Below are 461373 nucleotides of genomic sequence, written 5' to 3'. Positions count from 1 at the left end.
AGCTCATGCTGATTTTCAGCGTGCGCGGGTCGCCCTGCGCGAGATAGGTGCCGGTGTCATCAACGTTTGACCAGTACTTCTCATTCGTGACGTTTTCGACCGCCACGCGCCACACCAGATCGTTCTGATTCACCTTCATGCGGTAACGCATACCAAGATCCAGCGTGGTATAGCTGTCCAGCTTGAGGGTATTGGCCGAGTTGGCGTACTGAGAGCCGCTGTGGTTGAGCAGCGCCGTGGCCGTCAGACCCTCCACCGGCTTGATGTCATACTCCGCGCCCAGCACGTAGGTGTAGCGCGGCACGCCGATCGCCTGTTTGCCATCGTAAGTGCCGCCGGCGGTTTTCTTCATCACCGGATCGATCCAGGTGGCGCTGGCGTTGAGGCGCAGGCCCAGCACCGGCTCACCAAACACGTTGGCTTCCACGCCGCGATGGCGCTGCTCGCCATCCATGACGTAGACATTGTCACTGTTGATCAGGCCGGACGGTTTCTGGATTTCAAACAGCCCCAGCGAGCCGCCGATGCGGCCGAAATCCGTTTTCACACCGATCTCATTCTGCTTCGAGTGCGCCACGCCGGTCACAGTGCCATAGTTGACGGCGTCTTTAGGGGCTACTTCACCAGGCTGCAGCGCTTCCGTATGGTTCGCGTACAGCGCCACTTCTTTCCACGGCTTGTAGACCACGCCGTAGGTTGGCATCCAGCGGTCGTTGGTGAAGCGCGAATCAACGCTTTCCGCGCCGGTGTTGTAGTTATAGCTGCGCACCACCACTTTCTGATGGCGAGCACCGACGGTCACCAGCAGCGTATCGTCCAGTAATCCGAGCGTATCGCTCAGCAGATAGCCCTGGGTGCGGGTACGTGACGTGGTAAGCGGATCGGAGAACTTGCCGCCGGCGAAGGTGGCCGCCGGTTCCGCCACGTCACCGCTGTGGTAGATATTAAACGGCGTGCCCACCAGCGACATATCGTAGGCATTTTTCGCATTGGTGGTCAGCGCCGAGTAACCCACGTTGACTTTATGACTGACGAAACCAGTGTGGAACTCACCGCGCAGCCCCACCATGCCGCTCATGTTGTCCTGAATACGGTTGGAGTAGAAGCTGCTGATGGTGCCGTCACCGTTGCTGTTGGTAATGGTCGGCGCGCCGTAGTTGCCGGTTTCATGAGCGTGCTGTGCGCCGAGGCCGGCATAGGCCGTCCAGCTGTCGGTAATATCGTATTCTGCTTTGGCGATACCGAATTCAGATTCCATATCGCTATACACCCATTTCTGGCTGTAGTTATGCGAATTTGACGGCACCGCCGGGATCACGCCGGCGCTGGCGAATTTCACCCCCTGTAAGCCGTCATGGAAGGTTTTCTTCTGATAGCCAACGTCCAGCGAGGTGCGCAGCCGATCGCCGCGATAATCAAGACCGACCGAGGCCGCCGTGGTGCGTTTTTTCTCGCCGTCAACGCCGGTTTCGCCCTCGCGATGCACGGCGTTAACCCGCACGCCAAACTGATTGTTATCGCCAAAGCGGCGCCCCACGTCCAGCGTTCCGCCAACCTGAGACGAGGAGGTGTAATCGAGGCCCACGCGATTGATCGGCGTATCGTCGGCATGTTTCGGCTCGAGGTTGATCATACCGCCGACGCCGGAACTGGCTGCGCCGTTAACCAGACTGTTCGCGCCTTTGAAGATCTCCACGCGATCGATCAGCGAAGCGTCCATCACCTGGCGCGGCACCACACCGGGCAGACCGCCGAAAGTCATATCATCGCCGTCGAGAGTGAACCCCCGAATGCGGTAAGTTTCAGCGAAATTGCCGTAACCTTTGACGTTCTGCACCCCCGCATCGTTGCGCACCACATCGGCGATGGTTTGCGCCTGCTGGTCCTGAATCATTTTTGCCGTATAGCCGATGACGTTGAACGGCACGTCCATGGCGTTTTGCTCGCCCAGCATGCCGAGGCGACCGCCGTGGGCAATCTGGCCGTCGAGAAAGGCCGGTACTAAGTCGTTGCCGCCGGGTTTGAATTCACTCTGCGGCGTGGCGGTGACGGTCAGCGTTTGCTGTTCGTTAGCGCCCTGAGGAGCATTACTGGTGTTAGTGGTAGCAGCCATCACTGGCAAACAACCGGCGCTGACCAGCATGGCCAGCAGCGTCGGTTTCATTCCGGGATTGAAAGGCGTTCTGCGCATGGTTATCCCCTGATGCAAACTATACTGAGAATCATTATTATTGCGGTTTGCGATTATGCGCAGCGTACAGCCAAATGCAAGCGAAATCCGGCGGTGTACCACCGCCAGACGCATCATCGGGGGAAGAATATTCCCGCCGGACGACGGGAATGCTGGGTAAACGGAGCGAATCAGGCGTCGCGCCAGCGTTTAAACACCAGCGAGGTGTTGATGCCGCCGAACGCAAAGTTGTTTGACTGGATATAATCGGTCTGCAGCAGACGAGGCTCGCCGGTGATGTAATCCAGCTCGCCGCACTCGGCAGCAGGCTGGGTCAGGTTCAGCGTGGGCGCAAACCAGCCCTCACGCATCATCTCGATACTCATCCAGGCTTCCAGCGCGCCACAGGCACCCAGCGTGTGACCGAAGTAGCTTTTCAGCGACGAGATCGGCGTGCGGTTGCCAAAAATCGCTGCCGTGGCCAGGCTCTCGGCGATATCGCCGCGATCGGTGGCGGTACCGTGCGCGTTGATGTAACCAATCTGCTCTGCCGTAACCCCTGCGCTGTCCAGCGCGCGCTGGATACAAATCTGCATGGTTTCACGCTGCGGCTGGGTGATATGGGCCGCATCACAGTTGGTGTGGAAGCCGACCAGCTCAGCATAGATGGTCGCGCCGCGCGCCTGCGCATGTGCCAGCGACTCCAGAATCAGCGTGCCCGCGCCTTCGCCAATCACCAGGCCGTCGCGCTGCTGATCGAACGGTGCCGGTGAGGTGTGCGGCGCGTCGTTACGCTGACTGGTGGCAAACAGCGTGTCGAACACCGCTGCTTCCGACGGGCACAGCTCCTCAGCGCCGCCGGCGACCATCACCGTCTGGTAGCCATGACGAATCGCTTCCCATGCGTAGCCGATCGCCTGGCTGCCGGAGGTGCAGGCGCTGGATGTCGGAATCACGCGGCCGCGCAGACCAAAAAACAGCCCGGCGTTTACCGCCGTGGTGTGCGGCATCATCTGCACGTAGGTGGTGCCGGTGATGTTGTTGGTGTGCTTTTCCGTCAGCATGGTGGCGAATTCGCTCACCGGACCGGTGCTGCCGGTCGAAGACCCATAGGCGATGCCGGTTTCACCACTGGTCAGCACCGGATGGTCAATCAGGCCGGCCTGCTCCAGCGCCAGCTCGGTGGCACGCGTCGCCAGCAGTGAGACGCGGCCCATGGCGCGGATGCGTTTACGCGTGTAGTGCGGCGGCAGCGTGAAGTCATCGATCGGTGCGCCCAGCAGCGTGTGCAGGCCATCATAGACTTGCCACTCCGGCATTTTACGTACCGCATTCTGGCCCTGTTTAATGCGCTGCGCCACCGCGCTCCAGCTCTCACCGAAAGCGGTGACGCCGCCCATACCGGTAACCACTACCCGCTGCATCACAACATCCCTCCGTTGATGGAAATCACCTGCCGCGTAACGTAGCCAGCGATATCCGACATCAGATAGCTGGCCAGGCCAGCGACTTCGTCTGCCGCGCCCATGCGTTTCATCGGAATAATTTTCAGCGCTTCGTCGATTACCTGCGGCTCAAGATCGGTCATGCCGGTATCGATCAAACCTGGCGCAATACAGTTAACGGTAATTTTGCGTTTCGCCAGTTCAATCGCCAGCGCTTTGGTGGCGCCGATGATACCGGCCTTGGCCGCGCTGTAGTTGACCTGTCCGCGGTTGCCCATCATGCCGGATACGGAAGAGAGGGTAATGATGCGTCCGCCCTGGCGCAGGCCGATCATCGGCATGACGCAGGGATGAATCACGTTGTAAAAGCTGTCGAGGTTAGTGTGGATCACGCTGTCCCATTCGTCTTCGGTGAGCGCCGGAAAAGCACCGTCGCGGGTAATGCCCGCATTGCTGATCACTCCATAATAAGCCCCGTGCGCGGCGATATCCTGCTCCAGCGCGTTACGCGTGGCTTCCCGCTGTGCCACGTCAAACTGCAGCGTGCGGCCGCGGCCGCCTGCGGCAACGATCTGCGCCAGCGTCTGCTGCGCACCGGCGGCGTCGCGGTGGTAATGCACCACAATATCAAATCCGTCGGCGGCCAGACGTAAAGCCATGGCACGGCCAATACCTTTACTGGCCCCGGTTACTAATACGCTGCGGGTCATCACTCGGTTCCTTGTTGCGCTAATCGGGTTAATTCGTCGTCATCGGGCTGGTAGGTGTTCAGTCGTCCGCTGGCCAGCAGGCTGGTGCCGCAGCGGATCTCGCCCTCAAAACTGCCCAGCTTGTCATCGCGCATCAGCAGGTGCATCTCAATCTGCAACGCACTGTGTGCCGCGAAGGTGGACGCACTGGCGCGATAGCCGCGCCCGCCCAGCAGCATGCCGGGGCGGATGTCACTGGCACCGCGCTGGCGGGCATGAAAACCGGACCAGACGCCCACGGTCTGCGCCATAATCTCGACGCCAAACCACGCCGGCAGCTCGCCCTGCGGCGTGAGAAACGGTGCCAGCACGCCGTGCGGGCTCACCGTGACTGCACAGACAACACTGTCTGGCGTGACATCAAGCACGCGCTCAAGCAGCAGCAGCGGCGCGCGGTGCGGCAGGTAATCGCCCACCGGCAAAAAATCATTCATGCGAAGATCCTACAATCAGGCAGGTATTGTTCCCGCCAAAGGCAAATGAGTTGGAGGCAATCACCGGGCGCGCCAGCGGCTGTGTCACCGTCAGCAGTCCACAGGGCGGCAGCGTACTATCCTGCGTCGCGTGCGAAAAATCCTGCGGCGGTAGCGACAACTGTTGCTGGATAATCAGGGCCGCCAGCGCCGCTTCGGTGGCGCCTGCTGCGCCCAGCGTGTGGCCGGTGAGGTGCTTAGTGGAACTGCACGGCACGGCGTCACCGAACAGACGGTGAATCACCGCCGCTTCAACCTGATCGTTCAGCGGCGTGGCGGTACCGTGCAGATTAATATAGCCCACCTCGTGCGGCTGCAAACCGGCCTGCTGCAGCGCCATGCGCATGGCGGCTTCCGCGCCCACGCCCTGCGGATGCGGCGCTGACATGTGCCAGGCATCTGACGATTCACCGCAACCCAGCAGCGCCAGCGGCTGCGGCTCGCGCGTCAGCAGCAGCAGCGCCGCCGCTTCGCCAATCGAAATACCGTCGCGTCCGGCGCTGAACGGTGCGCAGTGATGTTCCGACAGCGAATCGAGGCTGGCAAAGCCGTTAATCGGCATGCGGCTGAGCGAGTCCGCACCGCCCACCAGCGCTACGTCGGCCAGACCGGCAGCAATCAGCCGCGCCCCGCTAATGATGGCGCGCGCGCTGGAGGAGCAGGCAGTAGAAATCGTGTACGCCGGGCCATCCAGCTGCAGATAGTGCGCCAGAAAGCGCGACGGATCGCCCAGTTCCTGCATCCGGTAGTCATAACCGGCATGGCCGCCGTCCGTCTGCCGATCGCCCTCATCCACGCCGGAAGTACTGGTGCCCAGCACGATGGCCACGCGGGCGCGACCATAGCGCGTAATCGCCTCATCCAGCGCTGGCTGGCACTGCTGCAGCGCCGCCAGCAGCAATCGATTGTTGCGCGTATCATGCGCCGCCAGTTCAGCCGGTACCGGCGGCAGCGCGCCCGGCACTTCACCCAGCCAGCAGCGCTTGCCCTGCGCTAACCAGCCGTCACGCGGCTGCATGCCGGGCGCTGTGCCCTGCTGTAGCTGGGCGGCAATCTGCGCCAGGCTGCTGCCCAGCGCATTGACCATGCCAAAAGCCGACAGGTAAATCATGAGGAGGCGTCCAGATGCTGGATGTGAATCTGATAGCCAAAGGCGCGCTGATCGACGCTAATCGGCTCACGCTGTTCCCCGCGCTGCAGATAATGAATCTGGCTGATCAACTGGCCGGAGGCATCGCGCAATTCGCGCCGGTCGCCCACATCGCGTAGCGTCCAGCCGGACGGCAATTGCGGCTGCCACGCGCTGACCGGCCAGTAGCTCAGCATAATATCGGCCAGCACCTGGCTGGCTGGCGGCAGGTCGGGCAGCGCCATCATCTGCTGGGTATGAATCCCCTGTTGATCGTAAGTGACGCGGAATAGCCGGATGCCAAGCGACGACAGCCCGGCCAGCGAGATCTGCTGCGCATCCGCGCTGAGCAGCACCAGCAATGACTGGGTTTTGCCCTTCACGCGCCCGGTCAGCAACTGCTGCTGCTGAAAGCCGGGCGAGATGCCCGGTGCCGGCAGCGTGACGCGCACGCCGGGTTTGAGCCAGGCCGTGGGCCGGCTGGACTCGTCATGGTGAGACGCACACCCGCTCAGCAGCAGGCTGAGCGCCAGCAGTAACGCACCCATTCTCATCGTGATTTCCTTTTTCCGCCCGCCAGCGCCAGCGGCGCCAGTAAAAATGCACAAAAAATTCCGCTGCACAGCACAGTACCAAAGCTGCTGATGGCGCTGGTGCTGCTGAATACCAGCATGCCCAGCGTCAGCAGCGTGGTCATCATCGCCAGCGTCACCGCCAGCATCGACGTCAGCGGCGTGCCGCGCGGATTACTGAAAAACAGCGTGTAATTGATGCCAATGCCCAGCACCAGAATCAGCGCCAGCAGCGCAAACAGATTCAGACTGGCACCCAGCCAGCCGAGCGTGGCCAGCGCGGCCGCCAGCGACAGCCATGACGGCAGCGCGCTGCGCAGCCCGGCTTTGAGGCCAAGGCGCAGGGTGTAGCTGACGGTGATCAGCAGCAGCGCCAGCGCCAGCAGGCCGCTTAGCAGCGTGCGCCAGAAGCCAAACAGCTCATCGTAACGGGCCTTGCGATCAACCCAGCTCACACCTGCCTGCGCTGTCGCCAGCTTTTGCAGCGCGGCACTGTTCTGCACGCCGCTCACCGGGACCAGCACGCTGCTGCGTCCGTCAGGCAGCGAAAGCCACAGCAGCCGCCAGCCTTCACTCAGCGGACTCGCCAGCCACGCCTGCACGCTGACCGGCATCGGCTGCAGACTGGCCTGCGCCGGACGAATACCGGCCTGTTGCAGACGCGCCATGATGGTCGGGGCCGCCTGCTGTAACAGCGCGACATCCTGCTGCTGCTGTTCCAGCGTGCTGAGCGGCAGCAGGCGATAGCTCGCCAGCCAGCCCTGCTGCTGCGCGCGCTGCAGTTCGGGCGCCAGCGCATTAAGCCGCTGCAACACCTGCTGCTCGTTATCACCCCAGACGACAAACCAGGTTTGATCGGCCTGTTGCCCGGTGAGCTGCGCCAGCTGGCGATCCTGCGCCAGCAGCTGCGCCGGCGCGCTCTGCAGATGAGCAATATTATCGTCGACGCGCAGCTGTAAGATGCCGCTCAGCGCGTAAAGGGCTACCAGCAGCGGTAACCCGACGCGCAGCCCGCGCTGGCGGCGCCACGCGGCCAGCCAGCGCGCCAGCCACACCATCGCTGGCACCGGTCGCACCGGCAGGCCGCGCACCAGCCACGGATAGAAACAGATCACCGTCAGGCACGAGGCGCTCAGGCCGCTGGCGGCAAATACCGCCAGCTGGCGCAGCCCGGGAAACGGTGCCAGCAGCATCAGCAGCCAGGCGATCGCCGTGGTGCCCAACGCCAGCAGCAGCGTACCGCGCACTTTATGCAGACTCTGCCACGGTGTGGCGTGCTCGCCGTGCACCATGCGTTCCGTCAGGTAGTACAGCGTATAATCGGCCGAGATGCCGACAATACTGAGACTCATCACCAGCGTGGTGAGATGCAGCTCACCAAAAAACAGCAGCGTGAACACGGTGCCGGCCATCGCCCCGATGGCTACCGACAGCGCGCTCAGCGCCAGCGGCCGCAGTGAGCGAAACACCAGCCACACCAGCAGCAGTAAACCGCCCAGCGTCACACTGCCCAGCGTGGCAACATCATGCTGCGCGCGCTGGCTGGCATCGTCGCTGAACAGCACCGTGCCGCGCGTCAGCAGCTGCGCCTGCGGCCAGCGCTGTCTCAACTGCTGCTCAAGCTGATGCAGCGCGCTGACCAGCTGATGGCTCTGCGCCATGCTGAAGGCGTTATGTACCAGTTCGCCGTGCAGAAAATACCAGCGGCGCTGCTGCGCATCGCTGACCGTCAGCCAGCCGTTGTGCAGCACCATTTTGCTGGCGTTCTGCTGCAGCGCCAGCTGCGCGCCACGCACCAGCAGCAGCGGGTCACCGGCAAGCTCTTTGCTGCTCACCCCGGCAAACGCCGAAAACAGCTGCGCCAGAATCCAGTCGGCCTGCGCGCCGCCGCCGTGCTGCAGTCGCGCACGCGTCAGCGGATCGATCAGCCCGTTGCGATGCTGATAAGCAAAGCTTCCCCAGCGCTGCAGCTGATCATCATCCAGCGCGCCGCTGACCTCACTGAGCATCGGCAGTGCCCGGAGCTGCGCCTGCCACCACGCGGCGGCGGCGTCACCGTCCGCACCGGGCGCACTCACCAGCCACACCAGCTGGCGGTCGAGCCGCTGCATAAACCCCTGCTGAATCTCTGCCGGCGCCTGGCCAAGATTCTGCTGCGGCAGCAGAGCCAGCACGCTGCTGTTAATGTGGCTGCGCGGCAGTAACCAGGCCAGCGCCAGCATCAGCAGCAGACAGACGGCCAGCCAGGCGCGCGCGGCAAAAATCTCACTGCGCTGCGGCAAAACGGGCTCGCTCTTCATCAGTCAGTTGGCCGGGCTGCGTACGGGTATCGCTCAGGGTGATTTCCGTTTTATCGCCCTGGCGGTCGTCCAGCGTGATGCGGTTGAGATACGCCGCACCCTGCAGATCGATGCGGTTGAAAATCTTATTCAGCGGTGCCGCTTTCGGCGTCAGGCTCAGCTGCCAGCCGTCGCCACCGTCATCACGGAAATTGAGCTCAAAATTCTCGCGCAGTACCTGCTCATCCGCCTGGAACAGCGCGCGCAGCAGATGGTTAAACTGGAACATCTGCGGATTGCTGTCTGCGGTGATCACCTGTGGCGGCTGGCCGCTCATGCTTTGCACCATACGGTGATCATCCAGAATCAGCGTCATCGGGAACGGTGTCGCCTGGTGCCACCACAGCCCCTGCTGCTGAGCAATCAACAGCTGGCCGCGCGACACCAGCGGCTGCGCCATGCCGGCGATGCTGCGCACCTGAACAAAGCTGGCACGAATCACCGGCTGGCTGGCAAAGCGCTGCTGTAGCTGTTCCAGCGTCACCGCGCTGGCGCTGGCGCTGAGCAGCGTCAGCAGCAGGCAGAACAGACGAATCATGATGACACCCCCAAACGCTGCAGCAGAATATCCGGCGAGACAAAGCACATCTCCTGCGTGCTGGCGCTGACCGCCACCTGCAGCGTGTGCGCTTTGGTGGTCACCTGCCCGGCAGCGTTACGGATGACATAATCGATGCGCAGCCGGTTTTCATATTCGCTGATGCTGGCTTCAACACGAATGGCCTCTTCACAGCGCAGCGGCAGGCGGTATTTAACCCGGGTATCGACCACCGGCCAAGCGTAGCCGCTGGCGCTCATCTCTGCATAGCTGTAGTTGATACTGCGCAGCAGCGCTTCACGCGCCACTTCAAAGTAGCGGAAATAGTTGCCGTGCCACACCACGCCCATCGGATCGCAGTCATGAAACGAGACCACCCGTTCAATCTCCGCGCGCCAGCTTGCGTCACGCATCGCGTTGCTCCTCTTCGGGCAGAGCCCAGAAATCGTAAAAGTTAAACCAGTCCAGCGGTGCCAGCAGGGCATGATGCTGCAGGCGCGCAGCGTAGCGATCGACCGCCGCCTGCAGCGCCTGCTGTCGCCCGTTGCGCGGCAGCGGTAAAGGATCGGCAAAGGCCTCGCAGTGCACGCGCAGTTTGCCCTGCTGGCGCAGCGCGAACATCAGCAGCACCGGACAGCGCAGCGCCGCCGCCAGCACAAAAGGTCCCTGCGGGAACGGTGCCGGTTGGCCCATAAATTCACTCCACACCACGCGCCGTTCGCCGCCGCGCTGACGCTGCACGGCGGTGCGGTCGCCAACGATGGCCACCCACTCACCGGCATCCAGCTTTTGCTGCAGTAAAATTGCGGTGTCCGGGCCGATATCACTGACCGGCAGCAGATTGACGCCCGCCTGCGGCGCAATGCTCTCCAGCACCGCGCGGAAGCGCTGGGCGTTGTCGGTGAATACCAGCGCGTTGATCACCAGACCGCTGACCTGCTTCGCCATCGCCCGGCAGGCTTCGATATCGCCCAGATGCGAGGCGAGAATCAGCTGGCCTTTGCCTTCAGCGCCGCGAATCACCGCTTCCGCACCGGGCGCGAAGTCGATATCGCGTCCCCATTGCAGGTCACCGCGCCAGCTGGCGACTTTATCCAGCATGCTGTTGCCAAAACGCAGGAAGTGGCAATAGCTGCTGAGCGGCCGCGGCAGCGCAATCTGCTGTTGATGCGCCACGGCCTGTACGCGCGTCAGCCACTGCTGCGACGCCGCCCGCGCCGCGCGACCGCTGAGCCAGTACACCGCCACCACCGGCCACAGCAGCAGAATAAACGGCAGGCGGCCGGCACGCTGGTACAGCCACAGCATAAAGCGCAGCCCCCACTGGCCGCGGCGCTCTGGCGTCGCTGCCCAGTGCGCCTGCTGACGCCGGCGGGATAGCAGCTGCGGGATGCGTGGCAGCATGCCAAAGAACAGACGGGTGTGCATCCACGAGATACGCAGGTTGTCATGCAGCGCGTCAAAGTGTGAGACGCCGCTCGGCGGATAGGTCACGCGCGTGCGGATAAACCGGCTCGGCGTGCCCTGCCAGTAGAGGCGCACCATGATCTCGGTGTCAAAATCCATGCGCTGGCCGATAGCGCGGCGATCGCACAGCTCAAGCGACGCTGCCAGCGGATAGACGCGGAAACCGCACATGCTGTCTTTCAGCGAAAACGACAGCGTTTCCACCCATACCCAGAAATGGGTGATGTAGCGTCCATAGAGCCGGGATTTCGGGATTGAGGCATCGTACTGCGGCTGGCCGGAGATCAGGCAGTGCGGATAGCGTTCGGCCTCTGCCAGCATGCGCGGTGTGTCCTCCACCTGATGCTGTCCGTCGGCGTCCAGCTGCAGCGCATGACTAAAGCCCGCGGCCGCGGCGGCGCGCAGTCCGGCAATCACCGCCGCTCCCTTACCCTGGTTGTGCGGCAGCGTCAGCACCCGGAGCTGCGGCGCATCCAGCGCAGCGATATGCTGTTTGGTCCGGGCATCGCTGCCGTCGTCGACCACGATCACCGGCAGGTTGAACGGGGCCAGCCGCGCCAGCACCGACGCCAGCATGGCACCGTGGTTGTAGCAGGGAATCAGCACGCAGGGCGCAAAAGAGGCACTCAGCACAGGCGAATCTTCCCGCTGCTGGCGACCTCAGCCTGCGCACCGCGCAGCAGCGCGTAGCGAAAACTTAGCAGCGACTTTTCCGGCAGCCACTGCAACTGCAGCTCCAGCTGCGCATCCGGCGGCACCGGCTGCTGGAATTTGATATTTTCAATCGAGGCAAAGCTCTTACCCGGCGCGAGGCGCGTCAGGCCGTAGTGCAGTACCCAGTCAAGCTGCGCCACTCCCGGCAGAATCGGCAGCGTCGGGAAGTGGCCGCGAAACCACAGCAGGTCGGCAGCCGCCAGCAGGCGCAGGGTGAGCGTGTCGTCCTGCTGTTGCGCGTCTAATTCAACCGGTAACATCAAACAGTTCCTCTATCTGCGGCCATGCGCGTTTGCTCTGCGCCGTGACCGGAATTGCCGTCACCACCCGCCAGTAGCGCGGCATGGCGACCGGCTCCAGCCAGGGTTGCAGCGCGCGTTTCCATTGTTGTTTACGCTGGTGCAGCGTGGCGGCGTCTGGCAGCTGCGGCAGCGCCAGCACCACCGCGATGGCATGGCGGCCGTGACGCTGAATCGCCAGCGCGGCGGCATCTTCCACACCAGGCAGCGCCAGCAGGCGACGCTCTACTTCGCTCAGCGACACGCGCTTGTCTTCAATTTTCACCACCCGATCCTGGCGCCCTGCCAGCCGAAACTGGCCCGACGGCTGCTGCACGATACGATCGTCCAGCGCACAGCCCGCGCGGCTCTCCAGCAGATCGGAGAAGACCTGCCAGCGCTGCGGCGCGATCTCGCGCAGCGAAACGTGGGGGAAACACTGCCACAGCGCAGCGTCATCGCTGGCCCGGCGCCACGCGATCACCCCGGTTTCGGTACTGCCATAAATTTCATCCACTGCGCAGTCCAGCGTTTGCTGCGCGCGTTGCGCATCCGCGCCCGGCAGCGCGCCGCCCGCGGAGACAATCAGTGCACAGGGCGGCGCCACCAGCGCCGTGTCCAGCCGGCGCAAAAACGCCGGGCTGCTGATAAAGGCGTAGCGGCGATCGGCACGCTGATCCGCCAGTTGCTCACCATAAAAAATTTGCTGCGCGGCGAACGGCAGGCCGAGCGCCATCGGCAGAATAATGCGAAAACTCAGGCCATACAGATGCTGATGGCTTACCGAGGCAATGACGTGACACGCCTGCAGACGCGTGCCCCACAGATCGGCCAGCCACTGGGCTTCGAGATCCATGGCGCGCAGTGATTTGACCACGCGACGCGGCGTTCCGGTTGAGCCGGAGGTGAACAGCACCAGACTCGCCTGCGCCGCTATCTCTGGCAGCGCGCCCTGCGCCAGCGCGCCGTCCCAGCGTAGCTGTGGCAGGGTGACCGCCAGCGGCATATCGCTGATCACGCCATCAAGACTGTCGTGCATCTCTTCCAGCTGCGCTGCGCGGCAGTGGCCGGGGATGACCGGCGTTTTGCCGGCGTACCAGCTCGCCAGCAGCGCCACGGTAAAGTGGTAACTGTTGTCAAAGCACAGCGCCCAGCGTGCGCCAGGCTGCGCCTGTAGCTGATGGGTTAAGCCCAGCACCTGCTGCCGCATCTGCGCCAGCGTATGCTGCTGTTGCCCCTGCCAGGCTACGAGACGATCGGCGCCGTGCAGCCAGTCGCGAATCGCCACGGCCTTCATGCGTGTTTCCTCATGCGCTGACGCAGCAGCCATTCGCCGCCCATCAGCGCGCCCATCAGCACATAGCTGATGCACCCGTTCCAGAGTGTCCATAGCCGGATATGACTCAGCAGGCAGGTAGTCAGGGCCACGCTGCCGTTGAAAATAAAAAACCCGCACCACACCTGCGTCACGCGTCGGGTATAACGAACGGCACGCGGCGGCAGCTGAGGTTCACGCAGGCGCGCCAGGCGCTCTACCAGCGGCATCGGGCTGAACAGCGACGCGGCGAACAGCAGAAGCAACAGGCCATTCACCACCACCGGATACCACAGCAGCAGATGCTGCGCCCGCAACACGATACTGGCGAGAGACAGCAGGCAGCCGATCAGCGCCAGCAGCAGCAGCGTGCGGTTCAGCGCGCCCTGCGCCTGACGCAGGCTCCAGATACGCGCCGCAAACACCAGCGCCAGCAGCACCAGCACGCCGCGCCACTGCGGGTGAGTCAGCGCCAGCCATACCAGCAATGGCCAGGCGATCAGCGCCAGCGCGCTCAGCAGCTGCAACAGCCTGTGCATGGCGTTTATCAGGCCTGGTCGCGCATCAGCTGGTCGACGGCGTCAACCACGTCCTGTACGGTGCGCACCGCGCGGAAGGCTTCTGGCTTGATCTTACGCCCGGTGCGTTTTTGCAGATGCACCACCATGTCAACCGCATCAATACTGTCGAGTTCGAGATCTTCATACAGGCGAGCGTCCGGGCGGATCTCGTCCGGATCAATTTCGAACAGCGTAGTCAGCAGCGTCGCCACTTCCTGGTAAATATCTTGTTTATTCATGTCGACGGTTCTCAGGCTTGCTGTTGTTCAACAAAAGCGGCCAGCGTGGCCACGGAAAAAAAGTGCGCCCGCAGCGTTTCGCTCTCGGCGGAGAGCTGCACGCCGAAGCGGTTTTTCACCGCCAGTCCCAGCTCCAGCGCATCGATCGAGTCGAGCCCCAGCCCTTCGCCAAACAGCGGTGCATCGCTATCGATATCATCCGGACTGATATCTTCCAGATTCAGCGTGTCGATAATCATGGTTTTAATGTCGTCAATCAGTGCTTGCATAACTTACTTTGTCTCTTCAGGCACCAGCGCCTGTTGCAAATAACGCGTCAAACGGCGCGCGGCCAGCGGCTGCGCATCCTCATCCGCTTCGTGAAAGGCGTGGCTGGCAATACGCGATTGTACGCGTACCGTAAAAACCGGTTTAACCAGCGGAATCTGATACCAGCGGCTTTGCTTGTCGAGCATACGCTGGGTACAGGTGATATGAATCACGCGCAGATCGCATCCGGCGCGCACCGCAATATTTGCCGCACCGCGCTGCAGTTGCAGCGGCTGGCCGTAGCGGGTGCGCGTCCCTTCGGGGAAAATCAGAATGGTATCGCCGCGTGCCAGCCGCTGCTGGCTATCCGGCAGTAGCGTCTCCGCCTCGCTGTTAATCAGGTAATCGGCTGATTTAATAACGCCGCGGAAGAAAATGTTGTGCTGCAGGTCGGCCTTCACCAGGCAATCCATCTCGGGTAACAGCGAGGCGATCATCACGTAATCGATCAGCGACGGATGGTTAGCGACAATCAGGCAGCCGCGATCCTGACGCAGCGCTTCTGCGCCCAGCATCTGATAGTCATACACGCCGACAAAACGGCAGAAGCGCAGAAAGCAGCGAAAGCTCCATGCAATGCTGCGGCGCGCGATCTGCCGCCGGCGCAGACCGTCACGCTGAATCAGCAGCAGCAGGTTGAACCAGATCAGCGACAGCAACAGACCGCCAATGCTGAACAGGCTAAAGCAAAGCGCGGTCATCACCAGCCGCCAGTAATAGTTGCCACTGCGCCGCTGGCGCATCGGCATAGCGTTATCCGCCATGAGCACGCTCCCAGCGCCACTGATGACGCTCGCCGGCCAGGGTGAAATCCGCCGTCTCGCTCAGCATTGCATGCAGAAACTGCAGGCTCTGCGGTAGCGCATCGGGCTGAGAGCGGGCGGCGGTCGCCGTACAGCGCCACGCTTCGCCGGCGCGCAGCAGCAGCGCAACCGCGTAGGGTGCATTAAAAGTAGCGATCTCCGGCAGCCACGGCCGGTAGTAGTCGGGCACCACCCCGTCAAAATCCACCAGCAGCACCTGCTGGTAACCGGCCTGATGCAGCGTGCTGACCTCAAGCAGGCCCTGCTGGAAGCTGTCGATGCCGGCAGAAATTGACGATGACACTAACGGCTGACGTGCGGCGATGGTCAGGCTGCCGACCGCCGAGTTGTGCACGGACATTGCGAAGTCGGTGGGGGATAGCGGCTGGCCGTCCGCGAGCGTACGCAGAATACGCAGATTGCGTTCCAGTTCGCCATGGCGGCTGGTAAACACCACGGCGTCAACCGACTGTCGGGCCAGCAGCGCAAGGCCGCACTCAACGGCGGCACGGCTGCCGGGGCTGAGACGACGGGCAGTCATCATCGGTAAAAACTGAGGTTTGGCGATAGCCAGGCAGGCATCCAGTACCGGCGCGTGTTGCGCCCAGCGCTGCCAGTCGTCGGCGCTGCTGTGGCCCGGCGCGATGGCATGCCAGTCAACAAGGGAGTAAGCGAGTTTCATACCTGCATTCTTTCTTCAGCCTCAGGGATGGTCAGATTTTCGCTGCGCGGCATCCCTTCCCTGCTCTCTATTCCAGTCATCCGCCTCACGCGGATGTCGCCGAGTTCTCAGGCGAACATCGGGTCCGCCTGTTTCTATTTCGGCAGCGTGCCGGCTAACTTTACGATTAACTGTTAGCGGCGCGCGTGATGACTTATTTTACCGCCTGCACCGCCAGACGGGTCTGGATGCCCTGGTTCAGGTTCTGAATCCAGCGGTTATAGTTACGGTGAATCTGGCCACTGCCTGCTTTCAGATTGGTGCTGCTGACGTAATCAATGCGGTAGCTGTTAGCAGTGTAGGTGATACGGATATTCGCCGTGTGGCCGCGTTCTGCCAGCAGACCATTCATCACGCCCGGACCCGCCGGTGAGATCACCCAGTGATTGGCCGCGCCAGCTTCCACGATAGCGCGCTGCATCTGCTGATCGCTGTAGCTCTGTGCGACCGTCTGGCTGACGTTCTGGATCGGTGCCGTGCGCGATGCACAGCCGGTGATTAATACCGCTGCAACCAGCAGTGCCAGCGTGGCTTTTTTATTCATCATTTCCTTTTCTTCCCCTGTCATGGCAAGCCGCGCAACCACGCGGCCGTGCAGGCAACAACCCCTGCATAGTTCCGTTCAGACTGTGTAAAGCGCCGCGGATAATACCACTAATTGTAAAGACAAGTAAAAAAAAGCATGAACCACTTAAGTTCGGGCTGGTGCTGTTGTGAAAGCGGGGTGAACGGGCTTAAGACGTCATTTATAACCGCAGCCAGGCGGCTGCGGCATGATGATCAACCCTGCCAGCCGCCACCAAGTGCGCGGTAGAGATCGATTTGCGCCAGCAGCAGCGTGTTTTTCACCGCCACAATATTCAGCTGGGTGCTGAACAGCGTGCGCTGCGCATCAAGCTCATCGAGATAGGACGCATAGCCATTCTGATAACGGTTGCGCGCAATCCGCCACGCCTCGGCAACGTAGCGCTCCTGCGCCTGCAACTCTGTTAGCTGCTGCTGGCTGCGCGTAATGGCATCCAGCGCGTTATCCACCTCGGCAAAGGCGTTGCGCACCACCCTTTCGTAGCCGTACAGCGCCTGGTTGCGCGACGCCATCGCCACATCCACCTGCGCGGTCAGGGCTTCGCGGTTGAGCAGCGGTGCCAGCACGCTGCCGCCGATGCTCCACAGGCGGAACGGATTATCCAGCAGATCGTGTAGCTGGCTGCTCTGCAGCGTGCCGGACGCCGTCAGGTTGAGCGATGGCAGCAGCTGTGCCTGTGCCGCCGCCAGCGACGCGTCGCTCGCCAGCAGCAGGCGCTGCGCCTGGACAATGTCAGGCCGGCGATTCAGCAGCTGCGACGGCAGCAGCGACGGCAGTGCGTGTGGTCGCAGCTGGTCGAACTGGCTGCTGCGCGCAATCTGGCGCGGATTCATGCCGACCAGAATGCTGAGCGCGTTCTCCTGCTGGGCGATCTGATGCTGCAGCTGGGGAATTTGCGCTTTCGCCGTCTGATACTCCGATGCCGCCTGCATCCATTCCAGCCGCGAGGTATAGCCGGTTTCGAACTGACGCTGCGCCAGATTCAGCGAGTTCTGCCGCGTTTCCAGCGTGGCCTCGGTGACGCGCAGCTGCTCGTCGAGCGCGCACAGGCTGAGGTAACCGGACGCGACCGAACTGGCCACCGTCAGCTCGGCTGCCGAGGCCGCCGCACGCTGCGCCGCCAGCGTGGCTTCCGCCGCGCGGATGCTGTTGCTGCGGCTGCCCCATAAGTCGACCTCATAATTCGCCTGCAGCAGTCCCTGAAATACCGCACTTTCGTACGGCTGACCGGTCGCCGCTGACAGCGCACGCTGATGGGTTGCCGCCACGCCCGCCGACAGCGTCGGGAAGTTGTCGCCCTGCGCAGCGCGCAGCTCGGCGCGATACTGATCGACGCGCGACCGGGCAATGAGAATATCGCTGTTGTGCTGCAGCGCCTGGTTTACCAGCCAGTTGAGGCGATCATCACCAAAGCTGCGCCACCACTGCGCTTCCGGCGCGGCGGCGGGCCCGACCTGCTGGCGCCAGTCGGGCGGAATCGGCAGCGATGACGGCGCCTGCTCCACTTCGCGGGCGCAGCCGGTCAGCAGCAGCGCGATGAGCACCGCGAGTAACGGCCGCTTCATAACGCATCCCGGTGTGGTTCGGCGGCGGTATCAATGTCGACTTCCACCGACATCCCGGGCCGCAGCTGCTGCAGATCGTCACCAAGAATTTTGATGCGCACCGGAATGCGCTGGGCGATTTTCACGAAGTTACCGGTGGCGTTATCTGGCGAGATGGCGCTGAACTCAGATCCGGCGGCGGGCGAGATAAACTCAACGCGGCCGTCAAAGCGCTTGCCGTCCAGCGCATCAACGCGGATCGACACCGGCAGGCCGGGGCGCACGCGCGCCAGCTGGGTTTCCTTCAGGTTGGCAATCACCCATTTATTATCCGGCACCACCGAGGTCAGCCGCGTGCCGGCAGTAACGTAGGTGCCTTTGCGCACCGACAGCTGACCGAGCTGGCCGCTGTCCGGCGCGATAATGCGCGTGTTGTCCAGATCGATATTGGCCAGCTCCAGTGCCGCCTGCGCGCTGGCTACGTCGCCGGCCAGCGCCGCGCGGTTAACGATAGTGGTTTGCAGATTCTGCTGCGAGACCGCCACCTGCGCCGCCGCCTGGCGCAGCTGGGCCTGAGCCTGCGCATTGGCTGCGCGCGCGGCGTCACGCTCGCGTACCGACAGCGAGCCATCCGCCGCCAGATTTTCCACCCGCCTCAAATCCAGACTGCTTTTCAGCGCCTGCGCTTTGGCATTCTCCAGCGCGGCTTTATTGCTGGCGATTGTGGCCTCCGCACTCTTCTGCTGCTGCTGGTTGTTATTCTGCGCGGCAATCTTCATCGCCAGCTGTGCCTGCGCCTGATGCACGCGCTGGCGATAGATACGATCGTCAATGGTCATCAGCAGCTGTCCTTTGCGCACCGGCTGCAGATCCACCACCTCAACGTTCGTCAGGTAGCCGCTGACCTGCGGGCTGATAAAGGTCACCTGGCCGCGCACGTAGGCGTTTTCCGTTGACTGGATGGTGCTGGTGAAGGGCCACAGCTGCCAGGCGTATAAGATCACCAGCACGCCCACGATGGCGATACCGCTCCCGGCGGCGATAGAGAGAATGCGTCGGCGGTTGGTGCGCTCGCGCTCCGCAGCCTGTAGATCGTCCTGTTGACTCATGGGGTCTCCGTTCGGTTTGCTGGCGCAGCCTGCTGCTGTTGCTCAGTCAGATTATGTCGCGCCTGGCGCCAGTTGAGATAACGCAGCCGCGTCAGGCGCCACAGCACCCACATCAGCGTTACCATTGCCAGCGCGGCAGTCAGTAAATAGGTATCGTTATAAGCCAGCACGTTGGCCTGCAGCGTGGCCACGGTTTGCAGCTGACTGTTGCTCTGCGCGCTGAGCAGGCCGCTGTCCGCCAGCTGGCTGCGAAACAGCGCGCTGTACTGGCTAAGGCGATCCACCACATTGGGATCGAGCAGCGACAGCTGATCGCCCAGCAGGCTGGAGTGATATTTTTCGCGCCACGTCTGGAAGGTGCCGAGAATGGCGGAGCCAATCAGCCCGCCAAGATTCTGGCTCATGCCAAACAGCACGACAAAACTCACCAGATTTTTCGGCTGAGTCACCACGCCGCCGATGCCAAGCAGCATCGCTGGCCCAAGGAAAAAGGCACTGCTGAAACCGAGCAGAAACTGGCTGAAGTAGAGATTGCTGGCGCGCGTCAGCGGGCTGGATTGCGCATCCATCAGCGAGGCGACAATCATTACGGCCAGCGAGACCACGATTGGCCAGCTCAGATGGTTGGGTTTGATGGTCAGCGCGCTGGCAATCATGCCGCAGATCACGCCCGCAATGATCGCCAGCGCCAGCCCGCGCATCTGATCGTTGAGCAGGCCCAGCTGCTGCAGAAAGCCCACCGCGCCGGTATTCTGCTCGGCCAGCACGATGCGCATCATGATCATCACGATGCCGAGCCGCACGATCATGCCATTGCTCAGCCAGCGGGTGTTAATCAGCGGGTTAGCGCGGTTATGCTCCAGCACCACCGCCGCGACAATCAGCACCAGCGCCAGCGCCAGACAGACACCAAGCCAGGGTGTGCTGAACCACCACTCAATGCGCCCGAGCGACAGCACGCCGCACAATAACGCCATGCCCAGTGCCAGCAGCATAAATGTGACGAAATCGAGCTTTTCGAACGCTTTGATACGGTCGCCCGGCGGCAGCTTGACCACCAGCACGCAGCCCAGCGCAATCATCGCCAGGCCCAGCTCAAACAGATAGAGGCCGCGCCACTCCTCCAGCTGCAGCAGCTCGCTGGAGAACAGCCGCGCCAGCGGAATCGCCAGCTGTGAGGCGGTGATACCAATCACCAGCGCTTTGAGACGGTGCTTCGCCGGCCAGGCCTGGATCTGATAATAGATGCCCAGCGAGCTGAGCGCCGCGCCCACCATGCCGTGCGCGGTACGCACGATAATCGCCGAGCTGAGATCGTTAGCGAGGATGTGAAAAAACGCCACGATGACGTACAGCACCAGAAAAGCTTCGGTAAACAGCCGCAGACCAAACTGCTGGCGGAACTTCACCAGCAACAGATTAATGGAGATATTGCCCATCACGTAGACCGCCGGCAGCCAGGCAATTTCGTTGCTGTATGCGGCGAAGGTGCCCTGCAGATTGGTGAGGTTGGCGGTCACCAGCGCATTACTCAGCGCGCCGGTAATGGAGATCAGCAGGCCGATCAGGCCAAACGCGATGCGTTTCGATGGCGCATGCAGCGGTGTCGAGGGCGATCCCGGCAGCATCGGCTTTTCGTGCGGCAGCCATTCGCGAGGGGCATACGGGTTACGTTTCGCCACGGCTATACGTTTCCTAAGCGTTCAAGCAGCTGCTGCAACACATTTTCGGTCACTGCCAGCGCGGCGGGATCGATATCGGCCAGCAGCTGGGCGCGCAGCGCATCCGCCTGCGTTTTTACCGTAGCGAACGCCTCGCCGCCCTGCTCGGTTAACACCAGCAGGCGCTTGCGACGATCTTCCTTTGGCTGCACCCGTGCCAGCAGCTGCTGTTTCACCAGCCGATCGACCAGCGGCACCACACTGGCTTCCTCCAGCCCCAATAGCTGTGCCAGCGCCTTTTGCGTCGGCGGTTCACTGGCGGTCGCTACGCTGGCAATTGCCAGCCAGCTACTCATACTCAAACCGCTCTCTTTCAGGCGACGATCAACCGCCAGCCGCCACGCATGGGCAGTAAGATGCAACAGACGGGAAAACGGTTGTGGATGGTCAGTCAAAGCGTAGCGGCCTAATGGTTAGAGTTCTAACTAAATGGGAGGGTTATTATAAGCTAAGCGACGTACGAATGAAAAGTTTGCTTACATCAGCAAATTTAGTCGTGCTGCGCGCAGATTACCAGTTTCACTTAAGTTGCAAAAAGGCCGATCAGGCCGCGTGTACAGCTTGCCTGTATAACTTTTTTCGGCAAAATACTCCATATTATTGAGTAAATTAGCCTGATAAGCACGAAATGCACAAGCCACCGCTTGTACAGATTAGGGGTTACTGTATAACTTTAGCCGCCATGAATCGGTTAACGATTCGGTAACGAATGATGCAGTTGCGTCGCCTCTGAAGGTGTTGTGGATTTCCACCTTCAGAGGTGTCTTTTTGTGTTGGGTGGTGAGTCAGGTTTTTCGCGCCTGTCCGCGCGGAAATATTTCATCCTGGTTGTGCTGGCCGCTGGGCCATCAGCCAATCTTAAGGGCTTACACATGCAAAATGCTGTCAACAGCAGCGATGTCCTCGCTGACAATTTCAAACAGGCCGTTAACAGTGAAACCAATGAGATGGAAGTCCTGGGCCATCTCATTGCTGAAATCCTGCACAGCGGTATGCCGGTGACCAATAAGGCCATTATTGCCGCCCTGATTGGCCGGCTGGAGCAGGAAGCCGATGTCGTCCAGCTGGATGTCTACCGTCACCTGCTGGAGCTGGTGGTTCACCAGACTCCGGATGATTTTTCGCTGTAGCCGCAGCGGATTCCAGGGATGGAATCAACCCTATCGCCCCGTTTTACTGGCGCCTCGCGTCATCCCCCGGTAACATCACCCGCGTTAACTTTTCCACTAAATATTGCTATGCCGTGACGGCATGCGCATCCAATAAAAGAGCCTGCAACAGATGAGTCAAACTGCCGATCGCCCCGCAGCCACAGCGAGCGACATCACGGTCGCACGTGTGCTGCGTTCACCCTCTCTTTTCACCCGCGAGTGCCTGGCCGGGGTGATTACCGCCCTGGCGCTGATACCGGAAGTGATTTCGTTCTCCGTGATTGCCGGCGTCGACCCTAAAGTCAGTCTTGTCGCTTCGGTGGTGCTGTGCCTGACGCTGTCGATTCTGGGAGGACGGCCAGCGATGGTCACCGCGGCGGCCGGTTCCGTCGCGCTGGTGATCGGACCGATGGTGCACGCGCATGGCGTGGAGTACATTCTGCCGGCGGTGATCCTCGGCGGTATGATTCAAATCATTTTCGGCCTTGCCGGGCTGTCGCGCATGATGCGCTATATTCCGCGCTCGGTGATGATCGGCTTCGTTAACGCGCTGGGAATACTGATTTTCTTTGCGCAGGTGCCGCACGTCTGGGGCGAGTCGGGTCTGGTGTGGCTGCTGTTCGCCGCCACGCTGGCCATCGTGCTGCTGCTGCCCAAAGTGCTTAAAAGCGTGCCTTCGCCGCTGGTGGCTATTGTGGTTGTCACCGCTGTCGCGCTGCTGCTGGGCTATCGCGTGCCCAACGTCGGCGATGAAGGGCCAATGCGCGCCGGCCTGCCGGATTTCAATACCCTGCTGGTACCGCTTAATCTGCACACGCTGCAGATTGTCTGGCCCACCGCGCTGTCGGTCGCCTTCGTCGGCCTGATGGAATCCCTGCTGACCGCTAAACTGGTGGATGACATGACCGATACGCCTTCCGGCAAGCGGCGTGAATCCTGGGCGCTGGGCGTCGGCAATATTCTGGCAGGCTTTTACGGCGGTATTGCCGGCTGCGCGATGATCGGCCAGACCATTGTTAACGTTGAGCTGGGCAAGGCGCGTACCCGGGTGTCCACCGTGGCCGCGGCGCTGGTGCTGCTGTTGCTGGTCACCGGTCTGAGCCAGATCATGGCACAGATTCCAATGGTGGTGCTGGCGGGCATTATGATGGTGGTCGCGGTAAAAACCGTGAACTGGCACAGCCTGCAGCCGGCCACGCTAAAACGCATGCCGTGGTCGGAAACGCTGGTGATGGTGCTGACTGTCGCTGTCACGGTGTGGACCGGTAACCTCGCGCTTGGCGTGCTGGTGGGCGTGATGCTCGCCATGATGCTGTTTGCCCGCCGCATCGCTCACGTGATCCATGCCGAACGTCAGCTGAGTGACGATGGCCAGCAGGTGCACTACACGGTGCGCGGACCGCTGTTTTTCGCCAGCAGCAACGATCTGTTTGAGCATTTTGACTACGGCCACGATCCGCAGCGCGTCACCATCGATTTGACCCACGCGCAGATTTGGGATGCCTCCAGCGTGGCGGCGCTCGACGCCATTGAGTACCGCTACCAGCGGCACGGCGCCAGCGTCACCTTCACCGGTCTGGATAACCGCAGCAGCGATTTCCGCGATCGCCTGAGCGGTAATCTCGGCTAAATCTGCAATCGGGACGCCCGGTGCGGGCGTCCTTTTCGGCATTATTTCACCAGGGCAAACAGATCATTGAGCGATTCGCTCATGGTTGGGTGGGTAAAAATCTGGTCACGCAGCACGCTATACGGCAGCCCGGCATCCATTACCGTTTTCACGATGTTAATGACTTCATGCGAGTCCGCTGCCAGCAGCGCCACGCCGAGAATCTGCTGGCTGCCATTATCAACCACGGCTTTCAGCATGCCACGGGTGTCGTCAACAACGCGCGCACGCGGAATCGCGGCGACCGGCAGTGTCACCACCTGAATATCCCGCCCCTGCGCGCGCGCCTGCGCTTCAGTCAAACCAATGCGTGATAACACAGGCGTCATAAACACGGAATACGGGATGTTAATGCGGTCTTCGGTGGTGCGCGTGCCCTTGCCCAGCAACTGATCGTAAACGATGCGGAAATCATCAAGCGAAATATAGGTAAACTGTGGCCCGCCGGTAACATCGCCCAGCGCCCAGATATGATCAACAGAGGTTTTAAGCTGTTTATCGACACGCACCGCGCCGCGCGCATCGGTCACCACTCCCGCGTTTTCCAGTTTCAGTGCCTTCGTCGCCGGGCGACGGCCCGTGGCGACCAGCAGCACATCGACTTCACGATCGCCCTGTGCGGTATGCAGCGTCACGCTGTCGCGACCGCTGGTTACACGCTGTAATGCAGTGTTGAGCTCGAGCTTAACGCCCTGCTCCTGCAGGATCCCGGCTATCGCCGCACCGATATCATCATCTTCCCGCGCCAGAAATTGCGGTGCACTTTCAAACAACGTCACTTCGCTGCCAAAACCGGCAAACATGGAAGCAAACTCAACGCCAATATAACCGCCGCCAAGGATCCCCAGCCGCTGCGGCAGTTGCGTTAATTTCAGGATCCCGCTGCTGTCAACCACGCGCGGTCCGGGAACTAAGCCTTCCAGCACAGGAAACACCGCTTCGGCACCGCTATTGATAAAAATTCGCTCAGCATGAATCTGGCTGACCTGCTGTGAGGAGGTGATTTTCAGCGTGTGGGCATCCACAAATTCCGCCTCACCATCAATGATATCGACCTGCGCAATGGCGGCCAGGTTGAGGTAATTCTTCTCACGCAATAATTCTACTACTGCCGCTTTGCGCTGCATGGCATCGCTGAAACTGGCATGATGTTGCACATCGTGTACCAGTGCTTTCGTTGGGATACAGCCAACATTAATGCAGGTGCCACCATACATTGCGCGGGATTTCTCGATGATCGCGACGCGCCAGCCGGCGCGACCCAGAGCCGCCGCCAGCGTTTTACCTGCTTTACCAAATCCGATGATTGCTGCCTGATAATGGTTCATGATGTTCTCCATGAGCGTCAAAAGTAGTCATCACCCAAAGCTTACGGTTTGCTGCCGTGCCGTATTTCGCCGCAACGCTGGTATTTTTGTCTTTGCGTCTGAATCAAGCGGGCAGTTCAGGGAAAAGGGAAAAAACAAATGGATCCATTGAGTCAACTGCTGCTGCTGCATAACCCGCAGGGCAGCATAGATAAGAACTGCGTGCTGAGCGGTGAGTGGCAACTGCCGCACAGCGCCGGGCACCTGTGCGCAGTGCGCTGGCATACGGTCACAGGCGGCCCGGTCATGCTGGATATGCCCGTCACTGCGGGTGTCGAACTCACCGCTGGCAGCGTCATATTTCTGCCGCAAAACGCCGCGCATCGTATTTATCAGCGCCATACTCAGCCAACCCAACTGGTATGCGGCCTGCTGGAACTGCCCGCGTCGGCGCATGCTTTCCTCACCGCCCTGCCCGAAGTGCTAATGCTGGCCCCCGAACCCACAAGCAGCGATGGGCGCTGGCTGGCTGCGGTGCTGCCGTTCATCACCCAGAGTGCTGATGCACTGCCAGCTGCTGGTGATGCCGCACTTCGCAGCCAGCAGATTGGCAGCCTGTTCACACTGGCGGTGCGTCATGGGCTCTCAACTCACGCAGCGCACCCTGGCTTACTCTCCGTGGCTCTGCATCCACGTCTTGGCCCTTTAATCACCCAACTGTGCGCCGCGCCGGAAAGGCCGTGGACGGTAGAAGCCATGGCTCAGCAAGTGTTTATGTCCCGCGCTTCCTTCGCGCTGCTGTTCCGCCAGCTCAGCGCTACCACGCCGCTGGCCGTGCTTACCGCCCTTCGTCTGCAGCTGGCCGCTCAGCGACTGGCGCGCGAAACAGCCCCGTTAATCAACATCGCTCTGGCCGTCGGCTACGCCAGCGAATCCTCCTTTCACAAAGCGTTTGTCCGTGAGTTTGGCTGCACACCGGGAGAATACCGACGTCGTGTTGAAACGCTGGCGCAGGACCGCTAAGAGTAAAGAAGAAAACTGTACGCGCTTCGCTTGCGTAAAGGCGTATTCGTGGCTTTGCTTATTTCTCAGTGCGTTAACGATTACTCGGTTCGTAACAGGAGGAGAGCAAGATGAGTGGTTTGATGAAGGCAGCCTTAGCGGCACTGACATTGGTTACCCTGGCCGGCTGTATGCAACACAGCGATGCGGTGGGCAGTGACGGACGTCCACATGCGCCCAGCAAACAGTCAGTGCCTGGCGCCAGCGAAGGCGAAGGCCCGGTCGGCCAGCCACAGGATTGAGATTAGCGGGACAGAAGTTATGTCCCGTTTTTATTTGACTGCATGACGTTGGCTCCATGAATTCCGGCATAAGTGAAGTCATGGTTAACGAGCTGGATCGTCTGGTAAGCGATGCAAAAGCCCTTAACTTCCCCAGTAATCTCGCTGCTAATCGGCAAATCCCGATTGCGATTGCCCACTTCAAGAGATGGCGAATAAATCAGAATTTTATTCCGGCCAGCTGATCATCTCCTCCAGCTGCCTGAGAATGTCCGGGAAGTAACTCTCATTGATAGCCAGTTCGCCCTTTATCTGAATGCTATCAGCATGGTGTTCCGGACGAAGAACATATTCAATAATCACGATATCATCACCCGTGATCTTACTCAGAACCATATTGAGCTGGTTGAGTTGGCTGCGAAAACTAAAAGATTCAATTTCATGGCGGGCCATTACCGCCTCGTAGTATCGAGAAAATGTTGCGCGCAGTTCCTTCAGTTCGCCGACGGTAAACTCAGTCTGAAACTGCACCTTTACTCCGCTGACGGAAAACTCCACATAAGACTTAACCCAGTCCCAGAGGTGATTAACCGGATCGGTTTCGTTATCAACAACACGCTCAAAGGGTGAGATGGTGAAGACGAATCCTTCATTTCTGAAATCAAACATGCGTGCTTTCCTGCCGGTTAATCAAAATATTTAAAATGGGTGATCGTCCAGTCTGACTCTCGCACCACAATCTCAAGAGTGTATTTTTTATACTCGGTTATGTTTAGCTTGCGATTGAGTTTATACATCTCAGTTTCGTAACGAAACATCCCTTCCCCTTTACGGGGATCCGCCATACGCCTGCCGTAACGGATAGCTTTTTCCTGGATATGTAATGGAACATAGCGCCCCGGTTCATACATATGCCGGGCTGCTGTTTCTGTCATTTTAAGGTTACCAGCAGATAAACCGGTTTTTAACCGCGCACGAAGAAACATGATAGTCGCCTGACTAAGTTTCACCCTGACAGCCGCGCGCGTAGAGGTTTCAAAAAGTACGCGGCCCGCGCGAAAAATACGGAAAACGCCAAAAGCGATAAGCGCAATATCGGTGGGATCAATCAGGGGGGCTTCAAGAGGAGCCTCTTCCAGGCGCAGAAAATGGCCCTGTGTATCATATATCTGCCACAGTCCCGGGGCCTGTGCGACTGAATAACCAATACACATGCCACTGGTTTCATCCAGTATGGGTTGTGCGTTATGCGGCAGTGTCCGGAGCCGGAGTTCAAAAAATACATCAGCCGGTAATGGCGACTGGAAGGTGTAATATCTACCCGGTTCTTTCGTTGCGGTTTCTGCAATCATCATCGTTCCCTCGTTTTTTACAAACTTGCGGTAGTACCACTGAATTTCAGAGCGACGACTCAAGATTACTCCCCGTTGCGTCATCAGCAAACCCAAATCATGTGCCCCCACCTCATCTTCGCCCCGGAGCATAACTTTGAGCGGGTAAGAGATAGGTGGCAGAAAATTTCTGGACGTCCTTGTCGTAAAGGCGAGCGGGGACAAGTGCCCACCTCCCCACTATCAATTGCGATCTCTATCATCATTTTCAGCATCAAAATGTTGAACACCTGGCTGCGCATGATCGAAAGAACGTGATGGTTCCAATGGTTGTGGTTGGCGGGCAGAGGAAAACCGTTTGATATTATGAAGTGATATTAGGCAAAATTTTCAGGCACAAAAAAACCGCCCTTGGGCGGTCACGACATTGCTACTTATTGCTTTGATTTTATTCGGTATTAAATATGGTGCCCGGGGCGGGACTTGAACCCGCACGACCATAAGCCGAGGGATTTTAAATCCCTTGTGTCTACCGATTTCACCACCCGGGCAGGGTGTAAACTGGAGGCGCGTCCCGGAGTCGAACCGAGGTGGACGGATTTGCAATCCGCTGCATGGCCACTCTGCCAACGCGCCTTTTAATCTGAGGTGCAAGCCGTCTGCGACGTATTGCAATATCTGGAGCGGGAAACGAGACTCGAACTCGCGACCCCGACCTTGGCAAGGTCGTGCTCTACCAACTGAGCTATTCCCGCATGTGCTTATGCTTCACCGAACTTGCTGATTTTACTCAGCTTCTTGCAGCCTTGCTGCCGTTCGATGCGATGCATTCTACTTATCTGACGCAACGAGTCAATAGAATTATCCACACACTGCGTCCGTTTGCTGCTTTTTAAATCGCATCGATCAGCTATCGAGCAAATCGCCGCGTGCCGCGCTTAAATACTGGAACATTGACCAGAAAGTCAGCACCGCTGCGATGTACAACGCCACCACGCCAACGCCTACTACGGTCGCGTCCGGACGCCACAGCAGCGCCACCAGCGACAGCATCTGCGCCGTGGTCTTCACTTTGCCAATCCACGATACCGCCACGCTGCTGCGCTTGCCAATCTCGGCCATCCACTCACGTAAGGCCGAGATAATGATTTCACGCGCGATCATGGTGGCGGCCGGCAGCGTGATCCACCAGGCGTGGAAATACTCGGCGACCAGCACCAGCGCCATCGCCACCATCACTTTGTCAGCGACCGGATCGAGAAAGGCACCAAAACGTGTTGTCTGCTTCCAGCGACGCGCGAGGAAGCCATCAAACCAGTCAGTGACCGCAGCAATGACAAACAGCAGCGCCGTCGCGAAGGGAGCCCAGTGAAATGGCAGATAGAACGCCAGCACGAAGAACGGGATCAGAACAACTCGAAACAGGGTAAGACACGTCGGAATGTTAAATTGCATATGCCAGTAACTGTCTGGTGTGAGTAGGATTTAACGTATGTTCCTACATTGCCCACCCTGTTTCAATGTTAGTGTTTCAGCGAGTAGTAGATTTTTTCCGCCAGGGCGAAGGAGATACCCGGTACTTTAGCGATCTCATCGACGCTGGCATTCATAAGCGGTTGCAGGCCGCCCATGTACTTCAGCAGCTGCTGACGCCGTTTGGGTCCGACGCCTTCAATGCTCTCGAGCGCGCTGGTGTTCTTCACTTTGGCGCGTTTTTTCCGGTGGCCCGAAATTGCATGATTGTGAGCGTCGTCACGAATGTGCTGGATAACATGCAGCGCCGGCGAGTCCGGCGGCAGCGAAACGCCCTCGCCTTCCGCCGCAAAGAACAGCGTTTCCAGGCCGGCTTTACGGTCGCTGCCTTTTGCCACGCCGAGCAGAATCGGCCGGTTTTTATCCCATGGCACATCCAGTTCCGCAAACACCTGCTGCGCCTGCGCCAGTTGCCCTTTACCGCCATCGATCAGGATCACATCCGGGATCTTTTCCGGTTCCAGCGCCTTGCCGTAACGACGGCGCAGCACCTGATTCATCGCCGCGTAGTCATCACCGGGGGTGATTCCTTCAATGTTGTAGCGGCGATAGTCAGCGCGCAGCGGGCCGTCACGATTGAACACCACGCAGGACGCGATGGTCTGTTCGCCCATAGTGTGGCTGATGTCGAAACACTCCATGCGGTTAATCTGGTCCAGTTTGAGGAACGCCGCCAGCGCCGCCAGACGCTGCTGAATGGTCGAGTGCTGCGCCAGCCGCGTTGTCAGCGCCGTGGCGGCATTGGTGCGCGCCAGCTTCAGGTAGCGCGCGCGATCGCCGCGCGGTTTGCTCTGAATGCTGACCTTGCGCCCGGCCAGTTCGCTCAGCGATGCGGCCAGCAGTTCCCGCTCAGGCAGATTGAAGTCCAGCAGGATGTCCGCCGGTAAGGTACGCGCTTCGCTGCCCTGCAGATAGAACTGTCCGACAAACGTCTGCACCACTTCGGTGAGTTCCGTGTCCGCCGGCACCTTCGGGAAATAGCTGCGGCTACCCAGCACTTTGCCCTGCCGGATAAACAGCACGTGCAGACAGGCCATGCCGGCGTCATAGGCCACGCCCATCACGTCGAGATCATCGCCCTGATTGGAGACGAACTGTTTCTCTGTAATCCGCCGCACCGCCTGAATCTGGTCCCGCAGGTGTGCCGCCTCTTCGAAGCGCAGGCCCACGCTGGCCTGCTCCATACGCTGCACCAGCTGATTAATTACCTGATCGTCTTTACCGGCCAGAAATAGCCGCACATAGTCGGTTTGCTGCGCATATTCCTCTTCGCTCACCAGGCCGGCGACGCAGGGGCCGAGGCAACGGCCAATCTGATACTGCAGGCACGGACGCGAGCGGTTGCGGTAGACGCTGTTCTCGCACTGGCGAATCGGAAACACCTTTTGCAGCAGCGCCAGGGTTTCACGCACCGCATAGCCGTTGGGAAACGGACCAAAGTATTCGCCTTTGGCGTGTTTGGCACCGCGGTGCATCGCCAGGCGCGGATGCGGATCGCCGCTAAGGAAAATATAGGGGTACGACTTATCATCGCGCAGCAGCACGTTGTAGCGCGGCTGATACAACTTGATGTAGTTGTGCTCCAGCAGCAGCGCTTCGGTCTCCGTATGGGTGACCGTGACATCAATATTATGGATGTTGCTGACCAGCACTTCGGTCTTACGGCTCCCCACCTGCGTGCGGAAATAGCTGCTCAGGCGTTTTTTAAGGTCTTTGGCTTTACCAACATAGATCACCGTGCCTGTCGCGTCATACATGCGGTAGACGCCGGGCTGACTGGTCACGGTGCTGAGAAAGGCTTTAGGATTGAAAACGTCACTCACTACTGATTAACGGCTCCGCATTGAACAGGCCATGGCGTATGGCCAGATGCGTTAACTCTACGTCACCACTGATGTTCAACTTGCTGAACATGCGATAGCGATAGCTATTAACGGTTTTCGGGCTCAGGTTAAGCTGCTCGGAAATCTCCGTCACCTTTTGCCCTCGGGTAATCATCAGCATAATCTGCAATTCCCTTTCCGACAAACAACTGAACGGTGATTCGGCGCGCTGCGGCTCAATCTGGCTCAGCGCCATCTGCTGAGCGATATCAGAGGCGATGTAACGCTGACCGGCGTGCACCGAGCGAATGGCGCTGACCACTTCCTGCGGCGCCGCCCCTTTGCTGAGATAACCTGCCGCACCGGCCTGCATGACTTTCGCTGGCAGGGGATTTTCGGTGTGGATAGTCAGCATGATGATGCGGATATCCGGATTGAAGCGCACGATTTTGCGCGTCGCCTCCAGTCCGCCAATGCCGGGCATGTTCATGTCCATCAGCACCACATCCACAGGATGTGTGCGGCACCATTTTACCGCATCCTCACCACAGGCCACTTCCCCGGCAATCACCAGTCCCTTCATATCTTCCAGTATGCGACGAATACCGGCGCGTACCAGTTCATGGTCATCAACAAGAAGCAGGCTGATCAACGGGACGTACTCCGCAGGTTAGTGGGGGAAAATATATTTCAGGGGCGTTATCTTACCGGGTTTCGCGTGGAAAGAACATCAGGGGCGCCAGATAAATCTCAAAACCAATGACCCATGTCAAATAGCAGGCAGCGGTGATTGTTTTTTTTAGCTGATGCAATACCATACTGGAATAAAATTGTTAAAATGTGACTAATATCATTAAGTTATAATTTATAACCCGCCTTCGCTTCTTCTCGCCCGCAGCACAAAAAAATAATCTTTCCGTGGAAGTTTTTTGCGCACAAAAAATAACGAACGGCGCAATTAATTAACCGTCTTCGCGCGGGTCGATGATGTGGCCTAAATTCTTCCATCAAGCGTATGATATACTCTGTTTTTTATGCACGGGAAGAATGTGTGCGCACAAGGTCATTCCACAAAGGAGATAATGATGAGTGATGAAGATTTCGTAACATCGCGCGATACCCAGGCGCTGGCGGATGAAGTTGCCTGCCTGAAAATGATGGTGACGCTGATCCTGAAAGGCATGGGCCAGGCTGATGCCGGTAAGGTGATCATCAACATGGAGCGCTACGTTCAGTCCGCGCTGGCCGATAAACCGCAGGCCGAGGTGTTCAGCAACACCATCCGCCAGATTAAAACCGCCTACCGTCAGTAAGCGGCGTGCCCTGCGCATCCTGCGCGGGGCGTTAACTGTGTGACTGCCAGTTGACCGACACGCCCAGCGAGGGCAGCACTTCTTCCGGACTGAAGCGACGCGTGCCGCGATACTTCTCCGCCAGCGCTGGCTGCTGCACCGGAATACGAATGGCAAACAGATTGTCTTCTGACTGAATCAGTCCCGGCGAGAGCGGCTCGTACACCACCTGATGCTGCTCAAACATCTTCTCCAGCATCGGCGTGGCCGAACTGATCAAATACTCCATCCCGCTCAGCTCTGCCAGCTGTACCGAATGCCATAAGATGTTCAGCGGCAGCTCGGCATCCACTTCAAGGCGGGCCGAATAGCGCGACATTTCCCACACTTTTTGCTGATCAAAAGGCAGCACCATGCCTTCCGGCACTTCCGGCTCGTGCCACGGTAGCAGACGTGCGCAGCCACAAATGCCCTGACGCGCAGTCCAGGCAATCAGCCAGGTGACATCGGAACGATCGAAGCGATCGTACTCCTGTCCCTGCGTGCTGAGTCGCGGCGGAATTGACCAGCCCTCGCCACGCGCAAAGACGCTGTAACGATAGGTGCCCAACTCGGCCAGCAAAGAGGACGGCATATCCTTTAGCTGTGTTTGAATTATTTTCATCATGCGCCCCTGACATCCCCATGTTTGCAATGATTTATTAAGCGCCAGCCTGGCGGAGTTTCCGGCGCAGGGTAGACAACTGACTGCGGCTTAGGAACTACTAAAATTAGTAGTTGCCTTTTCGCTATATCAGGCCGATGGCTGCGGCATAACAGGCAATCTGCGTTTTATTGGAAACATTAAAACGCTTTTGCATATTCTTTTGGTGAAAATTTACCGTGTGTTCAGAAATAGCCAGAATGAGGGAAATTTCGGCTGAGGTTTTTCCCTCCGCTGTCCATTTCAATATTTCCAGCTCGCGCTGACTAAAATCATTCGATAACACCACCATTGAGCCGTCATTCAGACGGTCCAGCACACGCAAACTCAGCTCCGCCAGGAAGTGCAGTTGCACCTCCAGCTCAACGCGTCTGTGCTGGGTCTGGCTGGGTTGTTGCGATGCTATAGATAATATACCAATGGCACGATTTAGCGCCATTGCCGAGCATGAAAAGCCACTTACCAGCCCTGCGGCATTGGCTTCTGCCCATAAATTGCCTGCGCCGGTAAATAAATCACGCGTCCACTCCACGCCGCGACCGGGCTGCTGGCAGAGCATTAACACCGGATCCACCGCATAGTAATTTTCACTCTCGTAGCGTTTCACCCAGCTCTGCGGATAGGTGCTAAAGAGAAAAATACGCGGTCGGGTAAAAGGCACCGGATGCTGTACCAAAAAGGCAAAAGCATCAAATCCAAGGGCCTCAACATGTTTTTGCAGCAGCGATTTCAATTGCAGCACTTCGGAAAGCGCCTGAAATTCTTTTTCAGTTTCGCCTCGCCAGACGAAATAATTATCGATGGTCATTATTGCCCTGGCGCTGTTTCACGCCTTATTCATAACAGGATATCTGTGCCGATTAATGTAAAAAATAAATTAACCAGAGAAAAAATATTGATTGGAACCAGAGCGGCATTGCGGGCAAAAAGTGATAACTACCTTGTTGTCAATATGTTACCCAAATGAGAAATTAAACTATGGTGCGTTTGCCAGCGGCACCATCAGGATGATAAGTCGTGCGAATCAGAATAAGATTTTTCTGAAGAATTTTCAATCGTCCTGTTGATTAAAGGCCAGACTTCGCAGATAAAACATTCGCCTCATCATTAATCGCTATTATCTTTGCCATTCCCCTTTTTTATACCGCCCGTCATAATCTTCCTGCTGATTAAGTCCGCAGCGCGGCTTAATTCCAGTTATTTCTGCAGTGTTTCCCTGCCGTGCCCCTGTGGCAGACATTTCCGGCACCGTCTTTTCCAGCTACGCTTTAGCAGAGGCGCAAGGTGGCAGGCACCAGCATAGCTCCGCAGGCTGGCGCGATTTCAGCAAACTGAGTGGGACTGACTATGTTAAACCAGCTGGCATTACCTTTTCTGGTCGTGGGCGTGTGTACCGCCCTGATGATCGCTAAAGATCTGTTGCGTCACCCGCATCCGCTGGCGGTCATGAATATCATCTGGCCGCTCACCGGGCTGTACATGCCGTTTTTCGGCTGGCTGGCATGGTGGTATCTCGGGCGTAAACCGTCACGTCAGCGAAAACTGGCGCTGCTGCTGCCATCCGGATTAACCGGTTATGCCAGCTGGCAAACCATTTTTATTTCCACTTCGCTCTCTGCCGCCGCCTGTATATTCGGCGACATCATCACCCTGCCAATAGTCACTCTGCTCAAGCATTTTGCTATTAGCCCGGCGCTGTGGTTACAGGCGGTTATTTGCGTGATGATTTCGTTACTGGCGGGATTATTTTTTCAGTTTCTGGCCATTCGCCAGCGGGAACAACTTTCTATTGTCCGTACGTTATTATTAGCGCTGAAAACAGAAACCTTTCCGCTGCTGATTTATCAAACGGGAATCTTTATCTTTATGACGCTGGCCCTAAAATATGTGCTTAATCAACAGCTCAATCCCCTGCTCAGCGCCTTCTGGTTTATGTTACAGCTGGCGATGCTCACCGGATTTATTTTCTCCTGGCCGGCAAATCATTTCCTCATCAAACGCGGATTAAACCCGGCGGTGTAGTTTAGCGACAAAAGCCTGCGCCGCGCATGCCAAGGTGGAAATGGCTGGCATGCGCCGCATTGTAATCCGGCCCCAGCGCATTACCGAAGCTGGCACAGCCGTTGCGCCATAACGCGTGCAAACCGGCAGCGGCCTGCGGCGGTTGCTGCCAGTTTTTGCCTACCTGCAGCCAGCGCCCGTCCGCCAGCTGAAACCCCGTGATGTCCCACGCCTCCGCCGTCGCGTGTTCACTGCGGCGTCCTTCCTGGCGGTGATAAATATTGCGGCAGGCGTAACTGCCAACGTGCGCGATGCGGCGCAGCGGCGAGGTAATGCCGGCCTGCTGCAGCGCCGCATTGCTGCGCGTAACATACAGCGTGCTGGCCACCGCCATTGGACAGCTGGCAAGAAAACTGCTGCTCAGCGTGACCTCACCGAAGCGGCTGATGCGCAGCGGTTGATCAATCGGACAATCGCCCTGCAGCGGCGGCACCTCACGGAAACTGACTCTGCCCTGCGCGCTGGCCGCGCGCATCACCGCCAGACACGCGGCCGGATCGCTGCTCAGCCGCTGCAGCTTATAGCGCGTCATCCAGCCTGGCGGATCGGTAACCTGGAGCGGTATAAACGGATTCCACTGTGGCGGCAGATGCGTTTTCAGCCAGGGTAAACTCCACCAGCCGCACAGGGCCAGCAGCACTATCGCGAGCAATGCGCGCACGCTGCCTCACTTTTTCCGGGTTCATCGAAATGACAAGTGTAGAACCCTGCGCAGCGCTGCGTGGTGCAAGCGGCTCATTTGCAGAACATTTACGCAAAATGACGGCACGGCGCGCCATGTAAATATTTACTGACACGGTAAAGCACGCAAAAGGGCACAAAGGTTTAAAAACCATTACCGAGAGTGGCCGCCTTTCCTCTATCTTATGCCCTCTTGCCCTGTGCAACAGCACGTTATTCAACAGCCAGCAGAGCTGACACAACATCAAGACAGGAAAGATATTTTTATGGTTGATCAATCTAAAGCGGCGCCCATTGAGGCCGAACAGCCGGAAAAACTCCGGCGCAACCTGCATAACCGTCACATCCAGCTTATCGCTATCGGCGGTGCCATTGGCACCGGTCTGTTCATGGGCTCCGGTAAAACCATCAGCCTGGCGGGTCCGTCGATCATCTTCGTCTATATGATCATCGGTTTTATGCTGTTCTTTGTGATGCGCGCCATGGGTGAGCTGCTGCTCTCCAACCTTGAGTACAAATCCTTCAGCGACTTTGCCGCCGATCTGCTCGGTCCGTGGGCCGGTTATTTCACCGGCTGGACTTACTGGTTCTGCTGGGTGGTGACCGGCATCGCCGACGTGGTGGCGATCAGCGCCTATTTCCAGCTGTGGTTCCCGGACTTCTCGATCTGGATGAGCGCACTGCTGTGCGTGTTTGTTTTCCTTGCCCTGAACATCGCCACGGTAAAACTGTTTGGCGAGATGGAGTTCTGGTTCGCCATTATCAAAATTGTCGCCATCGTGGCGTTAATCATCACCGGGATTGTGCTGGTCAGCCTGCACTACCCTTCGCCGAACGGGAGCCACGCGGCGCTGAGCAATATCTGGGATCACGGCGGTATGTTCCCGAAAGGGCTGAGCGGTTTCTTTGCCGGCTTCCAGATTGCGGTGTTTGCCTTTGTCGGCATTGAACTGGTGGGCACGGCGGCGGCGGAGACCAAAGATCCGCATAAAGTTCTGCCGCGTGCCATCAACGCGATCCCGCTGCGCATCATCATGTTTTACGTGCTGGCGCTGCTGGTGATCATGGCGGTGACGCCGTGGAACCAGGTCATGCCGGATCGCAGTCCATTCGTTGAAATGTTTGTGCTGATTGGCCTGCCGGCCGCTGCCAGCATCGTTAACTTTGTGGTGTTAACCTCCGCGGCCTCCTCAGCCAACAGCGGCATCTTCTCCACCAGCCGCATGCTGTATGGCCTGGCGGAACAGGGCGTGGCGCATAAGGCGTTTGGCCGTCTCTCGGCGCGCGCGGTGCCGACCACCGGCCTGTTCTTTTCCTGCCTGTGTCTGCTGGCGGGCGTGGCGTTGATCTACCTGATTCCGGATGTGATGACGGTCTTCACCATGGTGACCACGGTCTCGGCGATTCTGTTTATGTTTGTCTGGACCATTATCCTGTGCAGCTACCTTGCCTACCGCAAACAGCATCCGCAGCGTCATGCGGCGTCACGCTTCAAAATGCCACTCGGCAAGCTGATGTGCTGGGTGTGCATGGCTTTCTTTGCCTTTGTGCTGGTGCTGCTGACACTGCAGGAAGATACCCGCCAGGCGCTGATGGTGACGCCACTGTGGTTTGTGGTGCTGACCATGGGCTGGCTGCTACGCCGGCGTAAAGCCTGATCCACCTAAACGAAAAGGCCCGGTTATCCGGGCCTTTTTCGTTATAAGCGTTCTGTGAATTTGTGCCACGCCTGCGCCAGCGACGGCCGCAGCGAATCTTCCCGCTGTGGTGCTGCTGCCGGCGCTGCGGCGGGACCGAGATTAAAGGTAAAGGTGTAATCCGGCTCTTCCCCCATGCGCAAATCCACGATCAGCGTGTCGTTGCCCTGCTGGCGCATGGCATAAAATCCATGGCTGAACCACGCAACGCGTTCGGCGTGCCACTGGCCTTTAAACGGGGCAAAAAGCGCGGGATGACGATCGTACCAGCGAATCTGTAAGGGACGATTGGGCGACAGTAGCGACCACCAGGCTTCCCCGTAGCGCTGCGGCGTGATAATTACCGTGCGCCACACCAGCGTGTTGAACGCGGTGGGCGTCACCAGCAGTTGCTGCGGCTGCACGGCCTGCTGCGTCAGCTGGTGCTCAATATGCCGGGTAGCAACACTCTGCGCCACCATACTCCAGCCCAGGTACAGCGTGCTGATGAGCAATCCGGCCTGATTCCAGCGCAGCCCGCACGCATCCCGCCGCCACAGTGCGACGATCAGGGCGATCAGCAGCGGCAGCGTGTAGAGCGGATCGATGATGAACATGCTGCCGATGGCGAACGGGTAATCGGTCAGCGGCAGCCCGAGCTGCGTGCCGTACACCGTGGTCAGGTCCAGCAGCGGATGCGTGATCAATGCCAGCCAGATGGCGAGGCACCAGGCGCGCCAGTGCTGCCGGCTGCGCGTCACGCCGGCCACCAGCCAGCCAGGTAACGGTGCCACCAGCGTCAACCACAGCAGCGCGTGGCTCTCGGTGCGGTGCAGCGTCATGTTGCGGATGGCATCTCCGTGGTCGATAAACACGTCGAGGTCCGGCAGCGTGCCCGCGACCGCCCCCGCCAGCGCCGCCTGCCACAGCGGCACGCGTTTGCCCATTACGGCCACGGTCACCGCCGCGCCCAGCGTTAGTTGTGATAGCGAATCCATGCACTCTCCTGGTCAGCCACGGGGATCAGCGCACGCGGATCCCTTCAATGATCATGCGCTGAACGTTATCCAGCGTCTGGGCAAAAAATTCCGCATCGTTTAGCGTCTGGCCGGTGATGGCTTCCACCTGGGACGCGAAATCAGCGTAGTGCTGCGTGGTCGCCCACAGCAGAAAGAACAGATGCTGCGGCTGCACGCCGGCAATACGCCCTTCGGCGATCCACTGTTCGATAATCGCCGCTTTGTCATCCACCAGCGCTTTTAAATCCCCCGCCAGCTCGCCCTTCAGCAGCGGCGCGCCCTGCAGCATCTCCAGACAGAACAGGCGCGATGCCTGCGGGTGGTCACGCGACACTTCCAGCTTGAGACGAATATAGTTGCGGATGGCCACCAGCGGATCCTGGTCATGACGCAGCGCACGCAGCGGCGCCAGCCACACATCAAGAATCTCTTTCAGTACCGCCACATACAGCACTTCTTTTGACGGATAGTAGTAAAGCAGGTTAGTTTTTGAGACGTCCGCGCGCTCAGCCACCTTATCCAGACTGGTGCCGTGAATGCCAAACTGCGAGAAGAAGGCCAATGCCGCTTCCAGAATAGCTGCCCGTTTCGCCGCAACGGCCCGCGATCGGCGTCCTGGCTTTTTTTCATCGCTTTTCACACTGTTACCTCTTCCATCCTGCGAAATCGCATCATAACAAACGCCCTGTTTCCTGCCTAATGCTGTGCCCTGCACCTTTTTCGCTCAGGTGACGCATGAAAAATGTGCAATTTATTTTGACCAGATGGTCTGTTTTGGACCAGTCACTCAGGATTCATTACGTCGCCAATTTTAACTGATTGTTATGTATCACTTTTAAAATTGTGGCACAGGCTTTGCAATTTTGTGATCGAGCGCCGCCCGCAGGATGCGTGCAGGAAGCAACGCAGCGCGTGAAGCAATCCATGTTCAATGCAGAGAGGTTTCACATGAAAATTGGCGTTTTCGTTCCGATTGGCAACAATGGCTGGCTCATCTCCACGCATGCCCCGCAATACAAGCCGACCTTTGAGCTCAACAAAGCGATTGTGCTCAAGGCTGAGCACTATCACTTCGACTTTGCCCTGTCGATGATTAAGCTGCGCGGCTTCGGCGGCAAAACCGAATTCTGGGACCACAACCTGGAGTCCTTCACCCTGATGGCCGGGCTGGCCGCGGTGACCTCACGCATTGAAATCTACGCCACCGCCGCCACCCTGACGCTGCCGCCCGCCATCGTGGCGCGCATGGCCGCCACCATCGACTCCATTTCCGGCGGCCGCTTTGGCGTCAATCTGGTGACCGGCTGGCAGAAGCCAGAGTATGAGCAGATGGGGCTGTGGCCGGGCGATGAATATTTTGCCAGCCGCTACAACTACCTGACGGAGTATGTCACGGTGCTGCGCGACCTGTGGGGCACTAGCCAGAGCGACTTCAAAGGTGAGTTCTTTACCATGAACGACTGTCGCGTCAGTCCGCAGCCGCAGAAGCCGATGAAGGTGATTTGCGCCGGGCAAAGTGATGCCGGCATGGCCTTTTCGGCGCAATACGCTGATTACAACTTCTGCTTCGGCAAGGGCGTCAATACCCCGACCGCCTTTGCGCCCACCGCCGCACGCATGAAAAAGGCCGCGGACAAAACCGGGCGCGACGTCGGTTCCTACGTGCTGTTTATGATTATCGCCGCCGAAAGTGACGAAGCCGCGCGCGCCAAATGGGAACACTACAAAGCCGGCGCAGACGAGGAAGCCCTCGCCTGGCTCACCACGCAGAGCCAGCAGGACACCAAATCCGGCAGCGACACCAATGTGCGCCAGATGGCGGATCCGACCTCTGCCGTCAACATCAATATGGGCACGCTGGTCGGTTCCTATGCCAGCGTGGCACGCATGCTGGATGAAGTGGCACTGGTGGAAGGCACCGAAGGCGTGCTGCTGACCTTTGATGATTTCCTGCAGGGCATTGAAGATTTTGGTGAACGTATCCAGCCGCTGATGGCGTGCCGCCGCGCGCTGATTGACGCCCACAAGGAGGTTGCATAATGAATACCGTCGTTTGTGCCCACAGCACCAGCCAGCCTGCAGTGACTTTGCCGGCGCGCCCGGAAGCCATCGCCCTGCCGCCGGCGCAAAGCGCGCTGATTGTGGTAGATATGCAGAACGCCTACGCCAGCCAGGGCGGCTATCTCGATCTGGCCGGGTTTGATGTCTCCGCCACGCAGCCGGTTATCGCCCGGATTCATCAGGCGGTCACCGCCGCCCGCGCGGCAGGGATGCAGATCATCTGGTTCCAGAACGGCTGGGATAATCAGTATGTCGAAGCCGGTGACGCCGGTTCGCCCAATTTTCATAAATCCAACGCGCTGAAAACCATGCGCCAGCGGCCGGAGCTGCACGGAACCCTGCTGGCAAAAGGCGGCTGGGATTATGCGCTGGTGGATGAGCTGGTGCCGCAAGCCGGCGATATTGTGCTGCCCAAACCGCGCTACAGCGGCTTTTTCAACACGCCGCTCGACAGCATGCTGCGCAGCCGCGGTATTCGTCATCTGGTGTTTACCGGCATTGCCACCAACGTCTGCGTGGAATCGACGCTGCGCGACGGCTTTTTCCTCGAGTATTTCGGCGTGGTGCTGGCCGATGCCACCCATCAGGCCGGACCGTCGTTTGCTCAGCAGGCGGCGCTGTTCAACATTGAAACCTTTTTTGGCTGGGTCAGCGATACCGACACCTTCTGCGAGGCGCTGAAGTCGTAACCGCCGTTTCACCTGCACGCTTAATAATAAGGACTCTGAGTCATGCCTAAAACAGTGATTATTCCTCCCGGCACCACGACGCCGATCGCTCCGTTTGTGCCCGGCACTTTAGCCGATGCCGTGGTGTACGTTTCCGGTACGCTGCCGTTCGATGCCGACAACAACGTGGTGCACGTCGGGGATGCGGCGGCGCAAACCCGCCACGTGCTGGAAACCATCAAAAAAGTGATCGAGACCGCCGGTGGCAGCCTGCAGGACGTCACTTTCAACTCGATTTTCATCACCGACTGGAGCAACTACGCGGCGGTAAACCAGGTGTATGCCGACTATTTTCCCGGCGACAAACCGGCGCGCTTCTGTATTCAGTGCGGTCTGGTGAAACCCGATGCGCTGATTGAAATCGCCAGCGTGGCACACATTGGCCGGCAGGAGGCGTAATGCATCTGGACATTCAGGGATTAAGCGCGCCCGACGCGCCGACGCTGGTACTGTCGTCCGGGCTGGGCGGCGTGGCCGCTTTCTGGCAACCGCAGCTGGCGGCACTGACGCCGCACTATCGCGTGGTGACCTACGATCAGCGCGGCACCGGTCGCAGCCCCGATACGCTGCCGGAAGGTTACAGCATGGCGATGATGGCAGCGGAACTGGCCGACGCGCTGGCGGAGCACGGCATCGAACAGTATGACATCGTGGGCCATGCGCTTGGCGGGCTGATTGGCCTGCAGCTGGCGCTTGATTATCCGCAGCGCGTCGGACGCGTAGTGGTGATCAACGGCTGGCTGGCGCTGGATGCCCACACCGAACGCTGCTTCCAGGTGCGGCAGGATCTGCTGCTCAACGTTGGTGTTGAAGCGTTTGTGCGCGCGCAGCCGCTGTTTCTTTATCCGGCCGAATGGCTGGCACGCCATCAGTCACGCATCAGCGCGGAGGATGTGCATCACGTGGCGCATTTCCAGGGCATGGAGAACCTGCTGCGGCGTCTGCACGCGCTGAAATCGGCCGATTTCCGTCCGCACGCCTCGCGAATCACCCAGCCGGTGCTGGCGATATGCAGTCAGGATGACCTGCTGGTGCCGTGGAGCTGCTCGCCGCAGCTGGCGCAGGCGCTGCCCAACGGCAGCCTGATTGAGATGCCGTGGGGCGGCCATGCCATGAGCGTGACCGATGCCGACAACTTTAATGCGCTGCTGCTGCGCTGGCTGGCGGACACCGCCACGCCGGCTCGCCGCGCCAGCTAATCACGGAGCCGATGATGAGCGTACATGAACTGCCTCTGCTGCCCGAAGTGAGCCAGCAGGCTTTCCGCGATGCCATGTCCGGCCTGGGCGCGGCGGTCAATATCATCACCACCGACGGGCCGGCCGGACGCGCCGGTTTTACCGCCACCGCGGTGTGCAGCGTCAGTGATACGCCGCCGACGCTGCTGGTCTGCCTCAATCGTAATGCATCGGTGTGGCCGATCTTCCGCGACAACGGCGTGCTGTGTGTGAACACGCTGGCCGCTGGCCAGGAATCGCTGTCAACGCTGTTTGGCGGTAAAACCCCGATGGCGGAACGTTTTGCCGCCGCCCACTGGCACACGCAGCACAGCGGCGCCCCGCTGCTGCAGGGGGCGCTGATGGCGTTCGACTGCACCATCACGCAGGTCGTCAGCGTGGCGACACACGACATTCTGTTTTGCAACGTGATGGCGCTGGAGCGCCATGATGCCCAGCCCGGTCTGATGTGGTTTGACCGTCGCTACCATGCCCTTTCACGGCAGGACGCCCGCTAACGCCGCACCGTGCGGCCCGGTTCGACCACTACCCTGGAGAAGACGATGGCGAGTTCCTGGTTCCCCCGCTGGCAGAAAAAGTCAGCCATGAGCGATAACGGGCTGATTGCCCCCGACGAAACCCTGCCGCTCGGGCAGACGTTCGTGCTGGGCCTGCAGCATGCGGTAGCAATGTTTGGCGCAACGGTGCTGATGCCGCTGCTAATGGGGCTGGACCCCAATCTGGCGATTCTGGTTTCCGGTATCGGCACCCTGCTGTTCTTTGTCATTACCGGTGGTCGCGTGCCGAGTTATCTCGGATCGAGCGCCGCGTTTGTCGGCGTGGTGATCGCCATTACCGGCTTCAACGGTCAGGGGCTCAATCCCAACCTGGCGCTGGCGCTGGGCGGCGTTATTGCCTGCGGCGCGCTCTACACGCTGATTGGCCTGGTGGTGATGAAAGTCGGTACCGGCTGGATTGAACGGCTGATGCCACCGGTGGTCACCGGTGCGGTAGTGATGGCCATCGGCCTTAATCTGGCACCGATTGCGGTGCACAGCGTCTCCGCCTCGATGTTTGATAGCTGGATGGCGGTGATGACGGTGCTGTGCATCGGGCTGGTGGCGGTGTTCACCCGCGGCATGGTGCAGCGGATGCTGATTCTGGTCGGACTGATTGTCGCCTGGGCGCTGTACGCCCTGCTGACCAATGTGATGGGCTTCGGCAAGCCGGTGGATTTCAGCCGCGTGGCCAGCGCCGCGTGGTTTGGTCTGCCGCACACCACCGCGCCGGTATTTGATATGCAGGCAATCGTGATGATCGCACCGGTGGCGATTATTCTGGTGGCAGAGAACCTCGGCCATATTAAAGCGGTGGCGGGCATGACCGGGCGTAATCTCGATCCGTGGATGGGACGCGCGTTCGTCGGCGACGGCCTGGCAACCATGCTGTCCGGCTCCATCGGCGGCAGCGGCGTCACCACCTATGCCGAAAACATTGGCGTGATGGCGGTGACCAAAGTCTACTCCACGCTGGCGTTTGTCGCTGCGGCGCTGATTGCGCTGGTGCTGGGCTTTTCGCCTAAGTTCGGTGCGCTCATCCACACCATTCCCGGCCCGGTGATTGGCGGCGCTTCAATTGTGGTGTTTGGCTTAATCGCCGTGGCCGGCGCACGTATCTGGGTGCAAAACCATGTCGATTTTAGCCAGAACAGCAATCTGATTATGGTGGCGACCACGCTGGTGCTCGGTGCCGGGGATTTTGCGCTGAAGATTGGCAGCTTTACCCTCGGCGGCATCGGCACGGCCACCTTCGGTGCCATCATCCTCAACGCCATTCTGCAGCGGCGCGGTGCCGCGCTGACCCAGCCGGCGGCGCGCCCGCAGCCTTAAGGCTTCTGCGGTGCCTGCTCCGGCACCGCTTTTTTGCGCCGCAGGCGCAGTTCACTGACAATCACCCCGCAGACAATCAGTGCGCCGCCCAGCAGCGCCGCGGCCGGTAACCGTTCGCCGGCAATACGTCCGACCACACCGGCCCACACCGGCTCGCCGGCATAAATCACTGTGGCGCGCGTCGGCGAGACGCTGCGCTGCGCCCAGTTCATGGTGACCTGAATCAGCGCGCTGGCCGCGCCGAGGCCCAGCGCGCTGAACAACAGCGGCGCCGATAGCGTGGGTAAAGATTCGCCGTTGGGCAGCATCAGCACGAAGGCGCAGGCCGAAGCCACCAGCAGCTGTACCAGCGTTACGCGGCGCACATCGACCTGCCCGGCGTAGCGGCTGATAAGAATGATCTCGGCGGCAATGGCGAGGGTGCTGAGCAGCGTGGCGATCTCACCGGCATTCAGCGTCAGGCTGCCATCCTGCGGACCCGCCACCAGCACCAGACCGGTGAACGCCAGCAAAATGCCCAGCCACGCCATCAGGCCCGGCGGCCGGCGCAGAAACAGCCATTGCAACAGCGGCACCACCGGCACGTAAAGTGCCGTCAGAAACGCCGACTGGCTGCTGGAAATGGTTTGCATACCCCAGGTTTGCAATCCGTAACCGCCGGCAATCGCCACGCCAATCAGCGCACCCGCTTTGATTTCCAGCCAGGTAATGTGACGCAAATAGCGGCGAAAGAAAAAGGCCAGCAGCAGCGAGGCGGTAGCGAAACGCAGCCCGACAAAAAAGAACGGCCCCGAATGCGCCATGGCGCGATGCACCACCAGAAAGGTGCCACCCCAGACCATAGTGATAAAAATAAGTACCAGCTCCTGACGCGTAATACGCAGGCTGAGGCGGGAAGTGGAAGCAGACATAACGCACCAGAATAGAGGACTGGCGCACATTTTTGCTGATTAGCCGGGCAAATTGCAATCATTGTAACCGCCGGGCGTACCCGGCGGCCGGGGATACCGTCACAGACGCACTATTTTTTCGCGCGGCTGCGTCCCCCCTTTTCACCTGCTTCGGCAGCACGCTGCGGATCATTTCTGAAATTCCCGCCGCTGTTTTTACCGCCTTTACGACCCGCTTCCGCGGCCCTTTCGCGATCTTCCGCGAAGTTGCCTGATCCTCCACGATGTTGAGCCATCATTTCCTCCAGGTATTGAGCATAGGTGGTGAAGACATTTCACTGCGCTAACAGTGTCTGGTCAGGTGCGTAATATCTCGCCACACCCGCTTAAAGCATAGCCAATGGATGCGCACGATCAGGCACATATTCATACTTTGCAACAGATAAACCGCTTAGCATCGTTTTTATGGCAAGATATTAAGCTGAAAAACAAGCGGTTAGCGGCAGAAGTCGCAGCGCGATCTCCGTGACTGTTCAATGGCTGACCAGCATAGCGCGCAGCCTCTTCTATACTTCTTTCTGTTCCTTACACCACAGGATGAAAACACGATGGCAAAAATTCTGGTGCTTTATTACTCCATGTATGGACATATCGAGACCATGGCTAACGCGGTGGCGGACGGTGCGAAGAGCGTGAGCGGTGCCGAAGTCACCATTCTGCGCGTGCCGGAAAGTATGGATGCCGAACGGTTTGCTCAGGTCGGCGGGAAGGTTAATCAGCCGGCGGCGGAAGCCAAACCGGACGACCTGCGGCAGTACGATGCCATTATCGTCGGCACCCCGACGCGCTTCGGCAACATGTCCGGTCAGATGCGTAATTTCTGGGACCGCACCGGCGGCCTGTGGGCCTCTGGCGCGCTGTACGGCAAGATTGCCAGCGTGTTTGCGTCTACCGGCACTGGCGGCGGTCAGGAGCAGACTATCACCTCGGTGTGGACCACCCTGGCACATCACGGCATGGTGATTGTGCCCATCGGCTACGGCACCAAAGAGTTGTTTGATATTTCGCAGGTGCGTGGCGGTACGCCGTATGGCGCAACCACGCTGGCGGGCGGTGACGGATCGCGCCAGCCCTCGGCGGAAGAACTGGAAATTGCCCGTTATCAGGGCCAATACGTCGCCGGTCTGGCGGTAAAACTGAAAGGATAAATTCCCAACAGGAGAGAGTTATGGCAACAGAACAGTTTAAAGCTCACCACGTGGGCGAATGGGCGACCTTACGTCACACTTCACCGGAAATCGCTGAAGCAATTTTCGAAGTGGCGAATTATGACGAACGGCTTGCCGAAGAGATCTGGCGCCAGCAAGGCAGCGATGAGGTGTTATTCCGCGCGTTTGAGAAAACCGACCAGGACGTCCTGACGTGGGACGATAAGCCGGTCGAACGTAAAAACATCTGAAGCACAGGCGGGCATGTCCCGCCTTCTCATTTTTAGCCGTCAGGGAGCTTTTATGTCAGCCTATCAAAGCATTAATCCGGCCAATAATCAGCTGCTGAAAACCTGGCCATCACACGATGACAGCTACGCGCAGCAGGCGCTGCATACCGCCGATGCGCTCTACCATTCGCCGTGGAGCAAAGGCGATATTCAGCCGCGTCTGCAGGTGCTGCAGCGTCTGGCAGAGTTGATCGACCAGCGCAGCGAAGAGCTGGCCACTATTGCCAGCAAAGAGATGGGTAAGCTGATTGGCCAGAGCCGCGGCGAAGTAAAAATCTGCGCCAGCATCGCGCGCTATTATGCCGAACACGCGGCAAGGCTGTTGCAGGCACAGCCCTATCCCAGCGATGTCGGTGACGCCTGGCTCGAATACCATCCGATTGGCGTGGTGGTGGCCGTCGAGCCGTGGAATTTCCCGTATTATCAGCTGATGCGCGTGCTGGCACCGAACCTGGCACTGGGCAATCCGGTGCTGGCGAAACATGCCAACATTGTGCCGCACTGCGCCGACTTGTTTGAAAAGCTGGTGCTGGAAGCCGGTGCGCCGCAGGGCGCGTGGACTAATCTGTTCATCTCTAACCAGCAGGTGGCCGATCTGATTGCCGATCCGCGCGTGCAGGGTGTGGCGCTCACCGGTTCGGAGCGCGCTGGCAGCGCGGTGGCTGAGCAGGCCGGTAAGCACCTGAAAAAATCCACGCTCGAACTGGGTGGTAACGATGTGTTTGTGGTGCTGGACGATGCCGACATTGATGAAGCGGTGCGCCAGGGGGCGCAGGCGCGGCTCAGCAACTGCGGTCAGGTATGTACCGCGGCCAAGCGCTTTATTCTGCATGAAAAGATTGCTGAAAGCTTTATGGCTAAGTTTAGCGCGGCGCTGCAATCCGCGACGCCTGGCGATCCATTAGATGAAAAAACCACGCTGGGGCCGCTGTCGTCACAGGATGCACGTGACCGACTGGTGAAACAGGTGGACGAGGCGGTGGCGCATGGCGCACGCGTGGAATGCGGCGGACGCGTAATCGACGGCGTCGGCTGCTACTACCAGCCAACCATCCTGACCGGCCTGACGCCGGATAACCCGGCTTATTATCAGGAGTTTTTCGGCCCGGTGGCGCAGGTATATGTGGTGGCGGACGATCGTGCTGCCGTGGCACTGGCCAACGACTCACACTACGGTTTGGGCGGTTCCGTGTGGACGCGGGACATTGCGCGCGGACGCAACATGGCTTCGCAGATTGAGACCGGCATGGTGTTTATCAATTCGCAGAGCGATACCGCGGCTGAGCTGCCGTTCGGCGGCGTGAAGCGTTCCGGCTATGGCCGTGAACTATCGGATCTCGGGCTGAAGGAGTTTGCTAACCAGAAACTGGTCGTGGTAGCCGGTTAAGCGGCATAAAACCACCGTTGAACTGAACGGTGGTTTTTTCGATTCACTGCGGTGTGCGTCAATGCGCAGCCGGTAACAACACAGCAGGGTCGCCGTGCATGGCGACCCTGCTGGCGTTTTAGTTGCTGGCCGCTGCCGGCTGTTGCGCGGGTTTAGCGTCCGCCTCCGGCTTCGCCGGCGCTGCCTCAGCCTGCGCTTTCTGCGCCGCTGCGGCATCGGCTTTCGCCTTCTCCTCTGCGGCCTTCTGAGCGCTGGCCTTCTCAGCTTTGGCTTTGTCGTCCGCCGCTTTTTGCGCCGCGGCCTTGTCCGCCTTCACTTTTTCCTCAGCGGCTTTGGCGTCAGCGGCTTTCTGCGCTGCAGCTTTATCAGCCGCGGCTTTGTCAGCCGCCGCTTTATCTGCGCTGGCCTGATCCGCTTTGGCCGGTGCGTCATCGCTGGCTGCCGGCGCGGCAGCAGGCTGTGCGGCCGGTGCCGGTGCGGCTGGCTGCAGCGGCGTACCCTGCAGCGCGTTGTTCAGCGCGCTGGTGAACTGATCCCAGCTGCAGTAGCCGTTGGCGTCAGTGTCACACCCCGCCAGCTGCAGCGTAACGCGCTTCGGTGGGTTCTTCAGGCTCAGCACATCGGCATTACGCAGCTGATCCGCCGTCTGATAGACATACTCCACTTTCAGCAGATCTTTGTTGTTCTTTGCATCGTGCCAGCGTTCAAACACCACCTGGCCGCCAATCGGGGTTTTCTCGTCGTTACCCGGCAGCTCGTATGGCTTAACCTGCAGCGCGCTCAGCAATGACGCGATATTCGAATCGTGTCCGACCATCAGCGTGACTTTTGGCGCGGTGGCTTTATCCTGATCGACCAGCTGGCTACGGATGTAATCCACCAGCGGTGCGGCAACGTCACGCGCCACTTCCGGCGCGGTAAACAGCGCATCCTGATAGCCATTCTTGATCGCCGCCAGCTCTTTCCACTGTTCAGGCGTTTTGATTTGTCCCCAGGCAACCTGATCCGCCGGGAAACCTTCGTAATACTGCAGCGTAAAGGCGTCGACCAGCGAGTTACCCACTTTCAGCGGGCCATTGACGCCGGGCTCTTTGCCGTTTTCCGCGCTAAAGGTGTTGTCGCCGCTGCTCAGGTCGCACTGTTTCTTGCCGTTACAGGCCGGGGCTGATTTGTAATCCACGATTTTTTCCAGCCGCTGAAAGGCCGGCTTCAGCGCCAGCTTCTCATTGGCTGCGGTCATCGCCGCCAGCGCTTTCTTGTTAAACGCTTCGCTGCCATCGGTGATTACCGGATTGAAGATTGGGTCCATGGTGCCCATCGCATCCTGATGGGTGACAGCGATATCGCAGCCCGGGAAAGCACCGGTGACGAAATACTGCGCCGTCGCAACGGTGCGCTGCAGGCTGTTGGCATAGACAAAGATGTTGCTGCTGTCCGGACAGGTGCCGTTCTGTACCAGCCCCTGCTGGGCCAGCCACTGACGGGTGTAGTTACCCATGTAGACTTCCAGCACGCCGCCTTTGGTGGTCAGCTCACCGCCGGGCACATCCCACTGCGGCCAGCTTTTTTTCGTCGCCTGCTCCAGCACGCTGCCGTTGTTGGCCAGCGGGGCACGCAGGTTGTGACGACTCAGCATCAGGACCTGCTGCAGTTGCATGTCGCCATCCGCGGCATAAGCGCTCATACCCATCGGCAGCGCCGCGATCACTGACAGCGCGCAAAGACTCAGTTTCTTGATCATTGTGCCTATTCCATAATTCATCAGGGAAACACTCTGGCATTCAAGCGATTAGCTCGCCAAAGAGCGAATTACCGCACAGTGTAACCCAGCTTGCCTGAGAAAATCGCCAGATGTTTGCAAAAACCGTGCATCGACTATAGCAGTAAACGCGCTGGCCGTCGGGTTACGGCAGCAGATTGAAAAGCTTCAGGATGTTTTTCAGAAGGATGGAAAGCAGAAAAGCGAAAAGCCCGCATCACTGCGGGCTTCTCTTATATGGCGGAGGAACAGAGATTCGAACTCTGGGATGGTTTCCCATCGGCGGTTTTCAAGACCGCTGCCTTAAGCCACTCGGCCATCCCTCCTGAAATCTTTTTGTCACCTCACACTGCGAGAGTGTGAAGTGGCGGAGGAGGAGAGATTCGAACTCTCGGATGGTTTCCCATCGGCGGTTTTCAAGACCGCTGCCTTAAGCCGCTCGGCCACCCCTCCGCAATGAGGCGCACTATAAACATCCCCCCGAACGATGTAAAGCATCCAGTGATTCGTTCGCCTGAAAAACAGTCAAATATGATTTTTTTGCCGTCTTAATCGTCATTCTGCTCAGTGAAACAGCAATTTATCGCGTAAAGATGGGTAAAACGCCTTTTCTGTCCTCTGACCGTTGCGTATTCTCAGGCCATATTTGGTGTTCTCTCTCTAACAGGAGCGCATGATGGACAGAATAATTAGCTCGTCACAGCAGCAGTCGCTACTCAGCACTCATAAAGTGCTGCGCAATACTTATTTCTTACTTGGCCTGACGCTGGCGTTTTCCGCCGTCACCGCCACGCTCAGCACCGTCTACGCCCTGCCCTCGCCGGGGCTGATTCTGATGCTGGTGGGCTTTTACGGACTGATGTTCCTGACCTATCGCCTGGCGAACAGCCCGGCGGGTATTCTGGCCGCGTTTGCCTTCACCGGCTTCCTCGGTTACTGCCTCGGTCCGATTCTCAGCTCGTTCCTCACCGCCGGTATGGGTGATGTTATCGCCATGGCGCTGGGCGGCACCGCGCTGGTGTTCTTCTGCTGTTCCGCCTATGTCCTGACCACGCGTCGCGACATGTCTTTCCTTGGCGGCATGATGATGGCCGGCTTTGTGGTGCTGCTGGTGGCCGTGGTTGCCAATATCTTTCTGCAGCTGCCTGCGCTGCACCTGGCAATCAGCGCCCTGTTTATTCTGTTCTCTGCCGGTGCCATTTTGTGGGAAACCAGCAACATCATTCAGGGCGGTGAAACCAACTACATTCGCGCCACCGTAAGCCTGTATGTCTCGCTGTACAACATCTTTGTCAGCCTGCTGAGCCTGCTGGGCTTCGCCAACCGCGACTAAGACGTAACGCACGCACCGTTAAACCCCGCTCCGGCGGGGTTTTTGCTTTTTATCCGCCGCCGCCTTTACAATGGGCGCGCTGACGATATGAGGAAATAATGTGATTTTTGCCGGTAAAGAGATTGCCACTGATGCAGAAGGCTATCTGAAAAATAGCGCCGACTGGAGTGAAGCGCTGGCGCAGGCCATCGCCCAGCAGGAAGCGATTGAGATGAGTGAAGCGCACTGGGAAGTGGTGCACTTTGTGCGTGATTTTTATCAGCAGTTTAATACCTCGCCGGCGGTGCGCATGCTGGTCAAAGCCATGGCGCAAAAATATGGTGAAGAGAAAGGCAACAGCCGCTATCTGTTTCGCCTGTTCCCGGAAGGTCCGGCCAAACAGGCCACTAAAATCGCCGGCCTGCCAAAACCGGCGAAGTGTCTGTGATCATCCGGTAGTAAACCGCGTCGGCCGCTCCGCCAGCTGATGCGGCTCCACCAGCACCTTATCGACCCGGGCACTGGGCGGTCCGCCCGCCTTCAGCCACGTAATCAGTGACTCCACCTGCTGCGCTTCTCCCGCCGCCAGCACCTCCACGCTGCCATCCGCCAGATTATGCGCATAGCCGGTGACGCCCAGCGCGTTCGCCTGCGCCTGGGTGTAATAACGGAAGCCCACGCCCTGCACCCTGCCGTGAACCCAGATTTTGTAACCTGTCGTCGCCATGGCGATCTCCCCTTTGTGCGTTGCATTTTGCCGCCATCCACCGGAAAATGGCGCCTCATTTTTTCAGGTAAGCATAGCAAACATGACCGTTCGATTGATTCTCGCTAAGGGACGTGAAAAATCCCTGCTCCGCCGCCATCCGTGGGTGTTCTCCGGGGCCGTTGCCCGTATGGAAGGTAAAGCCCAGTCGGGTGAAACCATTGATATCTGTGACAGCAACGGCAAATGGCTGGCCCGCGCCGCCTACTCTCCTCAGTCACAAATTCGCGCGCGCGTCTGGAGCTGGCAGCAGGATGAGTCAATCGACATCGCCTTCTTTGTGCGCACGCTGCAGAAAGCGCAGCAGTGGCGCGACTGGCTGGCACAGCGCGACGGGCTGGACAGCTATCGCCTGATTGCCGGCGAGTCCGATGGACTGCCGGGCGTCACGATTGATCGCTTCGGTAATTTCCTCGTGCTGCAACTGCTGTCGGCCGGGGCGGAGTATCAACGTCCGGCTCTCGTCTCGGCGCTGCAGCAGTGCTATCCCGACTGCGCCATCTACGACCGTTCTGACGTGGCGGTGCGCAAGAAAGAGGGACTGGAGCTGGCGCAGGGTCCGGTAAGCGGTGATCTGCCGCCTGCGCTGCTGCCGATAACCGAGCATGGCATGCAGCTGCTGGTGGATATTCAGGGCGGTCACAAGACCGGTTATTACCTCGATCAGCGCGACAGCCGTTTTGCCACCCGTCGTTACGCAGAAAATGCCCGTGTGCTTAACTGCTTCTCCTACACCGGCGGCTTTGCGGTCTCTGCTCTGCTCGGCGGCTGCCGGGAAGTGATCAGTGTGGATACCTCGCAGGACGCCCTTGACGTAGCAAAGCAGAACGTGGCGCTTAACGGGCTGGATCTCTCCCGCGCGCAGTTCCTGCGCGACGATGTGTTCAAACTGCTGCGCCGCTACCGCGACAGCGGCGAGAAGTTCGACATGATCGTGATGGATCCGCCGAAGTTCGTTGAAAACAAAAATCAGCTGATGGGCGCCTGCCGCGGCTATAAAGACATCAACATGCTGGCGATGCAGCTGCTGAATCCGGGCGGCATTCTGCTGACGTTCTCCTGTTCCGGGCTGATGGCCACCGAGCTGTTCCAGAAAATTATCGCTGATGCCGCTGTCGATGCCGGTCGTGATGTACAATTTATAGAGCAGTTCCGTCAGGCAGCCGACCATCCGGTGATCGCCAGCTATCCTGAAGGGCTTTATCTGAAAGGCTTTGCCTGTCGCGTGCTGTGACTTGAAAACGCTGTCCCTGCCCCCATATTGGTGACAGGGCAAAGTTTTGGGAGGTCACAATGATTGCCAGTAAATTTGGAATTGGACAGCAGGTCCGGCACCGTCTCTCCGGGGTGCTCGGCGTGATTGTGGACGTCGACCCGGAGTATTCGCTGGACGATCCGCAGCTGGATGAGGTTGGCGCGACGGAATCGCTGCGTGCCGCTCCCTGGTATCACGTGGTGATGGAAGATGAGGAAGGCGAACAGGTGCACACCTATATCGCAGAGATTCAGCTGGCCGGAGAGACCTCGTTTGAGCATCCGGAACAGCCATCCATGGATGAACTGGCGGCCTCAATCCGTCAGCAGCTGCAGGCACCCAGCCTGCGGCATTAATCGTGCGGCGACCCGGAGTCGCCGTTTTTATTTACCGCGTCACGCCCAGCCGCGGAATCTCCATCTTCGGACAGCGATCCATAATCACCGTCAGCCCGGCATCACGCGCCAGCACCGCCGCCTGCTCGTTAATCACGCCCAGCTGCAGCCATAATGTTTTCGCTCCGATAGCGATCGCTTCCTGCGCCACGCCCCATGCCGCTTCGGAATTGCGGAACACATCCACCATGTCAATCTTGCCTGGAATCTCCGCCAGCGTGCCGTACACGGTTTGCCCCAGCAGCTGCTGCCCTGCCAGCTTCGGACTCACCGGAATCACCTCATAACCCTGATCGAGCAGGTATTTCATCACGCCATAGCTGGCACGCTCAGGGCGATCGCTGGCACCGACCAGCGCGATGCGTTGGGTTTGCGTCAGGACATCGCGAATCGTTTGATCGTTCATGTTTTTCTCCTTGTTCACTCGCCTGAGTGTAGATGCCATTGCGCGCTAAAGTGCAAGCGCAGCGCACGAAAAGTTTGCGCGGCGACACGAATAAATATGTTAAAATGTAAATTAACTGCCATAATGTAATAATTTGCTACACATCGCCCTTTTTCCCCTGTTCCGGGAGTTCAAATGAAGCTGTCTCTGGCTGTTACGGGTTTGCTGTTGCTGCTCGTATCGGCAACCTGCCATGCCATCACCCTGAAGCTCGATCCGCAGATCGACCTGCTGGTGCTGGATGGGCGCAAAATCTCAGGTTCGCTGCTGAAAGGCGCGGACAGCCTTGAGCTGGAGCGCGGTCAGCATCAGTTTCTGTTTCGCGTGGATAAACCCTGCGCCGATGCCACTCACTTCCGCTCAGAACTGATGATCGTCACCTTCACCGCCGACGCCCATTCCGTAGCGATTCGCCTGCCGGCGCTGAATAACCGCCGCGAACGCAGCCTGTTTGATAAATCGTTGAATTTTCAGCTGATTGATGAGCGTGGTAATGAAATAGCCAGCATTCGCGATCGGTTGCCGGGTGAGAGCAGCGGCAATGTTGAACAGGCGATGATCAATTACAACCGTACGGCGCAGGCGGCCAGCGTGCCGCGCTTTGCGCTGCAGGCGGCCAGCGTACCGGACGCCAGTCTCAGTCTGGATATGGTATGGCAGGACGCCAGTAATATGCCCGCGCTGCAACGCTGGCTGCAGCGTGTTGATGCCGCCACGCGGCAGCGTTTTATCAGTTGGGTGAAAACCCTACGCGCAAGTTGATAGCAGCTGAACGCCAGGGGTAAACTCGTGCCTTCACTACGTTTGCACGCGCCGAAACAGGAAGCCCCATGGAGCAGACCGTTCGTACCCTGAAAGTTCAGAAACACATCGCCCTCGTTGCCCACGACCACTGCAAAGCCTCGCTGCTGGACTGGGTAAAAATCAATCAAAATGCGCTGCAACCTCACGTGCTGTATGCCACCGGCACCACCGGCAACCTGATCAATCGTCACACCGGACTGGATGTGAATGCCATGCTCAGCGGGCCGATGGGCGGCGATCAGCAGGTCGGCGCGCTGATTGCTGAAGGTAAAATTGATGTGCTGTTCTTCTTCTGGGATCCGCTCAATGCAGTACCGCACGATCCGGACGTCAAAGCGCTGCTGCGCCTGGCCACCGTATGGAATATCCCGGTGGCGACCAACCGTGCCACCGCGGATTTCATTATCCATTCGCCGATGTTTGCCAGCGAAGTGACCATCCAGATCCCCGATTATCAGCGCTACCTGACGGAACGCCTGAAAGCCTGATGGCTCAGGCCTTCCGGCTCTGCGCAACGCCCAGTTCGCGCAGGTGTTCGACAAACACGGAAGGCCGCTCTTTATCAAACATCAGCCATACCTGCTGACGCGCGCGCGTGATGGCCACGTAGGCCAGGCGCCGCTCTTCAGCATGCGGAAAATCCTCCGGCTGCGGTAGCAGTCCCTCTTCCATGATCGACTCGCGCGCCTGCGCCGGGAAGCCGTCACGCCCTTCGTGCAGCCCCAGCACGATGACAAAATCCGCCTGCTGACCTTTACTGGCGTGGATGGTCATGAAGTCGATACGCAGTTTCGGCCAGCGGGTTTTGGCTTTATCCAGCATGGCCGGACGCAGATGATGGTAACGCGCCAGCAGCAGCACGCGCTCGTCCGGCTTCGCGTAACCGCTAAGCTTGTCGAGCAGCGCTTCCAGTTGCTCCTGCGGCAGCAGCGTAATGGATTTCTTGTTCCCTTTGCTCAGGCTGTTGAGCGGCTTGCGCAGCTGATGCGGATTCTGCTGCACAAAGCGGTTGGCAATGTCACCGATGCGATCGTTGAAGCGGTAGGTGGTATCCAGCACGCAGCGGTCGCCTTCGCCAAAATAGTGATGAAACGCGGTGGTCAGGCTCATCTCCGCGCCGCTAAAGCGATAGATTGCCTGCCAGTCATCGCCGACCGCAAACAAACTGGTGCGCTTATTTTGCTGCCGCAGCGCGCTGAGCAGCGCCGCCCGCTGCGGGGAAATATCCTGGAATTCATCCACCAGAATGTGCTTCCACGGGCTGATAAAGCGGCCCTTCTCCAGCACAGCGATCGCCTGGTGGATCAGCCCGGAGAAATCCACCGCGCCCTCGGCTTTCAGTGCGCTTTTCCATGCTTTGAGCAGCGGTGCCATCAGCCTGACGCGCTTCGTGAAATTGTCGCGCAGCGGTTCCGGCACATCGGCAATCATCGCCGCCTGCGCGCCGCCGTGCATGCGCATCAGGCCGAGCCAGCGCTCCAGCCGCACGGCAAGACGCTGCGCCAGTTTGTCATCCTGCCAGAACGGACCTTCCGGCACGTCCCACGCCAGCTCTTCCTGCAACCACTGTCGCCAGCCGCTGGCCTGCGCCTTTTTGCTGTTGCACTGCTCACGCCAGTTTTCGATCAGCAACTGACGTCGCGCACTGCTGTCACTTTCCAGCCGGCTGATGACCGGCTGCTTATTGCTGCCTTCACGAATGATGTGCAGCGCCAGCGCGTGAAACGTACGCGCCTGAATCGCGCTCTCACCCAGCCGCGTCTGGATCCGATCGTTCATCTCTTCCGCCGCCTGGCGACCAAAAGCCAGCAGCAGGATTTGCTCCGGCTGCGCCAGTTTGCGCTGTAACAGCCAGCCGGCGCGCGCCACCAGCACCGAGGTTTTGCCACTGCCCGCGCCAGCCAGCACCAGCAGCGCGTCTTCACCGTTGACCACCGCCTCACACTGCGATGGATTGAGCGGCGTGGTTTCCACGGTGGAGAAGAAGGCGTGATTATCGCTGATCACCCGCGCGCTCCATTCACGGTTGCGCTGCCGAATCGCGCTCTCGCCGTGCTCGAGCCACTGCTGGCAAAAGCGCCACAGCGTGCGGCAGTTATCAAACTCCTCCAGCCTTGCCAGCGGCAGCGGTAAGGCGGAAAACTGGCGCGTGATGGTCTCTTTCACCGCGGCCAGCTCGCTGCGCTTCAGCCAGCGATCCTGGCCGGTAAACGCGACGATCTCCTGCTGCAGCGCGCTCAGCACCTGCGCGCTGATTTCGCTCATTTCGAGGCTCCACTGCTGCCACGCCTGCTGAAGGTAATGATAAAAACGCTGGGTTTCCTGCCACTCGGTGCCGTGCAACCGCACCACTTTCTCTTCCGGTAATAAGAACTCCAGCTCGCCCCACACCAGGCCGCGTTTGCAGGTGATACCGATCAGCTGATTGAACGGGATCAGGTATTCGTGACGATCGCCGCTGACTTCCACACCGGCAGCCAGCAATCGCACCCGGTTATAGGGATGCTGTGCCAGCCGTTTACCCATGGATGTTGCTTTTAGTTCCATCTCCGCACCGTCATGTGGAATTCAATTATCGCGCAGTTTACCTGTCAGACCCTTAGCGCTCCAGCCTTAAAACACGCTAAACTGGGCGACACATATTGCGGATTGCAAAAGGAAAATCGCGTTATGCGCACCGTGCTTAATATTCTGAATTTTGTTCTTGGCGGCTTTATCACCACCTTCGGCTGGCTGCTGGCCACGCTGATCAGCATCGTGCTGATCTTTACCCTGCCGCTGACCCGCTCCTGCTGGGAGATCACCAAACTGTCCCTGCTGCCGTTTGGCAACGAAGCGGTTCACGTTGACGTGCTGCGCCCGGAGAGCAAAAGCCACGTGCTGAACGCCGGTGGTACCTTCCTCAACCTGTTCTGGCTGATTTTCTTTGGCTGGTGGCTGTGCCTGATGCACATCTCGACCGGCATCCTGCAGTGTCTGAGCATCATCGGTATTCCGACCGGCATTGCCCACTTTAAAATCGCCGCTATCGCGCTGTGGCCGGTAGGTCGCCGCGTGGTGTCAGTGGAAGAAGCGCAGGCGGCGCGTGAAGCCAACGCGCGGCGCCGCTACTGAGGCTGAAGATGATGCCTGACGCTTTGCCCGGCTGGCGCCGTTATCTGTTCAACAGCAGCCTGCGCTACCTGCTGCGCATCTTTTTCGCGCTGGCCGGCTGTGCCGCCGTTCCCTGGTGGCTGCAGCAGATTGAGTGGACCATTCCGCTAACGCTCGGCGTCGTGGCGGCGGCGCTGGCCGATCTTGACGATCGCTGGACCGGCCGCGTGCGCAACCTGCTCATCACGCTGGTGTGCTTCTGCATCGCCTCGGTCTCGGTTGAGCTGCTGTTTCCGCATCCGTGGCTGTTTGCTATCGGCCTTGCGCTCTCCAGCTGGGGATTTATCCTGCTGGGCGCGCTGGGGCAGCGCTACGCCACCATTGCGTTTGGTGCCTTGCTGATCGCGGTGTACACCATGCTGGGCATTGGCCTGTTTCCGCAGTGGTGGATGCAGCCGGCGCTGCTGCTGATTGGCGCGCTGTGGTACAACCTGCTGACCTTTATCGGCCACCTGATGTTTCCGGTGCGCCCGGTGCAGGAGCAGCTGGCCGCCAGCTTTTCCCAGCTGGCGCGCTATCTGGAAGCCAAGGCCAATCTGTTTGATCCCGACGGCGGTGAGCAGGATGACGCGGCGCTGATCGCCACCGCGATGGTCAATAGCCAGCTGGTGGCGCAGCTCAACCTGACAAAAACCACCATTCAGAGCCGTTTACGCGGCGACCGCGGCTCGCGCAGCACGCGGCGCAGCCTACATTACTATTTTGTGGCGCAGGATATTCACGAGCGCGCCAGCTCGTCGCATCTGCAATATCACCTGCTGCGCGATGACTGGCGCTACAACGAGGTGCTGTTTCGCTTTCAGCGACTGCTGAACATGCAGGCGCAGGCCTGTCGCCAGCTGGCAGAGAATATCGTGCTGCGCCAGCCGTGGCACCACGATAGCCATTTTGCGCGCAGCTTTGAACGGCTGGAGACCGCCCTGCAGCGCCTGCAACATAACGATCCGCAGGCGACGCACATTCGTCCGCTGTTCTGGTTGCTGCGCAACTTACGCGCCATTGACGCGCAGCTGGCGTCGATCGAATCAGAGCAGCGGCTGGCAGAACCGCTGACGCAGAGCGATCACCATCTGTCGCGTGAAGGCTTGAGTGGCTGGGCGGATATCCGGCTGCGCCTCAGTCGACATCTGAGTCCGACCTCGGCGTTGTTCCGCCACGCGGTGCGCATGTCGCTGGTGCTGTGCGTGGGGTACGCCTTCATTCAGCTTACCGGCCTGCATCGCGGCTACTGGATCCTGCTGACCAGCCTGTTTGTCTGCCAGCCTAACTACAACGCCACACGGCGGCGGCTGGCGCTGCGCATTGGCGGAACCCTGGCCGGTATTGCGATTGGCCTGCCGGTGCTGTGGCTGGTGCCCTCTATCGAGGGCCAGTTGGTTTTGATTGTGCTGAGCGGCGTGCTGTTTTTCGCCTTCCGCCAGATTCAGTACGCGCAGGCGACGCTGTTCATCACCCTGCTGGTGTTGCTGTGCTTCAATCTGCTGGGTGAAGGCTTTGATGTCGCCCTGCCGCGCGTGGTGGATACCTTGCTCGGCTGTGGCCTGGCCTGGCTGGCGGTGGCGTTTGTCTGGCCTGACTGGCGTTTCCGTCAGCTGACGACGGTTGCCGATCGCACGCTGAATGCCAACTGTCGTTATCTTGATGCCATCCTGGAACAGTATCATCAGGGTAAAGATAACCGTCTCGCCTACCGCGTGGCGCGCCGTGACGCGCACAACGCCGATGCGGAACTGGCGTCCGTGGTGTCCAATATCAGCGGCGAACTGAAGCAACAGCCGCCGCTGCGCGAGAATGCGTTCCGTCTGATGTGCCTCAACCACTCGTTCCTCAGCTACATCTCGGCGCTGGGCGCGCACCGGGAGCAGCTGACGCAGGGCGAACTGCTGACGCTTTTAGATGACGCGGTATGCTTCGTCGAGGATGTGCTGCAGATCGAACGCGTCAGCGAAGCGCAGGCGGAAACGATGCAGCAGGCACTGATGCAGCGCCTGAGCGCGCTGAAAACCAGTGAGGAGGCTCAGGCACCGCTGGTGTTGCAGCAGCTGGGGCTGCTGGTTGCGCTGCTGCCGGAAATTGCCCGTCTGCGCCGCACCCTCGCTGCCGCTTAAGGCAACAGGCTCTCCGCCGCGGCGTGCTGGCGGAGCGTTTCCTGATACCAGGCGCTTAACTCTTCACGTACCGCCGCCGGCAAAGCGGCCTGGTGATGGCCGGAAATGGCGCCTTCCAGCGCCAGCAGCGTTTTCAGGCCGATATCTTTATTCACCGCCCGCAACTTCAGCCAGCTCTGACGCGAGCCCATTTCATACAGTAAGCGAACAGAATTGATCCCGACTTTGTGCAGCATCAGCTCCATCCGCAGGCTGAGATTGGGCAGATCTTTCAGCCTGAGCAAGACAAGTCTGTTCGCCGCCTCGGCGCGCGCCGCAGACAGCGAACTGGCCGATAAGCGCAGCAGCTGATCGGCGTCCTGCCAGAGCTGTTTATCCACTTTGTAGTAGCTGAGCGTCACCGGCATGCCGCGCTTGCGATATATCAACGGTTCCAGCGGGCGCTGTGCGGCATAGTGCTGCAGCGCCTCGCTGGCGCGCAGATAGAGCGCATCCTCATTGATGTAAGCAAACACCACCTTTTCGACCGCCAGCGCGTAACCACCAAACTGGGTGCGCGATTCAATTTTTCCCAATGCCGCTAACTGGGCTTTGGACTGCTCAACCACCGGATTATTTTTCTTCATAACGTCCCCTTTTCCTCATTCCTTGCGCGGGAAATTTCCTATAAAAAGCTCAGAGATTCATCTGGTTAGAAGATAGAAAAAACGATTTAGCTGTTCAATGAATAAAAGCGGCAACGCGCGGTTCTTGTGCGGAATTTGCGAGGCATTTTCAGAAATTGAGGTTGATCTTTATCCAGGAACTCATTACTGTATATTCATACAGTTCATTACTGAGTGATTAAAATATGCGTACTCAATACTCTGGCCCTGCTGATCGTGCTCACCGTTTCGCTGCGACGGGCTTAACGCAACCTTCTCTGGGTGGTATTACTGAACTGCGTTATAGCGAGCAGCCCGGCATCATGCCGCTGCTGTTACTGCCGGTCCTCAAGCAGCTGAGCACGCAGTCACGCTGGCAGCTGTGGCTGACGCCAGCGCACAAACTGAACCGCAGCTGGATGCAGCAGTCAGGATTACCGCTGGAAAAGAGTATGCATATTACGGAATCCGAGCGTTTAAGCACGGTTGAGAGCATGGTGAAAGCGTTGCGCACCGGTAACTACAGCGTGGTACTCGCCTGGATTCCTTATGAATTGAGCAATGAAGAGCGCCTGGAACTTGAGCAGGCAGCCGCCGAAGGCGAAGCGCTGGGATTGATTATGCGTCCTCAGGGGCGGGATCTTGCTCTGTCCAGACAGCCAAACAGCGCAAAAATTCCCTCTGATTTGTTTCATTAAGTAAAACTAAGATTTTTCTCACGCTATTTTTTCACAAAGTTGCGGCTAAGCCACTGATTCTTTTCCCGCCAGCTATGACAATGGCTTAGCCGCATTTTTCTTTTCTGGTAGCGAAAATTTTGCCATGTCATTTGTTAAAATGTGTGTATAAATCCCTGTTTTTTTATCCGCTGACGTCACATCATACTTGTAAGTTTCCAATCTCGTTGTAGACTTTACCTCGCCAGGGTGCTCAATAACCTCCGTTTTTTCGGTAGAGTCATAAGCGAGCGTTTAGACCCGGCGAAGGATTACAACCAAGAGCAACCTTTTTGCTCATTGCCTATTTGGATGATAACGAGGCGCAAAATGAAAAAGACAGCTATCGCAATTGCAGTGGCACTGGCTGGCTTCGCTACCGTAGCGCAGGCCGCTCCTAAAGATGACACCTGGTATACCGGTGCTAAACTGGGCTGGTCTCAGTATCACGATACTGGTTACTACGGTAACGGTTACGAAAACAACGACGGTCCAACTCACGAATCTCAGCTGGGCGCAGGTGCTTTCCTGGGCTACCAGGCTAACCCATACCTGGGCTTCGAGCTGGGCTACGACTGGCTGGGCCGTATGCCGAACAAAGGCAACGTGACCAATGGCGCATTCAAAGCACAGGGCGTTCAGCTGGCAGCTAAACTGAGCTACCCAATTGCTGACGATCTGGACGTGTACACCCGTCTGGGCGGCATGGTATGGCGTGCTGATTCAACTCAGACCAACCCAGACAACGGCCGCATCAGCAACCACGACACCGGCGTTTCTCCGCTGGCTGCTGTTGGTGTTGAATACGCACTGACCAAAAACTGGGCGACTCGCCTGGACTACCAGTGGGTTAACAACATCGGTGACGCAGGTACCGTTGGTGCGCGTCCAGACAACAGCATGCTGAGCGTCGGCGTTTCTTACCGTTTCGGTCAGGACGAAGCTGCTGCACCAGTTGTTGCCCCAGCGCCAGCTCCGGCTCCGGTTGTTGAAACCAAGCGTTTCACTCTGAAGTCTGACGTGCTGTTCACCTTCAACAAATCTACCCTGAAGCCAGAAGGCCAGCAGGCTCTGGATCAGCTGTACAGCCAGCTGAGCTCAATGGATCCGAAAGACGGTTCTGTTGTGGTTCTGGGCTTCACCGACCGCATCGGTTCAGACCAGTACAACCAGAAACTGTCTGAGAAACGTGCTCAGTCTGTTGTCGACTACCTGGTATCTAAAGGTATCCCGGCTAACAAGATCTCTGCACGTGGCATGGGTGAATCTAACCCAGTTACTGGCAACACCTGTGACAGCGTGAAAGGCCGCAATGCCCTGATCGACTGCCTGGCGCCAGACCGTCGCGTAGAAATCGACGTGAAAGGTATCAAAGACGTTGTAACTCAGCCACAGGCTTAAGTTATCGCGCAATAAAAAACCCCGCTTCGGCGGGGTTTTTTTTGGCTTTTTATCACACGCATTTTTTGCTATTCGTTATCCGCGCCGCCTTTACCCAGAATCGCCTGCAGATCCTGCTTCAGCGTCGACATCTGACTGGCATACTTCTCTTTGCGTTCTGCATCTTCGATCAGCTGAACAATGGTCTCTGACAGGGTGCTGTTACGACGCTGCGCCAGACCGGCCAGACGCTGCCACACCAGATACTCCAGATCGATCGATTTTTTCCGCGTGTGCTGATGCTCTGCGTTGAAATGACGTTTACGCCGCGCGCGTATGGTCTGCTTAAGACGGTTTTCCAGCTCCGGATGGATATGCTTTGCGATCCAGTCACCGACCTCAACCGGGTTATTCTCCATCGCCAGCAACGTCTCTACCGCCGCCTGCGCAGCGCTCAGCTCAATATGCCGGGTGATCAGCTCACCTTCCCGATGCTTTTTCACCAGGTATTTCCACTTCCATCCACTTTCAAGATTTTCGAGTTGCTGGTATTTCATCGGAATCTCATCGTGATCACGTAACAAACTAAGAATAACAGCTTTTTTCCCGGATGCAGCAAGGAAAAACATGTTGCGGCCATCACAGTTCAGGCCGGAAGTGCGCCGTGCTTAACCGGGTTGAATCCTGTATAATCGCGCTTTTCCTGAACCAGACTAATGCGAATATTTTGACCAGCACTCAACTTACGTGGCAAGCCCTGCAGCCGGATAGCTCACGCTACCAATCACTTTTCTCAACCGTCTCTCTGGAAGATAGCGATACGCTTGCCGCGGTTCAGCCGCGTCTGCTGAATGCGCTGGCGCATTTACATCATCAAACGCTGGGCTTTCCGCTGCTGCTGTTACGCAGCCAGGAAAACAGTGATTATCTGGCGTGGATTGCCGAGGCGGCGCAGCGCTTTCAGCCTGATGAGGACGCGCTGTACGGCGGTGATTATCATGTAATGGGCGACAACGTCAGCCTGCAACCGCCTGTCGATGCCAGCCGTCCCTTCACCAGCACCGGTGGCGTGCATTACGCCGACTGGATTGAGTCCGAGCAGCTGTTTGGCTGCGTGCGTCAGTATAAAGATCGCGTACAGCTGGAGCCCGGTCTGCTGCATCAGGCTAACGGTGGCACGCTGATCCTGTCGATCAATACCCTGCTGGCGCAGCCGCTGCTGTGGCTACGTCTGCGCAAAGTGATCGAATTGGGCCGCTTTGACTGGTATTCACCGGACGAGCGCCGTCCCCTGCCGGTGACCATTCCTCCGCTGCCGCTGCAGCTTCGTCTGATTTTATGTGGCGATCGCGAGGCGCTGGCCAGCTTCCAGGAACTGGACGTTGAAGTGCACGAAATGGCGCTCTACAGCGAGTTTGAAGAGAATCTGCAACTGGTCGATGATGATGACATGGCCAACTGGTGTCGCTGGACGCTATGCCAGGCGGAACTGGCCGGTCTGACGCCACCCGAAGCTGATTTCTGGCCGCTGCTGATCCAGGAAGCGGTGCGTCTGACCGGCGATCAGGACACGCTGCCGCTGTGCCCGCGCTGGCTGCGCCGTCAGCTGCAGGAAGCCGCGCTGCACGGTGAGACACTGAATGGTGAGGCGCTGAAAGAGGCGCTGGAAGCACGCCAGTGGCGCGAGAGTTTCCTTGCCGACCGGATGCGCGATGAGATCCTGTTAAATCAGATCATGATCGAAACGGAAGGCGAAGTAGTTGGTCAGATCAACGGCCTGTCGGTGATTGAATTCCCTGGTCATCCACGTCCGTGGGGCGAGCCATCACGCATCACCTGTGTTGTGCACCCGGGCGATGGCGAGTTTACCGACGTGGAGCGCAAAGCGGAGCTTGGCGGCAACATCCACGCCAAAGGCATGATGATCATGCAGGCATATCTGATTTCCGAGCTGGAGCTGGAACAGCAGCTGCCCTTCTCGGCATCGCTGGTGTTTGAGCAGTCTTACTCCGAAGTCGACGGTGACAGCGCCTCGCTGGCCGAGCTGTGCGTGCTGATCAGCGCGCTGGCAAACCAGCCGCTGAACCAGCAGATTGCCGTTACCGGTTCGGTGGACCAGTTTGGTAATGTGCAGCCGGTGGGTGGTCTGAATGAGAAAATCGAAGGCTTCTTCCATATCTGCCAGTCGCGTGAACTGACCGGAAAACAGGGCGTCATTCTGCCTGCCAGCAACGTGCGCCATCTCAGCCTCAGCGACGACGTGGTAGAAGCGGTACAGCAGGGCCAGTTCCATATCTGGGCGATTGAGCGCGTTGACGAAGCGCTGCCGCTGTTAACCGGTATTGCCTGGCAGAGCGAAAGCGGCGACTCGCTGCTGAGCACCATTCAGGAGCGCATTACTCAGCTCAATCAGCAGGAAAACCGACCGCGGCCCTGGCCATTACGCTGGCTCAACTGGTTCAACCACAGCTGATTACATTGCCCAGCGTACAACTGTTCGCTAATATTCGGGCTTCACTAAAAGAAGGCATATTGAGAACATGGTAGATAAACGCGAATCCTATAGCAAAGAAGACCTGATTGCCTCTGGTCGCGGCGAACTGTTTGGCGAGAATGGCCCACCGCTTCCGTCTGACAACATGTTGATGATGGACCGCGTGGTCAAAATGACCGAAGACGGCGGCAAATTCGATAAAGGTTATGTGGAAGCCGAACTGGATATCCGCCCTGACCTGTGGTTCTTTGATTGCCACTTTAAAGGCGATCCGGTGATGCCAGGCTGTCTGGGTCTGGATGCTATGTGGCAGCTGGTTGGCTTCTATCTCGGCTGGCTGGGTGCGGAAGGTAAAGGCCGTGCGCTGGGTGTGGGTGAAGTGAAATTCACCGGCCAGGTTCTGCCGACGGCGAAGCTGGTTACTTACAAAATTCACTTCAAACGCGTCATCAACCGCAAGCTGGTGATGGGCGTGGCCGATGGCGAAGTGTTCGTCGACGGTAACCTGATTTACACCGCGACTGACCTGAAAGTGGGCCTGTTTAAAGATACTTCAGCGTTCTGACCCGCCAACAAAAACCTCCGCACGCAGCGGAGGTTTTTTTTCCTGTTTACAGACATCCGACGGTGCCTAAGCCACCGCCGACCTGTCCTCCATGGCTTGTCGCCAACCTCCCAACCAGTGAGACCGGGCATCGATCATTTGATAAGGGCATATCTCTTTTGAGCGGCCGGTAATGCCTGCCTGATAGCCTCGTGAATGTGCTCGTTCCAGGCGGTCTCTCTTCTGTCTCTTCATACCTCGTTTCCCTCATTTCAGGTCTGGTGGAATCTGGTGGAAAGAAAGAGTGGTGAATTAATGTTCAACCACAGTAATGTTCTAACCTGTGGTGGGTGAAAGGTCAATGCGCAAAATTCACGCCAATGTCATCAATTTGCCGTGAAATCGACACAAATCCCTCAGTGCCGCCGCCATATCTGGCTGATTCCGCAATAAAAAAGTCCCTGATTTGCGCGCCGTCACATAACGGCAAATCAGGGACTTAGCATAAGCATCGAACAAATCCTAATTTAGTGTCACCACGCTGTTAGCGATTTGCTGAGCCGTTTGCTGCCAGCCGAGCGCCAGCGTGCGCACCAGCGCATCGTAGCCATCTTCGGTTTGCGGCAGCGTCAGATTAAAGCCATGTTTGATAAGCCGGCCTTGATGTTGCAACAGCCATTCACCGCTTACTACCACCTTGCCGTCATAACGGCCGTGGAAGCCGGTGACGTGCACGCTGAGCGTATCGTGCGTGTCACCCAGCGGCTGACTGGCCACCAGCCGGCCGGGCAACGCCTGCCCGAGGTTACTCACCAGTGTCTGCTGCAGCTGCTGGTCGAGCGGACTGGCCCACAGATTATTGGCGGCAATCACGTACTTCACGTCGCTGGTTTGATAAACCAGCCCGTTGCCGGCGAGATAATCCGGCACGCTCACCTGTTCAACCCAAATCATCGGCTGGCTGGCGGAGGCGTCACTGCTGACGCGCGCCATATTGCTGCCCGCAGGCAGCTGGTAATAAGTGGTGTCGATAGTGCTGCTGCAGCCCGCCAGCAGCAGCACAGCACCGATAATCAGCCCTTTTTTCACTGTTTCGCCCTCTTTGGCTGCGGATCCTGACCCGGTTTGGCTTCAAATACCAGCGCGTTGCTCTTGCTGTTGAGCGTTTTCAGCACCGGCTGCAATTCGCGCAGCACCTGGTCAAGGCGCTGCATGTCGCCCACCAGTTTGTTATAGGCTGGCGATCCCGGCTGCAGCCCCTTCATGCTGCGATTAAGCTCGCGCAGGGTTTGCTGCATATCGGCCGGCAGCGTTTTCATCGCCGGGTTGGCGGTGATCTGATTGAGGTTATCCAGCGTTTTCTGCAGCTGCTGCAGGGTGCGCTGGCTCTCTTTCAGCGTGCCGGTAGCCTGGTTGATCATCGGGTTGAGCGGCAGCGCGTTGATCTTATCCAGCGCCGCCATCAGTTTCTGCTGAATCTGGCTCAGACCGCCGCTTACGGTCGGAATCACTTCCAGTCCCGCCACTTCGTTCGGTCCTTTGTAAGCCGGTGCATTGTCATAGAAGTCGAGATCGACAAACAGCGCACCGGACAGCAGGTTGCCGGTTTTCAGCGTGGCGCGCAGGCCGCGTTTCTTACCATCCTGCAGATGCTGTTCAAGATTGAAGTCGCCACCCAGACGGCTGATAAAGCGGTCCGGCTCGATGCGGATCAGCACCGGCACGCGGTAATCGGTGTTCAGCGCCTGATTCACGCCCGGGATCATGTAAGGCACCTGAGCCACGGTACCAAGACGAATGCCGCGGAACTCTACCGGAGCGCCGACCTGCAGACCACGAATCGAGTCGCTGAAGAACATCAGGAAATCAGTGTGCTTGGTGTACAGCGAATCCTGAATGCTGCGCTGGTCGTCATACAGGTGGTAGTCGTCCTGATTTTTGGCCAGCTCGCCGAGTTCCCAGCCGTCCGGCACGTCAAAGCTCACGCCACCGCTAAACAGGGTCGTCAGCGAGCCCATTTCGACGCGCATGCCGGAAGCGGACATATCCACCGCAATGCCGCTGTCTTTCCAGAAGCGCACATTGGTGGTAATCAGCCGATCGTAAGGCGCGGCGATGAACAGCTGATAGGTCATCATGCGCTTGTCGGTATCAAAGGTGCTGGTTTCCACCGTACCGACGCGATAGCCGCGGAACAGCACCGGATCGCCCGGATTAAGCTGGCCGGCTTTTTTGCTGTCGAGGATGACGCGAATACCTTTGGCATCCGGCGGTGCCAGCGGCGGCGCGTCGAGCAGCTGATAATGCTCTGGCTTATCCCCTTTGGCGCCCGGCTGCAGTTCAATGTAGGCGCCGGAGAGCAGCGTACCGAGGCCCGTCACCCCTTCCCGGCCAATCTGCGGCTTCACCACCCAAAACACGCTGTCTTTATGCAGCAGTTTTTCCATGCCGGCATTCAGGCGCGCGGTGATCTCCACATGGTGCAGATCGTCCGTCAGCACCGCGCTTTCGACGGTGCCCACGTCGACGCTGCGGCTTTTAATGGTGGTTTTACCGGCAACAATGCCTTCGGCGTTTTCGGTGATCAGCGTGACCTGCGGTCCCTGATGGCTGAAGTGATAAAACAGAATCCATCCGCCGATTAACAGCGTGACGATAGGTACGATCCACACCGGCGACCAGCGTTTAATCTGGTCGACGTTAGCAATGCCGTGTTGGTTGTCCGTCAAGACGCGGCTCCTTACGTTCAGTTTCCTGTAGGCGATCCCAAATCAGGCGCGGATCAAACGTCATGGCAGCGAACATAGTCAGGATCACCACCAGCGCAAACAATAGCGCGCCTGGCGCAGGGTAAACACTCATCAGCTGGCCCATGCGCACCAGCGCAGACAGCACAGCGATCACAAACACATCAATCATTGACCAGCGGCCAACAAACTCCACCACCTCATAAATCAGGTGCATCTTCTCGCTGTCGCGCCGGCCGCGGCCGCTGGCGTGCCAGCACAGCCAGCCAATCGCCACCATCTTCAGCGAAGGCACCATAATACTGGCGATAAAAATCACCAGCGCGACCGGCCAGGAGCCATCGCTCCACAGCAAAATCACGCCGGCCATAATGTTGGACGGATACTGCGAGCCGAGCGTTTCGGTCACCATGATCGGCATAATATTCGACGGGATATACAGCATCACCGAGGTGATCAGCAGCGCCAGCGTCCACTGCAGGCTGTGCTGCCTGCGTGGCGCGGCGCTTACGCCGCAGCGTGGACAGGTTTTCTGCGCGGCCGGCAGAATCGCGGTGCAGCACGGACAGCTGCGCAACCCCTGCTTCAGTCCGCTGATGCCCGCCTGCGGCGTTTGCGCCAGCGGCGGCAGCGGATCGATGCGCTGCCAGACCCAGCGGCGATCGACGCACTGAAACGCACGCAGCTGCAGCAGACAAAACAGGCACCACGGCCAGAAGCTGCTGCCAAGGCCAATTTCACCGTACGCCATCAGTTTGACGAAGCTGACCAGCACGCCGGCCATGAAAATTTCCGCCATACCCCAGCTGCGCAATTGAAACAGAATGCGTGCCAGCCCGAGTCGCAGGCTGTGCGGCAGGCGCACCGGATTGACCAGCAGCAGAATGGCGATCATGCAGAAAGCCGGAATGCCCTGCACAAACAGCAGGAACAGCGTGGCGAGGCTGCGATAATCCTCACGATCCATCACTTGCGGGATAGCCATCAGCGAGATCTGGCTGCTGAGCCCGGCCACATGCATGCTGATAAACGGAAACAGATTGGCCAGCAACAGCATAAACAGCGCCGCCAGCGCATAGCCGGTGGGACGTTTACGCGGTTCGTGCCAGTTAGCCACCAGCGTGGTGTGACAGCGCGGACAGCGCGCACGGCTGCCCACCGGTACGGCGGGCAGTTTTACGGTTAAATCACACTGCGGACAGAGCATCCAGTGCTGCGTCTGATGCGTGGCACACATGCTGACTCCCTCTGCGTTATGCGCCGTTTTTCAGCGCTTCCAGCTCTTCCCACCGTTCAAAGGTGGTTTCCAGCTCCTGCTCCGCCTGCGCCAGCGCATCCAGCACCGGCTGCGTTTTGTCGTGCGGCTGGCTGAAGAAGTCCGGATGACTCATCTGCGCCTGCAGCTCACCGATACGCGTCTCCAGCTGCTCCAGCTTTTGCGGCAGCTGTTCCAGTTCACGCGTCAGGTTATAGCTTAGCTTGCCTGCGCTGCGTTTGGGGGCGTCGGCTTTTTCTGCCGGTTTAGTCGCTGCGCTTTTGACCGGTGCAGCTTTGGTCTGCTTGTAAGCGGCGCGCTGCTGCTGCGCATCATGGTAGCCACCGACGAAGGTACCGATCTCGCCGTTGCCTTCAAAGATCCAGCATTCGGTCACGGTGTTATCCACAAACTGACGATCGTGGCTCACCAGCAGTACGGTTCCCTGATAGCCATCCACCAGCTCTTCCAGCAGCTCGAGCGTTTCGACGTCGAGGTCGTTGGTCGGTTCGTCAAGGATCAGCAGGTTGCTGGGCTTGAGGAACAGACGCGCCAGCAGCAGGCGGTTACGCTCGCCGCCGGACAGCGCACGCACCGGCGTCATGGCGCGTTTCGGGTGGAACAGGAAGTCCTGCAGATAGCCGAGCACGTGGCGCGGCTTGCCGTTGACCATCACTTCCTGTTTGCCTTCCGCCAGGTTGTCCATCACGGTTTTATCCGGATCGAGCTCCGCGCGGTGCTGATCGAAGTAGGCGATTTCCAGTTTGGTGCCGCAGTGCACGCGACCGGCATCTGCCTTCAACTGGCCGAGCATCAGGCGCAGCAGCGTGGTTTTACCACAGCCGTTCGGGCCAATCAGGGCGATTTTGTCGCCGCGCTGTACTTGGGTGGAGAAATCCTTCACCAGCGTTTTGCCGTCAACGCCGTAATCCACGTTTTCCAGCTCAAAGACGATTTTGCCGGAACGCGCCGCTTCACCGACCTGCATATTGGCTTTGCCCATCACGTCACGCCGTTCGGAGCGTTCACGACGCAGCGCTTTCAGCGCGCGCACGCGGCCTTCGTTACGGGTGCGACGCGCTTTAATGCCCTGGCGAATCCATACTTCTTCCTGCGCCAGCTTGCGGTCGAATTCGGCGTTTTGCATCTCTTCAACGCGCAGCGCTTCCTCTTTGCCGAGCAGGAACTGATCGTAATCGCCCGGCCATGACACCAGCTTGCCGCGATCGAGGTCGACGATGCGCGTCGCCATATTGCGGATAAACGAGCGGTCGTGCGAAATAAACACGATGCTGCCGTTGAAGGTTTTCAGGAAGCTTTCCAGCCAGTCGATGGTTTCAATATCGAGATGGTTAGTCGGTTCGTCGAGCATCAGCACGCGCGGGTTACTGACCAGCGCTCGGCCCAGCGCGGCTTTACGCAGCCAGCCACCGGAGAGTGACGACAGCTCGGTGTCCGCCTGCAGCCCGATTTGCTGCAACACATCGTTGATGCGGCTGTCGAGCTGCCACAGGTTGTGATGGTCGAGAATCGTCTGCAGTCGCCCCATTTCGTTGAGGTTTTTCTCGCTCGGATCTTCCATCACCAGGTGCGATATGGCGTGATACGCCTTAAGGTGCTCAGCCTGTTCGGCCACGCCTTCGGCAACGAAGTCGTACACCGAACCGGTGATATTGCGTGGCGGGTCCTGTTGCAGCCGCGCGACCACCAAATCCTGCTCATAAATAATGCGGCCGTCATCCAGCGGCTGTTCGCCGTTGATGATTTTCATCAGCGTCGATTTACCGGCGCCGTTGCGCCCAACCAGACAGACGCGCTCGCCCTCTTCGATATGCAGTTCGGTGTTATCCAACAGCGGCGCATCGCTGAACGACAGGTAAGCGCCATGGATACTGATCAGTGACATAAAACTTATTCCTTACCGGCGTGGCTTACCAGCCAGCAGTTGTGAATTTGACGGTTGCGCGCAAAGTCCTGCGACAGCGTTTTTTGCGTAATTTCCTGCGCCTGCAGACCCAGACGCTGCAAGCCGTCCAGATCCATTTTGAAGCCGCGCTTGTTGTTGGAGAACATAATGGTGCCGCCGCGACGCAGCATGCGCTTCAGGTTCTGCAGCAGCATCAGGTGGTCGCGCTGCACATCGAAGTCATCTTCCATGCGTTTGGAGTTGGAGAAGGTCGGCGGATCGATAAAGATCAGATCGAACTGCTCATCGCTTTCGCGCAGCCAGCTCAGGCAGTCCGCCTGCATCAGGCGATGCTGGCGCCCGGTTAATCCGTTCAGGCGCAGGTTACGTTCGGCCCACTCCAGATAGGTGCGCGACATATCGACCGTGGTGGTGGACTTGGCGCCGCCCAGCCCGGCGTGCACGCTGGCGCTACCGGTATAGGAGAACAGGTTAAGGAAATCTTTCCCCTGGCTCATCTGGCCCAGCATCTGGCGCGCGATACGGTGGTCGAGGAACAGACCGGTATCGAGATAATCCGTCAGGTTCACCAGCAGCCGCGCGTTAAACTCCTGCACTTCAAAGAATTCGCCCTTCTCGCTCAGCTTCTGGTACTGATTTTTGCCCTTCTGCCGTTCGCGGGTTTTCAGCACCAGGCGATTGGCCGGTATCTCCAGTACGCTCAGCGTGGCACCGATCACGTCAAACAGGCGCTGGCGTGCTTTGGTCGCATCCACGGTTTTCGGCGGCGCGTACTCCTGAACCACCACCCAGTCGGCGTAGCGATCGACCGCCACGTTATACTCCGGCAGATCGGCGTCATACAGGCGGTAGCAGTCAATATTCGACTGGCGCGCCCACTTGTCCAGTTTTTTGCTGTTCTTACGCAGGCGGTTAGCAAAGTCTTCGGCAATCTGTGCGCCGCCTTCGGCGCTGTTCTCCGCCAGCTGGTAGTTCTTCTGTACGCACTCCAGCGGACCGTTTTTCGCTTTAAACTGGCGATCGGCGCGCAGCTGCAGGCAGCTGAGCAGCTCGGGTGAGGCGCTGAACAGCGACAAATTCCAGCCGCCAAACTGCTGTTTCATGATGCGGCCCAGCTGGCTGTGCAGCGCAATCAGCGCCGGCTCGCTCTCCAGACGCTCACCGTACGGCGGGTTACTCAGCACCGTACCGCGCATCGCTTCGCCCGCCAGCGGATTTTTCAGCTGCAGCACATCCTGCTGCGCAAAGGTGAACAGATCAAACACGCCGGCGCGGCGTGCGTTGGCACGTGCCCACTCCAGCACGCGACCATCATTATCATAGCCAAAGAAGCGTGACGTGGTGGCGGCCGTGCCGGCGCGCGCACGCTGCAGCGCGTCGCTGCGCACCTCCTGCCACAGTGCATTGTTGTGGCGTTTCCAGCGGCTGAAGCCCCAGTGCGAACGCAGCAGGCCCGGCGCGCGATCGCAGGCGATCAGCGCCGCTTCAATCAGGAGCGTACCGGAGCCGCACATCGGATCGACCAGCGGCGTGCCGTTCTGCCAGCCGGAGCGCATCACAATCGCCGCCGCCAGGTTCTCTTTCAGCGGTGCCTGGCCGGTTTGCTGACGATAGCCGCGCTGGTGCAGTGCAGTGCCGCTGAGATCCAGCGCGATGCTAACGCGATCTTTGTTCAGCCACGCGTTGATGCGGATGCCCGGCTGCTCGCGATCGACACTCGGCCGCTCCAGATTCTGCCGGGTAAAGCTATCGACAATCGCATCTTTGATGCGCAGCGCACCAAACTGACTGTTGCGAATCACCTCATTGGTGCCGCTGAAGTGGATGGCGAACGTGGTGTTGCTGTCAAACAGCTCGCTCCACGGGATGCTTTGCGCGCCGACGTAGAGATCGAGATCGCTCCAGACGCCGAATTCTCCCAGCGGCAGCAAAATACGTGAAGCCAGACGGCTCCACAGCAGGCTTTGGTACATTACGCGGTCGTCGGCTCGGAAGTGGACGCCGCCCTGCACCACCTGCAAATCCTGCGCACCCAGCGCGTCCAGCTCAGTTTTCAACAGCTCTTCGAGCCCACGCGCCGTACTGGCAAACAGAGAATTCATATCGTCACTTTTACTCTTGCTAAAATTGTTGCGCATTATAGCGAATCAGCGTCCTATGTCATAAAGTTAGCTTCTTTTTGTCTGTACGGAGTTGTGATGATTACCCTGTCTCGCCTGTATATTCACCCGGTTAAATCGATGCGTGGTTTGCAGCTGTCACACGCGCAGGTGCTGGAAAGCGGTCTGGCCTTCGATCGCATCTTTATGGTGACCGAAGCGGACGGGACCTTTATTACCGCCCGCCAGTTTCCGGAGATGGTGCGTTTCACGCCCGCCCTGCTGCCCGACGGGCTATTCATCACCGCGCCGGACGGCAGCCAGGCGCTGATCCGCTTCAGCGATTTCAGCGCCCAGCCGGCACCGACCGAAGTGTGGGGAAACCAGTTCACTGCGCGCATTGCGCCTGACACCATCAACCAGTGGCTGAGCGGCTTTTTCCCGCGCCCGGTGCAGCTGCGCTGGGTTGGCACTGAGCCGTCTCGCCGGGTAAAACGCTTCGACCAGGTCCCGCTGGGGTTCGCTGACGGCTTCCCTTACCTGCTGGTCAACATGGCGTCGCTGCAGGATCTGCAGCAGCGCTGTCCGGCCAGCGTGCGTCTGGAACAGTTCCGCCCCAATCTGATCGTCAGCGGCGCCAGCGCCTGGGACGAGGACAGCTGGAAACGTATTAAGATCGGCGAGATCACCTTCGAGATGCCGAAGCCGTGCAGCCGCTGCGTGTTTACCACCATCGGCACCGAAAGCGGCCGCAAGCATCCGCAGGGCGAACCGCTCGCCACGCTGCAGCGCTTTCGCAGCGCGCAGGACGGCAGCGGTGATATCGATTTCGGCCTCAATTTGATTGCGCTTAACAGCGGTATCGTGCGCGTCGGCGATACGGTTGAAGTGCTGGAACGGCAAACGCCGCGCGCTTACGGTGCCGGTGAGGTGGTGGAAACGCTGCAGGCCGCCAGCAGCGCGCCGGCCGCCGTGACCATTGGCTATCAGGGTCAGCAGTTTGCCGGCGATAATCAGCAGGTATTACTGGAACAGCTGGAGATGCAGGGCTTTCGCATTCCCTATTCGTGTCGGGCCGGAATCTGCGGCAGCTGCAAAATAACGCTGGTGTCGGGTGACGTGAAGGCGCTGAAGCAGAGCGCGGTGCGCGGCGATGGCACCATTCTCAGCTGCAGCTGTATTCCGGACGGAGATATCGAACTGGCGTAAGCGCTACACCGCGCGGGCGAAGGGCGCGCTGCTCTCCTGCAACTGCGGCTGCAGGCGATCGTTCATGATCTTGATAGCATCGCCGAGCTGCATCCCTTTGCCCGCCACCGTCAGTGCACTCTGCGCCAGCAGACAGAGCGCGGCATTCTCGCCGCTTTCGACCACCAGCAGCTGTGCCTGTTCGCCGCTGTCGGCCAGCGTTACCGCCACCATATCGCCCGCGACGGGCTGCCAGCTGTGCGCATGGCTGGTGAAGTGCCAGCTTTTCGGCATCAGCGGCTTAAGGAAACGGCTGGCCACCAGCGCATTCAGCACCAGCTCGGCGCGCTGATCGCTTTTTAAACCGCTCTGGCGACAGCGCTCTTCAAAAGTAAAATAAAGCGCAGCGTCATCAACGCAAAAACCGCTGTCATTAAAGGCATCGGGCGTCAGCATTTTGCGCGAGAAGCGCGAGCGAAATAACATTCCATCGGCCAGATCCAGCATCATCCGGTCATGCTCTGCGTCAAAATACCAACGCCAGTTGTCATCGGGTTTGATTTTCATGGGGTGCCCTGTGGATTTACGCTGCGCTAAACGGCGCTGAAATTTAAAATATTGCTTTAAGGAAAAAGCTGAAAATTGTACGAACAGGACAAAATATAAACGAGCCGGAGGGAGAAATAAACCCCCCGGCCTGGGAAAGTGAGAAATGTCTTAGAGATGGGTCACGATATCTTTAATTAAACCCGGACCTTTATAAATAAAGCCTGAGTATATCTGCACCAGCGTTGCGCCAGCCGCCATTTTTTCCCGTGCCGCGACCAGCGAATCAATGCCGCCGACGCCAATAATAGGCAGACGTCCCTGCAGCTCCTGCGACAGACGGCGAATCACCTCGGTGCTGCGCGACTGTACCGGACGGCCACTTAATCCCCCCGCTTCGTCGGCATATTTCAGCCCGCTCACCAGCGAACGATCGAGCGTGGTATTGGTGGCGATCACGCCGTCTATTTCGTGGCGCACTAAACTGTCGGCAACCTGGATCAATTCTTCTTCAGAAAGATCCGGCGCGATCTTCACCGCCACCGGCACATATTTCAGATGGCTTTCCTGCAGCGCCCGCTGTTTTAATTTAATCGCCGACAGCAGATCGTCCAGCGCTTCGCCATATTGCAGCGAACGTAATCCGGGGGTATTCGGTGAGGAAATATTGATGGCAATATAACCGGCGTGCGCATACACCTTTTCCATGCAGGTCAGATAATCGTCTTTGCCCTGCTCCACCGGCGTGTCTTTATTTTTACCAATATTGATGCCAAGCACGCCTTTAAAGCGCGCCTTTTTCACATTCTTAACCAGGTGATCAACGCCGAGATTATTAAACCCCATGCGGTTGATGATTCCTTCCGCCGCCACCAGCCGGAACATGCGGGGTTTGTCATTGCCCGGCTGCGCGCGTGGCGTCACCGTGCCCACTTCGACAAAGCCAAAGCCCATGGCGCCTAAGGCATCAATGCACTCCGCGTTCTTATCCAGACCCGCAGCCAGCCCCAGCGCGTTCGGAAAGGTCAGCCCCATACAGGTCACCGGACGTGACGGCAGCGACTGACGAATCAGCCCTTCCAGCGGCGTGCCGCTGATGAAGCGTAACTGTTGAAAGGTGAGTTCGTGCGCGCGCTCTGGATCGAGCTTAAACAGCGCCGGCCGGACGATAGGATATAACATGCACTCTCCTGAATGGCGGAAGCTTCGTGAAAGTCGGGTGCACGGGAATTTGTGCGCCAGAATGGTAAGGTGCTCTGGCGCAAAAGTAAATTACTCTGGATGCAACAATTTGATCGGTATCAGCGTCGGGCGGAATAGCGTCCCAGACGATCGCGGCAGGCCTGTAAGCCGCTGTAAATCGCCGGGCAATACCACAGCAGTTTCAGTCGCGCGTTGTGCTGTAACACTTTACGCACCAGCTGATTCACCTGCGGCTGCCACTCGGCGGGCACCGTCATCTGATTTTTGCGGATTTGCGTCAGGCAGCCGTGCATCACCGTCTGGTAATAGTCATCCAGCAGCGCCTCATCGTGCGGTAGTTGCTGCTGCTGCAGGAACTGCTCACTGCCGGCGCGGGCGATAAAGTAATTTTTCACCCACGAGAAGTCGCGCGTGCTCTGCGACAGAGAACTCAGCATGAAGCGTTTGTAGTAGTAGCTCTGGCTGGTGCAGTACAGCGCGCGCGCCTGCAGATAAAGGGCGAACATAAAGGGCGCGTCTTCATGGTTCTGGATCGGCAGAAACTGCAGATCGAGCTGGTCAATCAGGCGACGCGAGATGATGCTGCTCCAGATCACCCGATGCGCCGACTGATGCTGTATCAGCGTGCGCAGCGTAGCGCTGCCGCCCGGCAGCAGACCGCTGACGTGGCGCTGATGGATGGTCTGATAATGGCGCTGCGGCGCTGGCAGGTCGAAAAACATTTTCGCGCCAAAGCAGAACAGATCAATCTCCGGGTGACGGGCCTGCACGCGGCGGAAATCGGCGAACAGTTCAGTCGAGACGAAGTCGTCGGCATCCATAAAATAGACGAAATCGCCGCTGGCTGCGGCCAGCCCCTTCATGCGCGCGGCACTGACCCCGCCGCGTCCGCCACTCAGCAGCGTCACCTGCGGATGCTGCGCAGCAAACGCCGTCAGCCAGGCCACGCTGTCATCGCTCGAGCCATCATCAATAATGATGATCTCTTCCGGCGGCGATGACTGGCGAAGCAGCGATCCCAGGGTTTCCGGCAGCCAGGGCGCGCAGTTCCAGTTAGGGATAATTACCGAAACCGTCGGCGTGCGGCGTGATGTCATGCTCATCCTCTTTCCTCTGCGTTAACAAGCGGCGCGCGCAGGCGTTTTAGCACCAGGCTATGTAACAGACAGCACACGCCAAGGTTAAAGGCCCCGATCAGCCCCAGCCACAGCAGGTTGATCCAGCGATTCTGGTTCCACTCAATCGGCAGCAGCGTGCTGAGCCAGGCAATCAGCGCCGACACCGCCCAAATCAGCGCTACGTCGCGCGTCAGCCAGCTGAAATGGATGCCCGGCGCAAAGCGGCGATGCACCAGCCACGCCCAGCCAACTAAATAGAAGATGTTCTGTCCCAGCCACAGCCAGCCGGTGCCCAGCGCCCCGTAATGGACGGCACACCAGATGTTGAGCGGCACCAGCACGACGGCAAAACAGGTGAATCCCTGCATGTGCAGTTTCAGATTGCCGTTAACGTATTGCAGGTGATACAGCAGGCCGCAGATCGCCTGGATGCCGCTGCCGAGCGCATAGAGGCTAAGCACAAACGCCATCTCTTCGACAATTTGCGGTTTCTGCGTCCACGCCCACAGTAGCGGTCCGGCATAGCAGGCAATGGTGATGCTGAGCGGGGCCATAAAAATTGCCACCGCCTGGGTGGTATAGCGATAGAGCTTCAGCGATTCGGCATCGCCCTGCTGACGGGTTTTCATGCCGGTCATGCGCGGCACAATCGCCTGCATAATCGGACTGCTCAGCAGCAGGATACCGGTCGCGGCCGTGGCGACCACGGTGAACGAGCCGTATTCACTCAGTGGCAGGGTTTTTGACAGCACCAGCCGGTCAATCTGCGAAATAAAGGTCCACACGGCACTGGAGAAGGCGGCGCTCAGCGCAAAGCGGATAAAGGGTTTGAGCACGCCTTTCAGATCGTCGCGCTTCTCTTTGCGCGCTGCGCGGGGCACCAGCTGACAGGATTTCCAGATACAGCAGGCGGCTTCGGCAATCGAGACCAGCAATTGCCAGATAAAGAAGGTCAGCAGCGGATTCGGGAACAGCTGGATCACCAGTACCGCGCCAAAAGTACGCAGCGTGGTAATGATCAGGTTCACGCCGTTGAGCCAGACCTGATGCTCAAAACCGACAATCACGCTGCGATACGGGCTGGTACGCCAGCGAATCGCGGCGGTGATCACCATGATCGCCACGGCAACTACCACATCACTGGCGGGCAAGTGCTGCGCATCCAGCCAGTGCGTGGCAATCCATGGCGTCGCCAGCCAGCCGAGCACCACCAGCACCAGGGTGGAGAACAGGAAGAAGCGAGTCAGCGTGGCAAACAGCGCCGGAAACCAGACAAATTCTGCCTGATTTGCCCGGTAGCGTGCCGCCTCGCGCATCAGCGTGGTTGAAACGCCCGCGTCCAGCAGCTGCAGCCAGGTCAGCAATATAGAAAAGAAGCCCACGAGGCCGTAAGCTTCCATACCTAAATGCTGAATATACAGGGGAACTACTAAAATACCTGACAGCGTCAGATAGATCTGGCCAACATAGTTGGCAATCGCGTTACGTTTGATAGACATAAAAACTCTGGCGTCTGGGTATTTTTCTCAGTGTTAACAGCGTGACACAAAAATACCTCAGCGCCCACGGGAGTAATTCTTAAAATTAACGCTGGCGCTATCTCAGCGGCTTTTTCTCATTTTCATCAGTGAGAAATAGAGGTCGGGCTGTTTCAGTAACAGTTTTTCCATTGTGCTCTGCGGTGAAAACTGATCGGCAAAGTAGCGCACCGCGTGCCGCACATTATTAGAGAACTGCGTTTCAGCGTTTAATTCCTGCTGTACCAGCTGTAATAACCCGCTGCGTAAATAACTCTGGCGATAACGGTTTCGCTCCGGAATAAAGTGTGACAAACGGGTGACCTTTTCATACTCCGTCATAAATTGCTGATAGCTGGGTGGCGGATTAACCGTGGTGACCTCATGCTCAGCGCGAGCATCCAGCAGCCATACCGTTTGCGTATTTAACAGGCCGGCCAGCATCACATCCTGAATGCGTACCAGCGGAGCGGCATTTTTCACCAGCGCGGCGCGCAGGATGACCGCATAGTTATTCTGCTGCCACAGGCGCTGCGCCTGCAGCTGCTGGAACAGCTGCAGCGACGACTGCAGGCCGCTGCTCAGTGCGCGTGGTGCCAGTGAAACCAGCATGCAGTTGAGCTCCGGGCGCTGATGGCTGAGCGTTGCCACTTCCTGCAACAGTGCAGCAGAGGGCGCAAAGCCGTCGGCGGCAAACAGTAAGAACGCGTCGTCGCTGACGCTCTCCGCCGCTGGCTGTGGCACAGCGGTAAACTGGCTGTGCGCGGCATCCGGCTGCAGCAGATAACACAATAGTGGATTAACGTTATCAGCCGCGACGCGCGCGGGCTGAGCGGCAACCGGCTCAGCCGGGTGCACTAACAGAGCAGACCTTCCCATATTCCTCTCCCTAAAAATAATACTGAATAATGGCCAGACAAAAATCCGCCCAATTAAGGCGCAAATAAGGCAGTGACTTTTTTTTAGCGTAAGAAAACTCAATCAATTATAAACAGCCCGCCGACGGCATGACTATTGGCCCTTGCCAGACTGGCTGATAATTTACCGTTTATTGTTAAGCGCAACTGAAGCAATCCCGGCCAGAGTGCTGAAGTAATACGTAATATCGGTAACAGGAAACGCGTTAAACGGTGCGATTTTAATAAAACGCCACGCTTTGACACACTTACTCGCTAATTTGAGACCAGCTTAAAATGGAACATTCTAAACAGCCACTACGAAAAATCCTGGTGCCCGCTTTAAACTTACGTCAGCGTTTGTTTGCTACTCCTTAAATTACCTCATCTATTTCTTCTTAAGCCTGACGACAATGGCGCGCCCGGCGATATGTGTCGACGGTTACACCTCTGATTTAACCAGGCAACAGCGCTTTTAATCATTCTCACCTTGCCCGTGACGGAAGCCGCTAATGAAAACCCGGCAATCTGCGGGTGCAATTCAGATTAACCTTAGAGGCGCTTTTCCCTTCCTTTATAAGCGCGGGCTATTCCCGCCTGACGGCTATCCATTGCCGGATAAATCATTTACGCCTCGCCGCCTGCTCTGTCAGGATTGAACGAATCAGTTCTCAATAATTGCCAATCAATAACTTTCAGTTATAAGGAGTGACCATGCGGGTTATTACGCTGGCGGGGAGTCCGCGTTTTCCTTCACGTTCTACGGCGCTGCTGAGTGTGTGCCAGCGGGCGCTGGAAGCGCGTGGCGTTGAGGTGATTCCGTGGAACATTCACAACTTTCAGCCGGAAGATTTGCTGTATGCGCGCTTTGACTCACCGGCACTGGCCGCGCTGAAAGCGGATTTAGCGCTCGCGGAGGGGCTGATCGTCGCCACACCGATTTATAAAGCCTCTTTCTCAGGTGCGCTGAAAACCCTGCTCGACCTGCTGCCAGAGCGGGCGCTGGAACATAAAGTGGTGTTGCCGCTGGCGAGTGGCGGCAGCGTGGCGCACATGCTGGCCGTTGACTACGCGCTGAAACCGGTGCTGAACGCGCTGAAAGCGCAGGAAGTTCTGCACGGCGTGTTCGCCAGTGATACGCAAATCACCCAATACGACCGCCAGCCTGAGCTGGATGCGCTGCTGAGCGAGCGCATTGATGAGGCGCTGGAAACCTTCTGGCAGGCGCTGCACCGTCGTCATCAACCCTATGCTCAGGCTGTATAAAGGAACCGCGATGAAAAGGATGTTAACCCGCTGGCTGCTGCCGACCGTTACCGCGCTGTTTGCCCTGACCCTCACGGCTCAGGCTGCCGAAGCACCAGCACAATTCCGTATCGGCTATCAGAAAGGATCGGTCAGCATGGTGCTGGCCAAATCGCATCGGCTGCTGGAGCAGCGCTTCCCGGCCACCAGCATTCAGTGGATCGAGTTCCCGGCCGGTCCGCAAATGCTTGAGGCACTGAACGTGGGCAGCATTGACCTGGGCAGCACCGGTGATATCCCGCCGCTGTTTGCTCAGGCCGCCGGGGCGGATTTGCTGTATGTCGGCTCGGAGCCACCGAAGCCGCAGGCCGAGGTGATTCTGGTGCCGAAGGACAGTCCCATCCACAGCGTGGCGCAACTGAAAGGCCATAAAGTGGCGTTCCAGAAAGGCTCCAGTTCGCACAATCTGCTGCTGCGCGCGCTGGAACAGGCCGGGCTGAGCTTTAACGATATTCAGCCGACTTATCTGACGCCAGCCGATGCGCGCGCCGCGTTTCAGCAGGGTGATGTTGACGCCTGGGCGATCTGGGATCCCTACTATTCTGCTGCGCTGCTGCAGGGCAACGTCCGTGTGCTGGTGGACGGTAGCAAGCTGAATCAGACCGGTTCGTTCTACCTCGCCACGCGCAGCTTTGCTACCGATCACGGTGACTTCGTGCAGCAGGTGCTGCACACCTTTAGCGAAGCCGATGCGCTGACGCGCAGCCAGCGCCAGCAAAGTATCGATCTGCTGGCACAGGCGATGGGCCTGCCGAAGCCGGTGATCGCCAGCTACCTTGACCATCGTCCTCCGACCACCATTACGCCGGTCAGCGCCCACACGGCGCAGGCCCAACAGCAAACTGCCGATCTGTTTTATGCCAACCATTTAATGCCGGTCAAAGTCACCATTGCCGATCGCATCTGGCAGCCACAGCCGGCCCGGCCATAAGGAAATTTATCATGAGCGTATCCGTATTCTGGTTTCTTCCCACCCACGGCGACGGCCACTACCTCGGTACCGCCGAAGGTGCGCGCCCGGTGGACCACGGTTATCTGCAACAGGTGGCGCAGGCCGCCGATCGCCTCGGTTTTGGTGGCGTGCTGATCCCCACCGGCCGGTCGTGTGAAGATGCGTGGCTGGTGGCCGCATCCCTGATTCCGGTGACGCAGCGCCTGCGTTTTCTGGTGGCGCTGCGCCCGGGGGTGATTTCCCCGACGCAGGCCGCACGGCAGGCCGCCACGCTCGATCGTCTCTCCAACGGGCGCGCGCTGTTTAACCTCGTTACCGGCGGCGATCCGGAAGAGCTGGCAGGCGACGGCGTTTTCCTCGATCACCGCGAGCGTTATGCCGAATCTGCGGAGTTTACCCGCGTCTGGCGCCGGGTGAGTGAAGGCGAAACGGTCGATTACGAAGGCAAGTACGTCAAAGTGCGCGGTGCACGATTGATGTTTAAAGCGGTGCAGCAGCCACGTCCACCGCTGTGGTTTGGTGGCTCATCGGATGCCGCGCAGGATTTGGCCGCGGAGCAGGTGGATGTCTATCTGACCTGGGGCGAACCGCCCGCGCTGGTCAAAGAGAAGATTGAACAGGTGCGCACCAAAGCGGCGGCGCAGGGGCGCATGGTGCGCTTCGGCATTCGTCTGCACGTGATTGTGCGTGAAACCAATGAGGAAGCATGGCAGGCGGCAGACCGGCTCATCGCCCATCTTGACGATGCCACCATTGCTAAAGCGCAGGCGGCTTTTGCCCGCACCGATTCAGTCGGTCAGCAGCGCATGGCCGCGCTGCACGGCGGACGGCGCGATCGGCTGGAGATCAGCCCGAACCTGTGGGCCGGCGTCGGTCTGGTACGCGGCGGTGCCGGGACTGCACTGGTGGGCGACGGTCCGACGGTCGCGGCGCGTATGCAGGAGTATCAGGATCTCGGCATCGAAACTTTCATTCTGTCTGGCTATCCGCATCTGGAAGAGGCCTATCGCGTGGGCGAGCTGCTGTTCCCACATCTCGACCTGGCCGTGCCGGAAATCCCGCAACCCCGCGTGGTGCAGGCGCACGGTGAAGCGGTCGCCAATGATTTCACCCCGCAAAAAGTCGCGCAGAGTTAAGGAGTCGCATATGGCAAAAGTCAAGAAACAGCTGAGCAATGCCCTGCTGCCGTGGGCGCTGCCGGTGCTGCTGGTGGTGGTGTGGCAGATTGCCTCACAGGCTGGCTGGCTGTCGACGCGCATCCTGCCCTCGCCGGAGAATATTGTCATCACCTTCTGGCATCTCGCGGCCAGCGGTGAGTTGTGGCAACACCTCGCCATCAGCGGCTGGCGAGCAGCAATCGGCTTTGCCATTGGCGGTTCGATTGGCCTGATTCTCGGGCTGATTACCGGCACGTCGCGCACCGGGGAACGGTTGCTGGATACTTCGGTACAGATGCTGCGTAACGTGCCGCACCTGGCGCTGATCCCGCTGGTGATTCTGTGGTTCGGCATCGACGAGTCAGCCAAAATTTTTCTTGTGGCGCTCGGCACGCTGTTCCCTATCTACCTCAATACCTATCACGGCATACGGAATATTGACCGCGGCCTGGTGGAGATGGCGCGCAGCTATGGTCTCTCCGGCTGGAGCCTGTTTATTCAGGTGATTTTGCCGGGCGCGCTGCCGTCAATCATGGTTGGCGTGCGCTTTGCCCTCGGTCTGATGTGGCTGACGCTGATCGTGGCCGAAACCATCTCGGCCAACTCCGGTATTGGCTATCTGGCAATGAACGCCCGTGAGTTTCTGCAAACCGATGTGGTGGTGGTCGCCATCATTCTCTATGCCCTGCTGGGCAAACTGGCCGACGTGACGGCACAGCTGCTGGAGCGTGTCTGGCTGCGCTGGCATCCGGCTTACCAATTGAAGGAGGAGAACGCATGAGCAACGCAACGCTAAGCCCGGCGCGCCTGAACCGCGGTACCCCGGTGGGCGTCAATGGCGTCACCAAGCAGTATGGCAATCGCACCATCCTGAATCATATCGATTTACATATTCCGGCCGGCCAGTTTGTCGCGGTGGTCGGCCGCAGCGGCTGCGGTAAAAGTACCCTGCTGCGCCTGCTGGCCGGGCTGGAATCCACCACGCACGGTGAACTGCTGGCGGGCAACGCGCCGCTGGCCGAGGCGCGCGAAGATACCCGCCTGATGTTTCAGGATGCGCGTCTGCTGCCGTGGAAGAAAGTGATCGATAACGTTGGCCTCGGTCTGAAAGGCCGCGAGTGGCGCAGCGCCGCGCTGGAAGCGCTGGCGGCGGTCGGTCTGGCCGATCGTGCACATGAGTGGCCGGCAGCGCTCTCCGGTGGACAGAAACAGCGAGTGGCACTGGCGCGGGCGCTGATTCATCGTCCCGGCCTGCTGCTGCTCGATGAACCACTCGGTGCACTTGATGCGCTGACGCGCATTGAAATGCAGGGCCTGATTGAGTCGCTGTGGCAGCAGCATAATTTTACCGTGTTGCTGGTGACGCACGATGTCAGCGAAGCGGTGGCGATGGCCGATCGCGTGCTGCTGATTGAAGAGGGTCAGATCGGGCTGGATTTGGCGGTGGATTTATCGCGTCCGCGCCGCAAAGGATCGGCGCGCCTCGCCGAGCTGGAGGCCGAGGTGCTGGATCGGGTGATGAAGCGGGGAACCTCAGAGCAGCCCCTGCAGTTCGCGCAGCAGCGTTAATTCAGGACGCGCGATAAATCGCGCCGCTACAGAGGATTGCAACACTTTGTAGCGGCGCAATTTATTGCGCATTGTTTTCTTACGCGTTCAGCGCTTTGGTGATCTTCTCGTACAGATCGCCGGACAGATTCTCCAGCCCTTTCAGCGTCTCCAGCGCCTGACGCATCAGCGCCTGACGTTCGGCATCATAACGCTTCAGACGAATCAGCGGCTCAATCATGCGCGCTGCCACCTGCGGGTTGCGGCGGTTGAGATCGGTCAGCATTTCCACCAGGAACTGGTAGCCGCTGCCATCTTTGGCGTGGAAGGCTGCCGGGTTGGCCGAGGCAAACGCGCCAATCAATGAACGGATGCGGTTCGGGTTACCCATGGTGAACGAACGATGCGTCAGCAAGCTACGAACCTTGCTCAGCACGTCTGCCGCCGGGCTGGTGGCCTGCAACATAAACCACTTATCCATCACCAGACCATCCTGATGCCAGCGCTCGTCGTACGCCGCCAGCAGCGCATCACGGCACGGCAACTGCGCCGCCACCGCCGCTGACAGCGCGGCCAGCGCATCGGTCATGTTGCTGGCTTTGTCGTACTGCGCCTGCACCAGTTTGCTGGCCTGCTCCGCGTCCGCAAACGCCAGATAACTCAGGCAGACATTCTTCAGCGCGCGCTTGCCGATCTCGGCATGCTCGACTTTGTAGTCGCTGCTCTGGTTGGCGAGATACACCGCGTAAAACTCATCGCTCAGCTCATTCGCCAGCGTGCGCACCAGCGCCGCGCGCACTGCGGCAATCGCCAGCGGGTCGATCACCTCGAACAGTTCGGCAATCTCGTTCTCTGACGGCAGCGTAAGGATCAGCGCCATCAGCGCCGGATCGCCCTGCTCATCCAGCAGCACCGCGCGGAAAGCATCGGCGACGTGCAGCGGCAGCGACAGCGGCTGGCCCTGCTGATGGCGCGCCACGTTGAGGCGGATATACGTCGCCAGCAGGCTTTGCGCCGCATCCCAGCGCGAGAAGTCATTGCGCGCGTGGCGCATCAGGAAAGTCAGCTGCGCATCGCTCCATTTATAGTCGAGCTTCACCGGTGCGGAGAATTCCCGCAGCAGCGACGGCACCGGCTGGAAATAGACGTTGTCGAAAATGAAGGTCTGGAACTCGTCGGTGACGTTCAGCACGTGATGAACCGGATGACCGTTGTGCTGCAACGGAATGACCTTGCCTTCGCCGTCATACAGTTCGATATCCAGCGGAATGTGCAGCGGCAGCTTCTCTTTTTGATCGGCGGTCGGTGGCGTGTGCTGCGTGACGTGCAGCGTGTACTGCTCCAGCTCCGGGTTGTAGTCATCACGCACCGTCAGCACCGGCGTGCCCGACTGACTGTACCAGCGGCGGAACTGTGACAAATCGACGTTGGAGGCATCTTCCATCGCCTGCACGAAATCATCACAGGTGGCGGCGCTGCCATCGTGACGCTCGAAATAGAGCTGCATCCCCTGCTGGAACTGCTCTTCACCCAGCAGCGTGTGCAGCATGCGAATCACTTCAGAACCCTTCTCATACACCGTCAGGGTGTAGAAGTTGTTCATTTCAATCACCTGATCCGGGCGGATCGGATGGGCCATCGGGCTGGCATCCTCGGCGAACTGCGCGCCGCGCATCACGCGCACATTATCAATACGGTTGACCGCGCGCGAGCCGAGATCGGAGCTGAACTCCTGATCGCGGAAGACCGTCAGCCCTTCTTTCAGGCTGAGCTGGAACCAGTCGCGGCAGGTCACGCGGTTGCCGGTCCAGTTGTGGAAATATTCGTGACCAATCACGGCTTCAATGCCGAGATAGTCTTTGTCCGTAGCGGTTTCCGCTTTAGCCAGCACATATTTGGAGTTGAAGACGTTGAGGCCTTTATTCTCCATCGCGCCCATGTTGAAGAAGTCCACCGCGACGATCATAAAGATATCGAGGTCATATTCGAGGCCGAACCGCTCTTCGTCCCACTTCATGCTGGCTTTGAGCGAGGTCATCGCCCAGTCCGCGCGGTCCAGGTTGCCGCGATCGACAAAAATTTCCAGCGCCACGTTACGGCCGGAACGGGTGGTAAAGCTATCGCGCAGCACATCGAAATCGCCGGCGACCAGCGCAAACAGGTAGCAGGGTTTCGGGAACGGATCCTGCCATTTCACCCAGTGACGACCATCCTCGTGCTGACCGCTCGCCAGCTTGTTGCCGTTGGACAGCAGGTACGGATAGCTAGCCGCGTCGGCGATCAGGGTGGTGGTGAAGCGCGCCAGCACGTCCGGGCGATCGAGATACCAGGTGATATGCCGGAAGCCTTCGGCTTCACACTGGGTGCAGAGCGCTTCGCCGGATTTATACAGCCCTTCCAGCGCGGTGTTTTTATCCGGATGGATTTCATTAATGATGGTCAGGGTAAAGTTGTCCGGCAGCTGGCTGATGATCAGTGCGCCCTGCTCTTCGCGGTAGTGCGGCCACGGATTGCCATCCACCGCCAGCGACAGCAGCGTCAGCGCCTCACCGTCCAGACGCAGTTCAGCCTGCTGCGCGCCAAGGCGTTTTACCTGACTGACGGCGGTGACGCGCGTGGTGGCCGCATCAAGATCAAACGTCAGGTCGATATCGGTGATGGTGTAGTCCGGCGCCCGGTAGTCGTGGCGATATTTAATTTGCGGCTGTTGCGTCATAAATCCTTCTCGCATCGTTAATATAGTCAACCCTCAGAGTCTAAGCGGGTTGCGCCCGGGTTGCCACGCACAATGCGTGCGTTGCGCCAAAAGTCTACAATTCATTAACAATGGCACAAATGACCCTCGACCTGTCACCTGCAATTATGGTGTGATCGCGGTGATTACTGTTTTATACTCCTGCGTCTTTATGACTTTGTTGAATACCGGGCTCTGCTCCGCGGAAGAGGATGCTGAAACGCACCATGACTGGACACGCTTCCCCGATTTTGACCACGCTGCTTGATACCGATGCCTATAAGCTTCACATGCAGCAGGCCGTTTATCATCGTTACTACGATGTCCCGGTAACGGCAGAATTTCGCTGCCGCAGCGATGAGCAGCTCGGCCAGTATGCCGACGCCATCCGCACGCACATTACTGCCATGCAATCTCTGGCGCTGAGCGATGACGAATATCGTTACCTCAGCAGCTTACCGTTTTTCCAGCAGGATTATCTCGACTGGCTGCGCCAGTTCCGCTTCGATGCCTCGCAGGTTGAGGTGCGCGACGATCACGGGCATCTGCGCATTCAGATTCGCGGCCCGTGGCGTGAAGTGATTCTGTGGGAAGTGCCGCTGCTGGCGCTGATCAGCGAAGTGGTACACCGCCACCGGACGCCGGAAAGCGGCGCGGAACAGGCGGTGGCGCATCTGCAGCAGAAGCTGGTGCACTTCCGTGAGCAGGTGGGCGATCTCGATATGTCGCGCTTCCAGCTGATGGACTTTGGCACGCGCCGTCGTTATTCGCGCGCGGTGCAGGAAGCGATTGTCAGCACGCTGAAAAACGAATTCCCGTGGCTGCTGGGCACCAGTAACTACGATCTGGCGCGCCGGTTGCAGCTTAACCCGGTCGGAACCCAGGCACACGAATGGTTCCAGGCACATCAGCAGATCAGCCCGGTACTGGCCAACAGCCAGCGCGCGGCGCTGCAGTCGTGGCTGGATGAGTACGATAACCAGCTCGGCATTGCCCTGACCGACTGCATCACGATGGACGCCTTCCTGCGTGATTTCGGCCCCGGTTTTGCCCATCGCTATCAGGGCCTGCGCCATGATTCGGGCGATCCGGTGGAGTGGGGAGAAAAAGCCATTGCGCATTATCAGCGGCTGAATATCGATCCGCTCAGCAAAACGCTGGTGTTCTCCGACAATCTCAACCTCGATAAAGCACTGGCGCTGTATCGTCATTTCGGTCAGCGCGCGAACGTGGTATTTGGCATCGGCACCCGCCTCACCTGCGATATTCCCGGCGTCACGCCTTTGAATATCGTGATCAAACTGGTGAGCTGCAACGGTAAACCAGTGGCCAAACTCTCCGACAGTCCCGGTAAAACCATCTGCCAGGATAAAGCCTTCGTGCGCGCCCTGCGCAAAGCCTTCGACCTGCCGCTGGTCAAACGCGCCAGCTAATCGGCCTGAGCAGGGTGCCTGCGCCCTGCTCTGCGCCAGAAAATCTCTTTATTCCCCGGCAATTTTGCTTGTTTCCTGGTGGCTCGCAAGTAACATAGCTAAACCCCGGAATGGGGCTTATTTCACTCCATCTTCATTTATATAGAGAGATTTTTATGAGCGTAGTGCCTGTAGCGGATGTACTGCACGGCCGTGTCGCGGTTGACAGTGAAGTCACCGTACGTGGTTGGGTACGTACCCGAAGAGATTCCAAAGCCGGTCTTTCCTTCATCGCCGTTTATGACGGTTCCTGCTTTAATCCCGTTCAGGCCGTCGTCAATAATTCTCTGAATAATTATCAGGATGAAGTGCTGCGTCTGACCACCGGCTGTTCGGTGATCGTCACCGGTAAAGTGGTGGAGTCGCCGGGTGAAGGCCAGGCATTCGAACTGCAGGCGACCCAGGTTGAAGTCACCGGCTGGGTGGACGATCCGGATACCTATCCGATGGCGGCTAAACGTCACAGCATCGAATACCTGCGCGAAGTGGCGCACCTGCGTCCGCGCACCAATATTGTCGGTGCCGTGGCGCGCGTACGTCATACGCTGGCGCAGGCGCTGCATCGCTTCTTCCATGAAAACGGCTATTTCTGGGTCTCCACGCCGCTGATCACCGCCTCTGACACCGAAGGTGCCGGCGAGATGTTCCGCGTCTCAACGCTGGATCTGGAAAACCTGCCGCGCGACCCGCAGGGCAAAGTCGATTTCGATAAAGATTTCTTTGGTAAAGAGGCTTTCCTGACCGTTTCCGGCCAGCTGAACGCCGAGACCTACGCCTGTGCGCTGTCCAAAGTGTATACCTTTGGCCCGACGTTCCGTGCCGAGAACTCGAATACCAGCCGTCACTTAGCGGAATTCTGGATGCTGGAGCCGGAAGTGGCGTTCGCCACGCTGGATGATGCGGCTGCCCTGGCGGAAGCGATGCTGAAGTATGTGTTTAAAGCGGTGCTGGAAGAGCGCGCTGACGATATGGCGTTCTTCGCCGAGCGCGTGGATAAAGAGGCCATCGCCCGTCTGGAGCGCTTCATCACCACGGATTTCGCCCAGGTAGACTATACCGACGCCGTCGACATTCTGCTGAAAAGCGGTCAGAGCTTCGAGAACCCGGTGTCATGGGGCGTCGATCTCTCTTCCGAACACGAGCGTTATCTGGCGGAGAAACACTTCAAAGCGCCGGTGGTGGTGAAGAACTACCCGAAAGATATCAAAGCGTTTTACATGCGTATGAACGACGACGGTAAAACCGTGGCGGCGATGGACGTGCTGGCACCGGGCATCGGTGAAATCATCGGCGGTTCCCAGCGTGAAGAGCGTCTTGATGTGCTGGATGCGCGTCTCGCTGAAATGGGCCTGAATAAAGAAGATTACTGGTGGTATCGTGACCTGCGTCGCTATGGCACCGTACCGCATGCCGGCTTCGGTTTAGGTTTCGAACGTTTGATCGCCTATGTCACCGGTGTACAAAATGTAAGAGACGTTATCCCGTTCCCACGCACGCCACGTAACGCGAATTTCTAAGATTTAAGATTAAATATAAGAAATTCATATATATATTGAGGTCGGCCCTGCCGGCCTTTTTTTATTTTTGTAAATTTTGAGTTCTCTCACAAAGTTCCCGATATTTTACAAATTGTAATACAATTTTGCTTTTTGATACGTAATTACGAGAATTGAATCATTTTCGGGCTAGAATTAGCAACCCCGTGATGGAAAGATGCGTGCAGACACAGGAGACATCAAACTTCTTTCAAGGTTCCCGTAAAGGTTTCTTGACGGCAGTGGCAGATGTCCAAATAACTCCAATGAGGGTAATAAATAATGATGAAGCGCAACATTCTTGCAGTGGTTATCCCTGCTCTGTTAGCTGCCGGTGCAGCAAACGCAGCAGAAATCTATAACAAAGATGGCAACAAACTGGACCTCTACGGTAAAGTTGATGCGCGTCACCAGTTCTCTGATGACTCAAGCTCAGACGGCGACAAATCTTACGTTCGTTTCGGCTTCAAGGGTGAAACTCAGATTACCGACCAGCTGACCGGTTACGGCCAGTGGGAATACAACGTACAGGCTAACGTTGCTGAATCTGAAGGCACTTCTGGTTCTAAAACCCGTCTGGGCTTCGCCGGTCTGAAATTTGGTGATGCAGGCTCATTCGACTACGGTCGTAACTACGGCGTTCTGTACGACGCAATGTCTTACACTGACCAGCTGCCAGTGTTTGGTGATGATACCCTGTATCAGGATAACGACAACTTCATGGCCGGTCGTTCTAACGGCCTGGCGACTTACCGTAACAGCAACTTCTTCGGTCTGGTTGACGGTCTGGCATTCGCTGTTCAGTATCAGGGCAAAAACGAAGGTCGTGGCCCTCGTTACGATAATGGTGATGGCTGGGGTACCTCTCTGTCCTATGACACTGGCATGGGCATCAGCGCAGTGGGTGCATACTTCAACTCTGACCGTACTGACCAGCAGGCAACTGATGGCAACGGTGATAAAGCAAGTGCCTACGGCTTCGGTCTGAAATATGACGCGAACAATGTTTACCTGGCAGCCTTCTACGGTGAGTCACGTAACCTGACTCAATATGGCAATAACAACGACGGCACTGGCGCTACCGGCCCTGACTTCAACTTCGCTGCCAACAAAGCGCAGGCTTTCGAAGTGGTTGCTCAGTACCAGTTCGACTTCGGTCTGCGTCCATCCATCGCTTACCTGCAGTCTAAAGGCAAGGACCTGAACGGCGCGACAGGCCACGGCTCAACCTTCGCTGGCGGCGATGCTGACCTGGTTAAATATATCGAAATCGGTACCTACTACTACTTCAACAAAAACATGTCCACCTACGTTGACTACAAAATCAACCTGCTGGACGACAACGACTTCACCCGCGCTACCGGTACTTCTACCGACGACGTGGTTGGCGTTGGCCTGGTTTACCAGTTCTAATCTGCCGATTCGAACTGCGTAACACCTCAGAAACGGAGCCTTCGGGCTCCGTTTTGCATTTCAGTGATCGGGCTCCCGATTAGCGCCATTACTTTATACGCCACAGTTATTTCTTTTTTATGTCAGCGGTTGGCAAGCGTTGCGTCTGACGTTAACCTGATAGCTCATTTTGCTAAAGTTCACCCTAACGGAACTGACTCATGTTTGAATCAATCTCTGCCGCACCAGCCGATCCTATTCTGGGACTGGCTGACCTGTTTCGCGCCGACGACCGCCCGAATAAAATCAATCTTGGCATTGGTGTTTATAAAGATGAAACCGGCAAAACGCCGGTGCTGACCAGTGTGAAAAAAGCTGAGCAGTATCTGCTGGAGAACGAGACCACCAAAAACTACCTCAGCATTGATGGTCTGGCTGATTTCGCGCGCTGCACGCAGGAACTGCTGTTTGGCAAAGAGAACGCGCTGATTAGCGCTGGCCGCGCCTGCACCGCGCAGACGCCGGGCGGCACCGGTGCGCTGCGCGTCGCCGCGGATTTCCTCGCTACGCAAACCAACGTCAAACGCGTCTGGGTGAGCAATCCCAGCTGGCCGAACCACAAAAACGTGTTCAACGCCGCTGGTCTGGAAGTGTGTGATTACCAGTATTACGATGCGGCGACCCACAGCCTCGACTTCGACGGCATGCTGGCCTCGCTGCAGGAAGCGCAGGCGGGCGACGTGGTGCTGTTCCACGGCTGCTGCCATAACCCGACCGGTATCGATCCTACCGCTGACCAGTGGCAACAGCTGGCGCAGCTGTCGCTGGAGAAAGGCTGGCTGCCGCTGTTCGATTTCGCCTACCAGGGCTTCGCACGCGGTCTGGATGAAGATGCTGAAGGCCTGCGCATTTTCGCCGCATCCCATCAGGAACTGATCGTCGCCAGCTCCTACTCGAAAAACTTTGGTCTGTACAACGAGCGTGTCGGTGCGCTGACGCTGGTAGCGGCAACGGCCGACGTGGCGAAGACAGCATTCAGCCAGGTGAAATACAGCATCCGCGCCAACTACTCTAACCCGCCGTCGCACGGTGCTGCCGTGGTCGCCACCATTCTCGGTAACGACGCGCTGCGTACCATCTGGGTGCAGGAGCTGACCGACATGCGCCAGCGCATTCAGCGCATGCGCCAGCTGTTTGTGAATACCCTGGCGGAGAAAGGCGCACAGCGCGATTTCAGCTTCATCATCAAACAGAACGGCATGTTCTCGTTCAGCGGTCTGACCAAAGATCAGGTGGTGCGTCTGCGTGAAGAGTTTGGCGTGTATGCGGTGAATTCCGGTCGCGTTAACGTGGCAGGCATGACGCCGGATAATATGTCGGCGCTGTGCGAAGCCATCGTCGCGGTGCTGTAACCAACGAAAAATGGGCCTGATGGCCCATTTTTTTTATTGCAGGAAAGGATTACTGACGCGCTCGTGGCCGAGTGTGGAAATCGGGCCATGGCCAGGGACAAACGTCACATCATCACCCAGCGGCAGAAGTTTATCCCGGATGGCCGCGATTAGATCGCTGTGGCTGCCCTGCGGAAAATCGGTGCGCCCGACGCCACCGTTAAAAATCACATCACCTGAGATCAGCAGACGGCCAGCACGGTCAAAGAACACGATATGGCCAGGCGTATGCCCTGGACAGTGCAGCACTTCCAGCGTCACGTTGCCCAGCTGTACCGTTTCGCCCTCTTCCAGCCAGCGATCTGGCGTCAGCGGCGCGCACTCCGGCAAACCAAACATCCGGCTTTGAGTGGGCAGGTTATCGAGCCAGAAGGCATCGGCTGGCTGCGGCCCGACGATCGGCACCTGATAGTGCTGCGCCAGTTCCGCAGCGGCACCGACGTGATCGAGATGGCCGTGGGTCAGCAGGATTTGCGACGGCGTTAAGCCTCGCTCCGCCAGCACGGCAATAATGGTTTCGGCATCGCCGCCGGGATCAACCAGCGCAGCCTGTTGCGTCTCGTCATCCCAGATAACGGAACAGTTCTGTGAAAAGGCGGTGACCGGAATAATCAGGTAATTCATAGCGCTCCATGACCGACACACGCAGCGCTGCCGGTATCAGGACCAGTGCCTTGCAGGCCCGGTATCAATGTGTACGAAGTTGCTGCGCGGGTAATATCCTACACCACCGGCGCGCATAGATAACGCCGCTTTGCGAACATTGCTCAGAGAAATGCCCTCAATGTGGAAATCCATCGCCTGCCCTTTGGTGTGATAGCTGTGTTTAGCCACGCCAGGGCCCGATTCACGCAGCATATTATTGGTCGCCAGCGTACGGTAGCCGGAGATCAGCTGCACCGGTTTGCGCGTGTTGAGCAGCGTCTGCAAACGATACAGCTGGTCAAACAGATGCGGATCGATGTGTTTAACCTGATTGGCGCGGTAATCGCGGAAGAAGTGGTTTAAGCGAGCTAACTCATCCTTGTCATAACTCTTACCGTTAAAAAACTCAGTTTTGAGGGTTTCACCGGTATGCATGTTACTGAGCGTTAATACCCGGGGGCGGGAGGTGGAAACTGACGCCAGCGCTGCACCCGGCAGCAGTGACAATCCAGCCGCTGCGCCACCCAGCAGCAATAAACGACGACGTTGAGAATCAAAATTAGCCATGAAGCGGGGTTACCTAATCTAAAACGATAAAAATATGTGCAAAAAGTACACAAGGCCGAACAGTAACCGCAGCCTGGAGAGCAGTCAACCCGCAATCTGTCACAGAATGCGCAAAACCGATCTGAAATCAATTTTCCAGACCGGTCTTGCCATTTTCTTTGAGGAAAGGATAACAGGGAAATCAACGCTTAGAGCAGCAGCTGCCCCGCTTTGGTCAGCACCTGGCTGCCGGAGCGCGCCGGGTTATCATAATTGTAAATATCTGTACGATACTGCGGCTGGCCATCATCCGCCACCCAGGCCGTAAGGTAGTAGAGATTGACCGGAATGCGATGGCGAATCGGCACGTAACGCGTATCGCCCTGCTTCAGCGTGTCAGAGATACGGCTGTCGTTCCAGCCCGCGTCCTGCAACAGCAGATCGGCCAGTTCAGAAGCTTTGTTGACGCGCACGCAGCCGGAGCTGAGCGCGCGGATATCACGCTGGAACAGGCCATGGTTCGGCGTGTCGTGCAGATAAATTGCGTCTGAACTCGGCATGTTGAATTTATAGCGGCCCAGCGAGTTGCTGGCACCCGGCGCCTGACGAATGCGATACGGGAAACTGGCGGCGGACACCATGTGCCAGTCAATCATCGACGGATCGATCACTTCCGCATCGGCGCTCCAGCCCGACAGCAGCGTGTAGCCGTGCTTATACAGATAGCTCGGATCCTGCTTCACCTTCGGCACGATATCCTGGCGCACCAGTGTGGTAGGCACGTTCCACGGTGGATTGAGCACCACATTGTTGAGCGCGCTGCGCATCAGCGGCGTTTTGCGGTCCGGACGACCGACAATCACCCGCGAGGACAGAATGGTATTGCCGTTGTTGTAGTAGGTCAGGGAATAGTTGGGAATATTCACCATGATGCCGTTGTGCATGTCATCCGGCAGCAGACGCAGACGCTGAATATTCAGCGCCAGCAGCGCCGCACGCATCTGCGGCGAAACATTCAGCCACTCGCGGGTACGCGGGCCGATGGCACCGTCGTCGGCCAGTCCCTGCCAGTGCTGGAAGCGTTTTACCCCCTCCACCAGCGTGTTGTCGTAGACATTATTGCTGGCAGCCGGAGTGACCGTGCTGATGTTGCCGCTGGCCTGCGGTACCTGCGCCGGCAGATCGCTGACGATGGTGGCCGACGGGCTGACGGCCACGGGCTGATCGCTCTGACTCACCGGCTGCGGCGCCGTCGGGACGGCATCGTCGGCTGGCGTGGGCGTCGCGCTGTGCGTGCCGGTCAGCATCCCGGTGCGCTGCAGAATCTCACGCAGCGCCGGCACATCATCGCTGATCTGACCCGGGCGCAGCGTGCCCTTATCGCGCAGCTGCGGCCACGGCCGGTTATCTGTCAGCAACGCTTTTAACGCGCTGTGCATCGGTGCGTACTGCGGATGCTGCGGCTGCAGCGACACCACAAAGGCGCGGCTGCCGCCGCCGTTCACCGCGTTTTGCCACTGATTGATGGCGGAGAGTGACGGCATGGTCAGTTTGTACGGCACATTGCTGTACAGCCAGGTTTCGCCCTGGGTCGGTACGTTAGCGACAAACTGCAGATAGCCAAGCATAGCGTCGCTCAGCACCACGTCCCGCGCGAAGCCTTTAATATCCGGATTGGTGAGCAACTCTACCCAGCGGGTAAACTGCGGCTGTACGCCGGAGAGCGCCACTTCTGCCAGCTGCTGCTGAAAAGCCTGCACGGCATCGCGATCCTGCCACAGCGGCGCCATGTTGCGTGCCGCATAGATGCCGGCGAGGCCGGGCAGATAAAAGGGTCGTTCGCTGGGGCTAAATGCCTGCTGAATTTGCTGCTGGCTGGCGGCCACTGACAGCGTGCTATGCGGCAGCGCGCCGACGTCTGCCGCCTGGCTGATAGCCAGCGGTGCCGCCATCAGTGACAAACTGAGTGCTATTGCAGCACGATTAACTCTGCTCTTCTTGTTCAGCAACATCCCTGCCCCCTTCTTACCAAAGACACAGCATCCTGAAAACGCCGTGTACCGCCTGTACTCTTATGGTTGAGTATAAAATAAAAAACGGCATCCGCCTCGCAGGGCCGATGCCGTTTACAGATTAACCGCAGCCTGAATTTTTAACCAGATTTGCTGCTAGCTATTTTCAGTGGCCACGCCTGCGCCGGGATTTTCCTGTTTCACCGGCGTCGGATCGGCGGAGAAACCGCGCAGTCCGACCACGTGCACATGCTCCGTATTGTTAAAGACTTTACGTACCAGCTTATAAGTGGTGCCTTTTTCCGGACTGATATTCTCCGGCGCGGCGATCACCAGCTGCATTTCCAGACGCTCGCACAGTTCGAACAGCGTGGCGATGGAGCGCGCATCAAGACGCGCGGCTTCATCGAGGAACAGCAGGCGGCACGGTGAAATATCTTTACCGCGCAGACGCCGTGACTCCTCTTCCCAGCTCTGCACCACCATCACCAGAATCGACATACCGGTACCGATCGCTTCACCGGTCGACAGCGCCCCGCTTTCGGCGCGCAGCCAGCCGTCTGAGCCGCGGTTCACTTCCACTTCCATCTCAAGGTAGTTGCGGTAGTCGAGCAGCTCTTCACCGATGGTCTGCGCCGTGCGCTGGCCCATATCAATCTGCGGATTGAGACGCTGATACAGCTTCGCCAGCGCTTCCGAGAACGTGAGACGATTGCTGGTAAACAGATCCTGATGCTGTTCATGCTCTTCCGACAGCGTATCCAGCAGCATGGCGTGCGTTTCGCGTACATTGACGTTCAGCCGCACGCTGCGCACCTGACCAAAGCTCACCGCCTGCAAGCCCTGGTTCAGCTGACGGATGCGGTTCTGCTCGCGCTGAATGGTTTTGCGGATGATATTGGCCGCACTGCGCGAGCTGATCGCCAGCGTCTGCTCACGCGCCGTCAGCTCTTCGGTCAGACGGTTCAGCTCAATCTCCATCTGCTCGATGGCTTCAACCGGATCGTCGGTACGAATAATGTCCTGACGGATACGTTCACGCAGATGCTGATAGACGGCGATAAAGAACTGAATCTTGCGCTCCGGCCGTTTTGGATCTTCCGACATGCGCAGCACATCGCGCAGGTGTTCATTATCCGCAACCGCCAGGCGCAGCGCACCGAGGGCTTTATCCGACATCGAGCGCAGCTCGTCGCCGCTCAGGTAAGCCAGTTCGCGGCGATGCAGACGGCGCTCGACGCCGTTCTCTTTCACCAGACGCAGCACGGTGCACCAGCCCGCTTTGGCGCTGACCACCTGCTCACGCATCAGGTGATAATCACGCTCCAGCTTGCGCAGTTTCTTCTGCAGGCTATCCATCTCGGCTTCGCAGAAGGTGAGCTGTTTCTCCAGCTGATTGCGACGCGCACGGTTGTGGCTGAGCGCCGTGTAGAGTTCGTCACGCCGGCTGCGCGCGCGCTCCTCGGCGCTGGCATCGGCGTGCACGCCAATATCCTGCATCTCCTGCTGCAACTCTTTCAGCATGTCGCGCTTGGCGTCGTAGGAACTCTTCAGCGACGCCAGCACCTGGGAATACTGCGTCAGCTGCGCCTGATGTTCGCGCAGGCGTTCGCGCGCGCGGCTGCGTTCCCCTTCCGCCTGCTCCAGACGCTGGCGCAGTTTTTCGTTGAGATCGCTGTTACCGGTCAGCATGCCGGCCGAATCTTCATAGCTGAAGTGCGCGCGGCGCTGCACCACTTCGGTCAGGGCAAATGCCTGCTGACGCGCTTCGCGCTGCTGCTGCTGCGCCTGCTGATAATCACGCGTCAGCTGTTCGTGCTGCTGCGGATCGCTCTGCAACACCGCCACCAGCGGCTCCAGTTTGCTGAGTTTCGCGCCGTGCTGATGCAGGAAGCGCGCGGCTTCCTGGGCCTCTTCCACCCGCTCACGAATCTCTTCGCAGCGGTCGGCCAGCGAGTCGTCAAGCAACAGGTTAACGCGCGGCAGCAGGCGGTTGAGCTGCGCCACGCCCTCTTTTGCCTGCTCGAACTGGGCACGCTGCTGCTGGTTGTCATTCTCGTGCTGCGCCAGCGCACGCTCCAGCTCGCCCCGACGGCTGTTGAGCTGACGCATCTGCGCTTCCGGATCTTCGTCGAAGGCCACCGCCAGGTGGCTGCCGATAAAGCGGCTAAACGACTGATGCAGACGCTGGGTTTTCTGCACGTCAAACGACAGTGTGGCAAAACGTTCGGCCAGCTGGTCGCGCTCATTGTTCAACAGCTCCAGCTGATTTTCCCGCGCCGCGCGACCAAACAGCGGCACTTTCGGGAAGCGCGAATAACGCCACTGGCGCTCCGCCACTTTGACAACGACCGCATTTTCCAGCTCGTCAACGCTAAAGACGCTGTCATCAAACGACTGCGGATCGCCTTCGATCAGATAGAGATCTTCCGGACACTCTTCCAGGCCGTCGAGCATCTCGCGCACCAGCGACAGGTCCGGTACCACAATGGCGTGACGCGATGGGCCATACAGCGCGGAGAAGTACGGCGCATCATCCAGCGTCACGTCATCGTAAATTTCTGACAGCAGCACGCCGCCAAACCGCTCCGCCAGCTGGGTCAGGCGCGCATCTTCCGCCCCGCCCGGCTGGCTGAGCCGCGCAATCTGCTGCTCGACTTCACGCTTGCGCGCCGCCACTTCATCACGCTCGACGGTGGTTTCACGCTCGCGCTCCAGCAGCTGCTGCATATATTCGGTGATCTGCTGGCTGCTGCTCAGCGTCTGGCCGGTCTGCTCGCTCAGCTGGGTGAGAATCTCCTGCGCCGCCAGCCAGTGCGGTGCCCGCGCGGTCAGCGCAGTGATGCGCTCGCGCAGCTGCTCCAGCTCCTGGCGCATCAGCATGCGGCGTTCACCGGCGTCGGCCACGCTTTCGTTCAGCTGCTCTATCTGCGCTTCCAGTTCACGCTGCAGACCTTCCAGCGCGTCAGCGTCATACTGCTGGCCCTGACGTTTACAGAAGTCGGCCAGCAGACGTTCGGCGTCATGCTGCTCACGCAGGCGGGTTTCCAGTTCGTTGAGACGCAGACGCAGCGAAGAGAGCTGCTCGGCATGATGGCGCTGGTTAGCGGCATCGCGCAGCAATTCGCGCCCGACCTGCCACGCATCCTGCCGGCTTACCTCGCCGGCAATACTGGTGACCAGCGCCAGCGCCTGTTCAAACTGGCTGTGCGCCGCTTCCGCCACGCTCAGCTTCTGCTCCAGGCGCAGCAGCCGTTCGGTGGCCTCTTCTTCGCGCGCCTGGAAGGTTTCCTGCCACTCTGCGGCGTTGTCGATGGTGAGGTCCGGCAGCTGACACTGCGCCCGCGCTTTTTCCAGCGCCTGCAGCGCCTGCTGATACTGAATGGCGCGGGTTTGCTGCACATCAAGCGCCTGCTGAAAATCGGCCAGCTGGCTTTTCAGCTCGTCGACTTCAATTTCCGCCGCTTCAGCACGCGCTTCGTTCTCTTCCTGCACCTCACGCGCTTCGGCCACCACTTCATTCTGCTCTTCGAGACGATAAGTCAGCTCTTCCAGATCGGCGTCGTAACGCGCGATCTTCTCCTGCTGACGCATCGCCGTCTGGACCAGATTAAGGTGATCGCTCGCCGCCTGATAATCGGTTTCCAGATCGCTCTCTGCGCCGTTGTGCTCAGAGAGTTCGCGCGCCATTTCGATGTGACGATACTGTTCCGATGCCAGCTGATTGCGGCTGGTGAACAGCTCGTTACGCAGCTGCAGCGCACCGTCGAGATGGATGCGACGCTCGTTGGCGTGGCGCATGTAGTCGGCAGAAACGTAGCTGGTGGCTTCAGAGATCAGATGCTTAAACAGATCGCGGTCCGACTGCGTGACGCGAATCGCTTCCAGCGTCATGCGGTTTTCGCGCAGCGCCGCTTCCATATCCTGGAACGCTTTACGCACGCCGCCGTTTTCCGGCAGCAGGTAATCGCGCAGCGAGCGGGTAATGGCGCTGGAGATACCGCCATACAGCGAGGCTTCGATCAGACGGTAGAATTTGCTGCGATCGCCGGCGGTGCGCAGACGACGCGGCACCACGCCGAGCTCAAACATCATGGCGTGGTAGTCCGTGACCGAGCTGAACTGGCGGAACTGCACGCCCTCCTGCGCTTCCACCCGCTCCTTCACTTCTGCCAGCGGCAGCACGCGCGCCTGACGGCTGCCGAGAATTTCGGTCAGCATATCGGTTGGCAGCGTATCGGTCGGCAGCCCGTGAATACTGAACGGCTTGATGTCGACTTTCTTATCGCGCCCGGCCACCTGCTGCAGGCGCACGCCAGCCACCACGCGCTGATGGCGCGAGTTGACCACGTCCAGCACCGCATAGCAGACGCCCGCGCGCAGTTTGCCGTGCAGGCCCTTGTCGCGCGAGCCGGATGTGGCACCGGCTTCGGTGGTGTTACGGAAATGCAGCAGGGTTAAGTCCGGAATCAGTGCCGTAACAAACGCCGCCATGGTGGTCGATTTACCAGCACCGTTACCGCCGGACAGCGTGGTGACCAGCTCATCCAGATCAAAGGTGCGGGCAAAGAAACCGTTCCAGTTGATCAGCGTGAGCGATCGAAATTTACCGCGTTCAATCATGCCTGTTCATCCTCCGCGCGCTCGCTCGCGTCGTGTTCGCTGTCATTTTCTGCCTCGTCGCTCTCACTGGCGACCGGTGCGTTCTCCAGCGTCATCGCTTCACCATCACGAATCAGGCGCAGCTGCGCTTCACGTGCATCGTCACCGCTGCGCACATCCGCACCAAAGCGGAAAACGGACTCCATGATGCGGAACTTGCTGCTGTCGTTGCCCATAAACCACACCATGCCGAGACGGCGCAGACGGCTGAGCGACGCACGCATCTTCTCCTGCAGTTTGGCGCGATCCAGGTCCGACCCGGTGGATCGCTGGTTAACCAGCTTCAGCAACCTGCTTTCATCCGCCAGCGACAGCAGCTCGTCGTACAGCTCCTGCTGGGTGAAAATGCCCTCATTGGCCAGCCGCTCCGGGCTCAGGTAGAGATAACAGAGAATTTTACCCACCATCATGTCGAGCTCGGACAGCACCGAGCGCGGGATCAGCGTGGTTGAGCGCGGACGCAGATAGAAAAAACCTTCCGGTGCGCGGATCAACTCAACGTTGTAGCGCGCATAGAACTCTTCCAGAAACGGCTGGTAATCCATCAGAAAAGCGTGATTATCCAGCTCTTCAATACCAATGTGGCGGCCGGCGCGTAACTGGCTATCGAGCGCGGGAAAAATCGGGTTTGCCAGTGCCAGCGCCAGTTTGACCGGCATCACTTGTTCAATATTTGTCGATGACATGTGCCTGCACCTTGGCTCCGTAATCATTGATGGTCTGCCATTCCGCAGGCAGACCGGCTAAATCGGCTTCGGCCACGCCGAGTCGCACCGCCTGATCGATGACGATGCGTGCGAGGTCGAAGTGGCGCGCGCGGGGATACTGCGCCAGATAGTCACGCATCACCGTGGCGAGATGCAGCGGCTTCTGCTGCTGCTTGTAAATCTGCAGCGCTTCTTCAATCATCGCCGCCAGCTGCTCGCGGATTTCGTTAAACTCTTCGTACTCCATCTCCGGCGGCAGCTCGCCCATCACCTCGTCGTTACGCAGCGTCATCTCTTCATCGCGCATGTCATACAGACGGTCGGCATTGGCGTAGGTCAGCGCCCACGGCTGATCGAAATAGTTCTGCACCGACTGGCGTAAACGCTGCGCGAACACGCGGTTTTTATCCATGTCGATGGCGGTACGAATAAATTTGTGCACGTGGCGGTCGTAACCGATCCACAGATCGATAGCCTGCTGGCCCCAGCTGATAATGCGATCAAGCTTGTTTTGCAGGTCAAACACCAGCTTGTCGACAAAGCCCAGATCCGGGCTGCTCAGCGTGGCGTCCTGAATCCGCAGCAGGTTAGCCTGCAGCTTGTCGCCTGCCGCTTCCAGCGTATCCTGCAGTTCGCGCAGCGTGCCGGAGGTCTCCGACAGCAGCAGCTCACAGCTGGAGATGGCCGCGCGCCAGTCTTTATTCAGCAGATCGGCGATATCGCTTTTCACCGCCTGCTGCTGTTCGTCCATCAGGCGCTGCGTCATGTCGATGCTGTCGAAGATTTCCGCGACCGAATATTTCAGCGGCGCAAAGACGTTGCGGTGCCAGTGAAATTCGTCGCCATCTTCCTCGGCGGCGTCGGCGGCGCGCTTCAGCTCCTGCGCGACAATCGATAGCTGCATCGACAGGCGCAGCGTGGAAAATTCGCGCTGGCGGATGTAATAGTCGGTGATGCCGATCGCCAGTGGCGTCAGACGATAGATGGCGTGACCTTCGGTCAGCTCGCTGGTAAAGCGGTTAAGCAGGCGCTGACGCACCATGTCGTTGATGGCGTTGTTGGCACGGACCTGAATGGTTTCGTGGGTTTGTTCAAACGCTTTGCTGACGTGACGAAAGGCGTCAATCAGCTCACCTTCACTCATCTCGCCGTCCATGCGCTCCCCGTTGAGGGTGGCGATCGCCAGCAAAAACGCCAGACGTTCTACCGGCAGCGCAAGGGAAAAGTCATTCTTGCGCGCCCATGCCACCAGTTCGGGGACCGTCTGGGAAAATTCGCTCATAGTTGATCCTTCTACCTGGGTTTGCGCGCAGTCACGTGGATATAGCGCCCTAAACTCAAAAAGGGCTCCTGACGACAGTAGCGCCGTTCCATCTCAATAATTTCCTCAACGCTCTTCCCGGCGCCGGGCTGCGGCTTCATGTAGTCACTGAACACGCGGATACCGGCACGCTGCTCGGTAATAAATCCGCACTGCGTCAGCCAGCGCTGTACATCGTCAGGATCGCGGGGGAAATCCGGTGACAGCGTGCGTTTTTTGCGCTTGTTCATGTTGGCGCGCAGATAGCCGAAATTGCCGAGCGTCAGGGTGCGGAACGTCAGGCCGTGCGCGTTATAAAACATCAGCGACAGCACACCACCGGGTTTCAGCGTATGCCACAGCGCCTGCAGCACCGCCAGCGGATCCGCCACCCACTCAAGCACAGCGTGAAACAATACCAGATCCACCGGCTTATCCAAATGTTCGCCAACCTGCTGTGCGCTAATTTGTTTGAATTGCATGTTGTGGCTCACACCTGCGCTGTGCGCATGGGCGGCGGCCAGTTTAAGCATCTCGCCCGACAGGTCGCACAGCAGTACCTGATGCCCCTGCGCGGCGAGGCCGCTGGAGATCTGACCGACGCCACCACCGGCATCCAGCACCGTCAGCGGGCCGGCGGGCAGCGTCGGCAGAATGGCGTTCAGCTCATCCCAGATGATCGCCTGACGCACCTGGCCTTTACGGGTGCCATAAATATTTTGCGAGAATTTATCCGCCAGATCGTCAAAGTTACGATCCTGCATGGTGATGGCTCCGCTTTGCTGCATTCAACTTGTGCTATTTTGTCACAGGCTCGACAAGAATGAACCTTTCATGCCGCAGTAACTGTCTGGCTGCTGTTTTTTCGGACAAAAGGAGACTTTTTCGATGTTTTTTGCCTTAAAAAAATGGATTGGCGCGATGCTACTGCCTTTGCCATTGCTGTTAACGCTTATGGCGGCAGGACTTTTACTGCTCTGGTTCAGCCGCTGGCAAAAAAGCGGCAAAATCCTTATCTCATTGAGCTGGCTGATGCTGTTACTGCTGAGTCTGCAACCGGTGGCCGATCGGCTGCTGGCCCCGCTGGAAAACCAGTATGCCACGTGGAATGGCAGCGAGCCGGTGGACTATATCGTGGTGCTGGGCGGGGGTTACACCTATAACCGGCAGTGGGCACCGAGCTCCAACCTGCTGAACAACAGCCTGCCGCGCGTGACCGAAGGCGTTCGCCAGTGGCGACGCTATCCTCAGGCCAAAATGATCTTCACCGGTGCCGCTGCGGGCTACAATCCGCGCAGCAACGCCAGCGTTGCTGCTGACGTGGCGCGCAGCCTTGGCGTGCCCGACGATGCCATTATCGTGCTGGATCAGCCACATGACACCGGCGAAGAAGCGCTGGCGGTGAAGCAGACCATCGGGCAGCATCCGTTTTTACTGGTGACGTCTGCCAACCATCTGCCACGCGCCATGCACTTTTTCCAGAGCGCCGGCCTGAATCCGCTACCGGCACCGGCTAACCAGCTGGCGATCACCTCACCGATCAGCGTCTGGGATCGCACGCTGCCCTCGCCGCTGTGGCTCAGCCATAGCCAGCGCGCGGTGTACGAAACGCTGGGGCTGATCTGGCAGCGGCTGCGCGGCAGTGGCGAACCTTCAGCCGAGCCAGGGGAGTAGCTGCGCGCGGGCATGGTCAAAGCGCGGGCGGTCAAACTGGCCGCTGCTGACCAGCGTGTCAACGCAATCCCACAGCTGATAGAGCCAGCGGCGCCAGACGAAACCTTCATCCACCGGCGCACGCTGTAAATAGTGCTGCAGCAGCGATGCTTCAGCACCGTTTTCCGCCAGGCGCATCAGCTCATACTCACGCGGGGCCCACAAAATGGTGCCCGGCTGGGTCATCGCCACCAGCTGATCGCTGTGCGGGTCTTTCAGCATACTGGCGAGACGCAGATTGCCGTGCATTAGCACGCACGGGTCGTCAAAGCCGACAAACAGCTGCGCCAGTTGTTCGCGGCTGCGGAACAGAATCTGACGATCGGCGTGGGTAAATCCGGGGGGCGACAGATAGCCCAGCGTGGACCACAGCACCTCCACCCGCTGGCGATACCATGCCGGCCAGCGATTTTCCTGCACGCTGTCAACGCTGCCGACCAGGCCATGGCTGTCAATGCGGTGCCACGCCAGCAGCCCTTCGACAATCTGTTCACACAGCTGCTCCCAGCGCGCTGCCGTGCGCGCCGGCGCTTCGGCCGATACGCCATTTAAGCGCGCCAGCAGCAGCATTTCATGCGCCGGCGGTTGCTGACTCAAAACCAGGCCGTACACCGTGGGCAGCGTAATCAGCCCTTCATGCGCCAGCATGGTGAGTTTTTTCGCTTCGAGCGCGGCGCGTCCCTGATGACGAAAATATTTGGCCACCAGCGGCATCGGCTTGCCGTGGTCATCATAGAGGGCGTAAAGACGCGATTGTGCCTGTTCGCTGATGGTTTCCAGCCGGCTGACGCCTTCGCCCAGCACCAGCGCCAGTTCTGCACGGAGTTGTTCCATGGAAGAGTCCTCCGGAGTTAACTCATTGCACCATCCTGGAGGTCATGACGGCGCAAAACTTAGCGCCAGATCAAACTTTGCGGCCAGCCGGGGCGCTGGCCGCTGACGATTATGCCTGCATCGCTTCTCGCACGCGCAGCAGATCGTCCGGCGTATCCACACCGACGCTCGGCACGGTGGCCGCTACCGCCACGTGAATCTTTTCGCCGTACCACAGCACGCGCAGCTGCTCCAGCAACTCGATCTGCTCCAGCGCACAGGGTTGCCATGCCACATAGCGACGGATGAAACCGGCGCGATAGGCATAGATACCGATGTGGCGCAGCAGCGTGTCGCCAATCTGCTCACGCGACTGCGCGTAACGTTCGCGATCCCACGGAATGGTCGCACGTGAAAAATAGAGCGCATAGCCGCTGGCATCGGTGACCACTTTTACCGCGTTGGGATTGAACGCCTCTTCTGCCTCGTGAATCGGTACCGCCAGCGTGGCCATGCCGGCATCCGCCTGGGCCAGATTGTCCGCGACCTGACGCACAATCTCCGCCGGAATCATCGGCTCATCGCCCTGCACGTTCACGATGATGGTATCGTCAGCAAACTGATACTTTTCAATCACCTCGGCCAGGCGCTCGGTACCAGATTGGTGGTCGGCGCGCGTCATGCAGACTTCCCCGCCGGCAGCGGTCACCGCCGCCGCCACGTCAGGATGATCGGTGGCCACAATCACCCGCTCGGCGCCGGACTCGCGTGCACGCTCCATCACGTGCACCACCATCGGTTTACCGTGAATATCCAGCAGCGGTTTGCCCGGCAGGCGCGTGGAGGCGTAGCGTGCCGGAATAATCGCCACGAAACTCATGGATGAATCTCTTCAACGGACAGGGTGCGCGCTTCTACTTCCAGCAATACCGGAATACCGTCACGCACCGGGAACGCCAGGCCGTCGGGTTTGCAGATCAACTCCTGCTGCTCTTTATTGTAATACAGTTTTCCGTTGCAGACCGGACAGGCCACAATCTCAAGTAAACGGTGATCCATACTTTTCTCCTTTCAGGACCGATACGTCAGAGGATTAGCATACCATAGCGCAATCAGGGACGGCGCGCCGCCATCGGCTTATATGCTGACGTGCCAGTGCGTGGACCAGGCGGCCCGCAGCGCATCAGGCGCGTTTTCCAGCACCACTTCGCTGGCGCCCTGCCAGGCGGCGAAGCGGTTAATGGCTTTATGCACATCGGCGAGAAACTGCTGGCTCACGCGCACGCCGGGCTCCAGCCAGAAGGCCCGCAGAATCAGGCGCTGCGCCTGGCGATCCATTTTGGCATCGACGCGCCCTTTCAGTGCGCCGCGGTGCAGCAGCGGCAGGACAAAATAGCCGTATTTGCGTTTGTGCTCTGGCGTGTAGCACTCGATGCGGTAGTCAAAATTAAACAACTCAAGCGCGCGGCGGCGATCCCATACCACTGGATCAAACGGTGACAGCAGCGCGCTGTGTGTGGCGCCCTGCGGCTGCGCCAACTGCGGCAGCAGCGTATGGTGCAGCCACATCTCGCCCAGTTGCTCAACCTCAACGCGCTGAATCACTCCCTGCTCAGCGGCCTGCGCCAGCCAGAGTGCAATGGGCGCGCGTTTCAGCCGGTAGTAATCGGCCAGCCAGCTGGCGCGGAAAATGCCGAGGCTGCGCGCGCTGTGCTCCAGCATCTGCATCACCGCCTCGTTCTCGCTCAGCGCATGCTGCTCGTCGCGCCAGTGCGGCATCACCCGGCTACGCAGATCGTAGACGCGCTGGAAGTTACGGCGCTCGACAACCATCAGCTCACCGGCGCTAAACAGGTTCTCCAGATGTCGCTTGTGCGGCTTCCACGCCCACCAGCCGGGTTTGGTGTGCTTATCGCTGGCAAAATCAGCGGCGCGAACCGGACCGGTGGCGGCGATATGTTGCAGCAGATCGGCGATCTCCTGCTGATGCTGATCCACCCATTGCTGATTGTATTTCCAGCCCAGGCGCTGCGGTGCCAGCATGCGGTGACGCAGCAGCGGATAATCTTCAAAAGGGATAAAACAGGCTTCATGCGCCCAGTATTCAAACAGTGCGCCCGCCGCCAGCGTTTGCTCCAGCCACTCAGCAGGAAAAGCGCCCAGGCGGCTGAACAGCACCAGATACGGACTGCGCGCGACCACATTAATGGTATCGATTTGCAGCAGCGACATCTGCCGCACACAGGCGTGAATATCAGCAAAACGCGCCTGACGGCGCGGCGGACGTAGCAGGCCCTGGGCAGAGAGGTGCAGGTTGCGGGCGGTTTGCAGAGAGAGGGAATGCGTGCTGGTCATTACGTCGTCCCTTTGAATGGTTAGCGCGACCGGGCGTCGCGCGCAGCCGTACAGAGTTGCGTCAGATCGGCCAGCAATGCGGCCAGCGGCGCGCCCGCCAGATGCGCATCCACCGGCAGATACCACCAGTTAGCGCGGGCAAAATGGCGGCATTTGACCGCATCTTTTTCCGTCATCAGCAGGCACTGTGCATCCTGAGTCAGGCTGCGTAACTCTTCTTCGCTATAAGCGTGGTGATCGGCAAAGGCAATCTCTGCCACCGGCTGCACGCCCTGCTGCTGTAGCGTAGTGAAGAAACGCGGCGGATGACCGATGCCGGCCATCGCGACAATTGGCGGCAGCTGCGTCAGCGCAGCCTGTTCGCCGGTCAGCAGATTGACCGCCAGACCCGGCTGCAGCGTCATGGCGATCTCGCCAGCCTGCGCGCTGCCCCCGTTGACTACCACGGCATCAACCTGCTCCAGCCGCGATGCGCGTTCACGCATCGGTCCGGCCGGTAACCACCAGCCGTTGCCAAAGCGACGCACGCCATCCACCACCACGATTTCGCGATCGCGCTCTAACGCGTAGTGCTGCAAGCCATCATCCGTCACAATCACATCCAGCGGATGCGCCGCCAGCAGGGCCTCGATTGCCAGCCGGCGCTGCGGTGCCACTGCCACCGGCACCTGGGTGCGCTGGGCGATCAGCACCGGTTCATCACCAGCCTGTTCCGTCGCGCTATCCTGATTGACCAGCAGCGGATAGCGTTCCGCTTTACCGCCGTAACCGCGCGACACCACACCCGGACGCAGCCCCTGCTGTTGCAGCGCCTGCACCAGCCAAATCACCAGCGGTGTTTTACCGTTGCCCCCTGCGGTCAGGTTGCCAACGACAATGACCGGACAGGGCGCGCGCCAGCGGGTACGCCAGCCGCGCTGATAGCTCAGGCGAATCAGCAAGGTAATGGCGCCATACAGCAGACTCAGCGGCCACAACAGCAGCCACAGCGGCGAGCGTCCGCTCCAGATACGTTCAATCATTGACCGAACTGCAGTTTGTGCAGCTGCGCGTAAGCGCCTTTCTGCGCCAGCAGCACCTCATGGGTGCCGCGTTCCACGATTCGTCCATCCTCGACCACCACGATTTCGTCGGCCTTTTCAATGGTGGAGAGACGGTGCGCAATCACCAGCGACGTGCGGTTCTTCTGCAACTCGTCCAGCGCCGACTGGATGGCGCGTTCGGATTCGGTATCCAGCGCCGAAGTGGCTTCGTCGAGAATCAAAATCGGGCAGTCACGCAGCAGCGCACGGGCAATGGCAATACGCTGACGCTGGCCGCCAGACAGCAGCACGCCGTTTTCACCAATGACCGTATCGAGACCGTTATCCATCTTGTTGATGAAGTCCATGGCGTGCGCCATGGTCGCCGCCTGCTCGATTTGCTCGCGGGTGTATTCACCGTTGCGCGCATAAGCGATGTTATTGGCGATAGTGTCATTGAACAGATGGACATTCTGCGAGACCAGCGCCACCTGATTACGCAGCGAGCGCAGGGTGTATTCCCGCAGGTCGTGGCCATCCAGCAGAATCTCGCCCTCGTTGATATCGTAAAAACGCGTCAGCAGGCTGGCCATGGTGGATTTACCCGAGCCGGAACGGCCCACCAGCGCCACGGTTTTACCCGCGGGCAGCGTGAGATTAATATCACGCAGCGCCGGAATGTCGCGGCCCGGATAGGTAAAGGTCACGTTGCGGAATTCAACGTCCCCTTTCGCACGCGTGATTTCGCGCTTGCCGTTGTCGATCTCCTGCTCGCTATCCAGAATAGTGAATAGCGTCTGACAGGCCGCCATGCCGCGCTGGAACTGGGCATTGACGTTGGTCAGCGATTTCAGCGGGCGCATCAGGGCGATCATCGACGAGAACACCACGGTGATGGTACCGGCAGTGAGGGTATCCATCACGCTCGGGAAGCTGGCCGCATACAGCACAAAAGCCAGCGCCAGCGACGCGATCAGCTGGATTACCGGATCGGAAATCGAAGAGGCCGAAACCAGTTTCATCCCCTGCTGGCGCATTTTGTTGCTCACCTGCGAGAAACGCTCAGCTTCTACTTCCTGTCCGCCAAAAATCAGTACTTCTTTGTGCCCTTTCAGCATCTGCTCAGCACTGGTGGTTACCTGCCCCATGGTGTTCTGCATATTTTTACTGATGCTGCGGAAACGCTTGGATACGGTGCGGATGGCAAAAGAGACCAGCGGCGCCAGCAGGATCAGAATCAGTGAAAGCTGCCAGCTGTAGTAGAACATCATGATGAACAGGCCAATGATCGATGCGCCTTCGCGTACCACCGTCACCAGCGCGCTGGAGGAGGAAGAGGCCACCTGTTCAGAATCGTAGGTAATCCGCGACAGCAGCGTACCGGTTGACTGCTGATCGAAGAACGCAACCGGCATGCCCATCATGTGGCCGAACAAGCGACGACGCATATTCATCACCACATTGCCGGAGACCCATGAGATACAGTAACTGGAGATATAACTGGTTACGCCGCGGATCAGCATCAGGCCGATGACCGCCAGCGGCATCCACAGCAGAACGGATTTGTCGGCTTTGCCGAAACCATCATCCAGTAAAGGTTTCAACAGGGAGAGCATTAGGGTGTCGCCTGCCGCATTGAGTATCAGCGCAACGGCGGACACAATCAGGCCAGCCTTGTGCGGTGCAATCATCGGCCAGAGTCGGCGAAATGTCTGCCACGTTGAGAGGTCTTTGTCTTGATGCATTATTTATTCACGCTGTTTGAAATAGCCGCTCATTCTACCTGGAATCGCGTTTGACGCCAAACCACTGATGATACCAGCGGGGGATTATTTGCTCTCTTAACCCCTTAATCTGCCAGCGACCCTGCCGTATCGCGATGTGAATCTGGCCTGATTGCGCAGTGTCATACCAGCGATAGCCCTGCTCGCGGTAACGCTGGACCACGGCGATGGCGGGCATACGCCAGGCGTTATAGCGCGCCAGCGAAGCCAGCGCCGCCTGCCCGGCAACACTCCGTAACAGTAAAGGGCCGGAGGAGCTCCGGCTGCCATGATGGGGCACCTGGATAACCGTAGATTGTAAGCCGCCCTTTTCCAGGGCGACCAGCTTGCGCTCCGCCTCCAGCTCAATGTCCCCGGTCAGTAACAGGCTAAACTGACCATCATCCACGCGCACTACGCAGGAGTCGTTATTTTGCCCGGCAGTCTGCGCGCGCGGCGGCCATAGCGCGTGAAAGTGCAAACGCCCCCACTGCCACTGCTGGCCGCGATAGCACGGCAGATGCCCGGGCTCGCCGAGCGCGCTGCGAACCCGCAGACCAGGCCGCGCCTGTTGCAGCGCGGCTAATCCACCACGGTGATCGAGATGCTTGTGGCTCAGGATCACCCCTTGCAGTTGGCGCCCGGTGTAGTGCAGCCAGGGTAACAGAATGCGCCCGCCTGCATTGTCCTCTGCCCAGCCGGGTCCGCTGTCATACAGCATCACCTCATCTCCCTGGCTGATCGCCACCGCCAGACCATGTCCGACATCGATCATGTCAATCTGCCAGTCGTCCTGCTGGGCATTACTGCGCCAGAACCACAGCGAGAGCAACAGCGCGCAGCAGGGCATCAGCGCCTTCGCGAGCAAGCCGCTGCGCCACAGCGCCAGCCCGGCCCAGAGCAGCAGCACCGCCGGCAGCGTATCGCTCCAGCGCCACCAGCCGGCGGGCAGCCACGCCAGCCCATGCATCACCAGGCTGACCGACAGATCGGCCAGCTGCCATAGCGGAACGGCGATTGCAGGCAGCGGCAACAGCATCGCCAGCAGAATCAACGGCACGGTAATCAGCGACACCACCGGCACCGCCAGCAGGTTGGCCACTAGCGCGCTCAGGCTGAGCCCGTGGAACAGAAAGATCTGCAGCGGCGCCATCAGAATCATCATGCCCAATTGCAGGTGCAGCAGTCGCAGCATGAGCCAGCGACGCGACTGGCGGAAACGTGGCGGCAGAGGAAACCACTGAAACCACAGTATCAGCATCGCCACGGCCAGCGCCGACAGCCAGAAGCTTTCTGACAGCACCGTCAGCGGATCAAGCCATAACAAACTCCCTACGCAGAGCGTCCACACCTGCCAGTTGCTTAGCTGCCAGCCAGCTATACGCGTCGCCAGCCACAGCGTCAACGCCAGCATCGCGCGCTGTGCCGGCGGATGACTGCCGGAGATCCAGCAATAGGCTGCCGCTGTTAACCCGCTGATCAGCAGCGGCATCAGATAGCCGATTTGCCTGGCAGGTAACACTAACTGGATGACGCGCGCCAGTAGCCAGCCTACGCTGGCCGCCAGCGCGATATGCATGCCGGAGATGGCCATCAGGTGCGCGGTACCGGTTTCGCGCAGCAAGGCTCGCTGGGCCGGGGTCATCGCGTCACGCACGCCAAAGGCCAGTGCCTGTATTATTGCGGGCTGCGTTAACCCGGTGAAACGCGCCAGGTGATGATCGATAAAACGCGTCCGCCAGCTGCAGCGCAGAGACTCAGCCTGCTGGCTGACAATACGCCCCTGCAGCGCGCTGTGGTTAGCAATGGCAAAACGCTGCAGATCAAATTCGCCCTCGTTGAGCCGGGCGTGCACCGCGCGTAGCCGCAGCTGCATCTGCCAGCGCTGTCCCGCACACCAGGCGACCTCATCGCTGACATTACGCAGCGTGACAAACAACGGTGGAAAGACGTAGCGGTCACCTGCCCGGATTACCTGCGCCGTGAGCTGGTTCTTCGCGGGATTCACTGCAGTTATCTGAAGCGTGGCCGCCACCGGTGCCATGGTCAGTTGCTCGAGGGTATCGACCGTCTGACGCGCCTCGATCAGTGCCCAGCTCAACAGCAGCAAGCCCAGTCCGGCGTAGCGCAAAAGCATTACTGATGTACACGCCAGCAACAGTGCGCTTATTAACAGCAGCACAATGGTGCTGTAAGCAGGGATGTGCGGCAGCATACCCAGCGGCAGCGCCGCGAGGAGCATCATTCTGGCTACCACTATTATTGTCACGCGCACGCCCTCTTCTGTCATTGCCGCGGATTGTGCGCGCTGGCAGAGGCAAAAGCATGTGGCTAAATGTCGATTTCAGAGAGGGATTACGCGCAGTTTATGGTGGTTGCAGGAAATGAACAGCAACATGGAAGCAGGATCGCAAACCTGAACGCGAGGCAAAAAAAAACGACACCTGCAGGTGTCGTTTTTATCGTTCGGTAACGGCTTAGCCGTAGATATTTGCACGGTCACGCAATTCTTTGCCTGGCTTGAAGTGGGGAACGTATTTACCTTCCAGTTCCACTTTGTCACCCGTTTTCGGGTTACGACCAGTGCGCGGTGCGCGGTAGTGCAAAGAAAAGCTGCCGAATCCCCGGATTTCAATGCGCTCGCCCTGGGCCAGCGTAGTGGCCATGTGCTCGAGCATCTCTTTGACCGCATCCTCAACGACTTTCGCCGGGATATGAGTATGCTGGCCAGCAAGTCTTTCAATCAGTTCTGACTTGGTCATGTAACCTCCGGTTAATCCCTGTTTGGAAAGGTATGACAGCTTTTACCGAAACCGGACGATTTTCACCGTCCGGTGCTTCGGGTCGATTACTCGCCTTTAGCCGCTTTGAACGCTTCAGCCATTGCGTTAGAGAAGTTGCCATCTTCCTGTTTGGTGTTAACAGTGTTGATAGCTTCTTTCTCGTCAGCCTGGTCTTTAGCACGAACAGACAGGCTCACAACGCGGTTCTTACGGTCAACGCCGGTGAATTTCGCTTCAACGTCGTCGCCTACGCTCAGAACCTGAGTGGCGTCTTCGATGCGGTCCAGAGAAGCTTCAGAAGCGCGCAGGTAACCTTCTACGCCGTCAGCTAATTCTACTGTAGCACCTTTAGCGTCAACTGCAGTGACTTTACCCGTCACGATTGCGCCTTTCTTGTTCAGGGTGATGTAGTTGTTGAATGGATCTTCAGCCAGCTGCTTCACGCCCAGAGAAATACGCTCACGCTCTGCGTCAACCTGCAGTACAACGGCAGCGATTTCGTCGCCTTTCTTGTACTCACGAACGGCTTCTTCGCCAGTCGCGTTCCAGGAGATGTCAGACAGGTGAACCAGACCGTCGATGCCACCGTCCAGGCCGATGAAGATACCGAAGTCAGTGATTGACTTGATTTTACCTTCAACGCGATCGCCTTTGTTGTGGGTCTCTGCGAACTGCTGCCATGGGTTAGATTTGCACTGCTTCAGACCCAGGGAGATACGACGACGCTCTTCGTCGATGTCCAGAACCATAACTTCAACCACATCACCTACGTTGACAACTTTAGATGGGTGGATGTTTTTGTTGGTCCAGTCCATTTCAGACACGTGTACCAGGCCTTCAACGCCTTCTTCGATTTCAACGAAGCAGCCGTAGTCAGTCAGGTTGGTCACGCGACCGGTCAGTTTGGTACCTTCCGGATAACGCTTAGCGATAGCAACCCATGGATCTTCGCCCAGCTGTTTCAGGCCCAGAGATACACGAGTACGCTCGCGGTCGAACTTCAGCACTTTAACAGTGATTTCGTCGCCCACGTTGACGATTTCGCTTGGATGCTTAACGCGCTTCCACGCCATATCGGTGATGTGCAGCAGGCCGTCAACGCCACCCAGGTCAACGAATGCGCCGTAGTCAGTGAGGTTCTTAACGATACCTTTGACTTCCATGCCTTCCTGCAGGTTTTCCAGCAGCTGATCACGCTCAGCGCTGTTTTCAGATTCGATAACCGCGCGGCGAGAAACCACGACGTTGTTACGCTTCTGATCAAGCTTGATTACTTTGAATTCAAGCTCTTTGCCTTCCAGGTGCAGGGTGTCGCGGACCGGACGAACGTCAACCAGTGAACCTGGCAGGAACGCACGAATACCGTTCAGCTCAACTGTGAAGCCACCTTTAACTTTGCCGTTGATAACACCGGTAACAGTTTCAGCGTCTTCGTAAGCTTTTTCCAGCGTGATCCAAGCTTCGTGACGTTTAGCTTTCTCACGGGACAGCAGGGTTTCACCGAAGCCGTCTTCTACTGCATCCAGAGCAACGTCAACTTCGTCGCCCACCTGGATTTCCAGTTCGCCGGCTGCGTTCTTGAACTGTTCTGCAGGGATAGCAGATTCAGATTTCAGACCCGCATCAACCAGCACGACGTCTTTGTCGATAGCAACAACGACGCCACGAACGATGGAACCCGGACGGGTTTCGATTTCTTTCAGGGACTCTTCAAAGAGTTGAGCAAAAGATTCAGTCATATTGATAATCTTAGGATTCTTCAATTTAACGTCCACCTGACGTCATTGTCGGATGGGGTTGTTTCACATGCCCTGCACCGCTTCCCTGGCACAGGGTTACTACAATTCGGTCGCCGAAAAGATTAAATGCCCAGCTTCTGGCGGGCATAATCTAGTGCCTTTTCAATCACTTGCTCAATGGTCATGCTGGTTGAATCCAGCACCAGAGCATCAGCGGCTGGCACTAAAGGCGCGATGGCGCGGTTACGATCGCGGTCGTCGCGTTCCTTTATCTCGGATAAAAGGCGATCAAAGTTAACACTAAAGCCCTTTTCCTGCAACTGTAGCATACGGCGATGCGCACGCTCTTCGGAGCTGGCATCGAGGAAAATTTTAACGGGCGCGTCCGGGAAAACTACGGTGCCCATATCACGTCCATCGGCGATTAAACCCGGCTCCTCGCGGAAAGCACGCTGTCGGCGCAGCAAGGCTTCACGCACGCGCGGAAATGCCGCCACGCGCGACGCCGTATTGCTCACTTCCTGGGTGCGGATTTCGCCGGTGACATCCTCACCTTCCAGCACTACCTGCATTTCACCGTCTACCGACAGAAAACGCACGTCAAGGTGCGCCGCCATAGGCACCAGCGCTTCTTCCGACTCGATATCCACCTGATGATGCAGCGCGGCCAGAGCCAGTACGCGATAAATAGCCCCTGAATCCAGCAGGTGCCACTGCAACGACTCCGCCATCGCTTTACATAAAGTCCCTTTACCCGCGCCGCTTGGGCCATCAATGGTAATTACCGGGGCGATTGCCGTCATTGTTCTCTCCTGTTGCTGCGTGCTGATGATCAGCCTTCTTGGCTGTCTGGATTGCGCGGCATTATACGCTGCCCGCGTCCGCTTGGTTACCCTTTAGCGTAGACAGCGCCAGAAATTTCGACAGTTTAAGAACAATTTCCCGCCAGTGAGGCCAGCAGAGGGTTCAGAAGCCCGGCACAGCGGTACCGGGCGGGCGGATTAGGATGCGTGGCTGATTTTTGCCAGCTGCTGGAAGTAATCCGGGAAGGTTTTCGCCGTACAGCCGGGATCGAGAATAGTTACCGGCGTGTCGGACAGCGCAACCAGCGAGAAACACATCGCCATACGGTGATCGTTGTACGTGCCGATATCAGCGTGCTGTAACTGCGCAGGCGGTGTGACGCGAATAAAATCGTGCCCCTCTTCCACTTCCGCCCCGACTTTACGCAACTCGGTCGCCATGGCCGCCAGGCGATCGGTCTCCTTTACGCGCCAGTTATAGATGTTGCGCATCAGCGTGGTGCCTTCAGCAAACAGCGCGGTGGTAGCGATTGTCATTGCCGCATCCGGAATATGGTTCATGTCCATATCAATGGCGTTCAGCGCACCGCGCGTGCAGGCAATATAATCGTCGCCCCACTCGATCACCGCTCCCATCTTCTCCAGCACGTCGGCAAAACGGATGTCGCCCTGCACACTGTTGCGGCCAATCCCGGTAACCCGCACCGTACCGCCGCGAATTGCCGCCGCGGCAAGGAAATAGGACGCTGACGACGCATCGCCTTCCACCAGATAATCACCCGGCGACTGATACTGCTGCTGACCTTTCACCACAAAGCGCTGATAGTGCTGATTATCAACGTCCACGCCAAAGCAACGCATCAGGTGCAGAGTGATATCAATGTAGGGTTTGGAAACCAGCTCGCCTTTGATGGTGATCGTGGTGTCGTTCTGTGCCAGCGGCGCGGTCATCAGCAGCGCCGTCAGGAACTGGCTGGAAACGCTGCCATCGACACTGACTTCGCCGCCGGTAAATCCGCCGTTCAGACGCAGCGGCGGATAGTCGGTTTGTTCGAGGTAATCAATGCGCGCGCCGCCCTGCCGTAACGCATCGACCAGATGGCCGATCGGACGCTCTTTCATGCGCGGTTCGCCAGTCAGCACCACCGACTGCTCGCCGAGGCACAGTGCGGCCGCCAGCGGACGCATCGCGGTTCCGGCATTGCCCAGGAACAATTCCAGCGGCTGATCGGCACGCAGCGGTCCACCATTGCCGACCACTTCACACACGGTGCGATCGGCTGACAGGGTATAGCTGACGCCCAGCGCCTGCAGCGCATTAAGCATGTGTTTAACATCATCGCTGTCGAGCAGGTTGGTCAGACGTGTGGTGCCGTTCGCCAGCGCGGCCAGTAACAGGGCGCGGTTTGATACGCTTTTTGAGCCCGGTAAGTTTACCGTGCCGTCAACGCGGGCAATCGGCTGTAAAGTCAGGGAGTCCTGCATGTGAAACCAAATCTCCAGAAATACGAGACCCTGTCCAGTGACAGGGTCTGATGCCAGCCGGGCAGGCTGGCACTAAAAAAGATAATTAACCGTGACGACGTTCGAAGTCGACCATGAATTCGGTCAGCGCTTTAACGCCTTCCAGCGGCATCGCATTGTAGATCGAGGCACGCATGCCGCCAACCACACGGTGCCCCTTCAGCGCATGCAGGCCCGCCTTCAGTGATTCTTCAAGGAACACCTTATCCAGCGCAGCATCGGCCAGCTGGAAAGGCACGTTCATCCGGGAACGGTTTTCACTGGCGACGTCGTTACGGTAGAAGCTGCTGCTATCAATCACGCCGTACAGCAGATCGGCTTTCGCCTGATTAACCTTATCCATCTCCGCTACACCGCCCTTCTCTTTCAGCCATTTGAACACCAGGCCGGAGAGATACCAGGCAAACGTCGGCGGCGTGTTAAACATCGAATCGTTTTCGGCCAGCACTTTGTAGTCGAGAATGGAGGGCACCCAGCGCTGCGCTTTGCCCAGCAGGTCATCACGCACTACCACCAGCGTCAGGCCAGCGGGACCGATGTTCTTCTGCGCGCCGGCATAAATCACGCCGTAGCGGCTGATGTCGAGCGGGCGGGACAGGATGGTCGAAGAGAGATCGGCCACCACCACTTTATCGCCGAAGTCTGGCTCTTCATCGATGGCAATCCCGTCGATGGTTTCATTCGGGCAGAAATGCACATAAGCAGCATCTTCGCTGAGCTGCCATTCACGCATCGGTAACAGTGCGCGTTTACCCTCACGGGTGGTTTTGATGTCAATGGCGTTCGGCGAGCAGAATTTTTCTGCTTCTTTAATAGCGCTGTGCGCCCAGTAGCCGCCATCGATGTAATCCGCGCGGCTGGCATCGCCCAGCAGATTGCCCGGGATTGCCGCGAACTGCGCACGCGCGCCGCCATGGCAGAATAATACTTTGTAGTTGGCCGGGATTTTCAGCAGATCGCGAAAATCCTGCTCCGCCGCTTCCGCGACTTCAATAAACTCTTTGCTGCGGTGACTGATTTCCATCACCGAGGTGCCTAAGCCATGCCAGTTTGTCAGTTCTTGTTCTGCACGACGAAGCACTTCCACCGGCAGCATTGCCGGTCCGGAGCTAAAATTATAAACCTGCGCCATTTCCCCTCACCATTGTCATATCGAACGGTTATGAATACCCCATCGGTTTTATCATTGCCTCCGGATGGCTGCAATCATTTATCCGGCAGCGATCACATTTCCAGAGCCCGCTCCACCGCAGCTTATGTCACAAATGTAATAAGCCACGGAATTTTGTGAGGCAGTGCGGTGAAGTAAAATCAGACAGCTGCCAGAGCGCGAAAAAGCCGTAACAATGCGTTGAGAAATTTGGCGGAGCAATAGCGAAGCAGGCGCAAAACCCGTATTATTGCGCGCTTTACGCCCAACCATCGACTTGAGAGAGCGCCACCATGACGCAAACGTTTATTCCAGGTAAAGACGCCGCACTGGAAGACTCCATCGCACGCTTCCAGCAGAAACTGCAGGATCTGGGTTTCAACATTGAAGAAGCTTCCTGGCTGAACCCGGTGCCGCACGTCTGGTCAGTGCACATTCGCGACCGCGACTGCCCGCTCTGTTTTACTAACGGTAAAGGCGCCAGTAAAAAAGCGGCGCTGGCCTCAGCGCTGGGCGAATATTTTGAGCGCCTCTCAACCAACTACTTCTTTGCCGATTTCTGGCTGGGCGAAACCATCGCTAACGGCGACTTCGTGCACTACCCGAACGAGAAATGGTTCCCGCTGACCGACGATGACAGCCTGCCGGAAGGCATTCTGGATGCACGCCTGCGTAAGTTTTACGATCCGGAACAGAGCCTGAGCGCGTCCGACCTGGTGGATCTGCAGTCTGGTAATGCCGATCGCGGTATCTGCGGCCTGCCATTTACCCGCCAGTCCGATCAGCAAACCGTTTATATTCCGATGAACATCATCGGCAACCTGTATGTGTCTAACGGCATGTCCGCTGGCAACACCGCCAATGAAGCGCGCGTACAGGGCTTATCCGAAGTGTTTGAGCGCCATATTAAAAACCGCATTATCGCGGAATCCATCAGCCTGCCGGAAATTCCTGAAGCGGTGATGCAGCGCTATCCTGGCGTGGTGGAGGCCATCAATCGTCTTGAAGCGGAAGGTTTCCCGATTTTCTCCTATGACGCTTCGCTGGGCGGCAACTATCCGGTGATCTGTGTGGTGCTGTTCAACCCGGCTAACGGCACCTGCTTTGCCTCTTTTGGTGCCCATCCGGACTTTGGTGTCGCGCTGGAACGTACCGTCACCGAACTGCTGCAGGGCCGCGGCCTGAAAGATCTCGACGTGTTTACCCCGCCCACCTTCGATGATGAAGAAGTGGCCGAACACGCTAACCTTGAAACCCACTTCATTGATTCCAGCGGTCTGATCTCCTGGGATATGTTCAAAGACGATGCCGACTATCCCTTTGTCGACTGGAGCTTTGCCGGCGCCACCCATGAAGAGTTCGATACGCTGATGGCGATCTTCCGTGCGGAAGATAAAGAAGTGTATATCGCCGACTACGAACATCTGGACGTTTACGCCTGCCGCATTATCGTACCGGGCATGTCTGATATTTACCCTGCCGAAGACCTGCTGCTGGCGAATAACAACATGGGAGCATCACTGCGTGAAACGCTGTTGTCCCTGCCGGCAACCCAGTGGCAACCCGAGGAGTATCTGGCTCTGATCGAACAGCTGGATGAAGAAGGTCATGATGACTTCACCCGCGTGCGTGAACTGCTGGGGCTGGCGACCGGCAAAGATAACGGCTGGTTCACGCTGCGTATTGGCGAGCTGAAAGCGATGCTGGCGCTGGCCGGTGGCGATCTGGATCAGGCGTTGATCTGGACGGAATGGACCATGGAATTCAACCAGTCGATCTTCAGCCCTGAGCGTGCCAACTACTATCGCTGCCTGCAGACTCTGCTGCTGCTGGCGATGGAAGAAGATCGCGATCCGCTGCAGTATCATCGCGCGTTTGTGCGCATGTATGGCGAAGCCGCCGTTGACGCCGCTTCGGCTGCCATCAGCGGTGAGGCACCATTCTACGGTCTGCAGGTGGTTGACCGCGATCTGCACGCGTTCCCGGCGCATCAGGCACTGCTGGCCGCGTATGAAAAATTACAGGCGGCAAAACGTCGTTACTGGTCTGCGAAATAAATCGGCGCATTTTGTCTGTGACGAAATAGCCTGAAAATTAACGGGCACTGGCAGTATCCAGTGCCCTTTTTTTATGCCGCTGAAAATTCATCGGGCGCAGAAAATAATAAATAACAATTCACTATCATTGATAAACAGTATTTAACAAAACAGCCCTTAAGCCTGCCGCACCTTCAACTTATTTTGCATAAATTAAAAATTATTTATTGAATAAATTTCAATAGCTTAATTGATTTTCCGGTCGTTTTGCGGCTTTGCTTAACCCTGCCGTTTCGGCAAATATGATCCACATCAACTCCTGACCTATACTCCTTTGTTAGTATCTTTACAGACAATTTCTGGAGAGCGTTAGTGTGAAAGCTGACAACCCTTTTAATTCATTATTACCGGCGGCGATGGCAAAAGTCGCAGAAGATGCCGGTGTCTATAAAGCGACGAAACATCCCTTAACCACCTTCTTTCTGGCTATCACTGCTGGCGTCTTTATTTCCATTGCCTTTGTGTTTTATATCACCGCCACCACCGGAAGCGGCACTATGCCGTACGGCATGGCCAAATTGATCGGTGGCATCTGCTTCTCACTGGGTTTGATGCTGGTTGTGGTCTGCGGCGCTGATTTGTTTACCTCAACGGTGCTGATTGTGGTGGCAAAAGCCAGCGGACGCATTACCTGGCTGCAACTGGGTCGTCACTGGCTCAATGTCTACGTTGGCAACCTGTGCGGCGCGCTGTTTTTTGTGGCGCTGATTTGGCTGGCCGGTGAGCATATGGTCGCAAATGGTGCCTGGGGATTGAATGTCTTACAGACCGCCGACCACAAAATGCATCATACGTTTATCGAAGCGGTAAGCCTCGGTACACTGGCTAACCTGATGGTGTGTCTGGCGGTGTGGATGAGCTACTCCGGCCGCAGCCTGCTCGACAAAATGGTAGCGATGATTTTACCGGTTGCGATGTTCGTAGCCAGCGGCTTTGAGCACAGCATCGCCAATATGTTCCTTATCCCGATGGCCATCATGATTCGCGATTTTGCCAGCCCGGAATTCTGGCAGATGACCGGTGCCAGCGCGGCGCAATTTCCTGCACTGGGCATTGGCGATTTTATTGTTAATAACCTGATTCCCGTAACCATCGGCAACATCATTGGCGGCGGTCTGTTAGTCGGGTTGACCTATTGGGTTATCTATCTGCGCGACGGTGAGTCCGCGCACTGAGTCATTAAGTACGGGCGTGCTGAGCAGCGCGCCATACGTTACAGTCTCCCTAAATAAGGCAGGTATATCATGTCCGAACTGAATGAAAAAATGGCGTCAGCCTGGGAAGGATTTAGCGCCGGTGAATGGCAGAATAGCGTCAACGTCCGTGACTTCATCCAAAAGAACTACACGCCGTATGAAGGTGACGAAGCATTCCTCGCCGGCGCGACGCCAGCCACCACCAAACTGTGGGACAGCGTGCTGGAAGGCATCAAAATTGAAAACCGTACCCATGCACCGGTTGATTTCGACACTGATTTAGCGTCTACCATCACCTCACACGATGCGGGCTATATTAACAAATCGCTGGAAACCATCGTTGGTCTGCAGACTGAAGCCCCGCTGAAACGCGCCATTATCCCGTTTGGCGGCATTAAAATGGTGGAAGGCTCCTGTAAAATTTACGGCCGCGAGCTGGACCCGGCGCTGAAGAAAGTTTTCACCGATTACCGCAAAACCCACAACCAGGGCGTGTTTGACGTTTACACCCCGGATATCCTGCGCTGCCGTAAATCAGGCGTGCTGACCGGTCTGCCAGATGCATACGGCCGCGGTCGTATTATCGGTGACTACCGTCGCGTCGCGCTGTACGGCATCGACTTCCTGATGAAAGACAAAGTGGCTCAGTTCAACTCACTGCAGAGTGACATGGAAAATGGCGTTGATCTCGAAGCCACCATTCGCCTGCGTGAAGAGATTTCTGAGCAGCACCGCGCACTGGGCCAGATCAAAGAGATGGCCGCCAAATATGGCTTTGATATCTCCCTGCCAGCCACCACCGCGCAGGAAGCAGTACAGTGGACCTACTTCGGTTACCTCGCAGCAGTGAAATCACAAAACGGTGCCGCGATGTCGTTTGGTCGCGTGTCCACCTTCCTCGACGTTTACATCGAGCGCGATATCAAAGCCGGTAAACTGAGCGAAGAGCAGGCGCAGGAGCTGATTGACCATCTGGTGATGAAATTGCGTATGGTGCGCTTCCTGCGTACGCCGGAATACGATGAGCTGTTCTCTGGCGACCCAATCTGGGCCACTGAATCACTGGCTGGTATGGGCGTTGACGGTCGTACGCTGGTGACGAAAAGCACCTTCCGCTTCCTGAACACGCTGTACACCATGGGTCCATCACCGGAACCAAACATGACCATCCTGTGGTCTGAGAAACTGCCGGTTAACTTCAAAAAGTATGCGGCAAAAGTCTCCATCGACACCTCATCGCTGCAGTATGAGAACGATGACCTGATGCGTCCGGACTTTGACAATGATGACTACGCCATCGCCTGCTGCGTGAGCCCGATGATTGTCGGTAAACAAATGCAGTTCTTCGGCGCACGTGCCAACCTGGCTAAAACACTGCTGTACGCAATCAACGGCGGTGTGGACGAGAAGCTGAAAATGCAGGTCGGCCCGAAAGAAGCGCCAATCACTGATGATGTGCTGGATTATGACACCGTGATGGCGCGTCTGGACCACTTCATGGACTGGCTGGCAAAACAGTACGTCACGTCACTCAACATCATCCACTACATGCATGATAAGTACAGTTATGAAGCCGCGCTGATGGCACTGCACGACCGTGACGTTTACCGTACCATGGCGTGTGGTATCGCAGGCCTGTCTGTCGCCGCGGACTCACTTTCAGCGATTAAATATGCCAAAGTGAAACCCGTACGTGACGCCGATGGTCTGGCAGTGGACTTCGAGATTGAAGGTGAATATCCGCAGTTCGGTAACAACGACCCGCGCGTGGATGATCTGGCCTGTGACCTGGTTGAACGTTTCATGAAGAAAATTCAGAAACTGCAGACCTACCGTAATGCGGTGCCAACGCAGTCGGTACTGACCATCACCTCCAACGTGGTATACGGTAAGAAAACCGGTAACACCCCGGATGGTCGCCGCTCCGGTGCGCCATTTGGACCAGGTGCCAACCCAATGCATGGCCGTGACCAGAAAGGTGCTGTCGCTTCACTGACTTCCGTGGCCAAACTGCCATTTGCCTACGCCAAAGACGGTATCTCTTATACCTTCTCTATCGTACCGAATGCGCTGGGCAAAGATGATAACGTGCGTAAAACCAACCTTGCTGGCCTGATGGATGGTTACTTCCATCACGAAGCCAGTATCGAGGGCGGCCAGCACCTGAACGTTAACGTCATGAACCGTGAAATGCTGCTGGATGCCATGGAGCACCCTGAGAAATATCCACAGCTGACCATCCGCGTTTCCGGTTATGCCGTACGTTTCAACTCGCTGACGAAAGAGCAGCAGCAGGATGTGATTACCCGTACCTTTACTCAGTCGCTGTAATCCTCCTCACTTTAATCGAAAGGCTCCTGCGGGAGCCTTTTCTCCACAAGCCTGTTTTGCCAGTCTGCTTTTGCAGGCAGTCTGGCAAAACCGACTTACATCCCCAGAGCACAACACAGATTGTGCCGCCTGCGCGCCAGGCTGAACCGGAGAATACATCGCAATGTCAACCATCGGTCGTATCCACTCGTTTGAATCCTGCGGCACCGTTGACGGTCCCGGCATCCGTTTTATCACCTTCTTCCAGGGCTGCCTGATGCGCTGCCTGTACTGCCACAACCGCGATACCTGGGACACTCACGGCGGTAAGGAGATCACCGTCGATGAGCTGATGAGGGATGTGCTGTCGTATCGCCACTTTATGAATGCGTCTGGTGGCGGCGTGACGGCATCCGGCGGTGAAGCCATTCTGCAGGCTGAATTTGTGCGCGACTGGTTTCGCGCCTGCCAGGCCGAGGGCATCCATACCTGCCTCGACACCAACGGCTTTGTGCGTCGTTACGATCCGGTGATCGATGAACTGCTTGATGCGACCGATCTGGTGATGCTCGACCTCAAGCAAATCAATGATGATATCCATGAGATTCTGGTCGGCGTGTCAAACCACCGCACGCTGGATTTCGCCCGCTATCTGCAAAAGCGCGGTAAAAGGACCTGGATTCGCTATGTGGTGGTGCCGGGTTATTCGGACGATGACGATTCGGTGCATCGCCTTGGTGAATTTACTAAAGACATGACTAACATAGAGAAAATCGAGCTGCTGCCTTATCACGAACTCGGCAAGCATAAATGGATTGCGATGGGTGAAGAGTACAAGCTGGAAGGCGTGAAGCCGCCAACGAAAGAGACCATGGAGCGGGTGAAAAATATTCTTGCCGGTTACGGCCACAACGTCATGTATTAAGACGGTTGGCCTGCAGCTGAAGCTTTACCGGTAAGAAACAGAGCGTTACCGCCGGGACATTTGCGACAGGTTGCGAATGTCCCGTTTAAGCACTGCCATCAGGCATGCGCCACCGGTGTTGCATGCTGATCGGCTTTACGCAGCAGCATCACCAGATAGACCAGCGCCACCACCGCAATCATCACAAACAGCAGGCGATCGGAATAGTTCTGCATCAGCATTGCGGTCATCCCCGGCCCGACCAGACTGCCAACGGTATAACTGAACAGCAGCGCCTGATTCATCGCCACCAGTTCATGATGCGCTACCGTTTCACACGCCCAGGACATCGCTACCGGATAAAGCGTAAAGCCAGCCAGCCCCAGCACAAACAGTGCCGGCGCCATTGCCGTTCCGCTCAGCATAGCAATCGCACCCAGAATCACCACGAACACCTGCACGCGCAGCACCATCAGGCGACCAAAGCGGTCGGCCAGACGCCCTACCGGCCACTGACCGACAATCCCGGCACTGACCAGCAGCGCCATCCAGTAACCCACGGTGGCATCGCTCATGCCCTGATGCGAAAGATAAAGCGGCATCAGGCCGTAGAGCGAACCGAGCACGATACCGGAGATAATGCAGCCGTTGATACCTAACCGCGAGCTGCGGCGGCGCAGCATGCTCCAGATACGCCCGGTTGAGGCTTCTTCAGTAGCCGCACCGGCGTTGACCTGCACAAACACCACGGGCAGCACGGCACAGACGATCAGCGCGCTCACCCAGGGAATGACGTGCAGCAGTTCTGTCGAGACACGGCTCACCAGCAGCTGACCGGCAACGGTGCCAAGATAGTAGATGATCATGTAAGCGGCCAGCAGCTGACCGCGATTGCGCACGGTACCGCTGCACAATAGTGCACTCTCAACCACCACCCAAATCAGTGCACAGCCTACGCCCGCGGTGAAGCGCAGCAGCGTCCAGCTGTAAAAGCCGTCCAGCAGCACCATGCCCATGGTTGCCAGCGCAAACAGTACGCTGGCAAGGTAAAAGCAGCGATTAAAGCCATAGCGATTAATCAACCAGCCCGCCAGCAAGGTGCCCAGTAAGTTGCCGGTGTAATAAGCAGAGCTCGCCATGCCCACCTGCCAGGTCGGCAGTTGATCGTGAGTGAGCCACAGCGGCACCAGCGTATTAAGCACAGCAATAGACACCGTCATCAGCATTAAGCCGCAAAGCAGCAGCAGGACGGGGCGCGACCAGGTTGACATAGGGAATAAAACCAAAAGAAATGAACAGATTTGCGCGCAGTTTGCCATTGACGATGGCAAAGTCAATGTGCAAAAAAACAGCGCCGCACATTTTGCTGCTGAACAATTTATTATTTTTATCTTCAGCGGGTTACAGGGCTTGAGAAAGGTCTTATATCTGAATCTATCTACATGAATTTATACATTTTTGATGGTTTGACGCGCAACGATGACGATAACGTTTATTTCTGATTAATTCCGGTTAAAAAATAATGGCTGACGCGCTTAAGAAATAAAAAACCCGGCCTGAGCCGGGTTTGTGCATGAATGCCTGTTAGCCGATATATTCCAGCCCGCCCATATACGGGCGCAGCACGTCCGGCACTGTAATACGACCATCCGCCTGCTGATAGTTTTCCAGCACGGCCACCAGCGTACGCCCCACCGCCAGGCCTGAACCATTCAGCGTGTGCACCAGACGCGGTTTTTTGTCCGTTTTGCTGCGGCAGCGAGCCTGCATGCGGCGCGCCTGGAAATCCCACATATTCGAGCAGGAGGAGATTTCACGGTAGGTGTCCTGCGCCGGCAGCCAGACTTCCAGGTCATAGGTTTTGGCTGAGCCGAAGCCCATGTCGCCGGTGCACAGCAGCACTTTACGGTACGGCAGGTTCAGCAGCTGCAGCACTTTCTCCGCATGGCCGACCAGCTCTTCCAGCGCGTCCATGGAGGTTTCCGGTGCGACGATCTGCACCATCTCCACTTTGTCGAACTGGTGCATACGGATCAAACCGCGCGTATCGCGTCCGTAAGAACCGGCTTCGGAACGGAAGCAAGGCGTGTGGGCAGTGAGTTTGATCGGCAGAGATTCCTCTTCAACGATCTCATCGCGCACCAGGTTAGTCAGCGGCACTTCGGCGGTCGGGATCAGCGCATAGTTGCTGCTGCCTGCTTCTTCGCCCAGCGGTTTGGTATGGAACAGATCCTCACCAAATTTTGGTAACTGACCGGTACCGTACAGCGTCTCGTGGTTCACCAGATATGGCACGTAAGTTTCCAGATAACCGTGCTGCTGGCTGTGCAGATCGATCATGAACTGGCTCAGCGCGCGATGCAGACGAGCAATCTGGCCCTGCATCACGATAAAGCGCGAACCGGTCAGTTTCACCGCCGAGGCGAAATCCAGCCCTTTGACCGCTTCACCCAGCTCCACATGGTCTTTCACCGGGAAATCGAATTGGCGCGGCTGGCCCCAGCGGCTCACTTCCTGGTTTTCGCTGTCATCTTTACCCAGCGGCACTTCGTCGGCCGGCAGGTTAGGCAGCGCAAGCGCAAAGTCACGAATTTCGTTCTGCAGGGTATCCAGCTCTGCTTTCGCCGCATCCAGGCGTTCGCCCAGCGCGTTCACTTCCTGACGCAGCGGCTCGATATCTTCCCCACGTGCTTTGGCCTGACCGATGGATTTGGAGCGGGAGTTACGCTCAGCCTGCAGGTTTTCAGTTTCTACCTGCAAAACCTTACGACGCTCTTCGAGGGAGCGCAGCGTATCCACATCCAGTTTAAATCCCCGGCGTGCCAGTTTTTCTGCGACTGCGTCTGGCTCATTACGCAGCAGATTGGGATCGAGCATGCTTATCCTGTGTAATAAAAGGTTGATTGAACGAATGGAGGGATGCATTCCACCGGAATGCATTGAAATCCTTGCTCACCTTACCGTAACGCGTTTATCAGCGGTAGCGTTTTATCGGGCTATTTTGATCCTGTTCAGCAAGCCAGGCGAGTTTTTCACCGATCTTGCTTTCAAGGCCACGATTGGTGGGTTGATAGTAGCGCGTCTGCGCCATTTCCGGCGGGAAAAACACCTCGCCGGCCGCATAGGCATTGGGTTCGTCATGCGCGTAACGGTACTCTTTGCCGAGGCCCATCTCTTTCATCAGCTTCGTCGGTGCATTACGCAGATGTTCCGGCACATCGTAATCCGGGAACTCACGCGCATCACGCATCGCCGCTTTGAAGGCGGTATAAACAGCATTGCTTTTTGGCGCACAGGCCAGATAAACAATTGCCTGGGCAATTGCACGTTCCCCTTCCGCAGGCCCGACGCGGGTAAAACAGTCCCACGCGGCAATTGCTACCTGCATGGCGCGCGGATCAGCATTACCGACATCTTCCGAAGCAATCGCCAGCAGCCGCCGCGCCACGTACAGCGGATCGCCACCGGCAGTGATGATGCGCGCGTACCAGTAAAGCGCCGCATCCGGGGCTGAACCACGAACCGATTTGTGCAGTGCCGAGATGAGATCGTAAAAGCGGTCGCCTTTGTTATCGAAACGCGCCGCGCGTTCACCCGATACTTCATTCAGCAGCTGTGGCGTTAGCTCCCGCTGTCCCTGCGCATTGAGCTCAGCCATATCGGCCATCATTTCCAGCGTATTCAGTGCGCGTCGTGCATCACCGTTGACCAGTTCAGCGATCATGCGCCGGGTATTGTCCGGTAACAGAATATCGCTGTCGCCGTAACCGCGTGTTTTATCCTGCATCGCCTGATCCAGCACCTGTTCGATATCCGCGCTGGTCAGCGATTTAAGCAGATAAACGCGGGCGCGCGACAGCAGTGCCGAGTTCAGTTCAAAGGAGGGATTTTCCGTGGTTGCGCCAATGAAGGTGATGGTGCCATCTTCAATGTGTGGCAGAAACGCATCCTGCTGGCTCTTGTTGAAGCGATGCACCTCATCAACAAACAGAATAGTGCGACGCCCCACCTGGCGGTTCTGCCGCGCGCGCTCAATGGCCTCGCGGATCTCTTTAACGCCGGAAGTCACCGCTGAAATGCGTTCGACGTCGGCTTTGCCGTAATGCGCAATAATCTCCGCCAGCGTGGTTTTACCGGTACCCGGCGGTCCCCATAAGATCATGGAGTGCAGCTGACCCGCCTCAATAGCGCGCGGCAACGGTTTACCGGCCGCGAGCAGATGCTGCTGACCAATATATTGCTGCAGCGTCGCTGGCCGCATACGCGCAGCCAGCGGTCTGAACTCATTTGACGGTGCAAAATCCAGCGACAGGTTACTCACCCTCACCTCACTGACGTTGATCGTCCACCGTTACCCCTTTTGGCGGCGTAAAGGTGAATTTATCCGGGCTGATAGCGCCGTTTTTCTGGCTCTTCAGCTGATAGCTGCTGCGCTGTCCATCCTGCTCGATCGCGCTGAACTGATTGATGGTGCCTGCGGAAGTGACATTGATGGTGAACTGTTTCAGGTTGCCATCGCTGCTTTTAGGCGTCAGCTCAAAATTATCACCCTGCTGCTTAATGTTGTACTGCTGCCAGTCAGAGGGCTGGTTACGCGCAATCAGCATAAACGGCGTGTTGCTGGTGGCATTCTGCAGCAGGCTTACGCTCGCCTGTTCCACAAAAGGATTATAGAACCACAGATTTTTACCGTCGGAGATAATCACGCTTTCGTCCGGTGCAGTCATGTGCCAGTTAAACAGGCTCGGACGTTTTACCCACAGTTCGCCTTCGCCGTCCTGCACATTTGCGCCGCTACCGTCAGTCACCTTCTGACTGAAGCTGGCATGGAAGCTGTTCACTTTATTAAGGCGCTGCTGCAGATCGCTGGAAGCATCCGCCAGGGCAGAAGAAGCAACAAAACCGGCCAGCAGGCCACAGGCAATAACGCGAAATTTCATCTGATACGATTCCTTATTCATGGTTTCCTGACACTTACTGCATTAACCGTAGTCGCCGCTCCGTCAGTTCGACAGGAGAAAAAGCCGAAAGCTCCCAATGATATGGGGATCGGACCACAGATAAACAACGGGCCAGTTTACACTGGCCCGGCATAACACTGCGGAGAAAAGTCTTACATTTCGTGAGGTGGCGGTGACAGCACTTCACGGTTACCGTTATGGCCCGGCTCCGAGACAATGCCCTGCGCCTCCATCTGTTCGATAATCCGCGCCGCACGGTTGTAGCCGATACGGAACTGGCGCTGCACGCCGGAGATCGACGCGCGGCGTTTCTCCACCACGAACGCCACCGCCTGGTCAAACAGCGGATCCAGCTCTTCATCGCCGTCCAGTCCGCCAGCACCGCTTTCACTCTCTTCACCGGCGGTAATGCTGTCGATGTACTGCGGTCGCCCACGCGCTTTCCAGTCCTGCACGACTGCATGCACTTCCTGGTCACGCACAAAGGCGCCGTGAACACGTACCGGCATGGACGAGTTAGGTGGCATGTAGAGCATGTCACCCATACCCAGCAGGGATTCCGCACCGCCCTGATCGAGAATGGTACGCGAGTCAATTTTACTGGACACGGTAAAGGCGATGCGCGTCGGAATGTTGGCTTTAATCAGGCCGGTAATCACATCCACCGATGGACGCTGGGTAGCCAGCACCAGGTGAATACCTGCCGCACGGGCTTTCTGTGCCAGGCGGGCAATCAGCTCTTCGACCTTTTTGCCCACCGCCATCATCAGGTCAGCGAACTCATCAACCAGCACCACAATGTACGGCAGTTTTTCCAGCACCGGCGGCGTGGTGTCCATGCTGTCGCCCGGTTTCCAGAACGGATCCGGAATTGGCCGGCCCATTGCGGCCGCCTGCTCGATCTTCTCGTTATAGCCGGCCAGATTACGCACGCCCAGCGCAGACATCAGCTTATAGCGGCGCTCCATTTCGACCACACTCCAGCGCAGCGCGTTAGCCGCGTCTTTCATGTCGGTGACCACTTCCGTCAGCAGATGGGGAATGCCCTCATACACTGACAGCTCGAGCATTTTCGGGTCGATCATGATAAAGCGCACTTCTTCCGGCGTGGCTTTATACAGCATGCTGATGATCATGGTGTTGACGCCAACCGACTTACCTGAACCGGTGGTACCGGCCACCAGCAGGTGCGGCATCTTCGCCAGATCGGCCACCACGGGTTGACCAGAAATATCTTTACCCAGCACCACCGACAGCGGCGAAGGGTTATCGCGGAACTTATCGCAGTCCAGCACCTCACGCAGGTAGACGGTCTGACGATGTTTATTGGGGAGCTCCAGGCCGACATAAGGCTTGCCCGGAATCACCTCAACCACACGCACCGCAACGGCAGAGAGCGAACGTGCCAGGTCGCGCGACAGGTTAGAAATACGTGCCGCCTTGACGCCCGGTGCCAGATCCAGTTCAAAGCGGGTGATTACCGGCCCCGGAGAGATGCCCACCACTTCGGCTTTTACGCGGTAATCCGCCAGACGCGCTTCAACCAGACGCGCGGTCTGTTCCAGTGCGAACATATCCACCGGCTCCTCTTCGGCCGGCGGCGACGTCAGCAGATCCAGCGTCGGCAGCGGCGTGGAAGGTTTCTCCAGCGGCTGTTCGTGACGCACCAGGAAGGGGTGGAACAGGCTGTCCTGCGCAGGGGCGACAGGCTTCGGCGTTTCAGCCGGCGCGGCGTAAACCTCGTCGTCTGGCGTTGACCACGGGCTGGTTTCCTCACTCAGCGATGCGGGTACCGCCGGCTCAGGTGCCGCTGGCTGCTGCCACTGGGCCGGAACGTCCGGCTCTGGCGTGGCGGCAATGGTAAACAGCGGTTCGCTCGGCGTGTCATCAACCAGATCTTTCATCGGAGAGAAATCAAACGCGGCTGAGGTATCCAGATTAAATACCGGCGCGCTCTCCTGCTCAGGCTGGCTGTAACGCTGTTGCTGCTGCTGAGCAAACTGCTGCGCCAGCTGGGCCTGCTGCAGCGCCTCTTCATCTTCTTCCTCTGCCGGCTGCTGCTGCCAGCTGTCGCCGTACCGCTGCTGCTGCTGCGAATGGAACGCTTCGCGCAACTGGGCTTCCTGCAGCGCAGCATTATCATCATCGTGCGGCTGTGGCACTTGCCAGCTGGCGCTGATTTCCGGCTGCTGCTGGTCGGCCTCTTCACGTGCCTTCTCTTCTGCCATGCGTTGCGATGGCAGTTTGATACCGTATGAGGCCAGCTCACGCCGGGTTGGCAGCTTAACCTTGTTAGGACGCGGCAGTTCCGGACCAATACCCTGTTTCACCTGCGGATTGTAATCGCGCTCCGGCACCACATCAAAGGCTGGCGTGTAAGCCGCAGAGCGGGCAGCAGCGGCGGCCGTCGCTGAACCGAGTGCGGCAGCGGCTGCCGTATTCAGCGGTGTGGCGGCCTGATCGGCACTCTGCCAGTTACCCATGCGCGGGCCATCGTCTTCTTCAGCGAGCGAGAAGGCGTCGGCGGCCGGTGAAGCAGGCACTTCGAAGCGGTATAACGGAGGAGCCGCTGTCGCGGGCTCTGCTGGCGGAATAGCTGGCGCCGCAGGCGCGCTGGCAACAGATATCGATGCCGGAGCAGCCGCAGCCAGCTGTGACGGCGCAGGTTGTGGAGCTACGTTTACCGCCGGTGCGGATGGCTCAGGTGCAGCGACGGACGGCACCTGACGTGCGGCGTCACTGGTGGCGGCCAGCGCAGCCGCGGTAGCCGCACTGGCTTTCGCCAGCAGGGGATCGTCGCTGGCGACTTCAGCCACAGGTTCCGCTACCTGTCGGGGCTTAGCCAGCAGTACGTCATCTTCGTCGTCCTGAGCCGGCGCAGCGCGCAGTGGCGGAACCGCGTCGTCGGGGTGCGCCTCGTCGTAGTCGTCTTCTTCCTGCCAGGGTTCATCATGGCGCGAGCGGTTGCTGGCAAAGGTCAGCACGCCCATCACCACGCTGCCGATCTTCTCGGCAATCGCCAGCCAGGACCAGCCGGTATAAAGCGTGATACCCGCCGCCCAGACGCACAGCAGCGTCAGCGTGCCACCGGCACCGCTGAACCACGGCGCCATCGCATTGCTCACCAGGCTGCCAATTACGCCGCCAGAGGCAAAATACCAGATATCGTCCACGTTCAGCGCAGCCAGTCCGCAGGTAGTCACTACCAGCGCCAGCACGCCAATCAGCCGCAGGCCCACCGCAAAATAGTCGATGTAATCCTGACGATCGCGCTGACGGAAGGTAATCCAGCACAGACCAATAATCACTGGCGGAATGGCGTAGGCCATCACACCAAAAATAAACAGCAGGGTATCGGCCAGCCATGCGCCCACGCTGCCGCCCAGATTGTGGATCGGCTCGTGCCAGGCGGTTTGTGACCAGCTGGGATCGGAGGGATTAAAGCTAACCAGCGACACCATCAGATAGATGGCAAACAAGGCCACCAGGATGAGCAACGCTTCCAGCAGCCGACGTCCGCTGCTCAGTGGTTGTAATGAAACGTCTTTATCTTCTGTATATTCCTGGCTCAAGAGAACTCTCCAGGTGCCTGTAAATTAAGAAGGCAACAGCGCCAGGCTTGCCTGACGCTGGTCCTGTATGAATTCACAGGAGTGTACCGAAATCCTGCAAGCTTTGCACCTGCCCTGCGTTACCGGGTCTTAATCACCAGACGATTGCTCTGTTTGACCTCTTCCATCACCACATAGGTACGGGTGTCGTTGACGCCCGGCAGGCGCAGCAAGGTCTCACCCAGCAGTTTACGGTAGGCGGACATATCCGGCACGCGGGTTTTCAACAGGTAGTCAAAGTCACCGGAAACGAGGTGACATTCTTGAGTTTCCTCAAGTTTTTGTACGGCGGCGTTAAATTGTTCAAACACATCCGGCGCGCCGCGATTCAGAGTAATCTCAACGAATACCAGCAGTGAAGCATCGAGATAGTGCGGGTTCAGCTGCGCGGTGTAGCCCAGAATGAAACCCTGACGTTCCAGGCGACGTACGCGTTCAAGACAAGGTGTTGGCGAGAGGCCGACACGTTTTGAAAGCTCAACGTTGGAAATACGACCGTCTTTCTGCAGTTCATTCAGAATATTTCTGTCGATCCGATCCAGATCTTTTCCGGGGCGTTTCTTGTTGTCTACCATTATTATTGTCTCTCTTAATTCCTTCCCTTTACCTGCCAAACCCTGAAAACGTTCAATGTTCAGGGCCTTACTGAAGTGAAGTCTTTAAGCCTGTGCAGTAACGCGACCATCCGTATGACGCATGCTGTCTGTCCACATCATGCGTCATTACCAATGTCAGGCTGAGTTTATTTGGCGAAATTGCGCAAAACAGAGCTGAAATTCTGTTTCGAACCGCTAAATTTTCTCTGCTTCTGACAATGTTTTCGCAAAAGCGCAGGCGATTGTCAAAGTAAAACATCCAAATTCAGTACAAGATGCCAGACAGCGTACTGGGTTGCTGTTTTTAAATGAGAATTTTTATACAGCTGCACCACAAATTGCCGAGCAATGCCCCCTTTTGGCGCAGCGCGCGTGCAGAATTGCCATTCATCGTCTACGCCGCTTGCAGTGATTGTTAACAAAATTGCTGAAACCTTTTTTTGCGACAGTAATTTCCCTACAATCGAAAACTATGTTGTCAGACACACACTGAGGAACGCATGAGTACGGCCAAACACAGTAAGCTGCTCATTCTGGGCTCCGGCCCTGCCGGTTACACCGCAGCGGTTTATGCCGCCCGCGCTAACCTGAACCCGGTATTGATTACCGGACTGGAAAAAGGCGGCCAGCTCACCACCACGACTGAAGTCGAAAACTGGCCGGGCGACCCGCACGATCTGACCGGCCCTGCGCTGATGGAACGCATGCAGGAGCATGCTGAGAAGTTCAACACCGAAATCATCTTTGACCATATTCACACGGTTGATTTGCAGAACCGTCCGTTCCGCCTGACCGGCGACAGCGGCGAATACACGGCGGATGCGCTGATCATCGCGACCGGTGCCTCAGCGCGCTACCTTGGCCTGCCGTCAGAAGAGGCATTCAAAGGCAAAGGGGTATCGGCCTGCGCCACCTGTGATGGTTTCTTCTATCGCAACCAAAAAGTCGCGGTTATTGGCGGCGGTAACACGGCCGTTGAAGAGGCGCTCTATCTGGCGAACATCGCTTCTGAAGTGCACCTGATTCACCGTCGTGACAGCTTCCGCGCTGAGAAAATCCTGATTGACCGCCTGATGGAGAAAGTGCGTAACGGCAACATCGTGCTGCACACTGACCGCGCGCTGGACGAGGTGGTAGGCGATCAGATGGGCGTCACCGGGTTGAAACTTTCGTCAACCAAAGGTGAAGCTCCGCTCTCACTGGAAGTGGCGGGCCTGTTTGTCGCCATCGGTCATAGTCCGAACACGGCGATTTTCGATGGCCAGCTGGATCTGGAAAACGGCTATATCAAAGTGCAGTCCGGCCTGCAGGGCAATGCGACGCAGACCAGCGTGCCGGGCGTGTTCGCTGCCGGTGACGTAATGGACCACATCTATCGTCAGGCCATTACCTCTGCCGGTACCGGCTGTATGGCCGCGCTGGATGCGGAACGTTATCTGGATGGTCTGGTTAAAAACGATAAGTAAGTTGTTAATTATCTGATCATAATTGCACTGAGGCGGCCACTTTTGGTCGCCTTTTTTATCGCCTGCGTGCTACAGTTCTGCCACCCGTCTGTCCGGCATTTAGCGTCGGATTTTGCCTCTCGTCACGGTGATCAAACGGCTTCGCATGAACAAATCACGGCAACACGAACTGCTGCGCTGGTTACGCCAGCAACGTCATCATGGCGCACGCAGCCTGCGACTGGCCTCGCTGGCAGGTTTTGCTGCGGCGTTAATTCTCATCGCCCAGGCCTGGCTACTGGCCTCCCTGCTGCAAAAACTGCTGGTGGAACAGCAACCCCGCGCTGAACTGGTGAGTGATTTCCTGTTACTACTGCTGTGCTTCGCACTGCGCGCCGCGCTGCACTATGGTCGTGAGATGGCCGGTTTCAGGGCTGGCGTGGCGATTCGCCGTGCACTGCGGCAACAGGTGCTGGACCGGCTGAACGCGCTCGGTCCGGCCTGGATTCAGGGCAAACCGGCCGGGAGCTGGGCAACGCTGCTGCTGGAACAGATTGAAGAGATGCAGGAGTATTACGCGCGCTATCTGCCGCAGATGTCGCTGGCGGTGTTTGTGCCCTGCGCCATCCTGATCGCCGTTTTCCCTATAAACTGGGCTGCCGGACTGATTCTGCTGGCGACCGCGCCGCTGATTCCGCTGTTTATGGCGCTGGTCGGCATGGGTGCGGCCGATGCCAACCGGCGTAATTTTCTTGCGCTGGCGCGTCTGAGCGGCGATTTCTATGACCGTCTGCGCGGACGCGAAACGCTGCGCCTGTTTCACCGCGCGGACGCTGAGCAGCAGGCGATTGCCGCCACTACGCAGGATTTTCGTCAGCGCACCATGGAAGTGCTGCGCCTCGCCTTTCTCTCCTCTGCGGTGCTGGAGTTTTTCGCCTCGCTGGCGATTGCCGTGGTCGCGGTCTATTTCGGCTTCTCGTACCTGGGTGAACTCAATTTTGGCCACTACGGCACCGGCGTGACGCTGTTTGCCGGTTTCCTCGCGCTGATTCTTGCCCCCGAATTTTTCCAGCCGCTGCGCGATCTTGGCACCTTTTACCATGCCAAAGCGCAGGCGGTGGGCGGCGCAGACGCGCTGGATACCTTCCTGCGCGAAACGCCCCAGCGCGCGCCGCAGGCGGCCACGCAGACGCTGGGTGCTGACGCGCCACTCTCCCTACGGGCGCAGGATCTGGTGATCATGACCGCCACCGGCGAGGCGCTGTCACAGCCGCTGAATTTCAGCCTTACTCCCGGTCAGCGCGTGGCGCTGGTCGGGCAAAGCGGCGCCGGAAAAAGTGCGCTGATGAATGTCCTGCTCGGTTTTCTGCCCTACCAGGGTTCACTGTGCATTAACGGCCAGGAACTGCGCGACATCAGCCGCAGCAGCTGGCAGCAGCAGCTGGCCTGGGTAGGACAAAATCCGCAGCTGCCGGCGGCGACGCTGCGTGACAATCTCCAGCTCACTGACACGCCGGTGGACGAGGCCACGCTGACCGCCGTGCTGCAGCGCGCTGGCGTCAGCGAATTTTTGTCGCGTCTGCCGCAGGGGCTGGATACGCCAGTTGGCGATGGCGGCATCGGCCTGTCCGTTGGGCAGGCACAGCGCATCGCCGTTGCGCGGGCGCTGCTGAAACCGGCCCGCCTGCTGCTGCTGGACGAACCGGGATCCGGGCTCGACAGCCAGAGTGAGCAGCACGTGATGGGCGCGCTACAGCAGGCCGCACAGCAGCAAACTACGTTAATGATTACCCATCAGCTGCACGCCCTCGACCAATGGGATGAGGTGTGGGTGATGCAGGCCGGACAACTGGTGCAGCAGGGCCACTGGCAACAGCTGATCGCTGAAGCCGGCCCGCTGCGCGAGCTGGCGCAGCATCGTCAGAAGGAGATTGCCTGATGCGCACGTTACTGCCTTTCCTGCGCCTGTATCGCCGCCATCCGTGGCGTTTAGGTCTTGGCGTGGTGCTGGCGATTGTCACGCTGCTCGCCAGCATCGGCTTGCTGACGCTGTCCGGCTGGTTTCTTGCTGCCTCTTCGCTGGCTGGCGTCGCCGGCTTGTACAGCTTCAATTACATGCTGCCCGCAGCCGGCGTGCGTGGCGCGGCAATCACCCGCACCGCCGCGCGCTATTTTGAACGGCTGGTGAGCCACGACGCCACTTTCCGCGTGCTGCAACATCTGCGCGTCTTTACCTTCAGCCAGCTGATGGCGCTGGCACCGGCGCAGCTGGCGCGCTTTCGCAACGGTGAACTGCTGAACCGCTTTGTCAGCGATGTCGATACCCTCGACCATCTCTATTTACGCGTTATTTCTCCACTGCTGGGTGCGGCGGTGGTGATTGTGGTGGTGACCTGTGGGCTGGCGCTACTCGATATGCGACTGGCGCTGCTGCTCGGGGCGATTATGTTGCTGACGCTGCTGCTGATGCCGCCGCTATTCTGGCGGCTCGGCGCGCGCACCGGCGCGCATATTGCCCGTTACCAGGCTCGCTGGCGCCTGCAACTGACGCACTGGCTCAGCGGACTGGCCGAGCTGCAGATTTACGGCGCGGCGACGCTGTGGCGACAGCGGCTGGATCAGGAAGAACGTGCGTGGCAACAGGCGCAGCAGCAACAACACCGGCTGCAGGCGCTGGCGCAGAGCCTGCTTACGTTGATCGCCGGCAGTACCGTTACGCTGCTGCTGTGGCTGGCCGCCAGCGGCGTCGGCGCCAATAGCACGCCGGGTGCACTGATTGCCCTGTTTGTGTTTTGCGCGCTGGCCGCGTTTGAAGCGCTGGCACCGGTAGCCGGCGCATTTCTGCCGCTGGCGCAGGTGACGCACGCGGCGCAGCGCGTACAGGAGATCATCGATCAACCGCCAGCCATTCACTTCCCGACACAACCGGTTGCGACGCAGCGCGGCCTCAGCCTGACGCTGGAACAGATCGATTTCAGCTATCCGCAGCGGCCAGAAGCGGTGCTGCACAATTTCTCCCTGACGTTAGCAGCCGGTGAACATCTGGCGCTGCTGGGCCCGACCGGCTGCGGAAAATCCAGCCTGCTGGCGCTGATCACGCGCGGCTGGGAAGCGCAGCGCGGCACGATTCGCCTGAACGGGATTGATCTGGCGGCGTGGGACGAAGCCAGCCTGCGTCAGCGCATCAGCGTTGTCACACAGCGCGTCCATCTGTTCAGCCAGACGCTGCGCGCTAATCTGCTGCTGGCAGCACCACAGGCCAGCGATGCACAGTTGATTGACGTATTGCAGCGGGTTGGGCTGGCGCATCTGACGCAGCACAGCGAAGGGCTGAATGCGTGGATGGGTGAAGGTGGCCGACCGCTGTCTGGCGGTGAACTGCGCCGGCTGGCGATTGCCCGTGCGCTGCTGCACGATGGCGATCTGTGGCTGCTGGATGAGCCGACCGAAGGTCTGGATGCCGCGACCGAGCAGCAGATTCTCACGTTGCTACAGCAGGTTAGCCTGGGAAAAACGCTGATCATGGTGACGCATCGCCTGAGCGGACTGGAAAAAATGGATCGCATCTGTGTGCTTGACGGTGGGCAGATTATCGAATCCGGCAGCCATGACGAATTAATCTCAAAAGCGGGACGCTACTGGCGTTTCCAGCAGCGCTTTGCGCTATAGTCTATGCGTTTAGCCTGAGGGTGACCGACGCCATGAGACTGGTACAACTTTCCCGGGATTCGCTCAATTTCCCGCCGCCGGAGATGGCGCTGCGTGAGCCAAACGGCCTGCTGGCCATGGGTGGCGATCTCTCCCCTGCCCGCCTGATGAATGCCTATCAGCGCGGTATTTTTCCGTGGTTTTCGCCCGGCGATCCGATTTTATGGTGGTCGCCAGATCCACGCGCGGTCCTGCTGCCGGAGTCGTTTCATCTCAGCCGCAGCATGGCGCGCTTCCATCGCCGTTCGCCCTATCGCGTCACCATGAATCACGCCTTTGCTCAGGTGGTGGAAGGTTGCGCCAGCGGGCGTCAGGAAGGCACCTGGATCACCTTTGAAGTGAAACGCGCCTGGCTGCGCCTGTATGAGCTGGGCCATGCGCACTCAATCGAAGTCTGGCAGGATCAACGCCTGGTTGGCGGCATGTATGGCCTGGCGCTCGGACAGATTTTTTGCGGCGAGTCGATGTTCAGCCGGGCGGAAAACGCCTCCAAAACCGCGCTGTGGGTTTTCTCACAGCACTTTATTGCGCATCAGGGACGGCTGATCGATTGTCAGGTGCTGAATCCGCATACCGCCTCGCTGGGCGCAGTTGAAATTCCGCGCGTCGATTATCTGCAATACGTGCAAACGCTGGCCTGGCAACCGGTGCAGACCGGCTGCTGGCAAACACAAACCCTTTTTTGACTGTCCCCGCAGATGTTTTGCACACAATTCCCGACAAAAGTGATACAATAAGCGAGTTTGGTATGTCGTCCGCGCTTCGCTGTGGCGAGCCGGAATTGCCAGGCTGGGAATCTCACCCTGTTCCCGAAGCTGTTTCAGTTGCGCACCCGATGCCGATTGCTGCAGATTCTTAGCCCGCTAATCCCCCGCAGACGTCAAAAACACCCGAATTTATCCGTAATGCACGCGCAGCGGCGCGACGCACGGCGAAGCGTTGGCAAAAACAGCCAACGTTTCTTTACATAAATCATGGAATTCGGCATTATCTTGCCGGTTCAACAGTTTGGTAGTTCACCCAGAGGATTCGATGGCCAAAGAAGACAATATTGAAATGCAAGGTACCGTACTGGATACGTTACCTAACACCATGTTCCGCGTAGAGCTTGAAAACGGGCACGTGGTTACCGCTCATATCTCCGGTAAAATGCGTAAAAACTACATCCGCATCCTGACGGGCGACAAAGTGACTGTCGAGTTGACCCCGTACGACCTGAGCAAAGGCCGCATTGTCTTCCGTAGTCGCTAAGTTGTTGCACTCGCCTCGCGTTTGCTGATGTAAACTAAGCGCGAAAAAAAAGGCCGGATTTTAATCCGGCCTTTTTCTTATCTGCGCACCCGCTTAATGCACGGTGCCCTCGGTTTTGCGTTTTTCCGCGCTCATGAAGTGATAGGTGAGCTGGTTTTTCTCTTTATCCAGTCCAACCGATACCGATCCGCCATCTACCAGTGAGCCAAACAGCAGCTCGTTAGCCAGCGGTTTCTTCAGGTTTTCCTGCACGGTACGCGCCATCGGACGGGCGCCCATCGCTTTGTCGTAACCTTTTTCGGCCAGCCAGTCGCGCGCATCATCGCTGACTTCCAGCGACACACCTTTCGCATCCAGCTGTGCCTGCAGCTCAACAATAAATTTATCCACCACCTGATGGATCACCTGAGTATCGAGGTGACGGAACCAGATAATGTTGTCGAGACGGTTACGGAACTCCGGCGTAAAGATCTTTTTGATCTCTTCCATCGCGTCGGTGCTGTTGTCCTGCTGAATCAGGCCGATGGATTTACGCTCGGTCTCGCGCACCCCGGCGTTGGTGGTCATCACCAGCACCACGTTGCGGAAGTCCGCTTTGCGGCCGTTGTTATCGGTCAGCATCCCGTTGTCCATCACCTGCAGCAGCAGGTTGAAGACATCCGGATGGGCTTTCTCGATCTCATCCAGCAGCACCACCGCGTGCGGATGCTTGATGACGGCATCGGTCAGCAGACCGCCCTGATCAAAGCCGACGTAGCCCGGAGGCGCACCAATCAAACGACTGACGGTGTGACGCTCCATATACTCGGACATATCAAAGCGCAGCAGTTCAATGCCCAGCGCCTTCGCCAGCTGCACGGTGACCTCGGTTTTACCGACCCCGGTCGGACCCGCAAACAGGAACGACCCGACTGGCTTACGCTCCTGCCCCAGACCCGCGCGGCTCATCTTGATGGCTTCAGTCAGCGCTTCAATCGCGTTGTCCTGACCAAACACCAGCATTTTCAGACGGTCGCCGAGATTTTTCAGCGTATCGCGATCGGTGGCCGAAACGCTCTGCTCCGGAATACGCGCGATGCGCGCTACCACGGATTCGATGTCCGACACGTTGACGGTTTTCTTGCGCTTGCTGACCGGCACCAGACGCGCACGCGCGCCGGCTTCATCGATCACGTCAATCGCCTTGTCCGGCAGATGACGATCATTGATGTACTTCACCGCCAGCTCAACCGCCGCACGTACCGCTTTGGCGGTGTAGCGCACATCGTGATGCGCTTCGTACTTCGGCTTCAGCCCGTTAAGAATTTGTACCGTCTCTTCAACCGATGGCTCAGTAATATCAATTTTCTGGAAACGGCGCGCCAGCGCACGATCCTTCTCAAAGATATTGCTGAACTCCTGATAGGTCGTGGAACCCATCACGCGGATTTTACCGCTGGAAAGCAGCGGCTTGATCAGGTTCGCCGCATCCACCTGGCCGCCCGATGCCGCACCGGCACCGATAATGGTGTGGATCTCGTCGATGAACAGAATGCTGTTGTTATCCTGTTCCAGCTGTTTCAGCAGCGCTTTAAAACGTTTTTCAAAATCACCGCGATATTTGGTACCGGCCAGCAGCGAACCGATATCCAGCGAGTAGATGGTGCACTCTTTCATCACTTCCGGCACGTCACCCTGCACAATGCGCCAGGCGAGCCCTTCCGCAATCGCAGTTTTACCGACGCCCGATTCGCCCACCAGCAGCGGGTTATTCTTGCGACGACGGCACAGCACCTGAATGGCCCGTTCCAGCTCTTTATCGCGGCCGATCAGCGGGTCAATTCCGCCGACGCGAGCAAGCTGATTAAGATTGGTGGTGAAGTTTTCCATACGTTCCTCCCCGCCTGCTTGCTCTTCGTTAACCGGATTTTCCGCGCTGTTCTGCGGCTGGCCCGGTTCGTCTTTACGCGTACCATGGGAGATGAAGTTCACCACATCAAGGCGGCTCACTTCGTGTTTGCGCAGCAGGTAAGCCGCTTGCGACTCCTGCTCGCTGAAAATGGCGACCAGCACGTTCGCACCGGAAACTTCACTGCGACCGGATGACTGGACATGGAAGACCGCACGCTGCAGCACACGCTGGAAGCTGAGCGTCGGCTGAGTGTCGCGCTCCTCTTCGCTGGCAGGCAGCACCGGCGTGGTTTGTTCGATGAAGGCTTCGAGTTCCTGACGCAGAGCCGCAATATCCACCGTACAGGCTTCCAGTGCCTCTCTGGCCGACGGGTTGCTGAGCAGCGCCAGCAACAGATGTTCGACGGTCATAAACTCGTGACGGTGCTCGCGCGCTCTGGCGAAAGCCATGTTTAAACTGAGTTCCAGTTCTTGATTGAGCATTTGGCACCTCCCCCAATTATCGCTCTGACGGACTGAATCCTATATGGAGACAGCTTCAGGCTTTTTCCAGCGTACACAGCAACGGATGTTGATTTTCCCGCGCGTAATTGTTCACCTGGGCGACTTTGGTCTCCGCCACTTCTGCAGTGAATACACCACAGATTGCCTTTCCATGGTAGTGAACTTTCAGCATCAGTTGCGTTGCACGTTCAACATCATAAGAAAAGAACTTTTGCAGAACGTCAATAACAAATTCCATAGGTGTATAATCGTCATTATTCAGAATGACTTTATACATTGAAGGCGGCTTTAACCCTTCGCGTACTTTGTCTTCGGCCAGATGTTCAAAGTTAAGCCAGTCGTTTGTGTTTGCCATAATGTTCCGTTGAAATTCTGCGTTACGGTAGCGCACATTTCTGTGCTCTCACCTCAAGTTTAACACGCCTGTCAAGCCGCTTTTCCTGTGGCAAAAATCGGTCCTGAAAGCGCATGCGCGACCTGTATCACAAAATTTGCAATAGCGTTAACTGCCTCAAATTTTGATGAATTTCTCCCCGTGCGCCAGGGCCGTTTGCTTGACGATAAGGTCCGTTTCTCTACATTCTACTTACACAAGCTGATTGAGTTTTAAACAAACTCGACTCACAGCTTCAATGACCTCACCTACTTATCAAAATGTCTTGCGAGGGAAGTAAAAGCATGGAGACGGGTACTGTTAAATGGTTCAACAACGCCAAAGGCTTCGGCTTTATCTGTCCGATTGGCGGCGGCGACGATATCTTCGCACACTACTCCACGATTCAGATGGAGGGATACAGAACGCTGAAAGCGGGCCAGCACGTTCAGTTCGATGTCCATGAAGGCCCGAAAGGCAACCATGCCAGTCTGATTGTGCCCTGTGAAGCATCGTCACTCTCCTGACGGGCGCGCGTCTGCTCTCATTCTGACCACTCCCGAAAAAAAATGCCAGCCGCAGACGCTGGCATTTTTCTTTGGCGTCCCGCGTCAGTTTTACTCTGCCCGACCGCGCGCCAGCCACATCACGCGGCCAAACAGCTGATCGAGCAACGGCGGAATCGCCTGCGGCCCGCGTTCGGCCGCTGCCATCGCCACCGCAATCGCCAGTTCCGGCTTCGAGCTGTGATGAATGGCTTTGGTAATAATACGCCGCGCGTTCATCGGCACGTTTAACGGCAGGTGCGCCATCTGATGATAGACATCACTAAAGCCCTGCTTATAAAGGAAGTGTTCGATGTCGGGCGCCGGGAACTGCGTGAGATGGTCGCTCTCCTGCTCATGCGGCTGCAGCTGACTGCGCGCAGTGGCGGCATATTTTTTCCCGGCCTCGTCGCCGTCAGTCAGCACGTGCCAGGCAATGCCCATGCGGCGTGCATATTTCAGCAGCGGCTTAAGCCCGGACTGCGCAAACTCAATCACCTTCACGCCTTCCGCGGCAAAATGGTAGCCGCGCTGCCGCGCCAGCTCATTGATGATCCACACTTCGGTTTCACCCTCTACCAGCAACCAGCAGCGGGCAAACAGCGCCGACGGACGGTTGACGCGGATGTGAAAGCCGATACGGCGCGCCTCTTCGGCACTTAATCCTTCTGGCCCGATACGCCACGCCGCCACGCGATCGGGCTCGCGCACCAGTCGGCAGATTTGCTCCAGCGCCACCTGTGACAGCAGCTCACCGGAGTTAGTGGTGGCGATTTTTTGCAGCGGCATCAGCGCCAGCAGATTCCATGCCACCGACAGCATGATGGGATGCAGCCGTGTTTCCGGATCCTCCACCAGCAGCAAGGGGCGCGCGCCTGTGGGCAGCGCATCGCTGCCGTGCGCCTGCAGCAGGAGCGAGAACATGCGCAGCAGAATCACCTGACGACTGCGCGATTCGGTACCGGCGATCAGCTGATTGAGCTGATCGAGCGAACGCCAGCCCTGACTGCCGTCACGCAGCTCCGGCGCAACCCGCGCGGCGCCCGTGTCCGGTTGCTGGACCAGAAAATAGTGCGCCATCAGCTGCTGCATGGTATGCAATCCCTGGCGCAACAGCTCGTCGCTCAGGGTTTGTGGCCGCGCCACCAGATCGCGCGTCAGGCTATGCATTTCCTGCGCCAGCGCGCTCAGCGTATCAGCGCGCCGCTGCGTGTCATTGTCACTATGGCGCGACCGCCGGCCAAAGCGCGCATCACGCAGGCGCAGCACCGGATAGTACGCGCGCAATTGCGCCAGCGCGGCGTCGGTGCCCGCCAGCGGCAGCACCTCGCCACGCGCGTCAATAAAACGCCAGCGGGTTTTGACTTCGCTGCCCTGGCGCGTCGCCAGCGTACTGAAGCGCAGGTATCGCCCCGCGTCATCCTGCTGCCAGAACGGCGCAAACAGCGCTTCATGCTCATCGCCCTGCGCGCGAAAGCGAAACACCAGCTGCAACTTATGCCGCCGGGCTTCCACCTCACCGGGCGGAAAATGGAAGTCCTGTTCGGTGAACATGTAGGGCTCAGCGGCCGGTGCCAGCAGCAGCGTTAGCGCATCCAGCAAACTGGATTTACCCCACGCGTTTTCCCCAATCAACAGGTTGGTGTCGGTCAGCGGCAGCGACAACCGGTTAATGCCGCGAAAGCCGTGTATATCGATATGTTCCAGAATCATCGCGCAGTCCCTCCGTGCTTTGCCAGAGCATGGTCCGCCGCGCTGCGTTGGTCAAGTCGGCAGCGGGAGAAAAGGTTTACACTTCAGGCATTTTCCATTAGCGTGGCGTCTCGCAAAAAAGGACGTCATTTTTCATGTATACCGGACTGCTTATCATTCTGGTGCCGCTGATGGTGGGCTATTTGCTGCCGTGGCATCAGCCTGCACTGTTGCAGCGCGTTAACCGCCTGCTGAGTTTGCTGATTTACGCCATTCTGTTTTTTATGGGTACCAGCCTCGCCTTTCTCGACAATCTCGGCACCAACTTGCTGATCGTGTTTAAAACCGCGCTGATTGCCGCGGGCGCCATTCTGAGCTGCTCGCTGCTGGCGCTGTGGCTGCTGGATCGCCGCTGGCCGTGGCGGCAGCAGCATCGCCAGCAGAATCTGCCGTCGCGCTGGCACATGGTGCTGGAGTCACTCAAGCTGTGTGTGGCGGTGCTGGCCGGTTTCCTGCTGGGATTAACCCAATGGGCACCACTGCGCCATGCCTCCACCCTGAGCGAAATTGCGCTGGTGGTGCTGCTGTTCCTGGTTGGCGTACAGCTGCGCGGCAGCGGCATGACGCTGCGCCAGATCACCCTGAACCGGCGCGGCATGACGGTAGCGCTGGTATCCCTGTGCGGCTCGCTGGGCGGCGGCGTGCTGGCGGCGTGGCTGCTCGGCGTTTCGCTGTCAACCGGACTGGCGCTGGCCAGCGGCTTCGGCTGGTATTCACTGTCCGGCATTCTGATGACCGAAGCGTACGGCCCGGTGATGGGCAGCGCCGCCTTCTTTAACGATCTGCTGCGCGAGCTGGCTGCGGTGCTGCTGATTCCGGTGCTGGTCAACCGCTACCGCAGTATGGCACTCGGGCTGAGCGGTGCCACGTCGATGGATTTCACCCTGCCGATTCTGCAGCGTGCCGGCGGAATGGAGATTGTGCCTGCGGCCATCGTGCACGGTTTTATCATGAACCTGCTGGCACCGATCCTCATCGCCCTGTTTTCCGCCTGACGCGCAGCGCATTTTTTCACGCCCGCTGCGCTGCGGCTTCGTCTACGCTTTCTCTCTGACACGTTTTTTGCCATCCGACTGGATGGCCAACACCAGAAAGGAGCGAACGATGAAGCAAACAGTGGCGGCCCTGCTGGCCAAAACGCTGGAGAGCGCCGGCGTAAAACGCATCTGGGGCGTAACCGGTGACTCCCTCAACGGACTGAACGACAGCCTCAACCGCATGGGCACCATTGAATGGATGCCAACGCGCCATGAAGAAGTGGCCGCTTTTGCCGCCGGGGCGGAAGCACAAATCAGCGGTGAGCTGGCGGTGTGCGCCGGCTCCTGCGGCCCTGGCAACCTGCATCTGATCAACGGCCTGTTTGACTGCCATCGCAACCATGTTCCGGTGCTGGCGATTGCCGCGCACATTCCTTCCAGCGAAATCGGCAGCGGCTATTTTCAGGAAACCCATCCGCAGGAGTTATTCCGCGAGTGCAGCCATTACTGCGAGCTGGTCTCCAATCCGGAACAGCTGCCGCAGGTGCTCGGCATTGCGATGCGTAAAGCCATCCTCAATCGCGGCGTGTCGGTGATTGTGCTGCCGGGTGACGTGGCGCTGCAGGCGGCGCCGGAGAATGCGCGCAGCGAATGGTATCCGCCGCAGCTGCCGCAGGTGGTGCCGTCGGTCAGTGAACTGACGCGCCTCGCAGAGACGCTCAATGAAGCGAAAAATATCACCCTGATGTGCGGCAGCGGCTGCGCCGGTGCCCATGCGGAAGTAGTAAAGCTGGCCGAAACGCTGAAAGCACCGGTGGTGCACGCCATGCGCGGCAAAGAGCACCTCGAGTACGATAACCCGTACGACGTCGGCATGACCGGGCTGATCGGCTTCTCATCCGGCTATCACGCCATGATGAATGCCGACACGCTGGTGCTGCTCGGCACCCAGTTCCCTTATCGCCCGTTCTACCCGGCGGACGCGCGCATTATTCAGATTGATATCAATCCGGCCAGCCTCGGCGCGCACAGTCACGTTGACATGGCGCTGGTGGGCGACATCAAAGCCACGCTGCAGGCGCTGCAGCCCCAGCTCACCAGCCACAGCGACCGTCATCACCTCGATCGCGCACTGGAGCACTACGCGGATGCGCGCAAAGGGCTGGACGATCTGGCGACCGCCAACGATAAGCAGGCGATTCACCCGCAGTATCTGGCCCAGCAGATCAGCCACTATGCGGCTGATGACGCCATCTTTACCTGTGATGTCGGCACGCCAACGGTGTGGGCGGCGCGCTATCTGAAAATGAACGGCAGGCGCCGTCTGCTCGGCTCGTTTAACCACGGTTCGATGGCCAACGCCATGCCGCAGGCGCTGGGCGCACAGGCCATCGATAAACAGCGTCAGGTGGTCGCGCTGTGCGGCGATGGCGGCTTCAGCATGCTGATGGGCGATTTCATCTCGCTGGCGCAGCTTAAGCTGCCGGTGAAGCTGGTGATCTTCAATAACAGCGTGCTGGGCTTTGTGGCAATGGAGATGAAAGCCGGTGGCTATCTCACCGACGGCACCGATCTGGAGAACCCTGACTTCGCCGCCATCGCCACCGCCTGCGGCATCAAAGGGATCCGCGTGGAAAAAGCCTCGGAACTGGATGGCGCGCTGCAACAGGCGTTCGCCCACGACGGTCCGGTGCTGGTGGACGTGATCACCGCCAAGGAAGAGTTGTCGATGCCACCGCAAATCAAAGCCGAGCAGGCTAAAGGTTTCAGCCTGTATATGCTGCGCGCGATCCTGAATGGCCGCGGTGATGAAATCGTCGAGCTGGCGAAAACCAACTGGCTGCGGTAAAACGAAGAGACTTGCCGGATTAATCATCATGCGGGCGCTTAGCCCGCTTTTTTATGTCAGGAGAGCAACGTGATCGATTTACGCAGTGATACCGTGACCCGCCCGAGTGCCGCGATGCTGGATGCGATGATGGCGGCCGAAACCGGCGATGATGTCTATCGCGATGATCCCACCGTCAATGCGCTGGAGGCTGAAGCGGCGCGCCTGAGCGGTAAAGCGGCTGCGCTGTTCTTCCCTACCGGCACCCAGGCCAACCTGGTGGCGCTGCTGTGCCACTGCCAGCGCGGCGATGAGTACATCGTCGGCCAGCAGGCGCACAACTACAAATATGAGGCTGGCGGTGCCGCGGTGCTCGGCAGTATCCAGCCGCAGCCGATCCTCGCGGCTGCCGACGGCACGCTACCGCTGCATGACGTGGCGGCCGCCATCAAGCCGGACGACATGCATTTTGCCCGCACCCGCCTGCTGAGCCTGGAAAATACCCATCACGGCAAAGTGCTGCCGCTGAGCTACCTTGAACAGGCGTGGCAATTTACCCGCGAGCGTCAGCTGGCGCTGCACATTGACGGCGCGCGCATCTTTAATGCCGTAGTGGCGCAGGGTGTGCAGCTGATCGATATCGCCCGCTACTGCGATAGCCTGACCATCTGCCTGTCGAAAGGTCTGGGCACGCCGGTCGGCTCCCTGCTGTGTGGTGATGAAGCTTATATCGAGCAGGCGCGGCGCTGGCGCAAAATGACCGGCGGCGGCATGCGCCAGGCCGGCATTCTGGCGGCTGCCGGTCTCTACGCGCTGCAGCATAACGTGGCGCGTCTGCAGGAGGATCATGACAACGCCGCGTGGCTCGGCGCACAGCTCAGCGCTATTGGTGTGGAAGTGGTGAGCCAGCACACTAACATGCTGTTCGTGAAAGTGCCGGCGGAGCAGGTCGCACCGCTACAGCGCTGGATGCAGGCGGGCGACGTGCTGCTCAGCGTAGGTCCGCAGACCCGCATCGTCACCCATCTGGATGTCAGCCGCCAGCAATTACAGCAGCTGGTGGCGCGCTGGCAGGCCTTTCTGCAGCCGTAACGCCGCAACGCGCGGCTACGGTGCCGCGCCGTATTTCGCCAGCAGCGCACGGGCGATGGCCAGCGTCTCGGCATCGGCTTCGCCACGGTAATCACGAGGGCGGAAATGCATCTGAAACGCCGCAATCAGTTTGCGCTGCATCTGCGGCGTTGGCGCAGCGGCAACGTCATAACCATAGCGCTGCAGCGCAGTCAGTAGCGCTGCATACTCCACCGGCGCATCCGGCGGCTGGTTAGCCAGATAGCGCTGCACCGTGGCGGCATCCGGCCACGCTCCCAGCCCCTGCCGGGCCAGCTGTTGCCACGGAAACAGCGGACCGGGATCCTGCTTGCGCTGCGGCGCAATATCACTGTGCCCGACAATATTTTCCGGACTGATGCCGTAACGCTGGCTGATATCGCGCACCAGCGCGGTCAGGGCCGTGATTTGCGCGGCGGTGAACGGCTGCCACTGCCGGCCGGTCAGCGTGCGGCGATAGCCGGCATTGACGATTTCGATGCCAATTGAGGTGTCATTAATGCGCGTTGCGCCGCGCCAGAAGCTCGGTCCGGCATGCCACGCCAGCTGGTTTTCAGGCACCAGCTGCCAGATCACCCCAGCGCCGTTTTTCTGCGGCGGCTGCTGCGGAATCAGATAGTGCGCGCTGACGTTGCGGTCCGTCAGGGTCGCCAGCGACGAGGGAAAGTCCTCCGCCGTGTAGTGGATTACCACCACTTTGATGCGCGGTCTGGCCCCCTGCGCCGGGTGCGCGCTATCGACCCAATAGCCGTTGCGCGCTTCCAGCGTCGACTGGCAGGCGCTGAGCAGCAGCGCCATCGCCAGCAGTAACACCGCGCGCATTAGCGCACGATCACCGCAGTACCGGTAACGCTCACCATCAGCATGCTGCTGTCTTTGCCCACGGTTTCGTAGTCAATATCAATGCCAACCACTGCATTGGCGCCCATGGCTTTCGCCTGTTCTTCCAGCTCTTCGAAGGCGATCTGCCGCGCTTTGCGCAGCTCTTTCTCATAGGCACCGGAGCGGCCGCCGACGATATCGCGGATGCCGGCAAAGAAGTCGCGGAAAATGTTGGCACCGAGAATCGCTTCGCCGGTCACAACGCCGCAATATTCAGTGATGCTCTGCCCTTCCAGGGTTGGCGTAGTCGAAAATTTCATCGTTCTCTCCTGTGGTGATTCATGAGGCGATAGCTCGTACGGCGTAAAAGCACGGCTATACTCTATGCTAAAAATGGCGCTTTGCCAGTGAACAATAAGGAAATCGAGATGAGAAACAAAGCCTTTGCGCTGCTTGTTCCCGCTGCATTGCTGCTGAGTGCCTGTACCACCGTTGAGCCGGTGATCAAGGACAACGGGCCGCGTACCGCACCCTGCGTTGACGGCGGTCCGGACAGCGTGGCGCAGCAGTTCTACGATTTACGTGTCAGCCAGCCAACTCAGGGATTGCCGGACAGCACCACGCTGGCAAAATATCGCCCGTACCTGAGCGACAACCTGTATCAGAAACTGCTGCATGCCAGCAGTCAGAGCAACCCACCGGCAGCGTGGCGTCAGGGCGATCTGTTCTCCAGCCTGGCACAGGGGCCCACTGCCGCTGACGTGGCCAGCGCCTCCAGCATTCCTAACCGCGACGCGCGTAATATTCCGCTGCGCGTGACGCTGAGCCGCGGCGATAAAAGCTGGCGCGATGAAGTGCTGATGATCCACGAAGGCACCTGCTGGGTGGTGGATGATGTGCGCTACGTCGGCGACTGGCCACACGCCGGTGGCGGCTCGCTCAGCCAGCTGCTGGAAGAGAAAAAATAGTCGCGCATTTTTTCCGCACTCAGCCGCAACCATTAGCGCGCCGCACCATTGCGGCGCCGCTAAGCTTCCGCGCAACAGCCAATGCTTACCCGTCAGCCCCTTTCCCCACTGCCCTGCCCGATTTTGTGCTACGCTTTTGCTGTTTAATTGCTCTTTAATAAATTTTAACCCACCTCAATTGCATAACTATTCTGGTGACGTTAAGATTTGCGACACTAATTGCTATTCATTTTTTGCGCATGAGTATTCAACTAAACGCCATCAACTGTTTTTACGGTGCCCATCAGGCGCTGTTCGATATCAACCTGGCCTGCCCGCAGGGCGAAACGCTGGTGTTGCTCGGCCCGAGTGGCGCGGGTAAAAGTTCACTCCTGCGCGTGCTCAACCTGCTGGAACTGCCGCGTTCCGGTAGCCTGCAGATTGCCGGCAACCACTTCGATTTTAGCCAGACGCCGTCCGACAACGCGATTCGCGAACTGCGCCAGAATGTCGGCATGGTGTTCCAGCAGTACAATCTGTGGCCGCACCTCAGCGTGATGCAGAACCTGATTGAAGCACCCTGTCGTGTGCTCGGACTCAGCAAAGATGCGGCACGCGCGCGCGCCGATAAACTGCTGGAACGCCTGCGCCTGACGCCGTACGCCGATCGCTTTCCCCTGCACCTTTCCGGTGGCCAGCAGCAGCGCGTGGCAATTGCGCGCGCGCTGATGATGGAGCCGCAGGTGTTGCTGTTTGATGAACCGACCGCGGCGCTTGACCCGGAGATCACGGCGCAAATCGTCAGCATCATTCGTGAGCTGGCGCAGACGCAGATCACGCAGGTGATTGTGACCCACGAAGTTGAGGTGGCGCGCAAAACCGCCAGCCGCGTGGTGTACATGGAGAACGGTCGCATCATTGAACAGGGCGATGCCAGCCACTTTACACAGCCGCAAACCGAGGCGTTTGCTCATTATCTTTCGCACTAAGTCAGGATGCTTCTAATGAAAAAAGTTGTACTTGCTGCACTGCTTGCCAGCCTGAGCCTGAGCGCTTCTGCCGCGCAAACCCTGCGTTTCGCGACCGAGGCGTCTTATCCGCCGTTTGAATTTGTCGACTCCGACAACAAAATCCAGGGCTTTGACGTCGATCTGGCCAATGCGCTGTGCAAAGAGATCGATGCGACCTGCACCTTTACCAACCAGGCCTTCGACAGCCTGATCCCCAGCCTGAAATTCCGCCGTTTTGACGCGGTGATGGCCGGCATGGATATCACGCCAGAGCGTGAAAAGCAGGTGCTGTTCACCAAACCTTACTACGACAACTCTGCGACCTTCATCGCGCAGAAAGGCAAGCTGGCGGACGTTGCGGCGCTGAAAGGCAAGCGTGTGGGCGTGCAGAACGGCACCACGCACCAGAAATATCTCTCTGACAAGCACAGCGACATCACCATCGTGCCTTACGACAGCTACCAGAATGCGGTGCTCGACCTGAAGAATGGCCGTATTGATGCGGTGTTCGGGGATACCGCCGTGGTTAACGAGTGGCTGAAGCAGAACGCCAACCTCGCCGCGCTGGGTGAGAAAGTGACCGACAAAGCCTACTTCGGCACCGGTCTCGGCATCGCCGTGCGTCAGGGCAACAGCGAACTGCAGCAGAAGTTCAACGGCGCGCTGGATAAGATCAAAGCCGACGGCACCTACAAAACCATCTACAACAAATGGTTTCAGCAGTAATTTCTGATGAATGAAATGATTCCACTCGCAAGCGCCGCCGGCATGACCGTCGGCCTTGCCGTTTGTGCCCTGATCGCCGGCCTCGCGCTGGCGATGATTTTTGCTGGCTGGGAATCGCTGCGCTGGAAACCGCTGGCGTGGATCGGTACCGGGCTGGTGACGCTGATTCGCGGCCTGCCGGAAATTCTGGTGGTGCTGTTTATCTATTTCGGTGCCTCGCAGCTGCTGCTGACGCTGTCGGACGGCTTCCAGCTCAATCTGGGCCTGTTCACCCTGCCGGTGCAGATGCAGATTGAGAACTTTGATGTCAGCCCGTTCCTGTGCGGCGTGATTGCGCTGGCGATGCTCTATTCGGCTTACGCCTCTCAAACGCTGCGCGGTGCGCTGAAAGCGGTGCCGTCCGGCCAGTGGGAATCAGGCCAGGCGCTGGGCATGAAAAAGTCAGCGATTTTCTTCCGCCTGATTATGCCGCAGATGTGGCGCCATGCGCTGCCCGGACTCGGCAATCAGTGGCTGGTGCTGCTCAAGGATACGGCGCTGGTGTCGCTGATTAGCGTCAACGATCTCATGCTGCAGACCAAAAGCATTGCGACGCGCACCCAGGAGCCGTTTACCTGGTATCTGGTGGCTGCCGCGATCTATTTAGTGATTACGCTATTCAGTCAGGCGGTGCTGCGCCGTATTGAATCACATACCACGCGTTTCGAGCGGGGGGCCTGACGCATGCTGGCGTATTTACCTGAGCTACTGAAAGGCCTGCATACCAGCCTGACGCTAACGGCCGCCTCGCTGGTCGCCGCGCTGCTGCTGGCGCTGCTGTGCACCATTGTGCTGGCGCTGAAGCTGCCGCTGCTCAACTGGCTGGTCAAAGGCTATATCACACTGTTTACCGGCACGCCGCTGCTGGTGCAGATTTTCCTGATCTATTACGGTCCCGGCCAGTTCCCCAGCATTCAGAACGTGCCGTGGCTCTGGCATTTACTGTCGCAGCCGTGGCTGTGTGCCATGCTGGCGCTGTCGCTTAATAGCGCAGCCTACACCACACAGCTGTTCTACGGCGCGGTGCGCGCCATTCCGGCCGGGCAGTGGCACTCCTGCGCCGCGCTGGGCATGCGCCGCCGCGATACGCTGCGTATTCTGCTGCCGTACGCGTTTAAGCGCGCCCTCTCCTCTTACTCTAATGAAGTGGTGCTGGTGTTCAAGAGTACTTCGCTGGCCTATACCATAACGCTGATGGAGGTGATGGGCCACGGCCAGCTGCTGTATGGCCGCACCTACGACGTCACCGTATATGCTGCCGCCGGTCTGATTTATCTGGTGGTTAACGGCCTGCTGACGCTGCTGATGCGCCTGGTCGAGAAGCGCGCGCTGGCGTTTGAGCGCCGCAACTGATCGTCTGACGCGGCGCGAAGAAAAGCGCCGCGCCCTTTCTCGCTATATCTGATCACAGCGAAATAAATTTTTAATCATATTTATTGCATACAAATGCATTAACTGGCATCGTGTAAATCGTTTCGCCTCTGGCATGGTTTACAGGAGCCTTATAATGAAAAAATGGATTGTTGCGGCAGTGATGGCAACGCTGGCAATGAATGCTTATGCGGCAGAGAAAATTCGTTTTGCTGCCTCAGCCACCTATCCCCCGTTCGAAGCACTCGATCAGAATAACCAGATTGTCGGTTTTGATATCGACCTCGCTAAAGCGCTGTGTCAGCAGATGCAGGCCGAGTGCACTTTCACCAACAATGCCTTTGATAGCCTGATTCCTTCGCTGAAATTCCGTCGCTATGACGCGGTCATTTCCGGCATGGATATCACCGCCGAGCGCAGTAAGCAGGTCGATTTTACCCAGCCCTACTACGCCAATTCGGCGATTGTCATCGCCCATAAAGGTGAATATAGCGACTTTAGCCAGCTGAAAGGCAAACGCATCGGCGTGGAAAACGGCACCACCCATCAGAAATACCTGCTGGAGAAACATCCGGAAGTAATTGCGGTGGCCTACGACAGCTACCAGAACGCAATCCTCGACCTGAAAAATGGCCGGCTCAACGGCGTATTTGGTGACAGCGCAGTCGTCAATCAGTGGCTGAAGGCCAATGCGGATTTGAGCACGGTCGGCGAGCACATTACCGACAGCGACTACTTCGGCACCGGGCTCGGCATTGCGGTGCGCAAGGGCAACAGCGCGCTGCTGCAACAGCTGAATGGCGCGCTGGCGGCGCTGAAAGCCAACGGTCGCTGGCAGCAGATCAATCAGAAGTGGTTCCCGGAATAAGCATTATGGAGTTGCGTGGCGCCGGGCCTGCCAGGTTCTGCACGTCCTCAGCGCAGCCGGGCGCTACGCGATTCCACCCTTACGACGCAGTAACGTCAGCACCTCGAAATGTGCGGTGTGCGGGAACATATCGAACAGCTGCACGCGGCTGATGTCATAGTCGGCCAGACGCGCAATGTCCTGCGCCATGCTGGCGGGATTGCAGCTGGAATACAGGATGTAGTCCGGCGCCATGCGGCTCAGCCAGGCGCACAGTTCTGCGCCAATACCGCGACGTGGCGGATTGACCAGCACCAGCTGCGGCACGCTCGTATGCCCGGTGGCAAACTGCGTGGAATCCAGCGCGGCAAAACTCACCTGCTCTAACCCCAGCTGCTGCGCCGACTGCTGCGCGCAGGCGATGGCTTCCGCACTGATTTCAATGCCGGTCAGCTGCATCTGCGGCGTGGCGCAGTGCAGGCCAAAGCCGCCAACGCCACAGAACAGATCCCACATGCTGTGCACCGGCAGCTCCGCCACCCAGTCGCGTGCCGTTGCGTACAGCGCAGCCGCCACCTGCGGGTTAGTCTGAAAGAAACTTTGCGGACGGATATACAGCGGCACGTCGTTAAAGCGTTCCGGCAGCGCCTGCTCAGGCGTCAGCGCAATCTCCTCCTCACCCTCCAGTATCGCCATGTGCACCGGCTGAATATTGGCGGAGATCACCTGCAGCTGCGGCAGCTGCTGTTGCAGCCATGGCAGCGCGGCGCGCAGCTGTGCCAGTTTGCTGTGCGAGCGCAGGACAAAACGCAGCATCATGCCGCCCTGGGTACTCTCCGTCAGCAGCAAAAACTTCAGCTCGCCGCGTTTGCGCGCCACGTTGTACGGCGTCAGACCGGCACGGGCGATAAAGGGTTTCAGCACGTCGAATACCGCCACGAAGCTGGCGGGATAGAGCGGACAGGCGCAGAGATCCACCGGCTCGCCGTCACGCGCCACCATGCCGAACAGCGGTTTTTCCACGCTGCCGCTCACCACCATCTTGGCTTTATTGCGAAACCCCTGCTGCGCCGAGGTGATCGGCGGCCGCCAGTCGGCGACCGGCATGCCGTCCAGCAGCTGCGTCAGCTGCGTCTGCTTGTCGTTCAGCTGTTGCGGATAGGGTTTTTCCAGCCACTGACATGAGCGACAGCGACCGGCCTGATAAAGCGCGCAATGCATGGAAAGGCCTGTATTGAGAATCGGGAGCAGAAACGGGGGCCGATTGTATCACCGGCTGCGGAAAAATGCGCGACTGCTGGCCGGCACAAACAGCAGCAGCAGCACCAGCACATCCGGCAGTTTCTGCAGCAGCGTGTGGTGAATAATCTGCGCGTTATTCTCGCCGGGAATGCTGAAAATCTCCGGATAGATCCAGCCCACCGACGCCATCAGCATGTACAGCAACACCACGATCTGTGTGGCTACGTAGCCCCAGCGCCCGGCATTACTGCCGCGCATCAGGGCAAAGGCACAGCGCAGTTCAAACAGGAAAATCAGCTGGCTGGCGATAAAGATCAGCGTGGAGTCCCACGCCTGCGCGCTGCGGTGCACGAAATTGGCGATTTCGTCATAGCCCAGCTCATTGGCCAGCATCAGCACGCTGATACAGCGCGTGGCGATAATGGCGCTGCCGGCAATGGTTACCGGCACGGGCGTGGAGGTTAACACCAGGTTTTTCAACGTTTCCGACATTGCGCGCGCTCCATAAGAAAAGGCTGACAGAGTCAGCCTTGCTTATATTGGCAAATGTTGCGTCACTCAGCCACGTTTTGCTTTCTGAATATCGCGCAATCGCTGTTTTTCTTCGTGCGCCATAAAGCGCCAGGCGATAAAGCCGACCAGCCCGACCACAAACAGAATCAGCGAGGCCAGCGCGTTGATCTCCGGATTGACGCCGCGGCGCACCGTGGCAAAGATCGCCATCGGCAGCGTGGTAGCGCCCGGGCCGGTGACGAAGCTGGCGATCACCAGGTCGTCCAGCGACAGAGTAAACGCCAGCAGCCAGCCGGTAATGATCGCCGGGGCAATCATCGGCACGGTAATCACGAAGAACACCTTCAGCGGCGTAGCGCCGAGGTCCATCGCCGCTTCTTCAATTGAGCGATCCAGCTCGCGCAGCCGCGAGTTGATCACCACCGCCACGTAGGCGGTACAGAACGTGACGTGCGCCAGCCAGATAGTCAGCATGCCGCGATCGCCCGGCCAGCCAAAGGTATTGCCCATCGCCACGAACAGCAGCAGCAGCGACAGACCGGTGATCACGTCGGGCATCACCAGCGGCGCGGTGAGCATGAAAGCAAAGCCGCTGTGGCCGCGAAAACGCCCGAAGCGCACGATAATCACCGCCGCCATGGTGCCGAGCACCACTGCCATGGTGGCCGAGAGCGCCGCGATGGTCAGGCTCAGGCCAACCGCATCCAGCATCGCATCATCCTGGAACAGCACGCGATACCAGTGAAACGAAAAGCTCTCCCATACCGTCACCAGCTGCGAGCTGTTGAAGGAGTAAACCACCAGCAGCAGCATCGGCGCGTACAGGAACAGGAAGCACAGCGCCAGAATCACGGTGCGCCACGGAGAGCGGATTACCGGTAGCTGATTCATCCCTTCTCCCCCATTTCACGGTTTTGATGTTTGTGGAACCAGACGATAGGCAGAATCAAAATCAGCAGGATGATCACCGCCAGCGCCGAGGCCACCGGCCAGTCGCGGTTGTTGAAGAACTCCTGCCACAAAATGCGCCCAATCATGATGCTATCCGGTCCGCCGAGCAGTTCCGGGATCACGTACTCGCCCACCGCCGGAATAAATACCAGCATTGAGCCAGCAATAATGCCGCCTTTGGTCAGCGGCACGATGACGCTGAAGAAGGTTTTCAGCGGGCGCGCGCCGAGGTCGAGCGATGCTTCCACCAGCGAATAATCAATGCGCGTCAGCGCGGTGTAGATCGGCAGCACCATAAATGGCAGGTAGCAGTAAACGATACCGATATACACCGCCGTGTTGGTGTACAGGATGATCAGCGGATGATCGATCACGCCAAGCCACATCAGGAAGCGGTTGAGGATTCCGTTGTTGTTCAGCAGTCCCATCCACGCATAGACGCGCACCAGGAACGAGGTCCACGACGGCAGGATCACCAGCAGCAGCAGGATGGTGCGCATAGAGGGCTTGCTGTGCGCCACCGCCCACGCCAGCGGATAACCGATCAGCAGACAGATCACCGTTGAGATCGCCGCCACCTTCAGCGAGGTGAGATAAGCTTCGGCGTACAGCGGATCGTCGGTTAGCGTCAGGTAGTTGCCCAGATTGAGCACCAGGTTGAGCTGGTCGTCCGCCCAGGTCACCAAATCGGTGTACGGCGGAATGGCGCGCGCAATATCGGCGAAACTGATCTTCAGCACGATGAGGAACGGCAGCATAAACAGCAGAATTAGCCACAGATAAGGCAGCGCGATCACCAGCTTGCGACCGTGCTGCATTTTCATGCGCGTGCCCCAGCGCTGCAGCGGTGTGCCCGCTACCTCCGGCTCGCTGCGTTGAGAAATCTGGCTCATAGCGCCTCCTTAAACCGTCAGGACCACACAGCTGTCGGCATCCCAGCACAGGCGCACTTCATCGCCCCAGGTGGGCGCGCCTTTCCGGTAGCGATGCGCATTCTGCAGCTGGGCGCTGATCATCTGGCCGCTGCGCAGCCGTACGTGGTAAATCGACAGATCGCCGAGATAGGCGATGTGCACCACTTCGCCGACGGCAAAGTTGCAGCCGTCGGCCGGCACCTCGTCGCACAGCATGACTTTTTCCGGCCGCAGCGCCACGTGCACCGGCACGTTGTCCACAATCGACACATCGGTCTGCACCTTGAGCGGATGCATCAGCCCCGGACTGTCGATCACCACGCCCTCGTCGCGGCGTTCGCGCAGCAGGCCATCAAACACATTCACCGAGCCGATAAACTCGGCGCTGTAGCGGCTGGTCGGATGCTCGTAAATCTCTTCCGGCTCGCCGATCTGCACAAATTTACCGCGGTTCATGATGGCGATGCGGCCCGCCATGGTCATGGCTTCTTCCTGATCGTGGGTCACCATCACGCAGGTAGCGCCTACGCGCTCCAGAATATCCACCACTTCGTGCTGCATGCGGTCACGCAGTTTTTTATCCAGCGCGCCCATCGGTTCGTCGAGCAGCAGCAGCTTGGGACGTTTCGCCAGGCTCCGCGCCAGCGCCACGCGCTGACGCTGGCCGCCAGAAAGCTGGTGCGGCTTACGTTTGGCGTACTCTTCCATATGCACCAGCGCCAGCATTTCTGCCACGCGGCTGCTGATTTCGCCTTTCGGCAGTTTGTCCTGCTTCAGGCCAAAAGCGATGTTCTGTTCCACCGTCATGTGCGGAAACAGCGCGTACGACTGGAACATCATGTTGATGGGCCGCTGATACGGCGGCACGTGGGACAGATCCTGACCGTCCAGCACAATCTGGCCGCTGCTGGGAATTTCAAAGCCGGCCAGCATCCGCAGCAGCGTGGACTTGCCACAGCCGGAAGCGCCCAGCAGCGCGAAAATTTCGCCTTTGTAAATGGTCAGGCTGACATCATCCACGGCGTGCTGGCCGTCAAACGATTTCGTCAGGTTGCGGATTTCCAGCAGCGGCGTTAACGCCTTAGCCGTTTTATTTTGGGGGCGGGGAATCGCGTCGTTCACTCACATGTCTCCGGCGCTAAGCGGGATAGCGCGGCACAGCCAGCCGCTAAATGACACAACAGAGGCCAGCACCGCGCCTCTGTTGTCGTTTACCGATAAGGGAATCCGTTCAGAACGAATTACTTACCACTTTTTACTTTAGTCCATGCACGGGTACGCGCACGATCCAGTTTCGGATCCTGGACCTTGAGCACAAACAGTTTGGCCATCGCTTCCGGTGTCGGGAAGATACCCGGATTGTTGCGCACATCCGCATTGATCAGCGGCAGCGACGCTTTGTTGCCGTTGGCGTAGTTCATCTTGTTGGAGACGTCGGCAATCACTTTCGGATCCATGATGTAGTTCAGCCACTGATAAGCCGCATCCAGATTTTTCGCGTCTTTTGGAATGGCCATCATGTCGAAGAATGCCAGCGCGCCCTCTTTCGGTACGCTGTAACCGAGATGGACACCGTTGTTGGCTTTCACCGCGCGATCTTTCGCCTGCAGAATATCGCCAGACCAGCCGATGGCGACGCAGATGTTGCCGTTGGCGAGGTCATTGATGTACTGCGAAGAGTGGAAGTAGCGGATATTCGGCCGCAGCTTCAGCAGCAGATCGGTCGCCGCGCCGGTGTAATCTTTCGCGTCAGAGCTGTTCGGATCTTTGCCGAGGTAGTTCAGCACGGTGGCAAAAATCTCTTCTGGCGCATCGAGGAACGAAACGCCGCAGCTCTTCAGTTTTTCCAGGTTTTCCGGCTTCAGCACCAGATCCCAGCTGTTCACCGGCGCATCGGCGCCCAGTGCCGCTTTGACTTTATCGATGTTATAGCCAATACCGGTGGTGCCCCACAGGTAAGGAATGGCGTATTTGTTACCCGGATCGTGCTGGGCCACTTTCGCCATCAGATCGGGATCGAGATTTTTATAGTTAGGCAGCTTGCTCTTATCCAGCTCCTGGAACACACCAGACTGCAGCTGACGTGCGAGGAAGCTCGACGACGGTACCACCACGTCATAGCCGGTGCTGCCAGCCATCAGTTTGCCTTCCAGCACTTCGTTGGAGTCAAACACGTCGTAGACCACTTTGATGCCGGTCTGCTTTTCAAAATTGGGCACGGTGTCGGCCGAAATATAATCGGACCAGTTATAAACGTGCAGCGTTTTATCCTCTGCCTGAGCGCCCACGGCCGCAGCCATCAGCACACCTGCAACCACACCTGGCAACCATTTTTTTGACTGGTTGATCATGTTTTTCTTCCTCCTGAGCGGGTCATCACAACGCTGCATACACGCGATCCGGTCGTTGCGTTGTCTGTAAAATTACAGCCACACAATGAATCAATATTCAGCGGGAGTTTAATAGCAAAAACCTATAGCTGCGCCGTAGTTGCACGTATCAGACAGCCCCGCAAGAATAGCCCCCCTGATTCCTGCGTGCCAGATCCCAGCTTAAAAAACGCCTTTTTGCGATAAGTTATGCATGTTTCTGCTATGCACTCTGGCACTAGCGGCATAAAGCACGACTAATATCTGGCAATAAAGGGCAAAATGCAGAATAAAAAGTGGTGGGCCTGAAATGAAAACTGCCGCAAAAAGCGGCAGTTAGCAGGAGGGAAAAAATCAGTGCAGCATGCTGTGGCTGCTGACACTCGGCGGACGCTCCTCGTCTTCGCCCATCATCAGCAGATGATTGGCGAACGCTTCCATGATCACCATCGAAATCCCCTCTTCGCTCTGCTTCATGAAGTGGGTGAACTGACCAAAGGTGATGCCGGCGCTTACGCTGATTGACTGGCAGACGATCAGCTTCGGCAGGTTGTCATCCTGTATATCGATAAAGGCTTTCACCGTCAGCGAACTGGCATTGATTTGCGACAGTTCACCAACCAGCGGGATCAGCGCGGTGGGCTTTACTTCTGCCAGCGCCGAGAAGAGGATAACGTTATCCACCAGGTCGATTTTCGCGTCAAACACCCCGTCAAAATTCTGCATATGCGGCAGATGCAAAGCCTGGCAGGCATCGCATTCGAACCAGGTGATATTTTGTTGATCCAGCCAGCGACGCAGCATGTCGATGTCAGGAACGACCAGTGAATCCATCGTTGTATCCTGTGGGGTGAATAAATAAGCGCCTTAGCTTACGGAAAAACAGTCGCAGATGCCACGAAAACCGCGCAAAAGCGCGGTTCAGCCCCCGGTTTTCGGACGATAACCGGGACAGGCGTGCTGCTCAATCCAGCGGATCATCATGGCGGCAATGTCTAAACCGGTGCTGCCTTCGATGCCCTCCAGCCCCGGAGAGGCATTGACCTCCATCACCAGCGGACCCCGGTTGGCGCGCAGAATATCCACGCCCGCCACGGCTAATCCCAGCGTCGTGGCCGCTTTGACCGCGATCTCGCGCTCCTGATCGGTAATGGTGACGGCGCGGGCGCTGCCGCCACGGTGCAGATTAGAGCGGAAATCGCCCTCTTTGGCTTCCCGCTCAATCGCCGCCACCACTTCGTCACCAATCACCAGGCAGCGGATGTCGCGCCCGCGCGCCTCTTTGATGAACTCCTGCACCAGAATATGCGCATTGAGACCGCGAAACGCATCGATCACGCTCTCTGCCGCCTGGCGGGTTTCCGCCAGCACCACGCCGATCCCCTGCGTCCCCTCCACCAGTTTCACCACCAGCGGCGCGCCGCCGACCATGGCGATCACATCCTGCGTATCATCCGGCGACGAGGCAAAGCCGGTAACCGGCATGTCGATGCCCTCGCGCGCCAGCAGCTGCAGCGAGCGCAGCTTGTCGCGTGCGCGGGTAATGGCCACTGACTCGTTGAGCGGATAGCTGCCGAGCATCTCAAACTGGCGCAGCACCGCCGTACCGTAAAAGGTGGTGGCGGTGCCAATGCGCGGGATCACCGCGTCAAAATGGCCGAGCGCCTCACCGCGATAGTGCACCGCCGGCGAGTCGGAGTTGATATTCATGTAGCAGGAGAGCGGATCGATCATCTGCACCTGATGGCCACGCGCTTCCGCGGCTTCACGCAGGCGTTTACAGGAATAGAGCGCGCCGTCACGGGTGAGAATGGCCATCTTCATTGCAGCAGTCCCTGTACTTAGCGCGTTGCCCAGCCCTGCTGATGCAGGTAGTCCAGCATGAACGGTCGCGTTTCTTTAATGATCAAACGCTGAATCAGTTCGCTCCAGGTTTCCGAGCGCTGATTGCTGTCGCGCTGCTGATAGTAAGCGGTGATCTGCTGGTCATATTGCGCCAGCACTGCTTTATCCAGCGGCTGGTAGCGGTTTTCGTGCACCAGCATCGCCTGTGGCATGCGCGGCTTGACGTCCGGTGACGCGTCGGGATGGCCGATGCAGAAACCAAACAGCGGCAGAACAAACTTCGGCAGCCCCAGCAGCTCCGTCACCTGCGCGATGCTGTTGCGAATGCCGCCAATAAACACGCCGCCTAAACCGAGCGATTCCGCAGCGACCATGGCGTTCTGCGCCATCAGCGCGGTATCGACACAACCCAGCAGCAGCTGTTCGGCACGGCCCAGCTGAGCCTCAGGGCAGATTTGCTGGTGGCGGTTGAAGTCGGCGCAGAATACCCAAAACTCCGCTGCGGCGCTGACCCACGGCTGGCCGCCGGTGAGCTGCACCAGCTGCTCGCGCAGGGCGCGGTCGGTGATACGGACAATGGAGGAACATTGTAAAAAACTGGAGGTCGAGGCCGCCTGCGCCGCAGCGATAATCGCGCTGCGCTGGGCGTCATCAATCCCCTGCTCAGTAAAGGCGCGAATGGAACGGTGGCTGCAAAGCAAATCAATAGTCGGCGTCATAATCCTCTCCGGTTACTTCTTTTTGTCGGTGTGATTGAACAACTGCGGTGCCATCGCCTTTGCGGTGCGCCACATCATCAGCCACGCTGCCGGCAACATCAGCGCAATGCCGAGGAAAAACAGCAGCGTTGCCAGCGGTTTTTTCGCCATGAATGCCGGTGCCGCCAGCCAGTCGTTGACCAGCAGCAGCGCGCCAATCACTGCCAGCACGCCCAGCGCTTCCAGCAGTAGCACGGGTTTGGGCAATGTCGCCAGATTACGCATGGTTCAGGGCTCCTCAGTGTTCATCTGTTTCTGCTGCAGGTGATACCCGAATACTGTAGTACGGCATTGTGACCGGGTATAGACAGCGCGCATTAGAGTAACAGGCAATTTCTGCTTTTCTTAAGCAGGATGGGCGGGCATGATGTGACGCATTATTCACGCTGTGATGTGAGACAAGTCACAAAACAGCAGCGGAAGGAGAGAAGCAATGATTGCAGTGATTTTTGGCCGTTCCAGCTGCCCTTACTGCGTACGAGCAAAAGAGTTAGCCACGAAGTTAACCAGCGAGCGCGACGATTTTAATTATCAGTACGTCGATATCCAGGCGACCGGCATCACCAAAGCCGACCTGGAAGCGCGTGCCGGCAAACCGGTGTCTACCGTGCCGCAGATCTTCCTCGACGACCAGCACATCGGTGGTTACACCGAATTTGCTGCGTGGACCAAAGAAAACCTCGGCATCGAAGCCTGACCTGACGGGCCTGCGGGCCCGTCTTCGCTTCACTCAGCTGGTCCGCATCGCCAGCATAATGCGCAACAGGCGCACCAGCAGCGCACCGCACCCCGCCCAGAATAGTGCACTCAGGCTCCACGCCGTCACCAGCAGCAAGCTGTGCGTCATCGGCATCACCAGCCACACCCACGTCATGCCCAGCAGCGTCCCGCCCAGCGCGATCCACAGTGTGCCGATCAGCGGACTGTCCGGCTGCAGCAGCGCCATCACGATGCCCGGCAGCAGAAACAGCAGCAGTTCCGGCTGTCCACGCACCGCCTGCGTCGCGGCGGCGGACCAAAAATGATGTGCAAAAATAAACACCAGCGTATAAAGCATCACGCCCAGAACCGATGCTGGCCAGCGATTATTGCGCTGCAACATACCTCTCCTCAACTTTGACGTTAACAATATTGAAACTTTTAACTGCCCTGATGCGCTTACGTGGAAATAAAAAGAAACAGCTGAAGGCAGAAGGAATGAAAACTGCTGATAGCTGAGGGTGTTAATTATGATTAGAATGGCGCCGCTTTATGTGGGTCACAGATTAAGAACATTCGGTGACCGGGCCGTGCGCCGCCGTCACAAGATAGCGAAAAAATCCCCTCCCATCAACCCGTTACAGGTAAATAAGAAGTTAAACCGTGAACATTAACGTCGCAGAATTGTTAAGCGGAAATGACGTTCTGTTATTATTTGTCGTATTAGCCCTCGGCCTGTGCCTGGGTAAATTACGCCTTGGCTCCGTACAACTCGGTAATTCTATTGGTGTGCTGGTGGTTTCGCTGATTCTGGGTCAGCAACACTTCGCGATTAATACTGACGCCTTAAGTCTGGGCTTTATGCTGTTTATTTTTTGTGTCGGGGTGGAAGCCGGTCCCAACTTTTTCTCCATCTTTTTCCGCGACGGTAAGAACTATTTCTTTCTGGCGATCGTCATGGTGGTCAGCGCCCTGCTGATTGCGCTGACGCTCGGCAAACTTTTTGGCTGGGATATCGGCCTCACCGCCGGCATGCTGGCCGGCTCGATGACCTCAACGCCGGTGCTGGTGGGCGCAGGCGATACGCTGCGGCAAAGCATCAGCGACACGCAGCTGCTGGGTCGCATGCAGGATAACCTCAGCCTGGGTTACGCCCTCACCTATCTGATTGGGCTGGTCAGCCTGATTTTTGGCGCACGCTACCTGCCGCGCCTGCAGCATCAGGATTTGCCGACCTGCGCCCAGCAAATCGCGCGCGAGCGCGGTCTGGATGCGGACAGCCAGCGTAAAGTGTTCCTGCCGGTAATTCGCGCCTACCGCGTTGGTCCGGAGCTGGTTGAGTGGAGCGGCGGCAAAAACCTGCGTGAGCTGGGGATTCACCGTCAGACCGGCTGCTACATTGAGCGCCTGCGGCGTAACGGCATTCTGGCCAGTCCGGACGGTGATGCAGTTTTGCAGCTCGGCGACGAAATTTCTCTGGTCGGCTATCCGGATGCCCATGCGCGTCTCGACGCCAGTTTCCGTAATGGTAAAGAGGTGTTCGATCGCGATCTGCTCGACATGCGCATCGTCACCGAAGAGATCGTGGTGAAAAACCACAACGCGGTGAATAAACGCCTGAGCCATTTAAAACTGACCGATCATGGCTGCTTCCTCAACCGGGTGATTCGCAGCCAGATTGAGATGCCGATCGACGACAGCATTATGCTCAACAAAGGCGATGTGCTGCAGGTGAGCGGCGAAGCGCGCCGGGTGAAAAGCCTGGCCGATCGCATCGGCTTCATTGCTATTCACAGCCAGATGACCGATCTGCTGGCGTTCTGCGCCTTCTTTATCATCGGCCTGATGATCGGCATGATCACCTTCCAGTTCAGCAACTTCAGCTTTGGCCTGGGCAACGCCGCCGGGCTGCTGTTTGCCGGCATCATGCTCGGCTTCCTGCGCGCCAACCACCCGACGTTCGGCTACATCCCGCAGGGCGCACTGACCATGGTGAAAGAGTTTGGCCTGATGGTGTTTATGGCCGGGGTTGGCCTGAGCGCCGGCAGCGGGCTGCAGCACGGTCTCGGCAGTGCGGGCGCGCTGATGCTGCTGAGCGGCCTGCTGGTGAGTCTGTTACCGGTGGTGATTTGCTATCTGTTCGGCGCTTATGTGCTGCGCATGAACCGCGCGCTGCTGTTTGGTGCCATCATGGGCGCGCGCACCTGCGCACCGGCCATGGAGATCATCAGCGATACCGCGCGCAGCAGCATTCCGGCGCTCGGCTATGCCGGCACCTACGCCATTGCCAACGTCTTGCTGACGCTGGCGGGGACGCTGATCGTCATCATCTGGCCGCTTTTGCCTGTTTAAAAATATTTTTACACGCGTCAGAACTAATCGGACGCGATGCAGTCTGAATAAGTGCCACTGCTTTTCTTTGAAATCCCCAAATTGAGGAGCCCGTTAGCCTTCTGCTAGCGGGTTTTTTTATGCCTGCCGCGCGCGCCCTTAAGGTTTCCCTAAGCGTGATTTGCCACCCTGTGACTCTGGTTTCGCTATTTGCAAATATTCATGCAACTTTCATCAAAGTTAAACACTCCAACAACCCGCAGTGAGATTCGGAGCGCGACTATTTATTCTCTGTCCGCGCGCTTCTACGCTATCAACCTTATTTTGCTGGCAATTCTGGCGCTGGCGTTTCTGTGGTGGTCGCGCCACGAAAGCCTCGACATCGCCATCAGCCAGCGCTGGTTTGATCCGCTCACCCGGCGTTTTCCGTGGCAGCACAACCGCTGGCTGGATCTGATTAACCATCGGCTGATGAAGGATGTGATTATCGCTGGCGCGGTACTGCTGTTACTGCGCGGCCTGCAACAGCGTGACGCCCGGCGTGTGCTGGTGGCCCTGCTGTTTGGCATGGGGCCGCTGGTGGTGGGCATGCTGAAGGTGCACAGCGCGCACTCCTGTCCGTGGGATCTGGCGCTGTTCGGCGGCAACGCCGCGAGCTTTCCGCTGCTGGCGGCGGTACCGGCCAACAGTGGCCCCGGCCAGTGCTTTCCGGGCGGCCATGCTTCCAGCGGCTTTGCGCTGATGGCGCTGTTTTTTTTGTGGTGGCCGGAGCGTCCACGCCGCGCGCTGCTGGCGCTGGCAATGGGTATCGCCTGTGGCCTGCTGATGGGCTATGGCCAGGTGATGCGTGGTGCGCACTTTTTCTCCCACAATTTGTGGGCGGGCTGGTGGGTGTGGCTCAGCCAGCTGCTGATTTTTGCCGCAATTTCTTTTTGGGTAAACAAGACGAGGACGAGGAAACGTGATGGAAGCTCTTAACCACACCCTCTTTTTATGGATTAACGCCACGCCGGATTCACCCGCGTGGCTGCTCAGCCTGGCGACCTTTATCGCCAAAGATGTGATTGCGATTGTACCGTTGCTGATTGTCGCCCTGTGGCTATGGGGACCGCGCGATCAGCTGCAGTCGCAGCGCGCGCTGGTGCTGAAAACCGGCATGGCGCTGATTTATGCGCTGAGCATCTCCTGGTGCGTGGGCCAGCTGCTGCCACACCCGCGCCCGTTCGCCATTGGCTTTGGTCACCAGTTCCTGTCACACGCTGCTGATGACTCCTATCCCAGCGATCACGGCACCACGATTTTTACCTTCGCGCTGGCGTTTATTTTCTGGCACCGTCTGTGGTCCGGCGTGGTTTTGCTGGCGATTGGCAGCGCTATTGCCTGGTCACGCGTGTATCTCGGCGTGCACTGGCCGCTGGATATGCTGGGCGGTTTTCTGGTGGGGTTGCTTGGCTGTCTGGCTTCGCATCTGGCGTGGCAGCTGTACGGTCAGCGCATGCTGGCGCTGACGCATCAACTCTACCGCGCCCTGTTCGCGATGCCGATTAAAAAAGGCTGGGTGCGCGGATAAACTCAGCCGGCAGGCGGGTTAGCCACGGGCTGACCCGCCGTCCTGAGATTAACTGAACCACTTACCAAACCAGCCGTTGAATTTCATCATAATGAAATCCCAGATGCGGCCAACAAAGCCGGCTTCCGGTACATCCTCCATCGCCACCAGCGGACGCTGCTCAATGGTTTTGCCATCCAGCTGGAAATCGATAGTGCCCACTACCTGGTTCTTTTTCAGCGGCGCTTCCAGCTGCGGTGCGTTGAGGGTAAAGCTGGCCTTGAGGTTTTTCATCTGCCCTTTCGGGATAGTGATCGCCGCATCCTTCGCCACGCCGAGGTTGACCTGGCTGTTTTCGCCAAACCACACGCGCTGCTGGGCAAACGGTTTATCCGCTTTAATCGGCGTAACGGTTTCATAGAAACGGAAGCCCCACGTCAGCAGCTTCTCACTCTCGCGGAAGCGAATGGCATCGGTCTGCGCGCCCAGTACCACCGAAATCAGGCGCATATCGCCGTCCACCGCTGAAGCAACCAGATTATTGCCCGCCCCCGAGGTATGCCCGGTTTTGATGCCGTCAACCTTGAGGTTGCTGCTCCACAGCAGGCGGTTGCGGTTCATCTGTTTGATATTATTGAAGGTAAATTCTTTTTCGCTGTTCAGCGCATACTCTTCCGGCACATCACCAATCAGGCGCTGGCCGATAATCGCCATATCACGAGCGGTGCTGTACTGGCCTTCGGCGTCCAGACCGTGCACCGTCATGAAGTGGGTGTTTTGCAGGCCAAAGGCTTTAACGTAATTGTTCATCAGGCCAATAAAGGCATCCTGACTGCCGGCGACATAGTCCGCCAGCGCGATACAGGCATCATTCCCCGACTGGATCACCACGCCCTTATTCAGTTCCGAGACCGGGATGCGATCGCCCGGCTTGAGGAACATCAGCGACGACCCGCGCAGTTTCGGATTGCCGGTGGCCCACGCATCCTGGCCGATGGTCACCATGTCGTTACTGGTGATTTTGCCGGATTTCAGCGCCTGGCCGACCACGTAGCTGGTCATCATTTTGGTCAGACTGGCGGGATCAAGACGCTGGTCGGCATTGGACTCTGCCAGCACTTTGCCGCTGCTGTAGTCCATCAGAATCCAGGCTTTTGCCTCAATCTGCGGTGCCGCCGGTGCCTGCTCGGCCAGAGTGGTGACAGGGACGAAAAGCAACAATAATGAACTGGCCGCCAGTGGCCGCCAGACTGAAGTCAGGGATGTTTTTCTCATGAGCGTGACCCAATTGTCCTTGTAAAATCACGGATTTGTGCAGGTAAGACATGTCTTACCAAACGCTAACGGTTCACGCCGGTGAAAAAAACCGCCAAACCGTAAAGTTTTTTAGAGTTTGTTAGAGTAACCCTGGCATTAAGGCCGCTGCGCTGCCAGTGCGCGGGCGTCAGGGCAGAGGAAAAATTGCGGGAAATTCCGAATTTTCGCAGAACAGTTAAGCCAGTCACAAAATTCCGCTAACCTGATGCCAGTCAGCCCGAGGAGAATCATGATGGACTTAGCCGTTTTCGATCTGGATGAAACCCTGATTTGTGAAGACAGCACCAGCCTCTGGCTGCGCTGGCTGGTTTCGCAGGGGTTTGCACCGGAAGAGATCATTCGTCAGGAGCAGGCGCTGATGGCGCAATACCACGCCGGCAGCCTGTCGATTGAAGAGTACATGCGCACTACGCTCTCACCGCTCACCGGCATGGCGACGCTCACCGTCGCAGGCTGGGTGCGGCGCTTTATTCATCGCGATATCCTGCCGCGCGTCTTTCCCGCCGCGCGCGAACGCATTCAGTGGCATCAGCAGCGTGGCGACACGGTAATGATTATTACCGCCAGCGGCGATCACCTCGCCGTGCCGATTGCGGAACGGCTGGGCGTACACGGCGCGCTGGCGATTGGCGTGGAAGTGGTCGATGAACGCTACAGCGGTGAGATTTACGGCACCGCCACTTACCGTGAAGGCAAAGTTTCACGCCTCAGCGACTGGCGAGCGCTGCAGCAGGATCGGCGTTTTGAGCGCACCTGGGCGTACAGCGATTCGATGAACGATCTGCCGCTGCTGTCGCATGCCGATCATGCATGGGTGATTAACCCGGACGCGCTGCTGCAGCAGGAAGCGCAGCAGCGCGGCTGGCAGGTGTGTAACTGGGTGCGCTGATTAACCGCGCACGGCGCTGGCGGCATCCGCCAGCCCGACTTTCAGCAGCTTGCCATTGGCCTCATCGGTCAGCACATACAGATAACCATCCGGCCCCTGACGGACATCGCGGATGCGTTCGCCACGATCGCCCAGCAGCCGCTGCGCCTCTTCAACCTTCTCGCCGTTAACGCGCAGTCGGATCAGACTTTTAGCTTTCAGCGCACCGATAAACAGCGAGTTTTTCCACTGGGGAAAGCGCGCGCTATTGTAAAACGCCATGCCGCTGATGGCCGGCGATTGCTGCCAGTAAAACAGCGGCTGCTCGGTGCCGGCAACGGCACTGCCCTGCGCTTCCGGCACTTTCTGCCCGCTGTAATCAATGCCGTATGTCGCCAGCGGCCAGCCATAATTTTTGCCCTTCGCCGCCAGATTCACCTCATCGCCGCCGCGCGGGCCGTGTTCACTCTCCCACATCTGCTGCGTCCACGGATTGAGCGCCAGCCCCTGCGGGTTGCGCACGCCGTAAGACCAGATCTCCGCGCGTGCGCCCTGACGATGGTTAAACGGATTATCCGCCGGCACCTTGCCGTCCTGCGTCAGGCGGACAATCTTGCCCGACAGTTTGTCCAGCTGCTGCGCGCTGCGGCTGGCAAAGTTATCGCCGAACGCGATGTACAGATAACCCTGGCGATCAAACGCCAGCCGCGTGCCGATGTTGGCACCGCCGGAGAGTTTCGGCGTTTGCTCCAGCACCACCTTAAAATCCTGCAGCTGACGGAGATCTGCGCTGAGCGTGCCGTAACCCACCACGCCGCCCGCGCGGCCGGTGTCATCGGCGGTGGTATAACTGAGCCACACCCGACGGCTTTGCGCGAAGTCCGGCGCCAGCACCACATCCAGCAGACCACCCTGACGGTTGGCCCACACGTTGGGTACGCCGCTAATCGGCTGCGATAGCCCCCGGCCCGGCTGCCAGCTGCGCAGCTGTCCGGAACGTTCGGTAATCAGCAGGGTTTGCTGGTCGGGCAGAAACGCCACTGACCACGGATGATCGAGCTTGTCCTGTAATACCTGCACCTGGACATCGGCCGCCAGCGCGGTAAAGGAACCGCTGAGCGCGCCAGCCAGCAGCGCAACACGCCATAAACGCATGGGATTCTCCTTTTCACAGTCTGCCGTTAAGGGTAGTCAGCCAGTAAGAAAGGATGTGCAGGATTTACAAAACATTAAGCCCGGCGCAGTGGCCGGGCGGATAGCAGGCAGGATTATTCGAAGCAGGTTTCCGGGTTTTCCGACAGTGAAATGAAGGATTCACCGCCTTTGGTCAGGGCAATAATGCCGCCGCTTTCAATATCATAAACCCAGCCGTGCAGGCGCAGCTTGCCTTTACGCAGCGCGACCGAAACGGAAGGATGCGTTTTGATATTGTTGAGCTGGGCAATCACGTTCTCTTTCACCATTTCGTTGAGGCGTTTCTCAACCGATTCGTAGTTGCGCTCTTCCACCACCGCTTTTGCCGCATTGGCGTAGTGCAGCCAGTGGTCAACCGCCGGCATGCTCTCGAGATCGGCGTTGGACGCAATCGCGTTCATCGCACCGCAGTTGGAGTGACCACAAATGATAATTTCGGTTACGCCCAGCGCGACCACCGCATACTCGATGGTTGCTGACACGCCACCCGGCTCCGGACCAAACGGCGGGACGATGTTACCGGCGTTACGGATCACAAACAGCTGGCCCGGCTCCGACTGCGTCACCAGCTCTGGCACCAGACGGCTATCCGAACAGGAGATGAATAAAGCTTTAGGATTCTGGTTGGACGCCAGACTCTTGAAAAGATCCTTCCTTTCAGGAAACACATTCTGTTGAAAATTCAGAAAACCTTTGACGATCTCTTGCATTTGTCTGCTCTCACATTATCCACTTCAGCCCCGGCAGAGAGAAACTCACCGCTGGCGCGCTTTAAAATTCTGTAATGTCGATAATAACTTACAATTATCAACCCGATATTTAAGCAAAATCGACCCGCTTGCACAACCCGGATGTCCGCCATGCTCACTAAGCGTACACCAAACAAAATGTTGCGCCAGGTGACCGCCCTGCCCTTATATATAAGATTATTAGATTGACAATATTAGATTTACTCTTTATTTTCTAATTATCCCTTGCAGGGATGGCAGGTGAAAAGAGGTGCATTGTGGTTGAAGTCTCCTGGTCTAAACGTGCCCTGAAACACCTGATGAAGATCGACAAACGCTATCAAAAAAGCATCTTTGAAAAGACATCCCAGCTGATCGCCTTTCCGGCCGTCGCACTGGACATCAGGAAGCTGCAGCAGAGTGATAATCGTTACCGTCTGCGAGTGGGCGATTATCGGGTTATCTTTGCGTTGATAGAGGGAGAGCCTGTCGTTCTTGAGATTGTAGAAGTTGCACGCAGAACCTCTCATACTTACTGATACTCTGCGGGGGAAACCCCGCAGCTATGCACCTGATGACATTGGCCGCGACCTGACGCTACCCGGATAACGTATGTCAAAACAGTATATTTATGATGAAGCAGGCGAACCGCAATTCGTGGTTTTGCCTGTCGCGGAGTATGAAAAGCTGCTTTCAGATGCGGAAAGCAACTGGACAACCCTCGCGATTGAAGCGGATGAACATGATGATGAAACCGTGCCGCATGACGTGGTTGGCATTATGCTCAGCCAGGATATCAGTTTGCAGGCGGCCTGGCGTGTTTACCGTAACCTCTCGCAGCAGTATGTTGCCGAACAATTAGGGACCACGCAAAGCGCAATTTCCCAACTGGAACGCAAAGAGAGTAAACCACAGAAAAAAACGCGCGAGCGCTTAGCCCGACTCTACAGCTGCCGTCCGGAACAATTATTGCTGTAATTCCCCCGGCCACCGTTTGCGTGGCCTTTTTCTCTGATTTCGACAGTGCTTCCCTATACATTTTCCCCGTCAACCTCTGTACAATCGCGCTCCTGTCCACCTTAATTATGATGAATTTTTATCCTTATGAGCCATGTCAAAAATCCGCCGCGTGTAGGCTTCGTCTCCCTCGGCTGCCCAAAAAACCTCGTTGACTCTGAACGCATCCTGACGGAGCTGCGGACAGAAGGCTACGACGTGGTGCCACGCTACGATGATGCGGAGATCGTCATTGTTAACACCTGTGGATTTATTGACAGTGCCGTACAGGAATCACTGGAAGCGATTGGTGAAGCGCTGAACGAGAACGGCAAAGTGATCGTCACCGGCTGCCTCGGCGCCAAAGTGGATCAGATTCGCGAAGTGCATCCGAAAGTGCTGGAGATCACCGGCCCGCACAGCTACGAGCAGGTGCTGTCGCACGTGCACACTTACGTGCCAAAACCCGAGCACAACCCGTTCCTCAGCCTGGTGCCGGAACAGGGCGTGAAGCTGACGCCGCGCCACTACGCTTACCTGAAAATTTCCGAAGGCTGTAACCATCGCTGCACTTTCTGCATCATCCCGTCAATGCGTGGCGATCTGGACAGCCGTCCGATTGGCGCAGTACTTGATGAAGCTAAACGTCTGGTAGAGGCCGGCGTAAAAGAGCTGCTGGTGATCTCGCAGGACACCTCCGCGTACGGCGTCGATGTTAAACACCGCACCGGTTTCTGGAACGGTTCGCCGGTGAAAACCAGCATGGTCAGCCTGTGTGAGCAGCTGGCGAAACTCGGCGTCTGGGTGCGTCTGCACTACGTTTATCCGTATCCGCACGTGGATGATGTGATCCCGCTGATGGCCGAAGGCAAAATCCTGCCTTACCTCGATATTCCACTGCAGCACGCCAGCCCGCGCATCCTGAAGCTGATGAAGCGTCCGGGCGCGGTTGAGCGCACGCTGGAGCGCATCAAACGCTGGCGTGAAATCTGTCCGGAGCTGACGCTGCGTTCCACCTTCATCGTGGGTTTCCCGGGCGAAACCGAAGAAGATTTCCAGATGCTGCTCGACTTCCTGCGTGAAGCGCGCCTCGATCGCGTTGGCTGCTTCCAGTACAGCCCGGTTGAAGGCGCCACGGCTAACCAGCTGCCGGATCAGGTTCCGGACGACGTCAAGCAGGCGCGTTTTGACCGCTTCATGCAACTGCAACAGCAGATCTCCGCAGAGCGTCTGCAGGAGAAAATCGGTCGCGAGATTCTGGTGATCATCGATGAAGTGGATGAAGAAGGCGCGGTCGGCCGCAGCATGGCCGACGCCCCGGAAATCGACGGTGCGGTGTACCTGAATGGCGATCGCCAGGTGAAGGTCGGCGAGGTAGTGCGGGTCAAAGTCGAACACGCCGACGAATACGACCTGTGGGGCACGCGCGTTTAACCGTACTTTTGCTGGTGCGCTTTTTTGCGCGCCAGATAATCGTTATCGGCGCGCAGCCGGTCCCAGCACGCTTTGAACACGGCCGCCGCAGCGGCCTTTTCTTTTTCTACCGTCCGCGGCAGCTCTTTGCCGTCGGCATCGTATTTCCGTCCGCCCTGATGATTGCTGTAGCGGCGCGCGCGGGTGTAACCCATCTGAATAAATTTGCGCGCCATATCCATACCGACAAAATCATCCTGCGCGCGATACGCCTCGAACAGCTGCATGATTTTTTCTGATGACTGCTGCGCCAGCTCGACGGTGCGAAAGCGCCAGTGCGGCAGAATTTCGCTCTTATAAGGTTCCACCATCAGCACCCCCTGCTCGCCGCGCCCGACCTGATACAGCTCCGGATGCTGACGGAAGTCGAGCTGTTTAAAATCCTGCTGGTAATTGAAGGGTTTCATCCCCTGGCCTCCTGTCCGTAACCATTACTGCGGTGAATTATTTCGCTGCCGCACTTTAGTGATGCTTTTTTCCACCGATAACATAACTACCGGCTCATTTGCTAAGAGATGCTCACATGTTCAACAAGATGAAAATTGTGACCGCCATTGTGGTTATTCTGGTGGTATTCACAGCCATGCAGGCCATATCCGGCTCGCTCTTTTTCTCCTCGCTGCGCGCGGGACAACATAATTTCACCGCCAGCAATCAGTTGTCTCATCAGCAGCGCGAGCTGGGCGACGGCTGGCAAACGCTGGTGAAAACCCGCGTCACCATCAACCGCGTGGCGATCCGTATTCTGAAAAATCAGACTGACGAGCAGTCGCTGGCGGCGATTAACAAGCTGCTGCTGGCAGCCGGTGCCTCGCTGAAAGCGGCGCAGCAGCACTTCAATCAGTATAGAAGCTATCCGCGCATCGACGGCCAGAGTGCGTCGACCGCCGATCTGATCGACAAAAAATTCAAAGCGTTTGCCGCGCTGCTGCAGCAGTCCGCCGTGTTTCTGAAAGCCAATAACTACGCGGCCTATGGCAACCTCGATGCGCAGCAGGCGCAGGATGAACTGGAACAGGCTTATCAGCAGTGGCGCGATGAAAACATGCAGCTGATCAATCAGCGCAGCCTGCAAAATGACAGCAACTATCAGCAGGTGCTAATCATGATTGCCGTCATCGCGCTGGTGGTGGTGCTGATGGTGGCGGCGGTATGGACGCTGGTGCGCCGCGTGCTGCTGGCACCGATGCAGCAGGTGCAGCAGCAGATCGAGCGCTTTGCCGAAGGCGATTTGTCAGCCAGCCTGCAGGTGGCAGGCCGCAGTGAAATGGCGGCCATTGCCGCCAGCCTGAATCATATGCAGCAGGCGCTGCTCGGTACCATCAACAACGTGCGCGACAGCGCGGATGCCATTTTTGGCAGCGCCAGCGCCATCGCCAACGGTAATAACGATCTCTCGGCGCGGACCGAACAGCAGGCTGCCTCACTGGAAGAGACCGCCGCCAGCATGGAACAGCTGACCGCGACCGTGAAGCAGAATGCTGACAACGCGCGTCAGGCCACGCAGCTGGCGAAAACCGCGTCGGACACCGCCGACAAAGGCGGTAACGTGGTGGAAGGCGTGGTGAAAACCATGCGCGACATTGCGGACAGCTCGAAGAAAATCGCCGACATTACCAGTGTCATTGACGGTATCGCTTTCCAGACCAACATTCTGGCGCTTAACGCCGCGGTAGAAGCGGCGCGTGCCGGTGAGCAGGGGCGCGGCTTTGCGGTGGTGGCAGGCGAAGTGCGCAATCTGGCCCAGCGCAGCGCGCAGGCGGCGAAAGAGATCAAATTGCTGATTGAAAACTCCGTGCAGCGCGTGGATCTCGGTTCGCAGCAGGTCAGCAGCGCTGGCGATACCATGCAGGAGATTGTCAGCGCCGTGACGCGCGTCACCGATATCATGGGTGAGATTGCCTCGGCTTCCGATGAGCAGAGCCGCGGTATTGACCAGATTGGCCAGGCGGTGAATGAGATGGATCGCGTGACGCAGCAGAACGCCACGCTGGTGCAGGAATCGGCCAGCGCCTCGGCGTCGCTGGAGCAGCAGGCCAGCCGATTGTCATCGGCGGTGGCACGTTTCAACACCGGCGCGCGCGCGCCCGCTGCGGTAACCGAGCGGATGGTGAAACCGGTGCTGCCCGCCCCGACCCGCGCTCTGCCCGCGGCGGTGAGCCACGGTAACGATAACTGGGAAACGTTTTGATGCGCTGAAGTGTTAATAAAATCAATGGATTGAACAAAAGTCATACGCCAGGCATTGCAGTTATCGTAGCGGCGCAATTTATTGCGCGATGAATCGCGCCGCTACAACTGCAATGCGGTGTTCACCCTCAGCTCTTCAATTTGGGGTCCAGCGCGTCGCGCAGGCCGTCGCCCAGCAGATTGAACGCCAGCACGGTGAGAAAAATCGCCAGGCTGGGGAAGATCGCCACGTGCGGTGCAATCACCATATCGGCGCGCGCTTCGTTGAGCATCGCGCCCCACTCCGGCGTCGGCGGCTGCGCACCCAGGCCGAGAAATGACAGGCTGGCAGCGGTGATGATCGAAGTACCGATACGCATGGTGAAATAGACCACAATCGACGACACCGTACCGGGCAAAATGTGACGCATGATAATGGTCCAGTCGGAGGCACCAATACTGCGCGCCGACTCGATATAGGTCTGATGTTTCAGCACCAGCGTATTGCCACGCACCAGACGGGCAAATGCCGGAATACTGAAAATCGCCACTGCCACAATCACGTTGCTCATGCCGCTGCCCATGATCGCCACCACCGCGATCGCCAGCAGAATGCCGGGAAAAGCAAACAACACGTCGCAGATGCGCATGGTGATGCGATCCCACCAGCCTTCGTAATAGCCCGCCAGCAGCCCCAGCACGGTGCCGATCACCGTGCCAATCGCCACCGAGAAGAAGCCAGCGATCAGCGAAATGCGCGTGCCGACCAGCACCCTACTGAAGATATCGCGTCCAAGTGAATCGACGCCAAACAGATGCATCCACGACGGACCTTCGTTGAGCCGGTCGTAGTCAAAATAGTTTTCGGCATCAAACGGGGCGATCCACGGGGCGATAAACGCCACCACAATCAGCAGCAACACAAACGCGCCCGCCAGCAGCGCCACATGCTGACGGCGAAAGCGCCGCCAGAATTCACGCCACGGCGTGCGAACCCGGTTTTCCGTCATCAGCGGCAGGGATTTCAGTGCCGCCTCGCGTCGCCAGTTCTTCAATTGCGACTCCTTACCTGTAGCGAATAGCCGGGTTGATCGCCGCGTAAAGCATATCGACGATCAGGTTAATCAGAATGAACTCCAGCGAGAACAGCAGCACCTCGGCCTGAATCACCGGGTAATCGCGCATCTCCACCGAATCCACCAGCAGACGGCCCAGTCCGGGCCAGTTAAACACCACTTCCACCACAATCGAGCCGCCGAGCAGAAAGCCGAACTGCAGCCCCATCATGGTGACCACCGGAATCATGGCATTGCGCAGCCCGTGTTTGACCACCACCAGCGATTCGCGCACCCCTTTGGCACGTGCGGTGCGCATATAATCTTCCTGCATCACCTCAACGAACGAAGCGCGGGTAAAGCGCGCCATCACCGCGGCCACGGCGGCACCGAGCGTAATCGACGGCAGAATGTAGTGCTGCCAGCTGTCGGCGCCCACCGTCGGCAGCCAGCCGAGCTCGACCGAAAAGACCTGCATCAGCAGCATACCCAGCGCAAACGCCGGAAAGGAGATGCCGGAAACCGCCAGCGTCATGCCGATGCGGTCCGGCCAGCGATTGCGCCATACCGCCGAAACGATGCCGATCGCCATGCCAAACACCACCGCCCACACCATGCTGCTCAGCGTCAGCCACAGAGTAGGAAAAAAGCGCGCGGCAATTTCGGCAGAGACCGGCCGCTTTGACACCATCGACTGACCAAAATCACCCTGCAAGGCATTGAGGATAAAGTGCCAGAACTGCTGAATCAGCGGCTGATCGAGTCCCAGCTCCTGACGCACCAGCGCCACCACTGAGGCATCCGCTTCCGGTCCGGCAATCAGGCGCGCCGGGTCGCCCGGCAGCAGATGCACGAACAGGAACACCAGCACTGCGACAATCAGCAGCGTGGGAATCAGCCCGAGCAGGCGTTTAAGAAAATAGTTGAGCATGCGAAATCCCGCGCAGCATCGGCCAGCCCCGTAAGGCTGGCCGCGTCTGTTACTTCAGATCCGCCTCATCAAAATTGAATGAGGTATCGGGCATGACGTAAAAACCGGTCAGGTTTTTATTGTTCGCAGACAGCAGCTGCTCCACCACCAGCGGAATCCACGGGTGATCGTTCCAGATGCGGTCCTGCGCGTCTTTATACAGTCTGGCTTTCTGGTCGCGATCGGTGGTCTTCAGCGCATCCGCCAGGTCTTTATCCACCTGCGGGTTGCTGTAGAACGCGGTGTTGAAGATAGCCGGTGGCCACGAGCTGGTTGCGAACAGCGGCGTCAGCGCCCAGTCGGCTTCGCCGGTGGAGGCTGACCAGCCGGTGTAGAACATGCGCACCCCGCTCTCTTTCTGCCCTTTACTCTCCACTTCCGCCGCGCGCTGGCCGGCATCCATCGCCGTGACTTTCACCTTCACACCCACCTGCGCCAGCTGCTGCTGGGTGAACTGCAGCACTTTCTGCGCGGTGCTGTGGTTATGCGATGACCACAGCGTGGTTTCGAAACCATTCGGGTAGCCCGCTTCCTTCAGCAACTCGCGCGCTTTGGCCGGATCGTATTTGATGGCCGGATAGCTCTGGGCAAAATCAATGCGCGGCGGCACGATGCCGGTGGCTGGCGTGGCGTAACCGGCAAAGGCCACTTTCGCCAGCGCCTGGCGATTGATGGCGTACTCCAGCGCTTCACGCACTTTCGGGTTATCGAACGGCTTTTGCGTCACGTTGAGGCTAATGTAACGCTGCATGATCGACGGTGTGGTCACCACATCCAGCTTGCTATTGGCCTGCAACAGTTTGGCCTGCTCTAACGGCACCGGGAAGGCAAAGCTGGCCTCGCCAGTTTGCAGCATCGCCGCGCGGGTGTTGTTGTCCACCACCGGACGCCAGGTAATGCTGTCGAGTTTTGGATAGCCCGGTTTCCAGTAGCCCGACCACTTTTTCACTTTGACAAAGTCGGTCTGGTTCCAGGTGTCAAAGGTATAAGGTCCGGTGCCTACCGGATGGAAACCGATGTCCTTACCATATTTTTTCAGCGCGGTTGGCGAAATCATCACCGCAGCCGGATGCGCCAGATTGTTGATAAACGCTGAGAACGGCTGCTTCAGGGTAATTTTCACCGTGGACGGATCGACCACTTCGGTGGTGGCGATATATTTAAACAGGTTATAGCGCTTGAGATGGTTGTCCGGATTGCTGGCGCGGTCGAGGTTGACCTTCACCGCTTCAGCATTGAAATCCGTGCCATCCTGGAATTTCACGCCCGGACGCAGTTTGATGGTATAAGTCAGCCCATCGCTGCTGGCCTGATAGCTTTCAGCCAGCACGTTGACCAGCTTCATGTCTTTATCGAAGCCGAACAGGCCCTGATAGAAAGACTTGGCCACCGCCTGCGACAGCGTGTCGTTGGCGTCGTACGGATCCAGCGTGGTGAAGGTCGACGCCACGGCAATCACCGCATCTTTGGCCGCCCAGGCGGGCAGCGCCAGCGCCGAACTCAACAACCCGGCAGTGATAACCCCTTTTCGCATGATATGGTGCATCGTTATCGTTCTCCTGTAGTCCCTGTCTTGCGCGCCCTGCACAGAGGGCGCGGTTGGTTGCTGCTCAGGCGCCGCTAATGGCATGGCGGGCGACAAAATGGCCCGGCGCCACTTCCAGTAACGGTGCCACTTCCGGCTCATCACCCAGCGGGCGAATCGGGCTGGGGATCTCATCGACCATCAGCGCCCGCTCGCGGTGCCGATGCGCCGGATCGGCCACCGGCACCGCGGCCATCAGTTTTTTGGTATAAGGATGGCGCGGCTGTTCGAACACCGCCTGACGCGGTCCCATCTCCACAATCTGCCCGAGATACATCACCGCCACGCGATGGCTGATGCGCTCCACCACCGCCATGTCGTGCGAAATAAACAGGAAGGCGATGCCAAATTCACGCTGTAAATCCAGCATCAGATTGATGATCTGCGCCTGAATCGACACATCCAGCGCGGAGACGGACTCGTCGGCGATCACCACTTTAGGATTGAGCGCCAGCGCGCGTGCGATGCAGATACGCTGGCGCTGACCGCCAGAAAACTCGTGCGGGTAGCGCTGCGCGTGTTCGGGTAGCAGACCGACGCGTTCCAGCAGCCAGGCGACGCGTTTCTCTGCCTGCGCGCGCCCCATGCTGCGATGCACCAGCAGCGGCTCCATAATTGAAAAGCCGACGGTAAGGCGCGGATCGAGCGACGCATACGGATCCTGAAAGATAAACTGAATATCGCGGCGCAGCGTGGCCAGCGCCCTGCCCTGCAGTGCATCAATGCGCTGGCCGTCAAAGGTGATGCTGCCGCCCTGGCTGGCGACCAGCCGCAGCAGCGAGCGTCCGGTGGTGGATTTGCCGCAGCCGGACTCGCCCACCAGCGCGAGGGTTTCGCCTGCATAAAGATCGAAACTGACTTTTTCCACCGCGTGGACGCGACGCTTCACCCGATTGAGCAGCCCGCCGCGAATATCAAAGCGCGTAACCAGATCGCGCACCTGTAAAATCGGCGGACGGTCGTGACGCACGGTATCCTGCGGCGTGCTGGCCTCTTCGCGGCCGTTGGTATGCAGCAGCGGAAACTTCGCCGGCAGCGGCTGGCCGCTCATCGCCCCGAGCTTTGGCACGGCCGCCAGCAGCGCGCGGGTATACGGCTGCTGCGGCGCGTCGAACAACTGCTGCACCGGCGCGCGCTCAACCACATCGCCGCGATACATCACCTGCACGCGATCGGCCATCTCCGCCACCACGCCCATATCATGGGTAATAAAGATGACGCCCATCTGCATCTCTTTTTGCAGCACGCGAATCAGCTGCAGAATCTGCGCCTGGATGGTGACGTCCAGCGCGGTGGTCGGCTCATCGGCAATCAGCAGCGCCGGCTTGCACGACAGCGCCATGGCGATCATCACGCGCTGGCGCATACCGCCGGAGAGCTGATGCGGATAGCGCGACAGCACATTGTGCGCTTCCGGAATGCGCACCAGATCCAGCATGCGTCGCGCTTCGGCCTGCGCCTGCTGGTGACTTTTACCCTGATGCAAACGAATAGATTCGGTGATCTGTTCACCAACGGTGAACACCGGGTTGAGCGACGTCATCGGCTCCTGAAAGATCATCGCCATGTCCGCACCGCGCACCCGGCGCATCTGGCTGGCGGACGCCCGCATCACATCCAGCACCTCGCCGTTGCGCCGCCGCAGCAAAATTTCACCGCTGACCGCGCCGCCGGCCTGTGCAATCAGACGCATCAGCGCCAGCGACGTCACCGATTTACCCGAGCCCGATTCGCCCACCAGCGCCAGCGTTTCTCCGCGATGCAGATCGAGTGAAAGCTGCCGCACGGCGTCCGTCACGCGCCCTTCATGCTCAAAGCGCACACAGAGGTCGCGTACCGCCAGCACCTGCTGCGGCGCAAACTGCTGCTGTAGATCCGTCATGCCTGCTCCTTAGCTGTCGCGGTAAATCGCCACCTCGACCTCGCCGCCCACGTATGCGAATCCGCGGTACATGCCTTCGCTGTTAAACGGCAGCGCCACGTTGCCGTGGGCATCAACGGCAATCAGCCCGCCGCTGCCCTCCAGCTCCTGCACTTTGTCATGAATCACGCTGGCGGTGGCCTGTTGCAGCGAACGACCGCCATATTCCATCTGCGCTGAGACATCGTAAGCCGCCAGCGTACGAATAAACACTTCGCCGGTACCGGTACAGGAGACCGCCACGGTGGCGTTGTTGGCATAGCAGCCGGCGCCCGCCAGCGGTGAATCACCGACGCGGCCCGCCTGCTTGTTGGTCATGCCGCCGGTGGAGGTGGCGGCCGCCAGATTACCCTGCAAATCGAGCGCTACCGCACCCACGGTGCCAAATTTGCGATCCGGGTCCAGCGGTTCGCTCCCCTGCGCCGCGCCATCATGATCCAGCAGCATTTGTTCGCTGCCCAGCGCGCGCTGCAGCTGCTCCCAGCGTTCTGGCGTCGAGAAGAAATCAGGCTCGACCGGCGTCAGCCCCTGTTGCGCGGCAAAGGCTTCCGCCCCGCTGCCAATAAAGAGCACGTGCGGACTGGCTTCCAGCACTTTACGCGCGGCAAGAATCGGATTGCGGATACGGCTGACGCCAGCGACGGCGCCGATATCCAGCGTACGGCCATCCATCAGGCTGGCATCCAGTTCATGGGTGCCCTGATGGGTGAATACGGCCCCTCTGCCGGCATTGAACAGCGGGCACTCTTCCAGCAGCCGCACCGCTTCGGTCACGGCATCCAGCGCGCTACCGCCGCTGGCCAGAATCTGCTGGCCGGCGCTGACAATCGCGGCCAGTTGCTGACGATAGTGCTGCTCTTTTTCGGCGCTCATTGCCGCACGCGTAATCGCGCCGGCGCCGCCGTGAATTGCGATAACTGCTTTAGCCATAACCGTTACCCTGTCAAGGAATCAGAGCCAAAAACACTGATTTAGAATGGTTTTCATCTTTTTTTGGCAATTTTCGACTATAGAAAGCCCCTCCCTGCTTGTAAAGCAGAAAGTGTATCAGCTGTCATAACCTTTTAATGTGGATTATGCTTTTTTGTGAATTAAGGGAGAGAACGCACCAGCTTTAATATTATGGCTGGCGCGCTTACGTCTGGCACCGGCAAGGCAGTGAACAACCTATTTTCCTTGCTTTATGTGTGGCTTCAGTGCCGGTTAAAAATCGGGTAAGTTTAAGGCCCATTCATGAAAAGGAATATTCAGTGGAAGATGAAAAAGGGGTAAGGATTGCACTCTCCCCGGTGTAGCTGGCAGCCGTCCTTTCAGATCGCAGCGTCAGCGAGGGTGAAACGACCAGCAACCGCATTTTCGGAGGGCTCGGGCTCGCTGGCGGAGTGATTGAGCTTTTTGGTGCTGGCGCACTGTGCGTCGTGCCTGAGCCCACCATGCTGACCAAAGCTGGCTGCGTCTTTGTCGGCACTCACAGTCTCGACACGCTTCAGGCCAGCCTGCGCCAGGTATGGACTGGCAGACAGGTCGCTACCGACACGTTTAATTCGGCCGTGGCACTCGCAGAATCGCTCGGCGCTGACCGTCAGACCGCCATGAATGTCGGCCTGACGGTAGATATCGCCATTCCGATGGCATTTGCCTTTGCAGCCGGAGCAGAGCGCGTTATCGCGGTGCGTGCCGGGCGGGTCAAAATCGCCGAGCATGAGTCGCTCTCAGGGCGAGCACCCGGTGGGCACACGATTGAGCGACATATCGGCAAAACGCCGGATGAGCTGCGGGAGAGGCTTCGTAACCGGCCTCGTCTCGATGAAGCCAGTAGCTTTAAGTCTCTGAGCGAGGCGGAAGCACTGATCAGTAAGGTGCTGGGAGATAATAAGCATCAAATTCAGATGTGGGTGAAAAATATCCCTCCAGGCTTACAAGCCCGTATGCGCCTGAGTCGGCGTTTTTCACATCCGGTTGGTATAGTCGTGAGTAAAGGGCGTGAAGAGGTTGAGACCTGCTACGCCGTTCGCGTCATACTGGATTTTAAGCCCTACAACGGCAAACCTTACTTTATCATTACCGCTTTCCCGGAGTTATGATGGACCGTATCAGTATCAGTGAACTGGATAATTTTATTGGCATCTGGTTTGGGCAGGATTATGACCTGTTTGAACCGGGTGATGAGATCGAGCCCAAAATCGAGGCGTATATCAGAGAAGCGCATAAAGGAAACCTGCACGCCATGCTGGCAGACATCGAGCTGTTTCTGGCAGAGTGCGATGATGTCGAATCTGATTTCCGTGACCGCTATAAAAGAGAGTTTGTTCCGGCCAACTGGGATACCACTGCGGGCGCGTTTCTGTCACTGGTGCATAAGAAAGTATCTGCCGCACTCACATCATAACGTCAGCACGGTTGTTAACATGATACTCACTTTCAGTCTGAACAAAGCATGTTCGCCGGCGGATTCGTCACCGCGCACTAATTTCCATTCCCTTTGATCTCGCATGTGACTCAGCCGACAACAGCCACCATAATAAGCAGCATTCGCCTTTAACCCGACAGAGATGGACATGGAACCTTTTACCGCCGGACTGATTTCCCTTGAAGACGCGCAGCAGAAAATGCTGCAGCAGCTGCAACCGATTAGCGATTGCCTGAGCGTCGCGCTGGCCGATGCCGCCGGGCGCATTACCGCGAAGCCGGTGATTTCACCGCTGGACGTGCCGCCGTTTGATAACTCTGCGATGGACGGCTACGCGCTGCGCCTGAGCGACCTGTCCGCTGACCGCGTGTTGCCGGTAGCGGGCAAAGCGTTTGCCGGCGCCCCGTTTAATGGCGAGTGGCCAGCCGGCAGCGTGATTCGCATCATGACCGGCGCACCAGTCCCGGCCACCTGCGACGCCGTGGTGATGCAGGAGCAAACCGAACCGCGTGACGGCGGCATTGTTATCACCGCGCCAGTGCGTGCCGGGCAAAATATTCGCCGCATCGGGGAAGATATTCAGGCCGGTAAGCAGGTACTGGATGCCGGCGTGCGGCTCGGTGCCGCAGAGCTGCCGCTGCTGGCGTCGCTGGGTATTGCGGAAGTCAGCGTGCTGCGTAAGCTGCGCGTGGCCATTTTCTCCACCGGTGACGAACTGCAGGCGGTGGGCCAGCCGCTGGCCGAGGGCCAGATTTATGACACCAACCGCTTCACCGTGGCGCTGATGCTGCGCAAACTTGGCTGCGAGGTGATCGACCTTGGCGTGATCGCTGACGACCCCGCGAAGCTGCGCCAGGCCTTCAGCGAAGCCGACCGCCAGGCCGATGTGGTGATCAGCACCGGCGGTGTATCAGTGGGCGAGGCGGATTTTACCAAAGCGATGCTGGAAGAGCTGGGCGCGATTACCTTCTGGAAACTGGCGATCAAACCCGGCAAGCCGTTTGCCTTTGGCCGTCTGGCCAACAGCTGGTTCTGCGGGTTGCCGGGCAATCCGGTATCGGCGGCCGTGACCTTCTATCAGCTGGTGCAGCCGCTGCTGGCCACGCTGACCGGCCAGACCACGCGCATCATGCCGCTGCGCCAGCGCGCGCGCGCAACGCAGCGTCTGAAGAAAGCGCCGGGCCGGCTCGATTTTCAGCGCGGCATCCTCAGTCGCGGCGATGATGGCGTACTGGAAGTGCGCAGCACCGGTGCGCAGGGCTCGCACGTGTTCAGTTCTTTTGCGCTGGCCGACTGCTTTATTGTGCTGGAGCGCGATCGCGGTGACGTTGAGCCGGGCGAATGGGTTGATGTCGAGGCCTTCAACAGCCTGCTGGAGGGCTAATGCACACAGAGCTGAGCGATGAAGAGATGCTGCGCTACAACCGGCAGATTGTGCTGCGCGGCTTCGATTTCGACGGCCAGGAACGGCTAAAAGCCTCACGGGTGCTTATCGTTGGCCTGGGCGGACTGGGCTGTGCTGCCGCGCCCTATCTTGCCGCCGCCGGCGTCGGCCATCTGACGCTGCTGGATTTCGATCGCGTCAGCCTGAGTAATCTGCAGCGCCAGATTTTGCACAGCGATGCGCGTATCGGCATGGCAAAAGTCGCCTCGGCCCGTCAGCAGCTGGCGGCGCTCAATCCGCACTGCACGCTGGAGGCGATCGATGCGCAGCTGGATGAAGCCGCGCTCGGCGAACTGATTGCGCGTCACGATGCGGTGCTGGACTGCAGCGACAATGTCACCACGCGCGAACAGGTGAACCGCGGATGTTTTCAGCATCGGGTGCCGCTGATCTCCGGTGCCGCCATCCGCATGGAAGGCCAGCTCAGCGTATTCACCTGGCAGCCCGGCGAACCCTGCTACCGCTGCATCAGCCGCCTGTTCGGCGAGCAGACGCTGAGCTGTGTCGAAGCCGGCGTGATGGCTCCGCTGGTCGGCGTGGTGGGTGCGATGCAGGCGGTGGAAACGCTGAAGGTGCTGAGCGCCTTTGGCCAGCCGGCCAGCGCGCGATTGCTGATGTACGATGCGATGAGCGCCGAGTTTCGCAGCCTGAAAGTAGCGCAGGATGCGCAATGTGAAGTGTGTGGCAAGCGTGAGGGATAACGCCGGGGCGTGACATAAGCGTCAGGTATTGCTGAGCGGCGCAAATTATCAGGCGATAAATTGCGCCGCTGATGATGGCGGCTGCTAAACGGCTACGCCATTAGACGATGCCCTGGCTGCGCAGGTAATCTTCGTAGTTGCCGGTGAAGTCAACGATGCGATCGCCTTTCATCTCGATCACGCGCGTCGCCAGCGAGCTGACGAACTCACGGTCGTGCGAGACGAAAATCAGCGTGCCTTCGTACATCTCCAGCGCCATGTTCAGTGACTCGATCGACTCCATATCCAGGTGGTTGGTCGGTTCGTCCATCACCAGGATGTTTGGCTTCTGCATCATCAGCTTGCCAAACAGCATGCGGCCCTTCTCACCACCGGACAGCACTTTCGCTGGCTTCTTAATGTCGTCGTGGCTGAACAGCAGACGACCAAGAATACTGCGCACCGCCTGTTCGTCGTCGCCTTCCTGCTTCCACTGGCTCATCCAGTCGAACACGCTCAGGTCGTCAGCAAAATCTTCGGCGTGATCCTGCGCGTAGTAACCAATGCGCGCATTCTCCGACCATTTCACCGTGCCGCTATCCGGCTGCAGTTCGCCGACCAGCGTTTTCAGCAGCGTGGATTTACCAATACCGTTGGCGCCGAGGATGGCCAGTTTCTCACCCACTTCCAGCAGCAGGTTAAGATTTTTAAACAGCGGGCCGTTATCAAATCCTTTGGTCAGCGCTTCCACTTCCAGCGCATTACGGAACAGCTTTTTATCCTGCTCGAAACGAATATACGGGTTCTGACGGCTGGAGGCTTTTACCTCATCCAGTTTGATTTTATCAATCTGCTTCGCGCGCGAGGTGGCCTGACGCGATTTTGAGGCGTTGGCGCTAAAGCGGCTGACGAAGGATTGCAGGTCGGCAATTTGCGCTTTCTTCTTGGCGTTGTCCGCTAATAAACGTTCACGCGCCTGGGTCGCCGCCGTCATATATTCGTCATAATTGCCGGGATAAACGCGCAGCTCACCGTAATCCAGATCCGCCATATGCGTACACACCATATTCAGGAAGTGACGGTCATGCGAAATGATGATCATGGTACTGTCACGTTCGTTCAGCACCTGCTCCAGCCAGCGAATGGTGTCAATATCCAGGTTGTTGGTCGGTTCGTCGAGTAACAAAATATCCGGGTTAGCAAATAATGCCTGCGCCAGCAGCACACGCAATTTCCAGCCAGGGGCAATTTCACTCATCGGACCGTAATGCTGCTCCACCGGAATGCCCACGCCGAGTAATAATTCTCCGGCGCGTGATTCGGCACTGTAACCGTCCATTTCACCGTAGGCGACCTCAAGGTCGGCGACTTTATAGCCTTCCTCTTCGCTCATTTCCGGCAATGCATATATGCGATCGCGCTCCTGCTTCACCGCCCACAATTCCTGGTGACCCATAATCACGGTATCCAGCACGCTATATTGCTCGAAAGCAAACTGATCCTGGCGAAGCTTACCGATGCGCTCATTGGGGTCGAGGGAAACATTTCCGTTAGTCGGAACCAGGTCGCCGCCCAGTATTTTCATGAAGGTCGATTTACCGCTGCCGTTCGCACCGATTAAACCGTAACGATTACCGCCGCCAAATTTAACGGAGATATTCTCAAACAGTGGCTTACTGCCGAACTGCATAGTGATATTGCTGGAAACTAACACGGCATTGACCTTTGTTACGCAGTGGAGGAAAAAACAGCGGGCATTATGCCAGAAGCGGCCTGGATGAGCCACCTCTGCACCCGGATACGCAGAGGCAAGGCGGAGAACACCTTGTTGCCAGAGGTAAAATAATTGCGACCGTGCCGGACAGGTTATCCACGGCGCGGGAAATGACCCGCCGCCCGTACCCGGAGCGAGGCCAATAAAAAAGCCGGAGACGCTGACGCCTCCGGCTCCCGCTTACAAGGATTGTGCAGATTATTTGATCAGGAAGCTGTCGAGGCTTTTACCTGCATCCAGCGCTTTTTTAATCGCAGCTGGGGTACGGCCCTGACCGGTCCATGATTTCTCTTCACCGTTTTCGTCGGTGTAAGAATATTTCGCCGGACGCGGCGCACGCTTGGCGCGTTTTTTACCGGTTTCCAGTGCACCCAGTAATTCGTTCGGGTCGATACCGTCTGCCAGCAGCATTTCACGGTATTTAGACAGCTTCTCTTCTTTTTCGCGGTTCTGCGCTTCTTCCGCTTCAACTTCGTCGCGGCGCTCAGTCACCACGACGGTTAATTTTTCCAGAATTTCTTCCAGATCGCTCAGTGGCAGTTCACGAGCCTGTGCACGTAATGTGCGAATGTTGTTCAGAACTTTAAATGCGTCACTCATCACAATGTCCTTGCTTAAGGGGGTTAAATAAACTGTAGTGGCAAGATTACCCAATTCAAATAAAAAAATAAATTAATTTTGCAGACCGGATTAATCCGAATGGATTAGCATATTCCTGGCAGGCGCGTTTAAACCCAATGTGCGGCGTGAATTAACGGTGAATTAACATCAGCGGTTCAGTACCATCGGCTGGAACTGGAATCGATTTCATTGCTTATTCACGCGTAGGAAACAAGCGTTTAGCGCTTATTGTGCGCTGAGGCAGTAGTCAGCATAAAGGTAAAAAAACATTAATAGTGTAAGTAAAATCCCTTTTTAACGCGGATGGCATTGGCGTCACAGATGCGAGCAATATCTCATTTTGCCATTAAATAAATAAAAAAAGGCCGGTTGTTAACCGGCCATCATGCAAAAATCGTATGTCTGTGGTTATCCGCTTTTCTTCACTGCCGGTCGCAATAGCTGGGGCGCCGGCGCATCAGACAGCCGGTCGTGCAAATAATGTTCAATCTGCTCCAGCGAACGATGGCGTGTTTCCGGTACCCAGCGAATAACAAAAATCGCGCCGCCTATGCCAATCAGCGCGAAAATAAAGAACGCGCCGGATAAGCCAACCGACGCCAGCAGAACCGGGAACAGCAGAGAAATAAGAAAATTGGCGATCCACAACGCAAATACCGCGCCGCCCATAAAAATACCGCGTAACCGTGTGGGGAAAATTTCTGACAGCAGCAGCCAGGTGACCGGCGATAACGCGCCCTGCTGGAAACTCAGAAACATCAGCATACCCAGCAGCACCATATAACTGCGCAAGATATCCGGCTGACCGTTAACTGTTTCCGGCATCAGGTAACTGACGGTGCCAATAAACACCAGACAGGCGGTACAACCAAACTGACCTATCATCGTCATGGTGCGGCGACCGATGCGCCCCAGCAGCCAGATCCCCACAAAGGTCATTAATACCGATACCGCGCCATTGGCAATGGTGGCAAACAGCGCAGCGTCATTGCTCATCCCCACCGCTTTCAGCATGGTCGGCGCGTAGTACATGATAGTATTCACGCCGGTCAGTTGCTGGATGGCGGCAATACCGATACCGATCAGGAACAGTTTGATCAGCCATGGCTGGCGCAGTTCCCGCAGACGCGGACGCTGCTGTTGCTCGTCCGATAGCGTCTCTTCGATCTCCATCATCTCCCACTCAACGTCTTCGCGCGCGCGGGTGCGTTCCAGAACCTTGCGCGCCTCAGCGAGACGGCCTTTCATGGCATACCAGCGCGGCGTGTCCGGCATAAACATCATCCCGAACCACAGCAGCACCGCCGGTAGCGTGGCGACCGCCAGCATCCAGCGCCAGGTCGTGTCGCCCCCCCAGGCCGCGTTGAAGCCGGCGTTCGACATATAGGCCAGCATCTGGCCGGAAACGATCATCAGCTCCTGCATGGTCACCAGCTGACCCCGTTTGTTGGCCGGTGCCATTTCGGCGATATACACCGGTACGGTGGCGGACGCACCACCCACGGCCACGCCAAGGACCAGGCGGAAGAAAATCATCCAGCTGACATCGGGTGCCAGTGCGGTACCCAGCGCGCCGAGTGCAAAAATAATCGCCAGTACCAGAATAATTTTTCTCCGCCCGACCGCGGCGGCAAAGTGACCGGAAGCCAGTGCGCCAAACGCCGCGCCAAACAGCAGACTGCTGGTCACCAGCCCGGTGGTAAATGGGGTGAGATGCAGATCGTCGCCCATGAATAACAGTGCGCCGGAGATCACGCCGGTGTCGTAGCCAAACAGCAAACCACCGAGGGTGGCAATCAGCGCAATGACTTTCACAAAAGGCTCGGTGCGCGTGCTGCTGTTTGGCCCTGATGCCGGATTAGGCGTCATCCAGGTTTCGCGGGACATAACCAACTCCTTTCCTGAGATAAGAAGCCTTAAAATAGATTATTTCCACCACAATGAATAAATATGAAATTTAAATTTTGCGCCACGGGTCATTCTCTTTGCCTTTAATTGAGATAACGATCACACAACCTGATTCAGGGCGCAGAGAAGGCAGTGCAAATTTTGCACAACAAACAGAAGGGAGAATATTTATTTCACGGAAGGCGCTGACCGCACGCCGTGGATGCGGTCAGCGATGTCAGATTAATTGACTGCGGTGGCCGGACCAAAAACGTCATAGTCCGGCAGCGTCACCTGCTGATACGGCTCCCAGCCGCCACCCAGCGCTTTATACAGCGCTACCAGGTCCAGCGCGCTTTGCATGCGCGCCTGGGTGGATTGCGCCTGCGACTGTGCCAGCTGACGCTGAGCATCCAGCACCTCAAGGAAGGTAGAGATGCCCTGTTTGTAACTGTCACTGGCGAGGTCAAAGGCGCGCTGCAGTGCGCCAGTGGTCTCATCCAGCGCAGTAACCTGTTGCTGATCGGCGCGGTAGCTGACCAGCGCATTTTCCACATCCTGCAGCGCCGTCAATACCGTCTGGCGATAATCGAGCGCCGCGCTCGCCTGCTGCGCGCGCGCCAGTTTCACGCTGGAAACCAGACGTCCGCCCTGAAAAATCGGGATCGACAGCGCCGGGCCGACGCTGAAGAAGTGGCTGCTCCAGTCGTCAAGGTAGCTGGCATCGGTGTTACGCACGCCCAGCTGCCCGGTGAGCGACAGGCTGGGGAACAGGTTCGCGACTGATACGCCGATATTGGCGGTCTGCGCATGCAGATTCGCTTCAGCCTGGCGGATATCCGGACGACGACGCGCCAGCGTCGAGGGAATGCCCACCGCCACCAGCTTCGGCAACGCCGGCAGCGCTTTGCTGCTCATCAGTTCGTTATCCAGCGCGCCCGGCGTTTTGCCCAGCAGCACTGCCAGCCCGTTCATCGCCTGACGTTCCTGGGCCTGATACTGTGGCAGCTGCGCGTTAAGGGAGGCCAGCTGCGCACGGGCATTCTCAACGTCGGTGAGCGGCGCCAGACCGTTACGCTGCTGGCTCTGCGTCAGCTCCCAGGTTTGCTGCGCCACGTTGATTTGCTGTTGCAGCGTCGCCAGCACCGCCTGCGCGCCGCGCAGCTGCAGATACGCGCGCGCGACCTCGGCTTCCAGCGACACCAGCGCATCGTTACGCTGCTCAATCGCCGCCTGCTGCTGCGCGTCCGCCATCTCCATCTGGCGTCGTACTTTGCCCCATAAATCCAGTTCCCAGCTGGCGTCAAAGCTGCCCTGATACAGCGTGACCGAATGGGTCAGACCGTTGAGCTGATCCGCCACGTCATCATCCACCTGATCGTACACCCCGTTGGATTTCAGCATGCCTTTCAGGCCGAGCTGCTGACGCGTCACTTTGGCGGAACCGTTAAGCGACGGGAACAGCCCGCCACGTGCCTGCGCCAGCTGTTCGCGCGCACCGGCGATGCGCAGCACCGACTGTTGCAGCGTCAGGTTGCCAGCGATGGCGCGCTCAATCAGGCTATCGAGCTGCGGGTCGTTAAAGCTTTTCCACCACGAAGGATTGGTCGCGGACGCCAGCGGTTTTGAAGCTTCCTGAGAGGGCAAATCACGGTAGCTACCGGGCGTGTGCGCCTGCGGCGGCTGATAATCGGGCCCGACGGCACAACCCGCCAGCAGCATGGACAGCGCCAGCAGCGTCAGCGACGGCGTAACGCGCGAAGAGGTGATCATGTTAATGTGCTCCTGCACTGCCTTCGCTCTTGATCGGCGAAAGCAACCAACAAAAAGGAATCAATAGCACGGCGACAATACTCAGGCCCATGAACACGTCGATGTAAGCCAGAATACGCGCCTGGGCAATCATCTCCTGATAGAGCTGACCGCTGGCCAGCGTCAGCGGATCGCCCACCGCACTGGTAAAGTCACGAATCGCCTGCGCCCAGTGCTGCAGCGTGAGGTTGAACTGCTCATTGAGCGGCGACATGTTGTGCACCATGTGGGCCGATCGCACCTGTTCACGTTCGGTGATGCCGGCAGTGGCCAGCGAGATGCCGATCGAACCGGCCACGTTACGGAACATGGTGAACAGCGCGGAGGCATCCGCATTCAGGCGCTGCGGCACGGTGATAAAGGCAATGGTGGTGAGCGGCACAAACAGGAAGCCGAGACCAATCGACTGCGCGCTGCGCATCAGCACCAGCGTGGTGAAATCCACGTTGGGCGTCAGGGTGCTGGAATAGAAGAAGGCCAGCGCCAGACAGGTAAAGCCAAAGGCGATGATGTAGCGCGTTTGCACAATCGGCATCAGCTTCAGCACCAGCGGGATGGTGAGCACGATCAGGACCGCGCCGGGCGACAGCACCAGCCCGGACCAGGTGGCGGTATAACCGAGATCCTGCTGCGCCAGCTGCGGTAACACCACCGAGCTGCCATAAAGAATCATCGCCATGCCCGCCATCAGCAGACCGGCCACCCAGAAATTGCGGTCCTTCATCACCGTGATATCTACCACTGGCTTGCGCGCATACAGCAGCCAGTAAACCGCACCGACGATGCCGACGGCCGCCAGCATGGCAAACAGGCGAATGAAGTGTGAAGCGAACCAGTCTTCGTCTTCACCGCGATCGAGAAACACCTGCAAACAGCCGAGACCCAGGGTAATCAGGCTGATGCCGATATAGTCGATTTTCAGCCGGCCCTTCTCCCACTTGCGCTCCCACGGCGGATCTTCCAGCAGCTGATAGATCGCCAGCACCGTGAGGATCCCCACCGGAATATTGATAAAGAACACCCAGCGCCAGCTGTAGTTATCAGTGATCCAGCCACCGAGCGTCGGGCCAATGACCGGCGCGACAATAATGGCAATCGATGACAGGCCAAAAGCCTTGCCGCGATCTTCCGGCTTGAAGTAATCCAGCAGCACCGACTGCTGCACCGGTTGCAGCCCGCCGCCGAAGAAGCCCTGCAGTACGCGGAACAGAATGATTTGCCACAGCTCGGTGGCAATGCCGCACAGGAAGGAGCAGATGGTAAACATCACGATGCAGATCAGGAAGAACTGCTTGCGCCCAAACAGGCGGCTGAAAAAGGCCGAGATCGGCAGCACAATGCCGTTGGCAACCAGATAGGAGGTCAGTACCCAGGTGGATTCATCGTAGCTGGATGACAGCGACCCGGCGATGTGCGGCAGCGCGACGTTAACGATGGTGGTGTCCAGAATCTCCATGAACACCGCCAGCGTTACCGTGATGGCAACCAGCCAGGGATTGCTGGCCGGACGCCAGCTTTCGCTCGCACTCATTCCACCGTCACCTTCGGTTCAACCGACAGGCCAAGCGGCAGCGGATGATTCGGGTCGAGTCCTTTATCAATCACAATTTTCACCGGCACGCGTTGCACAATCTTCACGTAGTTACCGGTGGCGTTCTCGGCCGGGAAGGTAGAGAAGCGCGATCCGGAGCCCATCTGCACGCTGTCGACGTGCCCTTCCAGCTTCATGTCCGGCCAGGCATCAACGCCAATCTCCACTTTATCGCCCGGATTCATGCGCGCCAGCTGCGACTCTTTGAAGTTGGCAGTGATCCAGATATCCGGCGATACCAGCGAAAACAGCGCGCTGCCGGCCTGTACCAGCGTACCGGGCTGCACGTTGCGTTTGGTGACGAAACCGTCATACGGCGCGCGTACTTCGGTGTATGAGAGGTTAAGCTCGGCAGTGTTGAGCTGAGCCCGGGCTTGCTCGACCTGCTGCTGCCGCGCTTCAACATTGGTTTCCTGCTGGCGAATCTGCAACTGCACCTGCGAGGCCACTTCGACCTGCGCTTTGGCGCTCTGCAGCTGCGCTTCAGCCGAGCGTAACTGCGCGGCGGCGGTATCGATATTGCGCTGCGAGGTCGCGCGCGGGTCAACCCCGCGCTGACGACGATAATCCGCCTGCGCATTAAGTAAATTGGCCTGCGCCCGCGCCTGGTCGGCCAGCGCCTGATCGCGCTGCGCCGGATATTGCACCCGTGCCAGCGCCAGCTGCGCCTGCGCCTGATGCAGCTGCGCCTGCGCCAGACCGAGCTGTGCTTTGGCCTGATCGCGCTGTGCGGCGTTGTCACGCGGATCGATCAGCACCAGCAGATCGCCCTTCTTCACCCGCTGGTTATCTTTTACCAGCAGCTGGACCACGTAGCCCGACGCTTTGGGCGCGATGGTCACGGCATCGCCTTCGGTGAACGCATCATCGGTGGTTTCAATGTTGCGCGTGCTAAACCAGAACCAGAATCCCACCAGCAGCATAATCACCACCACAATCGCCAGAATGATCAGCGGCTTTTTGCCGGGGCGTTTACGCGGTGATTGCTCGTTATCCTGACTGGAATCTGAGGTGTTGTTGTCTTTTTGCTCATCGGCGGATGGCGGATTGTGGTTTTCACTCATAATTTGTCATCACTGGCTGGTAATCCCGATCCCCGGGCGAAACGGTCAACTTAACCTTAGATGGGAAATTGACAAATGCCAGTGTAACTTTACATAAGCTAACATCCGACGCATTTTCTGCCACATCACTTAACGCGCTGATAAATCAGCGCGTCTTGCAAAGGCGGACAGGTGGGTCAGGGTTAACGCAGCAGCTGTAACAACAGCCAGCCGCACAGCATCGACCAGGCAAGCATCGGCAGGGAAAACAGATGGAAACGCCACCACACTTTGGCGTCCTGTGCCATGCGCAGCGCAATCAGGTTGGCCAGCGATCCCGGCAGCAGGCCAAAGCCGCCGATATTCACCGCCCAGGCCAGCACTTCGGAAGGCGGGACTTTTTGTAACAGCAGAATAGTGGCCGGCACGTTGCTGATCACCTGTGACAGGCCAATCGCCAGCAGATAGATACCCCCCTCGCCCAGCTGACCGATGGCGGCAAAATGCGGCTGCAGAATGGGCAGATGCATCAGTAAAAAGACATCAATGAACATCGCCACGAACACCAGCAGCAGGCTCCAGTCGATGGTCGCCAGCACCTGACGCGCCATCAGCAGAAAACAGCCCGCCACCAGCAGCAGCGCCCAGCCGGTGAGTTTCAGCTCCAGCGCGACGATAAACACCACGTACAGCAGCACGCTGACGATAAACAGCGGTTTCTGCCACTGCTGATTGCCTGGTGCATCATGCTTCTCAATGCTGCGCGCCGGGAAGCTAAACCACGTCAGCCCCACCAGCGTCAGCATCAGCATCGCCGCCAGCGGCGCCATCTGACCGATGAAACCGGCCACGCTGAGCGTGCCGTGGCTCCACAGCAGGATATTTTGCGGGTTGCCGACCGGCGTCAGCAATGAGCCGGCATTGACCGCCAGCGCTTCAAAGATGATCAGTCTGGAGATAGGCAGGCGCGAGAACTTGCGCAGCGTCAGCGTGAGCGGCACCAGGATAAACAGCGCCACATCATTGGTCAGGAAGGTCGAGAGCAGCGCCGCCGCACACACCATAAACAGCGCCAGCGTGCGTTCGTGCTGGAAGCCCTGCGCCAGCCGCGCACCGAGCACATCAAAATAGCCGCTGTTTTCCAGCCCTTTTGTCAGCATCAGCAAACCGGTGAGCGTCATGATGGTGTGCCAGTCAACGGCGGCGGGCAGCTGCGGCCAGCGGTAATCCGCCAGCGGCAACAAAATCACGCCCAGCAGCAACAGTAAATGCAAAACGCGGTCACGCATTAAGGAACGAAGCACGATGGGCATGATGGCAGAAGGCCTTGTAGGTTAGCGATTCTCGTAAAATTTCTGGAACACGGCGAGGGTTTCATCACTGACGTGATGCTCGAGCCCTTCGGAATCCCGGCGGGCGGTTTCCGGGCTGACGCCCAGCGCCAGCAGAAAGGTTTCAACGATATGATGGCGCACGCGGCTGGCTTCAGCCAGCTTCTCGCCTTCCGGAGTGAGGAACACGCCGCGATACGGCACCTGCTCAACCAGACCGGTGGTACTGAGACGCTTCAGCATTTTGGCCACGGTCGGCTGCGAAACGCCCAGGCGTGCCGCCATGTCGACCTGGCGCGCCTCGCCAAATTCACGAATTAAATCAGAGATTAACTCAACGTAATCATCAATCAGCTCACGGCGATGCGCTTCGCGTACCTGGCGAAATCCTTCGACATGCTCCTCAATATCTTTCAGCGGCCCCTGGGGCATGTGGGTGGCGCTTTTCGCACGACGACTCATTCAGCTTCCTCTTTATTATCTGCCGCACTTTACCTGCGGTGCGGGCTGGCTGCGCTCATTGTAAACCAGGCACAAATAAGCACAAATCTTTCCTGAATAGTGTTGGCTAAAGAGTATAGCCAGTGCTATCTTTGTACATGTTGTAAGCGAATAGCCTACAAAGGAGGCAACGATGAACGAACCCTGGCTGTTGCTGCTCCTTTTCCTGCTGTTTATTGCAGGGCTGTGCTTACTGTTGGGTTACCCGTTTTCCAGGAGGTAAAGATGAGCACGATGAAAAGCTGCCTCGACTGCGGCAAATGCTTCCAGACCGTACAAAGCAAACCGGCTTTTGAGCTGAAGTCGCTGTTGTGTCTGTTTAGCCGCTCGCCTTTTGCCCTGCGCCTGATGCTGCTTGAGAAACTGACCGGCAAAAAAATCGCCGCACAGCCCTGCCCGAATCTGATCTGGCGCGGCTGAGTTTCCTCAGGGCTTCACAGTCTGACCCGCTGCGTGCAGCGGGTTTTATTTTGCCTGCGAAAAACGCCCTTCACGGCAGTGTTTTCAGGCATAAAAAAACGGCCCGTAAAGGGCCGTTTCTGTGCAACTCTGGTCTAAGCAAAAACTTAGAAGCTGTAACCTACGCCAGCAATCCAGGTGCCCACGTCGACGTTACGGATGCGGCTCTGCTCGTAGCCCACGTCCAGAGCAACGTTCTGGATTGGGTTGAACTGCATACCTGCGCCGTAAGAGAAGCCTACGTCGCTGCTGTCGGTTTTAGACTGACCGGCAGTCTGGTTCTGCTGGTATTTACCGTAGCCGATACCTACTACGCCGTAGATGCTGGCCCAGTCGTTCAGACGGTAAGCCGGACCACCGGTGATGCCGTAGTACTGACCTTTGTTGTACACGCCATCTTCAGTGCGATCTTTTTCGGTGTAGGTGAAAGAACCGATCCAACCCAGTGGGTTAGAACCGTCTTCGTAGCGGTATTTCAGGTTGAAGCCGTTAGCTTTGTTAGCAACGCCCTGATAGTCGCTCTGCGCGTAGCCGGCAGAAACGGTGCTCTGTGCCATGGCGGAACCAGCGGAAACTGCCAGTACACAAGCCAGTGCTGAAAGACATGCAATTTTTTTCATAACCACCTCAAATGTGAATATACTTCTCTCCTGACAACGCTAAAAATATAACAAAACTTAGCAAGAAACTCTGCCCGCATTTTGTTGTCTAACAGATTGTTTGGTGTAACAGAAAGTTAATGAACTTTCGTATGTCATTCATTTTTCTTATAAAAAGCATCATCTTTCTGCAATAATCCTGCGCACAGAAAATTATCGGTTTAAGTAAATTCCTAAACTAACCTGACATTTCTTTACGGAAATGGCCCTGAAAACGGTGATTTTTCAGCCAGTCGCTGGCGCATTTTTTCCGCCGTCGCGCTTTATTCGCCGGAAATTTCGCCCGAAAAGCGGTGTGAATGAGTCGTCACTGACGCCAGGATAATGCGAGGCGACCGCGCCCGATGATAAAGCGGTGACAGAAACCCTGCATCATTGCCTCAGCCGCCTCCTTATTTCCCGCCGATTGCTTTACACTGGCTGCCCGTTGCCTGGTTATTCATCATCACAGGAATTGATCACAGGATGTCTGCACCTCTTTCCCACCCCAAACTGGCGCCGGTAGTGCTGCCGGTTGCCGTATTACTGATCGCCATGCTGTCGCTGCAGGGCGGCGCATCGCTGGCGAAATCGCTGTTTCCCACCGTCGGTGCGCCGGGCATTACCGCGCTGCGTCTGGGACTGGGCACGCTTATCCTGTGCGCAATTTTCAAACCCTGGCGTCTGCGCTTTAGCGCCGCGCAGCGCAAGCCGCTGCTGATGTATGGACTGGCGCTGGGCTGCATGAATTATCTGTTCTATCTCTCGATTCGTACCGTGCCGCTGGGCGTCGCGGTAGGGCTGGAGTTTCTCGGTCCGCTGACGCTGGCGCTGGCCGGCGCGCGCCGTCCGCTGGATTTTCTCTGGGTGCTGCTGGCGGTCACCGGCCTGTGGTTCCTGCTGCCGATTGGTCACGGCCTCAGCCATATCGATCCGGCAGGCGCACTGCTGGCGGTGGGCGCGGGTGCCTGCTGGGCAGTCTATATTCTGGCGGGCCAGCGGGCAGGTGCTGAACACGGCCCGGCCACGGTGGCGATGGGGTCGCTGATTGCGTCAGTGATTTTTGTGCCGCTCGGTCTGACCTTCGCCGCGCCCGGCATCTGGCAATGGGAAATCCTGCCGCTGGCGCTGCTTATCGCCCTGCTCTCCAGCGCCATTCCTTACTCGCTGGAGATGATGGCGTTAACGCGTCTGCCGGCGCGCATTTTCGGCACGCTGATGAGTCTGGAACCGGCGATGGCCGCACTCTCCGGCATGCTGTTCCTCGGCGAACTGCTGACGCTGCAGCAGTGGCTGGCGCTGCTGGCGATCATTGCCGCGTCGGCCGGCTCGACGCTCACCATGAAACAGAAAGCGGCACATATAAACGAAGTCGATATCAACGCGCCGCAATAAACAGTGCGGGTTCAGCCGGTTATTTAACCGGCTGAATATAGAAACATTCTCATTATCATTTCTTTGCTATGTGAACGATCGGTTATTATTATTTTGCAACATGATGAGTAAATATTTAACAAACCAGATAATTCCTTTATTTACATGACGTTAAATCTATTAACCTTATTTCTTAACCCACCTTCGGCTTTAACTATTCCTGTCATTGATTTAATCAATCCTGCAGAGTGAAAAACTGCTGCTATACTTATTCCCGTGCTTGATTAGGACAACCATCAATAAGAGGACATTAATGATGAGTACCGCAAAACTGGTTAAAACAAAATCTTCCGATCTGATTTATACCCGCAATGATGTGGCTGATAGCGAGAAGAAAGCTACCATCGAGGTGCTCAACCGTCTGGTCGTGGAATTTATTGACCTGTCGCTGATCACCAAGCAGGCGCACTGGAATATGCGCGGCGCAAACTTTATCGGTGTACATGAAATGCTGGACGGCTTCCGCACCGCGATTACCGACCACCAGGATACCATCGCAGAACGTGTGGTGCAGCTGGGCGGCGTGGCGCTGGGCACCACGCAGGTGGTTAACGACAAGTCACCGCTGAAAAGCTACCCGCTGAACATTCACAGCGTACAGGATCACCTGAAAGCGCTGGCCGACCGTTATGCTGTGGTGGCTAACGATACACGCAAAGCCATCAGCGAAGTGAAAGACGAAGACACGGCGGATATCTTTACTGCCGCATCGCGTGACCTTGATAAGTTCCTGTGGTTCATCGAATCCAACATCGAGTAATGCTCAATCAGGCGGGTTATCCCGCCTTTTTTATGCCTGCTACCCGCCCGGCTTTTTTGACGCCGTTAACAATTCCTTAATCCTTTCTTTCCCTTATTATCACTCTGATGCACACTGTGCCTGCACCACCACAGCACAATGCACCATTTTGGTGATTCATTCTGGTGCAAACTTTTCCCCGCGTGCAGAATCGTGTCAGCCTGCCCCGGCAATCTGTTGATTTTGGCGTTTGAGAAAAGTTGGCATAATTTTTTCATATGATGAGCCGTACATCGGGCCACCAGGCCTGACGGGTAATAAGGAAAAAAATGATGAAGTCGTTGATTAAAGTCTCCGTGGCCGCGCTGGCGCTGGCCTTCTCGCTTTCCTCCACTGCAGCAGACAAAAAACTGGTAGTCGCTACCGACACCGCCTTCGTTCCGTTTGAATTTAAACAGGGCGACAAGTACGTCGGCTTCGATATCGACCTGTGGGACGCTATCGCTAAACAGCTGAAGCTGGATTACACCCTGAAGCCGATGGATTTCAGCGGCATCATTCCGGCGCTGCAAACCAAAAACGTTGACCTGGCGCTGGCCGGCATCACCATTACCGAAGAACGTAAAAAAGCCATCGAATTCTCTGACGGCTACTACAAAAGCGGCCTGCTGGTGATGGTGCGTAACAACGAAAACGACATCAAAGGCATCGACGATCTGAACGGTAAAGTGGTCGCAGTGAAAAGCGGCACCGGTTCGGTGGATTACGCCAAAGCGCATATCAAAACTAAAGACCTGCGCCAGTTCCCGAACATTGATAACGCGTACATGGAGTTAGGCACTAACCGTGCTGACGCCGTGCTGCACGACACGCCAAACATCCTGTACTTCATCCACACCGCTGGCAAAGGCCGTTTCAAAGCCGTCGGTGACTCCATCGAAGCGCAGCAGTATGGCATCGCTTTCCCGAAAGGCAGCGACGACCTGCGTGAGAAAGTGAATGGCGCGCTGAAAACCCTGCACGACAACGGTACCTACAACACTATCTATAAAAAATGGTTCGGCAGCGAACCTAAATAATTCAGGCCTGACGCCTTTTTATCAGCAGGGAGCTTTGTTCTCCCTGCTTTTTACATTTCCACTGCAACAGATTCTGGAGTCACACCATGGAGTTTGACTGGAGCGTCATCTGGCCCGCCTTACCGATCCTGATCGAAGGCGCCAAAATGACCCTGCTTATCTCGATCCTCGGCCTGATTGGCGGCCTGGTTATCGGCCTCGTGGCCGGTTTCGCCCGCGCCTACGGCGGCTGGATCACCAACAACATCGCGTTAGTGTTCATTGAACTGATTCGCGGCACGCCGATCGTGGTGCAGGTGATGTTCATCTACTTCGCCCTGCCGATGGCCTTCCCGGACCTGCGCATCGACCCGTTCACCGCCGCCGTCGTGACCATCATGATCAACTCAGGTGCTTATATTGCGGAGATTACCCGCGGTGCGGTGCTGTCGATCAACAAAGGTTTCCGTGAAGCCGGCCTGGCGCTTGGCCTGTCGCGCCGCGAAACGCTGCGCTACGTGATCATGCCGCTGGCGCTGCGCCGCATGCTGCCGCCGCTGGGTAACCAGTGGATCGTCAGCATCAAAGACACCTCGCTGTTCATCGTGATTGGCGTGGCGGAACTGACCCGTCAGGGGCAGGAGATCATCGCTGGTAACTTCCGCGCGCTGGAGATCTGGAGCGCCGTTGCCATCATTTACCTGGTTATTACGCTGGTGTTGAGCTTTGTGCTGCGCCGTATTGAGAAAAGGGTGAAAATCCTGTGATTGAATTTAAAAACGTCTCGAAAAACTTCGGCCAGACTCAGGTACTGCACGACATCAACCTGAAAATTAATCAGGGTGAAGTGGTGGTAATCATCGGGCCGTCCGGCTCCGGTAAATCTACCCTGCTGCGCTGCATCAACAAGCTGGAAGAGATCAGCAGCGGCGAACTGATTGTCGATGGCATGAAAGTTAACGATCCGAAAGTGGATGAACGCCTGATCCGTCAGGAAGCCGGTATGGTGTTCCAGCAGTTCCATCTGTTCCCGCAGATGAGCGCGCTGGACAACGTGGCCTTTGGTCCGATCCGCGTGCGCGGTGCGAAGAAAGACGCCGCACACAAACTGGCACGTGAGCTGCTGGGCAAGGTCGGCCTCGCCGAGCGCGCCCACCACTTCCCTTCTGAGCTGTCCGGCGGCCAGCAGCAGCGCGTGGCGATTGCTCGTGCGCTGGCGGTGAAGCCGAAGATGATGCTGTTCGATGAGCCTACCTCGGCACTCGATCCCGAGCTGCGTCACGAAGTGCTGAAAGTGATGCAGGATCTGGCGGAAGAAGGCATGACCATGGTGATCGTGACCCATGAAGTGGGCTTCGCACAGAAAGTAGCGTCGCGCCTGATCTTTATCGACAAAGGTACCATCGCGGAAGATGGCAATCCGGACGATCTGATCACTAACCCGCCGAGCGACCGTCTGCGTGAGTTCCTGCAGCACGTCTCTTAATACGGCGTAAAAACAACAAAGCCGCTGCGGATCCCCGTAGCGGCTTTTTTTTTACCTGAGCAGCGCTTAGCGTGCCAGCCGCTGCGCGCGCGTGGCGGGCGGTAAAAATGTCCAGGCGATAAAGCGGCTCTGCTTCTGGCCCTGCGCCATGTCGACGATGCGTACCTGATAAGCGTCGTGCGCCTTCAGCCGGTCGCGCAGTTCAGGCAGATGCTCTTTGCGCGACACCAGTGAGGTAAACCAGACGATGCGATCGCCTAATGCGACGCTTTCATCGATCATCCGGCCGATAAACGCACGCTCACCGCCGTCGCACCACAGCTCGTTATGCTGACCGCCGAAGTTAAGCGGCGCCTGCCTGCTCAGGCCGAGATTGCGCACTTTACGCTGGCTGCCGGCCGCCGCATCGGCCGCCGAGGCGTGGAACGGCGGATTACACAGTACCGCGTGATAGCGCTCGTTCTTGTGCACCACGCCAGCAAAAATCGCACTCTCCTGCTTCTGACGGCGCAGGCGAATGGCGCGCTGCAGGCCGGGATTGCTGGCGACAATCTGACTGGCGGCGTTAACAGCGTCCGCGCTGATGTCGGTGCCGGTAAAGCGCCAGCCATACTCCGCGTGACCGATCAGCGGATAGATGCAGTTGGCACCGCAGCCAATATCCATCACGTCGAGATCGCGCGGCAGCACGCCACCGTTATCGCTGGCCAGCAGATCCGCCAGCGCATGGATATAGTCAGCGCGGCCTGGTACCGGCGGCGTCAGATAGCCTTCCGGCAGCTGCCAGTTCAGGTTATAAAACAGTTTCAGCAGCGCCTGGTTCAGCAGCAGCACTGCGTGCGGATCGGCGAAATCAACCGACAGCTCACCGTAACCGTTGGGGCGCACTTTGTCCGCCAGCGGCGGATGCGCGGCAGTCAGGGCAGCAAAATCATAACGGCCCTGATGGCGGTTACGCGGATGAAAGAGCGCGGTAGCGGCAGGCTTGTTCATAGATTCTCCGGACATTAATGCGCGCGTAAGATACGCTGGATGACGGCAGCGCACAATCCGCCAGGAAAATTTAGTGCAACGAATTTAAATCTATTCTCCCTAAAACTGAATCCGCAATACTGCGTCCAGCCGCCAGCACCGCCGGAACACGCAGTATCCAGGACGAATCAGGAGCGCAAATGCGTCAACGTTACACTTATCAGCCACGCAGTGGACACGGTCTGCCTCACGATCCGCTCAACGCCATCGTCGGCCCGCGCCCGATTGGCTGGGTCAGCTCGCAAAGCGCCAGCGGCCAGCGCAATCTGGCGCCCTATAGTTTCTTTAACTGTTTTAACTACCATCCGCCAATCATTGGTTTTGCCAGCAGCGGCTGGAAAGACAGCGTGCAGAATATCAGTGAAACCGGCGAGTTCGTCTGGAACCTGGCGACGCGTCCGCTGGCAGAAGCCATGAATGAGAGCTCCGCCTCGGTGCCGTCCGATCACGACGAGTTTGCCCTCGCCGGCCTGACGCCGCTGGCCGCTTCCCACGTTAACGTCAGCATGGTGGCAGAAAGCCCGGTCAACTTTGAGTGTCGCCTGACGCAGCTGATTCGCCTGCAGGATGCACAGGGAGGCGAGCTGGAGAGCTGGCTGGTACTGGGCGAAGCGGTGGCGATTCACATCGATGAAGCGCTGCTGGAGAACGGCATCTATCAGACCGCCAAAGCGCAGCCGATTCTGCGCGCCGGCGGTCCTTCCGCCTATTACGCGATCAGCGAAGATCAGCGTTTTGATCTGGTGCGCCCGGACGCGCGCCGCGGTTAAATCAGGACACTGGCGGCGCGACACATTGCGCCGCTAGCAGGCCAGCGTCTGTAACACCTTCACCGCCCGGGCTATCTCCGGTGCCAGCCAGCGATCCTCCTGCCAGGTGGCAACCTCAGCGCGTAGCGCGCGTAGCGCCCGGCCCGTGCCGCTGGCCAGCTGCGCCTCACCGTGAAAATCCAGCGCCTGCGCCGCCAGCAGGTACTCAATCGCCAGCACCTGCCAGAGGTTATTCAGCAGCCTGAGCAGCTTGAGCGCCGCGCCGGTACCGAGGCTGAGGTGATCCTCCTGCAGTCCCGAGGTGACGTAATTGTCCAGCACCGCCGGCTGCGCCAGCTGACGATTCTCCGCGCACAGGGAAGCCGCCACGTATTGCGCGATCATCATGCCGGAGTTGACGCCCGGCTGCGCCACCAGAAACGGCGGCAGCCCGCTGACCAGCGGATTGACCAGCCGGTCCAGCCGGCGCTCGGCAATACTGCCAATCTCCGCCATGGCAATTGCCAGCAGATCGGCCGCCATGGCGACCGATTCACCGTGCGGATTGGCCTGCGACACCACGCGCCAGTTATCCGGCGTGCCCAGTACCAGCGGATTATCGGTGCAGGCATTCAGTTCGATCTCAACCTGACGCGCTGCGTGGGCGAACTGATCGCGGCTGGCGCCGTGCACCTGCGGCATCGAACGCAGGCTGAGCGCATCCTGGGTGCGTATGCCGCAGCTCGCCGCCAGCAGCGGGCTGTCGCTCAGCAGCGCACGCAGACGCTGGCCGCTATGCTGCATACCGGGGCTGGCTTTCAGCGCAATCACCTCGGCATCAAAGGCCGCCAGCTGACCGCGCAGCGCTTCGAAGCTCATCGCGCCGGTGACATCCGCACAATCCAGCAGCCGCGCCGCATCGTCCAGCGCCAGACAGCTCAGCCCGGTCATGCACGGCGTACCGTTGACCAGGCTCAGGCCCTCTTTGGCGCCGGGGCGATACGGCTGCAAGCCAGCCAGCCGCAGCGCCTGCTCCGCCGGCATCACCTGTTGCTGGTACTCAACGTCGCCCACGCCAATCAGCGCCAGCCCGATATGCGCCATGTGGGTGAGATAACCGACTGAACCCTGCGATGGCACCTGCGGCGTGATCTGCTGATTGAGCAGCGCCAGCAGATGCTGCACCAGCGCCACCGAAACGCCGGATTTGCCGTGGCTGTAGTTGGCGATGGCCGCACACAGAATGGCGCGCGTCTGCTCGCGCGTCAGCAGCGGACCGACGCCGCAGGCGTGGCTCAGCAACGTATTGCGTGACAGCTGGCTGAGCTGGTCTTCCGGCAGCGTGATGTTACACAGCGCCCCCAGCCCGGTGTTGATGCCATAGGCAATCTGACCGCTGGCAACGATCTGTTCGACGATCTCGCGACCGCGCGCAATGCGCTGCCAGGCGGCGGCGCTCAGCGTCAGTTCGGCGTTATGTCGCGCTATCTGTACCAGCGCCTGCCAGGTCAGCGGCGCATCGCCCCAGACGACGGTCATACTGGCTGCTCCGCGTGATGGCTCTGATGGCTGGAGATAAACTGCTTAAAGCGCGATGAACCGCTGGCGCCAAACATCGCTTCCGGCGTGCCCTCGCAATCAATGTTGCCCTGATGCATAAACACCACGCGATTTGAGACGTTGCGCGCGAAGCCCATCTCGTGCGTCACCACCAGCATGGTGCGCCCCTCTTCCGCCAGGCTGCGCATCACTTTGAGCACCTCGCCGACCAGTTCCGGGTCGAGCGCCGAGGTTGGCTCATCAAACAGCATCACTTCCGGATCCATCGCCAGCGCGCGGGCAATTGCCACACGCTGCTGCTGGCCGCCGGAGAGCTGCGCCGGATAAAAATCCTTGCGGTTAAGCAGCCCGACGCGATCCAGCAACTGCTCTGCCTGGGCGATACAACTCTTTTTGTCGCGCTTCAGCACATAGTGCGGACCTTCAATCACGTTCTGCAGCACCGTCATGTGCGACCACAGATTGAAGCTTTGAAACACCATGCCCAGCCGCGATCGCAGGCGTTCAATCTGCTTAGGATTCGCCGCCAGCTGATGGCCGCGCGCGTGGCGCTTCATTTCAATGGTTTCGCCGCCGACGCTCACCACGCCGGCATCCGGCGTTTCCAGCAGATTGATGCAGCGCAGCAAGGTACTTTTGCCCGAGCCGCTGGCACCAAGAATTGAAATAACATCGCCCTGATGCGCCTGCAGCGAGATGCCTTTGAGCACCTCCATAGCGCCAAAGGATTTATGGATATCAGTGGCGGACAAGGTGACTGGTGAAGTGGAATGCATATTACTCTCCGGCAAGCGGTTTAACGGCGGGCAGCGGCTTTTTTTCAGCGCGGTGCACCGGGGTCAGACGGCGCTCTAACAGCGCGTACAGCTGGACGATAATAAAGTTGAGAATCAGGTAGATCGCCGCAGCGCAGATAAACACTTCCATAGTGCGATAGGTACGCTGGATGATCTGCTGCGCCACGCCGGTGACATCCCACACCGTGACCAGGCTGGCAAGCGCGGTGGATTTCACCAGCAGAATCGCCTCGGTGGAGTACGCCGGCAGCGCATAGCGCAGCATGATCGGCGCGATGATGCGGCGCAGCAGCAGCCAGCGTGACATGCCGCAGGCCAGCCCGGCTTCGACCTGACCTGCCGGCACCGCCAGCAGCGCACCGCGCAGGATCTCAGCGGTGTAAGCGGCGGTACACAGCGACAGCGCCAGCACCGCGCAGATAAACGGCTCGCGCAGAAACGGCCAGACGAAGCTGTGGCGAATCACGCCAAACTGGCCGAGCCCGTAGTAGATGAGAAACAGCTGAATCAGCAGCGGCGAGCCGCGAAACACCAGAATATAGCCGCGGGCAAAACCGCTCAGCAGCCGCCAGCGGCTCATGCGCAGCGCCAGAATGCCCAGCGCCAGCAGCCCACCGCAGACAAAGGCGCTGATAAACAGCCCGAGCGTCACCGGCAGCGCCGCGCTCAGCTTAAGAAAAGTGTCGGCAAGAAAAGCGAAGTCGATCATACTGCTGCTCCTTAGTGCTGTGCCGCAGTGCGACTTTGCCATGCGCGGCCGAGGCGCGACTCCGCGCGGCGAAACGCATGGTTCGACAGCAGTGTCAGCAGCAGATAGCAGCCACCGCCAATCAGGTAAAAGGTGAAGTAATCGCGCGTTGAACCGGCCGCCACCTGGCTGGCGCGCATCAGCTCGACGATGCCGGTCACTGACACCAGCGCCGAATCTTTCAGGCTCATCTGCCAGACGTTGGACATCCCCGGCAGCGCGTAGCGCACAATCTGCGGGACGAGGATGCGCTGGGCGATACGCCAGCGCGGCATCCCGATGGCTACCGCCGCTTCGACTTCGCCCTTGGCCAGCGCCAGGCGCGCAGCGCGATACACTTCACCCTGATAGGATCCGGAGATGAGCCCGATAGCCAGCGCGCCAATCAGGAACGGCGGCGCTTCAATAAAGCCGTCAGCACCAAACAGCTGGCCGACCAGCGTGATCAACCCCGATCCACCGAAGTAGAACAGGTAGATCACCAGCAATTCCGGGATGCCGCGAAACACCACCGAATAGCTTTCACCCAGCCAGCGCAGCCAGCGCTGGTGCGAGAGTTTCGCCGCCGCCACGCCGGAACCGACCACAGCGCCAATCATCAGCGCCGCCAGCGACAGCAGCAGCGTGGTACCGGCGGCGCTCAGAATCAGGCGACCCCAGCCATCTGCACCAAAACTCAGCAGGCTCATCATCTTTCACCTCACTTACGGCGTTACGTCAGTTTTAAACCACTTCTCGCTCAGCTTTTTCACCGTGCCGTCCGCCAGCGCAGCGTGAATGGCGGCATCGAGTTTGGCCTTCAGGTCGTTATCAGCCATGCGCACGCCCATCGCTTCGCCTTCCCCCCAGATCGGACCGCCCAGCTGCGGGCCGCTGAACGTCAGGTTGCTGTTCTCTTTACGCGCCAGCATCGACTGCGCGAAGGTCACGTCATCAAACACCGCATCGATGCGACCCGCCTGCAGATCGAGAATCGCATCCGCCGAAGCGGTGTATTCGCGTACGTCGGCCACATCTTTGAAGTATTTATCGATAAACGGCGTATACACGGTGCCGGAGGCAATACCGATGGTTTTGCCCTTGAGCGCCGCCTTCAGCGGGGCGATGGCCGCATTGATGGCATCCTCGTCGTCGTGCAGTTTGATGATGTTCTTATTGGCCGGCAGCAGCGGGTTATCTTTGCTGGTGATGAAGGTCGCCGGCGTTGACGCGTACGGCGTGGTGAAGTTGACCACTTTTTTCCGGTCCGGCGTAATCACAATCGCATCCATGATGACGTCATATTTCCCGGCGTTCAGTCCGGCAATCATCCCGTCCCAGTTCTGCACCACCAGCTTGCACTGAATGCTCATGCGTTTGCAGAGATCTTCCATCAGTTCAGGTTCGAAGCCGCCCAGCTTGCCGCCCGGCAGCGTCAGGTTCCACGGCTCATAGCTGCCTTCAGTGGCGATGGTGATGGATTTCCACTCTTTAGCCTCGGCAGCCACGCCGGCCAGCATCAGGCTGGCAAACAGCGTGGTAAGGCAAAAACGGCGAAACGGGGCACGGTGTGTCATACGTCTTCTCCTGGTGGTTAACAAATCTGGCTGTCTCTGTTGGCTGATACAGCGCAAATGACATTTCATGTATATACAAGTTAGCTTGCGGCAGATCATTGTCGGCATAAGCTTTTTGTGAGCCAGCCAGAATAAATAGTCATCATTGCCGCGCGGTCTTTACTTGTACATACAAGCTAGCAAGGGCTGTGCCAGATCGGCAAAGACGGTAAACGGAGGGGATCGGCGTCAGGCGGAACGCGTCGTGCACACTTACAGGGCAGGGGTTGCACAGCATTGGGGAGTGAGGCAGCGGTTGTACATCCGCCACATGAGAAAACGGGGTCACCGTGATGGCGACCCGCATCAATTAAACGGCTTTCCCCGCCTGCAGAAACGCCTGCAGCAGCGGCTTCAGCACGTGCTGCAACCGCGTGGCGCGATCCTGCTGCCAGGCAAACGGCGGCGCCTCATCCATGTAATTCAGCTGCGCCAGCTCCAGCTGCACCGCCTGCACGCCCTGCGCTGGCTGGCCGTAAGCGCGCGTGATATAGCCGCCTTTGAAGCGTCCGTTCACCACCCAGCTGTAGTCGCTTTGCGCGGCGCACACCTGCTCAATCGCCGCGATGCTGGCCGCCGAACAGCTGGCGCCATCGTTGGTGCCGATGTTCAGATCCGGCAGCTGGCCGTCGAACAGGCGCGGAATCACCGAAGCGATGGAGTGCGCATCAAACAGCAGCGCATAGCCATGTTCGGCTTTCAGCCGCGCCAGCTCCTGCTGAATCTGTTGATGATAGGGTTGCCAGATAGTCTCCAGATCGCGCTGACGCGCCGCGCTGTCCGGCGTCATGCCGGGTTTAAAGGTCGGCGTGCCATCAAACAGCGTCTCCGGATAGAGCCCGGTGGTGGCCGTGCTGTACAGCGGCTGGTTGTCCGGCGGACGGTTGAGATCGATCACGAAGCGCGAGTAGTGACCGATCAGCACACTGGCACCGAGGTCGCGCACAAAGTCGTACAGCAGCGGAATATGCCAGTCGGTATCCGGCAGGCCGCGCGCGGCCTCGCTCAGCCCGGCGTCAACCTCCGACGTCAGCTGGGTACCGGCATGCGGAATACTGACCAGCAGCGGCAGCTTACCGGCGGTGAAATGAAAAGGGGTCATTGCGCTTCTCCACGATAGATAACCTGGCACGGCAGTTCGCCGCCCAGCCAGTAAACCAGCTCTGCCGGGCGAGCCAGCGGCCAGTGGACAAAATTGGCTACTTTGCCTGGCTCCAGCGAGCCGTGCGTGGCCTGCAGGCCAAGCGCCTTCGCGCCCCACAGCGTGACGCCGGCCAGCGCTTCCTCCGGCGTCAGGCCAAACAGCGTACAGCCCATGTTCAGCATCAGCCGCAGCGACAGCGCCGGTGACGTGCCCGGATTGGCATCGCTGGCCAGCGCCATTGGCACGCCGTGCTGGCGGAACAGTTCGACCGGCGGACGCTGCGTCTCGCGCAGCAGATAGAACGCTCCGGGCAGCAGTACCGCCACCGTGCCATGCTCCGCCATCGCGCGGGCATCGTCCTCCGTGGCGTATTCGAGGTGATCGGCAGAGAGCGCACCATAGCGCGCCGCCAGTGCGGCACCGCCGAGTGCCGACAGCTGTTCAGCGTGCAGCTTCACCGGCAGGCCGAGCGCTGTGGCGGCATCAAATACCGCGCTCACCTGCTGCGGTGACAGCGCCAGGTGTTCGCAAAACGCGTCGACCGCATCCGCCAGCCCCTCCGCTTTCACCCGCGGCAACAGGCGCTGGCAGATAATATCGATCCAGCCCTGCGGGTTATCCCTGAACTCTGGCGGGAAGCCGTGCGCCGCCAGGCAGGTGGCCTGCACATCGGCAGGCACCGACTGCGCCAGCTCGCGGATAGCGCGCAGCAGAGTGAGCTCGCTCTCTTCGTCCAGGCCGTAGCCGGATTTAATCTCCACCGTGGTAACGCCTTCGGCCAGCAGGCGATCGAGCCGCCAGCGCGCTGACGCCACCAGTTGCTGCTGACTGGCCGCGCGCGTGGCGCGCACCGTCGACAGGATGCCGCCGCCCTGCGCGGCGATCTCCGCATAGCTCACGCCGTTGAGCCGCTGTTCGAACTCCTGGCTGCGATCGCCGCCAAACACCAGATGCGTGTGGCAATCCACCAGACCGGGCGTAATGATGCCGCCGTCAAACTGCTGCTGCCGGCGCGGGGCAAAGTCCGGTAACGCGCTGCGCGGGCCGATCCACACCAGCTCGCCGTTATCCACCGCCACGGCGCCATCCTCAATCAGGTTATAGCGACCGTCACGCATGGTGACCACATCGGCCCCCAGCCACAGGCTGTCGATCTGTTTACTTGCCATCCCACTCCCCTTTTGTCTGGCGATTTACACTGCGCCTCAAAGTATGTATATGTATATACAACTTTCCGCCATTGAGGATCAACCATGGCAGTTTATTTTGCCCCACGCGCACGGCTGGCCGACGGCTGGCAGGAAAACGTGCTGATCGCAACCGACGATCAGGGATTTATTCGCGCCCTTACCGCCGACAGTACGCCCGGCGATGCCGTGCGCCTGGCCGGCCCGGTGATTCCGGCGATGGCCAACCTGCATTCCCATGCCTTCCAGCGCGCCATGGCCGGGCTGGCGGAAGTGGCAGGCGATCCGCAGGACAGCTTCTGGACGTGGCGCGATCTGATGTACCGCATGGTGCAGCGCCTGTCGCCTGAGCAGGTCGGTGCCATCGCCACCCATCTCTACATTGATATGCTCAAGGGCGGCTACAGCCAGGTGGCGGAATTTCACTATCTGCATCACGATCCGCACGGCCAGCCCTATGCCGACGATGCGATGCTGCACCAGCTGATGCAGGCGGCACGCACTGCCGGTATCGGCCAGACGCTGCTGCCGGTGCTGTACAGCTACAGCGGCTTCGGTGCGCAGCCGGCCAGCGACGGTCAGCGACGCTTCATTCAGCACACCGATGCCTATCTGCAGCAGCAGCAGCGTGTCGCGCAGTGGAGCGCGCAGCAGCCGCTGATCAACCACGGCCTGTGTTTCCACTCGCTGCGCGCGGTAAGCGAAGCCCAGATGCATGAGGTGCTGGCCGCCAGCGCTGCGCATCTGCCGGTGCACATTCACGTTGCCGAGCAGGAAAAAGAGGTTAATGACAGTCTGGCATGGAGCGGAGAACGGCCGGTGGCGTGGTTGTATAACCGCTTTGCCGTTGATGCACGCTGGTGCCTGATTCACGCCACCCATCTCGATCAGCAGGAGATCGCGCGCATGGCGGACAGCGGTGCCATTGCCGGGCTGTGTCCCACCACCGAAGCCAATCTCGGCGACGGCATCTTCCCGGCGGTCGAGTACATCGGGCGCGGCGGGTGCTGGGGCATTGGCTCTGACAGCCACGTTTCGCTCAGTGCGCTCGAGGAGCTTCGCTGGCTGGAGTATGGCCAGCGGCTGCGCGATCGTCGCCGCAACCGCATCACGCTAACCGATCAACCCTCGGTCGGCGATCTGCTGTGGCAGCAGGCGGCGCAGGGCGGCGCGCAGGCCTGTGGCATTGCCAGCGGTGAGCTGGCGGTGGGCAAACGCGCCGACTGGCTGGTGCTGGAGGAGGATGCGCTGCTGGTCAGCGTCAGTTCCGCCGCGCTGCTCAATCGCTGGCTGTTTGCCGGCAGCAGCCAGCAGATTCGTGACGTGTTTGTTGCCGGACAGCCGGTGATTCAGCAAGGCCACCACGCGGCGGAAGAAGCGGCCGCCGCTGGCTTTGCCCGGGCAATGCGGGCGCTGCAATGATCGCGCGCTTTGACTACGCGCAGCTGCCGGTCAGCCGCTGGCGCAACGGCGGCGGGGAAACGCGCGAAATTATCAGCTATCCGCCGGGCGCAGCAGAGTTCGGCTGGCGCGCCAGCATCGCCACCATCGACGCCGACGGGCCGTTCTCGCCCTTCCCCGGCGTCGATCGGGTGATCACTTTGCTGCACGGCGATAGCGTGCTGCTGCGCTGTGAACAGGCCGAACAGACGTTGCTGCCCCATCAGCCGTGGGCCTTTCCCGGCGAATGGGCGATAGAGGCGCAGGTCAGCGGCAGCTGTCAGGACTTCAACATCATGACGCGGCGCGACGCCTGGCACGCGGCGGTGAGCGTGGAGCAGCAGACGGTCAGCAGCCTGCATGGCGTGGCGTATGTGCTGGCCGGTACATGGCGCAGCAGTGCGGGCGAGACGCTGCAGGCGCAGCAGGGGATGTGGTGGCTGCAGGAGCAGCAGCAGCTGGTGCCGCAAACGGCAGAGGCCAGCCTGCTGTTTATCGCGCTTAGCCGTGTCCCCTGAAGCGGCCCAGCAATTTGTAGCGTGAGCCTGGGTAGAGCAGGCGCGCATAGGTGACGATTTTGTTGTCGCTCCACGTCTGGCGGCGGATAAGCAGGCACGGCTCGTGCTCGTCCAGCGCCAGATGCTTACGCTGGCGCAAATCCGGCAGTACCGCTTCAACGATATGCTCACCAGCGGTCAGCGGGGCGACGCGCATCAGATAGGTGTACGGCGTCAGGCTGTGGTAATCCTGGCTGAGGTAGTCAGGCGCGACCAGCGGATTGACCAGACGATCTTCCAGCTGCACCGGCAGCTCATTTTCATAGTGCACGATCAGCGAATGATACAGCGTCTGGCCGGTGGAGAGTCCCAGCACCGCCGCCTGTTCCGGATCGGCCTTCATCTGACCTATCGAGAGAATTTTGCAGCTGTGCGTATGGCCCCGCTGGGCAATTTCATCGGCGATGTTATGCACTTCCAGCATTGCGGTGTAGCCCTTCATCTCCGCGACAAAGGTACCGACGCCCTGCATGCGCACCAGAAATCCTTCGCTGGTGAGTTCGCGCAGCGCGCGGTTGATGGTCATGCGGCTGACGCCCAGTTCATTGACCAGCTCGCTCTCCGACGGCACCCGCTGATTGGCTTTCCAGTGACCTTCCCGGATCTGGCTGACGATTGCCTGCTTAACGCGCTGGTAAATGGGCGCGGGTTCATCCCCCATCGCTGCCGCCAGCTGTGCGATTGCCGTTTGCTCCGCCATTTCCTGTTCCTTTTCCGAATGATGTGTGAAGTTTACTGTCTCGCCGCCTAAATGTATATACATCCAATGGTGCAAAGCCTGCCCGCGTGGTGCAGCTGCCGCCCGCTTTTGGTGCAGCGTACCAGGCTGGAGGTTGCCGCGCCCGCATTGCGGCACGTTTCACAGAATACGATCAATCTGGCACAGCGCTTGCTACTTGTATAGACAAGATTAGACACTTATGCTTCACTCACAACACTTATAGCGCCTCTGGCGGATGCCATCGCATCTTGCGCTCCGCCACAACGTGGCAGTTCACTTGTATAGACAGGAGTAGACTATGTCAGGTTCGGTTCAGGCAATTCGCCTCGTTCCCGGTGAAGTGGACCTCGCCACCTTACGCCGTATTTATCAGGAGAAGGTGACGCTGCAGCTGGCAGAGGAAGCGCGGGCGGATATTGACCGCGCACGTGAAACCGTCGAGGCCATCGTCGCCTCGGGCAAGGTGGTGTACGGCATCAACACCGGCTTCGGCAAGCTGGCGCAGACGCAGATCCCCGCCGAACGCCTGGCGGAACTGCAGCGTAACCTGGTGCTGTCACACAGCGTCGGCCTCGGCGATCTGCTGCCGGATAACGTCACCCGCCTGGTGGTCGCCAGCAAAATCATCAGCCTGGCACGCGGCCACTCGGGCATCCGCATGGAACTGATTGACGCGCTGCTGGCGCTGTTCAACGCCGGCGTGATGCCGTGCATCCCGGCGAAGGGATCGGTTGGCGCGTCCGGCGATCTGGCGCCGCTGGCGCATCTCTCCCTGATGCTGCTCGGTGAAGGCCAGGTGCGCATTGACGGCCAGCTGGTACCCGCCAGCGAAGGCCTGGCCCGCGTCGGCCTGCAGCCGATTGTGCTGGGGCCAAAAGAGGGTCTGGCGTTGCTCAACGGCACCCAGGTCTCTACCGCGCTGGCGCTGCGTGGTCTGTTTGAAGCCGAAAATCTGTTTGCCGCCGGGCTGATGGCCGGCGCGCTGTCGTTGGAAGCAATTAAAGGCTCGGTTAAACCGTTTGATGCGCGCATCCATCAGGCGCGCGGCCAGCACGGGCAGATTGCCGTCGCCGCTGCAGTGGCGACGCTGCTCGAAGGCAGCGAAATTCTCAGTTCGCACAGCAACTGCGGGCGCGTGCAGGATCCCTATTCGATCCGCTGCGTACCGCAGGTGATGGGCGCCTGTCTTGATAACCTCAGCCACGCCGCGCGCGTGCTGCAGATTGAAGCCAACGCCGCTTCTGACAACCCGCTGGTCTTCAGCGACAGCGGCGACGTGATCTCCGGCGGTAACTTCCACGCCGAGCCGGTGGCCTTTGCCGCCGACATCATCGCACTGGCGATAGCCGAAGTCGGTGCCATCTCCGAACGCCGCCTGGCGCTGCTGCTCGACACCGGTCTCTCCGGCCTGCCGCCCTTCCTGGTGCGCGACGGCGGTGTGAACTCGGGCTTCATGATTGCGCAGGTTACCGCTGCCGCGCTGGCCTCGGAGAACAAATCGCTGGCGCACCCGGGCAGCGTCGACAGCCTGCCGACCTCAGCCAATCAGGAAGATCACGTATCGATGGCCACCTACGCGGCACGCCGCCTGGGCGAGATGTGCTTCAACACCGCTGCCGTGGTCGGCATTGAAGCGATGGCGGCGGCGCAGGGCATCGACTTCCACCGCCCGCTGCAAAGCTCTGCCGCGATCGAACAGGAGATGAGCCGCATTCGTGCGCAAGTCGCCTTCCTCGATCAGGACCGTTTACTGGCGCCGGACATTGATGCCATGCGCCTGTGGGCCAGCAGTTACGTCTGGCCTGAAACCCTTACTGCGCTGCTGCCAAGCCAGCGTTCTACTGCTAATTAAGGAACCGATGATGAGCGAAACTTTGACTCAGGCTGTTGCCCGTGAAATCCGTGCGCCGCGCGGTAATGAACTGCACTGCGCCAACTGGCTGATTGAAGCGGCATACCGCATGATTCAGAACAACCTCGATCCTGACGTGGCCGAACGCCCGGAGGATCTGGTGGTATATGGCGGAATCGGCAAAGCCGCGCGCAACTGGGCGTGCTTTGAGCAGATTCTGCGCTCGCTGCGCGCGCTGCAGCCGGAAGAGACACTGCTGATTCAGTCCGGCAAGCCGGTCGGTGTGTTCCGCACCCATGCCGATGCACCGCGCGTACTGCTGGCCAACTCCAACCTGGTACCGCACTGGGCGACGTGGGATCACTTCCACGAACTCGATAAGGCCGGGCTGATGATGTATGGCCAGATGACCGCCGGTTCGTGGATCTATATCGGCGCGCAGGGCATCGTGCAGGGCACCTTTGAAACCTTCGCCGAAGCCGGTCGCCAGCACTACAACAGTGACCTGACCGGCCGCTGGATCCTCACCGCCGGTCTGGGCGGCATGGGCGGCGCGCAGCCGCTGGCGGGCGTGCTGGCCGGTGCCTGCGTGCTGGCGATTGAGTGCCAGGAGTCGCGCATCGATTTCCGTCTGCGCACCCGCTACCTCGACCATAAAGCCTACAGCCTGGATGAGGCGCTGGCGCTGATCAAAGATGCCACCGAAGCCGGCCAGGCGATCTCCGTGGGCCTGCTGGGCAACGCGGCCGAGCTGGTCCCGGAACTGGTGAAGCGCGCGAAAGCGGGCGGCATGAAGCCTGACATCGTGACCGATCAGACCTCCGCGCACGACCCGATCAATGGCTATCTGCCGGTGGGCTGGGACGTGGCGCGCTGGGAAGCCGAGCGCGTCAGCAATCCGAAAGCGGTAGAGAAAGCGGCACGCGCTTCCATGGCGCAGCACGTACAGGCGATGCTCGACTTCCACCACATGGGTGTGCCGACCGTGGATTACGGCAACAACATTCGTCAGGTAGCGCTGGATGAAGGGGTGAAAAATGCCTTTGACTTCCCGGGCTTCGTGCCGGCGTATATTCGTCCGCTGTTCTGCGAGGGTAAAGGCCCATTCCGCTGGGTGGCGCTCTCGGGCGATGCGGAAGATATCTATAAAACCGACGCCAAACTGAAAGAGCTGTTCCCGGAACACAAAAACCTGCACCGCTGGCTGGATATGGCGCAGGAGCGCATCGCCTTCCAGGGCCTGCCGGCGCGTATTTGCTGGCTGGGGCTGGGCGAGCGTCATAAAGCCGCGCTGGCGTTCAATGAGATGGTGCGCAACGGCGAGCTAAAAGCGCCGATCGTGATCGGCCGTGACCACCTCGACTGCGGCTCGGTGGCGTCACCTAACCGTGAAACCGAGGCGATGAAGGATGGCTCGGATGCGGTGTCAGACTGGCCGCTGCTGAACGCGCTGCTGAACACCGCCGGCGGAGCCACCTGGGTGAGCCTGCACCACGGCGGCGGCGTCGGTATGGGCTTCTCGCAGCATTCCGGGGTGGTGATCGTCTGTGACGGTACGGCTGAAGCGGATGCGCGCCTTGGTCGCGTACTGTGGAACGACCCGGCCACCGGCGTGATGCGTCATGCCGATGCGGGTTACGAGCTGGCGCAGACCTGCGCAGAGCAGCACGGTCTCAATTTGCCGATGCTGAAGTAGTTCCAGGTGCGCATCAATGCGCACCCTACGGGAAGTTACCCCGGCTGGGCAATGCCGCAATGTGCGGTCTGTTAAGACTTAACACTGTTCGCAAAGGTTGCACTGTACAAGGTCGGCATTGATGCCGACCATATGCAGCGCCAGCACGGCAGCATCCCATCGCGCCCTGTAGGGTCGGCATTCATGCCGACCGCGTGCAGCGCCAGCACGGCAGCATCCCATCACGCCCTGTAGGGTCGGCATTGATGCCGACCGCGTGCAGCACCAGCACGGCGGTATCCTATCGCACCCTGTAGGGCCGGCATTTATGCCGACCGCGTGCAGCGCCAGCACGGCAGCATTCCATCACGTCCTGTAGGGTGGGCATTTATGCCGACCTTGCCCCCACCCCCTTATGCCAATCCGCTATAGCCTATAGCCAAATTATTCCTTTCCACGATAGACGCCCCCCACGCTTACCACTACAGTGGACACTTAACTTCCCGCGTCGGAGATTGCGCAGCTGACGCTGCTGATGGAGCCTTACCTTATGAGCCTGCCTGCTGTCCTGCTGGAAAACGCCCTCACCTGGCGTCGTCAGTTACATCAACACCCTGAACTGGGTTACCAGGAGCAGCAGACCAGCGAGCTGGTAGCCCAGGTGCTGACCGATGCCGGACTGCAGGTGTTTCGCGGCCTCGCCGGCACTGGCGTGATCGGCACGCTGGAAAACGGTCCCGGTCCGGTCATCGGGCTGCGCGCCGATATGGATGCCCTGCCGATTACCGAAAAAGGCGAGCCGCAGTGGAAATCGAGCCGGCCTGGCGTGATGCACGCCTGTGGTCACGATGGCCACACCGCGATATTGCTGGCCGCAGCCTGTCAGCTGGCCGCCACGCGTAATTTCAAAGGTACGGTACACTTCCTGTTTCAGCCGGCCGAAGAGAATCTCGGTGGTGCGCGCAAAATGGTGGAAGAAGGTCTGTTTCAGCGCTTCCCGATGGATGCCGTGTACGCGATGCACAACTGGCCGGGATTGCCGGTGGGATCGCTGGCGGTAAATCCGGGCGCGATGATGGCATCGCTGGATTCGTTTGAGATTACGCTGCACGGCAAAAGCTGCCATGCGGCGATGCCGGAAAGCGGTGCCGACCCGATGGTGGTCGCCGCCGAGCTGATTCTGGCGCTGCAAACCATCCCGTCGCGCCGCCTGTCACCGCTGGCGTCGGCGGTGGTCAGCGTCACCCAGATTCACGGTGGCGAGGCCATTAACGTCATTCCGGAGCAGATCACGCTGCGCGGTACGGTGCGATGTCTGCAGACCGACGTGCGCAATCGCGTGCGCGGTCTGATTGAAGATTTTGTCACCACCCTGCCGCGCCCGTTTGGCGTCAGCGGCGAGATTCACTGGTATCCCGGCTATCCGGTTACCGCCAACCATGTCGCCCCGGCGGAGCAGGTGCGTGACGTGGCGTGCCAGCTGCTGGGTGAACAGCAGGTGCACTGGCAGGTTAATCCGTCGATGGCGTCTGAAGATTTCGCCTGCATGCTGGAAGCCTGTCCCGGCGCCTATTTCTGGCTCGGCGCTGACGGTGCCACGCCTTCAGCCCCGCTGCACAATGCGAACTATGATTTCAACGATGCGCTGCTGCCGATTGGTATTACGTTCTGGCAGCAGCTGGTGGAGAGCGTACTGATTAAACGCTGATGGCGCTGCTCAGCAAGCTCCTTCAGCTGCGCAGGCGTGCACCCCCTGCGCAACCGCTGCGGTGACCGCCGTCACCGCCCAGGTTTTTCGTGCATAGCCGGCCGGGCAGCCCGGTTAAATTCCCGCCTGCTGTAACCGCGTTTCGGCATCGGCCATTGTTGCGGCTTCGCCGGTCGCCACCAGACAGCACGCCAGCTGCAGGCGCAGCGCCTGCGGCACCGCGCGTTCACCGGCCAGCACCTGACGGATCCACGCTGCGGTATCCTGGGCGCCTTTGCTCTCTGCTAACGCCAGCGCGACCTCTGGCTGCCGCTCAACCCACACTTCCGCTTCTGCGCCGGCTCCGCGAATATAATTAATCGCCGGGCAGCGCTGCGGATTGGCATAGACCTCACCTTCAGTGCCGTTCAGCAGAATGGCCGGTGCATCGATATCCTGGAAGAATTTCCCCACGCGCGGCACATATTCCGGATGCGACACGCTCGCCAGCCGCAGCGCGGCGCGTTCGGCAAACGGCGTCGCCAGCTTGGCCAGCGTGTGCGCGCTGTTACGCACGCCCATGCGCCAGCGCAGCGCCAGCTGTTTAGCCATTGGCGCACATAAATCATTGATGGTAATGAATGCCAGCTCGCCAGCGTCGAGTTTCGCCTGCGCCTGTTGCGCGCTGGTCACTGGCGCAATATCCAGCGCCGCCAGCACCGCTTCGCTGGTCACGCGGGTTGGGTCGTCGCTGACGCCGTGCAGCAACACCGGAAAACCGAGCTTCACCAGCAGCAGCGCCAGCAGCGGCGTCAGGTTGCCCTGGCGACGCGCGCCGTTATAGCTGGGGATGACGATGGGCATCGGACGCTGTGCCGGGGCCTGCAGCCGCATCATGCGCTGCTGCATCGCGTGGTAGAAGCCGCGCATCTCTGCTTCCCCTTCGCCTTTGATGCGCAGCGCAATCAGCACGCCACCCAGTTCGAGATCCGGCACCTCGTCCGCCAGCATCGCGCTGTAAAGCGCCACGGCAGTGTCAAAGTCGATATCGCGTGCGTGATTCTTGCCGCGGCCAATCTCTTTAATGATCTTATTCAGTTCCATCATACTTTCCCGCTTCCAGGGCGCGCCGTCACCCGGCGGCCAACAATCGTGCATCCGGCTGTTGCCGCATACTCAGGATTTCTTGCTGCGCTTCGCCGGTTTGTCCGCTTCCGGCACCGGCGGTTGTTCAATCGGAAACACCGGCAGCGCGGCCAGCAGGCGGCTGCCGTAGGTTTTGCTCAGCAGCCGGCGATCGTAAATGATGATTTCACCAAAACACTGATGGCTGCGGATCAGACGCCCGACCTGCTGGATCAGCGTAAACGATGCGCTGGGTAAACTTTGTACTTCAAACGGGTAGCGTTTGAGGCTCTTCAGCCACTCCCCTTCGGTCAAAATTACCGGACTGTCTACCGGCGGAAAAGCAATTTTATGGATGTGCACCTGCGACAACAGATCGCCTTTCAAATCGAGCCCTTCGGCAAAAGATTGCAGGCCAACCAGAATGCTGCTTTGTCCGGCGGTCACCCGTTGCCGGTGAAGTTCCACCAGCCGTGAACGCGGCTGATCGCCCTGCACCAGCATCGACAGACGCAACTCCGGCACCAGGCTGACAAACTGCTGCATCGCCCGTCCGCTGGCAAACAGCACCAGCACGCCTTTGTGCTGCTGCGCCTGCATTTGCTGGCGGAAGAAGCGCGCCATCTCAGCAATGTGCTCCGCTTCATTGGCCAGCAGCGGCTCATAGCGCATTTGCGGGATGATCAGCTTACCCTGATCGACATGATTAAACGGCGAGTCGAGTGCCACAAAGCGGTCGCCGGCCTTTTGGTTCAGGCCGGACATCTCCTGCAGGCGATTAAAGCTGTTCAGCGAACGCAGGGTAGCCGAGGTCACCACCACGTGCGGGATTTTGCGCCACAGCAGCTTTTCCAGCTGGTCGCTGACGCGAATCCCGGCGCAGTGAAACAGCAGATGCGCCTGGCCGTCACGAATTTCACGCGTCACCCATTTCGACACCGGCGCGTTGGACGCTTTTTCCATCGCCGCCAGCCGCCACAGTTTGCTGATGGATTCAAACCAGCCGAAGTGGCGATTGAGCTGCAGGATGGCTTTGTGCAGCCGCATGATATCGGCCTTGCCGGTCTGTTCGCCCAGCTCGTTTAGCAGCCCTTCGCTCAGGCCACGCAGCGCATCACTCAGCTTAAACAGCCGCGCGCACAGGGTCAGCAGTTCTGGCGGCAGCTCACCGAGCACAAAGCGAAACTCGCCTGGCTGATTGTCGCGCGGTAGCAGAGTATTGAGCGCGTTGCACAGCGTCTGCAGCTGCTCGCGCATCTCATCACAGTGCCCTTTCAGACGCTCGGGATTGCTCAGCGGCGGCGGGGATTTCGGCCGGAACTGCGCCATGATGGTCTCCACCAGCCGCACAAACAGATCGAGCTGCAGGCTGCTCCAGCCCGGCGTGATCTCCGCGCTCATCTCCAGCGCATCCCGCGCCACTTCCGGCAGATGGTGCCCTTCATCCAGCACCAGCATCAGGTGTTTGGCCGGCGGCAGCACCGACTCATTCTCCATCGCCGCCATCACCAGCGCATGGTTCGCCACCACCACATCGGCCTGCTCGATTTCGCGTCGCGCCACAAAGAACGGGCATTCGCGATACCAGCGACAGTGGTGTGCCAGGCAGTTCGCTTTATCAGTGGAGAGGCGCTGCCACAGGCTGTCGTCAATCGCCACGTCGCTGTGATCGCGCAGGCCATCCCACTTATAGCTGCTGAGGTCTTTCTCCAGCCGCGCGCAGAATTTCTGCTCCTCTTTCGAACCGGTCACCGCCTGTTCGTCGAGATACAGCAGCAGATCGCCCTGCTGATCGTCAGTGGCTGCCAGCGCGGTCAGGTTGCGCGGACAGACATAGCGCCCGCGACCAAAAGCCGCGGTGAAGGTGAGGTCAGGAATAATTTTCTTTAATAGCGGCAGATCTTTGCTGAAGATCTGATCCTGCAACGCCACGTTGGCGGTGCTGATGACTAAACGTTTCTCTTCGGCGCGGCTGACCGCAATGCCGGGAATCAGATAGGACAAGGTTTTGCCGACGCCGGTCGGCGCTTCGATCGCCAGATGGCGGCCGTCGTCACCGGCCAGACTCTTCGCCACTTCGGCGATCATCTGGCGCTGCGGCGCGCGCGGGATAAAGTCAGGAACCTGCTGCTGCAGCGCCTTATACCATTGCGCAATCTGGCTTTTTATCGCTGCTGTCAGGGCCATAGTGAATACTGTTGGTTAAACCGGCCTGTATTTTTACACAGTATTGCCACAGCGTCAGCTTTCACGCTCAGTTTTTCGCGCTGGATTCAGAATTTCGCGCATCGCACGGATCAGCGGCTCGCGCGCGCGGCCGCGCCGGAAGGCGAACGAAAACGGCGCGCGAAAGTGAAAATGGTGGGGCAGCAGGCGCAGCAACTGGCCCTGCTGCTCGCGACTGCGCGCGTAATGCTCGGGCAAAAAGCCAATATAGCGCCCGGAGAGAATCAGCGTCAGCTGCGCTTCAATGCTCTCCACCGAGGCGGTGCTGTGGCGGAAACCGCGCTTGTTCAGCTCCTGCTGGTTCCAGTAGCGCCGCGTTACCATGCCGGTCTGCTGCACGCGACGCACATCCGTATCGCCCTGCGCCAGCGCATGTTGCGGACTGCAGTACAGCCACTGCTGCTCCTCGTACAGCGGCAGCGTCACCAGATTGCTGGCGCGCAGCGGAAAGTGTCCGATGGCCAGGTCGAGCCGATCTTCCAGCACCTGCTGCTGCAGTTCGTTGGGCTCGCACACGCTGAGGGTGAGAAACACCGCCGGAAAGCGCTGATTAAAACGGGCGATAACCGCCGGCAGATCCAGCGTGCTGTCGGTGACGGTGGCGTCGACCACGCCGAGCGCAAACGTGCCGCCCTGCGCGCTTTTCAGCGTCTCCACCTGCAACTGCCAGCCGCTCAGGGTCGCCAGCATTTCCCGGGTATAGGCGTAGAACTGTTCGCCTTTGCTGGTCAGCGCAAAGCCTGCGCGCCCGCGCTGGCACAGAATAAAGCCCAGCTGGCTTTCCAGTTCACTCATGTAGGCGCTGATGGCCGGTGTGGTCATGTTCAGCGCCTGCTGCGCACGCGAATAGCCCTGGTTTTCCACCACGCTGGCGAACACCTGCAGCAGTTTCAGATTGGGTAAGGTTGGCACCGCACTTCCTTCAGGGATTGCTGACAATAGTTAACGAATCGCTGAAGTGATTATCGGCTGACAGGGATTTTTTCTGCAAGCCGCTTTGGCGATGATGCAGTCATTCCCTGAAAAAGAGAGCTTTCGCTATGTCGCAACAAAATTTGCTGTTCCCGGCGCGCGTGCTGCGTGGTGCGGGTGTGATTAACCAGCTGGGGGCCATCTGCGCCGGGCTGGGCCAGCGCGCACTGCCGATTGGCGGCCAGCGCGCGATGCAGGCGGTGGCGACGCAGGTAAAGACGCAACTCGACGCCGCTGGCGTCACGCTGCTGGCACCGGTGTGGTTTGGTGGCGAAACCTCGCTTAACCATATCGAACGGCTGGCGGCGTTAGCGGTTGAACAACAGGCAGAGGTGCTGATCGGTGCGGGCGGCGGCAAGGCGCTGGACACGGTTAAAGCGGTGGGTGCGCAGCTCGGGCTGCCGGTGATAACCGTCCCGACGATTGCCGCTACCTGCGCTGCGGTGACCCCGCTGACCATTCGCTACGACGATAACGGCAACTTCTTTGATATTTTCCCGCTGCCACAGGCGCCGGCGGCGGTGATCATCGACAGTGAACTGCTGGCAGCCGCCCCTGCCCGCTGGCTGGCCGCGGGCCTCGGCGATACGCTGGCTAAATGGTATGAGTTCCGCGCGGTAAGCACGCGCCATCCGGCGCGCACCGGCAATGCGCTGTCATCGCTGACGCACAGCCAGATCTGCTATGAGGTGATCGCGGAGCACGGTCCGGCGGCTTACGCAGCGGTGCTGCGCGGTGAGAGCGGCACCTCGCTCGATCAGGTGCTGGACGCGATTTTTACCTGGGCCGGTCTGACCTCGCTGATGAGCAATGGCGCCCACGCCGCCGCTGCGCACGCCATTTACGAAGGCTTTACCTTCTGCGACAAAACGCGCGAGTTTGGTCACGGCCTGCTGGTGGGTTACGGCAATTTGTGCCTGCTGGCGCTGGAGGATCGCAGCGACGAAGAGCTGGTGGATGAGATGCGCCTGGCGCGCGACTGCGGCGTACCGTTGACGCTGGCCGAGATTGCCGCGCTGGAGGAGAGCGAGCTGGCGTTGATTATACGCGAATCTATCCACGCGCCGGATATGGCGAACATGGCCGAACCGGTCAACGAAGCGCGGTTGCGGGCGGCGATGGCGCGGATTGAAGGGCTGGCGGAACGGGTTTGATTAAGGAAACCGCGAATCGCACCCTGATCGTAGCGGCGCGATTCATCGCGCAATAAATTGCGCCGCTACGAAAAGTGCCCTTGTTTTGAATGTATTTAAACATTAACAGACACGCATTTCGCCATGGCTGGCGCTCCACTGTTACCGGGTCGCCAGCAACGCCGCGACTTGCCGCACATCCGCCACGTTATCCAGCGTCAGACACAGCGTTTCCAGCTGCTGCACCTGTGCCGCCGGCAAGACGCGCGCGGCGAGGCTGCGGTATTTGGCGCGCAGCGCCGCGTCGCTCAGCGGATTCGCCGGCGATCCGGACGGCACCGCGACGTGCTGCTGCCACTGCTGGCCCTGCACCAACTCCAGCCGGACCCACGGCTCATCATCGCGCCCCTGCTGGTGGTCAATCTCCAGCTCAATACGCGCCATCAGCGCGGCAGCTTCCGCACTCAGGCGACGGCTGTCGTCATAACTCGCCAGCTCCGCGGAGCCATACAGCGCACGCGCCGTCAGCGCATACGGCAGGCTCATTTGCGCGGCGGCGAGGCTGGTGAGTTCACGCGTGCCGCACATCTCCAGCAGGAACGGATTGAGCCCAACCACAATGCGCGCAATATCCCCGGTCGCCACCGCATGCTGCCGCAGCAGCTGATCCAGCGCATCGATCGCCGCATGCGTGCCGCGACAGGCGGCGTACGGCTTGATGGAACAGCGCGCCAGTTTCCACACCTCGCCCAGTTGGGCCGTGAGCGCGGCGGGCTGTTGCGTTTCACCGGCCAGCGTTTGCAGAAAGCCGCCCCAGCGTGCCTCAAATACCGCAGCCGGTCCGCTGATGCCGCGCTGTGCCAGCAGCGCCGCCTGTACGCCCCCTTCCGCCGCGCGCGCCGCGTGCAGCTTTTTGGTGTGTGAGCCATCATGAATAAAGCCCCACAGGCCACCACTGAAGCTGGCGGCAATGCCCAGCGCTGAGGCACACTGCGCGGCCGGCAGCCGCAGTAAACAACTGACGGCGGCCGCCGCGCCAAAAACGCCACAGCTGGCAGTTGAGTGCCAGCCCGCACCGTTGTGCGCCGCATACCCCCCGCAGGCTTCCAGCACGCGACGGCCGATGTCATAACCCACGACCATCGCGGTGAGAAATGCCCGCCCGTCGACCGGCTGCGTCGCCAGCGGCAGTGCCGCCAGCAGCGCCGGTAACACCACGGCACCGGAGTGATCGCAGCCGCCGGTATCGTCCAGTTCATACATGTGCGCCGCCACGCCGTTGAGCCACGCCGCCTGGCGCGGGGAAGCTTGCTGCGCACAGCCCCACAGCTGCGCCACGGCGCTGCCGCCCTCTTCGGCCACCAGCGCCCGGCATTCGCGCCAGATCGGGCTGTCACAGCCCGCCAGCGCCGCGCCGAGCGTATCCAGCAGATGGCGCTTCGCCTGCGCTACCAGCGGTTCCGGCAGCTGGGCAAAGCGGGTGGCTGCGATGAAGTCCGCCAGCCGATCAAGCGTGGTGTCCATGTTCGCCTCCGCTGACCCGGGCAAACACCTCTGCCGGATGATCGGCATCGTTATCCGGCTGCGTCTGCCAGTGCGCGGCCACCTGGCCGGCAGTAGCGATCCACACGTCATGCTGCTGCAGCGTCTCCAGCAGCTGACGCAGCAGGCCAATGCGCCCGGCGGTGCCGATAATTTCCGGGTGCAGCCGCAACAGGTAGCACAGGCCGAAACGGTGAAAACCGTGGAAATCCTGGGTCAGGTTAGCCAGCGTTTCGCCATAGGGCGCGATGCGCGACTGTCCGGGCGGAATCGCCGGGCTGAGGTTGAAGGCAAAATAGGGCGCATCCTCCAGCGTGTAGTGCATGGGCAGCTCCACCAGCCGGGTGCCGGGGTGAAAATAGGGTAAGTCATCACCGCGCCAGCTGGAGGACCAGCGGATGCCGTGCGTTGCCAGCGCCGCAGCAAGGCCCGGTTTCCACTGGCCGGCCGGCGTGCGAAACCCTGCAATCGGCTGGCCGGTCAGCTGCGCCAGCCGCTCGCAGCCGCGCGTTACGCTGGTAATCTGCTGCGCCAGCGTCAGCGCCGAGAAGTCTTCGTGTCGCTCACCGCTGCAGGCGATCTCATGCCCGGCGGCGACAATACGCTGCAGCACCTGCGGCTGCTCTTCGGCGACGATGGCCGGCAAGCACCAGCTGGCCAGCAGCTGTTTCTCCGCCAGCAGATCCAGCAGACGATCAACGCCGCGCAGCGTGCCATAGCGCCACACCGACAGGGTTTTATCGCGCCCGGCGACCGCAGGCGCCTGCGTCAGGATGCCGTGAATATCGTGATAGTCGATGGTAATGATGGCCGCCGATTGTTTGCCCGACGGCCAGCGTGAATGTTCAGTCATGTTGCTGCTCCTGCAAATACCACGCGGCCACCGCATCACAGCGCGCAAACCACACATCGTCGCGCGCCGTCATGTGGGCAAACAGCTGCTCCAGCAACAGCAAACGGCCGGGCTGCCCGGAAATTTTCGGGTGGAACAGCGTGGTCAGGCACAGTCCTTCCGCCATCGCGCCGTCAAATTCGCGCTGCCAGTTGTCACCGGTGTGCGCATAGCTGGCGATGCGGTCGCCGCCCTGTGGAAAATCCGGCTGGCGCGTGTAGGCCAGCGAGGCGTAATCATCCATCTCCCATTTGCCGGGAATCTCCACCAGCGGCGTATGCCCGGCGACGGCAATGCTGTACGGCCGATCGTCACCACGCATGCTGCTGGAGTAAATCACCCCGGCTTCCCGCAGAATCTGCGGCGTTTCGGCGTGCCAGTCGCCGGAAGGAGTACGAAAACCGCAGGCGCGGATACCAAGATGTTGCTGAAAGATGGCGGCAGAGCGCGCCATCACGGCGCGCTGTTCATCTGGCGTAATCGCCCAGAACGATTCGTGGCGATAACCGTGATAGGCCACTTCGTGGCCCTGTTCGATAATCGCCTGGCACTGCCGCGGCCACTGCTCCACCACCCACGCCGGCACAAAAAACGTGGCCGGCAGTTGGAAGGCGCGCAGCAGATCCAGCAGCCGACCGAGCGCGCGAAACGGCCCGTAGGCGCCAAAGGTGAAATACTCTGGTGTTGACCACAGGCTGCCATTGAGCATGGCATCGCCAGTGGGACCATCAAGATCAAACGCCAGCGCCATACAGCCACGCTTGCCCTGCGGCCAGCGCACTGCGCCCGGTTGTTGCATACGCCCGCTCCTTAGCCCTGATTCACCGTGGCTTCGGCAATGCCGTTGTCGCTCAGGCCCCATTTGCTGAGGATTTTCTGGTAGCTGCCATCGGCAATCATGGCATTAATGGCTGCCTGAATCGCCGTGGTCAGCTCACCGGCATCTTTACCCAGCGCCATGCCGGTGTACTGGAAGGAGAAGGCTTTATCCAGCGGCTTAAAGGTGCCTTTTTCCAGGTTCATGATGTACGGCAGGGTTTCGCTGCCCTGTACCGCACCATCCAGACGACGCTGACGCAGTTGCGTGCGCGCATCGGCGGTGCCTTCCGCGCCCACCACGATAATCGCAGGTTTACCGGCCGCTTCGCAGTGCGCTTTTGACCAGGTAGCAATCTCCTGCGGGAAGGTGGTGCGGCGGCTGGTGCCTACTTTTTTGCCGCACAGATCGGTGGCGCTGTTGATATCGCTGCGCGCCGCCAGGGTGTAGAACTGCGGACCGGTTTTGAAGTAGTCGATAAAGTTAACCACCTTCTGCCGCTCTTTGGTGTCGGTCATGCCGGACATCACCAGATCGACGCGTTTGGTCACCACCGCGTTGACCATCTGTTCAAACGCGATCTCCTGCCAGTTAACCTTCACGCCCAGCTTCTCGCCAATTGCCTGGCCCAGCTCATAATCGACGCCGCTCAGCTGATTGGTGGCCGGGTCTTTAAAATCCATCGGCGGGTAGTTCGGCATGATGGCGACGGTCAGCCCTTTCTCTTTGATACTGGCCGGTACGGCAATCTCCGCCCAGGCAGAGGATTGCAGCAGCAGCGCGGCACTGATGGCACTCAATAACAATTTTTTCATCTATTCACCCCGGTCACGTTAAAGAAGAATCGCGTTGATAAAGTTTTTCATCCGTGGGTTTTGCGGGTTCAGCAGAATCTCTTCCGGTGCGCCCTGCTCAATAATGCGTCCCTCATCCATAAACACCACCTGGTTGGCGACCTCACGCGCAAAGCCCATTTCGTGGGTCACCACCAGCATGGTGGTGCCTTCTTTTGCCAGCTGGCGCATTACCGCCAGCACTTCACCGACCATCTCCGGATCGAGCGCCGAGGTCGGTTCATCAAACAGCATCAGTTTGGGTTTCATCGCCAGCGCGCGGGCAATCGCCACGCGCTGCTGCTGACCGCCGGAGAGTGACTGCGGATAGTCGTGCGCTTTGTGCGCCAGTCCGACGCGATCCAGCAGCGCCATCGCCTCTTCGCTGGCCTCGCGTTTCGGCCGCAGCAGCACACGGCACGGCCCCTCAATGATGTTCTCCAGCGCGGTTTTGTGCGGAAACAGGTTGAAGCGCTGAAATACCATGCCGGTTTGCAGCCGCTGGCGCGCAATCTGTTTGTCACTCAGCGGGTGCAGCTTGTTGCCGGCAATGCGATAGCCCGCCAGTTCGTTGTCGACCCAGATGCCGCCCTGATCCACTTTCTCCAGCTGGTTGATACAGCGCAGAAAGGTGCTCTTACCGGAACCCGACGGGCCGAGAATGCACATCACCTCGCCGTAGTTCACTTCCAGGCTGACGTCCTTCAGCGCGTGGAACTGATCGAAATATTTGTTCACCTTGACGGCGCGCACGATGTTTCTCATCTCTCACTCCCGGTTACTGGCGACGACGATGGCCGCGTGAGAAGTAGCGTTCCAGCTGGCTCTGCCCGAACGACAGCAGCGTCACGATAATCAGGTACCAGATACCCGCTACAAACAGCAGCTCCATCACGCGCGCGTTGGCGAAGTAGATGGTTTGCGCGTTGTACAGCAGCTCGGAGTACTGAATCATGCTGGCCAGACTGGTGGTTTTGATCATGCTGATGAACTCATTGCCGACCGGCGGCAGAATCACCCGCATCGCCTGCGGCAGAATGATGCGCTGCAGCGCCTGCAAACGCGGCATGCCGATGGCTTTGGCGGCTTCATACTGACCGGTATCCACCGATAACAGCCCGGCGCGCACCACTTCTGAGGTGTACGCGCCCTGATTGATGCTCAGGCCGAGCAGCGCGGCGAGAAACGGCGTCATCACCGTGACGGTTTGCACGCTGAACAGACCGGGAATGCTGATGGTGGGAAACACCAGCGCCAGGTTGAACCACAGCAGCAGTTGCAGAATCAGCGGCGTGCCGCGAAAGATCCACGCATAGCCCACCGCGATATAGTGCAGCACCGGATTGGGCGACATGTACATGATGGCGGTGATGACGCCAAACAGGATGCCCAGCGCCATCGCCAGCACCGACATAATCAGCGTGTTAACCACGCCGTTAAGGATCGCCTGCGCGGTGAAGAACTGGCCGACGAACGACCACTCAATATTGCCGTGCGCAAAGGCGTTAACCAGCAGCGCCAGCAGCACGAGGATCACTGCCGATGCGGTGATGCGGCCATAATAGCGGCGCGGCACCACCTGATAGCGATCGAGATCGTAATGGGGCTGGACGCGGCCATTGTTGACCGATGGTTCAACCGGTGTGGTGTGTGACATAGGCTCTCCTCAGGCGCGCGGTCCGGCGTAGTCATCGGCCCAGCGCTGCTGGTCCTGCATCAGGGTTTGCAGACGGGCCAGCTGCTCGCGCACCCGTGCCGGCGCGGTGCCGCCGTAGCCGCTGCGGGCTGCCAGCGCCGCTTCCAGCGTTAACGCCTGACGCACCTCGGGCGTGAGACGTGCATCGACGCCGTGCAGCTGCGCATCGCTGAGATCGGCCAGGCCGCAGTTTTCGCGTTCACACAGCTGCACCAGCTGGCCGGTAATCTCGTGCGCCTCGCGGAATGGCACGCCGCGCATTGCCAGCCAGTCGGCCACTTCGGTCGCCAGCGTAAAGCCATCCGGCGCCTGCTCGCGCATCACCTCAGTATTGAATTTCAGTGTCGCCATCATGCCGGCCATGGCAGGCAGCACCATCAGCAGCGTGTTGACCGCATCAATCACATTACGTTTGTCGTCGCTGAGATCGCGGTTGTAAGAGAGCGGCATGGCTTTCATGGTGGTCAGCAGCGCCATCAGGTTACCGACCAGCCGGCCGCTGCGGCCGCGCGTCAGCTCGGCAATGTCCGGATTTTTCTTCTGCGGCATGATCGAGCTGCCGGTGGCGTAACTGTCGTGCAGCTCCACCCAGCGGAACTGCCGTGACGCCCACAGGCACACCTCTTCACACAGCCGGGACAGGTTGATGCCGATCATGCTGGTGACGAACAGGAATTCCGCGGCGTAGTCGCGGCTGGCGACTGCATCGATCGAGTTTTCACACGGCGCCAGATAAGCGAGATCGGCTGCGGCCAGCTCTGGCTGACGCGCAATTGCCGAACCGGCCATCGCCGCCGCGCCCAGCGGACAGCGCGCGCTGCGGCGATCCCAGTCCTGCATACGCTCGATGTCACGCGCGAAGGATTGGGCATGCGCCAGCAGCTGATGGCCAAACACAATCGGCTGCGCCTGCTGCAGATGGGTGAAGCCGGGCGCGACGCTGTCGGTGTGTTGCGCGGCCTGCGTCACCAGCGCCTGCTGCAGCTGCAACAGCGCGCTCACCAGCTTGCGGCCGTTATCCCGCAGGTAGAGACGCAGATCGTTGACGGTCTGATCGTTGCGTGAACGACCGGCACGCAGCTTGCCGCCCAGCGCGCCAAGGCGTTCTGTCAGCGCGCGTTCGATGAAGGTATGCACGTCTTCATCGGCGGCAATCGGCTGCAGCTGGCCAGCGCGATAATCGGCGTCCAGCGCGTCAATCGCCGCCAGCATGGTATCCAGCTCGTCAGCACTCAATAGCCCGGCACGCGCCAGCTCGCGCGCATGGGCGCGGCAACCGGCGAGGTCGTACGGCGCCAGCGCAAAGTAATAATCCGGGCTACGCGACAGCGCGGTTAAACTGGCTGCCGGAGCCGCTTTAAAACGTGCGCCCCATAACAGTTCGGCATTCTCAGACATGCTATTTCCCTCACAAATCAGCCGCAGCAATATGAAAAAGTTTGGATTCAGCCGGCAGCGATAATAAAAACTTATTTTATTGCCACGCTGGCAAATAGGTGGTATTTCAGATTCACTGTACTTTCACCGCAATTATTCCGGAGTTGAATAGCAAAAATGGAAAGTAAAGTTTCCCAGTCTGGAAACAATGCGAATAATCGCGGCGATAATGCGGTTCTGGCGCTGAGTAATATCGACTTAAAATTGCTGCGGGTATTTAAATGCGTGGTGGAAGCCGGCGGATTAACCGCTGCCAGTCACGAATTAAATATTGGCCTGGCGGCGATCAGTAAACAGGTTTCTGATCTGGAGATTCGGCTGGGCATGACGCTGTGCAGCCGCGGCCGTGAAGGTTTTGAGCTGACGCAGTACGGCATCAATGTTTATCAGGCCACGCTGGAGCTGTTCGTATCGCTCAACCTGTTTCGCGAGCGGCTGCACAATAGTCGCAACGAGCTGCTGGGCGACATCGCGATTTGCGTGGTGGATAACACCATTAGCGATCCGCACTCACCGGTCACCAGTGCGGTGCAACAGTTGCACCAGAAAGCGCCAAAGGTGCAGATTCGTCTGCAGACCGCACAGCTGGATGATATTGAACGCGGCATAAGCGAAGGGCGTTTTCATTGCGGCATTGCGCCCGTGTATGAAATGAAAAATGAGTTTGATTACTTCGAACTTTATAAAGAATACGCAAAATTATATTGCGCTGCGTCACATCCTCTCTATTGCGGATCTTGCGATAAAAATATTTCGGTGGATGTATTACGTCAGCAGAAAATTATTAATCATTTATATGTTACCCCACGCGATGAACGCCGCCTGATTCCGGTGCAGGAGAGCGGTGTGCAGGCGGTGCAGGTGGAATCGGTGGCCATGCTGATTTTAACCGGTCACTTTATTGGGTATTTACCGGAACATTATGCCGCTCCGTTTATTGCCCGCGGACAATTGTGTGAGCTGGGCGATGACACGCTGCGGCGCGAAACCGCATTTTGTCTGGTGATGAAGAAAGGCCGGAAAATAAATCCGATCATCCGGCTGTTTATGCAGGCGCTGGGGTTGAGCGATGCGGCGGCGGCGCACTGATTTGGTGCGTGTGACCAGGTTTCTGCTGGTACGGGACGGGAAAGTGTACGCTGATGCCCTCACCCCGGCCCTCTCCCACCGGGAGAGGGAGAGGCAGCATGTGGACAAGGGAGAGGCAGCCTGCGGACAAGGGAGAGGCAGCCTGCGGATAAGTGAGAGGCGGCGTCCGGTAACAGCAACCAGAACGCTTACGTCAGCCGCTTATACATCACCGTGGTAGCATCCAGCTCGCCGGCCGTGGATTCGGCATAGCACGGAATCGAACCCGCCACCTGCCAGCCGAGCGACAGATAGAGCGCGCTGGCAACATCGCCGCTGCGCGTATCCAGCACCAGCAGCGTTTTCCCCTGCTGCTGCGCCAGCTGCTCGGCACGTAACATCAGACGGCGCGCAATGCCCTGACGTCGCGCACGCGGATGCACCAGCAGCTTGCTGATCTCCGCGCGATGGCGGCCGTTGGGCATACTGCTGAAGCCCAGCATCACCGTGGCCACTATCTCGCCCGCTTGCCAGGCCACCAGCAGCTGGTTATCGCCGCTCGCCAGGCTGTAAATTTTGTCCTGCCAGAAACGCGCCATCACTGCGCGATCGTCCGCGTCAATGAAGCCGACGCTGGCACCGTCTGCCACGCAGCCGTGCAGCACTTCACACAATGACGCCAGCAGCGGCTGCGCCTGGGTAGCGCTGAGAGAGTCGATTTCAATCATGGTTTGCACACCACCAGAATGTAGCGCGCGCCGCCTTCGGCATGCGCCTGAAAAGAGGAACGTCCGCTGAGATGGAAACGCAGGCAATCGCCGGCCTGTAGCGTCCAGCTCTGCGTCTCCATGGTGATGGTCAGCTCGCCCGACTGCAGCCAGATGTGCTGTTCCAGCCCCTGTACCGGCGGCGCATCATAATCAATGCGCGCGCCCGGACGCAGCACGCCCTCCACCAGCTCCGCTTTAAACTGACTGGCCGGCGGCGAGACGTTGCGCCGCTGGAAGCCGCTGAGCGTATCCTGCCAGACCGGCTGCTGCTCCGCTTTCAGCAGCAGCGCCGCTTCTTCTTCTACTTCGCTGAGCAGTCGCGACATGGTTAAACCGTAGGCCACGCACAAGCGATTAAGCAAAGCGGCGGTAGGGCTGGTCTCGGCGCGCTCAATGCGCGACAATGATGCCCGGCTAATGCCGGTTGCCAGAGCCAGTTCATCCAGCGACCAGCCGCGCTGCAGGCGTAATTCCGCCAGACGTGCCGCAAGCCGATCTTCCGTATTTAGAGCAGACATCTTTAACCTCTCATTTTCGGGAAATAAATCTCACATAAGAGATAAAGCCCGAAATCGTGCAGTGGGTCAAGTTGTACAATAAAATAATCATTGTACAAGCTCACTCTGGCGGTTAAGGTGTTGTTATGCAGGTCAGAATTTTAGAGGATGCCATGGCCTTATACAGTATCGGTGATGTTGCCGAGCGCTGTGGAATTAACCCGGTAACCCTGCGCGCCTGGCAGCGTCGTTATGGATTGTTAAAGCCGCAGCGCACTGAGGGTGGTCATCGACAATTTGATGATGAAGATGTTCAGCGGATCGAAGAGATCAAACGCTGGATAGAGAGCGGTGTGCCTGTTGGCAAAGTCAAAGCCCTGCTTGAAGGAGAGACCTTCAACGTTCATGACGGCTGGACGGCGCTGCAGGAAGAGCTGATGAGCGTGCTGCGCCACGTGCGCGCCTCCAAACTGCGCACCAAAATCGCCACCATTGGCCGTGAACACCCGGTCGATGCGCTGATTGACCACGTTTTTGTACCGGTACGCCAGCGTCTCGGGCTGGATCAAAATACCGCCCGCACCATGTGCAGTCTGCTGGACGGCGCACTGATTGATTATGTCGCGTTCTGTCTGGCAGGCGCGCGTAAAAAAGCCGGCAAAGATGCCTTAATGATTGGCTGGGGCGTAGAAGATCGCACCCGCATCTGGCTGGAAGCCTGGCGCTTAGCGCAGCAGGGCTGGCGCATTGATGTGCTGGCAGAACCACTGGATATGCCGCGTCCGGAGCTGTTTCCCGGCCAGCATCTGTTTATCTGGACCGGTAAAAAGCCGACGCGCCGCCAGCTGGAGCAGTTTGAACACTGGCAGGCTCAGGGCTTCTCGATTCACGTCCACGAACCCACCTGAAAAATCGCACATGCGGCCTTTGCCTTACCGCATGTGCGCGTTATCATGCCGCACTTCATGACTTTTCTCAGGTTTACCTATGAACTGGAATAAAATTCTCATTGGCACCCTGTTTGCCATCATGGCGATTGGCGGCATGGGCGGCATGATGCTGGTTGGCTACAGCCTTATTCTGCATACCCACTGAGTGCGTGCTGCAACCGCTCCAGCAGCCGGTCGCAGATCAGCGCCAGCAGCGCCACCAGCAGCGCGCCCTGAATCACATAAGCGGTATTGAAGCCGCTCAGACCGATAATCACCGGCGAACCCAGACTCTCCGCTCCGACGGTTGAGGCGATGGTCGCGGTGCCGATGTTGATCATCACAGAGGTGCGCACGCCCGCCATAATCACCGGTGCCGCCAGCGCCAGCTCTATCTGCCACAGACGCCGCCACGGTCCCATTCCCAGACCGACGGCGATCTCACGGCTGCTGGCCGGGACGCTGTCCAGTCCCGCCAGCGTGCCCTGCAGAATCGGCAACAGCCCATACAGAAACAGCGCCATCACCGCCGGCGCAGCGCCAAAGCCCATGACCGGCACGGCAATCGCCAGCACCGCCACCGGCGGAAAGGTCTGGCCGGCAGCCGCCAGCGTCTCCAGCAGCGGGCGGAACGCCCTGCCGCCGTGACGGGTAGCGAAGACCGCACAGCCAACGCCCACCACTATTGCCAGCGCGCTGCCGCTGATCACCAGCAGCAGATGGGCCAGCGCCAGCTGCCAGAAACTCTCCTGCTGGTACAGCGGACGCTCCAGCTGTGGAAACCAGTGCGCAAACAGCGGCGCACTGTGCGGTAACCCCCACAGCAACAGCAGAAATATCCCCAGCAGCCAGTAGAGCGGATCGCGTAGCACTCGCATCAGCCCGCCTCCTGCTGTCGCAGCAAATCGCTAAAGTGCAGCACGCCCAGCGGCTGCTGATGTTGATCGACAACCGGTAATTTGTCGGTGCGGCGCGCAATAAACTGCGACAGCGCCTCGCGCAGCGTCAGCCCGGCGGCGATCGGTTCCGCCTCCAGCCACTCACCGCGTCGTGCCGCACTGCCGGCCCGCCCCAGCGCCAGCAGACGCACGCCCAGCTCGCTGCGGCCAAAGAACTGGCGCGCGAAATCACTGGCAGGCTGCGTCAGCAGGTCAATCGGCCGTCCCTGCTGCACAATCTCTCCGCCGTCCATCAGCACCAGCTGATCGGCGAGGGTTAACGCTTCGTCGATATCGTGCGTCACCAGCACCACAGTGCGCCCCGACAGCTGCTGAATGCGCAGCATCTCCTGCTGCAGCGCCTGCCGGTTGACCGGATCGAGCGCGCCGAAGGGTTCATCCATCAGCAGCAGTTCCGGATCGGCCGCCAGCGCGCGCGCCACGCCAACACGCTGCTGCTGACCGCCGGAGAGCTGGTGCGGATAGCGCGACGCCAGCTGACTGTCGAGATTGAGCAGCGCCAGCAGCTCCTCAACCCGTGCGGCAATTTTTTCCCGCGGCCAGCCGAGCAGCGACGGCACGGTGGCGATATTTTTGGCCACATTCCAGTGTGGAAACAGGCCGATGGACTGAATGGCATAGCCAATGCGCCGCCGCAGCGCGCGCGCATCCATCTGCTCGATCGGCTCACCGGCAAAACGGATTTCGCCGCTGTCATGCTCAACCAGCCGGTTAATCATCTTCAGCGTGGTGGATTTACCCGAGCCGGATGTGCCGATCAGCACGGTAAAACTGCCCTTCTCAATCTTTAGCGACAGGTTGCGAATCGCCTCTTTACCGGCGAACGCTTTGCTCACCTGATGAAATTCAATCATGTCCTCTCTCCAGCAGCGCCGACAGCAATCGCAGCAGCGCATCGAATATCACCGCCAGCGCCACCACCGGAATCACGCCCAGCAGCACCAGATCCAGCGCGCTGCTCAGCAATCCCTGAAACACAATGGCGCCGAAGCCGCCGGCCCCAATCAGTGCGGCGACCACCGCCAGCCCGACGGTTTGCACCACCACCACGCGCAGTCCGGAGAGCCACACCGGCAGCGCCAGCGGCAGCTCAGCGTGCCAGAACTGCTGCCAGCTACTCATGCCCATGCCGCGCGCGGTTTCACGCACCTCCTGCGGCACCTGCTGCAGCCCCGCAACCACGCTGCGCACCAGCGGCAGCAGTGCATACAGCACCAGCGCAATCAGTGCTGGCGCGACGCCAATCCCGCTGATACCGAGGCGCGCCAGCTGCGGAAAATGCGCCGCCAGCCCGGCCAGCGGTGCAATCAGCAGGCCAAACAACGCCACAGACGGCACGGTCTGGATCAGATTCAGCACGCTGAAGGCGACATGTTGCCAGCGGGCGCGACGCGCGATGGCGAGTCCCAACGGCAGACCAATCAGTAAGGTGGGCAGCAGCGTGCCGCCCAGCAGCAGCAGATGCTGGCTGAACGCGGCGTTAAAGACAGCGGTGCGATTGCTGTACTCTTTCAGCAGCGACAGCGCGTCCAGCTGACCACTCAGCAGCAGTATCAGCGGCGGCAGCCACAGTTGCAGATTAAGCAGAATACGCAGCGGCGTCTGCTGGCTAAGCTGGCGAATCGCTTCGGCCGCCAGCAGCAGCGCTAATCCTGCCGCACACCAGAGGCCGCTGCCCAGCGCGGTGCGCGCCAGTGGGCTGCCGCTGCGGGCCAGCTCACTGGCGGCGTGGCCGCCGATGCCAATCAGCAGGGCGAACAGTAGCTCCGCGCCCAGCAGCTGCGCCAGCGCCGCACCGTGTCCCGGCGGCCACCACAATCCCAGCCATAGCCATAACAGCGGCAGCAGCAGCAGCCAGCCCGCCGTTACCTGCCAAAGCATCAGCGGCTGTCCGGAGACCAGCCGGTTGGCCGCATAGCTCAGCAGCGGTAGCGCTCCCAGCGCCAGCGTGATCAGCAACGTCAGCACCAGCAGCACCGGCTGCTGGCGCGGTCGGTTTATCCGTGACAGCACCGCTTACAGCAACTTATTCTGCTGCAGCCACTGCTGCGCCACCTGGCTGGCGTCCTGACCGTCAACGGCGATTTGCGCGTTGAGCTGCTGCAGGGTTTTCTCATCCAGCTTGCTGAATACCGGCTGCAGCCAGTCGGCAATCTGCGGGTACTGTTGCAGCACGCTGGCGCGGATCACCGGCGCGGGCGCGTAAATCGGCTGTACGCCCTTCGGGTCGCTCAGGGTTTGCAGGCCGAGCGCCGCGACCGGGCCGTCGGTACCGTAAGCCATCGCCGCATTGACGCCGGACGTTTGCTGGGCGGCCGCTTTGATGGTAACGGCGGTGTCCCCGCCAGCCAGCGACAGCAGCTGTGACTGGCCCAGCTTGAAGTTGTAGGCTTTCTCAAACGCTGGCAGCGCATCGCTGCGCTCGATGAACTCCGCCGACGCCGCCAGCTTAAAGGTGCCGCCTTTTTTCAGGTAAGCGCTGAGATCGTCGAGGGATTGCAGGTTATTCTGCTGCGCGACATCGCCGCGCACCGCAATGGTCCAGGTGTTGTTGGCCGGTGCTGGCGTCAGCCACACCAGATGATTTTTCTCTGCATCGAGCTTTTTCACCTTCTCATAGCCCTGCTGCGCGTTTTTCCACGCCGCGTCCTTCTCATCATTGAAGAAGAACGCCCCGTTGCCGGTATATTCCGGATAGATATCCAGCTCACCGGCGGTGATTGCGCCGCGCACCACCTGCGTGGTACCGAGCTGGATTTTATTCACGGTTTTTACCCCATGCTGGTTCAGCACCTGCAGAATGATGTTGCCGAGCAGCGAACCTTCAGTATCAATCTTGGAACCTACCTTGACCGGGTCCGCTGCCTGCACGGCCCCGACACTCATCGCGAATGCGATCATCCCCAATAAACCCTGCTTAATCATGGCGCTTTCCTCAGCATTATTTTCTTTCAGTGATTATCAAGCGTAGCCTGGCGAAACGGGATGGGTGCGGTCAAGCGGCGCAATTCGTTCTTTTTCTGCTATCCGTTGCCGGTTTTATAGAACGCTTTGGTTGCACTTATAACCAAATAGAATTTTTCACATCCGTGGCGCGGCTTATGCTCATAGCCCCACTCTTTACAATAAATCACACAACATCATGTCTGACTTAACTTCTTCGGCGCACGTGGCGCTGGCAGGGAATACGCCGCAGGGCGAGACGCAGTGGATTAGCAGCGCGGCCGACGTGACACGGCTGGTCAACAACAGTAATGCCTCGCGCAGCAATGCGCGCATCGTCATCGCCATTGCGCTGGGCGGGGTTTTTCTCGACGCCTACGACCTTGGTGCGCTGGCCTTTGGTATTAAAGATGTCACGCGTGAATTCAATCTGACGCCCGCCGGCACCGGCATGGTGGCGTCGGCTATCACCTTTGGCGCGATTGTTGGCGCGCTGATCGGTGGCTATCTCACCGATAAAATTGGCCGCTATCGGGTCTTCATGGCCGATATGTTCTTCTTCGTGGTGGCGGCACTGGCCTGTGCCTTTGCGCCGAACGAGTACGTGCTGGCGGCGGCGCGCTTTGTGATGGGGCTCGGCGTCGGCATCGATCTGCCGGTGGCGATGGCGTTTCTGGCGGAGTTTTCCCGACTGCGCGGTCAGGGCAATAAGGCCGCCAGTGTCGCGATGTGGTGCCCCACCTGGTACGCGGCGATCAGCATCTCCTATCTGCTGGTGCTGCTGCTGTATGCGGTGCTGCCTGAGAGCCATACTGACTGGCTGTGGCGGCTGATCCTCGGCTTTGGCGCGGTACCGGCGCTGTTGATCATCGCCATCCGCAGCCGTTACATGAGCGAATCACCGATCTGGGCGGCAAATCAGGGCAACCTGCAGGGTGCAGCGGCAATCCTGCGGCGGTCGTATAACATCAACGCGGAGGTCGCGCAGGATGCCGAGCTCACTGCCGCACAGCCAGTACGTAAAGCCAGCTGGCGCAACTACGGCGCGCTGCTGCAGGGCGTTTACCGCCGCCGTACGCTGCTGGCAACGATAACCTCGATTGCCTCGTCGTTCGCCTATAACGCCGTGGCCTTTGGCCTGCCGGTGATCATCTCCAGCTTCCTCGCGCAGTCGATGCTGACCACCATTCTGGTCTCGCTGGCGCTTAACCTGCTGTTTGCCTTTGTCGGGGGGCTGCTGGCGGTACGGCTGGTGCCGCGACTGGGCGCGTGGAAGATGTCGGTGGCCGGTTACGCCTGCCAGTGTGCGGCGCTGCTGGGCCTGGCGTTGATTGGTCGCCCGGCCGGCGGCGAGGAAGCGGCCCTGGCGATTGCCATGCTGGCGCTGTTCCTGTTCGGTCAGGGGTTTGGTCCGGGTTCGCACACCATGACGTTTGCCTCGCTGAGCTATCCGGCTTCGCTGCGCGGCGTGGGCGTCGGCTTTAACCAGACGCTGATGCGCGCCAGTTCGACGGTATCCCTGTTTGTGTTTCCGCTACTGGTCGCGGCGTTCGGCACCGGCGTGTTCTGGGTGATCCTGCTCGCACCGCTGGCTGGATTACTGGCGCTGCTGGCGATTCGCTGGGAACCGTCAGGCTATGATGTCGATGCGGAAGATTTTAAGTAAGCGGATAACGCCTCAGCGATGAGGCGTTGGCTCAGGCGGTGAGGCGGAAATCGCCCAGCGTGTTGGGGATGCGCGGAAAAGTGTGCAGGAACCACGGCGTGAATTTTGCCGGATTGTCGCGCATCTCCTGCTGAATCTGTTCGACTGAGCGGTAACACCAGTCGTCAGCCTCATCAAGGTTGAGCACCGGCACTTCGTCACTGATGGCGAAAAACACGTGACCGTACTCATGTTCGATCAGACCGTTGCTGAGCGGCAGGTTATAGCTCAGTTCAAACACCGGCGTTAACGCCAGATGCAGTCCCATCTCTTCACGCAGGCGGCGCTCAGCCGCATCGCGCGTCGGCTCCTGCGGGTAGGGATGGCTGCAGCAGGTATTGCTCCACAAACCGCCGCAGTGATACTTGCTTTGCGCCCGGCGCTGCAGCAACAGTTCATGGCGCGAATTGAACACGTAAACCGTTACCGCACGATGCAGCAATCCTTTCTCATGCACTTCCAGCTTTTCCATCTTGCCGGTGGGACGATCGAGGTGGTCAACGAGGATAACTTCAATGGCGGGCATGACAACTCCTTCGGAAAAATCCCCACTATTGTACACAATAGCGGAAGCGGCAGCGGAGAAAATCGCGCACATTCCGTGCGCTGGCGCGATAAGCAGTAAGCTTAGCAGCCAGCAGATAATTCAGCAGAAAAAGGCGGGAAAAAGCGTGACAGCGGCGCAAAAAACGCGCCGCTGTGCTCTCTGACGGGATGAATTACAGTTTGAAGCCGTGCACCACCTGCTCAAGCTGCACGCTCTGCTCTTCCATGGCGCGCGCCGCTGCCGAGACCTGCTCCACCAGCGCCGCGTTCTGCTGGGTGCTGCCGTCGAGCTGGGTAATCGCCACGTTCACCTGTTCGATCCCCATGCTCTGCTCGCGGCTGGCGGACATGATTTCGCTCATCAGCGTTGTGACGCTGCTGACGCCCTGCATCAGCTCGTCCATGGTTTGTCCGGCCTGCTCCACCAGCTGGCTGCCGGTGTCGATATTGGCCACCGACTCTTCAATCAGCTTTTTGATTTCGCGCGCGGAGTTGGCGGAACGCTGCGCCAGATTGCGTACCTCCGAAGCCACCACGGCAAACCCGCGGCCTTGTTCACCGGCGCGTGCCGCTTCTACCGCCGCGTTGAGCGCCAGAATGTTGGTCTGGAAAGCGATGCTGTCGATCACGCTGATGATATCCACCACCTTACGCGAGGAGTGATGGATTTCGCCCATGGTGCTGACCACCTGACGCACCACTTCACTGCCGCGCGCCGCGACCTGAGACGCGCCATCTGCCAGCTGGTTGGCGTGCGTGGCGTTGTCGGCGTTCTGACGCACCGTGCCGGTCAGCTCTTCCATCGACGCGGCGGTTTGCACAATGGAACTCGCCTGCGATTCCGTCCGCGCCGAGAGATCAGCGTTGCCGCTGGCGATTTCGCGTGAAGCTGCGGTAATCGCCAGTGCGCTGTCGCCCACCTGGCGCATCAGCCCTTGCAAATGGGCGATGAACTGGTTGAAGCTTTGCGCCACAGCGTTGAATTCCGGGCTATTGCTGGCTGGCAGACGCTGCGTCAGATCCGCACCACCGGTCGACAGCGCTTCGATGTTTTGATGCAGCAGATTCAGGCGTTTCATCATCGCGCGGACAAAGCCAAGCAGCACCAGCAGCAGCAGAATCGCCAGCGGGATCTGGACCAGGCCGAGACGGGTCAGCATGCTGTGCGTCTGCGCATCCAGCAGCGCTGACGGCACGTCGCTGGCCAGATACCACGGGCTGCCGGGAATGGCCTGCAGGAACAGCGTGTGCTCACCATCTTCTCCGCTGAAGGTGGTTTGCGACGGCTGAGAACCGGCCTGTGCCAGCAGCCCTTTCAGCGCCGCCGCCATTGGCAGCTGGGTATCAGCCAGATTTTCCAGCTTCGGCGTCCCCTCCAGCAGCGCGGCATTGCCGACCACTTTGCCGTCCGCTTCGACAATCAGTACGCGACCATGAATCGCCTCACCCATCTGCTGCGCCAGCTGGTTGAAAAAGCCGAGCGTGACGTCAATGGTTGAGACGCCCCACACAGTGCCGTTACGGTAAATCGCCATGGCGCAGTTGGTGCGCGGCTGCGGGCTGGCGGCATCCTGATAAGCCTTCGCCCACGCGCACTGGCCTTTTTCTGCGGCCATGCCATCTTTGTACCACGGCTGCTCCCAGTATTTGTCGGCAGCATCGGAGTTCCAGTAGGTGTTGACCTGCAGCTGGTTGCTGGCGTTACGCGCAAAGAACGAGCTGTCTTTCTCTTTCGCCGGATCGCGCCGGTTAGGTAACGGCCAGATACCGCCGCCGAACACGTTGCTGTCCTGATACTGGTTAACCAGCGCCGGCAGCAGCGTATCAATGGCGGCGCTGTCCATCACGCCCGCCGCTTCGGTAATCGCACGCTGCTGCGCCTGCACGCGGTTCATCTGCTCGACGATACGTCCGGCGAGACCATCCACCTCATAGCGCACCAGCCTGCTTTCGTTCTGGCTAAGCTGCGGCGCGATGAACTGGTTGATCACCAGGACGGTGACCAGCATAAGAACAACGAAGAATGCGACTAAGGTCGCGGTGAAACGGGATTGTGTGGTTTTTAACATCGGTGTGCCCTTACCCTGGTGTGGCGAGTTGCCTGATCGAGGTTAACGGCTTGTTACAGAGGAACTTGAGGTGCGCCAGATCACAAAATGGTTAACTGATTGAATAGCGTGATCATAAGAGCGCTTATTGTCACCGGCCTTACCCTGCCCCCTTTCTGACCGCTCTGGTGTTAACTTCCGTGCCAGTCGCTACGCCGGGCTTTCGGCCTTCAGTTCGCCGTCCGGAATCGTCCTGAAAGGGAATATGGCGCAAGCGCTGGTTCCTTTGTGTTGTGCTAACAGCGGACGTACTCGCCCCACGTATAGCGCATCTCTAAGCTGCCCACGCACAGAGCCTAAAAATTTGCTGCAAGATGCCGATACCTGAACTTCTTAATCAATATATGAAGGACCATATATGTACTTCGTACGCTCTTTAATTCGTCCGCTTTCTTTGCTGTCTCTCCTGCCGTTTTCTTGCGTCCAGGCTGCAGATATGCCCGAATTAACAGGTGCCATCACGAATCCCTTTTCCGTTACCCGCATCCACGATCGGGTAAATTTCATGGTGTCGTTAAACTTCAATAACGGAAAAACGGCGCAACAATGGCGGTCGATTGATTGCAAACAGGGCAAAGCACAGCTCCTGTATAAGGATCTGTTAAATGATAAGGGCTTTACCATCGCTCGTTATTACGGTAACAGCTATCTCCGGTATGCGCCTGCACAGGATGATCAGCAAATTACCGCAGACGATATTCACAAGGTGTGCAAACTCCCCATAAAAGAGGCTCAGTGGGAAAAGTTATCAGCCACGTCTGAAATCGGCACCACCAAACTGGTCGATGTGAATAGCATTCAACACACTGGCGATATTTTATCGGTTCGTCTGGGATATGATTACGCAGATATCATCTGGGAACCGCCTTACGATGCGCCGCTGGGATTAAAAACAGAACACTACCTGTACAACTGTAAAACCCATCAGGGTGCTGTAATTGCTGCCATGAATTTCGACAGCGAGGGGCGCGTTACAGATTCACTCATCACTGCTGATCTTGTTCGCCGCAAAAGTAGCTTCAAAATTGATACTCAGATGACACAACGTTTCGATCAGCTCTGCCAGTTACCCGCAGGAAAAAAGTTTACCGCTGAAGGACATTTTGTGTCCGCTGCGAATAAGCCAGCATCCACGTTGATGGGGCCATTAATGCCAGACCTGAGTAAAAATAATTCGCAGTGGCTGGATAAGTATTCTCTTTCTGCTGAAATTGAACGGCAGGCACAAGCACTGATTACCCCCTGGGCGCTGCCACGCTTCAAACAAATCCGTTATACCGAAGTAAGCACGCTCGGTAAGGTTAAAGTGCAGCTGGATGCACAGCCAAATGGTTATGTACGTAAGCTGGAAGATTACGGTATCTGGAAGGTGCAACGTTTGACGCTGGCTAATCAGTTGCAGCTTAAGTTCACCATGTCCATCAGCACAGGTGCATCACTCCTTAATAAGTTGCAGACGGATCTGCGTTTTCCGCTAGTAACGGGTCAACAATATCAGGCGCAATGGGAGAGTATTGACTCCGACAAGAAAATTACGTCTTCAGGGTTACGCTGCAAGGTCACCTCGATGGGAGACGCAAAGAGCATTGCGGATGAATTTAGCGGCAAATATCTCTTAGTCGACTGTCAGCAAACTGATTCAGGACAAGCGGGTAGCCGTGTCAGACTCGCCTGGCTGCAGGATCTCAATGTGTTCGTCACCGTTGCTATGCAGGTAGGTGATAAGCCGGAAAGCCTGGTGAAACTGGAAAATGTAAGTGTAATACGTTAATCAGCAGGCAGGCACACAGCATTTATTATTTAGGGTATCTGAAATGAGTGAATTTAAAGATTTTGAGCTTGTAAAGGAATCATTGTTAGAGTTTATTAAAAAAAAGGAAGTAAAAGCCAGATTTGCCCATGTCGTGGCCAATGAGTACAACGACTGGGAAAAATGGTTTCAAATTGAGTTTGAATATTTCCTTTTGAATGAGAAGGGTTTTCACACCAGAAGGGAGTTGAAGGCGAAATCTGATCAAAGAAGCAAACTCAATCGTTTTTACATGTTTGTCGATTTGATTTTCAGAAAACCTAATACTGCAAAGGATCAGTACATCTACCTTGAATTTAAGCGGGCAATAAAAGCGACAACATTAGTCAAAGGAATGTTGCACGACATATCCAAAGTGAATTCGATCGTTAAATCACACTACATTGAGACTGAAATTAAGCAGCGTTCATTTTGGTGTGTGGGTTTTTATCACTCTTTCCATAAATTGACGGTTGACCGTGCACAGGAAGAGATCAAGCAATACTCCAAAAGCTTTCACGAACCGGTGTATCTATGCTCGTGCCGGGGCGCATCGCATTATGATGAATGCCCAAAAATCGGCGTAGTCATCATCTGACAGGTCTGTTTCCAGCGTACCTGAACCTTGCATAACTGACTCATCACAGCATCGCGCGAAAAGTATCCGTTGCCTATTGCAACTATGACTTCTCGTTGCGATGCCGATGGGGCTGACCCGCTACGTTTAAATTATTTCAAGGGTGATAAAGATTAATTTCATGGTGCTCCTGACCAGGCATTAACGATTAATCCTGCGCCGGAAATAAACAGAATGGCGTCTATCAGCACGGCAAATTGTGTGACTGACAGTCTCTGGACTATCACCTTCGTGCTCAGGGTGCCCAGCATAATGCCACTGCCCACTAACACACCGGTGAGCACAACCTGCATTGAGAGCGCCTGCTGGAAGGCGAACGTACTGACCTTGCTGAAATATAACAGCAAGGCGCTCGATGCTTCCGTGCCAATAAACGCGCCACGGCTCAATCCATAGGCGGTAAAAATCAGCACGCTCACCGGTCCGGTGGAGAGAACCAGTCCGGTCAGAAAACCCACGAATCCACCACAAAGCCCTAACTGCTTTATCGAGAGTGTCCAGTGACTGTTTTTCAGGTTGCGTCTGACCAAAATCATCACCCAGAAAAACAGACCCAGCGCGCCATCAATGATCCAGGCGGGTAAAGAGAGCAGCACATGCGCGCCTAACGACGCAGCTGGCACGCCAGGAAGACTATAGGCCAGAGTGGCGCGCCAGTCGATTTCACGCCACCAGACCGCGATGCGCGAGAGATTTCCCAGGATTGCGGCGATAGCCATGACTGGCATCGCCACTCTGGGGCCGAAATTGCTGACCATCAGCGGCAGCAGCAGTAACGAAGAACCGGTGCCGATGATGCCACTCAGCGCCCCGGAGAGGATCGCGATCAGCGTCACAAAGAGATAATCACCCACTGACTTTCCTCATTTTCAACGGCAAAGCACGCATCTTAATGAGGGCGAATCGATCATAATATCGATAAATATTGCCCACCACTGATACTAAAAGTCACAGATGAAAAAACGTAACCTGCCGCCGTTGAATGCATTGCGGCTGTTCGAAACGGCCGCGCACGCCAACAGCCTGAGTGACGCGGCTGAGGAATTAGGGATGACTCACGGTGCCGTTAGCCGCCAGATCAAATTGCTTGAAGCGTGGCTGGGGCAACCGTTATTTGAACGCCAGGGACAACGCAGCGTGGCGGCGGAACATGCCCGGGCTTTTGCCGCAGAGATCAGCACCGCTTTTGACATCATCAGCGATGCTGCGGTGCGCTTTGGCAAAACACCCAACACCCGCACGATACGCGTCAATGCGCAAACCACCTTTGCGATGCACTGGTTGATCCCGCGCCTGCCGGCATTCCATAGCCAATATCCTGACATTGAAATCTCGGTATCCACCTCAAACAGTTCGGAGGTGAAAGGGCTATCTGGCTTTGACGTATTGATTCGCCGGGATGCGCTGAACAAACCTGAATGGCGTTACTTTGAGAAGAAAGCGTTATTTGAGGAAAAACTCACCCTGATTGCCGCGCCGAAACTGTTAGCCACAAAAGCGCTGGACACCCCTGCAGACCTGGCGACCCACGTTGTCGTGTTATCCAGTACGCGGTCAGGCGAGTGGGAACGGTGGATGAAGCAGGCTGGCGTCGGGGAGGTGCGTCCGGAACGTTTTCAGCGATTCGAACACAATTATATCAGCCTGCAGGCGATTATTGATGGCGTCGGTGTGGGTATCGGTGGAATACAAATGCTGGGACATGATTTGCAGGGCAACCGGCTTGTCACCCCGTTAGCTGTTGAGGCGAAGGGAAGCCGCTACGTGGCGTTAATTGCGCCTGACGTGGATAAATCATCGTCGCTAAACCGCTTTGTCGCATGGCTGGAACGGGAAGCATCCGCTTAATACCCGCCTGGTCGCTGCCAGAGGGGTATGTCGGGGCTTTTTCGGCAGGCACTACGGTGCGGACTCCACCACTTCCTGGCGCGGACGGAATACATGATCGCTGCCCTGCGCCAGCAAACGCTGCAGCAGCTGCTGGCCGCCGCGATCGTCCGCCTGGGCAAACAGCCGCTCGGCTTCGGTGATCGGCGTCGCCCACAGCAGATTTGGCCGATCGCCGTCGCGCTTCGGCAACCGCAGTTGCGCGTTTTCGCCCGCCAGCCCGTTGGCCAGCAGGAAGCTTTCAAAGCCGACCGGCGCAACTTCCGACGCCAGCGTGTGCCCTTCGCCAATCCACGTCAGCCGCGCCCACGGCAGATGAGCAAACTCCGCCAGCGCGCTGGCCATCTGTACCGCGTTGGCCTCGGTCATCACTTCGCCATCCACCGCCATCGCCAGCTCTACACGCCGGTACTGCGGTGCCAGCTCATCAAACAGGTAATCCACCTGCGGCATCGGCCGGATACTCATGCCGAGCGTGAAGAAATACCATATGCCGTTATGCCAGTGCTGCGAAATCGCCATCGGCGGCCAGTTGCCCTGATCGATGGCGTAATATTTTACCGACTCACCAAACTGCGCCTGGTAACGCTGCAGCAGCTCGCTCTGCACGCGATCCCACTGCTGGCCATCGTGCCAGTCACGCCAGAAATGACGCTGCTGTTCGGCGCGCGCGTAGTAATCGTTGGTGGAGGCTGAACCGAGCGGCGCGGTGAGACGGTTCTCTTTGATGCAGCCCGCCGAGAAGCTGACCTGCTTGTCCTGATACAGGCTCCAGCCAGGGATCACCGCCAGCAGCTGGCCGTAATACCACAGCGCGGCACCGTCGTCGCTGGGCTCCCACAGAATTTGCAGGCCGGCCGGATCGAGCATCGGCTCCGCTTCCAGCGTGCGGCAATAGCTGGCGCTGAGCAGAGGCGCAATACCCTGCTCCATCGCTTCGCGATCTTCCTGCGCCGGTGCCGGCAGCAGATTGCGCAACCAGCAACCGCGCACGGCGTACTGACTGCGGAACAGGTCGTTCGGCCAGATATAAAAATAGGCGGTACGCGCATCCTGTTCGACGATGGCGGTTAAAGTGTGTTGCTGATTCGGCACCTCAGCAATCAGAGGTTGGTGTGTCATAACGCCTCGACAATGCCTGGAGGGATCCATTTTCCCCGAGAATAGAGCAGGATCGGCACTCGCGCCATGTGACACAAGGGTAAAACTCTCAAAGTGCGCCAGGCCATCGTTCAGCCCGGCTTAAGAATGGCGGGGGCAGCAGCGGCGAAGCTTCAGATTTTTTTGCGATTCTTTTACCGCTTCGCATGCTATTGTCAGCGCACTCTTCTGTTGCGGAGCTGTCGTCATGGTGCTGCAAACCCTCGATCTCAATCTGCGCGAAATCGTGATTCTCGCCCTGCTGCTGTGGCTGTTTGTCCGCTATACGTGGGTGATGGCAGCCCTGACGCTGATCGTCGGTGGCATCGCGCTGCTGGTGCTGCTGCCGCTGGATATCTACTACACGCTGGTGCCGCTGGCGCTACTGGGCGTTGGCCTGGGCATGCTGCTGCATCACTATCAGCAACGCCAGCTCCTGCTGAAACGCGAGGCGCGCACGCCGCGCAGCTACACCAGCAAGCAGGATGAATTTCACCTGTAACGCGGATCGCGCCCCATGCGCTGCATGGCACGCGCCCAGGCGCCACGCTGAATTGACCAGCGCAACAGGGCGGCAATCAACGCGATCTGCTTATCAATCCGCCATTGCGTCACTGGCCCGATCGGCTGTTGCATCAGCTGTTGCGCCCAGTCGGGCAGCAGACCACAGCCAGCCCGCAGCATGACACGCATCGCCGGTTTCGCCTGCCAGCTGGGTGCCGGCGCGTTAAGCAGCAGCTGCATCACTTCGTGAGTACGCGCATCGTAAACCAGCTCTGCCCGCATCGCCTGTAAATAGGCCTCAACCGCCTCTACGCTTTTCGGCACCTGCTGCGCACCAAGCGCTTCCGCCACCCGCGCCGCTTCGGCGTAATAACGATCGCGATCGGCGAGGCTGAGCTGTGGATTTTTGTAGCGCAGATGCGCGGCCAGGAAGCGGCTGGTTTCTGCAACGTGCACCCAGGTGAGCAGATGCGGATCGCTGGCGGCATAAGGTTTGCCGGTGTTATCGATGCCGGTGACGCGCAGATGGATGCGTTTGACCCGCTCAATCAGGGTATGCGCATCGGCGGTGTTGCCGAAGGTGGTGACCGCGATGAACTGGCTGGTGCGCCGCAACCGGCCGAGCATGTCCTGGCGGAAACTGGAGTGATCCCACACGCCCGCCAGCGCCGCCGGATGCAGCATCTGTAGCATCAGCGCGCTGATGCCGCCGCACAGCATCGCGGGAAAGTCGCCGTGCACCTGCCAGATGATGTGGTCAGGGCCGAACAGGCCGGGATCGCCCGGCGGTTGAGAGATGTCAAACTCGTTGAGCGACAGGCCGTTAAGGCGAAAGACCTGCTGTTCGATGCGGTGGCGGAGATTCATCATATTGACGCGTCAGGCTGGTTAAGCTGGTCGGCATGAATGCCGACCCTACAATGTCACGCCAGCATAACATGTACAGGTTAATGCCGCCCCCGGAATGCTACGACAGCATAACCTGTAGGGTCAGCATTTATGCTGACCCTGAGACTCACAAATAATCAAACTGCGCATCCTGGGTTCTGACCGAATCCAGCCCGATCATCACGTTGAATTTGCCCGGCTCGGCGACGTGCTGCATCTTCTGATTCCAGAACTTCAGCGCATCGACATCAATCTTAAAGCGCACGGTCTGTGACTCGCCGGCCTTCAGCATGATGCGCTGGAAGCCGCGCAGCTCCTGCACCGGACGGCTGATACTGGCAACCGGATCGTTCAGGTACAGCTGCACCACCGTGGCACCATCGCGTTTGCCGGTATTCGTCACCGTCACGCTGGCTTCCACTGTGCCGTTACGCGGCATGGTCGGGGCAGACATCTTCACCGGTGACACGCTGAACTGGGTATAGCTCAAACCGTAACCAAACGGATAGAGCGGACCGTTGACCGCGTCGTAGTAGTGCGAGGTGTACTTGTTCGGCTTCTCGAAATTGTACGGACGGCCGGTTGGCAAATGATTGTAATAAATAGGAATCTGCCCGACCGAGCGCGGGAATGACACCGGCAGTTTGCCCGATGGGTTGTAATCACCGAACAGCACATCGGCGATGGCGTTACCGCCTTCGGTACCGCTGAACCAGGTCTCCAGCATCGCATCCGCCATGCGGTCCTCATTCACCAGCGCCAGCGGACGGCCATTCATCAGCACAATCACCAGCGGTTTCCCGGTGGCTTTCAGGGCCGCCAGCAGCTTCTGCTGGCTCGGCGGGATCACCAGGTCGCTGCGGCTCGACGCTTCATGCGCCATGCCCTGCGCCTCGCCCACGGCCGCCACTACCACGTCCGCTTTTTTCGCCTGCGCGACCGCTTCGTCAATCAACTGCTGTGGCGAACGGGCATCGACGCTGACCGCCTGCTCATACAGGTTGAGGAAGTTCTGGATACCTTTGTTATCAGAAATATTGGCCCCTTTGGCATACAGCACGGTGCCTTTGCCGGCCATGGCGCTGCGCATGCCCTGCAGCAGCGAGACAGATTGCTTCGCCACGCCCGCAGCCGACCAGCTGCCCATGATATCGCGCTGGCTATCGGCCAGCGGTCCCACCAGCGCCACGGTGGCCTCTTTCTTCAGCGGCAGGGTTTCATGCCAGTTTTTCAGCAGCACCATACTGCGGCGCGCCACGTCGCGCGCTTCCGCCCGGTGCAGGCGGCTTTCCGCATTGGTGTCCTGCGGATCGCTGCCTTTCGGACCGAGATGGCTGTACGGGTCGTTGAACAGGCCCATGTCATATTTAACGTTGAGCACGTGACGGGCCGCATCGTCGATTTCCGCCATGCTCACCGCGCCGCTTTTCACCAGCCCCGGCAGGTATTTGCTGTAATACTCGTCGCTCATACTCATGTCGATGCCGGATTTCAGCGCAATACGCACGGCATCCTGCGGATCGCTGGCGACGCCGTGTTTGATTAACTCTTTGATGGCACCGTGATCGCTGATGGTGATGCCTTTGAATTTCCAGTCGTTGCGCAGAATATCTTTCAGCAGCCAGCTGTCGGCGGTGGCCGGGGTGCCGTTCAGCGAGTTGAGCGCCACCATCACGCCGCCGCTGCCGGCATCCAGCGAAGCTTTATACGGCGGCAGATAATCCTGGAACAGGCGCTGCGGGCTCATGTCGACGGTGTTGTAATCACGACCGCCTTCTACTGCGCCGTAAGCTGCAAAGTGCTTAACGCTGGTCATGATGGCGTAGCGGTCGGCGGCGCTCTTGCCCTGCATGGCTTTGACCATCGCACTGCCCATCTGCGAGGTGAGATAGGTATCCTCGCCAAATCCTTCAGAGCCGCGGCCCCAGCGCGGTTCGCGCGACACATCCACCATCGGCGCCCAGGTCATGTTGAGGCCGTCGTCTGCCGCTTCATAGGCGGAGATGCGTCCCACTTCGCTAACGGCTTGCAGATCCCAGCTGGCGGCGAGGCCGAGCGGAATCGGGAAAATGGTGCGCTGGCCGTGCACCACGTCATAAGCAAAGAACAGCGGCACCTTCAGGCGGCTGAGCTGCATGACCTGATCCTGCATGGCGCGGATATCCGGACGCGTTACCGTATTGAAAATCGCCCCGACCTGGCCGTGCTGAATCATGTCGCGAATCGCCTCTTTTGGCGTATCCGGACCGACGCTGATCAGGCGCATTTGCCCAATCTTTTCATCCAGCGTCATTTTGCTCAGCAGCTGATTAACAAAGGCGTCACGCGCCTGTTCCGTCATTGGATGGGGGCCGAACAGATCGTCCGCAAACGCGGGTTGCACGGCAAGGGAAACAGCGAGGCTAACAGAGTAAATCCATTTCATCAGGTCGGGTTCTCTTAAGTAACTGCGCAATATCGAAATAACCGGGGCAGTGTGCCACAAGATGAGGATAGCAGGTAGCCGCCATTGTCACACTGCGCCCCCGTGGCCGACGCGTGCTACAGTAGAAACGCCACGTTAACGACAAGGATAGGCTAATGAATAACAACACCTCACACCCTGCCCTGCTGTCCGAGCTGCGCCGTCTGGTCGGCGCATCACAGCTGCTGACCGACGCAGAGCAGACCGCGCGCTATCGTAAGGGTTTCCGTTCCGGCGAGGGCGATGCGCTGGCGGTGGTTTTCCCCGGCTCGCTGCTGGAGCTATGGCGCGTGCTGCAGGCGCTGGTACAGGCCGATGCCATCGTGCTGATGCAGGCCGCCAATACCGGTCTGACCGAAGGTTCAACGCCCAACGGCAACGATTACGATCGCCCGGTGGTGATCATCAGTACCCTGCGTCTCGACAAACTGCAGCTGATCGACGGCGGCAGGCAGATTCTCGCCTTCCCCGGCAGCACGCTGTATCAGCTGGAGAAAACCCTTAAACCGCTCGGGCGCGAGCCGCACTCGGTGATTGGCTCCTCGTGCATCGGCGCCTCGGTGCTGGGCGGCATCTGCAATAACTCCGGCGGCTCGCTGATCAAACGCGGCCCGGCCTACAGCGAAATGGCGCTGTTTGCGCAGGTGGACGCCGACGGCAAGCTCCGGCTGGTCAACCATCTGGGCATCGACCTCGGTCATTCGCCGGAAGAGATTCTCGGCCGGCTGGACGACGAGCGCTGGCAGCCGGATGATGTGCGCTGGGATGCGCGCCACGCGTCCGACCACGAATACGCCGAGCGGGTGCGGGACATTCATGCCGATACGCCGGCGCGTTTCAACGCCGACCAGCGGCGCCTGTTTGAGGCGTCAGGCTGCGCCGGCAAACTGGCGGTGTTTGCCGTGCGGCTCGACACCTTCCCCACCGAGCCGAAGCAGCAGGTGTTTTACATTGGCACCAACGACCCGGCGACGCTCGGCGAGCTGCGTCGCCACATGCTGGCGGAGTTTACCCATTTACCGGTCGCCGGTGAGTACATGCACCGCGATATTTTCGACATCGCCGAGGTCTACGGTAAAGACACCTTTGTGATGATTGATAAACTCGGCACCGACAAGATGCCGCTGTTTTTCACCCTCAAAGGCCGGGTGGATGCCTGGCTCAGCAAGCTGAGCTTCGTTAAGCCGCACCTGACCGATCGCCTGCTGCAACGCATCAGCCGCTGGTTCCCGGCGCACCTGCCGAAGCGCCTGAAGCAGTATCGTGACAAATACGAGCACCACCTGATGCTGAAGATGTCCGGCGACGGCGTGGCCGAAGCGCAGGCGTATCTGCAGGAGTATTTCCGCGAAGGCGGTGGTGAGTTCTTTGCCTGCGACGCCAAAGAGGGCGCGCACGCCTTTCTGCATCGTTTTGCCGCAGCCGGCGCCGCCGTGCGCTATCACGCGGTGCACGCTGACGAAGTGGAGGATATTCTGGCGCTGGACATTGCGCTGCGCCGCAACGATCAGGAGTGGTTTGAGCGCCTGCCGCCGGAGTTTGATCACGATCTGATTCATCGTCTCTACTACGGCCACTTCTTCTGCCACGTGTTCCATCAGGATTACATTGTGAAGAAAGGCGTGGATGCCCATGCGCTGAAGGAGAAGATGCTGGCGATCCTCGCGGCGCGCGGCGCGGAGTATCCGGCAGAGCATAACGTTGGCCATCTGTATGCGGCCAAACCGCAGCTGCAGGCGTTTTATCGCCAGCTCGATCCGACCAATACCTTTAACCCGGGCATCGGGAAAACCAGTAAGCAGAAAGGCTGGGCGGTGAAAGCCTGAAGGAATTAACGCTGTCCCGGTGGCCATAAATGGCCACCCTACAACCGTCGGGTCGGCATTGATGCCGCCCCAGAATTCACCCTCACGTTCCACAGGCGTGTAGGGTCGGCATTTATGCCGACCTGGATTCACCACCGCGTGCGATTATGACCCAGACCGTTGTTACGGTATGGGATCGGATTGCTCCTGTGCCGTCGCCGGCAGCGCTCGGCGTTCGATAATCATGGTCTGCGGCGTCGACAGCACGATGCCCTCTTTGCGCAGGCGCGTCAGAATATCGAACAGCAGATCGCTTTTCGCACCGGAAATCTGGCGCTGGCTGGCGACGTTGCCGGTCACGCTCAGCACAATGCCGGCCGGCGTCAAATCTTTAAACGAAACCGACGGCTCCGGCGTTTCGAGAATACGCTCGTTTTCACGATAGACGTCCAGCAACAGTTCACGCACCTGCACCGGATCGATATCCAGCGGGAAGGTCAGCTGAATCGTCACCACGCCCTGCGCATTGCCCATGGTGGCGTTACGCACGTTCTGCGAAATCAGCTGCGAGTTCGGCACAATCACCGTAGATTTATCGCCCAGCTGAATCTCAGTCGCACGCACGTTAATACGGCGAATATCCCCTTCGATACCGCTGATGCTCACCAGATCGCCGACCTTCACCGGACGCTCGGTCAGCAGGATCAGACCGGAGATAAAGTTCTTCACAATCTCCTGTAAGCCGAAACCGATACCCACCGACAGGGCGCTGACGATCCATGCCAGCTTGTTCCACTGCAGCCCCATAATCGACAGCGTCAGCAGGATAATCAGCACGTAGCCGATATTGCTGAACAGCGTCACCAGCGACACGCGCATGCCGATATCCATGGTGGTCTTCGGCAGGAACTCTTTGTCCAGCCAGCGCCGCACCGAGCGCAGCACGTAGATACCCACCACCAGACACAGAATGGCGTTCACCATGTGCGCCGGCACAATGTTGAGCGACTCCAGCCCTTTGCCACCCCAGAACTCAATGACTTTCTGGATCAGCTCAATCGGCGTGGACGAGGCAAACGTGCCGTTGAGCAGCGCCAGCGCGACAAATGCCACCAGCAGGGTTTTACCCACGGCGCTGAGCAGCGTTGCGGCCTGCTGCAGGTAGCGCTCGTCAATATTCAGCGAGGTCTGCAACCGCTTGCCGGTCGCGTTGTTGGTGGAGAACAGGCTTTCACAACCGTCGTTGATCAGATGACTGAGGAAGTAGAACGAGCCAAACAGGATGCCGCACCAGATCACTTCATAGCTGAGGAAGCGCGCCAGCGTGACGTAGCCGACAATCAGCGAAACCAGAATCGCCACTGCGGTGACCGTCAGCGCCAGCTGCACCAGGCCGACGATGGTCGGACGCGCTTCCGGCGGATTGCCGGCCTGCGCCATGCGACGACGCACGCGATTGGTGCGCATGCTGATCGCCAGCCCGGTGCTGCCAATCAGCAGCGCCGTCAGGCCGTTAGCAAAAATGGTGGTGTTCAGGCTGGTGCCGACCGTGTAGTTAAACGACTCGGCGGTCTGGAAGATAAACACCAGCGCGGCGGTAATCGGCGGGAACGGCTTCAGCGCCAGCGCCACTTCACTGGAGATGCTCGGCAGACGCCAGCTCGGGCGGCGCGTTGACAGAAATGCGCGGCCGAGACCGGCGATCAGTCCGCAGTAAACGCTGAGCTGCACCAGACGGCTGATAAAATCCTGCACGTCACTGGACACTTCATCGCGGCGCACAAACGCCAGCGAGAGAAAATTAAAGGTCAGCACCACGGCCGCCAGCGTGGTCAGCGCAATCGCCGCCGCGAGGAAGCTGCGGCGCAGCCGCCCTTCCGGCAGTTTGTGAATGCTGACCCACGCCAGAAACTCTTCGCTGTAACGCCGGCCCAGCGTCATCACCAGCAGCGCCGCCAGCAGCCAGCCGACCGTGCCCACGCGCCAGCCCGGCTCCCACGACAGCGCGGCGGTATCCTGCAGCTCGCTGATAAAGTCGCCAATTTTTTCGCCATCCAGGTCCTGACGGCTGAACAGCGGTGACCAGAAGCGTGGCCCTAAAATACTGCCGGAGTTGAGCGCCAGCTGGCTTTTCAGCTGATCGCGCCGCAGGTTGACGATCTGCGAGGATAGCACCAGCGCCCCGTTTTTGATGCCGTCGGCCTGCTTGATCTGATCATCCAGTTTGCCCTTCTGATTCTCCAGCGCGGCGCGTTTGCGCGTCACTTCCGGCGTCTCTTTCACGCCGCTGTCCGCCTTCGGCGCCGGGCCGAGCACCGCCAGCTGCGCATCCAGCTGCTGACGCTGCGGAATCAGCGCCTGGCCGAGGGTTTCCGCATTACCTGACAGCTCCAGCGCCATCTCATTGAGCTGGTTGAGCTGGTTTTCATTGGTATCGCCAGACACCTGGCCCTTAATTTTGTCGAGGATCTTCTGCATCTTCGGCAGTTCTACCGCCGGATTGACCTTCGGTGCCGCGTCTTCTTCCTGCTGCGCGGGCGCGGCGTTGTCATCCGCATAGCTGAGCGCCGGCGTGAATAACACCAGTAGCAGCAGGAACGGGGTAAACAGAGAACGAAACTTGAACATATGAGTGAGATTCCAGCGCAATAACAGCCTATAAACGCAAGGTTGACCGTGAATGGTCGCCAGTGTAGGACTTTGCCGTCAGGGAAACTATAGGAATGGTGGCGTAAAACATTGGTGCTAACGATAAGAAATTTTGTTCATTTAAGCGCCGTTGACCGTCAGCCACGCGCCACCACGACACACGGCGCACTCCCTTGCGCCGCTACGCTGAGTAACAGGTTGCGTTACTCCACGTCCGCACTGCTGGCAAGCTGCGACGCTTTCTGCTTTTTGTACGCCAGCGCGGCCGCCGGCACCGGCGCCGCCTTGCCGGTTTCCAGCCAGTCGCGCAGGCGGTTGGCATCGGCAAAGTGGGTATATTTGCCAAACGCATCCAGCACCACCAGCGCTACCGGGCGGTTATTAATCATGGTACGCATTATCAGGCAGTGACCGGCCTCGTCGGTGTAACCGGTTTTGGTCAGTTGTATGCGCCAGTCATTTTTGTACACCAGGTGGTTAGTATTGCGGAACGGCAGCGCGTAGCTGGGGTGTTTAAACACCGCCGTCTCCTCTTTGGTGGTGCTCAGCTGACCAATCAGCGGATACTGGCGCGTGGCCTTGAGCAGCTTCACCAGATCTTCCGCACTGGAAACGTTATGCAGCGACAAACCGGTCGGCTCTACGTAGTGGGTGTGCGTCATGCCGAGCGCGCGCGCTTTGGCGTTCATAGCGCGGATAAAGGCGTCGTAACCGCCGGGATAGTGATGCGCCAGGCTGGCCGCCGCGCGGTTTTCCGAGGACATCAGCGCCAGCAGCAGCATGTTGCGGCGGCTGATTTCACTGTTGAGCTTCACGCGCGAGAATACGCCGCGCATTTCGGGCGTCTGGCTGATATCCACAGACAGCATTTCGTCCATCGGCAGCCGGGCATCCAGCACCACCATCGCAGTCATCACTTTGGTGATCGACGCGATAGGCCGCACCCGATCCGGATGGCTGGAAAACAGCACTTTGTTATTATCGAGATCGACAATCAGCGCGCTGCCGGAGGCGATTTGCGGCTGGGCAATCGGCGCCAGATCGGCCAGTTTTGCTGCGGCGGCGAGCGCCGGAGTCATCGCAGCTGGCGCGGCGACAAACAGCGCCAGCGACAGCAAAGAAATACGCATTTTTACAGACATCGTGTCAAAAAAATCCGGTGAGGAGGTTTGCGCTGTGTCGAAACACAGGCCGCCGGCGTCAGGCCTGATGCGACGCGGGCTGGCTGCGCTATCATACGCGCTCGTCTGCGAAATTTCTTAGGGAGATTGTTTCCGGGCGTTAAAAAAAAGGCGGGCATGACAAACGCTGCCAGGCGCAGCGGGATCAGTCAGGTCGCCATGGCTGACGACCTGACCCTTACCACGGTCAGAACAAGCGTGGCCCGTAACCCCACAGAATCACCGTCAGCGCCAGCAGCACCTCGAACACCAGCACGCCAATCGCCAGCGTCGAGCCGGAGAAGCGCAGGCTCTCTTCACGGTCAATATTGAGGAACACCGGGATGCCGACGTACAGCAGATAACCGGTGTACATCAGCGCTATCGCCCCGGCCAGCACGCACAGCCACACCAGCGGATAGAGCGCCACCAGCCCGCTGATAAACAGCGGCGTCGCCACATAGCCGGCAAATACGGTACAGCGCTGAATGCTGGGACGCTGCGGATAGTCGCGCGCCATCCAGTGAATGACGCGGCCCATCACCGCCACACCGCCTAAGATGATCAGGTAAAACAGAATGCCGAGACCAATACCGGTCAGCATGTTGAGTTGCACGAACTGCCCTTCGCCCAGATTCCAGCCCAGCTGCGTAGTGCCAATAAAGGCGCAGATCACCGGGATCGCCGCCATCAGCAGAACGTGATGGGTGTAATGGTGCGAAACGCTCTCGTTTTCCTGCTTGATATCACGCATCTCCTGATTGGGATGCGCCAGAAGACCCCAGACATGATTCATACAATCACTCCTCTGATGCGACGGGCTGCCCCAGCGATCAGGCTGTCCAATGCAGGCAGCTTCAGTTCAAGTATAATCGGCGCGGCTGTTTTTGCGGCCAGCGGCACAAAAAAAGCCGCAGCCAGCTAGACTGTTAGCTGTATCGCTTACCCAGGGAGGAAAAATTGCACATCGATATCAATGGATTAATCACCCAGTACGGTTACCTGGCGCTGCTGATTGGCTGCATTGCCGAAGGGGAAACCTTTACCCTGCTGGGCGGCGTCGCGGCGCACGAGGGCCTGCTGCATTTCAGCGGCGTGGTGCTGGCGGCGATGGGCGGCGGCATCATTGGCGATCAGCTGCTGTTCTGGCTTGGCCGCCGCTATGGCACGCGCATTCTGCGGCGCTTCCGCAAACATCAGGACACCATTAAAAAAGCTAACCGGCTGATTCAGAAGCACCCCAGCCTGTTTGTGATTGGCGTGCGCTTCATGTACGGCTTTCGCCTGATTGGACCGATTATTATCGGAACCAGCCGCCTTAAGCCGCTGCGCTTTTTCGTGCTTAACGTCATTGGCGCCGCGCTGTGGGCGCTGATTTTTGTCACCCTCGGCTACTTCGCCGGTGAAATTATTACGCCGTGGCTGCACAAGCTTGATCAGCACCTCAAGCACTTCATCTGGCTGGCGGCGGCAATTGTGTTCGGCATCGTGCTGCGCTTTGTGATTCGCCGCTGGAACCGCCGCCGCGCCGGTTAACTGTGGTAACCCTTGAACTGCGGGTTGGCCAGCATGAAGCCGCCGTCGACCACGAATGACTGTCCGGTGGTGTAAGTGGCCCATTCCGAGCACAGCCACGCCACCAGACTGGCGATTTCGCGCGTATCGCCAGGGCGGCCAATCGGGATTTCCGGCATGCGCCGGCTGTGCGCCTCGCTGTTGCTCATGTCATTCATCGGCGTGGCGATAGCGCCCGGCGCCACGGCATTCACCAGAATGTGGTGCGGCAACAGGCTCAGCGCCATCGATTTGGTCAGCCCGCCAAGCGCATGTTTGGCTGCGGTATAGGCAGCGGCGTCCGGCAGCGGCGTATGCTCATGCACCGAGGTGATGTTGATGATGCGCCCGCCGTCGCCCTGATCCACCATATGACGCGCGGCAATCTGCCCGCAAACAAAGGCGCCGTCTACGTCAACGGTAAAGACTTTGCGCCAGTCCTCAAAGGTCACATCGAGAAAATCGGCTTTGGTCATCACGCCGGCATTGTTCACCAGCACATCAATGCGCCCCAGCGAATTGATCAGCTGCGCCAGCTGCTGCCCGCCAGCCTGCGGATCGGACAGATCGAGCTGCCGCACCTGGGCCAGCTGGCCTTTACTCTCCACCAGCCGCGCGGTCTCCTGCGCGCCCTCTTCATCCGAGCGCCAGGTGATGCCGACGGTGTAGCCGGCCTCGGCCAGCATCACGGCGCAGCTGCGTCCAATCCCCGAATCTGAAGCGGTCACTACGGCGACTTTCTGTTTGCCCAGTGTCATAACGTTCTCCTGCCTGATGGGTGTCTTCACAGTATAGAAGTTATCGTTCTGTGCCACGCCGCAGCCGATTCTGCCGTTTCGTCTATAGTTAACAATCGGATAGCGTTCAGGAGGCAGGATGAGCAAGATTAAACGCAGAATTGACGACCACGGCGTCATCGGTGATTTACGCACCTGTGCCCTGATCGCGAACGACGGCACCATTGATTATCTCTGCTGGCCCGAACTCGACAGCCCCTCCGTGTTTGCCGCCCTGCTCGACAGCGACGAAGCCGGCCTGTTTTCGCTGGCACCGCAGTGGCAAAACGCGCGCCAGCAGCAGCTTTACCTGCCCGATACCAACATTCTGCAAACCCGCTGGCTTGATGAGGCCGGCGTGGCGGAAATTACCGATTACATGCCGATCTGCGATGAGCGCAGCAAAGTGCCGCGCCTGGTGCGGCGGGTAAAAATGATCCGCGGCACCGCCACCTTTGATCTGCGCTGCGCGCCGCGCCACGACTATGCCCGTGCCGAAACGCGCACGGAGACGCGCCCCGGCGGTATCGCCTTTGTCGCCGAAGGCCAGCCGTCGCTGCGCCTGAGCGCCACGGTGGTGATGACGCGCGAACCGGACAGCGCGGTGGCGCAGTTTACCCTGCAGGCCGGTGAGCACGCCGAATTTGTGTTTGGCAACGATGACGATCCGCAAGTGCAGCATATCGCGACCGAGCGCTGCTTTCGCGATACCGTGGATTACTGGCGGCGCTGGAGCAGCCACAGCTCCTATCGCGGCCGCTGGCGCGAGATGGTGACGCGCTCGGCGCTGGCGCTCAAGCTGCTCACCTCGCACCAGCACGGCTCAATTGCAGCAGCCGCCACCTTTGGCCTGCCGGAAGAGCTGGGCGGCGAGCGTAACTGGGATTACCGCGCCTCGTGGATCCGCGATGCCTCGTTCAGCATGTACGCGCTGATGCGGCTCGGCTATGTGGAAGAAGCGCGTGACTTCACCCATTGGGTCGGCCGCTGCGTTGAGCACAGCCACGACGATACGCCGCATTTGCAGGTGATGTACCGCCTCGACAGCGGCACCGAGCTGCACGAAACCGAACTGCTCAACCTTTCCGGTTACGCCAACTCGCGCCCGGTGCGCATCGGCAATGATGCCTGGCGTCAGACGCAGCTGGATATTTATGGCGAGCTGATGGATGCGGTCTACCTTGCCAATAAATACGGCGAAGCCATCTCGCAGCGCGGCTGGCGCCATGTGTCCAGCATGATTGACTACGTCTGCGTTAACTGGAACCAGCCGGACGCCGGTATCTGGGAGATGCGCGGCGAGCCGGAGCACTTTCTGCATTCGCGCCTGATGTGCTGGGTGGCGCTGGACCGCGCACTGCGGCTGGGCATGAAGCGTTCGCTGCCGATGCCGTACGATCGCTGGGATCGGGTGCGCAGTGAGATCCGCGACGACATCTGGCAGAACTTCTGGAACGATGAACTCGGCCACTTCACCGCCACGCGCGGCGGTAAATACCTGGATGCGTCGATGCTGCTGATGCCGCTGGTGCGCTTTGTCAGCTCGACCGATCCGGAGTGGATCGCCACGCTGGATGCCATTAAAACCCATCTGGTGAGCGACGGTTTAGTGCGGCGTTATAACATCAGTGAGACGCCCGCCGATGCGCTGACCGGTGGCGAGGGTGCGTTTGCCGCCTGTTCGTTCTGGTATGTGGAGTGTCTGGCGCGCGCCGGGCGGGTGCATGAGGCGCACTTCGAGTTTGAAAAGCTGCTGAGCTACGCCAATCCGCTGGGGTTATACGCCGAGGAGTTTACCTCGCACGGCAACGCGCTAGGCAACATGCCGCAGGCGCTGACCCATCTGGCGTTGATCAGTGCCGCGTTTTTCCTTAACCGTAAACTGAGCGGCGAAGTGACGCTGTGGCAACCTTAAAAAAATTCACATTTTGGGCGGCGTGGCAAAGAGAATAGTCTGTGAAACGCCGCGTTTTGCGTAAAGTATCTTCAACCAGCGAAAATCCTGATTCCCATCATTGCGCCTATGCACATATAATGCGCAGCGGGTTATTCTGACCCTGATGGGTTCGACACACTGACAAGCCAATAAAATGGCCATAACGACTTGTAAAAACATGAAAAAAAGCATTCGCGCGTTCGCTTCACTCGCCCTCGTACTGGCGGCGTTCAGCCAGTCGGCCTTTGCAGTCGTCTATCCGCTGCCTCCAGCGAATAGCCGCCTGATTGGCGAAAATATTGAAATCACCGTGCCAGACGACAGCAAACTGCCGCTGGAAGCGTTTGCGGCGCAGTACCAGATGGGCCTCAGCAACATGCTGGAAGCCAATCCAGGCGTGGACGTTTACCTGCCGAAAGCAGGCACTAAAATGGTGATCCCACAGCAGCTGATTCTGCCTGACGCACCGCGTGAAGGCATCGTGATCAACAGCGCCGAGATGCGTCTGTATTACTACCCGAAAGGCACCAAAACTGTCGTGGTGCTGCCGATCGGTATCGGCGAGCTGGGTAAAGATACGCCGGTTAACTGGACCACCGCGGTTGAGCGCAAGAAGAATGGCCCAACCTGGACGCCAACCAAAGCGATGCACGCAGAGTACGCGGCGCGCGGCGAGAGCATCCCGGCCGTGTTCCCGGCAGGTCCGGATAACCCGATGGGCCTGTACGCGCTATACATTGGTCGTCTGTATGCGATTCACGGCACCAACGCCAACTTTGGTATCGGCCTGCGCGTGAGCCACGGCTGCGTGCGTCTGCGTGCAGACGACATCAAATGGCTGTTCGACAACGTGCCAGTAGGTACGCGCGTCCAGTTCATTGACCAGCCGGTAAAAGCCACCGTTGAGCCAGACGGTTCGCGCTACATCGAGGTTCACAACCCGCTGTCGACCACAGAAGAGCAGTTCAACTCACGTGAACTGGTGCCAATCAGCCTGACGTCCGCCGTGACCAAAGTGGTGGCCGATGCCAGCACCAATCAGGATGCCGTGAACAATGCTATCCAGGCACGTACCGGTATGCCGACCAAAATCAACGGTCAGCCGGGCGAAGCCCAGCCTGCGCCGGTGATGGTACAAGAGTCTTCTGACGCGATGCCGAAAGAAGAGCCGATGACGCCGCAGGGTGCCACCGCCGTCGCGCCACAGGCCGATGCGCAGCAGCCCGCTGAAGCCGCTCCGGTTGAGCAGGCCGCGCCGGCACAGCCTGCCAGCAACGGCAACAGCCTGTAAGGGTTTGCTGTCGATGATCAAGCCAGCCGCAGGGCTGGCTTTTTTATTGCCCGATCGCCGGGATCATTGTGCGGTTGTGTCGCGGCGCAGTTGCGCGCTCAATCGTGCGGTCGGCGTAACGCCAGCCAGCCCGCCACCAGAGTAAACACCAGCACCACCAGCACTAACAGCAGAAAGCCGTGCGGATTGTTCGCCAGCGGAATGCCGCCCACGTTCATGCCAAAAAAACCGGCTACGATATTGATGGGCAGCGCCAGCACGGTGATTGAGGTGAGCAAAAACAGCGTTCGGTTGCTCTGCTCCATCAGGCGGGCAGCGATCTCCTCCTGCAGCAGGCGAATGCGCTCCATCAGGCTGGCAAGATCGTTAAGCGCTACGCTGAACTCCTCGGTGAAAATCCGCAGCTCACTGAGCGGTTCCCGGTTGAGCCAGTTTGGCGGCCGGTTAAGCAGGCGAAACAGCGCGGCCGGCTCCGGCGCCAGCAGCCGCTGGACGCGCAGCAGCATGCGGCGCAGATGGCCCAGCTCGCTGCGGTTGGCTTTGATCGCCGCGCTCAGCAGCCGCTCTTCTATCGCATCCACCGCCTGGCTGGAGCGCCGCACCACCTGCTCCAGCTGCGCTTCCTGTTCGCCGAGCAGCCACAGCAGCATCGCATCCGGCGCGCTGAAGCACAGCCGATCAATCTGCTGATGCATACGTTCAATCATGCCAACCGGGCGATAGCGCGCGCTGACCATCACCTGCGGCCGGCACCAGATCCACAACGTCGCATTTTGTGTGTTGCGCTCCTCTTTACTAAAGGTGACGTCATTCAGCACCGCCAGCAGCGCATCGTTTTGCTGCGCCAGCCGGGTGCGCGGCGAGGCCGAATGAATCTCATCGAAAAAATCGTCATCTACGCTGAAGTGGTCCTGAACCCAGCGCTCGGCGCGGGCATGATTCAGGTTAATGTGCAGCCAGAGAAAGCAGCCGTCGGGTAAGGTGTGCCGCGCCAGCTGCGCGGCCTCGCGGGCGTTGAGCCGCTGTGGCGGCGCATCCGGGTTGAACAGGTAACCGTGAATCAGTCCGGCAACTTCGTTGTTGAAGTCGGGCAGCGAGGCAAGCGGCAGAACAGGCTGGAGCATAGCGGCGTGAAGATCCCAGAGCGGTCAGATCCACAGCCTGCGACAGGTCTGTTACAGCATGATGACAGCCCGCGCTGGCATCATCATTCTGTCATACAAAACCCGTATCACACTGCAGTTAACGGGTGCCATTTGTGCATCGTTAATTCACCCCGGGGGGTGTGTTATGGCTGAAAACAGTTTCCCTGCATCATCGTCCGCCCGCGGACGGCCCAATCTGCACCCGCGCAGCGGTCGCGCCTCGCGCATGCTCTTTCTGCTGCTACTGGTGGCCGGGCTGCTCTTTACCGGCATCAACCTGTTTAACGACGTAGAAGAGACCGGCGCGGTCGTCACCAGCTATACGCCGTTCCTGCTGCTCGGCGTGGCGCTGCTGATTGCGCTCGGCTTCGAGTTTGTTAACGGCTTCCACGATACCGCCAACGCCGTCGCCACGGTGATCTACACTCACTCGCTGTCGCCGGGCGTGGCGGTGGTGTGGTCCGGCTTGTGTAATTTCCTTGGCGTACTGCTCTCCAGCGGCGTGGTGGCGTTTGGCATTATTTCGCTGCTGCCGGTGGAGCTGATTCTGCAGGCGGGCAGCGGTCACGGTTTCGCCATGGTGTATGCGCTGCTGTGCTCGGCGATTGTCTGGAACCTTGGCACCTGGTATTTCGGCCTGCCCTCTTCCTCTTCGCACACGCTGATCGGCTCGATTATTGGCGTGGGCGTGGCGAATGCGCTGCTGCACGGCCGCAGCGGCACCAGCGGCGTCGACTGGGATCAGGCGGTTAAAGTCGGTTACGCCCTGCTGCTGTCGCCGGTGATAGGCTTCATCTGCGCCGCCGTGCTGCTGCTGGCCATGAAGGCATTGGTGCGCAATCGCCAGCTGTATCAGGCGCCGGAAGGCAATCAGCCGCCGCCAGCGTGGATTCGTGGTCTGCTGATCCTCACCTGTACCGGCGTCTCGTTTGCCCACGGCTCGAACGACGGTCAGAAAGGCATGGGGCTGATTATGCTGATCCTGGTTGGCACCATGCCGATCGCCTATGCGCTCAACCGCTCGCTGCCGCCGGAGCAAATTCCGCGCGTGGCGGCGTTAACCCAGGTGACCGAACAACAGTTGCTGACGCTGCAGCCACCGCCCGCCGCAATGCCGGCAGCGCGTGAGGTGCTGACGGAATATGTACGCACCAGCCAGAACCGGCCGCAGGTGCTGCCAGCGCTCGGTATGATGCTCGGCGATATCGGCGAACAGATTCGCCAGTACGGTTCGGTAGAAAATATTCCGGCGCAGGCGGTCACCAATACGCGAAACGATATGTATCTCGCCTCGGAGACCATCAAGCATCTGCAATCGGCCAACGTCGCGCTGCCGGAAGAGACGGCGCGCAACCTGACGGCGGTGAAGCACGAGCTGGACGCGGCCACGCGCTTTATCCCGATGTGGGTCAAAGTGGTGGTGGCGATTGCGCTGGGTCTCGGCACCATGGTCGGCTGGCGCCGGATTGTGGTTACGGTGGGTGAGCGCATCGGCAAAACCCATCTCACCTATGCGCAGGGTGCCAGTGCGGAGCTGGTGGCGATGGCTACTATCGGCGCGGCCGATGCCTTTGGTTTACCGGTGTCGACCACCCATGTGCTGTCGTCCGGCGTGGCCGGTACCATGGCGGCCAACCGATCCGGCCTGCAGCTCGCCACCCTGCGTAATCTGGCGCTGGCGTGGGTGCTGACGCTGCCGGTATCGGTGCTGCTGTCAGGGCTGCTGTATGCGCTGTTTATTAATCTGGCCTGATAGGCTCTGAAGACTGCTGGTGCAGGCGCAGCGTAATCAGGAACGCGCCCAGCACCATCAGTGCTGCCGCCAGATACACCGACTGCATGCCCCAGTGGCCGATTAACAGCCCCGCCACCGGTCCGGTCAACCCCAGCCCCAGATCGAGAAACGCCGAATAGGTACCGAGCGCCGATCCCTGATCCTGCTGCTGTACCCGCTTCACCGCTTCCACGCCCAGCGCCGGGAACACCAGTGAGAAACCGCCGCCGGTGAGGAAGGCGCCAATATCCACCAGCCAGCTGCTGTCCGCCTGCCAGATCAGCAGCAGACCGGCGCCCTCCAGCACGAAGGAGATCAGCGAGACCTGCAGCCCGCCGAAGCGCGTGATATAGCGCCCGCACGCCAGCCGCACCAGCACGAAGCCGAGGCTGAACAGCGTCAGCGCGAACGCCGCGCCGCTCCAGTCGCGACTGGCGAAATAGAGGGTAATGAAGGTGGAGATCACGCCAAAGCCGATGGTGCCAAATCCCAGCGCCAGGCCAAACAGCCAGACGCGGCTGACCACGCGATGAAACGGAATGCGCACGCCGGCGCTGACGCTGACCGCCGGCTTGCCGGAGGCCATCCAGAAGCCGATCGCCCCCATCAGAGCGACCAGGCCAGCAAAGCCGCTGATGCCAAAAATCTGATTCAGCAGCACGCCCAGCGGCGCACCAATCGCCATGGCAAAGTAAGTCGCCACGCCGTTCCACGAAATGACCCGCGCGGTTTGCCGCGGGCCGACAATGTTCATGCCCCACAGCGTCGAGCCGGTACTGCTAAAACTTTCCCCGACGCCGAGAAACAGCCGCCCCAGCGCCAGCAGCGTCAGGCTCAGCAGCGGCGCGCCGCTGCACAGTGCGGCGATAATCGACAGCACGCCACTCATGCCGCAACACACCAGCCCCATCATCACCACGCGTTTCGGGCCGTAGCGATCGGCCAGCCGGCCAGAGTGCGGGCGGCTGAGCAGCGTGGCGAAATATTGCAGACTGATGATCAGCCCGGCGATAAACGAGCTGAAGCCCAGCTGGTTATGCACAAACCCCGGCAGCACCGCCAGCGGCAACCCGACGGACAGGTAGCAAAAGAAGGTGAAAACGATGACGGAGAGGATGCGTTTATTTAACTGAGCATTACTCAGTACAGCGGCGTCAGACATGGAAGATGGCGTCAGAAACGTGGTGAAAGCGAAGGTTCACTATACCGGTTAGCAGACTAAGGATCGCGGCTTTTTTTGTTATAAAACATGGCGGCAGCGCACACTTTCACCGGGTGATCGCTGGCTTGCCCGTTAACGCGGCGGACCTGACGGTTCAGGTACCACCGCTCAGGTTCAGATGCAGGACACCTGGGCCATGCGTGCGGCGTGGCGTTCAATGGCGCTGGCGATCTCGGCGGAGACACGCAGCGTGCGGATCTCGCTGAACAGGCCGTCGGCCTCATGGTAGGCTTTGCGCAGATAGCCCAGCCACTGCTTGATGCGCGCAACGTGATAGTTGCCGGTATCACCCTGCTTCTCCAGCTGGGTGTAGCGCAGCAGCAGCTCAACCACCTGCGACCACGGCATCGGGGCTTCGTTGTATTTCACCACGCGCCCCAGGTTAGGCACATTGAGCGCGCCGCGCCCGAGCATGACCGCGTCGCAGCCGGTAATGCGCAGGCAATCCTGCGCATCCTGCCAGTTCCAGATTTCGCCGTTGGCGATCACCGGAATTGTCAGACGCTGGCGAATCTCACCAATCGCCTGCCAGTTGATGCTCTCTGCGCGATAGCCGTCCTCTTTGGTCCGGCCATGCACCACCAGCTCGCTGGCACCGGCCTGCTGCACCGCATCGGCGATCTCGAAACGCCGCGCGCCCGAATCCCAGCCGAGCCGCACTTTCACCGTGACCGGCAGATGAGCGGGCACCGCCTCGCGCATCGCTCTGGCACCGCGATAGATCAGCTCCGGATCTTTCAGCAGCGTCGCACCGCCGCCGCTGCCGTTTACCAGCTTCGACGGGCAGCCGCAGTTGAGGTCAACGCCCCACGAGCCCAGCTCCACCGCGCGTGCGGCGTTTTCTGCCAGCCACTCAGGATACTGGCCCAGCAGCTGCATGCGCACGCGCGTACCGGAGGGCGTCCGGCTGTGATGGTGCAGCTCCGGGCACAAACGGTAGAAGGATTTTACCGGCAGCAGCTGATCGACCACGCGCAAAAACTCGGTGACGCACAGGTCGTAGTCATTCACGCCGGAGAGCAGTTCACGTACCAGCGAATCCAGTACGCCTTCCATGGGTGCCAGTAAAACCCGCATACCGTTACGCGTTCCCGTTGCTCTTCGCTGCCGGACGACGTGAGCGCGCCGGTTTACCCGCGTTGCCAGCCGCCGGGCCGTTGTTGCCCGAACGACGCGGTGCACGCGCCTCGCCCTGTGGACGCGCGCCGCCGTTACCGGCGCTGGCACGCTGACCATTGCCGCCGCTGCGGCTGCGCGGTGCGTCAGCACCTTGACCCGGCGCGCGGCCCTGGCCACGTCCGCGTGGCTGCTGCTGACGGCCATTCTGAATCGGCTCCGCCTTGATGCTCGGATCCGGCTCAAAGCCCGGCAGCGCAATGCGCGGAATTTCCCGCTTCAGCAGGCGCTCGATATCACGCAGCAGCTTGTGCTCGTCCACGCACACCAGCGACAGCGCAGCACCGGTGGCCGCGGCACGACCGGTACGGCCGATGCGGTGCACGTAATCTTCCGCCACGTTCGGCAGCTCGTAGTTGACCACGTGCGGCAGTTCTTCGATATCCAGACCGCGCGCGGCAATATCCGTCGCCACCAGCACGCGAATGCCGCCGGTTTTGAAGTCGGCCAGCGCACGGGTACGCGCGCCCTGGCTCTTATTGCCATGGATCGCGGCGGCAGTGATGCCATCTTTGTTGAGCTGCTCAGCGAGGTGGTTAGCACCGTGCTTGGTGCGGGTGAACACCAGCACCTGCTGCCAGTTGTCGCGACCAATCATCAGCGACAGCAGTTCCCGTTTGCGCTTCTTATCGACAAAATGCACCTGCTGCGACACCTGCTCGGAAGCGGTGTTGCGGCGTGCCACTTCCACCTGTTCCGGGTTGGTGAGCAGTTTTTCCGCCAGCGCTTTGATCTCATCCGAGAAGGTGGCAGAGAACAGCAGGTTCTGCCGTTTGGCCGGCAGTTTTGCCAGCACGCGGCGAATGTCGTGGATGAAGCCCATGTCGAGCATACGATCCGCTTCGTCCAGCACCAGGATTTCCACCTGGGACAGATCGACCGCGTTCTGGTGCGCCAGATCGAGCAAACGCCCCGGCGTGGCGATCAGTACATCGACGCCGCCGCGCAGTTTCATCATCTGCGGATTAATGCTGACGCCGCCGAACACCACCAGCGAACGCATATTGAGGTACTGGCTGTATTCACGTACGTTTTCGCCAACCTGCGCCGCCAGTTCACGGGTTGGAGTGAGGATCAGCGCACGTACCGGACGGCGACCGCGCGCCGCTGCCGGTTTTTCTGACAGACGCTGCAGCAGAGGCAGCGTGAAACCGGCGGTTTTACCCGTGCCGGTCTGGGCGCTCGCCAGCAGGTCACGACCGGCCAGCACCACGGGAATCGCCTGACGCTGGATTGGCGTCGGTTCACGGTAGCCCTGTTCTGCTACCGCACGCAAAATATCGGCATTCAAGCCGAGAGAGTCAAAAGACATGCAGGTGTATTACTCCGAACCGCCCTGATCGCGCTGCGCGATGTAGTTTTCAGGGGGGATATGACGCAGCCTCAAGGCCTGCGTGTGAAAAGGGCACAAACTACCATGCGTAAGAGCGGCAGTGTAGCAGCTTTCCGTAAGAACCGCGACCAGCAAAACGTGAGGGTGATGGGCCGCTGCGCGGTAGCGCATAAAAAAGGAGCCGCAGTGGGCTCCTCTTTTCTTGCTGGCACGTCCGCTTAGCTGCGTTTTTTCTGCACGCGCTGCGGTGGCTCTTTGGCCAGCAGCGACACCAGCGCCGGGCCCACCAGCATTACCACGCCCAGACAACCAATCAGCAGATTGTTGTGGATGAAGCGTGAAATCAGGAACAGCGTCAGCATCGCCGCGCCGAAGTAGTATGTCGTCGTCACTTCTTCCAGAGAGTCACCAAAGCGGCGCAAACGGGCACTACGCTGCAGGGCCAGCATGGTGATGAACACCAGCGCATAAGCTGCCACCAGGGTACTGCTCACTTCGACCAGTGCCTTATGTTTCCAGCCCCACACCAGCGCCGCGATCACCAGCAGGTGGGTCGCAATATGCAGGCAGGTTTGACCGGTAACAATCTGAACACGATTAGACCATTTCATTCTCTTCTCCTGGCAGACCCAACAGGTCGCCCAAGTGTATCTGACCGCAGCCAGACGGATTTCCTCAATGTAAAGCAAATTTCGGATAACACCCTAATTTTCTGTCTCCAGCACCACCCATTTGTGACAAAGACTACACTTTGTTCTGTTGATGATGAAAAGGAGCGCGTCGCAGTATGCCACAAAACACGCAAGGATCTTCATTTAAAGTCCTGACGATCAATACCCATAAGGGGTTCACCAGCTTTAACCGTCGCTTTATCCTGCCGGAACTGCGCGACGCAGTGCGCGCGACTTCGGCGGATATCGTCTTTTTACAGGAGGTGATGGGCACGCACGCCATCCACTCCGCACACATTGAAAACTGGCCGGAAAATTCGCACTACGAATACCTTGCCGACACCATGTGGCACGATTTCGCTTACGGCCGCAACGCGGTCTATCCCGAGGGCCATCATGGCAACGCGATACTGTCACGCTTTCCGATCACCGAATACCAAAACCGCGATATTTCTGTCGCCGGCAGTGAGAAACGCGGCATGTTGCATTGCCAGATTAGCCTGCCGGATCGGCCGGAACCGATTCACACGTTATGCGTGCACCTCGGCCTGAAAGAGAAGCACCGTCTGGCGCAGATGCGCATGATGTGTGAACTGATTGAGTCGCTGCCACCGGATGCGCCCCTGGTGGTGGCCGGCGATTTTAATGACTGGCAGGTACGCGCTAATCGATTCTTACAGCGCGGAGCCGGTCTGCAGGAGGTGTTTAGCATGAAAAACGGTCGCCCGGCGCGCACCTTCCCGGCGCGCTTTCCGCTGCTGCGTCTCGATCGCATCTATATCCGAAATGCGTCGGTGAGCCAGCCGTGGGCGCTGCCGGTGAAACCCTGGTCACATCTGTCCGATCATGCCCCGCTGGCCGTGGAGATCTTTCTATGAATTTCAGCTGGCGCGAAGGTAACCAGCTGCGGCTGCTGGAAAATGGCGATCAATTCTTTCCGCGCGTCTCCGGCGCGATTCAGCGCGCCCAGCGTACGCTGCTGCTGGAGACGTTTATCCTGTTTGAAGATGAGGTCGGTAAGGCGCTGCACCGCGATCTGCTGGCCGCCGCGCAGCGCGGTGTTAAGGTGGAAGTGATGGTGGATGGCTACGGCTCGCCGGATCTTTCCACCCAGTACATCAACAGCCTGACCGAAGCAGGCGTGCGCTTTATCTATTACGATCCGCGTCCGCTGGTGATGGGCATGCGCACCAACGTGTTCCGCCGTCTGCATCGCAAAATTGTGGTAATTGATGAGGAGATTGCGTTTGTCGGCGGTATCAATTTCTCCGCCGAGCACAACACCGATTACGGGCCGGAAGCCAAGCAGGATTACGCCGTGGAGGTGAAAGGGCCGGTGGTGCTGGACATCGCACGCTATGTACAGCAGGCGATCGGCAGCGAACAGGTAACGCGCCGCTGGTGGGGCGCGCGCTCCCAGCGCCTGGCGGTGAACGCCCTGCCCGGTGATGCGCAGGTGCTGTTTGTCTACCGCGATAACGATGAGCACCGCGATGACATCGAACAGCACTATCTCGATATGCTGCGCAAGGCGAAGCAGGATGTGATTATCGCCAACGCCTACTTTTTCCCCGGCTATCGCCTGTTGCGGGAAATGCGCAGCGCGGCCCAGCGCGGTGTGCGCGTGCGGCTGATTGTGCAGGGTGAACCGGACATGCCGATTGTCAAAGTCGGCGCCGAGCTGCTGTACAACTATCTGGTGGATGCTGGCGTTGAAGTGTACGAATACTGCCGTCGCCCGCTGCATGGCAAAGTGGCGGTGCAGGATCAGCAGTGGTCAACGGTCGGTTCCAGCAACCTCGACCCGCTCAGCCTGTCGCTGAATCTCGAAGCCAACCTGATCATTCACGACCACGCCTTCAACCAGACGCTGCGCGATAACCTTGAGCAGCTGCTGGCTGCGGACTGCGTGCGCGTCGATGAAGACAAGCTGCCGCCGCGCACCTGGTGGCAGCTGACCAAAAGCGTCATCGTGTTCCATTTCCTGCGCCATTTCCCGGCCATCGCCGGCTGGCTGCCTGCCCATACGCCCCATTTGTCTCAGGTCGATCCGCCGGTGCAGCCGGAAATGGAAACCCAGGACCGGGTTGAAGCCGATAACGAAGGAGCGAAACCCTGATGAGCAAAAAGAACCCGCGCTGGCAGTTAGCGAAAAAAATCCTTACCTGGCTGTTCTTCATTGCGGTGATCGTGCTGCTGGTGGTTTACGCACGCAAGGTGAACTGGGAGGACGTGTACAAGGTCATCGTCGGCTATAACCGCTACGTGGTGCTGAGCGCCGCCGCGTTAGTGGTGGTGAGCTACCTCACCTACGGTCTGTACGATTTGATTGGCCGCGCCTACTGCGGGCATAAGCTGGCGAAACGTCAGGTGATGCTGGTGTCATTCATCTGTTACGCCTTTAACCTGACGCTGAGCACCTGGGTGGGCGGTGTGGCGATGCGCTATCGCCTCTATTCGCGCCTCGGCCTGCCCGGCGGCACCATCACGCGCATCTTTTCACTGAGTATTGCCACTAACTGGCTCGGCTACATTTTGCTTGGCGGCGTAGTGTTTGTCTCCGGCATGGTGCCGATTCCGCCCGGCTGGTTCATCGGCGAAGGCACGCTACGGGTGATTGGTGCGGTCCTGCTGGCGATGGTGGCGGTTTATCTGTGGGCCTGTGCTTTCGCGAAGAAGCGCCGCTGGACGGTGAAGGGCCAGCATCTGCAGCTGCCCTCACTGCGCATGGCGCTGTTTCAGTTTGCCGTTTCCTGCGCCAACTGGATGGTGATGGGCACCATTATCTGGCTGCTGCTGGCGCGTGAAGTGGATTATCCCATCGTGCTGGGCGTGCTGTTAATCAGCAGTATTGCCGGGGTGATTATTCATATTCCGGCGGGCATTGGCGTGCTGGAAGCAGTGTTCCTCGCGCTGCTCAGCGGCCAGCATGCTTCGCACGGTGAGATTATCGCCGCGCTGCTGGCTTATCGCGTGCTCTATTTTATTCTGCCGCTGCTGCTGGCGCTGGTGCTGTATCTGTGGCTGGAGAGCCGCGCGAAGCATTTACGGCAGAAGAATGAGCGCAAGATGGCGGCACGATAAGGCGTGCCAGGCGCAGGCTGAATAACGCGTAATACATTGCGCCGCTACGGAGAAGGTGAAACGGGCTGATAAGTACAAACCGTTCACCTGGCCGTAGCGGCGCGATTATTTTCACAGCCTTAATGGCTGGTTACTCTTAGCGACGGTTACCGAAAATCCGCAGCAGCATCAGGAACAGGTTGATGAAATCGAGATACAGCGTCAGCGCGCCCATGATGGAGAAGCGGCGCAGATTCTCTTTATCGTTAACATCAATGCCCTCACCGATGGCTTTCAGCTTCTGCGTGTCATAAGCCGTCAGGCCCACAAACACCAACACGCCGATATAGGTAATCGCCCACATCAGCGCCGGGCTTTTCAGCCAGAAGTTCACCAGCGACGCCAGCAGAATGCCGATCAGCGCCATAAACAGCAGGCTGCCGAAGCGGCTCAGATCGCGTTTGGTGGTGTAGCCGTAAAAGCTCATGGCACCAAACATGCCCGCGGTAACAAAGAAGGTACTGGCGATCGACGAGTAGGTATAAACAAGGAAAATACTCGCCATTGTCAGCCCGGTCAGCGCGGAATAGAGCATAAACAGCCCGGTCGCCACGGCGCCGCTCATGCGCTGCACCATGCCGGAAAGCACGAACACCAGCGCCAGCTGCGCGATAATCAGGCCGAAGAAGGTGATGCGATTGGCAAACACCAGCTCCATGACGGCAGGCGTGCGCGCGGCAAACCACGACACAAACGCCGTCAGCAGTAAGCCGCAGGTCATCCAGCCATACACCTGCGCCATATAGGTTTGCAGCCCGGTCGACGCCTGCTGCACGATTGAACCATTACGTGGATATCGATCCATGATGCACCTCTTTAAAAGTTACTGATAACGTCAGTGTGAAGTGTACACCACCGATCGTCAACGGCGCGTCATACACTGCTGATATCGCCCGTCAACCCGCTGGGCAAACCACGCGGTGGTGAGATTACGGGTAATTTTCGGGCTCTCCAGCTTAATGCCCGGCAGCACTTCGCGCGGCAGACGTTTTCCCGCCATTTTATCGGCGAGGATAAAGGTCTGTTTCCACAGCGTGCTGTCGCTGAAGCTTTTGCTGTCGCCCTTCTCCAGATCGCGGCGAATTTCCCGCGGGCTCATGTCCAGCTGCTTCGCCAGCGTGCGCACCGCCAGTTCGGTGGCGCTCGCCTGTTCGCTGCCGTAGCGGATCAGGTCGCCGTCCAGCGCCAGTTTGATGCCGCTGGCACGCGCCACCGCAGCCTGGAACGCGGCGTTGCGGCTGGCGTACCAGCCGGCGTTGAAGTCAGCGAAGCGATACAGCGGCTGGCTGTACTCCACCGGATAGCCCAGCAGGTGCAGCGTGCCGAAGTAGATACCGCCGCGCCGGCTAAAAACTTCGCGCCGGATCGAACCGTCAATCGGGTACGGATAGCCCTGTGCATGCGCTTCGGCAAAGGCAATGCTGACCTGCATCGGCCCGCCGGTGTGGATTGGGTTGAGATTGCCGAACAGCTTCTGCCCCATCGGCACCATATCGATAAAGTCATCGAAAATGGCGCTCAGCTCTTTCTCGCTGTGCACCTTATCGAGACGTGCCGCGTAGCTCTCGCCGTTGGAGGATTTGATCAGTAACGCGGTGCGCACCAGAAACGCCGGCACGTGCACGCTGGCGGCGCGGCGGTCGATCTCCGCCCAGGCGATTTTTGGCAGACCCGGCACGGTGGCATCGGCGCTGAAGTTAGATTCCTGATCGGTCACGGCGATCACCGCGCAAATGTTGCTGGCGCTGGCGTCGATGTGCTGCACGCGCAGCGCGGTATAGATGTCGTCGGCCCAGGCCGATTTTTGCGTGACGTGGGCGGGCAGCAATTGCTGAATTTGCGCTTTCACGTCAGCGGGCTGGCGGGCCGGCAGCTGCGGCTCCTTTTTGGTGCTGCATCCGGCCAGCACCAGCGCAGCCAGCAGCGCTGCGCCTCGTAATATTGTGGTGGTGTTCATCCTGCTCCCTGATAAGCCAGCAAAAACCGTACCTTACCGTTTTCGTGGTCTGGCGGCTATCAGCGCGGGCGGATTTTGCGCGCTAGTTCCAGCGTTCGGCGGCCTGATGGTCGCTGTCGCGGGCATCGACCCAGCGATCGCCCTGCGCGGTGGCTTCGCGCTTCCAGAACGGCGCGCGGGTTTTCAGGTAATCCATGATGAATTCACTGGCGGCAAAGGCGCTGCCGCGATGGGCGCTGCTGACGCCAACGAACACGATCTCATCACCGGGGAACAGTTCGCCTACGCGATGAATCACCGTCACCTGCTGCAGCGCCCAGCGCTGACGCGCATCCGCCACAATCTCTGCCAGCGCTTTTTCCGTCATACCCGGATAGTGCTCCAGCGTTAACGCGGCCACGCTGTCGCCAAGATTGTGGTTGCGGACTTTGCCGGTGAAGGTGACGACCGCGCCGTCGCTGTCATGCGCTGCCAGCAGCGCATACTCGTCGCCAACGTTAAACGGCGCGCTGCCGACGCGAATTCGGGTTGTCATGCTCAGCCTCCGGTAACCGGCGGGAAGAACGCCACTTCATCGCCGGCGCGCAGCGGATGATTCATCGGCACCAGCGTCTGATTCACCGCCGCCAGCAGCTTGCCGGACTCCAGCGCCAGCGCCCAGCGATCGCTTTTCTGCGCCAGCGCCGCGCGCAGCGTGGCGACGTCAGCATACTCTGCCGCCAGATCCAGCGTGGCGGTGCCGGTCAGTTCGCGCACCTGGGCAAAAAACAGCACCTTAATCATGGCGCACCGCCTGGAAATCACCGGATTTACCGCCGCTTTTGCTCAGCAGCCGCAGCTGGTCGATGACGATATCTTTCTGCACCGCTTTGCACATGTCGTAGATGGTCAGCGCCGCGACCGACGCGGCGGTCAGCGCTTCCATTTCCACGCCGGTTTTGCCGCTCAGGCGACAGCGCGAGGTAATGCGTACGCGGCTGTGCTCCGGCTCAGCCACCAGCGTCACCTCGACTTTGCTCAGCATCAGCGGATGGCACAGCGGAATCAGTTCCCAGGTACGCTTCGCCGCCTGGATGCCGGCAATGCGTGCGGTGGCGAAAACATCGCCTTTGTCATGGCTGCCGTCGAGGATCATTTGCAGCGTGGCCGGCTGCATCAGCACCAGCGCTTCCGCCTGCGCTTCTCGCACGGTGTCAGTTTTGCCGGAGACGTCCACCATGTGGGCTTCGCCGGCCGCGTTGATATGGGTTAACGAGGACATGCTTATAACTTCTTCAAATGTGAGACAAAATTACACGGACGCGTACGCGCATCCAGCTGGGCTTCAATGATCCGCTCCCATGCGCTGCGGCAGGCACCGGTTGAGCCCGGCACGGCAAACAGCAGCGTCTGGTTGGCCAGACCGGCCACCGCGCGTGATTGCAGCGTCGCGCTGCCGATCTCCTCGTAGGAGATCATGCGAAACAGTTCGCCAAAGCCGTCAATTTCGCGATCCAGCAGCGGCAGCAGCGCTTCCGGCGTACTGTTTTTACTGTTAAAGCCGGTGCCGCCGTTAATCAGCACCACCTGCACATCTTCACTGGCAATCCAGCGCGACAGCGTGGCGCGGATGCGATAACGGTTGTCCGGGACGATGGCGTGATCGACCACCTGATGCCCGGCTTCGGTCAGCGCCTCACGCAGATAGTCGCCAGAGCTGTCACTGCTGGCGTCGCGGCTGTCAGAGACGGTCATCACCGCCGCATTTAAGGCGACAAAATCGCCGGAAGGTTTACCCATGGCCGTAACTCCTGTGTTTAGCCACCAATGAAGGAGAGGTTCTGCGTGATGCCGGTATTGCCCTGATGCAGGAAATGCGTCTGCTTTTTCTGCCCGAGGCTGTGGGCGATGCGCGCCTGCAGCTCGGCCTGCTGATCGTCGGAGGCCAGCAGATCGCGCAGCGGCACGCCGCCGTCGCCAAACAGGCACAGATGCAGGTTACCGATCGCCGATACGCGCAGGCGATTACAGCTGGCGCAGAAATCTTTTTCATACGGCATGATCAGGCCAACTTCACCCTGATAATCCGGATGGCGGAACACCTGGGCCGGGCCATCGCTGCGGCCGCGCGGCTGGCGCTGCCAGCCCTGCATGATCAGCTGATCGCGGATCACCTCGCCGGACACATGATGACGGCGGAACAGATCGCCGCCCTCGCCGGTTTCCATCAGCTCGATAAAGCGCAGCTGAATGGGCCGGGTGCGGATCCACGCCAGAAAGGTCTCCAGGCTGTGGCTGTTGACGTCGCGCATCAGCACGCTGTTGACTTTAACGGTGCTGAAACCGGCATCAAAGGCCGCATCAATCCCCGCCATGACTTCATGAAACTTGTTCTGCCCGGTAATGGCGTGAAACTGCCGTGCGTCGAGGCTGTCGACGCTGACATTGATATGGGTGAGGCCTGCCGCACGCCAGGCGCCGACATCGCGCGCCATGCGGTAGCCATTGGTGGTCATAGCGATCTGGCGGATCGCCGCGTTGTCGCGCACGGCGGCAATGATATCGGTGAAGTCGCGCCGCATCGAGGGTTCGCCGCCGGTCAGGCGCACTTTTTCGGTGCCCGCCGCCGCAAAGGCACGCGTCACGCGACGAATCTCATCCAGCGAGAGAAAACTTTTGTTGTGCACGCCGTTCGGCCGGTAGCCGTCGGGCAGGCAGTAGGTACAACGGAAGTTACACACATCCGTGACCGACAGGCGCAGATAATAAAAGCTGCGCGCATAGGCATCTGTAAATTGTGGCACCTGAACACCTTTCCAAAGTACGGGAGATGCAGTCATTTCTTTCTGCACCCTGGCAGCTCGCGGCTGCGGCCAGGCATCCATATCACACGACTTAGGAACGCAAGGCTTGGGAGTCTGTTGTCATTGTGGACAACACGGTTAAAGCAAATGGTAGCGCGATTTGACGCTCGCATCCATCGGCATTTATCGCTATATATATTGATACATAACGTTATTTCACCGCATTTTCGCGACAGGATACGGTAAAATGCGCGACAGATATTGATACACATCAGTTGAACGCCGTCTGCACCTCACGTGCGGCGTTTTTAAGGAGCAGCATGAATCGTACCCTGGCAGATTTGGATCGCGTGGTGGCACTCGGCGGCGGCCACGGCCTTGGCCGCGTGATGTCGGCGCTGGCGCCGCTGGGCTCACGCCTGACCGGCATCGTCACCACCACCGACAACGGCGGATCCACCGGCCGCATACGCCGTTCAGAAGGCGGCATTGCCTGGGGCGACATGCGCAACTGCATTAATCAGCTGATCACCGAACCCAGCGTGGCCTCTGCCATGTTCGAGTATCGCTTTACCGGCAACGGCGAACTGGCCGGGCATAATCTGGGCAATCTGATCCTGAAAGCGCTCGATCACCTCAGCGTGCGTCCGCTGGAAGCCATCAATATTATCCGCAACCTGCTGAAGGTGGATGCGTTTCTGATTCCGATGTCGGAGCAGCCGGTGGACCTGGTCGCGCAGGATAGCGAAGGCAATATGGTGTACGGTGAAACGGCGATTGACGAAATGAAGCAGGCGCCGGAAGAGCTGATGCTGCACCCCAATGTGGTGCCGACGCGTGAAGCGCTGGACGCCGTCGCCGAGGCCGATTTGATCCTGATTGGTCCCGGCAGCTTTTACACCAGCCTGATGCCGATTCTGCTGATGGAGGAGATGGCACGCGCGCTGCGCCGGACGCCTGCCACCATGGTGTTCATCGGTAATCTCGGGCGCGAACTGAGTCCGGCGGCAGCCAGCCTGACGGTCGCCGACAAGCTGGCGATGATGGAAAAAGCCATTGGCAAACGGGTGATTGACGCCGTAGTGGTCGGCCCGTCAGCAGACACGCGCGGCGTCACTGAGCGGTTGATCGTGCGCGAACCGCTGGAAGCCGCCGATATCCGCTATCGTCACGACCGCCAGCTGCTGCGCCGCGCGCTGGAACATGCCATTCAGGCGGTTTAGCCGGCGCGCAACGCGACAGCCGGCTTCAGATTAAGAGGCGGCGATAAACAGTTCACGCAGCTCGTGCAGCTGGTCGCGCACCCGCGCGGCCTCTTCGAACTCCAGGTTCTGCGCGTGCTGCTGCATCTGCCCTTCCAGCTCGTGGATCTTCTTCTGCATGGCCTGTGGCGTGAGCGCCAGATAGCTGGCCTCAGCCTCGGCGGCAGTGCGTGAAGCCGTTTTACCTTTGCCGCGCGTTTTCACCACGTTTTTGCCCAGCTCAAGAATATCGGTGATTTTCTTGTTCAGGCCCTGCGGCACAATGCCCCGCTCTTCGTTATAACGCTGCTGCTTCTCGCGGCGGCGCTCGGTCTCTTCCATCGCCCGCGCCATCGACGGCGTGATCTTATCTGCGTAGAGAATCGCTCTGCCGTTGACGTTACGCGCCGCGCGTCCGATGGTCTGAATCAGCGAGCGCTCGGAGCGCAGGAAGCCCTCTTTATCGGCGTCCAGAATCGCCACCAGCGACACTTCCGGCATATCCAGCCCTTCGCGCAGCAGGTTGATCCCCACCAGCACGTCAAACTCCCCGAGACGCAGATCGCGAATGATCTCCATACGCTCAACGGTATCAATGTCGGAATGCAGATAGCGCACCTTCTCGCCGTGCTCTTCAAGATACTCGGTGAGGTCTTCGGCCATGCGCTTGGTCAGCGTGGTGACCAGCACGCGCTCGTTGATTTCGACGCGCTTACGGATCTCCGACAGCAGATCGTCGACCTGGGTCGCCACCGGACGCACCTCAAGGATCGGATCGAGCAGACCGGTAGGCCGCACCACCTGATCGATGACGTCGCCACCCGATTTCTCCAGCTCGTAGTTACCTGGCGTGGCCGAGACGTAAATGGTCTGCGGTGCCAGCGCTTCAAACTCTTCAAAGCGCAGCGGACGGTTGTCCAGCGCCGACGGCAGGCGGAAACCGTACTCCACCAGCGTCTCTTTACGCGCGCGGTCACCGCGATACATGCCGCCAATCTGCGGAATAGTCACGTGGGATTCATCGACCACCAGCAGGCCATCCGCCGGCAGGTAATCAAACAGCGTCGGCGGCGGCTCGCCCGGTCCGCGCCCGGAGAGATAGCGCGAATAGTTTTCAATGCCCGAGCAGTAACCGAGTTCGTTCATCATTTCGAGGTCAAACTGGGTGCGCTGGGTGATGCGCTGCTCTTCCAGCAGTTTGTTGTTCTCCAGCAGCACTTTGCGCCGCACCGCCAGCTCATCCTTGATCTCTTCCATCGCCTGCAGAATACGCTCGCGCGGCGTCACATAGTGCGTCTTCGGGTAGATGGTGAAACGCGGAATCACCGAGATCACCTGGCCGGTCAGCGGGTCGAACAGCGACAGGCGCTCAACCTCTTCATCAAACAGTTCAACGCGCAGACCAATGTCATCGGATTCCGCCGGGAAGATATCGATCACTTCGCCGCGCACGCGGAAGGTGCCGCGCTGGAAAACCTGATCGTTGCGGGTGTACTGCAGTTCGGCGAGGCGGCGCAGAATGCTGCGCTGGTCGATGATCATGCCGCGCGTCAGATGCAGCATCATTTTCAGGTAGAGATCGGGATCGCCCAGGCCGTAGATAGCAGAAACCGACGCCACCACAATCACGTCGCGGCGCTCCAGCATCGCTTTAGTGGCAGAGAGACGCATCTGCTCGATGTGCTCGTTTACCGCCGCATCTTTCTCGATGAAGGTATCCGAACTGGGCACGTAGGCTTCCGGCTGATAGTAGTCGTAGTAGGAGACGAAGAATTCGACCGCGTTATCCGGGAAGAACTCTTTCATCTCACCATACAGCTGTGCCGCCAGCGTTTTATTCGGTGCCATTACCATGGTCGGCCGGTTGAGATCGGCAATGACGTTGGCGATGGTAAAAGTTTTTCCTGAACCGGTAACCCCCAGCAGCGTCTGGTGCGCCAGTCCATCCTCCAGCCCTTCTTCAAGACGACGAATCGCCTCAGGCTGATCGCCTGAAGGTTTGAAAGCGGAGTTGAGTTTAAAGGCTTTACTCATGGTATTACGGTTCCTGCTGAAGAAGTCGGCGGGCAGGCTGGTAATTCTACTCTGCTATGGCGATTTTGCCAGAAAAAAATACTGGATATAATTACAGATATACTGCACGATGATGGGGAGATGTCGCGATTCGCTTCAGCGTAATTTATGCGGTAATCCGGAAGCGTTTGTTGCGCAAGGTTATCCCCAGACGAGCAACGCTTTTAACAATTGTCAATAGAACGTCATTAAATTGCAGTCTGATGACAAGCCAGACAATTCTCAGGCTTGCTTTTAAATAACCTGCTGATTTAAAAGAGATTGACTCAAAAGCCCAGTTTCGCAGCATTATGTATGCAACCCGCGTATTTCCTCGCTTGCGCCCGGTTTTCAGTCGCTAATGCACAAGGTTATCCACAGGAATAGTGGATAACTGAATCCAGCCCCACGTCCATCGGCTGTGTATAATTTTCCCCTCGCTTATCCTGCTGTGCGAAAAAATTTTTTTTGCGATTATTTTTCCATCATCCCGTGCGGCTTTAACTATTCTTTTGGCGTACCCCATCGTGCCGTAACGGGAAAAAGCCCAGCGTTAAGGCCACTTATTTCTTCAGTCCCTGCCTTATGACAGTACAGATGCACCAGAAACGTTAAGCAGTCAGCACCGTCAAAGTGCAGGCGAGTTATTACTGTGGGCAATTGTTAAGCTTTTCTCATCAATTATGGCGAGTTTCGCTGCCTTTTACCCCGATTGAGGCTGCTTTGGCGGATCTGGCCTGGGAATTGCAGTGAATTAACGGTGGAGTGACGAGTCCATGCCGGCAGGATGAACAAGCGCCGCCGGCGACAGCAGTGTCCCAATAGCCATTGTGCATGACTGTATGCCAGACGACACAGAGCGGGAGCATTCAGGCGAATAATCTGGAAGGAGAATGTCAGATGCTGAGTTTACGTTCGGTGAATCAATTTTACGGTCAGAACCATATTTTATGGGATGTGGATCTCGATCTGCCGCCAGGCACCTGCACCGGCGTGCTGGGCAGCCCGGGGATGGGCAAAACCACGCTGGTGAACTGTATTATGGGTCGCCTGCCCATTAATAGTGGATCGATGACCTGGCAGGAAGACGGCGCGCCGCCGGAAAACCTGCTGCTGCAGCCTGCTGAGCAACGCGCGCGCATGGGCATCGGCTACGTACCACAGGGACGCCACATCTTTTCCCAGATGAGCGTGGAAGATAACCTGCTGATTGCGCTGATGGCGGCACAGGACGATCGCAGCCGCGCCATTCCCGAGATGGTGTTCGATCTGTTTCCGGCGCTCTACTCGCTGCGTCATCAGCGCAGTGGCGAACTGCCGATGGATCAGCAGCAGCAGTTGGCCCTGGCGCGCGCGCTGGTGCTGCAGCCGAAACTATTGATCCTCGATGAACCCACCGAAGGCATGTCGCCGTGGCTGGAGGAGGAGATGGGGAATCTGATTCGCCGCCTGAACCGCGACTATGGCCTGACGATTCTGCTGCTGGAACAGCATGTGTCGTTCATTCGCCGCGTGGCGGACTATTTTCTGCTGCTGCATCGTGGCCGCAACGTGGCGCAGGGCAGCGTGGCACAGCTGGATGATGTAACGGTGAGTAAGTGGCTAACGGCCACCTAGCGTCGGTAGCCTGCGGCGCAGAGTGCTGCGCCGCCGCGCCATTTACTGTGGCAGGGTAAGGTAACGGCCACAGTCGGCCTGCTGCGCCGCGCTGCTCAGCCACGGAATCTCACCGAGGAACGGGGCCGCAATGCGCTGTTGCAGCGTCGCCAGATATTCCGCATGTCGCTTACCCGGCGGCTGGATGTCATTGGCAATCCAGCCGGCGAGGCGCAACCCGCGCGCCTTCACCGCTTCCGCCGTCAGCATGGCGTGGTTGATGCAGCCGAGCTTCACGCCAACCACCAGAATCACCGGCAGCTGCTCGGCGGCGACCCAGTCGGCGTAAGTTTGCGTCGCGGACAGCGGCGTGAACCAGCCGCCCGCGCCTTCCACCAGCACCCATTCAGCCTGCTGCTCCAGCGCGCGTAAGCCAGCGGAGAGCTGCGCAAATTCAATCGGTCTGCCCTCTTCCGCGCTGACGATATGCGGCGACGTCGGTTCGATGAACGCCAGCGGGTTCACCTGCTCATAGCTCAGCGCCAGGCTGCTGTAGCGCTGCAGCGCCAGCGCGTCGCTGTTGCGTACGCCGTCGGGCGTGACCTCGCAGCCGGAGGCCACCGGTTTGTAGCCAGCAGTGCGTAATCCCGCGGCGCTGGCCGCCTGCAACAGAGCGCCGCTGGCGACTGTTTTGCCCACTTCGGTGTCAGTTCCGGTAATAAACCAGCGTGTCATTTTTGTAAAACTCCATACATCAGGTGATAACTGAGACGATAGCCGTGCGCATCCTGCGGCCAGTGCTGCTCCAGCTGCGCCAGCTGCGGGCGCGTCAGCAGGGCCGCGTGTCGCCCATCGTGCAGGTGCGTTGCGCCGATGCCTTTCAGCGAGCGCATGGCGCTCAGCGCACTGGGGAAGTGCAGCGTGACGATCTGCGTCTGGCTGCGCAGCGGCAGGCCCGCGGCAGCCTGGGCAAAGGCATCGCCGCTGAGGAAGCGATTGGCGTGACGCCGACCATCGATCTGCGCCCACGCCTGATGCACCTCCTGCAGCGAGCCGTCGAGCAGCGTCGAGAACAGCACGCTGCCGCCCGGGCGCGTCACGCGCAGAAACTGCTGCAGCGCGGTGCGCAGATCGCTGCTCCACTGCACCGCCAGGTTGCTCCAGACGCCGTCGACGCTGTTATCCGCCAGCGGTAACTGGTCGATATCGCCCTGTAAATAGTCGTGCGCCGAGTGCTGTTCGCGCGCCGCCTGCAGCATCGCCGGTGACAGATCCAGCGCGCAGACCTGGCGACCGCGATCGCGCCAGTAGCGGCTGAACCAGCCGGTGCCGCAGCCGGCATCCAGCAGCTGCGGGCCAAATCCGGCCGGCGCCAGCGCCAGCAGCGCCTCGCCGCTCTGGCGCTGCAGCTGAGCATGCTGTTCGTAGTGCGCGGCCGCCCGGCCAAACGCCTGCGCCACCGCCTGTTTATTCACCTGCAGCGTCATACAGTGCCTCCAGCAACGCGTCGATATCTTCGGGATGATGCGCGGCGGTGAGCGTAATGCGCAGCCGCGCGGTACCCGGCGGCACCGTCGGTGGCCGGATCGCGCTCACCCAGCAACCGGCCTGCGCCAGCCGCTGCGCCAGCGCCAGCGCGGCACGGTTTTCGCCGACGATCAGCGGCTGAATGGCGCTGTCAGAGGCCATCAGCTGCCACGGCAACTGCGCCGCGCCCGCACGAAAGCGGGCAATATTTTGCTGCAACCGCGCGCGCAGCGCGTCGCCCTGCTGGATCTGCTGCAGCGCCGCCAGCAGCGCACAACACTGCGCCGGCGGCATGGCGGTGGAATAGATTAAATGGCGCGAGAACTGCTCGACGTAATCTGCGGTGGCGTCATCACACAGCAGCGCGGCGCCGCTGACGCCAAAGCCTTTACCAAAGGTCACCACCAGCAGTTCCGGTTTCACCTGCTGCTGCCAGCAGCTGCCGCGCCCCTGCTCACCGGTGACGCCAATGCCGTGCGCATCGTCCACCAGCAGCCAGCCGCCCGCGCGCCGGGTTTCGGCGGCAAGTTCAGCCAGCGGCGCACTGTCGCCATCCATGCTGAATACGCCCTCGGTCACCACCAGCGTGCCGCCTTCCGCGCGCGTCGCCAGCAGCTTCGCCAGGCTGGCCGGCTGGTTGTGGGCAAAACGGCGCAGCGTTGCCGGACTGTGGCTGGCGGCATCCAGCAGCGAGGCGTGCGCCAGTTTGTCAGCGATAATGCGATCCGACTTTTGCGCCAGCAGATGGATCACTGCCTGGTTGGCGGCAAAGCCGGAGATAAACAGCAGCGCGCGCGGGTAGCCGAGCCAGGACGCCAGCTGCTGCTCCAGCTGCGCATGGTGACGGCTGTAGCCGGTGACGTGGCCGGAAGCGCCGGCACCGACGCCCGCCTCGCGCACGCCCTGCTGCCAGGCGGCCATCACCGCCGGATGCTGGCTCAGGCCGAGGTAATCATTACTGGAGAAGTGGCGATAGCGCTGCCCGTCGAGGGTAATTTCACGCACGCTGTTGTGCTCAATGCGCCGCCGCTGCCGCCAGCCGTCGGCGGCACGCTGCGCCGTCAGCGCCTGCGCAATACGTTCAGACCACATTTACACGGCCGCGTTATAGAACTGCGCGCTGTCGGCGTGCAGCAACTGCTCGCTGAGCTGATGCTGCTGTTCGTTATCGCCTGCCGTCGTGGCGGTGTGCTCCGGATTCAGGCCCAGCTTGCGGAACAGGATCAGATCTTTGTCCTCTTCCGGGTTCGGCGTGGTCAGCAGCTTGCAGCCGTAGAAAATCGAGTTGGCACCCGCCATGAAGCACATCGCCTGGGTCTGTTCGCTCATCTGCTCGCGACCGGCCGACAGGCGCACGTGCGAGGTCGGCATCATGATGCGCGCCACGGCAATGGTGCGGATAAAGTCGAACGGCTCGACGTCATCGTTATCCGCCAGCGGCGTGCCTTTGACTTTCACCAGCATGTTAATCGGCACGCTCTCCGGCGGCGTGGGCAGGTTGGCCAGCTGCACCAGCAATCCGGCGCGGTCGTTGACCGTTTCGCCCAGCCCGACAATGCCGCCTGAACACACTTTGATGCCGGCGTTGCGCACTTTATCCAGCGTATCAAGACGCTCCTGATAGGTACGGGTGGTGATGATGCTGCCGTAAAACTCCGGCGAGGTGTCGAGGTTATGGTTGTAAAAATCGAGCCCGGCGCTGGCCAGCCGCTGCGCCTGATCGTGGTCGAGCGTGCCCAGCGTCATGCAGGTTTCCATGCCCATGGCTTTCACGCCCTGCACCATCTGCTCAAGGTACGGCATGTCGCGCTCGTGCGGGTTTTTCCACGCCGCGCCCATGCAGAAGCGGCTGGAGCCGGCTGCTTTGGCCTTGCGCGCCGATTCCAGCACCGCCTCCACCTCCATCAGGCGCTCGGTTTCCAGCCCGGTTTTGTAACGCGCGCTCTGCGGACAGTATTTACAGTCTTCCGGACAGGCGCCGGTTTTGATCGACAGCAGCGTGCTGACCTGCACCTGACGCGGGTCGAAGTGCTGGCGGTGCACCTGCTGTGCTTCAAACATCAGCTCGAGAAAAGGTTTATCAAATAGCGCCTGAGCCTGAGCCAGTGTCCAGCGATTAGCCATTGCTTACTCCAAAAAAGGGGGTTCATCCTGACGATTAACGTGGTTATACTTGTAAACTAAATCTTTTCAAAATGGTTTACAAGACAGATGTTCACACAGGACGACCTCCGCTTTGACCGCCAGCATATCTGGCATCCTTACACCTCAATGCGCGATCCGCTGCCGTGCTACCCGGTGGTGGCCGCGCACGGCTGCACGCTGCAGCTGGCCGATGGACGTGAGCTGGTCGACGGCATGTCGTCGTGGTGGGCAGCGATCCACGGCTATAACCATCCGCGCCTCAATCAGGCGTTGCAGCAGCAGATGGCGCAGATGTCACACGTGATGTTCGGCGGCATCACCCATCCGCCAGCCGTGGAGCTGAGCCGCCAGTTGATCGCCATGACGCCCGAGGCGCTGGAGTGCGTGTTCCTCGCCGATTCCGGCTCGATCGCCGTCGAAGTGTCGATGAAAATGGCGCTGCAGTACTGGTTGGGACGCGGAGAGACGCGGCAGAAATTCCTCACGCTGCAGCGCGGTTATCACGGCGATACGTTTGCCGCCATGTCGGTCTGCGATCCGGAAAACTCCATGCACAGCCTGTGGCGCGGCTACCTGCCGGAGCATCTGTTCGCCCGCGCGCCGCAGTGTGGCTTTGACGATGACTGGGATGACAACGATATTGCCGATTTCGCCCGGCTGGCCGAACAACACCATCGCAGCATTGCCGCGGTAATCCTGGAACCTATCGTGCAGGGTGCCGGCGGCATGCGTTTCTACCATCCACGCTATCTGCAACAGGTGCGGGCGCTGTGCGATCGCTACGGTTTGTTGCTGATCGCCGATGAGATCGCCACCGGCTTCGGCCGCAGCGGCAAGCTGTTTGCCAGCGAGCACGCCGGCATCACGCCGGACATTTTGTGTCTCGGCAAGGCGCTGACCGGCGGCACCCTGACGCTCTCCGCCACCCTGACCACGCGCGACGTCGCCGATACTATCAGCCGCAGCGCGGCGGGCTGCTTTATGCACGGGCCGACGTTCATGGGCAATCCGCTGGCCTGTGCGGTGGCGGTTGAAAGCCTGAAGTTGATTAACGAAGGGCACTGGCCGGCGCAGGTGGCGGCGATTGAGCAGCAGCTGCGAACGGAACTGCTGCCGCTGCGCGACCATCCGATGGTGGCGGATGCGCGCGTGCTGGGGGCAATTGGCGTGATTGAGACCCATCAGCCGGTGAACATGGCGGCACTGCAGCAGTTCTTCGTGGAACGCGGCGTATGGATTCGCCCGTTCGGTAAGCTGATTTACCTGATGCCACCTTATCTGATTTCTGCCGCACAGCTGACGCAACTGACGGCGGCGCTAAGCGCTGCACTGGCGGTGGACGGCCACTTTCAGCCCTGACACCGCTGGCACTCGCCGCCATTTTCCACCATCATTGAGAGCAGTACACAACAGGAAAGGAGAGATCATGCGCGTAGTGAGCCAGGATTTTAACGATGGCGATAAAATGCCCGAGCGCCACGTCTTTAACGGCATGGGTTACCAGGGCGATAATCTGTCGCCGCACCTGGCATGGGATGAAGTGCCGGCCGGCACCAAAAGCTTTGTGGTGACTTGCTACGATCCGGATGCCCCGACCGGCTCTGGCTGGTGGCACTGGGTAGTCGCCAATATTCCGGCTGAGGTGACCGTGCTGTCACAGGGCGCCGGTTCCGGCGTGGCGGAACTGCCGGAGGGTGCCATTCAGACGCGTACCGATTTCGGCCAGAGCGGTTACGGTGGCGCAGCGCCGCCGCAGGGCGAATCGCATCGCTACATCTTTACGGTGCATGCGCTGGACGTGGAGAAAATTGAGGTGGACGAAGGTGCCAGCGGCGCGATGGTCGGCTTCAACGTGCACTTCCATGCGCTGGCCAGCGCGTCGATCACGGTGAAATACGCCTGATTGCATAAGGTGCGCATCGCTGCGCACCCTGGCAGAGGTCGCCGTAGATGGCGACCCTGCATGGCCGAATAGCGTTCCTCAGTCCAGCGCGTGAATCACTACCCACATCGGCCCCTGACCCACGGCGTAACGCGCCAGCGGTTGCAGCAGGCCACGATCGCCAATGCGATAGACTTCAATGTGATGCGATTTCTGCCCCGCCGCCACCAGATACTGACCGCTGCCATCAATGTTAAAGCCACGCGGCTGAGTTTCGGTCGGCTGATAACCTTCAATCGTCAGCACCGAGCCGTCCTCACTGATACTGAACACGGTCAGCGTGCTGCTGGTGCGGTCACAGGCATACAGGAAGCGACCGTCCGGGGTGATATGGATATCCGCTGCCCAGCGTGTATCGCTGAAGCCCGGTGGCATGATATCAAGGCTCTGCACGCGCTCGACCTGGCCGTTAACATTGTTCAGCGCCCAGACGTCGACGGTGCTGTCCAGTTCGTTAACCACATAGCCATAGGCGCCGTTCGGGTGGAACGCCATATGACGCGGGCCGGCGCCTTCTACCGTGGTCACCTGCGGCTGCGCGCGCGGTGCCAGCGTGCCGTCCGCCTGCAGCTGATACAGGCAGATGCGATCCTGTTTCAGCGCTGGCACAAACAGCGTCTGGTTGCTGAGGTCGATATTCGCCGAATGGCAGCCCTCCAGCCCGTTAATCACCTGCAGTGGCGACTGCGGCAGGCCGTCGCTGCCAATCGGACTGATGCTGACACAGGCATCGTTATACGAGCCGCAGAACAGATAGTTGCCCTGGCGGTCGGTAGAAATGTGAGTCGGGCTGCCCTGCAGCGGCGCTTCACCGGCCAGGCTTAACGTACCGTCGGCCGCAATGCGGTACGCCAGTACGCGAAAATTCGGACGCACGCCGACATAGAGAAAATCTTTCTTCGGGCTCACCACCATCGGCTGCACCTGGCCGGCCACATCCGTGACCTGCAATAACGTCAGTGCGCCATCTTCCTGCATCTGCCAGGCGTGGATCTGCTGGCTCTCGGGACTGGCGGTATACACGACTTGTTTCATGCGTTTTCCTTATTCGCTGCCTGATGAAAAACAGTAACTGTAGCGCGTTTCACCGCCGCGCGCTGGGCTGATTTGTGCCCTGCTTTTTGTCTCAGGGCCGCTGGCGGGTGTAGACTTACTGCTTTGCTAACTCCGGACGGAAAGTGTAATGAGCTACCGCGTAATCGCCCTTGACCTCGACGGCACCCTGCTAACCCCAAACAAAACCATCCTGCCAGAATCCCTTGAAGCCTTAGCCCGCGCGCAACAGGCTGGCGTTCAGGTGCTGATCGTCACCGGTCGCCATCACTGCGCCATTCACCCGTTTTATCAGGCGCTGCAGCTGACAACGCCCGCCATCTGCTGTAACGGCACGTATCTGTACGATTACCAGGCGCAACGGGTGCTGGCTGCCGATCCGCTGGAGAAAAGTCAGGCGGCGCGAGTGATTGAGATGCTCGATCAGGAGAATATTCACGGTCTGCTGTATGTCGATGATGCGATGCTGTATCAGGAAGCGACCGGCCATGTGACGCGCACCCTCAACTGGGCGCAGTCGCTGCCGGAAGCGCAGCGCCCGCTGTTTGTGCAGGTGCCGAGCCTGGCGCAGGCGGCGCACGACGCGCAGTCGATCTGGAAATTTGCCCTGTCGCATCCGGATACCCGCGCGCTGCAGCAGTTTGCTGAACGCACCGAACGCGAGCTGGGTCTGGCGTGTGAATGGTCGTGGCACGATCAGGTCGACATCGCTCAGGCCGGCAACAGCAAAGGCAAACGCCTGGCGCAGTGGGTGGCGAGCCAGGGTCTGAGCATGCAGGACGTGCTGGCGTTTGGCGACAATTACAACGATCTCAGCATGCTGGAGCAGGCCGGGCTGGGCGTGGCGATGGGCAATGCCGATGACGCCATCAAAGCACGCGCGCGCAAAGTGATCGGTACCAACCTTGAGCCGGGCATTGCGCAGGTGATCTACCAGGAAGTGCTGTAACGCCAGGCTGATCGCGGCATAAGGCATCAGTCAGGTTGACCGGAAAAAAGCGCGAAAAAACGCGCTGATCCGCAGACCGGACGTACCGCGTTGTCGTCCGGTTTGTGTTACGCGGTAATCGACACGCTCTTGATCTGCGCATACAGCCACTGATCGGGCCGGATATTCAGCTCGTCGCGCGCCCACGGTGAAATGCGCGCCCACAGCTCGCTGACGCCGATGCGCAGCTTCACTTCGACCTGTTCGTCCAGCTCCAGCAGCTCCACCACCTGCGCCGGTAAAATATTGCGGATCGAGGTGTTTTGCGGCGGCTGCAGCGCCAGCGACACGTCCGCCGAGGCGATACGGATGCGCAGTACGCTTTTCACCGGCTGATTCACCCGGCTGACCCAGATGTGCTGATCGCCAAGCGACAGCGCGGTCATCGGGTAATCCGGATGCTGCTCCAGCACCTGCACGCGCAACACGCTGCTGCGCTCGGCCGCCGGCAGCCAGGGCCGCATCGCGCTGCTGCTCCACACTTTTTCCAGCGCGCCGAAGGCTTTGACGTTACCGTTATCCAGCACCAGCACCTGATTCGCCAGCTGGACAATCTCCTCCAGGCTGTGACTCACGTACAGCAGCGGAATCTCCACCTGCTTCGCCAGCTTCTGCAAATAGGGCATCAGCTCGCGCTTGCGTGGCAGATCGAGCGACGCCAGCGGTTCGTCCATCAGCAGGATATCTGGCGCGCTCAGCAGCGCCCGGCCCATCGCCACACGCTGCTTTTCGCCACCCGACAGCGAGGCCGGATAGCGATCCAGCAGCGCGTCCAGTCCCAGCAGCGTCACCAGCGCCCCGAACTGCGCTTTCATTTTGGGCGCCATGCCATACTGCAGATTGCCGCGCACGCGATAATGGGGAAACAGGCGCGCATCCTGAAACACGTAGCCTATGCGGCGTTTTTCCGGCGGCAGATTGATGCCGCTGTCGCGGTCAAACAGCAGACGATCGTTAAGCGCAATCTGGCCGCTCTGCGGCTGCGTCAGACCGCTGATGGCATTGATTAATGAGGTTTTTCCTGCCCCGGACACGCCAAAAATCGCGGTGATGCCGCTGGCCGGAATCTCCACATCGACGTTGAGCTGATGCTCACCGAGCTGTTGCGCAATGTTGATTTTCAGCATCAGGCCGCTCCCAGCCGCTTGCGGCCCCAGCGCGCCAGCAGCTCTGAGGCCACCAGCGACAGCAGCGCCAGCGCAATCGCCACCGCGCACAGCCGCGCCGCATTGCCTTCCGCGCCGGGCGTTTCAATCAGGGTAAACATGGCTGACGGGATGGTGCGGGTTTCGCCGGGAATGTTGGAGACAAAAGTAATGGTGGCCCCAAACTCACCGAGCGAGCGGGCAAACGCCAGTACGGTGCCCACGATGATGCCCGGAAAAGTCAGCGGCAGCGTAATGGTGAAAAACACCCGCCAGCGGCCCGCGCCCAGGGTACGTGCCGCCTGTTCCAGCCGGCTGTCTACCGCTTCCAGCGCCAGACGAATGGCGCGCACCATCAGCGGAAACGCCATCACCGCCGAGGCCAGCACCGCGCCGCGCCAGCTGAAGGCAAAGGTGATGCCGAACCAGTCATACAGCCAGCTGCCAATCAGGCCGCGCCGCCCGAGCGACAGCAGCAGCAAATAGCCGACCACCACCGGCGGCAGCACCAGCGGCAGATGAATCAGGCTATCGAGCAGGGTTTTGCCGGGAAAGCGACAGCGCGCCAGAATCCACGCCATCAGGATGCCAAACGGCAGGCTGCACAGCACCGCCACGCAGGAAACTTTCAGGCTCAGGAATACGGCCTGCCATTCGGGATCGCTCAGTATCATCTCTTCGGCGTAAATCCATACTGTTTAAACACGGCAGCGGCATCCGGCCCCTGCAGATAGTCATAGAAGGCCTGCACCGCTGCGTTCTGGTGATCGCTGACCACCGCCATCGGGTACTCTACGGGTTTGTGACTCGCTTCGGGGAAGCGTCCGACCACCTGCACCTTATCACTGGCTACCGCGTCGGAACCGTACACGATGCCATACGGCGTTTCGCGGCGTTCCACTAGCGCCAGCGCGGCACGCACGTTGTTAGCCGGTGCGAGCCGTGAAGCCAGCGTGTCCCACGCGCCCAGCTTTTGCAGCGCTTCTTTGGCATAAATACCTGCCGGCACGTGATCCGGATCGCCCACCGCCAGGCGCTCGCCCTTAAGCAGGTTCTGCCATGGGGTCTGCGCATTGATGGTCACCGGCTGCGCGTTAGCGCTTTTTGCCGCCACCAGCACCAGATCGTTGCCCAGCAGCGTGTAGCGCGTACTGCCGATCACGCTGTTTTTCGCCACCGCATCGTCCATCCACTGCTGATCGGCAGAGATAAACAGATCCGCCGGGGCGCCCTGCTCGATTTGCCGCGCCAGCGTCGACGAGGAAGCGAACGAGGATACCACTTCAACGCCGCTTTTTTGCTGATATTGCGTGGCAATCTGCTGCATCGCATTAGTCAGCGAGGCCGCAGCGAACACAGTAATTTTCTCCGCCGCCAGCGCCTGCCCCGACAGCGACACGGTGACCACGGCCGCCGCCGCCCAGTGATAAAGCGTATTTTGCATAGAGAGCTCCAGGTTACGTTATATAGTTGATAATACAACGCGAGCCTGAAAGCTGTCATGAGCTTTATATCGGTAAAAACGGCGGGAAGTTAAGGGCAAAACGCCCGCAGCGTGCGGGCGTTAAAAATCAGTGGTGTGAGCTATTGGCGGGACGGTCGTCGCGGCGGCCAAATTTAGAGATGACGTTAAAGACTTCACCCAGGCCGTAAATCAGACCCAGCATAATCGCCATCACGATGGGCACCATGATGATGGCGACCGCCAGGCTTTTTAACAGTTCCAGCATGGAAACCTCGCGCAAAGAGTAAAAAAGTGATTGTAACGGCTGGAGAAAAAAAGGCACTGCCCTTTTCGTGCTTTTACTTTAGGCCTTACAATTGGCGCATTCACCTAAGGAGCTGACATGCAGGCAGAACTCTCTCTTCACATCCGTCTTCAGCAGAAACTGTTTGCCGATCCGCGCCGTATTGAGCTGCTCAGGCGCGTGCAGGAAACCGGCTCCATCAGCCAGGGCGCCAGACTGGCGGGCATCAGCTATAAAAGCGCCTGGGACGCCATCAATGAGATGAATCAGCTGGCGGATCAGACGCTGGTCGAACGCGCGACCGGCGGCAAAGGCGGTGGCGGTGCCCGGCTGACGCGCTACGGCGAGCGATTGATTCAGCTGTTTCAATTGATGGAGCAGATCCAGCAAAAAGCCTTTGACGTGCTGCAAAACGACAGCCTGCCGCTCGACAGCCTGCTGGCGGCGATCGCCCGCTTTTCCCTGCAAACCAGCGCGCGCAACCAGCTATTTGGCACGGTGCAGGCGCGCGATCGTCAGCAGGTGCAGCAGCATGTTGAGATACTGCTGAACGACGGCGTGACTCGCCTGCAGGTGGCTCTGACCGAACGCAGCGCGGAGCGGCTACAGCTCGACAGCGGTAAAGAGGTGCTGGTGCTGATCAAAGCGCCGTGGATCCGCCTGACGCCTGACGCCGCAGAGGGCGATAATCAGCTGCCGGGCCTTGTCCACACCATCGAACCCGGCGAAACGCAGAGTGAAGTGCTGATTGCGCTGGCGGGCGGTGAAATGTTGTGCGCCACCGTCCCCAGCCAGGCGCTTCGCCAGCATAATCTGCAGCCCGGCAGCGCCGTGACCGCCTGTTTTAATGCAGAACACGCCATCATCGCCACACTGCTCTGATCTGGCCGCCATGATTTGACTTCATTTCGCTGGCTCGCTACAACTGAGCGACTTGATGCAGAAAACGGAACAAATCATGGCCTCATTGCAAATTTCGCAAGGCATATTTCACCTGAGCGATAGCCGTACCCTGACCCTGCCGGACTTAACCCTGCACAGCGGCGAAAGCTGGGCCTTTGTCGGTGCCAACGGCAGCGGTAAATCTTCGCTGGCGCGCGCGCTGTCCGGCGAGCTGACGGCGGCAAAGGGCGAGCTGCGGCAGGATTTTCAGCGCCGCACCCGTCTGTCGCTGGAGCAGCTGCAACAGCTGGTGACGCAGGAGTGGGAGCGCAACAACACCGATCTGCTGAGTGAAGGCGAAGATGACACCGGCCGCACCGCGCTGGAGATCATTCAGGATGAAGTAAAGGATGAGGCGCGGGCGCAGGCGCTGGCCCAGCAGTTTGGCATCAGCGCTTTACTGACTCGCCGCTTCAAATACCTTTCTACCGGCGAAACGCGCAAAACGCTGCTGTGTCAGGCGCTGATGGCGCAGCCGGATTTGCTGATCCTCGACGAACCTTTTGATGGTCTGGATGTGGCATCGCGCGCCAGCCTTGCCGATACGCTGCATCAGCTGCATCGCGACGGCTACACCGTGGTGCTGGTGCTGAACCGCTTTGACGATATCCCGGATTTTGTCCAGCAGGTCGGCGTGCTGGCGGAGTGCACGCTGACGCACGTGGGCGCGCGCCAGGCGATTCTCGCCGAAGCGCTAGTGGCGCAGCTGGCGCACAGCGAACGCCTGCAGGGCATGGCGCTGCCGGAGCCGGACCAGCCGGATCAGCTGCCCCAGCTGGCGGCAGATGCGCCGCGCGTTATCCTGCGCAACGGCGTGGTGTCGTATAACGATCATGCGGTGATCGACGGCCTGAACTGGCAGGTCAATCCCGGCGAGCACTGGCAGATTATCGGCCCCAACGGCGCGGGTAAATCGACCCTGCTCAGCCTGGTCACCGGCGATCATCCGCAGGGCTACAGCAATGATTTAACGTTGTTTGGTATTCGGCGCGGCAGCGGTGAGACCATCTGGGAGATCAAGCAGCATATCGGTTACGTCAGCAGCAGCCTGCATCTGGATTACCGCGTCAGCTGTAATGTGCGTACGGTGATCCTCTCGGGCTTTTTTGATTCGATCGGTCTTTATCAGGCGGTATCGGATCGGCAGAAAGCGCTGGCGCGCCAGTGGCTGGCGCTGCTTGGCATGGACAATGCGCTGGCCGATGCGCCGTTTCATAGCCTGTCGTGGGGCCAGCAGCGGCTGGTGCTGATTGCGCGCGCGCTGGTGAAGCACCCGACGCTGTTAATTCTGGATGAGCCGCTGCAGGGGCTCGATCCCATTAACCGCCAGCTGGTGCGCCGCTTTGTTGATGTGCTGATCGGCGAAGGCCGTACCCAGCTGATGTTTGTGTCCCACCACGCCGAGGACGCGCCGCAGTGCATCACCCACCGCCTGAGTTTTGTAAAACAGGGCGCGGGCTATGTCTATCAGCAGGAGGCGTTGCGTTAGTTTTCATTGATGAGCGGGTCGCCATCCATGGCGGCCCGGCGATAACAGTACGCACCTGACACATTTCCTTCCCTAAAAATGTAACCGCTACCACTAGCCTGCCGCATTATTCAGCAAACGCTGCGCATAAACCCACAAAATGAGAATCGTCACCTTGTGTAAACGATACCATTTATCCAGACTGGATCACGCTTTCAGCGCCACCGTTATGCTACGTTGAAGGCAGTGATTTTCTTCTGTTTGCCGATTACCAGGACTTGTTATGCAAAAATTTAACCCGGTCGATCATCCGCATCGCCGCTATAACCCGTTGATCGATCAATGGGTGCTGGTGTCACCGCATCGCGCCAAACGTCCTTGGCAGGGTGCGCAGGAGACGCCGGCGCTGGAGCAACTGCCCGCACACGATCCGGACTGCTTCCTGTGCGCCGGTAACACCCGGATCACCGGCGATAAAAATCCCGATTACAAAAGCACTTACGTATTCACCAATGACTTTGCCGCGCTGATGACCGATACACCGGACGCGCCGCAGAGCGATGATGTGCTGATGCGCTGTGAAGGCGCGCGCGGTACCAGTCGGGTGATCTGCTTCTCGCCGGATCACAGCAAAACCCTGCCCGAACTGGCGCTGCACAACTTGCAGGATATCGTGCGCACCTGGCAGGAGCAGACCGCCGAACTCGGTCAGCACTATCCGTGGGTGCAGGTATTTGAAAACAAAGGCGCAGCCATGGGCTGCTCGAATCCGCATCCGCACGGTCAGGTGTGGGCCAACAGTTTTCTGCCGAATGAAGCGCAAAAAGAGGATGACAACCAGCGCCGCTACTTTGCTGATAAAGGTACGCCGCTGCTGGTGGATTACGTAGCGCGCGAACTGCAGGACGGCAGCCGTACCGTGGTCGAAACCGAACACTGGCTGGCGGTGGTGCCGTGGTGGGCGGCCTGGCCGTTTGAAACCCTGCTGTTGCCTAAAACGCACGTGAAACGCATTACCGATCTCAGCGAGGCGCAGCGCACCGATCTGGCGCTGGCGCTCAAGCAGCTCACCAGCCGTTACGACAATCTGTTTCAGTGCTCGTTCCCCTATTCGATGGGCTGGCACGGCGCGCCGTTCAACGGCGAAGCCAACGATCACTGGCAGCTGCACGCGCACTTCTATCCCCCGCTGCTGCGCTCCGCGACGGTACGGAAATTTATGGTTGGCTACGAGATGCTGGCCGAGACCCAACGTGATTTAACGGCGGAACAGGCAGCAGAACGTCTGCGCTCTGTCAGCGCTATCCATTTCCGCGAGGAACAATAAATGTCTTTAAAATCGATCACTCAACAGGTTTTCGCTGACACCTTCGGCTACGCGCCGAGCCACAGCATTCAGGCACCGGGCCGGGTGAACCTGATCGGCGAGCATACCGATTACAACGACGGCTTCGTGCTGCCCTGCGCCATTGACTATCAGACCGTGATTGCCTGCGCCCGCCGCGACGATCGCCAGGTGCGCGTGGTGGCGGTGGATTACGACAATCAGCAGGATAGCTTCTCGCTGGATGCGCCGATTGAGCCGCTCAGCGAACCGATGTGGGCCAATTACGTGCGCGGCGTGGTGAAACATCTGCAGCAGCGCGACGCCAGCTTTGGCGGCGTGGATATGGTGATCAGCGGCAACGTGCCCCAGGGTGCCGGTCTCAGCTCGTCCGCCTCGCTGGAAGTGGCGGTGGGCACCGTGTTTCAGCAGCTGTATCAGCTGAAGCTCGACGGCGCAGCGATTGCCGTTAACGGGCAGGAAGCGGAGAACCAGTTTGTTGGCTGCAACTGCGGCATCATGGATCAGCTGATATCCGCACTCGGCCAGCAGGATCACGCCATGCTGCTGGACTGCCGCACGCTGGGCACGCGCGCCGTATCCATGCCGGAGGATGTCGCGGTGGTGATCATCAACTCGAACTTCCGCCGTAATCTGGTGGGCAGCGAATACAATACCCGCCGCGAGCAGTGCGAAACCGGTGCGCGCTTCTTTAACAAAAAGGCGCTGCGCGACGTGACGCTGGAGGAGTTTGCGGCGGCAGAACAGCAGCTCGATCCGCTGGTGGCCAAACGCGTACGTCACGTGATCACCGAAAATGCCCGGACGCTGGAAGCGGCGGACGCGCTGAGCAGCGGCGATCTGCAACGCATGGGTGAGCTGATGGCCGCCTCGCACGCCTCAATGCGCGACGATTTTGAGATTACCGTCGCGCCCATCGACCAGCTGGTGGAGATCGTCAAAGCGGAGATCGGCCCGCGCGGCGGCGTGCGTATGACCGGCGGCGGCTTCGGTGGCTGTATTGTCGCCCTGATGCCAACCGATCTGGTCGATCAGGTGAAAGCGGCGGTGGCGCAGCAGTACGAAGCGCAGACCGGCATCAAAGAGACCTTTTACGTGTGTAAAGCCTCAGCAGGAGCCGGCCAATGGTAAGCGACGTCAACTCTCATGCGCCGGACGGCCAGCCGTGGCGCATCACCGTGCTGCGCAACCGCAACGGCATGGTCGCCACCTTTATGGACTGGGGCGCCACCTGGCTGTCGGCGCGCGTGCCGATGCAGGACGGCAGCGTGCGCGAAGCGCTGCTCGGCTGCGCCACGCCGTCCGACTATCTGCATCAGGATGCTTATCTCGGTGCCACCATCGGGCGTTACGCGAACCGCATCGCCTTCGCTGAGCTAAAGCCACTTAACCGGCTGCTGGCGGCCAATCAGGGTCCGCACCAGCTGCACGGCGGGCCGCAGGGTTTCGACAAGCGCCGCTGGCAGATCCTCAGCCAGAGCGACAGCGAAGTGCACTATCGTCTTGATTCGCCGGACGGCGACCAGGGCTATCCCGGCAATCTGATTGCCGATGTAATTTATCAGCTCGATGACGATAACTGCCTGTCGATTCGCTATGAAGCGCAGACCGATCAGGCCTGTCCGGTCAACCTGACCAACCATGCTTACTTCAACCTTGATGCGCATCATGGCGACGCGCGCCAGCATCGCTTACAACTGCAGGCCGATCGTTATCTGCCGGTGGACAGCGCAGGCATTCCCAATGCGCCGCTGAAAGCGGTGGACGGCACCAGCTTTGATTTCCGCCAGCCGAAACGCGTGGCGGATGAGTTCCTGGCCGACGACGATCAGCGCGCGGTAAAAGGTTACGATCACGCGTTTCTGCTCACCACCGCCGGTGACAGCAGCCAGCCTGCTGCGCAGCTGTGGTCAGCGGACGACAAACTTAGCGTGAGCGTGTTCACCGCCGCGCCGGCGCTGCAGTTCTACTCCGGCAACTATCTGGAGGGAACGCGCGCCCGTGAACAGGGCAGCTATACTGCTTTCCAGGGCATCGCTCTGGAGAGTGAGTTTTTACCGGATTCGCCCAACCATAGCGAGTGGCCGCAGCCTGATTGCTGGCTGCAGCCCGGCGACACATGGCACTCCGTGACGCGTTATCGCTTCACCCCGCACTAAGCGCCGGTCGAAAAACGCGCACTGCGGTGCCGACAGGCTTACGCCGTGCGCTGTTTTCCGCTATGGTATGGCGCTATCAGTGTGCCGCTGAAATCAGCGGCCGCAGCCGGTTTCTATCATCATCGAAACATTAAGCATTAAGGAGTAAAGCTATGGCCGTAACTAAGCTGGTTCTGGTGCGCCACGGCGAAAGCCAGTGGAATCAGGAAAACCGCTTCACCGGATGGTACGACGTGGATCTGTCCGACAAGGGTCGCACCGAAGCCAAAGCAGCCGGTCAGCTGCTGAAAAAAGAAGGTTTCGTGTTTGATTTTGCCTACACCTCAGTGCTGAAGCGTGCCATCCACACTCTGTGGAACGTGCTGGATGAGCTGGATCAGGCTTGGCTGCCGGTCGAGAAAACCTGGCGTCTGAACGAGCGTCACTACGGTGCGCTGCAGGGTCTGGACAAAGCGGAAACCGCCGCCAAATACGGCGACGATCAGGTGAAACAGTGGCGCCGCGGCTTTGCCGTTACGCCACCAGAGCTGGATCGTAACGACGAGCGTTTCCCGGGCCACGACCCGCGCTACAAATCCCTGACCGACGCGCAGCTGCCGACCACCGAAAGCCTGGCACTGACCATCGATCGCGTGATCCCATTCTGGAACGAGAGCATTCTGCCGCGCATCAAGAGCGGTGAGAAAGTGATCGTTGCCGCGCACGGTAACTCACTGCGCGCGCTGGTGAAATACCTCGATAACATGAGCGAAGATGAGATCCTCGAACTGAACATCCCAACCGGCGTACCGCTGGTGTATGAGTTCGACGAGAACTTCAAGCCAATCAAACATTACTATCTGGGTGATGCCGACGAGATCGCAGCGAAAGCCGCCGCCGTTGCTAACCAGGGTAAAGCGAAGTAAGTTCACGCTGAAACGCAAAAGGCCAGACGCGAGTCTGGCCTTTTTTATGCCGTGCGCTGCCGTTAGCCGCGACGGGTTTTGATCGCCTGCGCCAGCTGACGCAGCGCTTTTTCCGTGTCGTCCCAGCCAATACAGGCGTCGGTGACGCTCTGGCCGTACACCAGCGGTTTGCCGCTGTCGAGGCTCTGGTTGCCTTCCACCAGGTGGCTCTCAATCATCACGCCGGTAATCGCCTGCTCGCCGCCGGCAATCTGCTGCGCCACGTCTGCGGCCACCACCATCTGACGCTGGAACTGCTTGCTGCTGTTGGCGTGGCTGAAGTCGATCATCACCTGTGGACGCAGGCCCGCTTTTTCCAGCCCGGTTTTCACCGCCGCAACGTGTTCCGCACTGTAGTTCGGCTCTTTGCCGCCGCGCAGAATGATGTGGCAATCTTCATTACCGCTGGTTTCGACAATCGCCGAATGACCATATTTGGTGACTGACAGGAAGCAGTGCGGCGCGCTGGCAGCGCCGATGGCATCGATCGCCACTTTGATGGTGCCGTCGGTACCGTTTTTGAAGCCGACCGGACAGGAGAGCCCGGAGGAGAGCTCGCGGTGCACCTGCGATTCGGTGGTGCGCGCACCAATGGCGCCCCAGCTCATCAAATCCGCCATGTATTGCGGCGTGATCATGTCGAGGAACTCACCGGCAGCCGGCAGTCCGGTGTCGTTGATATCCACCAGCAGCTTACGCGCCAGGCGCAGGCCGTCGTTAATCTGGAAGCTACCGTCCATGTAAGGATCGTTGATCAGCCCTTTCCAGCCCACCGTGGTACGCGGTTTTTCAAAGTACACGCGCATCACCACTTCCAGCTCACCCTTCAGCTCCTCGCGCAACGTCAGCAGGCGAGCGGCATACTCTTTGGCCGCCTGGGTATCGTGGATGGAGCATGGCCCAATCACTACCAGCAGGCGGTCATCTTCACCGTGCAGAATGCGGTGAATGGCCTGGCGGGCCTGGGCAACGGTTTGAGCAGCGTTATCGGTGGCGGGGAATTTTTCCAGCAGCGCAACAGGGGGCAGTAACTCTTTGATCTCTCTGATGCGTAAATCGTCGTTCTGGTAATCCATACTTATTCCATTCAAATTTCTGGCCCTGCGTACGCCGGGCGCAACCCGTCCAATGTATCCCTTCAGGCACCAGGTGTAAATTATGTCCTGTGCGCCAATGGCTCGCTCAGATTTGCATTTATTCGTTTATGAACTAAGCTTTTTAAACGTAAGCACTGAGGAATGAGGTGCTTTCGCTATTTATATTCATGCCGAACACTCATGACGGAATTAAATTCCGTCGCGGCACGCTTTTTTCGTCAAACAGCACCAGCGGGTGTCACGCGGCAACTATCCATTTATTACAGGAGCATAATGATGAATAAGTTTGCATTGATTTTTCTGACGGCAGCGATGACTTTGGGCAGCGGTGCAGCACTGGCTGCGGATAACAACAACGGCCAGGCGAATGCGTCAGCAGAAGCTGGCGCAGCCGCGGGCGGCGCGAAAGAGAATCTGCCGCCAAATAATGTCGATAATAGCAACATTAATAACGGCAGCATTAATACCAACGGTGCCGCGACTTCTGGAACCAGCTCCGGCAATATGTCGGCCAGCCAGGAACACAAAAATACCATGTGTAAAGATGGTCGCTGCCCGGATATGAACAAGAAAGTTGAAACTAAGGAAGGCGGTGGTCACGTCAAACATAAAACTGACGGCACCACCCAGTAATCCACGCGGAGCGTGATGCAGGGCGAGCTTCGGCTCGCCCTGTTGTTTTTCCCCTGCCCTATTTCCGCTATGCTAACGCTATGAAATTCACAGGAACTGTTTCATGGCCGCGCTGCTGCTTATCGATGATCACCCTTTAGTTGAAGTCGCGCTGGAAGCGGCCTGCCTCAACGCCCCTATTCCATTACAGCTCTACGCCGCCGGTGACGAAGCCCAGGCGCGCCAGCTGCTGCAACAGCATCATATTGACCTGATTGTGCTGGATATCGGCCTGCCGGATAGCGATGGTCTGGAGCTGTTGCGCCGTCTGCGCGCGCGCCATCCGCAGTGTCCGGTGCTGATTTACTCGGCCCAGCAGAGCCGTCACACGCTGCTCAGCGCCGCCTCGCTCGGGGCGGCCGGCTATGTGGTGAAGAGTCAAAGCATGGCGCAGTTGCTGAGCGCGATTCTGGCGGTGCTGGGCGGCCAGCAGGCGTTTCCGCCGCTGCCGGAGCGCATTGCACTTCCACTCACCGAGAAAGAGCAGCAGATTGTCGCGCTGCTGGTGCGCGGGCTGTCGAACATCCAGATTGGCGAACAGCTGCACATCAGCAATAAAACCGTCAGCACCCACAAGAAAAATATCCTCGAGAAGACCGGCGTGCAGTCGGTGGTCGAGCTGGCAGAACTGTGGAAAGCGCAGCAGTGACACGCTGGCTGCTGCTGTTCGCGCTGTTTTTCAGTCTGCTGGCGCGCGCCGGATTGCAGCCCGCCAGCAGCGTGATGCTGCCCGCCATGATGCCCGCGCCGCACGCCGAGCCGTGGCCAGGACCGGTGCTGCGCGTGGCGGTGCCGGCGCAAAACAGCGCGCCCTGGGCGATGCGCATCGGCGATCGCATCTGGGGCATTGATGCCGATTATCTCAGCGCCCTCAGCCAGCTGAGCGGCAGCACATTCAGCCTGCACGGCTATCCTGACTTTGCCGCCCAGCTGGCGGCGCTGCAGCGTGGCGACGTGGATATGGTGCTGAGCACCCGCCAGCGCGATCTGCCCGCCGACGTACTGACCAGCGAGAGCTGGTTCACCAGCCCGATGCGCATCTACCGCAATCGCGACAACCAGCGCGCGGTGATGTTCAACAGTGACAACGCTCAGCTGACCATCGCTGCCGACACGCTGGCGCAACTGCCGCAAACCTTTGCACATCGCCACCGCTGGCAGACGCTGCCCGGCAATTTACAGGCGCTGTATGCGCTGCTGAACCAGCAAAGTGACTATCTGGTGGCCGATGAAGCCAGCGCCGGTTTCCTGCTCGGCCAGCTGCAGCAGGGACAGATTTATCAAATCACCGCCGATCCCGGTGCCGGCGAGCTGTCGCTGCGCGCACTGACACGCGATCCGGCGCTGATTGCCTGGCTCAACCGCCAGCTGCGTTTGCTGCCAGCGGAGTTCAGCAATCGCGTGCAGCAGCGCTGGAGTCCACCGCTGCTGCGCTATCAGGATACGCAAACCCTGATGCTGACGGGCGAAGAGAAACAGTGGCTGGCGCAGCAGGATGCCATCCCTTATGCCGCCGAGAGCGATAACGCGCCGTGGAGCTATCGCGATGCCAGCGGCAACGCGCGCGGCTTCGGTATTGACCTGCTTAACGCCCTGAGCCAGAGCACCGGCCTGCGTTTCACGCCGCGCTGGGTCAATAATCCGCAGCAGGCCGCCAGTCTGTTGCAGCAGCAGCAGGTGATGCTCAACCTGTTACAGCCGCTGTACGGGGACGATGCTAACCGCACCGCGCTGCCGGTGTGGCGCGCCATCTGGGGCATTTACACGCTGTCCGACAGGCAGCCGATGGGCTGGTCCGCGCTGCACGCTCAGCGCGTCGGCGTGCTGCGTGGCGATCTGGCGCAGCGTCTGCTTCCGGCTGAGATCGCGCCCCAGCTGTTCGACGATCGCGCCCAGCTGTGGCAGGCCCTCAACACTGGCCAGATTGATGCAGTGGTGGATAACGTGCTGTCGGCGCGCTGGCGCATGGCCAGCCATGAGGGCAACCGCGTGCATCTCGCCTTTGTGGCCAGCGATATCGCCTGGCCGCTGGCGCCGCAGGTGAGCGCACAGCAGCCGCAGCTGAGCGCCCTGCTCGACCATGCGCTGCAGCAGATTCCGGCGGATACGCTGAACCAGATGCGCGTCAGCTGGTCGCAGCCGCCGCAGCCCGGCACCACCATGACGATGCGCAATGTGCCGCTGCTGATTTTGATTGCGGCCGCCGTGATCATCCTGTTGTTGCTGGTATTGCTGCTGCGCCGCTATCTGCAGCAGCGGCGTGAGCGGTTACAGCGCGAGCAGGCGGAGCGCGCCAATGCCGCTAAAAGTCAGTTTCTCGCCACCGCCAGCCACGAGCTGCGCACGCCGATGCAGGCGATACTGGGCCTGCTGGAGCTGGAACAGCAGCAGCATCCCAGCGCGCGGCTCGATGTAATGCACAGCAGCGCCCGGTCGCTGATGACGCTGCTGAACGACCTGCAGGATCATGCGCGCATCGAGAATCACAGCTTCCGCCTCACGCCGCGCCCGCTCGATCTCACACTATGGCTACAGCAGCAACAGCAGTTTTATCACCCGCTGATGCGCGATGGCGGGCCGCAGCTGCACGTAGCGGCGCTGACGCCGCTGCCGGCCAGCGTGATGCTCGACAGCGATCGCCTGCAGCAGGTGGTGAACAACCTGGTGGCCAATGCACTGAAATTTACCCGCCACGGCGAAATTCGCCTGACGCTGGCGGTCGCCGGGGATATCGCGCTGACGGTGAGCGACAGCGGCAGCGGCATTCCGCTCAGCGAGCAGGCGCAGCTGTTTGAACCGTGGTATCAGGCGCCGTCGGGCAAGCGCCATGCGGTGCAGGGCAGCGGCCTCGGGCTGTTTATCTGTCGCGAGATTGTACAGCGCATGGGCGGCACGCTGTCGCTGCACTCCGCACCGCAGCAGGGCACCACGGTGAGCGTGCGCCTGCCGCTGGAACCCTGTGCGGCGACGGCGGCGGATGACGCCACGCACTGGCCGCACTATCCGCAGCTGCGCGTGGCGATTGTCGACGATCACCCGACCAATCTGCTGGTGATGCAGCAGCAGCTGGCGAGCTTTGGCATTACTGCGGCGGTGTTTGAGGATGGCCGCGAACTGCTGCGGGCCGATGCGCAGCAGCCGTTTGATGTGCTGTTTATCGACCAGATGATGCCACGCCCGGATGGCCTGACGCTGCTACGCATCCTGCGCCGCCGTCAGCGCCAGCGCGAGCAGCCTGCGCTGCGCATACTGTGCTCCGCCGACGTACAGCTGCTGAAACTGCCACTGCAGGCGCACGAAGCGCAGCTGGTTAAGCCAGTGACTCTGCGGGATATTGCACCGCTGCTGGCGCAGGCAGTGCGCGATCCGCTGCAGGTGCTGCCGGACAGCCTGCAGATTCTGGCGCAGCACAATCCGGCTTTCATCCCGCGTATTTGCCACACCCTGCAGCGTACGCTGCAGCAGGATCGTGATGCGCTGCTGCAGGCGAGCGCGGCCGCAGACTGGCCTCAGCTGGCGCGCGCGGCGCACCGCCTGAAAGGCAGCTGGCTGATGCTCGGCATTGACGACGTGGCCGCCCGCTGCCAGCAGCTGGCCGACGCGGCAAAACAGCATCAGCCTGACCGTGACAATCTCAATTTACTGATATCATTAACGAACAGGCTACTTAACCAACTGGAACGTTATGGCACACACTCATTCTCACAGTGAGCACGGCGGCAACCGCACGCGTCTCGCCGCCGCGTTTGGCGTCACCGCGCTGTTTATGGTTGCCGAGGTCATCGGCGGGCTGGTGTCCGGCTCGCTGGCGCTGCTGGCCGATGCCGGACATATGCTCACCGACGCCGCCGCGCTGCTGATGGCGCTGCTGGCCGTGCAGTTCGCCCGGCGCAAACCGAATGCGCGTCACACCTTTGGCTTGCTGCGTCTTACCACGCTGGCCGCGTTTGTTAACGCCATCGCGCTGCTGGTGATTACCGTCCTGATCGTCTGGGAAGCGCTGCGCCGTTTTTACCAGCCCGAGCCGATTGAAGGCGGCCTGATGCTCGGCATCGCCATTGCCGGCCTGCTGGCGAATCTGCTGTCGTTCTGGCTGCTGCACCGCGGCAGCGAAGAGAAGAATCTCAACGTGCGTGCTGCCGCGCTGCACGTGCTGGGCGATCTGCTGGGTTCGGTGGGCGCAATCGTGGCGGCAGTGATTATCATGCTAACCGGCTGGACGCCGATCGATCCAATTCTGTCGCTGCTGGTGGCGTTGCTGGTGGTGCGCAGCGGCTGGGCGCTGCTGCGCGAAAGCCTGCACGAGCTGCTGGAAGGCGCACCGACGCATATCGACGTGGATAAGCTGGCGCGGGCGCTGACGCGTCACATTGATGAAGTGCGCAATGTGCATCATGTGCATGTGTGGCAGGTGGGCGAAAAGCCGGTGCTGACGCTGCACGTGCAGGTGATTCCGCCGTACGATCACGACGGCCTGCTGCGACGCATTCATCAGTATCTGCACCAGCATTATCAGATTGCCCATGCCACGGTGCAGATGGAGTATCAGCCCTGCGTCGGCCCGGACTGCGAGTTATGCGAGGAGAGCGGCTCGCAGCACGAGCACGCAGCGCTGGAAGGCCACGCGCATCATCACCACTAATGGGACAGCGCGCGCGAACCCTGTTCCCGTGCGCTCTGCATCCACAGGCGCGTGCCGTTCAGCGCGATCAGCGTCAGAATGGCGTACTCCAGCGCCATGGCATACACGCCCTGACGCGCAAAGATCATCACGCTGATAACGTTGATCACCACCCACAGCAGCCAGTTCTCAACGTATTTGCGCGTCATCAGGATCATCGCCACAATCGACAGCACCATCATGCAGGAATCCCAGAACGGGAAGGCATCCGGCTGCAGCTGCGGCATTACCACGTTAAGACCGAGCGACTGCATCAGGCCCACCGCGGTGCGCGTGAGGAAAGCGAATACCGGGTCGATATAGCGCGTCATCAGCGCAATGGCGATCACGCAGGCGGCGCCCCAGCCGATGGCTTTCGGCAGCGGCAGCCAGCGGATTTTCAGCGCCGCTTCATGGCTGCTGGTCTGCCGGCTCCACGCGTACCAGCCGTACACGTTGGCAACAAAGAAGAACAGCTGCAGCAGCAGGCTGGCATACAGCTGAATCTGAAAGAAAATCACCGCAAACAGCGTGACGTTAATCAGACCAAACAGGTAGTTGATAATTTTTTCCTGGCTGGCGAGCCAGATACACAGCAGGCCGGCCAGCGTACCGATCGCCTCAATCCATGACAGATCGTAGCCGCCGACGCCAATCGGAATGTGAACCAGAATATTGTGTGTGCTAAAGAAGTCCATCATCTGCACCTGTATGAAAACCGCCTCAGGCGTTCCCTTTCAGCGTAAGTTTGAGTTGTGCTGCAAAGTCTAGCATGCGGTTGAGCGGCAGTAACGCCGCCTGACGCAGCGCCGCATCGACGTGAATTTCATGCTGCTCGCCGCCGTGTGCCAGCCCTTCAGCGATAGCCTGCAGGCCATTCATCGCCATCCACGGGCAGTGCGCGCAGCTGCGGCAGGTCGCTCCTTCGCCCGCGGTGGGCGCTTCCAGTAACTCTTTATCCGGTACCGCCTGCTGCATTTTGTAGAAGATGCCGCGATCGGTCGCCACAATCATCTGCGGATGCGGCAGCGTTTTGGCGGCCTGAATCAACTGGCTGGTGGAACCGACCGCATCGGCCAGTTCGACAATCGCCTGCGGTGACTCCGGGTGCACAAGCACCGCCGCGTCAGGATACAGCGCTTTCATGCGCTGCAGCGCCTGGGTTTTGAACTCATCATGCACGATGCAGGCGCCCTGCCAGCACAGCACATCAGCGCCGGTTTGCTGCGTGACGTAACGGCCCAGATGGCGGTCCGGTGCCCAGATAATTTTCTCACCGCGACTGTCGAGGTGTTCAATCAGCTCAACCGCAATGCTGGACGTCACCACCCAATCGGCGCGTGCTTTTACCGCCGCCGACGTGTTGGCATACACCACCACGGTCCGATCCGGATGCGCATCGCAGAAGCGGTTAAATTCGTCAATCGGGCAACCGAGGTCAAGCGAGCACTCCGCCTGCAGCGTGGGCATCAGCACGGTTTTTTCCGGGCTAAGGATTTTGGCGGTTTCGCCCATGAAACGCACGCCGGCCACCAGCAGCGTTTGCGCCGGATGCTGGCTGCCAAAGCGCGCCATCTCAAGGGAATCCGCCACGCAGCCGCCGGTCTCTTCGGCCAGCGCCTGGATTTCCGGATCGGTGTAGTAATGCGCCACCATCACCGCATCGCGTGCTTTGAGCAGACGTTTAATTTCTTCGATGTAACCGGCTTTTTCCTGTGAGCTGAGGCGCGCCGGTTTCGGCGGGAAGGGATAAATGGCGCTTTCAGCATCTAACATTGCACTCATGACACGGCTCTCGTTTTATCGATTTAACAAAATCGCCCAGCAGGACGATGATGCGGCATTAAATCCGCCATCGTGTTTTATATGCTAAACACAATAGCGGATTACACCGAGCCTGTCGTGTGATTTTTATGCGGGAAGTACCAGCTGCGCGCCAGCCTGCGCCTGTTGTGGGCTTTCCAGCTCAAGCAGAAACGCTTTTACCGCCAGGCCGCCAGCGAAGCCGGTGAGCTTACCGTTGCTGCCGATAACGCGATGACAGGGTGCCATGATCGACAACGGGTTTTTACCGTTGGCAGCCCCGACGGCACGTACCGCTTTCGGGTTGCCGATCTGCTCCGCGATTTGCAGATAGCTGCGGGTTTCACCAAACGGAATGGTGAGCAGCGCCTGCCAGACCTTTTTCTGAAACGCAGTGCCAACGGTGTCGTACGGCATGTCGAACTGCTGACGCTCGCCGGCAAAGTACTGGCGCAGCTGGCGCTCAGCCTCACAGAGAATCGGATGCTGGTCGTTACGCGCGATCGGTTTCAGCGGCACACGCTGCGCGCCTTCGTTTTCCCATAAAATGGCTGACAGACCGCGATCCGTGGCAATGAGCGTCAGTTCTCCGACGGGCGTGGTAATGATTTTAGCGTGATACATGTTGCACCTCCGGCGTGGGCTATGCGGATGATTATCGCACTTTTGCGCGGCGAAACTGGCTGTTTTCGGCCATGAGCATAAACTGGTTAGCTGTCCGAAAGCAGCCAGTTTTCCATTCGCACCTGCGCAACGATGGTGTTTATTTGCCGGAGACGATGATGTTTGATCCTGAAATTGCCTATCAGGCACTGACGGCGCGCGACAGCCGTTTCGACGGGGTGTTTTTTGTCGGCGTGACCTCCACCGGTATTTACTGCCGTCCGATCTGTCCGGTGAAAGCGCCGATGCAGAAGAACTGCCTGTTTTTCACCAGTGCCGAAGCGGCTGAAAAGGCGCACTTTCGCCCCTGCCTGCGCTGCCGTCCCGAGCTGGCACCTGGTTCGGCACCGGTCGATAGCCATCATCGCATCGCCGACCGGCTGATACGCCGTATCGAAGAAGGCTTACTGGAAGAACAGGAGACGCTGGCTGAGATCGCCAGCGAGTTTGACCTGAGTGAACGCCAGCTAAGACGGGTGATTCAGCAGGAGCTGGGCGTGTCGCCGCTTGAATTGCGGCAAACCCGGCGCATGCTGCTGGCGAAGCAGCTACTGACTGAAACCGCATTGCCGGTGACCGAAATTGCCTATGCCAGCGGTTTTCGCAGTCTGCGCCGTTTTAACGACGTGTTTCAGGCTCGCTATCGCATGACGCCATCGCGTCTGCGTAAGCAGATTCAGACGGAAGCCCTGAATGGTGAGCAGGAGAGCGCCGAACTGCGCCTCAGCTACCGGCCTCCTTATGACTGGGACGCCATCCTCGATTTCCTGCAACAGCGCGTGATGAAGCAAGTCGAGTGGGTCAGCGAGGGCGTTTATCATCGTACTGTGGCGCTCGGTCAGTGTCGTGGCTGGGTGCGCATTAGCCATTTGCCGGAAAAGCAGGCGCTGAAGGTGCAATTTACTACCACGCTGACGCCGGTGCTGCCTGCCCTGCTGCGCCGTTTGCGCGATCTGTTTGATCTGGATGCCCAGCCACAGCGCATCAGCGAGCAGCTCAGCCAGGATCCGCTATTAGCTGCGAGTCTGGCGCGCTATCCCGGCTTACGCGTTCCTGGTGCGTTTGACGGCTTCGAACTGGCGGTCCGCGCCATCCTCGGCCAGCAGGTGACGGTGAAAGCCGCGACGACGCTGAGCAGTCGCGTGGCGGAGCGTTTTGGCGCGCCCCTCACCACACCGTGGCCTGCGCTCTCCCGCTTACCGCCAGAGGCCGAATCACTGGCTGCTGCCACCCTCGATGATATCGCCAGCCTCGGCATTGTGAGCGCCCGCGCGCAGGCGATCCAGGCACTGGCCGCGGCCTGCGCCTCAGGAGCGCTGCGCTTCAATGGTGCGGTTAATCCGGACGTGGTGCAGCAGCAGTTGCTGGCGCTGAAGGGTGTCGGGCCATGGACAGCGAGTTATATCGCCATGCGCGCCCTGCGCTGGCCGGATGCCTTTCCGAAAGAGGATATTGCGATCCGCAACAATCTCGGTGGCGTGAGCGCAAAGGTCGCAGAGCAGATGTCGCAGGTGTGGCGCCCGTGGCGCAGTTACGCGGTGCTGCATATCTGGAAGAGCCTGACGCCGGATAAGGTAAAAAAGTAGATCAGCTTGAAACCTTGCAGCCAGCCGAAAGAACCGGGCGGTTCCGTCTTCTTTGAGCATGAGTGCGATTATCCAAAGCAATGACAAGGCTTGAGGGCCAGTTAAGGCGGGAGCGGAAGGAGCGAAGCGTCCGAGCCATGGATGGCGAGGCCGATCCACAGGGATGTGAGATTCCTTTGCGATCCGCCCCGCCTTATCTGGCCTGAGTACGATCTCAAAGCAACATACCGAACTTCGTAAAAAAGCAAAAAGGCGCCTTTAGGGCGCCTTTCTACATAACTGGTGGGTCGTGCAGGATTCGAACCTGCGACCAATTGATTAAAAGTCAACTGCTCTACCAACTGAGCTAACGACCCGCTCGGGAAGTGGCTTACAACTTTCGACTTGATGGTGGGTCGTGCAGGATTCGAACCTGCGACCAATTGATTAAAAGTCAACTGCTCTACCAACTGAGCTAACGACCCATCAAGGTTGTGAAGCAAACTGAAGTGACATCAAAACTGAATGGTTGAGATGGTGGGTCGTGCAGGATTCGAACCTGCGACCAATTGATTAAAAGTCAACTGCTCTACCAACTGAGCTAACGACCCATCTTCAGTGCTGCCGATACTTGTTAAGATATGTCCCGGCAACGGCGGCATATATTACTGATTTAGCGGGAGGGCGCAACCCTTATTTTCCGCTAAATGTCTCAACTGCTTACCTTTCATGCGGCAAGACCAGAAATCAGACGAAATCCGGTCTTAACTGCAGCAATTACATCGCAGCGAGCCGTTTTTGTGCCTGCTTAGCAGACTCAGAGTTAGGGAACTGTTTGATCACCTGCTGGTAGACCGCTTTCGCTTTCGCTGTATCGTTCTTCTCCTGCATGATCACCCCAACCTTAAACAGCGCTTCCGCCGCTTTTGGCGATTTCGGGTAGTTTTTAACTACAGTGGCAAAATAGTAGGCCGCATCGTCCTTTTTGCCTTTGTTGTAAAACAACTGACCCAGCCAGTAATTAGCATTCGGCTGATAGGTGGAGTCCGGATACTTCTTCACCCACGCCTGCAGCGCAGTAATCGCCTGGTCGTACTGTTTCTTCTCAAGAATCAGCGCGACGGCAGCATTGTAATCGGTGTTGGCATCGCCGGTTTGTGCGGGTGCAGCGGCAGCCGTGTTGCTGCTCCCCGCATCAGCGTTTCCCGCTGCGGCACCGGCTGCTGCATCCGCACCACCGCTGGCCTGCGCACCATTACTGCTGCTCAGACTGTCGATCTGCTGATAAAGCTGCTTCTGCCGTTCAATCACCTGATTAAGCTGATAACTGTTCTGCTGGATCTGCCCGCGCAGCGAATCGATATCGCTTTGGTTATCACTCATCTGCTGCTGCAACTGCTGCAGAAGCTGAGCCTGGGCATTGGAGATACGTTCAAGAGTGGTGACACGGTCTTCGACCGAGCCTGAGCCAACGCTACTGATTGACGCCTGGGCATTAGCGGCCCAGGGGGCCGCTACGCCAACCAGTAACGACAGACTCAACAGATGAAGTCTGAAGTTACTAATCATGTGATTCTCTTAGTAAACCAGTACGGCACGACGGTTTTTAGCGTAAGCCGCTTCGTCGTGGCCCAGTACAGCAGGTTTCTCTTTACCGTAAGATACGATAGACATCTGGTCAGCAGACACGCCTTTACCCTGCAGGTACATTTTAACGGCGTTAGCACGACGCTCGCCCAGGGCGATGTTGTACTCTGGGGTGCCGCGCTCATCCGCGTGACCTTCGATGGTCACTTTGTAAGATGGGTTGCTGCGCAGGAAAGCAGCGTGCTGATCCAGCATCTGAGCGTATTCAGACTGCACGTCATACTTGTCCAGACCGAAGTAAACGATGTTGTTCTGCTGCAGCTGCTGCATCTGCAGACGCGCCTGCTCGTCAGAAGACATGTTGCCGTTCTGGCCAGCGCCAGCGCCGTATGCACCGTCAGCACCCATACCGGTCTGATCGTTGTTGTTGTTTTTGTGAGAGCTACATGCAGCTACCGCGATAACCGGCAGAGCCAGCATCAAACCCTTCAGCACTTTGTTCAGTTGCATTTCTTTATCCTATTATTTTGTTTGCCATACATTTTACTCCCCCGCCAGGCGAGGGAGCGATGCATCACAGATACGGCGACCAGGCAGGGAATTTGACCTGTCCATCAGTTGCCGGAAGACGCGCTTTGAAACGCCCATCGGTTGAAACCAACTGCAACACGGAACCCATCCCCTGAGTAGAGCTATAGATTACCATCGTGCCGTTAGGAGCCAGACTTGGCGTCTCATCCAGGAACGTGTCCGTTATTGTCTGAACGGCTCCCGTTTCCAGATCCTGTTTGGCGACGTGCTGCGCGCCACCCGCGCTGCTAATCATCACCATCGTTTTACCGTCAGATGACACATCCGCATCCTGGTTCTGAGCACCTTCCCAGGTAATGCGCTGTGGCGTTCCGCCGTTAACGTTAACTTTGTAAATCTGTGGCGCACCGGCCTGATCCGAAGTGTAAGCCAGCGTCTGGCTGTCCGGGAACCAGGTAGGTTCGGTGCTGTTGTAGCGGCCATCGGTCACCTGACGCGTCTGACCGGAGGCCAGATCCATCACGTACAGGTTCAGGCTACCGGTTTTCGACAGGGCGAAGGCCAGCTTAGAGCCGTCCGGCGAGAAGGCCGGCGCACCGTTGTGACGCGGATAAGAAGCCACCTGACGGATAGCGCCGTTGGCCAGCGTCTGCACCACCAGCGCCGATTTACCGCTTTCGAAGGTCACGTAAGCCACTTTGCTGCCGTCTGGCGACCAGGCCGGTGACATCAGCGGTTGCGGCGAACGGTGTACCACAAACTGGTTGTAACCATCGTAGTCAGACACGCGCAGCTCGTACGGGAACTGACCGCCGTTGGTCTGCACCACATAGGCGATACGGGTACGGAACGCGCCTTTGATTCCGGTCAGCTTCTCAAACACTTCATCGCTGGCGGTATGCGCTGCATAGCGCAGCCACTGTTTGGTGACTTTATAGGAGTTCTGCGCCAGCACGGTGCCCGGTGCGCCACCGGTATCCACCAGCTGATAGGCCACCTGGTAGCTGCCATCGGCGTTCGGCGTAACCTGCCCGACGACCACGGCATCAATACCCAGTGCGCTCCACGCGGCAGGCTGAACTTCCTGTGCGCTGGTCGGCTGCTGTGGCAGACGAGAGCGATCCAGCGGGTTGAATTTACCGCTGTTACGTAAGTCTGCTGCGACGATGCCACCAATATCTTCAGGTGCAGCGCCCGGACCGGCCCACTGGAACGGCACCACACCAATTGGGCGCGCGGTGTTCACGCCCTGCGTAATTTCAATGCGTACTTCCGCGTGCAGCATCGCTGCCCACAGCAGTACAAAAAAACCTAAGGTTACACGAAGTGCCTGCTTCATCTTATCTCCCTTATCTGAACCTGAGTTCATGATAATTCGCACAGTTCCTGAAAAAACACGAGTACTCATAGAGTACGGCAAGCTAACCTTAGTTCAACCTGCCGTACGTTACTGCATTATTCTGGTTTGAAACGCATCGGTGCGTTCTTAAACACTTCATATACGGCCTGCGAAGGCGGCTTCGGAATGCGTGCCTGCTTCGCTGCGGTAATCGCCGCCTGACACAGCGCCGGATCGCCGCCTTCAGCTTTCACGTCAATCAGCAAACCATCCGGTGCCAGTTTAATCCGCAGATCGCAGCTTTTACCGCGATACAGATCGGCATCGTAGAAGCGGCTCTGAATCGCACTGGTGATCTGACCCAGATACGCATTCACCTCAGCACCTGAGGCACCGGCCTTCTTCTGATTGCCCTGACCTGCCGCCGCACCACCACCGGACGCCGCACCGCTTTTCGGCGCATTCTTACCGGAAGAGAGACCGCCTAACAGATCATCCACATCGCTCTCGTTCTTCGCCGCTTCGGCAGCCGCTTTCTTCTTCGCATCGGCGGCAGCTTTAGCTTTGGCCGCCGCATCCGCTTTGGCTTTGGCTGCTGCCTCAGCTTTCGCTTTGGCTTCGGCGGCCGCTTTCTCTTTCGCGGCTTCCGCAGCTTGCTCTTTGGCTTCCTGTGCAGCTTTGGCTTTCGCATCGGCCGCGGCCTGAGCTTTGGCTTCTGCCTCCGCTTTGGCTTTCGCTTCAGCTGCGGCTTTCGCCTGCTGCGCGGCTTTCTCTTTCGCCGCTTCGGCTGCGGCGGCTTTAGCCTGCTCTTCCGCTTTCTTCTTCGCGTCGGCTGCGGCCTGCTTCGCCTGCTCTTCCGCTTTGGCTTTCGCGTCCGCTGCAGCCTTCGCCTGAGCATCGGCCTGCGCTTTGGCATCGGCTTTGGCTTTCGCTGCGGCCGCTTCTGCGGCTTTCTGCTGCTCCTGCGCCTGCTTCGCTGCTGCTTCCGCCGCCTTCTGCTGCTCTGCCTGCTGCTTCGCCTGCTCTTTGGCTTCCTGCTGCGCCTGCAGACGCTCTTTTTCCAGCTCTTTCAGCCGCTGCTGTTCAGCGGCCTGCTTCTGCTGCAACTCTTCCGCCTGCTGCTGTGCCTGCTTCTGGCGCTGCTGCTCGGCGCGCTGACTGTCACTCTGCTGATTCTGCTGACGGTTATACTGCTCAACCACCGCGCCAGGATCGACCATCACCGCGTCGATATCACTGCCGCCACCGCCGCCGCTGGCTTCGATATGTTCGTTAAACGAGCTCCAAATCAGCAGGGCGATCAGCACGATGTGCAGAATCACCGAAATGATTATCGCGCGTTTTAACTTCTCGTTCTGCTCGGTTGCCTTCGACACTCTCGGTTCCCAAAAACGGTTCGCGTTAAATCGGCTGCGTCATCAAACCGACGGATTTCACGCCAGCCTGATGCAACAGGTTCAGCGCCTTGATGATTTCGTCGTAAGGCACATCTTTCGCCCCACCAATCAGGAAGACCGTCTTCGGATTGGCTTCAATACGGCGCTGCGCTTCGCTCACCACCTGCTCCGGCGGCAGCTGCGTCATACGATCGTGATCCACCACCAGGCTGTACTGCCCTACCCCGGCCACTTCCACGATCACCGGCGGATTATCGTCGCTGGAAACGGTTTTCGAATCGGTTGCGTCCGGCAGGTCCACTTCCACGCTCTGCGTAATAATCGGCGCGGTTGCCATAAAGATGAGCAGCAACACCAGCAGCACGTCCAGCAGCGGAACAATGTTGATTTCCGACTTAAGATCGCGACGCCCGCGACCACGGGTTCTGGCCATCGTTAACCTCGACTTACTTGCTGTTGTCGGTAGAGAAAGCCTGACGATGCAGGATGGCCGTGAACTCTTCCATAAAGTTGTCGTAGCCCTGCTCCAGCTTGTTCACGCGCTGGTTCAGACGGTTATACGCCATAACGGCAGGAATGGCCGCGAACAGACCGATTGCGGTGGCGATCAGCGCTTCGGCGATACCGGGCGCAACCATTTGCAGCGTGGCCTGTTTCACCGCACCCAGTGCGATAAAGGCATGCATGATCCCCCACACCGTACCAAACAGACCGATATACGGGCTGATGGAACCGACGGTGCCAAGGAATGGGATGTGATTTTCCAGCGCTTCCAGTTCACGGTTCATCGAGATGCGCATGGCGCGACCGGCCCCTTCGACCACCGCTTCCGGCGCATGGCTGTTAGCGCGGTGCAGGCGGGCAAACTCTTTGAAGCCAGAATAGAAAATCTGTTCGGACCCGCTCAGCTCGTCACGGCGCGCCTGGCTCTCCTGATAGAGACGCGACAGCTCGATACCGGACCAGAACTTGTCCTCGAACGCCTCGGCCTCACGCCCCGCCGCGTTAAGAATGCGGGTGCGCTGAATGATGATTGCCCAGGAGGCAATAGAAAAGCCGATCAAAATCAACATGATAAGTTTGACCAGAAGGCTTGCCTTCAGGAACAAATCAAGAACGTTCATGTCAGTCACTGCTTGAACTCCGCGACAATAGACTTGGGAAGCGCAATCGGCTTCATTAGATGTGGGTTGATGCAGGCAATCAGGACGTCTGCTTCATTGAGCACTTTGCCTTCAGCATTCACGATACGCTGCGAGAACGTCATGGTTGCGCGCGTCATTGCTGTCACTTCGCTCTGGATCTCCAGAAGGTCGTCGAGACGTGCCGCGGCAATAAAGTCCACCGTCATGCGCCGTACCACAAAAGCCACCTGCTCTTCCAACAGGGCCTGTTGATTGAAATGGTGCTGGCGCAACATCTCGGTACGTGCTCGTTCATAAAAAGCAAGATAGCTGGCGTGGTAAACCACACCACCGGCGTCAGTGTCTTCGTAATAGACCCGAACCGGCCAGCGAAACAGCGTTGTACTCACTCTACATCCCGGTCTCATTTTAAACGTTGCTACTATACGCAAGTGAGATCGGCTTGGGAATGGTCCGCCAGAGCCAGGAGAAAATAATTATCAGACGTTAACAACTGGAAGGATTTTTGGGAGATTTCCTGACCAACCGCTGACAAAAACTCACGTCAGCAGCGGTAAAACAGCCCTTGCGGGCTGAGACAGAACTTAATGATAGAACCAGTAAATTCCCAGCGCCAGCACGATCAGCGCCGGCAGCGGGGCAAACAGCGCCTGCCAGCGGGCTCGCTGTGGCCGGAAACCCGTGCCGTGAATCACGCCGCTGCACACCGCCCAGATTAACAATAATCCGTGCCAGACAGCGAGCTCACTGGTGTGTGCGGCAAAGCGCGCCGGCTGCCAGATGACGCATCCGGCCAGCCACAGCGCCAGAATCAGTGAAAGGGCCCGCAGCGGGCCCTTATCCATCAGACGATACAGCGTCTGTATCAGGCTGCGCATCAGAGCTTGTCGTCCTGCGCGCCGCCCTCTTCCACATGCTCGATCGCCAGTGCCGTGACCACGCCAAACGCACAGGCCAGCAAGGTGCCAAGAATCCAGGCAAAATACCACATGCTTAATCTCCTCAATCAGTACAGGGAGTGCGTATTGCGCTCAATGTGTTCTTTGGTGATGCGGCCATACATCTTGTAGTAGCACCAGCTGGTGTAAGCCAGAATAATCGGCACAAAGATGATGGCGGCCACGGTCATGATCTGCAGCGTCAGCAGGCTGGAGGTCGCGTCCCACATGGTCAGGCTGGTGCCTGGCACGGTGCTGGATGGCATGATGAACGGGAACAGCGCAATGCCAGCCGTCATAATGACGCACGCCAGCGTCAGCGAAGAGAAGATAAACGCCCATGCGCCCTTCTCCATGCGCGAACACAGGATCGTCAGCAGCGGCAGCAGCGCGCCGAGCAGCGGGAACAGCCACAGCACCGGCATCTGTTCAAAATTGACCAGCCAGGCCCCGGCTTCACGCACCACGTCTTTACCCAGCGGGTTAGACGCCGCGTGATGATCGATTGCGCTTTTCAGCACATAGCCATCAATGCCGTATTTCACCCACACGCCGGCCAGTACAAAGCCCACCAGCATCACCAGCGCGCTGATTTGCGCCGCGGTGCGGGAACGCAGGTGCAGTTCGCCGCTGGTGCGCATCTGCAGGTAAGTCGCACCCTGGGCCAGAATCATCGCGACGCTGATCACCCCAGCCAGCAGGCCAAACGGATTAAGCAGCTGGAAGAAATTACCGGTGTAGAACAGGCGCAGGTACTCATCAGCATGGAACGGCACGCCCTGCAGCAGGTTACCGAACGCCACGCCAATCACCAGCGGCGGCACAAAACTGCCAATGAAGATGCCCCAGTCCCAGGCACCGCGCCAGCGCATATCTTCAATCTTCGACCGGTAATCAAAGCCGACCGGACGGAAGAACAGCGAGGCCAGCACCAGAATCATCGCCACGTAAAAACCGGAGAACGCGGCGGCATAGACCATTGGCCAGGCGGCGAACAGCGCCCCGCCGGCAGTGATCAGCCAGACCTGGTTACCGTCCCAGTGCGGCGCGATGCTGTTAATCATGATGCGACGCTCGGTATCGGTGCGACCGAGGATGCGGGTCAGCATTCCCACGCCCATATCGAAGCCGTCGGTGACGGCAAAACCGATCAGCAGAATGCCAATCAGCAGCCACCAGACAAAACGCAACACTTCATAGTCAAACATGGTCGCTCTCCTTATCCGCGCGCCGGTTGAGTCACAGCCTGCACTGTTTCATGGTGATAGCGGCCGGTTTTCAGGCTGCTTGGACCAAGGCGGGCAAATTTGAACATCAGATACATCTCCGCCACCAGGAACACGGTATACAGGCCGCAGATCAGGATCATCGAGAACAGCAGATCGCCGACGGTCAGCGACGAGTTGGCCACGGCGGTTGGCAGCACCTCACCAATCGCCCACGGCTGACGGCCATATTCAGCGACAAACCAGCCAGCTTCGACGGCAATCCACGGCAGTGGAATACCGTACAGCGCCGCTTTCAGCAGCCAGCGATTCTTACCGATGCGGTTACGAATCACGCTCCAGAACGACAGCGCAATGATGCCCAGCAACAGCACGCCACACAGCACCATGATGCGGAAGGCGAAATAGAGCGGCGCCACGCGCGGAATCGAATCCTGCGTTGCCTGCTGGATTTGCGCTTCCGTAGCGTTCGCCACGTCCGGGGTATAACGCTTGAGCAGCAGACCGTAGCCAAGATCCTGTTTATGCGTCTCAAACTCACTGCGCACCGCCGGATCTTTACTGCCGGCACGCAGCTCGTTCAGCAGCGCATAGGCTTTCATACCGTTGCGGATGCGCACTTCATGCTGCGCCAGCAGATCTTTCAGGCCGGTGACCGGCGTATCGACGGAACGCGTAGCAATCAAACCGAGCAGATATGGGATCTGGATGGCGTACTTGTTCTCCTGCGTCGCCTGATCCGGCACGCCAAACAGCGTAAAGGCCGCCGGCGCCGGCTGGGTTTCCCATTCGGCTTCGATGGCGGCCAGCTTGGTTTTCTGCACGTCGCCCATTTCATAGCCGGATTCGTCACCCAGCACGATGACCGACAGCACAGCAGCCATACCGAAGCTGGCAGCGATCGCAAAGGAGCGTTTGGCAAACGCGATGTCGCGCCCTTTCAGCAGATACCAGGCGCTGATACCCAGAATGAACATCGCTCCGGTGGTGTAGCCCGCGGCCACGGTATGCACAAATTTCACCTGCGCCACCGGGTTTAGCACCAGTTCGGAGAAGCTCACCATCTCCATACGCATGGTTTCGAAATTGAATTCGGAGGCGATCGGGTTCTGCATCCAGCCGTTCGCCACCAGGATCCACAGCGCGGACATGTTCGAGCCGAGTGCCACCAGCCAGGTCACCGCCAGGTGCTGCACTTTACCGAGGCGATCCCAGCCGAAGAAGAACAGGCCGACAAAGGTGGATTCAAGGAAGAACGCCATCAGGCCTTCGATGGCCAGCGGCGCACCGAAGATATCGCCGACGTAGTGGGAGTAATAAGACCAGTTGGTACCGAACTGAAATTCCATGGTCAGGCCGGTGGCCACACCCAGCGCAAAGTTGATACCAAACAACTTGCCCCAGAATTTGGTCATATCTTTATAAATCTGTTTTCCCGACAGGACATAGACCGTTTCCATGATCGCCAGTAAAAACGCCATACCGAGCGTTAAGGGCACGAACAGGAAATGGTACATCGCCGTCAGGGCAAACTGTAAACGCGACAGCTCGACAATATCTAACATGATGACTCCTTGCTCCTCGCATGAACTCATCCTGCGAATAACAACCACAAACAGCGGGCAGTGCGATGCAGAATAAGGTCAGGAACGACTGATTATTGATTCCAGTTTTGTTACCGACAGCACAATGCGTACTGCGGCCCGAAGTGAGCGAGTAACAGTGGTGAAAATTCCCCGAAAAACCGATCGCTTCAGCCTGTTTCGAGCAGGAGTAAGATGAGGAGGCGACAGAATTGATATGACAACGCCTGGCACAAACTCCTGAAAAATGATGAAAAAGACTGAATTGATGCAGCGCAATTTATACCGGTTGGGTTGCTTTTAGCCAGCGGTAAAGTTTGCTATATATCGCCTTTTATTGATCTGGATTAAGACAATAATTTTCCAGATATGTAGTGTTAGAGTTGTTGTTAATTAGTTGTCATAAATCGATGGCGTAATTAAGAAAACAATTACCTTTCCCGTAATTATTTAACCTCTTTGCCAGCCAGACGCCTGGACGCTGACGGGAAAAAGCACGCCTCTTTGCCCTTCTTTACTCAACGACAAAGTAAGCATAGCCGCAGAAAATGTTGCCGTTACGTTTTTACTGCAAATGTGTGAGGACGGCTAATGGCCGTGCATTACAGCCATAAAAAAAGCCACCCGCAGGTGGCTTTGTTCTTTCAGCAGCAAAATGTTATTTCGCTGGCAGTACCGCTTTCACCGCGTCGCCGATATCGGCCAGGCTGCGAACGGTTTTCACACCGGCCGCTTCCAGCGCAGCAAATTTCTCATCGGCGGTGCCTTTACCACCGGCAATGATGGCGCCGGCGTGGCCCATACGCTTGCCTTTCGGCGCCGTTACGCCGGCGATGTAGCCGACGACAGGCTTGGTCACGTGCTCTTTGATGAACGCCGCGGCCTCTTCTTCAGCGCTGCCGCCGATCTCACCGATCATCACGATCGCTTCGGTCTGCGGATCGTCCTGGAACATTTTCAGGATGTCGATGAAGTTGGAGCCTGGGATCGGGTCACCGCCGATGCCCACACAGGTGGACTGGCCGTAGCCGATGTCGGTGGTCTGCTTAACCGCTTCATAGGTCAGCGTACCGGAACGTGACACGATACCGACGCGGCCTGGCTGGTGAATGTGGCCCGGCATGATACCGATCTTACATTCGCCAGGGGTGATCACACCCGGGCAGTTCGGGCCGATCATGCGCACGCCTGCTTCGTCCAGCTTCACTTTCACCGTCAGCATATCCAGCGTCGGGATGCCTTCGGTGATGGTGATGATCAGTTTGATGCCCGCGTCGATCGCTTCCAGGATACCGTCTTTGCAGAACGGTGCCGGCACGTAGATCACGGTAGCGGTGGCGCCCGTGGCTTCTACTGCTTCACGCACGGTGTTAAACACCGGCAGACCGAGATGGGTGGTGCCGCCTTTACCTGGCGTCACACCGCCAACCAGCTGCGTACCATAGGCCAGCGCCTGCTCAGAGTGGAACGTTCCCTGGCCACCGGTGAAACCCTGGCAAATGACTTTGGTGTTTTTGTCGATCAGAATGGACATTATTTACCCTCCGCAGCAGCGACAACACGCTGTGCTGCGTCTGTCAGGCTGGTTGCTGCAATGATGTTAAGACCGCTGTCCGCCAGTTTCTTCGCGCCCAGCTCGGCGTTGTTACCTTCCAGACGTACCACGACCGGTACGTTGACACCCACTTCAGCCACAGCACCGATGATGCCGTCTGCGATCAGGTCGCAGCGCACGATACCGCCGAAGATGTTAACGAATACCGCTTTCACAGCATCGTCAGACAGGATGATTTTGAAGGCTTCGGTAACGCGCTCTTTGGTTGCGCCGCCGCCAACATCAAGGAAGTTTGCAGGCTGACCACCGTGGTGTTTCACGATGTCCATGGTGCCCATCGCCAGACCGGCGCCGTTGACCATACAGCCAATGTTGCCTTCCAGCGCGACGTAGTTCAGCTCCCACTGCGTCGCGTGGGCTTCACGTGGATCTTCCTGGCTTGGGTCGCGCATTTCACGCAGCTCAGGCTGACGGAACAGGGCATTGCCATCGGCACCCAGTTTGCCATCCAGACAGATCAGGTCGCCCTGTTTGGTGATCACCAGCGGGTTAATCTCAACCATCGCCAGGTCGCGCTCCAGGAACATGGTCGCCAGACCCATGAAGATTTTGGTGAACTGGCTGACCTGCTTACCGGTCAGACCCAGTTTGAATGCCAGCTCGCGGCCCTGGTATGGCTGCGGGCCGGTCAGCGGATCCAGCGCCATTTTGTGGATCAGGTGCGGGGTTTCTTCCGCCACTTTCTCGATTTCCACGCCGCCTTCGGTTGACGCCATGAAGATCACGCGACGGGTAGCACGGTCAACCACCGCACCCAGATACAGCTCCTGATCGATGTCGGTCGCCGCTTCAACCAGGATCTGGTTTACCGGCTGGCCATTGGCGTCAGTCTGGTAGGTCACCAGACGTTTGCCCAGCCAGTTTTCAGCGAAAGCACGAATGTCTTCTTTACTGTTAACCACCTTCACACCGCCCGCTTTACCGCGGCCACCGGCATGAACCTGACATTTCACCACCCACGGACCCGCGCCAATTTTCGAGGCGGCTTCTTCGGCTTCACGTGGCGTGGTGCAGGCGTAGCCAGTCGGTGCTGGCATACCATACCGTGCAAACAGCTGCTTCGCCTGGTATTCGTGTAAGTTCATGATGTTCTATCCATTCAGATCTAAACAGGGTTAATTTGGGCGCGCCTCGTGCCAGCGCGCCCGGCGAAAATCAGACATCCAGCAGCAGACGCGCCGGATCTTCCAGCAGCTCTTTCACCGCGACCAGATAGCCGACAGATTCACGACCATCGATCAGACGGTGATCGTAGGAGAGCGCCAGATACATCATTGGCAGCACCACCACCTGACCATTCACCGCCATTGGGCGATCTTTGATGGCGTGCATCCCCAGAATCGCGCTCTGCGGCGGGTTGATGATCGGCGTAGACATCAGCGAACCGAACACACCACCGTTGGTGATGGTGAAGTTACCGCCGGTCAGTTCTTCCACCGTCAGCTTGCCGTCACGGCCTTTCACCGCCAGCTCTTTAATTTTCTTCTCGATGTCGGCCATGCTCAGCGCATCAACGTCTTTCAGCACTGGCGTCACCAGACCACGCGGCGTTGAGACCGCGATGCTGACATCGAAATAGTTGTGGTACACCACATCATCGCCGTCGATCGACGCGTTAACTTCCGGGAAGCGTTTCAGCGCTTCGACCACCGCTTTGATGTAGAAGGACATAAAGCCCAGACGCACGCCGTGACGCTTCTCGAAGGCATCGCCGTACTGCTTGCGCAGATCCATGATCGGCTTCATGTTGACTTCGTTGAAGGTGGTCAGCATTGCGGTGCTGTTTTTCGCTTCCAGCAGACGCTCGGCCACGCGCTTGCGCAGACGGGTCATTGGCACGCGCTTCTCGCTGCGGTTGGCGACTGCCTGCGGAGCCGCATCGGCTGCCGGTGCCGCTTTCGCGCCGTCGGCTTTCTTCGCCAGATGTTTTTCTACATCTTCGCGCGTCAGACGGCCGCCAACACCGGTGCCTTTAATCTGGCTGGCGTCGAGGTTGTTTTCCGCAATCAGGCGGCGCACGGCCGGGCTGAGCGCGTCATTGCTCTCTTCTTCCAGAGATGCAGTCTGACGCTGTGCAGGCGTAGACTCCTTGCTTTCCACTTTCGCCGTGGTCTCTTTCCCGCCGCTGTTGCCTTCCTTCAGACGGCCCAGAATCTGGCGCGATGTTACGGTGGCGCCTTCGTCTTCCAGCACCGCTTCCAGCACACCGTCAGCGGCGGCAGGCACTTCCAGTACCACTTTGTCAGTTTCGATCTCGACCAGCACTTCGTCGCGGGTCACAGAGTCGCCGGGTTTTTTATGCCAGGTGGCTACCGTGGCGTCCGCTACGGATTCAGGCAAATCGGGAACGAGAATTTCTACGCTACTCATTTTCTTTCCTTTTAATTAACCAAGGTTCAGCGCGTCATTGACCAGGTCTTGCTGCTGTTGTTGATGTACGGACATATAGCCCACGGCCGGTGAAGCAGAAGCCGGACGGCCTGCGTAACGCAGTGACGCACCAAATGGAACCACTTCGCGGAAATGATGCTGACTGCAATACCATGCGCCCTGGTTCAGTGGCTCTTCCTGACACCAGACGAAATCCTGAACATGGGCGTAATTCTTCAGCGCTTCCTGCACCGCTTTGTGCGGGAACGGATAGAGCTGTTCGATACGCACGATGGCGACATCGGTCTGCTCGTTCTTACGACGCTGCTCCAGCAGATCGTAATAAACTTTACCGGAGCACAGCACTACGCGTTTCACCTGCTGCGGATCGAGGTCGTCGATCTCACCAATCGCCGGCTGGAAGCTGCCGTTGGCCAGCTCATCAAGGCTGGACACCGCCAGCGGATGACGCAGCAGCGACTTCGGCGACATCACGATCAGCGGACGGCGCATACCGCGCAGCGCCTGACGACGCAGCATGTGGTACACCTGCGCTGGCGTTGATGGCACGCAGACCTGCATGTTCTGCTCAGCACACAGCTGCAGATAGCGCTCAAGGCGCGCGGAGGAGTGCTCCGGCCCCTGCCCTTCGTAGCCGTGCGGCAGCAGCATCACCAGACCACACATGCGGCCCCATTTCTGCTCGCCGGAGCTGATGAACTGATCGATCACCACCTGAGCGCCGTTGGCGAAGTCACCGAACTGCGCTTCCCAGATGGTCAGCACGCGCGGCTCGGCGGTGGCGTAACCGTATTCGAACGCCAGTACCGCTTCTTCCGACAGCACCGAATCCCACACCTTGAACTGACCCTGACCGTTATGGATGTGGTGCAGCGGAGTGTAAGTCGAACCGTTCTGCTGGTTGTGAATCACCGCGTGACGGTGGAAGAAGGTGCCGCGGCCGGAGTCTTCACCCGACAGGCGCACCGGAATGCCTTCGTCCACCAGCGTGGCGTAAGCGAGGTTTTCCGCGCCGCCCCAGTCGAACAGCTTGTTGCCTTCCGCCATCTCTTTGCGGTCGTTATAAATCTTGGCAACGCGCGACTGCACTTCCACCGCTTCCGGAATGCTGCTGATGCGGCGCGCCAGCTCCTGCAGACGTTTCATGTCCACGGTTTCCGGGTAGCTCTCATCCCACTCGTGGTTGAGGTACGGAGACCAGGTGAACGAGTGCAGGCTCATCGGACGCCATTCCGGCACCACGCACTCGCCTTCATCCAGCGCATCGCGGTACAGGTTTACCAGCTCGGTGGCATCTTCCTGCGTGGCCACGCCTTCGCTTTCCAGCTGATCGGCGTAGATTTTGCGCGGCGTCGGATGCTTTTTGATTTTCTGATACATCAGCGGCTGGGTTGCGCTTGGCTCGTCGGCTTCGTTATGGCCGTGACGGCGGTAGCACACCAGGTCGATGAACACATCGCGTTTGAAGGTGTTGCGATAATCCAGCGCCAGACGGGTAACAAACGCCACCGCCTCCGGATCGTCCGCGTTGACGTGGAAGATCGGTGCCAGCACCATTTTGCCGATGTCGGTGCAGTAAGGGGTAGAACGCGCATCTTTCGGATTCGAGGTGGTGAAGCCCACCTGGTTGTTAATCACGATGCGTACGGTGCCGCCCACTTCGTAACCGCGAGCCTGCGACATGTTCAGGGTTTCCTGCACCACGCCCTGGCCAATAACCGCGGCGTCACCGTGAATGGTGATCGGCAGTACTTTGTTGCTGCCCGGCTCCGCCAGACGATCCAGACGCGCACGCACCGAGCCCATGACGACCGGGCTTACAATTTCCAGATGCGACGGGTTGAACGCCAGCGCCAGGTGCACCAGGCCGCCTTCGGTTTCCACGTCTGACGAGAAGCCCATGTGGTACTTCACGTCACCGGTACCGAGGTGCTCTTTGTGCTTGCCGGAGAACTCGTCGAACAGATCCTGCGGTTTTTTACCCAGCACGTTGATCAGAACGTTGAGACGGCCGCGGTGCGCCATGCCCAGCACCACTTCACGCGTGCCGCTCTTGCCGGCGTGGCGAATCATTTCGCGCAGCATCGGTACCAGCGCATCACCGCCTTCCAGCGAGAAGCGTTTGGCACCCGGGAATTTCGCGCCGAGGTATTTTTCCAGGCCCTCTGCCGCCGTCAGCTCTTTCAGGAAACCTTTTTTCTCGTCCGCGCTGAATGACGCATGGCCTACTACCGATTCCAGACGCTGCTGAATCCAGCGCTTCTCTTCGGTGTTGTTGATGTGCATGTACTCTGCACCAATCGAACCACAGTAGGTCTGCTGCAGTGCGGCATAAAGATCGGCCAGCTTCATGGTCTCTTTGCCAATGGCGAAAGAGCCTACGTTAAAGCTTTCCTGAAAATCGGCGTCGGTCAGATCGTGGAAGGCCGGATCGAGATCCGCCACGCGCTCCTGCTTCCACAGGCCGAGCGGATCGAGGTTAGCGTGCTGATGGCCGCGGAAGCGGAACGCATTAATCAGCTGCAGCACTTTAACCTGTTTGGAATTAGCGGCCGGATCGGTGACTGTGGAGGTGTAGCGGGTGGCGTCTTTCGCCAGGCGGCGGAAGTATTCACGCGTCGTGGAGTGAAACTGCTCAGGTTTCACGCCGGTGCCCGGCAGCTGCTGGAACATCGAGCGCCACACTTCATCAACAGAGTCAGGATCGGTCAGGAAATCCTCATAGAGTTGCTCTATGTAGGACTGGTTCGCGCCGGCCAGCCAGGAGGAGTCCAGCCAGGGTTTCATCGCGCTGTTCTGCATTGTGATCCCTTAAGCATTAATCTGCTTTTTTGAGGTTTCATTTGTTGCCGCTTTCGCGGCTTGCCGTAGTGAGTTCAGCGATACGAACCTGTGCGCAACCGGCGCCTGGCCCGTAAGGGAACCTTTATAAGCGTGGTCAGTACCGCGCTTATAGAGGCTTCCGTAAACGATCGGGAACCTGAGTTCCCGACCGTGACTTCCGTTTGTTACGCCCCGCGCTGCAGCAGCATCGACTTAATATGGCCGATGGCGCGCGTTGGGTTTAAGCCTTTCGGGCACACGCTCACACAGTTCATGATGCTGTGACAGCGGAAAACACTGAAAGCATCATTCAGATTGTCGAGGCGCGCATCGGTTTCGGTGTCGCGGCTGTCAATCAGGAAGCGGTACGCCGCCAGCAGGCCGGCCGGACCGATGAACTTGTCCGGATTCCACCAGAACGACGGGCACGACGTGGAGCAGCAGGCACAGAGAATACACTCGTACAGGCCGTCCAGGTGCTCACGCTGCGCAGGCGTTTGCAGATGCTCGCGCGCTGGCGGATTTTCCCCATTATTCAACAGGAAAGGCTTAATCTTCTCATACTGAGCATAGAATTGTCCCATGTCCACCACGAGGTCGCGGATTACCGGCAGACCGGGCAGCGGACGGATAACAATCTTCTTGCTGCCATTGCCCAGTGCGGAGACCGGCGTGATACACGCCAGGCCATTTTTACCGTTCATGTTGAGGCCATCGGAGCCGCACACGCCTTCACGGCAGGAGCGACGGAAGGCCAGCGTAGGATCCTTCTCTTTCAGACGGATCAGCGCGTCCAGCAACATCATGTCGCGACCATCTTCCGCTTCGAGGGTGTAATCCTGCATGCGCGGTTTGTCATCGACTTCCGGGTTGTAACGATAGATAGAAAATTCGAGTCTCATGATGATCTCCGCAATTAGTAAGTACGCGCTTTCGGCGGGAAGGCCGCACGCAGTTTCGGTTGCATGTTCACCTCACGGCGCGTCATGCTTTCCGTTTGCGGAACATAGAGGCTGTGGCACAGCCAGTTGGCATCATCACGCTCCGGGTAGTCGAAGCGGCTGTGAGCGCCACGGCTTTCGGTGCGGAAGTTGGCCGCTACCGCGGTGGCGTAAGCGGTTTCCATCAGGTTATCCAGCTCAAGGCATTCGATACGCTGGGTGTTGAAGTCCGGTGAACGATCATCGAGACGCGCGTTTTTCAGGCGCTCACGAATCTCTTTCAGCTCGGCCAGGCCTTCACGCATCGCATCCCCTTCACGGAATACCGAGAAGTTGTTCTGCATGCAGCGCTGCAGCGCCTTGCGGATTTCAACCGGGTCTTCACCGGTGGTGTTGTTTTCCCAGCGGTTGAAGCGGGCCATCGCCGCGTCGATTTCATCTTCGGTGGCGTCGCGCAGTTCGCCCTGCTCAGCGATACACTCCATCAGATGAACACCGGCCGCGCGGCCGAATACCACCAGGTCGAGCAGCGAGTTGCCGCCAAGACGGTTTGCGCCGTGTACCGAAACGCAGGCAATTTCGCCTACCGCGAACAGGCCCGGAATCACTTCATCTTCGCCCTGCTCGTCAACGCGCAGCGCCTGACCGGTCACGCGGGTCGGCACGCCGCCCATCATGTAGTGGCAGGTCGGGATAACCGGAATCGGTTCTTTAATCGGGTCGACGTGAGCAAAGGTGCGCGACAATTCGAGGATGCCCGGCAGACGGGATTCCAGCACTTCAGCGCCCAGATGGTCGAGTTTCAGTTTGATGTGTGGACCCCATGGGCCGTCGCAACCGCGACCTTCACGAATTTCCACCATCATTGAACGCGCCACCACATCACGGCCCGCCAGATCTTTGGCGTTCGGCGCGTAGCGCTCCATGAAACGCTCGCCATGCTTGTTCAGCAGATAGCCACCTTCACCACGGCAGCCTTCGGTCACCAGCACACCCGCCCCGGCGATGCCGGTTGGGTGGAACTGCCACATCTCCATATCCTGCATTGGCACGCCGGCACGCAGCGCCATGCCGACGCCGTCACCGGTGTTGATGTGGGCGTTGGTGGTGGACTGATAGATACGGCCAGCACCGCCGGTCGCGAGGATAGTGGCTTTGGCTTTGAAGTAGACCGTTTCACCGGTTTCGATGCAGATGGCGGTACAGCCGACGATCGCGCCGTCAGCGTTTTTCACCAGATCCAGTGCATACCACTCGGAGAAGATGGTGGTTTTGTTTTTCAGGTTCTGCTGATACAGCGTATGCAGCAGGGCATGGCCGGTACGGTCGGCAGCAGCAGCGGTACGCGCCGCCTGCTCACCACCGAAGTTTTTCGACTGACCACCAAACGGACGCTGATAAACGCGGCCGTCATCAAGACGGGAGAATGGCAGGCCCATGTGCTCCAGCTCCAGAATCGCTTCCGGACCGGTTTTACACATATATTCGATCGCGTCCTGGTCACCGATGTAATCGGAGCCTTTGACGGTATCGTACATGTGCCATTCCCAGTTATCTTCGTGGGAGTTACCCAGCGCCACGGTAATCCCGCCCTGCGCCGATACGGTGTGGGAACGGGTTGGGAACACTTTGGATAACAGAGCACAGCTCTGGCCCGATTGGGAGATTTGCAGCGCGGCGCGCATACCCGCACCACCTGCGCCGATCACCACGGCATCAAATTCTCTGACTGGCAAACTCATTTACACACCCCACACCACAACAGTTCCATAAATTGCATACGACAACAGCGCGACCACAATCACCAGTTGCAACACCAGACGCGTTGCCAGCGGTTTCACGTAGTCGGTCAGGACCTGCCACATGCCAATCCAGCCGTGGACCAGAATCGAGAACAGCGTCAGCAACGTGAACACTTTGGTAAAGGAGGAAGCGAAAAAGCCGCGCCAGACGTCATACGTCAGCGTGCCGGTCATCACGACAAAACCGAGGATGTAGAGAATGTAGAGCGTAATTAAGATTGCAGCAGCACGCAGTAACAGCCAGTCATGGATACCGTTGCGTCCTAATGCAGAAGCATTGCTTACCATACGAGGACTCCAGCCAGAATTGAGAGCACGACAGTGATAACAAAAACCGCTTGCGCGGTACGGGTTCCCACCTGCAGGGTTTCTGCCGTAAAACCGAAGTCGGCCAGCATGTGACGAATGCCGCTTGCTGCGTGATATGCCAGCGCGGTCAGAATGCCCCACATGATGAATTTGGCGAAGAAGCTATCCATGATGGATGCCGCTTGCTGGAAACCTTCCGGAGAAGAGAGGGAGAGACCCAGTAACCAGAGCAGAATTCCGAGAGCGACAAAGGTAATCACGCCGGAGACGCGGTGGAGAATGGACGATATTGCAGTAACGGGAAACCGGATCGTCGAGAGATCCAAGTTAACAGGTCTTTGTTTTTTCACGGTTTTGCCCACACAGCTCTTTTTTATTTTGCTTCCTCCGGTCCTGAGTTACAGAAGAGCACAGTGCGTGTTCGGACTGCAACCGCCACCAAAATAGCAACATCCAGTGTTAAGTGAAGCGGGTAAAACGCTGGGTGGCTCCTGGTGTCAGGGTATTCCGGAGACCTGGCGGCAGTATAGGAGGATCACATTCTGATTACAATTCCCCTACAATCTCTTTGGTCACATTTAAGCTGAACAGTGATCCGCCTCACGTATTTCACAATTTATACATTTTTAATTATCTGATTTGACAATAGATCAACATTTCAGTTACAAACGAACGCACTAAAACCCTATGATGCATAAAAGTTATGGGGATACACTTTCCCCTAAGCTCAAGTTATGTAACATTGCCTTTACGAGCAATACAAACCGTCAGGTTATTGGTTACCAAGAAGTTATGTCGTGACAGGATCTTTAACATCCACGATGTGCAGCGCGTCATGCCCGGACACCACCGATTGGCTTTACACATTTCGCTCCGTAACCTTGCAGCATGAACGTTACCGCTGAGTGATGCTGTGAAGATTCTGTTTTAGCCTAAGTCGTGCGGGTTGCAACAAGGCAGTAAGCGTGCAAATGATGGGCGTTTACGCAAGTAAATGACCGCACTGCGCGCGCAGCCAGTGTAGCGGCGGCCCGAAAATACGGCGGGTAAACGCAACATGATGACTGTTCTGGTGTCTAAGATCCTTACCTACTAAGGCGCTATGGAGACGAAAAATGACAGATAAAAAAGTGACGCTAACCCTACAAGATAACAACTCCGTGGAACTGGATGTGATGCAAGGCACGCTGGGACAGGATGTTGTTGATGTCCGCGCCCTTGGCTCAAAAGGCCTGTTCACCTTCGACCCCGGTTTTACCTCTACGGCGTCCTGCGAATCAAAAATTACCTTTATTGATGGTGATGAAGGGATTTTGTTACATCGCGGTTTCCCTATCGATCAGCTGGCTACCCACTCAAACTATCTGGAAGTGTGCTACATCCTGCTGAACGGCGAAGCCCCAACTCAGGCGCAGTACGACGAGTTCCGCACTACCGTAACCCGTCACACCATGATTCACGAGCAGATCACCCGCCTGTTCCACGGCTTCCGTCGTGATTCACACCCGATGGCGGTGATGTGCGGCGTGACCGGCGCGCTGGCTGCCTTCTATCACGATTCATTAGACGTGAATATTGAACGTCACCGTGAAATCGCCGCCTTCCGCCTGCTGTCAAAAATGCCGACCATGGCCGCGATGTGTTACAAATACTCCATCGGCCAGCCGTTTGTGTATCCGCGTAACGACCTCTCCTATGCCGGTAACTTCCTGCATATGATGTTTGCGACGCCGTGTGAAGAGTACAAAGTGAACCCGGTGCTGGAACGCGCCATGGACCGTATCCTGATCCTGCACGCTGACCACGAACAGAACGCATCAACCTCTACCGTGCGTACCGCCGGTTCTTCCGGTGCCAACCCGTTTGCCTGTATCGCCGCCGGTATCGCCTCGCTGTGGGGACCTGCGCACGGTGGTGCCAACGAAGCCACGCTGCGTATGCTGGAAGAGATCAGCACCGTGGATCACATCCCGGAATTTGTGCGTCGCGCCAAAGATAAGAACGATTCGTTCCGTCTGATGGGCTTCGGTCACCGTGTGTATAAGAACTATGACCCGCGCGCGACCGTGATGCGTGAAACCTGTCATGAAGTGCTGAACGAGCTGGGCATGAAGGACGACCTGCTGGAAGTGGCGATGGAGCTGGAGCACATCGCGCTGAACGACCCGTACTTTATCGAGCGCAAACTCTATCCGAACGTCGATTTCTATTCCGGCATCATTCTGAAAGCGATGGGCATTCCATCGTCAATGTTTACCGTGATCTTCGCGATGGCGCGTACCGTTGGCTGGATTGCGCACTGGAAAGAGATGCACGACGAAGGCATGAAGATTGCCCGTCCACGTCAGCTCTACACCGGTTACACCGAGCGCGAATTCAGCTCGGCGCTGAAAAAATAACAATCAGGGCGGGTTATCCCGCCCTTTTCTTTTTTAGCATCCCACAGAAGTTCATGCTGTATCGTGCAGAGCCCTGCCTGGCTGAGCCCCGTTTCAGGCGTCCTCGCGCCGCTGACGCGGTACCTTCACACCCTTCGTCAGTCTGACGGACCGCCGTCGACGGGACATCCTGTCCCGGCTCCGGCTTTCGCCCGCATCCATGCGGTCTCATCCTGACTTCCTCATGCTGTTCAGCGCTGCGGATTGCCTGTCCCGGGGCTCAGCCAGTCAGTGCATTAGCTCTGGTGCAGTTTGCCGGGAGACGATGCGGGGATGGCCTGTCCCGCGCCTCTTCTATTGATGACCAATACTCAATGCTGACAGCCCGGACACCAGTAAAACGGTCGTGATGACAGTACGCCTTTCTCAATGACGGTGCCGCAGCGCCGGCACTTTTTGCCCTGGCGGTGAAACACCTCGAAACGAAACGCTGCCTCTTCGTGATACTTCTTCATGCTGCCACGCATCTGATAAGACAAACGCGGCACCGCCAGCATGGCGTGGCTCAACGCATCCAGCTGCTGGTCGCTCAAATCCTGTGCACGATGCTGCGCCAGCAAACCGGCGTGCCACAAAATCTCGACGCGCAGATAGTTGCCGAGCCCGGCGAGAAATGCCTGATCCAGCAACAAACCGCTGAACTGGCGGCGACGAAAACGCGGCGACAGCAGCCGCTCGCGCACCTCTTCCACCGTCAGCGTGTCGTCCAGCACGTCCGGTCCGACGCGTTGCAAAAACGGATGCGCGCCGAGCGTATCTGCGTTCAGCAGCTCAATATCCGAAGCGCTATACAGCAAAATTGCCCGGTCAGCATTACCCAGCCGCACGCGCAGCTGGCGCGAAGTATTGGGCTCAATCCCGCTCGGCACCACACGCCATACACCGTACAGCTGATTATGGCTGTACAGCGTCAGCCCGTTGGAGAAATGCGTCAGCAGTGCCTTGCCGCGCGTTTCAAAGGCGTCGATGGTTTCCCCCATCAGCGCCGGTTCGTAGGTCTTCAGCGCCGGAAAAGCAAACCACACCTCGGTCAGAGGCTTGCCCACCATTGCCGCTGCAAGTTGATCCGCCGCGCGGCGGATCTCCGGTCCCTCTGGCATAACCGCTCCTGATTAATGGGTTGCGCCGCCCACTTCGCGAATGTCTTTCTCTGTGCTAAGAATCACCTGCAGCGACGTTTCCAGCGCCTGGATCACACTGGCGGTCGACATACTTGGTGCACCAGGATGCTGCGCCGCCTGCTGCGGCATATAAGGAATATGCACGAAACCGCCGCGTGCTGCGCTGCCTGTGGTCTGCAGCCAGTGCAGCAGGTGATACATGACGTTATTGCAGGTAAATGTCCCGGCGGTTTGCGACACCGAAGCCGGAATCCCCACTTCGCGCAGTGCCGCGACCATCGCTTTGATCGGCAGCGTGGAAAAATAGGCCGCCGGTCCCCCGGTGACAATCGGCTGATCGACCGGCTGCTGCTGGTCGTTATCCGGAATGCGCGCATCGTTCACATTAATCGCCACGCGCTCTACGCTGATATCGCTGCGCCCGCCAGCCTGGCCGACGCACAGCACGCGGTGCGGCTGCAACTCTTCCAGCGCAGCGGTCAGCACCTGGCCGCAGCGGGCGAATACCACCGGCAGCTGGCGCACCACAATCCGCGCGCCGCCGAACTCCCGACCATCAAAGCTGCGCACCGCTTCCCACGACGGATTAATGCGCTCGCCGCCAAACGGCTCGAACGCCGTCATTAACACCGTTTTCATCGCAACCTCACAGGAACATCAGGAAATAAAGCAGGAAAATATTTACTACTAACAGTAGCACACCGGTTGGCACCTGAGCCTTGATCACCGCGTTACGATCCGGCAGCTCCAGTAAACGTGCCGGAACAATATTGAAGTTGGCAGCCATCGGTGTCATCAGCGTACCGCAGTAGCCGCAGAACATGCCGATCGCTGCCATCACCGCCGGATTGCCGCCGTGCTGCAGCACCAGAATCGGAATACCGATGCCGGCGGTGACAATCGGGAACGCCGCAAACGCATTGCCCATCACCATGGTCAGCAGCGCCATGCCCAGTGCATACACCGCGACCGCAATCAGCCGGTTATCCACCGCCAGATAGTGTTCAGTCAGATGCGAAATCGCCGTGCCGACGCCGGCGCTGGTAAACAGCAGGCCGAGCGTGGCGAGAATCTGTGGCAAAATAAACGCCCAGCCAACCGCATCCAGCAAACGCCGCGTCTCCTGCATCGACTGCAGCGGCTTCTCATGGGTAAACTTCAGCGCAATCAGCCAGCCCAGCACGCAGCCAATCATCATCGAAAACAGCGTGACCAGCGTCGAATGATTGCCCGGGCCAAACACCCTCTCCTGCAGACCGGGAATATGATTGAACGCCAGCACGCCAATCACCGTCACCAGCGGGATCGCCAGCGCCGGCAGAAACAGCTTATTGCCCAGACGCTGCGCGCTCTGCTGCTTCTGTTCATCGCTGCGCTGATGATAGCGACCGAGGCGCACGCCGCCGAACCCGGCAACCAGCGCCATGATCACCACCGCCGCGCCCACGGCAATATGCAACCAGCGACGTCCCAGCTCCGCATCACCGGCCCACTGCCCCATCAGTTGATAAGCACCGTCGCCAATCAGGAAAATCAGACCGTACAGCGCCCAGAATAAACCGGTGGTAAAACGGCGCGGGTTGGCGCTATCGCGCCATGACAGCAGCGCGACAATCAGCAGGATCGCCCCGGCCAGCCACATCAGATACTGTTGCTGAAACATCACTCACCTCCTTTTGCGCGCAGCGCCTGCTGGTTGAGCGCGCCCAGCTCACGCGACAGCTGACGGTCGAGCCGCACCAGTCGCGATGCATGAATCAGGAACGCACACAGCGCGGTCGGAATGCCCCACAGCGCGATGTGCAACGGCTCGGTGCTGATGCCCGCCGACTCCTGCATAAAGTTGTGCATAAAAATGATCGCGCCGAAGGCCACGAAAATATCTTCACCGAAGAACAGCCCGACGTTATCGGTGGCCGCCGACATGGCGCGCAGCCGCTGACGAATCTCCGGTGATACGCTGCCGTAACGGTTTTCAGTGGCACCTTCGGCCATCGGCGCCAGCAGCGGACGCACCATCTGCGGATGCCCGCCCAGGCTGGTCAGCCCCAGCGCCGCAGTCAGCTCACGCACGAACAGATAGACGATCAGTAAACGGCCGGCGGTGGCGGTTTTGATCCGGGCGATCCACGTCTGCGCACGCTCTTTCAAACCGTGGCGCTCCAGCAATCCGATGACCGCCAGCGGTAACAGCAGGATCAGCGGCAGATTACGGGTATTGAGAAAGCCGGAACCGAGCTTCTCCAGAATATCGCCGAGCGGCATATGCGCCGCCAGCCCGGTAACAAAACCGGCAACAATCACCACCAGCACCGGGTTGAAGCGCAGCACAAAGCCAAGCACAATCGCGGCAATGCCGAGTAACGGCCAGAGATTGACCACGTTATCCATGTTTTCCCCTCGTCAGAGATAAAAAGCCCGGCAACAGGCCGGGCTAACAGTCAATGATCAGGCGCTGGTGACAGCAATCTGATTTGTCGCAAAAGCGGCGCGCAGCGTGCGGGCGAATTCCAGCGCATGGGCGCCATCGCCGTGCAGACAGACCGTCTGCGCATTCACCGCCACCCATTCGCCGCTGACGCTGCGCACCTGACGCTGCTGCACCATGGTGAGCGTCTGCGCCAGCGCCTGCTCAGCCTCTTCGATTAACGCCCCCGGCTGGCTGCGCGGCACCAGCGCGCCACTGGCCAGATAGCCGCGGTCGGCAAACACTTCTTCACGCGTGCGCAAACCGTGATGCGCGGCGGCGGCAATTGAGGCGCTGCCCGCCAGGCCAACCAGAATCAACGCCGGATCGACGGCTTTCACCGCGCGCGCAATCGCATCCGCCAGCTGTGCATCCGCCGCCGCCTGGTTATACAGCATGCCGTGCGGCTTCACGTGCACCAGCTTCGCCTCTTCACTTTCGGCGATGCTTTTCAGGGCACCAATCTGGTAGATCACCTGGGCATACACGGTTTCCGGCGGCAGCTGCATGGCGGTCCGGCCAAAATTTTCCCGGTCGGGAAAGCTTGGATGCGCACCAATCGCCACGCCGTTGGCACTGGCCCAGCGCACCGACTGCAGCATGGTTTCGGCATCGCCGGCATGGAAACCGCAGGCGATGTTGGCCGAGCTCACCAGCTCCAGCAGGGCCCGATCGCTGGCACTGCCTTCACCGAGGTCGGCGTTAAGATCGATCTTCATGAGCAAGCCCCCAGGCTATCTGATCAAGCGAACGTTGCTGCTGCTGTTTGGCCAGCAGCGCCTCCTCCAGCGTGCAGCGGATGAAGTGAATCGGTTCTCCCAGACGAATCTGCGCCAGCTGATAGAGATCGGCTTCGATGACGCAGGCGATACGCGGATAGCCGCCGGTGGTTTGCGCATCGGCCATCAGCACAATCGGCTGGCCGTTCGGCGGCACCTGCACCACACCCGGCACCAGGCCGTGCGACAGCAGTTCACGTGCGACACTGCGCTGCAGCGGACTGCCCTGCAGCCGGTAGCCCATGCGGTTACTTTGCGGGCTGAGCTGCCACGGGTTACGCCAGAATGCGTCCTGCGCGTCGTGGGTAAATTCGTTGTATTCCGGCCCCGGCAGTGCGCGGATGCGGTTGCCCCACAGCAGCTGCCGTACGCCAGCCTGATGGCTGAAGCGGTGCGTCGGCTTGCCCAGCGGCAGCTGATCGCCATCCTGCAGTTTACGCCCCTGCCAGCCGCCAAAGGCCGCTTTGAGATCGGTGCTGTGTGAGCCCAGCATGGCGTCGATGGCGAAACCGCCGTTCACCGCCAGATAGCTGCGCATACCGCGCGTGGGCATAGACAGACTCAGCACCTGGCCTTTTTTCACCGGCAGACGCCAGCCAGTCCACACCGGCTGGCCATCCAGTTCGGCGCTGCAGCTGGCACCGGTCAGCGCAAACCAGCCGTCGCGACGAAACTCCGCTTTGAACTGGCCGAGCACAATTTCCAGCACCGCGCTGTTTTCCGCGTTGCCGACCAGCATATTGGCCGTGCGCATTGAAGGCTCATCCAGTGCGCCGCTCAGGCTGATACCGTATTGTCGCCAGCCGTGGCGGCCGCGATCCTGCACCGAGGTCATTAATCCGGCACGCAAAATGTTTAACATACGCCCTCCCGTTGTGGCACGAAGCGGACGCTGTCGCCGGGACGCAGCAGCGTCGGCGGCTGCTGTTGTGGATCGAACAGGCTAAGCGGCGTGTGGCCAATCAGCTGCCAGCCACCGGGCGCGGCCAGCGGATAGATGCCGGTCTGGCTGCCGCCAATGCCCACCGAACCGCCAGGCACTACCAGCCGGGGCTCGGCGCGACGCGGCGTGTGCAGCCGCTCATCCAGCCCACCGAGATAAGGGAAACCCGGCTGAAAGCCAATGAAATAGACCACGTAATCCGCGCTGCTGTGCAGCTCCACCACCTGTTGCGAGGTCAGCTCCGCCGCACGGGCGACCTCCGCCAGATCCGGTCCGCCCGCGCCGCCATACACCACCGGAATCTCAACCTGACGCGGCTCGGCCAGCAACACCTCGCTCTCTTCCCACCAGCGCTGCAAACGCTCGATAGCATCCAGCGCTTTCAGCTGCGGATCGCGCAGCAGCAGCGTCAGGTTATTCATGCCCGGAATCACTTCCGCGATCTGCTCATTCTGCTGCAGCCGCTGGCACAATCCCCAGATGCGCTGCTGGCTGACGAGCGAAACCGGCGGTTCCAGCTCCAGTACCACCGCCCGCTCACCCAGCAGATAACAACGTGCTCGTTGCAAAACCCACCTCCCGGTCATTAATAAAACGCGCCGTGACCGCAGTGACGGCGCGCCTGAGGGCAATCGCTTATGCGAAAAGTCAATAAGTTATGCGAAAGTGAAGGAGATGTGTCAACTGAATTTGCGCCCGGCACGTGTTTTCCGGGCGCATAAGCGAAGCGGTCAGGCGGGGTTGTCGATATCGATAAAGGTCACATCCAGACCATGCTGGCTGGCGAGCCACTCACCGAGCGCTTTAATGCCGCCGCGTTCGGTGGCGTGATGGCCGGCAGCAAAGAAATGCAGCCCCTGTTCACGGGCGCTGTGAATGGTCTGCTCAGAGACTTCACCGCTGATAAAGGCGTCAACGCCAAAGGCGGCGGCCGCATCGATAAAGCCCTGGCCGCCACCGCTGCACCATGCCACCCGGCGAATCAGCGCCGGAGCATTATCACCGCAGTGCAGCGGCTGGCGGCCGAGGCGCGCCGCGATCTTTTCCGCCAGCGCCGGACCGCTTAGCGGCTCAGCCAGCTCGCCCCAGGGCACCAGCGGCTGAATTTCACCTTTGACGTCGATATCAAACAGCGTGGCCAGCTGGGCGTTGTTGCCCAACTGTGGGTGAGCATCGAGCGGCAGGTGCCAGCCGTACAGGTTGATGTCATTGGCCAGCAGCGTGCGCAGACGCTGGCGTTTCATTCCTTTAATCACCGGCGCTTCGCTCTTCCAGAAGTAGCCATGATGCACCAGTATCGCATCGGCCTGGCGTTTTACCGCCTCATCCAGCAGCGCCTGACAGGCCGTCACGCCGGTGATTACACGGCGCACCTGCTCACGCCCCTCAACCTGCAAACCATTGGGCGCATAGTCGCTGAAGGCACTGGTGTTGAGTTGCTGATTGACAATCTGTTCTAACTCGAAATTGTTCATAACGGCTCCGTGACCGCCTCAGGCTGCGCTGCGCGCGCGCTCGAAGGCGTCTAGTGTCTTTTTACGTGCCGCCTTATGTTCCACGATTGGCGCCGGATAATCGAGTTTCTTGTTATTTTTCTCCGCCCAGGCGTGCGGCTGATGGATGGCGCTGTCCGGTACGTCTTGCAGCTCCGGCAGCCACCGGCGGATAAACTCGCCCTGCTTATCGAAGCGCTCGCCCTGGGTCGTTGGGTTGAAGATGCGGAAGTAAGGCGCGGCGTCGGTGCCGGTCGACGCGGCCCACTGCCAGCCACCGTTATTGGCCGCCAGATCGCCGTCAATCAGCTGCTGCATGAAATAGCGTTCACCCTCGCGCCAGTCAATCAGCAGATCTTTCACCAGGAAGCTGGCGGTGATCATGCGTAACCGGTTGTGCATCCAGCCCAGCGTATTGAGCTGGCGCATCGCTGCGTCGACAATCGGATAACCGGTTTTGCCCTGCTGCCAGGCGGTAAGGTGTTGCTCATTCTGTTGCCAGCTGACGTTGCGCGTCCAGTCGACAAACGGCTGATGCTTACACAGCGCCGGAAAGGCCACCATCAGGTGACGATAAAATTCGCGCCAGACCAGTTCATTGAGCCACACCAGCGCGCTGCCGTTGTTCAGCGCCTGCGGATGCTCCTTCAGAATGCGATGCAGGCACTGACGCGGCGACAGCACACCAATCGCCAGATATGGCGACAGGCGGCTGGTGCCGTCAATCGCCGGTATGTCGCGCTGCTGGTCATATTTTTCTACCCGCTGCTGGGCAAACTGGCGTAGCTGCTTCAGCGCCGCCTCTTCTCCGGCGGGAAACCAGGTTTCGTCGAATTCTTCCACAGGATAATCGAATGCCGCTATTTTTTTGCCGGCGGCCACGGGTGCCCCGACGCGCGCTTTTGGTGCGTGATGGCACTCTGGCAGCCCCTGTTGCAGACGCCGGATAAACGCTTTGCTGAACGGCGTGAACACTTTGAACATGCTGTTGCTGCCGGTCTGTACGCTGCCCGGCGGTAACAGCAGGCTGTCATCGAATCCCTGGCACACCACGCCCTGCTGATCGAGCTGCTTCTCAACCGCAGCATCGCGCTGGCGCTCATTGATTTCATACTGATAGTTGTAAAACAGCGCATCCACCTTGTGCTGCTGGCAGAAGGTCGCCAGATAGTCGACCGACGCGGCGAAGTCATCGCACTGATGATAGTGCAGCTTGATACCGCGTTCTGCCAGCGACTGCTGCAGCAGGGACAGGTTTTGATGGATAAAAGCCGCCTGTTTGGGGGCCATGCTGTGTTGCTGCCACTGGCCGGGCGTGGCGATGAACAGCGCCAGTACCTCGGCCTGACTGTCGCGGCAGGCCGCGGCCAGTGCGCTGTTATCATTCATGCGCAAATCGTTACGCAGCCAGACTAAGTGAGTGCTCATAACGCTCCGCGTTTACTGGCCGTAGCGCAGACGCAGCGCTTCCGGGTAGGGATCGAAATAACGCTGCTGCGCCAGCCACGGGTGCGGGAACTCCGCCATATAATGTTTCAGCATGGTGATGGGGGCCAGCAACGGCTGCACACCGCGACGGTAGCGGTCGATCAGCTGCGCCAGCTCCTGACGCTGCGGTGAACTCAGCTTCGGCCGGAAATAGCCCTGTACATGCATCAGCACATTGGTGTGATTACGACGCGACGCCTGGTGCGACATCAGGTGCATCAGACGGTTACGGTATTCGAAGGCGTACGCATCCAGTGACTCCCACTGTTCCATTGCCGCGACAAACCGTCCCATCTCGCGGTACTCATCCTGCGCATGCGACAGCAGCAGTAATTTGTAGCGACTGTGGAAGGCGATCAGCTTGTGACGCGTCAGCCCGCTGCGCCACATTTCGTTGAACTCATGCAGCGCATAGACGCGCCCCATGAAGTTTTCGCGAATCGCATCATCGTGCAGGCGTCCATCCTCTTCCAGCGGCAGCCACGGCAGCTCTTTTTGCAGGAATGAGGTGAACACGCCGGTGCCGGCTTTGCGATTGTTGTTAGTGTCAGGCTCGTAGACGCGCACGCGCTCCAGTCCGCAGCTCGGCGATTTGGCACACAGGATGTAGCCGCACAGATGGTGCAGCGATTTAACGCGCTCCGCAGACCAGCGGGCCATTTCGTCGGTCAGCTCTTCCCCGCCGTCTTTACTGAAACACAGGTGGATCTGATCGTCGCTCTGTTTGACCAGCCGCAGCGCCGGGCGCGGCGTCGGCAGACCGATGGCCATTTCCGGGCAGACAGGTTCGAAGCGCACAAATGGCGCGAGCTCGTCAGTTGCAAAGGCAAAACGCTTGTGGCCGCCATCGAATCGGACGCTATCCCCGAGCAGGCAGGCACTGATACCTACAGGAATTTTCTCGCTCATACTTGTACAACCTCCAAAATCTTGTAGAGGTTTAAGTGTAGCTGAAATGCCGCGAGATAACAGCGGGACAATGCGTTTGTCGCACCACTTTAAGATAAAAAAACCCGCTGCCTCGAGCGAGGTCACCGGGTTATCACCGCGAAGCCGGGCGTTACCAGTAAATACCGCCTGCCGCTTCCGATTGCGCCAGCCAGACCGGTTTGGTGCTTGTTTTGCACCACATGCGGTGCAGATAACTGTAGAAGCGCGCGCGATCCTGGCGGAACAGCATCACTGGCAGCGCCAGTACGCCAATCAATACCACCAGCACACGGCGCAGCACAATTTTGGCGAGTGGATATGCCTGATACATCAATGCCTCCTCGTGGTAAATTTTGCTTTGAAATGTGATCTGCCTCAGATATTACGCCTGGTTGTGTAATTTTACTACTCATCCGACCACTATTTTGATCTTTTTTCAGCCATTTCCTGGCCGGGATGAAAGGAAGTTACATTTTTGTAAAATTTCGGATCACGGCGAGTTACTGAGATCGTGACGGACGCCGTCGCGGTTTATTGTTAAAGTAACGCGTTAACCTTATTTGCCGCAGGAGTCAGCGTGACGACCATCTTGATTGTCGAAGATGAAAAGGAGATTCGCCGTTTCGTGCGCCTGGCGCTGGAGAGCGAAGGCCTGAAGATTGTGGAAGCGGAGCAGTTGCAGCGCGGCCTGATTGAAGCGGCTACGCGCAAACCGGATTTGGTGATTCTCGATCTCGGTTTACCGGACGGCGATGGCAATGCCTTCATCCGCGAAGTGCGGCAGTGGAGCAGCATGCCGGTAATTGTGCTGTCAGCACGCAGTGACGAGCAGGATAAAATAGAGGCGCTGGATGCCGGCGCTGACGACTATCTCACTAAGCCGTTTGGCATCGGCGAACTGCTGGCGCGCGTGCGCGTGGCGCTGCGTCGTCATCAGCGCAGCCAGCCGGAGCCGCTGGTGCAGTTTGGCGAGGTGAGTGTCGATCTCGCCGCGCGACGCGTGCTGCGCAGCGGTGAGGAAGTGCATCTGACGCCGACCGAGTTTCGTCTGCTCAGCCTGCTGCTGAATAACGCCGGTAAGGTGCTGACCCAGCGCCAGTTGCTTAACCAGGTTTGGGGCCCTAACGCCGTCGAACACAGCCATTATCTGCGCATCTATATGGGACACCTGCGGCAAAAGCTGGAAGCCAATCCCACCCAGCCGACGCACCTGCTGACAGAAAACGGCATCGGCTATCGCTTCATGCCATAAAAAAAGGCCGCAGACGCGGCCTTCTTCACGCAGGATGCCCTGTCAGGCGTTTTTCAGCACTTCACTGACAATTTCTACCGCTTCTTTCTCGATCTGCTGGCGATGCTCAGCGCCGAGGAAGCTTTCACAATAGATTTTGTAGGCGTCTTCCGTGCCGGACGGACGTGCCGCGAACCAGCCGTTTTCAGTCATCACTTTCAGACCACCAATCGAGGCGCCGTTGCCCGGTGCCGCGGTCAGACGTGCGGTGATCGGGTCGCCCGCCAGCGTATCGGCGCTGACCATTTCAGGTGACAGCTTCGACAGTGCCGCTTTCTGCGCAGAAGTGGCAGGTGCCTGCAGACGGTTGTAGCTTGGCGCACCAAAACGCGCGGCCAGCTCATCATAGTGCTGCTGCGGATTCTTACCGGTAACCGCAGTGATTTCCGCCGCCAGCAGACACAGGATGATGCCGTCTTTGTCTGTTGACCAGGCGGAGCCGTCGAAACGCAGGAACGAGGCGCCGGCGCTCTCTTCCCCGCCAAAGCCAAAGCTGCCGTCGAAAAGACCATCCACGAACCATTTGAAGCCGACCGGGACTTCCACCAGCTTGCGACCAATGTCGTTCACCACGCGGTCAATCATCGCGCTGGAAACCAGCGTTTTACCAACGGCCACCTCTTTGCCCCACTGCGGACGGTGCTGGAACAGGTAGTTGATCGCTACCGCCAGATAGTGGTTCGGGTTCATCAGACCGGCGGGCGTGACGATGCCGTGACGGTCGTAATCCGGATCGTTACCGAAGGCCAGATCGAACTTATCTTTATACGCCAGCAGACCGGCCATCGCGCACTCGGACGAACAGTCCATGCGCACCACGCCATCTTTATCCAGATGCATGAAGCGGAACGTCTGGTCGATGGCATCATTGACGATGGTCAGATCCAGCTGGTAGTGCTCAGCAATGCGCTGCCAGTAGGCCATGCCGGAACCGCCGAGCGGATCGACACCGATTTTCAGGCCGGCTTTCTGGATCGCCGGGAAGTCAATCACCTGCGCCAGACCTTCAACGTATGGCTGGATCAGATCCTGCTCAACGATGTGGCCACTGGCCCACGCCTGATCCAGCGCCAGACGCTTAACCTCTTTCAGCTCACCTTTGATCAGCTGATTCGCGCGATCTTCCACCACTTTGGTGACGTTGGTGTCAGCCGGTCCACCGTTCGGCGGATTGTACTTGATGCCACCGTCTTCCGGCGGGTTGTGCGACGGGGTAATGACGATGCCGTCCGCCTGCGCGCCGCCGCGCTTGTTATGCTCCAGAATGGCGTTGGAGATCGCCGGCGTCGGCGTATAGCCGTTGTCCTGCTGCACAATCACATCAACGCCGTTAGCGGCCAGCACTTCCAGCACTGACAGGATCGCCGGCTCAGACAGCGCATGGGTGTCTTTACCTACGTAGCACGGGCCGGTGATGCCGTTCTTTTTACGCTCTTCAGCGATCGCCTGCGCAATCGCCAGAATGTGTACTTCGTTGAAGCTATGACGTCCCGCGCTGCCGCGGTGGCCGGAGGTGCCAAATTTCACCGCATGGTCCGGGTTCGCCGCATCCGGCTTCAGGACATAGTACTGCGAGGTTAATTGTGCAACGTTAATCAAATCGCTCTGCTGGGCAGGTTGCCCGGCACGGGGGTGATTGGCCATTGGCGCTTCTCCCTGACGCTTCGGTTTAAATGGTGCCGCAAACTTTCTCTGCCAGTTCCTGCGGGAACTGCATGGCAAGCATGATGTGTTCCACCATGCTGCATTTACGACCTGTATTGGTATTGGTGATCACCCAGTACGGCGTGCCGGGTACGTGCTTCGGCTTAGTATGGGTGCCATTTTGCAACAACGTGTGCTCATCGCCCGCAAAGTAAACGCGGGTGCGGCCCTGCAGCGAAGCAGTAGCATCAGCAAACGCCGCCGGATCAAGACGATAGAGCGTTGACAGGATCAGCATAAAGCGATTAACCGCCTTCTTCTGCTCCGCATACTCGTCAGACAGCAGCAGCTCACGCACGGCGCGCACGCGATCCTGAGGACGCGCTTCGCTGCGTACAGCTGGCGCTTCTTTTACCGCAGCACTGGTCGCTGACGCAGCAGGTGCGCTCTGGCCGGCGGTGAATTTCAGCATGCGGCGCAAAATGTCCGACGCGCTTTCACCAATGTGCTGGGTGTGGCTGGCAATATAACGGTAGAGTTCTTCGTCAACTTCAATCGTTTTCATCTTTTTCCGTACGATTCTGGCAAATGGCAGAACCACGCTATTCTGCAACGGCCTTAGCAAAATCCGGTCGTGCAAAATGTGAGCGGGCTCTAACATAAGGATTATAAAGTTAAATCCGCGACAGCCGGTAGCGCTGGCATCGTTTCCGGGCAAAAGTCGGAATATGCCCTAATGCCTGACCGCCTGGCGCCGGGACAGGTGAATCCATGATACCCTAAGCCCAGGTCTCAACCGAAAGAACTTTAGCCATGATTTTGAACGCCCGTCTGCAAACTGAACAATCTGCCCTTGATGCCCAGCCCATTCTGTTAATTCATGGCCTGTTTGGTAGCCTGGATAACCTCGGCGTACTGGCGCGCGGCGTGCGCGATGCACGGCCCACGCTGCAGGTGGATGTCCGTAACCACGGCCTGTCACCGCGCAGTGAAGAGATGCACTACGCTGCGCTGGCGCAGGATATGGTTGACACGCTGGATGCGCACCACATCGAACGGGTCGATGTTATCGGCCACTCAATGGGCGGCAAAATTGCCATGGCGCTGAGCGCCGTTGCGCCCGAACGAATTGGCAAAATGGTGCTGATCGATATCGCGCCGGTGGATTACCAGACGCGACGCCACGATGAGATCTTCGCGGCAATCCGCGCGGTCAGTGCAGCTGGCGTCACGCGCCGCAGCGCTGCAGCCGACGTGATGCGTGAATACGTGCGCGAAGAAGGCGTGATTCAGTTCATTCTGAAATCCTTCCACGAAGGCGAATGGCGCTTTAACGTACCAGTGTTATGGGACACTTATCCGGTGCTCTCCGGCTGGCAGGAGGTGCCCGCGTGGCCTCATCCGGCGCTGTTTATTCGCGGCGGTGATTCACCCTATCTGGACAATCAGCACCGTGATGCGCTGCTGCGCCAGTTCCCGCAGGCGCAGGCGCACATTATCAGCGGTGCCGGCCACTGGGTGCATGCCGAAAAACCCGATGCCGTACTGCGCGCGGTGCGCCGCTTTTTTAACCTGTAAAAGCAAAAGCTTGCTACGGGCGGTTTAGGGTTGGCGTCGCGCCGGGCGCTGGAGTATGATGTCGCGCTAAAAATTTGCCGCGGATGCTTTTTTCGCCGCGGTCGGGCCGATAAATGTTTAAATCGCGCAGCGCCTTTCCGCCGTTCGCGCCCACGCAGTTTCACAAACCATGGCAAAAGAACAGACAGATCGTACCACGCTCGATCTCTTCGCAGACGAGCGGCGTCCCGGTCGCCCTAAAACCAGTCCGCTGTCGCGTGATGAGCAGCTGCGCATTAATAAGCGCAACCAGCTGAAGCGCGACCGGGTGCGCGGCCTGCGCCGCGTTGAGCTGAAAATGTCCAGCGAAGCGGTCGACGCGCTTAACACGCTGGCCGAGCAGCAGAACATCAGCCGCAGTGAACTGATTGAACAAATGCTGCTGGCGCAGCTCAAACTGGCGTAACGTGCGCAGACCGCACGCTGGAACACAAACTCAGCGCTTTACACATTCCGCGCTTTTCGCCGGTCTGCTATCATTCGCATAACTGTGTCGTCTTCTGACTTACTTTCACAATCAGGATTTAAGAGGTTACTCACTCCATGGCAATCGTAGGCATTTTCTTCGGCAGCGATACCGGCAACACTGAAAACATTGCAAAAATGATCCAGAAACAACTGGGTAAAGATGTCGCCGAAGTGCATGACATTGCTAAGAGCACCAAAGAAGATCTCGAAGCATTCGATATTCTGCTGCTGGGTATTCCGACCTGGTACTACGGTGAAGCCCAGTGCGACTGGGATGACTTCTTCCCGACGCTGGAAGAGATTGATTTCAACGGTAAGCTGGTAGCGCTGTTTGGCTGCGGCGATCAGGAAGATTATGCCGAGTACTTCTGTGACGCGATGGGCACCATTCGCGACATCATTGAGCCAAACGGCGCAGTGATTGTGGGCCACTGGCCAACCGAAGGTTACCACTTCGAAGCCTCTAAAGGTCTGGCAGACGACAAACACTTCCTCGGCCTCGCCATCGATGAAGATCGTCAGCCTGAACTGACTAACGAGCGCGTCGACAAATGGGTTAAGCAGATCTTTGATGAGCTGCAGCTGCAGGCGATTATCGAAGCCTGATGCCTTCCTGTCCGATGTGGGCGCTGGCTCACATCGGGCAATGGAATTACCTATAAAAATAATAGCTACGGTTTTTTAACTTTTTCCCTCAATTCTGTAGAATACCCGCAACGGTCATCTGCTTATTCCTCGGGCATCAGACTGAGACTGCGCGAAAAGGAACATCGATCTGCACGATCCCGCTGAGGTTCACGACATTTCTCCTTACAGCATCCGGGGAATTGTCCGCCGCAGCCGGTTTTCATTTCGCAGGCTGAGCTCTATAATGAGACGCAAATGAGAATGCGCGTTGACCACACATTCAAGGCCTTTGCGCCGTAAGTGACTAGCAAAGTAACAGGACAATATCCGCATGACTGACAACAACTCCGCATTGAAAAAGGCTGGCCTGAAAGTCACGCTGCCCAGACTGAAGATTCTGGAAGTGCTTCAGGGACCCGGACCCGAGTCCCATCATGTCAGTGCGGAAGATTTGTACAAACGCCTGATCGACATGGGCGAAGAGATTGGTCTGGCGACGGTATACCGTGTTCTGAACCAGTTTGACGACGCCGGCATCGTGACGCGTCATAACTTCGAAGGCGGGAAATCCGTGTTCGAACTGACCCAGCAGCATCACCACGATCACCTGATTTGCCTCGACTGCGGCAAAGTGATCGAGTTTAGCGATGAATCTATCGAAACGCGTCAGCGTGAGATTGCGACACGCCACGGTATCAAACTCAGCAACCACAGCCTGTATCTGTACGGCCACTGTGCGCTGGGAGACTGCCGCGAAGACGAGACGCTCCACGATCAGTAATTGAATATGCTATGCAGTATAAAAAAACCGGTGCCAGGCACCGGTTTTTTTATGGCTGCGTTCAGGCGACCAGCGTTTCCTGCAAATAGCGCCAGCGCGGAACCGGCGTGCTGCAGTCCAGCACCGCCAGCGAAATGCGGGTCTGGTTGTTGCCGTTGAGCATTTGCAGTTCGTGATACTGAATGGTCACTTCCTGCTGCTGCTGGGAAATGATGGCATGCTCACTGGTGGCGATTCGCATCCCTTCCCGCTGCCCGTGCAGTTTGCGAAACAGGGTTTCAGTGTCATTGAGATCGAGCTGTTTGCCTTGCGGCGTCACCATTTTGAAGTCGGGATGAAAGTGCGACAGCAGCAGATCCATACTGTCATCGCTGCCTTCGGCCTGATTAAAAATACGTTCGATAAGCTGATGTAAAACCACCACGCTATGTTTGGCTTCCAGAGCGAGACTTGTCATTTTTCTTCCTTCGCTAACCCGCACAGCAACATTTAAGAGCGCATAGCCAACCTGAAAATAACGATTTCACACGGGTAAATTAGTTAATTTTATTAAAGTCAGATTAGTCGTAATTCCGCGTGATTACTGTTTTTTGTCTGGTTCAGCATAATCGATTCCCGTTTGCAGATAACGGGCAATAAAAAAGGGCGATTGCTCGCCCTTTGCTGATCATATCGTGCTATCAAGCAGTAAAATTATTCGCCGATTTTTGCCCAGGTATCACGCAGACCCACGGTGCGGTTGAACACCAGTTTCGACGGCTGCGAGTACACGCTGTCAGCGCAGAAGTAACCTTCGCGCTCAAACTGATACGGCGCCAGCGCGCTGGCGGCACGCAGACCCGGCTCAACGAAGCCCTGTTTGATTTCCAGCGAGTTCGGGTTAATGGTGGTGAGGAAATCCTCGGCCGCGCCCGGGTTTGGCACGCTGAACAGACGATCGTACAGGCGGAATTCGGCAGGCAGCGCGTGAATCGCCGACACCCAATGAATAACGCCTTTCACCTTGCGGCCATCGGCCGGATCTTTGCTCAGGGTGTCGACATCGCAGGTAGCGTAGATGCAGGTGATGTTGCCGGCTTCATCTTTCGCCACGCGCTCGGCACGAATGACGTAAGCGTTGCGCAGACGAACTTCTTTACCCAGCACCAGACGTTTGTATTGCTTGTTGGCCTCTTCACGGAAGTCGGCGCGATCGATCCACACTTCACGGCTGAACGGCACCTCACGCGTGCCCATCTCCGGTTTGTTCGGGTGGTTCGGCATGCTGATGATTTCTTCATGACCGGCCGGCAGGTTCTCGATTACCACTTTCAGTGGATCCAGCACCGCCATGGCGCGCGGCGCGTTCTCGTTGAGGTCGTCACGAATGCACGACTCCAGCGACGCCATCTCAACAATGTTGTCCTGCTTAGTCACACCGATACGGCGGCAGAATTCGCGGATTGACGCCGCGCTATAGCCACGACGGCGCAGACCGGATACGGTCAGCATGCGCGGATCGTCCCAGCCTTCAACAATCTTCTCGCTCACCAGCTGCGTCAGCTTACGCTTCGACATCACCGCATATTCCAGATTCAGGCGCGAGAACTCGTACTGACGCGGATGCACCGGAATGGTGATGTTATCCAGCACCCAGTCGTAGAGACGACGGTTATCCTGGAACTCCAGCGTACACAGGGAATGGGTGATGCCTTCCAGCGCATCGGAGATGCAGTGGGTAAAGTCGTACATCGGATAGATGCACCACTTGTTGCCAGTCTGGTGGTGTTCGGCAAATTTAATGCGGTACAGCACCGGATCGCGCATCACAATAAAGCTGGATGCCATGTCGATTTTGGCACGCAGGCAGGCTTTGCCCTCTTCGAAGCCGCCATCACGCATCTTCTGGAACAGCGCCAGGTTCTCTTCCACGCTGCGATCGCGATACGGGCTGTTTTTGCCCGGCGCGGTTAGCGTGCCGCGGTATTCACGGATCTGCTCTGGCGACAGCTCATCAACGTAGGCCAGGCCTTTGTTGATCAGCTCAACCGCGTAGTTGAACAGTTGGTCAAAGTAGTCAGAGGAGTAACGAATGTTGCCGCTCCACTCAAAGCCCAGCCATTGCACATCATTCTTGATCGATTCAACGAACTCCATATCCTCTTTGACCGGATTGGTGTCGTCGAAACGCAGGTTGCACTGCCCCTGATAATCTTGTGCGATACCAAAGTTCAGGCAGATCGATTTTGCATGGCCAATATGCAGGTAACCATTGGGCTCAGGCGGGAAACGGGTATGCACACTGTTGTGCTTACCGCTCGCCAAATCTTCGTCGATGATCTGACGAATAAAGTTCGTTGGGCGGGCTTCAGCCTCACTCATCTCAAAATCCTCAAAACAATAGCGGGTGATTTGTACCACGAAGTAACGGAGTATGATCCACAAAGCGCTGAAGGGAAACAACCGTTTGTTGGTCGTTTTAAAACAAAAAAGGCAGGAATTGCTTCCTGCCTTCAGTGACGATCAAAACGTGTTAATTTTTCACTTCGTACAGCGGCGTAACGCCTGCCACCACGGTACCGCCTGCCAGCAGATTCAGACCAGCAAAATCATCGCTGTTGCTGACCACCACCGGGCTGATCATCGAACGCGCATTGGCGTTGAGGAAGTCCAGATCCATTTCGAGGATCGGCTGACCCGCCGTGACGGTTGCGCCCTCTTCCACCAGACGGGTAAACCCTTTACCTTCCAGCGCGACGGTATCGAGACCCATGTGCACGACAATCTCGACGCCATTTTCGGCTTCAAGGCAGAATGCATGGTTGGTGTTGAAGATTTTCACCACAGTGCCCGCCACCGGCGCGACGACAGTTTTATCGCTCGGTTTGATCGCCAGGCCATCGCCTACCGCTTTGCTGGCGAAAGCTTCATCCGGCACGTTTTCCAGCGCTACCACTTCGCCACTGACCGGTGCCAGCAGCGTTGCAATCACCTTTTTCTCGCTGTTGCGCACCGCCTGGGGCTGAGCAGCCGCAGGCGCGGCGGTGGTTGCCGCAGCAGGTGCCGCTGCGCCGGCTACCGGACCTTTGCTCAGTACGGTTTTCATGGCGGTCGCAATGCTTTCGGCCTGCGTACCAACAATGATCTGCACGCTCTGCTTGTTAAGGCGGATCACGCCAGAAGCACCGAGGCGTTTAGCCACACTCTCATTCACCTGCGCCGAGTCTTTCACATTCAGACGCAGACGGGTGATGCAGGCGTCGATATTGGTCAGGTTGTCAGAACCGCCTATCGCACCGATATAGCGACGCGCCAGTGATTCGGTTTCGCTCTCACCGTTGCTGCTGTGATCAACGTTGACGTCGTAGCCGTCTGTCTCATCACCGGCAGCCAGCTCGCGACCCGGCGTCAGCAGGTTGAATTTCTGAATGGTGAAGCGGAACACCACGTAGTAGATAACGAAGAACACCAGACCCTGCGGGATCAGCATCCACCAGTGCACCGCCAGCGGGTTACGCGTCGACAGCACCATGTCCACCAGACCGGCACTGAAACCGAAACCGGCAATCCAGTGCATGCTGGCAGCGATGAAGACCGAAATACCGGTCAGCACGGCGTGGATGACATACAGCACCGGTGCCACAAACATGAAGGAGAATTCCAGTGGCTCGGTGATGCCGGTGAAGAAGGCTGCAAAAGCCGCTGCCAGCATGATACCACCGACTTTCGCGCGGTTTTCCGGGCGTGAGCAGTGATAGATTGCCAGCGCCGCACCCGGCAGACCGAACATCATGATCGGGAAGAAGCCCGCCTGATAGCGACCGGTGATACCCGGGATGCCGGTACCATTGGCAATAGACTGCGCGCCGCCCAGGAATTTAGGAATATCGTTGATGCCCGCCACGTCGAACCAGAACACCGAGTTCAGCGCGTGGTGCAGGCCAACCGGAATCAGCAGACGGTTAAAGAAGGCGTACACGCCCGCGCCGACCGAGCCCAGTTTCTGGATGTGCTCACCAAAGCTCACCAGACCGCCGAAAATGATCGGCCAGACATACATCAGGATAAAGGCGACCACAATCATCAGGAAGGAGACCAGGATCGGCACCAGACGGCGACCGCTGAAGAACGACAGCGCCTTGGGCAGCTCAACGTGGCTGAAGCGGTTGTACACTTCCGCCGAGAGAATGCCCACCAGAATGCCGACAAACTGGTTATTGATTTTACCGAAAGCGGCAGGAACCTGCTCCACCGGCATTTTCTGAATCATGGCCACCGCGGCGGGTGAACACAGGGTAGTAACCACGAGGAAACCTACAAAGCCGGTTAATGCCGCTGCACCGTCTTTATCTTTTGACATGCCGTAAGCCACACCGATGGCGAACAGCACGGACATGTTGTCGATGATGGCAGAACCCGATTTGATCAGCAGTGCTGCCAGCGCATTGCCTGCGCCCCAGCTGTCCGGATCGATCCAGTAACCTACCCCCATCAGGATTGCCGCTGCCGGCAGGGTCGCTACCGGCACCATAAGCGCGCGGCCGACCTTTTGCAGATATCCTAAAATACTCACCTTATTCTCCCCCTATGAGACTGGCGTTTTGCCGTGATGCGGGTTGATTTTATTATCCCGGCACCCGGTACCTTGATGACACACTTCACCACGAGGCGCAGTGTAAAGATAAATTAATTCGCCTCGCAAATTAAAACCAGTGTAACTGTGACTTTAATCACCAAAATGGACGTTTTTCACTGCGAAATGCTAGCCACCACCACAAACTTATTTTATGATGAAAAATATCAGGTCGCACTTTTCCAACGCCGCGAGCGCGCAAACGGGTTACCCTATAAGCAGCCAGCTGCAGCAGTAAACGCGACCCTAACTTTCCAATCTTAACTGAGGTGAAGACATGAGACTGATCCCTTTGGCCACACCGACCCAGGTGGGTAAATGGGCTGCACGCCATATCGTTAATCGCATCAATGCCTTTAAACCCAGCGCAGACCGTCCCTTTGTGCTGGGACTGCCAACCGGCGGTACGCCGCTGGAAGCCTACAAGCACCTGATCGAGATGCATAAAGCGGGCCAGGTTAGTTTCAAACACGTGATCACCTTCAATATGGATGAGTATGTCGGTCTGCCGAAAGAGCATCCGGAAAGCTATCACAGCTTTATGTACCGTAACTTTTTCGATCACGTTGATATTCAACCAGAAAATATCAATCTTCTGAATGGCAATGCCGAAGATATTGACGCAGAATGTCGCCAATACGAAGAGAAGATCCGCGCACTGGGTAAAATCCACCTGTTTATGGGCGGCGTCGGCAACGATGGCCACATTGCGTTCAACGAGCCGGCTTCTTCGCTCTCTTCCCGCACCCGCATTAAAACCCTGACGCACGACACCCGTGTGGCGAACTCGCGTTTCTTCGACGGCGATGTTGATCAGGTGCCTAAATATGCCCTGACCGTGGGCGTCGGCACGCTGCTGGATGCGGAAGAAGTGATGATTCTGGTGACCGGCCACGTCAAAGCCCAGGCGCTGCAGGCGGCGGTAGAAGGTAACGTCAACCACATGTGGACCATCAGCTGCCTGCAGCTGCACCCGAAAGCGGTGGTGGTGTGTGATGAGCCAGCCACCATGGAACTGAAAGTGAAAACCGTGAAATATTTCCGCGAAATGGAAGCGGAAAATATGAAGGGTGTGTAACAACACGTTGTAGAAAGCCTGCTGTTAAGCGCAGCAGGTTCAGCCGGGAGAAGAGATGATGTACGCATTAGTTAACGGCCGGATTTTTACCGGCCATGAAGTTCTGGACAATCACGCCGTGGTGATTGCCAATGGCCTGATTGAGCGTGTCTGCCCGCGCGATGCGCTGGACGCCGCGATTCCACAACAAGATGTGGCTGGTGCGTTCATCGCTCCCGGATTTATCGACCTGCAGCTCAACGGCTGCGGCGGCGTGCAGTTCAACGATGACATCAATGCCCTGAGCGTGGAAACGCTGGCGATCATGCAGCGTGCCAATGAAAAATCCGGCTGCACCAGCTATTTACCAACGCTGATTACCAGCAGTGATGAACTGATGAAGCGCGCGATTGAAACCATGCGCGCTTACCTGGCGAAGCATCAGAATCAGGCGCTGGGCCTGCATCTGGAAGGTCCGTGGCTGAATAAAGAGAAGAAAGGCACCCACAATCCGCAGCTGATTCGTCTGCCGGATGCGGAGCTGGTGGATTTCCTGTGCGCCAACGCTGACGTCATCACCAAAGTTACGCTGGCACCGGAAAATGCGGGCAGCGCCGTGATTCGCCAGCTGCGTGACGCCGGGATTATTGTGTCGTCTGGTCACTCCAATGCCACCTATGCCGAAGCCAAAGCGGGCATCAGCGCGGGCGTCACCTTTGCCACCCACCTGTATAACGCCATGAGCGCCTTTAGCGGTCGTGAGCCAGGTCTTATCGGTGCGCTGTTTGATTCGCCTGATGTATACTGCGGCATTATTGCAGACGGTTTACATGTCAATTACGCTAACGTGCGCAATGCAAAACGAATCAAAGGCGACAAACTGGTGCTGGTGACCGATGCCACCGCGCCAGCCGGTGCGTCGATTGATCAATTCATTTTTGCAGGTAAAACAATATACTATCGCGACGGCCTGTGCGTAGATGAGAACGGTACCCTGAGCGGATCTGCGCTGACGATGATTGAAGCGGTGCAGAATAGCGTGGAACATTGTGGTATCGCGCTGGACGAAGCGCTGCGCATGGCGACCCTGTATCCGGCAAGGGCAATGGGTGTGGAAAAGCAGTTTGGTACGGTGGAAGCAGGAAAAGTCGCCAACCTCACTGTCTTTACCCGCGATTATCAAATCACTAAGACGTTCGTCAACGGAGACAACGTCCTCAGCGAGTAAGTACTGAATGACCACTGGCGGCCAGACTCAAATAGGAAATGTCGATCTTGTCAAACAACTTAACAGTGCAGCTGTTTACCGGCTGATTGATCAACAGGGGCCGATTTCGCGTATTCAGATTGCCGAACTCAGCCAGCTTGCGCCCGCCAGCGTCACCAAAATTACCCGTCAGCTTATCGAACGCGGCCTCATCAAAGAGGTGGAGCAACAGGCCTCCACCGGTGGGCGCCGCGCCATCTCCATCATCACCGAAACCCGCCATTTTCATACCATCGGCGTGCGCCTGGGGCGCAACGATGCCACGCTGACGCTGTTCGATCTCAGCGGAAAATCGCTGGCGCAGGAAGATTATCCGCTGCCGGAGCGCACCCAGGAGACGCTGGAGAACGCGCTGTTCAACGCCATCAGTGCCTTTATGAGCACGCACCAGCGTAAAATTCATGAGCTGATCGCTATCGCGGTGATCCTGCCGGGGCTGGTCGACCCGATTAACGGCATCATTCGCTATATGCCGCATATCGCCGTCAGCCACTGGCCGCTGGTGGCGAGCCTGAAAAAACGCTTTAACGTCACCAGTTTTGTCGGCCACGATATCCGCAGCCTGGCACTGGCTGAGCACTATTTCGGTGCAAGCCGCGACTGTGCTGACTCCATTCTGGTGCGTTTACACCGCGGCACCGGTGCCGGCATCATCGCCAACGGCCACATTTTTCTCGGCAGCAATGGCAACGTAGGTGAGATTGGCCACATTCAGGTCGATCCGCTCGGCGAACGCTGCCACTGTGGCAACTTTGGCTGCCTCGAAACCATCGCCGCCAACGGCGCGATTGAGAACCGCGTGCGCCACCTGCTCAACCAGGGTTATCCCAGCAGCCTGACGCTGGATGATTGCCAGATGCCGCAAATCTGCCGCGCCGCCAATCAGGGCGACGCGCTGGCCTGCGAAGTGATCGAATACGTTGGCCGCTATCTCGGTAAAGCCATCGCCATCGCCATCAACCTGTTTAACCCGCAAAAAGTGGTGCTGGCCGGCGAAATTACTGATGCCGATAAAGTGCTGTTCCCGGCGATAGAGGGCTGCATCAATACCCAGGCGCTGAATGCGTTTCGTAAAAATCTGCCGGTGGTAAGGTCTGAGCTGGACCATCGCTCGGCGATTGGCGCTTTCGCGCTGGCAAAACGCGCTATGCTGAATGGCATTCTGCTGCAGCACCTGCTGGAAGAATAATAGAGAAGCCTGCCGTCTGGCAGGCCCGACCGGAAGCCATCTATGACCATCAAAAGCGTAATCTGTGACATCGACGGCGTGTTGATGCACGACAATACCGCCGTGAAAGGCGCAAACGAATTCCTGCAGCGCATTCTGGAAAAAGAGATGCCGCTGGTGGTGCTGACCAACTATCCGTCACAAACCGCGCAGGATCTGGCCAACCGTTTTGCCAACGCTGGCGTCGACATCCCGGATTCGGTGTTTTACACCTCCGCCATGGCCACCGCGGATTTCCTGCGTCGTCAGGAGGGTAAAAAAGCCTACGTGATTGGCGAAGGCGCGCTGATTCACGAACTGTACAAAGCCGGATTTACCATCACTGACGTCAACCCGGATTTCGTGATCGTCGGCGAGACGCGATCGTTTAACTGGGAGATGATGCATAAAGCCGCCTTCTTTGTGGCTAACGGTGCGCGTTTTATCGCGACCAATCCTGATACCCACGCACGCGGCTTTGTGCCGGCCTGTGGCGCGCTCTGTGCCGGTATCGAAACCATCTCCGGCCGCAAACCGTTTTATGTCGGTAAGCCCAGCCCTTACATCATGCGCGCCGCACTGAATAAAATGCATGCGCATTCAGAAGAGACGGTGATTGTGGGCGATAACCTGCGCACCGATATTCTGGCTGGCTTCCAGGCCGGTCTGGAAACCATTCTGGTGCTGTCCGGCGTCTCTACGCTGAGCGATATCGACGCCATGCCGTTCCGTCCGGACTGGATCTACCCTTCCGTGGCTGATATCGACCTGTTCTGATTAGCGTCATGCTGTCTGCTTATGGCCCTGCTCGCCGTTACGGTGTGCAGGGCTTTTTTATCTGTCTGGCACACCGCTGTGATTCAGCCGCTGACGCGGCCTCATCGGTTGCGCACAAAACCATCACTTTTGATGATTCATTAGATGACATCTAATTTAATAGTTGTTTTATTGAATAAAATTCAACATTACTTCACACCAACAATCTTTTTATCAGTATTTGGTGATTTCGCTTGCGTTACCACCATCAATTAGCGCATTTTCTTATACATCACGCAGCGCAGGCTGCCGGACAAACAAGTCAATAACATCGCCACAGGGTGAGATCAGGAGTCAGTTATGTGTTCGATTTTTGGTGTGCTGGATCTGAAGACCGATCCTGTTGAACTGCGCAAGAAAGCGCTGGAATGTTCCCGTCTGATGCGTCACCGCGGCCCGGACTGGTCAGGTGTCTTCGCTGATGAGAAAGCCATTCTGGTGCACGAGCGCCTGTCCATCGTTGACGTGAACAACGGCGCCCAGCCGCTGTATAACGCGGATCACACCCACGTACTGGCTGTTAACGGCGAAATTTATAACCACCAGGCGCTGCGCGCGGAACTGAGCGATCGCTACGCGTTCCAGACGGGTTCAGACTGCGAAGTCATCCTCGCGCTGTATCAGGAAAAAGGCCTCGACTTCCTCGACGACCTGCAGGGCATGTTCGCCTTCATTCTGTGGGACAGCGTCAAACAGCAGTATCTGATTGGCCGCGATCACATCGGTATTATTCCGCTCTATATGGGCAACGATGAGCACGGCAACCTGTATGTTGCTTCTGAAATGAAAGCGCTGGTGCCGGTGTGCCGCAGCATCAAAGAATTCCCGCCGGGAAGCTACCTCTCCAGCACCGATGGCGAAATCCGTCGTTACTGGCAGCGTGACTGGATGGATTTTGCCGCCGTGGCGCAAAACACCACCGATGCCGCTGGCCTGAAGCACGCGCTGGAAGAGTCAGTGAAGAGTCACCTGATGTCAGACGTACCGTACGGCGTACTGCTGTCCGGCGGCCTCGACTCTTCCATCATCTCTGCGGTGACCAAGCGCTTTGCCGCCAAACGTGTGGAAGATCAGGACAAGAGCGATGCGTGGTGGCCGCAGCTGCACTCGTTTGCCGTCGGTCTGGAAGGATCGCCGGATCTGAAAGCGGCGCAGGCGGTGGCCGATCACCTCGGTACCGTGCATCATGAAATTCACTTCACCGTGCAGGAAGGTCTGGATGCGATCCGCGATGTGATTTACCACATCGAAACCTACGATGTGACCACCATTCGCGCGTCGACACCGATGTATCTGATGTCGCGTAAAATCAAAGCGATGGGCATCAAAATGGTGCTGTCCGGTGAAGGCGCGGATGAAGTGTTTGGTGGTTACCTCTACTTCCATAAAGCACCGAACGCCCAGGAGTTCCACGAAGAAAACGTGCGTAAGCTGCTGGCGCTGCACATGTTTGACTGCGCGCGCGCTAACAAAGCGATGTCGGCATGGGGCGTGGAAGCGCGTGTGCCGTTCCTCGACAAGAAATTCCTTGATGTGGCGATGCGCATCAACCCGGAAGACAAAATGTGCGGCAGCAACGGTAAGATGGAAAAACACATTCTGCGTGAATGTTTCTCCTCTTACCTGCCGGAGAGCGTGGCGTGGCGTCAGAAAGAGCAGTTCTCTGATGGCGTAGGCTACAGCTGGATTGACACGCTGAAAGAAGTGGCGGCGAAGCAGATTAGCGAGCAGCAGCTGGCGACCGCGCATTTCCGCTTCCCGCACAACACGCCAACCTCGAAAGAAGCGTATCTGTACCGCGAAATCTTTGAGGAGCTGTTCCCGCTGCCAAGCGCGGCAGAGTGCGTTCCGGGCGGTCCATCCGTGGCCTGTTCGTCGGCGAAAGCCATTGAGTGGGATGAAGCGTTTAAATCGATGGACGATCCGTCCGGACGTGCGGTAGGCGTGCATCAGTCAGCGTACAAATAAGCATTTTCTTTATGCGTATAAGGGGCCCATTGTGGCCCCTTTTTCTTGCATCTGACGCGGATACGATCGAAAATTGCCGAATAAATCATCAGCCTGGTTACAAGCCAGACAAACAGGCGCGTTAAGGCAAAAAACGGCAAAAAATTTGTTGACGCTACAAAGCTCAATACGCATAATGCGCCCCGCAACGCCGATGAAGGTAACGCGAAAAAAGATGGCTACGTAGCTCAGTTGGTTAGAGCACATCACTCATAATGATGGGGTCACAGGTTCGATTCCCGTCGTAGCCACCATCTTTTTGCGGGAGTGGCGAAATTGGTAGACGCACCAGATTTAGGTTCTGGCGCCGCAAGGTGTGCGAGTTCAAGTCTCGCCTCCCGCACCATTTCAGTCTTCGGCAGCCGGATGGGGTATCGCCAAGCGGTAAGGCACCGGTTTTTGATACCGGCATTCCCTGGTTCGAATCCAGGTACCCCAGCCAATCCGATGCACTCTCGTGGATACGAGTCGACGAATGGGATATCGCCAAGCGGTAAGGCACCGGTTTTTGATACCGGCATTCCCTGGTTCGAATCCAGGTATCCCAGCCATCATCGGGCGCAGTAAAGCAGTACAATCTGGCTACGTAGCTCAGTCGGTTAGAGCACATCACTCATAATGATGGGGTCACAGGTTCGATTCCCGTCGTAGCCACCAAACAAATTGGGGTGTCGCCAAGCGGTAAGGCAGTGGATTCTGATTCCACCATTCCGGGGTTCGAATCCCTGCACCCCAGCCATACAAAGACAATTTGACCAAACACCTATTGGGGTGTCGCCAAGCGGTAAGGCACCGGATTCTGATTCCGGCATTCCGGGGTTCGAATCCCTGCACCCCAGCCAAATTGCACAACAGGCCCGCTTTTGCGGGCTTTGTTGTTTTTGTCGTTCCTGAATTTCACGCCTTATACAACAGATGGCGCCGCCACGATTGCGGCGCCCGGTGAGTTTACAACCCCAGCGCGTAACGCAGCACCTGACGCTTGAGCACGCCAGCATTCTCTGCCGCAATCAGTCCAAGGTTACGCACCACACGCAGCGGCGGCAGCGCGTTGCTAAAGGCGAAGTAGAACAGATCCATACCGCCCTGCATCAGCAAATTATCTTTGTAGCGCTGACGGTGATAACGCTGCAGAACCGGCAGCGATGACCAGCGCTGCGCCTGGCTGCGCGCGTCCACCAGCGTATCAATCAGCGCATCCACATCGCGGTAGCCGAGATTAACCCCCTGCCCGGCCAGCGGATTGATGGTGTGTGCAGCATCACCGACCAGCGCCAGGCCCGGCAGCACGTAGCGCGTGGCATGGCGGCGCACCAGCGGGAACGACGCCGCGTTCTTCACCTCGAAGCGGCCGACACGCGCCGGGAAGTTAGCCTGCACCTCTTTGGCCAGCTGGCTGAGCGGCAGATTTTGCAGCTGACGGATCCGCGCCGGCGCATCGTACCAAACCAGCGAAGCGTGGCGATCGAACAGCGGCAGAAACGCGCGCGGTCCGTCCGGCGTAAATTGCTGCCAGGTGGCATCGCCGGCCTCGTGTTCACACTCAACGCTGATTAGCATGCAGGATTGCGCATAGTTCCAGCCGCGCACGCCGATACCCGCCAGCCGGCGCACGCGCGAATTAGCACCATCGGCCCCCACCACCAGCTGGCTATCCAGCGTGCTCCCGTCATCCAGCTGCAGCTGCCAGCCGCCGCTGTGCGCCTGTAACGCCTGTAGTGAGGCCGGGCACAGCAACGTTACGCCATCCTGCTGCATCTGTTCCCACAGCGCGCGCTGCAGCACGCTGTTTTCCACCATATAGCCCAGCTCGGGAATGCCCAGTGCAGCGGCGTCAAAGGTGACGTGCGCGCTTTGCCACTCCCAGGTTTCCAGCTTGCGGTAGGGCGCGCTGCGCATCGCCTGGACACGCGGCCAGACATTGAGCTGGCGCAGCAGCGCCACCGATGACGCACCAATGGCGGAGATGCGTATATCCGGCGCCAGGCTGGCGTCAAACGCGGCCGGTTCGGCACGCTCAATCACCGCCACGCGAAACTGCTGCTGCGCCAGACCACAGGCCAGTGCGGCACCGACCATGCCGCCGCCTACTACCACCACATCAAACTGTGAATCCTGCATTGACTCTTATCCTTCTGATTGCCGTGACGCCTTGCGGCAGCACTCTATGTGGCAAAGTGTACCGGAAATTTACCGCACCAGCAGAAAAGCCCTGCTAACCTTGTGCTTCAGACGGCTCAGCCGCGCGAAGTATAACCGGGCATCATGCCCTGAATAATTCGTGCGCCAGGAAGGCGGCAAGCAAGGATCATCCCGGGAGCTTACATCAGTAAGTGACCGGAGGAGCCGCGCGCAGCCAACGTGCCTGGCGTGCGAAGTATAACCGGGCATCATGCCCTGAATAATTCGTGCGCCAGGAAGGCGGCAAGCAAGGATCTCCCCGGGAGCTTACATCAGTAAGTGACCGGGGGAGCCGCGCGCAGCCAACGCACCTGGCGTGCGAAGTATGACGGGCATGCTGGTCACACCCGCGCCAAAGCATTACAATACGCGCCCTGCACTTCTCTGCTCAGAATCAATGGCTAGTTCAATGACCAAAAAACTGCATATCAAAACCTGGGGCTGTCAGATGAACGAATATGATTCATCGAAGATGGCTGACCTACTGAACAGCACGCACGGCTATACCCTGACGGAGGAAGCCGAAGACGCAGACGTACTGCTGCTGAATACCTGCTCCATCCGTGAGAAGGCGCAGGAAAAAGTGTTTCACTTGCTGGGACGCTGGAAGAAGCTGAAGGCGAAGAATCCTGAGCTGATTATTGGCGTGGGCGGCTGTGTGGCTTCGCAGGAGGGCGATAAAATTCGCCAGCGCGCGCAGTGCGTGGACATCGTTTTTGGCCCGCAGACACTGCATCGTCTGCCGGAGATGATTAATCAGGTGCGCGGCAGCAAGAGCCCGATTGTTGACGTCTCGTTCCCGGAAATCGAAAAGTTTGATCGCCTGCCGGAGCCACGCGCTGAAGGTCCGACGGCTTTTGTCTCGATCATGGAAGGCTGCAATAAATATTGCACTTTCTGCGTGGTGCCTTATACGCGCGGCGAGGAAGTGAGCCGTCCCTGCGATGACATCCTGCTGGAAGTTGCCCAGCTGGCGGCGCAGGGCGTGCGTGAAGTGAATCTGCTGGGGCAGAACGTCAACGCCTATCGCGGCGCGACCTTTGACGACCAGATTTGTACCTTTGCCGAGCTGCTGCGTCTGGTGGCCGCGATTGACGGAATTGACCGGATTCGTTTCACCACCAGCCATCCGATTGAGTTCACCGACGACATCATCGACGTTTATCGTGATACGCCGGAGCTGGTGAGCTTCCTGCACCTGCCAGTGCAGAGCGGTGCCGATCGTATTCTGACGCTGATGAAGCGAGCGCACACTGCGCTGGAGTACAAAGCGATTATCCGCAAGCTGGTGGCCGCGCGCCCGGATATCCAGATCAGTTCAGATTTCATCATTGGCTTCCCGGGCGAAACCCAGCAGGATTTCGAGCAGACCATGAAGCTGATCGGCGAAGTTAATTTCGACACCAGCTTCAGCTTTATCTATTCGGCGCGTCCGGGTACGCCAGCGGCCGATCTGCCGGACGACGTGCCGGAAGAGGAGAAGAAGCAGCGTTTGTACATTTTGCAGGATCGCATCAATCAGCAGGCGATGGCATGGAGCCGCCGCATGCTTGGTACCGTTCAGCGTATTCTGGTGGAAGGCACCTCACGTAAGAATGTGATGGAGCTGACCGGCCGTACCGAAAACAACCGCGTGGTCAACTTTGAAGGCGACGTGCGCATGATCGGTAAATTTGTTGATGTCGAAATCGTCGATGTTTATACCAATTCGCTGCGTGGCGTCGTGGTTCGCACCGAAGAGGAGATGGGCCTGCGCGTCGCGGAGAGTCCGGCATCGGTGATTGCGCGTACGCGTAAAGAGGATGAGATCGGCGTGGGCCTGTATCAACCTTGAGACCGCGATTACTGAGCGACAGCGCACAACGCGCTGTCGCCTGTTTCATCCCGCAGCCCTTGCTTTCCGCAGCTGCCGCCCAAATATCTCCCCTGAAGCTTGCGCCCGGGCGCGACCCCATAAATAATTCCGTAAAGATGCTGACGCCTGGCGTACGGTATCTGCTATTTCTTTCAACTGGCCCTGAGTGACCCAAAGGATTCATTTGAATATCGAAACTCGTGAAATCGCCCTTGAACCGGCAGACAATCGTCGACTGATGAGCCTGTGCGGTCCGTTTGATGACAACGTAAAACAGCTGGAGCGCCGTCTGGGCATTGAGATCAATCGCCGCGACAACCTGTTTAAGCTGGTCGGCCGCGCGCTGAGTGTCGAGGCGGCCGCCAATATTCTGCGTTCGCTGTACGTTGATACCGCGCCGGTGCGCGGCCAGATCCCGGACATTGAACCGGATCAGATCCATCTGGCGATCAAAGAGAGTCGCGTGCTGGAGCAGACGGCTGACAGCGTGCCGGAGTACGGTAAAGCGGTGAACATCAAGACCAAGCGCGGCGTGATTAAACCGCGTACGCCAAACCAGGCGCAGTACATCGCCAATATTCTCGATCACGACATCACCTTCGGCATTGGGCCGGCCGGGACCGGGAAAACCTATCTGGCGGTCGCCGCCGCGGTGGATGCGCTGGAGCGGCAGGAGATTCGCCGTATTCTGCTGACGCGTCCGGCGGTCGAAGCCGGCGAAAAGCTCGGCTTTCTGCCCGGCGATCTCAGTCAGAAAGTCGATCCTTACCTGCGTCCGCTGTATGACGCTCTGTTTGAAATGCTGGGCTTCGAGCGCGTCGAGAAGCTGATGGAGCGCAACGTGATTGAAGTCGCGCCGCTGGCCTACATGCGCGGCCGTACGCTGAACGACGCATTCGTGATTCTCGATGAGAGCCAGAACACCACCATCGAACAGATGAAGATGTTCCTGACGCGTATCGGCTTCAACTCCAAAGCGGTGATTACCGGTGACGTGACGCAGATTGACCTGCCGCGCAGCACCAAATCCGGTCTGCGCCACGCCATTGAAGTGCTGGCCAATGTGGAAGAGATCAGCTTCAACTTTTTCCACAGCGAAGACGTGGTGCGTCATCCGGTGGTCGCACGCATTGTTAATGCTTATGAAGCCTGGGAAGAAGCGGACCAGAAACGCCGTGATAAACTGGCGGAAGAGCGTAAGCGTGAAGCACAGGCGGCTCAGCCTGCCAGCCAGCCGACGCCGCAGGAGCCTTCATGAGCACGGTGATTTTAGATTTGCAGCTGGCGTGTGCCGATGAAAACGGCCTGCCCGCAGAAGCGGCGTTTCAGCGCTGGCTGGAGGCGGCGGTCACGCCGTTTCAGCCTGAGAGCGAAGTCACGATACGGCTGGTGGATGAAGCGGAGAGTCATGAGCTTAATCTGACTTATCGCGGCAAAGATAAGCCGACTAACGTGCTGTCGTTTCCGTTTGAAGCACCGCCGGGCATTGAGCTGCCGCTGCTGGGCGACCTGATTATTTGTCGTCAGGTTGTTGAGCAGGAAGCGGCCGAGCAGGGCAAAAGCCCTGAAGCGCACTGGGCACACATGGTGGTTCACGGCACGCTGCATCTGCTGGGTTATGACCATATTGAAGACGAGGAAGCTGAAGAGATGGAAGCGCTCGAGACCGAGATAATGCTTGCTCTTGGCTATCCCGATCCGTACATTTCGGAAAAAGAAGACGCCTGAACCGCCGGTTCAGGACATTGCGCTGCTGGCGAGGATGCCGGCAGTTCCTTTCCCTCATTCGAGAGAACTAAATAAAAACGCCATGAGCGACGACCATTCTCAAAACAACGACGCACCCAGTAGTAAAAAGGGTTTTTTCTCCCTGCTAATCAATCAGCTTTTCCACGGCGAACCCAAAAACCGTGACGAACTGCTGGGGCTGATCCGCGATTCTGAGCAAAAAGAGCTGATCGACCAGGACACCCGCGACATGCTGGAAGGGGTGCTGGATATTGCCGAACAGCGCGTGCGCGACATTATGATCCCGCGCTCGCAGATGATTACCCTGAAGCGCAACCAGAGCCTTGAAGAGTGCCTGGCAGTGATTATTGAATCTGCCCACTCGCGCTTCCCGGTAATCAGCGAAGATAAAGACCATGTTGAAGGCATTCTGATGGCGAAAGATCTGCTGCCGTTTATGAGCAGCAGCGCCGAGCCATTCAGCATGGAAAAAGTGCTGCGCCCGGTCGTGGTGGTGCCTGAGAGCAAGCGCGTCGATCGCATGCTCAAAGAGTTCCGCTCGCAGCGCTATCATATGGCGATCGTCATTGATGAGTTCGGTGGTGTCTCCGGACTGGTGACCATCGAAGATATCCTGGAGCTGATCGTCGGCGAAATTGAAGACGAATATGACGACGAAGAAGATCGCGATATCCGTCAGCTCAACCGCCACACCTATACGGTGCGTGCGCTGACGCCGATTGAGGATTTCAATGAGGTATTTGGTAGCGATTTCAGCGATGACGAAGTCGATACCATTGGCGGTCTGGTGATGCAGGGATTCGGCCATCTGCCGGCGCGCGGTGAAAGCATCGACATTGAGGGTTACCAATTCAAAGTTGCGATGGCTGACAGCCGCCGTATTATCCAGGTGCATGTGAAAATTCCGGAAGACTCTCCGCAACCGCAACTGGAAGACGAATAATTTTATGGCTTTAGCCTCTCTCTACTCGCAGCAGCGGGTTCGCCTGCTGCTGGCGTTAATTCTGGGTGCCGCGGGCACCCTTTCCTTTTCCCCGTATGATTTCTGGCCCGCCGCCCTGCTCTCTCTGGCCGGTTTGCAACTACTGTTGCTGGATCGCCGCAGCGCGCAGGCGGCAGGCATCGGTTTTGCCTGGGGCTTTGGCCTGTTCGGCAGTGGCATCAACTGGGTATACGTCAGCATTGCCACGTTTGGCGGCATGCCCGGCCCGGTCAATGTATTCCTCGTGGTGCTGCTCGCCGCCTATCTGGCGCTTTATCCGCTGCTGTTTGCCCTGCTGCTGAACCGCTTCTGGCCACGGGCCACGCTGTGGCGCATGGCGCTGGCGGCACCGGCGCTGTGGCAGATCACCGAGTTTCTGCGCGGCTGGGTGCTGACCGGCTTTCCGTGGCTGCAGTTTGGCTACAGCCAAATCGATGGGCCGCTGAAAGGCCTGGCGCCGCTGGCTGGCGTGGAAACCATCACCTTCCTGCTGATGGTGATAGCCGGCCTGCTGGCCTCGGCCTGCTATCACCGCAGCGTGAAAAACCTGATTATCGCCGTCGCGCTGCTGCTGCTGCCGTGGCCACTGCGAATGATGCAGTGGTATCAGCCGCTGCCGCAGCGCAGCGTCAATGTAGCGATGGTGCAGGGCAATATTCCGCAGTCAATGAAGTGGGATCCGCAGCAGCTGCTGACCACGCTGCGCGTCTATACCGCATACAGCAAGCCGTTTTTCGGCAAAGCGCCAATCATCATCTGGCCGGAGTCGGCAATTACCGATCTGGAGAGTAATCAGCAGCCGTTTCTGCATGCGCTGGATGACGAACTGCGCGCGCGCGGCAGCACGCTGATCACCGGCATTGTTGATTCGCGCGTGGAGAGCGATAACCGCTATCACGATTACAACTCGGTGATTGTGCTGGGCGGCGCGCAGCCTTACAGCTATCAGAGCCGCAACCGCTACCAGAAAAACCACCTGGTGCCGTTTGGCGAGTTTGTGCCGCTGGAAGGTCTGCTGCGTCCGCTGGCGCCGTTCTTCGACCTGCCGATGTCCTCGTTCAGCCGTGGCGCCTACCTGCAGCCGCAGCTGAAAGTGGCGGGCTACAACCTCACCAGCGCCATTTGCTATGAGATCGTGCTGGGCGAACAGGTGCGCGCCAACTTCCGTCCGGACACCAACTTCCTGCTGACGGTGTCGAACGATGCCTGGTTCGGTCATTCGATTGGTCCGTGGCAGCATTTCCAGATGGCACGCATGCGTGCGCTGGAGCTGGGTCGCCCGCTGTTGCGCTCAACCAACAACGGTGTTACCGCAGTGGTGAATGCGCAGGGAGACGTGGAGAACATCATTCCGCAGTTCACCCGCGAAGTGCTGAGCGCAACAGTCACGCCTGCCAGCGGGGAAACGCCGTATGCACGCATCGGTATCTGGCCGGTATGGCTGCTAACGCTGGCGGGCATCGTGCTGGCGATTTTACGCCGCCGCGCCTGATATCCCGCCCCCTCTCACCAGGCGAAGCGCAGGCTTCGCCTTTTTTCTGCGCAGTTTTCCGCTCCCTTTATCCTTAGTCACCGCCACTTTCTGCTGCCTTTTTGCCCGCTCTCCGCGTACTGGCACGATCATTGCTAATTATTTCAGTGGTTTTAGCAACATCCGTGATTTGTCAGCGTAATGCCACGTTTGCGCACCATTATCTGGCACCGAAGCGCACTTAATTGGCGCAGAGGCTGTTTTTTGCCTCTTATTGGTGCGGAGCGGCTCGCAAAAAACAAACTTTTTTGTTTCATTACGTTAACAATTCGCTATGTTAATCACTATCCTGCGCGCAGTTGCGCTAAGGGATAATTAAAAAAGCAGCAGGAAATACACACAACATCACAATCTGCGCAGTTTATGTTCTGCGCAACATTCACACGAAGGAGTAGGAACATGCAGATTCGCAAAGTGGCATTATCGCTTCTGCTGTTGGGCGCAGCAGCGGGCGCGGCCCAGGCGGAAGATCTCACCGGCACCCTGAAAAAAATCAATGATAGTGGCGTGATTGTCGTGGGGCACCGTGAGTCATCCGTTCCCTTTTCTTACTACGACAACCAGCAGAAAGTGGTGGGCTATTCGCAGGACTACTCCAACGCCATTGTTGCCGCCATCAAAGCGAAACTGAATAAGCCGGATCTGCAGGTCAAAATGCTGCCGATCACCTCACAAAACCGTATTCCGCTGCTGCAGAACGGCACCTACGATTTCGAGTGTGGCTCGACCACCAACAACGTAGAGCGTCAGCAGCAGGCGGCGTTCTCTGACACCATCTTCATCATCGGTACACGTCTGCTGGTGAAGAAAGGCGGCGACATCAAAGACTTCGCCGATCTGAAAGGCAAAACCGTGGTCGTCACCTCAGGCACCACCTCTGAGATTCTGCTGCGCAAGCTGAATGACGAGAAGAAAATGGATATGCGCATCATCAGCGCGAAAGATCACGGTGACTCGTTCCGCACGCTGGAAACCGGTCGCGCAGTGGCTTTCATGATGGATGACGCGCTGCTGGCCGGTGAACGTGCCAAGGCGAAGAAACCGGATAACTGGGAAATCACGGGTACGCCGCAGTCCAAAGAAGCCTACGGCTGCATGCTGCGTAAAGACGATGCGCCGTTTAAACAGCTGATGGATGACACCATCGCCAAAGCGCAGACGTCGGGTGAAGCCACCAAATGGTTCGATACCTGGTTCAAACAGCCAATTCCGCCAAAGAACCTGAACCTGAACTTCGAGCTGTCTTCTGACATGCAGGCGCTGTTTAAAGCACCGAACGACAAAGCACTCTGAATTAACAATGAAAACAAGGGCGGCACTGCTGCCCTCTCGATTGCTGAACACGCGGTGCGGACAGACAGACTGTAACAGGCCGTTCCCCTGAAGCAGGACACAAGACACCGCTCAACAATCTTATGGGTAGCCTCGCTACCCTTTTTTTACCGGAGCTCGTTATGGGTATCGATTGGAACTGGGGCATCTTTTTACAGCAGGCTCCGTTCGGCAATACGACTTACCTCGGCTGGCTGTGGTCCGGATTTCAGGTGACCGTCGCGGTCTCCTGCTGCGCCTGGATTATCGCCTTCCTGGTAGGTTCCTTCTTTGGCATTCTGCGTACCGTGCCTAATCGCTGGCTGTCCATGATTGGCACCTGCTACGTGGAGCTGTTTCGTAATATCCCGCTGATCGTGCAGTTCTTCTTCTGGTATCTGGTGGCGCCAGAACTGGTCGGGGAGAAGCTCGGCATGTGGTTTAAGGCTGAACTGGACCCGAACATCCAGTTTTTCCTCTCTTCGACCATCTGTCTCGGTCTGTTCACCGCCGCACGCGTGTGTGAGCAGGTGCGCGCCGCGATTCAGTCGCTGCCGCGCGGCCAGAAAAACGCCGGTCTGGCGATGGGCCTGACGCTGCCGCAGACCTACCGCTACGTGCTGCTGCCTAACGCCTACCGCGTGATTGTGCCGCCGATGACCTCGGAAATGCTTAACCTGGTGAAGAACTCCGCCATCGCCTCTACCATCGGTCTGGTCGATCTGGCGGCGCAGGCGGGCAAGCTGCTGGATTACTCGGCGCATGCCTATGAATCTTTCACCGCTATCACCCTGGCCTACGTCGGTATTAACCTGGTGATCATGCTGATTATGAGTCTGGTAGAACGCAAAATCCGCCTGCCCGGCAACCTGGGAGGCAAATAATGTACGATTTTGACTGGAGTTCGATTCCGCCCAGCCTGCCCTATCTGCTTAACGGCATGATCATTACGCTGAAAATCACGGCAGTGGCGGTAGTGTTTGGCATTATCTGGGGCACCATTCTGGCGGTGATGCGCTTGTCCGCGTTCGCCCCGGTCCGCTGGTTCGCCAAACTGTACGTTAACCTGTTCCGCTCGGTGCCGCTGGTGATGGTGCTGCTGTGGTTCTATCTGGTGGTTCCCAGCTTCCTGCAGCAGGTGCTTGGGCTGTCGCCAAAAACCGATATCCGCCTGATCTCCGCCATGGTGGCGTTTGCGCTGTTTGAAGCCGCTTACTATTCGGAGATTATCCGCGCCGGTATCCAGAGCATCTCGCGCGGCCAGTCCAACGCGGCGCTGGCGCTGGGTATGACGCAGTGGCAGTCGATGAAGCTGATCATCCTGCCACAGGCGTTCCGCGCCATGGTGCCGCTGCTGCTGACGCAGGGCATCGTGCTGTTCCAGGACACCTCGCTGGTGTATGTGTTAAGCCTGGCGGACTTCTTCCGCACCGCGTCCACCATCGGTGAACGTGACGGTACCCAGGTAGAAATGGTTCTGTTTGCCGGTCTGGTCTACTTCGTGATCAGCCTGAGCGCTTCGCTGTTGGTAAGTTATCTGAAAAGAAAAAGGACGGTTTAAATGATTAGCCTGAAAAATGTTTCTAAGTGGTATGGGCACTTTCAGGTGCTGACCGACTGCTCCACCGAAGTGAAGAAAGGTGAAGTAGTGGTGGTCTGCGGACCGTCCGGCTCGGGTAAATCGACGCTGATTAAAACGGTGAACGGGCTGGAGCCTGTGCAGCAGGGTAGCATTCAGGTGAACGGTACCGAGGTGAACAACAAAAAAACCAATCTCGCCCAACTGCGCAGTAAAGTGGGCATGGTGTTCCAGCACTTCGAACTGTTCCCGCATCTCAGCATCATTGATAACCTGGTGCTGGCGCAGGTGAAAGTGCTGAAGCGCGACAAAACTGCCGCGCGCGATAAGGGCCTTGCCCTGCTGAAGCGCGTGGGTCTGGCGGCGCATGCGGAGAAATTCCCTGGTCAGCTGTCTGGCGGTCAGCAGCAGCGCGTCGCCATCGCCCGTGCGCTGTGCATGGATCCTATCGCCATGCTGTTCGATGAACCGACTTCCGCACTGGATCCGGAGATGATCAACGAAGTGCTGGACGTCATGGTGGAGTTAGCCAACGAAGGCATGACGATGATGGTGGTGACGCACGAGATGGGCTTTGCACGCAAAGTGGCGAATCGCGTCATCTTTATGGATGAAGGGAAGATCGTTGAAGATACCAACAAGGATGACTTCTTCAGCAATCCGCAGTCCGACCGTGCCAAAGACTTCCTGGCGAAAATCCTGCACTAATACTCACAATTCTGGCGGTCCACGGACCGCCAGCGTCAGGGCTTATCTTGCTCCTACTGCACTTCACCAAAATCGATATAGTGCTGCTGTAATGCGCACCATTAAGCTTCATCATCGCGGTGACTAAATGCGCGCATACCGCCGCACCTGTTTTTTACGGCAGAAGGGATCCTGAACTAAGCCGGACGTCACGCGGCAGGGATGCCGCGTGTCGAGGCACGCAGGGATGCGGGTTTTGCCGATCCGGGCGTGTTCAGGTTCCCTTCTGACAGTCCGCACGCCTTCAGCAACAATACTTTTTTGCTTCAGAGCACGGTGATAATTCAGGGCTCAAACGGCTGACGCTGGAACTGATCGTGGCCACACTCCGGGCAGCGCGTCAGGCTCTCCGGGGTGTAAATCGCCCGGGTAAAGCCGCACTTTTCACACACCAGGTTACCCAGTCCCACCACTTCGCCGCTCTGATACACGCCGTGATGCCGCAGATCCTGAAACACTTCGCGCCACTCCAGCTGGCTCTTATCAGTGATATCGGCCAGCTCTTTCCACAGGCTTTCACGGATCACCCGCAGAAACACTGAATCGCCGAGCGCTTCGCTGGATTCCTGATAGCTGAGCGCGAACTCGTGCAAATCGCGCCGCACCGCGCGCATGACCTCGTCGACTTCGGCGGTGGTCAGCGTCTGTTTCTGCAGCAGCGCACTACGCGCCTCGGCAACCAGTGCGTCGACATCACGCTCGCCACGCTCCAGCCGCTGGGTTAATGCTGCTACCGTTGCACGATACTCCTGCGCCACATTATTCATTTTGTTCTCCTTTCCGCTGCGGATGCTGAGTTAAGTTTAGCCGCTTTGCCATATTTGCTGCGCTTAGCGCAGAGGAAATCGCAAAAGGGTGAAAGCGCTGGCGCATTCCGCACAAATCACGCCACCGGAGGGCGTCAATTGTTGTTGAGGGGCGGCCTTATGGGTATGCTATGCGGATCAAAAGTGTTTAAAAAACGATTTCACAAGGACCACAGGCAGCCATGCAAGAGCAATACCGCCCGGAAGAGATAGAATCCCGCGTCCAGCAGCACTGGGACGAAAACGAAACCTTCAAAGTGACCGAGCAGGAAGGCAAAGAGAAATACTACTGCCTGTCTATGCTGCCCTATCCTTCTGGCCGCCTGCACATGGGCCACGTGCGTAACTACACCATTGGCGATGTGATTGCGCGCTACCAGCGCATGCTGGGCAAAAACGTCCTGCAGCCGATTGGCTGGGATGCCTTTGGCCTGCCCGCTGAAGGGGCGGCGGTGAAAAACAACACCGCGCCAGCACCCTGGACCTACGACAACATCGAATACATGAAAAACCAGCTGAAACTGCTGGGCTTCGGCTATGACTGGAGTCGCGAACTGGCGACCTGTCAGCCTGAGTATTATCGCTGGGAACAGTGGTTCTTCACCAAACTGTACGAAAAAGGTCTGGTCTACAAAAAAACCTCCGCAGTCAACTGGTGCCCGAACGACCAGACCGTACTGGCGAACGAACAGGTGATCGATGGCTGCTGCTGGCGCTGCGACACCAAAGTCGAACGCAAAGAGATCCCGCAGTGGTTCGTGAAAATCACCGATTACGCCGAAGAGCTGCTCAACGACCTCGATAAGCTGGAAGACTGGCCGGAGCAGGTCAAGACCATGCAGCGCAACTGGATTGGCCGTTCTGAAGGTGTCGAGATCACCTTTGACGTGGCCAACAGCGCGGAAAAAGTCACGGTTTACACCACTCGTCCGGACACCTTCATGGGGGCAACTTATGTCGCCGTGGCAGCCGGTCATCCTCTGGCGCGCCAGGCTGCCGTCAACAACCCGGCGCTGGCTGACTTCATTGCTGAATGCAGCAACACCAAAGTCGCCGAAGCGGACATGGCCACGATGGAGAAGAAAGGCATGGCCACCGGCCTGCACGCTATCCATCCGCTGACGGGCGAAGAGATTCCGGTCTGGGTCGCTAACTTCGTGCTGATGGAGTACGGCACCGGTGCCGTAATGGCCGTACCGGGTCATGACCAGCGCGACTGGGAATTCGCCACCAAATACGATCTCAACATCAAGCCGGTGGTGCTCAACCTCGACGGTACCGCGCCGGATGTCAGCGCCGCAGCGATGACTGAAAAAGGTACGCTGTTCAACTCCGGCGAGTTTGACGGTCTGGACCACGACGCTGGCTTCAACGCCATCGCCGATGCGCTGGCCGCCAAAGGCGTCGGCGTGCGTAAAGTAAACTATCGCCTGCGCGACTGGGGTGTATCACGCCAGCGTTACTGGGGTGCGCCAATTCCAATGGTAACGCTGGAAGATGGCACCGTGATGCCAACGCCAGAAGATCAGCTGCCGGTAATTCTGCCGGAAGACGTGGTCATGGACGGTATCACCAGCCCAATCAAAGCCGATCCGGAGTGGGCGAAAACCACCGTCAATGGTCAGCCGGCGCTGCGTGAAACCGACACCTTCGACACCTTTATGGAATCATCGTGGTACTACGCGCGTTACACCTGTGCGAACTACAACGAAGGCATGCTGGATCCGGCGGCAGCGAACTACTGGCTGCCGGTCGATCAGTATGTGGGCGGTATCGAACACGCCATCATGCACCTGATGTATTTCCGCTTCTACCACAAGCTGCTGCGCGACGCGGGCCTGGTCAACTCTGACGAGCCGGCCAAACGCCTGCTGTGCCAGGGCATGGTACTGGCAGACGCCTTCTACTACGTCGGTGCCAACGGCGAGCGCAACTGGGTTTCACCGGTTGACGTTAACGTCGAGCGCGACGAAAAAGGCCGCATCACCAAAGCCATCGACAATCAGGGCCGCGAAGTGATCTACGCGGGCATGAGCAAAATGTCGAAGTCCAAAAACAACGGCATCGACCCGCAGCTGATGGTTGAGCGCTACGGCGCAGATACCGTGCGTCTGTTCATGATGTTTGCCTCCCCGGCGGAAATGACGCTGGAGTGGCAGGAGTCAGGCGTGGAAGGCGCTAACCGCTTCCTGAAACGCGTGTGGAAGCTGGCGTACGATCACGTGGCTAAAGGCGCGACCGTGGCGCTGGATGTCAACGCGCTCAACGATGAGCAGAAAGCGCTGCGTCGCGATCTGCACAAAACCATCGCCAAAGTGGCGGATGACATCGGCCGTCGTCAGACCTTCAACACCGCGATTGCGGCGATCATGGAGCTGATGAACAAACTGCTGCGCGCACCGCAGGAGAGCGAACAGGATCGCGCCCTGATGCAGGAAGCGCTGGTCGCCGTAACGCGCCTGCTCTATCCATTCACCCCGCACGCCAGCTACGTGCTGTGGCAGGCACTGGGTGGCGAAGGCAGCATCGACGACGCCAGCTGGCCGGTTGCCGATGAAGCGGCAATGGTAGAGGATTCGCTGCTGGTGGTGGTGCAGGTCAACGGTAAAGTGCGTGGTAAAATTACCGTGGCGCCGGATGCGACGCAGGAACAGGTGCAGGCGCGTGCGGCACAGGAGCATCTGGTGGCGAAATATCTGGATGGCGTCACCCTTCGTAAAGTGATTTATGTCCCTGGCAAACTGCTTAACCTGGTCGTAGGTTAAGTTCAGGAGGAACTGTGCGACAACTCGTTATCAGGCTGTTTGTCCTGCTGGCAGTGCTGGTCACTGCCGGCTGTGGTTTTCATCCGCGCGGCACCACGCAGGTGCCACCGGAAATGAAAACGCTGATCGTCCAGAGCGGCGATCCGTATGGCCCGCTGGCGCGCACCGTGCGTCAGCAGCTGCGCATCAACGATGTCAAAATCGTTGAAGACAGCAAAGCGGCCAGTGCGCAATACCCGACGCTGCGTCTCGGCGCGGAGAGTCAGGGACGCGACACCGCGTCGGTATTCATCAGCGGCACCACCGCCGAATACTCGCTGGTGATGACCGTCAGCGCGCAGGTGTTGCTGCCGGGTAAAGGCATTTATCCGATCAGCACCACGGTGTACCGTTCGTTCTTCGACAACCCGAACGCCGCGCTGGCGAAGGATGCCGAGCAGGATATGATCGTGCAGGAGATGCGTCAGCGTGCCGCCGAACAGCTGGTACGTAAGCTGCTGACGGTACACGCCGCGCAGGAGAGCAACAAAGAGACGCTGCCGCAACCTGAAGTGATTGCGCCAGGCGCGGACTCACCGGAAGTGCCCTCCTCGTCAGCCACCAGTCTGCAATGATCAGGATCTATCCTGAACAACTGCGCGCGCAGCTTCGAGAGGGGCTGCGCGCCTGTTATTTTCTCACCGGTAATGAACCCCTGCTGATTCAGGAGAGCGCAGATGCCATCCGCGCTGCCGCCGCTCAGCAGGGCTTCGACGAGCATTTTTCCGTCAGCGTTGATGCGCAGACTGACTGGGAGGCGATTTTCGCCAGCTGTCAGTCGCTGAGCCTGTTCACACAGCGCCAGACGCTGACGCTGCAGCTGCCGGAAAACGGCCCCAACGCCGCCATCGCCGAACAGCTGGTGAAACTGGCGGCGCTGCTGCACAGCGACATTATGCTGGTGCTGCGTATGGCGAAGCTGACCAAAGCGCAGGAAAACAGCGCCTGGTTCAAAGCGCTCAGCGCCAGTGCGGTGCTGGTGCCGTGCCAGACGCCGGAACAGGCGCAGCTACCGCGCTGGGTAGCCGCCCGCGCGAAAGCCCTGCAGCTGAGTATTGATGACGCGGCAATTCAGCTGCTCTGCTACTGTTATGAAGGTAATCTGCTGGCGCTGGCCCAGGCGCTGGAGCGGCTGTCGCTGCTGTGGCCGGACGGCAAACTGACGCTGCCCCGCGTGGAAGAAGCGGTGAACGATGCCGCGCATTTCACGCCGTTTCACTGGGTTGATGCGCTGCTGGCCGGCAAGAGCAAACGCGCGCTGCACATTTTGCGTCAGCTGCAAAAAGAGGACAGCGAAGTGGTGATTCTGCTGCGCACGCTGCAGCGCGATCTGCTGACGCTACTGCAGCTGCAACGCCAGCAGGCAAAGCAGCCGCTGCGCACGCTGATGGATCAACAGCGTATCTGGCAGAACCGCCGTGCCCTGTTCACTGAAGCGCTGCAGCGACTGGATGCGCAACGGCTGCAGCAAGCGGTGCATATGCTGGCTCAACTCGAACTGACCATGAAGCAGGACTACGGTCAGAATCTGTGGCCGCAGCTCGAGACGCTGTCGTTGCTGCTGTGCCATCGTGATTTTCCGCTGGGTTTAACTGATGTCTGACCTTTACGCGCTGTTTGGCGGCACCTTCGATCCCATTCATTACGGCCATCTGCGTCCGGTCACCGCGCTGGCGCAGCAGGTTGGCCTGCAAAAAGTGACGCTGCTGCCGAACAACGTGCCGCCGCACCGGCCACAGCCGGAAGCCAGCGCCCAACAGCGCGTGGCGATGCTGCGCTGCGCCATTGCCGATCGTCCGCTGTTTGATATCGACACGCGCGAGCTGACGCGCACCACGCCGTCATGGACGGTGGACACGCTGGAAACCCTGCGCGCCGAGCGCGGTGCACAACAGCCCCTCGGGTTTATCATCGGTCAGGATTCTCTGCTAACGTTAGGAAAATGGCATCGCTGGCAGGAGCTGCTGTCGCTGTGTCACCTGCTGGTTTGTCAGCGTCCAGGCTACGCCGCGCAGATGGCTACGCCAGAGATGCAGCAGTGGCTGGATGCGCACCGCGCGCATGAAGTGCAGCAGCTGCATCGCGCACCGGCAGGCCACATCTGGCTGGCCGATACGCCGCTGTTCGACATTTCTGCCACTGAGATTCGCCAGCGCCGCCATCATGGCCTGGACTGCGCCGATCTGCTGCCAGCGGCGGTGATCGACTACATCGATCGCGCGGGCTTATATCGCGATTGATCGCCGCGTGCTATACTGCGCCGCTTCATTTTTGGCTGCGTTTTCCGGGGCATTCAGCCTGCCCATAATCACCTGTTTTTAAGGGGAACCTTTTGCAAGGCAAAGCACTCCAAGAGTTCGTTATTGATAAGATTGATGATCTCAAAGGCCAGGACATCGTTGCGATTGATGTGCAGGGCAAATCCAGTATCACCGATTGCATGATTATCTGTACCGGGACCTCCAACCGTCACGTCTCCTCCATCGCTGACCATGTGATGCAGGAATCGCGCGCGGCAGGCCTGAAACCGCTCGGCGTCGACGGCAAAGCGGCTGCTGACTGGGTTGTGGTCGATCTCGGTGAAGTGATCGTGCACGTGATGCAGGAAGAGAGCCGCCAGCTGTATGAGCTGGAAAAGCTCTGGAGCTAAACGTTGAAACTGCAGCTTGTCGCCGTCGGCACCAAAATGCCCGACTGGGTTCAGACCGGTTTCATGGAGTACCTGCGTCGCTTTCCCAAAGATATGCCGTTTGAGCTGACTGAAGTGCCGGCCGGTAAACGCGGCAAAAACGCCGACATCAAACGCATTCTGGAAAAAGAGGGTGAAGCGATGCTGGCGGCGGTGGGCAAGGGCAACCGCATTGTGACGCTGGATATTCCCGGACAGCCGTGGGAAACGCCGCAGCTGGCGCAGCAGTTAGAGCGCTGGAAGCTGGACGGGCGTGATGTCAGCCTGCTGATTGGTGGGCCGGAAGGCCTGGCGCCGGCGTGTAAAGCGGCAGCCGAGCAGAGCTGGTCACTGTCCGCGTTAACGCTGCCGCACCCGCTGGTGCGTGTGCTGGTGGCGGAAAGCCTGTATCGTGCCTGGAGTATTACCACTAATCACCCTTATCACCGTGAATAAACGCCTGACAACCTCCAGACAATAAACGCAGCGGATGAAATTACAGAGCAACGCTTTTCGCGATTACACTGCCGAACAGAAACTGTTTGTCCGCCGCGCCCTGGTGGCCTTTGTCGGCATCCTGCTGCTCTCCAGCGTGCTGGTGGTCAATCTGTATCATCTGCAGATCCTGCGCTTCGACGACTACAGCACCCGTTCAAACGAAAACCGCATCAAACTGGTGCCGGTCGCCCCCAGCCGCGGCATCATCTATGACCGCAACGGTGTGCCGCTGGCGCTCAATCGCACCATTTACCAGGCCGAGCTGGTGCCGGAAAAAGTCGATGACCTGAAGCAGACACTGCAGGATTTGCGGCCGGTGCTGGATTTGACCGACGATGACATCGATGCGTTTGAAAAAGAGCGCAAGCGCTCGCGCCGCTTTACCTCCATTCCGGTCAAAACCGGCCTGAATGAAGTGCAGGTCGCGCGCTTCGCAGTGAACCAGTACCGCTTCCCAGGCGTGGAAGTGAAAGGCTATCAGCGCCGCTACTATCCCTACGGCCAGACGCTGACGCACGTGGTGGGTTACGTCTCGAAAATCAACGATCGTGACGTCAAGCGCCTTGATGAAGAAGGCAAATGGCCGAACTACGCAGCCACCCACGATATCGGTAAGCTCGGCATCGAAAACTATTACGAAGATGTGCTGCACGGCAAAACCGGTTACGAAGAGGTGGAAGTCAACAACCGCGGTCGCGTGATCCGTCAGCTGCATGAGCAGTCACCGCAGGCCGGACGCGATATCTGGCTAACCATCGATCTCAAGCTACAGCAGTACATCGAAACCCTGCTGACCGGCAGCCGCGCCGCCGTGGTGGTGAGCGATCCGCGCACCGGTGAGATTCTCGCGCTGGTCTCCACACCCAGTTACGATCCGAATCTGTTTGTCGATGGTATTTCGAGTAAAGATTATAAGGCGCTGCTCGGCGATGAGAACCGCCCGCTGTATAACCGTGCGCTGCAGGCATCGTATCCACCAGCCTCCACGGTTAAACCTTATGTGGCGGTCTCAGCGCTCAGCGCCGGCGTGATCAACCGCAATACCAGCCTGTTCGATCCGGGCTGGTGGCAGCTGCCGGGCTCGGAAAAACGCTACCGCGACTGGAAAAAGTGGGGCCACGGTCGCCTCAACGTTACCAAATCGCTGGAAGAGTCGGCGGATACCTTCTTCTATCAGGTGGCCTATGACATGGGCATCGACCGCCTGTCGGAGTGGATGACCAAATTCGGCTACGGCCACCGTACCGGTATCGACCTGCCGCAGGAGAGCCCCGGTAACATGCCGACGCGCGAATGGAAGATGAAACGCTTTAAAAAGCCGTGGTATCAGGGCGATACCATTCCGGTCGGTATCGGCCAGGGCTACTGGACGGCGACGCCGGTGCAGATGAACAAAGCGCTGATGATCCTGATTAACGACGGCGTGATTAAAGTGCCGCACCTGCTGCGCGCCACCCGTGAAGGCAACAGCATGGTGCCGTATCGCCAGCCGCCGGATGCACCGATTGGCGACATTCATTCCGGCTACTGGGAGATCGCCAAAGACGGCATGTATGGCGTGGCCAACCGCGCCAACGGTACTGCGCACAAAAGCTTTGCCGATGCACCGTACAAGATTGCGGCGAAATCCGGTACCGCACAGGTGTTTGGCCTGAAAGAGAATGAGACTTACAACGCGCATAAAATTGCCGAACGACTGCGTGACCATAAGCTGATGACCGCCTTCGCGCCGTACGACAAGCCGCGCGTCGCCGTCACCATGATTCTGGAAAACGGCGGTGCCGGCCCGGCGGTGGGCACCGTGATGCGCCAGATTCTCGACCACATAATGCTGGGCGACAACAATACCGTGCTGCCAGAAGCCGCACCCATGCCGCCCGGCTACGAAGGTGAATAACGATGTCGATGAACGATAGTCCCCAGAAAAGAACGATCTGGACGCGTATCCATATCGACCCGCTGTTTATGCTGATCATCATCAGCCTGCTGGCCTACAGCGCCATTGTTATCTGGAGCGCCAGCGGCCAGGATCCGGGCATGATGGAGCGCAAGCTCGGGCAGATTGCCATGGGCACCATCATCATGCTGGTGATGGCGCAGGTGCCGCCGCGCGTGTATGAAAGCTGGGCGCCCTACCTCTACATTGTCTGCGTGATTTTGCTGGTGGCGGTCGATGCCTTCGGCCACATCAGTAAAGGGGCGCAGCGCTGGCTCGATCTCGGTTTTGTGCGCTTCCAGCCGTCGGAAATCGCTAAAATCGCCGTGCCGCTGATGGTGGCTCGCTTCATCAACCGCGATGTCTGCCCGCCAACGCTGAAAAACACCGGCATCGCGCTGGTGCTGATTTTCATGCCGACGCTGCTGGTAGCGGCGCAGCCGGACCTCGGTACCTCCATTCTGATCGCCGCCTCCGGCCTGTTCGTGCTGTTCCTCTCGGGCATGAGCTGGAAGCTGATTGGCGTGGCCGTGCTGCTGGTGGCGGCGTTCATCCCAATTCTGTGGTTCTTCCTGATGCACGATTATCAGCGCGACCGCGTGATGATGCTGCTCGATCCGGAGAGCGATCCGCTCGGTGCCGGCTACCACATTATTCAGTCCAAGATTGCTATCGGCTCCGGCGGCCTGCGCGGCAAAGGCTGGCTGCATGGCACCCAGTCGCAGCTGGAGTTTCTGCCCGAACGTCATACCGACTTTATCTTCGCGGTGCTGGCGGAAGAGCTCGGCCTGGTGGGCGTCCTGCTGCTGCTGGTACTTTATCTGCTGCTGATCATGCGCGGGCTGGTGATTGCCGCACGCGCGCAAACCACCTTTGGGCGCGTGATGTCCGGCGGCCTGATGCTGATTCTGTTTGTGTATGTTTTCGTTAACATTGGCATGGTTAGTGGTATCTTACCGGTGGTTGGCGTGCCGCTGCCGCTGGTGAGCTACGGCGGATCGGCGCTGATTGTGTTAATGGCCGGATTTGGCATCGTGATGTCGATCCACACTCATCGAAAAATGTTATCTAAAAGCGTTTAAGAGGCTGCACATGCGTAAGGACTGGCTTGGGGTTGCTCTGGCATCACTGGTACTGGCTGCCTGTTCCACACCGGAACAGCAGACGAACACGGCCCCGCCACAGCCGGCCTACAATGGCCCGGTGGTGGAGATTCCCGGCGTGGAGCCGCGCTATGAGCCGATCAATCCTTCTACCAGCCAGGACTACAGCGTCAACGGCAAAACCTACCGGGTGATTAAAGATCCGTCTAACTACAGTGAAGTTGGTCTGGCAACCTGGTACGGCGAAGAGGCGCAGGGCAACCGCACCGCGCTGGGTGAAACCTACGATCCGGACGCGTTAAGCGCCGCACACCCTACCCTGCCGCTGCCAAGCTACGTGCGCGTCACCAACCTGGCCAATGGCCGGCAGATTGTGGTGCGCGTCAACGATCGCGGCCCTTATACGCCGGGCCGGATTATCGACCTGTCGCGCGCCGCGGGCGATCGCCTGAATATTTCCAATAACACCCGCGTACGGGTGGATTACATCAAGGTAGCGCCGGACGGTTCAGTATCCGGTCCGGGCACCATCGGCACCACCGTGGCCAAACAGAGCTATGCGCTGCCGGCGCGCCCTGACCTGAGCGGCGGCATGGTGATGACCGGCGCCAGCAGCGCGCCAGCGCCTGCCGCACAGGATGTCCGCGCGGTGGATAACAGTTCACTGCAGAGCAACGGCAACATCGGTGCACCGGTGCAGAGCAGCGGCTTTCTCGGCGCACCGCAGCCGTTAGCCAGCGGCGTACTGGAAGGCAGCGCGCCGGCCACACCGGTTGCCGCCAGCCCTGCCGCACCGGCTTCGGCTGCGGCAGCGAGTCCGGCTCCGGCCAGCCACAACGCCAGCGCCCATGCCGGCAGCGGTTTTGTGGTACAGGTTGGCGCCCTTAATGACGCCGCACGCGCCCGGCAGATGGCGGACAGCCTTGGCCAGCGCTTTGGTGTACCCGGCGCGGTGGAAGCCAATGGCAACGTCTACCGCGTGCAGCTTGGCGGTTTCAGCAGCCGGGCTCAGGCCGCGGCGCTGCAGCAGCGCCTGAGCACTGAAGCGCAGATCAGCTCCTTTATTACCACGGCCCGCCCGTCAATGTGACGGGCCGTGCCCTTGCCTGCTGACACTGAGGCATAAAGCCAGATGTCGCACGATGGCAGCTTTGCTATAGTAAGGCACTTTTTTCACTCTTAACCCCACGGATGCTGTAGTCCTGAACATGAATACGCTGAAACCTTCTCGTTTTCTGAAACGCCTGACAGTGGGATCACTGGTCGCTCTCTCCCTCAGCCACGTTGCCTTTGCAGATGATGTTAATCTGAAAACCATGATTCCGGGCGTGCCGGACATCGATGCCGAAGCTTACGTGCTGATCGACTATAACTCCGGCAAAGTGCTGGCGGAAAAGAACGCGGACGCGCGCCGCGACCCGGCCAGTCTGACCAAAATGATGACCAGCTACGTCATCGGCCAGGCGGTCAAAGCGGGCAAAATCCATCAGGATGACATTGTTACCGTCGGTAAAGATGCCTGGGCAACCGGCAATCCGGTGTTCAAAGGCTCCTCGCTGATGTTCCTCAAGCCGGGCGATCGCGTACCGGTCTCTCAGCTGACGCGTGGTATCGTGCTGCAGTCCGGTAACGACGCCTGCGTGGCGATGGCCGATTACGTCGCCGGCAGCCAGGACGCGTTCGTTAACCTGATGAACAACTACGTGGGCGCGCTGGGCCTGAAAAATACCCATTTCCAGACCGTGCACGGTCTTGATGCTGATGGTCAGTACAGTACGGCGCGTGACATGGCGCTGATTGGCCAGGCGCTGATTCGCGATGTGCCGGATGAGTACGCGGTCTACAGAGAGAAAGAGTTCACCTTTAATAACATCCGCCAGATGAACCGTAACGGCCTGCTGTGGGATACCAGCCTGAACGTCGACGGCATCAAAACCGGCCACACCGAAGCCGCCGGCTACAACCTGGTGGCGTCAGCGACCGAAGGCCAGATGCGTCTGATCTCGGCGGTGATGGGCGGTCACACCTTCAAAGGCCGTGAAACCGAAAGTAAAAAGCTGCTGACCTGGGGCTTCCGCTTTTTCGAAACCGTGGCACCGCTGAAGGCGGGCAAAGAGTTTGCGTCTGAGCCGGTATGGTTTGGCAACAGCGATCGCGTGCAGCTCGGCGTGGAAAAAGATGCCTACCTGACCATCCCGCGCGGCCGCATGAAAGACCTCAAGGCCAGTTACGTGCTGAACAACACCGAACTGCACGCGCCGCTGCAGAAAAACCAGGTCGTGGGCAGCATCAACTTCCAGCTGGATGGTAAAACCATTGAACAGCGTCCGCTAGTGGTGCTGAACGAAGTGCAGGAAGGCGGTTTCTTCAGCCGCATCATCGATTACATCAAACTGATGTTCCATCACTGGTTCGGCTAAGGCGCGCTTGAAAAATCGCCAATCCGTCCCCAGATAAGCTACTATATTGCTCCCGCTTCGGCGGGAGCCTGTTTTTTATGCACCGGAGTTAATATGAAAACCAAACTGAATGAACTGCTCGAATTCCCGACGCCTTTTACCTACAAAGTGATGGGCCTGGCGCAACCGGAGCTGGTTGATCAAGTGGTTGAAGTGGTGCAGCGTCATGCGCCCGGCGACTACAGCCCTGACGTGAAGCCCAGCAGCAAAGGCAATTATCACTCGGTGTCGATCACCATTAACGCCACCCACATCGAACAGGTGGAAACCCTGTACGAAGAGCTGGGCAACATCGAAATCGTGCGCATGGTGCTGTAATGCTGACGCTGGTAAAGGCCGCTTTGCCAGCGTTATACTCTGCCCTCCACTCGCTACCGGACTTCTGCTTTGTCTGCTAATACGCTTCTTGTTCGTCAGCTTGGCCAGCGCGACTGGCAGCCCGTCTCCGATGCCATGCATCACTTTACCGATCGGCGCGACAGCGCCACCGCCGATGAACTCTGGCTGGTGGAACACCCCGCGGTGTTTACTCAGGGCCAGGCGGGCAAAGCCGAACATGTGCTGGTGCCGGGCGATATTCCGGTGGTACAGAGCGATCGCGGCGGCCAGGTGACCTATCACGGCCCGGGCCAGCAGGTGATGTATGTACTGATTGACGTTAAACGCCGCAAGCTGGGCGTGCGCGATCTGGTCACCGCACTGGAAGAGACGGTCATCGCTACGCTGGCTGATTACGACATCAGTGCGCGTGCGCGTGCGGATGCGCCCGGCGTATACGTTGGCGATGCGAAAATCTGTTCGCTCGGCCTGCGCATCCGCAAAGGCTGCTCGTTTCACGGTCTGGCGCTCAATGTCGCGATGGATCTGGCGCCCTTCCTGCGCATCAATCCCTGTGGCTATGCCGGCATGGAGATGACGCAGATCAGCGCCTTCCGGCCCGGCGTCACGCCGGCGGACGTGCAACCGCGCCTGGTGCAGCATTTCGCGCGCCTGACCGGCTTTAGCGACACGGAATGGCATGATGAGGCCGCGTGCTGACCTTGACCGTACGTGCGCATTTACAAAATTGTAACTTTCGCCACGGCTTATCGGCTGCTTCTGCCCCGGCGAGATGATATAATTTTTGCAATTTTTTCAAATAAAGTTGAAAGCCTGGTTCTCAGTTTGAGTGAGGAAGCTTTCAAATCGCAATCCCGACCGGAACCTGCAGATTTATGAGTAAACCAATTCAGATGGAACGTGGCGTCAAGTATCGCGATGCCGACAAAATGGCGCTGATTCCGGTAAAAACCGTGGTCACCGAACGCCAGGAAATCCTGCGTAAGCCGGAGTGGATGAAGATCAAGCTGCCTGCGGATTCCAGCCGCATTCAGGGCATCAAAGCGGCGATGCGTAAAAACGGCCTGCACTCGGTGTGTGAAGAGGCTTCCTGCCCTAACCTTGCCGAATGCTTTAACCACGGCACCGCCACCTTTATGATCCTCGGTGCCATCTGTACCCGCCGCTGTCCGTTCTGCGATGTGGCACACGGTCGGCCAAACGCGCCGGACGCCAACGAGCCGCTGAAGCTGGCACAAACCATCGCCGATATGGCGCTGCGCTATGTGGTAATCACCTCGGTGGACCGCGACGATCTGCGCGACGGCGGTGCACAGCACTTTGCTGACTGCATCAGCGCCATCCGCGAGAAAAGCCCGACCATCAAAATTGAAACGCTGGTGCCGGACTTCCGCGGGCGTATGGATCGCGCGCTGGAGATCCTCACGGCTACGCCGCCGGATGTGTTCAACCACAACCTGGAAAACGTACCGCGCGTCTATCGTCAGGTGCGTCCGGGCGCTAACTATGAGTGGTCGCTGAAGCTGCTGGAGCGTTTTAAAGAGGCGCATCCGGACGTGCCAACCAAATCCGGTCTGATGGTCGGTCTCGGGGAAACCAATGCGGAAATCATCGAGGTGATGCGCGATTTGCGTCGCCACGGTGTCACCATGCTGACCCTCGGCCAGTACCTGCAGCCAAGCCGTCACCACCTGCCGGTACAGCGTTACGTCAGCCCGGCTGAATTTGATGAGATGAAAGAAGAAGCGCTGGCGATGGGCTTTACCCACGCCGCCTGCGGTCCGTTTGTCCGCTCGTCTTATCACGCTGATATGCAGGCGAAAGGCCTTGAAGTGAAGTAATCTCCTGCCGCGATTGCGCCCTGCTGCGGCGCAATCGCAAAAATTCTGCTTAAACCGTTTAATTCCTGTCGCAAATCTGTCGCTTTAACCGCTGAGGCCATAAGAGCCTGTTTATTATTTTTTATTTTCTCAGTGTTTTTTCATAAAGGTCAGATTATGCAATCATCCTTTCATATCGATGAGCTCGATTTTATGCGGGCGGCGGATGTGTCAGGTCCATCCTCTGGTAGACCGCGAAGCGGCGCGTCGGGCGAAAGCCTGGATGCGCTAAAAGCGCGCACCACGCCCATGGATATCACCAATCCGTTCGTAACGCCCCATGCGTCGTGCGAACTGGCGTTTCTTGCAACCGCCATCAGCATCGACCACCGCTACGACGAAATTCATCTGCACCTGCCGCAAAGCGCGCAGCCTGCGTCTGCGCCCGCGCCCACACTGCCGTTCACCGAACTGCGCAGCGTAACGCCGGATGAAACGCCGTTGCTGCCAGCGCTGCCGCCGCAGGAGTCAGCGCTGCAGGCCGCTGGCGAGAGCGTCTGGCACAGCCTGCCTGAGGTTCCGGCGCTCAGCCCGGCGCTGTCGCTGGTCAGCGCGCTGCCTGCGGCATGGTATGCCGCTGAACATCAGACGCTCCACCCGTCGCCTGTCCCCACGCTCCCAGCCCGGCAGCCGCTGAGTCTGCCAGAGGTGGCTGTGCTGCGCGACATACAGCAACACGACTATGCGGTGGATTACGATGACAGCGGTGAGCCGAAAATGTTTAGCGGCACGCTGGCGGCGGGCGCTCAGGTGCTTATTTATATCGATAATGTGCTGATTGAAGTGGTAACGGGCGACGCACAGGGTCACTGGCAGTTCGCTCAGCCCGCCGATTTAAGCGCGGCACAGCATGTATTCAGTGCAGAGTTCGTCGATGAACAGGGGCATGTCAGCAGCCGTTACAATAAGTTGATTACCGTACTGCCGCAGCCTGCCGCTATTATCACGCCAATTGATGACAGCGATCTCAGCGCGATTGATTGTGCACTGATGGAACTGGCGATGCAGCAGGATGATATTGCGCCCGCTCTTCTGCCGCTGACCTTCAGCGAAGCATGGCTGGATGAGTGGCACAGCGCTGACAGCACGCTAACCGCCAGCGGCGATCACGGTGGCAACCTGCCAGGCTGGGATGAACCGCTGGAACATCACATTGTCTGGCACTAAAAAACGAAAACCAGACTGTGGCAGTCTGGTTTTTTAACGTAATAAATATTTACACTTATTGACGTTCAGCGCAGAGATTACTCTTTGTGGCCGACGCGTTCAGCAGGCGTTTCTTCGGCACTGCTTTTGGTTGCGGTGGATTCATCATCTTTCATGGCTTTTTTAAAGCCCTTGATTGCGGAACCCAGATCGCCACCCAGTGAACGTAACTTGTTGGTGCCAAAAAGCAGTACGATAAGCGCACCGATGATCAGCAGTTTGGCAATACTGATACCTTCCATATTTTACCTTTCAACCTTCGCGAAAAACGGACAGCACTATTAACGCGCAGTTATTCACCACGCTCAACTGCAATCTGTAACAGAGTGAGATCTCAGCGTCAGATAAAGCGGCTGAGAAACGCCTGGGTACGCGGATGCTGCGGATTGCCAATCACCTGCTCTGGCGGTCCCTGTTCCACCACCACGCCACCATCCATGAACACCACGCGATCGGCGGCTTCACGCGCAAAGCCAATCTCATGCGTTACCACAATCATGGTCAGGCCGCGATTGGCTAAGGTACGCATGGTAGCCAGCACTTCCCCCACCAGCTCCGGATCCAGCGCTGAGGTCGGTTCATCGAACAGCATCAGCAGCGGTTTGATCGCCAGCGCACGGGCGATCGCCACGCGCTGCTGTTGTCCCCCCGACAAATGTCGCGGCCAGGCGTCGGCTTTATCGCTCAATCCGACCGTTGCCAGCAGCTCACGCGCGTGTTGCAGCACCTCATCACGTGGGAACTTGTGCACGCCAATCGGCGCTTCCATGATGTTTTGCAGTACCGTCATATGGGGATAGAGATTGAACTGCTGAAACACCATGCCGATTTTCTGCCGCTGATGGGCAATTTTCCGCGCCGACAGGCGATGCAGCAGACCGCGCTTTAGCGCGTAACCAATCTGCTCGTCGCCCACCATAATCGAGCCGGCATTCATCTCTTCCAGATGATTAATGCAGCGCAGAAAGGTCGACTTGCCTGAGCCCGAAGGCCCGAGAATCACCACCACTTCGCCCGGAAACACATCGAGATCGATGCCTTTCAGCACCGCGTTATCACCGAAGCTCTTTTGCACATTACGCGCACGCACCAGCGGCTGAATCTCGCTCATACGTCCTCCTTTAAACGCGGGGCCGCGGCCAGCGCCGTGTCACTGCTGGCGCGTCGTTTGTTCATCATCACGGTACGTTTGCTGCCGCGCGCGTAGTAGCGCTCAATGGCTGACTGGCCGACGTTGAGGATCGAGGTAATCAGCAGATACCAGATCACCGCCACCATCAGCATCGGAATGATTTCAAAGGTACGGTTATAAACGGCCTGCACCGAATAGAGCAGATCGCCCATCGCGATGACGCTCACCAGCGACGTGGCTTTGATCATGCTAATCAGCTGGTTGCCGGTCGGAGGAATAATGGCGCGCATCGCCTGTGGAATGATGATACGCCGCAGCGCGCGGCTGCGGCTCATGCCAAACGCCTGAGTGGTTTCAACCTGACCGTGATCGACCGACAGCAGGCCGGCACGGATAATCTCCGCCATATAGGCGGCCTCGTTGAGCGCCAGACCGGCGATGGCGGCAGTCAGCGGCGTGATCAGATCGTTAGTATTCCAGCTGGCAAAGGTGATGTCCGTCCACGGCACGGTGATCGAAAGCGTGGGAAACAGTGTCGACAGGTTGTACCAGAATATCAGCTGCACCAGCAGCGGCGTACCGCGAAAGAACCAGATGTAGAGCGCCGACACGCCGCTCAGCAGTTTATTCTCTGACAGCCGCCAGACCGCCAGCAGCAGCCCCAGCAGGGTGCCCAGCACCATCGACACCACCGTCAGCCCGAGCGTCACCTGCAGCCCTTTCAGCACCGAGCCCTCGGTAAACCACTGCAGCACCACGTGCCACTCAAAATTGGGATTGGTCGCCACCAGCCACAGACCATTCGCTGCCAGCGTCAGGACCACGATCCAGCTAACCCAGCGTCCATACGCGGGCGCGCTACGGGCAAAAGCGACGTCGCGCTGCGGCACGTCAGCCTGATCCGTGGGGCGCGCGTTGGGGCCGACAGCACTCATTTTGCCGTCTCCTGCGCCAGGTTACGTCCCGGCTGCGGCAGCATGTTGCCGTCCAGCTGCCACTTTTTCATGATGGCCGCGTAGGTGCCGTTGGCAAACAGTTCTTTGTAGGCATCCAGCACCACCTCACCCAGCGGCGAGCCTTTGGGAACGACCGTGCCCTGAAAGATATCGCCAAAGCCGTTTTTCTGCCCCTGACCAGACAGTTCAAGCTGCCCCTGCGCCTGCTCAATGAAATAGGTCAGCGGCGCCTGCGAGGAGAAGAAGGCATCCGAACGCTTCGAGCGCACCGCCAGTATCGACGAAGGCTGATCGGTAAAGGACTGCACTACGACTGCAGGTTTGCCCGCAGCCTCACAGGCGGCTGACTGTTTGCGGATCACCTGCTCCGCCGAACCGGCCGCCATCACCGCAATGCGCTTGCCGCAGGTATCTGCCAGACCGTTGATGTGCGCCGGATTGCCCTTCTGCACGCCAAACACCACGAACTCCTGCACGTAGTCGATGAAGTCCACCTTCTGCTGGCGATCCGGATAATCACCTATCGGCCCGATGGCCATCTGATAGCGTCCGGAATTAATGCCGGCCAGTACGCCGGACAGACCGCTCACCGTCGCGTGTTCAATTTTCACGCCCAGCAGCTGGCCGAGCGCCACGGTAAGATCGGCCGAGGCGCCATCCATTGAGTGCGGCCCGTTAACGATCTCATACGGCGGAAAGGAGCCGTTGTTTACCGAGATCATTTTGCCAGCCTGTTTGATCTGCGCTGGCAGCCGATCGTGCAGCGCCTTATCCATTTTTTGCGTCGGAATGGCGTCCGCTGCCTGGACGACGCTCGCCGTCAGGCCGGTCGCCAGCGCGATGGCGGTTAAAAGCATTTTCATCAGTCAGTTTCCCCCAGGCAGGTCAAAGTGATTGCAATTCCGGACGGGCAAAGCGGCGATTTTCCAGTACCGGCAGCACGCTGCGGGCGTAGGCGATGCGGGCCGGATCCAGTTCGGCAAACACCAGTGCAGCGCACTCCGGTGCCTTAGCAATCACCACGCCAAGCGGATCGATCACCAGACTGTTACCAATGTTGCGCGGCCCGCACTCGCCTACCGCCACCATGTAGCAGGTGTTTTCCAGCGCGCGCGCACTGGTCAGCAGTTCCCAGTGCATCTCCTTTAACGGTCCTTTTACCCAGGCGGAAGGCAGCACCAGCACGTCGGCACCGTCCAGCACCAGCCGGCGCGCCAGTTCGGGAAAACGCACGTCGTAGCAGGTCATCAGCCCGACTTTCATGCCAGCCACCTCAACCAGTGGCGGCACGGCATCACCCGGATTAACCCGCTGCGACTCCTGCATGGCGAAGGCATCGTACAGATGCAGCTTGACGTACTGCGCGATGATTTCGCCATTACGCACGGCAATCAGCACGTTGTGCGCTTTGTTATCCTGCGTCGGCACGTGCACGCTCATCATGGTGGTCAGCGCGTTACCTTTGCTGGTTTCCAGCAGCTGACTGACAAACGGCCCGTCCAGCGGCTGTGCGGCTTTTAACACCAGATCGGGATCGGCGATATCGCGCGCCAGCACGCCTTCCGGCAGCACCAGCAGATCGGCGCCCGCCGCCAGCGCATCCTGCATCAAACCGCGACAAATGGCAGTGTTCTCCTGCCATTCGCGGCTAACGGCGAACTGCCCCATGGCTACTTTCATCTTCACTCCCCTCTGGCCGCCGCCGGGAAAATCTCCTCCGGCGAGAGCAACGTTGTGGTTAAGCCCTGCTGAAACAGCTCACGGGCGAAGTCGGCAATCATCCTTTTGTTAGCGGTAAATCCGTTTTGATTCCAGTCGGCAGGCAATTCCTGCGCGGTGCGTCGCAAATCATCCAGCAGCCACGGCGTGGTATCCGCGTACTTCTCGCGTTTGCGCATCCACAGCTGATACGCGCGATCGATCACCTCGCTCAGCGCCTGCGGCAGCCACGGATGCGCCGCCGCCAGCGCCGGCTTCAGCGCCAGCAGATGAATACCGGGCACATAGCCGACGCGGTTGAAGTAGTCGCGCTCAGCACTGACGAAATCCGCCTGCAGCTGGCGCAGACCGGAATCTTTCAGGAAAAAACCCTCAGGCATAAACGGCGTGAACACCGCATCCAGCTCGCCGGCTTTCAACAGTTCAATCAGCGGACGCTCGTCCGGCGCCGGTTCGATGCGGCCCGGGCGACCAAATCCCGCCAGCCGGTCAACAATCGGATGATCAGCGGTCAGGCGTCCGGCAAACCAGAAGGCGTCGTTGATATCGACGCCCGCTTCACGCAGCACGGTGCGCGTCCAGGTATTACCGGAGTCCTGCCAGCCGGTAACGCCGATTCTTTTGCCTTTCAGCTGGGCTGGGGTGGTGAGCGGGCTGGTTGTGGTGGTGATGATGCAGCGCTGGCGAAAGCCACGCATCAGAAAGTGCGGCAGGCCGAGCAGTGAATCGTCGCCGCGCGCCCGTGCCTGCGCATAGCGGCTAAACGACACCTCACCGCCTTCGTAGTGTTCACTGCTGGCCAGGTTATCCACCAGCGTGCCTACGCGGTCAATGACCAGCCTGAAGCCCTGTGGCTGAATATCGCCCAGCGCCAGCGGCGTGAAGTAATCCCAGTCGCGCACCGCCAGTCTGATAGTGATCATCGTGTGCTTCTCCGTTTGTTCAGCCGCCACGCTGGCGCTGTGCATTTTTTCTGCAAATTGTGCTTGAATTTGAGTCTAAAACGCGAATACTAATCTGAACAATCATTTCTTTGTTACTGAACAAAGCTTTTTCTTATGACGCAAATTGTGGATGCAGAGTGGCTCAGCCAGCAGATTAACGACGCCTCGGTAAAAGGCATTACCCTCGCCGCGTCAACATTGATTCGCGACGGACAGATTGCCGTAGGCATGCAGATGCCGGCGGTGCGCGATTTGGCGGAGCGGCTGGGCGTGAGTCCGGCCACGGTATCCGCGGCCTGGGCGCAGCTGAAAAAGCAGAAAGTGCTGGCGGGTAAAGGGCGAAGCGGAATCTGGGTGTGCGGCAACAGTGTGATGCCGCGACCGGTCCGCTTTGAGAAAATTGGCAACTATGGTGAAAACGTCAAAGCCGCGCTGGCGATGGCTGCGCCCGATCCGGCACTGCTGCCGGACCTGCGCCCGGCGATGCTGGCCGGGCTGGCTTCACCGCAGCTGAATAGCTATCAGCGTGAGGCGATTTCGCCACAGCTGCAGGCGGCCATTGCGCCGCGCTGGCCCTGTCCGGCGGAGGCGTGGCTGGCGACCGATGGCGGCTTTGATGCCATGAACCTGATAGTGCAGACGCTGCTGTCACCCGGCGATCGGGTGGTGATTGAAGATCCGACCGCGACGCGTCTGCTGGATATGCTCGACAACATCGGTGCCGAGATCCTGCCGCTGCCCGGTGATGAGCAGGGACCGCTGCCCGCAGTGCTGGCGACACACTTACAGAAAGCGCCAGCGATGTTCATTTATCAGCCACGCACCCACTCGGCGACCGGCTACAGCGTCAGCCAGCAGCGCAGCGAAGCGCTGGCGCAGGTGCTGGCGCAGAGTGCCACCCTGATTGTCGAGGATGACGGCATCGGCGATTTGTCGCGCTGGCCGGTATGGAGTCTCGGCCGCCACTATCCGCAGCGCACGCTGCACGTGCACTCCTTTTCCAAAGCCTACGGCCCGGATCTGCGGCTGGCGGTGGTATCCGGCACGGCAGAACTGGTGAAACGGCTGCAGTCGTGGCGTAACTTCGGGGTCAGCTGGACCAGCCGTATTCTGCAGGATGCGGTGGCCTGGATGCTGAGCGATGCGCCCACCCAGCAGCGCATACAGCAGGCTAAAGCCACGTATGCCGCGCGCCGTCAGCAGTTGCTGGCCGCACTGGCGCGGCGCGGGCTGGTACAGGAAGATCGCGACGGCCTGAGCGTGATGCTGCCGGTGGCGTCAGAGCAGTATGCCATGATCACTCTCGCCGCCCGGGGCATCACCGTGCTGCCAGGCGAACGCTGCAGCATCAACAGCGGACAGTTCATTCGCGTCAGCATTGCGCGGCTGCCGGCCGATCAGCTCGACAGCATCGCCGATGCGTTAGTGATTGCCTGCGGACGCGAGCTTAATATCAGCCCAGATCTTTGATGTGATAGCGTGGCGACTCAACGTAGCCTTCACGCGCATAAAACTGGTTGGCTTTCAGGCGCGAGGCGTGACAATGCACTTCCATGCGGTCGCAGCCGCGGGCGCGCGCCAGTTGCTCGGCGTGGTTCAGCAGCTGCTGACCACTGCCTTTACTGCGCTCGCCCTCGGCGATACAGAAATAGCTGATGCGCGCGAAATCGCCCGCTAATGCCAGCTGCGGAATAAAGTGCAGCGAAAGAAATCCCAGCACCTGGTTACCGTGTTCCGCCACCAGCAACGTCTCGTCGGGATGGGCGCACAATTGCGCCAGCCGATCGCTGATAAATTTTTCCGTGCCGCGATAACCCAGCTCGGTTAACAATGCACTCAGGGCAAAGCTGTCTTTGGCCTGTGCTTCACGTATGTTCATCCTGCCTCCTCCGTTCCCTGACTGCTGTTATATAGCGTTGCCGCTGAAAAATCTGCAAGTAAGCTTTGTTATGAGTATGTTACGGGAATTATCTGTGAGCGACGCCGCAGAATGTGCCTTGTCATGCCGCTGTCACGCTGGCTTAAGGCTGGCTTAATCTTGCTTTGCCATGCTGGCATAAATGAAGTTGCGAGGCATGGCACATGAAGAATCTGGTACCGCACTGTTTTAATGAATGGCTGGCGCTGTCGCTCAGTACGCTGGTGATTATCGCCTGGGCCATTAGCTGGTGGCAGGGCTGAAAAAAGCACAAAAAAAACCCGCCATCAGGCGGGTTTTTAAAATTCTGACTGTTAACTTACAGAGCGGTAACGTTAGCAGCAGATGGGCCTTTAGCGCCGTCGGTGATTTCAAACTCTACACGCTGACCTTCAGCCAGAGTTTTGAAGCCGTTGCTCTGGATAGCAGAGAAGTGTACGAATACATCTTTGCTGCCATCTTCTGGAGTAATGAAACCGAATCCTTTGGACTCATTAAACCACTTAACGTTACCTTTGATCTTGGACATCTATATTACCTTTACATGAAAAATGGACACTAAACTGTGTCGGCATCTAGTACAGCAATTGCAGTGACATTTGTCCAGCGCGAATTGATGAAAAAGTGATAAATATTGATTTTTTCCATGCCCTTCACACTTTCTGCGCATCTTCAGCGACTAAAACTGAAATCTTAACCAGGCAAAATAGACGTTGCCATTGTTATAAGTGCCTGGAATGTAAGTCATTTGGAAGGTTGCCGGGCCATACCCTATCGAAGCCAGCGGCAATACCAGCGGAACCGGGATATATCGCCAGTTATCCCTGGCCGTCACGCCTGCGGTGTAACCGGCGCCCAGATGGAAATTCTGATCGTCCAGCGGTCGCCAGGTCGCTTCCCAGCCGTAGCCGGCGATGGGCTCCCACTTGTTAAACGAGTCTTTGAACGCCATGGCATACAGGCCGTGCCAGTTGCCCTTTTCATCCCAGCGCGAAACGCCACCGCCCGCACCCCACGGCCGCTCGTTGTACTTTTTGATGTGTTCATCATCGTAAGTAAAGCGATTGTGCCAGGTGATAGCCGGGACGTAAAGATCGTAATTTTGCGGTTGTGTCCAGGTTTGCGCCACGTTATCGGAGAAGGTATTCCAGCCCGATTTAATCGCTTCACCTGTGGTTGCCGCTGGTGTCGAAAAAGAGACCGATGAAGTCAAAATACAGCCGCAAAAGGCTGCAGAAATACGCCAGTTCACAACAATGCTTCCTGTTAAATCATCCTGTATCCGGCAGGCACCGCGTAGCGCCACATCGCGCCGCACCGTGCTGCCGTGGGTTAATGGCTGATGCCACGAGCGCGTACAGCGCGCGCGCCACAGTGGCGCCAGTCGCACCCGGCTCTGCTGGCAATCAGCTGGTTAATTTTACCTCACTGCGCGAACGGAGTCGAAACGGCAAATAAACAAAACGCAGAGGGTAAAAGGTGCAGAAAATGCACTGCTCAGTTGATGATTACTTAGGGTGATTACTTAATATTCAGCAACTTATCCATGCAAATTGATTTCATGAATAAATTAATAAAATTTATCAATTGAACTCACCCGATGATTGAGATAAATCTCATCACTCCAGGACGGAGATAGGAGGAACTGAGATGACAATTCGTTGCAGCCGCTGCGGTTGCGCCAAATTTTTTTATACAGTACCCGGCAAGGAAAAGGTCGACGATCCCGATCATCACGGCGCCTGTTGCGCCGCGTGCGGCAAGCCGATCAGCCTGCGCGATGTGATCCCGCTGTCATCCCTGCAACCGGCTTCTGCCGCCCGTCACGTTGAATAATGTTTTCAGGCACCCGCCGGGTGCCTGAACGCGTCAGAAAATCAGTTTAAACACGCCAGTAATCGTCAGTAACCCGACAATAAAGATGATGGCAATAATCCACAGTATTATTTTCATAGTTCGCTCCTTCAGGATGAAAAATAACGCATCGTGCATTCAGTATAGATGATTATTCCGGCTTCGCTGGACGCTGAGAGCGCGATCCCAGTCACTTGCCTCAGAGACTGTTGCCTGCTCTTTTTTTCTGCGAGCCCGGTCGCAGCTTATCGCTTACGTTGCTATCCCGCCGCACGCGTAGCGCGCTGATTGTCTAAAATTACAGCGCCTGTAGCAGGCCTCAATTGTTCGCTATGTCTACGTAACAAGGAGATAATATGAGCACGATTAATACCAGCATGGGTCGTTACAGCCTCAAGGCAAAGGATTATGGCAGTCACATTCGTGGCAGCATTGCGATTAATGACGAAGGCGGTACGCAGCTCACCCTGCAAGAGTTTGATGAGCATTATCTTGACGATGTCGTCAACAACGTTATTTATCCAATCACGGGTGGGAACCGTGAAATTGCACGCGCACTGCGTGAACAGATGGTTAAAGCCGGCTTCGAACAGCCGCACTGAGTTTGTTGGGCCACGTGTTGTGGCCCTTTATCAGCCCTTACTTGCGGTTATTATCCATTTCAGCGCAGGATGCTCTCTCCCCCCATAAGGAGATTAACCGCGTGACTGAACTGCATCGTGTTTCCCCTTCCCGCTTACATCAGTTTGTTCAGGCTATCTGGCTGCATGCCGGTAGCAGTGCCGAAGAAGCGCGCCTGGTGGCTGACCATCTTGTTGCTGCTAACCTCGCGGGCCATGATTCCCACGGCGTCGGTATGATACCGAGCTACATGGCCTCGCTGACGCAGGGCTTTCTCCAGCTCAATCAGCACGTCAGCATCGAAAAAGACGCTGGCGCGGTCCTCACCCTTAATGGCCAGAAAGGCTTTGGCCAGGTGGCCGCGTACGAGGCCATGCAGCACGGCATTGAGCGGGCGAACAGGTTTGGCCTCGCGGCGGTCGGCCTGCATCATTCGCACCACATTGGCCGTATCGGACACTGGGCGGAGCAGTGTGCCGCAGCGGGCTTTATCTCCTTTCACTTCGTTAATGTGATGGGCGATCCGATGGTGGCGCCGTTTAACGGCAGCGATCGCCGCTTCGGCACCAATCCGTTCTGCGCGGTGTTTCCGCGTCGCGACGGCGAACCGCTGCTGCTGGACTTTGCCACCAGCGGCATCGCCTTTGGTAAAACGCGTGTGGCGTATAACAAAGGTCAGCTGGTCGCGCCGGGCTATTTGCTTGATGCGCAAGGCCAGCCGACCACCGATCCGGGCGTTATGCATCAGTCGCCGTATGGCGCGCTGACCGCCTTCGGCCTGCACAAAGGCTATGCGCTGGCGACGATGTGCGAAATCCTTGGCGGCGCGCTGTCCGGCGGTCGCACTACGCATGACGCCACGCTGCTCACCGGCACTGAAGCCATCTTTAACGGCATGACCACCATTATCCTGAACCCTGACGCGTTTGACGCACCGGCGATGCAGCAGGAAGCCGAAGAGTTTCTCGCGTGGGTCAGGCGTTCACCGCAAAGTGGTGAGGCGGAGATTCTGGTGCCGGGCGAATGGGAAACGCGCAACCGTACAGCACGTGAAAGCGAGGGCATTCCGCTGGACAGCAACAGCTGGCAGCAGATTTGCGCAGCGGCACGCCAGGCTGGCATGCCGGAGGACGAACTGGCGGCCTTCCGCGCCTTAGCGCAGTAAGCCGCCGGGGCTGAGGCACAGTGCCTCAGCCGGTTACAGCGCAGCGGACAGCAGCAAACAGCCCAGCAGACCGCACACCGAGATGATGGTTTCCAGCGCCGACCACGAGCGAATAGTTTCACCGATGGTCAGGTTGAAGTACTCCTTGAACAGCCAGAAGCCCGGATCGTTAACGTGCGAGAAGATGACACTGCCGGAACCGACGGCAATGACCATCAGCTCCGGGCTGGCGCCGCTGGTGGCAATCAGCGGTGCTACAATGCCGCCGGCGGTAATCGCCGCGACGGTGGCAGATCCCAGCGCAATACGCAGCACTGCCGCAATTGACCACGCCATAAAGATTGGCGAGACGTTGGTTTCATGCATCATGCCGGCGATGTATTTGTCCACGCCACTGTCCACCAGCACCTGTTTGAAGGCGCCACCGCCGCCGATGATCAACAGCATCATGGCAATGATTTTGATCGAGTCAGTGATGGTGCCCATCACCTCATCCATGCTGCGGCCACGGTTAAGGCCAAAGGTGAAGATGGCAATCAGCACCGCAATCAGCGTCGCCATGATCGGATCGCCAAAAAATTCCGCGTACGGCAGCAGTACATGGCCTTTCGGCAGCAGCATTTCTGCCACCGCACGCAGCGCCATCAGGATCACTGGCACCAGCGCCGTCCACACGCTAACGCCAAAGCCTGGCATCTCCGCTTCGCTGAAAGTTTTCGGGTTCCACAGCCCTTCCGGAATCGGCTTATCAATGCCTTTCAGAAAACGCGCATACACCGGCCCGGCCAGAATCACCGTCGGAATACCCAGCAGCGTACCGTACAGCAGGGTTTTCCCCATGTCGGCATTAAATAACGTGGCGATCGCGGTCGGGCCCGGATGCGGTGGCAGAAAGCCGTGCGTGACGGATAAGGCGGCCGCCATCGGCACGCCGACATACAGCAGCGGCACGCGCGCCGATGCGGCAATGCTGAACACCAGTGGCAGCATCAGCACGAACCCGACTTCATAAAACAGCGCAAAGCCCACGGTGAAGCCGGTGAGCACCAGCGCCCACTGAATGTGCTTCTGGCCGAATTTTTCGATCAGCGTGGTGGCGATACGCTGCGCACCGCCGCAGTCGGCCAGCAGTTTCCCCAGCATCGCGCCAAAGCCCATGATCAGCGCCAGGCTGCCCAGGGTACCGCCGACGCCGGTTTTGATCGATCCAATCACTTTATTGACCGGCATGCCCTGCATCATGCCCACCGCCAGTGCCACCAGAATCAGCGCGATGAAGCCGTTAAGTTTGAAGCGAATCATCAGCAGCAGCAGTAACGCCACGCCAATTGCCACATAGAGTAATGGCATAATTTTTCTCCACTTTTGCGCTCGGCGTATTACCGGCAGCGGTTTGTTGTAATGGGACAAAGGGATTATCAGTGCCAGATGTTTCAGAATGCGACATCCTGTTACCGGTATCATGTTAAGGGTAACATTGACGGGAAAGCACCTGGTGCAGCGGGTGAATTTCTGTTTTGCGAAGGTGATCAACTTTTTGTCGGAGGGTTATCAGAATGTTTGCCCCGGCAGCGGCGTGGCTTTTGGTTACACTAGCTGTTTTATGCCAACCGATAAGGATCTGCAGGTGAGTGAGAATCTGATTGAGCTGTACAGTAATCAACAAACCCTGTTTGGCCCTGGCAGCATCGACCGCCTGGTCCCGCTGCTGGCGGCGAATCCGCAGCCCACGCTGCTGTTCTGCGGCCGCTCATTTCTCAACAGTCCGGCGTGGGCACGCCTGGGCGCGACGCTGAACGATCACATTCTGGGCTATGAAATTGTCAGCCATGAAGCCTCGCCAGACGAGATCGATGGCTGGGTGACGCGCTGGCGTGGCCACGTCGATCGCGTTGTCGCCATCGGCGGCGGCAGCGTGCTGGATGCGGCCAAAGCCTTTGGCGCCATGATGCAGCATCCGCTGAATATCGCGCGCTACCTCGAAAAAATTGGCGATACGCCGGTACAGGCGGTCACGCTGCCGCTGATCGCCATTCCTACCACCGCCGGCACCGGCAGCGAAGTCACGCAGAATGCGGTGGTGACCGATCAGCAGCACATTAAGGTGAAGGCCTCGCTGCGCCATCCGGTATTTGTGCCACAGGTGGCGATTCTCGATCCCGATCTGCTCAAAGGAGCGCCGGATCGCGTGCTGGCTACCTGCGCCATTGATGCCTTTACCCACCTGTTCGAGGCTTATCTGTCACGCAAGGGCAACCTGTTCAGTCAGCAAAACGCGCTCAACGGGCTGCAACTGTTCATGCAGGCGTGGCCGTACCTCAATCAGGACGACAGCCGCGGCGATGCGGCACGTGAAGCGATGATGATGGCATCATGGCTCGGCGGCATCAGCCTGAGCAGCGCGGGTTTGGGGGTGATCCACGGTATTGCCGGCGAGTTGGGGGCGATTAAACCGTTCCATCACGGCGAAGTCTGCGGTCGTCTGCTGTTCCCGTTCCTTGATGTACTGGAGGAGAGTGCGCACCCCGAACAGCAGCGGCTGATGGCGGCGCTGGCTGAACGCCTGCTGCCCGATGAAACGGCACCGCCGGCGCTGGCGCTGAAAGCCTGGCTGCAGCAGCAGGCTATCGTGCCGTTCTGGCTGGAAGGACCAACCCTTGCTGCGGAAGAGGTCGACTGGATTGTGGCGCGCGCCAACAGCAAAAACGGCTGGGTCAATTATGATCCCGCCACGCTCACGGAGATGATTACCGCCGCGTGGCGCGTCGTCTGAGCCTTTCGGGCAGCGCAGGCTGCCCGTTGCTTATTCAGCCAGCAAACGGCCCTTCCCCCGCCAGCATCTGCTCAATCACCTGCAGTACGCCTTCCTGGTTATTGGACGGTGCGCCGTAGCGCGCAGCGTCTTTGACCCGCTGCGGCGCATTCTGCATGGCAAAGCTGAAGCGCGACTGCACCAGCATCTCCAGATCGTTGCCGCCGTCGCCAAACGCCAGCACCTCATCGCTGCTGATGTCCCAGCGCTGCTGCAGCAGGCGCAGCCCGTTGGCTTTGTGCAAGCCGGGCACAATCAAATCCACCGAGCCGTGCCCGCTGGAAGTCGCCGCCGCCGCGCCCTGATGCAGACGCTCAATATCAGCCATCAGAATATCGACATAATCATCGGACAGATTCAGCGCAAACTTGAACAGCCGGTCATCGCCCACGTCAGCGAGGCTATCGATCGCCTTGAGGCGATGGCAGTAGTGACGCATTTTGACCAGCCACTGCTCATCCATGGTGTTGAAGTGATAAGCGCTGTTGCGGCCGCAGAGGATGTATTTCAGGTTGGGATAGTTACCGCGCTGCAGGGTATCGAGCACGGCATTGACATCCTCACGGGAGAACGCGCCGCAGAACAGCTCCTCATCCCTGTCGAGGATCCACGCGCCATTTTCGGCGACAAAGGCGATCTCACTGGCGATGTCGGGAAAGAAGGATTTGAGCTGGTAATACTGATTACCGCTGGCGACCACAAATTTGATGCCGCGCCGCGTCATCTCCTGATAGCAGGCCTGAAAACGTGCCCGGTTGTACTGTTTTTTATCGTCGAGAAAGGTGCCGTCCATATCCACCGCCACCATTTTTACCATGGTCATCATGACTCCTTAACGCGTTGAAAGGAAAAACGGGTTGTCCAGAGAATAACCTGGTGAGCGGTGAAAGCGGAGAGAAACACGGATGGCCGTCGCCATCCGTGCGGCAGGATTAATTAAATGCGTTATTCAGCAAAATGGCGGTGATAATGCCGGTCGCGGCCGCCACTAACACATAATTTCCGTCGATAAAGGCCCAGTGCTCGCCGCGCGGCGGCTCATACAGACCGCGTGCCCGCCAGTCATCGACGCGATAGTGTGGACCGCGAAACTCCGGCGGTGCCGGATAACCACGGCGAAAATCATGATCGCGCCAGGCAAAGCGATCGCCGCCACGATGTCCCTCCGGCATACGGTGGTCAGCATAGTGATCGTGAAGATCCGGGCCCGGTCCGCGATCGTGGCCAAAGTCACGACGGTCATGATGATCGGGACCCGGGCCGCGATCCTGATGGCGGTCGCCGCCGTGCGGGTCCCAGCGATGGTCACCGGGACCGTCGGCCCAGGAGACGCTGGAAAACAGTGTGCTGCATGCAATAAATGACGCAATAATCGTAAGTGTTGTTTTTTTCATGGTGTTACCTCCAGGGATAACGGCAGTCTGCGCGCCGTTGAGGCTTACTATTGCCTAAACAAAGCTAAAACAGCATTTCCAAAAGTCTTAAAAATCGGAGACTTACAATACATTACGCCAGGTTAGCGCTTTCTTAACGATTGTGGAGAATTTATGGTGGCGTGGCACGATAAGGCTGGCAGGGAAATAAGCAGTTAATTCAGCGGGAATAAAGAAAACCCGATCGCGGGGATCGGGCGGACAATGCTATTTCCATAAAAAGCATAAAGCGGGGAAACCCTGCTAAAAAGAGGGTAAAACTGAAGCACACAACGCCACATCACTAGCATTGCCCGGAAAGAATAACATTCATCAGGGCAAAATACTTTCAGAAAACTTCTATTTTCAGAAAAAACCGTAAAAATGTTCACGGCAGCGAAAATAACCACCAAAGGTACATAACGTGAAAGGAAATAAGGTCCGTGCTCTGACCAGCTGTCGTCAGAAAATATAGTCAGCCCGTATAAGATATCGACACAAAATCACAATGCATTGAATTTAAGAGATAAAAATTAAGCCATACCATTTTTTAGTTATGCCGACATTTAAGCCGACCGGCAAACTAGCTGGCCGGCACATTTCATTGATAACGAGAGCCCTATTGCTGTCCTGGCAATTAATCGATGTGCGTGATTAATATAACGCTAATTTTTCGTTGCGCTGAAGCGTAAGGTTAAATAACCAGCAAGCGGCGCACAATAATTATGCGCCGGCTATTAATCCAATTGCGCTGGCGAATTTAGCGGGGTGGCGCAGAAACAGGATATCGCTGAGTTGCAGCCGGATGGCGCAGCAGCGCCTGCGCCGGACGTATCGGCCGCCGTACCAGCTCACCCGCACAGTTCGGGCAGTGCTGCGCCAGCACGCCTTCCGCGCAGTCAACACAAAATGTGCACTCAAACGAGCAGATGCGCGCATCAGGCGAGGCCGGCGGCAGATCTTTATCGCAGCATTCACAGTTAGGACGTAATTCCAGCATGGCACTCTCCTGTCAGGGGTCAGGGCTATCATCGCCGCCGCCGCCCCGGCGCGCTAGCCTGTGAGCGGACATAGGGCGGACAGTTCGGGACAGCTTTTCATCCTGCACGCCTTGCCTTGCGCGCTAAAAACATTACATTCCGCAAAAGCCGTTCTATAGTTCATTCGCTACGTTTATCTGCGAGGCTTTTGCATGCGTGTTAAAGGGTTAAATATCGGTTTCTTTATAGTGATTCTGGCGATTGTCACGATCGCCTTTTTTGATGTGCTGGCGCCCTATTTCTCTGCCATTTTGTGGGCGGCGATTCTGGCGGTGATCTTTGCGCCGCTGAAGTCACTGCTGCGGCGCAAAATGGGCGACCGCAACGGGCTGGCCTCTTTTGTGACCTTACTGATTATCTGCCTGATCGTGTTCACCCCGCTGGCGATCATCACCTCGTCGCTGGTGGTCGAGATCAATACGGTGTACACCAAGCTGCAAACCAATTCCGCGCAGTTCCCGACGGTGTTTGCCTCGCTGCTGCAGCATCTGCCGGAGTGGGCACAAACCTGGCTGGCGGATCACGATCTGAACAATGCCGCACAGATTCAGCAAAAACTCTCCGGCTTTGCGCTGAAGGGCGGACAATACATGGCGGGCAGCGTGTTCCTGATCGGTAAAGGAACTTTCACCTTCACCGTGGGCTTTGGCGTGATGCTTTATCTGCTGTTTTTCCTGTTGAAAGACGGCGCCTGGCTGGTCGGGCTGATTCTCGAAGCGCTGCCGCTCTCCACCTATGTTAAGCACCATCTGCTGATGAAATTTGCCGCTGTATCGCGCGCGACGGTCAAAGGCACCGTGGTGGTGGCCGTGGTGCAGGGGGTGCTTGGTGGCTTTGCCTTCTGGATCACTGACATCGACGGCAGCCTGCTGTGGGGCGCGCTGATGGCGTTCCTGTCGCTGATTCCGGCAGTCGGCTCGGCCATCGTCTGGGTGCCAGCGGCCATCTTCTTCTTCGCCACCGGTGCGCTGTGGAAAGGCCTGTTCCTGGTGGGCTTCTTCGTTATCGTGGTCGGGCTGGTGGACAACATCCTGCGTCCGCTGCTGGTTGGCAAAGATACCAAAATGCCGGATTACCTGATCCTGATTGCCACGCTGGGCGGCATGGAAGTGTACGGCATCAACGGCTTCGTGATTGGTCCCTTGATCGCTGCCCTGTTCATCGCCTGCTGGAATCTGCTCTCCGGCCGCGACAACCGGGAAAATGTCGAAGAGATCGACGAAGAGTTTATCGAAGAGGGTAAAACCCGCGAGTAGCAGCGGTATAACAACTAAAGACCTGCTGACGGGCCACTATCGCTCACTGGCAGGCTCATCCAAAGCGGCGCTTTAAAGCGCCGCTTGTCTTTTCAGCGCGGCCGCCAGGCTGTCTCGCACGCAACGCTGTCTGCGCCTTTACTGACCTTTCCCTCCTGCCTTCACCCTTTTACCGGGCTCAGTCAGCACTCAGCCCGGACGTTTCACAATTAAACCCATGCTGCTAAGGTGTCAGAGGACAATCGCGACAATCTGGAGCGTATAATGCTTACAACAATAATTTATCGCAGCCACATCTCTGAAGATGTTCCCGTCAATATCCTGCCGGAGATGGTGGCAAAAGCGAGTCTGCTCAATGCTGAGCATCATGTTACCGGCATCCTGCTGTTTAACGGCACGCACTTTTTTCAAATCCTGGAAGGGCCGGAGCAAGGCGTTCTGGCAATCTACGCCCGCATCTGTGCCGACCGGCGTCATCACAATGTGGTCGAGCTGATGCGCGACTACTCCCCTTCGCGGCGTTTCGGTAATGCTGGCATGGAGCTGTTCGATTTGCGTAATCACCACAGCGGCAGTGTGCTGCAGGCGGTGCTTGATCGCGGCACGTCGAAATATCAGCTGACCTATGACGATCGCGGGCTACAGTTCCTCAGAACCTTTGTCGAAGCGCGTGAAAAAGAGAACTACTTTGAAGTGCCGCCGGCTGATTGCTGGGAGTTCATCCCCGCGGAAGGGCAATCTCCCGCGCCGGCCAGTGGCGTCACTTTCCGCCCAGTGGTTGATCCCCTCGGCCGTGAAGTGACGGCCATTGAGGCGATTCCGCACGCGCAACCCGCCGGATTAAAGGAACATGAGCGTTACATTCATGACCTCAACGTGGTGACAGACGCACTGCATAAAGCCGGCCAGGCATGTCCCGATGGCATGACGCTGTATATCAGTATCCTGCCGATGACGCTGGTTTATCTTCCCGATGCGGTAAGTCAGCTGGTCAGCGCCATCGCGCAGGCGGAGCTGGTGCCGCAGCAAATCATTCTTGGCGTGAGCGAAACGGAAGTCATCTCCCGGCTGGAAGATTTTTCCACGGCGGTCAGACAGCTGAAAGAGGCTGGCATCAGCCTTTCCATTGATAACTTCGGCGACGGCTCGGCCGGTCTCTCTTTACTGGCGCACGTCCAGCCTGACCGGGTACGTATCGGCGCAAATATTGTACGTGATATTCATCGTAGCGGCCCGAAGCAGGCGGTGATGCAGGCGGTCATCCGCTGTTGTTCGGCGCTGGAAATCAACGTCATTGCGGCCGGCATTGAGCGTCCCGAAGAGTGGATGTGGCTGGAGGCGGCCGGGATCATCGATTTCCAGGGCAGCCTGTTTACGCCTGAGGGCGGTGCCGTGGCATGGCCTGAGAGCCGCGAGGCGATCTGAAAGCGGTTAAGCCTGACGACGCAGAACCTCTGAAGAGATAAAACGTCAGGCTCACAGGAGAAGACAATGCTGAGCGATGCCCGACTGCAGTTTATATCCAGCCATCCGGAGGAGAACGAACCGGAGGCGGTATCCATGGCGCGCGAGTTACTTCGGTACCGCAGTGCGCTGGCGCAGCCATGGGCTGTGGTGGAGGGACTGGGTGTGAAGTACGTGGAGGACGGTAACGGGGCGATGATCTGGCCGGCGCGTTACTGCGAACGCGGCGACACCTTACTTTATCGTCTGGATCAGGCGGCTTCAGAGGTCAGCGGGCGCGCTGAAGCCGCGGAACCCGTCAGAAAGTAGCGCCGTGATGGCCGGTGCGAACGCAAATGTCATCCTCTTTGCAACGCCGGCAACGCAATATGCTGATCATTGCGCCGATAACCCGCGTCCGGCATCTTTTAGCGGAGTTTGATGTGCTCAATGTGTCCGGGTGAGATTCCTGTGGTAAGCTCATTGCCCTAACCGCAGCCGGACAGACTGATGAAAAACAATTTTGACGATAAAATGGCGGATATCATCATCGGAGAAGCCGTAACGGCGTTACTCGATGATAACGTCGCCATAAGCTGGGCGGCCCTCAACGACAGGCTGCAGGCGATGCTTGACCGCGAAACAGACAGTGACCGAATTCGTGCTGTGCTGCGTGTCATTGAGGACGTCAGACGGGAAATGGAGATGAGCGCGGTGAAGAAAGAGACGTTCACTGCCGGGCATTTTTCTTTTTCCGGCAAGCTGCACTGATCGCTGCCTGACAATCTGCCGCGCCTGACGCTGTGGTTTCTGCTATACTGTATGCTTATCCACCAACGGATGGAGGTCATTTGAGCGATGACACCACCGCCGAAGATATCTACGCCGTTATTGGAACGGTTGTGGCACGCCTTCTTAAGCCGGACCAGCACCTGACACTTCAGGATATCACCCATGCCCTGCATCATCTTGGCGAAACGGCAAGCGAAGATAAACAGCGGCAGGCCTGTTTAAACGCCATCAGTATGCTTGTGAAGCAGATGCACTAAGCTTAATCTACTGCTCCGGCTTACTAACCTTTTCAGAACCCTTCATCATCCGGCGTTCTGCCGACCACGATTTCAAGCACGTTGCGCAGTACATCCAGTTTGACAATATCGGTGGTCATCTCAAGCTCTGCGATGAGATACAAGATGATGGTTTTGCTCGTCACTTTTTGGCCATGGATGACGATGTCGCGAATCACGGCATCCAGTGCCGCGGCTTCGGCTGCATAGCGCTCACCGCCGCTGCGAAAATGGTGAATAAGGGCCGCTTCAGCGCTGAATGCGTGTTCGTTGGTTTGCATGTGTAGTTATCCGTAAACCGGGCGCTGCTGACAGCCCGGTGGTCGCCAAAAAAATCGGCCATCCTGAGATGGCCGTGTTATGCCGGGCGTCCTGCCACACTCCGGTTAATCACGAGATCGTATCGTCCCTGTCATTAATGCTTTTTACCAGCCCTGGGTTGTGACATCCCGCCCAGAGCAGCCATCGGCTTTTCACGATTTTCCCGGGCTGCTGACTGCATCTGCAGTTCCCTGATGGCGATCCTGATCGCCTCCAGACGGTCGGGATTAAATTCCTCTGCGGCCATTGACCGGAGCCGGGCTGAAACGGTCGCCACATTGATTCGTTCATTATTATCGAGCAGCCTGACCACCGCCTCGCCCAGAACGATTTCGGTTAAACGTTCAATTTGACTTCTCTGCATGCCCACCCCCTGCGGGACTGTGCCCTTTCGGACAAGTGGCTGACCCTTCCCGGATCATAAAGCGCATGCTGCAGGTACCACCGATTATCCCTTTACGTATCAGCGTTCAAACAGCATGCCAATCAGCGTCTGGTAATGACGCTCTTCTTCATAATTTGCCGCGACCTCAAGGCGTCTCAGCAGTTTGGTGCAGATCGCCTTACGGTTGAGGTTTTTTCCTGCGCGCAGGATCTCAACGACAATCTGCCCCAGCGTTTCCTGCTGAGTAGGTGCTGTCGCTCTGCTGAAATAGCGGGCAATCTCACTGGCGCTGTCTGGAAATTTTGCAACATTCTGACGCATGATGATCCCCTCAGATGGTTAAAATACCGTCGCTTCTCTCTGTGCGTAAACTTATACAAAGAAATAAAACTTGTACAGCAATACTGTTTCTGTATTAGCTACATTCTTGTGCAAAAAATGCTAACACCTTAATCTCAGGGGCTTACGTGCTGAAATAATCAGCATGATGGCTGGGCTAAGCGGCAGGAAAAACGGTATCGATTTGGACAACCCGCTGATTACCTGACACGGTATGAGGATTGTTGCTGTACAGACGATATCGTATCGGTTACTTTGCGCCCTACAAGATGATCGTGTGCTGCAGGTGGACAAATGAGAAACAACGGGCTGCCGCCTTGTCACAATACCGGACTAGCCGGTTACTTCAGTCAGGTCACCGATCCCCGCCAGATTGCGCTACTGGGACGCATCACCGTTGAAATTTTGCGTCAGGAACGTCGGCTGACGCGCACCGCGATCTGCCTCAAGCTTATCGGGCACATCAATGACACGGACGATGACGTCGAAGCGGAACAGGCACGTTCCCTGCTGGCGATGCTGTTTGGTCGCTGATCGTTTGATTCATCCGCTCACCTTCAGCGCGTTGCACATCCGTCGCTAAAGCCCGCATCCGTTGCCACATGCCGCGTTGCCGAAAATCGTTAATACGAGGTTTGATGGTGGTGAAGACGTCATCCCTGACAGTTTTCTCCGGCCGGTACACGCTAACGCGCGTCCGATGAGGTCATCTACGTTGTCGTCTTCCGGCCAGAGCCGGACTACGTCTTATGGCGTCAGTTCTTCTCGTCGTTCAGGCCTGCAAGCGTCTGCAGGTACGGCACATGGATCGCGGCCTGCTCAGGCTCATCAAAGCTTCTGAGCCAGCCGATCGCCTCTGAAATCGCGGACAGGCGTGTGTCGCTGCCGCCAGCGCGTTTCATGTGTCTGAGCTCGTCGATAAGCGTATTAACGCTGATCTTCTTTTTGCCCAAAGCCAGGCTTAGTGCCGCTTCGCCAATAATGACGTGCCCTTTCCCGTCGTGTTGAATAGACAAATTTGCTTCCTCCATTTCACGTTGATGAGAACCTCACGTCACACTGTAGACCCTATTGAGCGAACCGGTGCAGGCAAGTTCTGAAATGAAGCCTGTAACAGGATTTATTTTAGTGAGCATGAAAATGCCGCGGCGGGTGCCGCGACAAAGGTTTTTGTCGGCAGGCGCTGACGCAACCTGCCGCAGCATGACGACGATTCAGCCTGATGACGCGGCTTGATCCGCAGGTTCACCAAAATGCTCGCGCATGTGGGATTCAATTTCTTCCAGTGATTTCCCCCGGGTTTCCGGTAACATCACGGCAATAAACACCAGGGAAGCCACATTGATTGCGGCAAAGATAAAGAACGCCTTATTACCCACCAGCGACAGCAAAGGCGGAAACGCCAGCGCCACCACGGCGTTGCATATCCACTGAAACGCTACCGCTGAACCGGTTAATACCCCGCGAACTTTCATCGGAAATAACTCCGACATCAGCAGCCAGTAAACCGGGGAAATGCACATCTGCATAAAGAACAGGAACACCAGAATACACGCCAGCGCCAGCAGGCTTTGCGTCAGGCTTTGCGGCATGAGAACCAGCACCGCGCCCAGCGCCAGCTGCATCGCAATCACCACCGACAGCCCGGTCATCAGCATCGGGCGCCGGCCGAAATGGCTGATGGCTTTAATGCCGGCAAAGGTGGCCAGTACCGATACCACCCCGTTGCCGATGGTGGCCGCAATCGAAGCACTGGTGCCCAGCCCGGTACTTTTCAGAATGACTGGCGTGTAATACATGAAGGCGTTGACGCCGGTAAACTGCGCGACGATGCCCATGCCGCAGCCCAGCAGCAGCAGACGCACAATCCATTTCTCTTTTAACAGTTCGCGCGCGGGTGGCCCCTGACGGGCTTCGCGGGCATTCTGCCGCATCTCTGCCATCTCTTTTTTAATCTCGCGCGGATTTTCCCGCAGTTTGCGCAGGATACGCAGCGCCTCATTAAAGCGCCCTTCCGCCACCATCCAGTGCGGTGAGGCCGGGACAAAAAAGGTGCCAATAAACAGCAGAATGCCGGGGATCATCGCCAGCGACAGCATATAGCGCCACATGCCCGGATCGTGTAGTAACAAACTCATGGCGGCGCTGACGACATAAGCCAGCAGTTGCCCTGACACAATCATCAGTTCGTTGCGGCTGACCAGCGGTGCCCGGCGCTTAGGCCCGGCAATTTCAGCGATAAAGACCGGAACCGTTGACGATCCACCGCCCACCGCGAAACCCAGAATAAAGCGCATCACCACCATGATTTCCAGATTCGGCGCAACCGTGGTGCCTAACGCCCCGGCAATGAACAACAGGGCAAGGCTGCGTAACGTGATACGGCGACCAAAGCGGTCCGAGACATAACCGCTGATGAACGCGCCGAGCGCGGAGCCAAAGGTGAGCGCAGAGGTCACCAGCCCTTCGGTAAATGGCGTGAGATCGAGACCGCCCTGCGCGGCGGGCAGCGTCATGTAGGGCAGCGCGCCGGAAATAATGCCGGTGTCGTAGCCAAACGCCAGCGCGCCCATCGTGGCGACTAACACCACAAAAAACAGGCGCTGCTTAACAGTGAACGTCAGGCTGCCGCCATCATCTGATTGAGACTGCGAAGGATTTTGCTTGCTATCGTCCATGGGTGATTCAAGACCTGGTCAATGACGGGATAAAAAGGAGGTTTGAGTATAGTCAGAAACGAGAAAGTGTGAGGCCGGTCACGATTTTTACCGGATGGCGACGGAATAAAAATCCCGTACCACCCTGACTGCACAGCGCATGTTTGCGCCGCAGCCGCGCCCTCGCACTGCGCTCAACCCCTGGCTGGCCTGCTGCAATCCCGCCCCCGACAGGGGGAAAATTTTCTGCTAAGGTACGCTGGCTGGTTAATGAGAAACACGCTGAGGCGTAACGCAGAAAGGCAGGTCCGGTGACAGATTGCTGAATTAACGTTCAGGAAAACGGTGTCTTTTAAGGTAGAACGTGAAAAAAGAAACGGTTAAGAAAAATATCATTCTCGCGGCGCTGCAGCTTTTTCGGGAGCGCGGCTTCAACAATGTTTCAACCCGTGATCTGACCAATACGCTGGGCATATCCCGCAGCCATATCTACCACTATTTCAAAAACTGGGATGCGCTGAGGCTGGACTCGATTGCTTTCATGCTGGATGAGGACGTTGCCGCTTTCTCTGTAGAGAGTGAAAAGAGGGATGATTCACAGCATGACGCCTTTTTTCGTGCGCTGGTGGATTATCTCCTGCCAGATGGGCCGGCTTCTCACTGGTTGATCTACCTCGAGTTGTGGCCGCTGGCGGCAAGGGATAAGCAATTTGAGCAGCTGCTGCTCTCCAGCACGCAGACGTGGACGGCGATCATCCGTCAGGGCTTATCCGGCAAGGCATTTGGCCACCTCAGCGAAGCAGGTAAAGACGAGGTGGCGCGTAATCTTCACGCCCTGATTGACGGTTACTCAAGCGCGCTTATTCTTAACTACTCTGCGGATAAGCGGACACATTTTTTTCTTGAGATAATGGCCGCCTTGCAGAAACTTTGTCGCTAGCAGGGATTTTTCCACATAGCCGCTTACCTTCCGGGCTTTAAATCATTAAACAGCCTGGCCATCTTGCTGCCGGCTGAGGTGTAGGCCGGATTGTTTTTCTCCGGCGCCATCCAGCTTTCATCCGCTTCCGGATGCGGTCCGCTCAGGAGTACCGTGCCTTTACCGTAAGTATATTTCGCCAGCGCGATATCACCGTTGGCATAGCGCGCCAGAGCGACGAAGCCGTGCGCGTCTTCGGCATTCAGGTAAGGACCATCCTGATAATAAAATTTTTCGGTTTTCCCCTGCCAGACAACATCGACAACGTAATCGCCTTCGTCGGGTATGTTAGTCCCCTTGCGCATGACTTCAGAGTCCAGCGATGAGGGGATCAGCCCCAGCCAGTTTTCATCGGCCAGATACGCGCCCATGCACAATCCGAGAAAGCTTTTTCCATTGCGGACAAATTTGCGTATGGCCTCAGCCCCTTCGTCGCCCAGCGCAGCAAAGGCGCCGGGGATGTCCTGCCCGCCTCCGGGCTGGATGTACACATCAAAACTGGCGAGGTTATCCTGCGTGACCTTTATTTTTTCCTGCTCTCCGACATACGCGATGTCCAGCGGCAGACCGCTCTGTTCCAGCGCTTTACGGACCATTTCTGAGCAGCCCGGACAGCCCGCACCGCCGCGATAGATAGCGACATGGGTGACGGCAGCACTGGCCATATTCGCGGTGGCTAACCCGCCAGCAAGCAGAATGGCAGCATACATCAGAAGGTTCTTCATCAGATAACGCCAGAAACGGGAGGAGGCTCTCAGTAACATTGTTTTCACCATTAGCGGCTGGACCAGGCTCAAAATTAGAGCGACTGCTCAATTTAGAGCTAGCCTGAAGAGGCTGTCAACAGCCTGACAGCGCGAAAAATACAACCCCCTGTTTTAATTAGTCTTTCACATGATCCCGTCAATGGCTTCCGTGATTGTGCTGGTTGCAGAAGGAGTGTCTGAAGCTGACCGGCCGGGAGTTATTCGATAAAACCGCTGGCTGACTGCCGTAACCGCCCGGTGATAGCGATCAACCCTTCGATGTCTTCCGGCGTCAGCAAATCGAGGAAATTTCGCCGCACACCCGCGGCATGTATCGGCCGCGCTGTAGCAAGCAGCTGGCTCCCTGCCTCTGTCATGCGGACTGAAATCCCTGCGCGAGTCGCGCGGCTGCGCTGTACCAGATCCCGGGCGGCCATACGTGAAAGCTGGTGCGATAGCCGCGACTTGTCCCACTCAAGGTATTCCAGCAGCTCACGCTGCAGCAGTACGCCCTGCGGACTGCGGTTGATTTCCATCAGGATCATAAAATCCGGACCGGACAACCCGGTCGCCTCATTGATCTCTCTGACAATGCGTCCGGTGATGATTTCAGCAAGCCGGCGATATCCGCGCCATGCCTGCCACTCTGCGTCTGAAATCTCTGTGCTGCCCATTATTTATCCCGTCGCGTAGTTGATATGTCAACTTTGTGATTATACAGTATCCACTTTCACATTGGGGAAGAAAAGACATGTCGGACAAACTGACTATCGCTATCGTTGGCGGCGGCCCGGCAGGCCTCACGGCGGCCGTGATTCTTCAGCGCCACGGTTTTAACGTAACGGTGTTTGAGGATGAGCCGGCGGATGCTGCGCGGAGTCAGGGCGGCTCGCTTGATTTGCATGCTGACAGCGGCCAGGCGGCACTGCGCAGAGCGGGCCTGCTCGAACAGTTCATCAGTATCGCCAGGCATGAGGATCAGGAAAGCCGGATGCTGAATTACCTTACCGGAGAAGTTGAGGCCGACAGATTCACGCCGGAAGGTGAAATGGATAAACCGGAGATCGATCGCGGCGAGTTGAAAAACCTGCTGCTGAGCGCCCTGTTACCGCAGACCCTGCAGTGGGATCACAAACTGCATTACGTTGACTATGGCCGGCAAAAAGCGCACGGGCTGGTGTTCAGAAACGGCAGGCGCTACGAAGCCGATATCGTGATTGGTGCTGACGGTGCCTGGTCGCGGGTCCGCAGTTACCTGACGCCGGTACGTCCGGTTTATACCGGCATTACCTTTTTCGAAGGCTGGATAGATCACCCGTCCGACCAAATCAACAGCATTGCCGGCAACGGGACCGCGTTCAGTTTTGGCGGTGCGCAGGCGCTGGTCACGCAACGCAACGGCGGCGGGAGGATTTGCGTCTATGCGGCGATGAAGCGCGCCCCTGATGTCATCGATCAACACCAGGCCTCCTCCGGCCTCACCGCCTGGGTGCGCGACAGCTACCGCGACTGGGCCGCTTCCCTGCAATTGGTGGTGAACGCCACCGGTGACTATGTCAGACGCCCGATTTACAGCCTGCCTGCCGATTTTGGCTGGGCACCACGGCCGGGCATCACCCTGATTGGCGATGCCGCTCACCTGATGCCGCCGGTTGGCGTGGGAGTCAACCTGGCGATGCTTGATGCTTCAGACCTGGCTCTGGCACTGTGCGAGGCTTCGCACCCGCAGAACGGACTGCGCTCTGCGGAGACCCTGATTATGGAACGCGCACGCGACATGATGCCTGATGCAATAGCGGGGTTTCAGAACTGGTTCGATGAGAGAGCCTGACACCAGTTTTACGTGACCCGCCACCCGCGGTTTACTGTTGCTTTTGTTCCGCCTCTTTCTGTTTTTTGGCGGCCATGTGGTGGCCCACCGCGCAGCCAGCTGCCGCACCGGCAACGCCATGATGAACCAGATGACCTGCCACGCCGCCAGCGACGGCGCCTTTCAGGCACCCTTTTGCCTCTGCCTGGGCGCTAACGACTAAAAGAAGGCCTGCCGCTGCCAGGGCCGCAATCCACTGTTTTTTCATTGCCGTAAATCTCCATAAAGATACGTGTTATGTCAGTAATGCTGAGCATAGCCTGGCAGCACTGACGGCATGATATACAGGAGGTAAACGGCGAACTTTGTTACCTATGGTTACGCTTATGCAGCAACGGTCTGCTCAGGACAAAGTCAGTCAGGGCGCAAAACGCACCGGTATCTTTTCTTTCAGATACACAGGCCGCATGGGGAAGGTGTTGGCATCTATCGCCTGCTTTACCGCATTGATAGCGACGGCGCACAGATCAGCATCTCCGCCCTGCGCAGTGACGTTTGTCGGTGGCTGACCTAAGGGTTGCGTAATGACCAAATCACAGGTCTTACCGTGATATAAATTCGCGTCAAAAAACCGATACTGTATTGCGGTAACGACCTGACAAAGCCACAGATGCGTATCTTTATTTGCTATTTGCGAGGAGGTTTGCGATTCGCACTCGCTTCTTATCTCGGAAGCGGTTGGAAACCTGAATGACTGCCTTGTTGTTTGTTTAGTATGGGACTGGCAGCCGACTAATAACATGACGGCGATAAGTGAGAGTGTTTTTTTCATCATGGCATCCATGCAGATCATTTATGCATTTATAGCATCCCGGATAGATTGCGGAAACCGTGCCTGCTATCGGGTTGCTTTCGCATTGGCAGCGAATACTCACCCCAGCAACCGACCGCATTCCAGATGTGAGAATAAACAGTGTAACGTCTCATGCCAATTCGCAGACCCCATCAAAGGTTGCGAAATAAGGCCAGCGTGTTTTGGCCAGCCTGACATGCAGGGATAGGTTTCTGTTGAAAGGTCGGGACGGCTGCAGAATAAATTCAGCAAAGATCTTTCCGCCCCACCCGACTCAATCCCCAATATGCACGTGATTTATTGAGCGTCCTTAGTCTGATTTCTACTCAGGAACGCTGAGCCCTTTTACGTCAGACACGAAATGTGTCCACCATCCCCCGCAGAGCGTGCGCCTGCTCAGAGAGAGACTGAGACGCCGAAGAGGACTCTTCAACCAGCGCAGCGTTATTCTGCGTGACACCATCCATCTGACTTACCGCAATGCTAACCTGAGAAATGCCCTGCATCTGTTCTGAAGAAGCCAGTGAAATATTATCCATGGCCTCTGCCAGTTCGCCCACCATGCTGACAATCTTCAATATGCTCTGCCCTGTACCTGCTGCCACCTCAACACCGCTTTCGACCTGCTCAACGGCCTGTTCAATCAGCTGTTTGATGTCGCGAGCAGCATTTGCACTGCGCTGTGCAAGCGTTCTGACTTCACCGGCAACCACGGCAAAACCGCGTCCTTCTTCACCTGCCCGGGCGGCCTCCACCGCTGCGTTGAGCGCCAGAATGTTGGTCTGGAAGGCAATGCTTTCGATCACGGAGGTGATGTCCCGTACCTTTGTCGCGCTCAATGAGATCTCATTCATGGTTTCAGACATACGCTGTACGTCGGCCTCACCTGCGCGTGCCAGCGTTGCCGCATCCCGGGCAGACCCAGCGGTCTGCTGCGCGCCGGCCGTATTACTTTTCACGGTGGCGGTAAGCTGCTCCATACTGGCCGCAGTTTCCTGTAGTGCTGCAGCCTGCTCCTCAGTGCGGGATGACAATTCTGTATTGCCCTGTGATATCTCATCCGCCGCCAGCGCCACTGAAGCAGCAGAGTCTTTTATCTTTGACACCAGACCACGCAGGTTTGCCTGCATGCCATCCAGAGAAGCCATCAGGCTGGTACTGTCATTGTTTCGCAGCGTTACTGGCGTCGTCAAATCGCCAGAAGCAATGGTTGCCGCAAGAGTCTGCGCCTGTACAGGCTCGCCGCCCAACTGACGCATCAGTACGCGAATGGTCATAACGCACGTTCCCACTGCCAGCAGTGCTGATGCGGCCGCGAGCAACATCAGGATCAGCGATGCCCGGCGTGTCGCCTGACTGTTAGTTTCAACAGCAGACTGCGTGTTTTTCATCTGAACCAGCGTCATGTCATTAAGCGCTTTGAGCAAGGTACTCTGCACCGGGCGCGTGACGTTCAGCAGATAGGCAGTGGCTTCCTCAGCACGATTTTCAAGCCCGAGCCGGCCAGCCTGCTTCAGCGACGAAAGTGCAGGCTCCTCAGCTTCAGTAATGCGGCTCATGACTTCCCGCCCCTGCGGTGTTGAATCCTCCTGCATCACCTCAGCCAGAGCCTTACGGCTGGCTATATACTGCGCTTCTTGTTTTTGTACGCGCTCCCATTCAGGCTTCATTGCCTCAATATCTGTTAAGAGCGCCAGGTTACGAACCGCAATGCCCATATCCCTGATGCTGCCACGCATATCCAGCACCAGCTGATACTTTTTCATTTTGACGTTGACCGCATCGTCCATGCCTTTGGTCGCACTACTCAGGGCGTTGAGCGCAATGCCGGTACAGATAATAAAAAGCACAATAAGCAGGCCAAAGCCCGTTGCAAGCCGGGTAGATATTTTCATATTAATTCTCGCTGTAAGTAGATGAGAGTGTCAGATATGAATGTGTTATCGGCATTGTGTGACGCAGATTCATCACCCGGAATAGTTAATTTTAAAATTTATTTCGGACCCGTTATTCAGATTTACGTGGGTTACATATCGCTATATTAGTGACACTCTCAATATAAAATTAACCCCCGACTTTTTGAGAGAAATAATTCTTGCATGCAGGTAATCAATACCTGGCTTAAAACCCTCCGCACCAGGAAATTTTTCACCGATATGCTACCGCTGACACCCTGTTCTTTTCCTGGCGCAATAATTCTGAATCCGCCGAGGGGAAATGGTAAAAACCATTGATTTTAATGAAAAAAATGATGATTGAATTTTCTTCGATTGACCTAAAATCGTGCCAACGTTAAACACCTGTTATCATCCAGCCGTAACGCCACGAAACCAGAACGAGAAAAATAGCCCGCAAAGTTTTTATAAAAGGTTAATTATTATTTACCATCCCCGCTTAACAGGTGACAGGTTGATATTAACGGCCGTAAGTATTTAGCAGGAATGGCCTGACGCGATCCCGAGTCAGGTGCCATAATTATTTCTAAAATATTTTCAATGAATATCGTCATCCGCGCCTGACTGACAGCGGTTCAGAAAATCTGTCTGGCAGGAAACATCGCATCTATCCTGAATGGTCAGGTTAACTTATATAATTCCTGTCTAAAAAGGCATTGCGCGTTGACTGTCAACGAGAATAATTCATCAGGGTGCTTATGCCCCAGTGAGCTGGCGTTTCGCCTTGTCATGTCGTGCTCTGGCATCAGCACAGAGATAGGCGGATGGGAGAGCATCGAAATGGTTCAGCGGTATGCTCACCTGGCACCGAATCATCTGACAGAGCATGCGAGGCAAATTGACGCGATTTTTGGCAGTCGTGTCCCAAATCAGTCCCACGGGAAATTTTGAAGGCTGAAGGAGGTTGTTAAGTGATTGATTTTGTTTGGCACCCTACAAGATTCAAATTAAAACCCTAATCCATTGAATATAAAATAAAAAATTGTGTTCTATAAATTTTATACCAACAATTATACCAACATATTGTTTGGCGTGGTTTTGCTAGTTTGACCCACGTTGCAGGTTCTCTATTTGTTGAGGCTGAAGCTATTGTAACGGCCCGCTACCTAGACGCCAACATTCCCGGACAATGCTTTACAATGATATCATTCATCTTTTCTACAAGTTAAGGGCGTTTGAACGTGAGATGCGCGGTGCCCTCCTGAAAGTAGCGGATGGATAAGTACGCATCATCGTAAACATCCTTACCCGGATTATCGCGGATGTAGTCCATCAGGCGAATGGATATATCTCTCCGATTGTCAGGTACTGATTTACCATCTAGTAAACACAGCATTCGCTCGAGGTCTGACAACTGATCCCTCCGCCAACCCCAATTCAGACTAAATCCCCAGCAGTTATGCATCACCAAATTGTTAATGATGATCTTCTTACCGAAGCGGCAAGGACTATTGGCTTTGTCATCCCAGGACAGGCCTTTGAAGACGTTAATGACACCACGCTCAAAAACATCCATTTTGTTCAGATGTAACTGTTCAAAAGTACTGAGAATGTTAGCCTCACCGATAGCTGGAAGATCGCCATCCTCCAGGTTCTTGTGCCACTGGTCGCGAGCCTGCGCATCCATCAAGGCCATCATGCCGGATTTCAGCATCAAATCGCGCCAGATGCTGCGGTCTATATTGTGGGTAACGGCAGGCATCGCTTTATCAGCCTTCTCAGTCAGCCAACGATCGTAGCGGTGCCCGGACTTCATCGCCCAGTCTTGCGCTGTGCCACCGCCAATTTCTGAGGTTTGCCGTAAAATGGCATCAAGCTGCTCAATGAGTTCTTCAATTAGCACAAGTGCTGCATTACGTCCGGTGACGATGTGCTCAATATTGGTCGAGTTAATGAGCTCAGTGTGTTCGGTAATCACTTCAGGTTCTGTTTGCATCGCAAAAAATTTCATATAAGCAAATGCCTCTGCCGGTGATGGCAGAGGCATTATACATTGTCAGATAGAGGAGAAAGCAGCAGAAAGGTAAATCTGGAATACGCTATACAGGATTTAATCGAGATTGCGCTGCGTTAATCCGGTCGCATGACTTGCCTTAAGTACATCGGCGGCGGTAAGAAAGATTTCTGGCTCAGAATAGGGATTACTGCTGGTATCAATGCGCACCAGGTCATATTTTTCCACCAGGAAGTTGATGGCATCGGCCAAGGTAACACCTGCCTCAATGTGCTGCTGGATGACTGACTCACTGCAAAATGGCGTATCGTTTAACTCCAGCCCAAAGTGCCTTTCCAGCAGATACGTAAGAAGTAGCTGCCAGATTTCTACTGGTGACGGGCGTGACGGTGCCTTCCGCGTTGGGATGGTGGGTAAGGTTTGCATAAAGGTGATCTCTGTAAAATAAATAAGGCGCTGGTGATAGGGGACGTATTACGTTGAAGGAAGCCCTCATTGTGTACATCGTCTTCGTACCAGAGTGAACATAATACGAAGTCGTCATGTTGATGCTGTTGTAACAGTTCAATAACCTCGCTGATTTTACAGGCGTGCGGCATGGCTATTAATTTCCTGATTGTGCTACAGGTTGCGTCGGATAAATCGCAATATAGACATAACCGCAACTGCCGAGGGTATCTGCGTCGAGGGTCAGACCTTTTGCATACAGCGTGACGCTGTGCTGATGGCTTGGATTGAGTTCACCGGAAACCAGCATTAAGTCGAGCTGTTTGAGAAGTACCGGAAACGTCTGATCGAGATGGCGTAAATCCGCATCACTGGAGGCTCCGGTGATACTGGCGCGGTCTGCCAGGTAATGCAGGCGATTGCCTTCCTGTATAAGCCTTGCGCCAAAGCTCGGCGTGACAGCGGGTTTAAGCCCCCACCAGAGTTCGGCAATATCATGATTTGCTACAGGTGTTGTGTTCTTCATTTAAGTAATCCTTAACTGTGCGTTAATTCAGGGTAACGCTGCGCAATACGACATACGGGCCATTGCGGTCCTGGCGACGCTCAGCGAATACGGCCAGCACGCCGGCGATATCCTTTACCTCCCGCCCGGCATAGTGGCAGATACTGCCTGACCACTGGTATTTCACGGTACAGAAGCGAAACAGGCGGGAATGAGGATGCTGACGGTAAATCGTCATTGCCTGGCGTTTGCTGATGATTTTCATCGCTATTCTCCTTACAGCCAGCCGCGTTCGGCAAAAGAGACAATATCCATCCCGCCGACCACCAGATGGTCCAGCAGGCGGATATCAACCAGGTTCAGCGCCTGTTTCAGGCGTTCGGTGACTCGTCTGTCTGCGTCGCTGGGTTCAGCGAGACCAGACGGGTGGCAGTGCGCCACGAGAATGGCGGCAGCGTTATGTTTCAGCGCAGCCTTCACCACTTCTCGTGGATGTACCTGCGTATGGTTGATGGTGCCGGTGAACAACGTGTCGTGCGCAATCAGCCGGTGCTGGTTATCGAGAAAGAGCGCGGTAAATTCTTCGCGCTCCAGTGTGGCAAGCTGCAGGCGCAGCCAGTCACGGACGGCATGGCTGGAGGTGAATGACGCTCCGGGTTCACGTAACTGTCGCTCCAGCAGGGTCAGCGCCGTCCTGACCGTCTGCTGTTCTGTGGGCGCCAGTTCACGGGCAAACAGCGGGAGTTGTTGTTCCATAATGTTGACCTCAGTCGATGATGTGCATAATGGCGTTACACTCCGCGTGGCTGAGCGCGAAGTCCCGCAGACGGTAATAGTGCCCGGTCATGGCATCGCACTCGGTACGCATGGCGTGGTGGCTGTACGTCATCAGGCAGACGGCAATACCGGCGGCCTCAGCGCTCATTTCTGCGCCGTTTCCGTTCATGCTGTTAAACAGTGCCCATTTCCCGTCATCGTCACCGCTGGCTTCCGGTGCCATAAATGCCCCGCCGCTGCTGAGGGTGTAAAAATTCCAGATACCACTCTGGTAATCTGTACAGAAACGGTCCATCCACGCGAAGACTGTCGGTTCGAGGATTATCCACTGCGGGATGCTGCCGAAGTGCCCTGGCCAGAAGGCAACACGTTGCTCATCGGGCACCGGCGTGCACACGATGCGCTCTTCATCCGCGTATTCTGAAGCTGGGGATTCAGTCACCGTACTGGTCAGGTTAAGAGTATTGTCCATGTGATTTCCTTTGTATTTTCATATGGGGTGTTGAGACGAAGTGACGGGCAGGACTTCGCATAGCCATCCTCATCACAGCGTGACGGCCAGCTCTCCTCCGTGATGCTTAAGCTGCACAGGCTGCGTTCACCGGGGCGATAAAGAAGGTGAGAGCACCAGACGCAGAAGTCGTCGTCAGAGATGGAGCGGCTGCAGGGATTGTTTTCCAGGGCGGTCGGATAAAGGGTGGCCTGGTGGGCGTTATCAGGTAGCGGTGGCATCAGCTCAGCGCCTGCTGCAGTTCTTCCGCCATCACCCACAGTGCCCGGTTGAGCTTAACGTCGCCGTCTATGCTTTTAACCGCCCGGGTCTGGCTGCGTTTGCCTTTGGCTGTACGTCCTGGCAGCCCGCCTTTCAGCAGGTTCTCCTGGCAACGATTGAAAACTGACCACAGGTCGTCCTGACGGTCTTCATAACGGCGGGGCGTCAGTATCTGGGATGATGTCAGCGGCTGGTGCTCATCACCAAAGCGGTACGTCAGTGCGGCTCTGGCAAAAGCCTGCTGTGCGGTCGGAGTAAGTAACAGCGACTGCATGGCATCCCGCTTCTCTTCCACCCGCTCAAATATCCCCAGTACCTCGTAAGCTCCTTCAGTGACTTTATCAACCACATTACCCTTGTGCGGCACGCGCACCTCACCAAAGGTTTCGCCACAGACAAGCCCGTTCTGACAGAGAAAACGAAACAGGCCCGGCAGCATCTGGTATGAGCTGGAGCCGTCGTGACTGTTAAGCAGAATGATTTCGGGGACCTGTTTACCGGTAATCTGGCTTTCACGCCTGAGACGCAGCATGTGCTTTGTGTGGTCGCGTTTATTCAGGTCGCGCACGCGTGTCTGGCAGGCAAAGTACGGCTGAAACCCTTCGCGCTGCAGGTTCTCCAGCAGGATAATCTTCGGTATATAGCTGTAACGCTCAAAGCGTGACGTGTGCTTGTCTTCGCTGAAAACGCTGGGAACATGCAGCATCAGTTCTTCACGGGTTAACGGACGGTCACGGCGTATCTGGTTAATCCGGCCAAAGCGGCTGGCTAAGCGCATGGGTAACTCCTTTGATTAAATAAATGAAAAGGCCATACCTCCCGAAGGAAGTACGGCCTTTTAGTGATCTAAAAAAACGGGGGTTAATACCTGGGGGGAATACGGTCAGTACCAGGGATGCCAGACGAGCAGGCTGTATCCCAGAACAAGAATCAGGACATACAGAATGCAGGATCTAAGGTAGATAACGCCTGCTTTTTTCATCCTCCCTTTTGTCATTTTGACCTCACTACCATGTTATAAAGCACTGCGCCAAATAACGGGTCGAGTATCAGTGACACCATAAACCACAGCCAGAATGAACGCCCGCGTGATCTCGCACACCATCCGACCAGGGCTGAAGCCATCATCCATAACAACAGAAAAATTATCATGTCAGTATCCTTACTGATGGTCGGCCAGACGCGAGAGGGAGGCAATACGGGTTTCACCCTGCGCCAGGCTACAGTTATTGGCCCTGGCGGATACCAGTGCGCCAGCGAGCGCCGGAGCCAGTTTCTGAGCCGGATATTGCCAGCTCCATGCCAGTGGACCGTGAGCGGATACTCCGTCATCTTCATAGAAGTGGAAAACAAAGCTTCCCCGTTTATAATCCAGCATACGTGACGCTGCTCGTTTAAAATCCGGTGAGATCTGGCTGTCGAACAGTGTCAGTGGCTGTTCGGCATGAGTCTTCATCTGATGATCCCCCTCCGGGTAATACTGGATAGTCATACCCGTTGCGCCTGATGCCTTGCCTCCTGCGATATCTTTCAGCCAGTAGAGAATGTTCAGGCGCTTTTCCGGGCCGTTGCAGGTAAGAATAAACTTCTGCGTATCCTTACCTTTTGTGGCGCTAATGATAAAATCATCCACGCCACCCATGATGCGGTCATGCGCGACCTGCACATTTCCTGCCACCTCGCCTGTGACGATAACGGGTTTAATGTCATAGGCAGCAGCACGGCTCACCTGAATCCATGACACTGCGACGACAATCAGCAGCGGGGCAATAACGTTTACCGTTTTCATTTTTTCATTCTCCCGCTTCGGGTAAAACGACATAAATATCCCGGCCCCTGACCTCAATGGTCACGGGCTCCTTTACACCGGTATTCAGCAATGCCTGCGCCTGCCAGAAACGGCCGCTGACCTCTTCATGCATTTCCGTCACGCGGATACAGCGCTCATCACTCCCCTCTTTATGCAGGATTTTCGTCACTACAGCGCAGGCACTCTGCGCCAGATTTTCTGTACCCGAGGTTTTCTTAAACTGATTTATCGCCACGAATGACAGCACTGTACAAAGCAACCAGACCTGCAACAAGCGCCAGGGCTTACCCTGACGCTCATCACGTTGACGGAGATAAACCATCGGTAGCAAGAACCACCCCATTGAAGGGGGAGTGATCCCCTGTTTCATCAGGTTCAGCCGGTCGAGCAACACCCAAATAAGGGAGAGAACGATATACAAGCCAAGTGCAATCTCTTTAGGGAGGAAAATGGCGAAGGGTATCCAGATAACCGGAAGGCCAATGGACAAGCACCACGCATAGGCGTCCCACTTGAGAAACGGATAAGGTTTCAGCATAAAAATATTCCTTTATTAACAATTTATTAGAAATTTCCGGGATTAAATGACAACCCCAGCCAGGGGATCGTATCGGGATGCAAAGAGGAGGGATAATCGTTAGTGAAGATCAATAAACTAAAATTGATCGTTTAAATCTATCGATAAAAACGATCATTAAAATCAAATTGATAGCCAAAAACTATTTAGATGCAATATTCGATCGGCGAAACAGATCGAACGGGTAGCTGGTTTTAGCTAAGACTTAAAAGAAGCGATGCCAGAATAATCTGGCCAAAGAGAGTAGCCGACTACGAACCTGTCTTAACCACGTTCTTATTGTGTGTGACTCCAGCAGGGCATCCACGCTTTCGTCGAAGATATCGCCTACAACTCGGACGAAACCTTCTTGTGCAGTGGTGGTAACCTTCTCCGTCCGGTACTCAGGTACAAGTTGACGGGTAACCGCACTGCTGGCTTTGTCGGGTAAAACAGTGATTAGGGTTTCGACCCACCGAGATATATTGAAACCTTCAGAGGCAGAAACCGCCAAAACAGGATGAACAGGAGAAAATATGTTATTCACCTGCGCTACTTTCTCCTTTAGGTTCTGCTGCTGCCACATAGAAGGTTGGTGGGTTGCAGTATTCCATTCCCGGCAAGGCTCTATTTTATCGGCCTGGCTGAGGACGAACAGAAAGTGGGCGGGTTTTGCGCCCTGTGAAACCAACTGCCGATAACACCGGATATCATCATTCCAGGCGCGGTCATCAGCTTTCAGCACCCAGACAATCAGGTCCAGCTTATTCAGCCAGTGTTGGTACAAGCGGGCATACATCTTATCAAGCATGGGTGTTTCACCGATCCCAGGAAAATCAACAATGTTAAGTGCATGCAGACCATCAGAGGTATTGTACTGTTGAGCAAAACGGGTACACCCCTTCACCGCATCCACGCTGGCGGGAGGAAACCTAAAAAGCGTATTACATAGGCTGGATTTGCCCGCTCCCGACTTTCCCATGATGCCAATCACAGGTTCGTAGCGAACACACTGGAGCAGACGTTCGACCAGCTCATCCGACAGAACGCCGGGGATACGGGATAGGGATTGTTTCGTGACCTCAGGAATTTGCCCGGTAAGGGTACTGTCTGACACATCAACCTCCGTGAATTAGATAACCAGGCGACAGCGGTACTAACTGCCGTATTCATCAAGGTAATGTCTGTCTGAAAAATTATTAAAATTGCAGGATTAACGCTCCCTGATGTGTTCCAGTCCCTTAAGGGAAAATCTTTCTTTGTTATTGCCCGCTCCCACACCGGTGAATAAAAAATTCGCGCTGCCAAACCTCTTCATCAGAGGTGGTGAGATTAACCTTTGTTTCAGTGAAACCGGGTTACGTAATACCGGGATAAAAAAGCCACCAGAGTCTTTATGCTGATGTTGTTTTTCAAATATGAGCGCGGCCCCGATATACTTGTCTGGAAAAATTCTTTCCGTTTTCCTCTTAATCATATCCGCCTGCCTTAGGTATCGGATGTTAAAGAAATCATAACGGCCATCATACTTATCCCATAACGACTCCGTTACAAGAAGCGGCAAATAGGTTGTCTGAGAGTTACAGAGCAATGACATTTTTTTCTCATCTTTGATAATCCATCCTCTGAAGGACGTTTTCAGAAAGACAGTATGATACTCACTGTCAGGTGCCCGAATATATTTATTTAAAGCTTCCAGGTAAAAGTCAGCAGAAATACTTGCATGGGCTTCTTGTTCTAACCAGGAAAAGAAGTTTTTTGTCTTTTCGTGAGGATTAGTCATTGGTTGCTTAAAAAAGTTAGCCTTAAGCTCAGCGTCTGCATCATAGTTAACGCTGGTATAGGCGCTCAGTATTTCTTCTCGCGGAGTGAAGTGTTCAAAGATGGTGAACTGTGCTTTTAGCCTGGGTGAGGTATCCCCTGTTTCCACCTTCTGCCTATGCATTTCCTCCCGTATCAACCACTCAAGGTAGCCAGACCTTTTCATTCCCTTCTTTTCTGCCGCGTTCGTTGCCCACTCGTATAAGCGCGTATCAGAAGTATAAGCCGTAATTTTGTGCTTACTCGCCATATCCTAGCATCCTTCACGGAACAAAAAATAATCATAGGTAGGTTACTTTATTAAAGGTATTTTTTCATTAAGTAAGTCACTATTGGTGACCTACTAATAAATAAAATATTTATATTCAATACGATAAAAAATTAAGTTGTATGGCGATTTTTATCCGTACATGGCTTGGAAGCCCGAAACCACAACCGGAACAATCTGGCCTATGAATGTCTTTCTGTTCCTTAACACGAGTGCCTGAGCATCCACCGGAACACATCTTCCTGTGGGAAGTTCGGGTTCAGAAAATCTGGCAGGGCGCATCCAGACAAAGGAAGACTCTTTCCTGGAAATGCCTTACAGGCAAGGCCTTCCAGAGGACGCATTATTTTTTTACACGGCCTTCCATCACCTGAGGAAGGCTGCAACACAACACCGAGAACCAGTCATTCCTCCTTTCACTTTTAACGTAAAGGAGATATCCCCATGAACACATCCCCTACTCTGCTGAACGACCAGCTTGTCGATATGACATTCATTACGACCTACACTCAATGCAGTGATAAATGGTTTTACAAACTCATCAGCGAAGGGCTATTCCCCAAACCCATCAAGCTGGGACGTAGTTCCCGCTGGCTAAGGAGCGAAGTAGAAGCCTGGATGCAGCAGCGTATAACTGACTCGCGTGGTAACTGAGCATGCCTGTAAAAAAGAAGGGCTGTAGTATCATCAGTGAGGTCTGGCAAAAGCCCAAAATGGGCTGAGCAGGATTAGCTTAATGAGCTGTACCTGTTCTTAAGAAAACAAGTTTTTTCTCATATTCTCAATTGATAACCCTAGAGTAAAAATCAATCATTATAAATATATCAAACCGCTAGCTGAAAGGTGCTGAAAATTAATTCCCACAAAATTTAGTACAGTATATATATTATATAGCATATGTAACCAGTATATATAAATGACATCTATAACCAGCGAGCACTGGTAATGTTTATTGTATATTACCAGTGTGAGTGATATCTGTGTGGTAAGTTATAGCTACGTGGATGCATATAGAAAACCCCATGCAGTGATGGTGATTTTTAATGACAACCACCTCTTTCTTTTAATGTTTAACTCTCATTAAAAAGACGCCACTGGCTTATTATTAATAAAAATCACAAATATCATTAATGGCAGAGTCAAAGTTTTCACACTATAAATATTATTGAGTCATAATCGTCAGCAATCACAAAAGTCATTATTATTCAGTATAACTTAAATAACAACTAGCGAGAGCATTCACTGTCCCCCCCCATCAGTGGCAGTTGATACATATCTTACAGCATCATGTTTTATACACTTATGACACTTTAACCCTCATTCGTGCCCACCTCGCTGCCATTTTCTCTGGCAGGGCCTGCGCACGTCTGAAATATACCTACAGGAGTAATCTTCATGACCGACAGTAAATCTCGCCCCCTGAACAAAGACTATATGAGCCGTATGAGTGACATCATCAGCAAAGCAACAAACGCCCACGTCAGAACATCTGTTTTCACTTTCATACTCAGACTGCCTGAATACCGCGATACAGGCGACAGTATTGCCAGTAACCCTAATCTGAGTTCCGGACTAATGGAACGCTTCAAAGGGGCGCTGAAGTCGCGTATAGCAGCCCATCAGCAAAGGCTTAAACGGGAAAAGTCTCAGGTATGCCCAACGAACCTGAGATACTTTTGGGTGCGCGAGGTGGGGGAAACCAGCGGCAAAGATCACTATCACGTAGCGATATTCGTTAACAAAGATACCTTTAGAGGCTTAGGGAATTATTCAAAGGAAGAACACAACCTGGGGAGCTACATCAGCGAGGCCTGGCTAAGTGCATTAGGATTACTTGATTTTCCTGAATATAGAACGCTGGTTGCCTTTAGAAAGACACACTACATGGAGAGACTTTGGGTAGAGCGCTATGGGCAACAGTACCTGGAATTACGTAAGCATCTGAAGTATTTCGCAAAAGAATACAGCAAGGTTTACACCAAAGAAGAACGCTCATTCGGGGGAAGTGTCAGATAAGCCAGCACAACGCTGGAAGCGACGTTTCCCCTGGTTACGGAAGAAGAAGTAATCCTTTGTCACCACCGAAGCTGACGGTCAATTTCTTATCGTACTGCCAGTCACTAAATACCCGATAACCCTTTCTGCAGTCATACCTCCACGTTTCCTCTTTCTTTCTGCCCTTAACGGGATGTAGTGCGCCTGCGCGGTATCTGGCTGTAACGGAGAAAAAATAATGAGAATGCTCACCCTTACCGGCGGCCAGGAACCGCCATCGTCTTTAGCTTTGCTCTGCCTTCTAGTGCTCATTGCGGTGTGTTTAAGGATACTGGTATGCGAATGATGAAATGCTATCTCGCGAATACCGGCAGCGGACATTTTATCACCTCTGACGAAGCCGCAACCGGCGAACCAGGATCACTGACCTGCCCTTCATGTGGCTGTGTTCTGTACGTTCAGCCCGGGAGTGCAGACGAAAAACCGTGGTTCTGGCATGACCAGAGTACGGTGCCTGTTAGCACACTGATGGGCTGCGTTCATTCTGATCCGGAAATTAAACTCAGAAAGTTGCGAAATTCCATTGGGGAACTGACAACTCACGTGACAGCGATGTCCTGGTACTGCGTCTGGTGCGGGCAACACTACTAGGGAGAAAAGCTGTGCATCCCGTGTGGTACGGGGATCTACAGTATCGAAGATATGCCACTGGATATTGGGCCGCATTAAAGTGATCTCGTAAGTTTAAGCCAAAACCGTGGTTGAGATTTATTGAGAGTGCAAGGTCTCAAGGTGTGTCAATCCCGCCTTTTCTTCTCTCTGTGTTGATAGAAATAAGGTGAATTAACTGCCTGATAATCTCGTCTTCATCGAGAATTAGACCGACACTCGCCACCTGTAATTGTTCCTCGCCTGCTAGAATTCTGTAGCCTGCATTCAGAGGTTGAGTTCCCAAGCCTGCATGATGTGGATAGAGAAGCATAACTTGTGGGCAGTGATAAAGCCGGGCATAGGCCATCATCTGGTAGACATCAGCCTGCGATACGCCATGCCTGGCATCTTCGTGATGACGCCCAATACGCTTCCATTTAGTGTCTATGATCATAATAGTCTGATGGTCCCGCTCGATAAGCAGATCCGGCCGGGTCTGGAAGCGGGGTTTGCCTTCTTTTCCGTCCTCGATCAAACAGTATAATCTGCCTGCCTGTGCACGAACCGTCCATTCCGTACCGCGTACAGCGCGCTTCGCCAGTGCCGCAATATATGCCTCGAACAGATCGTTCATCGGGAAAAGCAGTGTAATCCCGTTCTGAGCTCGTTTATCGTGGTGTGTAGCCTGCCAGTCGCGTCTCAGGAGGAGGCGCGCCAGATTGTGGAGGGCTTCCCAGCGATGATTTGTTCGGTCGATACGCACCTGTGACCACGGCAGGTGACTCAAGGGGACGTCGCTAACCCCCGCCAGCAGGATGCGCAATTCATTCAGACGGCGGAGAGTATCAGCAGCTCGGGCATAATGGTGAAGCAGAACTACACACGCCTTCATGATTCGAAGTAGGACGGTATCAGCCGACAGTTCGTCGTAACGACAGGCAAGACGGTCGGGGCGGACAGCAAGCGTAGTGAATTGTCGTTTGATATTGAGCCTTCCGCGCAATGAGGGCAAATCGTCTTCCTGTGCCAAATAGACGCACGGTAATCCCCGATGTACTTCAGATAAGAGTCGCTCGGCGAACAAGCGGATGAGTATCTCTAGCAAGTTTTCAGCTTGTCTCGCCATTGTTGCAGCCTGTCCATTCCCGAGTTTAAGGCCGAGGGCGACATCAAGCATACGTATCAGGCGATTTCGGATTGTGGCGTCCGGTTCTGTAGTCTCGTCGTCGAATTTGGGCAGGATCTCAAGGCTACATCCCGGAGCGGCAATGACCCCAACCATTTGCCCGGCAATAATTTTGTTATGGCGATCGATTAAGATATTTGTACCGTGCTGATTTGCAAGCGGATGCACGCGCGCCGCCGCAAGCAACGCGTTAGCCTGAGGCCGGGTAAAAGCATGAGGAGCATTTATGCTGCTTTCCGTGCTCACACAAACAGCACCCCATTCGCGAACCGTAAGGTGCGTCATTCTTTCGATTCAACAGCCACCTCGAGAGCGGTGGCATTAAACGTTCTGGCTTTGCCTACCAGTCGATCAAAGGCGTCATTTTTGAACGGTGCACGTACCGACCAGCTTGATAACGGTTCACCCTCTATTCCTGGCGGCGGTAAGATCTGCTTTTCCTGCATAAAACCATCTCCCAACACTGCCGCGATTCGGCTCCAGTCCTCAAAGAAATACTCTTGTAACAGCGGTATGACCTTATTACGCACTGCATCTTCAACTTGTGCCCTGGATTCACAATTGATAAAGAAAGCGTGTCCAATGCGATATTCCCGGCCTATAAGATATTCAATTCGCTGGTTAATGGTGGTAAGAACGGCTTTGAGATCGATCCCCTCGACTTCACTTAGCAGAGTCGAGTCGGGAGCCATTTCCCGAAAGTTGAATCGCCGCCTTAATGCAGTGTCGAGCAAGGCGATGGATCTATCGGCGGTATTCATTGTGCCTATGATATGAAGGTTGGCGGGGATGCCAAAATCTTTCTTTTTCGAATAAGGCAGAGTTACTGTGAGTGCATCAGGCATTCCCAGACGTTTATCCGGCTCAATTAACGTAATCAGTTCACCGAACACTTTCGAGATATTTGCCCGGTTGATCTCATCAATAATGAGTACGAACTGCTCTGGTTGCCCTTTAACATCAGAACTATTATCTGGGTCTTCTGTACTCGAGAGCAGTCTGCCTAGCGCCGGGATATTCACTCGATTGGTGGCAATCGAATAGAGCGTCCGCATAGTGAAGTTACCATCGATAATGGTATCGAGTGGCAGTGGTTCATCGAGAGTCAGTAGCCAGCGCACAGGGCGGCGATGGGCATAGTAACCTTCGGCTTCAGGAACGAAATAGTAATCACCCGTGATCTCAGCGATAGCGCGGAACGCAGTGTTACCGTAAGGGACTATCACGATATCGCCAGGCTTCATTTCGCAACGGAAGGGATGGGTTTGCGTCCAGTTACTTGGCGTCTTGTTCTCCGAATTTTGCTTGATCCATTCATCATGAATCGCCTTGAGCGATGAAAATCTATCCGCGCTCCAGTCTATGCTCCCACCCCAACCCAGAGCAATATACCCGTTGTCGCGGGCATCTTCATACACATCGTCTTCTGTGCCAATTGTCCCTTGCCCCATTTTCCAAAACCGTTTTTGGGACAGTTGCAGTGCTGAGGCATCCGTCTGTGCACGGGGTTGTGTTCTGGCCTGATCGGCAAGGGCGCAAATTTCCCTGAAGAGCCCCGGCGTGGGCATGAGTCTGAATCCTGCAGATGACGACTCATCTTCACCAATTCCTGGACGAAGGCCCTCAACGAAGGTTTCGTAGTCATAGCTCTGGTGGAATGTGACGAAAGAGATCCTCTTTTCTGCCATCAGTTCGTTATAGCGATCCATCAGGGCTGCACGCCCATCTTTTGAGTTCGGATAGGCGTCTTTGCCATCGCAGAGCGCTACAGCTTCCCTCGCCGTATGAAAGGTTTTTCCGGTACCAGGAGGACCGTAAAAAATAAGGTTAGTCGGAGTAATGTTATTCTGGGCCACCGGTTCACTTCCTTCCGTAAGTATGAACGTATATTTTCGGGTTGTGCTCTTTTTAGGCCCTTCCGTCACCGGAGGAGGAACATCCGCTAGTTCCTGAAATTTTTGACCATCAAGAGCCTGACAGATGTTCGGCCATCCCTTGTCGAGACCCATTTCAGTATTCAGAGGGCCAACTACCACTGTGACACTGGCGTCACCTCGATCTCTGGCTGGGGTGATGTAGTTTTCAAGGACATAATCCCGAATTTCGTCGGCCTGAGAGTCATCACCGCTCAGGAAGCGTCCATATTGTCCGAGCCAGCTATTCCAGCTGGACAATCGGTTAAGCGGTTGCTCTGATTCCGGCATTAACAACCGATACTCATCGCCGTTGTCTTTAGCATCACAGCGAATCTCTTTGATCCGTTGTCGCAATTGCGTAAATCCGTCCGCCTTGTAGGCTGCATCCAGATCTGCATGAGGAGAACCAAGCGCTGCGAGTTTTTTTTCGATAGTTTTGACAGCATAAATACGAGAGTTGAGGCCCGCTTGTGTTTTAGCTCCTCGGCTCTCCAGCCATTCCCGAAATTCAAATTCGAGCATTCCCTATGTCCTCTCATTCAACGTTATCTCGCTGATTGTTATCATCATAGATGATGGAAGAACCAGCAAAGATAACCACCATATGCCTTCCGGCTCACTTCGTCAGCCAAATTAGTGTGATATTCTTTCCAAAATGCTGTTGTATCCACGACATAAGGCTGACCTGCCCCCAGTATTAGATACAACCTTCAGTTAGTAATGTCGGTTTGTTTACCTTCACATTCTCCATTTCGCCACCGTGCTGCAAACTCTGATGGCGTCTGATAATTCAGTGCTGAATGTGGACGACACTCGTTATAATCCTGCCGCCAGTCATTAATGATTTTCCTGGCGTAAACGATATCGCGGAACCAGTGTTCATTCAGACATTCATCGCGAAAGCGTCCGTTAAAACTCTCAATAAATCCGTTCTGTGTCGGCTTGCCGGGCTGGATAAGCCGCAGCTCCACGCCATGCTCAAAGGCCCATTGATCCAGTGCGCGGCAGGTGAACTCCGGCCCCTGGTCAGTTCTTATCGTCGCCGGATAGCCCCGAAACAGTGCAATGCTGTCCAGAATACGCGTGACCTGAACGCCTGAAATCCCGAATGCGATGGTAATTGTCAGACACTCCTTAGTGAAGTCGTCCACACAGGTCAGGCACTTGATCCTGCGACCGGTGGCCAGCGCGTCCATGACGAAATCCATCGACCATGTCAGGTTGGGCGCCGCCGGGCGGAGCAGCGGCAGACGTTCTGTTGCCAGCCCTTTACGACGTCATCTGCGTTTTACGCTCAGCCCGTTCAGATGATAAAGGCGGTACACGCGCTTGTGATTAACATGAAGGCCTTCACGGCGCAGTAACTGCCAGATGCGGCGGTAGCCAAAACGCCTGCGCTCCAGTGCCAGCTCAGTGATGCGCCCTGATAAATGCGCATCAGCCGCCGGGCGCTGAGCCTCATAGCGGCAGGTCGACAGAGACAAACCTTTAAGCCTGCAGGCACGACGTTGCGACAGACCGGTCGCATCACACATAAACTCAACAGCTTCCCGCTTCTGGTCTGTCGTCAGTACTTTCGCCCCAGAGCCACCTGAAGTGCCTCCTTATCCAGCATGGCTTCGGCAAGCAGCTTCCTGAGGCGGGCGTTCTCCTCTTCAAGAGATTTAAGCCGCTTCACCTCAGGAACTTCCATGCCACCAAACTTCTTGCGCCAGGTGTAAAAGGTGGCGTCGGAAATGGCGTGCTTGCGGCAGAGCTCACGGGCAGAAACGCCGGCTTCAGCTTCGCGAAGAATACTGATGATCTGTTCGTCGGAAAAACGCTTCTTCATGGGGATGTCCTCATGTGGCTTATGAAGACATTACTAACATCGCGGTGTATTAATCAACGGGGAGCAGGTCATTACGTCTTTTGTTGAAAAAACAAGCAGGTTATTTGCATGTACAGTGCCAATGCCATGTACATAGTTCATAACAGTCTAAAAGATATCGGTTTCTAACCTAATTTATTTAGGTAAATTAGATCTCCATTTTTTTCGGTAGGCAACGAAAGATGTTGCTTGGGGCATTTAATTACCGCTACTACCAATAGCTGGCAAGTCAACCATGATAAGTCTAGAATTCTTTCTCTCATGAAATTAAAATAAGGTACCTACCTCAATACTCCTCAATCAGTAAGGCATCAAAAATGTATTCAGATCATCAACGTAATTACCTAGCACACTGGTTGACACTAAGCAGCAAAGCTGAAGATTCTCTAACACAAACTATCGCCAGCGCACGAGTTGATATGAATCCCCATCAGGTTGAAGCTGCGATGTTTGCGCTGGCATCTCCTCTATCCCATGGAGTAATCCTTGCTGATGAGGTTGGTTTGGGCAAGACAATTGAAGCAAGTCTGATTTTGGCGCAAAAATGGGCAGAACGACGCCGGAAACTATTACTCATCGCACCTGCAACGCTGCGTAAGCAGTGGAGTCAGGAACTGGAAGAGAAATTTTCGCTACCTTCGCGCATTATCGAAGCAAAAAGCTTCAATCAAATGATCAAAGAGGGATGTAGTAATCCATTTGACATTGAAAGCGCGACGGGTGAGCCAGCGATATGTATTTGTTCATACGAATTCGCTTCCCGTAAAGAACATGAATTGGCTCGTATCCCATGGGATCTGGTCGTCATGGATGAAGCCCATAAACTACGAAATATCTACAAGAGCGATGGTGCTAAAACAGCCAAAAAACTCAGTAGCGCTTTATCTGGCAGAAAAAAAATTCTGCTTTCCGCTACGCCGCTTCAAAACAGTATCCTTGAACTTTATGGTCTGGTTTCCGTTATTGACCCTCATTTCTTCGGCGATTTGGCCTCTTTTAAGGCCCGTTATTCTCGGCAAAATATTGATGATGCAGAATTGGCATTATTAAGGGTACGTCTGAATAAGATCTGTAACCGTACGCTTCGCCGACAGGTTCAGCAGGAAGGAGGGATTAGTTTTACGCGGCGTCATTCAATAACCGAAGATTTTCGCCCGACGGAAGATGAAGAAGCTCTCTATAAACAGGTTTCCTCGTATTTGCAACAAGACGATCTACTGTCAATCAAAAGCGGTGCTCGTCATCTGGTTACACTAGTCATCCGTAAAATTTTGGCCTCGTCATCCACGGCGATTCAGGGAACACTGGAGACGATGATTCACCGTCTAGAGAATAGAATGCCGGTTTTAGATGCCCTGACTGATTATGAAAATTATGATGATTATAGTGATGAAGAAGGAGTCGAGGATGAAGATACGATCGATCCTCGGGCGCTACAGGCAGAAATTGATCAGTTAAAAAGTTATAAAACCTTAGCAGCATCCATAACAAAAAATGCCAAGGCGGAAGCATTGTTAAGCGTTCTTAGTCGAGCTTTCAAATTTACAGTCGAACTGGGCGGATTGCGTAAAGCGGTCATTTTTACCGAGTCTGTACGCACCCAAACCTGGCTAGCGCAACTGCTTTCAGAGAATGGGTATGAAGGCGAAGTAGTGTTACTCAACGGCAGTAACAGCGATGCGGCATCTAGAAAGATTTATAGCGACTGGTTGGAGAAGCATCAAAACTCTGGCCGGGTTTCTGGTTCGCGTACGGCAGACATGAAGGCGGCGCTGGTCGAAAAGTTTAAGGACGAAGGCACTCTGATGATTTGTACCGAGGCTGGTGCAGAAGGTATCAACCTTCAGTTCTGCTCTCTGTTAATCAATTATGACTTACCTTGGAACCCGCAGCGGGTTGAGCAACGTATTGGGCGTGTTCATCGTTATGGACAAAAACACGATGTTGTAGTGGTCAATTTCATCAATAAAGGCAACCGGGCCGATCAGCGTGTATTTGAATTATTGAGCCAAAAGTTCCAGCTTTTTGAAGGCGTATTTGGCGCATCCGATGATATCCTGGGATCGATCGAATCGGGCGTCGATATTGAAAGGCGTATCCATGAGATTTACCAGCATTGCCGCTCCGACGAGCAAATAGAGCAGGAGTTTAATCATCTTCAAGATGAACTTAAAGACCAATTGGAGAATCGAGAGAATGAAACCCGGCGTTCATTATTTGAACATTTTGATGTAGATGTCGTACGAAATCTAAAAACTCGACGCACAACAACTCTCACACAGTTAAACGACTACCAAGAAAATCTGTTACTACTCGCAGAGATGTTTCTAAGCGAAGATAGCGATTTCCAACAGTCTGAGACTGGTTTTCGTTCAGAAGGAAAGTATTTTGACGTTAGCTGGCCCGTTGCAGATGAAAAGGACGCAGAATTTTTTAGACCCAACCAGGGATATGGAAAGCAATTAATTGATATTGCCCTACATGAAGGTGAGGAGCTCGCCACGGTACCAGTTTGCCAGAGACTCAATTTCATCTACCAACCCAAGTCTGGACAATTGGCCGACGTAAAACTGCTTTGCCAGCAATCGGGGCAGTTGCTACTAACAAAAGTCAGTATTGGGAATCAAGAGCAACAACGAGAGCAACTTCTTGCCGCTGCCGTTACAGACACTGGTGAGGTAGTGGCGGAAGAAACCGTATCCCGCCTGCTTCGCTTACCATTGTCAGAGATAACATCTATCGAAGAACAGCCTTTGTTACCCGCTTTAACGAATCAATGTGAAGCTTTGAGGAATTCTTTTATCCAGCAGGTCGAACGTGATAACGAATTTTATTACAATGAAGAAGTAGAAAAACTTGAACGCTGGTCAGAAGATCGACGCATCGCCTTAGACTTACGTATCAAACAGTTAGATACAGAGATTAAGGATGCACGTAAAAATTCCCGCCAACTTCCTTCGCTGAAAGAGAAGATGGAAGCTAAACGCTCGCTAAAGGCACTAGAACGCGAGCGGGACAACATCATGTTGCAGTATCATGATGAAAAGAAAAAAATTGAGCAGGAAGAAGACCGCCTGCTGGAAGAGGTTGAACAAAAGCTGGCGACAGAGATAACGTCCAGCCAATTATTTGCGGTGAGCTGGACATTGAATTCATCTTCCGCATGAAGTGTTGTTGTTTCAGGAGTCAATAATGGCTAACGGTAAAGTATTAAGACAGCTGATAAAAGCGGGCGCGACGGGCGACACTGCTACGTTCCGTCGCGTTTCAGAAGCCATTATCGATGAGGAACGTCAGAAACAGCACCATCTTCTGGCTAACGATCTGGAGCATATTCTTTATGGCGATCACATTGTTCAGGCTTCGCGTTCACCTACGTTGCCTCCGGCACCGGTAGATAAAGAAAGGGGGCTGCCACTGTTGGACCTACGGCAACCGCAGCGCAGCCTCGACGAAATGATCCTTCCAGCTACCAGCGCTACAGTGATTGATGAGCTCCTTGAAGAGCACCGGCGTAGCGATGTATTGCATAGCTATGGAATGAAAGCAGCCAGTAAGATCATGTTTTTCGGGCCACCTGGCTGTGGTAAGACGCTAGCGGCGGAGGTTATTGCCTTTGAGCTGGACATGCCGCTGGCAATTGTCCGTCTTGATGTACTGGTATCCTCATTTCTGGGTGAAACAGCCGCCAATCTGCGTAAAATTTTTGATTTTATTGCCCAACATTCGCTGGTGGTCTTGTTCGATGAATTTGATGCAATAGGTAAGGAACGCGGCGACAGCGGAGAACACGGCGAATTACGCCGGGTCGTCAATGCTGTACTGCAAATGATGGATGCTTATCAGGGCAAAAGTCTGATTCTGGCGGCCACTAACCATGAACATATTCTGGACAGCGCCATTTGGCGTCGTTTTGATGAGGTGATTGAATTTCCTTTGCCTGATCAGGCGCACTTACGCGAGTTACTGGCGTTGAAGCTACGCGGCATTCGCCGCCAGTTTGAACTCGACGATAATGAATTGTTATCCTTGCTTCATCGGAAAAGTGGTGCAGATATCGAACGCATTGTTCGCCGAGCCACCAAACACATGATCCTGCGTCATCAGGAATTCCTGACGCTGAAAGATTTAAAAAACGCGATGCAGCGAGAAAACGCCAGGACTCACCGATAAGGGACTGCCATGACGGCGAATTATCAGCATCTAAATATCTTCAAAGCCCCTCTTCAGAACGACCGACGGACCCGCAAAGTCAATATGCCTCGTATTCGCAGAGGCGATTTACGTCAGCATGGGCAAATGTTATTGAACCAGCTCCAGACTCTGCGCCCGATGCTGACGCAGGTACCAGGCAGCGCCGATCATGGTCGATATATACTCAAACTGAACTACAGCGGCACGATGAATTTTTCGGCATTGATACATCATGGCGTAGAGTTTGTCAGTCAGGAAAATAAAAAAGTTTGCGTAGTCTTTAGTGACGAGCAAGGGCTGGCTACATTTGCGGAACATCTGTCATCCCTCGGTCTGGATAATACAGAACTAACCTACAAACAGATCCTGGAGGCGCTTGACGGTATTGAGTGCTGGTCGGCGGAAGATCGCAAAAGCTGGGCTCTTCGGCGTTATGGTTTTCCTGTAGAGGAACGCTTTAAACTGGATGTGGAGCTCTGGCCGGTCGAAGTAGCACATCACCCCAGACGTATCGATCTGTATACCCGTTTTGAGCAATGGTTACAGGAACAGGGGATTTCCAGACAAGATAAAATCAATCTGGACAGTCTGTTGATTTACCGGGTAGATGTCTCTCTCGCACAAGCAGAGTACTTGTTAGCACACAGGGACGTCAGGTTAATTGACTTGCCGCCGTCCAGCGGCATTAGTTATCAGCAGATTAACCGAGATATCAATACACTTCCAGATCATCTGATTTCGCCTGCGGCAAAAGCGTCCAGAGTCTGTATTCTAGATAGCGGCATCAACACCAATCATCCGCTGTTAAGCGCCGCCATTGCCGAAAGCGCCAGCTTCATTCCCGATCAGGATGCGTTTGATCAAGAGGGGCATGGCACCGCTGTAGCGAGTATTGCGCTGTATGGCGATGTTGAGGCTTGTAACCAGAGCAATTTCTGGCAACCGCAGTTATGGCTGTATAACGGGAAAGTGTTGAACGAGCGGGCTGAATTCAATGCCGAAACAATTGAAAGCACACTAACAACCGCTGTCGCGTATTTTACCGATCTCGGTTGCCGCATTTTTAACCTGTCACTAGGAAATGTTAATGCCCCCTACGACGGCAGACATATTCGCGGAATGGCGTATCTGTTAGATACGCTGGCGCGGCAATACAATGTGCTATTTGTCGTCTCTGCAGGAAATTTCTCAGGCAGCGACGCTCCCCCGGTGCCGCAAAATAGCTGGCGGGATGAGTATCCTGATTACCTGTTGCATGAAGCCAGTATTATCATCGATCCGGCTACGGCGCTGAACGTATTGACCGTGGGCAGCGTCGCCAGACATAACGCAACGTCGGATGCACAACGCAGGCCCGACGATATTCAACATCTCAGCCCAGCAACAGAAAACCAACCTTCACCTTTTACCCGACATGGTCCATCGGTAAAAGGTGCGTTTAAACCTGATGTTGTGGCACACGGTGGCAATGTTGCTTCCAGCGTTCGGCAAGGGCAATGGCAGGCACATATGCGTGGTCTGGGCGTGTTAAGCTGCCATCACCAGTTTCAGGGTAATACGCTGTTCAAAGAACTCAGCGGCACTAGCTTTGCTGCACCGTATATCACACATCTGGCGGGTCGACTGTTAAACGAATACCCGGAAATGTCTGCCAGTATGTTGCGGGCGATGCTGGTCAATCATGCATCTGTTTCTCAGGAAATGACGCAAACTTTCCCGGAGGCCATGAGAGACAGCTATAAAAATACCCCTGCAACGAGAAACCGGGAGATTGAGCGCGACGTTACGGGTTATGGCATCATTGATGAAGATGCGTTATACCGTTCTTCTGAAAATGTGGTGGTCATGCGATGCGAAGAGCAAATAGAAAATAACGCGCACCAATTTTTTGAACTGCCCTTCCCGGCTTCTTTTTTACGATCGCAGCGGGCTACCCGAGAAATCCGCATCACGCTGGCATACTCGCCCGCCGTGCGTACTACCCGGCTGGATTATACCGCCACGCGAATCGGTTTTCGGCTGGTTAAGGGCCGCTCGCTGGATGAAGTGCAGGCTAGCTTTAATCGCCAGACGCAGAGCGAAACGGAAACCCGCTCCGATGATGCTCAAACTAACCGTGTTGTATCAGCCCAACAGCGGGAACGGGGGACAGTACAATCGTCGGTATGGACTTTCCGCCAACGTAACCCGGATGAAAAATGGTTTATCGTAGTAACCCGTCAAGACAGAGATTGGGGCGAAGCATTCAGCAGCGAGCAGGAGCCTTACGCACTGGTAGTGACCGCAACCGACCGCGATAACGAACAGGCAAAGCTTTATACACAAATTCAGGCGCAGATCCGTGAACAGGAACTCGCACGAGCACGTATTGGATAAAAATAGATTATGTCAACAAAGCAAAAATTAGAACTTAACTGGATTGGTAAGCATAAGCGTCCTCGTCTGGAACCGCGTATTTTGCTTGAAGACAAAGAGTTATCTTATGGCGATACAGATAATGATAACCTATTGATTCATGCTGATAACCTGTTAGCACTGAAAGCTCTAGAGCAAAAGTATGTTGGGAAAGTTAAATGCGCATATATTGACCCACCATTTAATACCGGAGAGGCTTTCGAAAACTATGACGATGGTCTGGAACATTCTCAGTGGCTAACGCTTATTCGGGATCGTATTGAAATTATCCAAAGATTATTATCTATTGATGGAACTTTTTTTGTTCACATTGATGATAACGAGCTTGGTTATTTAATCGTTCTTTTAGACGAAATATTCGGCCGACAAAACCGAGTAAATATCGTAACATTCAAACAAGGTTCTGCCACCGGTCATAAATCAATAAACCCAGGATTGGTCACTACCACCAACTATTTGATCGTATACGCAAAAAGCAAACAACATTGGAAACCAAACAGACTCTTCACAGCCAGAGAGCGCGATTCTAGATATTCACAATACATCGTTAATATTGATGAGCATTATAGTACTTGGGAATATAAGCCTTTAGGGTCAGTATTTGCTGAGAGCTTGAAAATGAAGCCAAGCGAAGCCAAAAAAACTTTAGGTGATAATTACGAAGAAAAATTAAATGATTTCGTATTAAGCAATGCAGAAAGAGTAATTCGTACAGCCAGGCCAGATTATAACTCCGTAGGGCAAAATGTTAAAGACATCATTGACTTATCCAAAAAAAATGAAGGTGAGATATTAAAGCTTGAGCGTGAAGGTTATCCTGAAATGTATTTTACAAAGGGAGATCGAATTTTATTTTATAAAGATAAATTAAAGAATGTCGATGGTCAATTAGTTGCTGGCGAGCCATTAACGAACCTTTGGTCGGATATACTTTCAAATAATCTTCACAAAGAGGGGGGGATTAAATTCCCTAAAGGAAAAAAACCTGAGTTTTTAATCAAGAGAATTCTTGATTTATGCTCATCTCCAAATGATTTAATTTTAGACTCTTTCGCTGGCTCAGGAACTACAGCTGCTGTAGCTCACAAGATGAATCGCCGCTGGATAACCATTGAATTAGGGGATCAAGCATTTACCCATGTGCAACCTCGTCTAAAACAGGTCGTTACAGGGATTGATCAAGATGGTGTATCCAAAGCCGTAAACTGGAAAGGTGGCGGCGGTTTCCGGTATTTGCGCCTTGCCCCTTCACTCCTGAAAAAGGATCATTGGGGCAATTGGGTGATCAACAAAGAATACAACGCTGAAATGCTGGCAGAAGCTATGTGTAAGCATATGAACTTTACCTATGCACCAAGTCAGACTCAATACTGGAATCATGGTTACAGTACCGAAACTGATTACATCTATGTCACTACTGGCTCTTTAGCTTATGAACAACTCAAAGTCATAAGTGAAGAAGTAGGAACTGAACGTACATTGCTGATCTGCTGCAAGGCATTTATGACAGAAGGGGCAGAATTTCCTAACCTGACATTGGTCAAAATTCCTCGTGCCATTCTGAGTAAATGCGAATGGGATCATGACGACTATAGCTTTACGCTAAATGTACTCCCTGATGCAGAACAACCTGACGATATTGAATACGACGAAGATACTGAAGGCGAAGAACTATTATGAGCCAAAGCAACGCCATAAAAATTGCCAATCGGATTAGTGCACGACTGTCACTGCGCGATCCTCAGGATGAATCATTGCGGATCTTATGCGACGTACTCGAGCAGTTCGGTCTCAGTAAAGATCCCGATCTTAATCGATGGATTGAATTGCTACGTCAACAGTATCCCACAGTGAAAGGATTTGAACGTACCTTCCCCTCACTATGCTTTGCACTGGCTACGGGTGTAGGTAAAACTCGCTTAATGGGAGCGATGATTGCCTGGTTATATTTAACCGGGCGTAGTCGTCACTTCTTCGTACTAGCTCCAAACTTAACCATCTATGAAAAACTCAAGATGGATTTTTTACCCGGATCGCCAAAGTATGTTTTTCAGGGCATTCCTGAACTGGCGCAAACACCGCCGGTTCTAATTACTGGTGATGACTATCAAGAAGGACGGGGCGTTCGTCTGGATTATGCGATTGCCGAAAGTAAAACGGGTGATCTTTTTGGCAGCGAAACCGCCCCGCACATTAATATCTTCAATATTTCTAAAATCAACGCTCTGGATAACGCTAAAGGGGCAGCTAAGTCTAAAGTTGCTAAAATCCGACGTATTCAGGAATACGTCGGAGAATCTTATTTCAGCTATCTTTCAAACCTGCCCGATTTAGTTATTTTAATGGACGAAGCTCACCGTTACTATGCCAGCGCGGGTGCACAAGCGCTTAACGATCTGAATCCAGTATTGGGTATTGAATTAACTGCCACGCCGAAAACCGTGGGCGCAAATCCACGTGATTTTAAAAATATTATTTATCACTATCCTCTTTCGCGTGCATTAAAAGACGGATACGTCAAAATTCCAGCAGTTGCCACGCGCAAAGACTTTCGTGCCACCAACTACTCTGAAGAGCAGCTGGAAAAAATAAAGCTGGAAGACGGTATCCACCATCATGAATACGTGAAAACGGAACTAACCAGCTTTGCTAACAACTCAGGCAATAAACTGGTTAAACCTTTTATGCTTGTCGTTGCTCAGGATACCGATCATGCAGACAGGTTAAAAGTACGCATTGAACACGACGACTTCTTCAATGGCGCTTACAAAGGCAAAGTAATCACCGTTCACTCAAACCAAACGGGTGAAGAATCAGAAGAAACTATGCAGCGGCTTTTGGCCGTTGAGCATGACAAGGACACTGAAATCGTCATTCATGTCAACAAGTTAAAAGAGGGGTGGGACGTTACCAATCTGTACACCATCGTTCCATTACGTACTTCTGCATCCGAAATTCTTACGGAGCAGACTATAGGCCGAGGATTGCGTCTCCCCTATGGCAAAAGAACCGGCGTCGAGGCCGTCGACCGCCTAACAATCATCGCTCACGATCGTTTTCAGGAGATTATCGATCGTGCCAATAATGATGACTCGATTATCAAGAAAGTTCTGTATATCGGGCTGGATGATGATGAAAACGGTATTCCAGAAGTAAAACCTCAGCAAATTATCGTACCATCAATGGCTGAATTCCTGTTGGGGAATCAAATCATTGATAATAATGGGTTGCAGACTTGTGAACCTCAAGCGATATATCAGACAAACTCCATATCAAAACAGGTACTCACTACGGAAACAGAACGTAAAGTCGCAGAACTCACGTTTAGAGTGGTGTCAGAAGAAGCTAAACGATTAACCAGCAGTCAGCAACTCAGCACGCCAGAGGTGAAAGCAAACGTAACTCGACGGGTACAGCAAGCCTTGCGTGAATGGGAAGTGACTCAACATCAAATCTCATCGTCTTCGGATCAACTCGATTTGACGGAAATTATTGAAGAGCAAGTTGAACAGCCAAGTTTCCTTTCAATGGAGGATACGGAAGTTCAGGAGCTGGTCGGGACGATCACCGAAAAACTGATGGAATATACTATTGATATTCCACGAATCGTAGTTTTGCCAGAACGCGAAGTCAATTATGGATTTAATGATTTCGACCTTTCCGGATTGGATCGCATTGCGCTCAAACCCGGTAGTAAAGAACTTTTACTCACACATCTCGAGAATAACGAACAACGGACAATCAGTTGGCAGGAAGGGGGAGAAGAGGAAGAACGACTTGAAAATTATCTCATTCGTTATCTGCTCGACCACGATGAAATTGATTATGACAAACATGCCGATATGCTCTATAAATTGGCAGGACAGATGGTGAGCCACTTGTGCAGTTATCAAACGCAGGAAGAAGCAGAATCAGTTCTGAAAAATGCTGGTCGGCGATTGGCAGAATTTATATGGGCACAAATCAAACAAAATATGTGGACAACGCCAACGGGCTATACCGGACGTGTAACACAGGGTTTTGATGTAATACATCCAGCTACGTTTAATTTTGCCGGTAATGAAAAACCAAGGGACTTCCGTATTGCAATACCCGCAGGTGATAAAAATAAAATCCGCCAGATGATTTTCACTGGCTTTACTAAATGCTGTTACCCTTATCAGAAATTTGACTCTGTAGATGGGGAGCTCCGCCTTGCTCAAATATTGGAGAATGACCATTCAGTGATTCGTTGGATGAAACCTCGCCCAGGTCAGTTCCGTATCGAATATGCTAATGGTAGAAATTATGAACCTGATTTCGTTGTTGAAATGGACAATGGCTATTGCCTGATCGAACCGAAAAAAGCGACAGAAATCGACACGCCAGAAGTTCAGGCCAAAACGCGAGCGGCTACTCGTTGGTGTGAGTTCGCCAATCAAAACGCAGATAAACTTACGGGTAAAACGTGGCAATACGCGCTTATTCCACATGATGAAATTGAACTTAGCCGCTCAGTTTCAGGTTTAATGATGGATTTCATGATAAACCCCAACTTATCCAAAAATTAGTAATTTTTAAAAAAATTTAAAGAACTAGAGCACCAGCATGATTGCTGGTGCTGTCCTCTCAGAAAAGCGCGTTTACTTAACACAAAGCCCAAACTCCCCGTGCACTACATTCCCACTATGTTTCAGTCCATCTACATAATCCCCATACCACTGCAACATATCCCTTCTCTGCTCCAGATACTGCGCATGGTTGTACGTTCCGCGTATAGTGTTTTTGTCCACGTGCGCCAACTGCAACTCAATCCATGCCGTGTTATATCCCTGCTCATGCAAAATGGTACTCATCGTGTGTCGGAATCCGTGCCCAGTTGCCTTTCCGTGATACCCAATCCGTTTTAACACCTGATTTATGCTCGCCTCGCTCATTGGCTTTGCAGCATCGTTCCTTCCCGGAAACACTAAAGTATAACGCCCAGTAACAGCCTGAATCTCTCGCAACGCCTCAACGACCTGAGTAGACAAAGGAACTATGTGTGGCCGTCGCATCTTCATGCGTTCCTTCGGTACTTCCCAAATCCCTTTGTCCAGATCAAACTCACGCCATTCAGCCAACCTCAGCTCAATGGTTCGAACTCCAGTTAGCATCAGAATACGAGTAGCAAGTCGAGTTATCGGACTGCCGCTGTAATTCTCCAGTGCCTGTAAGAATGCTGGCAGCTCATCAGCGAGTAAGTGAGGGAAATGCTGAGGTTTTGGCGTCGCCAATGCACTCGCAAGATCCGCCACCGGATTGATCTCCGCCCTGCCCGTCACGATGGCATAAGTGAACACCTGCTTACAGGCTTGCCGAATTTTACGCAGCTTATCCAATACTCCGCGCTTTTCTAACTTGCGCAGCGTCGTCAGCATCTCTAGCGGTTTGATTTCAGCTATAGGACGCTTACCAAGATCCGGAAAAATGTCATTCTCAAACGCTTCCATCAGATCATCGGCATATCCCTTAGACCATCCTGGACGTTTGTACTCATGCCATTCCAGAGCAAGCGCTTTGAAGTTGTTCTCAATGGCAATTTTACGGGTTTGCTTATCTACCTTCTTCTGCTCACCCGGATCGATGCCATTGGCAATCTTCCGTTTAGCTTCATCACGACGTTGTCTGGCTTCAGAAAGCGAGATCTCAGGATAAACACCTAGCGCCAATGTTTTCTGCTTGCCATCGAAGCGATACTGCAGCCGCCAGTATTTAGAACCGTTCGGGTGCACCATCAAATGCATTCCTTCCCCATCGGTAAGCTTAAAGGCTTTATCGGTAGGTTTCGCACTTCTGACTTTTACATCTGTTAGTGCCATTAGCTGCTCTCCATCACTAAATGTTGGTACAAAAAGCCCTTGAACGGGGTTATACCAATACATATACCAACAAAGATTACTTGATGTGGGTTTATGTCGATAGACTCAGGTTGAATTTGAATGCCTCATATTGCGCTAATTTGCTGAATTTAAGGCATAAAAAAAGACGTCAGTTGACGTCTCTTGATAAGAATTTGGCGCGCCCTACAGGATTCGAACCTGTGACCTACGGCTTAGAAGGCCGGTGCTCTATCCAGCTGAGCTAAGGGCGCATAGAAGATGCGTCGGATTATACGTCGGCACGCTGGCGCGTCAACGTTTTTGCCGCCAACGGACGGCAGAGTGTCGAGGGAATGAACAATTCGCCTTAATGACGCTGACGCCACTCACTCAGCGAGATCAGATTACTCACCTCCGCGGATTCCCCTTCCAGTTCAATCCCCTGCGGCGTAAAGCGCGCATTATACTGCTCGCGTAACGCATTCAGCTCCTGGCTGTCCGGCTCCAGCTGGCGCAGGAACCCTAGCGCCAGCAACAGCTGCTGCCGTGAAATCAGAGCGGAGAACCCCGCTTTCGTCAGGATGTGGTGCCAGCGCTGGGCGTTCTCATCGCTGCCATCGACAATCAGCACCTGCCAGATTAGCAACACCGCTGCACCGTTATTCAGGTGCGCTTCGTTGTCGCCGCGAATGTAATCGGTGAACTCGTTTGCCGCCTCTTTGCCCATCTGCGCAAGCAGCGATTCAACGTGCACCGGCGGCAGCTGCAGCCGCTTGCTGAGCGCCTGCGCGGCGTGGCGCGAACCGGCGGTCAGCAGCTGAAATCCCACAACAAACACTATCGCCAGCGTGGCGAGCATCAACCAAATCATCACGTGTTCCACATCATTGCCTGGCGGGCATAATACGCGCTAAGCATGGCGCGCGCCACGGCGAAAAATCGGGAAACCGGTCGCGTAAACGAATCTGTGACTGACAGCCGCACGCGCTTCTGACAGAATAGGCGCCATCCCCGATTCAACTCTCTACAGATGGATTTCCTCTCTGATGGCAGCAAAAATTATTGACGGTAAAACGATTGCGCAGCAGGTGCGCCTTGAGGTTGCCGAAAAAGTGCAGCAGCGTCTCGCTGCCGGTAAACGCGCCCCTGGCCTGGCCGTAGTGCTGGTCGGTGAAAACCCGGCATCGCAGATCTATGTCGCGAACAAACGCCGCGCCTGCGAAGAGGTCGGTTTTGTCTCGCGCGCTTATAACCTGCCTGCCAGCACCAGTGAAGCTGAACTGCTGGAGGTGATCGATCAGCTGAACAATGACGACGCCATCGACGGCATTCTGGTGCAGCTGCCGCTGCCGGCCGGGATCGACAACGTCAAAGTGCTGGAGCGCATTACGCCGGACAAAGACGTCGATGGCTTCCATCCTTATAACGTCGGTCGTCTGTGCCAGCGCGCCCCTAAGCTGCGTCCGTGTACGCCGCGCGGCATCGTCACGCTGCTGGAGCGCTATAACATCGATACCTACGGCCTGAACGCCGTGGTGGTTGGCGCATCGAATATCGTCGGTCGTCCGATGAGCATGGAGCTGCTGCTGGCCGGCTGCACCACCACCGTCACTCACCGTTTCACTAAAGATCTGCGCCATCACGTTGAGCATGCCGATCTGCTGGTGGTGGCGGTCGGTAAGCCGGGCTTCATCCCGGGCGACTGGATCAAACCGGGTGCGATTGTGATTGATGTCGGCATTAACCGGCTGGAAAGCGGCAAAGTGGTCGGCGATGTGGATTTTGCGTCAGCCTCTGAGCGCGCAGCTTACATCACGCCTGTACCAGGCGGCGTTGGCCCGATGACGGTCGCCACGCTGATTCAGAACACGCTGCTGGCGTGCGAGCAATATCACGATGTGGAGCAGGCATAATGGCGAGTTTTTCACTGGGTAAACATGCGCACGTTGATTTATGCGATCTGCTGAAGCTGGAAGGCTGGGTGGAGAGCGGCGCGCAGGCCAAAGCGGTGATCGACGAAGGCGAAGTGCGCGTCGATGGTGCCATCGAGACGCGTAAGCGCTGCAAGATTTTTCCCGGTCAGACGGTTGAGTTTGCCGGTCAGCGCGTAACGGTTGTGGCCTGATTTTTACCAGGCAAATCCGGACCTGTAGCGGCGCAATTTATTGCGCAATGAATTGCGCCGCTACGATAAGTGCATCAGGTTAATTACCCATAAACAATAGGTTATAGTTAGCCGTATAAAAAGGGCGAACCGCAGTTCGACCTTTTTGTTATTTACGGCGCCAGCTTGACCCCTGCGGGCCATCTTCCACGATAACGCCCAGCTCGTTCAGCTTGTCACGTGCGATGTCCGCTTGCGCCCAGTCTTTCGCGGCACGCGCATCGGCGCGGGTTTTCACCCAGTGTTCAATCTCCGCCACTTCATCGGCATTCACCTGTGCGCCACTCTGCAGGAACTGCTCCGGATCCTGCTGCAGAATGCCCAGCACATCGGCCAGCTGACGCAGTTTCGCGGCCAGCGCATCGGCGGCGGCTTTATCTTCACCCTTCAGGCGATTGACTTCACGCGCCATATCGAAGAGCACCGAGTAAGCTTCCGGCGTGTTGAAATCATCGTCCATGGCGGTACGGAAGCGGGCTTCAAACGCCTCACCGCCGGCCGGCGTCGCGCTGGCATCGGTATGGCGCAGCGCGGTGTAAAGGCGCTCCAGCGCCGCGCGTGCCTGATTCAGGTTATCTTCGCCATAGTTAAGCTGGCTGCGATAGTGGCCGGACATCAGGAAGTAGCGCACGGTTTCCGCATCGTAGTGCTGCAGCACATCGCGCACGGTAAAGAAGTTGCCGAGCGATTTCGACATCTTTTCCCGGTCAACCATCACCATGCCGGAGTGCATCCAGTAGTTCACGTACGGGCCATCGTGTGCGCAGGTCGACTGCGCCACTTCGTTTTCATGGTGCGGGAACATCAGGTCTGAACCGCCGCCGTGGATGTCGAAATGGGTGCCAAGCTGTTTGCAGTTCATCGCCGAGCACTCAATATGCCAGCCCGGGCGGCCGTTGCCCCACGGTGAGTTCCACGCCGGCTCATCGGCCTTGGACATTTTCCACAGCACAAAGTCCATCGGGTTGCGCTTCACTTCCGCCACTTCCACGCGCGCGCCGGCCTGCAGCTGTTCGAGATCCTGACGCGACAGCGCGCCGTAATCTTTATCGCTCAGCACATCAAACATCACGTCGCCGTTATCCGCCACGTAGGCATGGCCGCGATCGATCAGCTTGCCGACCAGTTCGATGATCTCCGCGATGTGGCGCGTGGCGCGCGGCTCGAGATCCGGCGGCAAAATACCCAGCGCGGCAAAATCTTTGTGCATTTCGGCGATCATCCGGTTGGTCAGCGTTTCGATGCTTTCCCCGTTTTCGTTGGCACGTTTAATGATCTTGTCATCGATGTCAGTGATATTACGCACGTATTTCAGCTTATAGCCCACGTAACGCAGGTAACGCGCGACCACGTCGAATGCCACAAAGGTACGCCCATGGCCGATATGACAGAGGTCGTAAACCGTGATTCCACACACGTACATACCGATTTCACCGGCATGAATGGGTTTAAATTCCTCTTTCTGGCGACTCAGGGTGTTATAGATCTTTAGCATTGAACGATTCCGTTGTTTACGTGTGCGGGATACGCCTTCTTGATGTAGCCGGTTATTGTGCCGTATTTTTCCGACTTGTGCATCGCTCGCTTCGCAACTGCCGTTGCCTTACTGACGCGTTATTGGAAATTGTGATATAAGAGGCGTCTACAAAAATGCCCCGCCGCCTTGCCGGTGCGGCAGTTGATACTGACGACAACCTCCACAGGACGAATATAATGGTCACTTTCCAGACGAACCATGGCGATATCGTAATCAAAACCTTCGATGACAAAGCGCCGGCTACCGTACAGAACTTCCTGGACTACTGCCGTGAAGGTTTCTACGACAACACCATTTTTCACCGCGTGATCAACGGTTTCATGATTCAGGGCGGCGGTTTCGAGCCGGGCATGAAGCAGAAAGCCACCAAAGCAGACATCCGCAACGAAGCCAACAACGGCCTGAAAAACACCAAAGGCACGCTGGCGATGGCGCGTACCCAGGCACCTCACTCGGCCACCGCACAGTTCTTCATCAACGTTGCCGATAACGACTTCCTGAACTTCCGTGACGAAAGCCTGCAGGGCTGGGGTTACTGCGTGTTTGCTGAAGTGGTTGAAGGCATGGACGTGGTCGAAAAAATCAAAGCAGTGAAAACCGGCCGCAGCGGCATGCACCAGGACGTGCCGGTTGATGACGTGATCATCCAGAAAGTGACCGTCAGCGAGTAATGTCGCGCACGCTGTTTATCGCAGATTTACATCTGTGTCAGGAAGAACCGGCAATCACTGCCGGTTTTCTGCATTTTTTGCAGGGGGAAGCGCAGCAGTGTGATGCGCTTTACGTCCTTGGCGATCTGTTTGAAGCCTGGATTGGCGATGACGATCCTAATCCGCTGCATCAGCAGATCGCCGACGCCCTGCGTGCCCTGCCAGTACCCAAATTCTTCATTCACGGCAATCGCGACTTCCTGTTAGGTCAACAGTTCGCCCGCGCCAGCGGCATGACGCTGCTGCCCGAAGAGCAGGTGCTGGAGCGCTATGGTCAGCGCGTGCTGATGATGCACGGCGACACGCTGTGTACTGACGATCACGGTTATCAGCGTTTTCGCGCCAAAGTCCATCAGCGCTGGCTGCAGCGGCTTTTTCTCGCGCTGCCGTTGCGTCTGCGTATGCGCATTGCCGCGCGGATGCGGGCCGACAGCCAGCAGGCCAACCAGCACAAGTCACTGAGCATCATGGACGTCAACCCGCAGGCGGTAGCCGCGGCGATGACGCGCCAGCAGGTGCCGATCCTGATTCACGGCCACACCCATCGTCCGGCGATTCATCAGTTCGAGCTCGCCGGCACGCCAGCGCAACGCGCGGTGCTGGGCGCGTGGCATGAGCGCGGATCAATGATTCAGCTGGACGCACAGGGCGTGCAGTTAATCGAATTTCCTTTCTGATTGTTTGCGGCGGAAATGCCGGTTTTCCGCCTACGCAACCGTTTTCCTTGCCGCTGTCTCGTGCTATTCTCTGTGCCCTTCTTTACCTGCCCGCCCGGCCAGGTTCGTTTGATTATTCACAGGAGTTGACCGCATGTCATCCAACGCCGCCCCGGCCCGTATCGCCATCGTCATGGGTTCCAAAAGTGACTGGGCTACCATGCAGTTCGCCGAGGAAATCCTTAACAGCCTGGATGTCCCGTTCCACGTTGAAGTGGTCTCTGCGCACCGAACGCCAGATAAGCTGTTCAGCTTCGCAGAGCGCGCAGCCGACAACGGTTTTCAGGTGATCATCGCCGGTGCCGGCGGTGCGGCGCACCTGCCAGGTATGCTGGCGGCGAAAACCCTGCTGCCGGTGCTGGGCGTACCGGTACAGAGCGCAGCGCTGAGCGGCGTGGACAGCCTCTACTCCATCGTACAGATGCCGCGCGGCATTCCGGTCGGTACGCTGGCCATCGGTAAAGCCGGTGCCGCCAACGCCGCACTGCTGGCGGCGCAGATCCTGGCGATTCACGATCGCGAGCTGGCTGCACGCCTGGCCGCCTGGCGTCAGAGCCAGACCGATGAAGTGCTGAATAATCCGGATCCGCGGGAGGACGCATGAAGCCAGTTTGCGTACTCGGCAACGGTCAGCTGGGCCGCATGCTGCGCCAGGCCGGCGAGCCGCTGGGCATCGCCGTGTATCCGGTCGGGCTGGACGCGGAGCCGTCGGCACTGCCGATCGCGCAAAGCGTAATCACCGCGGAAATCGAGCGCTGGCCGGAAACCGCGCTGACGCGCGTGCTGGCTAACCATCCGGCGTTCGTCAACCGCGATATTTTTCCGCGCCTCGCCGATCGCCTGACGCAAAAGCAGCTGCTCGACCAGCTCAACCTGGCAACCGCGCCGTGGCAGTTACTGGCTGATAAAAGCGAGTGGCCGGCGGTATTTAGCACGCTGGGCGAGCTGGCGATCGTCAAGCGCCGCACCGGCGGCTACGACGGCCGCGGCCAGTGGCGCCTGCGCGCCGACGAAACCGCAACGCTGCCGGATGAGTGCTACGGCGAGTGCATCGTTGAGCAGGGTATTAACTTCAGCGGTGAAGTCTCGCTGGTGGGCGCGCGCGGGCACGATGGCCGCACGGTGTTTTATCCGCTGACGCACAACCTGCATCAGGACGGCATTCTGCGTACCAGCGTTGCCTTCCCGCAGGCTGATGCCGCACAACAGCAGCAGGCAGAAGCGATGCTGAGCGCGATCATGCATGAGCTGAAGTATGTGGGCGTGATGGCGATGGAGTGTTTCGTCACACCGCAGGGCTTGCTGATCAATGAGCTGGCACCGCGCGTGCACAACAGCGGCCACTGGACGCAGAATGGCGCCTCAATCAGCCAGTTTGAACTGCACCTGCGTGCGGTGCTCGGTCTGCCGCTGCCGCAGCCGGTGATGTTTGCGCCGTCGGTGATGGTCAACCTGATTGGCACCGACCTCAATACCGACTGGCTGCAGCAGCCGCTGGTGCATCTGCACTGGTACGACAAAGAAGTCCGCGCCGGACGTAAGGTCGGCCACCTGAATCTGACCGACAGCGATCCGGCACGCCTCACCGCCGCACTCAATGCGCTGGTACCGCTGCTGCCTGATGCCTATGCGAGCGGCATAGCGTGGGCCGTGGCGAAGCTGTAGTTCCGCGGTGTTCCCCTCACCCTTGCCCTCTCCCACAGGGAGAGGGGATTATACGGTGCGATCTTTAAGTTTGACGCTCACCTGAACGTTCTGAAGTGCAAAATCACGCATACGGGCTCGATCGGCCCCCTCTCCCGTGGGAGAGGGAATCATGCAGTGCGATTTTTCCGTTTGACACTCACCTTAATGTCCTGAAGTGCAGAATCACTCATACGGGCTCGATCGGCTCCCTCTCCCGTGGGAGAGGGCCGGGGTGAGGGCATCAGGCAGCATCAAACCGCCTGAACAGCGCTTTCCCCTTCAGTAAGCGGACACCCAGCCAGCCGCCGCACAGCGACAGCAATGCCGCGCCACACAGCGGCAGCGCCAGCCACAGCGTCCAGTCCGGCTGCCACGGGAAATCAAAAATCTTGCGCTGTAATCCCCACAGTGCCGCTTCCGCCCCCAGCGCCGCCGCGATTCCCGCGACCACGCCAAGCAGCGCAAACTCACACCACAGCGTGCCACGTAACAGGCGCTGACTGGCGCCCAGCGTGCGATACACCACCAGCTCCTGCCGGCGCTGGCGCATGCCGACCTGGATCTGCGCCAGCAGCAGCAACACACCACAAACCGTCACCAGGATCACCATGATCTCCAGCGCCTGGCTCACCTGCGCCAGCACCTGTCCAATCTGCTTCAGCATGCTGCCAACATCCAGCAGGCTCAGCGTCGGGAACGCGCGGTTGAGCTGCGCCAGCAGCGCGGGATCGTTCGCCATACGGAAGCTGGTCAGCCAGGTTTGTGGCTGCTGATCGAGCGCGCCCGGTGGGAAGATAAAGAAGAAGTTTGGCCGCAGGCTCTCCCAGTCGACCTTGCGCAGACTGGTGATCGTCGCACTGAACTGCTGCGTATCGCCGCTAAATGTCAGCCTGTCGCCCAACTTTACACCCAGACGGTCGGCCAGCTCGACCTCCATCGAGACTTCACCGGCTTTCGGTGGCCAGCTGCCGGCCACCAGCGGATTGTGATCCGGACGCTCCGCCTGCCACGTCAGATTAAGCTCGCGATTCAGCGCGTTATCCATGTTGGGATCGGCCGGCTTGCCGTTCAGTTCCGTGAGTCGCGCCCTTACGATCGGATAGAAGGTTCCGGCGTTAACCTGATGCTGCCGCAGGAACTCGTCTACCTGCGGCACCTGCTGCTGGGTCAGATTGAGCAGAAAATAGTTAGGCGCATCCGCCGGTAATTGCTGCTGCCAGCGATCGAGCAGATCGCCGCGCATCACCAGCAATAATGCCAGCAGCATAAAGGAGAGCGAAAACGCCGCCAGCTGGCTGAGCGTCATGGCTGGCTGACGCAGCAGACGGTTGATCGCCAGGCGCAGCGCCAGATTACGCACCACCAGTCTGCGCAGCAGCAGAAGCGTGCCCCAGCCGAGCAGCGCCAGCAGCAGTGCCAGCATCACCACGCCAGCCAGCAGCGCCCACAGCATTTTGCTGCCGCCCATCAGCAGCGCAAGGAGCGCTACCACCACCAGCGACATCACCGGCAGATAAATACGCAGCGGCCACAGCGAGGCTACCGCATCACGACGCAGCACGCGCAGCGGCTGTGTGGCCATCAGCAGACGGTATGGACGCAACCCGACCAGCAGCGAGATCACCACCAGCGCACCAATCGCCCACAGCCACGGCCAGACGCTGGCAGCCGGTAAAGCGGCGGGCAGCACCGGTTTGAGCATTATCAGCAGCGCGACTTCAATGCCCTGCCCCAGCGCACTGCCGGCGATGGCCGCCAGCAGCAGCACGGCCAGCCACTGACCGATAATCAGCCGCTGCAGCGATTTACGCGTGGCACCCAGCGTTTTCAGCACCGCCACCAGATCGTAACGGCTGCGGCAGTAATGACTCATGGCGACGGCCACTGCGGCAATCGCCAGCAGCAGGGTTAACAGCGCCGAGAGCAGCAGGAACTGCTGCGCACGCTGCATTGAGCGGCCCAGCGCATCCTCGGAATTCTCCACGCTGATCCAGCGCTCGCCGGCCTGCAACTGCGGCTGAATCCAGCGATCATAGCGCGCCAGCGGTGCCGCCTCGCCGGAAAACTTATAGCGCCAGCTCAGCCGGCTACCGGGCTGGATCGCGCCGGTTTTCTCCACGTCAGCAAGGTTCATCAGCAAACGCGGTGCCGTCTGAAACGGATTGAATCCGCCGTCCGGCTCCTGAATCACTTCGCCGGCAATGCGCAGCGTGGTATCGCCCACGTCAATGCGGTCACCGACCTTCAGGTTAAGCAGCGCCAGCAGACGCGGCGCGGCCAGCACCGTTCCGGCCACCGGACGCAAACCGGGCGGATCCGTCTGCAGGGTGCCGAACATCGGGTACGCATCATCGACCGCTTTGACATCGGCCAGCTGCGGCGTCTCCTGCGCAAAGGTCATGGTCATAAAGCTGAGCTGCCGGCTGACCGCCAGCCCCTCTTCGCGCGCTTTGTCCAGCCACGCATCCGGTGCCGGTTTACTGCTGCGCAGCGTGCGGTCGCCGGCCATAAAGTCACGGCTCTGCTGGCTCAGCCCTTTCTCCATGCGATCGCTGATGGAGCCCAGCGCCAGCACGCAGGCCACCGCCAGCGTCAGCGCCAGCCAGACAATCAGCAGCGAGGGCGAACGCCACTCGCGCCAGAACCAGCGCCAGATCATGCTTCCTCCCACAGCTTGCCGTCGCGCAGCCGCAGGCGACGATCGCAGCGTGCCGCCAGCTGCTCATCGTGCGTCACCAGAATCAGCGTGGTGGCGAAATCGCGGTTGAGCGAAAACAGCAGATCGGCGATGCGATCGCCGGTTTTGCGATCGAGGTTACCGGTCGGCTCATCGGCAAACAGCAGGCCGGGACGGCCGCTGAAGGCGCGCGCCAGCGCCACGCGCTGCTGTTCGCCGCCGGAGAGCTGGGCCGGCAGATGGTGCAGACGATCTTTTAGTCCGAGCTGCGTCAGTAATTCAGTGGCCTGCGCGCGACTGTCGCGATCGCTGTCTCCGCGCAGCAGTGCCGGAAGCTGCACGTTCTCCAGCGCGTTGAGCGTGGGCACCAGCATAAATGACTGAAACACAAAGCCGACCTCACGCGCGCGCAGCGCGGCGCGCTGCTCTTCGTTCATCTGGTGCAGCGGCTGGCCCAGCAGATGCACTTCGCCGCTGCTGCCATCATCCAGTCCGGCGAGAATCCCCAGCAGGGTGGATTTCCCGGATCCCGACTCGCCGATCAGCGCCAGCGTCTCGGCTGGTTTGACAACCAGCTCAACTCCGGTAAGGATGGTCAGCTGATGCTCTCCCTGACCGACGGACTTAGTAAGATGATGAACTGCAACAATGTTTTCCGCTGGCATTATTCCTTCCTGTTGTTATTGCTGCTGCTGGTGTCGCGCATCGCCGCCGCCGATACCCTGCTGATTCTCGGCGATAGCCTGAGTGCCGGCTATCGCATGTCCGCCACCGCCGCCTGGCCGAGCCTGCTCGACAAAACCTGGCAACAGCAGCCCAAAGTGGTTAACGCCAGCATCAGCGGTGATACCGCCGGTCAGGGGCTGGCGCGGTTGCCGGGCCTATTAAAACAGCATCAGCCGCAGTGGGTGTTAATCGAATTGGGCGGTAACGATGGGCTGCGCGGCTTCCCGCCGCAAAACATCGCGCAGGATCTGAGTAAAATTATCGATCAGGTCAAAGCCGCTAACGCCCAGCCGCTGCTGATGCAAATTCGTCTGCCGGCTAATTATGGCCGACGCTACACCGACGCGTTCAGCGCGCTCTATCCGCGCCTCGCGCAGCAGTATCATATTCCGCTGGTACCGTTCTTTATGGAGCAGGTTTATCTGAAGCCGGAGTGGATGCAGCAGGACGGTATTCACCCCAATCCGGATGCGCAGCCGTTCATCGCCAACCTGATGGCTGAGCAACTGGCTCCGCTAGTTAAGCATGATTAACGCCGCGACGAGCCCAATGACAGGTAAAGATATGCAAAAGTCTGTATTAATAACCGGCTGCTCCAGCGGCATCGGTCTGGTGGCGGCCAACGATCTGCTGGCGCGCGGCTATCGCGTGCTGGCCGCCTGTCGCCGTGCTGACGATGTGGCGCGCATGGATGAGCTCGGCTTCACCGGCATCCTGCTGGATCTTGACGATCCGGCCAGCGTGGATGCCGCCGCCGATCGCGTGCTGGCCCTCACCGACCACTGCCTGCACGGGCTGTTCAATAACGGCGGCTTCGGCCAGTACGGTCCGCTGACCAGCGTGTCGCGTCAGCAGCTGGAGCAGCAATTCTCCACCAACTTTTTCGGCACCCACCAGCTGACGCTGCGCCTGTTGCCGGCGCTGCAAAATAGCGGCGACGGGCGGATTATCAACACCAGCTCGGTGCTCGGCCTGATTTCCACGCCGGGCCGCGGCGCTTATGCCGCCAGTAAATGGGCGCTGGAGGCGTGGAGCGATGCGCTGCGCATGGAAGTGCGCCACAGCGGCGTGCGCGTCAGCCTGATTGAGCCGGGCCCGATTACCACCCGGTTTACCGAAAACGTGCAGCAGGGCGAACGCGACAAGCCCGTGCGCAACCCCGGCATCGCCGCACGCTTTAGCCTGCCGCCGGAGGCGATTCTGCCGAAACTGCGGCATGCGCTGGAGAGTAAACATCCGCGCCTGCGCTATCCGGTGACGCTGGTTGCCTGGGCGATGAGTCTGCTAAAGCGACTGCTGCCGGGCTGGATGCTGGATCGCATTTTACGCAGTAACTAAACTGCAAGCCGGAATTGAACTTGAAGCCGGGGCGTTTGCCCCCATATCCTCAACACACTTTCTGCCAAGAGACGTATTCATGTCACACGCTTTGATTATCGACATCAACGAATCCAACCTGCAGCAGACGCTGGAGCAATCGATGCAGCTGCCGGTACTGTTCTACTTCTGGTCGGAGCGCAGCCAGCACTGCCAGCAACTGACGCCGGTGCTGGAACGTCTGGCACAGGAGTACGCCGGCCAGTTTATTCTGGCGAAGCTGGATTGCGATAAAGAGCAGCTGGTGGCATCGCAGTTTGGTCTGCGCTCTCTGCCGACCGTCTACCTGTTCCAGAACGGCCAGCCGGTCGATGGCTTCCAGGGCCCGCAGCCGGAAGAGGCAATTCGCGCGCTGCTGGAGAAAGTCCTGCCGCGTGAAGAGGAGTTAAAGGCGCAGCAGGCAATGCAGCTGATGCAGGAAGGCAAGCCGCTGGATGCGCTACCGCTGCTGAAAGACGCCTGGCAGCTGAGCAATCAGAATAGTGAAATTGGTTTTCTGCTGGCAGAAGTCCTGATCACCCTGAACCGCAGCGAAGAAGCCGAAGCGGTGCTGGCTGTGGTGCCGTTGCAGGATCAGGATACGCGCTATCAGAGCCTGATTTCGCAAATCGACCTGCTGAAACAGGCCGCCGACACGCCGGAGATCCAGCAGCTGCAGGAGCAGATGGCAAGCGAACCGGACAACGCCGGTCTGGCTGCTAAACTTGCGTTACAGCTGCATCAGGTGGGCCGCAATGAAGAAGCGCTGGAGCTGTTGTTAGGTTTTCTGAAGCGCGATCTCAGCGCCGGTGACGGCGAAGTGCGCAAAATGTTCCAGGAGATTCTGGCGGCCCTCGGCACCGGCGATGCCCTCGCCTCGCGCTATCGTCGCCAGCTCTATTCGCTGCTGTACTGACCGGTACCGCGCGGTAAACGGGCCGAAGCGACTCGGCCCGACAATCTGACAGCCAGGAGGTTATATGTTAACAGTGATTCCCGTCATCATCGTGCTCGCGCTGGTTACCGTGTGGGCCGGTGTCAAAATTGTGCCACAGGGCTACCAGTGGACGGTGGAGCGCTTTGGCCGCTACACCAAAACGTTGCCGCCCGGTCTGAATTTAGTCGTGCCGTTCATGGATCGTATTGGTCGCCGGATCAATATGATGGAGCAGGTCCTCGATATTCCGTCGCAGGAGATCATCTCCAAAGATAACGCCAACGTCACCATCGACGCAGTGTGCTTTATTCAGGTGGTGG

430 protein-coding genes, 16 tRNA genes, 3 pseudogenes and 1 riboswitch (2 of these 450 only partly in view) are annotated in these 461373 nt (G+C 57.8%); of the genes and pseudogenes, 188 read left to right on the top strand and 261 right to left on the bottom strand.

Annotation, left to right across the window (positions count from 1 at the left end; translation table 11 throughout):
• The 22 genes from F3J41_RS03335 to F3J41_RS03230 all read right to left on the bottom strand — a co-directional run.
• Positions 1 to 2191 carry the 5' portion of a TonB-dependent siderophore receptor gene (locus F3J41_RS03335; protein ID WP_166709930.1) on the bottom strand. Its footprint begins 11 nt before the window's first position, so the window shows 2191 of its 2202 coding nt (coding positions 1-2191); the start codon lies at positions 2189 to 2191; its stop codon lies off the left edge, out of view.
• 170 nt (positions 2192 to 2361) lie between these two features.
• A complete protein-coding gene (locus F3J41_RS03330) occupies positions 2362 to 3594 on the bottom strand; it encodes a beta-ketoacyl-ACP synthase (protein ID WP_166710256.1) in 1233 nt (410 codons plus the stop codon).
• Complete coding sequence (locus F3J41_RS03325) at positions 3594 to 4325, bottom strand: 3-ketoacyl-ACP reductase FabG2 (protein ID WP_058759685.1); 732 nt, start codon at positions 4323 to 4325, stop codon at positions 3594 to 3596. Before F3J41_RS03325 ends, F3J41_RS03330 begins: the two co-directional genes overlap by 1 nt.
• Positions 4325 to 4798: a hotdog family protein gene (locus tag F3J41_RS03320; RefSeq protein ID WP_021506454.1), complete on the bottom strand. Its 474-nt coding sequence runs from the start codon at positions 4796 to 4798 to the stop codon at positions 4325 to 4327. The genes F3J41_RS03325 and F3J41_RS03320 overlap by 1 nt, the downstream gene beginning before the upstream one ends.
• Positions 4791 to 5948 (bottom strand): beta-ketoacyl-[acyl-carrier-protein] synthase family protein, encoded by a 1158-nt coding sequence (locus F3J41_RS03315; protein WP_059010479.1) that lies wholly within the window; start codon positions 5946 to 5948, stop codon positions 4791 to 4793. Before F3J41_RS03315 ends, F3J41_RS03320 begins: the two co-directional genes overlap by 8 nt.
• Complete coding sequence (locus tag F3J41_RS03310; protein ID WP_059010480.1) at positions 5945 to 6520, bottom strand: DUF3261 domain-containing protein; 576 nt, start codon at positions 6518 to 6520, stop codon at positions 5945 to 5947. The genes F3J41_RS03315 and F3J41_RS03310 overlap by 4 nt, the downstream gene beginning before the upstream one ends.
• Positions 6517 to 8838 carry an MMPL family transporter gene (locus F3J41_RS03305; RefSeq protein WP_166709928.1) on the bottom strand — a complete coding sequence of 774 codons (2322 nt, stop codon included), beginning with the start codon at positions 8836 to 8838 and terminating at the stop codon, positions 6517 to 6519. Before F3J41_RS03305 ends, F3J41_RS03310 begins: the two co-directional genes overlap by 4 nt.
• Complete coding sequence (locus F3J41_RS03300; RefSeq protein ID WP_166709926.1) at positions 8804 to 9415, bottom strand: outer membrane lipoprotein carrier protein LolA; 612 nt, start codon at positions 9413 to 9415, stop codon at positions 8804 to 8806. Before F3J41_RS03300 ends, F3J41_RS03305 begins: the two co-directional genes overlap by 35 nt.
• The gene (locus F3J41_RS03295) at positions 9412 to 9828 is read right to left on the bottom strand and encodes a thioesterase family protein (protein ID WP_166709924.1); all 417 of its coding nucleotides are present in this window, start codon (positions 9826 to 9828) and stop codon (positions 9412 to 9414) included. The genes F3J41_RS03300 and F3J41_RS03295 overlap by 4 nt, the downstream gene beginning before the upstream one ends.
• The gene (locus F3J41_RS03290; protein ID WP_166709922.1) at positions 9821 to 11515 is read right to left on the bottom strand and encodes a glycosyltransferase family 2 protein; all 1695 of its coding nucleotides are present in this window, start codon (positions 11513 to 11515) and stop codon (positions 9821 to 9823) included. Before F3J41_RS03290 ends, F3J41_RS03295 begins: the two co-directional genes overlap by 8 nt.
• Positions 11509 to 11856: a hydroxymyristoyl-ACP dehydratase gene (locus F3J41_RS03285; RefSeq protein ID WP_058780771.1), complete on the bottom strand. Its 348-nt coding sequence runs from the start codon at positions 11854 to 11856 to the stop codon at positions 11509 to 11511. The genes F3J41_RS03290 and F3J41_RS03285 overlap by 7 nt, the downstream gene beginning before the upstream one ends.
• Entirely contained in the window at positions 11843 to 13171 is a 1329-nt protein-coding gene (locus F3J41_RS03280; RefSeq protein WP_166709921.1) for an AMP-binding protein, read from the bottom strand. Before F3J41_RS03280 ends, F3J41_RS03285 begins: the two co-directional genes overlap by 14 nt.
• Positions 13168 to 13728 carry a hypothetical protein gene (locus F3J41_RS03275; RefSeq protein ID WP_058769599.1) on the bottom strand — a complete coding sequence of 187 codons (561 nt, stop codon included), beginning with the start codon at positions 13726 to 13728 and terminating at the stop codon, positions 13168 to 13170. Before F3J41_RS03275 ends, F3J41_RS03280 begins: the two co-directional genes overlap by 4 nt.
• An 8-nt stretch (positions 13729 to 13736) precedes the next feature.
• Positions 13737 to 13988 carry an acyl carrier protein gene (locus F3J41_RS03270; protein WP_021508262.1) on the bottom strand — a complete coding sequence of 84 codons (252 nt, stop codon included), beginning with the start codon at positions 13986 to 13988 and terminating at the stop codon, positions 13737 to 13739.
• 11 nt (positions 13989 to 13999) lie between these two features.
• On the bottom strand, positions 14000 to 14257 hold the full coding sequence (locus F3J41_RS03265) for a phosphopantetheine-binding protein (protein ID WP_021508263.1): 258 nt from the start codon (positions 14255 to 14257) through the stop codon (positions 14000 to 14002).
• Between the two features lie 3 nt (positions 14258 to 14260).
• Entirely contained in the window at positions 14261 to 15061 is an 801-nt protein-coding gene (locus F3J41_RS03260; RefSeq protein ID WP_166709919.1) for a 1-acyl-sn-glycerol-3-phosphate acyltransferase, read from the bottom strand.
• Positions 15051 to 15782, bottom strand: coding sequence for a beta-ketoacyl synthase chain length factor (locus F3J41_RS03255; protein ID WP_166709917.1), 732 nt, complete (start codon positions 15780 to 15782; stop codon positions 15051 to 15053). Before F3J41_RS03255 ends, F3J41_RS03260 begins: the two co-directional genes overlap by 11 nt.
• 193 nt (positions 15783 to 15975) lie before the next feature.
• A complete protein-coding gene (locus tag F3J41_RS03250; RefSeq protein ID WP_058759697.1) occupies positions 15976 to 16365 on the bottom strand; it encodes a hypothetical protein in 390 nt (129 codons plus the stop codon).
• 236 nt (positions 16366 to 16601) lie between these two features.
• A complete protein-coding gene (locus F3J41_RS03245) occupies positions 16602 to 17972 on the bottom strand; it encodes an efflux transporter outer membrane subunit (protein ID WP_166709915.1) in 1371 nt (456 codons plus the stop codon).
• Positions 17969 to 19060, bottom strand: coding sequence for an HlyD family secretion protein (locus F3J41_RS03240; RefSeq protein WP_166709913.1), 1092 nt, complete (start codon positions 19058 to 19060; stop codon positions 17969 to 17971). The genes F3J41_RS03245 and F3J41_RS03240 overlap by 4 nt, the downstream gene beginning before the upstream one ends.
• On the bottom strand, positions 19057 to 20742 hold the full coding sequence (locus F3J41_RS03235; RefSeq protein WP_166709911.1) for an MFS transporter: 1686 nt from the start codon (positions 20740 to 20742) through the stop codon (positions 19057 to 19059). Before F3J41_RS03235 ends, F3J41_RS03240 begins: the two co-directional genes overlap by 4 nt.
• Positions 20743 to 20744: 2 nt before the next feature.
• Positions 20745 to 21176, bottom strand: a complete 432-nt coding sequence (locus F3J41_RS03230) for a MarR family winged helix-turn-helix transcriptional regulator (protein WP_058769594.1) — start codon at positions 21174 to 21176, stop codon at positions 20745 to 20747.
• A 477-nt stretch (positions 21177 to 21653) separates the two neighbouring features.
• On the opposite strand from F3J41_RS03230, the gene F3J41_RS03225 reads away from it, so the two are divergent.
• Both F3J41_RS03225 and F3J41_RS03220 read left to right on the top strand, forming a co-directional pair.
• Positions 21654 to 21911 (top strand): biofilm/acid-resistance regulator YmgB/AriR, encoded by a 258-nt coding sequence (locus F3J41_RS03225; protein WP_058759735.1) that lies wholly within the window; start codon positions 21654 to 21656, stop codon positions 21909 to 21911.
• A 151-nt stretch (positions 21912 to 22062) separates the two neighbouring features.
• Complete coding sequence (locus tag F3J41_RS03220) at positions 22063 to 23562, top strand: SulP family inorganic anion transporter (RefSeq protein ID WP_166709909.1); 1500 nt, start codon at positions 22063 to 22065, stop codon at positions 23560 to 23562.
• Positions 23563 to 23603: 41 nt separating this feature from the next.
• Here F3J41_RS03220 and rclA read toward each other — a convergent pair whose 3' ends face one another.
• Positions 23604 to 24929 carry a reactive chlorine resistance oxidoreductase RclA gene (gene rclA, locus F3J41_RS03215; RefSeq protein ID WP_166709907.1) on the bottom strand — a complete coding sequence of 442 codons (1326 nt, stop codon included), beginning with the start codon at positions 24927 to 24929 and terminating at the stop codon, positions 23604 to 23606.
• Positions 24930 to 25067: 138 nt separating this feature from the next.
• On the opposite strand from rclA, the gene F3J41_RS03210 reads away from it, so the two are divergent.
• Together F3J41_RS03210 and F3J41_RS03205 are read left to right on the top strand one after the other, a co-directional pair.
• Positions 25068 to 25931 (top strand): helix-turn-helix domain-containing protein, encoded by an 864-nt coding sequence (locus F3J41_RS03210; protein WP_058769591.1) that lies wholly within the window; start codon positions 25068 to 25070, stop codon positions 25929 to 25931.
• Positions 25932 to 26041: 110 nt separating this feature from the next.
• Entirely contained in the window at positions 26042 to 26212 is a 171-nt protein-coding gene (locus F3J41_RS03205) for a hypothetical protein (RefSeq protein WP_058769590.1), read from the top strand.
• A gap of 207 nt (positions 26213 to 26419) precedes the next feature.
• On the opposite strand, the gene F3J41_RS03200 is transcribed toward F3J41_RS03205, so the two are convergent.
• The 8 genes from F3J41_RS03200 to uvrY form a co-directional block, all read right to left on the bottom strand.
• Complete coding sequence (locus F3J41_RS03200; protein WP_166709905.1) at positions 26420 to 26860, bottom strand: hypothetical protein; 441 nt, start codon at positions 26858 to 26860, stop codon at positions 26420 to 26422.
• Positions 26861 to 26877: 17 nt separating this feature from the next.
• The gene (locus tag F3J41_RS03195) at positions 26878 to 27606 is read right to left on the bottom strand and encodes a hypothetical protein (RefSeq protein WP_247656240.1); all 729 of its coding nucleotides are present in this window, start codon (positions 27604 to 27606) and stop codon (positions 26878 to 26880) included.
• 381 nt (positions 27607 to 27987) lie between these two features.
• Positions 27988 to 28073: transfer RNA gene (locus F3J41_RS03190), tRNA-Leu, on the bottom strand.
• 11 nt (positions 28074 to 28084) lie between these two features.
• A tRNA-Cys gene (locus tag F3J41_RS03185) sits at positions 28085 to 28158 on the bottom strand.
• A 43-nt stretch (positions 28159 to 28201) separates the two neighbouring features.
• Positions 28202 to 28277, bottom strand: a tRNA-Gly gene (locus F3J41_RS03180).
• Between the two features lie 151 nt (positions 28278 to 28428).
• Positions 28429 to 28977 carry a CDP-diacylglycerol--glycerol-3-phosphate 3-phosphatidyltransferase gene (pgsA, locus tag F3J41_RS03175; RefSeq protein WP_021508275.1) on the bottom strand — a complete coding sequence of 183 codons (549 nt, stop codon included), beginning with the start codon at positions 28975 to 28977 and terminating at the stop codon, positions 28429 to 28431.
• Between the two features lie 68 nt (positions 28978 to 29045).
• The gene (gene uvrC / locus F3J41_RS03170; protein ID WP_166709903.1) at positions 29046 to 30878 is read right to left on the bottom strand and encodes an excinuclease ABC subunit UvrC; all 1833 of its coding nucleotides are present in this window, start codon (positions 30876 to 30878) and stop codon (positions 29046 to 29048) included.
• The gene (gene uvrY / locus F3J41_RS03165; protein WP_021508277.1) at positions 30871 to 31530 is read right to left on the bottom strand and encodes a UvrY/SirA/GacA family response regulator transcription factor; all 660 of its coding nucleotides are present in this window, start codon (positions 31528 to 31530) and stop codon (positions 30871 to 30873) included. Before uvrY ends, uvrC begins: the two co-directional genes overlap by 8 nt.
• A 433-nt stretch (positions 31531 to 31963) precedes the next feature.
• On the opposite strand from uvrY, the gene F3J41_RS03160 reads away from it, so the two are divergent.
• Complete coding sequence (locus F3J41_RS03160) at positions 31964 to 32191, top strand: DUF2594 family protein (RefSeq protein WP_010616664.1); 228 nt, start codon at positions 31964 to 31966, stop codon at positions 32189 to 32191.
• A gap of 31 nt (positions 32192 to 32222) precedes the next feature.
• On the opposite strand, the gene F3J41_RS03155 is transcribed toward F3J41_RS03160, so the two are convergent.
• Both F3J41_RS03155 and sdiA read right to left on the bottom strand, forming a co-directional pair.
• Positions 32223 to 32834, bottom strand: a complete 612-nt coding sequence (locus F3J41_RS03155) for an acyl-homoserine-lactone synthase (RefSeq protein WP_166710252.1) — start codon at positions 32832 to 32834, stop codon at positions 32223 to 32225.
• A 124-nt stretch (positions 32835 to 32958) separates the two neighbouring features.
• Complete coding sequence (sdiA, locus tag F3J41_RS03150; RefSeq protein WP_021508278.1) at positions 32959 to 33681, bottom strand: transcriptional regulator SdiA; 723 nt, start codon at positions 33679 to 33681, stop codon at positions 32959 to 32961.
• Positions 33682 to 34220: 539 nt separating this feature from the next.
• On the opposite strand from sdiA, the gene F3J41_RS03145 reads away from it, so the two are divergent.
• Positions 34221 to 34895, top strand: a complete 675-nt coding sequence (locus tag F3J41_RS03145) for a DUF4396 domain-containing protein (RefSeq protein WP_058759707.1) — start codon at positions 34221 to 34223, stop codon at positions 34893 to 34895.
• A gap of 1 nt (position 34896) precedes the next feature.
• Here F3J41_RS03145 and F3J41_RS03140 read toward each other — a convergent pair whose 3' ends face one another.
• Positions 34897 to 35595: an extensin family protein gene (locus tag F3J41_RS03140; protein WP_058769587.1), complete on the bottom strand. Its 699-nt coding sequence runs from the start codon at positions 35593 to 35595 to the stop codon at positions 34897 to 34899.
• Positions 35596 to 35881: 286 nt separating this feature from the next.
• Between F3J41_RS03140 and cycA the strand changes: the two genes are divergently transcribed.
• Positions 35882 to 37273: a D-serine/D-alanine/glycine transporter gene (gene cycA, locus F3J41_RS03135; RefSeq protein ID WP_021508281.1), complete on the top strand. Its 1392-nt coding sequence runs from the start codon at positions 35882 to 35884 to the stop codon at positions 37271 to 37273.
• A gap of 41 nt (positions 37274 to 37314) precedes the next feature.
• Here cycA and F3J41_RS03130 read toward each other — a convergent pair whose 3' ends face one another.
• Together F3J41_RS03130 and rutR are read right to left on the bottom strand one after the other, a co-directional pair.
• Positions 37315 to 38289 carry a metal-dependent hydrolase gene (locus F3J41_RS03130; protein WP_166709901.1) on the bottom strand — a complete coding sequence of 325 codons (975 nt, stop codon included), beginning with the start codon at positions 38287 to 38289 and terminating at the stop codon, positions 37315 to 37317.
• 25 nt (positions 38290 to 38314) lie between these two features.
• A complete protein-coding gene (gene rutR, locus F3J41_RS03125; protein WP_031279844.1) occupies positions 38315 to 38950 on the bottom strand; it encodes an HTH-type transcriptional regulator RutR in 636 nt (211 codons plus the stop codon).
• Positions 38951 to 39258: 308 nt separating this feature from the next.
• On the opposite strand from rutR, the gene rutA reads away from it, so the two are divergent.
• From rutA to rutG, 6 genes are read left to right on the top strand one after another with little or no spacing between them, the layout of a single operon-like run.
• Positions 39259 to 40350, top strand: a complete 1092-nt coding sequence (gene rutA, locus F3J41_RS03120) for a pyrimidine utilization protein A (protein ID WP_166709899.1) — start codon at positions 39259 to 39261, stop codon at positions 40348 to 40350.
• Positions 40350 to 41060: a pyrimidine utilization protein B gene (gene rutB / locus F3J41_RS03115; protein ID WP_058769585.1), complete on the top strand. Its 711-nt coding sequence runs from the start codon at positions 40350 to 40352 to the stop codon at positions 41058 to 41060. Before rutA ends, rutB begins: the two co-directional genes overlap by 1 nt.
• Positions 41061 to 41102: 42 nt before the next feature.
• Complete coding sequence (rutC, locus tag F3J41_RS03110) at positions 41103 to 41498, top strand: pyrimidine utilization protein C (RefSeq protein ID WP_152391145.1); 396 nt, start codon at positions 41103 to 41105, stop codon at positions 41496 to 41498.
• Complete coding sequence (rutD, locus tag F3J41_RS03105; protein ID WP_021508287.1) at positions 41498 to 42298, top strand: pyrimidine utilization protein D; 801 nt, start codon at positions 41498 to 41500, stop codon at positions 42296 to 42298. The genes rutC and rutD overlap by 1 nt, the downstream gene beginning before the upstream one ends.
• A 14-nt stretch (positions 42299 to 42312) precedes the next feature.
• Positions 42313 to 42834, top strand: coding sequence for an NADH-dependent FMN reductase RutF (rutF, locus tag F3J41_RS03100; protein WP_166710250.1), 522 nt, complete (start codon positions 42313 to 42315; stop codon positions 42832 to 42834).
• A 45-nt stretch (positions 42835 to 42879) separates the two neighbouring features.
• Positions 42880 to 44205, top strand: coding sequence for a pyrimidine utilization transport protein G (rutG, locus tag F3J41_RS03095; RefSeq protein ID WP_166709897.1), 1326 nt, complete (start codon positions 42880 to 42882; stop codon positions 44203 to 44205).
• Here rutG and F3J41_RS03090 read toward each other — a convergent pair.
• Positions 44202 to 45116, bottom strand: a complete 915-nt coding sequence (locus tag F3J41_RS03090; RefSeq protein WP_021508290.1) for a DMT family transporter — start codon at positions 45114 to 45116, stop codon at positions 44202 to 44204. The two genes, rutG and F3J41_RS03090, sit on opposite strands and share 4 nt — an antisense overlap.
• A gap of 110 nt (positions 45117 to 45226) precedes the next feature.
• On the bottom strand, positions 45227 to 45391 hold the full coding sequence (locus F3J41_RS03085) for a general stress protein (RefSeq protein ID WP_010616548.1): 165 nt from the start codon (positions 45389 to 45391) through the stop codon (positions 45227 to 45229).
• 312 nt (positions 45392 to 45703) lie between these two features.
• Between F3J41_RS03085 and wrbA the strand changes: the two genes are divergently transcribed.
• Genes wrbA through F3J41_RS03070 form a run of 3 tightly spaced genes read left to right on the top strand, consistent with a single transcriptional unit; the run spans position 45704 to position 47980 of the window.
• Positions 45704 to 46303 carry an NAD(P)H:quinone oxidoreductase gene (gene wrbA, locus F3J41_RS03080; RefSeq protein WP_166709895.1) on the top strand — a complete coding sequence of 200 codons (600 nt, stop codon included), beginning with the start codon at positions 45704 to 45706 and terminating at the stop codon, positions 46301 to 46303.
• 20 nt (positions 46304 to 46323) lie between these two features.
• Complete coding sequence (locus tag F3J41_RS03075; RefSeq protein ID WP_021508292.1) at positions 46324 to 46554, top strand: YccJ family protein; 231 nt, start codon at positions 46324 to 46326, stop codon at positions 46552 to 46554.
• A 52-nt stretch (positions 46555 to 46606) separates the two neighbouring features.
• Positions 46607 to 47980 carry an NAD-dependent succinate-semialdehyde dehydrogenase gene (locus tag F3J41_RS03070; RefSeq protein ID WP_136547995.1) on the top strand — a complete coding sequence of 458 codons (1374 nt, stop codon included), beginning with the start codon at positions 46607 to 46609 and terminating at the stop codon, positions 47978 to 47980.
• 118 nt (positions 47981 to 48098) lie between these two features.
• Here the strand turns inward: F3J41_RS03070 and agp are convergent, their stop codons facing one another.
• From agp to F3J41_RS03055, 3 genes are all read right to left on the bottom strand, one after another.
• The gene (agp, locus tag F3J41_RS03065) at positions 48099 to 49721 is read right to left on the bottom strand and encodes a bifunctional glucose-1-phosphatase/inositol phosphatase (protein ID WP_193717982.1); all 1623 of its coding nucleotides are present in this window, start codon (positions 49719 to 49721) and stop codon (positions 48099 to 48101) included.
• 256 nt (positions 49722 to 49977) lie between these two features.
• Positions 49978 to 50065, bottom strand: a tRNA-Ser gene (locus tag F3J41_RS03060).
• 39 nt (positions 50066 to 50104) lie between these two features.
• Positions 50105 to 50192, bottom strand: a tRNA-Ser gene (locus F3J41_RS03055).
• A gap of 223 nt (positions 50193 to 50415) precedes the next feature.
• Here F3J41_RS03055 and yccA point away from each other — a divergent pair.
• Both yccA and tusE read left to right on the top strand, forming a co-directional pair.
• The gene (gene yccA / locus F3J41_RS03050; protein WP_021508295.1) at positions 50416 to 51072 is read left to right on the top strand and encodes an FtsH protease modulator YccA; all 657 of its coding nucleotides are present in this window, start codon (positions 50416 to 50418) and stop codon (positions 51070 to 51072) included.
• A gap of 100 nt (positions 51073 to 51172) precedes the next feature.
• Entirely contained in the window at positions 51173 to 51499 is a 327-nt protein-coding gene (gene tusE / locus F3J41_RS03045; protein ID WP_010616552.1) for a sulfurtransferase TusE, read from the top strand.
• Here tusE and yccX read toward each other — a convergent pair whose 3' ends face one another.
• The gene (gene yccX / locus F3J41_RS03040) at positions 51500 to 51778 is read right to left on the bottom strand and encodes an acylphosphatase (RefSeq protein ID WP_058780790.1); all 279 of its coding nucleotides are present in this window, start codon (positions 51776 to 51778) and stop codon (positions 51500 to 51502) included.
• 82 nt (positions 51779 to 51860) lie between these two features.
• On the opposite strand from yccX, the gene rlmI reads away from it, so the two are divergent.
• Positions 51861 to 53051 (top strand): 23S rRNA (cytosine(1962)-C(5))-methyltransferase RlmI, encoded by a 1191-nt coding sequence (gene rlmI, locus F3J41_RS03035; protein WP_058780791.1) that lies wholly within the window; start codon positions 51861 to 51863, stop codon positions 53049 to 53051.
• Between the two features lie 59 nt (positions 53052 to 53110).
• Positions 53111 to 53428 carry a heat shock protein HspQ gene (hspQ, locus tag F3J41_RS03030; RefSeq protein WP_021508298.1) on the top strand — a complete coding sequence of 106 codons (318 nt, stop codon included), beginning with the start codon at positions 53111 to 53113 and terminating at the stop codon, positions 53426 to 53428.
• A 31-nt stretch (positions 53429 to 53459) separates the two neighbouring features.
• Here the strand turns inward: hspQ and F3J41_RS03025 are convergent, their stop codons facing one another.
• Complete coding sequence (locus F3J41_RS03025; protein WP_152391150.1) at positions 53460 to 53873, bottom strand: CoA-binding protein; 414 nt, start codon at positions 53871 to 53873, stop codon at positions 53460 to 53462.
• 174 nt (positions 53874 to 54047) lie between these two features.
• On the opposite strand from F3J41_RS03025, the gene F3J41_RS03020 reads away from it, so the two are divergent.
• A complete protein-coding gene (locus tag F3J41_RS03020; protein ID WP_104092785.1) occupies positions 54048 to 54674 on the top strand; it encodes a DUF2057 family protein in 627 nt (208 codons plus the stop codon).
• Between the two features lie 68 nt (positions 54675 to 54742).
• Positions 54743 to 55204: a methylglyoxal synthase gene (locus F3J41_RS03015; RefSeq protein ID WP_021508301.1), complete on the top strand. Its 462-nt coding sequence runs from the start codon at positions 54743 to 54745 to the stop codon at positions 55202 to 55204.
• Positions 55205 to 55208: 4 nt separating this feature from the next.
• Here the strand turns inward: F3J41_RS03015 and helD are convergent, their stop codons facing one another.
• Complete coding sequence (helD, locus tag F3J41_RS03010; protein WP_166709893.1) at positions 55209 to 57263, bottom strand: DNA helicase IV; 2055 nt, start codon at positions 57261 to 57263, stop codon at positions 55209 to 55211.
• 123 nt (positions 57264 to 57386) lie between these two features.
• Here helD and F3J41_RS03005 point away from each other — a divergent pair, with 123 nt between their 5' ends.
• Positions 57387 to 57830 carry a YccF domain-containing protein gene (locus F3J41_RS03005; RefSeq protein WP_104186958.1) on the top strand — a complete coding sequence of 148 codons (444 nt, stop codon included), beginning with the start codon at positions 57387 to 57389 and terminating at the stop codon, positions 57828 to 57830.
• Between the two features lie 8 nt (positions 57831 to 57838).
• The gene (gene yccS / locus F3J41_RS03000) at positions 57839 to 59977 is read left to right on the top strand and encodes a YccS family putative transporter (RefSeq protein WP_058775390.1); all 2139 of its coding nucleotides are present in this window, start codon (positions 57839 to 57841) and stop codon (positions 59975 to 59977) included.
• Here the strand turns inward: yccS and F3J41_RS02995 are convergent.
• Positions 59974 to 60603 (bottom strand): TfoX/Sxy family DNA transformation protein, encoded by a 630-nt coding sequence (locus F3J41_RS02995; RefSeq protein ID WP_058775389.1) that lies wholly within the window; start codon positions 60601 to 60603, stop codon positions 59974 to 59976. The two genes, yccS and F3J41_RS02995, sit on opposite strands and share 4 nt — an antisense overlap.
• A 224-nt stretch (positions 60604 to 60827) precedes the next feature.
• Here F3J41_RS02995 and sulA point away from each other — a divergent pair, with 224 nt between their 5' ends.
• Together sulA and ompA are read left to right on the top strand one after the other, a co-directional pair.
• Positions 60828 to 61319, top strand: coding sequence for an SOS-induced cell division inhibitor SulA (sulA, locus tag F3J41_RS02990; RefSeq protein ID WP_031279848.1), 492 nt, complete (start codon positions 60828 to 60830; stop codon positions 61317 to 61319).
• A gap of 348 nt (positions 61320 to 61667) precedes the next feature.
• Positions 61668 to 62738 (top strand): porin OmpA, encoded by a 1071-nt coding sequence (gene ompA / locus F3J41_RS02985; RefSeq protein ID WP_058759727.1) that lies wholly within the window; start codon positions 61668 to 61670, stop codon positions 62736 to 62738.
• A gap of 68 nt (positions 62739 to 62806) precedes the next feature.
• Here the strand turns inward: ompA and matP are convergent, their stop codons facing one another.
• The gene (gene matP, locus F3J41_RS02980) at positions 62807 to 63274 is read right to left on the bottom strand and encodes a macrodomain Ter protein MatP (RefSeq protein WP_021508308.1); all 468 of its coding nucleotides are present in this window, start codon (positions 63272 to 63274) and stop codon (positions 62807 to 62809) included.
• A gap of 53 nt (positions 63275 to 63327) precedes the next feature.
• Between matP and F3J41_RS02975 the strand changes: the two genes are divergently transcribed.
• Both F3J41_RS02975 and fabA read left to right on the top strand, forming a co-directional pair.
• Complete coding sequence (locus tag F3J41_RS02975; protein ID WP_058759728.1) at positions 63328 to 65190, top strand: Lon protease family protein; 1863 nt, start codon at positions 63328 to 63330, stop codon at positions 65188 to 65190.
• 67 nt (positions 65191 to 65257) lie between these two features.
• Complete coding sequence (gene fabA / locus F3J41_RS02970) at positions 65258 to 65776, top strand: bifunctional 3-hydroxydecanoyl-ACP dehydratase/trans-2-decenoyl-ACP isomerase (protein WP_010616565.1); 519 nt, start codon at positions 65258 to 65260, stop codon at positions 65774 to 65776.
• A gap of 66 nt (positions 65777 to 65842) precedes the next feature.
• Here fabA and rmf read toward each other — a convergent pair whose 3' ends face one another.
• The 6 genes from rmf to rlmKL form a co-directional block, all read right to left on the bottom strand.
• Complete coding sequence (rmf, locus tag F3J41_RS02965; protein WP_013508548.1) at positions 65843 to 66010, bottom strand: ribosome modulation factor; 168 nt, start codon at positions 66008 to 66010, stop codon at positions 65843 to 65845.
• Positions 66011 to 66277: 267 nt separating this feature from the next.
• Positions 66278 to 66844 carry a membrane integrity-associated transporter subunit PqiC gene (gene pqiC / locus F3J41_RS02960; RefSeq protein WP_021508310.1) on the bottom strand — a complete coding sequence of 189 codons (567 nt, stop codon included), beginning with the start codon at positions 66842 to 66844 and terminating at the stop codon, positions 66278 to 66280.
• Positions 66841 to 68484, bottom strand: a complete 1644-nt coding sequence (gene pqiB / locus F3J41_RS02955; protein ID WP_021508311.1) for an intermembrane transport protein PqiB — start codon at positions 68482 to 68484, stop codon at positions 66841 to 66843. Before pqiB ends, pqiC begins: the two co-directional genes overlap by 4 nt.
• On the bottom strand, positions 68456 to 69739 hold the full coding sequence (pqiA, locus tag F3J41_RS02950; protein ID WP_059008936.1) for a membrane integrity-associated transporter subunit PqiA: 1284 nt from the start codon (positions 69737 to 69739) through the stop codon (positions 68456 to 68458). The genes pqiB and pqiA overlap by 29 nt, the downstream gene beginning before the upstream one ends.
• A 16-nt stretch (positions 69740 to 69755) precedes the next feature.
• Positions 69756 to 71663: an ABC transporter ATP-binding protein gene (locus F3J41_RS02945; protein WP_166709891.1), complete on the bottom strand. Its 1908-nt coding sequence runs from the start codon at positions 71661 to 71663 to the stop codon at positions 69756 to 69758.
• A 5-nt stretch (positions 71664 to 71668) separates the two neighbouring features.
• The gene (gene rlmKL / locus F3J41_RS02940) at positions 71669 to 73786 is read right to left on the bottom strand and encodes a bifunctional 23S rRNA (guanine(2069)-N(7))-methyltransferase RlmK/23S rRNA (guanine(2445)-N(2))-methyltransferase RlmL (RefSeq protein ID WP_058769855.1); all 2118 of its coding nucleotides are present in this window, start codon (positions 73784 to 73786) and stop codon (positions 71669 to 71671) included.
• A 96-nt stretch (positions 73787 to 73882) separates the two neighbouring features.
• On the opposite strand from rlmKL, the gene F3J41_RS02935 reads away from it, so the two are divergent.
• Positions 73883 to 74992 (top strand): YcbX family protein, encoded by a 1110-nt coding sequence (locus F3J41_RS02935; protein ID WP_166709889.1) that lies wholly within the window; start codon positions 73883 to 73885, stop codon positions 74990 to 74992.
• Positions 74993 to 74995: 3 nt separating this feature from the next.
• On the opposite strand, the gene F3J41_RS02930 is transcribed toward F3J41_RS02935, so the two are convergent.
• The 5 genes from F3J41_RS02930 to F3J41_RS02910 all read right to left on the bottom strand — a co-directional run bounded on the left by F3J41_RS02930 (position 74996) and on the right by F3J41_RS02910 (position 80234).
• Positions 74996 to 75538: a cell division protein ZapC gene (locus F3J41_RS02930; protein WP_058759732.1), complete on the bottom strand. Its 543-nt coding sequence runs from the start codon at positions 75536 to 75538 to the stop codon at positions 74996 to 74998.
• Positions 75539 to 75688: 150 nt separating this feature from the next.
• Positions 75689 to 76699 (bottom strand): quinone-dependent dihydroorotate dehydrogenase, encoded by a 1011-nt coding sequence (pyrD, locus tag F3J41_RS02925; RefSeq protein WP_166709887.1) that lies wholly within the window; start codon positions 76697 to 76699, stop codon positions 75689 to 75691.
• 119 nt (positions 76700 to 76818) lie between these two features.
• On the bottom strand, positions 76819 to 77823 hold the full coding sequence (locus tag F3J41_RS02920) for a glycosyltransferase family A protein (RefSeq protein WP_021508318.1): 1005 nt from the start codon (positions 77821 to 77823) through the stop codon (positions 76819 to 76821).
• Positions 77820 to 79337, bottom strand: a complete 1518-nt coding sequence (locus tag F3J41_RS02915; protein WP_021508319.1) for a lipopolysaccharide biosynthesis protein — start codon at positions 79335 to 79337, stop codon at positions 77820 to 77822. Before F3J41_RS02915 ends, F3J41_RS02920 begins: the two co-directional genes overlap by 4 nt.
• A 102-nt stretch (positions 79338 to 79439) precedes the next feature.
• Positions 79440 to 80234: a hypothetical protein gene (locus tag F3J41_RS02910; protein ID WP_031279850.1), complete on the bottom strand. Its 795-nt coding sequence runs from the start codon at positions 80232 to 80234 to the stop codon at positions 79440 to 79442.
• A 731-nt stretch (positions 80235 to 80965) separates the two neighbouring features.
• On the opposite strand from F3J41_RS02910, the gene ssuE reads away from it, so the two are divergent.
• From ssuE to ssuB, 5 genes are read left to right on the top strand one after another with little or no spacing between them, the layout of a single operon-like run.
• Positions 80966 to 81517, top strand: coding sequence for an NADPH-dependent FMN reductase (gene ssuE / locus F3J41_RS02905; protein WP_127833883.1), 552 nt, complete (start codon positions 80966 to 80968; stop codon positions 81515 to 81517).
• Between the two features lie 10 nt (positions 81518 to 81527).
• Entirely contained in the window at positions 81528 to 82487 is a 960-nt protein-coding gene (locus tag F3J41_RS02900) for a sulfonate ABC transporter substrate-binding protein (protein ID WP_166709885.1), read from the top strand.
• An 11-nt stretch (positions 82488 to 82498) separates the two neighbouring features.
• Positions 82499 to 83644, top strand: coding sequence for an FMNH2-dependent alkanesulfonate monooxygenase (ssuD, locus tag F3J41_RS02895; RefSeq protein ID WP_166709883.1), 1146 nt, complete (start codon positions 82499 to 82501; stop codon positions 83642 to 83644).
• 10 nt (positions 83645 to 83654) lie between these two features.
• The gene (gene ssuC / locus F3J41_RS02890; protein WP_021508324.1) at positions 83655 to 84446 is read left to right on the top strand and encodes an aliphatic sulfonate ABC transporter permease SsuC; all 792 of its coding nucleotides are present in this window, start codon (positions 83655 to 83657) and stop codon (positions 84444 to 84446) included.
• Positions 84443 to 85234, top strand: coding sequence for an aliphatic sulfonates ABC transporter ATP-binding protein (ssuB, locus tag F3J41_RS02885; protein ID WP_152391160.1), 792 nt, complete (start codon positions 84443 to 84445; stop codon positions 85232 to 85234). Before ssuC ends, ssuB begins: the two co-directional genes overlap by 4 nt.
• A 79-nt stretch (positions 85235 to 85313) precedes the next feature.
• Here the strand turns inward: ssuB and pepN are convergent, their stop codons facing one another.
• The gene (gene pepN, locus F3J41_RS02880) at positions 85314 to 87929 is read right to left on the bottom strand and encodes an aminopeptidase N (RefSeq protein WP_166709881.1); all 2616 of its coding nucleotides are present in this window, start codon (positions 87927 to 87929) and stop codon (positions 85314 to 85316) included.
• A gap of 245 nt (positions 87930 to 88174) precedes the next feature.
• Here pepN and pncB point away from each other — a divergent pair, with 245 nt between their 5' ends.
• From pncB to F3J41_RS02860, 4 genes are all read left to right on the top strand, one after another.
• The gene (gene pncB / locus F3J41_RS02875; RefSeq protein ID WP_058780857.1) at positions 88175 to 89380 is read left to right on the top strand and encodes a nicotinate phosphoribosyltransferase; all 1206 of its coding nucleotides are present in this window, start codon (positions 88175 to 88177) and stop codon (positions 89378 to 89380) included.
• 155 nt (positions 89381 to 89535) lie between these two features.
• On the top strand, positions 89536 to 90936 hold the full coding sequence (gene asnS, locus F3J41_RS02870) for an asparagine--tRNA ligase (RefSeq protein ID WP_031279853.1): 1401 nt from the start codon (positions 89536 to 89538) through the stop codon (positions 90934 to 90936).
• 300 nt (positions 90937 to 91236) lie between these two features.
• Positions 91237 to 92367: a porin OmpC gene (ompC, locus tag F3J41_RS02865; protein WP_058780805.1), complete on the top strand. Its 1131-nt coding sequence runs from the start codon at positions 91237 to 91239 to the stop codon at positions 92365 to 92367.
• 200 nt (positions 92368 to 92567) lie between these two features.
• On the top strand, positions 92568 to 93758 hold the full coding sequence (locus tag F3J41_RS02860) for an amino acid aminotransferase (protein ID WP_021508330.1): 1191 nt from the start codon (positions 92568 to 92570) through the stop codon (positions 93756 to 93758).
• Positions 93759 to 93791: 33 nt separating this feature from the next.
• Here the strand turns inward: F3J41_RS02860 and F3J41_RS02855 are convergent, their stop codons facing one another.
• The 7 genes from F3J41_RS02855 to cmoM form a co-directional block, all read right to left on the bottom strand.
• Positions 93792 to 94421, bottom strand: coding sequence for an MBL fold metallo-hydrolase (locus F3J41_RS02855; protein WP_021508331.1), 630 nt, complete (start codon positions 94419 to 94421; stop codon positions 93792 to 93794).
• A gap of 36 nt (positions 94422 to 94457) precedes the next feature.
• Positions 94458 to 95009 (bottom strand): YcbK family protein, encoded by a 552-nt coding sequence (locus F3J41_RS02850; RefSeq protein ID WP_031279855.1) that lies wholly within the window; start codon positions 95007 to 95009, stop codon positions 94458 to 94460.
• A gap of 188 nt (positions 95010 to 95197) precedes the next feature.
• On the bottom strand, positions 95198 to 97000 hold the full coding sequence (gene ldtD, locus F3J41_RS02845; protein WP_166709879.1) for a L,D-transpeptidase: 1803 nt from the start codon (positions 96998 to 97000) through the stop codon (positions 95198 to 95200).
• 156 nt (positions 97001 to 97156) lie between these two features.
• Positions 97157 to 101623, bottom strand: coding sequence for a chromosome partition protein MukB (mukB, locus tag F3J41_RS02840; RefSeq protein ID WP_058780807.1), 4467 nt, complete (start codon positions 101621 to 101623; stop codon positions 97157 to 97159).
• Complete coding sequence (gene mukE, locus F3J41_RS02835; protein ID WP_031279857.1) at positions 101620 to 102348, bottom strand: chromosome partition protein MukE; 729 nt, start codon at positions 102346 to 102348, stop codon at positions 101620 to 101622. Before mukE ends, mukB begins: the two co-directional genes overlap by 4 nt.
• A complete protein-coding gene (gene mukF, locus F3J41_RS02830; protein ID WP_021508336.1) occupies positions 102329 to 103651 on the bottom strand; it encodes a chromosome partition protein MukF in 1323 nt (440 codons plus the stop codon). Before mukF ends, mukE begins: the two co-directional genes overlap by 20 nt.
• Positions 103652 to 103662: 11 nt before the next feature.
• Positions 103663 to 104433 carry a tRNA uridine 5-oxyacetic acid(34) methyltransferase CmoM gene (gene cmoM, locus F3J41_RS02825; protein WP_058769552.1) on the bottom strand — a complete coding sequence of 257 codons (771 nt, stop codon included), beginning with the start codon at positions 104431 to 104433 and terminating at the stop codon, positions 103663 to 103665.
• A 124-nt stretch (positions 104434 to 104557) separates the two neighbouring features.
• Here cmoM and elyC point away from each other — a divergent pair, with 124 nt between their 5' ends.
• Positions 104558 to 105343 carry an envelope biogenesis factor ElyC gene (gene elyC, locus F3J41_RS02820; RefSeq protein ID WP_021508338.1) on the top strand — a complete coding sequence of 262 codons (786 nt, stop codon included), beginning with the start codon at positions 104558 to 104560 and terminating at the stop codon, positions 105341 to 105343.
• Here elyC and F3J41_RS02815 read toward each other — a convergent pair.
• The 12 genes from F3J41_RS02815 to serC all read right to left on the bottom strand — a co-directional run bounded on the left by F3J41_RS02815 (position 105323) and on the right by serC (position 119316).
• Positions 105323 to 106216, bottom strand: a complete 894-nt coding sequence (locus F3J41_RS02815) for a YcbJ family phosphotransferase (RefSeq protein WP_058757759.1) — start codon at positions 106214 to 106216, stop codon at positions 105323 to 105325. The genes elyC and F3J41_RS02815 overlap by 21 nt on opposite strands.
• A 109-nt stretch (positions 106217 to 106325) precedes the next feature.
• Positions 106326 to 107075: a 3-deoxy-manno-octulosonate cytidylyltransferase gene (gene kdsB, locus F3J41_RS02810; RefSeq protein ID WP_058757760.1), complete on the bottom strand. Its 750-nt coding sequence runs from the start codon at positions 107073 to 107075 to the stop codon at positions 106326 to 106328.
• The gene (locus F3J41_RS02805) at positions 107072 to 107254 is read right to left on the bottom strand and encodes a Trm112 family protein (RefSeq protein ID WP_010618270.1); all 183 of its coding nucleotides are present in this window, start codon (positions 107252 to 107254) and stop codon (positions 107072 to 107074) included. The genes kdsB and F3J41_RS02805 overlap by 4 nt, the downstream gene beginning before the upstream one ends.
• A 78-nt stretch (positions 107255 to 107332) precedes the next feature.
• The gene (locus tag F3J41_RS02800) at positions 107333 to 108550 is read right to left on the bottom strand and encodes a winged helix-turn-helix domain-containing protein (RefSeq protein WP_166709877.1); all 1218 of its coding nucleotides are present in this window, start codon (positions 108548 to 108550) and stop codon (positions 107333 to 107335) included.
• Positions 108551 to 108570: 20 nt separating this feature from the next.
• Positions 108571 to 109572: a tetraacyldisaccharide 4'-kinase gene (gene lpxK / locus F3J41_RS02795; protein WP_166709875.1), complete on the bottom strand. Its 1002-nt coding sequence runs from the start codon at positions 109570 to 109572 to the stop codon at positions 108571 to 108573.
• Entirely contained in the window at positions 109569 to 111317 is a 1749-nt protein-coding gene (gene msbA, locus F3J41_RS02790; protein WP_021508343.1) for a lipid A ABC transporter ATP-binding protein/permease MsbA, read from the bottom strand. The genes lpxK and msbA overlap by 4 nt, the downstream gene beginning before the upstream one ends.
• A 34-nt stretch (positions 111318 to 111351) precedes the next feature.
• Entirely contained in the window at positions 111352 to 113580 is a 2229-nt protein-coding gene (locus F3J41_RS02785) for a DNA internalization-related competence protein ComEC/Rec2 (protein WP_247656239.1), read from the bottom strand.
• A 232-nt stretch (positions 113581 to 113812) separates the two neighbouring features.
• Positions 113813 to 114097 carry an integration host factor subunit beta gene (gene ihfB, locus F3J41_RS02780; protein ID WP_010618275.1) on the bottom strand — a complete coding sequence of 95 codons (285 nt, stop codon included), beginning with the start codon at positions 114095 to 114097 and terminating at the stop codon, positions 113813 to 113815.
• Between the two features lie 86 nt (positions 114098 to 114183).
• Positions 114184 to 115857 (bottom strand): 30S ribosomal protein S1, encoded by a 1674-nt coding sequence (gene rpsA, locus F3J41_RS02775; protein WP_021508345.1) that lies wholly within the window; start codon positions 115855 to 115857, stop codon positions 114184 to 114186.
• A gap of 122 nt (positions 115858 to 115979) precedes the next feature.
• Positions 115980 to 116660, bottom strand: a complete 681-nt coding sequence (gene cmk, locus F3J41_RS02770) for a (d)CMP kinase (protein WP_021508346.1) — start codon at positions 116658 to 116660, stop codon at positions 115980 to 115982.
• Between the two features lie 198 nt (positions 116661 to 116858).
• Positions 116859 to 118145 (bottom strand): 3-phosphoshikimate 1-carboxyvinyltransferase, encoded by a 1287-nt coding sequence (gene aroA, locus F3J41_RS02765; protein ID WP_127833871.1) that lies wholly within the window; start codon positions 118143 to 118145, stop codon positions 116859 to 116861.
• 85 nt (positions 118146 to 118230) lie between these two features.
• Positions 118231 to 119316 (bottom strand): 3-phosphoserine/phosphohydroxythreonine transaminase, encoded by a 1086-nt coding sequence (serC, locus tag F3J41_RS02760; protein WP_127833870.1) that lies wholly within the window; start codon positions 119314 to 119316, stop codon positions 118231 to 118233.
• Positions 119317 to 119627: 311 nt separating this feature from the next.
• Here serC and ycaO point away from each other — a divergent pair, with 311 nt between their 5' ends.
• From ycaO to pflA, 4 genes are all read left to right on the top strand, one after another.
• Positions 119628 to 121391, top strand: a complete 1764-nt coding sequence (ycaO, locus tag F3J41_RS02755; protein WP_058757764.1) for a 30S ribosomal protein S12 methylthiotransferase accessory factor YcaO — start codon at positions 119628 to 119630, stop codon at positions 121389 to 121391.
• 353 nt (positions 121392 to 121744) lie between these two features.
• Positions 121745 to 122605 (top strand): formate transporter FocA, encoded by an 861-nt coding sequence (gene focA / locus F3J41_RS02750; protein ID WP_021508350.1) that lies wholly within the window; start codon positions 121745 to 121747, stop codon positions 122603 to 122605.
• Between the two features lie 69 nt (positions 122606 to 122674).
• On the top strand, positions 122675 to 124957 hold the full coding sequence (gene pflB, locus F3J41_RS02745) for a formate C-acetyltransferase (protein WP_058757765.1): 2283 nt from the start codon (positions 122675 to 122677) through the stop codon (positions 124955 to 124957).
• A gap of 163 nt (positions 124958 to 125120) precedes the next feature.
• Positions 125121 to 125861 carry a pyruvate formate lyase 1-activating protein gene (gene pflA, locus F3J41_RS02740; RefSeq protein WP_058780812.1) on the top strand — a complete coding sequence of 247 codons (741 nt, stop codon included), beginning with the start codon at positions 125121 to 125123 and terminating at the stop codon, positions 125859 to 125861.
• 98 nt (positions 125862 to 125959) lie between these two features.
• Here the strand turns inward: pflA and F3J41_RS02735 are convergent, their stop codons facing one another.
• The 6 genes from F3J41_RS02735 to lrp form a co-directional block, all read right to left on the bottom strand.
• Positions 125960 to 127111 (bottom strand): MFS transporter, encoded by a 1152-nt coding sequence (locus tag F3J41_RS02735; RefSeq protein WP_058769542.1) that lies wholly within the window; start codon positions 127109 to 127111, stop codon positions 125960 to 125962.
• A 313-nt stretch (positions 127112 to 127424) separates the two neighbouring features.
• Complete coding sequence (serS, locus tag F3J41_RS02730) at positions 127425 to 128717, bottom strand: serine--tRNA ligase (RefSeq protein WP_058757768.1); 1293 nt, start codon at positions 128715 to 128717, stop codon at positions 127425 to 127427.
• Between the two features lie 97 nt (positions 128718 to 128814).
• Positions 128815 to 130161, bottom strand: a complete 1347-nt coding sequence (locus F3J41_RS02725) for a replication-associated recombination protein A (protein WP_021508355.1) — start codon at positions 130159 to 130161, stop codon at positions 128815 to 128817.
• A gap of 7 nt (positions 130162 to 130168) precedes the next feature.
• The gene (lolA, locus tag F3J41_RS02720; RefSeq protein WP_010618286.1) at positions 130169 to 130780 is read right to left on the bottom strand and encodes an outer membrane lipoprotein chaperone LolA; all 612 of its coding nucleotides are present in this window, start codon (positions 130778 to 130780) and stop codon (positions 130169 to 130171) included.
• A 173-nt stretch (positions 130781 to 130953) separates the two neighbouring features.
• The gene (locus tag F3J41_RS02715; RefSeq protein ID WP_166709871.1) at positions 130954 to 134373 is read right to left on the bottom strand and encodes a DNA translocase FtsK 4TM domain-containing protein; all 3420 of its coding nucleotides are present in this window, start codon (positions 134371 to 134373) and stop codon (positions 130954 to 130956) included.
• A gap of 119 nt (positions 134374 to 134492) precedes the next feature.
• Positions 134493 to 134987, bottom strand: a complete 495-nt coding sequence (lrp, locus tag F3J41_RS02710; RefSeq protein WP_006118610.1) for a leucine-responsive transcriptional regulator Lrp — start codon at positions 134985 to 134987, stop codon at positions 134493 to 134495.
• Between the two features lie 521 nt (positions 134988 to 135508).
• On the opposite strand from lrp, the gene trxB reads away from it, so the two are divergent.
• The 5 genes from trxB to infA all read left to right on the top strand — a co-directional run bounded on the left by trxB (position 135509) and on the right by infA (position 141412).
• Positions 135509 to 136474: a thioredoxin-disulfide reductase gene (gene trxB / locus F3J41_RS02705; protein WP_058775366.1), complete on the top strand. Its 966-nt coding sequence runs from the start codon at positions 135509 to 135511 to the stop codon at positions 136472 to 136474.
• Between the two features lie 145 nt (positions 136475 to 136619).
• The gene (cydD, locus tag F3J41_RS02700; RefSeq protein ID WP_166709869.1) at positions 136620 to 138392 is read left to right on the top strand and encodes a cysteine/glutathione ABC transporter permease/ATP-binding protein CydD; all 1773 of its coding nucleotides are present in this window, start codon (positions 136620 to 136622) and stop codon (positions 138390 to 138392) included.
• A complete protein-coding gene (gene cydC, locus F3J41_RS02695) occupies positions 138392 to 140122 on the top strand; it encodes a cysteine/glutathione ABC transporter ATP-binding protein/permease CydC (protein WP_166709867.1) in 1731 nt (576 codons plus the stop codon). The genes cydD and cydC overlap by 1 nt, the downstream gene beginning before the upstream one ends.
• Positions 140123 to 140154: 32 nt before the next feature.
• Positions 140155 to 140847 carry a leucyl/phenylalanyl-tRNA--protein transferase gene (gene aat, locus F3J41_RS02690; RefSeq protein ID WP_058769537.1) on the top strand — a complete coding sequence of 231 codons (693 nt, stop codon included), beginning with the start codon at positions 140155 to 140157 and terminating at the stop codon, positions 140845 to 140847.
• 346 nt (positions 140848 to 141193) lie between these two features.
• Entirely contained in the window at positions 141194 to 141412 is a 219-nt protein-coding gene (gene infA / locus F3J41_RS02685) for a translation initiation factor IF-1 (protein ID WP_002211347.1), read from the top strand.
• Positions 141413 to 141505: 93 nt separating this feature from the next.
• Here infA and clpA read toward each other — a convergent pair whose 3' ends face one another.
• Both clpA and clpS read right to left on the bottom strand, forming a co-directional pair.
• The gene (gene clpA / locus F3J41_RS02680; RefSeq protein ID WP_021508362.1) at positions 141506 to 143785 is read right to left on the bottom strand and encodes an ATP-dependent Clp protease ATP-binding subunit ClpA; all 2280 of its coding nucleotides are present in this window, start codon (positions 143783 to 143785) and stop codon (positions 141506 to 141508) included.
• A gap of 55 nt (positions 143786 to 143840) precedes the next feature.
• On the bottom strand, positions 143841 to 144161 hold the full coding sequence (clpS, locus tag F3J41_RS02675) for an ATP-dependent Clp protease adapter ClpS (RefSeq protein ID WP_021508363.1): 321 nt from the start codon (positions 144159 to 144161) through the stop codon (positions 143841 to 143843).
• Positions 144162 to 144484: 323 nt separating this feature from the next.
• On the opposite strand from clpS, the gene cspD reads away from it, so the two are divergent.
• Entirely contained in the window at positions 144485 to 144706 is a 222-nt protein-coding gene (gene cspD / locus F3J41_RS02670) for a cold shock-like protein CspD (RefSeq protein ID WP_058757774.1), read from the top strand.
• A gap of 90 nt (positions 144707 to 144796) precedes the next feature.
• Here cspD and F3J41_RS02665 read toward each other — a convergent pair whose 3' ends face one another.
• Positions 144797 to 146437 (bottom strand): ATP-dependent endonuclease, encoded by a 1641-nt coding sequence (locus F3J41_RS02665; protein WP_166709865.1) that lies wholly within the window; start codon positions 146435 to 146437, stop codon positions 144797 to 144799.
• A 134-nt stretch (positions 146438 to 146571) separates the two neighbouring features.
• Between F3J41_RS02665 and F3J41_RS02660 the strand changes: the two genes are divergently transcribed.
• The 3 genes from F3J41_RS02660 to ltaE all read left to right on the top strand — a co-directional run bounded on the left by F3J41_RS02660 (position 146572) and on the right by ltaE (position 150373).
• Entirely contained in the window at positions 146572 to 147471 is a 900-nt protein-coding gene (locus F3J41_RS02660; RefSeq protein ID WP_058780819.1) for a lysine exporter LysO family protein, read from the top strand.
• A gap of 109 nt (positions 147472 to 147580) precedes the next feature.
• Complete coding sequence (poxB, locus tag F3J41_RS02655; RefSeq protein WP_166709863.1) at positions 147581 to 149302, top strand: ubiquinone-dependent pyruvate dehydrogenase; 1722 nt, start codon at positions 147581 to 147583, stop codon at positions 149300 to 149302.
• 69 nt (positions 149303 to 149371) lie between these two features.
• On the top strand, positions 149372 to 150373 hold the full coding sequence (ltaE, locus tag F3J41_RS02650; RefSeq protein ID WP_021508367.1) for a low-specificity L-threonine aldolase: 1002 nt from the start codon (positions 149372 to 149374) through the stop codon (positions 150371 to 150373).
• A 15-nt stretch (positions 150374 to 150388) separates the two neighbouring features.
• On the opposite strand, the gene F3J41_RS02645 is transcribed toward ltaE, so the two are convergent.
• Positions 150389 to 151213 (bottom strand): N-acetylmuramoyl-L-alanine amidase, encoded by an 825-nt coding sequence (locus F3J41_RS02645; protein ID WP_166709861.1) that lies wholly within the window; start codon positions 151211 to 151213, stop codon positions 150389 to 150391.
• Positions 151213 to 151533, bottom strand: a complete 321-nt coding sequence (locus F3J41_RS02640) for a heavy metal-binding domain-containing protein (protein ID WP_132465365.1) — start codon at positions 151531 to 151533, stop codon at positions 151213 to 151215. Before F3J41_RS02640 ends, F3J41_RS02645 begins: the two co-directional genes overlap by 1 nt.
• Positions 151534 to 151641: 108 nt before the next feature.
• Here F3J41_RS02640 and F3J41_RS02635 point away from each other — a divergent pair, with 108 nt between their 5' ends.
• The 6 genes from F3J41_RS02635 (at position 151642) to F3J41_RS02610 (ending at position 156174) form a co-directional block, all read left to right on the top strand.
• Positions 151642 to 152181, top strand: coding sequence for a lipoprotein (locus F3J41_RS02635; RefSeq protein ID WP_021508370.1), 540 nt, complete (start codon positions 151642 to 151644; stop codon positions 152179 to 152181).
• Positions 152182 to 152420: 239 nt separating this feature from the next.
• A complete protein-coding gene (gene artP, locus F3J41_RS02630) occupies positions 152421 to 153149 on the top strand; it encodes an arginine ABC transporter ATP-binding protein ArtP (protein ID WP_021508371.1) in 729 nt (242 codons plus the stop codon).
• A gap of 15 nt (positions 153150 to 153164) precedes the next feature.
• Positions 153165 to 153896 carry an arginine ABC transporter substrate-binding protein gene (artJ, locus tag F3J41_RS02625; RefSeq protein ID WP_021508372.1) on the top strand — a complete coding sequence of 244 codons (732 nt, stop codon included), beginning with the start codon at positions 153165 to 153167 and terminating at the stop codon, positions 153894 to 153896.
• Positions 153897 to 153902: 6 nt separating this feature from the next.
• Positions 153903 to 154616, top strand: a complete 714-nt coding sequence (gene artQ, locus F3J41_RS02620) for an arginine ABC transporter permease ArtQ (RefSeq protein ID WP_166709859.1) — start codon at positions 153903 to 153905, stop codon at positions 154614 to 154616.
• 3 nt (positions 154617 to 154619) lie between these two features.
• Entirely contained in the window at positions 154620 to 155288 is a 669-nt protein-coding gene (artM, locus tag F3J41_RS02615) for an arginine ABC transporter permease ArtM (RefSeq protein WP_104092760.1), read from the top strand.
• A gap of 154 nt (positions 155289 to 155442) precedes the next feature.
• Positions 155443 to 156174 (top strand): arginine ABC transporter substrate-binding protein, encoded by a 732-nt coding sequence (locus tag F3J41_RS02610; RefSeq protein WP_166709857.1) that lies wholly within the window; start codon positions 155443 to 155445, stop codon positions 156172 to 156174.
• Between the two features lie 63 nt (positions 156175 to 156237).
• Here the strand turns inward: F3J41_RS02610 and rlmC are convergent, their stop codons facing one another.
• The 10 genes from rlmC to F3J41_RS02560 form a co-directional block, all read right to left on the bottom strand.
• Positions 156238 to 157374: a 23S rRNA (uracil(747)-C(5))-methyltransferase RlmC gene (gene rlmC / locus F3J41_RS02605; RefSeq protein WP_166709855.1), complete on the bottom strand. Its 1137-nt coding sequence runs from the start codon at positions 157372 to 157374 to the stop codon at positions 156238 to 156240.
• Positions 157375 to 157422: 48 nt separating this feature from the next.
• Positions 157423 to 157887 carry a YbjO family protein gene (locus F3J41_RS02600; RefSeq protein WP_166709853.1) on the bottom strand — a complete coding sequence of 155 codons (465 nt, stop codon included), beginning with the start codon at positions 157885 to 157887 and terminating at the stop codon, positions 157423 to 157425.
• Positions 157888 to 157953: 66 nt separating this feature from the next.
• Complete coding sequence (gene potI, locus F3J41_RS02595) at positions 157954 to 158799, bottom strand: putrescine ABC transporter permease PotI (protein WP_166709851.1); 846 nt, start codon at positions 158797 to 158799, stop codon at positions 157954 to 157956.
• On the bottom strand, positions 158796 to 159752 hold the full coding sequence (potH, locus tag F3J41_RS02590) for a putrescine ABC transporter permease PotH (RefSeq protein ID WP_021508379.1): 957 nt from the start codon (positions 159750 to 159752) through the stop codon (positions 158796 to 158798). Before potH ends, potI begins: the two co-directional genes overlap by 4 nt.
• Before the next feature lie 9 nt (positions 159753 to 159761).
• The gene (gene potG, locus F3J41_RS02585) at positions 159762 to 160895 is read right to left on the bottom strand and encodes a putrescine ABC transporter ATP-binding subunit PotG (protein ID WP_021508380.1); all 1134 of its coding nucleotides are present in this window, start codon (positions 160893 to 160895) and stop codon (positions 159762 to 159764) included.
• 119 nt (positions 160896 to 161014) lie between these two features.
• Positions 161015 to 162124 (bottom strand): spermidine/putrescine ABC transporter substrate-binding protein PotF, encoded by a 1110-nt coding sequence (gene potF / locus F3J41_RS02580; protein ID WP_021508381.1) that lies wholly within the window; start codon positions 162122 to 162124, stop codon positions 161015 to 161017.
• A 372-nt stretch (positions 162125 to 162496) separates the two neighbouring features.
• Entirely contained in the window at positions 162497 to 162976 is a 480-nt protein-coding gene (locus F3J41_RS02575; RefSeq protein WP_021508382.1) for a YbjN domain-containing protein, read from the bottom strand.
• A gap of 87 nt (positions 162977 to 163063) precedes the next feature.
• A complete protein-coding gene (gene rimK, locus F3J41_RS02570; protein WP_021508383.1) occupies positions 163064 to 163966 on the bottom strand; it encodes a 30S ribosomal protein S6--L-glutamate ligase in 903 nt (300 codons plus the stop codon).
• A 17-nt stretch (positions 163967 to 163983) separates the two neighbouring features.
• Positions 163984 to 164706, bottom strand: a complete 723-nt coding sequence (nfsA, locus tag F3J41_RS02565) for an oxygen-insensitive NADPH nitroreductase (RefSeq protein WP_058757789.1) — start codon at positions 164704 to 164706, stop codon at positions 163984 to 163986.
• A gap of 12 nt (positions 164707 to 164718) precedes the next feature.
• Positions 164719 to 164970 (bottom strand): DUF1418 family protein, encoded by a 252-nt coding sequence (locus F3J41_RS02560; RefSeq protein WP_059008991.1) that lies wholly within the window; start codon positions 164968 to 164970, stop codon positions 164719 to 164721.
• A gap of 208 nt (positions 164971 to 165178) precedes the next feature.
• On the opposite strand from F3J41_RS02560, the gene F3J41_RS02555 reads away from it, so the two are divergent.
• On the top strand, positions 165179 to 165442 hold the full coding sequence (locus tag F3J41_RS02555) for a GrxA family glutaredoxin (protein WP_010618314.1): 264 nt from the start codon (positions 165179 to 165181) through the stop codon (positions 165440 to 165442).
• 33 nt (positions 165443 to 165475) lie between these two features.
• Here F3J41_RS02555 and ybjM read toward each other — a convergent pair whose 3' ends face one another.
• On the bottom strand, positions 165476 to 165847 hold the full coding sequence (ybjM, locus tag F3J41_RS02550; protein ID WP_058757791.1) for an inner membrane protein YbjM: 372 nt from the start codon (positions 165845 to 165847) through the stop codon (positions 165476 to 165478).
• A gap of 260 nt (positions 165848 to 166107) precedes the next feature.
• Here ybjM and F3J41_RS02545 point away from each other — a divergent pair, with 260 nt between their 5' ends.
• The 3 genes from F3J41_RS02545 (at position 166108) to ybjG (ending at position 169345) form a co-directional block, all read left to right on the top strand.
• Positions 166108 to 167796: an aspartate:alanine antiporter gene (locus F3J41_RS02545; protein ID WP_021508387.1), complete on the top strand. Its 1689-nt coding sequence runs from the start codon at positions 166108 to 166110 to the stop codon at positions 167794 to 167796.
• Between the two features lie 201 nt (positions 167797 to 167997).
• Positions 167998 to 168753 (top strand): phosphatase PAP2 family protein, encoded by a 756-nt coding sequence (locus F3J41_RS02540; protein WP_166709849.1) that lies wholly within the window; start codon positions 167998 to 168000, stop codon positions 168751 to 168753.
• Positions 168740 to 169345, top strand: coding sequence for an undecaprenyl-diphosphate phosphatase (ybjG, locus tag F3J41_RS02535; RefSeq protein ID WP_021508389.1), 606 nt, complete (start codon positions 168740 to 168742; stop codon positions 169343 to 169345). The genes F3J41_RS02540 and ybjG overlap by 14 nt, the downstream gene beginning before the upstream one ends.
• Before the next feature lie 48 nt (positions 169346 to 169393).
• Here the strand turns inward: ybjG and F3J41_RS02530 are convergent, their stop codons facing one another.
• Positions 169394 to 170599 (bottom strand): serine hydrolase, encoded by a 1206-nt coding sequence (locus F3J41_RS02530; RefSeq protein ID WP_152391188.1) that lies wholly within the window; start codon positions 170597 to 170599, stop codon positions 169394 to 169396.
• Between the two features lie 274 nt (positions 170600 to 170873).
• Between F3J41_RS02530 and F3J41_RS02525 the strand changes: the two genes are divergently transcribed.
• Positions 170874 to 171530, top strand: coding sequence for an HAD family phosphatase (locus F3J41_RS02525; RefSeq protein ID WP_021508391.1), 657 nt, complete (start codon positions 170874 to 170876; stop codon positions 171528 to 171530).
• Here the strand turns inward: F3J41_RS02525 and F3J41_RS02520 are convergent, their stop codons facing one another.
• A complete protein-coding gene (locus F3J41_RS02520) occupies positions 171531 to 172664 on the bottom strand; it encodes a PQQ-dependent sugar dehydrogenase (RefSeq protein ID WP_166709847.1) in 1134 nt (377 codons plus the stop codon).
• Between the two features lie 113 nt (positions 172665 to 172777).
• Positions 172778 to 173413, bottom strand: coding sequence for a carbonic anhydrase (locus F3J41_RS02515; protein WP_021508393.1), 636 nt, complete (start codon positions 173411 to 173413; stop codon positions 172778 to 172780).
• Positions 173414 to 173709: 296 nt separating this feature from the next.
• Here F3J41_RS02515 and F3J41_RS02510 point away from each other — a divergent pair, with 296 nt between their 5' ends.
• The 3 genes from F3J41_RS02510 (at position 173710) to rimO (ending at position 175861) form a co-directional block, all read left to right on the top strand.
• Positions 173710 to 173970 (top strand): type II toxin-antitoxin system RelE/ParE family toxin, encoded by a 261-nt coding sequence (locus F3J41_RS02510; RefSeq protein WP_031279864.1) that lies wholly within the window; start codon positions 173710 to 173712, stop codon positions 173968 to 173970.
• A 73-nt stretch (positions 173971 to 174043) separates the two neighbouring features.
• On the top strand, positions 174044 to 174409 hold the full coding sequence (locus F3J41_RS02505; RefSeq protein ID WP_021508395.1) for a helix-turn-helix domain-containing protein: 366 nt from the start codon (positions 174044 to 174046) through the stop codon (positions 174407 to 174409).
• A gap of 126 nt (positions 174410 to 174535) precedes the next feature.
• Positions 174536 to 175861 (top strand): 30S ribosomal protein S12 methylthiotransferase RimO, encoded by a 1326-nt coding sequence (gene rimO / locus F3J41_RS02500; RefSeq protein ID WP_021508396.1) that lies wholly within the window; start codon positions 174536 to 174538, stop codon positions 175859 to 175861.
• On the opposite strand, the gene F3J41_RS02495 is transcribed toward rimO, so the two are convergent.
• Positions 175858 to 176307, bottom strand: a complete 450-nt coding sequence (locus tag F3J41_RS02495; protein ID WP_058775349.1) for a DUF4385 domain-containing protein — start codon at positions 176305 to 176307, stop codon at positions 175858 to 175860. The genes rimO and F3J41_RS02495 overlap by 4 nt on opposite strands.
• Positions 176308 to 176423: 116 nt before the next feature.
• Here F3J41_RS02495 and F3J41_RS02490 point away from each other — a divergent pair, with 116 nt between their 5' ends.
• On the top strand, positions 176424 to 178091 hold the full coding sequence (locus tag F3J41_RS02490) for a methyl-accepting chemotaxis protein (protein ID WP_166709845.1): 1668 nt from the start codon (positions 176424 to 176426) through the stop codon (positions 178089 to 178091).
• A 127-nt stretch (positions 178092 to 178218) separates the two neighbouring features.
• On the opposite strand, the gene gsiD is transcribed toward F3J41_RS02490, so the two are convergent.
• The 5 genes from gsiD to F3J41_RS02465 all read right to left on the bottom strand — a co-directional run bounded on the left by gsiD (position 178219) and on the right by F3J41_RS02465 (position 184530).
• On the bottom strand, positions 178219 to 179124 hold the full coding sequence (gene gsiD / locus F3J41_RS02485) for a glutathione ABC transporter permease GsiD (protein ID WP_058757796.1): 906 nt from the start codon (positions 179122 to 179124) through the stop codon (positions 178219 to 178221).
• A 10-nt stretch (positions 179125 to 179134) separates the two neighbouring features.
• Complete coding sequence (gsiC, locus tag F3J41_RS02480; RefSeq protein WP_021508400.1) at positions 179135 to 180055, bottom strand: glutathione ABC transporter permease GsiC; 921 nt, start codon at positions 180053 to 180055, stop codon at positions 179135 to 179137.
• A 49-nt stretch (positions 180056 to 180104) separates the two neighbouring features.
• Positions 180105 to 181640 (bottom strand): glutathione ABC transporter substrate-binding protein GsiB, encoded by a 1536-nt coding sequence (gsiB, locus tag F3J41_RS02475; RefSeq protein ID WP_058769518.1) that lies wholly within the window; start codon positions 181638 to 181640, stop codon positions 180105 to 180107.
• Positions 181641 to 181704: 64 nt separating this feature from the next.
• Positions 181705 to 183561 (bottom strand): glutathione ABC transporter ATP-binding protein GsiA, encoded by a 1857-nt coding sequence (gene gsiA, locus F3J41_RS02470; protein ID WP_159378325.1) that lies wholly within the window; start codon positions 183559 to 183561, stop codon positions 181705 to 181707.
• Between the two features lie 9 nt (positions 183562 to 183570).
• Positions 183571 to 184530, bottom strand: a complete 960-nt coding sequence (locus tag F3J41_RS02465) for an isoaspartyl peptidase/L-asparaginase family protein (RefSeq protein ID WP_166709844.1) — start codon at positions 184528 to 184530, stop codon at positions 183571 to 183573.
• A gap of 365 nt (positions 184531 to 184895) precedes the next feature.
• On the opposite strand from F3J41_RS02465, the gene F3J41_RS02460 reads away from it, so the two are divergent.
• From F3J41_RS02460 to moeB, 4 genes are all read left to right on the top strand, one after another.
• A complete protein-coding gene (locus tag F3J41_RS02460; RefSeq protein WP_211075072.1) occupies positions 184896 to 185684 on the top strand; it encodes an RNase A-like domain-containing protein in 789 nt (262 codons plus the stop codon).
• Positions 185684 to 185989 (top strand): contact-dependent growth inhibition system immunity protein, encoded by a 306-nt coding sequence (locus F3J41_RS02455; RefSeq protein WP_021508405.1) that lies wholly within the window; start codon positions 185684 to 185686, stop codon positions 185987 to 185989. Before F3J41_RS02460 ends, F3J41_RS02455 begins: the two co-directional genes overlap by 1 nt.
• Before the next feature lie 169 nt (positions 185990 to 186158).
• Complete coding sequence (gene moeA / locus F3J41_RS02450; protein WP_305848982.1) at positions 186159 to 187394, top strand: molybdopterin molybdotransferase MoeA; 1236 nt, start codon at positions 186159 to 186161, stop codon at positions 187392 to 187394.
• Complete coding sequence (gene moeB, locus F3J41_RS02445; protein WP_166709840.1) at positions 187394 to 188155, top strand: molybdopterin-synthase adenylyltransferase MoeB; 762 nt, start codon at positions 187394 to 187396, stop codon at positions 188153 to 188155. The genes moeA and moeB overlap by 1 nt, the downstream gene beginning before the upstream one ends.
• Before the next feature lie 100 nt (positions 188156 to 188255).
• On the opposite strand, the gene F3J41_RS02440 is transcribed toward moeB, so the two are convergent.
• From F3J41_RS02440 to mntR, 8 genes are all read right to left on the bottom strand, one after another.
• The gene (locus tag F3J41_RS02440) at positions 188256 to 189848 is read right to left on the bottom strand and encodes an ABC-F family ATPase (RefSeq protein WP_031279866.1); all 1593 of its coding nucleotides are present in this window, start codon (positions 189846 to 189848) and stop codon (positions 188256 to 188258) included.
• Positions 189849 to 190106: 258 nt separating this feature from the next.
• Complete coding sequence (locus tag F3J41_RS02435; RefSeq protein ID WP_021508409.1) at positions 190107 to 190508, bottom strand: H-NS family nucleoid-associated regulatory protein; 402 nt, start codon at positions 190506 to 190508, stop codon at positions 190107 to 190109.
• Between the two features lie 429 nt (positions 190509 to 190937).
• Positions 190938 to 192416, bottom strand: a complete 1479-nt coding sequence (locus F3J41_RS02430) for a sugar porter family MFS transporter (protein WP_058757802.1) — start codon at positions 192414 to 192416, stop codon at positions 190938 to 190940.
• Between the two features lie 243 nt (positions 192417 to 192659).
• Positions 192660 to 194189: an efflux transporter outer membrane subunit gene (locus tag F3J41_RS02425; RefSeq protein ID WP_021508411.1), complete on the bottom strand. Its 1530-nt coding sequence runs from the start codon at positions 194187 to 194189 to the stop codon at positions 192660 to 192662.
• 1 nt (position 194190) lies between these two features.
• On the bottom strand, positions 194191 to 195759 hold the full coding sequence (locus tag F3J41_RS02420; RefSeq protein WP_058775341.1) for a DHA2 family efflux MFS transporter permease subunit: 1569 nt from the start codon (positions 195757 to 195759) through the stop codon (positions 194191 to 194193).
• Complete coding sequence (locus tag F3J41_RS02415; protein WP_021508413.1) at positions 195756 to 196883, bottom strand: HlyD family secretion protein; 1128 nt, start codon at positions 196881 to 196883, stop codon at positions 195756 to 195758. The genes F3J41_RS02420 and F3J41_RS02415 overlap by 4 nt, the downstream gene beginning before the upstream one ends.
• A gap of 182 nt (positions 196884 to 197065) precedes the next feature.
• Positions 197066 to 198175: an SLC13 family permease gene (locus F3J41_RS02410; protein WP_031279868.1), complete on the bottom strand. Its 1110-nt coding sequence runs from the start codon at positions 198173 to 198175 to the stop codon at positions 197066 to 197068.
• A 21-nt stretch (positions 198176 to 198196) separates the two neighbouring features.
• The gene (gene mntR / locus F3J41_RS02405) at positions 198197 to 198655 is read right to left on the bottom strand and encodes a manganese-binding transcriptional regulator MntR (protein WP_021508415.1); all 459 of its coding nucleotides are present in this window, start codon (positions 198653 to 198655) and stop codon (positions 198197 to 198199) included.
• A gap of 264 nt (positions 198656 to 198919) precedes the next feature.
• On the opposite strand from mntR, the gene F3J41_RS02400 reads away from it, so the two are divergent.
• Positions 198920 to 199114 carry a hypothetical protein gene (locus F3J41_RS02400; protein ID WP_021508417.1) on the top strand — a complete coding sequence of 65 codons (195 nt, stop codon included), beginning with the start codon at positions 198920 to 198922 and terminating at the stop codon, positions 199112 to 199114.
• Positions 199115 to 199260: 146 nt separating this feature from the next.
• Here F3J41_RS02400 and ompX read toward each other — a convergent pair whose 3' ends face one another.
• Complete coding sequence (gene ompX, locus F3J41_RS02395) at positions 199261 to 199773, bottom strand: outer membrane protein OmpX (protein ID WP_031279869.1); 513 nt, start codon at positions 199771 to 199773, stop codon at positions 199261 to 199263.
• Positions 199774 to 200277: 504 nt separating this feature from the next.
• Between ompX and rhtA the strand changes: the two genes are divergently transcribed.
• From rhtA to glnQ, 5 genes are all read left to right on the top strand, one after another.
• Positions 200278 to 201186: a threonine/homoserine exporter RhtA gene (rhtA, locus tag F3J41_RS02390; RefSeq protein WP_166709838.1), complete on the top strand. Its 909-nt coding sequence runs from the start codon at positions 200278 to 200280 to the stop codon at positions 201184 to 201186.
• A gap of 295 nt (positions 201187 to 201481) precedes the next feature.
• Positions 201482 to 201985: a DNA starvation/stationary phase protection protein Dps gene (dps, locus tag F3J41_RS02385; protein ID WP_021508421.1), complete on the top strand. Its 504-nt coding sequence runs from the start codon at positions 201482 to 201484 to the stop codon at positions 201983 to 201985.
• Between the two features lie 311 nt (positions 201986 to 202296).
• On the top strand, positions 202297 to 203043 hold the full coding sequence (gene glnH, locus F3J41_RS02380) for a glutamine ABC transporter substrate-binding protein GlnH (protein WP_021508422.1): 747 nt from the start codon (positions 202297 to 202299) through the stop codon (positions 203041 to 203043).
• An 86-nt stretch (positions 203044 to 203129) separates the two neighbouring features.
• Entirely contained in the window at positions 203130 to 203789 is a 660-nt protein-coding gene (gene glnP, locus F3J41_RS02375; protein ID WP_021508423.1) for a glutamine ABC transporter permease GlnP, read from the top strand.
• Positions 203786 to 204508, top strand: coding sequence for a glutamine ABC transporter ATP-binding protein GlnQ (gene glnQ / locus F3J41_RS02370; protein WP_021508424.1), 723 nt, complete (start codon positions 203786 to 203788; stop codon positions 204506 to 204508). Before glnP ends, glnQ begins: the two co-directional genes overlap by 4 nt.
• Before the next feature lie 66 nt (positions 204509 to 204574).
• Here glnQ and rlmF read toward each other — a convergent pair whose 3' ends face one another.
• Positions 204575 to 205501, bottom strand: coding sequence for a 23S rRNA (adenine(1618)-N(6))-methyltransferase RlmF (rlmF, locus tag F3J41_RS02365; protein WP_127833848.1), 927 nt, complete (start codon positions 205499 to 205501; stop codon positions 204575 to 204577).
• Between the two features lie 179 nt (positions 205502 to 205680).
• Between rlmF and F3J41_RS02360 the strand changes: the two genes are divergently transcribed.
• Positions 205681 to 206310 carry a flavin reductase family protein gene (locus F3J41_RS02360; RefSeq protein WP_104187031.1) on the top strand — a complete coding sequence of 210 codons (630 nt, stop codon included), beginning with the start codon at positions 205681 to 205683 and terminating at the stop codon, positions 206308 to 206310.
• 33 nt (positions 206311 to 206343) lie between these two features.
• Here the strand turns inward: F3J41_RS02360 and hutH (F3J41_RS02355) are convergent, their stop codons facing one another.
• The 7 genes from hutH (F3J41_RS02355) to hutI form a co-directional block, all read right to left on the bottom strand.
• Positions 206344 to 207828 carry a histidine ammonia-lyase gene (gene hutH / locus F3J41_RS02355; RefSeq protein ID WP_166709836.1) on the bottom strand — a complete coding sequence of 495 codons (1485 nt, stop codon included), beginning with the start codon at positions 207826 to 207828 and terminating at the stop codon, positions 206344 to 206346.
• Entirely contained in the window at positions 207825 to 208625 is an 801-nt protein-coding gene (locus F3J41_RS02350) for an ABC transporter ATP-binding protein (RefSeq protein ID WP_021508428.1), read from the bottom strand. Before F3J41_RS02350 ends, hutH (F3J41_RS02355) begins: the two co-directional genes overlap by 4 nt.
• 1 nt (position 208626) lies before the next feature.
• Complete coding sequence (locus F3J41_RS02345) at positions 208627 to 209355, bottom strand: ABC transporter permease (protein ID WP_059009036.1); 729 nt, start codon at positions 209353 to 209355, stop codon at positions 208627 to 208629.
• An 11-nt stretch (positions 209356 to 209366) separates the two neighbouring features.
• Positions 209367 to 210086: an ABC transporter permease gene (locus F3J41_RS02340; protein ID WP_031279871.1), complete on the bottom strand. Its 720-nt coding sequence runs from the start codon at positions 210084 to 210086 to the stop codon at positions 209367 to 209369.
• Positions 210087 to 210098: 12 nt separating this feature from the next.
• On the bottom strand, positions 210099 to 210950 hold the full coding sequence (locus tag F3J41_RS02335) for a transporter substrate-binding domain-containing protein (protein WP_166709834.1): 852 nt from the start codon (positions 210948 to 210950) through the stop codon (positions 210099 to 210101).
• A gap of 349 nt (positions 210951 to 211299) precedes the next feature.
• Positions 211300 to 212091, bottom strand: a complete 792-nt coding sequence (gene hutG / locus F3J41_RS02330) for an N-formylglutamate deformylase (RefSeq protein WP_166709832.1) — start codon at positions 212089 to 212091, stop codon at positions 211300 to 211302.
• Positions 212088 to 213302 carry an imidazolonepropionase gene (gene hutI, locus F3J41_RS02325; protein WP_166709830.1) on the bottom strand — a complete coding sequence of 405 codons (1215 nt, stop codon included), beginning with the start codon at positions 213300 to 213302 and terminating at the stop codon, positions 212088 to 212090. The genes hutG and hutI overlap by 4 nt, the downstream gene beginning before the upstream one ends.
• Before the next feature lie 84 nt (positions 213303 to 213386).
• Between hutI and F3J41_RS02320 the strand changes: the two genes are divergently transcribed.
• Positions 213387 to 214742, top strand: a complete 1356-nt coding sequence (locus F3J41_RS02320; RefSeq protein WP_166709828.1) for a formimidoylglutamate deiminase — start codon at positions 213387 to 213389, stop codon at positions 214740 to 214742.
• The gene (locus F3J41_RS02315; protein WP_141496514.1) at positions 214739 to 215278 is read left to right on the top strand and encodes a HutD family protein; all 540 of its coding nucleotides are present in this window, start codon (positions 214739 to 214741) and stop codon (positions 215276 to 215278) included. Before F3J41_RS02320 ends, F3J41_RS02315 begins: the two co-directional genes overlap by 4 nt.
• Here the strand turns inward: F3J41_RS02315 and hutC are convergent.
• Positions 215262 to 216017 (bottom strand): histidine utilization repressor, encoded by a 756-nt coding sequence (gene hutC, locus F3J41_RS02310; RefSeq protein WP_021508436.1) that lies wholly within the window; start codon positions 216015 to 216017, stop codon positions 215262 to 215264. The genes F3J41_RS02315 and hutC overlap by 17 nt on opposite strands.
• Before the next feature lie 319 nt (positions 216018 to 216336).
• On the opposite strand from hutC, the gene hutH (F3J41_RS02305) reads away from it, so the two are divergent.
• The 3 genes from hutH (F3J41_RS02305) to F3J41_RS02295 all read left to right on the top strand — a co-directional run bounded on the left by hutH (F3J41_RS02305) (position 216337) and on the right by F3J41_RS02295 (position 221273).
• Positions 216337 to 217890: a histidine ammonia-lyase gene (gene hutH / locus F3J41_RS02305; protein ID WP_058757812.1), complete on the top strand. Its 1554-nt coding sequence runs from the start codon at positions 216337 to 216339 to the stop codon at positions 217888 to 217890.
• Between the two features lie 10 nt (positions 217891 to 217900).
• On the top strand, positions 217901 to 219586 hold the full coding sequence (hutU, locus tag F3J41_RS02300; RefSeq protein ID WP_166710248.1) for a urocanate hydratase: 1686 nt from the start codon (positions 217901 to 217903) through the stop codon (positions 219584 to 219586).
• Between the two features lie 529 nt (positions 219587 to 220115).
• Positions 220116 to 221273: a M20 aminoacylase family protein gene (locus tag F3J41_RS02295; RefSeq protein ID WP_021508439.1), complete on the top strand. Its 1158-nt coding sequence runs from the start codon at positions 220116 to 220118 to the stop codon at positions 221271 to 221273.
• Between the two features lie 114 nt (positions 221274 to 221387).
• On the opposite strand, the gene ybiB is transcribed toward F3J41_RS02295, so the two are convergent.
• From ybiB to F3J41_RS02280, 3 genes are all read right to left on the bottom strand, one after another.
• Entirely contained in the window at positions 221388 to 222356 is a 969-nt protein-coding gene (gene ybiB / locus F3J41_RS02290; protein WP_150360667.1) for a DNA-binding protein YbiB, read from the bottom strand.
• A 72-nt stretch (positions 222357 to 222428) separates the two neighbouring features.
• Positions 222429 to 224564 carry an ATP-dependent DNA helicase DinG gene (dinG, locus tag F3J41_RS02285; protein WP_166709826.1) on the bottom strand — a complete coding sequence of 712 codons (2136 nt, stop codon included), beginning with the start codon at positions 224562 to 224564 and terminating at the stop codon, positions 222429 to 222431.
• Positions 224565 to 224618: 54 nt separating this feature from the next.
• Positions 224619 to 225515 (bottom strand): LysR family transcriptional regulator, encoded by an 897-nt coding sequence (locus tag F3J41_RS02280; RefSeq protein ID WP_166709824.1) that lies wholly within the window; start codon positions 225513 to 225515, stop codon positions 224619 to 224621.
• 128 nt (positions 225516 to 225643) lie between these two features.
• Here F3J41_RS02280 and F3J41_RS02275 point away from each other — a divergent pair, with 128 nt between their 5' ends.
• Positions 225644 to 226729 (top strand): iron-containing alcohol dehydrogenase family protein, encoded by a 1086-nt coding sequence (locus tag F3J41_RS02275; RefSeq protein ID WP_166709822.1) that lies wholly within the window; start codon positions 225644 to 225646, stop codon positions 226727 to 226729.
• Positions 226730 to 226870: 141 nt separating this feature from the next.
• Here F3J41_RS02275 and F3J41_RS02270 read toward each other — a convergent pair whose 3' ends face one another.
• The 7 genes from F3J41_RS02270 to argH are packed head-to-tail and all read right to left on the bottom strand — an operon-like array spanning position 226871 to position 233886.
• The gene (locus tag F3J41_RS02270) at positions 226871 to 228232 is read right to left on the bottom strand and encodes an MmgE/PrpD family protein (RefSeq protein WP_166709820.1); all 1362 of its coding nucleotides are present in this window, start codon (positions 228230 to 228232) and stop codon (positions 226871 to 226873) included.
• Complete coding sequence (locus tag F3J41_RS02265; protein WP_159378338.1) at positions 228216 to 229103, bottom strand: polysaccharide deacetylase; 888 nt, start codon at positions 229101 to 229103, stop codon at positions 228216 to 228218. The genes F3J41_RS02270 and F3J41_RS02265 overlap by 17 nt, the downstream gene beginning before the upstream one ends.
• Positions 229096 to 229941, bottom strand: coding sequence for a polysaccharide deacetylase (locus tag F3J41_RS02260; RefSeq protein ID WP_021508446.1), 846 nt, complete (start codon positions 229939 to 229941; stop codon positions 229096 to 229098). The genes F3J41_RS02265 and F3J41_RS02260 overlap by 8 nt, the downstream gene beginning before the upstream one ends.
• Before the next feature lie 11 nt (positions 229942 to 229952).
• Positions 229953 to 230774 (bottom strand): ABC transporter substrate-binding protein, encoded by an 822-nt coding sequence (locus F3J41_RS02255; RefSeq protein WP_021508447.1) that lies wholly within the window; start codon positions 230772 to 230774, stop codon positions 229953 to 229955.
• An 18-nt stretch (positions 230775 to 230792) separates the two neighbouring features.
• On the bottom strand, positions 230793 to 231557 hold the full coding sequence (locus F3J41_RS02250; protein ID WP_021508448.1) for an amino acid ABC transporter ATP-binding protein: 765 nt from the start codon (positions 231555 to 231557) through the stop codon (positions 230793 to 230795).
• 13 nt (positions 231558 to 231570) lie between these two features.
• Positions 231571 to 232449 carry an amino acid ABC transporter permease gene (locus F3J41_RS02245; protein WP_021508449.1) on the bottom strand — a complete coding sequence of 293 codons (879 nt, stop codon included), beginning with the start codon at positions 232447 to 232449 and terminating at the stop codon, positions 231571 to 231573.
• Between the two features lie 9 nt (positions 232450 to 232458).
• On the bottom strand, positions 232459 to 233886 hold the full coding sequence (gene argH, locus F3J41_RS02240) for an argininosuccinate lyase (protein WP_166709818.1): 1428 nt from the start codon (positions 233884 to 233886) through the stop codon (positions 232459 to 232461).
• 156 nt (positions 233887 to 234042) lie between these two features.
• On the opposite strand from argH, the gene F3J41_RS02235 reads away from it, so the two are divergent.
• A complete protein-coding gene (locus tag F3J41_RS02235) occupies positions 234043 to 235014 on the top strand; it encodes a LysR family transcriptional regulator (protein ID WP_021508451.1) in 972 nt (323 codons plus the stop codon).
• A 188-nt stretch (positions 235015 to 235202) separates the two neighbouring features.
• Here F3J41_RS02235 and F3J41_RS02230 read toward each other — a convergent pair whose 3' ends face one another.
• Together F3J41_RS02230 and F3J41_RS02225 are read right to left on the bottom strand one after the other, a co-directional pair.
• Complete coding sequence (locus tag F3J41_RS02230; RefSeq protein ID WP_010615951.1) at positions 235203 to 235721, bottom strand: GNAT family N-acetyltransferase; 519 nt, start codon at positions 235719 to 235721, stop codon at positions 235203 to 235205.
• Entirely contained in the window at positions 235718 to 236281 is a 564-nt protein-coding gene (locus tag F3J41_RS02225; RefSeq protein WP_058775322.1) for a helix-turn-helix domain-containing protein, read from the bottom strand. Before F3J41_RS02225 ends, F3J41_RS02230 begins: the two co-directional genes overlap by 4 nt.
• 152 nt (positions 236282 to 236433) lie before the next feature.
• On the opposite strand from F3J41_RS02225, the gene F3J41_RS02220 reads away from it, so the two are divergent.
• Complete coding sequence (locus F3J41_RS02220; RefSeq protein WP_031279872.1) at positions 236434 to 237168, top strand: MerR family transcriptional regulator; 735 nt, start codon at positions 236434 to 236436, stop codon at positions 237166 to 237168.
• 167 nt (positions 237169 to 237335) lie between these two features.
• Here the strand turns inward: F3J41_RS02220 and F3J41_RS02215 are convergent, their stop codons facing one another.
• Genes F3J41_RS02215 through F3J41_RS02200 form a run of 4 tightly spaced genes read right to left on the bottom strand, consistent with a single transcriptional unit; the run spans position 237336 to position 241073 of the window.
• Positions 237336 to 238067, bottom strand: coding sequence for an ABC transporter permease (locus F3J41_RS02215; protein ID WP_021508456.1), 732 nt, complete (start codon positions 238065 to 238067; stop codon positions 237336 to 237338).
• A complete protein-coding gene (locus F3J41_RS02210; RefSeq protein WP_021508457.1) occupies positions 238067 to 239002 on the bottom strand; it encodes an ABC transporter ATP-binding protein in 936 nt (311 codons plus the stop codon). The genes F3J41_RS02215 and F3J41_RS02210 overlap by 1 nt, the downstream gene beginning before the upstream one ends.
• Entirely contained in the window at positions 238995 to 240161 is a 1167-nt protein-coding gene (locus F3J41_RS02205; protein WP_166709816.1) for an ABC transporter permease, read from the bottom strand. The genes F3J41_RS02210 and F3J41_RS02205 overlap by 8 nt, the downstream gene beginning before the upstream one ends.
• A 3-nt stretch (positions 240162 to 240164) precedes the next feature.
• Positions 240165 to 241073 carry an ABC transporter substrate-binding protein gene (locus F3J41_RS02200; protein WP_058780854.1) on the bottom strand — a complete coding sequence of 303 codons (909 nt, stop codon included), beginning with the start codon at positions 241071 to 241073 and terminating at the stop codon, positions 240165 to 240167.
• A gap of 217 nt (positions 241074 to 241290) precedes the next feature.
• On the opposite strand from F3J41_RS02200, the gene F3J41_RS02195 reads away from it, so the two are divergent.
• Positions 241291 to 242757 (top strand): MFS transporter, encoded by a 1467-nt coding sequence (locus tag F3J41_RS02195; RefSeq protein WP_166709814.1) that lies wholly within the window; start codon positions 241291 to 241293, stop codon positions 242755 to 242757.
• Between the two features lie 31 nt (positions 242758 to 242788).
• Here F3J41_RS02195 and idi read toward each other — a convergent pair whose 3' ends face one another.
• Both idi and F3J41_RS02185 read right to left on the bottom strand, forming a co-directional pair.
• A complete protein-coding gene (idi, locus tag F3J41_RS02190) occupies positions 242789 to 243322 on the bottom strand; it encodes an isopentenyl-diphosphate Delta-isomerase (protein ID WP_058769490.1) in 534 nt (177 codons plus the stop codon).
• Between the two features lie 193 nt (positions 243323 to 243515).
• The gene (locus F3J41_RS02185; protein ID WP_058769488.1) at positions 243516 to 245411 is read right to left on the bottom strand and encodes a methyl-accepting chemotaxis protein; all 1896 of its coding nucleotides are present in this window, start codon (positions 245409 to 245411) and stop codon (positions 243516 to 243518) included.
• 397 nt (positions 245412 to 245808) lie between these two features.
• Here F3J41_RS02185 and F3J41_RS02180 point away from each other — a divergent pair, with 397 nt between their 5' ends.
• Entirely contained in the window at positions 245809 to 247221 is a 1413-nt protein-coding gene (locus tag F3J41_RS02180) for a hypothetical protein (protein ID WP_166709812.1), read from the top strand.
• Between the two features lie 43 nt (positions 247222 to 247264).
• Positions 247265 to 247837, top strand: a complete 573-nt coding sequence (locus F3J41_RS02175) for a hypothetical protein (RefSeq protein WP_104187066.1) — start codon at positions 247265 to 247267, stop codon at positions 247835 to 247837.
• Positions 247838 to 247995: 158 nt separating this feature from the next.
• Here the strand turns inward: F3J41_RS02175 and F3J41_RS02170 are convergent, their stop codons facing one another.
• A complete protein-coding gene (locus tag F3J41_RS02170) occupies positions 247996 to 248730 on the bottom strand; it encodes a sulfite exporter TauE/SafE family protein (RefSeq protein ID WP_152391210.1) in 735 nt (244 codons plus the stop codon).
• Between the two features lie 100 nt (positions 248731 to 248830).
• On the opposite strand from F3J41_RS02170, the gene F3J41_RS02165 reads away from it, so the two are divergent.
• The gene (locus tag F3J41_RS02165; protein ID WP_152391211.1) at positions 248831 to 249724 is read left to right on the top strand and encodes a LysR substrate-binding domain-containing protein; all 894 of its coding nucleotides are present in this window, start codon (positions 248831 to 248833) and stop codon (positions 249722 to 249724) included.
• A gap of 51 nt (positions 249725 to 249775) precedes the next feature.
• On the opposite strand, the gene F3J41_RS02160 is transcribed toward F3J41_RS02165, so the two are convergent.
• Positions 249776 to 250885 carry a suppressor of fused domain protein gene (locus tag F3J41_RS02160; protein WP_166709811.1) on the bottom strand — a complete coding sequence of 370 codons (1110 nt, stop codon included), beginning with the start codon at positions 250883 to 250885 and terminating at the stop codon, positions 249776 to 249778.
• Between the two features lie 226 nt (positions 250886 to 251111).
• Between F3J41_RS02160 and F3J41_RS02155 the strand changes: the two genes are divergently transcribed.
• Positions 251112 to 251405 (top strand): hypothetical protein, encoded by a 294-nt coding sequence (locus F3J41_RS02155; RefSeq protein WP_152391213.1) that lies wholly within the window; start codon positions 251112 to 251114, stop codon positions 251403 to 251405.
• Here the strand turns inward: F3J41_RS02155 and F3J41_RS02150 are convergent.
• Both F3J41_RS02150 and bglX read right to left on the bottom strand, forming a co-directional pair.
• Positions 251396 to 252277, bottom strand: coding sequence for an oxygenase MpaB family protein (locus tag F3J41_RS02150; RefSeq protein WP_010616053.1), 882 nt, complete (start codon positions 252275 to 252277; stop codon positions 251396 to 251398). The two genes, F3J41_RS02155 and F3J41_RS02150, sit on opposite strands and share 10 nt — an antisense overlap.
• A gap of 145 nt (positions 252278 to 252422) precedes the next feature.
• Complete coding sequence (gene bglX, locus F3J41_RS02145; protein WP_031279874.1) at positions 252423 to 254720, bottom strand: beta-glucosidase BglX; 2298 nt, start codon at positions 254718 to 254720, stop codon at positions 252423 to 252425.
• A 155-nt stretch (positions 254721 to 254875) separates the two neighbouring features.
• Here bglX and dld point away from each other — a divergent pair, with 155 nt between their 5' ends.
• Positions 254876 to 256585 (top strand): D-lactate dehydrogenase, encoded by a 1710-nt coding sequence (gene dld / locus F3J41_RS02140; RefSeq protein WP_166709809.1) that lies wholly within the window; start codon positions 254876 to 254878, stop codon positions 256583 to 256585.
• Positions 256586 to 256747: 162 nt separating this feature from the next.
• On the opposite strand, the gene F3J41_RS02135 is transcribed toward dld, so the two are convergent.
• The 3 genes from F3J41_RS02135 to F3J41_RS02125 form a co-directional block, all read right to left on the bottom strand.
• Positions 256748 to 259192: a DUF3772 domain-containing protein gene (locus F3J41_RS02135; protein ID WP_166709807.1), complete on the bottom strand. Its 2445-nt coding sequence runs from the start codon at positions 259190 to 259192 to the stop codon at positions 256748 to 256750.
• Between the two features lie 224 nt (positions 259193 to 259416).
• On the bottom strand, positions 259417 to 260355 hold the full coding sequence (gene pbpG, locus F3J41_RS02130; RefSeq protein WP_058769479.1) for a D-alanyl-D-alanine endopeptidase: 939 nt from the start codon (positions 260353 to 260355) through the stop codon (positions 259417 to 259419).
• Positions 260356 to 260581: 226 nt separating this feature from the next.
• Complete coding sequence (locus F3J41_RS02125; protein WP_059011173.1) at positions 260582 to 261169, bottom strand: Yip1 family protein; 588 nt, start codon at positions 261167 to 261169, stop codon at positions 260582 to 260584.
• 164 nt (positions 261170 to 261333) lie between these two features.
• Between F3J41_RS02125 and F3J41_RS02120 the strand changes: the two genes are divergently transcribed.
• On the top strand, positions 261334 to 261909 hold the full coding sequence (locus F3J41_RS02120; RefSeq protein ID WP_021508476.1) for a DedA family protein: 576 nt from the start codon (positions 261334 to 261336) through the stop codon (positions 261907 to 261909).
• On the opposite strand, the gene F3J41_RS02115 is transcribed toward F3J41_RS02120, so the two are convergent.
• Entirely contained in the window at positions 261906 to 262685 is a 780-nt protein-coding gene (locus F3J41_RS02115) for an SDR family oxidoreductase (RefSeq protein WP_058757839.1), read from the bottom strand. The two genes, F3J41_RS02120 and F3J41_RS02115, sit on opposite strands and share 4 nt — an antisense overlap.
• A 118-nt stretch (positions 262686 to 262803) precedes the next feature.
• On the opposite strand from F3J41_RS02115, the gene F3J41_RS02110 reads away from it, so the two are divergent.
• Together F3J41_RS02110 and F3J41_RS02105 are read left to right on the top strand one after the other, a co-directional pair.
• Positions 262804 to 264618: a glycoside hydrolase family 15 protein gene (locus F3J41_RS02110; RefSeq protein ID WP_021508478.1), complete on the top strand. Its 1815-nt coding sequence runs from the start codon at positions 262804 to 262806 to the stop codon at positions 264616 to 264618.
• A 199-nt stretch (positions 264619 to 264817) separates the two neighbouring features.
• Positions 264818 to 265930, top strand: coding sequence for a L,D-transpeptidase family protein (locus F3J41_RS02105; RefSeq protein WP_058775308.1), 1113 nt, complete (start codon positions 264818 to 264820; stop codon positions 265928 to 265930).
• 98 nt (positions 265931 to 266028) lie between these two features.
• Here the strand turns inward: F3J41_RS02105 and F3J41_RS02100 are convergent, their stop codons facing one another.
• On the bottom strand, positions 266029 to 267054 hold the full coding sequence (locus tag F3J41_RS02100; protein WP_058769476.1) for a transporter: 1026 nt from the start codon (positions 267052 to 267054) through the stop codon (positions 266029 to 266031).
• Between the two features lie 166 nt (positions 267055 to 267220).
• Between F3J41_RS02100 and F3J41_RS02095 the strand changes: the two genes are divergently transcribed.
• Positions 267221 to 268828, top strand: coding sequence for an inorganic phosphate transporter (locus F3J41_RS02095; RefSeq protein ID WP_166709805.1), 1608 nt, complete (start codon positions 267221 to 267223; stop codon positions 268826 to 268828).
• Here the strand turns inward: F3J41_RS02095 and F3J41_RS02090 are convergent.
• From F3J41_RS02090 to F3J41_RS02075, 4 genes are all read right to left on the bottom strand, one after another.
• Positions 268815 to 270011, bottom strand: a complete 1197-nt coding sequence (locus F3J41_RS02090) for an MFS transporter (protein ID WP_166709803.1) — start codon at positions 270009 to 270011, stop codon at positions 268815 to 268817. The two genes, F3J41_RS02095 and F3J41_RS02090, sit on opposite strands and share 14 nt — an antisense overlap.
• 174 nt (positions 270012 to 270185) lie before the next feature.
• Positions 270186 to 271148 (bottom strand): tRNA dihydrouridine(16) synthase DusC, encoded by a 963-nt coding sequence (dusC, locus tag F3J41_RS02085; RefSeq protein WP_031279875.1) that lies wholly within the window; start codon positions 271146 to 271148, stop codon positions 270186 to 270188.
• Between the two features lie 4 nt (positions 271149 to 271152).
• Positions 271153 to 272559 (bottom strand): ATP-dependent RNA helicase RhlE, encoded by a 1407-nt coding sequence (rhlE, locus tag F3J41_RS02080; RefSeq protein WP_058757842.1) that lies wholly within the window; start codon positions 272557 to 272559, stop codon positions 271153 to 271155.
• Between the two features lie 239 nt (positions 272560 to 272798).
• Positions 272799 to 273191, bottom strand: a complete 393-nt coding sequence (locus tag F3J41_RS02075; protein ID WP_021508485.1) for a YbhQ family protein — start codon at positions 273189 to 273191, stop codon at positions 272799 to 272801.
• Positions 273192 to 273367: 176 nt separating this feature from the next.
• Between F3J41_RS02075 and F3J41_RS02070 the strand changes: the two genes are divergently transcribed.
• From F3J41_RS02070 to F3J41_RS02060, 3 genes are read left to right on the top strand one after another with little or no spacing between them, the layout of a single operon-like run.
• The gene (locus tag F3J41_RS02070; protein WP_021508486.1) at positions 273368 to 274129 is read left to right on the top strand and encodes an endonuclease/exonuclease/phosphatase family protein; all 762 of its coding nucleotides are present in this window, start codon (positions 273368 to 273370) and stop codon (positions 274127 to 274129) included.
• Complete coding sequence (gene clsB / locus F3J41_RS02065) at positions 274126 to 275370, top strand: cardiolipin synthase ClsB (RefSeq protein WP_058757843.1); 1245 nt, start codon at positions 274126 to 274128, stop codon at positions 275368 to 275370. Before F3J41_RS02070 ends, clsB begins: the two co-directional genes overlap by 4 nt.
• On the top strand, positions 275370 to 276335 hold the full coding sequence (locus tag F3J41_RS02060; RefSeq protein ID WP_058757844.1) for a lysylphosphatidylglycerol synthase domain-containing protein: 966 nt from the start codon (positions 275370 to 275372) through the stop codon (positions 276333 to 276335). Before clsB ends, F3J41_RS02060 begins: the two co-directional genes overlap by 1 nt.
• A gap of 136 nt (positions 276336 to 276471) precedes the next feature.
• Here the strand turns inward: F3J41_RS02060 and F3J41_RS02055 are convergent, their stop codons facing one another.
• The 7 genes from F3J41_RS02055 to moaA all read right to left on the bottom strand — a co-directional run bounded on the left by F3J41_RS02055 (position 276472) and on the right by moaA (position 281114).
• Entirely contained in the window at positions 276472 to 277179 is a 708-nt protein-coding gene (locus tag F3J41_RS02055) for a Bax inhibitor-1/YccA family protein (RefSeq protein WP_166709801.1), read from the bottom strand.
• Positions 277180 to 277236: 57 nt separating this feature from the next.
• Complete coding sequence (locus F3J41_RS02050) at positions 277237 to 278331, bottom strand: DUF1615 domain-containing protein (protein ID WP_127833823.1); 1095 nt, start codon at positions 278329 to 278331, stop codon at positions 277237 to 277239.
• 82 nt (positions 278332 to 278413) lie between these two features.
• A complete protein-coding gene (gene moaE, locus F3J41_RS02045) occupies positions 278414 to 278866 on the bottom strand; it encodes a molybdopterin synthase catalytic subunit MoaE (RefSeq protein WP_021508491.1) in 453 nt (150 codons plus the stop codon).
• 2 nt (positions 278867 to 278868) lie between these two features.
• Entirely contained in the window at positions 278869 to 279114 is a 246-nt protein-coding gene (gene moaD / locus F3J41_RS02040) for a molybdopterin synthase sulfur carrier subunit (RefSeq protein ID WP_058757846.1), read from the bottom strand.
• The gene (gene moaC / locus F3J41_RS02035; RefSeq protein ID WP_058757847.1) at positions 279107 to 279592 is read right to left on the bottom strand and encodes a cyclic pyranopterin monophosphate synthase MoaC; all 486 of its coding nucleotides are present in this window, start codon (positions 279590 to 279592) and stop codon (positions 279107 to 279109) included. Before moaC ends, moaD begins: the two co-directional genes overlap by 8 nt.
• Before the next feature lie 2 nt (positions 279593 to 279594).
• The gene (gene moaB / locus F3J41_RS02030) at positions 279595 to 280110 is read right to left on the bottom strand and encodes a molybdenum cofactor biosynthesis protein B (RefSeq protein ID WP_021508494.1); all 516 of its coding nucleotides are present in this window, start codon (positions 280108 to 280110) and stop codon (positions 279595 to 279597) included.
• A gap of 17 nt (positions 280111 to 280127) precedes the next feature.
• Positions 280128 to 281114: a GTP 3',8-cyclase MoaA gene (gene moaA, locus F3J41_RS02025; protein ID WP_021508495.1), complete on the bottom strand. Its 987-nt coding sequence runs from the start codon at positions 281112 to 281114 to the stop codon at positions 280128 to 280130.
• Positions 281103 to 281239, bottom strand: a riboswitch (molybdenum cofactor riboswitch). Its footprint overlaps the gene before it by 12 nt.
• 195 nt (positions 281240 to 281434) lie before the next feature.
• Here moaA and yvcK point away from each other — a divergent pair.
• Positions 281435 to 282337, top strand: coding sequence for a uridine diphosphate-N-acetylglucosamine-binding protein YvcK (gene yvcK, locus F3J41_RS02020; protein WP_021508496.1), 903 nt, complete (start codon positions 281435 to 281437; stop codon positions 282335 to 282337).
• A gap of 30 nt (positions 282338 to 282367) precedes the next feature.
• On the opposite strand, the gene uvrB is transcribed toward yvcK, so the two are convergent.
• Complete coding sequence (gene uvrB, locus F3J41_RS02015) at positions 282368 to 284389, bottom strand: excinuclease ABC subunit UvrB (protein WP_021508497.1); 2022 nt, start codon at positions 284387 to 284389, stop codon at positions 282368 to 282370.
• 918 nt (positions 284390 to 285307) lie between these two features.
• Between uvrB and F3J41_RS02010 the strand changes: the two genes are divergently transcribed.
• Positions 285308 to 286024, top strand: a complete 717-nt coding sequence (locus F3J41_RS02010) for an ABC transporter ATP-binding protein (RefSeq protein WP_021508499.1) — start codon at positions 285308 to 285310, stop codon at positions 286022 to 286024.
• A 42-nt stretch (positions 286025 to 286066) separates the two neighbouring features.
• On the opposite strand, the gene bioD is transcribed toward F3J41_RS02010, so the two are convergent.
• Genes bioD through bioB form a run of 4 tightly spaced genes read right to left on the bottom strand, consistent with a single transcriptional unit; the run spans position 286067 to position 289654 of the window.
• Positions 286067 to 286738, bottom strand: coding sequence for a dethiobiotin synthase (bioD, locus tag F3J41_RS02005; protein ID WP_058775301.1), 672 nt, complete (start codon positions 286736 to 286738; stop codon positions 286067 to 286069).
• Positions 286735 to 287490 (bottom strand): malonyl-ACP O-methyltransferase BioC, encoded by a 756-nt coding sequence (bioC, locus tag F3J41_RS02000; RefSeq protein ID WP_159378354.1) that lies wholly within the window; start codon positions 287488 to 287490, stop codon positions 286735 to 286737. Before bioC ends, bioD begins: the two co-directional genes overlap by 4 nt.
• Positions 287471 to 288622 (bottom strand): 8-amino-7-oxononanoate synthase, encoded by a 1152-nt coding sequence (gene bioF / locus F3J41_RS01995; protein WP_058775299.1) that lies wholly within the window; start codon positions 288620 to 288622, stop codon positions 287471 to 287473. The genes bioC and bioF overlap by 20 nt, the downstream gene beginning before the upstream one ends.
• The gene (gene bioB, locus F3J41_RS01990; protein ID WP_058757850.1) at positions 288623 to 289654 is read right to left on the bottom strand and encodes a biotin synthase BioB; all 1032 of its coding nucleotides are present in this window, start codon (positions 289652 to 289654) and stop codon (positions 288623 to 288625) included.
• A gap of 87 nt (positions 289655 to 289741) precedes the next feature.
• Here bioB and bioA point away from each other — a divergent pair, with 87 nt between their 5' ends.
• Together bioA and F3J41_RS01980 are read left to right on the top strand one after the other, a co-directional pair.
• Positions 289742 to 291034, top strand: coding sequence for an adenosylmethionine--8-amino-7-oxononanoate transaminase (gene bioA / locus F3J41_RS01985; RefSeq protein WP_166709799.1), 1293 nt, complete (start codon positions 289742 to 289744; stop codon positions 291032 to 291034).
• 67 nt (positions 291035 to 291101) lie between these two features.
• Complete coding sequence (locus tag F3J41_RS01980; protein ID WP_058781275.1) at positions 291102 to 291578, top strand: kinase inhibitor; 477 nt, start codon at positions 291102 to 291104, stop codon at positions 291576 to 291578.
• 78 nt (positions 291579 to 291656) lie between these two features.
• Here the strand turns inward: F3J41_RS01980 and pgl are convergent, their stop codons facing one another.
• Positions 291657 to 292652, bottom strand: coding sequence for a 6-phosphogluconolactonase (pgl, locus tag F3J41_RS01975; protein ID WP_166709797.1), 996 nt, complete (start codon positions 292650 to 292652; stop codon positions 291657 to 291659).
• 148 nt (positions 292653 to 292800) lie between these two features.
• Here pgl and F3J41_RS01970 point away from each other — a divergent pair, with 148 nt between their 5' ends.
• Positions 292801 to 293619: a pyridoxal phosphatase gene (locus tag F3J41_RS01970; protein ID WP_058757854.1), complete on the top strand. Its 819-nt coding sequence runs from the start codon at positions 292801 to 292803 to the stop codon at positions 293617 to 293619.
• Positions 293620 to 293726: 107 nt separating this feature from the next.
• On the opposite strand, the gene modC is transcribed toward F3J41_RS01970, so the two are convergent.
• The 4 genes from modC to F3J41_RS01950 form a co-directional block, all read right to left on the bottom strand.
• Positions 293727 to 294785 carry a molybdenum ABC transporter ATP-binding protein ModC gene (gene modC, locus F3J41_RS01965; protein ID WP_166709795.1) on the bottom strand — a complete coding sequence of 353 codons (1059 nt, stop codon included), beginning with the start codon at positions 294783 to 294785 and terminating at the stop codon, positions 293727 to 293729.
• On the bottom strand, positions 294785 to 295477 hold the full coding sequence (gene modB / locus F3J41_RS01960; RefSeq protein ID WP_166709793.1) for a molybdate ABC transporter permease subunit: 693 nt from the start codon (positions 295475 to 295477) through the stop codon (positions 294785 to 294787). Before modB ends, modC begins: the two co-directional genes overlap by 1 nt.
• The gene (gene modA, locus F3J41_RS01955) at positions 295474 to 296247 is read right to left on the bottom strand and encodes a molybdate ABC transporter substrate-binding protein (RefSeq protein WP_021508510.1); all 774 of its coding nucleotides are present in this window, start codon (positions 296245 to 296247) and stop codon (positions 295474 to 295476) included. The genes modB and modA overlap by 4 nt, the downstream gene beginning before the upstream one ends.
• 127 nt (positions 296248 to 296374) lie before the next feature.
• Complete coding sequence (locus F3J41_RS01950) at positions 296375 to 296533, bottom strand: AcrZ family multidrug efflux pump-associated protein (RefSeq protein WP_021508511.1); 159 nt, start codon at positions 296531 to 296533, stop codon at positions 296375 to 296377.
• Between the two features lie 117 nt (positions 296534 to 296650).
• On the opposite strand from F3J41_RS01950, the gene modE reads away from it, so the two are divergent.
• The 6 genes from modE (at position 296651) to gpmA (ending at position 303370) form a co-directional block, all read left to right on the top strand.
• Positions 296651 to 297433, top strand: a complete 783-nt coding sequence (gene modE, locus F3J41_RS01945; protein ID WP_150361773.1) for a molybdenum-dependent transcriptional regulator — start codon at positions 296651 to 296653, stop codon at positions 297431 to 297433.
• 76 nt (positions 297434 to 297509) lie between these two features.
• Positions 297510 to 298982 carry a molybdate ABC transporter ATP-binding protein ModF gene (gene modF / locus F3J41_RS01940; RefSeq protein ID WP_166709791.1) on the top strand — a complete coding sequence of 491 codons (1473 nt, stop codon included), beginning with the start codon at positions 297510 to 297512 and terminating at the stop codon, positions 298980 to 298982.
• Positions 298983 to 299244: 262 nt separating this feature from the next.
• Positions 299245 to 300288: a galactose-1-phosphate uridylyltransferase gene (gene galT, locus F3J41_RS01935; protein ID WP_166709789.1), complete on the top strand. Its 1044-nt coding sequence runs from the start codon at positions 299245 to 299247 to the stop codon at positions 300286 to 300288.
• Positions 300289 to 301437: a galactokinase gene (galK, locus tag F3J41_RS01930; protein WP_058775295.1), complete on the top strand. Its 1149-nt coding sequence runs from the start codon at positions 300289 to 300291 to the stop codon at positions 301435 to 301437.
• Positions 301431 to 302465, top strand: a complete 1035-nt coding sequence (galM, locus tag F3J41_RS01925) for a galactose-1-epimerase (protein ID WP_058757860.1) — start codon at positions 301431 to 301433, stop codon at positions 302463 to 302465. Before galK ends, galM begins: the two co-directional genes overlap by 7 nt.
• Positions 302466 to 302617: 152 nt before the next feature.
• Positions 302618 to 303370, top strand: coding sequence for a 2,3-diphosphoglycerate-dependent phosphoglycerate mutase (gene gpmA, locus F3J41_RS01920; RefSeq protein WP_010616013.1), 753 nt, complete (start codon positions 302618 to 302620; stop codon positions 303368 to 303370).
• A 62-nt stretch (positions 303371 to 303432) separates the two neighbouring features.
• Here gpmA and aroG read toward each other — a convergent pair whose 3' ends face one another.
• Positions 303433 to 304485, bottom strand: a complete 1053-nt coding sequence (gene aroG, locus F3J41_RS01915) for a 3-deoxy-7-phosphoheptulonate synthase AroG (RefSeq protein ID WP_021508517.1) — start codon at positions 304483 to 304485, stop codon at positions 303433 to 303435.
• A gap of 297 nt (positions 304486 to 304782) precedes the next feature.
• Here aroG and F3J41_RS01910 point away from each other — a divergent pair, with 297 nt between their 5' ends.
• From F3J41_RS01910 to zitB, 4 genes are all read left to right on the top strand, one after another.
• Positions 304783 to 305139 carry a YbgS-like family protein gene (locus tag F3J41_RS01910; protein WP_211075064.1) on the top strand — a complete coding sequence of 119 codons (357 nt, stop codon included), beginning with the start codon at positions 304783 to 304785 and terminating at the stop codon, positions 305137 to 305139.
• 103 nt (positions 305140 to 305242) lie between these two features.
• On the top strand, positions 305243 to 305827 hold the full coding sequence (locus tag F3J41_RS01905) for a response regulator transcription factor (RefSeq protein WP_021508519.1): 585 nt from the start codon (positions 305243 to 305245) through the stop codon (positions 305825 to 305827).
• Positions 305809 to 308889 (top strand): ATP-binding protein, encoded by a 3081-nt coding sequence (locus tag F3J41_RS01900; protein WP_166709785.1) that lies wholly within the window; start codon positions 305809 to 305811, stop codon positions 308887 to 308889. The genes F3J41_RS01905 and F3J41_RS01900 overlap by 19 nt, the downstream gene beginning before the upstream one ends.
• Entirely contained in the window at positions 308864 to 309820 is a 957-nt protein-coding gene (gene zitB / locus F3J41_RS01895; RefSeq protein WP_166709783.1) for a CDF family zinc transporter ZitB, read from the top strand. The genes F3J41_RS01900 and zitB overlap by 26 nt, the downstream gene beginning before the upstream one ends.
• Here zitB and pnuC read toward each other — a convergent pair.
• The 3 genes from pnuC to F3J41_RS01880 form a co-directional block, all read right to left on the bottom strand.
• Positions 309817 to 310536 (bottom strand): nicotinamide riboside transporter PnuC, encoded by a 720-nt coding sequence (gene pnuC / locus F3J41_RS01890; protein ID WP_021508522.1) that lies wholly within the window; start codon positions 310534 to 310536, stop codon positions 309817 to 309819. The two genes, zitB and pnuC, sit on opposite strands and share 4 nt — an antisense overlap.
• Before the next feature lie 25 nt (positions 310537 to 310561).
• Positions 310562 to 311623 carry a quinolinate synthase NadA gene (gene nadA, locus F3J41_RS01885; RefSeq protein ID WP_166709781.1) on the bottom strand — a complete coding sequence of 354 codons (1062 nt, stop codon included), beginning with the start codon at positions 311621 to 311623 and terminating at the stop codon, positions 310562 to 310564.
• Between the two features lie 126 nt (positions 311624 to 311749).
• Positions 311750 to 312265, bottom strand: a complete 516-nt coding sequence (locus F3J41_RS01880) for a methylated-DNA--[protein]-cysteine S-methyltransferase (RefSeq protein ID WP_021508524.1) — start codon at positions 312263 to 312265, stop codon at positions 311750 to 311752.
• Between the two features lie 158 nt (positions 312266 to 312423).
• Between F3J41_RS01880 and F3J41_RS01875 the strand changes: the two genes are divergently transcribed.
• A complete protein-coding gene (locus F3J41_RS01875) occupies positions 312424 to 313890 on the top strand; it encodes an AlkA N-terminal domain-containing protein (RefSeq protein WP_058775443.1) in 1467 nt (488 codons plus the stop codon).
• Positions 313891 to 314170: 280 nt separating this feature from the next.
• Here F3J41_RS01875 and F3J41_RS01870 read toward each other — a convergent pair.
• The 22 genes from F3J41_RS01870 to sdhC all read right to left on the bottom strand — a co-directional run bounded on the left by F3J41_RS01870 (position 314171) and on the right by sdhC (position 333858).
• A tRNA-Lys gene (locus tag F3J41_RS01870) sits at positions 314171 to 314246 on the bottom strand.
• 32 nt (positions 314247 to 314278) lie between these two features.
• Positions 314279 to 314354, bottom strand: a tRNA-Lys gene (locus tag F3J41_RS01865).
• 50 nt (positions 314355 to 314404) lie between these two features.
• Positions 314405 to 314480, bottom strand: a tRNA-Lys gene (locus F3J41_RS01860).
• A 166-nt stretch (positions 314481 to 314646) separates the two neighbouring features.
• Complete coding sequence (gene cpoB, locus F3J41_RS01855) at positions 314647 to 315438, bottom strand: cell division protein CpoB (protein ID WP_058757869.1); 792 nt, start codon at positions 315436 to 315438, stop codon at positions 314647 to 314649.
• Between the two features lie 9 nt (positions 315439 to 315447).
• Entirely contained in the window at positions 315448 to 315966 is a 519-nt protein-coding gene (gene pal / locus F3J41_RS01850) for a peptidoglycan-associated lipoprotein Pal (protein ID WP_021508527.1), read from the bottom strand.
• Positions 315967 to 316030: 64 nt separating this feature from the next.
• Positions 316031 to 317326 (bottom strand): Tol-Pal system beta propeller repeat protein TolB, encoded by a 1296-nt coding sequence (tolB, locus tag F3J41_RS01845; protein WP_021508528.1) that lies wholly within the window; start codon positions 317324 to 317326, stop codon positions 316031 to 316033.
• Between the two features lie 116 nt (positions 317327 to 317442).
• Positions 317443 to 318702 carry a cell envelope integrity protein TolA gene (gene tolA / locus F3J41_RS01840; RefSeq protein ID WP_166709779.1) on the bottom strand — a complete coding sequence of 420 codons (1260 nt, stop codon included), beginning with the start codon at positions 318700 to 318702 and terminating at the stop codon, positions 317443 to 317445.
• Positions 318703 to 318727: 25 nt separating this feature from the next.
• Positions 318728 to 319156 (bottom strand): colicin uptake protein TolR, encoded by a 429-nt coding sequence (tolR, locus tag F3J41_RS01835; protein ID WP_021508530.1) that lies wholly within the window; start codon positions 319154 to 319156, stop codon positions 318728 to 318730.
• Between the two features lie 13 nt (positions 319157 to 319169).
• Positions 319170 to 319856, bottom strand: coding sequence for a Tol-Pal system protein TolQ (gene tolQ, locus F3J41_RS01830; protein ID WP_010616001.1), 687 nt, complete (start codon positions 319854 to 319856; stop codon positions 319170 to 319172).
• Positions 319853 to 320275 (bottom strand): tol-pal system-associated acyl-CoA thioesterase, encoded by a 423-nt coding sequence (gene ybgC, locus F3J41_RS01825; protein WP_168714917.1) that lies wholly within the window; start codon positions 320273 to 320275, stop codon positions 319853 to 319855. The genes tolQ and ybgC overlap by 4 nt, the downstream gene beginning before the upstream one ends.
• Positions 320276 to 320452: 177 nt before the next feature.
• Positions 320453 to 320746, bottom strand: coding sequence for a cyd operon protein YbgE (ybgE, locus tag F3J41_RS01820; protein ID WP_021508532.1), 294 nt, complete (start codon positions 320744 to 320746; stop codon positions 320453 to 320455).
• Positions 320746 to 320859: a cytochrome bd-I oxidase subunit CydX gene (gene cydX / locus F3J41_RS01815; RefSeq protein ID WP_010615998.1), complete on the bottom strand. Its 114-nt coding sequence runs from the start codon at positions 320857 to 320859 to the stop codon at positions 320746 to 320748. The genes ybgE and cydX overlap by 1 nt, the downstream gene beginning before the upstream one ends.
• 15 nt (positions 320860 to 320874) lie before the next feature.
• Entirely contained in the window at positions 320875 to 322014 is a 1140-nt protein-coding gene (gene cydB / locus F3J41_RS01810; RefSeq protein WP_021508533.1) for a cytochrome d ubiquinol oxidase subunit II, read from the bottom strand.
• 11 nt (positions 322015 to 322025) lie between these two features.
• Positions 322026 to 323597: a cytochrome ubiquinol oxidase subunit I gene (cydA, locus tag F3J41_RS01805; RefSeq protein WP_058757874.1), complete on the bottom strand. Its 1572-nt coding sequence runs from the start codon at positions 323595 to 323597 to the stop codon at positions 322026 to 322028.
• Positions 323598 to 324273: 676 nt separating this feature from the next.
• Complete coding sequence (gene sucD, locus F3J41_RS01800) at positions 324274 to 325149, bottom strand: succinate--CoA ligase subunit alpha (RefSeq protein ID WP_021508535.1); 876 nt, start codon at positions 325147 to 325149, stop codon at positions 324274 to 324276.
• On the bottom strand, positions 325149 to 326315 hold the full coding sequence (gene sucC, locus F3J41_RS01795) for an ADP-forming succinate--CoA ligase subunit beta (RefSeq protein WP_006118458.1): 1167 nt from the start codon (positions 326313 to 326315) through the stop codon (positions 325149 to 325151). The genes sucD and sucC overlap by 1 nt, the downstream gene beginning before the upstream one ends.
• A gap of 70 nt (positions 326316 to 326385) precedes the next feature.
• Complete coding sequence (odhB, locus tag F3J41_RS01790; RefSeq protein WP_021508536.1) at positions 326386 to 327600, bottom strand: 2-oxoglutarate dehydrogenase complex dihydrolipoyllysine-residue succinyltransferase; 1215 nt, start codon at positions 327598 to 327600, stop codon at positions 326386 to 326388.
• 15 nt (positions 327601 to 327615) lie between these two features.
• Positions 327616 to 330423: a 2-oxoglutarate dehydrogenase E1 component gene (gene sucA, locus F3J41_RS01785; RefSeq protein ID WP_021508537.1), complete on the bottom strand. Its 2808-nt coding sequence runs from the start codon at positions 330421 to 330423 to the stop codon at positions 327616 to 327618.
• Between the two features lie 206 nt (positions 330424 to 330629).
• Positions 330630 to 331346 (bottom strand): succinate dehydrogenase iron-sulfur subunit, encoded by a 717-nt coding sequence (locus F3J41_RS01780; RefSeq protein WP_021508538.1) that lies wholly within the window; start codon positions 331344 to 331346, stop codon positions 330630 to 330632.
• Between the two features lie 14 nt (positions 331347 to 331360).
• Entirely contained in the window at positions 331361 to 333127 is a 1767-nt protein-coding gene (sdhA, locus tag F3J41_RS01775) for a succinate dehydrogenase flavoprotein subunit (protein ID WP_166709777.1), read from the bottom strand.
• Positions 333128 to 333475, bottom strand: a complete 348-nt coding sequence (sdhD, locus tag F3J41_RS01770; RefSeq protein ID WP_021508540.1) for a succinate dehydrogenase membrane anchor subunit — start codon at positions 333473 to 333475, stop codon at positions 333128 to 333130.
• Positions 333469 to 333858: a succinate dehydrogenase cytochrome b556 subunit gene (gene sdhC, locus F3J41_RS01765; RefSeq protein ID WP_021508541.1), complete on the bottom strand. Its 390-nt coding sequence runs from the start codon at positions 333856 to 333858 to the stop codon at positions 333469 to 333471. The genes sdhD and sdhC overlap by 7 nt, the downstream gene beginning before the upstream one ends.
• A gap of 753 nt (positions 333859 to 334611) precedes the next feature.
• Between sdhC and F3J41_RS01760 the strand changes: the two genes are divergently transcribed.
• On the top strand, positions 334612 to 335895 hold the full coding sequence (locus F3J41_RS01760) for a citrate synthase (protein WP_021508542.1): 1284 nt from the start codon (positions 334612 to 334614) through the stop codon (positions 335893 to 335895).
• Between the two features lie 350 nt (positions 335896 to 336245).
• Here the strand turns inward: F3J41_RS01760 and nei are convergent, their stop codons facing one another.
• The 11 genes from nei to F3J41_RS01705 all read right to left on the bottom strand — a co-directional run bounded on the left by nei (position 336246) and on the right by F3J41_RS01705 (position 345486).
• On the bottom strand, positions 336246 to 337034 hold the full coding sequence (gene nei / locus F3J41_RS01755) for an endonuclease VIII (protein WP_166709775.1): 789 nt from the start codon (positions 337032 to 337034) through the stop codon (positions 336246 to 336248).
• 12 nt (positions 337035 to 337046) lie between these two features.
• Positions 337047 to 337694, bottom strand: a complete 648-nt coding sequence (gene pcp / locus F3J41_RS01750; protein WP_059010761.1) for a pyroglutamyl-peptidase I — start codon at positions 337692 to 337694, stop codon at positions 337047 to 337049.
• Positions 337695 to 337701: 7 nt separating this feature from the next.
• Positions 337702 to 338718, bottom strand: a complete 1017-nt coding sequence (locus tag F3J41_RS01745) for a DUF979 domain-containing protein (RefSeq protein ID WP_058769447.1) — start codon at positions 338716 to 338718, stop codon at positions 337702 to 337704.
• Entirely contained in the window at positions 338718 to 339446 is a 729-nt protein-coding gene (locus F3J41_RS01740; RefSeq protein WP_058775286.1) for a DUF969 domain-containing protein, read from the bottom strand. Before F3J41_RS01740 ends, F3J41_RS01745 begins: the two co-directional genes overlap by 1 nt.
• A 57-nt stretch (positions 339447 to 339503) precedes the next feature.
• Positions 339504 to 340241 (bottom strand): 5-oxoprolinase subunit PxpA, encoded by a 738-nt coding sequence (pxpA, locus tag F3J41_RS01735; RefSeq protein ID WP_166709773.1) that lies wholly within the window; start codon positions 340239 to 340241, stop codon positions 339504 to 339506.
• Positions 340225 to 341163, bottom strand: a complete 939-nt coding sequence (pxpC, locus tag F3J41_RS01730) for a 5-oxoprolinase subunit PxpC (RefSeq protein ID WP_088516295.1) — start codon at positions 341161 to 341163, stop codon at positions 340225 to 340227. Before pxpC ends, pxpA begins: the two co-directional genes overlap by 17 nt.
• Positions 341157 to 341813 carry a 5-oxoprolinase subunit PxpB gene (gene pxpB, locus F3J41_RS01725; RefSeq protein WP_058757885.1) on the bottom strand — a complete coding sequence of 219 codons (657 nt, stop codon included), beginning with the start codon at positions 341811 to 341813 and terminating at the stop codon, positions 341157 to 341159. The genes pxpC and pxpB overlap by 7 nt, the downstream gene beginning before the upstream one ends.
• A gap of 162 nt (positions 341814 to 341975) precedes the next feature.
• Positions 341976 to 342719 (bottom strand): type 2 GTP cyclohydrolase I, encoded by a 744-nt coding sequence (locus F3J41_RS01720; protein WP_021508550.1) that lies wholly within the window; start codon positions 342717 to 342719, stop codon positions 341976 to 341978.
• 18 nt (positions 342720 to 342737) lie between these two features.
• Positions 342738 to 344165, bottom strand: coding sequence for a deoxyribodipyrimidine photo-lyase (gene phrB / locus F3J41_RS01715; protein WP_166709771.1), 1428 nt, complete (start codon positions 344163 to 344165; stop codon positions 342738 to 342740).
• A gap of 12 nt (positions 344166 to 344177) precedes the next feature.
• On the bottom strand, positions 344178 to 345134 hold the full coding sequence (locus F3J41_RS01710) for a 2-thiouracil desulfurase family protein (protein ID WP_058775282.1): 957 nt from the start codon (positions 345132 to 345134) through the stop codon (positions 344178 to 344180).
• 151 nt (positions 345135 to 345285) lie between these two features.
• Positions 345286 to 345486: a YbfA family protein gene (locus F3J41_RS01705; RefSeq protein ID WP_031279882.1), complete on the bottom strand. Its 201-nt coding sequence runs from the start codon at positions 345484 to 345486 to the stop codon at positions 345286 to 345288.
• Positions 345487 to 345732: 246 nt separating this feature from the next.
• On the opposite strand from F3J41_RS01705, the gene kdpE reads away from it, so the two are divergent.
• Positions 345733 to 346407, top strand: a complete 675-nt coding sequence (kdpE, locus tag F3J41_RS01700) for a two-component system response regulator KdpE (protein ID WP_152391242.1) — start codon at positions 345733 to 345735, stop codon at positions 346405 to 346407.
• A 42-nt stretch (positions 346408 to 346449) separates the two neighbouring features.
• Here kdpE and pgm read toward each other — a convergent pair whose 3' ends face one another.
• Together pgm and seqA are read right to left on the bottom strand one after the other, a co-directional pair.
• Positions 346450 to 348090: a phosphoglucomutase (alpha-D-glucose-1,6-bisphosphate-dependent) gene (gene pgm / locus F3J41_RS01695; RefSeq protein WP_021508555.1), complete on the bottom strand. Its 1641-nt coding sequence runs from the start codon at positions 348088 to 348090 to the stop codon at positions 346450 to 346452.
• 25 nt (positions 348091 to 348115) lie between these two features.
• Positions 348116 to 348655 carry a replication initiation negative regulator SeqA gene (gene seqA / locus F3J41_RS01690; RefSeq protein WP_059010772.1) on the bottom strand — a complete coding sequence of 180 codons (540 nt, stop codon included), beginning with the start codon at positions 348653 to 348655 and terminating at the stop codon, positions 348116 to 348118.
• A gap of 248 nt (positions 348656 to 348903) precedes the next feature.
• Here seqA and ybfF point away from each other — a divergent pair, with 248 nt between their 5' ends.
• The 4 genes from ybfF to fur all read left to right on the top strand — a co-directional run bounded on the left by ybfF (position 348904) and on the right by fur (position 351583).
• Positions 348904 to 349668 (top strand): esterase, encoded by a 765-nt coding sequence (ybfF, locus tag F3J41_RS01685; RefSeq protein ID WP_104092695.1) that lies wholly within the window; start codon positions 348904 to 348906, stop codon positions 349666 to 349668.
• A gap of 169 nt (positions 349669 to 349837) precedes the next feature.
• Positions 349838 to 350113 carry a LexA regulated protein gene (ybfE, locus tag F3J41_RS01680; RefSeq protein WP_010616122.1) on the top strand — a complete coding sequence of 92 codons (276 nt, stop codon included), beginning with the start codon at positions 349838 to 349840 and terminating at the stop codon, positions 350111 to 350113.
• Between the two features lie 137 nt (positions 350114 to 350250).
• Positions 350251 to 350781, top strand: coding sequence for a flavodoxin FldA (gene fldA / locus F3J41_RS01675; protein ID WP_021508557.1), 531 nt, complete (start codon positions 350251 to 350253; stop codon positions 350779 to 350781).
• Positions 350782 to 351133: 352 nt separating this feature from the next.
• Entirely contained in the window at positions 351134 to 351583 is a 450-nt protein-coding gene (gene fur, locus F3J41_RS01670; RefSeq protein ID WP_021508558.1) for a ferric iron uptake transcriptional regulator, read from the top strand.
• 61 nt (positions 351584 to 351644) lie between these two features.
• On the opposite strand, the gene F3J41_RS01665 is transcribed toward fur, so the two are convergent.
• The 3 genes from F3J41_RS01665 to nagE all read right to left on the bottom strand — a co-directional run bounded on the left by F3J41_RS01665 (position 351645) and on the right by nagE (position 356129).
• The gene (locus tag F3J41_RS01665) at positions 351645 to 352040 is read right to left on the bottom strand and encodes a hypothetical protein (RefSeq protein ID WP_021508559.1); all 396 of its coding nucleotides are present in this window, start codon (positions 352038 to 352040) and stop codon (positions 351645 to 351647) included.
• 236 nt (positions 352041 to 352276) lie between these two features.
• Positions 352277 to 353944 (bottom strand): glutamine--tRNA ligase, encoded by a 1668-nt coding sequence (gene glnS, locus F3J41_RS01660; RefSeq protein WP_058757889.1) that lies wholly within the window; start codon positions 353942 to 353944, stop codon positions 352277 to 352279.
• A 151-nt stretch (positions 353945 to 354095) separates the two neighbouring features.
• Complete coding sequence (gene nagE, locus F3J41_RS01655; RefSeq protein ID WP_031279883.1) at positions 354096 to 356129, bottom strand: N-acetylglucosamine-specific PTS transporter subunit IIBC; 2034 nt, start codon at positions 356127 to 356129, stop codon at positions 354096 to 354098.
• A 343-nt stretch (positions 356130 to 356472) separates the two neighbouring features.
• Between nagE and nagB the strand changes: the two genes are divergently transcribed.
• The 12 genes from nagB (at position 356473) to F3J41_RS01595 (ending at position 363391) form a co-directional block, all read left to right on the top strand.
• Positions 356473 to 357273, top strand: coding sequence for a glucosamine-6-phosphate deaminase (gene nagB, locus F3J41_RS01650; protein WP_031279884.1), 801 nt, complete (start codon positions 356473 to 356475; stop codon positions 357271 to 357273).
• Positions 357274 to 357331: 58 nt separating this feature from the next.
• Complete coding sequence (gene nagA / locus F3J41_RS01645) at positions 357332 to 358480, top strand: N-acetylglucosamine-6-phosphate deacetylase (RefSeq protein ID WP_166710246.1); 1149 nt, start codon at positions 357332 to 357334, stop codon at positions 358478 to 358480.
• A gap of 7 nt (positions 358481 to 358487) precedes the next feature.
• Positions 358488 to 359708, top strand: a complete 1221-nt coding sequence (locus F3J41_RS01640; protein WP_058757890.1) for an N-acetylglucosamine repressor — start codon at positions 358488 to 358490, stop codon at positions 359706 to 359708.
• Positions 359709 to 359750: 42 nt separating this feature from the next.
• A complete protein-coding gene (locus F3J41_RS01635) occupies positions 359751 to 360503 on the top strand; it encodes an HAD-IIA family hydrolase (protein WP_021508565.1) in 753 nt (250 codons plus the stop codon).
• A gap of 339 nt (positions 360504 to 360842) precedes the next feature.
• Positions 360843 to 362510 carry an asparagine synthase B gene (gene asnB / locus F3J41_RS01630; protein WP_021508566.1) on the top strand — a complete coding sequence of 556 codons (1668 nt, stop codon included), beginning with the start codon at positions 360843 to 360845 and terminating at the stop codon, positions 362508 to 362510.
• 216 nt (positions 362511 to 362726) lie between these two features.
• Positions 362727 to 362803: transfer RNA gene (locus F3J41_RS01625), tRNA-Met, on the top strand.
• Positions 362804 to 362810: 7 nt separating this feature from the next.
• Positions 362811 to 362895, top strand: a tRNA-Leu gene (locus tag F3J41_RS01620).
• A gap of 21 nt (positions 362896 to 362916) precedes the next feature.
• Positions 362917 to 362991, top strand: a tRNA-Gln gene (locus F3J41_RS01615).
• Positions 362992 to 363025: 34 nt separating this feature from the next.
• Positions 363026 to 363100 (top strand) — tRNA-Gln (locus tag F3J41_RS01610).
• Between the two features lie 29 nt (positions 363101 to 363129).
• Positions 363130 to 363206 (top strand) — tRNA-Met (locus F3J41_RS01605).
• 7 nt (positions 363207 to 363213) lie between these two features.
• A tRNA-Gln gene (locus F3J41_RS01600) sits at positions 363214 to 363288 on the top strand.
• Positions 363289 to 363316: 28 nt separating this feature from the next.
• Positions 363317 to 363391 (top strand) — tRNA-Gln (locus F3J41_RS01595).
• Positions 363392 to 363497: 106 nt separating this feature from the next.
• Here the strand turns inward: F3J41_RS01595 and ubiF are convergent.
• On the bottom strand, positions 363498 to 364670 hold the full coding sequence (ubiF, locus tag F3J41_RS01590; RefSeq protein WP_166709769.1) for a 3-demethoxyubiquinol 3-hydroxylase: 1173 nt from the start codon (positions 364668 to 364670) through the stop codon (positions 363498 to 363500).
• A gap of 469 nt (positions 364671 to 365139) precedes the next feature.
• On the opposite strand from ubiF, the gene miaB reads away from it, so the two are divergent.
• The 9 genes from miaB to F3J41_RS01545 all read left to right on the top strand — a co-directional run bounded on the left by miaB (position 365140) and on the right by F3J41_RS01545 (position 374445).
• Positions 365140 to 366564: a tRNA (N6-isopentenyl adenosine(37)-C2)-methylthiotransferase MiaB gene (gene miaB / locus F3J41_RS01585; protein ID WP_021508568.1), complete on the top strand. Its 1425-nt coding sequence runs from the start codon at positions 365140 to 365142 to the stop codon at positions 366562 to 366564.
• 205 nt (positions 366565 to 366769) lie between these two features.
• Positions 366770 to 367843, top strand: coding sequence for a PhoH family protein (locus tag F3J41_RS01580; protein ID WP_058769440.1), 1074 nt, complete (start codon positions 366770 to 366772; stop codon positions 367841 to 367843).
• Positions 367840 to 368313, top strand: coding sequence for an rRNA maturation RNase YbeY (gene ybeY / locus F3J41_RS01575; RefSeq protein ID WP_010616134.1), 474 nt, complete (start codon positions 367840 to 367842; stop codon positions 368311 to 368313). Before F3J41_RS01580 ends, ybeY begins: the two co-directional genes overlap by 4 nt.
• A gap of 82 nt (positions 368314 to 368395) precedes the next feature.
• Entirely contained in the window at positions 368396 to 369277 is an 882-nt protein-coding gene (corC, locus tag F3J41_RS01570; protein WP_021508571.1) for a CNNM family magnesium/cobalt transport protein CorC, read from the top strand.
• 4 nt (positions 369278 to 369281) lie between these two features.
• The gene (gene lnt, locus F3J41_RS01565; RefSeq protein WP_166709767.1) at positions 369282 to 370808 is read left to right on the top strand and encodes an apolipoprotein N-acyltransferase; all 1527 of its coding nucleotides are present in this window, start codon (positions 369282 to 369284) and stop codon (positions 370806 to 370808) included.
• 438 nt (positions 370809 to 371246) lie between these two features.
• Positions 371247 to 372140 (top strand): glutamate/aspartate ABC transporter substrate-binding protein, encoded by an 894-nt coding sequence (locus tag F3J41_RS01560; RefSeq protein WP_021508573.1) that lies wholly within the window; start codon positions 371247 to 371249, stop codon positions 372138 to 372140.
• Positions 372141 to 372301: 161 nt separating this feature from the next.
• Positions 372302 to 373042: an amino acid ABC transporter permease gene (locus F3J41_RS01555; protein WP_166709765.1), complete on the top strand. Its 741-nt coding sequence runs from the start codon at positions 372302 to 372304 to the stop codon at positions 373040 to 373042.
• Positions 373042 to 373719, top strand: a complete 678-nt coding sequence (gltK, locus tag F3J41_RS01550) for a glutamate/aspartate ABC transporter permease GltK (protein ID WP_152391251.1) — start codon at positions 373042 to 373044, stop codon at positions 373717 to 373719. Before F3J41_RS01555 ends, gltK begins: the two co-directional genes overlap by 1 nt.
• A complete protein-coding gene (locus tag F3J41_RS01545; RefSeq protein ID WP_058757895.1) occupies positions 373720 to 374445 on the top strand; it encodes an amino acid ABC transporter ATP-binding protein in 726 nt (241 codons plus the stop codon). It begins immediately after the preceding gene.
• A 323-nt stretch (positions 374446 to 374768) separates the two neighbouring features.
• Here the strand turns inward: F3J41_RS01545 and F3J41_RS01540 are convergent, their stop codons facing one another.
• Positions 374769 to 375251 (bottom strand): zinc ribbon-containing protein, encoded by a 483-nt coding sequence (locus F3J41_RS01540; RefSeq protein ID WP_021508577.1) that lies wholly within the window; start codon positions 375249 to 375251, stop codon positions 374769 to 374771.
• Positions 375252 to 375472: 221 nt separating this feature from the next.
• Between F3J41_RS01540 and leuS the strand changes: the two genes are divergently transcribed.
• The 14 genes from leuS to F3J41_RS01470 all read left to right on the top strand — a co-directional run bounded on the left by leuS (position 375473) and on the right by F3J41_RS01470 (position 390144).
• Positions 375473 to 378055 (top strand): leucine--tRNA ligase, encoded by a 2583-nt coding sequence (leuS, locus tag F3J41_RS01535; RefSeq protein WP_021508578.1) that lies wholly within the window; start codon positions 375473 to 375475, stop codon positions 378053 to 378055.
• Between the two features lie 14 nt (positions 378056 to 378069).
• Complete coding sequence (gene lptE / locus F3J41_RS01530) at positions 378070 to 378669, top strand: LPS assembly lipoprotein LptE (RefSeq protein ID WP_021508579.1); 600 nt, start codon at positions 378070 to 378072, stop codon at positions 378667 to 378669.
• Complete coding sequence (gene holA, locus F3J41_RS01525) at positions 378666 to 379697, top strand: DNA polymerase III subunit delta (RefSeq protein ID WP_166709763.1); 1032 nt, start codon at positions 378666 to 378668, stop codon at positions 379695 to 379697. The genes lptE and holA overlap by 4 nt, the downstream gene beginning before the upstream one ends.
• Complete coding sequence (gene nadD / locus F3J41_RS01520; RefSeq protein ID WP_132465572.1) at positions 379690 to 380334, top strand: nicotinate-nucleotide adenylyltransferase; 645 nt, start codon at positions 379690 to 379692, stop codon at positions 380332 to 380334. Before holA ends, nadD begins: the two co-directional genes overlap by 8 nt.
• Positions 380335 to 380426: 92 nt before the next feature.
• Complete coding sequence (rsfS, locus tag F3J41_RS01515; RefSeq protein ID WP_021508582.1) at positions 380427 to 380744, top strand: ribosome silencing factor; 318 nt, start codon at positions 380427 to 380429, stop codon at positions 380742 to 380744.
• Positions 380745 to 380747: 3 nt separating this feature from the next.
• The gene (gene rlmH, locus F3J41_RS01510; protein WP_058757899.1) at positions 380748 to 381218 is read left to right on the top strand and encodes a 23S rRNA (pseudouridine(1915)-N(3))-methyltransferase RlmH; all 471 of its coding nucleotides are present in this window, start codon (positions 380748 to 380750) and stop codon (positions 381216 to 381218) included.
• Between the two features lie 34 nt (positions 381219 to 381252).
• Positions 381253 to 383157: a peptidoglycan DD-transpeptidase MrdA gene (mrdA, locus tag F3J41_RS01505; RefSeq protein ID WP_021508584.1), complete on the top strand. Its 1905-nt coding sequence runs from the start codon at positions 381253 to 381255 to the stop codon at positions 383155 to 383157.
• A gap of 8 nt (positions 383158 to 383165) precedes the next feature.
• Positions 383166 to 384278, top strand: coding sequence for a peptidoglycan glycosyltransferase MrdB (mrdB, locus tag F3J41_RS01500; RefSeq protein ID WP_031279886.1), 1113 nt, complete (start codon positions 383166 to 383168; stop codon positions 384276 to 384278).
• A 10-nt stretch (positions 384279 to 384288) separates the two neighbouring features.
• A complete protein-coding gene (rlpA, locus tag F3J41_RS01495) occupies positions 384289 to 385389 on the top strand; it encodes an endolytic peptidoglycan transglycosylase RlpA (RefSeq protein ID WP_166709761.1) in 1101 nt (366 codons plus the stop codon).
• Positions 385390 to 385507: 118 nt separating this feature from the next.
• Positions 385508 to 386719, top strand: a complete 1212-nt coding sequence (gene dacA / locus F3J41_RS01490; protein ID WP_021508587.1) for a D-alanyl-D-alanine carboxypeptidase DacA — start codon at positions 385508 to 385510, stop codon at positions 386717 to 386719.
• Between the two features lie 93 nt (positions 386720 to 386812).
• A complete protein-coding gene (ybeD, locus tag F3J41_RS01485; RefSeq protein WP_010618866.1) occupies positions 386813 to 387076 on the top strand; it encodes a DUF493 family protein YbeD in 264 nt (87 codons plus the stop codon).
• 69 nt (positions 387077 to 387145) lie between these two features.
• Positions 387146 to 387796, top strand: a complete 651-nt coding sequence (gene lipB / locus F3J41_RS01480) for a lipoyl(octanoyl) transferase LipB (protein ID WP_150058449.1) — start codon at positions 387146 to 387148, stop codon at positions 387794 to 387796.
• 176 nt (positions 387797 to 387972) lie between these two features.
• Positions 387973 to 388938 (top strand): lipoyl synthase, encoded by a 966-nt coding sequence (gene lipA, locus F3J41_RS01475; protein WP_058757902.1) that lies wholly within the window; start codon positions 387973 to 387975, stop codon positions 388936 to 388938.
• Positions 388939 to 389094: 156 nt separating this feature from the next.
• A complete protein-coding gene (locus F3J41_RS01470; protein ID WP_150058450.1) occupies positions 389095 to 390144 on the top strand; it encodes a hypothetical protein in 1050 nt (349 codons plus the stop codon).
• Between the two features lie 77 nt (positions 390145 to 390221).
• On the opposite strand, the gene tatE is transcribed toward F3J41_RS01470, so the two are convergent.
• From tatE to F3J41_RS01440, 6 genes are all read right to left on the bottom strand, one after another.
• Positions 390222 to 390425 (bottom strand): twin-arginine translocase subunit TatE, encoded by a 204-nt coding sequence (gene tatE / locus F3J41_RS01465; RefSeq protein ID WP_010618871.1) that lies wholly within the window; start codon positions 390423 to 390425, stop codon positions 390222 to 390224.
• 98 nt (positions 390426 to 390523) lie between these two features.
• On the bottom strand, positions 390524 to 391294 hold the full coding sequence (locus F3J41_RS01460; protein ID WP_058757904.1) for an amino acid ABC transporter ATP-binding protein: 771 nt from the start codon (positions 391292 to 391294) through the stop codon (positions 390524 to 390526).
• On the bottom strand, positions 391291 to 392250 hold the full coding sequence (locus tag F3J41_RS01455; protein ID WP_152391259.1) for an amino acid ABC transporter permease: 960 nt from the start codon (positions 392248 to 392250) through the stop codon (positions 391291 to 391293). Before F3J41_RS01455 ends, F3J41_RS01460 begins: the two co-directional genes overlap by 4 nt.
• Positions 392247 to 393134, bottom strand: coding sequence for an ABC transporter substrate-binding protein (locus tag F3J41_RS01450; RefSeq protein WP_104092684.1), 888 nt, complete (start codon positions 393132 to 393134; stop codon positions 392247 to 392249). Before F3J41_RS01450 ends, F3J41_RS01455 begins: the two co-directional genes overlap by 4 nt.
• 22 nt (positions 393135 to 393156) lie before the next feature.
• Positions 393157 to 393951, bottom strand: coding sequence for a deaminated glutathione amidase (locus F3J41_RS01445; protein ID WP_058781249.1), 795 nt, complete (start codon positions 393949 to 393951; stop codon positions 393157 to 393159).
• 2 nt (positions 393952 to 393953) lie between these two features.
• Positions 393954 to 394913 (bottom strand): nitrate ABC transporter substrate-binding protein, encoded by a 960-nt coding sequence (locus F3J41_RS01440; RefSeq protein ID WP_150360913.1) that lies wholly within the window; start codon positions 394911 to 394913, stop codon positions 393954 to 393956.
• Between the two features lie 135 nt (positions 394914 to 395048).
• Here F3J41_RS01440 and F3J41_RS01435 point away from each other — a divergent pair, with 135 nt between their 5' ends.
• Positions 395049 to 396404 (top strand): aminotransferase class I/II-fold pyridoxal phosphate-dependent enzyme, encoded by a 1356-nt coding sequence (locus tag F3J41_RS01435; protein WP_127833794.1) that lies wholly within the window; start codon positions 395049 to 395051, stop codon positions 396402 to 396404.
• On the opposite strand, the gene F3J41_RS01430 is transcribed toward F3J41_RS01435, so the two are convergent.
• The 3 genes from F3J41_RS01430 to pagP all read right to left on the bottom strand — a co-directional run bounded on the left by F3J41_RS01430 (position 396388) and on the right by pagP (position 398104).
• Positions 396388 to 396813: a GNAT family N-acetyltransferase gene (locus F3J41_RS01430; RefSeq protein ID WP_021508597.1), complete on the bottom strand. Its 426-nt coding sequence runs from the start codon at positions 396811 to 396813 to the stop codon at positions 396388 to 396390. The two genes, F3J41_RS01435 and F3J41_RS01430, sit on opposite strands and share 17 nt — an antisense overlap.
• A gap of 358 nt (positions 396814 to 397171) precedes the next feature.
• Positions 397172 to 397381 carry a transcription antiterminator/RNA stability regulator CspE gene (gene cspE, locus F3J41_RS01425; protein ID WP_010615627.1) on the bottom strand — a complete coding sequence of 70 codons (210 nt, stop codon included), beginning with the start codon at positions 397379 to 397381 and terminating at the stop codon, positions 397172 to 397174.
• Between the two features lie 150 nt (positions 397382 to 397531).
• The gene (pagP, locus tag F3J41_RS01420) at positions 397532 to 398104 is read right to left on the bottom strand and encodes a lipid IV(A) palmitoyltransferase PagP (protein WP_371815449.1); all 573 of its coding nucleotides are present in this window, start codon (positions 398102 to 398104) and stop codon (positions 397532 to 397534) included.
• A 398-nt stretch (positions 398105 to 398502) separates the two neighbouring features.
• Between pagP and F3J41_RS01415 the strand changes: the two genes are divergently transcribed.
• The 3 genes from F3J41_RS01415 (at position 398503) to F3J41_RS01405 (ending at position 400492) form a co-directional block, all read left to right on the top strand.
• The gene (locus F3J41_RS01415) at positions 398503 to 398688 is read left to right on the top strand and encodes a hypothetical protein (RefSeq protein WP_058781246.1); all 186 of its coding nucleotides are present in this window, start codon (positions 398503 to 398505) and stop codon (positions 398686 to 398688) included.
• A gap of 374 nt (positions 398689 to 399062) precedes the next feature.
• Positions 399063 to 399308 (top strand): hypothetical protein, encoded by a 246-nt coding sequence (locus F3J41_RS01410; RefSeq protein ID WP_058781245.1) that lies wholly within the window; start codon positions 399063 to 399065, stop codon positions 399306 to 399308.
• A gap of 101 nt (positions 399309 to 399409) precedes the next feature.
• Positions 399410 to 400492, top strand: coding sequence for a malate/lactate/ureidoglycolate dehydrogenase (locus tag F3J41_RS01405; protein WP_166709759.1), 1083 nt, complete (start codon positions 399410 to 399412; stop codon positions 400490 to 400492).
• A 33-nt stretch (positions 400493 to 400525) separates the two neighbouring features.
• Here F3J41_RS01405 and gntT read toward each other — a convergent pair whose 3' ends face one another.
• Positions 400526 to 401842, bottom strand: a complete 1317-nt coding sequence (gene gntT / locus F3J41_RS01400) for a gluconate transporter (protein WP_021508602.1) — start codon at positions 401840 to 401842, stop codon at positions 400526 to 400528.
• 277 nt (positions 401843 to 402119) lie between these two features.
• Between gntT and F3J41_RS01395 the strand changes: the two genes are divergently transcribed.
• Complete coding sequence (locus tag F3J41_RS01395; RefSeq protein ID WP_166709757.1) at positions 402120 to 403265, top strand: iron-containing alcohol dehydrogenase; 1146 nt, start codon at positions 402120 to 402122, stop codon at positions 403263 to 403265.
• A gap of 34 nt (positions 403266 to 403299) precedes the next feature.
• On the opposite strand, the gene F3J41_RS01390 is transcribed toward F3J41_RS01395, so the two are convergent.
• From F3J41_RS01390 to F3J41_RS01380, 3 genes are all read right to left on the bottom strand, one after another.
• Entirely contained in the window at positions 403300 to 404127 is an 828-nt protein-coding gene (locus tag F3J41_RS01390) for a Cof-type HAD-IIB family hydrolase (RefSeq protein WP_021508604.1), read from the bottom strand.
• 109 nt (positions 404128 to 404236) lie between these two features.
• A complete protein-coding gene (locus F3J41_RS01385; RefSeq protein ID WP_166709755.1) occupies positions 404237 to 404698 on the bottom strand; it encodes an RcnB family protein in 462 nt (153 codons plus the stop codon).
• 778 nt (positions 404699 to 405476) lie between these two features.
• A complete protein-coding gene (locus F3J41_RS01380) occupies positions 405477 to 405716 on the bottom strand; it encodes a DUF1272 domain-containing protein (RefSeq protein ID WP_058781242.1) in 240 nt (79 codons plus the stop codon).
• Between the two features lie 192 nt (positions 405717 to 405908).
• Here F3J41_RS01380 and F3J41_RS01375 point away from each other — a divergent pair, with 192 nt between their 5' ends.
• The 5 genes from F3J41_RS01375 (at position 405909) to F3J41_RS01355 (ending at position 409504) form a co-directional block, all read left to right on the top strand.
• The gene (locus F3J41_RS01375) at positions 405909 to 407012 is read left to right on the top strand and encodes an AI-2E family transporter (RefSeq protein ID WP_058769423.1); all 1104 of its coding nucleotides are present in this window, start codon (positions 405909 to 405911) and stop codon (positions 407010 to 407012) included.
• A 264-nt stretch (positions 407013 to 407276) separates the two neighbouring features.
• Entirely contained in the window at positions 407277 to 408437 is a 1161-nt protein-coding gene (locus tag F3J41_RS01370; protein ID WP_104092678.1) for a diguanylate phosphodiesterase, read from the top strand.
• A gap of 66 nt (positions 408438 to 408503) precedes the next feature.
• Positions 408504 to 408785 (top strand): hypothetical protein, encoded by a 282-nt coding sequence (locus F3J41_RS01365; protein ID WP_021508608.1) that lies wholly within the window; start codon positions 408504 to 408506, stop codon positions 408783 to 408785.
• Positions 408786 to 408965: 180 nt separating this feature from the next.
• Positions 408966 to 409226 carry a hypothetical protein gene (locus F3J41_RS01360; RefSeq protein WP_058769420.1) on the top strand — a complete coding sequence of 87 codons (261 nt, stop codon included), beginning with the start codon at positions 408966 to 408968 and terminating at the stop codon, positions 409224 to 409226.
• Positions 409227 to 409306: 80 nt separating this feature from the next.
• On the top strand, positions 409307 to 409504 hold the full coding sequence (locus F3J41_RS01355; RefSeq protein ID WP_058769419.1) for a hypothetical protein: 198 nt from the start codon (positions 409307 to 409309) through the stop codon (positions 409502 to 409504).
• Between the two features lie 32 nt (positions 409505 to 409536).
• Here the strand turns inward: F3J41_RS01355 and F3J41_RS01350 are convergent, their stop codons facing one another.
• The 3 genes from F3J41_RS01350 to ycgZ all read right to left on the bottom strand — a co-directional run bounded on the left by F3J41_RS01350 (position 409537) and on the right by ycgZ (position 410549).
• Positions 409537 to 409803: a biofilm development regulator YmgB/AriR family protein gene (locus F3J41_RS01350; protein WP_104189066.1), complete on the bottom strand. Its 267-nt coding sequence runs from the start codon at positions 409801 to 409803 to the stop codon at positions 409537 to 409539.
• A gap of 134 nt (positions 409804 to 409937) precedes the next feature.
• Positions 409938 to 410207, bottom strand: a complete 270-nt coding sequence (locus tag F3J41_RS01345) for a hypothetical protein (RefSeq protein ID WP_058775261.1) — start codon at positions 410205 to 410207, stop codon at positions 409938 to 409940.
• Positions 410208 to 410306: 99 nt separating this feature from the next.
• Positions 410307 to 410549 carry a regulatory protein YcgZ gene (gene ycgZ / locus F3J41_RS01340; RefSeq protein ID WP_021508613.1) on the bottom strand — a complete coding sequence of 81 codons (243 nt, stop codon included), beginning with the start codon at positions 410547 to 410549 and terminating at the stop codon, positions 410307 to 410309.
• A 312-nt stretch (positions 410550 to 410861) separates the two neighbouring features.
• On the opposite strand from ycgZ, the gene F3J41_RS01335 reads away from it, so the two are divergent.
• Positions 410862 to 411101, top strand: coding sequence for a biofilm development regulator YmgB/AriR family protein (locus tag F3J41_RS01335; RefSeq protein WP_021508614.1), 240 nt, complete (start codon positions 410862 to 410864; stop codon positions 411099 to 411101).
• A gap of 221 nt (positions 411102 to 411322) precedes the next feature.
• Here the strand turns inward: F3J41_RS01335 and F3J41_RS01330 are convergent, their stop codons facing one another.
• Both F3J41_RS01330 and F3J41_RS01325 read right to left on the bottom strand, forming a co-directional pair.
• Complete coding sequence (locus F3J41_RS01330; protein WP_031279895.1) at positions 411323 to 411583, bottom strand: hypothetical protein; 261 nt, start codon at positions 411581 to 411583, stop codon at positions 411323 to 411325.
• A gap of 198 nt (positions 411584 to 411781) precedes the next feature.
• Complete coding sequence (locus F3J41_RS01325; protein WP_159378385.1) at positions 411782 to 413245, bottom strand: sugar porter family MFS transporter; 1464 nt, start codon at positions 413243 to 413245, stop codon at positions 411782 to 411784.
• A 343-nt stretch (positions 413246 to 413588) separates the two neighbouring features.
• On the opposite strand from F3J41_RS01325, the gene F3J41_RS01320 reads away from it, so the two are divergent.
• The gene (locus tag F3J41_RS01320) at positions 413589 to 414164 is read left to right on the top strand and encodes a TetR/AcrR family transcriptional regulator (RefSeq protein ID WP_166709753.1); all 576 of its coding nucleotides are present in this window, start codon (positions 413589 to 413591) and stop codon (positions 414162 to 414164) included.
• A 23-nt stretch (positions 414165 to 414187) separates the two neighbouring features.
• Here the strand turns inward: F3J41_RS01320 and F3J41_RS01315 are convergent, their stop codons facing one another.
• Together F3J41_RS01315 and F3J41_RS01310 are read right to left on the bottom strand one after the other, a co-directional pair.
• Complete coding sequence (locus F3J41_RS01315; RefSeq protein ID WP_247656238.1) at positions 414188 to 414928, bottom strand: BPL-N domain-containing protein; 741 nt, start codon at positions 414926 to 414928, stop codon at positions 414188 to 414190.
• Between the two features lie 239 nt (positions 414929 to 415167).
• The gene (locus F3J41_RS01310) at positions 415168 to 415623 is read right to left on the bottom strand and encodes a MarR family winged helix-turn-helix transcriptional regulator (protein ID WP_058757920.1); all 456 of its coding nucleotides are present in this window, start codon (positions 415621 to 415623) and stop codon (positions 415168 to 415170) included.
• A gap of 77 nt (positions 415624 to 415700) precedes the next feature.
• On the opposite strand from F3J41_RS01310, the gene F3J41_RS01305 reads away from it, so the two are divergent.
• A complete protein-coding gene (locus tag F3J41_RS01305; protein ID WP_166709751.1) occupies positions 415701 to 416780 on the top strand; it encodes an NAD(P)/FAD-dependent oxidoreductase in 1080 nt (359 codons plus the stop codon).
• Between the two features lie 31 nt (positions 416781 to 416811).
• Here F3J41_RS01305 and F3J41_RS01300 read toward each other — a convergent pair whose 3' ends face one another.
• From F3J41_RS01300 to F3J41_RS01290, 3 genes are all read right to left on the bottom strand, one after another.
• Positions 416812 to 417027 carry a hypothetical protein gene (locus F3J41_RS01300; protein WP_021508621.1) on the bottom strand — a complete coding sequence of 72 codons (216 nt, stop codon included), beginning with the start codon at positions 417025 to 417027 and terminating at the stop codon, positions 416812 to 416814.
• Positions 417028 to 417177: 150 nt separating this feature from the next.
• Positions 417178 to 417603 carry a cell envelope integrity TolA C-terminal domain-containing protein gene (locus F3J41_RS01295; protein WP_233210677.1) on the bottom strand — a complete coding sequence of 142 codons (426 nt, stop codon included), beginning with the start codon at positions 417601 to 417603 and terminating at the stop codon, positions 417178 to 417180.
• A gap of 359 nt (positions 417604 to 417962) precedes the next feature.
• Positions 417963 to 419507: a methyl-accepting chemotaxis protein gene (locus F3J41_RS01290; protein WP_166709749.1), complete on the bottom strand. Its 1545-nt coding sequence runs from the start codon at positions 419505 to 419507 to the stop codon at positions 417963 to 417965.
• Positions 419508 to 420320: 813 nt separating this feature from the next.
• Here F3J41_RS01290 and F3J41_RS01285 point away from each other — a divergent pair.
• Positions 420321 to 420458: pseudogene (locus F3J41_RS01285) on the top strand (integrase); the annotation flags it as partial.
• A gap of 211 nt (positions 420459 to 420669) precedes the next feature.
• On the opposite strand, the pseudogene F3J41_RS01280 reads toward F3J41_RS01285, so the two are convergent.
• The 11 genes and pseudogenes from F3J41_RS01280 to F3J41_RS01230 all read right to left on the bottom strand — a co-directional run bounded on the left by F3J41_RS01280 (position 420670) and on the right by F3J41_RS01230 (position 428459).
• Positions 420670 to 421503 (bottom strand): annotated as a pseudogene (locus F3J41_RS01280) (DUF4942 domain-containing protein).
• A 114-nt stretch (positions 421504 to 421617) separates the two neighbouring features.
• Positions 421618 to 421947, bottom strand: a complete 330-nt coding sequence (locus F3J41_RS01275; RefSeq protein ID WP_166709747.1) for a TA system toxin CbtA family protein — start codon at positions 421945 to 421947, stop codon at positions 421618 to 421620.
• A 178-nt stretch (positions 421948 to 422125) separates the two neighbouring features.
• Positions 422126 to 422494, bottom strand: coding sequence for a type IV toxin-antitoxin system YeeU family antitoxin (locus F3J41_RS01270; protein WP_166709745.1), 369 nt, complete (start codon positions 422492 to 422494; stop codon positions 422126 to 422128).
• A 22-nt stretch (positions 422495 to 422516) separates the two neighbouring features.
• Entirely contained in the window at positions 422517 to 422738 is a 222-nt protein-coding gene (locus F3J41_RS01265) for a DUF987 domain-containing protein (protein WP_166709743.1), read from the bottom strand.
• An 11-nt stretch (positions 422739 to 422749) separates the two neighbouring features.
• Positions 422750 to 423229, bottom strand: coding sequence for a DNA repair protein RadC (gene radC, locus F3J41_RS01260; RefSeq protein WP_166709741.1), 480 nt, complete (start codon positions 423227 to 423229; stop codon positions 422750 to 422752).
• Positions 423230 to 423239: 10 nt separating this feature from the next.
• Complete coding sequence (locus tag F3J41_RS01255) at positions 423240 to 423692, bottom strand: antirestriction protein (protein ID WP_371815448.1); 453 nt, start codon at positions 423690 to 423692, stop codon at positions 423240 to 423242.
• 289 nt (positions 423693 to 423981) lie between these two features.
• Complete coding sequence (locus F3J41_RS01250) at positions 423982 to 424800, bottom strand: DUF932 domain-containing protein (protein WP_166709737.1); 819 nt, start codon at positions 424798 to 424800, stop codon at positions 423982 to 423984.
• A gap of 384 nt (positions 424801 to 425184) precedes the next feature.
• Positions 425185 to 425811, bottom strand: coding sequence for a hypothetical protein (locus tag F3J41_RS01245; protein ID WP_166709735.1), 627 nt, complete (start codon positions 425809 to 425811; stop codon positions 425185 to 425187).
• A gap of 4 nt (positions 425812 to 425815) precedes the next feature.
• The gene (locus tag F3J41_RS01240) at positions 425816 to 426370 is read right to left on the bottom strand and encodes a hypothetical protein (protein ID WP_166709733.1); all 555 of its coding nucleotides are present in this window, start codon (positions 426368 to 426370) and stop codon (positions 425816 to 425818) included.
• A gap of 244 nt (positions 426371 to 426614) precedes the next feature.
• Positions 426615 to 427505, bottom strand: a complete 891-nt coding sequence (locus F3J41_RS01235; protein ID WP_371815446.1) for a GTPase family protein — start codon at positions 427503 to 427505, stop codon at positions 426615 to 426617.
• A gap of 96 nt (positions 427506 to 427601) precedes the next feature.
• Positions 427602 to 428459, bottom strand: a complete 858-nt coding sequence (locus F3J41_RS01230) for a hypothetical protein (RefSeq protein ID WP_166709731.1) — start codon at positions 428457 to 428459, stop codon at positions 427602 to 427604.
• Positions 428460 to 428921: 462 nt separating this feature from the next.
• On the opposite strand from F3J41_RS01230, the gene F3J41_RS01225 reads away from it, so the two are divergent.
• The 3 genes from F3J41_RS01225 to F3J41_RS01215 all read left to right on the top strand — a co-directional run bounded on the left by F3J41_RS01225 (position 428922) and on the right by F3J41_RS01215 (position 431123).
• The gene (locus F3J41_RS01225) at positions 428922 to 429131 is read left to right on the top strand and encodes an AlpA family transcriptional regulator (protein ID WP_166709729.1); all 210 of its coding nucleotides are present in this window, start codon (positions 428922 to 428924) and stop codon (positions 429129 to 429131) included.
• Positions 429132 to 429872: 741 nt separating this feature from the next.
• Entirely contained in the window at positions 429873 to 430493 is a 621-nt protein-coding gene (locus tag F3J41_RS01220; RefSeq protein ID WP_166709727.1) for an inovirus-type Gp2 protein, read from the top strand.
• Positions 430494 to 430808: 315 nt separating this feature from the next.
• Positions 430809 to 431123, top strand: coding sequence for a putative zinc ribbon protein (locus F3J41_RS01215; RefSeq protein ID WP_166709725.1), 315 nt, complete (start codon positions 430809 to 430811; stop codon positions 431121 to 431123).
• A 136-nt stretch (positions 431124 to 431259) separates the two neighbouring features.
• Here F3J41_RS01215 and F3J41_RS01210 read toward each other — a convergent pair whose 3' ends face one another.
• From F3J41_RS01210 to F3J41_RS01200, 3 genes and pseudogenes are all read right to left on the bottom strand, one after another.
• On the bottom strand, positions 431260 to 432555 hold the full coding sequence (locus F3J41_RS01210; RefSeq protein ID WP_371815445.1) for an McrC family protein: 1296 nt from the start codon (positions 432553 to 432555) through the stop codon (positions 431260 to 431262).
• A 35-nt stretch (positions 432556 to 432590) separates the two neighbouring features.
• Positions 432591 to 434747 carry an AAA family ATPase gene (locus F3J41_RS01205; protein ID WP_166709721.1) on the bottom strand — a complete coding sequence of 719 codons (2157 nt, stop codon included), beginning with the start codon at positions 434745 to 434747 and terminating at the stop codon, positions 432591 to 432593.
• Between the two features lie 188 nt (positions 434748 to 434935).
• Positions 434936 to 436056, bottom strand: a pseudogene (locus F3J41_RS01200) (IS3 family transposase).
• Between the two features lie 356 nt (positions 436057 to 436412).
• Here F3J41_RS01200 and F3J41_RS01195 point away from each other — a divergent pair.
• The 5 genes from F3J41_RS01195 to F3J41_RS01175 are packed head-to-tail and all read left to right on the top strand — an operon-like array spanning position 436413 to position 447254.
• Positions 436413 to 439262, top strand: coding sequence for an SNF2-related protein (locus F3J41_RS01195; RefSeq protein ID WP_166709719.1), 2850 nt, complete (start codon positions 436413 to 436415; stop codon positions 439260 to 439262).
• Between the two features lie 25 nt (positions 439263 to 439287).
• Entirely contained in the window at positions 439288 to 440268 is a 981-nt protein-coding gene (locus tag F3J41_RS01190; RefSeq protein WP_166709717.1) for an AAA family ATPase, read from the top strand.
• Positions 440269 to 440277: 9 nt separating this feature from the next.
• On the top strand, positions 440278 to 442665 hold the full coding sequence (locus tag F3J41_RS01185) for a S8 family peptidase (protein ID WP_166709715.1): 2388 nt from the start codon (positions 440278 to 440280) through the stop codon (positions 442663 to 442665).
• A gap of 9 nt (positions 442666 to 442674) precedes the next feature.
• Positions 442675 to 444384 (top strand): site-specific DNA-methyltransferase, encoded by a 1710-nt coding sequence (locus F3J41_RS01180; RefSeq protein WP_166709713.1) that lies wholly within the window; start codon positions 442675 to 442677, stop codon positions 444382 to 444384.
• Positions 444381 to 447254: a DEAD/DEAH box helicase gene (locus F3J41_RS01175; RefSeq protein WP_166709711.1), complete on the top strand. Its 2874-nt coding sequence runs from the start codon at positions 444381 to 444383 to the stop codon at positions 447252 to 447254. Before F3J41_RS01180 ends, F3J41_RS01175 begins: the two co-directional genes overlap by 4 nt.
• A gap of 72 nt (positions 447255 to 447326) precedes the next feature.
• Here the strand turns inward: F3J41_RS01175 and F3J41_RS01170 are convergent, their stop codons facing one another.
• The 3 genes from F3J41_RS01170 to F3J41_RS01160 all read right to left on the bottom strand — a co-directional run bounded on the left by F3J41_RS01170 (position 447327) and on the right by F3J41_RS01160 (position 449415).
• Positions 447327 to 448544 (bottom strand): integrase arm-type DNA-binding domain-containing protein, encoded by a 1218-nt coding sequence (locus F3J41_RS01170; protein WP_166709709.1) that lies wholly within the window; start codon positions 448542 to 448544, stop codon positions 447327 to 447329.
• 195 nt (positions 448545 to 448739) lie between these two features.
• A tRNA-Arg gene (locus F3J41_RS01165) sits at positions 448740 to 448816 on the bottom strand.
• Between the two features lie 95 nt (positions 448817 to 448911).
• Positions 448912 to 449415, bottom strand: coding sequence for a DUF1198 family protein (locus tag F3J41_RS01160; RefSeq protein ID WP_104093006.1), 504 nt, complete (start codon positions 449413 to 449415; stop codon positions 448912 to 448914).
• A 175-nt stretch (positions 449416 to 449590) separates the two neighbouring features.
• On the opposite strand from F3J41_RS01160, the gene folD reads away from it, so the two are divergent.
• Together folD and ybcJ are read left to right on the top strand one after the other, a co-directional pair.
• Positions 449591 to 450457, top strand: a complete 867-nt coding sequence (gene folD / locus F3J41_RS01155; RefSeq protein ID WP_166709707.1) for a bifunctional methylenetetrahydrofolate dehydrogenase/methenyltetrahydrofolate cyclohydrolase FolD — start codon at positions 449591 to 449593, stop codon at positions 450455 to 450457.
• Positions 450457 to 450669 carry a ribosome-associated protein YbcJ gene (gene ybcJ, locus F3J41_RS01150; RefSeq protein ID WP_010618497.1) on the top strand — a complete coding sequence of 71 codons (213 nt, stop codon included), beginning with the start codon at positions 450457 to 450459 and terminating at the stop codon, positions 450667 to 450669. The genes folD and ybcJ overlap by 1 nt, the downstream gene beginning before the upstream one ends.
• A gap of 148 nt (positions 450670 to 450817) precedes the next feature.
• On the opposite strand, the gene cysS is transcribed toward ybcJ, so the two are convergent.
• The gene (gene cysS / locus F3J41_RS01145) at positions 450818 to 452203 is read right to left on the bottom strand and encodes a cysteine--tRNA ligase (protein WP_021508630.1); all 1386 of its coding nucleotides are present in this window, start codon (positions 452201 to 452203) and stop codon (positions 450818 to 450820) included.
• 218 nt (positions 452204 to 452421) lie between these two features.
• On the opposite strand from cysS, the gene ppiB reads away from it, so the two are divergent.
• From ppiB to purK, 4 genes are all read left to right on the top strand, one after another.
• On the top strand, positions 452422 to 452916 hold the full coding sequence (ppiB, locus tag F3J41_RS01140; RefSeq protein WP_021508631.1) for a peptidylprolyl isomerase B: 495 nt from the start codon (positions 452422 to 452424) through the stop codon (positions 452914 to 452916).
• A complete protein-coding gene (locus F3J41_RS01135) occupies positions 452916 to 453632 on the top strand; it encodes a UDP-2,3-diacylglucosamine diphosphatase (protein ID WP_166709705.1) in 717 nt (238 codons plus the stop codon). The genes ppiB and F3J41_RS01135 overlap by 1 nt, the downstream gene beginning before the upstream one ends.
• A gap of 133 nt (positions 453633 to 453765) precedes the next feature.
• Positions 453766 to 454275, top strand: a complete 510-nt coding sequence (purE, locus tag F3J41_RS01130; protein WP_058769411.1) for a 5-(carboxyamino)imidazole ribonucleotide mutase — start codon at positions 453766 to 453768, stop codon at positions 454273 to 454275.
• Entirely contained in the window at positions 454272 to 455336 is a 1065-nt protein-coding gene (gene purK / locus F3J41_RS01125; protein WP_166709703.1) for a 5-(carboxyamino)imidazole ribonucleotide synthase, read from the top strand. The genes purE and purK overlap by 4 nt, the downstream gene beginning before the upstream one ends.
• A 262-nt stretch (positions 455337 to 455598) precedes the next feature.
• Here purK and ybbP read toward each other — a convergent pair whose 3' ends face one another.
• The gene (gene ybbP, locus F3J41_RS01120) at positions 455599 to 458016 is read right to left on the bottom strand and encodes a putative ABC transporter permease subunit YbbP (protein WP_166709701.1); all 2418 of its coding nucleotides are present in this window, start codon (positions 458014 to 458016) and stop codon (positions 455599 to 455601) included.
• A complete protein-coding gene (ybbA, locus tag F3J41_RS01115; RefSeq protein ID WP_021508636.1) occupies positions 458013 to 458699 on the bottom strand; it encodes a putative ABC transporter ATP-binding protein YbbA in 687 nt (228 codons plus the stop codon). The genes ybbP and ybbA overlap by 4 nt, the downstream gene beginning before the upstream one ends.
• Here ybbA and tesA point away from each other — a divergent pair.
• The 4 genes from tesA to F3J41_RS01095 all read left to right on the top strand — a co-directional run.
• Positions 458667 to 459293, top strand: coding sequence for a multifunctional acyl-CoA thioesterase I/protease I/lysophospholipase L1 (tesA, locus tag F3J41_RS01110; RefSeq protein ID WP_021508637.1), 627 nt, complete (start codon positions 458667 to 458669; stop codon positions 459291 to 459293). The two genes, ybbA and tesA, sit on opposite strands and share 33 nt — an antisense overlap.
• Positions 459294 to 459324: 31 nt before the next feature.
• Positions 459325 to 460098 carry an SDR family oxidoreductase gene (locus tag F3J41_RS01105; RefSeq protein WP_021508638.1) on the top strand — a complete coding sequence of 258 codons (774 nt, stop codon included), beginning with the start codon at positions 459325 to 459327 and terminating at the stop codon, positions 460096 to 460098.
• Positions 460099 to 460177: 79 nt separating this feature from the next.
• Positions 460178 to 461032, top strand: coding sequence for a co-chaperone YbbN (locus tag F3J41_RS01100; RefSeq protein WP_021508639.1), 855 nt, complete (start codon positions 460178 to 460180; stop codon positions 461030 to 461032).
• A 64-nt stretch (positions 461033 to 461096) separates the two neighbouring features.
• Positions 461097 to 461373: the 5' end (the start) of an SPFH domain-containing protein gene (locus F3J41_RS01095; protein ID WP_021508640.1), read on the top strand. It continues 638 nt past the right edge of the window; the window shows 277 of its 915 coding nt (coding positions 1-277); it begins with the start codon at positions 461097 to 461099; its stop codon lies off the right edge, out of view.

This window comes from Pantoea sp. Ap-870 (assembly GCF_011752515.1).
Lineage (GTDB): Bacteria > Pseudomonadota > Gammaproteobacteria > Enterobacterales > Enterobacteriaceae > Pantoea > Pantoea dispersa.
This window is presented reverse-complemented; position numbering and strand designations above follow the sequence as displayed.

Coding starts and splice junctions, on each gene's coding strand:
- F3J41_RS03330 (WP_166710256.1), bottom strand. CDS start 3,594: ATGCAGCGGGTAGTGGTTACCGGTATGGGCGGCGTCACCGCTTTCGGT.
- F3J41_RS03325 (WP_058759685.1), bottom strand. CDS start 4,325: ATGACCCGCAGCGTATTAGTAACCGGGGCCAGTAAAGGTATTGGCCGT.
- F3J41_RS03320 (WP_021506454.1), bottom strand. CDS start 4,798: ATGAATGATTTTTTGCCGGTGGGCGATTACCTGCCGCACCGCGCGCCG.
- F3J41_RS03315 (WP_059010479.1), bottom strand. CDS start 5,948: ATGATTTACCTGTCGGCTTTTGGCATGGTCAATGCGCTGGGCAGCAGC.
- F3J41_RS03310 (WP_059010480.1), bottom strand. CDS start 6,520: ATGAGAATGGGTGCGTTACTGCTGGCGCTCAGCCTGCTGCTGAGCGGG.
- F3J41_RS03305 (WP_166709928.1), bottom strand. CDS start 8,838: ATGAAGAGCGAGCCCGTTTTGCCGCAGCGCAGTGAGATTTTTGCCGCG.
- F3J41_RS03300 (WP_166709926.1), bottom strand. CDS start 9,415: ATGATTCGTCTGTTCTGCCTGCTGCTGACGCTGCTCAGCGCCAGCGCC.
- F3J41_RS03295 (WP_166709924.1), bottom strand. CDS start 9,828: ATGCGTGACGCAAGCTGGCGCGCGGAGATTGAACGGGTGGTCTCGTTT.
- F3J41_RS03285 (WP_058780771.1), bottom strand. CDS start 11,856: ATGTTACCGGTTGAATTAGACGCGCAACAGCAGGACGACACGCTCACC.
- F3J41_RS03280 (WP_166709921.1), bottom strand. CDS start 13,171: ATGAAGGCCGTGGCGATTCGCGACTGGCTGCACGGCGCCGATCGTCTC.
- F3J41_RS03275 (WP_058769599.1), bottom strand. CDS start 13,728: ATGCACAGGCTGTTGCAGCTGCTGAGCGCGCTGGCGCTGATCGCCTGG.
- F3J41_RS03270 (WP_021508262.1), bottom strand. CDS start 13,988: ATGAATAAACAAGATATTTACCAGGAAGTGGCGACGCTGCTGACTACG.
- F3J41_RS03265 (WP_021508263.1), bottom strand. CDS start 14,257: ATGCAAGCACTGATTGACGACATTAAAACCATGATTATCGACACGCTG.
- F3J41_RS03260 (WP_166709919.1), bottom strand. CDS start 15,061: ATGGCGGATAACGCTATGCCGATGCGCCAGCGGCGCAGTGGCAACTAT.
- F3J41_RS03255 (WP_166709917.1), bottom strand. CDS start 15,782: ATGAAACTCGCTTACTCCCTTGTTGACTGGCATGCCATCGCGCCGGGC.
- F3J41_RS03250 (WP_058759697.1), bottom strand. CDS start 16,365: ATGAATAAAAAAGCCACGCTGGCACTGCTGGTTGCAGCGGTATTAATC.
- F3J41_RS03245 (WP_166709915.1), bottom strand. CDS start 17,972: ATGAAGCGGCCGTTACTCGCGGTGCTCATCGCGCTGCTGCTGACCGGC.
- F3J41_RS03240 (WP_166709913.1), bottom strand. CDS start 19,060: ATGAGTCAACAGGACGATCTACAGGCTGCGGAGCGCGAGCGCACCAAC.
- F3J41_RS03225 (WP_058759735.1), top strand. CDS start 21,654: ATGCAAAATGCTGTCAACAGCAGCGATGTCCTCGCTGACAATTTCAAA.
- F3J41_RS03220 (WP_166709909.1), top strand. CDS start 22,063: ATGAGTCAAACTGCCGATCGCCCCGCAGCCACAGCGAGCGACATCACG.
- rclA (WP_166709907.1), bottom strand. CDS start 24,929: ATGAACCATTATCAGGCAGCAATCATCGGATTTGGTAAAGCAGGTAAA.
- F3J41_RS03210 (WP_058769591.1), top strand. CDS start 25,068: ATGGATCCATTGAGTCAACTGCTGCTGCTGCATAACCCGCAGGGCAGC.
- F3J41_RS03205 (WP_058769590.1), top strand. CDS start 26,042: ATGAGTGGTTTGATGAAGGCAGCCTTAGCGGCACTGACATTGGTTACC.
- F3J41_RS03200 (WP_166709905.1), bottom strand. CDS start 26,860: ATGTTTGATTTCAGAAATGAAGGATTCGTCTTCACCATCTCACCCTTT.
- pgsA (WP_021508275.1), bottom strand. CDS start 28,977: ATGCAATTTAACATTCCGACGTGTCTTACCCTGTTTCGAGTTGTTCTG.
- F3J41_RS03160 (WP_010616664.1), top strand. CDS start 31,964: ATGAGTGATGAAGATTTCGTAACATCGCGCGATACCCAGGCGCTGGCG.
- F3J41_RS03155 (WP_166710252.1), bottom strand. CDS start 32,834: ATGAAAATAATTCAAACACAGCTAAAGGATATGCCGTCCTCTTTGCTG.
- sdiA (WP_021508278.1), bottom strand. CDS start 33,681: ATGACCATCGATAATTATTTCGTCTGGCGAGGCGAAACTGAAAAAGAA.
- F3J41_RS03145 (WP_058759707.1), top strand. CDS start 34,221: ATGTTAAACCAGCTGGCATTACCTTTTCTGGTCGTGGGCGTGTGTACC.
- cycA (WP_021508281.1), top strand. CDS start 35,882: ATGGTTGATCAATCTAAAGCGGCGCCCATTGAGGCCGAACAGCCGGAA.
- F3J41_RS03130 (WP_166709901.1), bottom strand. CDS start 38,289: ATGGATTCGCTATCACAACTAACGCTGGGCGCGGCGGTGACCGTGGCC.
- rutA (WP_166709899.1), top strand. CDS start 39,259: ATGAAAATTGGCGTTTTCGTTCCGATTGGCAACAATGGCTGGCTCATC.
- rutB (WP_058769585.1), top strand. CDS start 40,350: ATGAATACCGTCGTTTGTGCCCACAGCACCAGCCAGCCTGCAGTGACT.
- rutC (WP_152391145.1), top strand. CDS start 41,103: ATGCCTAAAACAGTGATTATTCCTCCCGGCACCACGACGCCGATCGCT.
- rutD (WP_021508287.1), top strand. CDS start 41,498: ATGCATCTGGACATTCAGGGATTAAGCGCGCCCGACGCGCCGACGCTG.
- rutF (WP_166710250.1), top strand. CDS start 42,313: ATGAGCGTACATGAACTGCCTCTGCTGCCCGAAGTGAGCCAGCAGGCT.
- rutG (WP_166709897.1), top strand. CDS start 42,880: ATGGCGAGTTCCTGGTTCCCCCGCTGGCAGAAAAAGTCAGCCATGAGC.
- F3J41_RS03090 (WP_021508290.1), bottom strand. CDS start 45,116: ATGTCTGCTTCCACTTCCCGCCTCAGCCTGCGTATTACGCGTCAGGAG.
- F3J41_RS03085 (WP_010616548.1), bottom strand. CDS start 45,391: ATGGCTCAACATCGTGGAGGATCAGGCAACTTCGCGGAAGATCGCGAA.
- wrbA (WP_166709895.1), top strand. CDS start 45,704: ATGGCAAAAATTCTGGTGCTTTATTACTCCATGTATGGACATATCGAG.
- F3J41_RS03075 (WP_021508292.1), top strand. CDS start 46,324: ATGGCAACAGAACAGTTTAAAGCTCACCACGTGGGCGAATGGGCGACC.
- F3J41_RS03070 (WP_136547995.1), top strand. CDS start 46,607: ATGTCAGCCTATCAAAGCATTAATCCGGCCAATAATCAGCTGCTGAAA.
- agp (WP_193717982.1), bottom strand. CDS start 49,721: ATGATCAAGAAACTGAGTCTTTGCGCGCTGTCAGTGATCGCGGCGCTG.
- yccA (WP_021508295.1), top strand. CDS start 50,416: ATGGACAGAATAATTAGCTCGTCACAGCAGCAGTCGCTACTCAGCACT.
- yccX (WP_058780790.1), bottom strand. CDS start 51,778: ATGGCGACGACAGGTTACAAAATCTGGGTTCACGGCAGGGTGCAGGGC.
- rlmI (WP_058780791.1), top strand. CDS start 51,861: ATGACCGTTCGATTGATTCTCGCTAAGGGACGTGAAAAATCCCTGCTC.
- hspQ (WP_021508298.1), top strand. CDS start 53,111: ATGATTGCCAGTAAATTTGGAATTGGACAGCAGGTCCGGCACCGTCTC.
- F3J41_RS03025 (WP_152391150.1), bottom strand. CDS start 53,873: ATGAACGATCAAACGATTCGCGATGTCCTGACGCAAACCCAACGCATC.
- F3J41_RS03020 (WP_104092785.1), top strand. CDS start 54,048: ATGAAGCTGTCTCTGGCTGTTACGGGTTTGCTGTTGCTGCTCGTATCG.
- F3J41_RS03015 (WP_021508301.1), top strand. CDS start 54,743: ATGGAGCAGACCGTTCGTACCCTGAAAGTTCAGAAACACATCGCCCTC.
- helD (WP_166709893.1), bottom strand. CDS start 57,263: ATGGAACTAAAAGCAACATCCATGGGTAAACGGCTGGCACAGCATCCC.
- F3J41_RS03005 (WP_104186958.1), top strand. CDS start 57,387: ATGCGCACCGTGCTTAATATTCTGAATTTTGTTCTTGGCGGCTTTATC.
- yccS (WP_058775390.1), top strand. CDS start 57,839: ATGATGCCTGACGCTTTGCCCGGCTGGCGCCGTTATCTGTTCAACAGC.
- F3J41_RS02995 (WP_058775389.1), bottom strand. CDS start 60,603: ATGAAGAAAAATAATCCGGTGGTTGAGCAGTCCAAAGCCCAGTTAGCG.
- sulA (WP_031279848.1), top strand. CDS start 60,828: ATGCGTACTCAATACTCTGGCCCTGCTGATCGTGCTCACCGTTTCGCT.
- ompA (WP_058759727.1), top strand. CDS start 61,668: ATGAAAAAGACAGCTATCGCAATTGCAGTGGCACTGGCTGGCTTCGCT.
- matP (WP_021508308.1), bottom strand. CDS start 63,274: ATGAAATACCAGCAACTCGAAAATCTTGAAAGTGGATGGAAGTGGAAA.
- F3J41_RS02975 (WP_058759728.1), top strand. CDS start 63,328: ATGCAGCAAGGAAAAACATGTTGCGGCCATCACAGTTCAGGCCGGAAG.
- fabA (WP_010616565.1), top strand. CDS start 65,258: ATGGTAGATAAACGCGAATCCTATAGCAAAGAAGACCTGATTGCCTCT.
- rmf (WP_013508548.1), bottom strand. CDS start 66,010: ATGAAGAGACAGAAGAGAGACCGCCTGGAACGAGCACATTCACGAGGC.
- pqiA (WP_059008936.1), bottom strand. CDS start 69,739: ATGTGTGCCACGCATCAGACGCAGCACTGGATGCTCTGTCCGCAGTGT.
- F3J41_RS02945 (WP_166709891.1), bottom strand. CDS start 71,663: ATGTCACTGATCAGTATCCATGGCGCTTACCTGTCGTTCAGCGATGCG.
- rlmKL (WP_058769855.1), bottom strand. CDS start 73,786: ATGAATTCTCTGTTTGCCAGTACGGCGCGTGGGCTCGAAGAGCTGTTG.
- F3J41_RS02935 (WP_166709889.1), top strand. CDS start 73,883: ATGATTACCCTGTCTCGCCTGTATATTCACCCGGTTAAATCGATGCGT.
- F3J41_RS02930 (WP_058759732.1), bottom strand. CDS start 75,538: ATGAAAATCAAACCCGATGACAACTGGCGTTGGTATTTTGACGCAGAG.
- pyrD (WP_166709887.1), bottom strand. CDS start 76,699: ATGTTATATCCTATCGTCCGGCCGGCGCTGTTTAAGCTCGATCCAGAG.
- F3J41_RS02920 (WP_021508318.1), bottom strand. CDS start 77,823: ATGAGCATGACATCACGCCGCACGCCGACGGTTTCGGTAATTATCCCT.
- F3J41_RS02915 (WP_021508319.1), bottom strand. CDS start 79,337: ATGTCTATCAAACGTAACGCGATTGCCAACTATGTTGGCCAGATCTAT.
- F3J41_RS02910 (WP_031279850.1), bottom strand. CDS start 80,234: ATGGGAAGGTCTGCTCTGTTAGTGCACCCGGCTGAGCCGGTTGCCGCT.
- ssuE (WP_127833883.1), top strand. CDS start 80,966: ATGCGGGTTATTACGCTGGCGGGGAGTCCGCGTTTTCCTTCACGTTCT.
- F3J41_RS02900 (WP_166709885.1), top strand. CDS start 81,528: ATGAAAAGGATGTTAACCCGCTGGCTGCTGCCGACCGTTACCGCGCTG.
- ssuD (WP_166709883.1), top strand. CDS start 82,499: ATGAGCGTATCCGTATTCTGGTTTCTTCCCACCCACGGCGACGGCCAC.
- ssuC (WP_021508324.1), top strand. CDS start 83,655: ATGGCAAAAGTCAAGAAACAGCTGAGCAATGCCCTGCTGCCGTGGGCG.
- ssuB (WP_152391160.1), top strand. CDS start 84,443: ATGAGCAACGCAACGCTAAGCCCGGCGCGCCTGAACCGCGGTACCCCG.
- pepN (WP_166709881.1), bottom strand. CDS start 87,929: ATGACGCAACAGCCGCAAATTAAATATCGCCACGACTACCGGGCGCCG.
- pncB (WP_058780857.1), top strand. CDS start 88,175: ATGACTGGACACGCTTCCCCGATTTTGACCACGCTGCTTGATACCGAT.
- asnS (WP_031279853.1), top strand. CDS start 89,536: ATGAGCGTAGTGCCTGTAGCGGATGTACTGCACGGCCGTGTCGCGGTT.
- ompC (WP_058780805.1), top strand. CDS start 91,237: ATGATGAAGCGCAACATTCTTGCAGTGGTTATCCCTGCTCTGTTAGCT.
- F3J41_RS02860 (WP_021508330.1), top strand. CDS start 92,568: ATGTTTGAATCAATCTCTGCCGCACCAGCCGATCCTATTCTGGGACTG.
- F3J41_RS02855 (WP_021508331.1), bottom strand. CDS start 94,421: ATGAATTACCTGATTATTCCGGTCACCGCCTTTTCACAGAACTGTTCC.
- F3J41_RS02850 (WP_031279855.1), bottom strand. CDS start 95,009: ATGGCTAATTTTGATTCTCAACGTCGTCGTTTATTGCTGCTGGGTGGC.
- ldtD (WP_166709879.1), bottom strand. CDS start 97,000: ATGTTGCTGAACAAGAAGAGCAGAGTTAATCGTGCTGCAATAGCACTC.
- mukB (WP_058780807.1), bottom strand. CDS start 101,623: ATGATTGAACGCGGTAAATTTCGATCGCTCACGCTGATCAACTGGAAC.
- mukE (WP_031279857.1), bottom strand. CDS start 102,348: ATGTCATCGACAAATATTGAACAAGTGATGCCGGTCAAACTGGCGCTG.
- mukF (WP_021508336.1), bottom strand. CDS start 103,651: ATGAGCGAATTTTCCCAGACGGTCCCCGAACTGGTGGCATGGGCGCGC.
- cmoM (WP_058769552.1), bottom strand. CDS start 104,433: ATGCAGGATCGTAACTTTGACGATCTGGCGGATAAATTCTCGCAAAAT.
- elyC (WP_021508338.1), top strand. CDS start 104,558: ATGTTTTTTGCCTTAAAAAAATGGATTGGCGCGATGCTACTGCCTTTG.
- F3J41_RS02815 (WP_058757759.1), bottom strand. CDS start 106,216: ATGGAACAACTCCGTGCAGAACTGGCGCTGGTGCTGGGCGAAGGCGTC.
- kdsB (WP_058757760.1), bottom strand. CDS start 107,075: ATGAGTTTCGTGGCGATTATTCCGGCACGCTACGCCTCCACGCGCCTG.
- F3J41_RS02805 (WP_010618270.1), bottom strand. CDS start 107,254: ATGGATCACCGTTTACTTGAGATTGTGGCCTGTCCGGTCTGCAACGGA.
- F3J41_RS02800 (WP_166709877.1), bottom strand. CDS start 108,550: ATGACCAGCACGCATTCCCTCTCTCTGCAAACCGCCCGCAACCTGCAC.
- lpxK (WP_166709875.1), bottom strand. CDS start 109,572: ATGATTGAACGTATCTGGAGCGGACGCTCGCCGCTGTGGCTGCTGTTG.
- msbA (WP_021508343.1), bottom strand. CDS start 111,317: ATGCATCAAGACAAAGACCTCTCAACGTGGCAGACATTTCGCCGACTC.
- F3J41_RS02785 (WP_247656239.1), bottom strand. CDS start 113,580: ATGATGCTCCTCGCGGCGCTGCCGCTGGGTATGCTGCCGCACATCCCT.
- ihfB (WP_010618275.1), bottom strand. CDS start 114,097: ATGACCAAGTCAGAACTGATTGAAAGACTTGCTGGCCAGCATACTCAT.
- rpsA (WP_021508345.1), bottom strand. CDS start 115,857: ATGACTGAATCTTTTGCTCAACTCTTTGAAGAGTCCCTGAAAGAAATC.
- cmk (WP_021508346.1), bottom strand. CDS start 116,660: ATGACGGCAATCGCCCCGGTAATTACCATTGATGGCCCAAGCGGCGCG.
- aroA (WP_127833871.1), bottom strand. CDS start 118,145: ATGCAGGACTCCCTGACTTTACAGCCGATTGCCCGCGTTGACGGCACG.
- serC (WP_127833870.1), bottom strand. CDS start 119,316: ATGGCGCAGGTTTATAATTTTAGCTCCGGACCGGCAATGCTGCCGGTG.
- ycaO (WP_058757764.1), top strand. CDS start 119,628: ATGACGCAAACGTTTATTCCAGGTAAAGACGCCGCACTGGAAGACTCC.
- pflB (WP_058757765.1), top strand. CDS start 122,675: ATGTCCGAACTGAATGAAAAAATGGCGTCAGCCTGGGAAGGATTTAGC.
- pflA (WP_058780812.1), top strand. CDS start 125,121: ATGTCAACCATCGGTCGTATCCACTCGTTTGAATCCTGCGGCACCGTT.
- F3J41_RS02735 (WP_058769542.1), bottom strand. CDS start 127,111: ATGTCAACCTGGTCGCGCCCCGTCCTGCTGCTGCTTTGCGGCTTAATG.
- serS (WP_058757768.1), bottom strand. CDS start 128,717: ATGCTCGATCCCAATCTGCTGCGTAATGAGCCAGACGCAGTCGCAGAA.
- lolA (WP_010618286.1), bottom strand. CDS start 130,780: ATGAAATTTCGCGTTATTGCCTGTGGCCTGCTGGCCGGTTTTGTTGCT.
- lrp (WP_006118610.1), bottom strand. CDS start 134,987: ATGGTAGACAACAAGAAACGCCCCGGAAAAGATCTGGATCGGATCGAC.
- trxB (WP_058775366.1), top strand. CDS start 135,509: ATGAGTACGGCCAAACACAGTAAGCTGCTCATTCTGGGCTCCGGCCCT.
- cydD (WP_166709869.1), top strand. CDS start 136,620: ATGAACAAATCACGGCAACACGAACTGCTGCGCTGGTTACGCCAGCAA.
- cydC (WP_166709867.1), top strand. CDS start 138,392: ATGCGCACGTTACTGCCTTTCCTGCGCCTGTATCGCCGCCATCCGTGG.
- aat (WP_058769537.1), top strand. CDS start 140,155: ATGAGACTGGTACAACTTTCCCGGGATTCGCTCAATTTCCCGCCGCCG.
- infA (WP_002211347.1), top strand. CDS start 141,194: ATGGCCAAAGAAGACAATATTGAAATGCAAGGTACCGTACTGGATACG.
- clpA (WP_021508362.1), bottom strand. CDS start 143,785: ATGCTCAATCAAGAACTGGAACTCAGTTTAAACATGGCTTTCGCCAGA.
- clpS (WP_021508363.1), bottom strand. CDS start 144,161: ATGGCAAACACAAACGACTGGCTTAACTTTGAACATCTGGCCGAAGAC.
- cspD (WP_058757774.1), top strand. CDS start 144,485: ATGGAGACGGGTACTGTTAAATGGTTCAACAACGCCAAAGGCTTCGGC.
- F3J41_RS02665 (WP_166709865.1), bottom strand. CDS start 146,437: ATGATTCTGGAACATATCGATATACACGGCTTTCGCGGCATTAACCGG.
- F3J41_RS02660 (WP_058780819.1), top strand. CDS start 146,572: ATGTATACCGGACTGCTTATCATTCTGGTGCCGCTGATGGTGGGCTAT.
- poxB (WP_166709863.1), top strand. CDS start 147,581: ATGAAGCAAACAGTGGCGGCCCTGCTGGCCAAAACGCTGGAGAGCGCC.
- F3J41_RS02645 (WP_166709861.1), bottom strand. CDS start 151,213: ATGCGCGCGGTGTTACTGCTGGCGATGGCGCTGCTGCTCAGCGCCTGC.
- F3J41_RS02640 (WP_132465365.1), bottom strand. CDS start 151,533: ATGAAATTTTCGACTACGCCAACCCTGGAAGGGCAGAGCATCACTGAA.
- F3J41_RS02635 (WP_021508370.1), top strand. CDS start 151,642: ATGAGAAACAAAGCCTTTGCGCTGCTTGTTCCCGCTGCATTGCTGCTG.
- artP (WP_021508371.1), top strand. CDS start 152,421: ATGAGTATTCAACTAAACGCCATCAACTGTTTTTACGGTGCCCATCAG.
- artJ (WP_021508372.1), top strand. CDS start 153,165: ATGAAAAAAGTTGTACTTGCTGCACTGCTTGCCAGCCTGAGCCTGAGC.
- artQ (WP_166709859.1), top strand. CDS start 153,903: ATGAATGAAATGATTCCACTCGCAAGCGCCGCCGGCATGACCGTCGGC.
- artM (WP_104092760.1), top strand. CDS start 154,620: ATGCTGGCGTATTTACCTGAGCTACTGAAAGGCCTGCATACCAGCCTG.
- F3J41_RS02610 (WP_166709857.1), top strand. CDS start 155,443: ATGAAAAAATGGATTGTTGCGGCAGTGATGGCAACGCTGGCAATGAAT.
- rlmC (WP_166709855.1), bottom strand. CDS start 157,374: ATGCATTGCGCGCTTTATCAGGCCGGTCGCTGTCGCTCATGTCAGTGG.
- F3J41_RS02600 (WP_166709853.1), bottom strand. CDS start 157,887: ATGTCGGAAACGTTGAAAAACCTGGTGTTAACCTCCACGCCCGTGCCG.
- potI (WP_166709851.1), bottom strand. CDS start 158,799: ATGAATCAGCTACCGGTAATCCGCTCTCCGTGGCGCACCGTGATTCTG.
- potH (WP_021508379.1), bottom strand. CDS start 159,752: ATGAGCCAGATTTCTCAACGCAGCGAGCCGGAGGTAGCGGGCACACCG.
- potF (WP_021508381.1), bottom strand. CDS start 162,124: ATGATCAACCAGTCAAAAAAATGGTTGCCAGGTGTGGTTGCAGGTGTG.
- F3J41_RS02575 (WP_021508382.1), bottom strand. CDS start 162,976: ATGGATTCACTGGTCGTTCCTGACATCGACATGCTGCGTCGCTGGCTG.
- rimK (WP_021508383.1), bottom strand. CDS start 163,966: ATGAAGATGGCCATTCTCACCCGTGACGGCGCGCTCTATTCCTGTAAA.
- nfsA (WP_058757789.1), bottom strand. CDS start 164,706: ATGACGCCGACTATTGATTTGCTTTGCAGCCACCGTTCCATTCGCGCC.
- F3J41_RS02560 (WP_059008991.1), bottom strand. CDS start 164,970: ATGCGTAATCTGGCGACATTGCCCAAACCCGTGCTACTGCTGGAAGCG.
- F3J41_RS02555 (WP_010618314.1), top strand. CDS start 165,179: ATGATTGCAGTGATTTTTGGCCGTTCCAGCTGCCCTTACTGCGTACGA.
- ybjM (WP_058757791.1), bottom strand. CDS start 165,847: ATGTTGCAGCGCAATAATCGCTGGCCAGCATCGGTTCTGGGCGTGATG.
- F3J41_RS02540 (WP_166709849.1), top strand. CDS start 167,998: ATGCAACTTTCATCAAAGTTAAACACTCCAACAACCCGCAGTGAGATT.
- ybjG (WP_021508389.1), top strand. CDS start 168,740: ATGGAAGCTCTTAACCACACCCTCTTTTTATGGATTAACGCCACGCCG.
- F3J41_RS02530 (WP_152391188.1), bottom strand. CDS start 170,599: ATGAGAAAAACATCCCTGACTTCAGTCTGGCGGCCACTGGCGGCCAGT.
- F3J41_RS02525 (WP_021508391.1), top strand. CDS start 170,874: ATGGACTTAGCCGTTTTCGATCTGGATGAAACCCTGATTTGTGAAGAC.
- F3J41_RS02520 (WP_166709847.1), bottom strand. CDS start 172,664: ATGCGTTTATGGCGTGTTGCGCTGCTGGCTGGCGCGCTCAGCGGTTCC.
- F3J41_RS02515 (WP_021508393.1), bottom strand. CDS start 173,413: ATGCAAGAGATCGTCAAAGGTTTTCTGAATTTTCAACAGAATGTGTTT.
- F3J41_RS02505 (WP_021508395.1), top strand. CDS start 174,044: ATGTCAAAACAGTATATTTATGATGAAGCAGGCGAACCGCAATTCGTG.
- rimO (WP_021508396.1), top strand. CDS start 174,536: ATGAGCCATGTCAAAAATCCGCCGCGTGTAGGCTTCGTCTCCCTCGGC.
- F3J41_RS02495 (WP_058775349.1), bottom strand. CDS start 176,307: ATGAAACCCTTCAATTACCAGCAGGATTTTAAACAGCTCGACTTCCGT.
- F3J41_RS02490 (WP_166709845.1), top strand. CDS start 176,424: ATGTTCAACAAGATGAAAATTGTGACCGCCATTGTGGTTATTCTGGTG.
- gsiC (WP_021508400.1), bottom strand. CDS start 180,055: ATGCTCAACTATTTTCTTAAACGCCTGCTCGGGCTGATTCCCACGCTG.
- gsiB (WP_058769518.1), bottom strand. CDS start 181,640: ATGCACCATATCATGCGAAAAGGGGTTATCACTGCCGGGTTGTTGAGT.
- gsiA (WP_159378325.1), bottom strand. CDS start 183,561: ATGACGGATCTACAGCAGCAGTTTGCGCCGCAGCAGGTGCTGGCGGTA.
- F3J41_RS02465 (WP_166709844.1), bottom strand. CDS start 184,530: ATGGCTAAAGCAGTTATCGCAATTCACGGCGGCGCCGGCGCGATTACG.
- F3J41_RS02455 (WP_021508405.1), top strand. CDS start 185,684: ATGGACCGTATCAGTATCAGTGAACTGGATAATTTTATTGGCATCTGG.
- moeA (WP_305848982.1), top strand. CDS start 186,159: ATGGAACCTTTTACCGCCGGACTGATTTCCCTTGAAGACGCGCAGCAG.
- moeB (WP_166709840.1), top strand. CDS start 187,394: ATGCACACAGAGCTGAGCGATGAAGAGATGCTGCGCTACAACCGGCAG.
- F3J41_RS02435 (WP_021508409.1), bottom strand. CDS start 190,508: ATGAGTGACGCATTTAAAGTTCTGAACAACATTCGCACATTACGTGCA.
- F3J41_RS02430 (WP_058757802.1), bottom strand. CDS start 192,416: ATGTCCCGCGAAACCTGGATGACGCCTAATCCGGCATCAGGGCCAAAC.
- F3J41_RS02425 (WP_021508411.1), bottom strand. CDS start 194,189: ATGATCACCTCTTCGCGCGTTACGCCGTCGCTGACGCTGCTGGCGCTG.
- F3J41_RS02420 (WP_058775341.1), bottom strand. CDS start 195,759: ATGAGTGCGAGCGAAAGCTGGCGTCCGGCCAGCAATCCCTGGCTGGTT.
- F3J41_RS02415 (WP_021508413.1), bottom strand. CDS start 196,883: ATGAGTGAAAACCACAATCCGCCATCCGCCGATGAGCAAAAAGACAAC.
- F3J41_RS02410 (WP_031279868.1), bottom strand. CDS start 198,175: ATGCCCATCGTGCTTCGTTCCTTAATGCGTGACCGCGTTTTGCATTTA.
- mntR (WP_021508415.1), bottom strand. CDS start 198,655: ATGAGTCGTCGTGCGAAAAGCGCCACCCACATGCCCCAGGGGCCGCTG.
- F3J41_RS02400 (WP_021508417.1), top strand. CDS start 198,920: ATGAGCACGATGAAAAGCTGCCTCGACTGCGGCAAATGCTTCCAGACC.
- ompX (WP_031279869.1), bottom strand. CDS start 199,773: ATGAAAAAAATTGCATGTCTTTCAGCACTGGCTTGTGTACTGGCAGTT.
- rhtA (WP_166709838.1), top strand. CDS start 200,278: ATGTCTGCACCTCTTTCCCACCCCAAACTGGCGCCGGTAGTGCTGCCG.
- dps (WP_021508421.1), top strand. CDS start 201,482: ATGAGTACCGCAAAACTGGTTAAAACAAAATCTTCCGATCTGATTTAT.
- glnH (WP_021508422.1), top strand. CDS start 202,297: ATGAAGTCGTTGATTAAAGTCTCCGTGGCCGCGCTGGCGCTGGCCTTC.
- glnP (WP_021508423.1), top strand. CDS start 203,130: ATGGAGTTTGACTGGAGCGTCATCTGGCCCGCCTTACCGATCCTGATC.
- rlmF (WP_127833848.1), bottom strand. CDS start 205,501: ATGAACAAGCCTGCCGCTACCGCGCTCTTTCATCCGCGTAACCGCCAT.
- F3J41_RS02360 (WP_104187031.1), top strand. CDS start 205,681: ATGCGTCAACGTTACACTTATCAGCCACGCAGTGGACACGGTCTGCCT.
- hutH (WP_166709836.1), bottom strand. CDS start 207,828: ATGACCGTCGTCTGGGGCGATGCGCCGCTGACCTGGCAGGCGCTGGTA.
- F3J41_RS02350 (WP_021508428.1), bottom strand. CDS start 208,625: ATGCATTCCACTTCACCAGTCACCTTGTCCGCCACTGATATCCATAAA.
- F3J41_RS02345 (WP_059009036.1), bottom strand. CDS start 209,355: ATGATCGACTTCGCTTTTCTTGCCGACACTTTTCTTAAGCTGAGCGCG.
- F3J41_RS02340 (WP_031279871.1), bottom strand. CDS start 210,086: ATGATGAGCCTGCTGAGTTTTGGTGCAGATGGCTGGGGTCGCCTGATT.
- F3J41_RS02335 (WP_166709834.1), bottom strand. CDS start 210,950: ATGACACACCGTGCCCCGTTTCGCCGTTTTTGCCTTACCACGCTGTTT.
- hutG (WP_166709832.1), bottom strand. CDS start 212,091: ATGACCCCTTTTCATTTCACCGCCGGTAAGCTGCCGCTGCTGGTCAGT.
- hutI (WP_166709830.1), bottom strand. CDS start 213,302: ATGGCAAGTAAACAGATCGACAGCCTGTGGCTGGGGGCCGATGTGGTC.
- F3J41_RS02320 (WP_166709828.1), top strand. CDS start 213,387: ATGGCAGTTTATTTTGCCCCACGCGCACGGCTGGCCGACGGCTGGCAG.
- F3J41_RS02315 (WP_141496514.1), top strand. CDS start 214,739: ATGATCGCGCGCTTTGACTACGCGCAGCTGCCGGTCAGCCGCTGGCGC.
- hutC (WP_021508436.1), bottom strand. CDS start 216,017: ATGGCGGAGCAAACGGCAATCGCACAGCTGGCGGCAGCGATGGGGGAT.
- hutH (WP_058757812.1), top strand. CDS start 216,337: ATGTCAGGTTCGGTTCAGGCAATTCGCCTCGTTCCCGGTGAAGTGGAC.
- hutU (WP_166710248.1), top strand. CDS start 217,901: ATGAGCGAAACTTTGACTCAGGCTGTTGCCCGTGAAATCCGTGCGCCG.
- F3J41_RS02295 (WP_021508439.1), top strand. CDS start 220,116: ATGAGCCTGCCTGCTGTCCTGCTGGAAAACGCCCTCACCTGGCGTCGT.
- ybiB (WP_150360667.1), bottom strand. CDS start 222,356: ATGGAACTGAATAAGATCATTAAAGAGATTGGCCGCGGCAAGAATCAC.
- dinG (WP_166709826.1), bottom strand. CDS start 224,564: ATGGCCCTGACAGCAGCGATAAAAAGCCAGATTGCGCAATGGTATAAG.
- F3J41_RS02275 (WP_166709822.1), top strand. CDS start 225,644: ATGTCGCAACAAAATTTGCTGTTCCCGGCGCGCGTGCTGCGTGGTGCG.
- F3J41_RS02270 (WP_166709820.1), bottom strand. CDS start 228,232: ATGGACACCACGCTTGATCGGCTGGCGGACTTCATCGCAGCCACCCGC.
- F3J41_RS02265 (WP_159378338.1), bottom strand. CDS start 229,103: ATGACTGAACATTCACGCTGGCCGTCGGGCAAACAATCGGCGGCCATC.
- F3J41_RS02260 (WP_021508446.1), bottom strand. CDS start 229,941: ATGCAACAACCGGGCGCAGTGCGCTGGCCGCAGGGCAAGCGTGGCTGT.
- F3J41_RS02255 (WP_021508447.1), bottom strand. CDS start 230,774: ATGAAAAAATTGTTATTGAGTGCCATCAGTGCCGCGCTGCTGCTGCAA.
- F3J41_RS02250 (WP_021508448.1), bottom strand. CDS start 231,557: ATGAGAAACATCGTGCGCGCCGTCAAGGTGAACAAATATTTCGATCAG.
- F3J41_RS02245 (WP_021508449.1), bottom strand. CDS start 232,449: ATGTCACACACCACACCGGTTGAACCATCGGTCAACAATGGCCGCGTC.
- argH (WP_166709818.1), bottom strand. CDS start 233,886: ATGTCTGAGAATGCCGAACTGTTATGGGGCGCACGTTTTAAAGCGGCT.
- F3J41_RS02235 (WP_021508451.1), top strand. CDS start 234,043: ATGGAAAGTAAAGTTTCCCAGTCTGGAAACAATGCGAATAATCGCGGC.
- F3J41_RS02230 (WP_010615951.1), bottom strand. CDS start 235,721: ATGATTGAAATCGACTCTCTCAGCGCTACCCAGGCGCAGCCGCTGCTG.
- F3J41_RS02225 (WP_058775322.1), bottom strand. CDS start 236,281: ATGTCTGCTCTAAATACGGAAGATCGGCTTGCGGCACGTCTGGCGGAA.
- F3J41_RS02220 (WP_031279872.1), top strand. CDS start 236,434: ATGGCCTTATACAGTATCGGTGATGTTGCCGAGCGCTGTGGAATTAAC.
- F3J41_RS02215 (WP_021508456.1), bottom strand. CDS start 238,067: ATGCGAGTGCTACGCGATCCGCTCTACTGGCTGCTGGGGATATTTCTG.
- F3J41_RS02210 (WP_021508457.1), bottom strand. CDS start 239,002: ATGATTGAATTTCATCAGGTGAGCAAAGCGTTCGCCGGTAAAGAGGCG.
- F3J41_RS02200 (WP_058780854.1), bottom strand. CDS start 241,073: ATGATTAAGCAGGGTTTATTGGGGATGATCGCATTCGCGATGAGTGTC.
- F3J41_RS02195 (WP_166709814.1), top strand. CDS start 241,291: ATGTCTGACTTAACTTCTTCGGCGCACGTGGCGCTGGCAGGGAATACG.
- idi (WP_058769490.1), bottom strand. CDS start 243,322: ATGCCCGCCATTGAAGTTATCCTCGTTGACCACCTCGATCGTCCCACC.
- F3J41_RS02185 (WP_058769488.1), bottom strand. CDS start 245,411: ATGTTAAAAACCACACAATCCCGTTTCACCGCGACCTTAGTCGCATTC.
- F3J41_RS02180 (WP_166709812.1), top strand. CDS start 245,809: ATGTACTTCGTACGCTCTTTAATTCGTCCGCTTTCTTTGCTGTCTCTC.
- F3J41_RS02175 (WP_104187066.1), top strand. CDS start 247,265: ATGAGTGAATTTAAAGATTTTGAGCTTGTAAAGGAATCATTGTTAGAG.
- F3J41_RS02165 (WP_152391211.1), top strand. CDS start 248,831: ATGAAAAAACGTAACCTGCCGCCGTTGAATGCATTGCGGCTGTTCGAA.
- F3J41_RS02160 (WP_166709811.1), bottom strand. CDS start 250,885: ATGACACACCAACCTCTGATTGCTGAGGTGCCGAATCAGCAACACACT.
- F3J41_RS02155 (WP_152391213.1), top strand. CDS start 251,112: ATGGTGCTGCAAACCCTCGATCTCAATCTGCGCGAAATCGTGATTCTC.
- F3J41_RS02150 (WP_010616053.1), bottom strand. CDS start 252,277: ATGATGAATCTCCGCCACCGCATCGAACAGCAGGTCTTTCGCCTTAAC.
- bglX (WP_031279874.1), bottom strand. CDS start 254,720: ATGAAATGGATTTACTCTGTTAGCCTCGCTGTTTCCCTTGCCGTGCAA.
- dld (WP_166709809.1), top strand. CDS start 254,876: ATGAATAACAACACCTCACACCCTGCCCTGCTGTCCGAGCTGCGCCGT.
- F3J41_RS02135 (WP_166709807.1), bottom strand. CDS start 259,192: ATGTTCAAGTTTCGTTCTCTGTTTACCCCGTTCCTGCTGCTACTGGTG.
- pbpG (WP_058769479.1), bottom strand. CDS start 260,355: ATGTCTGTAAAAATGCGTATTTCTTTGCTGTCGCTGGCGCTGTTTGTC.
- F3J41_RS02125 (WP_059011173.1), bottom strand. CDS start 261,169: ATGAATCATGTCTGGGGTCTTCTGGCGCATCCCAATCAGGAGATGCGT.
- F3J41_RS02115 (WP_058757839.1), bottom strand. CDS start 262,685: ATGACACTGGGCAAACAGAAAGTCGCCGTAGTGACCGCTTCAGATTCG.
- F3J41_RS02110 (WP_021508478.1), top strand. CDS start 262,804: ATGAGCAAGATTAAACGCAGAATTGACGACCACGGCGTCATCGGTGAT.
- F3J41_RS02105 (WP_058775308.1), top strand. CDS start 264,818: ATGAAAAAAAGCATTCGCGCGTTCGCTTCACTCGCCCTCGTACTGGCG.
- F3J41_RS02100 (WP_058769476.1), bottom strand. CDS start 267,054: ATGCTCCAGCCTGTTCTGCCGCTTGCCTCGCTGCCCGACTTCAACAAC.
- F3J41_RS02095 (WP_166709805.1), top strand. CDS start 267,221: ATGGCTGAAAACAGTTTCCCTGCATCATCGTCCGCCCGCGGACGGCCC.
- F3J41_RS02090 (WP_166709803.1), bottom strand. CDS start 270,011: ATGTCTGACGCCGCTGTACTGAGTAATGCTCAGTTAAATAAACGCATC.
- dusC (WP_031279875.1), bottom strand. CDS start 271,148: ATGCGGGTTTTACTGGCACCCATGGAAGGCGTACTGGATTCGCTGGTA.
- rhlE (WP_058757842.1), bottom strand. CDS start 272,559: ATGTCTTTTGACTCTCTCGGCTTGAATGCCGATATTTTGCGTGCGGTA.
- F3J41_RS02075 (WP_021508485.1), bottom strand. CDS start 273,191: ATGAAATGGTCTAATCGTGTTCAGATTGTTACCGGTCAAACCTGCCTG.
- F3J41_RS02070 (WP_021508486.1), top strand. CDS start 273,368: ATGCCACAAAACACGCAAGGATCTTCATTTAAAGTCCTGACGATCAAT.
- clsB (WP_058757843.1), top strand. CDS start 274,126: ATGAATTTCAGCTGGCGCGAAGGTAACCAGCTGCGGCTGCTGGAAAAT.
- F3J41_RS02060 (WP_058757844.1), top strand. CDS start 275,370: ATGAGCAAAAAGAACCCGCGCTGGCAGTTAGCGAAAAAAATCCTTACC.
- F3J41_RS02055 (WP_166709801.1), bottom strand. CDS start 277,179: ATGGATCGATATCCACGTAATGGTTCAATCGTGCAGCAGGCGTCGACC.
- F3J41_RS02050 (WP_127833823.1), bottom strand. CDS start 278,331: ATGAACACCACCACAATATTACGAGGCGCAGCGCTGCTGGCTGCGCTG.
- moaE (WP_021508491.1), bottom strand. CDS start 278,866: ATGACAACCCGAATTCGCGTCGGCAGCGCGCCGTTTAACGTTGGCGAC.
- moaD (WP_058757846.1), bottom strand. CDS start 279,114: ATGATTAAGGTGCTGTTTTTTGCCCAGGTGCGCGAACTGACCGGCACC.
- moaC (WP_058757847.1), bottom strand. CDS start 279,592: ATGTCCTCGTTAACCCATATCAACGCGGCCGGCGAAGCCCACATGGTG.
- moaB (WP_021508494.1), bottom strand. CDS start 280,110: ATGGGTAAACCTTCCGGCGATTTTGTCGCCTTAAATGCGGCGGTGATG.
- yvcK (WP_021508496.1), top strand. CDS start 281,435: ATGAATCGTACCCTGGCAGATTTGGATCGCGTGGTGGCACTCGGCGGC.
- uvrB (WP_021508497.1), bottom strand. CDS start 284,389: ATGAGTAAAGCCTTTAAACTCAACTCCGCTTTCAAACCTTCAGGCGAT.
- F3J41_RS02010 (WP_021508499.1), top strand. CDS start 285,308: ATGCTGAGTTTACGTTCGGTGAATCAATTTTACGGTCAGAACCATATT.
- bioD (WP_058775301.1), bottom strand. CDS start 286,738: ATGACACGCTGGTTTATTACCGGAACTGACACCGAAGTGGGCAAAACA.
- bioC (WP_159378354.1), bottom strand. CDS start 287,490: ATGACGCTGCAGGTGAATAAACAGGCGGTGGCGCAGGCGTTTGGCCGG.
- bioF (WP_058775299.1), bottom strand. CDS start 288,622: ATGTGGTCTGAACGTATTGCGCAGGCGCTGACGGCGCAGCGTGCCGCC.
- bioB (WP_058757850.1), bottom strand. CDS start 289,654: ATGGCTAATCGCTGGACACTGGCTCAGGCTCAGGCGCTATTTGATAAA.
- bioA (WP_166709799.1), top strand. CDS start 289,742: ATGTTCACACAGGACGACCTCCGCTTTGACCGCCAGCATATCTGGCAT.
- F3J41_RS01980 (WP_058781275.1), top strand. CDS start 291,102: ATGCGCGTAGTGAGCCAGGATTTTAACGATGGCGATAAAATGCCCGAG.
- pgl (WP_166709797.1), bottom strand. CDS start 292,652: ATGAAACAAGTCGTGTATACCGCCAGTCCCGAGAGCCAGCAGATCCAC.
- F3J41_RS01970 (WP_058757854.1), top strand. CDS start 292,801: ATGAGCTACCGCGTAATCGCCCTTGACCTCGACGGCACCCTGCTAACC.
- modC (WP_166709795.1), bottom strand. CDS start 294,785: ATGCTGAAAATCAACATTGCGCAACAGCTCGGTGAGCATCAGCTCAAC.
- modB (WP_166709793.1), bottom strand. CDS start 295,477: ATGATACTGAGCGATCCCGAATGGCAGGCCGTATTCCTGAGCCTGAAA.
- modA (WP_021508510.1), bottom strand. CDS start 296,247: ATGCAAAATACGCTTTATCACTGGGCGGCGGCGGCCGTGGTCACCGTG.
- F3J41_RS01950 (WP_021508511.1), bottom strand. CDS start 296,533: ATGCTGGAACTGTTAAAAAGCCTGGCGGTCGCCATCATCATGGTGCCC.
- modE (WP_150361773.1), top strand. CDS start 296,651: ATGCAGGCAGAACTCTCTCTTCACATCCGTCTTCAGCAGAAACTGTTT.
- modF (WP_166709791.1), top strand. CDS start 297,510: ATGGCCTCATTGCAAATTTCGCAAGGCATATTTCACCTGAGCGATAGC.
- galT (WP_166709789.1), top strand. CDS start 299,245: ATGCAAAAATTTAACCCGGTCGATCATCCGCATCGCCGCTATAACCCG.
- galK (WP_058775295.1), top strand. CDS start 300,289: ATGTCTTTAAAATCGATCACTCAACAGGTTTTCGCTGACACCTTCGGC.
- galM (WP_058757860.1), top strand. CDS start 301,431: ATGGTAAGCGACGTCAACTCTCATGCGCCGGACGGCCAGCCGTGGCGC.
- gpmA (WP_010616013.1), top strand. CDS start 302,618: ATGGCCGTAACTAAGCTGGTTCTGGTGCGCCACGGCGAAAGCCAGTGG.
- aroG (WP_021508517.1), bottom strand. CDS start 304,485: ATGGATTACCAGAACGACGATTTACGCATCAGAGAGATCAAAGAGTTA.
- F3J41_RS01910 (WP_211075064.1), top strand. CDS start 304,783: ATGAATAAGTTTGCATTGATTTTTCTGACGGCAGCGATGACTTTGGGC.
- F3J41_RS01905 (WP_021508519.1), top strand. CDS start 305,243: ATGGCCGCGCTGCTGCTTATCGATGATCACCCTTTAGTTGAAGTCGCG.
- zitB (WP_166709783.1), top strand. CDS start 308,864: ATGGCACACACTCATTCTCACAGTGAGCACGGCGGCAACCGCACGCGT.
- pnuC (WP_021508522.1), bottom strand. CDS start 310,536: ATGGACTTCTTTAGCACACACAATATTCTGGTTCACATTCCGATTGGC.
- nadA (WP_166709781.1), bottom strand. CDS start 311,623: ATGAGTGCAATGTTAGATGCTGAAAGCGCCATTTATCCCTTCCCGCCG.
- F3J41_RS01880 (WP_021508524.1), bottom strand. CDS start 312,265: ATGTATCACGCTAAAATCATTACCACGCCCGTCGGAGAACTGACGCTC.
- F3J41_RS01875 (WP_058775443.1), top strand. CDS start 312,424: ATGTTTGATCCTGAAATTGCCTATCAGGCACTGACGGCGCGCGACAGC.
- cpoB (WP_058757869.1), bottom strand. CDS start 315,438: ATGATTAGTAACTTCAGACTTCATCTGTTGAGTCTGTCGTTACTGGTT.
- pal (WP_021508527.1), bottom strand. CDS start 315,966: ATGCAACTGAACAAAGTGCTGAAGGGTTTGATGCTGGCTCTGCCGGTT.
- tolB (WP_021508528.1), bottom strand. CDS start 317,326: ATGAAGCAGGCACTTCGTGTAACCTTAGGTTTTTTTGTACTGCTGTGG.
- tolR (WP_021508530.1), bottom strand. CDS start 319,156: ATGGCCAGAACCCGTGGTCGCGGGCGTCGCGATCTTAAGTCGGAAATC.
- ybgC (WP_168714917.1), bottom strand. CDS start 320,275: ATGAGACCGGGATGTAGAGTGAGTACAACGCTGTTTCGCTGGCCGGTT.
- ybgE (WP_021508532.1), bottom strand. CDS start 320,746: ATGCGCAGCCTGATACAGACGCTGTATCGTCTGATGGATAAGGGCCCG.
- cydX (WP_010615998.1), bottom strand. CDS start 320,859: ATGTGGTATTTTGCCTGGATTCTTGGCACCTTGCTGGCCTGTGCGTTT.
- cydB (WP_021508533.1), bottom strand. CDS start 322,014: ATGTTTGACTATGAAGTGTTGCGTTTTGTCTGGTGGCTGCTGATTGGC.
- cydA (WP_058757874.1), bottom strand. CDS start 323,597: ATGTTAGATATTGTCGAGCTGTCGCGTTTACAGTTTGCCCTGACGGCG.
- sucD (WP_021508535.1), bottom strand. CDS start 325,149: ATGTCCATTCTGATCGACAAAAACACCAAAGTCATTTGCCAGGGTTTC.
- sucC (WP_006118458.1), bottom strand. CDS start 326,315: ATGAACTTACACGAATACCAGGCGAAGCAGCTGTTTGCACGGTATGGT.
- odhB (WP_021508536.1), bottom strand. CDS start 327,600: ATGAGTAGCGTAGAAATTCTCGTTCCCGATTTGCCTGAATCCGTAGCG.
- sucA (WP_021508537.1), bottom strand. CDS start 330,423: ATGCAGAACAGCGCGATGAAACCCTGGCTGGACTCCTCCTGGCTGGCC.
- F3J41_RS01780 (WP_021508538.1), bottom strand. CDS start 331,346: ATGAGACTCGAATTTTCTATCTATCGTTACAACCCGGAAGTCGATGAC.
- sdhA (WP_166709777.1), bottom strand. CDS start 333,127: ATGAGTTTGCCAGTCAGAGAATTTGATGCCGTGGTGATCGGCGCAGGT.
- sdhD (WP_021508540.1), bottom strand. CDS start 333,475: ATGGTAAGCAATGCTTCTGCATTAGGACGCAACGGTATCCATGACTGG.
- F3J41_RS01760 (WP_021508542.1), top strand. CDS start 334,612: ATGACAGATAAAAAAGTGACGCTAACCCTACAAGATAACAACTCCGTG.
- nei (WP_166709775.1), bottom strand. CDS start 337,034: ATGCCAGAGGGACCGGAGATCCGCCGCGCGGCGGATCAACTTGCAGCG.
- pcp (WP_059010761.1), bottom strand. CDS start 337,694: ATGAAAACGGTGTTAATGACGGCGTTCGAGCCGTTTGGCGGCGAGCGC.
- F3J41_RS01745 (WP_058769447.1), bottom strand. CDS start 338,718: ATGTTTCAGCAACAGTATCTGATGTGGCTGGCCGGGGCGATCCTGCTG.
- F3J41_RS01740 (WP_058775286.1), bottom strand. CDS start 339,446: ATGGATAACGTGGTCAATCTCTGGCCGTTACTCGGCATTGCCGCGATT.
- pxpA (WP_166709773.1), bottom strand. CDS start 340,241: ATGAAGATCGATCTTAACGCCGACCTCGGTGAAGGCAGTGCCAGCGAT.
- pxpC (WP_088516295.1), bottom strand. CDS start 341,163: ATGTTAAACATTTTGCGTGCCGGATTAATGACCTCGGTGCAGGATCGC.
- F3J41_RS01720 (WP_021508550.1), bottom strand. CDS start 342,719: ATGAACAATTTCGAGTTAGAACAGATTGTCAATCAGCAACTCAACACC.
- phrB (WP_166709771.1), bottom strand. CDS start 344,165: ATGAGCACTCACTTAGTCTGGCTGCGTAACGATTTGCGCATGAATGAT.
- F3J41_RS01710 (WP_058775282.1), bottom strand. CDS start 345,134: ATGAGCGAGAAAATTCCTGTAGGTATCAGTGCCTGCCTGCTCGGGGAT.
- F3J41_RS01705 (WP_031279882.1), bottom strand. CDS start 345,486: ATGTATCAGGCATATCCACTCGCCAAAATTGTGCTGCGCCGTGTGCTG.
- pgm (WP_021508555.1), bottom strand. CDS start 348,090: ATGGCCAATCACCCCCGTGCCGGGCAACCTGCCCAGCAGAGCGATTTG.
- seqA (WP_059010772.1), bottom strand. CDS start 348,655: ATGAAAACGATTGAAGTTGACGAAGAACTCTACCGTTATATTGCCAGC.
- ybfF (WP_104092695.1), top strand. CDS start 348,904: ATGATTTTGAACGCCCGTCTGCAAACTGAACAATCTGCCCTTGATGCC.
- ybfE (WP_010616122.1), top strand. CDS start 349,838: ATGGCAAAAGAACAGACAGATCGTACCACGCTCGATCTCTTCGCAGAC.
- fldA (WP_021508557.1), top strand. CDS start 350,251: ATGGCAATCGTAGGCATTTTCTTCGGCAGCGATACCGGCAACACTGAA.
- fur (WP_021508558.1), top strand. CDS start 351,134: ATGACTGACAACAACTCCGCATTGAAAAAGGCTGGCCTGAAAGTCACG.
- F3J41_RS01665 (WP_021508559.1), bottom strand. CDS start 352,040: ATGACAAGTCTCGCTCTGGAAGCCAAACATAGCGTGGTGGTTTTACAT.
- glnS (WP_058757889.1), bottom strand. CDS start 353,944: ATGAGTGAGGCTGAAGCCCGCCCAACGAACTTTATTCGTCAGATCATC.
- nagB (WP_031279884.1), top strand. CDS start 356,473: ATGAGACTGATCCCTTTGGCCACACCGACCCAGGTGGGTAAATGGGCT.
- nagA (WP_166710246.1), top strand. CDS start 357,332: ATGTACGCATTAGTTAACGGCCGGATTTTTACCGGCCATGAAGTTCTG.
- F3J41_RS01640 (WP_058757890.1), top strand. CDS start 358,488: ATGACCACTGGCGGCCAGACTCAAATAGGAAATGTCGATCTTGTCAAA.
- F3J41_RS01635 (WP_021508565.1), top strand. CDS start 359,751: ATGACCATCAAAAGCGTAATCTGTGACATCGACGGCGTGTTGATGCAC.
- asnB (WP_021508566.1), top strand. CDS start 360,843: ATGTGTTCGATTTTTGGTGTGCTGGATCTGAAGACCGATCCTGTTGAA.
- ubiF (WP_166709769.1), bottom strand. CDS start 364,670: ATGCAGGATTCACAGTTTGATGTGGTGGTAGTAGGCGGCGGCATGGTC.
- miaB (WP_021508568.1), top strand. CDS start 365,140: ATGACCAAAAAACTGCATATCAAAACCTGGGGCTGTCAGATGAACGAA.
- ybeY (WP_010616134.1), top strand. CDS start 367,840: ATGAGCACGGTGATTTTAGATTTGCAGCTGGCGTGTGCCGATGAAAAC.
- corC (WP_021508571.1), top strand. CDS start 368,396: ATGAGCGACGACCATTCTCAAAACAACGACGCACCCAGTAGTAAAAAG.
- lnt (WP_166709767.1), top strand. CDS start 369,282: ATGGCTTTAGCCTCTCTCTACTCGCAGCAGCGGGTTCGCCTGCTGCTG.
- F3J41_RS01560 (WP_021508573.1), top strand. CDS start 371,247: ATGCAGATTCGCAAAGTGGCATTATCGCTTCTGCTGTTGGGCGCAGCA.
- F3J41_RS01555 (WP_166709765.1), top strand. CDS start 372,302: ATGGGTATCGATTGGAACTGGGGCATCTTTTTACAGCAGGCTCCGTTC.
- gltK (WP_152391251.1), top strand. CDS start 373,042: ATGTACGATTTTGACTGGAGTTCGATTCCGCCCAGCCTGCCCTATCTG.
- F3J41_RS01545 (WP_058757895.1), top strand. CDS start 373,720: ATGATTAGCCTGAAAAATGTTTCTAAGTGGTATGGGCACTTTCAGGTG.
- F3J41_RS01540 (WP_021508577.1), bottom strand. CDS start 375,251: ATGAATAATGTGGCGCAGGAGTATCGTGCAACGGTAGCAGCATTAACC.
- leuS (WP_021508578.1), top strand. CDS start 375,473: ATGCAAGAGCAATACCGCCCGGAAGAGATAGAATCCCGCGTCCAGCAG.
- holA (WP_166709763.1), top strand. CDS start 378,666: ATGATCAGGATCTATCCTGAACAACTGCGCGCGCAGCTTCGAGAGGGG.
- nadD (WP_132465572.1), top strand. CDS start 379,690: ATGTCTGACCTTTACGCGCTGTTTGGCGGCACCTTCGATCCCATTCAT.
- mrdA (WP_021508584.1), top strand. CDS start 381,253: ATGAAATTACAGAGCAACGCTTTTCGCGATTACACTGCCGAACAGAAA.
- mrdB (WP_031279886.1), top strand. CDS start 383,166: ATGAACGATAGTCCCCAGAAAAGAACGATCTGGACGCGTATCCATATC.
- rlpA (WP_166709761.1), top strand. CDS start 384,289: ATGCGTAAGGACTGGCTTGGGGTTGCTCTGGCATCACTGGTACTGGCT.
- dacA (WP_021508587.1), top strand. CDS start 385,508: ATGAATACGCTGAAACCTTCTCGTTTTCTGAAACGCCTGACAGTGGGA.
- ybeD (WP_010618866.1), top strand. CDS start 386,813: ATGAAAACCAAACTGAATGAACTGCTCGAATTCCCGACGCCTTTTACC.
- lipA (WP_058757902.1), top strand. CDS start 387,973: ATGAGTAAACCAATTCAGATGGAACGTGGCGTCAAGTATCGCGATGCC.
- F3J41_RS01470 (WP_150058450.1), top strand. CDS start 389,095: ATGCAATCATCCTTTCATATCGATGAGCTCGATTTTATGCGGGCGGCG.
- tatE (WP_010618871.1), bottom strand. CDS start 390,425: ATGGAAGGTATCAGTATTGCCAAACTGCTGATCATCGGTGCGCTTATC.
- F3J41_RS01460 (WP_058757904.1), bottom strand. CDS start 391,294: ATGAGCGAGATTCAGCCGCTGGTGCGTGCGCGTAATGTGCAAAAGAGC.
- F3J41_RS01455 (WP_152391259.1), bottom strand. CDS start 392,250: ATGAGTGCTGTCGGCCCCAACGCGCGCCCCACGGATCAGGCTGACGTG.
- F3J41_RS01450 (WP_104092684.1), bottom strand. CDS start 393,134: ATGAAAATGCTTTTAACCGCCATCGCGCTGGCGACCGGCCTGACGGCG.
- F3J41_RS01445 (WP_058781249.1), bottom strand. CDS start 393,951: ATGAAAGTAGCCATGGGGCAGTTCGCCGTTAGCCGCGAATGGCAGGAG.
- F3J41_RS01440 (WP_150360913.1), bottom strand. CDS start 394,913: ATGATCACTATCAGACTGGCGGTGCGCGACTGGGATTACTTCACGCCG.
- F3J41_RS01435 (WP_127833794.1), top strand. CDS start 395,049: ATGACGCAAATTGTGGATGCAGAGTGGCTCAGCCAGCAGATTAACGAC.
- F3J41_RS01430 (WP_021508597.1), bottom strand. CDS start 396,813: ATGAACATACGTGAAGCACAGGCCAAAGACAGCTTTGCCCTGAGTGCA.
- cspE (WP_010615627.1), bottom strand. CDS start 397,381: ATGTCCAAGATCAAAGGTAACGTTAAGTGGTTTAATGAGTCCAAAGGA.
- F3J41_RS01415 (WP_058781246.1), top strand. CDS start 398,503: ATGACAATTCGTTGCAGCCGCTGCGGTTGCGCCAAATTTTTTTATACA.
- F3J41_RS01410 (WP_058781245.1), top strand. CDS start 399,063: ATGAGCACGATTAATACCAGCATGGGTCGTTACAGCCTCAAGGCAAAG.
- gntT (WP_021508602.1), bottom strand. CDS start 401,842: ATGCCATTACTCTATGTGGCAATTGGCGTGGCGTTACTGCTGCTGCTG.
- F3J41_RS01390 (WP_021508604.1), bottom strand. CDS start 404,127: ATGACCATGGTAAAAATGGTGGCGGTGGATATGGACGGCACCTTTCTC.
- F3J41_RS01385 (WP_166709755.1), bottom strand. CDS start 404,698: ATGAAAAAAACAACACTTACGATTATTGCGTCATTTATTGCATGCAGC.
- F3J41_RS01380 (WP_058781242.1), bottom strand. CDS start 405,716: ATGCTGGAATTACGTCCTAACTGTGAATGCTGCGATAAAGATCTGCCG.
- F3J41_RS01375 (WP_058769423.1), top strand. CDS start 405,909: ATGCGTGTTAAAGGGTTAAATATCGGTTTCTTTATAGTGATTCTGGCG.
- F3J41_RS01370 (WP_104092678.1), top strand. CDS start 407,277: ATGCTTACAACAATAATTTATCGCAGCCACATCTCTGAAGATGTTCCC.
- F3J41_RS01365 (WP_021508608.1), top strand. CDS start 408,504: ATGCTGAGCGATGCCCGACTGCAGTTTATATCCAGCCATCCGGAGGAG.
- F3J41_RS01360 (WP_058769420.1), top strand. CDS start 408,966: ATGAAAAACAATTTTGACGATAAAATGGCGGATATCATCATCGGAGAA.
- F3J41_RS01350 (WP_104189066.1), bottom strand. CDS start 409,803: ATGCAAACCAACGAACACGCATTCAGCGCTGAAGCGGCCCTTATTCAC.
- F3J41_RS01345 (WP_058775261.1), bottom strand. CDS start 410,207: ATGCAGAGAAGTCAAATTGAACGTTTAACCGAAATCGTTCTGGGCGAG.
- ycgZ (WP_021508613.1), bottom strand. CDS start 410,549: ATGCGTCAGAATGTTGCAAAATTTCCAGACAGCGCCAGTGAGATTGCC.
- F3J41_RS01335 (WP_021508614.1), top strand. CDS start 410,862: ATGAGAAACAACGGGCTGCCGCCTTGTCACAATACCGGACTAGCCGGT.
- F3J41_RS01325 (WP_159378385.1), bottom strand. CDS start 413,245: ATGGACGATAGCAAGCAAAATCCTTCGCAGTCTCAATCAGATGATGGC.
- F3J41_RS01315 (WP_247656238.1), bottom strand. CDS start 414,928: ATGAAGAACCTTCTGATGTATGCTGCCATTCTGCTTGCTGGCGGGTTA.
- F3J41_RS01310 (WP_058757920.1), bottom strand. CDS start 415,623: ATGGGCAGCACAGAGATTTCAGACGCAGAGTGGCAGGCATGGCGCGGA.
- F3J41_RS01305 (WP_166709751.1), top strand. CDS start 415,701: ATGTCGGACAAACTGACTATCGCTATCGTTGGCGGCGGCCCGGCAGGC.
- F3J41_RS01300 (WP_021508621.1), bottom strand. CDS start 417,027: ATGAAAAAACAGTGGATTGCGGCCCTGGCAGCGGCAGGCCTTCTTTTA.
- F3J41_RS01295 (WP_233210677.1), bottom strand. CDS start 417,603: ATGGATGCCATGATGAAAAAAACACTCTCACTTATCGCCGTCATGTTA.
- F3J41_RS01290 (WP_166709749.1), bottom strand. CDS start 419,507: ATGAAAATATCTACCCGGCTTGCAACGGGCTTTGGCCTGCTTATTGTG.
- F3J41_RS01275 (WP_166709747.1), bottom strand. CDS start 421,947: ATGCAAACCTTACCCACCATCCCAACGCGGAAGGCACCGTCACGCCCG.
- F3J41_RS01270 (WP_166709745.1), bottom strand. CDS start 422,494: ATGAAGAACACAACACCTGTAGCAAATCATGATATTGCCGAACTCTGG.
- F3J41_RS01265 (WP_166709743.1), bottom strand. CDS start 422,738: ATGAAAATCATCAGCAAACGCCAGGCAATGACGATTTACCGTCAGCAT.
- radC (WP_166709741.1), bottom strand. CDS start 423,229: ATGGAACAACAACTCCCGCTGTTTGCCCGTGAACTGGCGCCCACAGAA.
- F3J41_RS01250 (WP_166709737.1), bottom strand. CDS start 424,800: ATGCGCTTAGCCAGCCGCTTTGGCCGGATTAACCAGATACGCCGTGAC.
- F3J41_RS01245 (WP_166709735.1), bottom strand. CDS start 425,811: ATGAAAACGGTAAACGTTATTGCCCCGCTGCTGATTGTCGTCGCAGTG.
- F3J41_RS01240 (WP_166709733.1), bottom strand. CDS start 426,370: ATGCTGAAACCTTATCCGTTTCTCAAGTGGGACGCCTATGCGTGGTGC.
- F3J41_RS01230 (WP_166709731.1), bottom strand. CDS start 428,459: ATGGCGAGTAAGCACAAAATTACGGCTTATACTTCTGATACGCGCTTA.
- F3J41_RS01225 (WP_166709729.1), top strand. CDS start 428,922: ATGAACACATCCCCTACTCTGCTGAACGACCAGCTTGTCGATATGACA.
- F3J41_RS01220 (WP_166709727.1), top strand. CDS start 429,873: ATGACCGACAGTAAATCTCGCCCCCTGAACAAAGACTATATGAGCCGT.
- F3J41_RS01215 (WP_166709725.1), top strand. CDS start 430,809: ATGCGAATGATGAAATGCTATCTCGCGAATACCGGCAGCGGACATTTT.
- F3J41_RS01205 (WP_166709721.1), bottom strand. CDS start 434,747: ATGCTCGAATTTGAATTTCGGGAATGGCTGGAGAGCCGAGGAGCTAAA.
- F3J41_RS01195 (WP_166709719.1), top strand. CDS start 436,413: ATGTATTCAGATCATCAACGTAATTACCTAGCACACTGGTTGACACTA.
- F3J41_RS01190 (WP_166709717.1), top strand. CDS start 439,288: ATGGCTAACGGTAAAGTATTAAGACAGCTGATAAAAGCGGGCGCGACG.
- F3J41_RS01185 (WP_166709715.1), top strand. CDS start 440,278: ATGACGGCGAATTATCAGCATCTAAATATCTTCAAAGCCCCTCTTCAG.
- F3J41_RS01180 (WP_166709713.1), top strand. CDS start 442,675: ATGTCAACAAAGCAAAAATTAGAACTTAACTGGATTGGTAAGCATAAG.
- F3J41_RS01175 (WP_166709711.1), top strand. CDS start 444,381: ATGAGCCAAAGCAACGCCATAAAAATTGCCAATCGGATTAGTGCACGA.
- F3J41_RS01170 (WP_166709709.1), bottom strand. CDS start 448,544: ATGGCACTAACAGATGTAAAAGTCAGAAGTGCGAAACCTACCGATAAA.
- F3J41_RS01160 (WP_104093006.1), bottom strand. CDS start 449,415: ATGATTTGGTTGATGCTCGCCACGCTGGCGATAGTGTTTGTTGTGGGA.
- folD (WP_166709707.1), top strand. CDS start 449,591: ATGGCAGCAAAAATTATTGACGGTAAAACGATTGCGCAGCAGGTGCGC.
- ybcJ (WP_010618497.1), top strand. CDS start 450,457: ATGGCGAGTTTTTCACTGGGTAAACATGCGCACGTTGATTTATGCGAT.
- cysS (WP_021508630.1), bottom strand. CDS start 452,203: ATGCTAAAGATCTATAACACCCTGAGTCGCCAGAAAGAGGAATTTAAA.
- ppiB (WP_021508631.1), top strand. CDS start 452,422: ATGGTCACTTTCCAGACGAACCATGGCGATATCGTAATCAAAACCTTC.
- F3J41_RS01135 (WP_166709705.1), top strand. CDS start 452,916: ATGTCGCGCACGCTGTTTATCGCAGATTTACATCTGTGTCAGGAAGAA.
- purE (WP_058769411.1), top strand. CDS start 453,766: ATGTCATCCAACGCCGCCCCGGCCCGTATCGCCATCGTCATGGGTTCC.
- purK (WP_166709703.1), top strand. CDS start 454,272: ATGAAGCCAGTTTGCGTACTCGGCAACGGTCAGCTGGGCCGCATGCTG.
- ybbP (WP_166709701.1), bottom strand. CDS start 458,016: ATGATCTGGCGCTGGTTCTGGCGCGAGTGGCGTTCGCCCTCGCTGCTG.
- tesA (WP_021508637.1), top strand. CDS start 458,667: ATGATGAACTGCAACAATGTTTTCCGCTGGCATTATTCCTTCCTGTTG.
- ybbA (WP_021508636.1), bottom strand. CDS start 458,699: ATGCCAGCGGAAAACATTGTTGCAGTTCATCATCTTACTAAGTCCGTC.
- F3J41_RS01105 (WP_021508638.1), top strand. CDS start 459,325: ATGCAAAAGTCTGTATTAATAACCGGCTGCTCCAGCGGCATCGGTCTG.
- F3J41_RS01100 (WP_021508639.1), top strand. CDS start 460,178: ATGTCACACGCTTTGATTATCGACATCAACGAATCCAACCTGCAGCAG.